The organism is Serratia sp. FGI94, from assembly GCF_000330865.1.
Taxonomy (GTDB): domain Bacteria; phylum Pseudomonadota; class Gammaproteobacteria; order Enterobacterales; family Enterobacteriaceae; genus Serratia_B; species Serratia_B rubidaea.
The window spans coordinates 2697951-3149673 of record NC_020064.1 but is presented as its reverse complement, the minus strand read 5'-3'; the positions used below and the strand labels follow the sequence as shown (position 1 = coordinate 3149673).

The window sequence follows — 451723 nt, the reverse complement described above, 5'->3', positions numbered from 1 at the left end:
GAAGCTGTCGCTGGAGGCGTCTTTGGTCGGAATGCCGGTCAGCTCGCTGACGCGGTTGATATTATCAAAGGTCAGCGTCGGGCTGGGGTGTTTCACCGGCAGCAGGTGCCCCAGCTGGTTCAGCACTACCGCGGTCAGCAGCATCACCACGCCGGTCACCAGCAGGCGACGGCGGCCATAGGCATCCTGTTTCAGATAGAAATAGAGGTACAGCAGCCCCATGGCGATCAGTGAAATAGCGTCAAAGGCGCGGTTATTGGTAATCGCCACCAGGTGTAAAAAGGTGGGATCGCTGGCCAGATGCTGATTAAAGAAGAAGAAAATGGCCGAATCCACTTTAAACCACAGCCCGTGGTTGGCGGGTAAATACCAGGACAAGAATAAGGCGATGCCCAGGATATTAAGGAGCAGAATGCGGGGAAGATTACGGCGCGTCATGAAATAACCTGTGTCAATAGTCAGAAAACGATGATAACGGTAAAGCCGTCAGCCTAAACGAATCTTAAACAAAGCCGATTGCAACGCATTCCAGTCGGCGTCCGCGCTGTGAATCAATTCAATACGGCTGTCCAGCGGTGGCGCAGGACGGGTTTCAATACTGAGATCCTGCCCCTGGCGGTTGATCACCAGCGTCCCTTCGGCGATGCGCACCACGCCTTTGGCGCGGTCGACCGGCGCCAGGCGGATCCACTCCATCATGCCGATGGTGTCAAACTCGGTATCGCCGTCAAAAATCCAGCCGCAGGCGGTGTAGCCTTGTCCCTGGTTCAGCGCCCGGCGCCAGCGCGAGTTGGACGGCAGGCGCAGTGCGGCCAGCCCCTGGGGCGCGGCGTGCGCATGATGATGCTGTCCGTCGGGCAGTTCCGCGCGGTTGGTGCGCGGCAGATCGAGCAGCGCGACGTCCATCTGCCCGCGTTCAATCTGGTAGACCGGCCGGCCGGCGGCGGCGTTTTCCTGCCAGCTTTGCAGCGCGTCGCGGTCGGCCGCCTGCCAGACGTCGCTTTTATTCGCCATAATCAGGTCGGCGGCCGCCAGCTGATCGCGGAAGTTTTCATTGTCGCGATAGCGCGCTTCCCGCAGCTGGCGGGCATCCAGCAGGCAGACGGTGGCGCGCAGATCGATCCAGCCGCCGTAGGTGTCCTGCGTCAGCAGCGACAGGATCTGCTTCGGATGGCCAAGGCCGGTGGGTTCAATCAGCAGTCGGTCGGGTTTGGCCTGCTGCAGCAGCATATTCAGCCCGACCTGCATCGGCAGCCCGTTGACGCAGCACATACAGCCGCCGGGGATCTCTTTCAGTACGGCGCCGGAATCGGCCAGCAGCGCGCCATCAATGCCAATTTCACCAAACTCGTTGACCAACACCGCCCAGCGCTCATTTTCCGGCTTGTTCGCCAGCAGGTGACGGATGGTGGTGGTTTTGCCGCTGCCGAGGAAACCGGTGATCAGGTTGGTTTTCGTCATAAATATATTCCTGATGTTAATTTATTTAACAGTTCAATTATTGAGCATTATTGATGGGATTATCGCTGGCTATCCCGGGCACGTGTGCTGAATCACAAATCTTGCAGATAAAAATGCGCCTTTCTGGTTTCAAAATCCATCTTGCGATACAAGAAATTTCCTAAGAAAAATCACTACGTTCAATGCGGTTTTTGTTGTTATTAGCCTGTTTTTCTTCTGTTAATTGAGCAAGCATTCAACAAATGTTGTATCTGTTCTTGAGATTACTCCTAGGTATATCCCCTATGTTTAAATTGGCTTAATAAAAATATGAGGTGGCCATGAATACCCATAGGTTTATCACTGTCGTAGGCGTATTGAGTTTATGGATGATGGCCGGCCAAGTCGGCGCGCTCGGCGGCACCGTCCGCTTTATTGGCGCAGTGGTGGAGAGCCCTTGCGAGCTGAATATTACGGCAACGACGGCGCGGACGGAATGTTATCGCAATGGGCGTCACTATCAAAGCCAGCAATACACTTTGCCGAACTTTGAGACGACGCGCAAAGAACTGCCGCAGCATTTAGGTACGACGGAGATTCGCTGGGTGGACCAGCAACGGCAACTCGCCATCATGACGATAGATTATCGTTAACCGCCGGCCATACCGGGTGCGGTTGCCCGGCATGGCCGATAGTTTTGCTTATGACTTACTGACCCACTCCTGCACCGTCTGACGCGCGCCGCGATCGCGCAGCGACAGATAGGCCTGCGTCACCGCCGCGACAAACGCCGGATCCTGCGGCAGCGCCTCGCCAAAAATGGCGTTGATCGCCAGCAACTGACGCACCCGCTGCTCGTCATCCGGCGTGCTGTCGACCACCTGTTGCAGAGTGTTCAGCATCGGGTCGCGAATATCTATCGGCTGCCCGGCGTCGTCGATGCCGCCGACGTAACGCATCCAGCCCGCGACGCCCAGCGCCAAACCGCTATACTCACCGCCGTGCGCCAGGTGCCAGCGCACGGAGTCCAGCATGCGCTGCGGCAGCTTTTGTGAGCCGTCCATGGCGATCTGCCAGGTGCGGTGCTGCAGCGCCGGGTTGCTGTAACGCTCGATCAGCTGGTCGGCATAGGCGGCGAGATCGATGCCGCTGACGCTGAGCGTCGGCGCCTGTTCCGCCAGCATCAGCTGGCGGGCGGCCTGACGGTAGTTGGCGTCCGTCATGCAGTCGTTGATGTGCGGATAGCCGGCAAGGTAGCCGAGGTAGGCCAGAAATGAGTGGCTGCCGTTCAGCATGCGCAGCTTCATCTGTTCGAACGGCAGCACATCGTCCACCAGCTGTGCGCCGGCGATCTCCCAGGCGGGGCGACCGGCGACGAAGTTGTCTTCCACCACCCACTGAATAAACGGCTCGCAGGCGATGGCGCACTCGTCCTCGACGCCGCCCAGCGCCGCGGCGATTTCATCCAGCGTTTCCGGCGTGGCGGCCGGCACGATGCGGTCAACCATGGTGCTGGGAAAGGTGACCTGCGCTGCGATCCAGGCGGCCAGATCGGCGTCGCGCGCCTGCGCCAGATCGATCACCGCATGGCGCACCACGCGACCGTTTTCCGGAATATTATCGCAGGACAATACGGTGAACGGCGGCAGCCCGCGCTGGCGGCGCAGGCGCAGGGCTTCCACCAGCAGGCCGGGCACGCTGCTTGGCTGGCCAGGATTAGCCAGATCGGCGCGGATGGCCTGATGCTGCAGATCCAGGCGTCCGCTACCGGGTTCGATGCAGTAACCTTTTTCGGTAATGGTCATGGAGACGATCGCCACCTGCGGTTCGGCCAGCTTTTCCAGCACCGCCTCCACGCCTTCCAGTTTGCGGTGGACGCTGTCATGCACCGCGCCAATAACGATCGCCTGATTACCGGCGGCGCCTTTTTCCAACACCGTATAGAGGTGGTCCTGCCGGCGCAGCGTTGCAAACAGCTTGTCGCCGCTGAACTGGCTGATTTCACACAGCCCCCAGTCGCCGCCCTGACGGTTAAGCACCCGGTCGGTCAGTAATGCCTGATGGGCGCGGTGAAACGCGCCGAAGCCGATATGGACGATGCGGCTGCGCAGGGCGCTGCGGTCGTAGCTCGGCTGTTGGACATCGGCGGGAAGCGGCTGGTTGGCGATCGTGTTCATGCAAAGCTCCGTAGCAAAGTAAAAGGCTGGCCGGCGGCGGAAAAGTTATCAGACCAGTTGGCCGTGCGTTATCGGTGAGGCCGCGTGCGGGCGGCACCGTATTGAGAGTGCCATAGCCGCCGCAGCGACGTTAGTCATTACGCCGCTGTCATGGCAAATAAAGCGCGAAGCGTGAGATGGATCAATCAAACGAAGTTTGCATTTTGACAGCCGGCGACGAAAGAGTAAGTTAAAGATGAATGACATCTATCGCAAGTTGGTATAACAACATTCTCTGAAATATGCGATCTGCCTCACCACAGGCGTTCGGCAGGCGTAATAATAAGGATACGGTATGGAACAGACATGGCGTTGGTACGGGCCGAATGACCCGGTTTCTCTGGATGATGTGCGTCAGGCGGGCGCCAGCGGCGTGGTGACGGCGCTGCATCATATTGCCAACGGCGAGGTGTGGCCGGTTGACGAGATCAAGGCGCGCCAGGCGCTGCTGGCGGAAAAGGGGCTGGTCTGGTCGGTGGTGGAAAGCATCCCTGTACATGAGGATATTAAAACCCAGCGCGGTGACGCCGCGCGCTACATCGCCAACTACCAGCAGTCGCTGCGTAATCTGGCGGCCTGCGGCATTGATACCGTGTGCTACAACTTTATGCCGATCCTCGACTGGACGCGCACCGATCTGGCGTATCAACTGCCGGACGGATCCAAAGCGCTGCGTTTTGATCAGATCGCCTTCGCCGCCTTCGATCTGCATATCCTGCAGCGCGCCGGTGCGGAGCAGGATTACAGCGCCGATGAACAGGCGCAGGCGCAGGCGTATTTCGCCGCGATGAGCGAGGCGGAGATTGCCAAACTGACCGGCAATATTATCGCCGGTCTGCCGGGGGCGGAGGAGGGTTATACCCTTGAGCAGTTCCGCGCGCGCCTGGCGGAGTACGAGGGCATTGATAAAGCGCAGCTGCGGCAGAATATGGCTATCTTTCTGCGGGCGATCGTGCCGGTGGCGGAAGAGGCGGGGATCCGCCTGGCGGTGCATCCGGACGATCCGCCGCGGCCGATTCTCGGCCTGCCGCGCATCGTTTCTACCATCGAGGATATGCAGTGGCTGAAGGAATGCGTCGACAGCATTTATAACGGTTTTACCATGTGCACCGGCTCCTATGGCGTGCGCGCCGATAACGATCTGGTCAAGATGATCGAAACCTTCGGCGATCGCATTCACTTCACTCACCTGCGCGCCACCTGCCGCGAAGAGAACCCGAAAACCTTCCACGAGGGGGCGCACCTGCAGGGCGATGTCGATATGGTGGCGGTGATTGAGGCGATTCTGAACGAAGAGCAGCGGCGGCTGCACACCGGCGACCGCCGGCCGATCCCGATGCGTCCGGATCACGGTCATCAGATGCTGGATGATTTACACAAGAAAACCAATCCCGGCTATTCGGCGATCGGTCGTCTGAAAGGGCTGGCGGAGATCCGCGGCGTGGAGCTGGCGCTTAAACGGCGTTTCTTCCCGGAACTTTTGCCGTAAAAGCGCGGGGGAAACCCAAAGGATTTCAAGTCGCAGCAAGGCGGCAAGTCCGCGAATCCCCGGGAGCTTACATCAGTAAGTGACCGGGGTGAACGGACGTAGCCAACGACGCTGCGGCTTGAAAGACGCAGGTTTTTTTAGTCGGCGCGGCTCATGTAGCGCCTCTCTGCAATATGAATTCTGATCTTGTCGCCGTTGCTCAGATACTCCGGCACGTGGATCACCAGGCCGGTGGCCATGGTCGCCGGTTTGTTGCGCGCGCTGGCCGATGCGCCCTTGATGCCCGGTGCGGTGTCGACGATTTCCATATCCACGGTCTGCGGCAGTTCCAGCGCCAGCACCTGACCGTCCAGCGTCAGTACCTGCATGCCCGGCAGGCCCTCTTCCGGAATAAACAGCAGTTCATCTTCGATCTGCTCTTTTTTGAAGATATACGGCGTGTAATCTTCCTCATCCATAAACACGTACTCTTCACCGTCGATATAGGAGAAGGTCACCTTGCGGCGCGACAGTGAGATGGTGTCGAGGATGTCATCGCCCTTAAAGCGCTCTTCCACCTTCAGCCCGGTGCGCACGTCGGAGAAGCGCATTTTGTACAGCGTGCTGGCGCCGCGGGCGCTTGGGCTCTGTACGTCGATATCTTTCACCAGCAGCAGTTTGCCGTTGTGGCTGATCGCCATGCCGCGTTTAATTTCGTTAGCTCTTGCCATAAAAATAAACCTGTTTACGAGGAGTCTTGGGAGGTGGCGACACGTTACTCGCGCGGCGGCGTTCAGGCAAGTAGCGCAGGTGAAAATAAACGCGGAGCAAGCGGGACGGCGCGCCGTCCCGCAGGCGGGATTATTGAAATACCGGCAGCATGCCCAGCAGCGCCAGGCAGTGCGCGACGGCATTAATCAGGCCGAACAGGATGATAAAGGCAATCATGCCGCGGCCGCCGGGGGCGCGATAGCCGGACTGCGGGAAACGGCGGCGGCTGGCGCGCGCCATCAGCGCCGGCACGATCACCGCCCACACCGTCGCCGCCAGACCGGCAAAGCCGATGGCGTAGAGGAAGCCGTTCGGGAACAGCAGGGCGGCCAGCGTTGGCGGCGCGAAGGTCACCAGCGCGCTTTTGGCGCGCCCGCAGCCGTCGTCGCTGAACTTGAAAAAGTCGGCGATATAATCAAACAGGCCAAGCGATACGCCAAGGAACGAGCTGGCCAGCGCCATATAGGAGAACGCGTTCAGCAGCTGGCTGACGGTCTGGCTGCTGCTGTTGCCCATCTGTTTCAGCAGGCTGCCGATATTGCCGCCTTCGGCGATCACCTGTTTAAAGGCCTCGCGCGCGATATTGCCCTGAATGACATACTGCCACAGGATATAAATCGCCAGCGCCAGCAGCGTGCCGTACACCAGGCTGCGCACCACCGCGCCGCTGTCTTTATGGTAATACTTCACCAGCCCCGGCACGTTGCCGTGATAGCCGAACGACGCCAGCAGATAGGGCAGCGCGGCCAGCGCATACGGCAGATAGCTGGCGTCGCTGTTGTGCAGATCGAACAGCACCGTCGGCTGCACCTGGGTGAACATATTACCGACCGACAGCGCGAAGCTGATCACCATGCCGCCGATAAGAATGGTGCTGAGCCGGTCAACGGCGCGCGTCGACAGCCAGACGATAAACGCCACCAGGATGGCGAATACCAGGCCGGTACCGGTCTGGCCCACGGCGAGGCTGCCGGCCAGGGTATGGGCGATAATCGAGCCGCCGGCGGAAATATAGGCGTAGGTCAGAATATACAGCACGAAGGCGATCGACAGGCCGTTGATGCTGCTCCAGACGTTGCCGAGCAGATCCTTGACCACGGTGTGAAAGCTGGCGCCGGCCGGATAGTGCAGCGTGGCCTCCAAAATCATCAGGCCGGAAATCAGCATACAGGCCCAGGTATAAATCAGCAGCGCGACCGAGCCGCTGAACCACACGCCGGAAGTGACAATCGGAATCGAGAACATACCGGCGCCGACGGCGGTGCCGGCAATGATCATGGCGCCGCCGAGAACGGAGGGGCGGGAAATTTTCTGGATGCTGTCCGCAGACATGGTGGCTCCTGGTGTGGCCGTTTAGCGCGTTGGTTCTTTTGTACTAGCGTGATGGTACGTGGTGGCGCGGTGCATGTAAAGGGCTTATTACGCATAAAGAGTGCATGATTAGCCGATAACCCGTTGTTATCTTGCACAGCCCGGCGAGTCAGCGGCGGTGCTGCCGCGATTGGCCTGACGTCGCCGCAGAATAAAACCCCGGGGCCGGTATCGTTGCCGCGCGGCTTCTGGTATCGTCGCGCCTTTACCGTTAGCGGGAGTTGCGTATGGAATGTCGTATTGATTGTGGGGCCTGCTGTATCGCGCCTTCCATATCCAGCCCGATACCGGGCATGCCGGACGGCAAGCCCGCCAATACCCCCTGCATTCATCTGGATGAGCGGCTGCGCTGCGGGTTGTTCCACTCTCCGCTGCGGCCGAAGGTGTGCGCCGGCTTGCAGCCCAACCGCGAGATGTGCGCCGACAGCCGGGACGAGGCGCTGATCTATCTTGTTCGCCTAGAGGCGGAAACCGCGCCTTAACTCGTAGATAAAAAACGGGACGCCGTCGCCGGCGTCCCGTGGTGCTTTTCCGCTAATCGTGCATCAGGCGCCGGCCGGCACCGCGTGGGCGGTGTTCTGCAGCGCTTCTCCCTGATATTTCTCGATCTCCAGCTGCGCCATCTGGCCGCAGTTGCCCTGCGCCAGGCTGGAAGTGCCGATATCGAACGTCAGGCAGTTGACGTTGCCGTTCTTGCAGATGGAGCCGGGCTGCGACGGATCGGCCGGATCGAACCAGGCGCCTTCGCTGATGCGCACCGCTCCCGGACGCACGTCCTCGCTGACCAGCGCGCCGACCAGGATCTGGCCGCGATCGTTAAAGGCGCGCACCAGATCGCCCGAACTGATGCCGCGCGCCTTGGCGTCCTGCGGGTTGATCATGATCGCTTCACGGTCGGCCACGGCGAGCTTCAGGCGCAGAGGCGTATTATCGAGCTGCGAGTGCAGGCGGTTGGTCGGGTGTGCGGTGTTCAGCGACAGCGGGTATTTTTCCGCCTCCGGCCCGCGATACCATTCGTGCGGCGGCATCCAGCTCGGAATGCCGCGGCAGTCCTGATAGTGCATCTTGGCGATGGCGTCGGAGTAGATCTCTATCTTGCCGGACGGCGTGCCGAGTGGGTTCAGCAGCGGATTTTCCCGGTAGTCGGCAAAGCGCACCCACTGGGTATTGGCCTCCGGCACCGGGAAGCGCACATAGTTGTTGGACTGCCAGAACATATCGAACGGCGGCAGGGCCACGTGGGCGTTACGCGCCTGCTGTTTCATATCGTCATACATACCCTTCAGCCACTGGGTTTCGTCTTTCCCTTCGGTGAAGGCGTCTTGTACGCCCAGCTTGGCCGCCATGGCGGCGAAGATATCAAAATCGCTGCGCGCCTCATGCTGCGGCGGCACGCACTGGTGCATCGGGAACACGTACAGCTGCGAGTAGTCACCGCCCATTTCGAGGTCGTTACGCTCATAGCTGGTGGTGGCCGGCAGTACGATATCGGCATATTTGGCGGTGGCGGTCCAGTAAGGCTCGTTGACCACGATGGTGTCCGGGTGCTGCCAGGCCTTGATCAGGTTGTTGGTGTCCTGATGCTGGTGGAAAGTGTTGCCGCCGGCAACGTACACCATTTTCACTTCCGGATAGGTGACGTCCGCGCCGTTGAACTGAATGGTTTTGCCCGGGTTGGCCAGACAGTCGGCGATGCGCGCCACCGGGATCGGCGTCGGTGAGTTGCGCGGTGCGTTGCCGGCGGAGATCCCGGCGACGATGCCGCCTTTGGCCGTCGGGCTGCCGCCGGAGGAGTAGTGATAGCTGAAACCGAAGCCGCCGCCCGGCAGGCCGATCTGGCCGAGCATTGCCGCCACGGTCACCAGCAGCCAGTGCTGTTGCTCGCCGTGATGCTGGCGCTGAATGCCCCAACCGCCCATGATCATGGTGCGGTTGCCGGCTATATCGCGCGCCAACTGGCGCAGCGCCTCGGCCTCCACGCCGCAGATATCGGCGGCCCAGTCGGCGGTTTTGGCGATGCCGTCGTCGTCGCCCAGCAGGTAGGCGGCGAATTTGTCGAAACCGACGGTATAGGTGTTCAGGAAGTCGGCATTATGCAGTTTTTCCGTCAGCAGGGTATGGGCGATGCCGAGCAGCATCGCGCCGTCGGTGTAGGGACGCGGGGCGAGCCACTGCGCATTGACGAATTTGGCGCTGTCGTTGAGCACCGGATCGATGCTGATAACGCGGGTGCCTTTCTTCTTCAGCGCGGCAAAGCCGGTCTGGCCGTAGTGATCCGGCACGTTCCAGCTGTTTTTCAGCGTCACCATCGGGTTGCAGCCCCACAGGATCACCAGCTGGCTGTGCTCCACCACGTTCGGCCAGGCGGTCTGCTGCTCGTAAACCTCCATTGAGCCGACCACGTGCGACATAATCACCTGCGCCGCGCCGGTCGAATAGTCGCCGGCGTAGCCGAGGAAGCCGCCGGTCAGGTTCATCAGCCGCTGCAGCAGTGTACGGCTGTTGTGCAGCATGCCGACGCTTTTCCAGCCGTAGGAGCCGGCGTAGATTGACTGCGGGCCGTGATCCTTCTGCAGGCGAGTGATTTCGCCGCACACCAGTTCAATCGCCTTCTCCCAACTAACGCGCACCCACTGGTCATGGCCGCGCAGATCGGTGCGGCTGCCGGGGCCGCCTTCCAGCCAGCTTTTGCGCACCATCGGGTATTTCACGCGGTTTTCCGCATGCACCTGATAGGGCGCCATGGCGATCAGTTCGTTCGGGTAGGGATCGTCTTTGACCGGCTGGACGCCGACCATTTTGCCGTCCTGCACGATGGCCTCAAAGGCGCCCCAGTGGGCGCCGGTCAGAATGCCTTTTTGCGCCTGACGCAGCGCCGCAAACTGCGGCAGCGCCTGGCTGATGGCCTGTGCCAGCGCGGATTTCGGCCACAGACCCGCCAGCAGCGGGGCGGCGGCCAGCGCGGTGGCGCCGCTCAGGAAGCGGCGACGGCTGAGAGTTAACGGTTGCTGTAAATATTTGCTCATCTTCGCGTCTCCCTTAAGACTTGGCCGCCGGCGGCATATCGCTGGCGTGTTTCTGCACGTACTGTGTCAGCACGCGTAACTGTTCCTGCGTTAACGACGTACGCGGGGCCATGCCTTTGATTACGCCGATCCACTGGTTGGCGTTAAAGCGGTCAAGGGCGGTCAGACCGTGGCAGCCGGTGCAGTTGGCCGACATCATCTCTGCACTGTAGCGCCAGATTTTTTGTTGATCGTCAATCAGCTGCTTGCGCGGCAGCCAGACCTGCAGGGCAACCTGGTGCCAGATCAGGCCGGTTTCCGCATCGGTCAGGGTGTCGCCGGTTGTCAGCTGTTTGCGCGCCTCTTCACCCAGCAACACGCTGAGGATGCGTTTGCCTTGGGCGGCGTAAAATACTTCGCTGACGCCGTCCTGCTGCCAGCCGTCGACGCGGGCCAGTACCTTGTCGCCGTCCTGTTTGAGCACGTGCACCTCGGTAGACGGCATCAGGTTACCGGCGTTGTGGCTATCCTGCGGCTGCAGGAAGAACGGCTCGGTGGCGATGGTGTACAGCGTGGTGGCATTCGGCGAGCTTGCCGCTGCGGCCTGCGCCAGCTCGGCGGCGCCGGCCTGGGTGGCGCCGCTCATGTCGGGCAGAATGTGGGCGACGCCCTTGTGACAGTCGATGCAGGTTTCGCCCTGTTTGATTGCCACCGGGTGCTGCAGCCGCGCTTCCGGGCGCTGCGCCGTGATGTCCATGGCGTCAAAGCTGTGGCAGGAGCGGCAGGTGGCGGAATCATTTTCCTTCAGGGATTTCCAGACCGACTGCGCCATTGCCAGCTTATGCGCCTCGTATTTTTCCGGCGTGTCGATTTTACCGGTCATCTCACCGTAAATATCTTTCACCGCGCGGATCTTGGTCCATAAATAGTCAAGAGGCTGATGCGGTACGTGGCAGTCGGCGCATTCGGCGCGGATGCCTTTGGGGTTCTGGAAGTGCACGCTGCCCTGATATTCCGCCAGGGGCTGCTGCATGCTGTGGCAGGAGACGCAAAATTCGCTGTCGCTGGTTTTATGGAACACGGTGGCGGTGGCGGCCAGCAGCGCCGCTCCCAGCATGATGCCAAGCAGCAACAGCCATAGCCATCCCCACCGGTGTCGCTTTTCATGGTTCGTCAGTTTTTTGCTCATAGATAAGCCCGCTTATAATGATGAAATGCCCGATAACACGTGTTGCAATCGGCTCTGCGGCCGTTATAACCGCGCAATTATAGAGGGTATCGTCAAAGTCACCTAACATATTAGGGGTATTAGTGGCAAAAAAGTGACATCTTTCAGAAAAAGAAGGCGTTATATTTGCTGATATATCACGCTGTTGTGAACACTGGTGACAAAACAGGTGGCGGAGGCATCACGCATTTGTTACCAAAGCGTGATGCCGGCGGTCAGTGCGCGGTGTGGTAGGGCAGCCGGTGCTGCCAGAGGTAGATCGCCATGCGGCTGGCTTCAAAGTGGGGTTCAGGCAGCGCCTCCGGCCGGCACCAGCGCCATTCGGCGCACTTTTCCGGCTCTTTCAGTACGGCTTCGCCGCCGGGATGCGTTGCGATCAGGCAGACGGACACGGTGTGTTTGCCTTCTTCCTGCCAGGTCTGCAGGTTGTTGCACACGCCGACGAACTGCGGCGGGGCGATCAGCAGCCCGGTCTCTTCCGCCACTTCGCGCTGGGCGCAGCGTTCGAAGCTTTCGCCGGCTTCCAGATGGCCGCCGGGAATTGACCAGTAAGGGGCATGTTTACCGCAGCGTTTGCCCACCAATATTTCTCCCTGCGGGTTGACGATAATCACCCCGACGCCGGTTAACACCGCCATGCTTTTCTCCTTCAGCTAAACTTCAGCAATCGGTCCTTTCCGCCCGTTCACGCGCGCGGAGCGAGGGGAAAATGTGCGTAACCTCAAAAATCTATCATATCAAAAGCGGCAAAGCTTGCTTTCAGCAATTGCGCCTCACATAGTGATTGAAACGTTTCAGCGTTATCAGGCCGATTGCTTCGCGACAGATAGCGCTCCTTTTTCTCAATGAAGCTGAAACGATTCAATTCAGCAGGAGAGGAGAACCATGTTCCAGTTGTCACAGCAAGACATCCATCTGGGCGCTGCCGCCGGCGACAAACAGGATGCCATCCGGCAGGTGGCGGCCGCACTGACCGAGGCCGGCTGCGTCAGCGCCGCCTACGTTGACGGCATGCTGCAGCGTGAGCTGCAGACGTCCACCTACCTGGGCAACGGTATTGCCATTCCGCACGGCACCACCGACACGCGCGATCTGGTGCTGAACACCGGCGTCCAGGTCTTTCAGTACCCGCAGGGCATCGAATGGGGCGAGGGTCAGATCGCCTATGTGGTGATCGGCATAGCCGCGCGTTCCGATGAGCACCTGGCGCTGCTGCGTCAGCTGACCCATGTGCTGAGCGACGACAGCGTGGCGCAGCAGCTGGCGCAGACCACCAGCGCGGAAGAGCTGCGCAGCCTGCTGATGGGTGAGAAACAGGCGGCGGAATTTCAGTTCGACGCCTCGCTGATTGCGCTGGACGTCAACGCCGACAGCCTGATGACGCTGCAGGCGCTGAACGCCGGTCGTCTGCAACAGATTGGTGCGGTGGATGCGCGCTTCGTCAGCGATGTGATTACCCGCAGGCCGCTGAACCTGGGGCAGGGCATCTGGCTGAGCGACAGTAACGACGGCAACCTGGGCAGCGCGGCGACGGTCAGTCGCCCGGCGCAGGCGTTTAGCGAAGACGGCGAGCCGGTGGCGCTGCTGCTGACCGTGGCGGTCGCCGACGCGCAGCCGCTGACGGTGCTGAACTACCTCAGCGATCTGCTGCTGGCGCAAAAAGCTGAACGTTTGCTGAAGGCGGATGCCGCCGGGGTGCTGGCGCTGCTGACCAGCGAGGTGGCGGAAGAGAGCGAAGTGCTGACCGCGGAATATGTGATTCGTAACGAACATGGCCTGCATGCCCGCCCGGGCACCGCGCTGGTGAATGTGATTAAACAGTTTAACAGCGATATTACCGTCACCAATCTGGACGGCAGCGGCAAACCGGCCAACGGCCGCAGCCTGATGAAAGTGGTGGCGCTGGGGGTGAAGAAAGGCCATCACCTGCGCTTTAGCGCCAGCGGAGAAGATGCTGAAGCGGCGCTGACGGCAATTGGTGAAGCCATCAGCAGCGGACTGGGCGAGGGCGTGGCATGAGCAGAAGAGTAGCAACCATTACGTTAAACCCGGCTTACGATCTGGTGGGCTTTTGCCCCGAGATTGAGCGCGGCGAAGTCAACCGGGTGAAAACCGCCGGCCTGCACGCCGCCGGCAAAGGCATTAACGTGGCCAAGGTGCTGAAGGATCTGGGCATCGACGTCACCGTCGGCGGGTTCCTTGGCAAAGATAATCAGGACGGTTTCCAGCTGCTGTTCAGCGATCTGGGCATCGCCAACCGTTTTCAGGTGGTGCCGGGGCGCACCCGCATCAACGTCAAGCTGACGGAAAAAGACGGTGAAGTGACCGATTTTAACTTTTCCGGATTTGAGGTATCGCCGCAGGACTGGGAGCGTTTTGTCTCGGACTCCCTGAGCTGGCTCGGCCAGTTCGATATGGTAGCGGTCAGCGGCAGCCTGCCGGCCGGCGTGGCGCCGGAAGCCTTTACCGACTGGATGACCCGCCTGCGCGCCCAGTGCCCGTGCATCATTTTCGACAGCAGCCGTGAAGCGCTGGTTGCCGGGCTGAAAGCCGCGCCGTGGTTGGTGAAGCCTAACCGCCGCGAGCTGGAGATTTGGGCCGGCCGTCCGCTGCCGACGCTGAAGGATGTGGTGGAGGCGGCGCATGCGCTGCGCGATCAGGGCATCGCCCACGTGGTGATTTCCCTCGGCGCCGAAGGGGCGCTGTGGGTGAACGCCTCCGGCGAATGGATCGCCAAGCCGCCGTCCTGCGAAGTGGTCAGTACCGTTGGTGCCGGCGACTCGATGGTCGGCGGGCTGATCTACGGCCTGCTGATGCGTGAATCCAGCGAGCATACCCTGCGCCTGGCGACCGCGGTCGCCGCCCTGGCCGTCAGCCAGAGCAATGTAGGCATCACCGATCGTCCGCAGTTGGCCGCGATGATGGCGCGCGTCGACCTGAAACCTTTTAATCAATAGCAGGAGGCAGAATGAAAACGCTGCTGATCATTGACAGTTCCCAAGGGCAGGCGCGCGGACATCTGGCGCAGCGCATGCTCAGCGCTGCAGCGGCCAAGGCCGGCCTGCAGTTGGTTGACGCACCGGCGGAGGCCGAGCTGGTGGTGGTCGCCGGCGCGGCCGTGCCGGCGGACGAAGCGCTGAGCGGCAAGGCCGTGTATCTGGGCGACGTTGAGCACGCGGTGCGCGATGCCGACGCCTTCCTGGCGCAGGCCAAACGTGACGCGGCGCCGTATCAGGCGCCGGCCGTAGCGCCGGCAGCGGCAACGGCTGCGACGCCGGCCGCCGGGCCGAAACGCATTGTGGCGGTGACCGCCTGCCCGACCGGCGTGGCGCACACCTTTATGGCCGCCGAGGCGATTGAAAGCGAAGCGAAAAAGCGCGGCTGGTGGGTGAAGGTGGAAACCCGCGGTTCCGTCGGCGCCGGCAACGCCATTACGCCGGAAGAGGTGGCCGAGGCGGATCTGGTGCTGGTGGCCGCCGATATCGAAGTGGATTTGGACAAGTTCGCCGGCAAGCCGATGTACCGCACCACCACCGGGCTGGCGCTGAAAAAGACCGCGCAGGAGCTGGACAAGGCGCTGGCGGAGGCGGAGGTGTTCCAACCGTCGAAAGACGGCGCTGCGCCGGCCGCCGCAAAGAAAAAAGAGAGCAACGGACCGTACCGTCACCTGCTGACCGGGGTCTCCTATATGTTGCCGATGGTGGTGGCGGGCGGTCTGTGTATCGCGCTGTCCTTTATGTTCGGCATCAAGGCCTTTGAAGAGAAGGGCACTCTGGCGGCGGCGCTGATGCAGATCGGTGGCGGTTCAGCCCTGGCGCTGATGGTGCCGGTGCTGGCCGGCTATATCGCCTTCTCCATTGCCGACCGTCCGGGCCTGACGCCGGGCCTGATCGGCGGCATGCTGGCGGTCAGCACCAACGCCGGCTTCCTCGGCGGGATCATCGCCGGTTTCCTGGCGGGCTATGTCGCCAAGATCATCAGCGGCAAGCTGCGTCTGCCGTCGAGTATGGAAGCGCTGAAACCGATCCTGATCATTCCGCTGTTTGCCAGCCTGATCACCGGCCTGGTGATGATCTATGTGGTCGGTACGCCGGTCGCCAGAATCATGGAAGGCCTGACCCACTGGCTGCAGTCGCTGGGCACGGCGAACGCGGTACTGCTGGGGGCGATCCTGGGCGCGATGATGTGCACCGATATGGGCGGCCCGGTCAATAAGGCGGCTTACGCCTTTGGCGTGGCGCTGCTGAGCTCCTCCGTCTATGCGCCGATGGCGGCGATTATGGCGGCGGGCATGGTGCCACCACTGGCGATGGGGCTGGCGACCCTGCTGGCGCGGCGTAAATTTGACAAGTCGCAGCAGGAAGGCGGCAAGGCGGCGCTGGTGCTGGGGCTGTGCTTTATCAGCGAAGGGGCGATTCCGTTTGCGGCGCGCGACCCGATGCGCGTCCTGCCGTGCTGCATCGCCGGCGGTGCGCTGACCGGCGCGCTGTCGATGATGTTCGGCGCCAAGCTGATGGCGCCGCACGGCGGCCTGTTTGTGCTGTTGATCCCGGGGGCGATTTCACCGGTGCTGATGTACCTGCTGGCGATTGTTGCCGGTACGCTGCTGGCGGGCGTGGGCTACGCGCTGGTTAAGCGCGCCGACGCGCCGACGCCGGCGGAAGCCTGAGCCACACATCAGCAGCAATAAAAGACCGGAGCCAAAGGCTCCGGTTTTTTTATCCCCGCGCCCGGCTACTGCTGGGCCTTCAGCCAGGCGATCTCTTCCGCCCAGATATCCGGATTGACGGTTTCGAGGATCAGCGGAATATTATCGAAGCGCGCATCGCGCATGATATAGCTGAACACCGTTTTGCCGATATTGCCTTCACCCAGGCTGTGGTGGCGGTCGACGCGGCTGTTGAATTCGCTTTTGGCATCGTTCAGGTGCATGCCGCGCAGGTAGTTGAAGCCGACGACCTCGCCCAGTTGCTTAAAGGTGTGTTCGCACGCCTCTTCACTGCGCAGGTCATAGCCGGCGGCGAAGGCGTGGCAGGTATCAATACAGACGCCCACGCGGCTTTTGTCTTCCACGCCGTCGATAATCGCCGCCAGATGCTCGAACTTAAAGCCCAGGTTGCTGCCCTGGCCGGCGGTGTTCTCAATCACCGCGGTTACGCCTTCGGTCTGATCCAGCACGATATTGATGGATTCGGCAATGCGCGCCAGACACTTGTCTTCATCGATCTGCATCAGGTGGCTGCCGGGGTGGAAGTTCAGCAGCGTCAGCCCCAGCTGTTCGCAGCGCTGCATTTCGTCGAGAAAGGCCGTGCGGGACTTCTCCAGCGCTTCCGCCAGCGGGTGCCCCAGGTTAATCAGATAGCTGTCGTGCGGCAGGATCTGCCCCGGGCCGTAGCCATAGCGCGCGCAGGCGCTCTTAAACTTATCAATAACCTCGGCAGACAATGGCGCAGCTTTCCATTGACGCTGATTTTTGGTGAACAGGGCGAACGCGGTCGCCTCCAGTTCGTGTGCGCGGATAACCGCCTGATCCACGCCGCCTGACGCGCTGACATGTGCACCGACAAACTTCATTTGCAATCTCCTGTGTTAACCCCGCGCCGGCTGCTGCCGTCTCCTGAACGAAGCGGTCGAACCCGCGAGGGTATCGCCTGGTTATTATGGCATTGATGGGCGGCGGTTTGAATGGCGGGAAGCGAGCAGGCCCGAATGGCGGGCCTGCTGGGGGGAGATTAGAACAGATGTTGCACGGCCTGGTTAATCACGCCGCCGCCGACAATCAGCCAGATAAACAGCAGGGTCGCCAGCAGAATCGGTTTGACCCCCGCCTGACGCACGGCGCTGATATGGGTGGTCAGGCCCAGCGCCGCCATTGCCATCGCCAACATCCAGGTGTCGGCGGTAATCAGCTGCTGCACCAGTGCGGCCGGCAGCAGGTTAAAGGAGTTGAACCCGGCGACGGCGATAAACAGCACGGCGAACCACGGGATGGTGATGGCGGACTTTTCCGCTTTGCCGGCACCGCTGCCGCGGCTGATATAGCCTGACAGCAGCAGCAGGAACGGGGCCAGCATCATCACGCGAATCATTTTGGCGATCACCGCGGCGTTTTCGGCGTCCGGGCCGATGGCATGGCCGGCGGCCACCACCTGCGCCACCTCATGAATGGTCGAGCCGGTATAGATGCCGAAGGTTTCCTGATCGAACGGCAGCCACTGGTACTGCAGGTTTAAATGATACAGCCACGGGTAGGCGAAGATCGCCAGCGTGCCGAACACCACGACGGTAGAGACCGCCACCGCCACCTTGCTGGACTCGGCTTTCAGCACCGGCTCGGTGGCCATCACCGCCGCCGCGCCGCAGATGCTGCTGCCGGCGCCGATCAGCATGGCGGTCTGGCTGTCGATGCCGAACACTTTTTTACCCAGCCAGCAGGCCAGCAGAAAAGTACTGCTCAGCGTCAACGCATCGATCACAATGCCGGTGGCGCCGACGTCGGCGATTTGCTGAAAGGTCAAACGAAAGCCGTACAGGATAATACCCAGCCGCAACAGGCGCTGTTTCGCCAGCTGTACGCCGGCGTGGCAGTTTGGCTGCAGCCAGGGGTACAGCGTATTGCCCACCAGGATGCCGAACAGAATCGCCAGCGTCAGCGCGCCGAGGCCCAGCCCGGCAATCCAGGGCACTTCGCCCGCCCAGATGGCGAGCGCGGTCAACGCGGCGGTCAGCGCCAGTCCGGGCACCAGACGCGGCAGCCCGAATAACGGAAAGCGCCGTTCGGGATAGGTTGTTGTGGTTGTTTCAGTCGCCATTGCTCAAATCCTTTCTCTCATTTGCTGCGGACAAGAGTAGGGCGTGGCGCTATAAAAGAGAAATTGATTATATGGTTATAATCAATCTGAATAAGTGGTAAATAAAAAGGGCCGCACGATGTGCGGCCCCGGTTGCTGCCCCGGACTACGGGGAAAAGAAGTGATGCGTATTGAGCTGTTCGACAATCCCCTTCGCGACGTAGTTTGCTCCGCTCAGGGTGAAATGGCCGTAATCGAAGGCGGCAGGCTGGCCGCTGGTGGTCATTTCCAGGCAGCGATCCCCCGGACAGACTAAATCGTAAACCGAGATATAGTTGGTTTTCATCGAGCTAGACAGGGCTTTGAGTTCACTGTCCATCAGTTTACGGCTTTTTACGACGGAGCGGCTGGCCAGCGCCGGATCGCCATTTTCCTGATAGGCCAGCAACTCCGGCAGCGGCCCTTTATACTCGACGGTCGGCCCCAGGATGTAGAAGTTTTTGGTGTGCTGCTTCAGGTAGTTGATAGTCTTGATCAGCGCCGGTTTGTCGTATTCATTCCAGCGTGCGGAGACGATAACGCCGTCGATCTTATGCTTGATAATCAAATCTTTGTAGACATAGTCCATAATGGCGGTGCAGCGGTTGCTGAACTTTTGTTCGGTAACCGGTTTACAGCCGGAAGCGGTGGCCTGCATCAGGTTGACGTTTTCGCCCGCCGCCAGGCTGATGGCGCGCCACAGGTGGGCGCCATGGCTGTCGCCAATCAACACGAAATTCTTCTTCGTGTCGGACAGTTTCAGGCAGTGCTCTTTGCTGTAAGTGCCCGATGCGCCCACTTCGCCATTAATAAAGCATTCGCCAAAGCGGTACTGGTAATTGTACTCATCGGTGGTGCGGTAATTAATGTAATCGGCAATTTTTAATGAGTTTTCGGAGAAATTGCCGTTGTCATATTGCCAGTAGCCGATGACGGACGTCAGCGAGGCGGCAATCACCACGCTGGCGGCCGAGGCGGTAACAATACGTTTTGACGGCACGTTTTTCAGCTTGTAGCGGAACGGAATTTCGATCAGATAGCGGGAGGCGATTGCCAGAATAAAGGTGCTGGAAAGCACCAGCAGGCTTTTCTGCCACAGTGCGCCGTCAAACAGGATATTGGTATAGACGATAATCGGCCAGTGCCAGAGATACAGGCAGTAGGAAATCATGCCAATATAGACAATCGGCTTGATTGCCAGGATCTTGTTGATAATGGCATCACGGCCGGACAGAATAATAAGAAATGCGCCCACGCAGGGGTAAAGGGCATTATACGACGGGAATTTTTTGGTGGTGTCCAGCCACAGGAAACCAAATACGATCAGCGCCAACCCCAGCAGGCTCAAGGCGTGGCGGGTTGCGGATTTTTTCAGAAATGCAGCCTGCTCCAGTCCACCCACCGCCAACAGGGCGCCGAGCGCCAATTCCCAGGCGCGGGTAGGCAGCATATAAAATGTCATGCTTGGCTGGAACTTCAATCCCAGCAGGCTGAGCATAAATGAGCCGATGATAATCAGCACAATCATCAGCGTGGTGCGGTTGCGGAAGAATTTTAATGCGGTAAACAGAATAATCGGGAACAGGATATAAAACTGCTCTTCAACCGCCAGAGACCAGGTATGCAGCAGCGGTTTTAATTCTGCAGGCCCGTCGAAGTAACCGGTTTGGCTAAAGAAGAAAAAATTTGAGGAAAATAGCGTGGTGGCCAGTGCGCTTTTTCCCAGTTCGGCGACCTGTACGGGAAGCAGTATATGATAACCGATAACCAGCGTGACAAGTAAAACGACGAATAATGGTGGGAGAATCCTTAAGCTGCGGCGTTTATAAAAGTCTACGTAGGAAAAGTCACCCTTAATATATTCCTGAAAGATAATGCCGGAAATTAAATAGCCGGATATTACAAAAAATATATCAACACCGGTAAATCCGCCGGGAATGCCGGGAAATCCCATATGGTATGCGATGACCGGCAGAACGGCGAGCGCCCGTAACCCGTCGATATCTGCTCTATATTTCACAATCCCACCTAAAGTAAGCAAAATGATGCGAAAGTATAAGCAAATCGTTAACATTATTTGAAGGGCGCTACAGTCGATTGAGCATGATAATGCATAAAATAGGATTATGCTCAGTCCGCCCGGCGCCGATGCGGCAAGATCGGGTTTGCGAATCCGCTAGGCTGCGGTAAGGTTATGCGTCTGTTTTAGCCGTTTGCTCCCTCCTTAATTGTACTGAGACCGTTATGCATATCACGTTACGTCAGTTGGCCGTCTTCACCGAAGTGCTGAAAAGCGGTTCCACGACGCAGGCATCGCAGGTGTTGGCGCTGTCCCAGTCGGCGGTGAGCGCCGCGCTGGCCGATCTGGAAGGGCAACTTGGCGTGCAGCTGTTCGATCGGGTAGGCAAGCGGCTGGTGCTGAACGAACATGGCCGCCTGCTGTACCCCAAGGCGCTGGCGCTGCTGGAGCAGGCGGGAGAGATTGAGCAGCTGTTTCGTCACGACGGTGGGGCGTTGCGCATTGCCGCCAGCAGCACCATCGGCAACTATATGCTGCCGGCGATGATGGCGCGCTACCGGCAGGATTTTCCAGCTACGCCGCTGGAGCTGAACGTCGGCAACAGTCAGGACGTGATTAGCGCGGTGGCGGATTTCCGCGTCGATCTGGGGCTGATCGAGGGGCCGTGCCACATGCCGGAACTGGTGACGCAGCCCTGGCTGGAGGATGAGCTGGTGGTGTTTGCCGCCCCTGACAATCCGCTTACCCGCCAGCGGCTCACCCTGGCGACGCTGGCCGAGGCGCCGTGGATCCTGCGCGAGCGCGGTTCGGGCACGCGAGAAGTGCTGGATCATCTGCTGCTGGCGCACCTGCCGCATTTCCAACTGGTGATGGAGCTGGGCAACTCGGAGGCGATTAAACATGCGGTGCGCCACGGTATCGGCATCAGCTGTCTGTCGCGCCGAGTGATTGCCGAACAGCTGGACAGCGGTGCGCTGGTGGCGCTGCCGGTGCCGCTGCCGCCGATGATCCGCACTCTGTATCTGATCCATCACCGCCAGAAACATATCTCCAACGCGCTGCAGCGTTTTCTCAGCTACTGTTTGCCCCCTGCCGAAGCATAAAAATCTGTGTTGTGTCACATAACTGACAGGAACTCAGGGGATTAGGGGTATTGCTAATAATTGCCTCTGAATTATGAAGCTATCTTATATCACTGGAATGTTACTAGTGCGTCGGCGGGTATTTGTTACAATCCGCCCTCAATTTTTTTGGACGAGCAGATAGGGTAAGAATGGCTCAGCAGGATATAAAAACATCGGGACAGCAACAGCCCGGACTCCGCCGCGAGTTAAAAGCGCGGCACTTAACCATGATTGCCATTGGCGGCTCTATCGGTACCGGTCTGTTTGTCGCCTCCGGTGCCACCGTGTCACAGGCCGGTCCCGGCGGGGCACTGCTTTCCTATGCATTGATCGGCCTGATGGTCTACTTCCTGATGACCAGCCTGGGCGAACTGGCGGCGTTTATGCCGGTGGCCGGTTCGTTTTCCACCTATGGCGCCAAGTATGTGGAAGAGGGTTTCGGCTTCGCGCTGGGTTGGAACTACTGGTACAACTGGGCAGTGACCATTGCGGTCGACCTGGTGGCCGCACAGCTGGTGATGAGCTACTGGTTCCCCGATACGCCGGGCTGGATCTGGAGCGCGCTGTTCCTCGGCGTGATGTTCCTGCTGAACTACATCTCCGTGAAAGGGTTCGGCGAAGCGGAATACTGGTTCTCGCTGATTAAGGTCACCACCGTCATTATCTTTATCATCGTCGGCATCCTGATGATTGTCGGCATTCTGAAGGGCGGCGAACATGCCGGCTGGCAGAACTGGAGCGTCGGTGACGCGCCGTTCGCCGGTGGTTTCTCGGCGATGATCGGCGTGGCGATGATCGTCGGCTTCTCGTTCCAGGGCACCGAGCTTATCGGCATCGCCGCCGGCGAATCGGAAAACCCGGGGAAAAACATTCCGCGCGCGGTGCGTCAGGTGTTCTGGCGTATTCTGCTGTTCTATATCTTTGCGATCCTGATCATCAGCCTGATTATTCCGTACACCGATCCGAGCCTGCTGCGCAACGATGTCAAAGACATCAGCGTCAGTCCGTTCACGCTGGTGTTCCAGCATGCCGGTCTGCTGTCGGCGGCGGCGGTGATGAATGCGGTTATTCTGACGGCGGTGCTGTCGGCGGGTAACTCCGGCATGTACGCGTCGACGCGTATGCTGTTTACCCTGGCGCGCGAGGGCAAGGCGCCGCGCATCTTCGGCAAACTGTCGAAGGGCGGCGTGCCGCGCAACGCGCTGTATGCCACCACGGTTGTGGCCGCGCTGTGCTTCCTGAGCTCCATGTTCGGCAACCAGTCGGTATACCTGTGGCTGCTCAATACTTCCGGCATGACCGGCTTTATCGCCTGGCTGGGGATCGCCATCAGCCACTACCGCTTCCGCCGCGGTTATATGCTGCAGGGGCATGATTTAAACGCGTTGCCGTACCGCTCCGGCTTCTTCCCGCTGGGCCCGGTCTTCGCCTTTATCCTGTGCCTGATCATCACGCTGGGGCAGAACTATCAGGCCTTCCTGGAAGACAAGATTGACTGGTACGGCGTGACCGCCACCTATATCGGCATTCCGCTGTTCCTGATCATCTGGTTCGGCTATAAGCTGGCGCGCGGCAGCCGTTTCGTTAAGTACCGCGATATGGAATTCCCGACGATTAAGTAGTACGGTTCAACCAACGCGGCGTGATGCGCCGCGTTGGTTTACTCACTATCCTGCCTGCGTTTTTTCCTTTTCTGATGCATACCTCGTTACAAATTCTTCTTCAGACGTCATGGTCATCGGCGTGATTGATAAGTATTATCGTTTGCTCTATTGTTGACGTCCGCTGCATCTCCGCAATGATGCTTTCCAGAATCTATGATCGCCGCCGTGGGCGGTGATGTCGTCGTAACAGGTACCCGAAATCATGAGCGTAACCACCGATCCTTTACCAGACGCGAGCGGCAAGTCCGGCGTCCAGGTTATGGGGCGTTATCAGCATATTCTCCGCCACCGTTTATTGATAATGGGCGCGCTGGGGATCGCGATAGTGGCTTCGCTGGTGCTGGATTTCACCATGGGGCCGTCCGGCCTGTCCTTATCCAGCCTGTGGCAGACGCTGATTAACCCGGCCGGCGCCGATGCCGGCACGCGGGTGATCGTCTGGGATATCCGCATGCCGTATGCGCTGATGGCGGTGGTGGTCGGTCTGGCGCTGGGGCTGGCGGGCGCGGAAATGCAGACCATCCTGAACAACCCGCTGGCAAGTCCCTTTACCCTTGGCGTCTCGTCGGCGGCGGCCTTCGGCGCGGCGCTGGCGATTGTGCTCGGCATTGGCGTGCCGGGGATCCCGGACCAGTGGTTTATTTCGGCCAACGCATTTATCTTCGCGCTGCTGGCGGCGCTGATGCTGGACGGCATCACCCGCTGGACGCGGGTGGCGACCTCCGGCGTGGTGCTGTTCGGCATCGCGCTGGTGTTCACCTTTAACGCGCTGGTGTCGATGATGCAGTTTATCGCCAGCGAAGATACGCTGCAGGGGCTGGTGTTCTGGACCATGGGCAGCCTGGCGCGCGCCTCATGGGAAAAACTGGGTATTCTGCTGTCGGTGTTCGCCGTGCTGCTGCCGCTGTCGATGATGAGCTCCTGGAAGCTGACCGCGCTGCGCCTGGGCGAAGACCGCGCCGTCAGCTTCGGTATTGACGTACGCCGCCTGCGGCTGACGACGCTGCTGCGTATCAGCATTCTCTCCGCGCTGGCGGTGGCGTTTGTCGGGCCGATCGGCTTTATCGGCCTGGTGGCGCCGCATATCGCGCGTTTGATCTTCGGTGAAGATCACCGCTTCTACCTGCCTGCCAGCGCGTTGATCGGCGCACTGGTGCTGTCGATGGCCTCGGTGGCGTCGAAAAACCTGGTGCCGGGCATCATTATTCCGGTCGGCATCGTGACCTCGCTGGTGGGGGTACCGTTCTTCCTCAGCATTATTCTGCGTCACCGGGGGAACGTCTGATGAACCAGGGACTGCGTATTGAACATTTTTCCGCCGGCTATCCCAAACGCCCGGTGATTAACGACCTGTCGGTAGCGCGTCTGGCGCGCGGCGATATTACCGTGCTGCTGGGGCCGAACGGCAGCGGCAAATCAACCCTGTTGCGTTCGCTGGCCGGTCTGAACCCGGCGCAGGGCAAGCTGTGGCTGGACGATAACGATCTGATGGCGATGCCATTCGCCCGCCGCGCCGAGCAGGTGGTGTATCTGCCGCAGTCGCTGCCGGCCGGGGTGCACCTGCACGTGCTGGAGTCGATCATCGTTGCCCAACGCGCCTCCGGCGGCCGCAGCAACACCGGCAGCGAAGCCGAAGTGATGGCGCTGCTGGAACAGCTGGGGATCGCCCATCTGGCCCTGAGCTATCTCGATCAGCTCTCCGGCGGACAGAAACAGCTGGTGGGGCTGGCGCAGTCGCTGATCCGCCAGCCTTCGCTGCTGCTGCTGGATGAGCCGCTGAGCGCGCTCGATCTTAACTACCAGTTCCACGTGATGGATCTGGTGCGGCGCGAAACCCGCAAGCGTAATATCGTCACGGTGGTGGTGGTGCACGATATCAATATCGCGCTGCGTCACGGCGACCACGCGCTGATGCTGAAGGACGGTGATCTGATTGCCGATGGCGCGCCGGAGGCGGTAATCACCCCGCACAGTCTGGCGCAGGTGTACGGCGTGCGCGGGCGTATCGAACGCTGCTCGCAGGGCACGCCGCAGGTATTGATTGATGGCTTGGTGAATGCGCCGGTGGTGTGAGATGGTTAACTGCCAACGTTAACCCAATCCGGCGAACCGTATAGGAAAAAGTAATCAGCCAGCCTCAGGAAGAGAGGCACAAAATACAGGGGATCGTTGAGTGGCTGGGGCAATCTTTTGCTGACCTTATTCCAATCGTTGCGATTGTTACTGACGGCGTGTTCTTGTCTCTTTTTTTCGACTTATGGATTCTATCTGTTCATTGGCTGGGCAACGATCGTTTGTGTCCTCTATGTGAAGTATTCCAAATGGCTGTGATGGTTAACTTGTCGTGCTTGTGGTAGATATATTTTTAGCAGGACAACGGATGGCATCAACCATGGAAAGTAACGGAGTACACATATGACTAATGCTATTTTTCCACAGACAATATTTACGACCAATCGCCTCTTCAATGACTATGGTGCAAGTGATATGCGGTACGGTGACCTATCAGGAGACAGGTTGCAGAGAGAGTTTAGACTGAAGAATATATCGAATATAGTAGATCCGTATACGCTAACTAGACTAACGGCATTTGATAATCCACAGTCTAGGTTTGCGGGGGTCTACGGTGGCATTCGACGTGGCGGAAAGCTTAGCGTTCAGGAGTGCGCCAACCTGCTATTTAAAGAGATGCTGACGACCTCTCTGCCGTATGCTTTTGTTGGACCCTACCGGTATTTGATTAACCAGATGTTGACGCATTTCCAGCGTTCTACGGGGATGCCTTTTCATGATGACAAGCTGAATGCTGCATACCGTCAAAAGCTTCTTTCCGATTACACAAAGAAAAATACAAAATACATTATGCAGGAAGCCATAGGGCTGTTTATCGACTATAAAAACAAAGGGTTGCCGCAAAAAAGGTTAAGGGATGTCAAATCTGCCATTGGTGGCTCGATCCTTCCAAAATTTGACTCCCCTATCCTTGATAAAATAAACGGGATGGGGATCACTGTCCACGACGTTCATGCTACGAAGATAGACATACTCAGCCTTGATGTAGGTGAACGAAGCTGGAAGGCTAGGGTAAAGTTCACAGGACAGGATCACTTCGGTTTGGACACTGATGATATCCGCAAAAAGAAATTTAACCAGTTCCACTTTTTTAGAATATGGTTTGTCCTGCAGCGTTTTAATCGATTTGGTTTCCGTCCATTCCTAACTAATATGGAAGCAGTTGTTGATATAGCTGGAGGGAATTGATGCGCATATTCGCAATCGCAATTTTGGCCGCATTGCTGGGGGGGTTTTACTACATTTTTCTTGCAGAGAGCGATGTAGCCGTTATTGATGCGCATTATGACGGAAGTACTGCGGCGGTCATTGTTGATAGGCTACCTTCTGCCGAGGCGGAAAAGATCGCCTGGTGGAAAAGCAATCAGCAAAAGATTAGAGAAAAATACCGCATTCCTTCCGGTGGTACAGGGCCATTCCTGATAATGGTGTATGCATTTGGTGATGGGTACAAAGAAGAGGGGAAGGAGGATCGGGTGTGTTTTAGTGATATGAAACCACCTCGGAATTGCATCGATAAAAACATACTCATGATGGTTTGGCGTACTCGAGAAGGCGGCGTTAAGTATGAGTTTTAAGCTTTACTCTAGGCTCTTTAAGGCTGATAGCCGTGCAGTGATGGTTGAGTAGCCTGAAACAGGCATTAGTAGTGGGTATCCTGCAATATCTCCCGTTAATTATCAGCCTGACCAAACAGGATAACCATCACCCCAACACCATACGGAAGTAGGTGTTGGGGTGATGAACGATACCCTCAGCCCGTTGCCGGGCCTGCTATGAGCGTCAGAAGTTATAGCTCATCCCTACCGTGTAGCGACGGCCGTCCAGCGTGGTGTTGTAGTGCTCGTAATCCACGGTTTTATCGAGAATGTTATACACCCCACCGGTCAGCTGCAGGTTTTTTGCCGCCTGATAGCTGACGCCGACGTCGACGAAGGTATAGGACGGCGTGCTCTTGGCCATCGAGGTGCGGCTCAGGTATTCCGAGGTTTTACTGCGGAAGTTGACGCGGGTCCACAGATCGACGTCGTGCTTCGCCTGCCAGTCCAGCACGGTGTTGAACATATGCTTCGGCATCTGGTTCAGCGGTTTACCCTGGAACTGGCCGCTTTTCTGCTCCGACTCGGTGTAGGTATAGTTAGCGGTCAGCTGCCAGTCTTTAGCGAACTTCCAGCCGGCGGTGGCTTCGACGCCGCGCATATTGGCCTTATCGACGTTGACGCGGTCGCTGATAAAGTCGTAATCGATGCCGCCCAGAGAGCAGCCCGGCTCGTCCTCGCAGCGCCTGACTTCGGTGATCTTGTCTTTGAAGTCGGTATTGAACAGGGTGATCCCGGCGTTCAGATTTTGCTGGTTATCCCACAGCAGGGCGATCTCTTCGCTCAGGCTCTTTTCCGGCTTCAGGTCCGGGTTGCCGACGATCATGCCTTTGCTTGAACCGCCGCCGGTGGCCTGGCCCCAACTGGCTGACGACTGACGCAGGTCCGGCGAGCGGTAGCCGGCGGAGACGCCGCCCTTCAGCGTCCACTGTTCGGCCAGATGCCAGACGCCGTACAGGCGCGGCGTCCAGTGGCTGCCGTAGTTTTGGTCGCGATCCATGCGGATGCCGCTGGTCAGGCTGAAATCATTGGTCATTGCCCACTCGTCTTCGGCAAACAGCGCCCAGCTCCAGCGGGTCAGCTGGTTGACGTCCCGCGCTGATTCCAGCTGGTTGCCGCCGTCGCTCAGTTTTTCGTAGCGATACTGGCCACCGATATTCAGCATATGGTCGCCCAGCGCAAACTGGTTCTGGGTATTGAAGATGGTGTTATACATCTTCATGTTGCGGCCCGGGTTATTGGTCTCTTCGCGCTGGATATAGCTGCTGGTATTGCCGAAATCGTAATAGCCGTTGTGCGTCAGCGAGTAGTTGGTGCGGGTATACAGACTGTCGCTTGGCTGGTTGGGTTTGCAGCTGCCTTTGCGGCAGCTCTCCGTCGCGGTGGATTTGCCTGGCGTACTGTTGCGGTCCTGCAGCGAACGGCCAAGCTCAAATTCAAACTCGTTCTGCTCATCCGGCGTCAGGCTGAACACCGCGGTGCCGCTGCGCATGCGCTGTTCATTATAGCCGTTGACGATTTTGTCCTCCGCGCGGTGGGACAGCAGGCCGTTGACGCGCAGGCCGAGCAGGCCTTCAATCAGCGGGCCGGAGGCGTAGGCGTTGGTCTGGTACAGATCGCCGGAGTCGCGATTTTCCTGGAAGGTGGCGTCGGCGTGCACCGAGCCGCGCCAGCCCTGCGTGGTGGAGGTTTTACGGGTGATGATGTTAATCACGCCGCCCATCGCGTCGGAGCCGTACAGCGAGGACATCGGCCCGCGCACCACTTCGATGCGTTCAATGGCTTCCAGCGGCGGCAGCCAGCCCTGCTCGATCCCGGCGTTGTCGCTGTTGGGGCGGGTGCCGCGGGTATCCACGCGTTTGCCGTCGATCAGAATCAGGGTGTATTTGGATGACATGCCGCGGATGCTGATATCGCTGCTGCTGCCGCCGCCGGTGACCACCACGCCCGGCACGTCTTTCAGCGCGTCGGTGACGTCGCGGTAGGCTTTATTTTCGATCTGCTGACGCGGGATCACCGAGATAGAGGCGGCGGAATCCTGGATCTTCTGTTGGAAACCTGACGCGGTGACCACCATGGTGTCCTGTTCGGCGGCCAGAGCGGCCTGGCTGGCGAGTGCGGCGATAATGAATGCGGTGAGTTTGTTATAGCTTGGCTTTTCCATGGGATAACAATTCCTGGCCCAGAGCGGCAGAACAAGGTTGTCTGCCAAAAGAGTAAGTACAAATGAAAACCCATTAAATTCCGGAGAATTCAATGGACCGCGTGAAAACGTGAGGCTATTGTAAGGAAATAATAGAGAATGTAAATGCAAATGATAATTCATATCATTTGTATATTTGATCAGGGTTTTTAATACGAAACAATGCAGAGGTTGGGAAAGGGCGGCAATACGGCCGGCCCCCTTCGGCAGAAGAGGGCGAAGGACGAAGAATCAGAAGGTGGTGGGGGTGTGGGCGCTGATGATGCGGCACTCGCGGGCCGAGGTATTGCTGAAGCTGTGGGCAATGCCGGTGTTGATGGCGTAGCTCTGGCCGGCGCTGAGCGGGTAGCTCTGGCCGTTGATGGTCAGCACGATTTCACCTTCCAGCACGGTGCCGATCTCCTCGCCCTGATGCTTGATTTTTTCCCCGGTGGTGGAGCCGGGTTGGTAGGTTTCCAGCATCATCGCCAGATTACGCGTCGGGCTGCCGTTATGCACCAGCTTCATCGAAACGCCCTGGCTGCCGATTTCGATCAGATCTTCCGCCTCGATCACTACTTTAGGCTCATCCGTACGCTCCGGCTCGGCAAAAAACTCGGACAGTGACAGCCCGTAGACCTTCAGGAGCTTCTGCAGCGTACTGATCGCCGGGCTGACCTTATCCTGTTCAATGGTGCTGATGGCGCTGTGGGTCAGCCCGGACAGTTCAGCGACCCGTCGCTGTGACAGGCCCAACTGCTGACGGATTTGCGACAGGCGCTTTCCTGGCGCCAGGGGGATTTCGCTCATAGCGGTACTTCCTTCTGGTGGCTGCGACAGGCAGAGGTAAAACCGTGATACGGCGAAAGGGCGCCGCACGATCGTGGTAGCCGAATATCTGGCGTATCCATCATACGGAGGAAAGGATGGAAAATATATTGCCCATGCCTGTCTCCGCTAAAACGGAAAGAATATCGATGAAAACGACGCTAACGGGTTTTTAGCCGAATGAAACGCACGTCGTTTCCGCAACTGATGAATAATCACGCCGCATTGTAACATTCGCCGGGCGTTAATGTTAATAGCATGTTTCCCTCCGTGGCCGTTATTTTGAGCGGGGAGCGTGGGACGGGCAACATGCCGCACCGAGGCGTGACGTAGCCGCGGATTGGGTGTTGAAAAATGGCTGAAAGGGAGTAAGGTAAAGCCTAAGAAATAACTAAAGGTAATATCAGTCGCTGAAATATCCAGCTAAACGAAGGATTTTAGTGCGGTTGCCGAAAAGAATTTGCAGTTAGAGGGCTTCTGGATCTTGTCATCCAGAGGTTTTCTGATGCAAAATACGCGCAATGCAGAAATAGCCGACGTTTTAAAGCGTCGGTTATTTTTTTGCATCTAGTTTTGTAAACCGAGCGTTTCATACACAAGCGAGGCCGGACTCCGAGCCGGATAGATAAACAGTTTTGTGCACGATCAACCAAAAACTTCATTGGTCGTGACTCATGAGGAACAGAAAGATGGGGCAATTTTTCAATACAGCACCGGTGCCCGCCGGCTTCCGCTGCACCCGCGGCGATTACGGACCAGCAGCCAAGGTTTCCTTGATGCATATCCCGGCTCCCCTTACCCCTCTTTTAGAATTAAGTCGCCTGTTGCGAAGTTTCCCCGCAACCTTGAGTCTTAGCGTGTCTACTCTCCGCAAGTCTGAAGGTAAGGGGGGGCTGAACAATGTCCGATAACATCGTCAGCGCCGCTCCGGCACAACGCGCGCAACTGCGTAAAACCCTTACTCTGGTACCTGTGGTCATGATGGGCCTGGCTTATCTGCAGCCGATGACCATCTTTGATACCTTTGGCATTGTTTCCGGCCTGACCGACGGTCACGTCGCCACCGCCTACGCCTTCGCGCTGCTGGCGATTTTGTTCACTGCGCTCAGCTACGGCAAACTGGTGAAGAAGTTCCCATCGGCCGGTTCTGCCTATACCTATGCGCAGAAGGCCATCGGGCCGCACGTCGGCTTTATGGTGGGCTGGTCATCGCTGCTGGACTATCTGTTCATGCCGATGATCAACATCCTGCTGGCCAAAATTTACCTGGAAGCGATCTTCCCGGGCGTGCCGTCGTGGATCTTTGTGGTGGCGCTGGTGGCGTTGATGACGCTGTTCAACCTGCGTGGCATCAAGCTGGTGGCGAACCTGAACTCCATTATCGTGGTGGTGCAGGTGGCGATCATGGTGGTGTTCCTCGGCTTGGTGATCAACGGCGTGTATCACGGTGAAGGCGCCGGTACGCTGGTGAGCAGCCGTCCGTTCTGGTCCGACAATGCGCACGTGGTGCCGATGATTACCGGCGCGACCATTCTGTGCTTCTCGTTCCTGGGCTTTGACGGCATCAGTTCGCTGTCTGAAGAAACCAAAGACGCCGAGAAGGTGATCCCGAAGGCCATCTTCCTGACGGCGCTGATTGGTGGCGTGATCTTTATCGTGGTGTCTTACTTTGTCCAGCTGTACTTCCCGGATATCTCCCGCTTCAAGGATCCGGACGCGTCCCAGCCTGAAATCATGCTGTACGTGGCCGGCAAGTTCTTCCAGTCGGTGATTCTGGTGTTCTCCTGCGTGACCGTACTGGCGTCCGGTATGGCGGCGCACGCCGGCGTATCCCGCCTGATGTATGTGATGGGCCGCGACGGCGTGTTCCCGGAGCGTTTCTTCGGCTATGTGCATCCGAAGTGGCGCACCCCGGCGATGAACGTACTGCTGGTGGGGGCGATCGCCCTGTCTGCGGTGTCGTTTGACCTGGTGACCGCGACGGCGCTGATCAACTTCGGTGCGCTGGTGGCCTTCACCTTCGTTAACCTGTCGGTGATCTCGCAGTTCTACATCCGCGACAAGATGAACCACGGGGTTAAAAATACCGTGAACTATCTGATTCTGCCGGTGCTGGGTGCGCTGACCGTCGGCGCGCTGTGGCTGAACCTGGAAAGCAGTTCGATGACGCTGGGCCTGGTATGGGGCGCAGTCGGCCTGATTTATCTGGCGTTCGTCACCCGCAGCTTCCGTCTGCCGGTGCCGCAGGCGAGTGAAGACGTGGCGTAAACGCTAAGCGTTAGCGCTGAATAAAAAAGGGCTGAACATTGTTCAGCCCTTTTTTGTGCCCGCAGATTGGCGGATGGAATCAGCGCATTTCCAGCCGCGGGATCACCGACATGCCGACGCGCAGACGTGCGATATCGCTCTGGTTCGGCTCCAGCTGGATTTTCACCGGCAGGCGCTGCACCACTTTGGTGTAGTTGCCGGTGGCGTTGTCGGCGCTGATGGCGGCGAAGGTGGCGCCGGTGGCCGGCGCGATGCTGTCGACGTGGCCGTGCAGGGTGACGCCGGGCAGGGCGTCGACGCTGATGGTGACCGGCTGGCCGCGGCTGACGCTGGACAGCTGGGTTTCCAGGAAATTGGCCAGTACATAGCTCTGCTCAAGCGGCACCACCGCCAGCAGCCGCGTACCGGCGCTGACCCAGGCGCCCTGACGCACCGCCCGCTGACCGATCACGCCGTCGATAGGCGCCACGATGCGGGTATAGGAGAGATTCAGACGCGCCTGATCGACGCTGGCCTGCGCGGCGGCAATATCGGCGCCGGCCTGTTGCCGGCTGGCCTGCAGCACGCCGACTTCCTTGCGTGCGGATACCACGGCGGCCTGGTTTTGCTTGACCTGCGCGGCGGCGCTCTGCATGGAAGAGGCGGATTTCAGCTGTTCATCGGCCGAAATGGCGTTGCTTTTCAGCAGCCGGCGGTAGCGCTCGGCATTTTGGCCGGCATAGTTCAGCGTCGCCTTACTGGCGCTGACGGCCGCTTCGGCCTGGGCGATATTGGCCTGCTGCTGCTCCAGCTGCGCCTGAATGCTGGCCAGTTTGGCGCGGCTGATCTGCAGGTTGGCCTCGGCGGTTTCCAGCGCGACGCGATAATCGCGGTCATCAATCGTCGCCAGCACGTCGCCGGCTTTGACCTGTTGGTTATCCTCGACGTTGACGTGCTGAATATAGCCGGACACCTTGGGGGCGACCAGCGTGTAGTCGGCGGTGACCACCGCATCGGTGGTGCTGTAGTCGTGGCGGTTGCTGAATGACCAGATGGCAAAGGCGCAGGCCAGCAGCAGCACCAGCAGCAGCGCCAGGATTAATGTCCGTTTGGCAGGTGTAAAACTCATAGTTATGGTCTCGATGTTTTAGGTGCTAAAGGTAATAGCGTTTGTGGCGGATAGACGCGTTTTGGCAGCCAGAGGGTTAGCAGTACCAGTAACAGCGCGCAGCCGATAATCAGTAAATAGGCGTCGCTGATGCCGAGGATCAGCGCCTGGTGTTTCACCAGCGTTGAAAAGTGGCCGAGGTTTTCCGCCGAGCTGACGCTGCCGTCGGGCAGCAGTGGCGCACTGGCGCTGCTGCTGTCTCCGCTGGCGGCGGTCATCAGCCACGGGCGGTTGCCCAGTTGATCGACCAGAACGTGCGAATGGAACTGCTCGCGCCGGTTGAGGAAATGGGTAACGAGCACCCCGGCCGCCACGCTGGAAAAACCGCGCACGGTGTTAAATATGGCGGAGGCGAACGGCCCTTCCGGCGGCGCCACCACGCTGGTGGAGCCCATCAGGATCGGCAGGATCATCATCGGCTGACCGAACGCCTGCAGTATCTGGATCAGCCAGAAGTTCTGACGCGCCCACTCGGCGGTCAGCTGCATGCCCAGCAGGCAGGAGATCATCATCACCCCGGCGCCCAGAGCCAGCATCCAGCGGCTGTCTACCCAGCGCCAGTTCAGCAACGCGGCGATAAACGGCGCGATAACCAGCTGCGGCAGGCCGACGACCAGCGCCAGCGGTGCAAACTGGGCGGTGCGGAAGCCCTCCACCTGCGCAAAATAGGCGGACGGCAGCGACGACCCTGACAGCGACAGCATCAGCACCGCGGCGAGCGCCAGCAGGCCGAAGGCCAGGTTTCTGCGCCCCAGCATCTGCAGCTTGAACAGCGGCAGCGGGTGAAACCACTCGTTAATCAGAAACACCGTCAGCAGCGCGGCTGAAGCCAGCAGCATGGCGCCAATCAGCGGCGAATTCAGCCAGTCCAGCCGCTCCCCCTGAGTGAGCGCCAGCAGCAGCAGCGCGATGCCGCTGCAGCCGGTCAGCATGCCGAACAGGTCGGCCTGTTTCAGCCGCTCCAGCCGCAGTGGATCCTGCGGTAGCCCCCAGCCGATCAGCAGCGCAGCGATCAGGCACAGCGGCACCACCTGCCAAAAGGCGAATTGCCAGCCGACGCTGTCGGTCCACAGCGCGGTCAGCGACGCGGCGACGTTCGGCCCGAAGGTGGCGGTCAGCGCATAGGCGGCCAGGCCATAGAGTTTAATTTTGGGCGGCAGAAAGCGCAGCGCGACCGTCATCAGCAGCGGTGGCAGCGCGCCGCCGAACAGCCCCTGAATCACCCGCAGGGTAATAAAGGGTGCGGCGCCGGTGGCAAAGGGCTGCAGGATCCCCACCGCGGCAAAGCCGCTGATCACGATCAGGGCGAAGCGCCGCAGGGAAAACGTGACGGCCAGCCAGGGCGCCACCATCATTGCCGCCACTTCGGCGGCCTGATAGGCGGAGGTGATCCAGCTGCCCGTGTCATAATCAATACCGATCGCCGCGCGGATATCCGCCAGCGCCAGGCTGGAGATGCGATCGTTCAATCCGGACGTCAACGCGGCAATCAGCACACCGACTAATCCCAGCGCCAGGCGCAGGGTAAAAGGGTGCGGCGGCGGCGCGGCCGCAGGCTGGGCTGTCATATGAGTACTCCAGAGAGGGGAATTAATCGATGCGGTGTACTGTATTGTGATACACGTCGCGATTTATATTATATTGTGATGCATTGTATTGCAATGTGATACAGTGCGCGCGTTAAAGTAAGAGTGTTACAATGGACGAGAACCGCACGAAAAGGGAAAGTGTTATGTCTGAACCGCCAATAGCCCGCGATGACGAAAGGACAAAGGGTATTCAGGTTATTGCCCGCGCCGCAAAGATCCTCAATGCGCTGGGTGAAAAACCGAACGGTATGAGCCTGGGCGAGATCGCTCAACGGGTCGATCTGCCGCGCTCTACGGTGCAGCGTATCGTTGGCGCGCTGGATGAGGCTCAGCTGGTGCGCAGCCACGGCAGTGTCGGCGGGGTGCGTCTGGGGCCGGCGCTGCTGCGCCTGATTACCAATGTGCATACCGACGTGGTGGCGATTGCCCAGCCCTGGCTGCAGGCGCTGAGCGATGCGACCGGGGAAACCGTGTCGCTGGCGCGGGCCAACGGTCTGCAGCTGGCGGTGGTTCACTATATTGTTGCCGAGCGCGAACTGCGCGTGGTGCCGCGGCTGGGCATGAACCTGCCGCTGTACAGCACCTCCGGCGGCCGGGCGCTGCTGGCGCTGGATACCGACGATGCGGCCCGCACGCTGCTGGGGGAAGCCTATCCGGCGATTACCGATTTAACGGTGCGTGATTTTCCCGCGCTGATGACGCGTCTGGCGGAGATTCGCCGCACCGGGCTGGCTTACGATCGCGGTGAGACGCTGGAAGGCATCTCCACCATGGCTGTGGCGATCGACACCATCCTCGGGCGTTTCTCCATCAGTTTGTTGATCCCCGGCCCGCGCCTGCAGAAAAACGAGGCGCATTACCGGAGTGAAATTCTGAAGTGCAAAGAGGCGCTGATCGATGAAATCGGCAAGGCGGCGCTGCGTGATGAATAGGAGCCTGAGATGAAAACGTTATTGGTGGCGGTGGACAATTCGGACGCGACGCAATATGTGCTGACCCTGGCCGCTGAACAGGCGAGGGCGCTGCAGGCGCAGGTGCTGGCGGTGTGCTGCATCGATGCGGGTTACGCGCTAACGGTGAACGGCGATGAACAGGGCGGCGAAGATCCGGCGGATTTTGCCTATGCCAATGATGAACAGCAGGCGGCCGAAGCGGTGGTGCGGCAGGCGCTGGCGGTGTTGAGCGAGGCCGGCGTCAGCGCCAGCGGCAAGGTGTTGGTCGGCGAAGCGGCGGAGGCGATCGTGGCGGAAGCGAAGGCGCAGAAAGCGGCGATGATCGTGATGGGGCGCCGCCAGATGTCATCCTTTAACCGTCTGTTAAAAGGGTCATGCAGCGTGGCGGTGGTCGAGCATGCGCCTTGCCCGGTGCTGATTGACGTGCGCGCCGACGGTTAACCTGCGGTGGGCCTGGCCCACCGCAAATTATCAATTAGCCGACCAGCTGCTTGCCATAATCGAACAGCGCTTTTAACTGCGCCATTTTGGCCTTATCACCTTCATGCTGGTTGTACAGCGCTTCCAACTGCAGAATATAGGCCTGCACCCGCTCGGCGTTGAGCGCTTCCCGGCGGTGCTGCAGCCAGCGGCGCTGCTCGGCATCGTCCAGCGTGTTCGGGTAGTTGCGGGCGCGATAGCGGAACAGCAGCTCCTTCATGCGGCCGTCACCAAAGGCCAGATCCAGCGCCGGCAGATTTTGTGGCTTGGTTTGCAAAATGATTTTCATCGCCGCTTTATCGGCATCGCTGAAGAAACCGTCATACAGCTTGGCGTCGACGTCGTCGGCCGGGGTAAAGGGTTCCGCTTCGGCATACAGCGCCACCACTTTCTCACGCACTTCCGGGTGCTGACGCAGGATCTGCAGGTTGTTCAGACAGGCCTGGCGGTCGATGCCCAGCCGTTCAGCATTTTCCGGCAACAGGGTTTTGGCCGGCGCCAGCACCGGGCATTTATTGATATGCACCAGCTTGATCGGCGCCGGCGGCTGGTCGGCGGCTAACTGGTCGCGACGGGTATACAAACGTTCACGCAGCTGGTCGGCATCCAGCTCCAGCAGCGGGGAGATATCGCCGGCCAGATCGCAGACGATCACCGCATTTTTATTCTCCGGGTGCCAGGCCAGCGGCGCGACCCAGCTGGTGTTGCTGCGCGCCGCGCCGAACATGCCGGAAACGTGCACCAGCGGCGTCATCTCGGCAATATCGATCAGCGCGTTCAGTTTGTGCTTGTTGCGATGCTGCAGCAGATAGTCGAACAGGCGCGGCTGCGCCTGCTTCACCAGCTTGGCCATGGCGATGGTGGCGTACACGTCCGACATGGCGTCGTGCGCCTGCTCATGCTCAACGCCGTTGGCGCGGGTCAGGTGCTCCAGACGGAAGCTGGGGAAACCCTCGTCGTTTTCTGGCCAGACGATTCCCTCTGGCCGCAGGGCGTAACAGGCGCGCATCACATCCAGCAGATCCCAGCGTGAATTGCCGTTTTGCCAGCTGTAGGCGTAAGGATCGTGGAAGTTGCGGTAAAAGATATTGCGGCTGACCTCATCGTCGAAACGAATATTGTTGTAGCCGAGGATGCAGGTGCCGGGAACGCTGAACGCTTCGTTAATCTGACGGGCGAATTCGGCCTCACAAACGCCTTTGGCCAGCGCCTCCTGCGGCGTAATGCCGGTGATCATCACCGCTTCCGGGTCCGGCAGATAGTCATCCGCCGGGGTGCAGTAGATCACCAGCGGCTCTTCGATAATATTGAAGTCCATATCGGTGCGCACGCCGGCAAACTGGGCCGGACGATCCAGCGACGGGCTCTTGCCAAAGGTTTCGTAGTCGTGGATGTAAAACGTGTTCTGTCTGCTGTTGTTTTTCACTGTCTGAATTTGTCCGCGTTTGTCATCTGATTGACAGATTTAAAGGTGTTTCACCCTGTTTATCCGCTGCGTTTGCTACATGGTAAACCATATTCGGGCAGTCCAGAAGAGGGGGATGCGCTCGCTTTTGGTGCGCAAGCTCATTCTAAAAGGAACTATCGATAGGCTGCATGGTTCTGCGCCCGAAAATTGGTAAGGAGGGAAGTGGCAGAGAGGCCCATTGCGCTATGGGATATGGAACCTTGTTTTTTGTTTATGAAATAAGGCTATCAATAAGCATAAGGATAAAGCCAATGGCAATTAAAGTAGCGGCTACCATATGCATACTATAATATCTATTTATCCATGCCTTCAAAGGCTCGGGTAGTGACTGCACATATTCATAGGAGCTTTTGGGTAATACAGCGTTTTTTCCCAATCTAATGGTTTTGTTTTTGAGAATCTTCCTGAAAAAACCAACAACCAATAGGCTTGTGAAAAAACCACCTTTGGAATAGACAACGTAAACATCCGGCATGATAAGACCGCTGGATAAATACCGGGATAAGACATCCTCATATTTTTTCTTTGTGAAACCGAAGTACACCATGATAAATATGAAAAAAGTAGCACCAGAGAAGCCAAGCACTGTTCCAAAAAACATTAAATAGAAGCTCATTGGTGATATCTCATCATTATTTTAAAATAATATCGGCAGCGTAATCACCACCCTTTCTGCCCATATATCCGCCAGCAGCGCTGCCAGCGGCTCCTCCGACCGTAGCACCAATGATGGCACAAGCAAGGCCAGCAACCCCACCTGCAGGGGTGCTGGCAATTCCCAACGCAACGCAGACACCAACCCCTGCGGCACTTCCTAAGCTTCCTCCATAGGTGCCGCCAGCGATACCTAAACTAAACTCCCCATATCCTTTCAGTGCCGTTCGAGTGCATTCATTTTTACGGTCGGTTGTACAAGCATGGTATATATCATTGGTTGTGCCAGTTGCAGAGACAGCCAAACCGACCCAGCCAAGATTATTCATAAACTTAACACTCTTACCAGCCCCCTCCAGATAGGTCGAATAGCCCCTAATCGCACCTACGCCAGCCGTAGACCACTCATGGACAATAGAGCGGCTTGATAAATTTAAGGCGCTTTTGATGCTTTCATACGGACGCAGGTTCAAGATCTTACGCGTCAGCCGGCTGAATACAGGTTTATCCAGCATTGCTTTGAGCTCACCAAACAGGCGATTACGTTCGACAAAAAACTGCTGGCCAATCAGCGTACCTTGAGTGCGGAACTGGTTTTGGTATGTGGTCTCTATTCTCTGCAGGATTTCATCAATTCGTTGAAAGTAACGTTTCCCTGAATCACTGGCGATGCCTAATCCGGTGCTGCTGCCATTAAGTATGGTGGCGAGGGTGTCGTAGTTACGCTGCAGGAATGTCGCCTGCTCGGCATCCACCTGCGCCATGGCTTTATTCACCTGGTTTTTGGCCTGGCGTAAATGATGCAGAGCTGGGCCTTGCTGGGGGTTGTGCGGATCGGCAACGATCAGAATATGTCCCGGCTTTACCCATGGCGTATCGGCATTAAGCTGCAGGTAATAGCGGGCGGCTTCGCTGTTTGGGTTTCTGAACAGCATGTTTGCCTGTGAAGTGAGCGAGCCAGGGGTTTCAACAACGCAGTAACCAGGTTCAATCCGTTGACGGGGCGGTAAGGCCATGGGGTGACTCCTTGTCATCGTTGATAGGGGCGTTTTAGCTTATGTACCTTAAACTAACCTTACCCCTGGTTTCAACGGCTACAGGTCAGCAACCAGCCACATATCGGCTTCTTCAAACATCTCTTCCAGCAGGCGGTTCAGTTTTTCTTTGTCGCTCTTGCTGGCATCCGTATTCAGGCCGTTTGCCTGCATGGGTTTGACCCTCACGTCGGCGTCGGGAAAAATCTTGTGCACCCGCCTTGTCAGTTCGTTCTTGATCATCTCGGCTGCGCCGGGCAGCCCCTGAACATTCCGTTGGTCAAAAATCAGCTCTACAAACATATCATCATCTTTAGGCCACTGTGATTGTGTACAGTATTTTGTCTGTGGGATTTCTTTCCGTCAAGAGAAACAGCGTATGCTTGTTTTTGTCCGCACAACAGTGTGACCAAGCATATGCCTTGTTTGGTTGAACGTGCGGCCCCGGAAGCGCGTCGCCGCATTTATCTGTAAGTGCATGATCAGGTGCCGCTACATGGTCACATGGCTTTTTTATCCATTAATAGCGAAGGGTGCGTGAAAAATATTCTTCCGATCCCTCTGTTTATCCAGTGCCAGATAAAAAGTGAGCCAATTATGCAAAGGGCTACGGATATTATTGGGTAAAAGAGCGTGCACAGTAAGGAATACTGGATAGACTCAAATAGCCCGTAGCTCACACCCGCCGTCAGCACCAGACCGCTGATGGCTTCAATGAAAATTCTATGAATGACATAGATTTGCAGCGTGTTTTTTCCGAGCCAGTTAATCCATGACAGATTGATTTTTTTGTTTAGCTCACGGCAGATTATTATTAGGGCAATGATTGCCAGCAGGCAAGTGAAGATGTTTTTCATAACACCCATTTTTATATTAATAATCCCTGCGATGAGTAATATGCCCCATAAGAGCATGTTTGATTTTTTCATTTCGCAAACTCTTATTAATTCTGCGCTAAAGAAAGCGCCTGCAACAAAATAAACACCATTTTGACAAATACTTGTCAACCCCCAACCAGGGAATATGCCTAATGATGCGGCGTAGCTAACTATTGCTGAAATAACGATCAGCGGATATTTTACTTTGCGCAGCAGTTTGGCTAGAATAAAGTAGCCTGCAAGTGCATAAAGATACCATAAGCTTGTTTTTCCTGTAATAATAAGCTTAGCGAAGTCAATGACGTTATCCGCATAGGCGCTGTTCTCTGCGGAGGAAACTTTTATGCCGATAAGCGGAGCAATGATCAATGAAATAAAGAACCATTGAATGATGGCCCAGACAAGGTATAAATAGATAAGATTGCCAAATCGCTTGGTGAAAACTTTCGGCCAGTTTTTATTTATTGCGTTGGCAGCCAGTAAGCCAGAGACAAAGAAAAATGCCGGCATCCTTAACGGTGAAATAAAAAAGTTGAATTTAATCCACAGACTGGCCGAGAGGTGGCCTGCAGTAAGGTGCTCAAGTGCGGAGGGTAGAGTGGTGATAATCGAATGGTGTAGAACGACGAGAATAATGCAAATACCTTTTAACGTATTTATCCAGGTTATTTCATTTTTTACCTGAGACATGACAGTCCTTATCACATTGCAGTACGAATTTCTTTGATGCATTTATACTGTATTACTGTCGATCATTACAAATTATTTTGATAGTTTTCAGAATAATGCATGGATTTTTCTTGCTTCATTATGGGTTTGTAATGAGAAATATAAGTGGTGGTTTATTATTATGATTGTTACTACAATGAAATAATAAACACCAAATTCATATGTGTCGGCAATATGATTAGATTTATTAATCTATGATTCTTCTTGTGGGCTGTTAGGTGGTAACCAAGTCTTTCGGTCATAAGATTTGTCCTTTGATGGCTTTTTGTTAATGTTTTTTTGGGAAAGTAATAGGAGTCAAGGTGATGGGAGTGAATCATTTATATGTCTGGTTATGGTTATCGAATAACTGCATGGGCAACTGGTGTCGTGGGGGAACGCAATGGAGCTTTATCGATTGAAACAAAATAAACATCAATAAATCCTCAACGGCAGATGAGATAACGTTGCTTTATAGAATCACCTGTTTTTTCTGCCCCTCGAATTGTAATGCACCCGTTTCATCGGGGGAATTTTATTGATGATGCGTTTAATTATTGCCATCTACAATCCGCTTTATTCTATCCCATACGAGTAAAACAACATGAAGACTTTGCTGCTGACGGGCGCTACCGGCTTTCTGGGCGGTGCAGTGCTGGAGACGTTATTAACCGGCCATCATCAGATAAATTATCTGCTGTTAGTGCGAGCGGAAAATAGCGAGCAGGGCCTGGCGCGCATTAAACAGAACATGGCGAAGTTTAATCTGCCGCCGGAAGTATTAAATAAAATCACACCGGAGAATATTTTATTGGGTGATTTGGCCGACGCGGAGCATTTCCTGAACGATACGCGTTTGGATAGCGTGACGCAGGTGATTAACTGCGCGGCGGTAGCGTCGTTTGGCAATAACCCGCTGATCTGGAAAGTCAACGTTGAAGGTACGCTGGCGCTGGCGAGCAGAATGGCGCAGGTGGCAGGGCTGCAGCGTTTTTTACACGTCGGCACCGCTATGTCCTGTACGCCGGAACCGGGCACGCTGGTGGCAGAAAGCGGCGAGTTCGCCGCAGACGCCGAGCATCTGGTGGAATACACCCGCTCCAAATCCACCATTGAACAGCTGATGCGGCAGCGGCTGCCGCAGCTGCCGTTGGTGATCGCCAGACCGTCGATCGTGGTTGGTCATACGCGCCTTGGCTGCCAGCCTTCCAGCAGCATTTTTTGGGTATTCAGCATGGCGCTGATGCTGCGCAAATTTATGTGTTCACTGCAGGATCAGATTGACGTCATTCCGGCGGATTACTGTGCCGATGCGCTGGTGATGCTGCTGAATGGCGAACGGCTGGAGAGCGATGTATACCATATCTCCGCCGGGGCGGAGCGCAGCGTCAGCTTTGCCGATATTGATCGCGCCATGGCCAGCGCGCTGGAGCAGGCGCCGGTCGGCGAACACTATGCGCAGGTCAGCTATGAGACGCTGGTGCAGATGCGCCGCCAGCTGAAGGATATCTTCGGCCCGTGTAATGAGCGGCTGATGTTAAAAGCGATGCGCCTCTACGGCTCGTTCGCCATGCTCAATGTGCGCTTCTGCAATGACAAACTGCTGAAGCTGGGGATGCCGCTGCCGCCGCGCTTTACCGATTATCTTGCGCACTGTGTGGCCAGCACCCGCGGCCAGTCGATTCCGCAGCAGATGGCGGTGGACTTTAAATAAGCCAGCCTACCAGGATGAGGATGACCAAAACACCCGGCCGAGCACCACCAGCTGCTCTTTACGCTGCTGATAGCTGAGGCACTCATCCTGGTACTCTTCGCGGTTCAGTGAACGGATCACCACGCCGCCGTCCGGCTGCTCCAGCAGCACTTTGACACGCAGGAGATTGCCGTGGCGGATGGCGTAGGTTTTGCCTTCGCGGATGCGCACATCGTCGGTGTTGATGCCGACCACGTCGCCGTCCTGCAGGCGCGGCTCCATGCTGGAGCCGGAGATGCGGATAATCCGTGCGGCATTCACCGGCACGCCCATTTTGTGCAGGTAGTAGCGGCGGAAAATCAGCGAAAATTCTTCACGGTCGACGATTTCATAACAGCCGTCGCCCGCGGAGAAATCAATGTCCAGCAGGGGGATTTCCACAAACTCTTCTTTGTCCTGGTCGGTGTCTTCCCACACCACCGGCTTCAGGCGGGCAGGCTGAAAATCAGACGCCGTATCGACGTTATCAAAGGGTTTGGCCAGCTGCTTTTCATGAAAGACATCAAACCACCCCTTGGGTAAATTCAGCCTGGCCTCAATCCGCCTGGCGAGGTTGTCGCCAAGATTGCGTGAGGATTTATCCCCGATGATTTGGCTCAGCGTGGGCGCGGAGGACTCAACCAGCGCGGCGAATTCGTTCTGGTTGATGCCGTTACGCGCGTAGCGGGCCATCAGGTCGCGCAGATTGTTGCGCCTTATCTCTTTGGTTTCCATTGGTGGATAATCGCACTCTTTAGCAAAAAGGTAAATATTTTCTCTGCTAAAAATCATTGCTAAAAATTTAGCATTTAGCTAAAAATAAACGTGTGATGATGTTCAAGTCACCTAAGCTTCGCGTATCATGACGATGTGCGAATACCTTTGAACGGCTAACGCAAAGAGGGAATCTGCGATGTTCACTATCGATTACAACAGCTACCGTTCGGTGGCCAGCTTTAACCGCCGCGTGCGCTTTCTGGTGCTGCATTATACCGCGCAAAATTTTACCGACTCGATCGCCTCGCTGACCGGCAACGGCGTTAGCGCGCACTATCTGGTGCCGGATCCGAACGATGCCGGCTATCAGGCGGCCGGGTTCGATGGGCTGCGCATCTTTAACCTGGTGGATGAACAGGAGCGCGCCTGGCACGCCGGCGTCAGCCAGTGGGGGGCGCGCAACAGCCTGAACGACACCTCGATCGGCATTGAGATCGTCAACCTGGCCAGCGGCGACGGCGAAGATATCACCTTCCCGCCGTTTGATCCGCAGCAGATTGAGGCGGTGATCCAGCTGACGCGCAATATTCTGCAGCGCTATCCGGATATTTCTCCGGTCAACGTGGTGGCGCATTCGGACATTGCGCCCGGCCGCAAGAGCGATCCCGGCCCGCAGTTCCCGTGGCATCAGCTGTATCTGGCCGGCGTTGGCGCCTGGTATGATGAGGAGACGCGCCAGCGCTATCAGCAGCGCTGTTGCTGCCAACTGCCCGACCGGCAACAGCTGCTGGCGCTGTTTGCCAAATATGGCTATGACGTCAGCGCCGCCGGCGACGACGAGGGCTACCGCCAGCTGGTGCGTGCGTTCCAGCTGCATTTCCGCCCGCAGAAATATGACGGCGTCATGGATGCGGAAACCGCGGCGATCCTGCAGGCGCTGGTAGAGAAATACGTGGCATAACGGCCAACCGGGCGCGCTGGCCGCGCCCGGTTTTCCCGCCGTGGGCGCCGTTTTTCTGCATTTCCGGTTATCCTTTTTCGTTCCGGCTCCGCTACACTGAGGGTTTTCCGTTATCAGCAAGTGGATTCACCGTGCGTCTGGATCGTGGCATTTCCTCGTTTGAACATCTGATCTATCGTCATTACCGCATTGTGCACGGTGTGCGCATCGGGCTGGCGTTTATCCTCACCTTTTTACTGATCCGCCTGCTGGACGTGCCGGAGGGCACCTGGCCGCTGATTACGCTGGTGGTGGTGATGGGGCCGATATCGTTTTGGGGCAACGTGTCGCAGCGGGCGCTGCAGCGCATTGCCGGCACGGTATTTGGCGCCGCCTCCGGGCTGGTGGCGCTGTATCTGGCGACCTATTCGCTGTCGCTGATGCTGCTGTGGTGCGGGATAGTGATGTTCGTCTGCGGCTACTTTACCCTCGGTAAACGGCCTTATATGGCGCTGCTGATCGGCATTACGCTGGCGGTGGTGTGCGGCGAGGGCAGCGGCGATATGCAAACCGCGCTGTGGCGCAGCGGTGATGTGATCTTCGGTTCGATACTGGCGCTGCTGTTCACCAGCATTTATCCGCAGCGCGCCTATATTCTCTGGCGGATGCAGATGGCGGAGTGTTTTCGCACCGCCGGGCAGATTTACGGCGGCTATCTGTCGCTAAACGTGGTGGAGCGGCCTCGGCTGGAACTGCGCCTGAAGCGCCTGTTGAACCAGGTGGTGAAGCTGCGCAGCCTGATCGCACCCAGCAGTAAGGAAAGCCATATCTCCGTCGAAGTATTTGAGGCGGTGCAGACCCTGAGCCGCAATCTGGTTTGTACGCTGGAACTGCTGGCCGATGCCTACTGGGCCTCGCGTGAGACGCATTTTATTATGCTGAACGCCAAGAAGCTGCGCAGCGCCCAGCTGCTGACGCTGCGTTCATTGGAGACGCTGGCGGCGATGATGGAGCACGGCGGCCCCGGCCTGCAGCAGCAAACCATCGGCGAGCTGGGGGAGATCTCCGCCGAGCTGAAAACCCTGATGCAGGAAGCCGGCGGCCAGCACGTTGAAGCGCCGATTTACGGCTATGTGTGGCTCAGCATGCAGCTGGCGCAGCAGCTGGAGGAACTGAGCGATCTGCTGAAAGTTTGTACCGCCGACAGCGCAGAATAGTGGGTGAGATCATTAAGCGTGCGCTTCGGGTTTTGGCCGCGCGGCTAAAGTGGGTAAGATAGTGGCATTGGGAGTTGTGCCGCACCGCCACAAACCTGTATCTTGAGAACATTGTGGCCGGAAGCAAATGAATCTGTGTATTACTAAAGCAAGGGTTATAAAGATGGATAATGCAACTAAGCCGAGTTTCCAGGATGTTTTGGAGTTTGTGCGTATGTTCCGCCGTAAAAACAAGCTGCAGCGTGAAATCGTCGATAACGAAAAGAAAATCCGTGATAACCAGAAGCGCGTACTGCTGCTGGACAACCTGAGCGAGTACATCAAGCCGGGCATGAGCATCGAAGACATCCAGGGCATCATCGCCAATATGCGCAGCGACTATGAAGATCGCGTTGATGACTACATCATCAAAAATGCCGATCTGTCGAAAGAGCGCCGCGAGCTGTCTAAAAAGCTGAAAGCCATGGGCGAAGTGAAGTAACCCCGGGTTTCCCCCACAGGCCGGATATGCATCTGGCCTGTTTTATTTTACCTGCCTCAAAGTTATGCACGCTACCCGTTGCCAGCTGGTGAACCACGCTTTAGTCTGATATTGAAACGATGTTTTAGTATTAAACCAATGCGTAGGGATCACTCATGTCTTATTGTGCAAATGCTTCCCGATATGACCAGATGCAATACCGTTACTGCGGCAACAGCGGGCTACAGCTGCCTGCTCTGTCGCTGGGGCTGTGGCACAACTTTAGCGATGGTCACAGCCTCTCTTCCCAACGGGCGCTGCTGCGTAAAGCGTTCGACCTGGGGATTACCCATTTTGACCTGGCGAACAACTACGGCCCGCCGCCGGGTTCGGCGGAAACCCATTTCGGACAGCTGCTGCAGCAGGACTTTCTGCCGTATCGCGATCAGCTGATTATTTCCACCAAGGCCGGTTACGATATGTGGCCCGGCCCTTATGGCAGCGGCAGCTCACGCAAATACCTGCTGGCCAGTCTCGATCAGAGCCTGCGGCGGATGGGTCTGGATTACGTCGATATCTTTTATTCGCACCGGGTGGATGAACACACGCCGATGGAAGAAACCGCCGCGGCGCTGGCGCAGGCGGTGCAGAGCGGCAAGGCGTTGTACGTGGGGATCTCCTCCTATTCCACCGAGCGCACCGTGGCAATGGCGGCGCTGCTGCGGGAGTGGAAAATTCCGCTGCTGATCCATCAGCCGTCTTACAGCATCCTGAACCGCTGGGTTGAAAACAGCGGTCTGCTGGACGCGCTGGAACAGCAGGGGACGGGCTGCATCGCCTTTACGCCGTTGGCGCAGGGCTTGCTGACCAATAAGTACCTGCACGGCATTCCTGATGATTCGCGCATGAAGCGCGAGCAGGGCGGTTCGCTGAAAGAGAGCATGCTGTCCGCGCAGAACCTGCACAGCATTCAGCTACTGAACCAGCTGGCGCAGCAGCGCGGACAAACGCTGGCGCAGATGGCGTTGAGCTGGCTGCTAAAGGATCGGCGCGTCACCTCGGTGCTGATTGGCGCCAGCCGGCCGGAGCAGTTGGAGGAAAATTGCCAGGCGCTGAACAACCTCACGTTCAGCGCGGCGGAGCTGCAGCAGATCGATGAGCACGTGGCCGATGGCCGGCTGAATCTCTGGCAGGCGTCGTCCGATCGTTAAACGCCGGATAGCAAAAAGCCCGCTTAAGTTGCCTTAAGCGGGCTTTTCTAAATATGGCTCCTCTGACTGGACTCGAACCAGTGACATACGGATTAACAGTCCGCCGTTCTACCGACTGAACTACAGAGGAATCGTGTGAACGGGGCGCATAGTAACGAGCCGGACGGGCTTTGTCAAAGCGCTAACGGCATTAAACGGTGCGTTCGCTGTCTTAATAAGCGATTTGCGCCATTTTTCAGCATGTTAATACCGAGGCGGACGGTTTTTACGCGCAGAAAAGGTGCAGTCGTCATTGCCTGGCGCGTTGTCGTCGGCGGTTGCTGGCCGTCAGGCCGGCGCGGTGCGCCAGGCGGCGGATTTGACGTTGCTAAGCCGGCTTTTAGCTATTTTCCATATAGTTAACAAAAAAATAATAACCCTTCTTAGGTTGATACTTTCCTTTTCACCTTACTGTTTGTTGGGATTTTTCTGTGTTAGCATGATGGCTTGTGTGGGAATACCCCTGATAAATAGGCCGCTGCGCGCTCGCCAGGCGGTTTGATACCTATAACAGCACCTCATAACGGCACAGATACCTCGCCGTTGTCGGATTTCTGGGATTTTGAAAGTTATGAAAAAAACCATCGCAGTAGTAACGTTTTGCGCGTTACTGGCGGGTTGCCAACAGGCTGGCAACCGTTCCGTGACCAAGGCGGAGCCGGCGCAGGCCACGGAAATGTCCTCCATGTTGCCAACCCGGCCGGAAGTGAGTGTGGGCAATGACACCGCCCTGTATACCTGCATGAAAGAACTGAATGCGCTGCAGCAGGTTGCGCCGGCGGCCTATCAGAGTAAAAACGCCGAGCTAAACCAGATTCTGGCGCAGGCCAAACTCTATACGCAGGTGCGTGCCAATCTGAGCCGCGAGATCAACGGCATTCTGGACTCCGGCTATCAATACCGCATCGGCAAAACCTGCAATGACATTCGAACCGCGTTAACCCAGGCGCTGGTTGAGCGGGTGGAGAAAATCTGACGGACGGATGCGGATAACGCACCGGCACTGTGGATGGCGCCCGACAACGGTCATCATCCTTTTTCCGCCGCCTCTGGCCGGCGTAAGTAAAAAAATCGCCATAAAAGTGTGATGGGTGTCGCGTTTTTTCCAACAATTGGATAAAATCTCTCCATTGCTTCCCACCTGTTCTGGATCTTGTTTACTCATGAACGAAGTCGCCGCTTCCCGCCGCACAGCCTGGCTGCGCGTTGTCGTGCTTGCCGTTTCCGCCTTTATCTTCAATACCACCGAGTTTATCCCGGTCGGGTTACTGAGCGATATTGCACAAAGCTTTGCCATGCAGACCGAGCAGGTGGGGCTGATCATTACCATTTACGCCTGGATTGTCGCCGCCGCCTCGCTGGTGTGCATGCTGCTGACCAGCAAAATCGAACGGCGTAAATTGCTGATTGGCGTATTTATGCTGTTTATCGCCAGCCATGTGCTGACCGCGGTCGCCTGGAACTTCACCACGCTGGTGATCTCCCGCGCCGGCGTGGCGCTGGCGCACTCGGTATTCTGGTCGATTACCGCCTCGCTGGCGATCCGCGTGGCGCCGGCGGGCAAAAAAGCGCAGGCGCTGAGCATGCTGGCGGGCGGTACCGCGCTGGCGATGGTGCTCGGCCTGCCGCTGGGGCGCGTCGTCGGGCAGCTGCTGGGCTGGCGGATGACCTTTATCGGCATTGCGGTGGCGGCAACGCTGGCGCTGCTGATGCTGTGGCGGCTGCTGCCGGTGCTGAAGAGCGAGCATTCCGGCTCGTTGGCCAGCGTGCCGGTACTGTTTAAACGCCCGGCGCTGGTCAGCCTGTATATGCTGACCATCATCGTGGTGACGGCGCACTTTACCGCTTACAGCTATATCGAGCCGTTTATCCAGCGGGTGGCCGGCCTGAGCGACAATTTCACCACGCTGATGCTGCTGCTGTTCGGCGCGACCGGCATTATCGGCAGCCTGCTGTTCAGCCGCTACAGCGAGCGCTTCCCGTCCGGGCTGTTTATGAGCGCGATTGGTCTGCTGGCCATCTGCCTGCTGCTGCTGTTGCCGGCTGCCGGCAGTGAACTGCACCTGACGCTGCTGTGCGCGTTCTGGGGAATGGCGATTATGGCTATCGGCCTGTCGATGCAGGCGAAGGTGCTGAGCCTGGCGCCGGACGCCACCGACGTAGCGATGTCGATTTACTCCGGTTTGTACAACCTGGGTATCGGCGGCGGGGCGCTGCTGGGCAACCAGGTCAGCCTGCATCTCGGCATGCCGAACGTCGGCCTGGTCGGCGCGCCGCTGGCGCTGATTGCGCTGGGATGGTGCGTACTGAACTTCTACCGCAGCGAGCGCCTGCAGCATCACCGCGCCTGATGTGCGCGTACCGGCCGGCGATCCTCTCGCCGGCCGGTTAAATTTTCCCCCAGCCAAACCGCATCCCCGCAGTTTTTTATGCTTAATTAATTTCTTTAGCCTGCTAATTAAAAATTTAACTCCGTCCGCGAATCATTAGCATAGACAATTAACGTCAATGTTATCGAGAGGTTGCGGGTGAGTGATATTTTTGTGTTGGATAACCGGCAGGCCGGCGCGCAATCGCCGATTCATGAGCAGGATCTGTCGGCCAGAATCGACGCGCTGCCGGCCTCGGCCGGGCTGTGGCGCTTTATTACCCTGCTGTCGTTAGGCGGCTTTTTCGAGCTGTATGACCTGTTCCAGACCGGCTACATCAGCGGCGCGATGATCGCCGAAGGTATTTTCCACCTCGGTGCCGACGGCGTGTTCGGCGTCTCCGATCAGGCGGCGTTCGCTTCGGTGACCTTCCTCGGCCTGTTTGTCGGCGCCAGCCTGCTCAGTCCGTATGCCGACCGCTTCGGCCGACGGGCGACCTTTATGTTTGCGCTGGCCTGGTACGGCGCCTTCTCGCTGTTGCTGGCGCTGCAAAATCAGGCGGAATGGATCTTGCTGCTGCGCTTTCTGGTCGGCGTCGGACTGGGTATTGAGCTGGTGACCATCGATACCTATCTCACCGAATGGATCCCGGCGCATTTACGCACCCGCGCGTTCGCCTTTGCTTTCTTTATCCAGTTTTTGTCGGTGCCGGCGGTGGCATTGATGTCATGGTGGCTGGTGCCGCAGACTATTTTCGGCCTGACCGGCTGGCGCTACGTGGTGATTATCGGCGCGCTGGCCTCGCTGGTGATTTGGCTGGTGCGTAAAGGCCTGCCGGAGTCGGCGCGCTGGCTGGTGCAGCAGCGGCGCTACGGCGAGGCGCGGCAGGTGATGGCGGGCATGGAGCGGCGCTGCGGCGTGACGGACGCACCGCCGTTTCCGCAGCGCGATGCGCCGGCGGCGGAAGAGGGGCGGCAAGGGCGGTTTCGCGATATCTGGTCGCCGCGCTACCGCGGCCGGACGCTGATGCTGGTGGTGATGAACTTCTTCCAGGCGATCGGCTTTTTCGGCTTTGGCAACTGGCTGCCGGCGCTGCTGTCCGGCAAGGGGGCTTCGGTGACCCACAGCCTGCTGTATGCGTTTTTTATTACGCTGGCCTATCCGCTCGGTTCGTTAATCTGCAGCCGCTTTGCCGACCGCATGGAGAACAAGTGGCAAATCGTTCTCTCCTGCCTGATGACGGTGATCTTCGGTTCGCTGTTCGCCTGGCAGAGCAACCCGCTGTGGCTGGTGCTGTGCGGCTTCTTTATCACCTGGTCGAACGCCTGGCTGACCTACAGCTATCACTCTTATCAGTCGGAAGTGTTTCCCACCTTTATCCGCGCCCGCGCGGTGGGGTTCTGCTACTCCTTCAGCCGTTTATCGACGGCGTTCAGCAGCATTATCATCGGCGTGATCCTGCAGTATGGCGGCTCGGCCGGCGTGATCGGCTTTATCGTCTTCAGCATGCTGATGGTGATGGGGGTAATCGGTATTTTTGGGCCGAAGACCCGCGGCCGCGATCTGGAAGCGATTTAAGCGATGAGGAAAAGAACGGCCCGGATTTCCCGGGCCGTTGGCCGTCAGCGGAACGGCGGCTCGTTAAAGGTGCGCAGCTTGCGTGAATGCAGGCGCTCGCCCTCGGCGCGCAGCAGATCGATAGCGCGGATGCCAATCTGCAGGTGCTCGGAAATCGCCCCTTCATAAAAGCGGTTGGCCTGCCCCGGCAGCTTGATCTCGCCGTGCAGCGGCTTATCGGAGACGCACAGCAGCGTGCCGTAAGGCACGCGGAAGCGGTAGCCCTGCGCGGCGATGGTGGCGCTTTCCATATCGACCGCCACCGCGCGGCTGAGGTTAAAGCGCAGCGCTGAGGCGGCGTAGCGCAGCTCCCAGTTACGGTCATCGGTGGTGACCACCGTGCCGGTGCGCAGCCGCTGCTTAACCTCTTCCCCCGGCATGCCGCTGACCTGTTTGGTGGCGTCGTACAGTGCGCGCTGCACTTCGGCGATGCTGGGAATCGGGATATCCGGCGGCAGCACCGCATCCAGCACGTGGTCGTCGCGCAGGTAGGCGTGCGCCAGCACGTAATCGCCGATCGACTGGCTTTCACGCAGGCCGCCGCAGTGGCCGATCATCAGCCAGGCGTTCGGCCGCAGCACCGCCAGATGGTCGCAGATGGTTTTGGCGTTAGAGGGGCCGACGCCGATGTTAATCAGCGTAATGCCCTGGCCGTTGGCGCCGATCAGGTGGTAGGCCGGCATCTGGTTGTTCTTCCACGCCAGATCGGACACGGCCTGCTCCGGCGACGGAGTATCGGCGGTGATATAGATACCGCCGGCGCAGGAGAGCGCCTGATACGGACTGTCCGGATCGGCAATCTCGCTGCAGGCCCAGCGGACAAACTCATCCACATAGCGGGTATAGTTGGTGAACAGCACAAACTGCTGGAAGTGTTCCACCGGCGTGCCGGTGTAATGGCGCAGGCGTGCCAGCGAGAAGTCGGCGCGCAGCGCGTCGAAGTGCGACAGCGGGAAGGTATCGCTGGCGTGGGACAGGCCGTCGGCGGTGTCATCGCCGATTTGCGCCAGTTCGGGCACCGGAAAATGCTGCGCCAGGCCGGCGCTCATGGAACGGTCCAGCTCCAGCGAGGAGCCGTCGATCACGTACGGATAGGGGATTTCGCGCTGCGAGGGGGCCACGTCGATGGTGGCGCCATACTCTTCCACCAGCAGCGTCAGCTGGTCCTCCAGGTAGTGGCGGAACAGCGCCGGCCGCGTCACGCTGGTGGTGTAGCAACCGGGATGGGTGAAGCGGCCATAGGCGCGGGTTTTCTTGTCGCTGGGGGCGGCGCCGTGCCAGCTGACGCGCAGTTCCGGGTAGACAAACAGTCCGGCGGCGCGTGCCTGTGCGTCCGGCAGCGTGCCGTTATCGATAAAATCGCCAATCGCCGTTCGCAGCGCCTCGACCGCGCTCTGGTAGCGGGCTTCCAACTGATCCAACGCGTCTGCGACCGTGTGGTTACTGCCTGTTTTGCTATGAGCCATAGTACCTCTGAACGTGTGGATGTCCGACCGCGGGTATTGTAAGAAAGTAGCATATTCTCAATATGTTACAAATATATATCCGCGTGGTGTCCTGCGCCGCTGGCCGGCATGCGCGCGTTGCGAATTTTTCGCACAAAAAACTTTGCAGGATCGGCAGGGATCAAACATGATTTAAAACAGGGTTTTGTTTTATGCCATGGAGCAATGTTGAACGTATTTGCGCAGCTTCGTCAACGGGTGATCGCCACGCCGTGGTATCCCAAACGGAAAAGTTACCGCGTGCTGTTTCGGCGCGAGATCGTGCCGCTGGCGGTGCCGATCCTGCTGGAGAACGCCTGCGTCCTGCTGATGGGCGTACTGAGCACCTTTCTGGTGAGCTGGCTGGGCAAGGAGGCAATGGCCGGGGTGGGGCTGGCGGACAGCTTCAACATGGTGATTATCGCCTTTTTCGCTGCGGTGGATCTCGGCACCACGGTGGTGGTGGCGTTCAGCCTGGGCAAGCTGGATCATCAGCGGGCGCGGGCGGCGGCGCGTCAGTCGCTGGTGCTGATGACGCTGGTGGCACTGCTGCTGGCGGCGGTGATTCACCTGGCCGGCGCGCAGATTATTGATGTGATTGCCGGCGCCGCCACGCCGGAGGTGAAGGCGCTGGCGCTCTCCTACCTGCAGACCACGGTGTGGAGCTACCCAGCGGCGGCGATCGCGCTGATCGGCAGCGGCGCATTGCGCGGCGCGGGCAATACCAAAATTCCGCTGTTGATCAACGGCGGCATGAATATCCTCAATATCATCATCAGCAGCGCGCTGATTTACGGCATTGCGGGCTGGGACGGGCTGGGGTTTATCGGCGCAGGATTGGGGCTGACCCTGTCGCGCTATCTCGGCGCCGTCGCGATTATTTATGTGCTGGCGATCGGCTTTAACCCGTCGCTGCACATTACCCTGAAGAGCTATTTCAGTCGGCTGCAGCTGTCGATTCTCAAAGAGGTGCTGGGCATCGGCATTCCCGCCAGCATTGAGTCGGTGTTGTTTAACGGCGGTAAACTGCTGACGCAGATGTTTGTCGCCGGCATGGGCACCAGCGTGATCGCCGGCAACTTTATTGCGTTCTCGATCGCCTCGCTGATTAACCTGCCGGGCAACGCGCTGGGGTCGGCGTCGACCATTATCGTCGGCCGGCGACTGGGCAAGGGGCAGATCGGCCAGGCAGAGCGGCAGCTGCGGCATATTTTTTGGCTGTCGACCTTGGGGCTGACGCTGCTGGCTTGGGGCAGCGCGCCGTTCGCCGGGCTGTTTGCCGCGTTCTACACCCAGCAGGATGATGTGAAAGAGGTGGTGAAAGTGCTGATCTGGCTGAACGCCGCCTTTATGCCGATTTGGGCCGCCTCCTGGGTGCTGCCCGCCGGGCTGAAGGGCGCGCGCGACGCGCGTTTTGCTATGTGGGTGTCGATGCTCGGCATGTGGGGCTGCCGGGTAGTGGCCGGCTACACGCTGGGGATCGAACTGGGCATGGGGGTGATCGGCGTCTGGCTGGGGATGTTCCTCGATTGGGCGGTGCGCGGCGCGCTGTTCTACTGGCGGATGGTCAGCGGCCGCTGGCTGTGGAAGTATCCGCGCCGCAAACAGGACGCCACGCCGCAGGATTAGTTCTGCGGGTAGCGGGTATAGGGATTGTTGTTATTGAGCGACGGCAGAAACATGGCGCCGATCATCGTCAGGTGCGGCAGGCAAAACCAGCTGAAACACCAGGCGCCGCTGTAGCCGCCATCGTGCAGACGGCGGATATTGCTGGCAAGCAGCGGCAGCACGAAAATCATGGCCACGATCCATAAAAACGGGTAATTCATCATCACTTTTAGCGCCAGATAGAACACAAACCACAGGTGCTGAAATACCACCAGCGTAATATAGAATGCGCGGCTGTCGCGGCCTTTGATATTGAACGACTGCCGGTATCCCTGATAGATCACATTTAACAGGTAAATGATCACATCCTCCATGATGCGAATTTATTATATATCAATAGGTTAATAATTTATCGACCATGGGGGAAGAGAGCAAGTGTTTATCCGTTATCGTCCGTTTTTCCCGCCATTTGCTGCAATAGCCAGTGCCGCAGCGCGATGATATCCGCCCGCTGCGCCGCCTCTTCGGTGGTCACCAGATAATAGCGTGCGCCGGGTAGCGATTCGTCAAACGGCGCGGTGAGCACGCCGCGCTGCAGCAGATCGTTCGCCAGCAGCCGGCTGGCGATCACCACGCCTTGTCCCGCCACCGCCGCCTGCAGCGCGTGCGTTTCATCGCTGAAAATCAGGCCGCTGTCGCACTCCAGCCCGTCAGGCCCGTAGCGCCGCCGCCAGTTTTGCCAGGTGGGCGAGTCGGCGGGCACGTGCCGCTGCTCCACGTGGAACAGCGTGGCAGCGCGTAAATCTTCCTTTTCTTTGATGCCGAGCGACGGGCTGGCCACCAGGATAAAGCGGTCTTCATACAGCAGGGTGCTGTGCAACTGGGTTTCCGGCGTTTCGCGGTAGCGGATGGCGGCATCGACGGTGCGCTGGCTCAGATCTACCCGTTCGACGCTGGTGTGCAGACGCAAATCGATGGCCGGCAGCTGCGCCTTAAAATCGGCCAGACGCGGCACCAGCCAGTGGGTGAGGAAGTTGGAGGTGGTGGTGACCGTCAGCGCCGGCGGCTGGGCGCGGTGCATAATCTGCGCGGTGGCGCTCTCCAGCGCGGCGAAGGCGCTTTGCGTTGCGGCGTACAACAGTTCCCCGGCATCGGTCAGGCGGACGCCCTGGGCGCTGCGCTCACAGACCCGGCATTCCAGCATCGATTCCAGCAGCTTGATCTGGTGGCTGACGGCGGTGGCGCTGACGCCCAGCCGTTCGGCGGCCAGCTTAAAGCTGAGACAGCCGGCGACGGCATGAAAGGCGCGCACGGCGCCCAGCGGCGGTAAACGGGATTTTCTCATGGCTGAGTTATTCTCATCTATGAATGAAATCTATGACTTTGATCGTCTGATTATACGCAAGATAAGCTGATAACACCGCTCACAGAGGGTGAGTTTATTTCATGATTATTGCGTATAGCGCAGGAGGGCGATGATGATGACGTTATCCCAACAGCCGGCCGCCGGCGCAGTCGCGTCGCCGGGCGCGGTGCTCCGGGCGATTGTGTTCAGCGTACTGCCGTCTGCGGTGCTGCTGTTATTCAGCCAGTACGGCGGGGCGCAACCGCTGCCCGCTTTGCTGCTGCCGCTCAGCCTGACGCTGGCGTTTGCCTGCGGCGCGGCGCTGGGACGCTGGCGTCCGCTGGCGCAGCGGCCGCCGCTGGTGGCGGCGCGCTATGGTCTGCTGCTCGGCGCTGCCGGTCTGCTGTGGATCCTGCTGGCGCTGCACGGCGGTCTGGTGTGGACCATGCTGCTGCCGGGGGCCGGGTTGACCGGCCTCGGGCTGGGCGCGGCTTACCAGAGCCAGCGCGTTGTCGCACCGCCGAGACAGCGTGCGGTGAGCGCGCGTATCGCCATGGCGCTGACCTGCGGCGCGGCGCTGGCGGCGACGCAGTGGCTGCAGTGGCAGGCGGCGCCGGCCGGGTTTAACTTTGCCCTGGCGCTGCTGGTGGATATGACGCTGTTCGGCGCGCTGCTGGCGCGCATTGTCGAACGCGACCGGGAAAACGACGCCTGCCGCTGTGGTTAGCCCGTTTTTTCGCTAAGCAACGCAGAAATGCGCATTTCCCTTCCGAGCCGCTAACGGCTTTACTTTGCTCAGGCGTCAATCACTGACTGAGGAGGGGAGCATGAAGCGTTTACTGGCTTTTTGGCGGTTCGGCCGCGGGACACAGGCCGAACCGCAGCAGAAGGCGCAGGGCGGCGACAGCGCCGCGCTGCTGGACACCATGCTGGCCACCAGCCAGCTGTATGGTTTTGAGTTCCATCCTTCGCTGCTGCGCCATTATGGAAAATAATCGCTACCGCCGCGCCATGCGCTACAGCTACTGGAATGAGCTGTGCGTCACTGCCTGACTAAAAGGCGGTGTCGAGCTCTGCCTGCAGGTTGTAGTCATCATCAACCAGTAACAGCGTTTTCCATTTATCGAATGTCAGGCAGGGGTGCGAGGTGCCGAAGATCAGGATATCACCAACCTGCACATCGCTGTCAGGCGCCAGCTTCAGCATACAGTGCTGATCCATGACCTCGCTGCTGGTACAGGCGCCGGGTCGGAACGGCAGCGCCTTGCCCGCCCGGTAATGGGCGACCGGCTGCGGCAGCCCGGCGTCAAAGGCGCAATCACGTTTGCCGAAATTCACAATCGCCAGCCCGGCTTCCGGCACCGATTGCACCATCGCCACCAGCTGCAGTGCGGCGCTGAGATCGCCGCCGAGATCGCAGGCGATACGGTCGCGCGCCCGCAGCGCATCCTGCGCCTGTTGATAGATGCCGTTGTCATGGGTGATATAGCAGCCGGGACGAATCACAATCCGGCAGCGCGGCGGCTTCTGCGCCGTCAGCCAGACGTTGCATACCACGTCATACCACACGGTGCCCGCACCGGTCAGAATAAACTCCCCGTCGACATGGGCCGCCATATCGCAGGCCAGCGCCGCCGCCGCGCCGAGCAGGGTTTCTATCTGCGGCTGCGGATCGTCGCCGTGCAGCACGCCTTCATACAGCTCCAGCCCGCGCAGCCGCAGCCCCGGCAGGCCGGCGACCTCGGCCGCCAGCGCCAGCGCCTCCGCCGTGCTGCGGCATCCGCAGCGGCCGCCCGGCACGCCCAGCTCCACCAGTACGTCCAGCGTTTGCCCCTGTGCATCAAAGAAGGCGGCAAGCGCGGCGGCGTTGCTCACGCTGTCGACGCAGCACAGAAAGTCGCACTGCGGATACTGCCGCTTCAATTGCGCGACCAACTGCATATTGGCTTTCCCCACCAGCTGGTTGGCCATCAGCACCCGTTCGATGCCCGCGGCCATGGCGGCCTGCGCCTGCCAGGCGCTGCCGACGCCGATGGCCCAGGCGCCGGCCGCCTGCTGCTGACGGAAAATCCACGGCGTCATGGTGGTTTTGCCGTGCGGCGCGAGGGAAACCCCGCGTTTGTCGGCGTAGCGCTGCATCCAGCGGATATTGTTGTCCAGCGCGCTGGCCAGGATAACGGCGGCCGGCAGGCAGACCTCCTCGCGCAGCAGATTGCCGGCGCCGGCGCGCATCGGCGCCGCTTTATGCGTTGCGTGACTGATAGCTGTCATTTGTTTTCTCCTGCCAGCGGTCCGATCGGTTTGGCGTCGCTGTGGGTGGTTTCCCGTTCGTCGGTGATCATTTGCAGCACCTCTTCGCGTGACAGTTTATTTTTCGGGGTGAGCAGGGTAACGACCACGGCGGCGAACAGGCTGACGAGCAGCGCCGGGATCACCGGGTTGCCGAGCGCCTGTGACCAGCTTGGGACCAGAATTACGGTCAGCGAGGTCAGGCTGCCGCCCAGCAGCGCGGCAATACAGCCCTGCCAGTTGAAGCGCAGCCAGAATTTACCCAGCAGCACGGTGACGCACATGCCCGACATAATCATTGAAATCATTTTGGTGATATAGCCGATGATGTCATTTGAGGTCAGCGCGAAAATCAGCGCCAGCAGGATCACCAGCAGCAGGAAAATACGCGACAGGTTGATGGCCTTCTCCGGCGGCGGCATTTTCCCCGTCACCATGGTGTAAATGTCACGCAGAATGATGGATACCCCGGCAATCGCATCCGAGCTGCCGGACGACAGGTTGGCGGACATGCCGGCAATCAGCACCACCATGGCCAGCGCGGCCGGCAGGGCATTGGTGGCGAACAGGAAGGCAAAGCTGGGGTTTTCCAGCTCCGGGTTCATCACATGGGTCGCCATGCCGATAATCGCCGGCAGGAAAGAGAAGCCCATATACAGCAGGCCGGTAATCACGAAAGACTGGCGGATGGAACGCGTCGAGGCGGCGGAGTAGATGCGCTGACGGTAGGACGGGGTCGCCAGTACGCCGATGCCGATGACGATCGCCAGGGAGAGCGCCGGCCACAGGCCGAGCTTGCCAATGCCGAACAGCGTAAAGGCCTGCGGATCGGTGTTGGCCACCAAGGTATCCCAGCCGCCGACGTAGCTGACGGACAGCGCGGCCAGCACGATAAAGCCGACGAACAGCACGATGGACTGCAGCGTGTCGATCCAGGAGACGGCTTTATAGCCGCCGATGCCGACATAGAAGATAAAGCCGACGGCGATAATGATTTTGGCGACGGTGATATCGATATCCGCCGCCCAGGCCAGATACAGCCCGCCGCCGAGGATATGCGCGCCCAGCCAGCCGATAGAGGCGAGGAAAATCAGCAGGGCCACCAGGTTTTTCACAATGCGGCTGCCGCCGGTGTAATAGCAGATCTCCTCGCTCATGGTCATAAAGCGCAGTTTTCTGACCGGGCCGAACAGCCAGGCGGTCAGCAGGATGCCGGTTGCACCGCCGATGCCGTACAGCATGCCGGCCCAGCCGTTGGTGTAGCCAAAGCTCACCGCGCCGATGCTGGAGCCGGTGCCGACCATGGTGCCGACGGTAGAGCCGAGCGTCAGCAGCATCGGCAGCTTCCGGCCGCCGAGTATAAAGTCTTCCCCTGTCTTCTGGTGGCGGGTGACGTACCAGCCGACCGCCATCATGACGAAGGCGTAGAGGAGAAACCAGATCAGGAAATTGTTGTGTTCCATGATATTCCCTTAGGTAGCGTTAATGCCGTTAGTTTTGTTTGTAGTTGGCGTTAAAACAGGTGATGTCGACCTCGACCATACAGTCGACGACCAGATCGGCCACGCAGCACACGCGGGCGGGCGGATGCTCGGCAAAAAACTGGCGGAAGACTTTATTGAAGGACTGGAAGTAGCGTGCATCGGTCAGGAAGACCTTCATATGCACGATGTCTTCCTTGCCGAAGCCCGCCTCGCTCATGATGTCGAGGCAGTTTTGAATCGCCTGGGTGGACTGGGCGACGATGCCGCCGTCGATAATCTCCCCGTCGACCATCGGCGTCTGGCCGGAGACGTACAGCCAGCCGTCTGCGCTGACCGCTTTGGCGAACGGCAGGTTCTGGCCGCCGGTGCCGGTGGAGCCGGTAATACCGTAACGTTTAATCATGATGTCCTCTTCTCGGGTTAATGGTTTCTGCTCAGGAATTTCCCGGCGCGCCGGCCGGTCATCTGTTGTTGGCTGTAGGTCAGTACGCCGTTGACGAACACCTGTTCAATGCCCTCGGCCCGCTGTTTCGGCTGCTGAAAGGTGGCGGCGTCGTTGATGCGCGCCGGGTCGAACACCACCAGATCGGCAAAGTATCCTTCCCTGATCAGCCCGCGCTGCCGCATGCCGAAGCGTTGTGCGGACATGCCGGTCATCTTGTGCACCGCGGTCGTCAGCGGGAACAGCCGTTCATCGCGGCTGTAGTGGCCCAAGACGCGCGGGAAGGTGCCCCACAGGCGCGGATGAGGGTTGGGATCGCACGGCAGGCCGTCGGAGCCGACCATGGCGCTGGGGTGAGCCAGTACGCGGCGCACATCGGCTTCATCCATCTGGAAATAGATGGCGCCGGCGGGCATCAGCCGCTGGGCGGCGTGGTGGATATCGCTATCCCAGGCGGCGGCGATCTCCAGCAGGGTTTTGCCCGCCATTTCCGGGTGCGGCGTGGACCAGGTGATCAAAATGTCGTAGTCCGCCGTAACCTGCTGCGGATCGAGGTTGGAGGATCCGGCGCGGTACGGGTAGAGATCGCAGCTGATATCCTGGCGCTGCTGATACTTCTCTATCAGCGCCAGCGTTTCTACCGTGCGCCCCCAGTTTTTGGCGCCCGCGCACTTATGGTGGGAGATCTGCACCGGCACCCGGGCGTGACGGCCGACGTGAAATGCCTCATGCATGGCGTCGATGATCCCGTCATATTCGGTGCGCATATGCGTGGTGTAGATGCCCTGATGCTCGGCCAGCAGCTCCGCCAGCGCGCAGATCTCTTCCGTCGAGGCGTTAACGGCGTTGCCGTAGGAGAGGCCGGTGCTCAGCCCCAGCGCACCCTGCTGCAGCGCCTGCCGCAGAACGGCGCGCATGGCAGCGATATCGGCGCTCTGCGCCGGTTCGTTCAGGGACGCCACAACGTTGTTGCGCAGCGTGGTGTGGCCGATCAGCGTGGCGACGTTCACCGAGGGCATGACCTCATCCACGGCGCGGCGATAGCTGGCCAGATCCGGGTAACGGAACTCTGCCAGCTCTCCCAACAGGTTGAGCGGGTCGGGCACTTCGTCTTTCATCTGCGCGCAGGCGGCGCTGATGCCGCAGTTGCCGACGATGATACTGGTGACGCCCTGCGAGGTTTTCTCGATATAGTCCGGGTGCTTGATCACGATCAGATCGTCATGGGTATGAACGTCGATAAACCCGGGAGCCAGCACCCGGCCGCGGCAGTCCAGCGTTACCGCCGCGTCCTCATCAATGGCCGGCGCGATGCGGGTGATGCGATCGTCGCTGACGGCCACGTCGGCGGTGTAACCGTCACCGCCGGAGCCGTCGATCACGGTGGCGTTTTTAAACAGATAGTGATGTTTCATAGCGGTACCTTTAAGCGTACTGGTTGGCATGGGAGCGGTAGGCCGCCGCAAAGGCCTGCGCCTGCGCCGCGGTGCGGGCCGGCGTTTGTCCTGCGCGGTACAGGTCATTGCCGAGGCCGGCGCCGCTGCAGCCCGCCTGCAGGTAGGCGCCGAGCGTTTCCGGCGTGACGCCGCCGACGGCGTAGAGGGCGATATCCTCAGGCAGCACCGATTTCAGCGCGCGTACATAGCCGGGGCCGAACTGGCCGGCGGGGAACAGTTTGATTTGCCGGGCGCCGGCCTCGATGGCGTTGAAGGCCTCCGTCGGCGTCGCGCAGCCCGGCAGCGCCGGCATGGCGTGGTGCAGCGCCCGGCGGATCACCGCAGGCTGCGTTGCCGGCGTCACAATAAACTGGCAGCCCGCCGCCGCCAGCTGGTCGACGTCGGCGACGTTTACCACCGTGCCGGCGCCGATCAGCGCTTGTCCGTCATAGCGTTGGGCCGCGTGGGCAATGCTGGTCTGCCATGACGGCGAGTTCAGCGGGATTTCAATCGCCTCAAAGCCGGCCTCAATCAGGACCGGGATGTGGTCGTCGACTTCATCGGGCGTAATGCCGCGCAGGATGGCGACCAGCGGTAGCGTAAGGTGCATTTTCATTGTGAATCTCCGGATGAGACGGCGTTGGACGGCGACGCGTGCGGCGTTGCCGCCTGACGCATGATGATTTCCATCACGCGGATAGCGCCGATGCAGGACAGCGGCCGGGCGGGATCTTCGTCAACCAGCAGCGCGTCGGCGGTGAAAAAGGGATCGGCGGCGATCAGCGCGGCCAGCGCCTGTTGCAGGATCGGTTTGCCGCTGATGACCACGCGGGTCTTCGGCGTCAGCGCCAGCGCCCGGCTCTGTTTCATCGCCTGAATATCGGCGCAGAGCGTAACGCCCAGCAGATAGCTGGCTTTCTGGTCGTGGCTGGCGGCGGTAAACAGATCCAGCAGCCGCACGGAGAAGCAGGCGCGCGACAGGCCGGTGCGCCGGCAGGCGTCGGCGCCCTGCAGCAGATAGTCGCGCTCCAGACGGGCGGCGAACTGTCGATCCAGCGAGCCGGCCAGCAGGGTGTGGTGGGTGAGCGCATCCAGTAACTCGCCGGCCATGGTGGTGGCGCAGGCGGCAATGCGCTGCTGTCGATCGATACTGACGAACTTCGAGTGTGAGCCGGGCAGTACGATCACCGCCGGACCGGGCACGGCCTGTAATGCCAGCAGGCCGAAGGTTTCCACCTCTTCGCCGCGCATCACGTCCATCATATCGAGGTTGGCGAGGTTTACCGTCGGCAGGGCGTTTTTGACGCCGGGAATAAACCAGATCGGCTGCGGCGCGATGGCCGGAATATGGCGCGCCACCGCGCCGTTTGCCAATTGTTCAACGCTGACCGGCGCGTTCAGGTGGGGAAGCGGGCAGAGCCCGACATCGGCGGTGATCATGCCGGACGCCACGATCGCGCAGCGATCGAGCGTACAGCCCTCAGCCTGCGCCAGCGCGCGATCCAGGGCATCCTTAATCCCGGCGGTGAGCGTCGCTTGGCTGCCGGTTTTGGCGCTGTCGCGCACCCCGACCGCCGCGCAGGCGTCGGCGATGATCCTTTTATCTTGCCAGATACGCACCCGGGTATTGGTGGTACCGGAATCGATGGTGACGATGAACATATCGTTTCCTTAGTAACTAAAATTTCGGAACGTCATTCCTTTTATTTAGGCTATTTTTTATAAATAGGAATGTCATTCCGTTTTTTATCAATTGGTGAAGGGGGTCACAAACTGCGGGCGGGGGAGGACGAAGCAAGATATTCAATGCACTGAAAACAAACGAATTTTGTAGGATGTGGCATTGCGGCTACAATAACGGGAAATTTTCGAATGGGGGTAACAGGATGTCAGGTGGCGAGAGCACGAATGCTTCCAGCATTGATAAGGTTTTAACGCTGTTGGAAGAAATTGGAGACCACCCCGAAGGCATATCGCTGGCGGCGCTGGTCAAGCGCACCGGGATAGCGAAAACGACCGGATTCCGTATCCTGGAAACCCTCAAGGAGCGGCAGTATGTGATGCTGGACGGCGCGACGGAGCGCTATCATCTGGATCTGAAAAGCCTGGAGCTGGGGATTAAAGGATTAATGAATGTGAACCTGGTTGAGGTTTCCATTCCGTATCTGAAGAAGCTTTCCGCCAAAAGTGAAGAAACCTGTTTTCTGGGGGTCTACAACGAAGGCCACGTGGTCTACCTGTACAAAAGCGAAGGGACGCTCTCCATCCAGACCAACGCGCAGCTGGGCGCGCGCCTGCCGGCCTACTGCACCGGAATTGGCAAGGCGCTGCTGGCCTTCCAGCCGCAGGAAGAGATCGACCGCGTACTGAGCAAACCGCTGACGGCGTTTACCGAGAAAACGCTGGTTGACCGCGTGGCGCTGTATGAGGTGCTGGCGGATATTCGCCTGAAAGGCTACTCCCTCGACAATGAAGAGAACGAAGAGGGCCTGACCTGCGTGGCGCGCCCGATCTTCAACTATACCGGCAGCGTGGTCGGCGCGCTGAGCGTCGCCGGGCCGACGCACCGTATGCAGCGTAAAATCGAGCGGGTTAACCAGGAGCTGGAGCAGGTGTGCTCACTGATTTCCCGCCGTCTGGGCTATCTGGGGAAATAGTTTTTCCCGGCGCGGCTAACGTCGTGCCGTCTGCCAGAGGGGGCGGCATGGTTAACGAGAACGCCCGGCAGGGCGCGCTTAATCATGCCGGTGGCCGCGGCTCAGGCGGCAGAAACTACCGCTTGCGCAGTATTTGTACATACTGTGTAAAGCCGGGGAAGCTTTTCCCGGACGCGCGCTGAAGGCCAGCCGGCGCCTCACGCGTTAGTTATCCGGTTGTATAACATAAGGATTGCGCTATGCGTTGGCCTCAGCACGCTTTGGTAATCTGCACCGCCGCGATGTTATCCCTTCTCACATTTTCCGCTCATGCACACGGCGATAAGCGCAGCGGCGTCGAAACCGAAACGCTGCTGGAATCGGAACACGCCTGGGACGGTACGCAGTATTCCGCCTATCCACAGGGCACCCCGCAGCTGTCGGTGCTGAAGATCACCATCCCCCCCAACAGCAGTCTGGCCTGGCACCAGCACCCGATCCCGAATGCCGTCTATGTGCAGAGCGGCGTGGTGACGGTGGAGAAGAAATCCAATGGAGAAACACGGCAGGTCACCGCCGGTCAGGTGCTGCCCGAAATGGTGGATACCGCCCATCGCGGCTATACCGGCAACGAGGGCGCGGTGCTGATTGCGTTTTACGCCGGCAAGAAGGGCGTACCGCTGCCGGAGCCGGTTAAGTAAGAGATTTTTGGTGGAGGTTGGTATTTAACTCGGGAGGGCGGCTAAGTGCCAGAAGCGGACATAACTCACCGCTTAGGCGTTCTTATTTGACAAAATATTTTTCAAATCTGATGAGGGGGAAAGACCAAAATGGCGAGCATATTCGCGACTGAACTGAGTATGACTGTGATAACCGACAGAATGAGCTATGGCTGTGATGCTATCCCCAGTAGTGGCTAACCTCAGCCTTGCCTGCATGAGCCGCACCCGTTTCTGATACTGCATGGGGCTGAGCGCCGTTATAGCCTGGAAGTGACGATGAAATGCTGAGACACTCAACGCGGCCATCGCAGCCAATTCTTCCACCCGCACGGCCTGCATATAGTTGAGCTTCAACCAGTTAATCACCCTGTAAATCCGGGATAGATGCGATTCCGGCATGGCGATATTACGCAGCATCCAGCCAAGCGGCCCCTGCAACACCCGGAATAAAATTTCACGCTCATAGGCCGGTGCCAGAGCAGATATCTCTTCAGGTTTGTTAATTAATCGCAGCATTCTTAGCCACGCATCCAGCAATTCAGGCGTAACCGGAGCCACAGAAAATCCCGCCTGGTAAAGGTGCATCTTGCTGGCAGCTGGTATGCCATCCAGCAGTTCCGTAATAATTTCCGGCTTCGGCGTCAGGCTCACAGCAAGATACGGCGCGCCGGTTTTCTCGTCAGCACAAACTTTACCCACGGCGGGCAGATCAACCGACATCACAAAGTAGGTGGCAGGGTCATACTGCCAGGTTTTATTCCCTACCGTCATACTCTTGGAGCCAGTCAGGATCAGGTTAATCATCGGTTCATATACCGCTGAAAGCCTGTGTTCAGGAATTTCTCCCTGTACCATTGCGACACGTGGTATGCCGGTTTCTGTGGCCTTGTTTCCGGCTCCGGAAGCAAGCAGTCGCAGTTCAGTTAATTGTTTTTCCATCTTCGTTAAATAACACGGTACGGGACAGGTAACAAGATTAAAGCAGGATTAGGCAAATGTCAGAGAGGATTGCAGGAGCCAGTGCCTGGTGCTGTGCGTAATCTTGGATTCGTCATCCATTCTGTCAGGAGTTTTTATGAAACAAGTCTTGATTACCGGCGGAAGTCGCGGCATCGGAGCCAGTACGGCGATTGAATGTGCGCATCGCGGTTACGGCGTAATTCTCACCTGGAACAGCCAGCCGGAAGCCGCTAGCCGGGTTGTTGAGCGGATTAATAACGAGGGGGGGCGTGCGTTAGCATTGCGGCTGGATTTAGAGGATGCCAGCAGTTTCAGCGACTTTCGTTCACAATTGACTAGGGCCATGGAGACACACTGGGGGGCCAGAGGATTGAACGGGCTGATAAACAATGCAGGATATGGTTTGTATAACCCCATTGAGGCCGTGACTGAAGCGCAGTTTGACAGCTTAATGAATGTGCATCTGAAGGGGCCCTTCTTTCTCACTCAGACGTTGCTTCCACTTCTGCAGCGAGATGCCGCTATTGTTAATCTCACCAGCGCCACCACCCGCGTGGCGACCATCGGTGTGGCACCCTATGCCACTTTTAAGGGGGGGCTAGAGGTGCTGACGCGTTATATGGCCAAAGAGTTTGGTGAACGGGGGATCAGGGTAAACGCCGTATCGCCAGGCCCGATCCGTACTGAACTGGGCGGGGGCTTAAGTGATGAGTTTGAAGCGTTACTCGCCGGGCAAACGGCGCTTGGACGAATTGGCGAACCTGATGAAGTTGCTCGCGTTATCGCCGGTTTACTTACAGCCGATGGTGGCTGGATCAATGCACAGACGATTGAAGTCGCGGGCGGTTATAACATCTGATCACGGAGCTTTTTATGCTGGACCATGTCTTTATTACAGTAAGCGATACCGAGCGTTCAGTTACCTTCTATGAACGCGTGCTTCCTCTTCTCGGCATCATCAACCGCCACGATTATGACGGCAGCGATGGCCCGTCAGGCCATCCCGATCTTAAGGGATTTGGAGCCAGTGGCCGGGTATTTTTCTGGCTTAGGCCGGGGATTCCCTGTCCGCAGGCCGTTCATGTGGGGTTCGCGGCGGATTCTGAAATGATGGTTAACCAGGCTTATGCAGAAGCAATCGCGGCGGGAGCAACAGAAATCCATCCGCCAGGAGCACAACTTCATTATGACCCGCGCTATTACGCCGCCCAGGTCAGAGATCCGGATGGATACAGCCTGGAGTTTGTTTATAAAAGCTGGCAGCACGGGCGCTGATAACATGGCGGTGCTGGCCAGAAGACGTTTTATGTGGGTGTATCCCCACCAATGCCGACCTCAATCATTCCTTTTTAAGGGGGCTATTTCTGTATGAAAAAACTCATGATTTACGGTGCAACAGGTTATACCGGCCGTATGATCGTCCAACATGCGCTGGAAGCCCGCCTGCAGGTAATTATTGCCGGGCGCGATCGAGAAAAACTTGCTGCAATGTCATCTGATCTTGATGTCCCTTTTCGGGCCTTCAGGTTGGATAATCCTGTCACTATTGATAGTGGCTTTGATAATATTGACACCGTTATAAATTGTGCCGGTCCGTTTTTACATACTGCACGGCCGTTAATGGAGGCAGCAATCCGCAAAAAGGTACACTACCTTGATGTGGCTGCCGAACTGGACAGTTACCAGATTGCAGAAATCCTCGGTGAAGTCGCTTCTTCAGCAGGTGTTATGCTGCTTCCAGGCTGCGGCGGGAGCGTAGCAATGCTGGGATGCCTCGCAGCCCACGCGGCCACGCGGGTCAATAACCCGGCACGCATCTCACTGGCGCTGCATGTCACTGGCACGATGTCTCGCGGCTCTGCGGTGAGCGCAGCTGAGAATTTATCAACCCAGTGCCTGATTCGCCGTAACGGCCAGCTAATGGAGAGTGAGTCAGGTGAGCTGCAGGAGTTCGATTTTGGCAAAGGTCCGAAGGCCTGTTTTCCTGTGACGCTTCCTGATCTAATCACCGTCTGGAAAGCGACTGGCATTCCTGATATCAAAACCTTCGTACATGTTTCCGGTGAGGGTTTTCCGCAGGGCAATTTGGCTGATTTGCCCGACGGCCCGACTGCTCAGGAGCGTGAGGCCAGCCGTTATCAGGCCGTTGCGGAAGTGCTAAATGCAGATGGCGAGACCCTATATATGCTGCTGGATACGGTGAATGGATACAGCTTCACTGCGCTGGCGGCTGCTGAAGCCGGGCGCAGAGTGCTGGCGGGAGAATGTCGTCCGGGATTCCAGACACCGGCGACGCTATTCGGCAAACATTTTGCCGAAACCATCGCCGATACCCGGATTACGACATCTGACGCTTTGCGCTGAAAAGAAGGAAATACTAGCTCCGTCCGTATTTCAGGAAGGAGCTTGTGAAAGTGAATCACCAGGGTTGCCGGCCTTCCGGGCCAAAGAATTTGCCTGTCGGGCTATGTCCTTCTGCCAGTGCTATCCTGAGAACCGGCATTGCCCCCTGTTCTGGTGTAAGCTCTCCGGTATTGCCATTGAGATCGGTTTTGACGTTACCCGGCTCAACGACATTTACCTTAATGCCCCGTTCGGCTAACTCTCTGGCAAAACACACCGTGGCCGCACTGAGCGCGACTTTTGAGGCACTATAGCTGAGTAGGTTCACGGTTGAATAGATTGATGCCTCATCAGTAATCAGAGCAAGCGATCCCAGACCACTTCCCAACATGATAACACTGGCATTTTCTGCTGTTTGAAGCAGGGGAAGAAACGCCTGGGTTACTCGTACCGGACCGAAGAGATTAACCTCGAAGGTGTTTTTCATGTCTGATAAGCGTGTCTGACTCGGCGCAACTGAGGCATCAAGCAGCACGCCTGCGTTATTGATCAGTACGTTCAACCTATCGGTGACTGCTGATAGTGTCGCCGCTGCCTGACGTACACTTGCGTCATCAGTCACGTCCATTATCAGTAGCTGGACGGTGAGACCTTCTGCCTGCAGGTGCTGAACGGCCTCTTCGCCGCGTCGTCGATCGCGCGCTGTGATCCAGACACGAAATCCCTGGCGCGCCAGTCCTTTTGCGATCGCCAGTCCAATGCCTTTATTGGCCCCCGTAATCAGTGCCGTGCGGTTATCCGATATTTTCATAATCACAGATTTGCCTCTGCATTGGCACCGCTGACATGAAACCGGATATCGCCCATCAGATGAGGCACGACGGCACGGTGTACAAACTGCCATTCACCGCCGATGAGTGCAAAGCGGTCCTTGTAATGGCCCGTGCAAATCGGTTGCAGGGGGAAGCCGGGCAGTTCCTGATGAACGGTAAAATAACTGGTCGCTGAGGCTTCACCGCTGAGAGAATTCCCCTCAACCAGAATATTGGAGACGACGTGCCAAGTGCGAGGCGTGCTGTCCTGGTGCTGCTGAATGCCCGACGACAGAAATACCTCAATCTCATTCCTGCCCGTAACCTGATGACCGGGCAACTCCAGCGTGGCATGGCGTAAAAGTCCTGCCAGTTCACTGAATTTTCCACTGTCGAGCAGATAAGGGTAAGAGTTGATGAGGCGAGTAATGTCGCGCTCAGCCTGCAGAACAGCGACCAGCTCTTTTTCATTTTGCGAATACATAACAGCGTTTCCTTTTGTTTCATGCAAAAAACGAGATACAACAGGAACACGATGGCCGTATGCCACCGTGCAAGTTTATGGCCGGGCCTGTCAGGTCTGCGATGCGCCACCGTCAGCGAATAACTCGATGCCGTTGACATAGCCCGAATCATCACCGGCCAGGAATGCCACAGCGGCAGCAATTTCTTCAGGCTCACCGATACGTCCCTGCGGGCTTTTCGCGATAAGAAAGGCAAGCCCTTCCTCAGCTTTATTGCCAAAGGCAGCCCGCAGAGAAGACGTGTTCGTCGGCCCCGGACTGACGATGTTGAGGCGAATGCCTGAACCATGGAGTTCTGCCACCCAGCTCCTGACCATGTTGCGCACTGCGGCTTTGGTTGCGCCGTAAATACTCATTGCCGGTCCGGGATCAAAGGAGGATGTCGAACCGATGATGACCACGCTGGAGCCGTGTCCAAGCAAAGGCAGAGCCTGTTGAACTGTCAGAACCACGCCTTTAACGTTGGTTGCGAACTGTTCATCAATCTGCTGTTCAGTTATTTGACCGAGAGGCGCATGAATACCGCCTCCAGCATTTGCCACCAGGATATCGATATGACCTGCAGCTGTTTTGATCTGCTGGTAAAGTTCATCGAGACTTGCTCTATTGCTGACATCAGTCACAATTCCACTCGCTTTTTCTCCCAGCGTCACAACTGCCCGATTGAGTTTTTCTGCAGTTCTTCCGGTAATCACCACCTCCGCACCGTCATCGATCAAGCGTCTGGCTATAGCCAGACCAATGCCACTGCTTCCTCCGGTAACTACGGCAATTTTGCCTTTGAGTGTCTGGATCATGTGTTCCTCCGATCTTTGTATGTAGTGATCACTATAAACATTGCTGGGTGGTGTGTCATTATTTTTTATAGCGATCACTATATTCATGGTGTAAGATGGGTACATATGCTTGCGGACACGGCCAGGTAATGATCATATGAGTGAAACGGAAAAGAACGTCAGAAAACGGAGGCGTGCATTTGACAGGGAAGCGGGAATTGAGACTGCTCAGGCTCTGTTCCATCAGAGAGGTTATGACGCTGTTGGTATTTCTGAACTGACAAAAGTTTTAAATATTAATCCTCCAAGCCTTTACGCCGCATATAGCAGCAAAGCCGGCCTGTTTGGTCGGTGTCTTGCGCGCTACGTTGATGAAGGCAACCTGCCGGCGGAAAAAATCCTTATCCCCGGACGCCCTCTGGCCGAAGCGATTGAGGAATTATTTATCACGGCTGCGCGTCTGTATGTGAAATCCCCGCTGCGACGGGGATGCCTCGTCGCAGAAGGTATGCGTGCTGATGATGAACAGGCACGGAAACTGGCAGACCAGTATGCAAAACCAGGAATGCTGTTTATTGAGGATTACTTCCGCCAGTCAGAACCGGAAAGAGCGAAAGAGCTGGGCGATTTCGTCGTCACCGCACTGCGCGGTTTTTCGGCGGCGGCGGTCACCGGTTTATCACGTCCCCGCCTGTTAAAAGTCGCCCGCATGAACGGGCAGGCTTTTGCTGCGTTACTCAGTTTGCCCCCTGACACATAACGGGAGTTTTTATGTCTGTTATCGACCATCTTGAGATTTCAGTGAAAAATGCGCCGTTATCACTGCGCTTCTATTTGCAGGCACTTGAGCCATTAGGCTTCGGGCTGATTATCACCCAGGAACCAGCCAAAACACGAACCGGTGGTTTTCGTTACGGGCTTGGGCTGCAGGGCTATCCCCGGTTATGGTTGCACGACAATGAGGAAACTGGTGCACCACTGCATCTGGCTTTTTCTGCTGATAAGCGCAGCATTGTGGATCAGTTCTGGCAGCAGGCTCTTCTGGCGGGCGGGAAAGATAACGGGGCTCCAGGAGTCCGTAAACATTATCATTCACAATACTATGCTGCGTACGTTTTTGACCCTGACGGTAATAATCTGGAAGTCGTCTGCCAGCAGAGCGCGTAAGTTAATCAAGTTGTCCATGCTACGTTATTATTTTATCCCATAGCTTAATCCGGGTTGGAATGACACGCGTAATTATTGCCCGGATTTGCGGGCTTCGTGGTTTGTCATTTGCGTTGACTAACGTCAGTATCGTCCGCTCCTCGCTCTTAGCAGAACATCGGATTCTAACGCGCGCTATACCAAGTTATATCTGCTCAGGTCGAAAATATCATATCCTGCGAACTCGCTGCCGTAAGCCGGTTCGTGGCGTATGAATCAATATACGATGGCGCAGAAGGTGAGATGATTGCTTATCTTGGCGTCTGTGACAGCAGTCGCTGGGAAATAACACACCCGTAAGTACAGAAAGCACCGATGGAAGAGGGGGATTCTGATTGCCTAACCCTCTCCCCCAACTCACGCCGTTGCGCGCTATCCGCCGGCACCCATCCCATCCCCAAAGCAAAAATCCCGCTTAAGTTTCCTTAAGCGGGCTTCTCTAAATATGGCTCCTCTGACTGGACTCGAACCAGTGACATACGGATTAACAGTCCGCCGTTCTACCGACTGAACTACAGAGGAATCGTGTGAACGGGGCGAATCATAGCGAGCCGCCGCGGGCATGTCAAAGGGGGATTACGCATTCTGTGACTGTTTGCTTACAGAATACGCAATTGCTTGAGTTTTTTGCAGATTTAGCGTATTTCGCCGCCAAAAGTCTTGCCCTGTCGCGGGGAGGCGGGCGTCAGGCGACGGCGGCGCCGCGATAAATCCGCTGCGGGCGGCCGACCTTGCCGTAAACCATCTCCGCCGTCAGCTGCTGGTGCGCGCTGCAAAACTCCAGGTAGCGGCGGGCGGTGGTGCGGCTCAGCCCCAGCTGCTGCGCCACGCTTTCGGCGGTGTGGCGCGCGGCCGGGTCGCTGAACAGCTCGCGCACCTTGCCCAGCGTCAGCGCGTCGATGCCCTTCGGCAGCGCCGCCTGCCGCTCGCTGCGGGCGTAGGTGTTGAACATCTCGTCGATGCGCTGCTGGCTGACGCGGTTTTTCCCCTTCAGCGCCTGCCGCCGCTGGCTGAAGCGCTGCAGGGTCTGCGCCAGCCGGTCATAGGCCAGCGGCTTAATCAGATAGTCAAATACCCCGTAGCGCAGCGCTTCGGCCACCGTATCCATATCGCTGGCGGCGGTGATAAACACGATACCGCCGCCGTAGCCCTGCAGCGTCAGCTCGCGCAGCAGCTCAATGCCGCGGCCGTCGGGCAGGAAGTTATCCAGCAGGATCAGGTCGGGCTTAAAACGCTCGCACATCGCGCGCGCCTGCGCCAGGTTGCCCGCCAGCCACATCTGCCGGCAGTTGCCGTGCTGCTTGATAAACTCGGCGTGCATCTCCGCCAGCGGCGTTTCGTCCTCAACGATTAAGATATTCAGCCATTCCATATGCTTCCCCCGATGAAATAACGCGTTAGCTGAAGGTAATAGATCTTCGGCCATCGGGTTACCGCGTCAGATCAATAAAAACGATAAAAATAATTAAGTAAATAAAAACCATTAAATAACTTATTAATCGCCAACGCTTTGTGAATTAGGTCAATTATTACCGAAATATTTCCCTTTACCATAATTTCCAGCTTACCTCTTTGTTGTTATATCCGGCGTAACCTGATGGTTTTTAAGTTTTTATTTGACCGTCATTGTTAATTAAAACCGGGTTTTGTATTTAAATTGTTATATTAGCGAGCGAGTTATGTTGGCGGGCGCCATATTTAATCGAGTCTACAGAACGGAGCATCAGGCCATTGCCGATATTCGCGCATTTCTGCGCGCCAATGAGCTGAATATGGATACGACGGTGGAAGTTTTTATTACCGTTACGCAGAACGATAAATTGGTGGCCTGCGGCGGCATCGCCGGCAATATTATTAAATGCGTCGCCATCAGTCCGCAGCTGCGCGGCGCCGGGCTGGCGCTGTCGCTGGCGACTGAGCTGGTCAATCTGGCGTACGAACGTCATCACAGTCAGCTGTTTATCTATACCAAAACGCAAAACGCCGACCTGTTCCGCCAGTGCGGCTTTTACCCGATCGCCGACGTGCCGGGCATTGTGGTGCTGATGGAGAACAGCCCGTGCCGCCTGCAGCGCTATGCGGCGCGGCTGGCGACACAGCGCCGGCCGGGCGGCGTGATCGGCAGCATCGTGATGAACGCCAACCCGTTCACCCGCGGCCACCAGTATCTGATTCGCCGCGCCGCCGCACAGTGCGACTGGCTGCACCTGTTTCTGGTGCGCGAAGACACCTCGCGTTTTCTCTATGAGGACCGTCGCCGGCTGGTGATGCAGGGCAGCCGCGACATCGCCAACCTGACGGTGCATGAAGGCTCGCAGTATGTGATCTCGCGCGCCACCTTTCCCTGTTACTTCATCAAGGAGCAGGGTGTGGCCGACGACTGCTACACCGAAATCGATTTAAAAATCTTCCGCCAGTATCTGGCGCCGGCGTTGGGCATTACCCACCGCTTTGTCGGCAATGAACCCTTCTGCGCCGTGACGGCGAAATATAACCGCGATATGCGCCACTGGCTGGAAACGCCGACGCTGCCCAGTCCGCCGATCCAGCTGGTGGAGATTGAACGCCTGCAGTATCAGGGCACCGCCATCTCCGCCTCCTGGGTGCGCAAACTGCTGGCGGCCGGCGATTTCCACGCCGCCGCACCGCTGGTGCCGGAAGACACCCTTTACTATCTGCAGGATCTGCAGGCGCGACGCCAGGCTCACGCGGCGTCGCCGGAATTTGAGTCCGCACAATCAGGTGAATGATGAAGATAATCCGAGAAGCAATGGCCGGCACGCTGGAATCCAGCGATGTAATGGTGCGCATCGCGCCCGGCGACGGCCCGCAGCATGACCTGCTGATTGCCAGCAGCGTGGAGAAACAGTTCGGCGCGGCGATCCGCCGCACGCTGCTGCAGGTGCTGAACCAGTACGGCGTCGAGCCGGTGCAGGTGATGGTTGACGATAAGGGCGCGCTGGACTGCGTGCTGCGCGCCCGGCTGGAAACCGCGCTGATGCGCGCCAGCGACGGCGGCCAGCTGCCCTGGGAGGTGAACGATGAAAACGCTGAATAAATCCCGTCCGCGACGCAGCATGTTGTTCGTGCCGGGGGCCAACGCGGCGATGGTCAGCAACGCCTTTATTTATCAGGCCGATGCGCTGATGTTCGATCTGGAAGACTCGGTGATCCTGCGGGAAAAAGACGCGGCGCGCCGACTGGTGTATCACGCGCTGCAGCACCCGCTGTATCAGGCGGTGGAAACCATCGTGCGGGTCAACGCGCTGGACTCTGCCTACGGCCTGGCGGATCTGCAGGCGGTGGTGCGCGGCGGCGCCGACGTGGTGCGGCTGCCGAAAACCGACAGCGCGCAGGACGTGCTGGATATGGCGGATGAAATCGACGCCATCGAACGCGCGTGCGGCCGGCCACAGGGCAGCACCGGCCTGCTGGCGGCGATTGAGTCGGCGGCGGGCATCACCAACGCCGTCGCCATCGCCCAGGCGTCGCCGCGCCTGATCGGCATCGCGCTCGGCGCAGAGGATTACGTGCGCAATCTGCGCACCGAACGTTCGCCGGAGGGGATTGAGCTGCTGTTCGCCCGCTGCTCAATTCTGCAGGCGGCCAGAGCGGCCGGCATTCAGGCGTTCGACACCGTCTATTCCGATGCCAACAACGAGGCCGGTTTCCTGCAGGAGGCGGCGCTGATCAAACAGCTGGGCTTCGACGGCAAATCGCTGATCAACCCGCGGCAGATTGAGCTGCTGCACAACCTGTACGCGCCAAGCGCCAAAGAGGTGGCGCACGCCGAGCGGGTGGTGCAGGCCGCCGAGGCGGCGGCGCGCGAAGGGCTCGGCGTGGTGTCGCTGAACGGCAAAATGGTCGACAGCCCGGTGATTGAGCGGGCGCGTCTGGTGCTGCAGCGCGCGGCGCTGTCCGGCATTCGTGAAGAAGCAGCGCACAGCGGGGAGGCGCAATGAAACGTCAACAGTGTCCGGTCGATCTGCATCAGCTGGCCGGCTATCAGGAGAGTTCAAAAGCCAACCGGCAGGCGGCCAGACCGCGCGACAGAAAGCGCTGCGACTCATTGCAGGAGGCGGTGCGCCGCAGCGGCCTGCAGGACGGTATGACCATCTCGTTCCACCACGCGTTCCGCGGCGGCGATCTGGCGCTGAACCAGGTGATGGCGACGCTGGCGGCGATGGGCTTTCGCAACCTGACGCTGGCCTCCAGCTCGCTCAGCGAGTGCCATGCGCCGCTGGTGGAGCATATCCGCCACGGCGTGGTCAGCCGTATCTACACCTCCGGCCTGCGCGGCCCGCTGGCGGAAGAGATTTCCCGCGGCCTGCTGGCGCAGCCGGTGCAGATCCACTCCCACGGCGGGCGGGTCAACCTGATTGAATCCGGCGAGCTGCATATCGACGTCGCGTTCCTCGGCGTGCCGGCCTGCGATGAGTTCGGCAACGCCAACGGCTACAGCGGCGACGCCTGCTGCGGTTCGCTCGGCTACGCCAAAGTGGACGCGCAGCACGCCGACACCGTGGTGCTGCTGACCGAAACGTTGGCACCGTACCCGCACCATCCCGCCAGCCTGGCGCAGGATCGGGTCGATCTGATCGTGCAGCTGGAGCGGGTCGGCGACGCCGACAAGATCGGTGCCGACGCCACCCGCATGACCTCTAACCCGCGCGAACTGCTGATCGCCCGCCGCGCCGCCGAGGTGATCGCCGCCTCCGGCTACTTCAGCGAGGGCTTTTCGCTGCAGACCGGCACCGGTGGCGCGTCGCTGGCGGTGACGCGCTTTCTGGAGGACAAGATGCGCGCCCGCGGCGTGCGCGCCGGCTTTGCGCTCGGCGGCATCACTTCCACCATGGTGGATCTGCACGAGAAGGGGCTGATCGGCAAACTGCTGGACGTGCAGAGCTTTGACCGCGCCGCGGCCGGCTCGCTGGCGCGTAACCCGCAGCATATCGAAATCAGCGCCAATCAGTACGCCAACCTGACCTCGAAAGGGGCGGCGGTGGATCGGCTCGACGTGGTGGTGCTGAGCGCGCTGGAGATTGACACCGGTTTTAACGTCAACGTGCTGACCGGTTCCGACGGCGTGCTGCGCGGCGCCTCCGGCGGCCACTGCGACACCGCCGACGCTGCGCGGCTGGCGATTATCGTCGCGCCGCTGGTGCGCGGGCGCATCCCGACGCTGGTGGATAAGGTGACCACCCGCGTTACGCCAGGCTCCAGCATCGACATTCTGGTTACCGATCACGGGATTGCCGTTAACCCGGCCCGCCCGGAACTGGCGCAGCGGCTGCGCGACGCCGGACTGGCGGTGGTCGATATCGACTGGCTGCGCCAGCGCGCCCTGACGCTGACCGGTGAGCCGCAGCCGATCGCCTTCAGCGACAGGGTGGTGGCGGTGGTGCGCTACCGCGACGGCTCGGTGATTGACGTGGTGCGTCAGGTGGCGGAGTAGCGTATGACGACTCTGCATCCCGAACGGGCCGCCAACCGCGCCGTCGGCCTGACGGAACTGCTCGCCGCCCGCGAGCAACGGCGCGGCCGCCAGCAGGCCTGGCTGGCGCGCCACCCGGCGACGCTGGTGGTGCTGACGCCGCTGGCGCCCGGCGCGCTGAAGGACAGCCCGCTGACGCGGCGCATCTTTAACCTCGGCTGGCAGGCGCTGCGCAACGAGCAACGGCGGCAGGGCTGGCATTGCCTGCGCGCCGAGGCGCTGGGACTGCCCGCCGGCGGCGAAGGTTTTATCTCGCTGCAGGCCGCCGCGCCGCAGGTGAAGCAGTGCTGCATCCGGCTGGAGGAGACGCATCCCGCCGGGCGGCTGTGGGATATCGACGTGCTGGACGCGCAGGGGCGTATTTTGTCGCGCGATGACTGCGGGCTGCCCGCCCGGCGCTGCCTGCTGTGCGACCAGCCGGCGCGCCTCTGCGCACGCCAGCGGCGTCACGACGTCGGGCAGCTGCTGGCCGCCATGGAGGAGACGCTCAATGCCGCGCTCGCTGCCCGCTAGCTGCGCCTGTTTGCCGCCGCCATCGGCGGACGAGCGGCGTTTTGCCCTGCATGCCTACCGCGCCTTGCTGAGTGAGGTCAACCTGACGCCGAAGCCCGGCCTGGTGGATCGTGACAACAACGGCGCGCACCGGGATATGCATATCGGCCACTTCTACCGCAGCGCGCGCGCCATCGGCGTCTGGCTGCCGCGCTTTATCCGTCAGGGGCGGCAGGACGCGGCGCTGCCGGCCGATCGCGTGCTGGCGCGGCTGCGGCCGCTCGGTCTGGCCTGCGAAAATCAGATGTTCCGCGCCACCGGCGGCGTCAACACCCACAAGGGCAGCGTATTTGCGCTGGGGCTGCTGTGCTGCGCGTTCGGCCGTCTGCCGTCGTCGGGGCGTACGCCCGCCGCGCTGTGTGCGGAAGTGGCGGCCATCTGTCGGGGGCTGACGGCGCGTGAGCTGCGGCGCAACAACGCCGGGCAGACCGCCGGCCAGCGGCTGTACCGCCGCTATGGTCTTGGCGGCGCGCGCGGCGAGGCTGAAGCGGGCTTCCCGCTGGTGCTGCACGGCGCATTGCCGCGCTATCTGCGGCGGCTGCGGCAGGGCGATGACGCGCAGAGCGCGCTGCAGGACTGCCTGCTGTGGCTGATGGCGCACAACGACGATACCAATGTCGCCGCGCGCGGCGGCATGGAAGGGCTGCGCTGGCTGCAGCAGCGGGCGTCGCAGCTGCTGGCGCAGGGCGGCGCCGGCGGCAGCGAGGGCAACGCGCGGCTGCGCCGGTTTGACGCCGAGTGCATCGCCCGCCATCTCAGCCCCGGCGGCAGCGCCGATTTACTAATGGTCACCTGGCTGCTGGCGCAGATGCCGCCGGCGGCCTCACAGGAATAATAATGCTGCGTTCAGGAGAACCTCTATGAGTCCGTTGAAACAACAATTCGCCAAGGCGCTGGCGCCGCTGGTGGTATTGGCGGTGCTGCTGCTGATCCCGGCGCCGGACGGCATGCCGCCGCAGGCGTGGCGCTACTTCGCCATTTTTGTCGCCATGATTGTCGGCATGATCCTGGAGCCGATCCCGGCGACCGCCATCAGCTTTATCGCGGTGACGGTGGGGGTGCTGGGCGCGCCCTGGGTGCTGTTCAGCCCGCAGGAGCTGGCCGAGCCGGGCTTTAAGGCCGGCAAAGAGGCGCTGAAGTGGGGGCTGGCCGGTTTTTCCAGCACCACGGTGTGGCTGGTGTTCGGGGCGTTTATCTTTGCCCTCGGTTACGAGGTCACGGGGCTGGGGCGGCGCATCGCGCTGTTTCTGGTGAAGTTTATGGGCAAGCGGACGCTGACGCTCGGCTACGCGGTGGTGATTATCGATATCCTGCTGGCGCCGTTCACCCCGTCCAACACCGCGCGCACCGGCGGCACCGTGTTCCCGGTGGTGAAAAACCTGCCGCCGCTGTTTGACTCGTTCCCCAACGACCCGTCGTCGCGGCGCATCGGCGGCTACCTGATGTGGATGATGGTGGTCGGCACCAGCATCAGCTCGTCGATGTTCGTCACCGGTGCGGCGCCGAACGTGCTGGGGATTGAGTTTGTCAGCAAGATCGCCGGCGTGCATATCAGTTGGATGCAGTGGTTTATGACGTTCCTGCCGGTAGGGCTGGTGCTGCTGATTATCGCGCCGCTGCTCTCCTATTACCTGTACAAGCCGGGCGTCACCCACAGCAGCGAGGTGGCCGGCTGGGCCGACGGCGCGCTGGCGGAGATGGGTAAGCTGAGCCGTCAGGAGTACACCCTGATCGGCCTGGTGCTGCTCAGCCTGTGCCTGTGGGTGTTCGGCGGAAAAGTGGTGAACGCCACCGCGGTGTGCCTGCTGGCGGTGTCGCTGATGCTGGCGCTGCACGTGGTGTCATGGAAGGCGATCACCCAATACTCCAGCGCCTGGAACACGCTGGTGAACCTGGCGACGCTGGTGGTGATGGCCAACGGCCTGACGCGCTCCGGCTTTATCGACTGGTTCGCCACCACCATGAGCACCCACCTGAGCGACTTCTCGCCGACGATGACCGTGGTGGCGCTGGTGCTGGTGTTCTACTTCGCCCACTACCTGTTCGCCAGCCTGTCGGCCCACACCGCCACCATGCTGCCGGTGATCCTGGCGGTGGGCAAGGGACTGCCGGGCGTGCCGATGGAGCAGCTGTCTATCCTGCTGGTGCTGTCGATCGGCCTGATGGGCGTGCTGACGCCGTACGCCACCGGCCCGGGGGTGATTATCTACGGCTGCGGCTACGTGAAGTCGAAAGACTACTGGCGGCTGGGGGCGATCCTCGGCGTGCTGTATATCGCCGCCTTGCTGCTGATCGGCTGGCCGATCCTCAGCCTGTGGTATTAAACCTTCTTTCGGCGGCCCGTTAGGGGGCCGCCGCTCTGCATTGCGCCGCGCGTGATAATCCTCACACCTTTTCTTGCCGAACCCCGCCATGATATCCGGTCAGGCTAACTGATTAAAAACACACACAACAGGGACCCTTAGCGATGAAGAAAAACAAGATACTGCTCTGCCTGCCGCTGCTGTTTTCCGCCTCTGCGCTGGCGGAAACCGCCGACTATCAGCTGGAGCAGGTGCTGGTGATGAGCCGCCACAACCTGCGCGCGCCGCTGGCCAATAACGGCAGCGTGCTGGCCAACTCGACGCCGCAGGCCTGGCCGCAGTGGGATACGCCGGGCGGCGAGCTGACCACCAAGGGCGGGGTGCTGGAAGTGTATATGGGGCACTACTTTAACGCCTGGCTGAAGCAGGCCGGCCTGCTGCCGCAGCAGGGCTGCCCGACGGCGGACAGCGTCTACGTCTACGCCAACAGCCTGCAGCGCACGGTGGCCACCGCGCAGTTCTTTACCAACGGCGCGTTCCCGGGCTGTGACGTGGCGGTGCACCATCAGGAAAAAATGGGGACCATGGACCCGACCTTTAACCCGATCATCACCGATAACAGCGAGACGTTTAACCAGCAGGCGCTGAAGGCGATGAACGACAAGCTGCACTCGCTGCAGCTGGATGCCGCCTACCGGCAGCTGGCGCAGATCACCGACTACGCCGACTCCAGCGCCTGTAAAACCGACAAACAGTGCGACCTGACCGCGGCAACCAGCACCATGAGCGCGGTGCCGGGCAAGGAGCCGGGCGTCGCCGGCCCGCTGCGGGTGGGCAACTCGCTGGTGGACGCCTTTATGCTGCAGTATTACGAAGGCTTCCCGGCCGACCAGGTGGCGTGGGGCAAGGTGAAAACGCCGGAGCAGTGGCGGCAGCTGGCGCAGCTGAAAGACGGCTATCAGGATTCGCTGTTCACCTCGACGGTGGTGGCGCAGAACGTCGCCAAGCCGCTGCTGAGCTACATCAACGGGGCGCTGATCGGCAAGGCGAAGGGCGAAGCGCCGAAGCTGACGGTGCTGGTGGGGCATGACTCCAACATCGCCTCGCTGCTGTCGGCGATGCGCTTCAAGCCTTATCAGCTGCCGCAGCAGTATGAAAAAACGCCGATCGGCGGCAAGCTGGTGTTCCAGCGCTGGCACGATAAGCAGGGCGATCGCGACCTGCTGAAGATTGAGTATGTCTATCAGTCCACCGAGCAGCTGCGCAACGCCGACAGGCTGACGCTGCAGCATCCGCCGCAGCGGGTGACGATGGCGCTGGAAGGCTGCCCGATCGATAAAGACGGCTTCTGCAGCTGGAGCGATTTCGAAAAAGCGATGAAAACGATGCTGTAACGGCTATTGCCCCTTTCTCCGGTGAGAGAGGGGCTGTACGCCCGCCCGTCACTCGCATTACACTGCTCCCCGTCGATCCTAAACTGCGGAACCGCCGTGCTCACTACGTTTCTTACCGATATCTGCTGGCTGCCGGTCAGCGACTTTCCCGGCCGGGTTATCCGCGGCCGTTTCAGCCTGACGGCCTACCATGACGCGCTGTGGCAACAGGCGGCGCTGCCGTTCCCTGACCATCTGTCCGCGGCGGTGGCGAAGCGCCGGGCGGAGTATCTGGCCGGACGCCTGCTGGCACGCCAGGCGCTGGAGGCGCTGGGGCATCCGCAGCAGCTGGTGGCGCGCGGCGCCGATCGCGCGCCGGTCTGGCCGGTCGGCATTGCCGGCGCGCTGAGCCACAACGCGGATACTGCGCTGTGCGCCGTGGCGCCGGCGACCCGCGGCGGCGGCGTCGGGCTGGATGTGGAAACGCAGATGCCGGCGCAGCGCGCCGAGCAGCTGTGGAGCGGGATCGTCAATCCGGCGGAGCAGGCGTGGCTGCGTCAGCAGCCGCTGCCGTTCAGCCTGGCGCTGACGCTGACGTTTTCCGCCAAAGAGAGCCTGTTCAAGGCGCTCTACCCGCAGGTGCGGCGCTACTTTGATTTTCTCGATGCGCACATCGTCGCGCTGGATCCGCAGGCGCAGACCTTTACGCTGGCGCTGCTGCAGGATTTAACGCCGCAGTGCCCGGCCGGGCGGCGTTTCAACGGGCGCTTTACGCTTGATGGTGACAACGTAACTACGTTTATTTTCTTCTGAATCAATCTATTAGACGGATATCTTCGCCGCTGACGGCGGCGCTGGACAAGCGCGTTTTCGCCGCTACAATGAATACTGGTTAAATACACAGGTATCGGCGATGACGATCGACCTTTTTGAAGACGCGCTGCCGGCGCCGTGGCGCGAGGAGATCGCCCCCGGCGCGGTGGTGCTGCACGGTTTTGTGCGCGACCACGGCCCCGAGCTGCTGGCGGCGGTGCGCGGCGTGGTGGCGCAGGTGCCGTGGCGGCATCTGACCACGCCCGGCGGCTATACCATGTCGGTGGCGATGAGCTGGTGCGGCAACGGTTGGACCAGCGACAGCCGCGGCTACCGCTACGCCGAGCGCGACGCGCGCAGCGGCCGCCGCTGGCCGGCGATCCCGCCCATTTTGCTGGCGCTGGCGGACGAAGCCGCGCTGCAGGCCGGCTTTGGCCACTTTACGCCGGACTCCTGCCTGATCAACCGTTACGACCCCGGCAGCAAACTGTCGCTGCATCAGGACAAGGACGAGCGCGATTTCGGCGCGCCGATCGTCTCGGTATCGCTCGGGCTGCCGGCGGTGTTCCAGTTCGGCGGCCTGCAGCGCAGCGACCGGGCGCGGCGCATTCCGCTGGCGCACGGCGACGTGGTGGTGTGGGGCGGCCCGTCGCGGCTGTGCTTCCACGGCATTCTGCCGGTGAAGGAGGGCTACCACTCGCTGGTGGGGCCGCAGCGCATCAATATCACTCTGCGCAAGGCGCTGTAAGCCGCGGCTGCTGCGCCAGGCAGGCGACCAGATGGTCGATAAACACCCGCAGCCGGGCGGGCAGGTGCGGCGTCGGCGCATACAGCAGCCACAGCCCGCCGCGATAATTACTGAGAAACTCCCACTCTGGCAGCACCTGCACCAGCTCGCCGTCCGCCAGCGCCTGCCGGGCGGTAAAGTACGGCAGGCTGCCGATGCCAATATGCTGCCTGACCGCATCCAGCCGCACGCCGGTGTGGTTGGCGGCATAGCGCCCGCGCACGTTGACCGTCTGCGTCCTGCCCGCGCGGCGGAAACGCCAGCGTGCGTCGTGCGGCGTCTCCCCCAGATAGATGCAGCTGTGCTGCGCCAGCTCCTGCGGCTGTTGCGGCGTGCCGTGCTGCGCCAGATAGTGCGGCGTGGCGCACAGCAGGTGCTCAATCTCCATCAGCCTGCGGCCAATCAGGCCCGGCGACGGGCTGTCGGTGATGCGCAGCGCCAGATCCACGCCGTCGTCAATCAAATCCATATAGCGGTCTTCCAGCCGCAGTCGCACGTCCACCTTGGGGTAGCGCTGCAGAAAGGCCGGCATATGCGGGTGCAGCACAAAGCGGCCGACCGCTTTCGGTACGCTGACGCTGACCAATCCTTCCGGTTCGGCATGGTTTTGCCCGCTGAGGCTGAGCACCGCCTCGGCCGCCGCCAGCATCTGCCGACAGTACTGCAGGGCGCTCTCTCCCGGTTCGCTCAGGCGCAGTTTACGGGTGGTGCGGTGCAGCAGCCGCAGCCCCAGCGCCTGTTCCAGCTTGCTGACGCTGCGGCTGACGGCCGAAGGCGACGCGCCCAGCCGGCGGGCGGCGGCGGAGAAACTGCCGCTCTCGGCCACCTGGACGAATACGGCCATCTCGGCCAGTAATGCGGAGGCTTGATTTGTGATCACAGCGCAAAAGTCCATTCTTCTGGTAACGGATTATCCTCTGATTATGACATGAATATACTGTGTGCAGGGTGAATCAACCGGAGAATAAACGATGACCGAACGACGTTATTACTACAGCGATGAACTGCAGGGGCAGGCGCAGCTGCTGGATTGCCGGCCGCTGGAGGACGGTAACCATGCGCTTGTTCTGGACGGCACGCTGTTTCATCCGCAGGGCGGCGGCCAGCCGGCCGACGGCGGCAGCCTGAACGGCGAGCCGCTGCTGCGGCTGGTGCCGCACGGCGACGATATCCTGCACGTGGTGGCACGGCCGCAGCCGCCGGGGCCGGTTACGCTGGCAGTTGACGGCCGGCTGCGCGCGCTGCATGCGCGCTGGCACTCCGCCGGCCATCTGATTGGCTATCTGGGGGAGACGCAGGGCTGGCGGCCGGTGAAGGCGCACCACTGGCCGGGTGAGGGACGCATTACCCTGGCGCCCGGCGACGGCGTCAGGGCGCTGGAGCAGGCGTGGCTGCAGCAGGCGATGAATACGCTGATCGCCGCCGACCTGCCGCGCCGTCAGCAGCAGGAAAACGGCGTGCGTCAGGTCGGCTTCGGCGATCTGCCGGCCTACGGCTGCGGCGGCACCCACGTGCGCTCGCTGGCCGAGCTGGGCGAGGTGACCATCAGCGCGCTGAAAATGAAGAAGGGTCAGCTGGTGGTGTACTACGCGCTCGCTTAACAGAGTGGCATGCTGACCTGTGATTTTTCTGCCCCGTAGCACGTGCTACGGGTTTTTTTATGCCGCAATGCCCGCTAACGGCATAACTTGTGACCCGCCTCACGCCGTTTCCCTGATTTTATCTCCGATGCTTGAGAACGCTCTCATTCCGGTTTATTGGCATTGGAAACCGGTTTCCATATCGTTTCCAATGGCGGTGAGAAACGCATCCATCCATCACTGGGGTAATAACAATGAAGAAGATTATGCTTTGCTGTTCTGCGGGGATGTCGACCAGTCTGCTGGTGAAAAAAATGACGGCGGAGGCCGCCAGCCGCGATCTGCCGGTGGAGATCGCCGCCTACAGCGCGGGGGAGTTTGACGAGCAGTTCAGCCGCTATCAGGTAGTGCTGCTGGGGCCGCAGGTGAAATACATGCTGCCGGCGCTGTCGGCGCGTGCGGCGGAGCAGGGCATTCCGGTCGCGGCGATCGACATGATGGATTACGGCATGCAGCGCGGCGATAAGGTGCTGGACTTCGCGCTGGAGTTGATCGCACAGCAGGGAGAGCCGGCATGACGTCCCTCTATCAGGCGATGGTCAACCTTATCGAGCAGAAGGTGACGCCGCTGGCCGGCAGCGTCGGCCAGCAGCGCCATGTGATTGCGATCCGCGACGGCTTTGTCTCCGCGCTGCCGTTTATGATCATCGGCTCGTTTATGCTGGTGTTTATCTTCCCGCCGTTCTCCGCCGACAGCAGTTGGGCCTTTGCCCGCGGCTGGCTGAACTTTTCCCTGCAGTACCGCGAGCAGCTGATGCTGCCGTTTTACCTCAGCATGGGGGTGATGACCTTCTTTATCTCGGTGGGGATCGGCGCCAGTCTGGGGCGGCACTATAAGCTTGACCCGATTATGACCGGCCTGCTGGCGCTGATGGCGTTTCTGCTGGTGGCGGCGCCGTACCGCGATGGCACCATCTCCGCGCAGTATTTCTCCGGCGAGGGGATTTTCACCGCCATTATTACCGCGCTGTATGCCGGTGAAGTGTACGCCTGGCTGAAGCGACACAAGATCACCATCCGCCTGCCGCAGGAGGTGCCGACCGGCGTCGCGCGCTCGTTCGAGATCCTGATCCCGGTGGTGGTGATTGTCGCCACCCTGCACCCGCTCAACCTGCTGGTGCAGAGCTACACCGGCATGATTATTCCTCAGGCGATCATGCATCTGCTGCAGCCGCTGGTGTCGGCGTCGGACTCGCTGCCGGCGATCCTGATCTCGGTGCTTATTTGCCAGGTGCTGTGGTTCGCCGGTATTCACGGCGCGCTGATCGTCACCGGCATTATGAACCCGTTCTGGATGACCAACCTGGCGCTGAACCAGAGCGCGCTGGCGGCGGGCGCGGCGCTGCCGCATATCTACCTGCAGGGCTTTTGGGATCACTACCTGCTGATCGGCGGCGTCGGCTCCACGCTGCCGCTGGCGTTTTTACTGCTGCGCAGCCGGGCGGCGCATCTGCGCAGCATCGGCAAGATGGGCGTGGTGCCCAGCATCTTCAACATCAACGAACCGATCCTGTTCGGCGCGCCGATCATTATGAATCCGGTGTTTTTCCTGCCGTTTATTCTGGTGCCGATGATTAATGCCACCTTCGCCTATATCGCCACCAAACTGGGCTGGGTGGCGCAGGTGGTGTCGCTGACGCCGTGGACCACCCCGGCGCCGATCGGCGCCTCCTGGGCGGCGAACTGGGCGCTCAGCCCGCTGTTGATGTGCCTGTTCTGCATGGTGCTGTCGGCGCTGATGTACTACCCGTTCCTGAAGGCCTATGAGCGCACGCTGATCAGGCAGGAGCAGGAAAAACAATCACCACAGGGCGGCGAAGCCGCCGTTAATTCCTGACATAAGGGGTCGTGATGAAATATGCATTTCCGCAAGATTTCTGGTGGGGCAGCGCCAGTTCGGCGCCGCAGAGCGAAGGCGAAAGCCTCGGCGGCGGCAAAAGCGCCACCATCTGGGACGAATGGTTCCGCCTGCAGCCGGAGCGCTTTCACCAGCAGGTCGGCCCGCAGCAGACCTCGGATTTCTACCGCTGCTGGCGCGACGACATTGCCTTGCTGAAGCGGCTGAACCACAACAGCTTCCGCACCTCGATCTCCTGGGCGCGGCTGATCCCGCAGGGGCGCGGCGAGGTCAATCCGCAGGCGGCGGCGTTTTATAACCAGGTGATTGATGAGCTGCTGGCGCAGGGCATTACGCCGTTTATCAACCTGTTTCACTTTGATATGCCGTTGGCGATGCAGCAGCAGGGCGGCTGGGAAAGCCGCGAGGTGGTGCAGGCGTACGCCGAATTTGCCGACGTTTGCTTCCGCCTGTTCGGCGATCGGGTCAAGCACTGGTTCACCTTTAACGAGCCGATCGTACCGGTGGAGGGCGGCTATCTGTATGACTTCCACTATCCGAACGTGGTGGACTTTAAACGCGCCGCGACGGTGGCCTACCACACCATGCTGGCCCATGCGCTGGCGGTGCGCAACTACCGCGCCCGCGGACAGGGCGGGGAGATCGGCATTATCCTCAACCTGACGCCTTCCTACCCGCGCTCCGCCAACCCGGCCGATGTGCAGGCGGCGCACCTCGCCGATCTGCTGTTTAACCGCAGCTTCCTCGACCCGGCGCTGCGCGGCAGCTACCCGCAGGAGCTGGTGGCGCTGCTGCGCCAGCACGGGCAGCTGCCGGCCTGCCAGTCGGAGGATGCCGCGCTGTTGGCGCAGGGCGTGGTGGATCTGCTGGGCATCAACTACTACCAGCCGCGGCGCGTCCAGTGCCGCGACAGCCAGGTTAACCCCGACAGCCCGTTTATGCCGGAGTGGTTCTTCAGCCACTATGCGATGCCGGGCCGCAAGATGAACCCCTACCGCGGCTGGGAGATTTACGAAAAGGGCATCTACGATATTCTCACCAACCTGCGGGAAAACTACGGCAATCCGCGCTGCTTTATTTCCGAGAACGGCATGGGGGTGGAGGATGAGCGGCGCTTTGAGCAGGACGGGCAGATCCGAGACGACTATCGCATCGATTTTATCCGCCAGCATCTGCAGTGGGTGCACCGGGGCATCGCCGAGGGCAGCCGCTGCCTGGGTTACCATATGTGGACCTTTATCGATAACTGGTCGTGGTGCAACGCCTACAAGAACCGTTACGGCTTTGTGCAACTGGATCTGGCGAGCCAGCAGCGGCGCATCAAGAAAAGCGGTGAATGGTTCGCCGCCACCGCCGCCGCCAACGGATTTGAGGAGCCGCGCTGATGGACGATTTGGAAAGTACGGTGATGGAGATCATCGTCAACGCCGGCCAGACGCGCAGCCTGTGCTTCAGCGCGCTGCAGGCGGCGCGCGACGGCGATTTTGCCCAGGCGCAGGCGCTGCTGCGGCAGTCCGATGAGTTTTCCCGCGCCGCGCACCGGGTGCAGACCCGGCTGATCGAACAGGACGGCGGCGAAGGCAAAACGCCGATGACGCTGATTATGGTGCACGCGCAGGATCACCTGATGAATGCGATACTGGCGCGGGAGCTAATTGCAGAAATGGTCGAACTTTACCAACGACAACGGCCGTCGGCTCAGGGATAATCACCGGCGGGCCGTCGGCCCGCTTTTGTTCATCAGCAGGAAGACCCGCAGTTATGGCCAATATCAATGATGTGTCCCGCCTGGCGCAGGTATCAAAAGCCACGGTGTCCCGGGTGCTGAGCGGCAGCCGCGGGGTAAAGGAAGAGAGCCGGCAGGCGGTGCTGCGGGCGGTGGAAACGTTGAACTATCGCCCGAACGCCGTCGCCCAGTCGCTCACCAGCCAGAGCACCGGCTGCATCGGCGTGATTTGCGCCACGGAACACGTGCAGCAGGCGACCGGTTATCTCCAGGCGCTGGAAAAACAGCTGAGCCGCCAGCAGAAGCATCTGCTGCTGCGGTTTGCCAACGACGCCGCAACGCTGGGCGCGGCGGTGGCGGAGCTGAGCAGCGGCTGGTGCGATGCGCTGATCGTGGTCGGCGCGCGTTTTGCGCTGCCGCCGTTGCCGGACAACGCGGTGTGTCTGGACTGCGTCGCGCCATCGACGGCGAAAAGCGTGGGGGTTGACCACCCGTTTGCCGCGGAAACCGCGGTGCACTACCTGGCCGGCCAGCAGCGGCGGCAGATCGCCCTGATTAACTTTGCCGCCGGCGACGCCGCCGAACAGGTGCTGCAGGGCTATTGTCACGCGTTGGAAATGCACCTGATCCCCTATAACCGCCGGCTGGTGGTGGACGATGAGCCGGTGACGCGCATTGCGCTGCAGCGGCTGCTCAACGGCGGGATGCCGTTTAATGCGCTGCTGGTGACCGACGACTGCCAGGCGCAGGAGGCGCTGACGCTGCTGGCGCAGTATCAGCGCCAGGTGCCGGGGCAGGTGATGGTGTTCAGCCTGGACGGTGCGCCGCAGTGGCCCGGCGCGCCGGTGGTGCCGTCGATCGCCTATTCGCTGGATACGCTGGCACAGCGCGCGCTGGCGCTGCTGGGCGGCGCAGAAGAGCGCAGTCTGCTGCGCGGCAGCCTGACGGCGGGCTGACAGCCCGCGTTCCGGCTATCTGCGTCCTGCAGATGGCCGTTTCCTTTCCGCAGTGAGCTTTTCCCCTGGTGATGTTCAAACTGTTACCCCAGACACACTTCTTACTGAAACCGGTTGCAGTGCGTAAATATCGTCCTTATCCTGCAACCGGTTTCATTCTTGAGAAACACGCTTGAATTTGTCTTACCATCAACGATAAGGCATTAAAAAATGACAAAAATAAGAGACTATGCCCGGCTTGCCGGCGATATTCTGGTGGAGGTCGGCGGGCAGGATAATCTGGTGAGTTTTGCCCGTTGCGCCACCCGTTTGCGGCTGGTGTTGAAGGAGACGCCGACGCGGGCGGAGGAGCGGGTTAAACAGTTGCCGGGCGTTATCATGGTGGTGCAGAGCGGCGGACAGTTCCAGGTGGTGATCGGCGCGCACGTGGCGGAGGTGTATGACGCCTTTTCCGGCCTGGTCGATGTGAGCCAGTTAAAAAACGACGGCGCCAAGGTGCGCCTGCTGGACGCGGTGATCGGCTCCATGTCGGCGATTTTCGCGCCGATCGTATTCGTGCTGGCGGCGGCGGGTATTTTGCAGGGGGCGCTGATCGTCGCCAGATATTTTGCACCGCAGCTGGCGGACGGCGGTACCTTCGCGGTGCTCAACTTTATGTCCTGGACGCCGTTTGCTTTTCTGCCGGTGCTGATTGCCATTACCGCGTCACGCTTTTTCCGCTGCAACACCTTTATTGCGGTGCTGTGCAGCTGCGCGCTGATTAACCCGGCGTGGGGCGCCATCGCCGCGCGCATCGCGCAGGGCGAAGCGATCACTTTCCTCGGCCTGCCGCTGGCGGAAACGGTGTACACCTCGTCGGTGCTGCCGCCGATCTTTATGATCTGGTGCCTGTCGTATGTGGAGAAGTACGCCCGCCGGGCGATCCCCGACGTGGTCAGCGAGCTGTTCACCCCGCTGGTCTGTATGCTGATTATGGTGCCGTTTACGCTGTTGCTGATCGGCCCGATCACCAGCTCGGCGGCGTTCGCCATTGCCGGCGGCTACAACTGGCTGTTTGAGACCGCGCCGGCGCTGGCCGCCGCCCTGATTGGCGGCGTCTGGCAAATGGTGGTGATCTTCGGCGTGCACTGGGGCATAACCCCGGTGATTATGGCCAACTTCGACGCGCACGGCCGCGACTCTTTTCAGGCTTTCCAGACCATTGCGGTCGTGGCGCAGATGGCGGCGGCGCTGGCCGTCGGCTTTAAGTCGCGCAACCCGCAGTTTAAAACCACGGCGTTTTCCGCCGGCGTCACCGGCGTCTTCGGCATTACCGAGCCGGCGCTGTACGGCGTCACCCTGCGGCTGAAAAAACCGTTTATCTGCGGCTGTATCGGCGGCGCGTTAGGCGCACTGGTCACCAGCTTCTTCGGCAGCTACTACTATGCTTATGCAGGGTTACCCAGCTTGCTGACCGTGGTGAACGCCATCAGCGCGGAAAACCCGATGTCATTTATCGGCGAACTGGCCGGTGTCGCCACGGCGATTGTCAGCACCATGGCGATGGTGTACGCGGTGGGCTTTGACGATCCGCCGCTGACGCTGGACGGCGTTGCACCGGCGGCGGCAGGGCAGCCGGCGGCCGACGAACCGGCGGCGCAGCCGCAGGCGGTGACGCTGCTGTCCCCGGTGGCGGGGCGCTATGTGCCACTGGAGCAGGTGAACGATCCCAGCTTTGCGCAAAAACTGCTGGGCGAGGGCGTGGCAATCCGCCCGACCGGCGGGCAGATCCTGGCGCCCTGCGACGCGGTGGTCTCGTCGGTGATCGACAGCCGCCATGCGGTCGGGCTGACCTGCGGCAACGGCGCCGAATTGCTGATCCACGTCGGGCTGGATACGGTCAAGCTGCAGGGGCAGCACTTTGACACGCTGGTGACGGTGGGCCAGCAGGTGAAGGCGGGCGAGCCGCTGATCCGCTTTGAGCAGCAGGCGATAGAGGCGGCGGGGTATGACGTGACCACGCCGTTTGTGGTGCTGAACAGTGATGAGTTCGCGGTGCGCCTGCTGGAGGTAAACAGAGAGGTTGCCTGCGGGCAGCCGGTAATGCAGATTGGGTAACCAACAGGAGCGATGATGAAAAGCGTATTTCCGCAGGATTTTCTTTGGGGCGGCGCGGTTGCCGCACACCAGGTTGAAGGAGGTTGGGATCAGGGCGGCAAAGGCCCGAGCATTTGTGATGTGCTGACCGGCGGCGCGCACGGCGTGCCGCGCGAGATCACCCAGGCGGTGGTGCCGGGTAAATATTACCCGAACCATGAAGCGGTGGATTTTTATCATCACTATAAAGATGACATCAAACTGTTCGCCGAGATGGGGTTCAAATGTTTCCGCACCTCGATCGCCTGGACGCGAATTTTCCCCAAGGGCGATGAGTCGGAGCCGAATGAAGAGGGGCTGCGCTTCTATGATGAGATGTTCGATGAGCTGCTCAAGCACAATATTGAACCGGTCATCACCCTGTCGCACTTCGAAATGCCGCTGCATCTGGTGCAGCAGTACGGCGGCTGGACCAACCGCCAGGTGGTCGATTTCTTTGTCCGCTTCGCCGAGGTGGTGTTTGAGCGTTACAAACACAAGGTGAAGTACTGGATGACCTTCAACGAAATCAATAACCAGCGCAACTGGCGCGCGCCGCTGTTCGGCTACTGCTGTTCCGGCGTGGTGTACACCGAGCATGAGAACCCGGAAGAGACCATGTATCAGGTGCTGCACCACCAGTTTGTCGCCAGCGCGCTGGCGGTGAAGATTGGCCACCGCATCAATCCTGAGATGAAGATCGGCTGCATGCTGGCGATGGTGCCGCTGTATCCGTTCTCCTGTAAGCCGGAAGATGTGATGTACGCGCAGGAATCGATGCGTGAACGCTATGTCTTCACCGACGTGCAGCTGCGCGGCTACTACCCATCCTACGTGCTGAACGAGTGGCAGCGCCGCGGTTTCAACATCCGGATGGAAGCGGGCGACGAACAGATCCTGCGCGAGGGCTGCTGCGACTATCTGGGCTTCAGCTACTACATGACCAACGCGGTGCAGGCCGCCGGCGGCGAGGGCGACGCGATTTCCGGCTTTGAGGGCAGCGTGCCGAACCCGCACGTAAAAGCCTCCGACTGGGGCTGGCAGATTGATCCGGTCGGCCTGCGCTATGCGCTGTGCGAGCTGTATGAGCGCTATCAGAAGCCGCTGTTTATCGTCGAGAACGGCTTCGGCGCCTATGACAAGGTGGAAGAAGACGGCAGCATCAATGATGATTACCGCATCGACTACCTGAAGTCGCATATCGCCGAAATGGGCAAGGCTGTCAGCTATGACGGGGTGGAGCTGCTGGGCTATACGCCGTGGGGCTGCATCGACTGCGTCTCCTTCACCACCGGCCAGTACAGCAAGCGCTATGGCTTTATCTATGTGAACAAGCATGACGACGGCAGCGGCGATCAGTCGCGTTCACGCAAGAAGTCGTTCTACTGGTATCAGGGGGTGATCGCCTCCAACGGTGAAGCGCTGTGAGGTAAGCCTGTGACGGCGGCCGGGGGAATCCGGCCGCTTTACTGACGGCTAGAACAACACGGAGCTTTATCACTGCTGCAGAATGACGGTTTGAAGAACCAGCCGGCGGTAAACGTTGGCCGCTGGACAGAACGTACGAATGCGCTAAAAGCAGCTCTCCAGGCGATAAACAGCAAAAAGCCCGCTTAAGTTGCCTTAAGCGGGCTTTTCTGAATATGGCTCCTCTGACTGGACTCGAACCAGTGACATACGGATTAACAGTCCGCCGTTCTACCGACTGAACTACAGAGGAATCGTGTGAACGGGGCGCATAATAGCGAGGCCGCCGGGGCTTGTAAAGCCTGAAAAAACGCATTTTGGCGCGTTTGCTGCAAGAACGCCCAACCTGCTGCATTATTGAGTGGTTGGACGCGCGCCGGCAGGTGACGTTGCTTCTTTTTGGTGCAGCGGGCCGCCGCCGCCGGCGTCTGCGCGCGCCTGGTCACCGCTGAGCGTTGTCGCTTTTCCCTGTTTTTTTAGCCCGTTGGCGACGTTATTGGTTTTTCCTCTGATTATGGCCCGGATTTTGCTGTGGAGTTAACGTTGTTCTTTTGCGCATAACGGGGGCTCCATGAATTTCAGACGTCTTAAATATTTTGTCAAAATCGTCGATATCGGCAGCCTGACGCAGGCAGCGGAAGTGCTGCATATTGCGCAACCGGCGTTAAGCCAGCAGCTGGCGACGCTGGAAGGTGAACTCCAGCAGCAGCTGTTGATTCGCAGCAAACGCGGCGTGATGCCGACCGAGGCGGGCAATATTCTTTATGCCCACGCGCAGACGATTCTGCGCATGTGCGAGCAGACGCAGGCCGCCGTCAGCAATATCGGGCTGGCGGTCAGCGGGCAGGTCGCCCTTGGCTTCGCATCCGGCTGCGCCGCCGCGCAGCTGGCGACGCCGCTGCTGCAGGCGATGCGTGATGCGCACCCCGGCATCTTGCTGCGTCTGCATGAAGATACCGGCCCGGCGCTGACCGATCAGGTTGCCAGCTGTGCGCTGGATATGGCGGTGATATACGGCGCAAAGGCGCCGCAGGGCTTCAACACCACGGTGTTGGCGAAGGAAGATCTGTATCTGGTGGCGTCGCGTTCGGTGCCCAACCCCGGCGACTACATCGATCTGCGGGCGCTGGCGCGGCTGAACCTGTTTTTACCGCACCGGGGAGACAGCGTGCGCGATCAGGTGGAAGACGCGATGGCGGTGCGTAAGCTGGCGCTGAACGTGGTCGGTGAAATTGAATCGCCGACCATGCTCAGCGCCGCCATCGCCGGCGGGCTGGGGGCGACCATTCTGCCGGAGTCCGCCGCGCGGGCGCTGACCGGCCCGGCCAGAGCCTGGATGGCGCGCATCAGCAACCCGTCGTTGGCGCTGCCCTTGGCGCTGTGCGTGTCCGTTCAGCAGCCGCTGTCTGAAGCGGCGCAGGCGGTTAAAGCACAGTTATTGGCGATGATTACCGCGCCGAACCAGCCGAAACGCGCGCTGACGCTGGTGCAGTAACGCCGCCAGGCGGCTGTTTCTTCCTACCTTTCCCCGGCAGCGGACGGCGCAGGTTGCCTTCCGCACGTCTTTTCTGAATTGTGCGCCCTGCGTGGCGCATTCTTTGTTCCTCTGCCAGCCTTATTGGGCCGCGGTTGGCGGCATAATAACAATCAAACAGAGGGATGGCATATGGAAAAGCTCTGGGGGCATCCATCGTTACCGGTCAAAACCCGGCTGTCGCGGCTGTATGTCGCGCTGGCGGCGGCGCTGACGCTGGCCGGCACGGTCGGTACGGCCTCTGCGGAAAACATCAATGTCGAAAATGGCGAGAAGCGGATCAGAGAGGTGGACGGCGCCGGATTCGGTAAGGTCAGCGGTCAGGGCAGCGAGTGGCGGGTCAGTGATGTACTGTCGATCAGAGACGGGCTGTATGTGCTGGATGGCGGCGTGATGAGCATCGGCCGGCTGGATTCGGCTGGCTCGATTGTTGGCACTAACCGTTCGACGGAAATTGTCGTTAGCGGCAGCGGTTCGCATCTGCAAATAGAAAGTTATCCGAGAATTGAAATCCTCTCTCTGTCCGATCATGGCCGTTTTAGCAGCGCGAGTGATGGGTTAGAGATCCATGGCGGCCTGATAATAGGCAGTCGCGGCACCCTGGATGGCCATGCGCAGGATGATGAAGATGTGGTGGAGAAAGGGTGGGATATTTTTACCCTGGGGGAAGCGCAGGCGCCCGGCATATTGGATCCTAATATCGTCGTCTTCTTTGATCGTGATACATATTTGGGCGGGCGCTGGAACTCCCTCATCTTCAACCATACTGCGGATGACTATCAGTTTGTCAACAGCGTCAGGGACGACGAGGGACATGCGTCGATAGCCAATTTTGCCGGCAATACCACCATGTCCGGCGACCTCAGTGAGTTCCACGGCGATATTTTCGTTAAAGGCGGCAAGCTGACGATTAACTCTGATGTGGGGCGCAACAAGAGTGATCCTCCTTATCAAGGTTTATACGTTGAGCGAGGCGGTACGCTGATCCTCAACGGCACCATCGGGGGATTTGGACGCGGCATCGGTTTTACCACTTCGCTGTTTGTTGATCCCGGCGCGAGGCTGGGCGGCGATGCGACCATCGGTCGTACGATTATCGAGGGCGGCGGCCATATTTCTCCCGGCGACGGCAGCACGGGCAAGTTCGACGTCAACAGCTATCTGACTTTTAAAGACGGCGCGTTTTATGACGTGGATATCGCCGCCGACGGCCGCAGCGATACCATGGCGGTGGTCGGTCAGACGACAATCGGCAACAACGTGAAGGTGCTGGTGAATATGCTGGATCCCTACACCAGCTATCAGGATGAACAGACCTACCGCATACTCACCTCCGAAAAAGATATTGCCGGCATGTTCAGCGAAGCGGTGCTGGATTCGGCCTTTCTGGAAGCGACCTTTAAACGCGGCCAGCAGTTTATCGATCTGCTGATTAAACAAATTACCCCCGGCGGTGATGTGACGCTGGACGGCGATCGCCACGTTTCCCAGTCGGTCTCCTATGCCGGCGCGGTCAGTATGGGTCAGGATAAAGCCAGCGAGTGGTTGATAGACGGCGGTACGTTCAGCGCTAAAAAGCTGATTATCGGCTCTGAACGCCAGTCGCAGGCGACGGTGCGGGTGGAGAACGGCGCCCACCTGGTCACCGATGATGCCACGGTGAACTACGGCCCGGACGATACCGACTACCGATACGGCCCGAAAGTGGTCGTCGCCGGTAAAGGCAGCGAATGGCAGGTAGCCAACCGGCTGGCGCTGGCCGGCAAGCTGGATGTGCTGGACGGTGCACAGGTGACGGCCGGCGAGCTGGCGGTGGCCGACCGGCCCTGGAACGGCACAAAAAGCGCGGATATTTACGTCAGTGGTGAAGGCTCACGCCTGCATTCTCAGGGGCGCAGCGACGTTGATGTCCTGTCATTAGCTGACAATGGCCGCTTCAGCAACGACGGCGGCAAGCTGGCGCTGAAAAAGGCGCTGGTTATCGGCAGTCGCGCTTCTTTTGACGGCTATGTGCCCGCAGATGATGATAACAGTTGGACGCCGCCGACGTTGGGTGGGGCGCAGGCGCCCGGGCTACTCGAACCGGGCATTGCCCTGACCGCGCCGACCATTATTTTTAACCATACCGCAGATGATTACACGTTCGCCAATACTCTCACCGGCAGCGGCGTGATGGCTAATGTCGCCGGTCAGACGACGTTGACCGGCGATCTCGGCAATTACTTCGGCGATGTGTTCGTCAAGGGCGGCAAGCTGACCATCAATACCGATCTGGGCACCAATCCTGATTATCAGCTGTTAAAAGAGCATAAACTGCGCGTTGAAGACGGCGGAACGCTGATCCTTAACGGCACGATGGGAATGTTTGCCCGCAATGTCGGTTTTTCGACCTCACTGTTTGTTGAGTCCGGCGGCGTGCTGGGCGGCAATGCGACCATGGGCCGCACGGTGGTGGAAAACGGCGGCCATCTTTCCCCCGGCGACGGCGATATAGGTAAATTGACCGTCAGGAGCTATCTGACCTTTAAGGATGGCGCGTTCTACGATGTGGACATTGCCGCGGACGGTCGCAGCGATACGGTGGGGATGCAGGGTGAAACGACTATCGGCAAGGACGTTAAGGTGCTGGTCAATGCCCTTGACCCGCACACCAGCTATCAGGACGGACAGACCTATCGCATCTTAACCTCTGGCGACGGTATTAAAGGCATGTTCAGCGAAGCGGTGCTGGACTCGGCCTTTTTGGACACGGAGTTGACGCGCGATCGGCAAAATGTCGATCTGACCATCCGGCAGAAAGAGACCGGCGGCGGTGATGACGGCCATAGCGGCGGCGGTGACGATGGTCATAGCGGCGGCGGTGACGATGGTCATAGCGGCGGCGGTGATGACGGTCATACCGGCGGCGGCGACGACGGTGATAGCGGCGGCAAGCCGGAGGCGCCGGGCATCTTCCAGACGGTGGCGACCAGCGACAACCAGTGGAATACCGCCGGGGCGCTGAGCTCGCTGGCGCAGCAGGGGCCGTCGCTCGGTCTGTACAACGCGCTGCTGATGCTGAACGCGGCCGAGGCGCGGGATGCGTTTAATCAGCTGTCCGGCGAGCAGTATGCGTCGGTGCAGGCGAGCCTGCAGCAGAGCGGCACGCTGGTAGGCAGCGTGGTGAACCAGCATATGCAGACGATGTTCGACGGCGACAGCCTGCCGGTGCCGCCGCTGGCGATGAGCCTGGTGCAGAGCCCGGAGCGTGAGCGCAACGGGGCCTGGGGCCAGATGTTCGGCAGTTGGACGCGCAGCAAGGGCGACGGCAACGTCGGCAAGCTGGACAGCAACACCGGCGGTTTCCTGGTGGGGGCAGACCGAGAGCTGAGCGACGGGGTGCGGGCGGGGGCGTACGCGGGCTACAGCCGCACGCGTTTCGACGTAGATAGCAGGGCGTCGTCAGGCCACAGCAACAACTACCATTTGGGTCTGTATGGTGCAGGGCAGCGCGATGCGCTGGCGCTGCGCGGCGGTGTGGGCTACAGCTGGCACCGGATAGAGAGCGAGCGCAACGTGGGCTTCGGCGGCTATCGCGACCGTCTGACGGGGGATTACGACGGCAATACGCTGCAGGCGTTTACGGAGCTGGGCTACCGGCTGCGCTATGAGGCGGCGAGCGTGGAGCCGTTCGTCAACCTGAGCTACGTGCGTCTGCATACGGATGCGGTGCAGGAGCAGGGCGGCGCGGCGGCGCTGAGCGTGAAGGATGAAACGATGAATACCTTCTACTCGACGCTGGGGCTGCGCGGCGCGACGGATATCCCGGTATCTGGGGTAGACGTAACGCTGCACGGCAAACTGGGCTGGCAGCACGCGTATGGCGATACGGACACTTCGGCGCGGATGGCGTTCGCCAGCGGCGACAGCTTCACCAGCAAGGGTGCGCCGGTGGACAAGGACGTGGCGGTGGTGGGCGTCGGTCTTGATGTGCCGCTGACGCGTTCAACGCGGGTCGGGGTGTCCTATCAGGGGCAGTATGGCTCGCAGCAGCAGGCCAACTCGGTGAATGCGCAGCTGACGGTCTCGTTCTAAGCAAAAATACCCCGCGGATTGCCGTTGTCCGGCAATCCGCAGGTCACGTCTATCCCCCGCGTCGAGATCCCACAGGCCCAGATCCCTACCTGTCGTTTTATCTTTTCCTGCGTACCTCAGCGTAACGCCGAGAGTTCCTCTGCAATATTGCGCCACAGCGCCTGAAGCCGAGGCCCGATTTCAGGGTGGGCGGCCAGCGTTTGTTCATCGGCGTCCGGCAAGACATACGGTGCTGCCAGCGTGGCCTGCGGGCTGCAGGTAGTAAGCTGACGACAGCCCATAATCTGCAGCGTTTCCGCCAGTTGCGCATGCGCCAGCCGCGCGCGCGGGGAGAGATTGGGAAAAGCCAGCGGTTTATCGAGCAGTTCACCGCTGCCGACGATCCAGTCCAGCGCGTTTTTCATCACGCCGGTCACGCCATGCGCGTATTCCGGGCTGACCAGCAGCACCAGATCGGCGCGGGCCAGGGCGCTGCGCCAGTGCGTCAGGGTTGGACAGGGATGATCTTCGCGATCGGCATTAAACAGCGGGATCGCATCCAGGTGCGTGTAGCGGGTAAAGCTGACGTTCTCAGGCCGTAATCGGTCCATTGCCTGCAGAAAGCGGGTGTTTAACGAGGCGGCGCGCAGGCTGCCTGAAATTCCCGACACATGGAATGTGTTGCTCATAAAACGGCATCTCCCAACCCGGTTACGGGTAGCACATCGAATCGCGGCGGATTGGCTCAACTATTCCGCTAGTCTTGCCCAGACGCACCGATTGGTCGGCAACGGTGGTTGCGGGATACAGCATAGCAGAGCGGCTGATTTACGGTGGATAATACGCAGCGGTTGCTTGCGTGGCGGGAGAGTTTCCGGAAAGCAAAAAGCCCGCTTAAGTTTCCTTAAGCGGGCTTTTCTAAATATGGCTCCTCTGACTGGACTCGAACCAGTGACATACGGATTAACAGTCCGCCGTTCTACCGACTGAACTACAGAGGAATCGTGTGAACGGGGCGCATCATATCCAGCCGCCCCGGGTGTGTCAACGCTAATTTAGCGCTTTTGATTCAACTGCTCAGCAACTGAGCAGGGCGGGCGTCATCACGCGTCGCCATCGCCGTGCGCGGCCTGCCAGCGCTGCAGCCGCGCCAGCGGATCCTGACGGTAGAAACGGCAGAACTGCGGGTATAGCGCCGGGAAGCGCTGGGCCAGCAGGTCCGGCGCGCTGAAGAAATATTCCGACAGCACCGCGAAGCACTCGGCGGGGTCGCTGGCGGCATAGGCGTCGATGCTGGCGGCTTCCTCGCCGACCAGATCGATTTCGTCCTGAATGGCGTCCATCGCGCCGTGCAGCTCGTGCTCCCAGAGCGCCACCTCGCGCAGCGGCATCGGCGGTACGCCGTTGGCGACGCCGCCGTTACGCATATCCAGCTTATGCGTCGCCTCGTGGATCACCAGGTTAAACCCGGACAGATCGAACGAGTCCTGCACGTCCTGCCAGTTCAGCACGATGGGGCCTTGTTCCCAGCTCTGTCCGGACTGCACCACCGGCCCGGAATGCACCAGCCCCAGATCGTCCTGCCACTCTTCTTCCACCACAAACGGCGAGGGATACAGCAGGATCTCATTAAAGCCGTCCAGCACGTCGACCCCCAGCTCCAGCACCGGCAGGGCGAACAGCAGCGCGATACGCATCTGCATCAGCGGCGTCAGCGCCAGCCCCTGCAGCGGCACGATGCGCTTTTGCTGCAGCAGCTTTGCAGCCAGCTCCGCCAGCCGGCAGCGCTCATCATCGTCAAGCGGCATCAGCAGCGGAATAGCCAGCGCTTCCTGCCACTGGTCGGGCGTCAGCGCCGGGGAGGGCGTGGTTTTCCATGGCCATTTAATCATCGTGGGCACTCATCAATGCTTATGGGTACGGTAGCGTCAGGCTTGCCTGAGTAAAAATGCCGCAAAGCCGGCCGTGATAGCAAGTGTTTTAAGCGGGAGGCATAAAAATTCGCACGGCGACTATTCAAGCACTTAGCGACGCCTGCGTCAGCGAGCGCAATCACAATTAAGCGATATACCCGCAGGGGATATGCATGATGATACAGGCGCGTGGCGATGGATTAACGGAGGCGGAGAAAAGTTTCACCGGTAAAACTTTTATGGCGGATAATTTATTTTATTCTACCGGGCGCGCATTGCCTCTGTTCATTTCTTGACAACATTTTGGCCGGTTGCTAATAGTTAAGCCATATATTAAATAATAAACAAAGTTCAATATATGAAACTAATGCCGGGGAGTTATGATAATGGTTCGACGGTGGATAATGAGGCGGAGATTCTGGCCTCATTTCAGCGCCGAAGTCGTGATATTTATCAGGCGTTCAACCATGACGCTAATATTCCTTACGGAAAATTAGCGCGTCAAACGTTTGACTGGCTATATTCCCCGCATCCTGCCGTTGGCACGTTGATATTTATTCACGGCGGCTACTGGCAGTTTTGTAATAAAGAGGATTTTGCCTTTATCGCCGCAGCGCCGTTGGCGCTGGGGATAGACGTGGTGCTGGTGGAGTATAGCCACGCGCCGCAGGCGACGCTGACGGATATCGATGGAGAAATCGGCGCGGCGCTGAGCGCGATCCAACGCCGACTGGCGCAGCGGCCGCCGCGCGGCCCGGTCTGGCTGGCCGGGCACTCGGCCGGCGGGCAGCTGGTCGCCCGCTGGCAGCAGCATCCGCTGGTTGATGCGGTGTTCCCCATCAGCGGCATCTTTGAGCTGGAGCCGCTGCTGGCGACCTATGTCAATCACCGGCTGCGGCTGACGGCGGCGGAGATCGCCGCGCTCAGCCCGGCGCGGCATATTCCCGAGCGGCTTACGCCGATGACGCTGTACTACGGCGCGCTGGAGCTGCCGGAACTGATCGGGCAAAGCGAACATTACTGCCAGGCGTTGCGTCAGCAGGGCCTGACGGTCGGGCTGCAGCCGGTGGCCGGCGCCAATCATTACAACGTGCTGGACGCGCTGTTTGCCGCCGACGGCGCGTTGATTCAGCAACTGCAACAGGGGGAAGATGGCCGATGAGAACCATCGTTGACACCGGGCTGCCGGATATCGGGCAGCCTTTTTCATGGGCGACGCGCGGCGGCGGCATGCTGTTTACCGCCCACGGGCCGGTGCGGGCGGACGGCAGCATCGAAACCGGCGCGGCGGAGCGGCAGATTGCGCTGACGTTCGACAATCTGGCGCAGACGCTGCGCGCCGCCAACAGCCACAGCGATAACGTGCTGCAGGTAATTATTTATCTGACCGACGTGAACGACGTTAAATTGCTCGATGAGATATATAAACGCTATTTTAATCCGCCGTACCCCAATCGTTCTACGGTGATTGTGGATAAACTGGTGGTGCCGGGAATGAAAATAGAAATTACCGCCACTGCCTGCGATTAAATTATTTACGCATAGATCGCCAACGTCGATATCGTTATTTTTTTTGAACAATCTTGCGGTCGATAAATATATCGGACCGGGGATTGCTGTGTTCACCGAACGGCTGTTTTACGCGACCGGCATTATTGGCCGGCCGTTTCCCGTCATGCATCAACAAGGTAGAGCGTAATGAAAGATCAGGCGCGTTTTGATGAGATCGCCAGGCGGCAGGGCGGACTGAAAAAGCAGCTGACGGCCGGGCAGATGTCGATGCTGGCCATCGGCGGCGCGATAGGCACCGGCCTGTTTCTCGGCAGCGCTTATGCGATACAGATGGCCGGGCCGAGCGTGTTGCTGAGCTATCTGATTGGCGGCGTGGTGGCGCTGCTGCTGATGGGCTGTCTGGCGGAGATGACCTCGCAGCACCCGACCTCCGGCTCGTTCGGCGATTACGCCGAGTTTTATCTCAGCCCGCTGTGGGGTTTTTTACTGCGCTACTCCTATTGGTCATGCGTGGTTCTGGCGGTGGGCACCGAGGTGACCGCTATCGGCATGTATATGCAGTTCTGGTTCCCGGATACGCCGGCCTGGCCGTGGGTGCTGCTGTTCTCCGCCGCGGTGGTGGTGATTAACCTGGTCGGCGTGAAGTCTTTCGGCCAGGTGGAATACGCGCTGTCGACCATCAAGGTGCTGGCGATTGGCGCGTTTATCGTTATCGGCATCGGCATTCTGAGCTTTTCCGCCAACCCGCACTTCGGCCTGCACAATTTTACCGCGGGCGGCGGCTTTTTCCCGTTCGGCCTGAGCGGCATGTGGTTTGCGGTGATCGTGTCCATCTTCAGCTACCTGAGCATCGAGATGATTGCGGTCGCCGCCGGCGAGGCGAAGAATCCGGTCGTGGCGGTGCGCAGCGCCTTTAAGGGCACCATTTTGCGGCTGTTTATCTTCTATATGCTGTCGATTGCGCTGATGCTGGCGCTGGTGCCCTGGCGTCAGTCCGGCACCGGGGAAAGCCCGTTTCTGCTGGCGATGAACGTCATTCACCTGCCGGCGGCCGGCGGCATCTTTAACTTTATCGTGCTGATTGCCGCCCTGTCGGCGATGAACAGCCAGCTGTATATCACCACCCGCATGCTGTTTTCGCTGGCGCGCGCCGGGCAGGCGCCGGCGGCGCTGGGGCGGGTCAGCCGGCGCGGTATCCCGCTCAACGCGCTGGCGATGTCATGCATCGGCATTGTGGTGTCGATCGTACTCAGCCTGGCGGCGCCGGAGCAATCCTTCGCCGCGATGATGTCGATCTCGGTATTCGGCGCCTGCTTTACCTGGCTGATGATTTTTATCACCCACCTGTTTTTCCGGCGCCACCACGCCGGGACGCACCTGAGGTTTCGCCTGTGGGGGTTCCCCTATACCACGCTGCTCGGGGCGGGCCTGATGCTGGCGCTGATGATTTCCACCGCGTTTACCGACTTCTTCCGTATGACGCTGTGGTTCGGCATTCCGTTTACCCTGTTGCTGGCGGGCGCTTATTTGTATCGACTGCGCCGCCGGCCGGCGGCCCACGCGGTGAGGCCGACGCCGGGCATGGAGTAGCGGGGCGGAAGCGCCTCCTGCAGGAGGCGCGAAGTGTCCGTTAAGATACCGGAAAATTATGATGTGAAATCATAGACTACTTGCACAACGACACCTTTTTCACTTTTCAGCTTCATGACCATGACTGTTTCCACAGGGTCTTTGCCTTTCCAGCATTCATTGTCAATATTACAGTTATCCTGACGCTGGTAGCCAATGGATGTCAGGTAATTATCAATTTTGCTGGTATCCTCAGTCGCGTAAAAATTTACGGCGTACACATGCGTTGAAGGACCTGTAATGTTGGCGAAGTCAAAGTCATAACGGGGGGAGATTCGTGGCATTTTTTTCAGGATATCTGGGGTATAAAATGCATACTCTCGTTTATCCTGCTCGGTATAGTGTGCACTGCCGGCAAACTCCATCTGGATTAACGGCCAAGAATAGAACAACCCCGCGACAATCAGCACTGCCACGATGCCAACGATTTTCGACGACTTTTTCATACTGGCAAGATTCCCCCTCGTGCTCTGTCGATAAATGAGCCATTGCGAGACGCTACTACAACGTTGCCAGATTTGAAATCGCTATAAGGCCGGATTGTCTTCATAAAAGGGGGCAATTCTCCCAGACGTGGTTTGGCATGGGGGTATCTGACCGGGTCAGGGAATAATATTGGCAAGAAACAGGTGTTTTTGAACGATCCAATCGGACCATAGTGATCCCAACGTTTTAGAGCCTCTGCTTTACTGACAGGGTGCAGCAGTGGAAATGGGTTGTGAATAGACATCACGCGATAGAAACCCAGTAAGTCGGAAACCAGATCTTCACCACTAAAACCGCTGTCAGTAACCAGGTTGATGGGGAATGATGATTGGAATGCTTCAAACTTTCGCGCTAGTGTTGTCATCATCGCGAGAGCAATGCTTTGTCGTTCATTATATGAACGGCCCCTCTTAATGCGCCAGGTAATGAATTTACCCATTTTAATGGTATAGGTGGGATCGGTCATCGATTGTGAATACGTAACATTGTATTCACCCTGTCCGGAAGATTCACCAGCGTTAATTTTTCGCATCAATCCTCTGATGTCATTGCCCCGTGCATGACCTAAATCAATCCATCCAAGAACTTCGGTGTAAATCAACCCGTTGGATCTACCGTAATCCCGTCCATCAATGATGTCCTTTCGTTTACTCATCCTTAATCCTATCTTCCTGTTTGATAGATAGGTTTTAATATACGGCTAGGCTAACGCATGGCAATATATTTTCTCTTCCGTTGAACCTGAATATCGACTAGCTCGCATTATTTATAAGATTAATAAAAAAATTAAATACATTACCTGAAAATAATGTGAGAAATTTATAAATGCGGGTAAGGACTCACCATTGTGCTAAATATCAAATTAACCGTTGTAGTCTGTAGCGCTGTGCTGCTGACCGCCTGCGAGTCCAGGCTGCTGGATATCCAGCCTGCCGACGTGACTATCAAGGATAATCGTCTGTGCGTGTCTATTCCGGCAGGGAAAAATGAATACCTGAACGGATTACAAATCGTTGATGCTGAGGGCCGCATTTTCCGCAAGTATTTTGCTGCAGACGCCAGCGTAAATCCCGTCCCCGTATTTTCCGGCCGCTGTATTCCTGATTTCGGTTATTCGTTTAAGGCGGGCGGCCAATATGGTATCCAGGTGGAAACTTTCTTTACCGATGCCCGGCGGCCCGGCGGGAACAGCTACTCGGCGTCGTTCAGGCTGTACCGCGAGCATGGCTCGCTCAAGGTGGCCGCGACACGGTGACGGATTGCCCGCGGCGGCCCCCGTCGGCGGCTTACAGCTGGCTTTTCGGCACCAGGCGATCGCCGAAGGTCAGCCGCTGGCGGTCTGGCTCCGGCTCGCTCAGCGGCGTCACTTCCCGCAGGGTGGTTTTGCAGCGCGTCACCAGATCCTGATACTCCTGGGTGCCGACGCGCTTCCAGCTCAGTTCCTGTTCGGTCAGTTCGCGCAGCACCCGCGCCGGGCTGCCGAGCACCAGCTTATTGGCGTCAAATACCGCCGCGGCCTTGATAAACGAACAGGCGCCGACGATGGTGTTTTCACCGATGACCGCGCCGTCCATCACCACCGCATTCATGCCGACCATCGCGTTGCGGCCGATCCGGCAGCCGTGCAGGATCGCGCCGTGGCCGATATGGCCGTCCTGTTCCACCACCGTGTCCTGCTGCGGGAAACCGTGCATCACGCAGTTGTCCTGAATATTGGCGCCGTCCTCAATCACCAGCCGGCCGAAGTCGCCGCGCAGGCTGGCGTTGGGGCCGATATACACCCCTTTGCCGATAATCACATCGCCGATCAGCACCGCCGTCGGATGCACATAGCTGCTGGGGTCGACCACCGGCGTCAGGCCGTCAATTTGATACACAGGCATGGGGTTACTCCTCAATAGGTGACGTTATCGCGCGGCAGGCCGCCAAAGCGCCGGTAATAGCCGGCGGCGGGCGCCGGCAGGGCGCCGATGGTAGTTTCCGCCAGCGCGCTGACATACTCCGTCGCGGCGCGGTCGACGCGCTGATAAATATTGATGCACAGGTTGCGGGCGATTTGCCCCTCCCACTGGGCGGGCAGCAGCGCATCCGGCAGCAGCGGGTCTTTCAGCACCACGCGGCGGAAGAAGTGAATTAATAATAGCTTGATCTGAAAGCAGCGCCGGGGCGTCAGCGCCGCGTCGTCCGCCTCGCGCAGCAGCGCCATCAGCGGGCGGAAGGAGACGATAAACTCATGATAGTAGCCGGCGACCTGCTCCAGCGCCCAGCAGTCGGCCACCCGCTGGCGCAGGGTGTCTTCGGAGCGGGCGTAGGGATAGTCGGCGCGAAAATAGATCACCTGCTCGCTGGCGTTCAGCTCGCCGAGCAGGGCGGTGACGTCGGTCTGCGCGTGCGTCGGCGCCGCCATCAGGTTGCTGGCCAACTGGCCGAACCCCAGCCAGCCCAGCTGTTTCTTCAGCCGTGCGCGCTCGCTTTTTTCCGCCGTTTCCAGCAGCAACAGCTCCCACTTGCCGTCCCACTCTGGCTGCTCGCTCAGGTAAATCTTGGATTCGGCGTGGCGGAACTGGCGCATACCCTGTTCGGTCACGCGGTAATAGCTGCGGCGGCCGATTTTTTCTACGTCCAGCCAGCCCTCTTTTTGCAGGCGGAATACTGAGGTGCGCACAAAGCGATCGCCAAAGCCCATCGATTCCAGCAGGGCGCTCAGGCTGCCTAGCCACACTTCGCCGCCGCGATGGCTCAGCGCATCGCCATACAGGGAAATAATCAGCGACGTGCCGCTAATCGGCTGAGCCTCTAAAGCATGGTGGATAAAGTTATCCAGTTTTTGTTCCATATTTTTCCACGAGTTAGGCTACGGTGAGTCACCACATTACCATATCCCTCTGCCGCTGCCAGCGGCAGCGCCGTCCCTGGCGCCGGCGGCGTCAGCGGGGACGCAGGTCAACCACCCGCTGCGCCTTGCCTTCCGAACGCGGGATATCGCCGCAGTTGGCGATGCTGACGTCGGTGCTGACGCCGACGATCGATTTGATATGGTGGCGCAGCTGGTGGCAGATATCGCAGCGCTGCTGGTGGCTGAGGTGGAGCGCCGTCTCCTTCAGCTCCACCCGCACCGCCAGCGTATCCAGGTGGCCGGCGCGGCTGACCTGCAGCTGATAGTGGGGCGACAGATGTTCGAACTGCATAATCTGCTCTTCAAGCTGCGACGGGAAAACGTTGACGCCGCGGATGATCAGCATATCGTCGGAACGACCGGTGATTTTGCCCATGCGCCGCATCTGGCGCGCGTCGCCCGGCAGCAGGCGGGTCAGATCGCGGGTGCGGTAGCGGATCACCGGCAGCGCCTCTTTGGTCAGCGTGGTGAACACCAGTTCGCCGTGCTCGCCGTCCGCCAGCGGCGCGCCGCTGTCCGGGTCGATAATCTCCGGCAGGAAATGGTCTTCCCAGATGGTGGGGCCGCCGCCGCTTTCGGCGCACTCCATCGCCACCCCTGGTCCCATCACCTCCGACAGACCGTAAATATCCAGCGCCTTGATGCCCATGCGGGTCTCGATTTCATGGCGCAGCGCCTCGGTCCACGGCTCGGCGCCGAACACGCCGATGCGCAGCGAACAGCCGCGCGCGTCGCCGCCCAGCTTGCGCTCCAGCTCGTCAATCAGCGTCAGGCAGTAGGAGGGCGTCACCATAATTACGTCGGGCTTAAAGTCGAGGATCAGCTGCGCCTGCTTTTCCGTCTGGCCGCCGGACATCGGGATCACCGTTGCCCCCAGCCGCTCTGCGCCGTAGTGGGCGCCCAGCCCGCCGGTAAACAGGCCGTAGCCGTAGGCGACGTGCACTTTATCCCGCGACGTGGCGCCGGCGGCGCGCAGGCTGCGCGCCACGATGTCGGCCCAGTTGTCGATATCGCGCTGGGTATAGCCCACCACCGTCGGCCGCCCGGTGGTGCCGGAGGAGGCGTGCACGCGCACCACCTGTTCCATCGGCACGGCGAAGGTGTCGAACGGGTAGTTGTCGCGCAGATCCTGCTTGGTGGTGTAGGGGAACAGCGCCAGATCGCTCAGCTGGCGTAAATCGTCAGGGTGAACGCCGGCCCGATCGAACTTGCGTTTATACATCGGCACGTTCTGGTAGGCGTGGTTCAGGGTCCACTTCAGGCGCCGCAGCTGCAGCGCTTCAATCTCGTCGCGTGAGGCGAACTCAATGGTGTCGAGGGGCTGGGGATTGGTGGTCATTATTTTGGCCTCAGTGTTAGACGCGTTCAATAATCATGGCGATGCCCTGACCGACGCCGATGCACATGGTGCACAGCGCATAGCGGCCGTCCCGCCGTTCCAGTTCGTGCATGGCGGTCAGCGCCAGCCTGGCGCCGCTCATGCCCAGCGGGTGGCCGAGCGCGATGGCGCCGCCGTTGGGGTTGACCTGTTCGGCGTCGTCCGGCAGGCCGAGCTGGCGCAGCACCGCCAGCGCCTGGGCGGCAAACGCCTCGTTAAGCTCAATCACGTCCATTTGCGCCAGGCTCAGCCCGGCGATCTCCAGCACCCGGCGGGCGGCCGGCAGCGGGCCGATGCCCATCAGGCGCGGCTCCACGCCGCAGGCGGCGGTGGCGACAATGCGCGCGCGCGGCGTCAGCCCCTGCTGCAGCGCCATCGCCTCCGAGGCGACGATCAGCGCCGCCGCACCGTCGTTAACGCCGGAAGCGTTGCCGGCGGTGACGCTGCCGGGCTGGCGGAACGGGGTTTTCAGCGCCTGCAGCTGCGCCAGCGAGGTTTCCGGGCGCGGGTGTTCATCCTCGCTCACCCGGGTCACCGCGCCTTTTTTGCCCGCAATGCTGACCGGCACGATTTCTTGCGCCAGAATGCCGGCGGCCTGCGCCCTGGCGGCGCGCTGCTGGCTGCGCAGGGCGAAGGCGTCCTGATCGGCGCGATCGATCGCGAACTGCGCGGCGACGTTTTCGGCGGTTTCCGGCATTGAGTCGGTGCCGAACTGCTGCTGCATCAGCGGGTTGACGAAGCGCCAGCCGATGGTGGTGTCAAACATCTGCGCCTGGCGGCTGAAGGCGCTGTCGGCCTTGCCCATCACCAGCGGCGCGCGGGTCATCGACTCTGCGCCGCCGGCCAACAGCAGATGCGCTTCGCCGGCCTTGATGCTGCGGGCGGCAATCGCCAGTGCGTCCAACCCGGAGCCGCACAGCCGGTTGACGGTGGTGCCGGAGACGCTCTGCGGCAGCCCGGCCAGCAGCAGCGCCATGCGCGCCAGGTTGCGGTTATCCTCCCCGGCCTGGTTGGCGCAGCCGAGGATCACATCGTCAACCTGCGTCCAGTCGACCTGCGGGTGACGCGCCATCAGCGCCCGCAGCGGCAGGGCGGCCAGATCGTCGGCGCGCACCGTCGCCAGCGCGCCGCCGTAGCGGCCGATCGGCGTACGTACCCCGTCGCAGATAAAGGCGTGGTTCATGGCTGTTCCTCCAGAAGCTGATGGCCAAGGCGGTGGGCGCGGCCGCGGAACCAGGCCACGGTTTTCCCCCGTTGATTGATAATTTCCACGTCGTACAGCCCGTTGGTTTTACCCTGATGACGCACCTCGGCGCTGGCGATCAGCCGATCGCCGGCCAGCGCCGGGCGGATAAAATCGATGCTGCAGCCGGCGGCGACCGCCGCCAGCCCCTGACTGTTGCAGGCGTAGGCGAAGGCGGTATCGGCCAGGCTGAACAGCTGGCCGCCGTGACAGGTGCGGTGGCCGTTCAGCATCTGCGGGCCGACCTCCATGCTGACCTGCGCGAAGCCGCAGTCGACCGCGTCCAGCCGCATGCCCATCGCCTGGGCGCAGCTGTCTTGTTGAAACATGTGTTCGGCGCAGCGCTGTGCCAGCGCGCGCGGCGTATTGGCGTTCATGATTCGGCTCCTGACGGGGGAAGGGCGTGGCCGGCGGCGTAGCGGCGCAGCAGCGGCAGCGGACGGTAGCGCTCTTCCAGATAGAAGCGCTGCAGGTTTTCCAGCGTGGCGAGGATGTGTTTCCAGCCCAGCGCCTGTCCCCAGGCCAGCGGCCCGCGCGGATAGTTAACGCCGAAGCGCATGGCGTTATCGGTATCGGCGGCGCTGGCGATGCCTTTGTTGACTACGTCCAGCGCCTCATTGACCAACATGGCGACGGTGCGCATCACCAGCAGGCCGGGATAGTCCGGCAGGGTGATGACCCGTTTTCCCAGCGACTGCAGGAACTGAATCACTTTGGCGTTATCCTGAGGGTTGTTTTGCGCCGCGCAGCTGATAACCAGGGTGTCCGCTCGCCGGTAATCGGCCGACAGATCGAACAGCACCACCGGCGTGCCGATATTCTCGGCCACCTGACTGGCGGACTGGCCGTTAGTTAACATAAAAGTAACATCATCGATCGTCGCCAGCGGGCTGGTCTGGCCGGGTTGTTTGACCGAGGCCGCATTTTCCGTCAGCAGCGCGGCGAAATCCGCCAGCGGCGACCAGTCGCCGTGCAGCGTGACCCGGGCCGGCGGACCGGCATGCGCCGCGGCGGCGTAGCTTGCCTGCGGCGCATCGGCATCGTCGCCATAGCGGTAGAAGCCGCGGCCGCTCTTGCGTCCCAGATGACCGGCGGCCACCCGCTCCTGCTGCACCAGCGACGGGGTGAAGCGCGTATCGTTGAAAAAGGCGTGAAACACCGACTGGGTGACGGCGAAATTAACGTCCTGGCCGATCAGGTCGGTCAGCTGCAGCGGCCCCATGGCGAAGCCGCCGGCGTCGCGCAGCACCGCGTCCAGCGTCGCCGCATCGGCGATTTGCTCTTCCAGCGCCCGCAGCGTTTCGGCATAGAACGGCCGGGCGGCGCGGTTGACGATAAAGCCTGGCGTCGAGCGGCAGTGCACCGGCCGCTTACCCCACTGCAGCGCCAGCCGGTTCAGGCGTTCACGCGTCTGCGCGCTGGTTTCCAGACCGTCGACAATCTCCACCAGCTGCATCAGCGGCGCCGGATTGAAAAAGTGCATGCCGGCCATGCGCTGCGGGTGGCGCAGCGCGGCGGCGATGGCGGTAATCGACAGCGACGAAGTGTTGCTGGCGAACAGCGTATCGGCCGGGCAAATCTCCTCCAGTTCGCGGAACAGGTTCTGTTTGATCGCCAGCTTTTCCGCCACGGCTTCGATCACCAGCGCGCTGTCGGCCAGCTCCGTCAGCGCGCCGGCGATGCGGATGCGCGCCAGCAGCCGTTCGCTGGCGTCGCGATCCGCCTTACCGGCATCGACCCGGCGCATCAGGCGTCGGCTCAGCGTCTCGTACGCGCGCTCGGCGGCGGGGCGGTCAATATCGTACAGGGCGACCGGGTGTCCGGCGGCGGCGGCGACCTGCGCGATGCCGATGCCCATGGTGCCCGCGCCGATCACCGCCACGGGCGGGGTAAGGGAAGTTGCGTTCATGATTATTTTCCGCTGAAGACCGGTGGGCGTTTGGCGAAGAACGCGTTGACGCCTTCGCGATAGTCGTCGCTGCGGCCGCCCAGACGCTGCAGATCGCGCTCCAGCTCCAGCTGCTGATCCAGCGTGTTGGTGGCGGCGCTGTAGATGGCCTTTTTGATCAGCCCCAGGCCGTAGGTCGGCTGGGTGGCCAGGTGGCGCGCCAGCGCCTGGGTATGGGCCTCCAGCTCGCCGCCGTCCACCACCTGCCAGATTAATCCCCACGCCTGCGCCTGACGGGCGCTGATTTTATCGCCGAGCATCGCCATGCCCATCGCGCGGGCGTGGCCCGCCAGACGCGGCAGGAACCAGCTGCCGCCGGAGTCCGGCACCAGCCCGAGCTTGCAGAAGGATTGGATAAAGTTGGCGTTGTCGGCGGCGATAACGATATCGCAGGCCATCGCCAGCGCGGCGCCGGCGCCGGCGGCCACGCCGTTCACCGCGCAGACGATCGGCTTGGGCAGCGCGGTCAGGCGGCGGATCAGCGGGTTGTAGAAACGCTCAACCGACAGGCCGAGATCCGGCGCCTGCTGGTCGGCGTTGACGGTGCGGTCGTTCAGATCCTGGCCGGCGCAGAAGCCGCGTCCGGCGCCGGTCAGCAGTACGCAGCGCACCGCCTCATCGCGTTCGGCGAGGGTCAGCGCTTCCGCCAGCTGGTGGTGCATCTCGTCATTAAAGCTGTTCAGCCGGTCGGGGCGGTTCAGGGTGATGGTCAGCACGCCGGCGTCGAGGTGAGTGAGAATCAGGTTGTTATCCATGGATCAGCGCCCTTTATAGTGTGGGGTACGTTTTTCGAAGAAGGCGGCAATGCCTTCACGACGATCTTCTGTGGCGGCCAGCGCGGCAAACTGCTGGCGCTCCATGGCCAGCCCCTGCGTCAGCCCGGTTTCATCGGCCTGACGCAGCGCCTGTTTGGCGGCGCGCAGCGCCAGCGGCGCCTGCTGCGCGATGCGCGCGGCGAGCTGCTGCGTGCGCTCCAGCGTCAGCGCGTCGACGCAGACTTCGCTTACTAGTCCGCTCTGCAGCGCCAGACGGGCGTCGATGGCTTCGCCGCTCAGCACCATCTGGCTGGCGCGGGACTTGCCGACGCAGCGAATCAGCCGCTGGGTGCCGCCGGCGCCCGGCATCAGGCCGAGGGTGATCTCCGGCAGGCCGAAACGGGCGCTTTCGCCGCAGATCACGATGTCGCAGGCCAGCGCCAGCTCGCAGCCGGCGCCGAGCGCATAGCCGTTGACCGCCGCCAGCAGCGGCTTACTGAACTGGGCCAGCCGCTGCCACAGCAGCGGACGCGGATCGCGCAGGGTGGCGGGCAGATCCTGCTGCTGCAGTTCGTGCAGGTCGGCGCCGGCGGCAAAAAAGCGCGCGCCGCCGGCGATCACCACCGCGCCGGTGTCGTCGTCGGCCTCGGCCTGCTCCAGCCGTTCGACCAGCTGTTGCAGGCAGGGGGTGCTGAGCGCGTTACGCGCCTGCGGGCGGTGCAGCGTCAGGGTGAGCACGCGGCCCTGCTGCTGATGCAATATCCAGGGGGTTGTCATCGGCGGCTCCTACACGTCGAAGTCCAGCGTCACGCCGTCGCCTTTCGGCCACGACTGACAGCTGAGGATGTAACCGGCGGCCAGCTGATCCGGCTCGAGGCTGTAATTGACGCCCATCTCGACCTCGCCGGCGATTAGCTTGCATTTACAGGTGGCGCAGACCCCGCCTTTACAGGCGTAGGGCAAATCCGCCCCCTGGCGCAGTGCGGCGTCGAGAATGCTGTCGTCCTGCGCCGTCACGTCGATCTCCTGGCGGCGGCCGTCGAGCTGAATCGCCACCCGGGTGGCGTTGCGCCCGGCGGCATCGGCCGGTCTGACGCTGACGCCGCTGGTGTTGAAGCGTTCGCTGTGGATGCGCTCGGCCGGCATGCCGGCCTGTTCCAGCACGCGCTGGGCGTCGTCCATCATCGCTTCCGGGCCGCAGATAAAGGCGTGCTGATAGTCGCTGAAGTCCAGCAGCGTCGCGCCGATGGCCTGCAGGCGTTCTTGGTCGATGCGGCCGCTGAGCAGCGGGCTGTCCAGGCTCTCCTGGCTGAACAGGTACAGCGGCTGGAAGCGCTGCGGGTAGCGGTTTTTCAGATCGGACAGCGCCTCTTTAAACATCACCGAGCGGCTGCTGCGGTTGCCGTAGATCAGCGTGAACTGGCTGTCCGGCTCCAGCAGCAGGGTGGCCTTGATGATGGACAGCATCGGCGTAATGCCGGAGCCGGCGGCGATGGCCAGATAGTTGCCGTGGCGCTGCGCCTGCGGCTGGTAGCCGAAGCGCCCCTGCGGCACCATCACCTCCAGCGCGTCGCCGACCCGGAGCCGTTGATTGACAAAGGACGAGAAGCGCCCCTGATGGATGGCCTTTACGCCGATTTGCAGCAGCCCGTCCTGCGGCGCGCTGCAGATGGAGTAGCAGCGGCGCAGCTCTTCGCCGTCGAGGCTGGCCTTCAGCGTCAGGTGCTGGCCGGGGGTATAGCGGTAGGCGCTTTTCAGCTCGTCGGGCACGCGCAGGGTAATGGCGACGGCGTCCGGCGTTTCGCGTTCAATAGCGGCGACATTCAGGCGATGAAAAACCGTCATGATGTTCTGCGCTCCTAGATGCATTTGAAATAATCGAACGGCTCACGGCAGGCGCAGCAGCGGTAGAGCGCTTTGCAGGCGGTGGAGCCGAACTCGCTGATTTTCTCGGTATCTTCACTGCCGCAGCGCGGGCACTGCACCGGGCCGTGGCTGTCCGGCCTGTCGCAGGTGTGGCCCTGCGGCGGCGCGACGCCGTAGGCGCGCAGCCTGGCGCGCGCGTCGGCGTTCATCCAGTCGGTGGTCCAGGCGGGATCGAGCCGGATAGCGACCGTCACCGGGCTGAAACCGGCGGCGGCCAGCTGGCGGATGATGGCGTCCTGCAAAAACTCGGTGGCGGGACAGCCGGAATAGGTGGGCGTAAAGATAATGCGCCAGCCGTCGCCGTCGCGTTCCACCTTGCGCACCATGCCCAGATCGGTGATCGACAGCGCCGGCAGTTCCGGATCGCTGATCTGCTGCAGGCAGTGCCAGATCTGCGGGATCTCGGCGGGCTCCAAGTGGGGAAGGATCATCAGCCACCTCGCTACCAGTTGCAGTTGGGGTAGGCGCGCTGCAGGAACTGCATCTCGGCGAGGATAAAGCCGAGGTGTTCGCTGTGTTGGCCCTGCTTGCCGCCGAGGCGGTACGCCGGCTGCTCCGGCAGCGTCAGCGTGGCCTGACGCAGGGTGTCGCTGACCAGCTCCTGCCACGGCGCCTGCAGCCGGCGCGGGTCGACGGCGATGCCCTGGTCGGCCAGCTCCAGCTCGGTGTCGTCGGCGTGGAACAGCTCGGCGGTAAAGCGCCACAGCGCATCCAGCGACTGCTGAATTTTCTGATGGCTGGTTTCGCTGCCGTCGCCGAGGCGGATCATCCAGCCCTGGCTGAAGCGCAGGTGATATTCCGCCTCTTTCAGCGATTTGGCGGCGATGGCCGCCAGCTGCGGATCGCGGCTGGCGCTGAGTTCGCGCTGCAGCAGCAGGTGGTAGGCGTCCAGCAGGAACTGGCGCACCAGCGTATCGTTGAAGCCGCCGTTCGGCTGTTCGGCCAGCAGCAGGTTATGGAATTCGCGCTCGTCGCGGCCGAACGCCAGCCGGTCCTCGCTGCATTCCGGGCCGATCAGCGTGGCGGCGTAGCCGAGGATATTGCGCGCCTGGCCGAGCAGGTCGAGGCCGATATTCGCCAGCGCCAGGTCGATCTCCAGCTCCGGCGCGTGGCCGCACCAGGCGCACAGGCGCTGCGCCAGAATCAGCGGCGTATCGCCCTGACGCAAAAGATAGGTAATACGGGGATCGCGTTGCGTCATGGCCGCCTCACATGTTCTTGATGCCGTCGGGAATGGTGTAGAACGTCGGGTGGCGGTAGATCTTGTCCTCCGACGGGTCGAAAAAGGCCTCGCGATCTTCGGCCTGCGAGGCGATCAGGTGGCAGGACTGCACCACCCAGATGGAACAGCCTTCGTTGCGTCGGGTGTAGGCGTCGCGGGCGTTTTCCAGCGCCATCCGGTCATCGGCGGCGTGCAGGCTGCCGACGTGGCGATGCGCCAGTCCCTGTTTGCTGCGGATAAAGACTTCATACAGCGGCCATTCGGCGTGAGTCATGGGTAAGTCCTCCTGTTAAGCTGCCCGCGTACGGTTTTTTTCGGCGTGCGCCATGGCGCCTTCGCGCACCCAGGCGCCGTTTTCCCAGGCCTGGCGTTTGGCCTGCAGACGTTCGTGATTGCACTGGCCCTGGCCTTTGATCACCTGGTACAGCTCGCTCCAGTCGATCTCGCCGAAGCGGTAGTGGCCGCTGGCCTCATCCCAGGCCAGATCCGCATCGGGGGCGGTCATGCCCAGCGCTTCGAGCTGCGGAACGGTGTTGTCGACAAACTTCTGCCGCAGTTCGTCGTTGCTGTGGCGTTTGATTTTCCACGCCATGCTCTGCGCGCTGTGCGGCGAGTCGTTGTCGCTGGGGCCGAACATCATCAGCACCGGCCACCAGAAGCGGTTGATGGCGTCCTGCAGCATGGCCTTTTGCTGTTCGCTGCCGTGCGCCAGCGCCATCACCGCCTCATAGCCCTGGCGCTGGTGGAAACTCTCCTCTTTACAGATTTTCACCATCGAGCGGGCATAGGGGCCGTAAGAGGCGCGGCACAGCGCCACCTGGTTGACGATGGCGGCGCCGTCCACCAGCCAGCCGATCACGCCGACGTCGGCCCAGTTCAGCGTCGGGTAGTTAAAGATGGAGGAGTATTTCATCTTGCCGTCGAGCATCTTCTGGTAGATATCCTGCCGCGAGCAGCCCAGCGTTTCGGCGGCGCTGTACAGATAGAGGCCGTGGCCGGCCTCGTCCTGCACCTTGGCCAGCAGCACCGCTTTGCGGCGCAGGGTCGGGGCGCGGGTCAGCCAGTTGGCCTCCGGCAGCATGCCGATCACTTCCGAATGCGCGTGCTGGCCGATCTGGCGGATCAGGTTCTGCCGGTAGGCGTCCGGCATCCAGTCTTTGGCTTCGATGGTGGTATCGGCGGCCAGCTTGGCGTCGAAGTGCTGCTGATGTTGAGCGTCAGTGGTCATGATTACCTCATTGATGATTCGTATTTTTAAAGTGAATAATAAAAATGTGAATCACTTTAATAACCATAAAGCTACAAGTTGATAACCTAAAGATCAAACACGGTTGTCAGGGTTTTGCGACGCCCCTCACAATGAGTTAAATTAATTCATTGATTTTAAATTGATTTATTGGGCGACATTTTCCATTGCGGCGGGCGTACGGTCAGCTTTACAGCGATGTTGTTTGCTTTTTGTTAAATTTTACCTTGGCGCTGACTGGAAAATATGTGATACGTAATTACGCTTTGTGATGTCACTTTATGAATTCAGGAGAAGCCGCATGCAGCAGTTGAACAGTTACCTGTCGGGGCGTTGGCTATACGGCCAGGGGCAGGCTCGCGAGATCCGTCACGCGCTAACCGGCGAGCCGTTGTATCAGGTGTGCTCTGAGGGGCTGCCGCTGGCCGACAGCCTGCGCTATGCGCGGGAGCAGGGCGGTCGCGCGCTGGCGGCGATGACGTTCCAGCAGCGCGCGCAGATGATGAAGGCGGTGGCGAAATACCTGCTGGCGCACAAAGAGACGCTGTATGAGATCTCGTACCAGACCGGCGCGACGCGCAACGACGGCTGGGTGGATATTGAAGGCGGCATCGCCACGCTGTTCTCCTATGCCGGCCTGGCCGGTCGTGAACTGCCGGACGACACCCTGTGGCCGGAAGACGAGCCGATCCCGCTGTCGAAGCAGGGCCAGTTTGTGGCGCGCCACGTGCTGACCTCACGCCCCGGCGTGGCGCTGCATATTAACGCCTTCAACTTCCCCTGCTGGGGGATGCTGGAAAAGCTGGCGCCGACCTGGCTGGCGGGCATGCCGGCGATCGTCAAGCCCGCCACCGCCAGCGCCCAGCTGACGCAGGCGATGGTGAAGCTGATTATCGACAGCGGGCTGGTGCCGGACGGGGCGCTGCAGCTGATTTGCGGCGGCGTCGGCGATCTGTTTGACCATCTGGACTATCAGGATGCGGTGACCTTTACCGGTTCGGCGCAGACCGGCCGGCAGCTGCGCGCCCATCCGCAGCTGCTGGCCAAGTCGATCCCGTTTACCATGGAGGCCGACTCGCTGAACTGCTGCGTGCTGGGAGAGGACGTCACGCCGGAGATGCCGGAGTTCGCCCTGTTTATTAAAGAGGTGTGCCGTGAGATGACCAGCAAGGCGGGGCAGAAATGCACCGCCATTCGCCGGGTGATGGTGCCGGCGGCGCAGGTTGAGGCGGTGAAGCAGGCGCTGCTGCAGCGCCTGGCGGCGGTGAAGGTCGGCGATCCGCGGCTGGAGCAGGTCAGGATGGGAGCGCTGGTCAGCCTGGAACAGCGGGACGACGTGCAGAAGAAGGTTGAGCAACTGTTGCACAACGGCTGTGAACCGCTGTGCGGCGCCAGCCTGCAGTCCTTCAGCGTGGAGGGGGATGATGGGCACCAGGGCGCGTTTTACCCACCGACCCTGCTGTACTGCGCCGAGCCGCTGCACAATACCGCGGTACACGATATTGAAGTCTTTGGCCCGGTCGCTACCCTGATGCCGTACGACAGCGGCGAGCAGGCGATTGAGCTGGCGCTGCTGGGGCAGGGCAGCCTGGCCGGTTCGCTGGTCACCGCCGATGCGGCGCTGGCGACGCGCTTTATCCGCGCAGCCGCCTGCGCCCACGGGCGGATGCTGGTGTTGGACAGCGCAGCGGCGGCGGAGTCGACCGGCCACGGTTCGCCGCTGCCGATGCTGATGCACGGCGGGCCGGGACGCGCCGGCGGCGGCGAGGAACTGGGTGGCCTGCGGGCGGTGAAGCACTATATGCAGCGCACCGCGCTGCAGGGCAGTCCGAGCATGCTGGCGGCGATCGGCAAAGAGTGGGTGCGCGGCGCCGAGGCGCTGGAATCGCCGGTTCATCCGTTCCGCAAGTATTTTGAACAGCTGCCGATCGGCGAAAGCCTGCTCACCGCGCGGCGTACGGTGACCGAGGCGGATATCGTCAACTTCGCCTGCCTGAGCGGCGACCATTTCTATGCCCATATGGATAAGCTCGGCGCGGCGGAGTCGCTGTTCGGCGAGCGCGTAGCCCACGGCTACTTTGTGGTGTCTGCGGCGGCGGGACTGTTTGTCGACCCCGGCGTCGGGCCGGTGATCGCCAACTACGGCATGGAGAACCTGCGTTTTATCGAGCCGGTGAAGATCGGCGATACCATTCAGGTGCGGCTGACCTGTAAGAAGAAAATCCGCAAGCCGCAGAAAAGCGCGGAAGATCGGCCGCACGGCGTGGTGGTGTGGGATGTGCAGGTGCTGAACCAGCATCAGCAGGCGGTGGCGCTGTACAGCATTTTAACGCTGGTGGCGCGCCAGCAAGGCGATTTCCCGTCGTCCGAGGCGCAATAAGCCGCTTCTCCTTCCTGCGGGGCCGCTGCGGCCCCGCTGTTATTGGCGCCGCCGTCAGGCGTGGCAAACCTGATTCTTACCGTTTTTCTTGGCCTGATAGAGCGCAGCATCCGCCTGTTTTATGAGTGCGACCGGTGTGCCGTCGTCGGCGTCATCGGGTGTCTGAACGGCGACGCCAATGCTGACGGTAATCAGGCCCAGCGGGCTGCCTTCGTGGGGGATCTGCATCTGCCGCACATGCGCCAGCACCCGTTCGGCGCAGCCCATCGCGCCCGTCAGATCGGTATCTGGCAGGATGATGGTCAGCTCTTCGCCGCCGTAGCGCGCCACCAGATCGCCGACACGGTTGGGCATCGCCTTCAGCAACTGGCCGATCTGCTGCAGGCAGCGGTCGCCGGCGACGTGGCCGTAGATATCGTTGTACTGTTTAAAGTAGTCGATATCCAGGATCAGCAGCGCCAGATTGCGCGCATAGCGGGCGGCGTGGTTGCTGTGGTTGGCCAGCGCCATATCGAAGCGGCGGCGGTTGGCCAGCCCGGTCAGGCCGTCCAGCAGCGCCAGCTCTTCCAGCGTCTGATTCATCTGCGTCAGCTGATCGCGAGTGCGCACCAGCTCCGCCTCCGTCTGCAGGCTGTGGTTGATTTGTCTGATCAGCGTGATGCCCAGCGCCAGCAGGATCGTCATCAATATTCCGCCGCCGAGGGCGAACAGGCCGGTGTCTTTCCGCCAGCTGCTCAGCACGTCGTGCTTCGACAGTCCGGCGGCGATAACCAGTGGGTAATGCGGTACGCGGGCGTAGCCGTAAATACGCTCCACGCCGTCGAACTGCGACGTCAGCGTGGCATTGCCGAACGTCGAATAAGGCAGAATCTGCCGGAACAGCACGCCGAGGGACACATTTTTGCCGATGCTTTCCGGCGCGTACGGGCGGCGATATAAAATGGTGCCGTCCGCCAGCAGCAGGTTGAGCGCATCCTGGTCCTCAAGGGCGAAGTCATCATAAAAATGACGGAAATAGTCCACATACAGCGTCGCCAGCACCACGCCGGCGAAGCTGCCGTCCGGGTTATTTAGCCGGCGCGAGATGGGGATCACCAGATCGTCGGTCGAGCGGCTGCGGATCACTTTACCGATATAGAAGTTATTATCGTTGTGGCGCTGATGATATTGGAAATAGGCGCGGTCGCCGTTGTTGGCGTGAGCGCCGCTCCGGCCGAACGATGTGACCACCCAGCGCCCCTGCGCGTCAAAGATAAAGCTGCCGTGCAGCTGCGGTGAGTTATTCACCTGATCGCGCATCACCTTTTGCAGGCGTCGCTGCTGCGTGGGGCCGAGGCCGTCGTGCTCGGCACGCTCTTTCAGCTCTAGCAGGCTGTTATCCACCTGTTTGAAGGTGTCGTAGGCATGCTGCGCCAGCGAACGCGCCAGGTTGGAGGCGCCGTTATCAGCGCTTTGCAGGTCGAGCTTACGGGCATGCCAGCCTTGCCAGATGTTAAATACCAGCAGTGTAACGACGACGATAATCACGAACACGGCGGCCTGAAACAGTAGCGGCGAGGTGCCGGATTTTGCTGACTCTGGAGGCGGTTGCGTCATATCATCCTGATTATCGGGTAGTGATTAATACCACTAAGGCATTGGGTGATGTTGCGAGACCCCCGCCCGGCCAGGCGGGCGCGGAGTGATAAATTTAGTACAAGTTAGCTGATTAATACAGGCAGGGAGACAAGGTGTCGGACTACATGATCATTACGCTGTTGACGCTGACGGCCTATTACCCGCTGACGCTGGGGACGCTGGCCGTGATGATGGCGATCGCCGTACGGCGTTGGCGATCGCCCTATTGGCGGCTGGCGCTGCTGCTGTTGACGCTGCTGTTTGTGCTGTTCGCCATGGCGGCCTACAGCTGGCATCACGCGCGCTGACGCCCGCCGGGTTATTCGACGTTGATCATCCAGTTGACGCCGAACCGATCGGTCAGCATACCGAAGCCTTTGGCCCAGAAGGTGGGCTGGAAAGGCGTGGTGACCGTGCCGCCCTGCGCCAGTTTATCAAAAATGTCTTTACCTTGCTCCACGCTGCTGGGGTTTAGCGACAGTGAATAGCCCCGGTGGGCGCCGTTGTCGCCGCCTTCCTGCGGGCAGCCGTCGGAGGCCATCAGTGCGCCGTCGCCGATCAGCAGATGCGCGTGCATTACCGCTTCCGGGTTGACCTCCGGCATGTCGTCCTGTTTGGCGTCGGCGGGCAGATCCTTATAGCGCATCAACATCTCCAGCCTGGCGCCCAGCTGCTCGACGTAAAAATTAATCGCCTGTTCGCAGTTACCGTTAAAGAACAGATAGGGTTGAATCTGCATGGTATGACCCTCGGATTAGTTCCAGCTCCCACCGCCTGAGGGCGCTGAAGATGGTTTCGCCGGGCAACTGTTGCCAGGCGTGATTTATCAGTGTAGCGCCTGGCGGCAGGAAGATCGCGCGGGGGATCACGCTCTGCGCATACGGTATGATTAACCGAAAAAACGGGACAGTGCATCCCGGTTTTCGCCGATTATCTGTGCGACAAGCCTTTCTATACTCAACAGCACCTTCACTAAAGGAGCTTAAGGTTATGGGAAGTCAATCTCTTGATGGCAAAGTGGTACTGATCGCCGGCGGGGCGAAGAATCTGGGCGGGCTGGTGGCGCGCGATCTGGCGCAAAACGGCGCGGCCGCGGTGGTGGTGCATTATAACAGCGACAGCAGCCGTCCGGCGGCGGAAGAGACGCTGGCGGCGGTCAAGGCTGCGGGGGCGCAGGCCATCGCCGTACAGGGCGACCTGACCCGGCCGGCCAACGTCGCGCGGCTGTTTGAAGAGGCGGTTAACGCCTTCGGCAAGGTGGACATTGCGATTAACACCGCCGGCCTGGTGATTAAAAAGCCGATTGCCGAGGTGACGGAAGCCGACTACGACACCAGCTTTGACGTGAACGCGAAAGCGGCGTTCTTCTTTATCCAGCAGGCGGGAAAACATCTGGCGGATAATGGCCGGATTGTCACCATCGTCACCTCGCTGCTGGCGGCCTATACGCCGTTTTATGCGGTCTATCCCGGCAGCAAGGCGGCGGTAGAGCACTTCACCCGCGCCGCGTCGAAGGAGTTTGGTGAGCGGGGGATCAGCGTCAATGCCATCGGGCCGGGGCCGATGGATACGCCGTTCTTCTATGGCCAGGAAAGCGAAGAGGCGGTGGCCTATCACCGCAGCGCAGCGGCTTTGAGCGCGTTCTCCAAGACCGGGCTGACCGATATTGAAGATATCGCGCCGATCGTCAAATTCCTGGTAACCGACGGCTGGTGGATCACCGGGCAGACGCTGTTTGCCAACGGCGGCTATACTACCCGGTAATTGATAATAAACCTGGCCGCGGCGCAGCGCCGCGGCCGTAGCATGAGGCGCCGGGTGGACAAAATAGGGAGACTGCGGGTCTTTATCCAGGTCGCCGAGGTGGGCAGTTTTGTGCGCGCCTCGGAAATAATGCTGATGCCGAAAACCACGGTGTCATCGGCGGTCCAGCAGTTGGAAAGCGAGATGGGCGCCCGGCTGTTCCACCGCACAACGCGGCGGGTGCAGCTGACCAGTGACGGCGAGCGCCTGCTGGAGCGCGCGCGCGTCCTGCTTGATGAGATGGCGGCGTTGGATCGGCTGTTTTTACCGCCGGATGCGTCGATCGGCGGCCGGCTGACGGTGGACGTGCCCAGCCGCATTGCGCGGCGAATTATCGTGCCGGCGCTGCCGGATTTCTTTACCCGCTATCCCGATATTCAACTGTTTCTCAGCGCCAGCGACCGCCATATCGATCTGGTGCAGGAGGGCGTGGACTGCGTGGTGCGGGTGGGGGAGTTGCATGACAGCAGTCTGGTCAGTCAGAGCCTGGGGCGGTTGGGCATGATCAACTGCGCCAGCCCGGCGTATCTGCAGCGTCAGGGCGTACCGCTGCGTACCGAGCAGCTGGCGGCGCACTGGGTGGTGGGCTATGCCCAGCCGAACCTGATGACGGCTAACGTCTGGCAGTGGCGGCAGCAGGGGGAACCGGTGGAAAAGGCGCTGCCCAGCCGGGTGACGGTGAATAATGCGGAAAACTATATCGGTTGCTGTCTGGCGGGGATGGGGCTGATTCAAATCCCGCGTTTTGACGTGCAGCACTATCTGGATGACGGGCGGTTGGTGGAGGTGCTGCCGCAGGCGCGTGCGCCGGCGATGAGTCTTGCGCTGCTGTATCCGCACCGGCGTCAGCGCACGGCGCGTTTCAGTGCCTTTGCCGACTGGTTCGGCCGGCTGATTGCGCCATTTTGCGAAACGGCGCAGTCAGCCAAATGAGCTAGTAGAGGGACGCCTCGCCTGCGGGGCGCGTCTTGAAGCGGCGGTGCAGCCACATATACTGATCGGGGGCGAGCAATACCTGCTCTTCAACCACCTGATTCATATAGGCGGCCGCTTTGGCGTCGTCATCCAGCGGGAAATCGTCCAGCGGCGGCTGAATAATCAGTTCGTAGCCTTTGGCGTGCGGCAGACGGCGTGGCACGAAAGGAACGATGGCCGGTCGGCCCATGCGCGCCAGCATATAGGTACCGGTAGTGGTGGCGGCGTCCGCTACCGCGAAGAACGGAACAAATACGCTGCTCTGCCGGCCGTAGTCATGGTCCGGCGCGTACCAGATGATTTCGCCCTGTTTCAGGCAGCGGATCATGCCTTTGACGTCCTTGCGGTCAATCATGTACTTGTTGGAGCGCAGGCGGCCCCAGGTCTGTACATATTCCATCAGCTTGTTGTTGTGCGGACGGTGAACGCCGATGCCCGGGTTCTGCATGCCGAAGATGCGCGCTCCCAGTTCCAGCGTCAGAAAATGCATGCCGATCAGCAGCACGCCGCGGTTGCCTTCACGCGCTTTCTGCATATTTTCCATGCCGCTGACGGTAAACCAGCGGGAAATCCGCCAGTCTGGCCAGAACCAGGCCATGCCGACTTCAAACAGGCCCATGCCGACTGACTCAAAATTGCGGGTCACCAGGGCTTCACGCTCTGCCGCGGGCATATCGGGGAAACAGAGTTCCAGATTTCGGCGGGCGATATTGACCCGACGCGGCATAAAACGCTTGGCGATTCTGCCGAGCAGATGGCCGAGGTGATAGATAAGCGGATAGGGGAGAAGAACCAATAAATAAAGTATGCCGAGACCGATCCAAAGCAGCCAGTATCGAGGGCGCAAAAAAGAGCGCTCAAAAGTTGGGCTTAATAACATTTGCTTTCAACTTCCTGCTGTTACGTTTTTTCTCAAAGATAGATTTGGTGAATGATAATAATATAATTTACGGCAACCGATCGATTTTTTCCCTTTAATGCCATTTCACGCCCGCGGTTCGGCGAGGGTGAAAGCTGCCTGATGATTCAGATGACGTGAAATAGGTAACGCGCTGATTTTTGACTATAGTAATAAGGTGCCATGCGCCGTGGCGTTCGGCACCCTGGCGTCGCCGATGGGCGACGAAGCAGGTAGAACATAAGGCGGAAAGGCACGCTTACACGCGCTGTAATGCGAGATTTCCAGATTATGTTATGCTAAGGAATTGAAATGTTTGTTAAAAATGATAGCAAAGATGGTGTAGAATCGGCCGGCGGCAGCGCCGGGGAGTGCGCATGTGAAGTGCGCGCCTGTGTGAAGGAGGCTGCCGATCGTTCTTGCCGTTATGTCAAAGACAACCCGTGGGCAGGGGTTGGCGCCGGTGCCGTTATTGGCCTGGTAGTCGGTTTCCTCTTGGGCAAAAAGTAAATAGGGAGAGTACAAATGGGCATCATTTCCTGGATCATTTTTGGTTTAATCGCCGGTATTCTGGCTAAATGGATCATGCCGGGTAAAGATGGCGGCGGCTTTATCATGACCGTCATTTTGGGTATTATCGGTGCGGTTGTCGGCGGCTGGATCAGTACCTTCTTCGGTATGGGCCGCGTCGATGGCTTTAACTTGGGCAGCTTTGTGGTTGCCGTAATCGGTGCTCTGGTGGTGCTTTTTGTCTACAGAAAGATCAGAAGCTAATCCGGTGCTGATCAATGAGGGTCGCCGCGGCGGCCCTTTTTCGTTTAATTACAGGTGACGATCGCCCGGCCGATGGGCGGCGATCCGAGAAGGGGAAGAGTATGGGCTTGTTAGATGGCGCATTAGGCAATGTTTTAGGCAACGTGCTGGGTAATGCATTGGGTAACGGCGGTAAAGGCGGGATTGATATCGCGGCTATTCTGCAATGGGTTGAACAGCAGGGCGGTTTGCAGGCAATCCTGAACAAGCTGCAGCAGGGACAGTTGGGTGATATCGTCGGCTCCTGGTTGGGCAACGGTGAAAACCAGGCCATCAGCGGCGATCACGTGCAGCAGGCGCTGGGCAGCGATGCCATTGCGCAGCTGGCCGCCAAGCTGGGCGTTGACGCTAACCAGGCGTCTGAAACCGTCGCGCAGCTGCTGCCGACGCTGGCGGATAAAGCCTCGCCAAACGGTGAAGTCAAACAGGACGAACTGGCCAGCTACGTAGGTAAGCTGTTCAGCTAAATCTTGATGCCCCGGTGCGCCGGGGCATGTTTACATCGGACCTTCCACGCCTGCGCCGCTGGCAGATTTAAGAACCTCCTTGCTTGATCTCCAAAATATTCCTGTTATCGCCGCTGGCGAACACTGAGCTGTTTGTGGCAACCTTTGGCTGCCGCGCGAATGTGCGCGGCTGGCCGGCGCGTAACTCCGCCGGTGATTAACCAATAAGAGGAACGTTGCGTGACAGGGATTATCTCAATACTGACGTGTTTACTGGCGTTGGTGACAATTGCGCCGATTTCAACGCATCCGGCCTGGTGGATCCGCGTATGGGATTTTCCCCGCCTGCAGATACTGGCGCTGGCGTTATTGACGCTGGTACTGAATGTGGCGATGTTGCCCTGGTCATCGCCATGGGTCTGGGGGCTGGCGGCGGTCAACCTGGCCTGTGTGATTTATCAGGCGCGCTGGATTTATCCCTATACGGCGCTGAGCAAGCCGCAGGTGCTGGATTTTACCGGCTATGATAAAAAACCGCGGCTGCGCATTCTGGTGGCTAATGTGCTGACGCCGAACCGCCATGCGGAAAAACTGTTGGCGCTGGTGGCGGCGGAGCGGCCGGACGTGCTGGTGGCGGTGGAAACCGACGGTTGGTGGGAACAGCAGCTGACGCCGCTGGAGCAGGATTATCCCTACACGCTGAAATGTCCGCAGGACAACCTGTACGGCATGCACGTTTATTCACGCCTGCCGCTTGGCGACGCGGAGATCCAGTACCTGGTGGATAAGGAGATCCCGTCGATGCATATGCTGGTGCAGCTGGAGAACGGGCCACAGGTGCGTCTGCATTGCGTGCACCCGATGCCGCCCAGCCCGACGGAGAATGATGAATCGGAAGATCGCGATGCGGAGTTGGTGCTGGTGGGGAAAAGCGTGGTGGATGCGCAAACGCCGGTCATTGTCACCGGCGATCTGAACGATGTCGCCTGGTCTACCACCACGCGCCTGTTCCTGAAAATCAGCGGGCTGCTCGATCCGCGTCGCGGTCGCGGCATGTACAGCACCTTCCATGCCGGCTATCTGTTCTTACGCTGGCCGCTGGATCACGTGTTCCACAGCGATGATTTTGTGCTGGGCAGCCTGCGTCGTTTACCCGACATCGGCTCTGACCACTTCCCGATCATGGCCGAGCTGGTGTACTCGCCGAAGAAAGGCGCGCAGCAGGAGAGCCTGCAGCGGGAGAGCGAGGATGAGGCGCTGGCCGAGGAGAAACTGGCCAGTACCGACGCCACGCCGGCGGACGTTCATGCCCCCGGCGCCTGATCCGTTGACCCCGCCGCCCGGCGGGGTCAGCGCTTACAGGGTCAGCATAATTTTGCCGATATGCACGCTGGACTCCATCAGACGGTGCGCGTCCGCCGCCTGCTCCAGCGGGAAGGTCTGAAAGATGTGCGGTTTGACCGCGCCGCGTTCCAGCAGCGGCCAGACTTTTTGCCGCAGATCGGCGGCGATTTGCGCTTTATCCTGCACGCTGCGCGCGCGCAGGGTAGAGCCGGTATGGGTCAGGCGTTTCAGCAGCAGCGGCATCAGGTTAAGCTCCTTCACCACGCCGTTCTGCGTGCCGATTTGCACGATGCGCCCGTCCATCGCCGCCGCCTGATAGTTTTTCGCCACGTACTCCCCGGCGATCAGATCAACAATCACGTTGGCGCCCTTGCCGTTAGTGGCTTTCATCGTCTGTTCGACAAAGTCTTCCGTGCGGTAGTTGATGGCCACATCGGCGCCGAGCGCCAGGCTGGCGGCGCGTTTTTCTTCAGAGCCGACGGTGGTGATCACATGGGCGCAAAATGCCTTGGCCAGCAGGGTGGCGACCGTGCCGATCCCGGAGGTGCCGCCGTGGATCAGCACGGTTTCGCCGGCCTGCAGGTGGCCGCGCTGGAAGACGTTCACCCAGACGGTGAAAAAGGTCTCCGGAATGGCGGCGGCCTCCGTCATGCTCAAGCCTGCGGGAACCGGCAGCGCGTTGCTTTCATGCACCCGGCAGTATTCGGCGTAGCCGCCGCCGGCGATCAGGGCGCAGACGCTGTCGCCGATGCGATAGTGCTGGACGCCTTCGCCGACGGCGACCACTTCCCCGGCGATCTCCAGCCCCGGGATATCGGATGCGCCCGGCGGCGGCGCATAGTGTCCACGCCGCTGCAGCACGTCCGGACGATTGACCCCGGCGGCGGCGACCTTGACCAAAATTTCTCCCGGCTCTGGCTTCGGCAGCGGGCGCATGGCCGGCTGCAGCATTTCCGGGCCGCCGGCGGCGGCAATCTCAATAACGCGCATCTGTTCGGGCAGGCATGTGGCGGTCATGCGGTTCTCCTTATGCAATGAGGCGATGCTACATCTCAGTGTAGATAAATAAGCGTTGCGGGACAGTATACGGAGAATGTTACAGCAAGCCGGAACGGCGGATGTAGAAGAAAGGGCGGTTGACGCTCAGGAAGGCGTAAAGCGCCGCCGGAAGCGGCGTAGGATTAATCATTAGGAGGAATGCGAAATCCTTTTAATGAAACAATGAAGTGTTCTTTTCCCTTGGTGATTTTGGCGCCGCGATCGCACCATAACGTGGCGAGCTGAAAGAAATCATCGCTGCCGATATCGTACGCCAGCTCAATCTTTTTCGCCGTGCCGGAACGGATAAGCGTTTCCGCCTGCTGATGGTTAACTGCTTTTATAGTAGCCATAGACGATCCCTGGAATAAACCGATAAGGATAGGGCGTCGATTATCATATGGCTTTATTGTGACGTTAGTGTGACGTTAATGTTACTTGCTGGCGGGAGGCAAGCCGGGGTGTTTCCCCGGCAAGGGAAGGGTTTAGCGGTCGTTTGGGCGCACCAAACTGCTTTTTCTGACGCCTTTGAAGTGTTTATACATCGCAAAACCTGCGATACCAGCCAAACCGGCCAAAAGTAATAAGTATTCAGTCGCCATAACGTGACCTCGATAAAGTGCCCTGGAAGGGGCATAGTTGTGACGGAAATCACACCGAGCAGCAATGAGAAGATTCCTGAAGCGCGACGCCGAGATGCAGGCATAAAAAAAGCGCCTATAGGGAGGCGCATAAAAATTTACAACACAGCTTGTAGTGTTCATCACCAGGAGGAGTGGTGAACTTGGCATTATTTTATGGTCTGGCGCAGCAAGACGATATAGGGATAACTCCGAAAGCCGTTGTGGCAAAGAGATGGCTGAAAACAACGCCTTGTGCGCTAAAAACGCGCACAGGGCGTAAAAACTGAACGAATGACTGACTTTAACACCGCCGATGACGAAAAGAGTTGCTATTAAACACCCATCGTGCGTTAATGCAGTCGGCCTGTTGGTACAGACCTATTTATGCACGACATTTTGAGTAAAGTAGTTCAAATCTAGAGCGTTATCCCTGATAGCCTTCTTTGACGAATTTCCTTTCCGGTGCCTCCATAAGTAACTGATAACCGGCTATTTAACGCTGCCGATGGCGGCTAACATATTTTATTAAAGGAAATCGACATGTCCAACATGATCAAAGGTCAAGTGAAGTGGTTCAACGAGTCTAAAGGTTTTGGTTTCATCACTCCTGCAGACGGCAGCAAAGACGTGTTCGTACACTTCTCTGCAATCCAGGGTAACGGCTTCAAAACTCTGGCTGAAGGCCAGGACGTTCAGTTCTCTATCGAGAACGGCGCTAAAGGTCCATCTGCGGCTAACGTTACCGCTATCTAATCGGCTCTTCGCTGATTAACTAAAAACCCGCCAAGGCGGGTTTTTTTGTGCCTGGCGAAAAAATTTCTGTCGGATGATGAGCACCTCACTGTTGGTGCCTGGTATAACCGATTGGTCGCCTGCAGCCCAAACCCGTAAACTCCGGAAGGCGAACCAAACCCTGTTTCAGCGCGGTTACTCGGTATACTCACTGCGATAAATTTCGACGCTCACTAAATTTAATTCCGTTGACTGATAAAAAGATACCACATCTTTGCTTTGCGCCGAGCGCCAGCATTCAGCTTCAGTTTGGCACTGTTGCTGTGGTTGATAACCTTTAGAAACCAGGTAATCACGAATTTTGCCGGTATCCGTTGTGCCGTTGAACTGTATGCCGAATACCAACGCCTGCGGACCACTGATGTTGCTATAATTAAATTCATAATTATTTGAAATTCTTGGCATGTTTTTCAGTAGTTCGGGGGTGTAATATTCATACTCCCGCGTATCTTGTTCGGTATAGTGGGCGCTGCCGGCAAACTCCATCTTCACGTATGGCAGGGCCGCAGTCAGTACAATCCCGGCGGCGACTATCACGCCCAACGCGACAGTGACACTTTTTCTCACAGACCACTCCTGTGCTCCCCCCGAACCCATCCGATAGCCAGGCTGACCAAAAAGCCCATGAGGAAGATCCCAACTGCAGCGCCTATTGATTGCCACCATTCATCAAACCAGAACAGTGCAACAAACGCGGCTATCGAGAATAGGCCCAAGACAACCGACTCGACTAAATCAGCGGTTTGACGTCCCACGAATTTGACGAATTTAGCGAGAAAGGATTTTATCGAGTTCATTATCAACACCTGCGCAAAACTGCTGTGATGGGCTGCTTATGTAAATTAGGTATGGTTCGAGGAAGTCCTCGACAAGAAAATAGGCCATATCAAGGTTCATTCCCCGTACTTTGTAATAGAGCCACGGATATTTCACTTGCATCCTACGTGATGCTAGAGCGGATTGCTCGATCATCCCTTGGAACATGACAATGTTCAGTGATACCGTGGTGCTGTATGAGATGAACCGCTTGTAAATCATCCCGTAGCTGGCCTTGCGGATAAGGGTTGATGCTATTTTATTGGCGACGTAAAACTGTGCTAGGCTGCGCCCAACTAGCTTCCCCTCAACGCGGTTTAGTTTGCCGTTGACCGCTTTTTTGCCGTTGTCATTCAGCTTGGTGTAAAACTCAGTGATGACAATCATCACCAGTTTTCTGATCGGCTCTTCTTTGTTTACTGCAGAACGAATCAGGGCGATAAATCGCTCTGTTTCTTTGCTGTTCCGCGCTTTAAGGTCACTGCCAGCAGCGCCAGAACCTTCCCATGTACGGCGGACACTATACCCAAATGTTACTGGTATAGATGCAATCCCTTCAGCGATCCCCTGTGCAACTTGCCTTGCGTCCATATCTCTTCCTTAAGTTAAATCAACCTAATTCAATCTAAGCGAAGGATAACCGGTGGCGGCGGCGTATATCAATTCTTGTTGTTTCCACTTCGTGATGCGTGGCGCAAAGATCCATCCCGTTGCACTTTTGCAAAACTTCCGGCGCTGCCCAAAACACCCGTCAAGCTTCGCCACACCTGATATCAAGGTACTGTTCGCTTATTGCCGGAAAGGTGTTAGCTCATCTGCAGAACCTCACGGAATACAAAATAGGTCATTTCATATTATAAAGTTAACATTTTTACCAAGCTTTTCGTGTCGATCTGCTTTTGCAAACCGTTGAAAAACGTTGCAACGGCCTATCTTTCGCAGAAGCCCAACCATGGCGTGGGCTGAGGGTGGCAATTACGGAAAAGATCCTTTGCAAAAATTTTATAAAGTAAATCGTGCAGACGGGGGCTGTGTAGAGCGGTTTCCGTGGCGTATGGCTCCGTGCCCTGGCTGTTCTGCGTGGCGTGGCGTGGCGTGGCGTGGCGTGGCGTGGCGTGGCGTGGTGTTGCGTTCGTTGATGAGGTGATGCCGGGCACTCATTTGAAGAAAACGCAGGATGAAAATAACATGCTGATTATTATTAATTTACTTTATGTACTTAATGTCTTTTTGCGCCTGAAGATAAAAAAAGCCCGCCGGTGCCGGCGGGCAAAAGTTCCTTGTTACTTCTTCATTTGCAGGCACCTCTCTGGGGGGAGATACCGGGATACAGACTACCCGCCAGCGGCGTAAGATTCTGCTGGCAGAGTGTTAAGAATGCGAAAAAGCGCGGCGGCAGATAAAATGGCGGCCGGATGCCCGGCATCGCGTACGCTGTTATACACTGAGAGCAACAAACGAGGAGAGGCAATGATGAAAGTCAACGATACGGTAACGGTGAAGACCGACGGCGGTCCGCGGCGCGAGGGCACCATTCTGGCGGTGGAGGTGTTTAATGAGGGCACGATGTATCTGGTAGCCCTGGAGGATTACCCGGCCGGCGTATGGTTCTTCAATGAGATAGACAGCCGCGACGGCACCTTTGTCGAGCCGCACAATGCGCAGAAAGATTAGCTGAGCTGACCAGTTGCCGCGTTAAAAATGGATTCGGCCGGTTATTTTCACCTTGCGTAATGATAACGTCATACCCGTATGCTGGGAATAAATATGAATAACCCGCTGCGGCAAAAATGTCGCAGTCAGGTGCTTCATGTTTAATGACAAAATACGTGGTTATACGCGATTTTGTGGTTATTCGAGCCAGTGATGACCGATTGTTTCGGCGATATTCCCGTCCTTAACGACTATTGACAAATATTCCGCTGGTCAGCGTATCGGTTAGCCGCACCACGTGATAGATGATTTGCTTATTATGCGTTTTAATCTTGCGTTTGATATTCCCTTTATGGGAGGAGACTGTCTTTGCCTTAATTTGCATCTGGTCGGAGATCTGGATGGTGCCCTGTCCGGACATCCACATACGTAACATATTCGATTCGGTTTGGCTTAGCGTGACCGGCGTTTGGTCCAGAGTGGTCTTCTCTGAGCGGGTGGCCGGCTTGCGTTCCAGGTAGTGGCTCAGCAGCTGATTCATCGTCTCCGGCTTGATGGACTTCGACGAGATGATGACATTTTTACGCACATATAAGTAGTCGTCAAAATGCACATTGGTGATGGCCATAAAGATGAAGAACAGCGTATCCGGATGCAGTGAGATCACCCGTTTAATGCGTTCCGTGGCGTTGCTTTCATGGATGAAGCAGTCTTCGTTAATAAATACCAGACTGGGTTTCAAACGCGTACACTTTTCGTGCAGATTATCAATGTCTGTCGCGGCGTTTATTTGCCGTTTTTTCACACCGTTCGATGTCAGGTAATCCGTTAGACCCAATCGCGTATAGCTGCATGAGTCCATGATGATCGTTGGCATATTGCACCCCCACTTAAATCCGTTTTACCGCGGTAATAATGAGAAAAAGCCTGAAAGCCAAAAGGCAAAAAAATCAAAATATCACTAATTAAGAATGTTCTACCAATAAACGCGAAGCGGCTCAACGATATTTTATGACTAACCTTAGCAAACCGATGGATTCATAAGTTTGACTTAAGTTAGCATAACGCTTTGTCAGCGTCGCCAGATCACAACATTCGTCCTGTCGCCTAAGACGGCTAAGCGCCGCTCGCCTGTTCATCGAGTCTGTTTATCATGTCACGATTTTAAATTTCACATTGCTAGGAAAATTCTTAAAAAAAATTCATGTGTTGTTTTTTTGATTGCTATCGGTCTGTTTTTTGTACGCATTTTTTCTTGCTGAGCGTCGTTGATAGCAGAAAATTCCTATAATTCACTGAGTTAGAGTGTCGTCTCATTTTATTGAGAATGGTAATCTTTTCATTTTGTATCATCATAGACCTTCGGTTGTCACATTTCTTTAATATTTCTAGTCTATTTTTCATCCGGCAAAACAATGTAGAACAAAGAATTAGCGTTTTGTTGATGATTCGTTGATGAAAATGTGACAGGGGAGTGAGTACCTATTGGTTTTGCTGAACTATTGTCGTCGACATTTTCTGCCCGGTGCTTGCGCCCGCTAGGCGTTCCGCTTAATTTGCTTGGGCTAACCCATTCCATGAAGAGGTCGATGGTGAGGAATAATCAGTTTGGTCAATGCATCGGCGATGCGCTACCAGAGTGGCAGCCCGCAGGAGAGCCGGGGCTACAGACGCTGTGCGGGCGCTTTTGTCGCCTGGAGCCGCTGGATATTCAGCGTGATGCCGCAGCGCTGTTTCACGCCTACCAGCTGGCCGAGGATGACCGCGACTGGACGTATCTTTCGCATGAGCGGCCGCAAACGTTGGATGAATTTACGCATTACCTGCAAACTCAGGGGCGGACCGGCGACAGAAAAACCATGACGGTGTTCGACCAGCGCAGCGGCAGGGCGATCGGCAACTGCGCTTTCTTGCGCATTGACCGGACCAACGGCGTCGTGGAACTGGGCATGATCAACTGGTCGCCGCTGATGCAGCGTCAGGTGAGCGGCAGTGAGGCCATCTTTCTGATGTTGCGCCATGTTTTCGACGATCTCGGCTATCGCCGCTGCGAGTGGAAATGCGACCAGCTTAACGCGCCGTCGCGTGCGGCGGCGCTGCGCTTTGGCTTCAGTTTTGAAGGCACCTTCCGTCAGGCGGTGGTGGTCAAGGGGCGCTCCCGCGATACCGACTGGCTGTCAATGCTGGACAGCGAATGGCCGCAGCGCCGCGCCGCCTTCAGCCGCTGGCTCGCCGTCGACAACATGGACGACGACGGCCGGCAAACTCAGCGGCTGCAGGCGTTTGCCGCCTGGCACACCGGCGCCCCCAGGGCGGTCATGCCGCTGTAAAGCGGCACGTCCGTAACGCCTCCAGCGCCAGCGCGATATCTTTCTCTTCCGTCATCCAGTTCACCAGTGCGGCGCGGATCGCCGGCTGGTCGCGATAGCGGGTGGCGGTGCAGCGAATCGCGCCGTGCTGGTTCAGACGCTCCAGGAAGTTGTCGCGCGCCGCCTCGGCGTCGCCGGCAACCTCCGTCAAGGCAAAGCACACCACGTTAAGATTGACCGGCGCCAACAGCTGGAAACCCCGGCAGGCCGCCAGACCCTCGCCGAGCCGTTTTGCCAATTGGACGTTGCGTTCGACCATATCGCGTACGCCGCTGCGGCCGTAGGCGACCAGTGACATCCACAGCGGCAGCGCGCGGAAGCGACGCGAGTTCTCCGGCGTCAGATGCAGATAATTATCCGGGCGCAGATCCGGCGCTTCCAGATAGGCCGACTGATTCTGAAACACCTGCATCTGCAACGCCAGGTGGCGGGTAAACTGGATGGCGCTGTCATAGGGCACATTTAACCACTTATGCGCATCGACGGTGATGGAGTCCGCCTGCTGCCAGCCTTCCAGCAGCGGGGCGTAGGCCGGGGAACTGGCGGCGATGCCGCCAAACGCCGCATCGACATGCAGCCAGAACTCGTAGCGCTCGCGCAGCGCCAGCAGCCGCGGGATATTGTCGAACGCCACGGTATTCACCGTGCCGGCGCTGGCCAGCACCAGGGTTGGCGTCGTCGGGTGCGCGGCCAAATGACGTTCCAGCGCATCCGGGTCAATGGCTTCCGAATCCGGCAGGGTAGCAATAAGCTGCAGCGCGTCGCGGCCGATGCCCAGCATGCTGAGCGCTTTTTCGCTGCTGGAGTGGGGGCTGGCGGCCAACACCTGCACCTTGCCCAGCGCCGCCATGCCTTGCTGGGCGACATTGACCCCGCACCGTTCCCCTAGCCACTGGCGGCCAATCGCCAGCCCGCAGAAGTTGGCCATCGTCGCGCCGCTGACCAGGGTGCCGCTGAAGTCCGCTGGCAGGCCGAGCAGGCTTTTCAACTGCTCAATCGCCGCTAGCTCAATGGCGGCGGCGACGGTGTCATGGCTGAGCTGGCTGTTTTGGTCGATGGCGCTGACCAGCCAGTCGGCGGCCAGCGCGGCGGGCGTGACGCCGCCGGTGACAAAGCCGAAATAGCGTGGGCCGGCGCTGGCGGAAATCCCGTCGGCGTAGCGTTGCCAGAAGTAGTCCAGCGCGGCCTGCGCGCCCACCCCCTCGTCAGACAGGCGATCGTCGCCTGGCTTGAGCTGTTGGGCCGCAAGCGGCGGACAGACCGGGCGTTCATGCAGCCCGGCCAGGAAGGTGGCGGCCAGTTGACGGACCTGGTCAAGAATTTGTGGGAATTGGCGTAAATCCTGCTGCAAAGATGGGTGCATCGTTGGCTCCGGTCATAGCGTGGTGTAGTAAGCGTAGAGTAAACGGCTTGCCAGTCGGGGAAAATCGAGAAAAAATGGCACTTTTGGATAGCAAGGCTAACCAGTGAAACTTGAACGTCTGCCTCTGCAGTTTCTGCCAACCTTTATTATCGCCGCGCGGTTAGAAAACTTGCGTGCTGCGGCGCAGCAGGTGCATTTGACGCACGGGGCCGTCAGCCAGCAGATTCGGCAGCTGGAGCAGGCCCTGGGATACCGGCTGTTTGAACGTCGCGGCCGCGGCGTGCGTTTAAACGGCGCCGGCCGCGAGCTGCTGGCGGCCGCGGAGCCGGCGCTGCAGGCGCTGGAGCAGGGCGTTCTGCGCGCGCGCGCCGTCGACGCCGGGCAGGGGCTGCGCATCAGCGTATTGCCGTCCTTTGCCCACTATTGGCTGTTGCCGCGTCTGCCCGCGTTCCAGGCGGCGCATCCGGATATCGTTTTGGATATTGATGCTTCTCTGGCGGTGCAGGATCTGGCGCACCACGGGTTCGACGCGGCGATCCGCATCGGCGCCGGCGAGTGGCGCGGCGTGCAGGCGCAACGGATTGCCGACGGTGAAGTGATTCCGGTCGCGACGCCCGAGCTGGCGCAGCGCTGGCAAACGGCGCTGTTGCAGGGAGATGAGGCGTTGCCGCTGCTGGAACATGACGTTACGCCGTGGCGCACCTGGTTCCGGGCGCGGGGCATGGCGGAGTGCGGGAGACCGTTAGCGCTGTTCAACGATGCGGGGCTGCTGCTGCGCGCCGCCGAGCAGGGCTTTGGCATTGCGCTGGTGAAGAGCCTGCTGGTCAGGGATATGCTGGCCGCCGGCAGGCTGGTGGCGCTGGCCGATGCCTGGCGGCCGGAAGGCATTGATTACTACCTGGTCTGGCCGCAGGCCAATGATAACCCGGCGGTGCAGCGCTTGCTGGCCTGGCTGCAGCAACAGCTGTGACGCGCCGCTTGCGGCTAATTGTTGGCGGCGATTATTATTTTGCCGTCAGGTTGACGCTTCGTTTAATAAAACCTGCTTTACTTCATAACCCTGCATTATTATACTTCGCACAAAATCTATCAGGAGAAATTAATTGGACAGTTTTAGTTGCGATAAATTAAATACGGCAGGCTGACCTATCTTCTTCTGATTTGTTGCTTGCCGCTTTTGGCGGGCAGCACCTTCCCAGTTATTTCTGTGTTGTGCATCCCGAATAATAACGCTGTCTCCACCGCCTGCGCGTCGTGGAGGATTGAATTCGGATAGCGATATGACACTTTTCCGCTTTAGCCTGTTCCCTCCAGGCCTCCCTTCGCACTTGCGCTGAGCCAGGCTCGGCGTGCGTTCGGCCATGCTCTGCGCAGCCTGGTCGACTGATTCTGATCAACGTGCTTCACCCGCTGGGTGATAAGGAGGCGTCATGGACGATCATCCCGGATTTTTATGGTCTGCGTTACCTGCGGAATAATCTTTCCTGCCGGTAAATATAATTAAATAAATTCTTTCTGCGCGACGCCAATATTTTCCTGGCGGGGGCACCCTTGCGCGCAGAATAAAAATAAGAGCATAGCGTTATGACTTTCTTCAACCATAAAACTCATCGCCATTCGCAGGGCCATGAGTCGTATGCCATCGCGCAAGAGGCAAAAAACAGCATTGACCAGACGCTGGCGCAGCTTAACTGCAACCGTCTGGGTCTGACGCAGGACGACGCGCAGGAGCGGCTCGCCTACTACGGTGCGAACCAGGTCGCCCATGAGAAAGCCCCCCATGCGTTGCTGCAGCTGCTCGGCGCCTTCAACAATCCGTTTATTTTCGTGCTGATGGTGCTGGCGGCGATCGGTTTCTTTACCGACTACTGGCTGCCGGCGCAGCGCGGTGAAGAAACCGATCTCACCGGCGTTATCATTATTTTGATCATGGTGACGCTGAGCGGACTGCTGCGCTTTTGGCAGGAATACCGCACTAATAAAGCAGCGGAAGCGCTGAAAAGCATGGTGCGCACCACCGCGACGGTGCTGCGCCGCAGCAGCTTCAGCACGCAGCCGCTGGTGGTGGAGATCCCGCTGCGCGAGCTGGTGCCGGGGGATATCATTCAGCTGTCGGCCGGCGATATGGTGCCGGCGGACGTGCGGCTGCTCAGCTCGCGCGATCTGTTTATCAGCCAGGCGATTCTGACCGGGGAAGCGATCCCGATTGAAAAATATGACACGCTAGGCAGCGTCAGCCAGAAATCCTGCGACGCGGCAGCCGCCAGCGAAAGCCAACTGCTTGAACTGAGCAATATTTGCCTGATGGGCACCAACGTCGCCAGCGGCACCGCCAGTGCGGTGGTGGTGGCCACCGGTGGCCAGACCTATTTCGGTTCGCTGGCGAAATCGATCGTCGGCAGCCGCGCGCAGACGGCGTTTGACCGCGGGGTGAACAGCGTCAGCGGGCTGTTGATCCGCTTTATGCTGGTGATGGTGCCGGTGGTGTTGTTGATTAACGGCTTTACCAAAGGCGACTGGGGCGAGGCGGCGCTGTTTGCGCTGGCGGTTGCCGTCGGCCTGACGCCGGAAATGTTGCCGATGATCGTCAGCTCCAACCTGGCGAAGGGCGCTATCGCCATGTCGCGGCGCAAAGTGGTGGTGAAGCGGCTGAACGCCATCCAGAACTTTGGCGCCATGGACGTGCTGTGCACCGATAAAACCGGCACCCTGACGCAGGATCGCATTATTCTGGAGCACCATCTGGACGCCGGCGGCGCGTCCGACCGTCAGGTGCTCTACCTGGCATGGCTGAACAGTTTTCACCAGAGCGGCATGAAGAACCTGATGGATCAGGCGATTGTCCGCTTCGGCCGCGGCAAACCGGGGATTGAAGCGCTGGGGCGTTACAGCAAAGTGGATGAACTGCCGTTTGATTTTATCCGCCGCCGCCTGTCGATCGTGGTGGAGGATGAACGGCAGCAACAGCTGCTGATCTGTAAAGGCGCGGTGGAGGAGATGCTGGCTATCGCCAGCCATGTGCAGGAGGGCGACAGCCGGGTGGCGCTGGATGAGGCGCGCCGCGCGGCGCTGCTGGCGCTGGCTAACCAATATAATGAGGACGGCTTCCGCGTGCTGCTGCTGGCGACGCGCGAACTGGGTGAGCAGGGCTGCGCGCTGCCGCTCAGCGTGGATGATGAACGCGACCTGGTGATCCGGGGGCTGCTGACCTTCCTCGATCCGCCGAAAGAGAGCGCGCTGGCGGCGATCGGCGCGCTGCAGGAGCACGGCGTGGCGGTGAAAGTGCTGACCGGCGACAACCCGGTGATCACCTGCAAAATCTGCCGCGATGTCGGGCTGGAGCCGGGCGTACCGCTGTCCGGGCCGCAAATCGAGCTGATGGACGATCGCCGGCTGGCGCAGGAGGTGGAACTGCGCACCGTGTTTACCAAGCTGACGCCGCTGCAAAAATCCCGCGTGTTGAAAACCCTGCAGGCCAATGGCCATACCGTGGGTTTTCTCGGCGACGGCATCAACGATGCGCCGGCGCTGCGTGATGCCGACGTGGGTATCTCGGTAGACAGCGGCACCGATATCGCCAAGGAGTCGGCGGACATCATCCTGTTGGAAAAAGATCTGATGGTGCTGGAAGAGGGGGTGATCAAAGGGCGCGAAACCTTCGGTAACATCATCAAGTACCTGAATATGACCGCCAGCTCTAACTTCGGCAACGTGTTCTCGGTGCTGGTCGCCAGCGCCTTTATCCCGTTCCTGCCGATGCTGGCGATTCACCTGCTGATTCAGAACCTGATGTATGACATTTCACAGCTGTCGCTGCCGTGGGACAAAATGGATAAGGAGTTCCTGCGTAAGCCGCGCAAATGGGATGCCAAAAATATCGGGCGCTTTATGATCTGGATTGGCCCGACGTCGTCGATTTTCGACATTACCACCTACGCGCTGATGTGGTTTGTGTTTGCCGCCAACAGCGTTGAGCACCAGGCGCTGTTCCAGTCGGGCTGGTTTATTGAAGGATTGCTGTCACAAACGCTGGTGGTGCATATGCTGCGTACCCAGAAGATCCCGTTTATCCAAAGCACGGCGGCGCTGCCGGTGCTGCTGATGACCGGGTTGGTGATGGCGGTTGGCATCTATATTCCGTTTTCACCGCTCGGCGCCTGGGTGGGGCTGCAGCCGCTGCCGTGGGAATACTTCCCGTGGCTGGCCGCGACGCTGGTCAGCTACTGCGTGGTTGCGCAGCTGATGAAGCGTTTTTATATCCGCCGCTTCGGCGCCTGGCTGTAAGCGACGGCGGCCGGTTACCATAGCCAGGTAATCAGCAGCCCCAGCATAATCGTCAGGGTGAAAGAAAACAGCGTACCGAGCATCACATACTCGGTACGCATTTTATCGTCGCTCTGGCGCAGGTCGCCAAAGCGGAAAATCGACTTGGCCGCCAGCAGAAAGCCGATGGCGGGAATATGCCCCAACAGCACAAAGGTCAGGATCAGCGTTCTTTCCAGGTAGCCGATCTGTTTGCCGGCGCGCAGCAGTGAATCGTTGTCCGCCTTGGCGTTCGGCGGCATCTGCGGCGTCCAGCTTGCCAGCAGTTGCCCAATCAGCAGGCCCATCGGCATATAGATCAGCCCGTACCCCAGCGCCGCCAGCCCGACGCGCCAGCCGTCGACACGCTGCCATAACGCCTCAAGCAGCACGCTAACCTGTGGCACAATGGCCAGCCACAGCAGCACCATCACCAGCAGATGCAGGCCCTGATCCAGCAGGAAACTGGCTGCCGGCTTCATCGGCGCCATCAGCGTCACCTTGGCTAAATCAATCAGATAGTGGCTGACGCCGACCGCCAGCAGCGTCAGCAGCACGTCCGCCGACGATAAGCCGCCGTGCAGCATGGCGAAGCCGGCGACGGCCCAGGCCGCCACGACGCCGTGCAGCAGGGCGTGCAGCAGTAAAAAACGCGAACGATGGCGGTGACGGGCCTTATCTTGCACCCAGGCGCGGGGCTGCAGCGGGAAATCCGCCAGCAGATGGAGCACCAGCAGCCAGATCAACAGCGGCGCATAGGTCAAATCCATACTTAAATGATCCTGTTAATTGCATCAATGAACCGGATAATTTCATCATAGGCCGCGCGCTTCAGCGTTGCGGAAACGGTTGATGCCGCCTTACGCACCGCGGCGGCCGCCTGCGCGTTGGTCGCCGCCAGCATGCGCGCCTGCACGACCTGCGCTTCTGCCTGCGACAAACGGCTAAGGTTATGATCTAGCATCGGCAGCAGATCGCTGACAATGGCATTGGCGCGTTCATTGTCAATTTTCAGAGCCAGCCTGCAATTTTTTGTCATCTGGTCCAGCGCGTTGCCGGAATTGAGGAAGGCGCTGCCGTAGCCGTCGCCCCGGCCCCGGCGTTTGCCCAGGCCGACGGCGATGCGCGCATCCCAGAGCGCGTCATCATGGTGCGCTTTTAAGGCGCAGCGCAGATAGACCGCCAGCCACAGGCCGTGCTCCGGCCGTCCCACGGCCTGAAACGCGTCGCCGCGGAAAATCTCAAACTGTGTCAGCAGGTTGGCCTGTTTAAGCGCCGTGAGTTCGGTGTGTAACTGTGCGAGGTAACGCGGGGTGTCTACGCGTCGTGAGTTGACGAGATCGCCGGTGATAACGCTGATTTGCGCTTTCATATAAGGCTGTCCAGAAAACGAACGGATCTTTAAATTCGCATCTGGAGGCGAATTTGTCAATTATTCGTACTCAGATACGAATTTTTGAGATATTCGTATCCTGAGGCGAATTTTTATATGCGAAATAAACGGGGAAATCCAGAAATACCAAGGCTCAGAAGCTTTTCATCATCACTTCACGCGGCTGTTCTGCGCCGTGCTTGAGCAGATAGTCGAATGACTTTTCCGTCTGCTTAAGCTGCTGCAGGAACGCCTGCGGCGAGAGATCGTGCTGTTTGCCGCTCATATAGGCTAATGCCAGTTCTTTGGCCTGATAACGTGAAAAATTGTACATGGCGCCCCCTTTGGCGATGTCGGATTGTCAGTGCGGCGATTGTAGAGCGCTGTCTGAAACATGAACAGCGGCTTTGCCGTATCGATTCGATAGCTGAAATTTTCACGCCGTACGGAAATATGTGAATTTCCATATATGTTCTTGACAGCGTTGCGTGCGGGCCTACTATTGGCCGGATGATGGAATAAGGAGCCTGCGCAATGATGCTGACGCCATTACAACTATTTAAAAACCTGTCGGACGAAACCCGGTTGATGCTGGTGCTGCTGTTACGCCAGAGCGAAGAGCTGTGCGTGTGTGAGCTGGCGGCGACTTTGACGCTGTCACAGCCCAAAATCTCCCGTCATCTGGCGATGCTGCGCGCAAGCGGCCTGCTGCTGGATCGTCGTGAAGGTAAGTGGATCTACTACCGGCTCTCGCCGCATATGCCGGCCTGGGCCGCCGGCATTATCGAGCAGGCCTACCTCAGCCAGCAGGCGGCGTTGAGCCGGCTGGTGAAACGCACCGGCGACGGCGGGCCGGCACGGTGCCGTTAAGGCAATGCATGTCATCTGACACATTCGAATTTTCGAATATGAAACGCAAAACAAGGAGCGAGTATGTGGCTGGCGGGCGCGATTTTTATCCTGACCATCGTATTGGTTATCTGGCAGCCGCGGGGGCTGGGCATCGGCTGGAGCGCCTCACTGGGCGCGCTGCTGGCGCTGCTGAGCGGGGTGGTGCAGCTCAGCGATATTCCGGCGGTGTGGCATGTCGTCTGGAACGCCACCGGCACCTTTATCGCGGTGATTATCATCAGCCTGCTGCTGGATGAGTCCGGCTTCTTTGAATGGGCGGCGCTGCACGTTGCGCGCTGGGGCAAGGGGCAGGGACGGCGGCTGTTCTGTTATATCGTGCTGCTGGGGGCGGCGGTGGCGGCGCTGTTCGCCAATGACGGCGCGGCGCTGATCCTGACGCCGATCGTGATCGCCATGCTGCTGGCGCTGGGCTTCAGCCCGGCGGCGACGCTGGCGTTTGTCATGGCCGCCGGCTTTATCGCCGATACCGCCAGCCTGCCGCTGGTGGTCTCCAACCTGGTGAACATCGTATCGGCGGACTTCTTTAAGCTGGGCTTTAATGACTATGCGGCGGTGATGGTACCGGTCAATATCGCCGCCATTATCGCCACGCTGGCGATGCTGCTGCTGTTTTTCCGCAAGGATATACCGGCCCGTTATGACGTGGCGTTGCTGAAGACGCCGCGTGACGCCATCCGCGATCTGTCAACCTTCCGCGCCGGCTGGGGCGTGCTGTTGCTGTTGCTGGTCGGCTTCTTTGTGCTGGAGCCGCTGGGCGTGCCGGTCAGTCTGGTGGCGGCGGTGAGCGCGCTGGTGCTGCTGTTGGTGGCGAAAGGCGGCCGGACGATCAATGTCGGCAAAGTGCTGCGCGGCGCACCGTGGCAGATTGTGATTTTCTCGCTGGGGATGTATCTGGTGGTATACGGCCTGCGCAACGCCGGGCTGACCGATCTGCTGTCGACGGTGCTGAACCGCCTGGCGGATCAAGGGCTGTGGGCGGCGACGCTGGGCACCGGTTTTATCACCGCGTTTCTGTCTTCGGTAATGAATAACCTGCCGACGGTGCTGATCGGCGCGCTGTCGATTGACGCCAGCAGCGCCGGCGGCGTGGTGAAAGAGGCGATGATCTACGCCAACGTGATCGGCAGCGATCTGGGGCCGAAAATCACGCCGATCGGCAGCCTGGCGACGCTGCTCTGGCTGCATGTGCTGGCGCGCAGGGATATCCGTATCACCTGGGGCTACTATTTCCGCGTCGGTATTGTGATGACGCTGCCGGTGCTGTTCGTGACGTTGGCCGCTCTGGCGCTGCGTCTGTCGTTGACGGCTTAACCTATGGGAATGCTAATGAAGACCATCACCATCTACCATAATCCGGCCTGCGGCACGTCGCGCAATACGCTGGCGCTGATCCGCAACAGCGGCGTCGAGCCGACGATCGTGTTGTATCTGGACACGCCGCCGAGCCGTGAAGAGCTGCGCCGGCTGATCGCTGAGATGGGCATCCCGGTGCGGGCGCTGCTGCGTAAAAACGTCGATCCGTATGCGCAGTTGCAGCTGGCGCAGACGCACTGGAGTGATGAGCAACTGATCGATCTCATGCTGCAACAGCCGATACTGATTAACCGGCCGATTGTGGTGACGCCGCTCGGCACCCGGCTGTGCCGGCCGTCGGAGGTAGTGCTGGATATTTTGCCGGACGCGCAGCAGGGGGCATTTACCAAGGAAGACGGTGAAAAGGTGGTTGATGAACACGGGCGACGGCTGCGTTAAGGCGGGACGGCAGAGCGGCAAGCCGCTCTGCCGGATCTGTCAGCCTAAATCGCCGCCGGCCACCGGCAGCACGCTGCCGTTAATATAGCTGGCCGCGTCGCTGGCGAGGAATAAAATGGCGTCGGCCTGTTCGTGTACCGTGCCGTAACGGTGCATCAGGCTGCTGTTCAGCGTCTGATCGACCACCTGCTGATACCACGCTTCCTCCTGCGGCGTCGGCGTCTCCCGGTTGCGCGGCGTCAGGCGCGGCGGCGCGTCGGTGCCGCCCGGCGCGGTGGCGTTGATGCGGATGCCGGCACCGGCGTACTCAAACGCCAGCGAGCGGGTGAGCGCATTCACCCCGCCTTTGGCGGCCGAATAGGGCACCCGGTTGACGCCGCAGGTGGCGACGGAAGAGACATTGACGATCGCGCCGCCGCCCTGCGCCAGCATGTGCGGCAGCACGGCGCGACAGCCCCACAGCGTCGGGAACAGCGAACGACGGATCTCCGCTTCAATCTGCGCCGGCGCATACTCGGCGAACGGCCGCGCCCAGATGGTGCCGCCGACGTTGTTCACCAGAATATCCAGCCGGCCGAAGTGCCGCTGCGCCCGATCGATGGCCGCCTGCGTCTCCTCCCAGCTCTCCAGATCGGCCTGTATCGCCAGCGCGTCGCAGCCCCGCTCCTGCAGCGCCGCGGCCACCTCCTGCAGATAGGGCGCGCGGTCGATCAGCGCCAGCCTGGCACCTTCCCGCGCCGCCTGTTCGGCCACCGCCTTGCCGATCCCCTGCGCCGCGCCGGTGATTGCCATCACCTTGTGGCTAAAACGTAGCTGTTGCATCAGCGACTCCTTGCGCCGTCTGGCTGGGGGCGAATTTTTCATAGTGGAAACTGGCCGGCGTAAAGGCACGCCGGCGGAAATCGTGCAGCACCGCCTCGACCATCGGCGGCGGGCCGCACAGGTAGACGTCCACGTCGCCGTCGTGCAGCAGCGCGTCATCCAGATGCTGGGTGACGTAGCCTTTGCGCGCCGCCTGCGAGGCGTCGCTGGCGACGCAGGTCAGGTAGCTGAAGTCGCCCAGCCGCGAGCGATAATCGTCCAGTTGATCCAGCTTCACCAGGTCGCAGTCGTGGGTGACGCCGTAGAGCAGCCGCACCGGCCGTTGGACGCCGTCCTGCGCCAGCTGCTCCAGCATCGATAAAAAGGGCGCCAGCCCGGTGCCGCCGGCGAGAAACAGCAGCGGCCGCGTCACGTTGCGCAGATAAAAGCTGCCCTGCGGGCCGTGCAGACGCATTTTGTCGCCGGGGCGCGCCTGTCCGCTCAGGTAGCTGCTCATCGCGCCGCCCGGCACGTTGCGCAGCAGGAACGACAGCCGGCGCGCGTTGGGCGGTGAACTGAACGAGTAGGCGCGGCGGGCGTCGCTGCCCGGCACCTCGATATTGACGTACTGGCCGGGCAGAAAGGCGATGCTGCTGTGGACGTCATCTAACTGCAGCGTCAGCTCCAGCGCGCTGTCCGACAGCGCAGCGGCGCTCACCACGCTGGCGGAGAAGGTTTCGCAGCCGGTTTTGCACAGCGCGGAGGCCATCGGCACGTCGATCACGCAGTCGGAGTGCGGCACCATCTGGCAGGTCAGCACCTGGCGCTGTCCGGCCTCCTCTGCGGAAAGGGCGTCTTCGAGGTAGTCATCCCCCAGCTGATAGTCGCCCCGTTCGCAATGGCATTTACAGCTGCCGCAGACGCCGTCGGCGCAGTCCATCGGCAGATTGACCTGCTGACGATAGGCGGCGTCGAGCACGGTTTCACCGGGGTTGCATTGGATAAAGCGGCTGACGCCGTCTTCAAAGTTAAGTGCAACGCTATAGCTCATCATCGCCCCCATCAAACATGGTAAATATCAATCACATGACTGATATAGTCGTTATTGAGACGGATCGTTTTGCTCACAATCTGCGGCTGCTCGCCGTCGAGCGCAATGCGGCAGCGGCAGCTGCCGAAAAACAGATCGGTTTTCTGATAGCGGTGGCTGTGGGTGCTCCAGTTGTAGCGCACCTCCACCTCGTCCGCCGTGGCGGAGAGCAGCTCCACGTTGCTGATCTGGTGGGTGGTGCGCGGCTCCGGCGTGCTGGCCGCCGAACGCTCGGTCTTGATGCGGTAGACCCGGTCTTCCAGCCCTTCGCGGTTCGGGTAGTAAATCAGCGACACTTCGCGCTGCGGATCGCGGGTGAGCCGGTCGTCCTCGCCCCAGGAGGGCATCCAGTATTCGACCTGCGGGCTGTAGCACGCCAGCCACTCGTCCCACTGGCGGTCGTCCAGCAGGCGCGCCTCACGGTATAAAAACTGTTCGATACGTTGTTGCTGGCTCATGACTGCACCTCGTCGTCGCTCAGGCTGCGCAGCAGGGTCTGCTGCCAGTGATGGTGGTGGGGGATATACAGCGCTTCATCCTCGGCGCGCAGGCCGCTCATCATCGGACGGATCGCCATCGCCCGCGCGTTGTCGTCGGGGCCTTCCAGCCAGCGCGTGGCGCCGCGGCTGATATCGCTCCAGGGCATAGCGCCGGCGAGATAGCCCTGCTGGCAGGCGCGGAACTCTTCCAGATCGTCCGGCGTGCCCATGCCGCTGACGTTAAAGAAGTCTTCATACTGGCGGATGCGCAGGGCGCGGTCTTCGGCGCTTTCTCCCTTCGGCGCGAAGCAGAAGGTGGTGACCTCGGTTTTATCCACCGCGATGGGGCGCATCACCCGCAGCTGCGTGGAGAACTGATCCATCAGGTAAAGGTTGGGGTAGATGCACAGGTTGCGGGTATGGTTGACCATAAAGTCGGCGCGTGTCTCGCCGAAGCGGTCGCTCAGCCGGCGGAAGTGTTTGAACACCGGCCGCACCTCCGGGTTAATCGCCCGGGTCCACAGCAGCATATGGCCGTGTTCAAAGCCGTAGACGCCGCCGGTGCTTTTCGACCAGCAGGTGGCGTCCAGGGTTTGGGTGCTGTTGGCGTCGTGGCTGCGGCGCGACATGGTCGAGACATAGTTCCAGTGCACCACGCTGACGTGATAGCCGTCGACGCCGTTCTCCATCTGCAGTTTCCAGTTGCCGTCATAGGTGTATGACGAAGCGCCGGTCAGTATTTCGATGCCGTCTTCCGCCTGGTCGACAATCAGGTCCAGCACCTGACGGGTATCGCCCAGATACTCCTCCAGCGGCAGTACCTGGTCGCTCAGGCTGCCGAACAGAAAGCCGCGGTAGGAGGCGAAGCGCGGCAGGTGTTTCAGATCGTGCGAGCCGGCCTGTTTGAAGCACGGGGGATAGCCGCCGACCTTTTCGTCTTTGGCCTTGAGCAGGTTACCGGCGTTGTTAAACGTCCAGCCGTGGAACGGGCAGGTGAAAGTGGCCTTGTTGCCCGTTTTGCGGCTGGCCAGCATCGCACCGCGGTGCGAACAGCTGTTGATCATTGCGTGTAGCTGGCCGTGTTTATCGCGGGTAATAATCACCGGCTGGCGGCCCATCGTCAGGGTATAATAGTCGCCCGGCTCGGCGACCTGGCTTTCGTGCGCCATATAGACCCAGTTGCCTTCAAAAATAGCCTTCATTTCCAGTTCAAATATCGCCGGATCGGTAAATATCCCGCGGTTACATTGATAGACGCCTTGCTCTTTATCTATCCGTATCGAATTTTTAATTTTCTGTTCCAGCGTGGAATAAATAGCAGTTGTCGATGAGTTCATGCTAATGACCTCGTTAATCACGTTGCGTAGGGTGTCCTGGGAAATATATTTCCCATGGCGGTTATTATGTTTTTATAGGTTTATTAACTTTCCAGCGCGCGCGGGCGTTTAATCCGCTGTTCCTCTGCGCTGTCGCCGGCGGCGTAAAGCATAAAATCAAAGCGGATTTCGGTATGTTCGCCCGGCAGATCGCGCTGCGCGGCCAGCGCCGGGTCGCTGATTTTTACCGGGTCGGCGATCAGCTCATCGCGCGTGGCGAAGGCAAAGTCGTCCCACAGATAGCGGTCGCCGTTCAGGTTGATCTGGGTGGTGAGGTGCTTGTGTCCGGGGGCGGCGACAAAAAAGTGGATATGTGCCGGGCGGTTGCCGTGGCGGCCAAGGCGATCGAGCCACGCCTGCGTCGGGCCGTCCGGCGGGCAGCCGTAGCCGGAGGGCAGAATGCTGCGCACCGCATAGCGGCCGTCGGCGCCGGTTTTCACCCGGCGGCGCAGGTTGTAGTCACTCTGCGATTTGTCGAAGAACGAGTAGTTGCCCAGCGTATTGGCGTGCCAGATATCGACGACGGCGCCCGGCAGTGGTCGGCCGTGCTGGTCGCGCACCTGGCCGTGCAGCCACATGACTTCGCCGCTGTCCGCGCCGTCGTCCATCCGCGCGTAGCCCTCACTCAGCGGCGCGTTGGCGACATACAGCGGCCCTTCGATGGTGCGCGGCGTGCCGCCGTTCAGGCCCTGCTGACGTTCACGTGCGTCCTCACGCATATCTAGGTAGTGCTCCAGCCCCAGGCCGGCCGCCAGCAGCGCCGCTTCCTGCCGGCCGCCGAGGCGGTGCAGATAATTGACCGCCTGCCAGAACTCTTCCGGGGTAATATCAAAATCGTCGATCAGCTGGCAAATATTGCCCAGCAGCTGGCGGGTGATGGCTTTAAAACGCGGATCGCCGTCGTTGCCGGTTAAACCGCTGCTGATATCCAGCAGCTTGCTGACGTCTTCAGACTGATTGAAGGATACGGACATTGCAGACTCCTCATTATTATCGCGCCGTCATAATGACGATGGCCGGCTGCGGCGTATCGCCATTATTCAGGCAGTGCTCGGGTTGATTACGCCGGAAATAACCGGCTGGCCCGCGGAGATGGTTTATTTTCTGCTTTATTTATCGTCATCATAAATAGATGACGGATGTCGGCATAATGCCTCAATATGCATTTCCATATAGGGGAACAGCGGCAGCGCCGATAATATCTCGTGCAGCTCGCTATTACTGTCAACGTCAAAAATACTGACGTTGGCGTATTTCCCCGCCACGCGCCACAGGTGGCGCCATTTTCCCTGCGTCTGCAGCTCTTGCGCATAGCGCTTTTCGCGCAGTTTGATCTCATCGGCGACGGCGGCCGGCATATCGGACGGCAGTTGTACGGACATTTCGACTTTGAACAGCATCAGACAGGCTCCTTTAGGTGCGCTGATAAAAGCGCAGTTTGTCTTCATCGACCTCGATGCCGAGGCCCGGACCGTCCGGCAGCGTGACCTGCCCGGCGGTGAAATTCAGCGGCTCGGCGATGATGTCGTCTTTTAACAGCAGCGGGCCGAACATTTCCGTGCCCCAGGCCAGCTTCAGCGTTGACCAGGCGTGCAGCGACGCCACGGTGCCGATGCTGCCTTCCAGCATGGTGCCGCCGTACAGCGCGATGCCGGCCGCGTCGGCGACGTGCGCCAGTTTCAGCACCTGCGCCGGGCCGCCGGCCTTGGCGATCTTCAGCGCATAGGCGCCGCGGAAGCCGTCGGCGGCCAGCGCGTAGCCGTCATGGGCGTCGGCCACCGCCTCATCGGCGAGAATCGGCAGGGTAAAGCGCTGGCTCAGCTGCGTCAGCGCGGCGCGGTCCCACAGCGCGACCGGCTGTTCCACCAGATCGATACCGATATCCTGCAGCGCGGCCATCCCGCGCACCGCGGTGGCGGCGTCCCAGGCCTGATTGACGTCGACGCGGATACTGGCGTCCGCCCCCAGCGCCCGGACGATCGCCGCGGTGTGGCGCAGGTCGTCGGCCAGCGCTCTGGCGCCGATCTTGAGTTTGAAGGCGCTATGCCGGCCTTCCGCCAGCAGGCGTTGCCCCTCGGCGATATCACGCTCGGTATCGCCGCTGGCCAGGGTCCACAGCACCGGCAGCTGCCGACTCTGCGCGCCGCCGAGCAGGGTGCTGAGCGACTGATTCAGCGCCTTGCCCTGCGCGTCGAGAAACGCGGTTTCCAGCGCCGATTTGGCGAAGGTATTACCTTTGACGCTGGCGTTCATCCGGTTGACCAGCGGCGTCAGGCCGTCAAAATGCTGGCCGACCAGCAGCGGCGCCAGATAGGTGTCGATGGCGGACTTGATCCCTTCCGGGCTTTCCGGCCCGTAGCTCAGGCCGCCGATGGTGGTGGCTTCACCCCAGCCGACCAGGCCGCCTGCACAGGTGAGACGGACGAGGGTCAGGGTCTGGCAGCCCATGGTCGCCATCGACAGTTTGTGCGGCCGGATGGTGGGAATATCGAGCAGCCAGCTTTCAATACGTTCAATACACAGCGTCATGGTTTACACCTCGGTCAGAAAGTCGAGCACCCGATGGGCGAACAGCGTCGGGCAGGCAATATTGGCAATGTGCGAGGCGGGCAGGGTTGTCAGTTCGGTCTGCGGCGCGTTCTCCTGCAGGAAGCGCGCGTCGTCCGGCGTGGTGACCGGATCCAGCTCGCCGGCGATCGCCAGCATCGGCTGCGGCATGCGCGTAACCTCGGCCCGCAGATCCGCCAGCGCCAGCGCGTCGCAGCAGGCGGCATAGCCGGCGGCGTTGCCCTGCGCCAGCCGTGCGATCAGCGTCGCCACCTGCTGCGGTTCGCGGCGGCGGAATTCCTCGCTGAACCAGCGCGCCGGCGAGGCGGCGGCAATCTCCGCCAGGCCGTCGCGGCGCGCCTGTTGTGCGCGCTGGCGCCAGCCTTCGGCGCTGCCGATACAGGCGGCGCTGTTGGCCACCACCAGCCGCCGCAGGCGCTGCGGCTGATAGCGGTTCAGCCACAGGCCGGTCAGCCCGCCCATCGAGATGCCGCAGAAATGCGCGCGCTCCACCTCCAGCCTGTCGAGCAGGGCGATGACGTCGCGGCCGAGAATTTCCAGCGTCAGCGGGGCGGCGGGCAGCGGCGTGCCGCCGTGGCCGCGCTGGTTATAGCGCAGCACGCGGAAGTGGGCGCTGAACAGCGCCATCTGCGGCTGCCACAGATCCAGCGTGGTGCCCAGCGAATTGGACAGCACCAGCAGCGGCGCATCGGCTGGGCCGTCAAGGCGGTATTCAATCTCCATCACACCCTCTCGATAATCATGGCGATACCCTGACCGACGCCGATGCACATGGTGCACAGCCCGTAGCGCCCGCCGCTCTGCTGCAGCTGATAGGCGGCGTTCATCACCAGCCGGCCGCCGGAGGCGCCCAGCGGATGGCCGAGCGCGATCGCACCGCCGTGCGGATTGACCTGCGGCGCATCGTCCGGCAGCGACAGGGCGCGGGTCACCGCCAGCGCCTGCGCGGCGAAGGCTTCGTTCAGTTCAATCACGTCCATCTGTTCCAGCCGCAGTCCGGCGTTGTCCAGCACCTTGCGCACCGCCTGCGCCGGGCCGAAGCCCATGATCGCCGGTTCGATGCCGGTTACCGCGCTGGCGACGATGCGTGCCAGCGGCTGCAGGCCGTGCCGGCGCAGGCCGTTTTCGCTGGCCAGCAGCAGGGCGCAGGCGCCGTCGTTCAGCCCGGAGGCGTTGCCGGCGGTAATGCTGCCCTGTGGGTGTACCACCGGCCGGAGTTGTTCCAGCGCGGCCAGGCTGGTGGCGCGCGGATGTTCATCCTGGCTGAAGCACAGCGCTGTGCCTTTTTTCTGCGGGATGTTTACCGCGATCAGCTGGCTGGCGAAGAAGCCGCTTTCCTGCGCGGCGGCGGCGCGCTGCTGGCTGCGCAGGGCGAAGGCGTCCTGATCCTGCCGGCTGATACCGAAGCGCTCCGCCACGTTCTCGGCGGTTTGCGGCATGGAATCGACGCCGTACAGCGCTTTCATCTGTGGGTTGATAAAGCGCCAGCCCATGGTGGTGTCTTCCAGCCGCATGGCGCGGCTGAAGGCGCTTTCCGCTTTACCCATCACAAACGGTGCGCGCGACATGCTCTCGACGCCGCCGGCGATCAGCAGGTCGCCTTCGCCGCTTTTAATCACGCGCGCCGCCATCGCGGTGGCGTCCAGGCTGGAGCCGCACAGCCGGTTGACGGTGCAGCCGGGCACGGAGACCGGCAGCCCGGCCAGCAGCAGCGCCATGCGCGCCACGTTGCGGTTATCTTCGCCGGCCTGATTGGCGCAGCCGAGCAGTACGTCGTCCAGCGCGCTCCAGTCCAGCTGCGGGTGGCGCTGCTGCAGCGCCTGCAGCGGCAGGGCGGCCAGATCGTCGGCGCGGATCCCCGCCAGGCTGCCGTTCAGCCTGCCGAACGGGGTGCGCACCGCGTCACACAGATAGGCGTGAGTCATCGTGTTGTTCTCCGTGTTGCAGGGCAAAGGTCAGTTCAACCGGGGTGACGTCCTGCAGCTGGCGCGGCGTCAGGCCGGCAAAAATTTCGCGTACCACCAGTCCGCGGTCGGTGACGTCGATCACCGCCAGATCGCTGTAGATGCGGGTGATGCAGGCGACGCCGGTCAGCGGATAGCTGCACTCTTTGACGATTTTGCATTCGCCTTTTTTGGTCAGGTGTTCGGTCATCACATACACCTGACGCGCGCCGATCGCCAGATCCATCGCGCCGCCGACCGCCGGGATCGCCCCCGGCGCGCCGGTGCTCCAGTTGGCCAGATCGCCCCGTTCCGATACCTGATAGGCGCCCAGCACGCAGATATCCAGGTGGCCGCCGCGCATCATGGCGAAGGAGTCGCCGTGGTGGAAGAAGCAGCCGCCCGGCAGCAGCGTCACCGGCTGCTTGCCGGCGTTGATCAGCTCGGGGTCTTCGTCGCCGGCCGCCGGCGCTGGCCCCATGCCGAGGATGCCATTTTCACTGTGTAAGAAGATCTCTTTATCGGCGGGCAGGTAGTTGGCGATCTGGGTCGGCATGCCGATGCCCAGATTGACGTAGGCCCCTTCCGGAATATCACGCGCGATACGTTCGGCCAGCTGTTGATGCGTCAGTTTTGACATGATGGATCCTCAGGCCGAAAGCCGTTGTGGGGTGGAGGGCACGCTGACCACCCGTTGCACGAAAATGCCCGGCGTAATCACCGCCTCGGCGTCCAGCTCGCCGAGAGGCACCAGTTGGTTGATCTCGGCAATGGTGCAGCCGGCGGCCATCGCCATAATCGGGCCGAAGTTGCGGCCGGTCTGGTTATAGACCAGGTTGCCCCAGCGGTCGGCGCGCGCGGCCCTGATCAGCGCGAAGTCGGCCTTCAGCGGCAGCTCGAATACGTAGTGCCGGCCGTCGATTTCGCGCACCTCTTTGTCCGCCGCCAACTGGGTGCCGTAGCCGGTCGGGGTATAGATGCCGCCGAGGCCGGCGCCGCCCGCCTGAATGCGCGCCGCCAGGTTGCCCTGCGGGAGCAGCTCCAGCTCCAGTTCGCCGCGGCGGTAGAGTTCGTCAAACACCCAGGAGTCGGACTGGCGCGGGAATGAACAGACGATTTTGCGTACGCAGCCGGCTTTCAGCAGCGCCGCCAGCCCGAAGTCGCCGTTACCGGCGTTGTTGCTGATCACCGTCAGGTTGCGCGGGCGGCGGCGGATCAGGGCATCCAGCAGGGCGTAGGGCTGGCCTGCCGGGCCGAAGCCGCCCACCATCACGCTGGCGCCGTCGGCAATGTCGGCGACGGCGTCATCGGTGGACGGCACGCTTTTATTAATCATTTCTTCTCCTCGATAGGCTGATTTCTGACGCCATATTGGCCTGGCTTAAATTCAACTTAGGGGAGGAAAAAATCGCCAGCAAGTGCGAATATCAGATGTTTGTGCGATTATCGGACGGTTTGTTATTTTGATGTTAATTCTGTGATGCAGCTAACTAATTCACTCCTTTGCCGCCGCAGACGGGTTGCATTAGCCGGCGGCAGGGGGTATTTGCATGATTATTAACAAGAAGGAGAGGCGGGATGAGTGATATGCCGGCGTTGGGCGACGGTGAACTGCAGCGGCTGCAGGAGATCGGCGAGCTGAGCAATGATAAATACAAGGGCGATCCCAATTTTATGGCGTCGCTGGCGCGCGGGCTGGAGGTGTTGCAGGCCTTCAAGCCACAGTATTCGCAGATGTCGGTGTCGGAAATCAGTCAGATCACCGGCATTCCGCGCGCGGCGGTGCGGCGCTGTCTGTACACCCTGAAGGCGCTGGGGTTTGTACACTGTCCTGACGGCCGCCACTACCGGCTGTTGCCGCGGGTGCTGACCGTGGGACACGCCTATCTCTCCTCGTCGGAGCTGGCGAAGACGGCGCAGAATTCGCTGGATTACCTGAGTAAGCAGCTTGATCAGTCCTGCTCGGTGGCGACGCTGGACGGCGATAATATTCTGTATATCGCCCGCGCCTCGGTAAAACGTATTATGACTATCGACCTCGGGCGCGGCAGCCGGCTGCCGGCGTACGCCACCTCGATGGGGCTGGTGCTGCTCAGCGCGCTGGACGAGCCGCAGCTGGAGGAGTATTTGGCGCGGGTGACGCTGGAGCCGCTGACGCCGTTTACCGTGGTCAGCGAGGCGCAGCTGCGCGAACAGCTGGACCGGGTGCGGCGTCAGGGCTATGCGATTAACGACCAGCAGCTGGAGGTCGGCCTGCGCTCTATCGCGGTGCCGATGCATTCGCGCAAAGGCGGCGTGGTGGCGGCGATGAACGTCGGCGTCAACGCCTCGCAGATATCGGCGCAGGCGCTGCGCGAACGGGTGCTGCCGCTGCTGCAGCGCACGGCGATGGATCTGGCGCTGCTGCTGTAGCGTCGGCGGATGCCTGCTCAACTCAGGCGTTCCGGATAAGCGGCATGATGCGCCCGCTCTGGTGGATTCTGGCGAAGACATGGGTTGAAGAGACCTTCAACCCATGGTGATAACGCAGATGAATGGTTGCGCGCCGTTAGCCGGCGAGGGTTACGCGCACCGGTACGGATTTATAGGAGGGGGTGCCGCACTCCGGATCGATGTAGTCCAACGGCACCAGCACGTTGGCTTCCGGGTAGTAGGCGCCGACGGAGCCGGGGGCGATGTTGTAAGAAATTACCGTGATATTTTCCAGACGCAGCCTGCGCCCGGCGGCGACGGTTTCGATATGCACCCGATCGCCGTGCTCCAGGCCGCGTTTTGCCAGATCGATATCGTGCATAAACAGAATATCGCGCCGGCCGAATACGCCGCGGTAGCGATCGTCCATGGCGTAGATGGTGGTGTTGTACTGGTCGTGGCTGCGCAGGGTGATCAGCCGCAGTACGTCATCGCCCTGCACCTCGGCGTCTTCCTGCACCCCTGTGAACACCGAGAACATCGCCTTGCCGCTTGGCGTTGGCCACTGACGTTCGGTCGGCGGCAGCGGCATGCGGAAGCCGCCCGGCTGCGCGATGCGCTGATTGTACCGCTCAAAACCGGGGATGGTTTTTTCAATCAGGTCGCGGATCAGGCTGTAATCGGCCACCAGTTCCGACCACGGCACCTTGCTGTCCGGCATGGCGGCCTGCGCCAGCCCGGCGACGATCGCCGGTTCGGAACGCAGCAGCGGCGAGGCCGGCTGCAGTTTGCCGGAAGAGGCGTGCACCATCGACATGGAGTCCTCCACCGTTACCGACTGGCGGCCGCCGGCCTGAATATCCAGCTCGGTGCGCCCCAGACAGGGCAGGATAAAGGTTTCTTTCGCCACCAGCAGGTGCGAACGGTTGAGCTTGGTGCCGAGGTGGACGCTCAGATCGAGCGCCTGCATCGCCGGGAAGCACAGCTCGGGGTCCGGCAGGGCGACGGCGAAGTTGCCGCCGAGGCAGATCAGGGCCTTGGCGTCACCCGCCACCATCGCCTGCATGGCTTTCACCGCGTCATGGCCGTGTGCTTTCGGCGGCGTAAAGCCGAAGACGGCTTCCAGATTGCGTAAAAATTCCTCCGACGGTTTTTCCGTGATGCCGACGGTGCGGTTACCCTGCACGTTGGAGTGGCCGCGCAGCGGGCAGATCCCGGCGCCCGGCTTACCGATATTGCCGCGCATCAGCAGCAGATCGGCAATCAGGCGCACGTTGGCGGTGCCTTTATTGTGCTGGGTGATGCCCATGCCGTAGGTGATGATGGTGGCGTTGGACTTGGCGTAGGCCAGCGCCACTTTTTCCAGATCTTCACGCGTCAGGCCGCTTTCGTTTTCAATCGCCGGCCACGGCGTAGCCGCAAGATCGGCGGCGAACGCTTCAAAGCCCTGGGTGTGCCCGGCGATAAAATCGCGGTCGAGCGCCGTGCTGTTTGCGCCCTGCGCGGCATCGTACTCCAGCAGCGCCTTGGCGATGCCCTTCAGCGCTGCGGCGTCGCCGCCGGCCTTCACCTGATAGTAGGTGGAGGCGATATTGGTGGAGCTGTAGGTCGCCATTTCAATCACGTTCTGCGGATCGGCAAAGCGCTCCAGCGCCCGTTCGCGCAGCGGGTTAAACACGATAATCGGCACGTCGCGGCGCGCCAGTTCGTGCAGGGTGCCCATCATGCGCGGGTGGTTGGTGCCCGGGTTGTGGCCGATGGATATCACCAGTTCGGCGTGGTCGAAGTCATCCAGCGAGACCGTGCCTTTGCCGATGCCGATAGACTGCGGCAGGCCGACGCTGGTTGGTTCGTGGCACATGTTGGAGCAGTCCGGGAAGTTGTTGGTGCCGAACTCGCGGGCGAACAGCTGGAACAGATAGGCGGCCTCGTTCGAGGCGCGTCCGGAGGTGTAAAACTCCACCTGATCCGGCGACTGCATGCCGCGCAGCACCGTGCCGATGCGCTGGAAGGCTTCCTCCCAGCTGACCGGCCGCAGGGTGTCGCTCGCCTTGTCGTACGCCAGCGGGTGCGTCAACCGGCCGTAGCCCTCCAGCTCAAAGTCGGTTTTCTCCAACAGCGCGCTGACGGTATTGGCCGCCAAAAACTCCGGCGTGACGCGTTTGCTGGTGGCTTCCCAGGTCACCGCTTTGGCGCCGTTTTCACAGAACTGGAAGGTGGAGTGGTGCTCTTTATCCGGCCAGGCGCAGCCTGGACAATCAAAGCCGTCCGGCTGGTTGGTGCGCATCAGAGTGGCCGGTGCTTCAAAGGTCTCCATCTGCGTTTTTACCGCGATGGCCGTCGCTTTCAGTGCTCCCCAGCCGCCGGCCGGGCCGTCATAGGGCCGGATACCGGGAACTGCGCGTTTTTTCTTGGTCATATCAACTCCTGAACTCCTCGTAGCGGGAGATATTTTTATGCGGGAGAATGCATTGGCCGTCGCCGTTTAACGGGGGACCGACCACGACTTACTGCGGCCTGAACATGACGCGTGCGTCATGTCTCGCGCTGCGCAGGTGAAACAGAGCGAGCGGGGGTCAGACCGTAATAAATGCTGTACCGGCAACGCGGCCGTGCAGACGTTAGCCACGCAGGGGTAGTAGTGTGCTGAATCGTCTCCTGTTCAGTTAAAATAAATTAACTTCGGCCATTTTTATGGCTGGCATGCGGGTGCCGCCGGTTAATTATTTAACGGTGATAATTATCCGGCGCCACCGTAATAAAAACGTCCCGGCATTCGCTGATGTAAAATAAAGTTGATGTGCAAAGAATAATTATTTTATTTTGGCATGCAGCGCGTTGAGTAACACGCTGCACGTTTTATTATTTCCGTGAAATATTTATGACGCGCCTCAGTGCAGCTGAGGCGTATTGGTGCGCGTCGCCAGCTGTTCTAACAGTGTAGCCGACGGGATAAAGAACAGGCTGCCGGTCACCGCGCGGCTGAAGTCGAGCAGCCGGTCGTAATTGCCTTCCGGGCGGCCGACAAACATATTTTCCAGCATCTGTTCAATCGGTTCCGGCGAACGCGCATAGCCGATAAAGTAGGTGCCGAACTCACGCATGCCCGGCCGGCCGAACGGCATGTTGTCGCGCAGGATTTTCACCTCGTTGCCGTGCTCATCCTCGATGGTGGTGAGCGAACTGTGGGAGGAGGAGGGTTTCACCTCCTCATCCAGCTCGATATTGGACTGCTTGTGACGGCCGATAATGCCTTCCTGTTGCTCCACGCTCAGGGCGTTCCAGCCGGTCATATCGTGCAGATACTTCTGCACCAGCGCGTAGCTGCCGCCGGCAAACTCGGCGTCTTCTTCACCGATCACCGTAAACGCGGCGGCTTCGCGGCCTTCCGGGTTTTCCGTGCCGTCGACGAAGCCGATCATCGCGCGCTGGTCGAAGTAGCGGAAGCCGTGCACCTCATCGACGACGCTGACGGCGTCGCCCAGTTTATCCAGCAGCTGGGTCGCCAGCTCAAAACAGAGATCCATATCGTCGGCGCGAATATGCAGCAGGATGTCTCCCGGCGTAGCGACGGCGACGCGGCCGCCGGCGCCGATCTCGCGGAACGGATGCAGCTGCGCCGGGCGCGGCTGGCCGAACAGCGTGTTCCAGGCGGTGGAGCCGAAGCCGCAGACGCAGGATAACTTCCCGGCCGGCGCTCTTTTCCCCACCGAACGGACCAGCGCAGCGACGTCGGCGCACCAGTCGCGCACCGTGGCGTAGTGCTCGGGCGCGGCGTTGAGGGTGGCGACGATAAAGATGGCGCTGCGCGTCACCGGGCTAAAAACTGCTTGTGAATCATCGTAATTGTTGTTCATGAGTCCTTTGCCGTAAAAGTGAGAATGCACCTGATATTTTAGAAGTAAAAAGTGGCGAGTGCCAAAGGCCCGGCTGAATAGGAAACCGGCATTTTACTTTATGGTGTCAGCATCAATATATCCGTTACGGCCACAATAACAGAACTTAACAGGGTGCGTGATAGATTGTATCTATTGCGCAATAAAACCAACCAATTTGACGGTATGTTGCCCGGAGGTAAAATAATTTCACATCGCAGAAATAGCCGACATTAAATAACTAAAATATTGATTAGCTAGCGGCCGGCTATTTATTAAAAAGATATCGAGACAATTATGAAATTCAAATCAAAAATAAAGCCGTATAAAGCGGCCGCGGGCGGTTGGGGCTCACTGGAAGCCACCACGCGGTTTGTTTTTGATAGCAAACAAGCGCTGAAAAATATGGTCAACCTGATGCGGATGAATAAATCCAAAGGGTTTGACTGCCCGGGCTGCGCCTGGGGTGACGATAATAAAAGTATCTTCAGCTTCTGTGAGAACGGCGCCAAAGCGGTGACCTGGGAAGCGACGCGGCGTCACGTCGACAGAGAGTTCTTCGCCGCGCACCGCGTCAGCCGCCTATATCTGGAAAGCGACTACTTTTTGGAATATCAGGGCCGGGTGACTGAGCCGCTGCGCTATAACCGCGCTACCGACCATTATGAACCCATCAGCTGGGATGACGCCTTCGCCCTGATCGGTCAACACATTAAAGGGATGGATAATCCGAACCAGCTGGAGCTGTACACCTCCGGGCGCGCCAGCAATGAGGCCTCCTGGCTGTACCAGCTGTTCGGCCGGGTGCTCGGCACCAATAACTTCCCCGACTGTTCTAATATGTGCCACGAAGCCAGCGGCTACGGCATGCAGCAAAGCCTGGGGGTGGGCAAGGGCACCATCCATCTGGATGATTTTGACCAGGCGGACGGCATCTTTGTGTTCGGACAAAACCCCGGCACCAACCACCCGCGCATGCTGCACAGCCTGCGCCACGCCGCCGAGCACGGCGCGCGCATCGTCACCTTTAATACGCTGCGTGAGCGCGGGCTGGAGCGCTTTGCCGACCCGCAAAAACCGCTGGAAGTGGTGACGCCGCTGGCCGGCGAAATCAGCCACCGCTATTACCAGCCGAACCTTGGCGGTGATATGGCGGTGGTGCGCGGCATGGTGAAAGCGCTGGCGGAAACCCACCGTGCGCGCGTCGATGCCGGCAAGTCCGGCCTGTTCGACGCGCAGTTTATCGCCGACCATACCGAGGGCGTAGAGCGCTATCTGCAGGAGGTGGTGGACACCGACTGGGCGTTTATCGAGCGTCAGTCCGGCCTGAGCGAGGCGCAGATCCGCGAGGCGGCGCAGATTTATCAGCACGCCGAGCGGGTGATCTGCACCTGGGCGATGGGCATCACCCAGCATAAACACTCGCTGGCGACGGTGCGCGAGATCGTCAATCTGCAGCTGCTGTTCGGCCAGCTGGGCAAACCGGGCGCCGGCCTGTGCCCGGTGCGCGGCCACAGCAACGTGCAGGGCAACCGCACCATGGGCATTGATGAACAGCCGCCGGCCGCCTTTCTGGACAGCCTCGGCGCGCACTTCGGCTTTGCGCCGCCGCGCGCCCACGGCCACAATACGGTGGACGCGCTGAGCGCCATGCTGCGCGGCGAGGTGAAAGTGCTGATCGCGCTGGGCGGCAACCTGGCCGCGGCGGCGCCCGACAGCCGGCGTACGGAAGAGGCGCTGCGCAACTGCGACCTGACGGTGCATATCAGCACCAAGCTTAACCGCAGCCATCTGGTGACCGGTAAAAAAGACGCGCTGATTCTGCCGGCGCTGGGGCGCACCGAGCAGGATATTCAGGCCGGCGGCAGGCAGTTCGTTACGGTGGAAGATTCCTTCAGCATGGTGCACGCCTCCGAGGGCATCGGTAAACCATTGTCTGACAGCCAGCGTTCGGAAACGGCGATCGTCGCCGGTATCGCCAACGCGGCGGTCGGCAACACGCCGACCATCAACTGGCTTGAACTGGCCGGGGATTACAACAAAATCCGCGACCATATCGCCGCCACCATCCCGGGCTTTGACGACTTTAACCGCAAGTGCGAGCTGCCGGGGGGCTTCTACCTGGGCAACGCGGCCGCCGAGCTGCGCTTCCGGACGCCGTCAGGCAAGGCGCAGTTCAGCCATGCGCCGCTGCCGGCCACGCTGTTCCCGCAGCTGACAGCGCAGCAGGAGGTGCCGTTCGTCCTGCAGACGTTGCGCTCCCATGACCAGTACAACACCACCATCTACGGCCTGGATGACCGCTACCGCGGCGTTTACGGCCAGCGTGAAGTGCTGTTTATGAACCCGGAGGATATCGCCGCGGCCGGCTATCAGGCCGGTGAGCTGGTGGATATTGAAACCATCTGGAACGACGGCGTGAAGCGCGCGGTCAGCGGTTTCAAACTGGTGAGCTACGCCATTCCCCGCGGCAATCTGGCCGCCTATTACCCGGAAACCAACCCGCTGGTGCCGATGAACAGCATCGGCGACGGTACTGGCACCCCCACCTCCAAATCGGTTCCGGTGAAGATTACCCGCACGGCAAGCAAAACAACTCAACGGATTGCATAAGGCATTTCTCACGCCGCCGGCGTGGGGAGGGCTTTGTGCCGCACGGCGGTCTGCGGCCATCAGGCTGCGGCCCGCTTTTACCTGGCAAGCGCCGCAACCTGGAATAGCAATAAAACGCATGGCTTATCAAACGATCATAATGGTGATACTCAGGGGTGAACAATGTTTGGATTAGATGCCTTTTATCTGGCGAGGATACAGTTTGCCTTTACTGTTTCCTTCCATATTATTTTTCCGGCCATCACCATCGGGCTGGCGAGTTTTCTGGCGGTGTTGGAAGGTCTGTGGCTGAAAACGCGTAATGAAACCTACCGCGAACTGTACCACTTCTGGTCGAAGATCTTTGCGGTCAACTTTGGCATGGGGGTGGTGTCCGGCCTGGTGATGGCCTACCAGTTTGGCACCAACTGGAGCGGTTTTTCCCAGTTCGCCGGCAGCATTACCGGGCCGCTGCTGACCTATGAAGTGCTGACCGCCTTCTTCCTGGAGGCCGGCTTCCTCGGCGTGATGCTGTTCGGCTGGCACCGGGTGGGGCGCGGGCTGCACTTCTTTGCCACCTGCATGGTGGCGCTCGGCACGCTGATCTCCACCTTCTGGATCCTCGCGTCCAACAGTTGGATGCATACGCCGCAGGGCTATGCGATCGAAAACGGCATCGTAGTGCCGGTCGACTGGCTGAAGATTATCTTCAACCCGTCGTTCCCTTACCGGCTGCTGCATATGTCCACCGCCGCTTTCTTGTCCAGCGCGTTCTTCGTCGGCGCGTCGGCGGCCTGGCACCTGCTGCGCGGCAATGACACCCCGGCGATCCGCAAAATGTTCTCAATGGCGCTGTGGATGGCGCTGATCGTCGCGCCGGTTCAGGCGATGATCGGCGATGCGCACGGTCTGAATACCCTGGAGCATCAACCGGCGAAAATCGCCGCGATTGAAGGCCACTGGGAAAACCCGCCGGGTGAGGCGACCCCGCTGGTGCTGTTCGGCGTGCCGGATATGGAGCAGGAGACCACCAAGTACAAACTGGAAATTCCGTACCTCGGCAGCCTGATCCTGACCCACAGCCTGGATAAGCAGGTGCCGGCGCTGAAGAGCTTCCCGAAAGAGGATCGCCCGAACTCCACCATTATCTTCTGGTCATTCCGCGTGATGGCCGGGCTGGGCATGCTGATGATTCTGCTCGGCGTGGTCAGCGCCTGGCTGCGCTGGCGCGGCCGGCTGTATCAGTCGCGGCCGTTCCTGTGGTTCGCCCTGCTGATGGGGCCGTCCGGGCTGCTGGCGCTGCTGGCCGGCTGGTTCACCACCGAAATTGGCCGCCAGCCGTGGGTGGTGTACGGCGTGCAGCGCACCCGAGATGCGGTGTCCGCGCACGGCGATATGCATATGACGTTCAGCCTGCTGGCCTTCCTGCTGGTGTACTGCTCGGTGTTCGGCATCGGCTATGTGTACCTGATGCGTCTGATTAAAAAAGGCCCGGAGCAGCATGACGATGAACCGGGCGCCGGCACGCCGTCGCGTCCGCTGTCTGCGGTGCAGGATCCGTTAAATTCGCCGCAAGGGAGAAACTGAGATGGGTATCGATCTGTCAATTATCTGGTTTGCCATCATCGTGTTCGCCACCTTGATGTACATCGTTATGGACGGTTTTGATCTGGGGATCGGCATCCTGTTCCCGTTCAATAAAAACCCGGTTGAGCGCGACATGATGGTGAACACCGTGGCGCCGGTGTGGGACGGTAACGAAACCTGGCTGGTGCTGGGCGGCGCGGCGCTGTACGGCGCTTTCCCGCTGGCCTATGCGGTGATTATCGACGCGCTGTCTATCCCGCTGACCGTGATGCTGGTGGGGCTGATTTTCCGCGGCGTCGCCTTTGAGTTCCGCTTCAAGGCCACGCCGGAACACCGTCCGTTCTGGGATAAGGCGTTTATCGTCGGCTCGATCGTCGCCACCTTCAGCCAGGGCGTCGCCGTCGGCGCGCTGCTGAACGGCTTTGCGGTCAGCGGCCGCAGCTATGCCGGCTCGACACTGAGCTGGCTGGCGCCGTTCCCGCTGTTCTGCGGCCTGGGGCTGGTGATCGCCTATGCGCTGCTGGGCTGCACCTGGCTGATTATGAAAACTGAGGGCGGGCTGCACCGCAAGATGTCGCAGCTGGCGATCCCGCTGACGCTGGCGCTGCTGGCCGCCATCGCCGCGATCAGCATCTGGACGCCGCTGAGCCACGCGGATATCGCCGCGCGCTGGTTCAGCACGCCGAACCTGTTCTGGTTCCTGCCGGTGCCGCTGCTGGTGCTGGCGGCGGCCTGGGGGATTGTGCGCTCGGCCTATAGCCGCCGCGCCAGTTTCGGGCCGTTTATGCTGACGCTGGGGCTGATTTTCCTCGGCTTCAGCGGCCTTGGCATCAGCATCTGGCCGAACATCATTCCGCCGTCCATCTCCATCTGGCAGGCGGCGTCACCGCCGCAGAGCCAGGGCTTTATGCTGGTGGGCGGCCTGCTGATTATCCCGGTGATTCTGGCGTACACCTGTTGGAGCTACTACGTGTTCCGCGGAAAAATCAAACCGGATGAAGGCTACCACTAAGAGGAGATAACCCGCATGAAACCTGCCGTAGAGAGTTCTCCCGCCCTGTGGCGGCGGATGATGTGGATGGTGGTGATTTGGGGCGCCAGCGTACTGGCGCTGGGGGTGGTGGCATCGGTATTTAAACTGCTGATGGTCGCCGCCGGCATGAAGAGTCACTAATAAGCCGCGCCGGGCCTTCTGGTCCGGCGCAACGCGCCTGCCGCGTTATCGTGTTCCGCGCCGACGCTTTCTTTTCACTGTTTTTGCGAGGTAGGGCAGATGACACCCTTTACCGATCCCTGGGAACGCAAGTTCTACTATTTGCGCCTGTCGATTACCGATGTGTGTAACTTTCGCTGTCGCTATTGCCTGCCCGACGGTTACCGCCCGGCGCAGGGGAATAACAAAAGTTTTCTGACGCTCGATGAAATCCGCCGGGTAACGCGGGCGTTTGCCGCCGCCGGCACGGAAAAAGTCCGCCTGACCGGCGGCGAACCTTCGCTGCGTCGGGACTTTTGCGAGATTATCGCCGCGGTCAGCGACAATCCGGCGATCCGGCAGATCGCCATGACCACCAACGGCTACCGCATGGCGCGCGACGTGGCCCGCTGGCGCGCCGCCGGGCTGACCTCGGTTAACGTCAGCCTCGACAGTCTGGACGCCAATCAGTTTTATGCCATTACCGGCCAGGACAAATTCAGACAGGTGATGGACGGCATCGATGCCGCGTTCAGCGCCGGTTTTGCGCAGGTGAAGGTCAACACTGTGCTGATGAAGGATGTGAATCACCACAGCCTGCATACCTTCCTGGAATGGATAAAAACCCGGCCGATTCAGCTGCGCTTTATCGAGCTGATGGAAACCGGCGAAGGGCGTGAGCTGTTCCGCCGCCACCATATTTCGGGCGCCACGATCCGTGACCGCCTGCTCGCCATGGGCTGGCAGCGGCAGCCGCGGGAGCGCAGCGCCGGCCCGGCGCAGATCTTCGCCCATCCCGATTATCAGGGGGAGATTGGCCTGATCATGCCGTATGAAAACAACTTCTGCGCCAGCTGCAACCGGCTGCGCGTCTCCGCGCTGGGGAAACTGCACCTGTGCCTGTTCGGCGACGGCGGCGTTTCCCTGCGTGATTTATTACAGTCCGACGACCAGCAGCAGGTGCTGCAGGCGCGGATTGCCGACAGCCTGCGGCAGAAAAAGCAGACGCACTTTCTGCATCAGGGCAACACCGGTATTACGCAGAACCTGTCGTTTATCGGCGGATAATTTATTGGAGAGTCATCATGATCGATATTCTGTTTTTTGCCCAGGTGCGCGAGCTGGTGGGCTGCAGCCGCCTGCAGCTGCCCGCCGATTACGCCACGGTGGAAGGGCTGCGTCAGGCGCTGCTGGCTCGCGGCGAGCGCTGGGCGCTGGCGCTGGAGAGCGATAATTTGCTGGCGGCGGTGAATCAGACTCTGGTGCCTTTTGAACACGCGGTGCGCGCCGGCGATGAAGTGGCGTTTTACCCGCCGGTAACCGGAGGCTGAGATGCAGGATAAAATCGTGGTGGGCGCCGCGCGTTTCGATCTGGCGCAGGAACATCAGTGGCTGTCGGCGTCGGACGACGACGGTGCGGTCGTGACCTTCGTCGGCAAGGTGCGCAGTGCCAATCTGGGCAGCGCGGTTAACACGCTGACGCTGGAGCATTACCCCGGCATGACGGAAAAAGCGCTGGCGGAGATCGTGGCGCAGGCGCGCAGCCGCTGGGGGCTGGGGCGGGTGGTGGTGGTGCATCGAGTGGGCGAACTGCCGGCCGGCGAGGAGATTGTGCTGGTCGGCGTCAGCAGCGGCCACCGCGAGAGCGCCTTTCTCGCCGCGGAGTTTATTATGGATCTGCTGAAAACCCGCGCGCCGTTTTGGAAGCGCGAGGCCACCGCGCAGGGTGACCGCTGGGTCGCCACCCGGGAGAAAGATCGCCTCGCCGCTGAACGCTGGCGATAAAAAAAGCCTGTGTTACAGGCTTGAGGTTGATGACAACGTGGTCTGAGAGTCCGAGATACTCGGGCCTAGCGTAACGAGGGGCACTCCGGCGGCTTACGCCGCTACGACCCCATCGCCACGCTCTCCCTAATAACAGGCTTTGTCAGCAGTCTGAAGCCTGTGTTACAGGCTTTTTTACCGTTGAGCGTCAGGTCAGGTTGAAGTAGCGATCCGGTTTATGCAGCGCCGGCAGCGGCTGCTGATCGTTCATTTCCATCAGGCTGCGCTCAATGCTGTTGCAGATGGCGCTGAGCGGCAGGTCGTTGGCGGTGGTGCCGAACGGATCTTCCAGCTCTTCGGCCAGCGAGTCCCAGGACAGGAAGGTGTAGGAGATAAACACCGAGACAAACGGCGTCATATAGTGCAGGTCGGCCACCAGCGCGAAGGGCAGCAGGGTGCAGAACAAATATACGGTGCGCTGCAGAATCAGGGTATAAGCAAACGGCACCGGCGTATTGGCGATGCGTTCGCAGCCGCCGAGCACGTGGGCAAGCTCGTCGAGCTTATTATCCAGCATCTTGTAGGTGACGTCGCTGAGCCGGCCAGCCTGACGCAGCTGGCCGATTTCATGGCCGAGCAGCAGCAGGATGCGGTTGGTCGGCATCGGGCTGGCGTTGACCTCCGCGAACGCCGATTTCGGCAAAATACGGTACAAATCGGCGGTGGCGTCGGTGTGGCGCAGCTGGTGCTTCAGGCTCCAGCTAAAGGCGATCAGATACTGGGTGATATGGCGGTGCAGCGTTTTCTCTTCCGGCAGCAGGTTTTGCAACTGGCGCAGCAGGGTGCGCTCGGCAATCAGCAGCGTGCCCCACAGCATGCGCGCCTCAACAAAGCGGCTGTAGCTGGCGTTGTTGCGAAAGCCGAGAAAAATGGCGATGGCGATCCCCAGCAGGCTGAACGGGGCGACGGTTAAATGGATGCCGAATTGCTCATACCATTGATAAAAGGCAATGGCGATAATCGACATCAGGACATTTAATCCCAGGCGAAAGGTTATTTTTGACAACACCGAGCCGCGCCAGTCAAACAGGCGCAAAAACCAGTGTTGGTTTGGGCGAATGATCATAATGTCAATATTTCCTGATTTTTATTGAAATATTTTATTGGTTTAATAGTAGGTGATATTTTAACGGATAATCACATTATTGAGAATAATCCATTTAACGGCGGCGTCACTTTTTATTATTGATAAAAGGGTGAGAAGTTTCCTGCGCGGTTTATTACGCCGGCGGGAATCGGCCGTACCGGCGTTAAAATAACGGCGGCTTATGCGTCGCCGGAGTGCCACAGGCGCTGTGGATGCGTATAGACGGTGGCGCGCCCCGGCTTGCTGAAGCCGACCAGGGTCAGATTACAACGTTCGGCCACGTCGACCGCCAGGCTGGTGGCGGCGGAGACGGCGAACAGAATCTCAATGCCGCACGCCGCGGTTTTCTGCACCATCTCGTAGCTGGCGCGGCTGGAGACCAGCACCGCGCCGGCTTGCCAGCCCTGCTGGCTGCGGTACCCCAGCAGTTTATCCAGCGCCACGTGACGGCCGACGTCTTCACAGCCGCCGCTCAGCTTGCCGTCCGGCTGTAGCCAGGCGGCGGCGTGGGTGCAGCCGGTCAGTTGCCCGACGCTCTGGTAGCTTTTCAGCTGCGCCAGTCCGGCATCAAGCTGTGTTAAATCAAAGCGTTGGCTGAACGGCAGCGGGGCGAGGGGACGGGTGACTTCCTGCAGCTGCTCCACGCCGCAGACGCCGCAGCCGGTGCGCCCGGTCATGCTGCGGCGGCGCTCTTTCAGCTGCATAAAGCGCCGGCTGGAGAGTTCAATATGCACCTCAATGCCGTTACACACCGGCTGCGGCTGAATATCATAGATCTCATCGGCGGCGTCGATAATGCCTTCCGACAGGGAAAAGCCGATGGCGAAGGCCGCCAGATCTTTCGGCGTCGCCATCATCACCACGTGGGAAATACCGTTATACACCAGTGCGACCGGCACCTCTTCCGCCAGCCAGTCTTCCTGCGTCTGCTGCAGATTATCGCGCTGCCACACCGGGCGTTTAACCATGCACGCCTCGGTGTTGTTTTCGGGCGCATTCGCTATTAAATGTTTATTCATCATATCTTCTTGTTGGCCTGGGTTAAGATGGTGACGGGGATGAAAGGCCGCAGGCTTTATTATACATGTATGGCGAAGGGAATTCCCGAAAATATTGGTATAGCTCGCTGGACGATTGATATTATTGGCAATGATGACATTAAAAATGCTGTGGGCATAGCCTCTAACAAATATGAAATAAAATTCCGGTAGGAGAATTATGTTGACAGAACAACAGTATATGGAAAGGAAAGATACACTTGAAGGGTTATCGATGGGTAACTTATGGAAAAATATTGATCCGGATAGTGTTGATGGTAGAAAAACGCTCAGTTTTGATGAGGAAAAAGATATTTTCTTATGGTTTCTCCATCAATTACTGAGTGATGGCACTGCAAGGTTAGCAAGTAATGATGTTTTTTTACCTGGAACTGTAGAGGAACAAATAAATAATTTCAAAAATGTTTTTCCAAAAAATCAGGATGAAATGGATGCTGGTGCATTCGATGGGTACTGGTTTTTGACTGAAAAGTGTCCGGGAGGGATAGTCTGGATCCACGAGGATGGATATCAAGACTGGACCTAAACACTAATGAAAACGGCTCTGCGGAGCCGTTTTTTTCTGCGGTTGGCTGATATCCCTGTCATCAGAGCAAAACGCGCGCCGGCGGTGCTCCGGCGCGTCATGGGGTTATTTTTTGATCGGAACCACCAGAATATCCGTATGCAGGGTGTTGATGGCGTTTCTGGCGGAAGAGAACAGGTTACTCCACAGATCCTGATGGTGGCCGAAGATAAACAGGTCGATGCCTTTTTCCGCAGCGGCGTATTTCAGTTCATACGCCAACTCGCCGCGGCGGACGATAATTTCCGTTATCGGGTAGGTGGCGGCCTGCAGCAGCGGCGCCATCTCCGCTCTGATTTTCTCCTCAAACTGGGATTCGGAGAAGTCCACCACCGGGCGCCCCAGCTCCGAGTAGTAAGCAGCGTGGTGTTCGTCGACATAAATCAGCGACAGTTTCGCCCCGAGCGCCGAGGCGAGAGCAATACCCTTATCGATAAGCAGATGCTCCTCATCCAGCAGCGAGGTGGCGACGGCAATATGTTGGTAGCTCATGAGACCTCCTGTTTTGTCAGCAGCGGCACCACGAGGACATCGACATCGAGATGATTAATCGCCTGCCGCGTGGTGGAGAACAGGTTGCTCCACACGTCGTGGTGGTGGCCGAAAATAATCAGGTCGATACCGCGCGCGTCGATTTCTTTTCTCAGTTCCGGCAACAGCTCGCCCGACACGACGATCGAATCCGGTATCGGATAGGATGATTGCTGGGCAATGGCGGCGAGTTGCTTGCTGGCGGTGACTTCGGCGGGCACTTCGCCGCTGTAGTGGTAGGTCTGCAGGCCCAGCGCCGAATAATAGGGCGCGTGGTGAATATCGACGTGGATTAATGACAGCCTGGCGTCGTAGGCGGCGGCTAATGCTGCGCCTTTTTCTAACAGCTGACGGTTGTCGCCGTTAAGATAGACGGCAATCACGATATGTTGGTAGCTCATGGCGCCTCCTTTGGGTACTGGCCCAATGCAGAGAACGATCCCACGCACCCATCCGTTGTAAACGGGAGTTAGTAATTAGTTTAGTACAGAAATGACCTGCGGCCCGACGACTGTTGCAAACGCAGCGCTAGCGGGCTGCGCCAGCTTCAATACGGCTTTGCAGGAAATCGATAAACGTCCGCACCTTCTCGGAGACGTGGCGGGTATTGGGGTAGAGGGCGTAGATGCCCTGTGTGGGAAAACGGTGGTCGGGCAGTAAGCGGGTTAACGCGCCGGCGGCGATATCTTCCTGCACCAGCCAGGCGGGCAGCAACGCCACGCCCGCGCCGCTGCGGGCAAATGCCAGCAGCGAAGCCGCGCTGTCGGCCACGATCGCCGGAGGGTTGGCGGCTCGGAACAGCACGTTGTCGCCGGCCGGCGTCAGCACCTGCCAGCTCAACGGCGTGGCGAGGCGGCTATGGGCGATCCAGCGCGCCTCCTGCAACTGCGCCAGGCCGGTGATTGCTTCGCGATGGTGCGCCGCCAAATACTCCGTTGACGCCACCGGATAAATCGCAAAGCGGTCGATCAGCCTTGCGTGGTGCGTTGAGTCCGCCAGTTGGCCGAGGCGTATCGCCACGTCAAAACGTCCGGCGATCAGATCGTCGTTTTTTGACGAAGATACGTGCTGGATGCGCAGCTGCGGATGCAGGGCGGCAAACGCCGAGAGCGCGGGCACCACCACCTTGGCGCCATATTCCGTCGTGGTGGTGATGCGTAGTATACCGCGCAGGCCGCTATGGTCGCTGCGGACGTCGTCCAGGATCTGTTCCGCATCCTGCAGCAGCTGCAGACAGCGCAGATAAAAACGCTCGCCGGCGTCCGTAACGGCCACCTGCCGGGTGCTGCGGGTGAGCAGGGAGACCCCGAGTTTCTCCTCCAATTGCTTGATATTAAAACTCACCACCGCCTTGGTCAGCCCCAGCGTCTGCGCCGCACCGGTAAAGCTGCCGGCTTCCACGACTGCCACAAAGATTTCCAGACGCTGCATATTCAACATGGGCTTGCCTAACGTGGGTGAAGGATTGTCAAAATAATTTTGACAGTGTAACGCCGGGGAGCCGATTTATCTTTATTTTTATGATTTTATACTATGCGCACCGTGTTGTTTTTATGAGTAGCCTATGAATTATCGGGTGCGTGTCGCCAGCGTGTATCTGCTGGGATTCTTTATCGATCTGGTCAACATGTTTATCGCCAACGTGGCCTATCCGGATATCGGCCGGCAGCTTGATGCGCCGGTCAGCCAGCTGGCATGGGTGAGCAACGGCTACATTCTGGGGTTAACCCTGGTTATTCCCCTCAGCAGCTGGCTGGCGAAGCGCATGGGAGCCAAGCGCCTGTTTATGCTCTCGCTGGTTATTTTCATTATCGGCACCTGCGGCGTGGCCGGCGCCTACAATATCGAACAGCTGATAGCCTGGCGTGTGGCGCAGGGGCTGGGGGGAGGGCTGCTGATCCCGGTCGGCCAGACCATGGCCTATTCCCTGTACCGCAGCCATGAGCGGGCCAGACTCTCTGCCGTGGTGATGCTGGTGGCGCTGATGGCGCCGGCGCTGTCCCCGGCCATCGGCGGCGTACTGGTGGACCACGTCAGCTGGCGCTGGGTATTTTTAGTCAGCCTGCCGCTGGCGTTTGCCGCCTTGATCCTCGCCGCCTGCTGGCTGAAGCCTGACGCCCGGGCCGGCTCCGCCGGGCGGCTGGACTTCAGCGGCCTTATCACCGGCTGTCTGGCGCTGACGTTGATTTTGTTAGGGCTGACCACGCTGGGTGAGTCCGGCCGCCTGGGACTGGGCGCGGCGTTACTGGCCGCCGGGCTGGCGCTGATGGGCGGGTATGTGCGCGCATCGCTACGCAAAGCGCAGCCGTTGCTTAATCTGCGGCTGATTCAGCAGCCGATGCTGCAGACGGCGATGCTGATCTATCAGCTGATCCCCGGCATTTTTACCGGCGTCAGCCTGGTTGCGATGCTGTATCTGCAGGATCAGCTGGGCATGCACGCCACTGTGGTGGGGGCGATGATGCTGCCGTGGGCGATCGCCGCGTTTGTCGCCATCTCTCTCACCGGCAAAACGTTTAATCGGCTTGGACCGCGCCCGCTGTTTATCATCGGCTGTCTGGTGCAGGGTTGCGGCATCAGCTTGCTGGCAGTGATTGGCAGCGCTGATGAGATGCTGTTGGCGGTTTCGGCCTACGCGCTGATGGGCTTCGGCGGCAGCCTGTGCAGCAGCACCGCGCAGAGCGCGGCGTTTATTCAGGTTAATGACGCCGAACTGGCGGATGCCAGCGCGCTGTGGAACATTAACCGCCAGCTCAGCTTCTGCTTTGGCGTAACGTTAATCAGCCTGCTGCTCAACGTATTGCTTAATCTGTCCGGCATGCTGCCCGCACAGGCTTACCGGCTGTGCTTTATGTTGGTGGCGGCCAGCGCCGCTATTCCCGTTTTACTCTGCCTGCGGATTGCTAACCGCAGCGTTATTCTTACGCTTAATCAGGAGAAACAATGAACCGTTATTTTCAGGAAGTTTTGGATGCTCATGCGCTGATTCTCCGCTGGCTCGGCGATGCTGACAGCCCGGCGGCGGTGTGTGACGCGCTGTTGGCGCGTTTTAGCCCGGACTATTCCATGGTGACGCCGGGCGGCGCACTGCTTGATTACGCCGCGCTGAACACGTTTTTCCGCAGCCAATGCGGCGCACGGGCGGGGCTGACGCTTGAAATCGACAATATGCAGCTGATTGCGGAGAGCGCCGGCGGGGCGACCGTGACCTACCGGGAACGGCAGCAGTTGCCGGGCCAAGAGGCGACGCTGCGTTTTTCCACCGTGGTGTTTGCGCTGGCAGCGGATAATCAGGTGATATGGCGGCATCTGCAGGAAACGGCGCTTCCCGCCTAGGCGGCGTTAAGGAGAACATGAGAGGCAAGGGAGTGCGGTCGGCATTGCCAAAAGCGTCAAGAAAAGTGAACGGCCAGCGTCGGGACGGCGCGTAGGATCTGCGAGGCAACTCTCGTTTATTGTTAAGCAGTTGTTGCAAGGATGGGCTATTGTTTTCTCACGGTTTAGTAATCGGAACATTGTTTCATATTTGAAACTGTGCGGAGAAAACAGATGAATCAACGGGAAATAGAGAGCACGGTCGTTACCGATTTTTCCAAGCGTATGAGCTACGGTGACTATCTGTGCCTGGACCAGCTGCTGGACTGCCAGCATCCGCTGTCCAACCCGCAGCATCATGATGAAATGCTGTTTGTGGTGCAGCATCAGACCTCGGAACTGTGGATGAAGCTGATGCTGCACGAACTGCAGGCCGCGCGCCTGCTGGTACAGCAGGACAAGCTCAGCCACTGCTTCAAGATCCTGGCGCGGGTCAAGCAGATCCAGCGGCTGCTGTTTGAGCAGTGGGCGGTGCTGGAAACGCTGACCCCGTCGGAGTACGTCGAGTTCCGCAACGTGCTGGGCAACTCGTCCGGCTTTCAGTCGCATCAGTACCGTTCGATTGAGTTTTTGCTGGGGAATAAGAATGCGGCAATGCTGGAGGTGTTCCGCAACGACGAGGAGAAATACGTCGCGCTGAAAGCGATTCTGGACGCACCGAGCCTGTATGATGAGTTTCTATTGTACCTGGCGCGCCGGGGGCTGCCGGTGCCGCGGGCCTGCGTGGAGCGGGACTGGACGCAGCCTTACCAGCGCAACCCCGATTTACTGCCGGTATTTAAAACCATCTACGATAATCCGCAGACCTACTGGGAAGCCTATGAAATGGCGGAGAAGCTGGTGGATATTGAGGAGAGTTTCCATCTGTGGCGTTTCCGCCATATGAAAACGGTGGAGCGGATTATCGGCTTTAAGAGCGGTACCGGCGGCTCCAGCGGCGTCAGCTTCCTGAAAAGGGCGCTGGAGCTGACCTTCTTCCCGGAACTGCTGGATGTACGCACCGAGATCGGCGCCTGACGACGGCAGGGCGCCGGCGGGTTACATTGTCCGGCGCAATGCCTGCAGCCGATCCAGACAGGCCTGCCAGTATCCGGAGATGATAAGGCCGGCAAGGTGGTTGTCGCTGAAGCGGTCCATACGCAGATGGGCGGTCATCAGCTTGCGCAGCAGCGTTAAATCGGCCTGCGCCAGCGTACGCCGGCAGGTGAAACGCGGATCGCCGCCGCGGGAAAATTCATTCGTCCAGTCGAAGACAAAGATAAACTGATGGCGGCTCAGGGCCTGAATATGGCGCAGCAGTGGGTCATGGGGCACCTCGTCAAGCCGCCATTGGGCGCCCGGCGGTGGCGTAACGCCTGCAGCGCTGTCCAGCACGGCGTCGATGTCTGGTTTACTGAGCGGGGGGATGGCGGTCATGGGAAGTCGTCCGTGTTGTTGTTGGGCGGTTTATCAGGAGTTTAACCACTTTTTCCAGTATAAGCACGGTTCTGCCGGGGCGGTGACAATGTCGTGTTCTTCGTAAGCGAAGATATCAACTTCATTTTTCTAGAAGAAGTTTTTTAATTTTTCCTGGGCTAATTTCTTTGTCTTTATAAAATGATGGATTTTTTCTTATCGCTTGGGATAACGTATTGAATATACATTCGTTTGTTTTTAATGAACTAATCTCGGCGGTTAGATCATAATATCGATCAATGTCTATTTTGTAATCTCCTTCTGAAAACATAACTTTGATAATGTATTCCCCGGTTTCGGTTAGGTATACCGTGAAATCCCAAGGTTGCGAGTGTAGCGTTTTAAAACTCACTTTTTACCTCCATGTATTATTACCCTTTTAGCGTGATTATGTTGGTTTCAATTCGGTGATAACTCAAACAGGCTCTTGGCTAGTTGCGATATTACTTTTTGTATCTAGTCTATCTTATTTCCATCAATCCAAAGGCCTTTTTTGTAGGTGGCGTCCTTTCGCTCGACAAATGCGCAGCCAATAATTGAGTTATCTATCAAGAAGCAATCACCAGTAAATGAATCGTCAAAAAGCGTATATACATATATATCTACGCCTTCAGATATATTTTGTAAATTCTTTATGGACTCACATAAACCAAAACTATTTCTCTCTACTAAAAATATATGCTCACTCCTCTTCTTACATTGGGATATAACATAGGTTACGTTAAGCTTTAATGGGTTTCCTTTCTTCTCTTTGACTGTGTTTGATATAAGGAGTTTGTGTGGTTTTTCAATCCAACTTTCGTTGCTGGTAGGTAGGCTGGATATTAAGTAATTAATATTATCCATATTTATTTTCCTAGCATTTCGACAGATACTCCGGTTCTTCGTCCTAGCTGCAGCATTTCTACCTCTCCCCAATCATTTATATGAGTCCACCCCCATGACCACGTAGAACCACTTGGTGGTGCTCCGGCAGGCCGTTGAGCTCGCTGTGGTACCAGTACACCTCGCTGCTGTCGCCGTGACGGAAGACACTATTAAAAAACCGGAAGACCCATCAAGAGTACTTTCGGTTATATTTAAATTTAGATATGAAATATTATACTGGTGTCAGTGGTATACGGTTTTATTAAACTGATGCTATATAATATTTGGGGTATTTGATTATCTATGTTGTCATCGCATCGATTATTTGTGATGTTTGATACCTAAAACATCCCGCCCCCACTTTATTTCATCCGAACTTTTCACTCTAAGTTTTATGATGGCGACACCAATGACACAAGATTTACTCTCATTTAAATATAGATCAAATCCATATTTTTCATTATTCCCGCTTAATATATATACATTATTTTCCTTATTCTCCTTTAGGCGTTTTTTTAGTGAGCGATAACCAATTATATGTCCATTATTTTTTTTTACATTTTCATAATGCACCTCAATTTCCTCAATGCATCTGATTCGTGATTTTTTTATCAAAAATAATGAGTTGACACTATCTAGTAAAATTAGCCTGCGTAATAAATTTGGTGAGAAACTATTAAGTATTTCTTTTTCAATTGCATTGTTATCAATCATGGTAAATATACCTCGATGTCGCCACTTCGAGAACCTCGAAGAAGTACTTCTTGCTCATAATACCTATCTGGTGACCATGCCCATGACCATTCAGAACCTTCCGGAGGAGCCCCTGTTTTTACTCTTAGAATAACCCCATCATCTTTGGCAAAAGTGTAGTTGGAGGCAGTAATGAACTATGTAAATTCATTGTTTTCACTACGTGAGGCATTGAGTGATGAGTATTTTATCGATGGGTTACTATATTTTCGATTGTTATTTATTGTGGATTTTTTTTAAGTTTTCAATCTCATACTTATAATGATCTTTCTCAATTCCTTTTATTTTGGATAATCTTTCAAAAAAATCCAAAGCATGTTTTGACATTGCAGATACAAACTCATCCTTGTTGGTCAATGTTGTTACTTTTGAGTTGCATTTTACACTGATAAGTACATTATCCTTTATGGGCTTTAATTTAACCTCTATCGGTTGATCTGGGAAATAAGTATTGAACTCATTGTTTTTAGATATGGCATCCAATCCTTCTGACAAATAAGCCCATAACTGATCAATATAATCCCACATTTCAAGGTTGATCAAATTAACATTGTTTATGGTTAATTCCAAAGCACCTTCGATATAGTTGCAGTCTTTTATTTCACCACTGAATTCTAATATGTTTATGTAATCTTCTTTTGACTTTATATAAGACTTTACTTCAATCATTGCAATATTCTCTTTTAATTAGGGTAAAGTTGGCCTACTCTGCCTTTATTCAAACCTAGTGTGTATTCAACACCATCATGAATACCTTTTATCTGGTACATGCCTTGACTTCCCCGATTTATCAAAATATCTCTATTTTGTTTCATTATATCGGAAACAGCATCGGAAACGTCATTAATTGACATTCTTTCTGATAAAAAACTTTGTTGTGCTTTGGTTGAACCATTCCAATACATCTGGATGATGTCGTTCTAAAATATGCTTCATTCCTGCTTTATCTAATTTAAAAGTTTGATTTCCAAAATGGAAGTTCTTGCTAGAAAACCCCCTAAGATCATTAATTAATTTTTCAGGTTTAGCAACTTTAGGGGAGCACCTCAACCCCAACGGATCCACCCAGCTAATCGGATTCGGAGTATACGCATAGGTATTCACCCCGCCCGCCAGCCCGATCGGATCTGACTGGGTAAACCTGCCGCAGTTCGGATCGTAGTAGCGGAACAGATTGTAGTGAAGCCCGGAATACTCGCCTCATAAATGAGGCTCGCCCCTTCGGGGCCAGCGCTGAAGCGCTGTTCAAATCAGCCTAAGGCTGATTTGTCCCTGTCCAGATACTGGCCCTGATAGCGCAGGTTCTGCTGTGTGGCGAGGGTGCCGCTTTCGGCGTCGGTGGCGCCCCAGGCGGAGAAGCGGCCGTGCCAGACCACTTTGCCCTGCGCGTCGGTCATGCGCTCCGGCAGGCCGTTGAGCTCACTGTGGTACCAGTACACCTCGCTGCTGTCGCCGTGACGGTCGACGCGGGCCAGCGGCTCGTAGCTGTCTTCCCGGTAGAGATATTGGGTGCTGCGCTGCGACTGGTCGGGATTGTGTTCACCCACCATCTGCAGGCCGTTCCAGTGGAACAGGGTGGGCGGCTCGCCGTGGTGCGGGTAGAGGGTTTTCCGGGTGCAGCGTCCCAGCGCATCGTAACGGTATTCGGCGCGCTGATGGCGGCTGTCGCCGTTGAAGGTGACGGCGGTCAGGCGGTGTTCGGCGTCGTACTAGTGTATACCTATAAATGATATTAAAAAAACCGGAGACTCAGTAAGAGTTCATCCGGTTATTTTTTATATCTTGAGTGAGGATTTCAGAATATCTTCATCATTTGTTAATAACTCTCTCATTTTCTCTAAGCTGTGTTTTATTTCAAGGGTTAGTTTTTCGGCTGTAAAAAAAAGATGAGCCACCAAGTGTTTTTATTTTTCTTAGCTTAATTAAGTAAATTAGTCGATAACCAAACTCAATTGGATGGGGAGTGCTTTTTTCAATTTCACCAAGCGTTGCTCTTTCACCATCCATAAACATGTCGTGAACATTCAATCTTATCTTATTATGTAACCCTTCACCAGAATTTAAAATTTCTTTTATTTTTTATGGGCCCTTTCTCTTTGCTCCAATGCCTTTTATTCCTCCTTCAAACATGGCCATAGGGAATTAATCCCTATCATATCCTTTTGGGTTGGAAACCTTTTAATAACTTATTTACCCATTATCTCTCGATTAGGTTAGACTATATAATAATATAGATATCTTGTTTTTTTAATTAATGACATCGTTAACGTGACCGAGTTTTTGTTTATATCCCTTCCGGGGGGGGGTAATGTAAGAAAAATATAGGGGGTAATACCATCACCTTTGTGATGAGTTCAAAGTGCCATTAAAAAACCGGAAGACCTATCAAGAGTACTTCCGGTTATATTTAAATTTAGAGATAGAAAGTCACACTGGTGTCAGTGGTGTATGGGTTGATTAATCTGATGCTATATAATATTTGGAGTGTTCGAATGTTTGGTTATTCATCTCATTCTTTTGTTATTTTGAGTATAGCTCAGAGAAATCTATTTCTTTGTATTCTGACTCGTTTTCAATTAAATAATCACTGTTGTTATATAAAGATTTCCATATGATGATATAAAAATCCTTAACACTGATGTTTGTGGGTAAGTCTATTTCTGGTATTGCTGATTCATATAAACGCGTTAGTTTTTTTTCATCGTAGACGTTAATCGCATATTTCAAGCTGTTTTTTATTCTATCTTTGATGAATTCTGGGAAGGAATTAACACCTGGAAAGATTCTTTCATTCACAATTGTAGATATGGTTTCCGGGTTATTCATATTTAAATTGAGAATTGAATTGCTCATGCCTGGATCTTCAGATAATGTCTGCCAGACCATGGAAACATATTTATCGTTGATTTTTTTCTTCATATTAACCTCGATATTTAATCGGCAATGCCAAATATACTATACATCTTTCCTGTGTGACGATTGAAACTAGCTCTAACCATAGAGGTCTTAAAGTATTCTTGGCCTCCAACTTTATATCCCTCAGCAACTATATTTGGCATTTGAAAATCGACTTTGCCATTTGTGTGAATTTTTGGATCGTAAACCTCAAGTGCTTTTTGAATAGCAAGATGGTGATCTTCATGGGTTAAGAACCTTGTTGAATCGACGGGACGTCCAGCTACGGCATCCGGTGTGTATCCAGTGGTGGCTCTATAATGTTGCTGCTCAAGCGTCGTTCCCGCACCATGACGCCGTAATCCATGGATACCTAAATCACCGTGCACTGCTTCAAAGTGTTGTATTTGACTTTTTGCGGAGCCACAAGGAGTCAACCCCAACGGATCCACCCAGCTAATCGGATCCGGGGTATAGGCATAGGTATTCACCCCGCCTGCCAGCCCAATCGGATCTGACTGGGTAAACCTGCCGCAGTTCGGATCGTAGTAGCGGAACAGATTGTAGTGAAGCCCGGTTTCCCTGTCCAGATACTGGCCCTGATAGCGCAGGTTCTGCTGTGTGGCGAGGGTGCCGCTTTCGGCGTCGGTGGCGCCCCAGGCGGAGAAGCGGCCGTGCCAGACGACTTTCCCCTGCGCGTCGGTCATGCGCTCCGGCAGGCCGTTGAGCTCGCTGTGGTACCAGTACACCTCGCTGCTGTCGCCGTGACGGTCGACGCGGGCCAGCGGCTCGTAGCTGTCTTCCCGGTACAGATATTGGGTGCTGCGCTGCGGCTGGTCGGGATTGTGTTCACCCACCATCTGCAGGCCGTTCCAGTGGAACAGGGTGGTCTGCGGCTCGCCGTGGTGCAGGTAGAGGGTTTTCCGGGTGCGGCGTCCCAGCGCATCGTAACGGTATTCGGCGCGCTGATGGCGGCTGTCGCCGTCGAAGGTGACGGCGGTCAGGCGGTGTTCGGCGTCGTACTGAAAACGCTGCTCGACGCCGGTGCTGCCGTCGCGACGCCAGCTGAGGCGGCCGAAGCCGTCATAGCCCCAGCGGTGGCCGTTTAGGCGCTGCAGCAGGTTGCGCCAGACGGTGGTCGCCGGGCCGTCGCTGCGGTTGCCGGCGGGGTCGTAGTAAAAACGCTCCTCGCGCTGCGGCAGAATGCTGTGGGTCAGCTGTCCGCGCGCGTCATAGCCGAAGCGGTGCTGGCTGAACTGCGGCCCGTCGGTGAGGTTGTCGTTCTCAATCAGCGCCTGCTGCACCACCAGAATCTGCCGGACCTTTTTCCAATATGCCGGAATTTATGGTGCAGATGGTTGCAAGATAAAGTTTTTATGTGGGGTGTTAAATTAACAAACCTTATTTTTAAATAAGTTTTTCTGCACCTTTACCATCAATTAATAATTTGTATAGTGATTCAGATACAAAAGTCGCATCATTAATATCTAAGTCACCAAAGCCAACAATATAGAGACCAAATCCGTTATTCCCATTTGCGTAAAACAAAGCTTTTCCTCCTTCGTCATCACCAATTGCTAGAGAATGAGGGATGTATTTTTGAAAATCGTATGACTCATTCATTTCTAGGCATCCGCTTACACCCCATATTCTGATATATGAATCACCCAGGACCAATATTTCTGCATCTGAGTGTTTACTTGTAAAATCAAGGTATTCATCTGGAATGACAATGTCGTGGAAAAAATCTTTCATTTTTTTTATTTCTATTTCCGTGGACCCAGGATTGGTTGCATCTAAACTGAAGCTCTTATGCAATTTTGATGTATCTATATTCATTTGCTATATCCTATTGTATGGGATGCCTAATTTATCAAACATGCGATATTGTTGATCTAAAACTTGGTCGATAGTCTCTGTATCAAAACCAACATTTTTAAGATCATTGCGTATGTTATTCAGCTCATCGTTTAAAGAAGACGACCATTTTCCATTTCCTTGCGCAACACGAAGGTCTCGTCTAATATTTTGGGCATTGGAAATTCCTGTATGTGGTAAACCTTTCCCTGTTTCTAACGTTATAGTTGGTGCCAACTTAGGATTGTAACCATACTCCGAAAGATTATTTACGGCCCATTCTTGTTGCAGGCCATGATGCGATTGTAATCTTCCACCATTTGGACCAAAACCCTTAGGCTTAGGCAAAGAATCTTTATGTGTTTTGTTGAAGTGAATATATGGCTTACAACTCAACCCCAACGGATCCACCCAGCTAATCGGATCCGGGGTATAGGCATAGGTATTCACCCCACCCGCCAGCCCTATCGGATCTGACTGGGTAAATCTACCGCAGTTCGGATCGTAGTAGCGGAACAAATTGTAGTGAAGCCCGGTTTCCCTGTCCAGATACTGGCCCTGATAGCGCAGGTTCTGCTGTGTGGCGAGGGTGCCGCTTTCGGCGTCGGTGGCGCCCCAGGCGGAGAAGCGGCCGTGCCAGACGACTTTACCCTGCGCGTCGGTCATGCGCTCCGGCAGGCCGTTGAGCTCGCTGTGGTACCAGTACACCTCGCTGCTGTCGCCGTGACGATCGACGCGGGCCAGCGGCTCGTAGCTGTCTTCCCGGTAGAGATATTGGGTGCTGCGCTGCGGCTGGTCGGGATTGTGTTCACCCACCATCTGCAGGCCGTTCCAGTGGAACAGGGTGGTTTGCGGCTCGCCATGGTGCGGGTAAAGGGTTTTCCGGGTGCGGCGTCCCAGCGCATCGTAACGGTATTCGGCGCGCTGATGGCGGCTGTCGCCGTCGAAGGTGACGGCGGTCAGGCGGTGTTCGGCGTCGTACTGAAAACGCTGCTCGACGCCCGGTGCTGCCGTCGCGGCGCCAGCTGAGGCGGCCGAAGCCGTCATAGCCCCAGCGGTGGCCGTTCAGGCGCTGCAGCAGGTTGCGCCAGACGGTGGTAGCCGGGCCGTCGCTGCGGTTGCCGGCGGAGTCGTAGTAAAAACGCTCCTCGCGCTGCGGCAGAATGCTGTGGGTCAGCTGTCCGCGAGCGTCATAGCCGAAGCGGCGCTGCTGGAACTGCGGCCCGTCGGTGAGGTTGTCGTTCTCAATCAGCCTCTGCTGCACCACCAGGTCCTGACGGTCCCACTGGTAGCGGCGTTCGAACACCAGCGGGTGGCTGCGCTCGCTGCTGGCGCGGCGCAGGGTGATGCGTCCGACGCTGTCGTAGCGGGTCTCCTGGGTAACGGCGCCGAGGGTGCAGGCGACCTCCCGGTGCAGCTTGTCGCGCTGCCAGCCGGCGATAGCGTGCCGCTGGACAACAGGGAGAGGGGGCTGCCGTTTTCCTTTATGTAAAGATCACTCTTTACTCAGGATTAATTCTTTCCAGTTTTCAAGATAGCTTTTGAACTTTTCTATTGTGGGAATCGTTAAGCTCTCTTCTGTGTACTCGTTAAAAATTTCGACGCCATCCTGTCTGATGGTAATAGTATGACTATTGCCTGTTCCTTCCCACTCAGGAATATGACCATTGTTGACGGTTCCACATGCTGAAATATATTCGCTGACACCATATAAACTACTTTGAATATCTTCTTCTAAAAATGAATATATGAGGTGGTGTTCTTTTTCTGTTTTAACGCGGCAATGACCACGTTCATCAATAAAATATTTCATTTTCATCTTCACTCGTTAGAGAACTGGAAATGCTGTGTTTATATTTCCAATGCGGCCTAAATAACCGCCAATTTTTACACCGCTTGGTGATATTTCCTCCCATTCACCATCATTGCTAGTTGCATTATTATGTGTGCCTTTAATTTTTTGTTGGTGACTTTTGTCGATTCCAAGATTCAGGGGGGAGGGTTAAATACATCTATGGGGACGCGGTCACGGCGTTGAACCTATAGGGGATTGAATTATATTTTGGGGTGGGGATTATAAAGACCAGAATGGTAATGATATATTCTGGTTTTATTTTATGAAGTTGTATTATATAATTTTTGCGTAATTATGTTTTACTAACATCGTAAGTTTACATATTCTTGTAGGAAGGATTTGAATGAGCTATGCAATTTTTTATTTTTATTCATTGAAAACAAATCGTAGCTAACTATTTCACCAAAGCTATTTAGGGATGTGTCAATGCACCAGCAAATTTCATCATCTTTGAAGTAGATTACAGCTAAGTCCGAAGGCAGTTGATATTCACTCCGGCAATATATAGTATCATAATATACTGTCCCTCCGAAATCCGCCAATGCATCATTATCTTCAATGCCAGATATCTCTTGTTCTATAACTCCCCCCCCCCCTGTTTTTTCTAAGAAATATTTAAAATCCTCAGGTAATTTTAGGGATAAGTAGTGTTCTAGCCTAGATATTTGCTCTTTATCTGCAGCACCAAGCCACATCACCTCATGCTTTTTTGTTGACGATAGTTTATTTATTAAGTTATCGATTTCTTTCATATAAATCACCTCACATGAAGTCTAACGCTCGAAGTTTCCAGTATTCTGCCCTGAAAGTATCATATTGGTAAGCAAGCCTACCATTGTGTCTGAAGCTGCCGCCGTTCTCAATCAATCCATGTAGTTGCTTATGGTATTTTTTATGTGTTGATGAGACTATCTCAGCCATGGGGCCAGGCTCTTGACCTAATATATGATGGAGATTCATTTGCTTACCGTCGGGACCGATCGGAGCATAACCATTACTCATTAGATCTAGGTTGGTCCAACCATCTTCAACTTTTTTGCGGATTGATTTGTGTACACTTCGATGAACTGAGCTAGGTGCCCCTGGGTTAATATCAACAGTATTTTTATAGACGGTTCTCCCTAAAACATTTTCAGCTTGGTACTTGCCTGAAGGAGAGCACTTTACCAACCCCAACGGATCCACCCAGCTAATCGGATCCGGGGTATACGCATAGGTATTCACCCCGCCTGCCAGCCCAATCGGATCTGACTGGGTAAACCTGCCGCAGTTCGGATCGTAGTAGCGGAACAGATTGTAGTGAAGCCCGGAATACTCGCCTCATAAATGAGGCTCGCCCCTTCGGGGCCAGCGCTGAAGCGCTGTTCAAATCAGCCTAAGGCTGATTTGTCCCTGTCCAGATACTGGCCCTGATAGCGCAGGTTCTGCTGTGTGGCGAGGGTGCCGCTTTCGGCGTCGGTGGCGCCCCAGGCGGAGAAGCGGCCGTGCCAGACGACTTTACCCTGCGCGTCGGTCATGCGCTCCGGCAGGCCGTTGAGCTCGCTGTGGTACCAGTACACCTCGCTGCTGTCGCCGTGACGGTCGACGCGTGCCAGCGGCTCGTAGCTGTCCTCGCGGTACAGGTACTGGGTGCTGCGCTGCGGCTGGTCAGGGTCATGTTCACCCACCATCTGCAGGCCGTTCCAGTGGAACAGGGTGGTCTGCGGCTCGCCGTGGTGCGGGTAGAGGGTTTTCCGGGTGCGGCGTCCCAGCGCATCGTAACGGTATTCGGCGCGCTGATGGCGGCTGTCGCCGTCGAAGGTGACGGCGGTCAGGCGGTGTTCGGCGTCGTACTGAAAACGCTGCTCGACGCCGGTGCTGCCGTCGCGACGCCAGCTGAGGCGGCCGAAGCCGTCATAGCCCCAGCGGTGGCCGTTTAGGCGCTGCAGCAGGTTGCGCCAGACGGTGGTCGCCGGGCCGTCGCTGCGGTTGCCGGCGGGGTCGTAGTAAAAACGCTCCTCGCGCTGCGGCAGAATGCTGTGGGTCAGCTGTCCGCGCGCGTCATAGCCGAAGCGGTGCTGGCTGAACTGCGGCCCGTCGGTGAGGTTGTCGTTCTCAATCAGCGCCTGCTGCACCACCAGAATCTGCCGGACCTTTTTCCAATATGCCGGAATTTATGGTGCAGATGGTTGCAAGATAAAGTTTTTATGTGGGGTGTTAAATTAACAAACCTTATTTTTAAATAAGTTTTTCTGCACCTTTACCATCAATTAATAATTTGTATAGTGATTCAGATACAAAAGTCGCATCATTAATATCTAAGTCACCAAAGCCAACAATATAGAGACCAAATCCGTTATTCCCATTTGCGTAAAACAAAGCTTTTCCTCCTTCGTCATCACCAATTGCTAGAGAATGAGGGATGTATTTTTGAAAATCGTATGACTCATTCATTTCTAGGCATCCGCTTACACCCCATATTCTGATATATGAATCACCCAGGACCAATATTTCTGCATCTGAGTGTTTACTTGTAAAATCAAGGTATTCATCTGGAATGACAATGTCGTGGAAAAAATCTTTCATTTTTTTTATTTCTATTTCCGTGGACCCAGGATTGGTTGCATCTAAACTGAAGCTCTTATGCAATTTTGATGTATCTATATTCATTTGCTATATCCTATTGTATGGGATGCCTAATTTATCAAACATGCGATATTGTTGATCTAAAACTTGGTCGATAGTCTCTGTATCAAAACCAACATTTTTAAGATCATTGCGTATGTTATTCAGCTCATCGTTTAAAGAAGACGACCATTTTCCATTTCCTTGCGCAACACGAAGGTCTCGTCTAATATTTTGGGCATTGGAAATTCCTGTATGTGGTAAACCTTTCCCTGTTTCTAACGTTATAGTTGGTGCCAACTTAGGATTGTAACCATACTCCGAAAGATTATTTACGGCCCATTCTTGTTGCAGGCCATGATGCGATTGTAATCTTCCACCATTTGGACCAAAACCCTTAGGCTTAGGCAAAGAATCTTTATGTGTTTTGTTGAAGTGAATATATGGCTTACAACTCAACCCCAACGGATCCACCCAGCTAATCGGATCCGGGGTATAGGCATAGGTATTCACCCCACCCGCCAGCCCTATCGGATCTGACTGGGTAAATCTACCGCAGTTCGGATCGTAGTAGCGGAACAAATTGTAGTGAAGCCCGGTTTCCCTGTCCAGATACTGGCCCTGATAGCGCAGGTTCTGCTGTGTGGCGAGGGTGCCGCTTTCGGCGTCGGTGGCGCCCCAGGCGGAGAAGCGGCCGTGCCAGACGACTTTACCCTGCGCGTCGGTCATGCGCTCCGGCAGGCCGTTGAGCTCGCTGTGGTACCAGTACACCTCGCTGCTGTCGCCGTGACGATCGACGCGGGCCAGCGGCTCGTAGCTGTCTTCCCGGTAGAGATATTGGGTGCTGCGCTGCGGCTGGTCGGGATTGTGTTCACCCACCATCTGCAGGCCGTTCCAGTGGAACAGGGTGGTTTGCGGCTCGCCATGGTGCGGGTAAAGGGTTTTCCGGGTGCGGCGTCCCAGCGCATCGTAACGGTATTCGGCGCGCTGATGGCGGCTGTCGCCGTCGAAGGTGACGGCGGTCAGGCGGTGTTCGGCGTCGTACTGAAAACGCTGCTCGACGCCCGGTGCTGCCGTCGCGGCGCCAGCTGAGGCGGCCGAAGCCGTCATAGCCCCAGCGGTGGCCGTTCAGGCGCTGCAGCAGGTTGCGCCAGACGGTGGTAGCCGGGCCGTCGCTGCGGTTGCCGGCGGAGTCGTAGTAAAAACGCTCCTCGCGCTGCGGCAGAATGCTGTGGGTCAGTTGTCCGCGCGCGTCATAGCCGAAGCGGCGCTGCTGGAACTGCGGCCCGTCGGTGAGGTTGTCGTTCTCAATCAGCCTCTGCTGCACCACCAGGTCCTGACGGTCCCACTGGTAGCGGCGTTCGAACACCAGCGGGTGGCTGCGCTCGCTGCTGGCGCGGCGCAGGGTGATGCGTCCGACGCTGTCGTAGCGGGTCTCCTGGGTAACGGCGCCGAGGGTGCAGGCGACCTCCCGGTGCAGCTTGTCGCGCTGCCAACCGGCGATATCGTGCCGCTGGCCGGCGGCCAGCAGTGCGGTCTGCAGCAGGTGGCCGCTGCCGTAACGCAGCTGGGAGAGGGTGCTGCCGTCGGGCATGTGGGTGGCGCTGAGGTTGCCGAGCGGGTCGTGGCTGTGCTGCCAGAGCCCGCTGTGGTTCTCTTCGGCGCAGAGGTTGCCGGCGGCGTCGCGGCTAAAGCGCAGGGTCTCCGGCCAGTCGGGCTGTTCGCCGCGCGCCTGTGCCTGCTGCCACAGCGCCAGCGGTGCGCGCCGTACTTCCAGCGTGCGCGCCTGGTAGCGGTATTCGGTGCGGCTGTCGGCGGTCTCTTTGGCGCTCAGGCGGCCCAGAGCGTCGTAGCTCAGGCGGGTGTGGAGCGGCTGCGCCGCGTCGCCGTCCTGCGCCAGCGGGTACTCGGTGACGGCGCTGACCTGTCCCTGCACGTTGTAGCGGTACTGCCGGCGGCGGCCGGCGAAATCGCTTTGGGCCAGCAGGCGGTGGCCGGCGTCGTAGTCAAACTGCCAGCGCTCGTTGTTGGGGTTGACCAGCGCGGTGAGGCGGCCGAAGCGGTCGTACTGATAACGGGTCTCGATGCCGGCCGGGTCGACGGCGCAGGTGATTTGGCCGCGCACGTTGCGTTCGACGCGGCGTTCGGAGAAGGCATCGATGTTCTCGCGGCAGGGCAGGCCGGCGCGGTCATAGTCGTAACGGGTTTCCCGGCCGTCGGGGCGCACCAGCGCCTGCAGACGTCCGGCGGCGCTCCAGCGGTAGCGGGTGGTGTTGCCTTCGGCGTCGCAGGTGCGCAGCAGCAGGCCGGCGTCGTCATACTCGCGGCGGCTCTGGTGGCCGGAGCAGTCTTCGTCGCGGGTCAGCTGGCCGAGGGCGTTCCACCAGAAGCGCTGAACGTTGCCGAGCGCGTCGGTGCGGGTCAGCAGGTCGCCCTGGTCGTTCCAGGTAAAGCGGCTGTCGTTGCCGAGCGGGTCGGTCAGCGTCACCACGTCGCCGAACGGGTTGTAGCGGTATTGCCAGCAGGCGCCGTCGGGCAGCACCTCTTTTAACGGCAGTGCCCAGGCGGGGTGCCAGGTGGTCTGGGTGGTGTTGCCGAGCGGATCGCGCACCAGGATCAGGTTGCCGCGCTCGTCATAGCCCAGCTCCCAGCGCTGGTCGTCCGGGGTGATGACGGCGCTGAGGTTCTCCCGCAGCGCGGCCCAGCGGAAGCGCCAGCGGGCGCCGTAGCTGTCGGTATAGTCGGTAATGCGCAGCAGGCTGTCCCAGCGGTGTTCGGTGGTGCCGCCGGACAGGCAGGTGACGCTGGCGCGGCGGGCAGATAATGATTTTTAATCTTTTAGTTTTATGGGGTTGAATATTACTATTTCTTTTTTTTCTTTCTTTACGCCACAAGGTAAGCATCCAGTTTTGAATATATCAAAAATTGATTCAAGAATAGATCCTTTTTTCTCACCTAATAAGTATCTCTGAGTTGATATCATATTGAGGATATATATTGCCTCATCGCTAAATTCTTTTTTGAAGTCATCGTATTTGTTATTTACGGGTAAGCCGGCCTTTTTTCTCAAAAGAAATTCCTTTCTTTTTCTAATGTGTTCCTTTAGTTCGCTTTCCTTAGCCTTTGGTGTGTGGTTCTTTATAGATTCTTGTGATTCTTGATACTTTTTGTTTAATAGGATTTCTGATATTTCTTCGGAAAAAATCACCCCAAATCATATATTCAGTGGGTGGGAATTGACTAAACAACAAAGGCTTGGCTTTATCTTCGTCAAATATCACCTCATGACTAGCTATTTCTTGAGTTGTACCGGAAGGAAACTGACTTTTCGTGGGGAACAAAATAGGTTCCATATAGAAATCGGTTTTTACTGTCACAATTTTATTGTTTGCTTTCCATTTAATAACTGGTTATGTTTCAATGTTAAAACATTCGCTTTTAACAAAGGCGGAAGTTACTAATTCCCATTCGTATTTCCCTCATGGGAATATCCAGCTCTAGTTGGATTTCTTCTATAAGGGAGAGGTAAATCATGGCATTCTCATTACACATTCGCGAAGACGTTTTATTAGCTCAGGTTTTTTAAGGCAATCAATAGGTTTTAGTCCTTCTAATGCAGGGACACTTTGTTCGATCCACCATAGAGATTCTTTTACTCCTCTTTTACCATAAATAACGACAGCCAGGTCAAGGTTTCCGTTCAACCTTTTGGCAATCATACGAGCATTGTCGTCTAAATAATCTTCGGCGTAAAAGTCAGCATACCTTTTCCACTTTTCATCGCCTGCGTAATAAAACTCTAATGAAGACATTATCTAAAATCCCAAAAATGATATTAAATTAGAACCAGTAGGATTTCTTGCTGACGGTGCAAGTATACCATCATAACCTTGTGTTTTCGCCCAATGACCAATTTGATGTGTAATAGTATAGTCATTACTAGTAAGATCGCCTAAGGAAACCCCTAACTTATCTCTTACGTTAGAACGAGTTAAGTCTAGCACATTGTTTAATTGAACTTTTTTACTTATTAAAATTCTACGAGATAGGTCAACATTCCAGTGAGTCACTTCAGATAACGCGGTTTTACGTGAGTTTGCGCCATATACACCACCTAAACCTTCATCAGTATATCTATGAGAAGCCATAATATTCCATTTATGTGTGGTCCAAGTAGTATTTATTCTGTCTGGTTCTTCAAATCTGTAAATTGTTCGATTAACTTTTCTGCCTTTAGGAGGTGTGTGGCACTTTATCAACCCCAACGGATCCACCCAGCTAATCGGATCCGGGGTATACGCATAGGTATTCACCCCACCCGCCAGCCCGATCGGATCTGACTGGGTAAACCTGCCGCAGTTCGGATCGTAGTAGCGGAACAGATTGTAGTGAAGCCCGGAATACTCGCCTCATAAATGAGGCTCGCCCCTTCGGGGCCAGCGCTGAAGCGCTGTTCAAATCAGCCTAAGGCTGATTTGTCCCTGTCCAGATACTGGCCCTGATAGCGCAGGTTCTGCTGTGTGGCGAGAGTGCCGCTTTCGGCGTCGGTGGCGCCCCAGGCGGAGAAGCGGCCGTGCCAGACGACTTTACCCTGCGCGTCGGTCATGCGCTCCGGCAGGCCGTTGAGCTCGCTGTGGTACCAGTACACCTCGCTGCTGTCGCCGTGACGGTCGACGCGTGCCAGCGGCTCGTAGCTGTCCTCGCGGTACAGGTACTGGGTGCTGCGCTGCGGCTGGTCAGGGTCATGTTCACCCACCATCTGCAGGCCGTTCCAGTGGAACAGGGTGGTCTGCGGCTCGCCGTGGTGCGGGTAGAGGGTTTTCCGGGTGCGGCGTCCCAGCGCATCGTAACGGTATTCGGCGCGCTGATGGCGGCTGTCGCCGTCGAAGGTGACGGCGGTCAGGCGGTGTTCGGCGTCGTACTGAAAACGCTGCTCGACGCCGGTGCTGCCGTCGCGACGCCAGCTGAGGCGGCCGAAGCCGTCATAGCCCCAGCGGTGGCCGTTTAGGCGCTGCAGCAGGTTGCGCCAGACGGTGGTCGCCGGGCCGTCGCTGCGGTTGCCGGCGGGGTCGTAGTAAAAACGCTCCTCGCGCTGCGGCAGAATGCTGTGGGTCAGCTGTCCGCGCGCGTCATAGCCGAAGCGGTGCTGGCTGAACTGCGGCCCGTCGGTGAGGTTGTCGTTCTCAATCAGCGCCTGCTGCACCACCAGAATCTGCCGGACCTTTTTCCAATATGCCGGAATTTATGGTGCAGATGGTTGCAAGATAAAGTTTTTATGTGGGGTGTTAAATTAACAAACCTTATTTTTAAATAAGTTTTTCTGCACCTTTACCATCAATTAATAATTTGTATAGTGATTCAGATACAAAAGTCGCATCATTAATATCTAAGTCACCAAAGCCAACAATATAGAGACCAAATCCGTTATTCCCATTTGCGTAAAACAAAGCTTTTCCTCCTTCGTCATCACCAATTGCTAGAGAATGAGGGATGTATTTTTGAAAATCGTATGACTCATTCATTTCTAGGCATCCGCTTACACCCCATATTCTGATATATGAATCACCCAGGACCAATATTTCTGCATCTGAGTGTTTACTTGTAAAATCAAGGTATTCATCTGGAATGACAATGTCGTGGAAAAAATCTTTCATTTTTTTTATTTCTATTTCCGTGGACCCAGGATTGGTTGCATCTAAACTGAAGCTCTTATGCAATTTTGATGTATCTATATTCATTTGCTATATCCTATTGTATGGGATGCCTAATTTATCAAACATGCGATATTGTTGATCTAAAACTTGGTCGATAGTCTCTGTATCAAAACCAACATTTTTAAGATCATTGCGTATGTTATTCAGCTCATCGTTTAAAGAAGACGACCATTTTCCATTTCCTTGCGCAACACGAAGGTCTCGTCTAATATTTTGGGCATTGGAAATTCCTGTATGTGGTAAACCTTTCCCTGTTTCTAACGTTATAGTTGGTGCCAACTTAGGATTGTAACCATACTCCGAAAGATTATTTACGGCCCATTCTTGTTGCAGGCCATGATGCGATTGTAATCTTCCACCATTTGGACCAAAACCCTTAGGCTTAGGCAAAGAATCTTTATGTGTTTTGTTGAAGTGAATATATGGCTTACAACTCAACCCCAACGGATCCACCCAGCTAATCGGATCCGGGGTATAGGCATAGGTATTCACCCCACCCGCCAGCCCTATCGGATCTGACTGGGTAAATCTACCGCAGTTCGGATCGTAGTAGCGGAACAAATTGTAGTGAAGCCCGGTTTCCCTGTCCAGATACTGGCCCTGATAGCGCAGGTTCTGCTGTGTGGCGAGGGTGCCGCTTTCGGCGTCGGTGGCGCCCCAGGCGGAGAAGCGGCCGTGCCAGACGACTTTACCCTGCGCGTCGGTCATGCGCTCCGGCAGGCCGTTGAGCTCGCTGTGGTACCAGTACACCTCGCTGCTGTCGCCGTGACGATCGACGCGGGCCAGCGGCTCGTAGCTGTCTTCCCGGTAGAGATATTGGGTGCTGCGCTGCGGCTGGTCGGGATTGTGTTCACCCACCATCTGCAGGCCGTTCCAGTGGAACAGGGTGGTTTGCGGCTCGCCATGGTGCGGGTAAAGGGTTTTCCGGGTGCGGCGTCCCAGCGCATCGTAACGGTATTCGGCGCGCTGATGGCGGCTGTCGCCGTCGAAGGTGACGGCGGTCAGGCGGTGTTCGGCGTCGTACTGAAAACGCTGCTCGACGCCGGTGCTGCCGTCGCGGCGCCAGCTGAGGCGGCCGAAGCCGTCATAGCCCCAGCGGTGGCCGTTCAGGCGCTGCAGCAGGTTGCGCCAGACGGTGGTAGCCGGGCCGTCGCTGCGGTTGCCGGCGGAGTCGTAGTAAAAACGCTCCTCGCGCTGCGGCAGAATGCTGTGGGTCAGTTGTCCGCGAGCGTCATAGCCGAAGCGGCGCTGCTGGAACTGCGGCCCGTCGGTGAGGTTGTCGTTCTCAATCAGCCTCTGCTGCACCACCAGGTCCTGACGGTCCCACTGGTAGCGGCGTTCGAACACCAGCGGGTGGCTGCGCTCGCTGCTGGCGCGGCGCAGGGTGATGCGTCCGACGCTGTCGTAGCGGGTCTCCTGGGTAACGGCGCCGAGGGTGCAGGCGACCTCCCGGTGCAGCTTGTCGCGCTGCCAGCCGGCGATATCGTGCCGCTGACCGGCGGCCAGCAGTGCGGTCTGCAGCAGGTGGCCGCTGCCGTAACGCAGCTGGGAGAGGGTGCTGCCGTCGGGCATGTGGGTGGCGCTGAGGTTGCCGAGCGGGTCGTGGCTGTGCTGCCAGAGCCCGCTGTGGTTCTCTTCGGCGCAGAGGTTGCCGGCGGCGTCGCGGCTAAAGCGCAGGGTCTCCGGCCAGTCGGGCTGTTCGCCGCGCGCCTGTGCCTGCTGCCACAGCGCCAGCGGTGCGCGCCGTACTTCCAGCGTGCGCGCCTGGTAGCGGTATTCGGTGCGGCTGTCGGCGGTCTCTTTGGCGCTCAGGCGGCCCAGAGCGTCATAGCTCAGGCGGGTGTGGAGCGGCTGCGCCGCGTCGCCGTCCTGCGCCAGCGGGTACTCGGTGACGGCGCTGACCTGTCCCTGCACGTTGTAGCGGTACTGCCGGCGGCGCGGCGGCGAAATCGCTTTGGGCCAGCAGGCGGTGGCCGGCGTCGTAGTCAAACTGCCAGCGCTCGTTGTTGGGGTTGACCAGCGCGGTGAGGCGGCCGAAGCGGTCGTACTGATAACGGGTCTCGATGCCGGCCGGTCGACACGGCGCAGGTGATTTGGCCGCGCACGTTGCGTTCGACGCGGCGTTCGGAGAAGGCATCGATGTTCTCGCGGCAGGGCAGGCCGGCCGGGTCATAGTCGTAACGGGTTTCCCGGCCGTCGGGGCGCACCAGCGCCTGCAGACGTCCGGCGGCGCTCCAGCGGTAGCGGGTGGTGTTGCCTTCGGCGTCGCAGGTGCGCAGCAGCAGGCCGGCGTCGTCATACTCGCGGCGGCTCTGGTGGCCGGAGCAGTCTTCGTCGCGGGTCAGCTGGCCGAGGGCGTTCCACCAGAAGCGCTGAACGTTGCCGAGCGCGTCGGTGCGGGTCAGCAGGTCGCCCTGGTCGTTCCAGGTAAAGCGGCTGTCGTTGCCGAGCGGGTCGGTCAGCGTCACCACGTCGCCGAACGGGTTGTAGCGGTATTGCCAGCAGGCGCCGTCGGGCAGCACCTCTTTTAACGGCAGCGCCCAGGCGGGGTGCCAGGTGGTCTGGGTGGTGTTGCCGAGCGGATCGCGCACCAGGATCAGGTTGCCGCGCTCGTCATAGCCCAGCTCCCAGCGCTGGTCGTCCGGGGTGATAACGGCGCTGAGGTTCTCCCGCAGCGCGGCCCAGCGGAAGCGCCAGCGGGCGCCGTAGCTGTCGGTATAGTCGGTAATGCGCAGCAGGCTGTCCCAGCGGTGTTCGGTGGTGCCGCCGGACAGGCAGGTGACGCTGGCGCGGCGGGCGGCTTCGTCCGCCTCCAGCAGCCAGTGCTCCAGACACTGCTGCTGCGCGTCCAGCACCTGATACTCGCTGACGCGCCAGTGGTCGCCGTCCGCGGCGCGCTGCCAGCGGTAGCTGACGCGCAGATCGGTGGCGTAGCTGTGCCAGGCCAGCAGGCCGCTGGCGTCGTCCCAGCCGTAGCGGCGGGTGACGATGGCGTCGGCGTCGCGCACCGCAATTAGCTGCCCCTGCGGGCTGTAGTCATACTGCACCAGCAGGCGTTTTTCCTGTTCGAGGCGCTGATGCACCGCGGTCAGACGGCCGTGGCGCGTGTCGTAGCTGAGCTCGACGTCCAGCGCCTGGTTGTCGCTGGAGATGGTGACCAGCTGTCCGGCGCTGTTCCAGGCGTAGTGGTGGCAGTTCTCGTGGCGGTCGTAGATGCGCGCGATGCGCCATTCGCCGACGCGGGCCGGATCCGGCTCATACAGCTGGTGCTCGCCCTCGGCGGTCTGCAGCAGCATCACGCCCTGCAGCGAGCAGTAGAGGGTGAAGCCGTCTTCGGTAAAGCGGATAACGTCGCCGGGGGTGACGTTGCCGAGGCCGGTCTCGCGGCCGGAGGCGTCGCGCAGGATAAACTGCGGCTGGCCGTTGCCGTCCAGCGTGCGCAGCAGGCGCGTTTCAAACGGCAGCATCCAGCCGACGCCAAGCATGCCGGCGGCGCGGTTGCGGCTGTTGTACAGCCGCTGCCAGTAGAGCGGGATGCGGTCGGGGAGGGTGAAGTCAAGCTCCTCCTCGCCGGCAAGAATTTTGGCGCCGGTGGGAATATGCACCGGGTGGCCGGTCTGGGTGGCGGCCACCAGCGTTGCGCCCACGGCGGCACCGGCGGCGTTGCCCGCCAGATCGGCGGCGGCCACGGCGGCCAGCGCGCAGCCGGCGTCCTTCAGCGCCTGGCGGGGCATCACGCGGCGGAACAGCGACTGGCCGAGTTTCATGCCCTGCTTGCCCAAAGCCCCGACCAGGCCACCGGCAAAGTAGGCCAGCGCATTTTTGCCGCTGCGGATATCGCGCACCACGATGCCGTCGCCGCCGATGCGTACGCGCGGGTTGTCCGCCACGTCGATCTTGGCTTCACAGGTGCTGCGGTCGCCGTTGCGCGCGGCGGGGTGGCCGTTGATCAGCACCTTCTTCGAACCTTCGGCCAGGAAGTTGACGTTTTCCGCCATATGGCCCTTGGTGCAGGCGACGGTGTCCTTACTGGCCGGGGTGGCGTACGGGCTGGCGCTCTCAACGGTGGGCTGGGTGATATCGTCCCAGACGTCGCCGAGCCAGTTTTTGACCGATTCGCCGTCGATGCTGGCGACCTTGTCGATCAGCGGGCCGGGATGCATCACGCTGGAGATGATGCCGCCGGCTACCGCCAGAGCGCTGTCGATAAGATCCGGGCCTTCTTCAGCGCCAACGTCGGGGCTGTTGAGAAAATCGTGGTCGACGGTGCCGGCGGCGCGGGCCGCCGGCTTGCCTTTCATATGGACGTTGTCGGAGCCGCTGGTGATAAAGGCGTCGGGCGGGCCGGTGCCGATCAGCGTATCCACCAGCGCGCCGGCGGCGGTGCCGATTTTCTCCGGAATGCCGGAAACCATGGCGCCGGCGACCAGGGCGATGCCGACCGGTGCGCCGAGTCCGGAGGAGATCAGCGCGGTGGCGCCGGCGTAGATGCCGGCATAGATGGCGCCCTCCACCAGGCCGCTGACAAAGTCGGCCAGCAGCGAGCTGTGCACCAGCGGGTCGCCGAGACGCGCGGCGGTTAAATCAGACATCGCTTACGCCTCCGCTGCGTTGCCGGCCGGAATAAATCCCTGGCGGATCTGTTCCCAGGTGGCCTGCGCGTCGGCGGCAAAGCCGGCGCTGGTGCTGAAGGTCAGCACCAGCAGGTGGCTTTCCAGGCGCACCACCAGCAGTTGCTGTTCGATGGCGATGCCCTGGTTTTCAAAGCGCACGCTGACCGCCCGTGCCGGCAGCGGGCCGAAGCTGCTGTCCTCCACGGCGCGGGCGCTGAATTTCTTCATATCGCGTTTGACCTTGGCCAGCTGCTGCTGCAGGTAGGCTTCCTCCTGGCCCGGTTTGACGTCATAGGCGCGGGTGACCACCAGCGTGGCGCGCGCCTGCGGCAGTTTGAGGATGGTCACGCTGGTGTCCTGCACCGCCTCCGGCAGCGTCAGGGTGCCTTCGGACAGGGCATAGCGGGTTTGCTGCGTCATGCGTTGCCCTCCGAGGAGCCTTTGAACACTTTAGCGACTTCCTGCGTGATCTCCGCCGGGGTCGGCTTCGGCGTTGCGCCTTTGGCCGGTTTCTTGACGTTGAGATCCAGCGTGCCGCCGGTGTTGATTTCGCCCTGCGCGCTGGCGTTGATTTCAAACTGGGTGCACTGAATCGAGACGGTGCCGTTCGGGTTGAGCGTCAGCTTGCTGTCGCCGCTCACCAGCGTGATGCCCTCGCCGGAGCTGAGCATGATTTGCTGCTGCGTCTTCATCGCATAGTCGCCGCCCACCAGCTCGCTGCGGTTGTACTGGGTTGACTGGCGGTATTCGCCGTTAACCTGGCTTTCGTGGTTTTTGGTGACGATAAAGTTGTGATGGCCGCCAACGGAGTGGCTCTCATCATTTTTGACGTTGGTGTCCATATTGCGCTCGGCCTGGATCCACACCTGCTCGGAGCCGGCCTTGTCCTCGAAGCGCAGGGCGTTGGCGTTGTCCGGCGTGCCGTCCTTGGAACGGCTCATAAAGCCCATCTGGGTGGCGGCGGCCGGCAGCGCCCATGGCGGCATGCTGGCTTCGTTATACACGCGGCCGATGACGATCGGCCGGTCCGGATCGCCGTTGATAAAGTCGATCACCACCTCGTCGTTGACGCGCGGGATCTGCACGCCGCCGAAGCCCTGGCCGGCCCAGGCGCTGGAGACGCGCACCCAGCAGGAGCTGGTGTCGTCGCCCTTGGCCAGCCGGTCCCAGTGGAACTTCACCTTGATGCGGCCGTATTTGTCGGTCCAGATCGACTCGCCCTGCGGGCCGACCACGCGGGCGGTCTGCGGGCCGTGGGTTTTCGGCCAGGAGGTGCTCTGCGCCGGGCGGAAAGGCACGTTGGCCGGGATGACGGTGAACTCGATGCGGTGCACGCTGCCCTGCGTATCGCCGCTGGCGTAGCTGTTTTCGCGCAGGGTATAGCGGGCGGAGAGCGTCAGGTATTCGCCGTTATCGGACATATAGGGCGCTTTAGCCAGCGTAAAGGTGCAGCCGGGCGCGATGCCCAGCGCGGTGGCGGTACCGGTAAACTGCTGATGTTCGGCCTGCCAGGACTCCTGCCGCACGCGGGCGTAGAACTCGCCCTGCTGATGCTCGGTGTAGCGGCCGGGCCAGTCATAGACGTCAATCTGGCCGGGGGCCGGCGAAACCGGGTTCTGCCGCGCCTGGAACAGCCAGGCGTTGGGTTTGCGGAAGTCGTAATCGTCGACGCTGTAGATGCCGGGGGTCACCCGATCGGCCAGTGTCCACTGGCTGATGCCTTCTTCACTGGTAGTGCCGCCGGACGGCGTGACGTGGTAGGGAATGATCTCATAACCGGGGAACGGCCGGTGATGGTGCGGGTTATCCGCCAGCACCATGGTGTGTTTGTCCTGCTCGTGCTTGAAGTAGTAGTAAATGCCTTCCAGCTCCATCAGGCGGCTGATGAAGTTAAAGGTGGATTCACCGTACTGTACGCAGTAGCCCCACTGGCGATAGTCGCCGGTCAGCTGGTCTTCCAGCTGAATGTTCTGTTCGGCCAGCAGGGCCTTGACGATTTGCGGGACGGTCTGCTCCTGGAAGATGCGGAAGTTGCGATCCTTGAGCATCGGCCACAGGTCGGGCTGTACGCGCAGGGTATACACCGAATAACGGGTGCCGCTGATCTCTTCGCTGCTGACGGCGATGGCGGTGATTTTGCCGTTGAGATAGCGGGGCGGGCGCAGCAGTCCCGGGATGGGGATCTCCAGGGTCAGCGGCTGGCCGAGCAGCGCCTTGCGGTCCAGGCGGGCGTCGGTGCTGAGCAGTTCGATGCGGAAATCAAACGGCGTGGACAGGGCTTCGGTGCCCTCCAGCGAGCGAAACAGCAGTTGTTCAGGGCCAAGCGGCGTATAAGCTGTGATGCGGTCTAACATAGAAACATCCTTGGTGAGTGACACTCCTCGTTACGGCGTAAGCCTTGGAGCGGGGCAGTGATGTCAATCGCGTAGAGATAAAACGGTGCCGTCTGACGGCGCCGGAATTGGGGGATTGAGTTAACTCTGTTAGTATTTCAAGTTCAATATCATTTGTCTGTTCAAGATGATTTGGTAGCATGCGTTGCAAGTTACGCGATGCTCTGATGGAGGTGTTAATATTCGCGCAGCAGGGTAGGCCTGTGCAGCTTTCACAATAATAAAAGTTAGAAAATTAACTTTCAATCATATTACTTTTTGTATCTTTTTTGTCGCTTTATATACTCAGGATTCTCTTCGTGAGGAAGTATTACTTTAAGACCCGAAGCCATTTGGGATGCGATGTAATTTACATTGGATAAGTGTTGGGATAGTTCAGGGTCTGTGGTCTCGAATTCTTTAGAAGCGTAACTTCCTAAAGCGAGGCTATGAAGTTCACTCTTATCCTTCTCTTTACCTTCCAATATTGCCTTTATATATTCAATTTGGTTTTGGGAGGATATGTATAAAGGGAAGTTAGGCAGTTTTTTTTGCCTTTCCTTTACTGCGGCTAGCGCTGCATTTATATAATCAATGGCGGTCATAGACACTATACTATCAATCTTAATGATTCTATTGGGTTAGTCTTCGAAATTATTAGGGAATTATAACCGAAGTGCCCGCTGTTTTCGTGATAATCAGTTTAGTCTTCAAAATCGTCGGGGTAAGTAGCTTTAAGCTGTTCTTGTTTTACAATGAAATCAGGGTCTACCTGATGAGGGAGTTTCACTTTAAGTCCTTTTCTAATTTGAGATGCGATATAGAAGGCATCTCCCAGTCTATCTTCAAAAATAGGATCTGTTGCTTCAAACTCCTTGGTTGCATACATGCCAAAAGTCAATTCCCAAAGTTTAGCTTTGTTCTTTTCTTCACCGATGATAACCTGACGGAGGTAGGTGAGTTGTTGAACAATGGAATTGTACATAGGTTTGAGATCTTCACCCCCTTTCACCTGTGAGATGTGCAGGTGCCGTTTTTTAGCTAAACGAAGTGCCCGATCTATATAGTCTAAAGCGGTGTTGTTATTCACTCTATTGTACTCTATGTGTTTATTCTTTATTGGGCTGTTGTATGCAACCACCTTCGACGTTGAATATTCGGTAAATGGGCTTGCACCGATATAAATAGTGCCGTTTAATGATCTCGGTATTGACCTTGATTAACCGGCATCGGTCGGAGCACCCAGAGTTATCATCGATAATTACATGAGTTTCACGCTTGGATTACTCTTATTTCCTCTGGTGCTATCTCTTTGTCATTATAATTAAATGGATCGCTTCTTATTTTATTTGCCAACTCAATCAAAGTGCTGTGATTTATTTCTGAAGAGTCTATTTCATTTGCCAGGTAATAGTATCGACCAACATCTATCTTGTAAACTCCTTCGGAGAACATGACTTTTATAATATAATCGCCGGCATCACTTTTGTAAAAGGTGAAATCCCAAGGGCTAGAGTCTATTTTTTCCACGCTAATCATAGTTTCTTTCCTGCAATGATGTCAATGACTTCGTAATCTCTACCTTTGATCATGCCTTTAGTATTTATTATGGCTTCACAGTGCTCAGCAGTTTGACGCGGAAATCAAACGGTGTGGGCAGGGGGCTAACTCTATTCTCGTCATCTACGAGATTTGCTATTTCACCCACGTTCCTTTTTGATTCATTAATATCTTACCATTTTTTATGACTGTCAGGGTGTTATCAACTTTACTGAGCATGTAAGTTATCGATGCGTTTTTAAATTCATAACTAATGATTGGGCATGGGGTTGTATTGCAATCAGTTCGTGTCACTTTTCCCTGTAAAGTTAAAGTGGCGCCATCTTTTTTACGCTCTCCATGGTAAGTTGCATCGTTACAGTCGCCTTTCTTGGCACAAATAGTCGTGAGCTTGATAGAGAATGACTGAGTATCAAAATATTCTTTTTCAGTCCTCATCTTATTTATTTCGTTGCCTGCGGCAAAATGCATGTCTTTGAAGCGTGCAGCCCAATGCTGGATGTCATTATTAATGTGAGCATCTTTATCAGATGATTTGTAATTTATAATATCAGAATCAGGTACAACCCAGGCAGCATAAATTCTTCCATCGGGATTGATGACCAGAGCAGAGGCATTTTCTAGGTAAAGATCTTTCAGCCAACCTTCAACAAATAATCCACCACCCGAGGTTGAATGAGGTTCACCGAACACATCAAAGTTATTGATGTAATTTTCATAGTCTTGACCCAGTATACTTTTGAGGTTGTCAGTGACCGCTTTATCGTTAATAATCTCGCTTACTGTGTTAATTCTGTTATACCGTAACAAATCTGCCGCTAATGTGGATCCAATGGAGCAAAGCAAAGAAGCAACAACTAATGTAGGTAATAAGATTTTTTTTAACATAAATCACTCGTTTGATAATTTTAAAAATTCTTCTGCTTCCCGGGCATACCGTTTTTGAAGGCCATTCCCATAACGAGCCCACCAGTTGTACTGTTTACCACCCTGTGTCGTGATGGTATTCCCATATATTGCTCTATCGTATGCTACCCTAGCTTTAAGTAAATTATCCTGAAAGTCTTTCGACGACATGCTTTTAATTTTGGATATTGCCTCTGGTGTTAAGGTATCAGCCTTAACTATTCGTCCGGATTCCATGGAGTTCAGGATCGCTTGTGCGCCAGATGAGCCACGCATATGTGCCAATGAGGTTATTGCCCCTTGTTTTCCAGGATCGGTAAAGTTCAATGCCCCCGCAGATTTTGCCGATGCGCTCATTGCTTTGGATACTTCCTCAAACTCTTCTGCGCTACCTTGACCATATTGGTTACGGGCAGCAAGGATCTTGTCATAGGCATTGCCATTTCCTTTTCTGAATCCGTATAACTCATGCCGTCCACCTTGTTCACCAGTGCTCCCTTCAGAGGCCATGACCGATTTAACAACCCGATTATCAATCCTGCCGGGTTTTGTTATCGACTGGGTATTTTGCGTGATAGATGCCGGTGCCGTTACCGTCACCCGAGGGGCGGCGTTAACCGGCTTTCCCTGCGCAACACTCTTCTTCTCGTTCGGAAACAGCTGATCGACGGCACTCTGGATCTCAGCCTGATGGCCGCTACCCGGTGCTACGGCGCGCGCGGCACCTCCGGACTGGTTGAGATTCAGCTGACCGCCGGTATTGATCTCTCCATCTCCTTTCACCGTGAGGTTGAAGCTGGTGCCGGTGATATTGATTTGGCCGTTCGCCAGCAGCTCGATCACACTTTCGCCACACTCTAGGCGCAGCGATTTGCCGGAGCCTAGGGTAAAGGCGTTAACCACGGCGTCGCTGCGTGTTTTGCCGGTCAGTGCGGAGGCATCACCTTTGACGCCGGAGGTCTGATTGAGCACCACCCGTTTGAACTGGTTGCCGCCCACCAGATGGGCGTGGTCGTTATCGATGGTATGGCTCTCATCATTCTTGACGTTGGTGTCCATATTGCGCTCGGCCTGGATCCACACCTGCTCGGAGCCGGCCTTGTCCTCGAAGCGCAGGGCGTTGGCGTTGTCCGGCGTGCCGTCCTTGGAACGGCTCATAAAGCCCATCTGGGTGGCGGCGGCCGGCAGCGCCCATGGCGGCATGCTGGCTTCGTTATACACGCGGCCGATGACGATCGGCCGGTCCGGATCGCCGTTGATAAAGTCGATCACCACCTCGTCGTTGACGCGCGGGATCTGCACGCCGCCGAAGCCCTGGCCGGCCCAGGCGCTGGAGACGCGCACCCAGCAGGAGCTGGTGTCGTCGCCCTTGGCCAGTCGGTCCCAGTGGAACTTCACCTTGATGCGGCCGTATTTGTCGGTCCAGATCGACTCGCCCTGCGGGCCGACCACGCGGGCGGTCTGCGGGCCGTGGGTTTTCGGCCAGGAGGTGCTCTGCGCCGGGCGGAAAGGCACGTTGGCCGGGATGACGGTGAACTCGATGCGGTGCACGCTGCCCTGCGTATCGCCGCTGGCGTAGCTGTTTTCGCGCAGGGTATAGCGGGCGGAGAGCGTCAGGTATTCGCCGTTATCGGACATATAGGGCGCTTTAGCCAGCGTAAAGGTGCAGCCGGGCGCGATGCCCAGCGCGGTGGCGGTACCGGTAAACTGCTGATGTTCGGCCTGCCAGGACTCCTGCCGCACGCGGGCGTAGAACTCGCCCTGCTGATGCTCGGTGTAGCGGCCGGGCCAGTCATAGACGTCAATCTGGCCGGGGGCCGGCGAAACCGGGTTCTGCCGCGCCTGGAACAGCCAGGCGTTGGGTTTGCGGAAGTCGTAGTCGTCGACGCTGTAGATGCCGGGGGTCACCCGATCGGCCAGCGTCCACTGGCTGATGCCTTCCTCATTGGTGACGCCGCCGGACGGCGTGACGTGGTACGGGATGGTCTCATAGCCGGGGAACGGCCGATGATGGTGCGGGTTATCCGCCAGCACCATGGTGTGTTTGTCCTGCTCGTGCTTGAAGTAGTAGTAAATGCCTTCCAGCTCCATCAGGCGGCTGATGAAGTTAAAGATGGATTCACCGTACTGCACGCAGTAACCCCACTGGCGATAGGCGCCGGTCAGTTGGTCTTCCAGCTGAATGTTCTGTTCGGCCAGCAGGGCCTTGACGATTTGCGGGACGGTCTGCTCCTGGAAGATGCGGAAGTTGCGATCCTTGAGCATCGGCCACAGGTCGGGCTGTACGCGCAGGGTATACACCGAATAGCGGGTGCCGCTGATCTCTTCGCTGCTGACGGCGATGGCGGTGATCTTGCCGTTGAGATAGCGGGGCGGGCGCAGCAGGCCCGGGATTGGGATCTCCAGGGTCAGCGGTTGGCCGAGCAGCGCCTTGCGGTCCAGGCGGGCGTCGGTGCTGAGCAGTTCGATGCGGAAATCAAACGGCGCAGACAGGGCTTCGGTGCCCTCCAGCGAGCGAAACAGCAGTTGTTCAGGGCCAAGTGGCGTATAGGCTGTAATGCGGTCTAACATAGCAACATCCTTGTTGAGAGACACTCCTCGTTGAACCGGGGCAGTGATGTCAATCGCGTAGAGATAAAACGACGCCGTCAGACGGCGCCGGAATAGGGGGATTGATTAACCGGCGTCGGCCGGCGTTACCAGCCAGGTGCCGGCATGTTTGATCGTCAGCTGCTGGCGGCGCAGCTGGTCGTCGTTACGACGGATTTCCAGCTGATAGGTGCCCGGCGCCAGATCCAGGCTGGCGAAGCCGTTGGTGCTTGGCTGCAGCGTCTGGACCTTGCCGTCCAGCGTCACTTTTTCACCCGGACGCAGCGGGAAGTAAACCATCGCCACCGGCGCAGGCGGCGGCGCGGCTTCCTGTGCGGCGCTGTCCACCTGCGGGGCGCTCTGCTGCGGCGACAGCGTTTTATCGGCCGGCGCGCCGCTGTCCGCCACGGCGCTCGGAGCGTCGTCCGAGGAGCTGCTGAGCCAGGAGATGGCGCCGATCACCAGCAGCGCGGCGACGCCCGCGCCGATCATCATCGGGCGGGAGAATTTCATGCTGCGGGCGGTCACACTGCCGGCGGCCGCCGCGCTGGCCGCCGGGTTGTTGGCGACCAGCAGGTTTTCCGGCGCTGCGGCCGGCGTGCTGATGATTTCGGCCTCGTCGGCCACCGGCAGGTGCAGCAGCGCGGCCATCTCATCGATGGTTTGCGGCCGCTCTTCCGGCTTCAGCGCCAGCGTCTGGTCGATGACGCGCAGCAGCTCCAGCGAGTAGCCCGCTGGGCGGCGTTCGCTCAGCGGCTGGTAGGTGTCTTCAATGCTGCGCACCACGCTGACCGGCGGCGGGTTGCCGACGATCAGGGTATGCAGCACCGCGCCGAGCGCATAGATATCCGTCCACGGCCCCTGTTCACCGTCGCTGTTTTCGGTGTATTGCTCAATGGGGGCAAAGCCCGGCTTCAGCATGATTTCCGTTTCGTCGGACAGGTTGCCGATCTCTTTACGCGCCGAGCCGAAGTCCAGCAGCACCGGCAGCTGGTTCTCCTGGATCTGGATGTTATCCAGCGAGATGTCGCGGTGCAGGTAGCCTTCCTGATGGATGGTGTCGATCGCGCTGAACAGCGGCGGCAGCAGCCGGCGGATCCACGCTTCGTCAATCATCGCCGGCTGTTGCAGGCGGAAGTTTTTCAGCGTGGTGCCGCTGTAGAACTGGGTGCCCATGTAGGCCGTGCCGTTCTCTTCCCAGAAGCGCAGCACGTGCAGCAGCCCCGGATGAGAGAAACGGGCCAGCAGTCGCGCCTCCTGGATAAAGCTGTTCAGGCCGGCCTGGAAGGTTTTGCTGAAACGTTCACCGCGCAGGCTGAGGGTCAGATCGTCATTGCGTTTGGCCAACTGGGTCGGCATGTACTCTTTAATGGCGATGGTGCGTTCAAGCTGGTGGTCGTAGGCGCGATAGACGATGCCGAAGCCGCCTTCGCCGATCACTTCCTTGATCTCGAACTCGTTGAACCGATAGCCGAGCGGCAGACTGTTTGAGTTCGGTTTTTTGATCCCGTTTCCGGACATAATGACTACTCTCTGTGATCAACTGGCCGCCGCAGCGGCCGGGGCGTTAAGCCTGAAATTGACAAATAAACTCGTTGTTTTGCAGCGCGATATGCAGCTGGCGGTAACGCTGGTCGTTGGCGCTGGCCGACAGCAGGGTATGGCTGATTTGCGGCAGCAGGGTGTTGGTCAGGATGGCGTCGACCATACGCCCGCCGGATTCCACCTCGGTGCAGCGGCTGACGATTTGCTCGATCACCGCGTCGTCGAAGGTGGTGGTAATGTCGTGGTTTTCCGTCAGTCGGCGCTGGACGCGGCCCAGCTGCAGACGCACGATGTTGCCCAGCGTGGCGTCGGTCAGCGGGTAGTAAGGCACCACCAGCAGACGACCGAGCAGCGCCGCCGGGAACACCTCCAGCAGCGGCTGGCGCAGCGCGCCGCTCAGGGCTTCCGGCTCCGGCATCAGGTCCGGGTCGCTGCACAGGCCGGCGATTAAATCGGTGCCGACGTTGGAGGTCAGAATAATGATGGTGTTGCGGAAATCAATATGGCGGCCTTCGCCGTCCTCCATCCAGCCTTTGTCGAACACCTGGAAGAAGATTTCGTGCACGTCCGGGTGCGCTTTTTCAATTTCGTCCAGCAGCACCACGCTGTAAGGACGGCGGCGCACCGCCTCGGTCAGCACGCCGCCCTCGCCGTAGCCGACATAGCCCGGAGGCGCGCCCTTCAGCGTCGATACGGTGTGCGATTCCTGGAACTCGCTCATGTTGATGGTGATGACGTTCTGCTCGCCGCCGTACAGCGTTTCCGCCAGCGCCAGCGCGGTTTCGGTCTTGCCGACGCCGGACGGGCCGGCCAGCAGGAAAACGCCCACCGGTTTGTTCGGGTCGTCCAGCCGGGCGCGCGAGGTGCGCACGCGACGGGCGATCAGGTCCAGTGCGTGACGCTGGCCGATCACCCGTTCGTTCAGGGTATCGGACAGCTGCAGCACCGCCTCGATTTCATTCTTCACCATGCGGCCCAGCGGGATGCCGGTCCAGTCGGCGACCACGGCGGCGACGATATTGGCGTCCACCGCGGCGAAGATCAGCGGCGTTTCGCCCTGCAGCGCGGCCAGCTGCTGCTGCAGTCCGGCCAGCTGAGCGCGCAGTTCATCCGCCGACGGCGCCGGCTCTGCGGCTTCAGCCGGCTCCGCGCTCTCGGCGCGTTCCTCTGGCGCCTGTTCCCCGTCCTCCGGCGCGGCGTCGTCGGCCGACTCTGCGTCCTGCTGGTGCAGCTGGGCGCGCAGGTCGATGATCTGTCCAATCAGCCCCAGCTCTTCCTGCCAGCGTTCGCTCAGCTGCGTCAGCTGTTGCTGCAGCTCGCTCAGCTGCGCTTCAATCGCCGCCGGGCGCTGCGGATCGCCGATGCCGACCTTGGTTTCACGGCGGGCGATATCCAGCTCAATCTGCAGCGCGTCGATGCGGTGGCGGCAGTCTTCCACCTGCGCCGGTTCGGCATGCTGGCTGACCGCAACGCGGGCGCAGGCGGTGTCCAGCAGCGCCACCGCCTTATCCGGCAGCTGACGCGCAGGAATATAGCGGTGGGAGAGGCGCACTGCGGCGTCGACCGCCTCGTCGAGCAGCAGCACGCGGTGGTGCTGTTCCAACGGGCTGACGGTGCTGCGCAGCATCAGCAGCGCTTTTTCTTCGTCCGGCTCATGTACCTGCACCACCTGGAAGCGGCGGGTCAGCGCCGGGTCTTTCTCGATATATTTCTTATATTCCGCCCAGGTGGTGGCGCCGATGGTGCGCAACTGGCCGCGCGCCAGCGCCGGCTTCAGCAGGTTGGCGGCGTCGCCGGTGCCCTGTGCGCCGCCGGCGCCGATCAGCGTATGAATTTCATCGATAAACAGAATGATCGGCGTCGGGCTGGACTGTACTTCATCAATCACCGTCTGCAGGCGTTTTTCAAACTCGCCCTTCATGCCGGCGCCGGCCTGCAGCATGCCGATATCCAGCAGGTACAGCTGCACGTCGCGCAGCTGCGGCGGCACGTCGCCGGCGACGATGCGCAGCGCCAGGCCTTCCACCACGGCGGTTTTACCCACGCCGGCCTCGCCGGTCAGCAGCGGGTTGTTCTGCCGGCGGCGCATCAGAATATCGATAATCTGGCGGATCTCTTCGTCACGGCCGCTGACCGGGTCGATCTCGCCGCTGCGCGCGCGCGCCGTCATGTCCTGCGCGTACTGCGCCAGCACGCTGCCACCGGACTGGCCGGGCACGGCCGCGGAGGCCGGCTCGCCGGCGGCGCTTGGCGCCAGGTCGTTTTCCGACGAGCTGCCGACAATGGCGGCAAACTGATCCATCAGCAGATCGGCGTTGATGCGATCGAACTGGCCGGAAATCGCCTTTAGCAGATGGCGCAGGCTGTAGGTTTTCAGGATCCCCAGCAGTAAATGGCCGCCGCGGATGGCGTGCGCGCCGAACTTCAGCGAGCCGTAGACCCAGGCGCGCTCTACCGCGCTGTCGATATGCTCGGACAGGTCGGAGATGGCGCTGGCGCCGCGCGGCAGGCGGTCCAGGGCGTCGACGATATCGCGCGTCAGCTGGTCTTCATCGAGGGCGAAGTGGCGGATAATCTGCTGCAGATCGCCATCCTGCGCCTGCATCAGCTGATGCAGCCAGTGCGCCAGTTCAACATAAGGGTTGCCACGCAGCTTACAAAAAGCCGTGGCGCTTTCCAGGGAGGTGAAAAGCAGGCTATCCAGTTTGCCAAAGAGTACCGAGCGGCTGATTTCTGACATGGTTTTCCTCGTAGGGGCAGGGCAGTCCTGCCTGCGTTTTAAACATATCGATGTAATTGGCGGGCGCGGTGTCGCGCGCCCCGTTAAATATCTTCCAGCGGTTCCGGGCTGAAGATCAGATCGCCGGCGTCGTGCTGACGCCGTTCGGCGGCCATCCAGCTGCTGAGTCCCAGCCGCTGTGCGCCGCCAAGCTGGGTGCCGATCAGCTGTTCCTTCGCCAGAATCAGCTTGACCTCCCAGACAAATTCAATGCCCAGATACTGGCGCACCCAGTCGCGCAGCTGCTCGCACAGCTCGGCGCCGGGCAGGAAACGGTCATACTCCTGCTGCGACATCGGGCCGAGTTCGATGCGGAACTTGTGCTGCACGTCGCGCACCGCCACGCCGAGAAACGCCGATTCCCCCAGGCGCGGGGCGCCGCGTCCGCCTTTCAGCCGCGCCTGTTCGCGCGGGTCAACCCGCAGCCAGTGCGGCACGTTCTCCACGATGCGCACCGGCACCTGGAAATAGCCGCGTAAAATCTTGCTCAGGCCTTCCGGGTCGCGGCTGTGGCGAATCAGATGACCGGCCATAAAATGCTTGGCGTGCGCGTTGATGCTGTCGCGCTGGCGCTGCGCCGGCTGGCCGTTGCCGATCAGGCTCGACAGATAATCGTTAAAGCTGCCGTTGTCGGGCCGGTCGAGCGACACCGTCGGCTGCGCATCGGCCCAGGCGCGGTAGAACAGCAGCGTCAGGCGGTGATGAAACAGGTTGGCGAAGGCCGTCAGGGTGCTGTCCTGATGGTGATAAATCCGTTCGCGCGCGTACTCGGTCAGGTGCAGCGGCAGCGGGCCGTTGGGGCCGAACAGGCCGAAGCTCAGAATCGACACGTCATGCAGCGGGCTGCCGCTGCGCGGCGTGACCTTGGCCAGCGTCGACGGCGCGAATGAGAGCGACGGCTCCTGCCCCAGGCGCAGCATCTCATGGCGCGGCAGCGGGGCGCGTCCCAACAGATAGGCCTGGCCGCCCTGGGCGTCCAGCCGCCGCAGCAGCTGGAACAGATCGTAACGGTAAGGCGCGGCGCGCAGCCGCAGCCAGAAGTCGTCCGGCAGGCGGTGCAGCGCGTTGATCTGCGGCGCATCGCTGGCCGGCAGTTCGGTTACGCTTTCACTCATATTAGCGTCCTTTTGCCCATGCGCGCCTGCCAGTGGGCGATTTCACCGCGCTGCTGGCTGGACAGCGTCATTTCGGTAAAGGTATTCATCGCCACCAGCCGTGAGAACAGCCGTTCCAGCACGCTGCCGAGCAGATAAGGGCTGTTGCCGGAGAACGCCTGATCGTCGACGGTGAGATCGATGGCGATGCCGCGGGCGAACACGATCGGCCCCGGCTCCGGCACCCGGCGGTACACCGGCCGCAGGTTGCAGCTGCGCACGCCCTGGATCTGTTTGGCGATCGCCGGCTCGCTCAGGTTGCCGTACAGGCCGAGCAGCTGACGCAGGCTGGCCGCGCCCTGTTCCGGATCGCCGTCCATCAGGCTCAGGTAGTTAAGCTGCAGCTGGCTGATCAGCCGCCAGGTGATCATGCCTTCCGCCAGCGCCGGGCGCGGCGGCGTCGGCCCTTTACGCAGGAACACCCGCTTGATCGGGATGGAGTCCGGCATCACAAAGTTGCCCTGATCCTGCTGCATCAGCATCAGCGGCAGATCGCGGCTGGTGCACAGCACGTCGGCCGTCAGGTATTTCAGATCGCTGTGCCAGGGCGACTGGCGCTCATCCACCAGCGAGACGAACACTTCGGAACCGACATAGCCGGTGCGGGTGCCGTAGCGCCGGGCGTGGGAGGAGAGGGTGCGCTGTTCGCGCCGCAGCGAGAAGTAGGCGCCGTAGTTGCCGTCATCTTCGCTCAGCGTGCTGTAAAACGGCCGGAACTCCTGTTCGTAGCGTTTTTCGCTGGCGCTGCCGCCCAGCCGTTGCACCGAGAACACCTCATAATCCAACGGACGGATATTATCGACCACCAGGTGGTATTCATGATTTTTTTCGTTAAGGGTGATGCGTTCGGCCACTTTCGGGAACAGGTTGATCACCGGCGTGCAGTGCAGCGCCAGGTGGCTGACGTCGATCACCCGCTCCAGCGCGGCGTCGTGCCGGTCCAGCAGCACCACGATCTCAAACTGACGCAGCGTTTTTTTGCTTTCGCGCACGCTGCGCAGCAGCGGCTGCAGGCCGCTGATGCTGAAGAACTGGAAGCGCGCCGGGAAGGCGAAGTATTCCTGCAGCAGGCGGTAGCCGTCGAAGTTGCGCAGGTCGTTCGGCAGCAGCGCCTGTTCCGGGGCAAAGCCCTCCTGACGCAGCGCGTCATCCGCCAGCACGCGCCGCTGCGGCTGCGGCTCCACCGTCTGGCACAGCATGCCGACGCTGTGCTGCATCAGCAGTTCCAGCAGCTGCTGCGCCTGCATGTCCGGCCCGGAGAGGTAGAACATCAGGTTGTCGAGATCCAGACTGTTCAGCGTAACGCTGTCGTAGCACTCGAGCCGGATGCGCAGCGCGCTGACGCAGCCGCGGTTTTGCAGCCCGAGGGAGGAGAACGGAATATCGGCCGGAATGCCGCCCAGCTCCACGCTTTTCAGCCGCACCGGCTGCAGCGTGACGTCGTGGGCGGTGGTGTAGCTGCAGGTGATGCCGTTCTTCTTCAGCGTCTGGCTGTCCATCATGGTGCCGCGCGGAACGGTAAAACCGTTGCTGATGTCGCCTTTGCTGCTGTCCGGCTGCAGCTCGGCTATCGCCATCGACGGCGTGGGCGACAGGTAGTTCGGATAGATAATTTCCAGCAGCCGCTGGGAGAAACGCGGAAATTCCGCGTCCATCTTCAGCTGTACGCGCGAGGTCAGGAAGGCGAAGCCCTCCATCAGCCGCTCAATATAGGGATCCGCCACGTCGATGCCGCGCATGCCCAGACGCCCGGCGACCTTCGGGTACTGCTCGGCGAATTCCGCGCCCATCTCGCGCAGATAGGCCAGTTCGCGGTTGTAATACTCTAACAGTTTACTGTCCATCGCCTTACCCTATGTCTTTCAGATCGAAGTGGCCGTTTTCCAGGTCGACGTCGGTTCTGAACAGAAACTCCAGCGGATAGGGCACGCACCACAGGCGGCCCTTGATTTCAATCGATAACACGTTGTGCAGTTCCAGTGAGCCGGTGTCGGAAATGCAGCGCACCTGCAGGCCTTCGGGCAGTATGCGCGGCTCAAAATTCAGGATCGACTCGGTCAGCACGCGCTGAACATCCTGCCATTCGATGTCCGACATCCGTTTGCCCGCCAGCGAGGCGACGCCGTAATTCACCGTGGAGCGGCGCACCTGAGGAAAATCGCCGAGGTCGAGATTCGCTTCGCTGTTGACGCAGTTAAACAACCACTGCAGATCGCGCAGCACGCGCCGCCGTAGTTCGCTGTGCGAGACCAGATTGCGGACCTGCGCTTCCTGCTTTTTATGCGGTTCGTCGTCGGTCAGCAGGTCGAGCAGCACCGGCTGTATCTTGTCGCGTGAGGTCAGACGTTCGCTGTCCTGACGCTGACGGTATCCCTGCCGGCGCAGATCGTCGCCGTTATGATTGCCCCATAGGTGCTTGTCGTTCATCTCAGGCGTCCTGATCGAAGCTCAGCTGACGCAGGCTGTGCAGCGGAAACTCGTCGCTGTCGCTCAGCCAGGTTTTCAGGCCGTAGCCGAGGTAGTGCAGGCTGTCGCCAAGCGGCTGCCATTCGGTGCGTTTGCCGAGCAGCAGAGCGTCGTCGCTGTCTGCCGCCAATGGATAGCGCGCCGGCAGTTGGCACACCTGTTCGCGGCCGTCGGTCAGGCGCACCAGCGCATGGCTCCACACCAGATCGATGGCGCTTTGCGGCGCCTGGAACTGGATCTCGGCGATGGCGGAGAACGGCAGCCAGTAATAGGTGCCGTTGAGCGCCAGCTCGCATACCGGGCCGAGGCGACCGTCGCCGTCGGTCAGCCAGTCGAAGGCGACGGTTTTTTCCTCACCGCCGTCCGCCAGCAGCAGGCTGCCGCTGCCGGCCGGCGCGTCTTCCAGCGCCTGGTCACGCAGCGCCTGCGCCTGTGCGGCGTCGCCGGCCGCGTCCAGCTGCAGCGCCTGAATCATCAGCCCGAGCCAGGGCTGATCCTGCTTCAGCAGCGCCGGCGCGGCCTGGCCGGCAAACACCGCCTGACGCTGCAGTTCGGCCTCGACCGACTGCAGCAGCAGCAGGGTGGTCGGCTGCGCCATTGGTTTCAGCGCCTGCCAGGATTTGAGCTGCGCTTTGGCGCGCTGCCAGTTGCCGCTCAGGCACAATAGCTGTACCAGCGCCGCGCGCAGATCGGCGTCGGCCGGGCGCGCTTTGATATCGGCTTCCACCGCCAGGGTGGCTGCGCTGACGGAGCCGCCTTGTAATACGTCGGTTAATGATTTCACAACAATACCTCTTAATCAGTGGGCGGCGTTCTGGACGGTCAGATAACTACCGCTGGCCGGGTCGACCCGGTCGGCGGCCAGCTGATCCACCAGCCGTACGCTGAGCGGTTCGCGATAGGCTTTGAGCAGCGGCTGCCAGGTTTCTCGTACCTTGGCGACGCGCTGTTTCACCCGTTCGGCGTCGGCGGCCTGCTGGCGAGGGAGCTCGGCGATCAGCGTGCCGCTGAAGAACCAGACGTGTTGGACGCTGTCAAACGGCAGCACCAGATAGCTGCCGGCCACCTGCGGGTTGGCGAGCACCATGCGCTGACGGTTGGCGCTGACTACGGTCAGCGTCTTGCCGGCCACGTCAATATTCATCAGCGGGTAACCCTGTAGGAAGCTGATGGCCGGCGAACTGCTCTTGCCGTTACTTTGCAACTGGACGTTGTCGCTGCCGCTCAGCCAGCCGTCGCTTTGGCAGGTGAGGTTGCCGCCGGAAGGAATAAACATCGCGCTGCCGGCGTCGCTGTCTTGCCAGTAGGTGCGGAACTTGCAGCCTTTCGGCAGTTCGAACACCTGCGCCGGCGTAGCGTCGGCCTGCGGCGAGCTGACGGCGACCGCGGCCGGCGGCATCGGCGTTTCCTGCTGTGCTTCCGGCTGCGTCTGCGGCGCCGGCGCGGTTTTAACCTGCGGCTTCCAGCGTTGGTTTTTCAGCGCGTCGCCGGCGGCAAGCTGATTACCGGCCTTGTCGGTCAGCGTCCACGGCAGCTGGCTGACGGCGGGGCACTGTTTGGCCAGCAGGCTGCCGACCCGCGGCAGGAAGCCGTCCAGCACGGTGGCGTCCTTGGCGTCGGCGGAGACGATACGCAGCGGAATGCTCGGCGCACACCAGCTCTCCGGCTTGTTATTTTTGACGTTGTCGATAAAGACTTCGAGTTTCTGGCTGGGGGAATACACCAGCCGGTAATTTGCCGCGTGAACGGCGGGGACCGCCATCAGGGCAATCACACCGGGCATCCAATATTTCATCGTTAACCTTAGCTGTGTTATGCGGTTCAGTCTCGCGTGAGAAAACGTTCGGCATCCGCCAGCGAATGCAGCAGCGTAGTCTCTTGCGGGGAACCAATCCATACGGCGATAGCGCTGTAGTTATCGCTGTTGTTGTCTTTCTTCCATGCCTGCTGCATCAGGGCAATCCACTCGCTGGGGGAGTTGACCATATGCAGTGATTGCTCCAGTTCGGCCTGGGTGAAACTGTGCCAGAAGCCGTCGGTGCACAGCAGGAAAACATCGCCATCTTCCAGCTGCAGTACGTCGCTGTAGGTGGCGTCGCGTTCTTCATTCAGCCCCAGCGCAAAGTACAGCAGGTTGCTGTTGATGCCGCTGGTCTGGTAGCCGGCGTCCTGCATTTGCTGGATCAGGCTGTGGTCGGTGGTGACCGCGTGCAGGTAGCCGCGGCGGAACAGGTACAGGCGGCTGTCGCCGGCGTGCGCCCAGTAGGCCAACTGATAATCCCGGTCGATAAACAGGCTGACCAGCGTGGTGCCCATTTTGCTGTACTCTTCGGACTGGCTCTGTTGCTGGTGGATGGCCGCATTCGCCTGCGAGATATGCTGGCGAATGCTCTGCGCATCCAGATGTTTTTCGCCGTTGAAATTATCCAGGATGGTGTCGCGCGCCAGTTTGGCGGCGACTTCGCCGCCGGGAAAACCGGCGATGCCGTCACACACCACGAAGCAGGCCGCACGGTTGCCAACCACTTCGCCGGTCTGATCCTGGTTTGAGGCGCGGCCGCCCTGATTAGAGGTAGAGGCTATGGTGATATTCATTACACGTCCGGTTTGGTTTGGGAGTCTTTGTACTGATTCACTTCAACATCATAGGCATGCAGGAAGGCTTCGCCAAACAGCGTATGGAAGTCGTCTTCGATCTCGCCCGAGGTCTGCTGGTAATTTTTCACAAAATAGTCCCACAGCGCCGCTTTGCGGTTGGAAGGCAGCGCCAGACGCGGGGCGGAGCCCTCTTTACGCGCTTCTTCTTCCAGCCGGTCCGGGTTAAAGGACTGCAGCATGGCGGCGATAATGGCGCGAATGCCGGCGATCATCCCCAACTGGTGCGCCTGCAGGTCGATAAGCGCATCGCGCACCGCCTGTTCCGGCGGCATAAAGCCCGGCATCTGGCTGCCGAACATCTGCATCAGCACGGTTTTCCCGGACGGCAGCAGTTTGAACGGGTTGTTGGCCTCGTCGAGGATCATGGTCATCTCCGCCTTCACGCCGCGTTTGAGAATGGAGCGTGAAGAGAGCAGGGCGACGGTGCCCTGGGAGAACAGGCTCAGCAGACGGCCGACCTGGCGCACCTGCTGCTCGTCAAAATGCGGCTGCGGCTGCAGATCGTCCAGGCCGATGCCCTGCAGCAGCGCGGCGAGCAGCGGGCCTTCCAGCGCGTCGCCGTTAGGCGCGGCCGTCGCGCTCTGGACGCGGGCGTTCTGGTAGGCGACAGGGTCGATGCCTAGCCGGTTGCTCGGACGGGAGCGCGGCTGCGGTTCGGCATGCGGCGTGGCCTCCGGCTGTATCAGCGGCTCGGGTGCCGGGCGCGGCGGCTCCTGCGGTGCGGCAGCCTGCGGCTGTGGTTTCGGCGTCGGTTTTGGCTGAACCTGCGGTTGCGGTTGCGGTTGCGGTTGCGGTTGCGGTTGCGGTTGCGGTTGCGGTTTGGCCTTTGGCTCGATCTTTGGCTGTGGCGCAGCCTGCGGTTTTGGCGGCTCAGGCGTTGCTGCCGGCGTTTGCGGCGCGACTGCGCTCGGTGCAGCTTCCGGCTGCGTCAGCGGCACGGCACCGCCCATCAGCAGCCCCAGCGGATCGTTGCTGTTTGTGGCACCCGGCGCGCTGGGCGCACCGGAGTCGCCGAACAGCGCCAGCGGATCCAGCTCTTCGTCTTTATTATTGCTGCTCTCCGTCACCGCCGGCTGCGGACGTTTTGACGCCTCAGGCTTGGCCTGCTTCGGCTGGTTTTCCGCCAGCAGTGCGCTCGGGGTGGTGTCGGTCAGAATATTGTCGCGCTCGAAGGTGCTGTCGGTCTTAAACAGTTCGGCCGGGTCGGTCTGCTTTTGCTGCAGCTGATGCAGATCGACATCGCCAGCCAACTGGCCCAGCGGGTCGCTGGGGTTCAGCTCGCGCTGCGGCCGGTCGAGCAGCGGATTATGGTCGGGCTGCGGCGCAGGCTCCGCCTTCGGCGGTACGGCCGCGGCGGCGCTAATTGGCGTGAACTCTTCCACCAGGCTATCCCAGATTTCGTTAGGGATCGGCGCGGCGCCGTTTGCCTTGGCGGCCGGCGCGGCATCGGCGACCGGCGCTTGGGCGACCGGCTGCGCTGCCGGTTGTTGAACCGGCGCGGCCTGTTGATTCAGGTCGTTGACCTGGATCTGGTAGTCATCGATACCGAGGATATCGCCATCCTGCAGCTCCACCTGACGGCCGCGCTCCAGCGGAATATCGTTAAGCAGGACGCGGGTGACGTTGCCGCGGTTGGTGATGCGGCACTCGCCGTCAGCGGAAATATGCACAATGGCCTGCAGGCGGGAAATTGCACGCTCTTCATCCGGCAGAACCAGGTTATTGTCTACGCTGCGGCCGATGGTGCCGCCCGGCGGCAGGAAGTCGCAACTGCTTTGCGGCGGGTTTTGGCCATTTTTGTTTTTTACAATAGAAAATCGCATAAGGCATTCCTGCTGATTAGGTTTGATGCAAACTGTTTTCACGCCCATGGCTGCGGGTAGTGATGGATAAAAGGTTTATTGCCGTTCTGACGGCGGTGTCTCGGACGCGTCTTCAAAGTTAGTGACGGGCGGCAATAACAGAAAATAAGCGACTATAAAAAATATGCTGCCGTACCAGACTTCAGGGTAATCGGGGAAGTCGATAGCCGGGTAAATGCGGTCAAAGATAGCTTCACCGTCAAGGCAAATGGCGGTTTGCAGCACGATGCAGACGACTGTCACGCCAAAGTGCGCAGTAAATAACGGAAACCAGTGCAGGCGTATGGTTTTTTTACGTAAAAAGTAGAGCCCCAGCAGTACCGCAATGGATATCAAAAAATAGCTAACAGGGAATCCGTAGGAGTAAGGGTAAGTCGATAGTGGCATGCTCATTGTTAACCTTGTTTTTTGTTTTTATGTTGGTTTTTACTTTCATTCTTTGGTTTTTTGTAATATGTGTTGCGTGGTAGAAGAAATAAATAGATGAAAACAAAAAACAACCCACCGAATCGAATTATATTGTAATTATTTAAATCAGTCTGGTAGAATAAATTTATGAATTCTATTCCGTAAGAAAATATCGAGAATTGCAGAGAACCAATTGCTACTACCGTGAATGCATTTATTACAAATAGTAAATAACTATGTCGTCGTGTTGAGATTTTCTTAAGTAAATAAAGTGCAGCGACTGATCCTAAGGATATAAGGTAATAGCTAAATACCAATCCGTATGAGTATGTGGATAGAGTGACATCATTGTTCATTATTTTCCCCGTTATTCCCTATCTTATATATACCGAATATTGTTGAAGCGTCAGATATTCCCTCCAGTGCCAAACCTGCCATACCCATTTGCTGCCAACCACGGATATAATCACTGTTGATATATCTATAAAGTCTCCAAGAGTCAGGTCTTACAATCTGTCGAGCCATGCCATAACCAGAGAGTACAAGATCGACAGAACCATAAATTTTATCTGCAGTATTGTTACTGTATCCTAATGTATTGGCAGCGAAATGGTAGGCGCTTTTTACTGTGCCAACTTTCTCTTTGGTAAATAAAAGGTAATAGCCATTTTCATAAATGTTATTAGCTCCATGTAATATCAAGGGGGTACCAAAACCCGCACAGGCTAAGCCTGCTGAAGCTGTACAAGCACCGGCACCAGCAATAACCTGACTTATGCCGCTTAAAAAACCAACTTCCTTCATAATTAAATTAACTAGTCTGTCAGTTTTTTGTTTTTCTATCGCCATGTAAAACTTCATTCTTCCCATGTCTATTTGGAAGGTTTGGTTGTCTAAGAATGATATCTCCTCATTGATCATGGTGAATGCACCATGATAAGAAATACAGTGGTTTCGAATTTCTTGTTCTGCAGTAATAATTAAACGATCAATTTCTAATGCGAAATTAGCTTTGGATTCTACTGTGTATAGGTATAGTCTAGAATATAAAAGTGATTTTCTTCTTAATTCATTAATGGCATTTTCCACATCTTTTTTTGTTTTATATTGCATGTTGCTATATCCTTGTTGGGAATAATTCCATCATGATTATTTATTATCTAGTATCACATTATTTTTTATCTTTATACTTTTCGATGATGCTATCAAGTTCCCGGCTATGATAGAGGTCAATGCACTTGGCTAGCGTCATCGGTTCACCGGACATGCTGTCGTAATGTCTGGCAAGAAACTGTTGAGCCAGATTGCGCACCGCGCTATGTGCCTCAAGTGAGTATTCGCCAAACTCACTATAGCCTCTTGCCGCTGCGGTCGCGTCATTTTTAACCTCTGTTGCCGAATAGCCTTTGGCAATACAAACGCTGATAGCGTAGTTCTTCAGATAGCTCACTGCATCACCGTGGTAAGATCGCGGTGCAGCATAGACAGATAAAGAGGTGAAGAAACAGGCCAGGCTAAGGCAGCCAAGAAACGATAATTTATTATTTTTCATAACTATCTTTTCCATGTTTTACGTTGTTACTTTCCATGCTGGCCGCCACCGTAAAGCGTTTGTTTTATTCACTGATGACTGCGTATTTCTTGAAAATATTTTTGGCTTGTTCTGATGCTGGTAATGAAAGACAGGCTAATGTGTTATAGCTTCCGGGCACTGAACCGCTACTCTTTTTTTGCAGGTGCTGATGTATCAGCACTTCGCTGCTGTCAAAGGCCTCGATCGGTAGTTGACTGAATTCAAGATAAGCACTGGCAGAGCGGAATGCATCCCGCCGGGTGCTTTCTGAGTCAGTAAATTCACCGATGCAACGACTGATTAGCCAATTGTCATAGATTTTATTTTGTGGCAGATTTTCTATTTTCATATCATTTGCAAATGATGCACCTGAAGAAAATAAAAAACAGATAAATAGAAAATCTTTTATTTTTGTTTTCATAACAAAATGCTCAGACGTTATATTTATCCTTACCAATATGATGAAAGTGAGTCAATACGAGTCGACATTGCATCAGTCAGACACTTTTTGTCATTCATGCACTTATCTCTTTGCTGTAACCATGATTTTTGTGATTTCATCAATGATGTAGATAAGTTTTTATCACCGATATTATTGGATTGTTTTTTAGCCAGTAACCAAGCTCGAGCAACACTTTTATCATAAGCAGCTAAATTAAAATCCGAACATATCACTTTCTCAACGTTGCTTTTAGCATTAGAGCACTCGAATGAGGCAACGGGTTTGGGGCTTGCAGGCAACCGGTTAAGTTGCAATAACGAACCATCATACCAATTGACCAGTAATTTATTTTCGTTGAGTAAGGCAATGCGGGCATTCATGGCGTTGTCGGCAGGGCCGAATGAGCCTGAAGCACAAGTTATTTCTTGGGCCAAAACATGCTTGTTACCATCCTCGTTTAATTCATAGCTTTTAGCCGTGATGGTGTGTTTGCCACCCATCGTGTCGGTAATATATTGGTCAAGGCTGATTGTCTTTTCAGCAAGTTTTGGGGTGAGACAGTTACTGCCTTCTGGCAAGTTTGTTTGGATTTTATTATTGCTAATAGTAATGACTCTACCGACCAGTCGCGGATCGTTAAGCTGATAGCTAAGTGTGTGTGTGGCATCGTTATTAATATTTACCTGGTTGACTTGCCATTGACCTTCAATTGAGTGGGTCATGGCTGTGTTATCTACTGCATGTGCGGCATAGGGTAGCAGGCAGCAAAGCAAACTCAGTGACAGAGTTCTTGTTATTTTTCGTGTTGTTGGCGATCTCACCGCGTTACCCTGCTTATGGTTTGATACTCTCAGGGTTGTCCTGTACCCAGTTGGCGGAAGGCCTTTCTACATACTCTTTGGCCAACCGATCCAACTCCTTACCGTGGTACATATCCATGCATTTCATCAGGTTTAGCGAACTTTTGCCATCTTTGGCATGGTAGTTCTTCGCCAGATACTCTTTCGTTAAGGCAATAATGGGGGATGCCTCATCACGAATAATATAGTCGGACCAGGCGTCAATACCGCCTGATGAGGCAATAGCGTCTTTACTGGCTTCAGGTGATTTTTTATAGGCAACAGAGATACAGTATGTCAGTGCAATATCTTTATAATTCTGTAAATAACTACGGTGTGCTGCCTGAGGGGGCCAGTCTGCCATGCTGCTTTGAGCCATGGTGTAACCTGCAACTAGAAACAGTGAAAATGCCATTGTTTTTTTCATTTTAGCATCCAGAATTTTGCATGGTTAGTCGTATAGCGGGCACCCGGTTCGTTAAAGTAGCAGTAATCGTAGCAACTACCGTTGCCATTCCATAATGTGGCGTGCCCGTTGGCATCGCTCCAACCTGAAATATCAAAAAGAATAATACCTTTCTTTCCCGTTAACTCACTGCTGTTTGGCGGTGGAAAGGCGACGGAGAGATCGGCTGAACCCCATGTGCGTGTTAAATATGCAATGAGATCTTTAACCCGATACAAGTACCATTGACGATCTGCGCCAGAAACCGTTTTATCTTTAATAAATGGGACAGGAAAGCCAGTCTTATTAAGTATATAGCTCATGCGAATAGCACAAGTATTTTCCCATCTCCCATTAGGATAAATATTGGCAGCCACTCTGCCGCCAATGATCCTTGCGACATGTTCTGCCGGACTTTTAGGGTTGTATATATTTGCCGCGGCATTCCAGGCAGCAGAAAATGTGGGTCTTAAATTATTCATAATCATCATATCCCTATGACTATAAACCCCCGGCCGCAGCCGGGGGGGACAGATTAAGCTTCGCGGTTTTCTTTGATGTTCCAACCTGCGCTGCTTTCTGCGCCTTTACCACCTTTATCGCTCTGCTCCCAGTACTGCTGTTTAACTTTAGCAGCCTGGAAGGAGTAGGTTACGCCAACGGTGTCTTCACCGCCTGAACCGGTGTACTGCACAGCGGTAACCAGTACGTCGTCCAGGGTGATTTTTACATACTCAACCTGAGTACCGCCGGCTTTACAGACGGACAGTTCGATTTTGGTCAGGTGCTTACCGCTGGAGCAGTGCTTCAGCAGAGCCGGGGTGGATTTATCAACCAGCGCGTTAACGTGCAGGTCGTTAAAGCACACTTTACCGGCACCGCCGCCGCCGCCCACGCTCATGTTGCCCGGCTGGGACGCGCCCCAGGAGAAAGAAGTGATGTCGGTCCAGCCTTTGTGGTTGGAATCTTTAGATTCACCGCTGGCGCCTTCAACTTTCAGGAACATATCAATAGCCATAGTTTATTTACTCTTTTTAAGGGTTAAATAATATTAACGTTGCGTTGAAAAAATCAGGTAATAGCAGCAGGAATTGGAAATTTGGCAATGCACTACCATTTAACGCTCCTTGTGCCATGCACCTTATGGAAATACCGAATGCTATCGGTATTGATTATCGAGATACTATTTAAAAGAATAATGTCTCAATAATTACTTATGCGGATTATCTGTTTCCCATGAATGATTTGGATTGCCGACGATTAACGTGCGGGACAAATCATCTAATTCAGGGCTGTGATATAACCGCAAGCAGTTCAGGGTGACACCCTGACTGTTTGTTTCAGATTCGCTATGAAATTCATTGGTTCTTGCCTTGAATTTATCAATAAGCGCGTTGATTCTATCATCTCCAGACTCTATATCAAACGGTATCCAGTCTCTTATCGCATTAGCCGTTCTGGCCGCGTCAATAGAAAAAGTTTTGTCTGAATCAGAGACCTGAGATAAACAACGGGATAATGCCAGTTCTTTGACCGCCTGCTGATAAGGCATTTTCTTGATAAATGCTACCGGGTCCTGGATATCTTTAGCAAATGATTGCAGGGAAAGACTTATTAAGACCGTAGTGAGACTGGTTATTATCAACTTACTCATGGTAATTCCCAGAAGTTAGCATGTGTGGTCGAGTACTGAGCACTAGCCTCATTAAAATAACAATGATCGGAACACTGAGAGCCATTCCAAAAGGTTGCGTGTCCACCAGCGTTACTCCAACCCGTAATTTCGAATAGAATTAGCCCTTTCCTATTAGCCAGTTGAGTTACAGGCAATTGCGGATAACTCATTATTAAATCTGGCTTTCCCCATGTAGTGGTAAGGTAGGCAATCAAGTCCCTGACTCGAAAAAAATACCATTTCTTATCTGCGCCAGAGACGGTTAACTGACCTATCCTGGGGACGGGGTGGCCCGTGTAGTTAAGAACGTAACTCATTCTTACTGCACAACTGTTTTCCCATCCGCCTTTATTTACAGGGATATCGAAATTGCGCTTTACAGCACCACCGATAGTATTTTTCACTTTTCCCAATGGATCATTGGGATCATAAATATTTTTTGCAGCAGCCCATGCTGCAAGAAAACGTGGCCTCGTGCCCATAGACAATATCCTTATATTAATCAGGCTGCGCATTACCGCAGCCCGTCATCGGCGCATCAGGACGCGTCGTTTTTCTTCAGCGAAGGCAGTTTCGACACCAGACGCAGGGAAACGGTCAGGCCTTCCAGCTGGTAATGCGGACGCAGGAAGAACTTGGCGCTGTAGTAGCCCGGGTTGTCTTCGATCTCTTCCACCTGAACTTCCGCCGCGGCCAGCGGTTTGCGGGATTTGGTTTCCTGCGAGGAGTTGGCCGGGTCGCCGTCCACGTAGTTCATGATCCAGTCGTTCAGCCAGCGTTCCATATCGTCGCGCTCGCGGAAGGAACCGATTTTGTCGCGCACGATGCACTTCAGGTAATGTGCAAAGCGGCAGCAGGCGAACAGGTACGGCAGGCGTGCGGACAGCTGGGCGTTGGCCGAGGCGTCGGCGTCGTAGTATTCCGCCGGCTTCTGCAGCGACTGGGCGCCGATAAAGGCGGCAAAGTCGGAGTTCTTGCGGTGTACCAGCGGCATAAAGCCGTTTTTCGCCAGTTCCGCCTCGCGACGGTCGCTGATGGCGATTTCGGTCGGGCACTTCATATCCACGCCGCCGTCGTCGCTCGGGAAGGTATGGCACGGCAGGTTCTCTACGGCGCCGCCGGATTCCACCCCGCGGATTGCGGTACACCAGCCGTACTCTTTGAAGGAGCGGTTGATGTTGGTCGCCATCGCATAGGCGGCGTTGGTCCAGGTGTAGTTGCCGTGCGTCGCGCCGTCGGTATCTTCTTCGAAGTCAAATTCGTCAACCGGGTTGGTGCGGATGCCGTAAGGCAGGCGCGCCAGGAAGCGCGGCATCACCAGGCCCAGGTAGCGGGCGTCTTCCGATTCGCGCAGGCTGCGCCAAGCGGCGTATTCGGTATTCTGGAAGATCTTGGTCAGATCGCGCGGATTGGACAGCTCCTGCCAGGATTCCATCTGCATCACGCTTGGCGCGGTGCCGGCGATGAACGGGCAGTGCGACGCGGCGCTGATCTTGGCCATTTCGCCCAGCAGTTCAACGTCCTGCGGGCTGTGGTCGAAGTAGTAGTCGCCCACCAGGCAGCCGAACGGCTCGCCGCCGAACTGGCCGTACTCTTCTTCATAGATTTTCTTGAAGATCGGGCTTTGGTCCCAGCCCACGCCCTTGTGGCGCTTCAGCGTGCGGCCCAGCTCTTTCTTCGAGATGCTCATAAAGCGGATTTTCAGCAGCTCGTCGGTTTCCGAGTTGTTGACCAGATAGTGCAGGCCGTGCCAGGCGCCTTCCAGCTTCTGGAAATCTTCATGGTGAATGATTTTGTTGATTTGCTGCGACAGCTTCTCGTCAATCTCCGCGATCAACGCCTGAATGGTGCGGTAAGCGTCGGAGGATACGGTCACGGTGTTTTCCAGCGCCTGCTGCGCCAGGGTTTTCACCGCGTTGGCGACGGCTTCTTTCGCCTGATCGGTCTTCGGACGAAACTCTTTGTTCAACAGCGCGCTGAACTCGTCGTTGGATAAGGTTTCGCTGGTTTGTAACGCTTGTTGTTGCTGAGGCGAGTTGCTCATCAATTAATCCTCACGCTCGTTATTGTCGTCTTTTGGCTCTGCCGGTTTCGGCGCGTTAGTCAGAGATTTCAACAGCTCCGGATTTTGCAGGATCTGGGAGATCAGCTCTTCGGCGCCGTTTTTACCGTCCATATAGGAAAGCAGGTTGGACAGCTGGGTGCGTGCTTCCAGCAGGCCGTCCAGTGAGTCAACTTTGCGGGCGATGGCGGCAGGGGAGAAATCGTCCATGCTTTCAAAGGACAGATCGATATTCAGTTTCCCTTCACCGGTCAGGGTATTGTCTACCTGGTAGGCCACGCGCGGCTTCAACGACTTCATACGCTCGTCGAAGTTGTCGATGTCGATGTCGAGGAACTTGCGCTCGTCGACGCTCGGCTGCGGGTCTACCGGTTTACCGACCAAATCCGCCATCACACCCATTACAAACGGCAGCTGAATTTTGCGTTCTGCACCGTAGATTTCGACATCATATTCAATCTGGACGCGCGGCGCGCGGTTGCGGGCGATGAACTTCTGTCCGCTGCGGGATTTCGAGTTTGCCATGAGTTACTCCATCTAATGACGATTAGGAACGATTGCCATCGCTGACGGCGTCGTTCAAATTCTGGCCTGTGTCTGTGACTACAGGCAACGATAGTGGTCGAAACGAAAAACGACAAGCTGAGGTTCAGCGTCAGTTATTGTCGTCGTTATCAGTGCGCCCAAGAATGGTTTCCAGTTGATTGAGACCATCGGGCGCCAGGTCGCGGACAATTTGCATAAAGTCCAGGGTAATCAGGCGCTGCACGCGGTCAATCATCAGCGGCGCCGGATGGCTGGGTTCATTCAGTTGAAAATAGCTTTTTACCTTTTCCAGCATCAATTGGGCATCGTCGCGCGACTGAATCTGCGCGTTGCGCCAGTTGAACACTGCCGCAGTGGTCGGTACGGCACCAGCACTGGCAGGGGTTGCGGCTTGCTGCTCGTCATGCGGTTCCGGCGCGGCGACCTCCGGCTGCGCCGTAGCGCCGGCCTGCTCAATGACGTTGAACATCTTCAGCAGGCTGTGCATCTCCGGCAGCGCGCTCTCGCCCAGATGGCGGGTCACGATGTCGCGAATGGCGGCCAGCTGCTGGAGGATGGTGCGCACCAGCGTTACCGCCGGCTGCTCCTGCTGGGCCAGCTCATCCTGCAGACGGGCGCGACCGCCGGGGAAGGAGGCGCACTCCTGTTTGCTGCCGTCCAGCAGCGAGCAGGCGTCGCGCAGTGTAATCTCGCCGGCAGCGCTTTTCAGCAGCCAGGCGGAGCGTACGCAACTGGTGAGGGCAGACTTGTCGCCAAGGTCGGCCAGGACGTTAATACGAAACAGCGGATCCGCCTCGCCGTCGAATTCCAGCAGCGGCAACAGCGGTTCCCAGTAGCGGTCCAGCGCCTGATGAATCAGCGTCAGGCCGTCCGCATAGCCTTGCAGGCCGCGCAGCTGCGCCCAAGCACGAGTCAGCGGCAGCATGACGCGCAGATCCTTGGTGCGCTCGAACAGCGCGGTCGCCAGGCGTTCCACCTGCACCCAGTCCGGTGCCTCGGCCGGAATAATGGTGTCGCCGAACTGCTGTTCAGCCTTGCCGGCGCAGGCCTGTTCCATCGCTAAAAAGTCAGCGTCATACTCCAGGTTGTCGCCGCAGGGAGAATCCGCGTCAATCGGGGTCAGCAGAGTTTCTATAGCCATACTCAGTCTCTAGATAAATGAAAACGCCGTTAATCAAACATTTGCGGATATTGCCCGCCGCGGCCGGGGCGCGCCCAGCCGTTAGGCTCGAACAGCAGCGAGAACAGTTGCACCGTCAGGTTGCCGCTGTGCACGTGGGTGTAAAGCGGATGGCCGTCGCACTGATTGGTCCACCAGAAACTGGTGTACTGCGCCGGGTCGAAGCAGTCGGCGGCCTGTTGCCAGCCGAGACCCGGCAGATCCGGATGGCGGAAGCCGATAATCGACAGAATTTCCGATTCGCTCTCTGCCGGCGGCGTCGGCAAGGCCGGTATCTTCAGCAGGCTGTGGTCGATCTGCTCGGCGGAAAAACCGTTGCGCACGCCGTTGAGCAGGGTATGCCCCAGTTGGCGGTACCACTCTGCCGCCATGTTCAACTGCTGAATGTGCCACTCTTCCGGCGTAAACAGGCGGATGGCGCAGATCGGGTAGTGGCGTCCTACGCGGTCGCGCGCCGGCAGCAGGCAGCCCAGTTGGATATATTGGCTGCCGAGCGTCGCGGGGATGACGAAGTTCCATACCGGCGCATTGCTGAACGGGTTGCTGGCGTTATCGGGCAAGTTCTGTTTCTGGCTGACTAAGCCATTGTGAAACCACTGGGCCCAGTTACTGACCACTAAGTCGGGCAGGCGGCGCTGTAAAAAATCACCGGCGGTGGGAATCTTTCCATACCAGCCGATGCTCGCTGTCGGGCTTTGGTCGTTGCTCATGGTAATGAATGTCCTTTCGGGGCTACGGGCAGGAGAATGCCGGCAGCTGGAACGGATTGCGGATACTGTTGGCGGTGAATTCCAGCGTGACGCGATGGCCGTCGAGGTTGAACGTCGCCTGACGGCTCAGGCTGCTGCCGCCGGCCGACAGACTTGCCATATCGACCATCCGGTTCAGCGCCCAGGGGCCGCTGGTCAGCCGGCTGGCGGTGGTGCCGTTCGCCAGCGCCAGCTGCAGGTGTACCTGATTGGTGTTGCGGGTGCCTGGCCAACTGACCACCAGCGGCACCAGCGGACCATGGCTGTATTTGAACAGCTGCCCGTCAATATCCAGCGTCATATTGAGAATATCGTTATCCATCCGCACCGGCCTTACCGTCACGCGGTAAGACGGCGTGGCGGTGCCGTTGGCAAAAAACGCATCGCGAATGCGCTGCGCCTGCTGAAACGAACGCAGAATACCTTCGCCGCCCGGCAGGGTTTTACCATCGACGCCCGGCGTGAAACGCCAGTTGGCGCGGGTGGTGTCTACTTTGCCCTGCAGATTCTCGCGGAAGAAGCTGTCCATCAGCCCGCTGTTGGGGGCGAACATGCGCGCCAGATCGTCCGGCGTTACGTCCCGCTGCGAGCGCGAGGAGAGGGGATAGCGGCCAGCTATCGCCTGCCGGCAGAAGCTGCCGACCTCAAAGCTGATGCGCTTTTTTACGTTCTCCATCTCCTTACGCTGGGTATCGCTGCTGGCGCCGATCGCCAGTGACAACAACATCTGTTTGAACGGCGTCGGCAAACGGCCGGACTCCGCCTGCAGGCGCGGGATCACGTCGCTCGGCGGTGCGGACATGCCGCTATTGGCCGCGCCCTGCACCGCAGTCAGATAGCTGTACAGCTCATCGACCTGTTTCAGCACGCCGTCAAACACAATCGCCTTGCTGCCTTCGCCCTGACCCTGCGTCAACTCCAGCAGCGGCGCGAAGTGCGCCATCACCACCTGTTCCGGCTGGGTGGAGACGTCGCCGTCGGCGTTGTTCGTCCGGTTGGTGAACAGGGCCTCCAGCGTACGGTTGGCGCTCTGGTTGATGGATTCGCCGGCCTTATCCGCCAGCGAACGTGCTTCCTCACCGTCTTTTTCTTCCCGCAGCGTAACGTTTTTACCGACGTTGACCAGCAGGTTGCGCATCGGCGACGGATTGCCGGACAGCAGGCGTGCGCTGCTGATGCGCTGCGTCAGATTGCCGATATGGGCCAGCTGAATATCCCCCAGCAGCTCATCCCAGACGTCGATAAAATCCTGCATATAAAGCTGGCGTACGGTCTTGGTCAGGTCGGCGCTTTTCTGCTCCGGCGTCTGGGTGTTCAGCACCCAGACATCTTCCTGACGCAGCGTATCGGTCACTTTATCGATATTGCTGTCGAACGCCTTCCAGTATCCCTGCGGGGTAAACAGGCCCGGGATGCCGTCGGTGACCGGCTTGCCGCTTTTGCGCGAGAACGCCAGCTCGGTCTGCGGGCTGGCGAGATCCACCAGACGCACCGGTTTAATCTCGGTCTGATTCAGCAGCAGGCGCTTCAGGCGGCCATAGACGCGCTGCGACAGCGGCGCGCGGTTGATGGCGGCCTGCGCCTGGGTGACCAGCGCTTCGTCCCTGGCGTAAGGCGATGCCTGAATCTGGCCGTCAAGCAGTTGGCTCAGGTGCCATTCCAATTGCTGTAACTGTTTTTTGGTACTGCCCTGCGGCAGGTTGCGCTGCAGGTTGAGCATCACCCAGGCGCGCAGGAATTTGCCGTCGTACTGCTTCGGCAGATACAGCATCTGGTAAGCCTTCAGCGCTTCGTAGCTGAAGTCGGCATCGCCGTGGTTATCGTTGCGCAGGGTGGTGGCGATCTGCTGCGCCACCTGCGGCAACAGCAGCTCTTTCAGCGTTTTCTGGTACAGCGCGTTGCTGGCGTCGCTGACCTGGTCGCCGCGATACAGCCCCATCCGGTAAGTAAACGGTGGATCGTCCAGCGAGAAGTTCTGGCTGTCCGGCAGATGCAGCACGCTGTTCAGGAACGGCAGCAGGGCGAACATATCGCCGGAGTCCAGCTGCGTCAGTCCTTGGCCCTGACGCTCCACGGACGGCGCCTTGGCGGAGACTTCGGCCAGGTAGGCCTTGTTGTTGCCGTAGCTGGTGAACCAGAAAATTCCCAGAATCGTCAGCACCAGCGCCAGGCCGATATAGCCGGCCCAGTGCAGCGCGCGGTTGCGGTATTCCCACCAGCGGTTGCTGCCGGCTAGCCCGGACTCCTGGAAGATCACCGATTCCAGCGTCTCTTTCAGGAAGAAGCTCTGCCCTTTGGCCGCCGGGATAGGCGCCTCGTCGTTGACGCTGTCCCAGGAGGTCTGGCCGCCGTTGCTTTGTGTGCCGTTGGACGGCAGCTGCAGATAGCGGTTCAGCTCGCCCATCACCCGGTCGAACGGCAGGCCTTCCTGGGTGCCGCTGGTAAAGTAAATGCCGCGCGGCGTGAAGCGTGTTTCAAAGCTGGAGGTGGCGAACACCACGTCCAGGTACTGCGCCAGCAGCGGACGCAGTGCGGCGAACTCCTGCGGGAACAGATAGCTCTCTGAGCGCTGGCGCGCATCGTGCTCGACCAGCAGCGTATCCGGCAGCGCCGCGTCGAGACGCTGTTGCAGCAGCGTATACTGCTGCTCAAATTCGCCGCTGAGGTTAAAGTCGGACTGACGTGAGCGCTCATACGGGAAGGTGAACCCCCAGATCTGGTCGCGCTGCGCTTTGTCAAAGCCGCTGAAGTAGGCCATAAAGCCGTTGAGCAGGTCGGTTTTGGTCACCATCACGTAAACCGGGAAGTGGATGCCCAGCTGTTCGTGCAGTTCAATCAGTCGCTTACGCAGCGCGCTGGCCTGCGCGTTGCGCGCTTCGGCGCTTTCCGTCATCAGATCGGCGACGCTGATGGTCACCATCACGCCGTTAATCGGCTGGCGGGTGCGGTACTTTTTCAGCAGGTTGACGAAGCTTTTCCACTCGCCGGCGTCTTCTTCCCGCTGGCTCTCCTGAGTGGTGTAACGGCCGGCGGTGTCCAGCAGCACGGCGTCGTTGGTGAACCACCAGTCGCAGTTGCGGGTGCCGCCGACGCCGCGCAGCGCGGATTTGCCAAAGCGGTCCGCCAGCGGGAAGTGCAGGCCGGAGTTCACCAGCGCGGTGGTCTTGCCGGCGCCCGGCGCGCCGATAATCACGTACCAGGGCAGTTGATACAGATACTGGCGGCTGAAGCGGGTCATCCAGCGGTGTTTATCGCCCTGACCGGGCGCAAAGCGCGCCTTTTTCAGCAGTTGGGCGGCCTCGTCAAAGCGCTGCGCCAGCAGCTGATCCTGCTGTGGCTCCGCCTTGGCGTCGGCGTCATCGGCCGGCGTCTGCTCGCTGGCGCGCAGGTTGCTGAGCAGCTTGCGGTTAAACCAGGCGCTGTAGATGCGCGGCACAATGCGGCACAGTACCCAAATCAGGTAGATTACCGCAATGGTGATGATGCGGTTCAGTTCCGGCTCCAGCGGACGGTAATCGCCGATGGCCACCAGCGGGCCGATCATCCAGATGATGAACGCCAGGGCGCTGATGCCGGCAAACCCCCATAACAGGCGGCTGGTGATGATGGAGAATAACGTACTAAGCATTACTTTCCGTTTCCTTGCTGCAGTCCGTTGATTTCCGCCTGAGTATTTTCTGGCGCAACCAACAGCGTAATTTCAACCCGGCGGTTCAATGCACGGTTCTCTTTACTGTTATTCGGCGCGACCGGATTACTTTCGCCGCGGCCTTCCGCTTTCACCCGCTGAGGGTTATCAAGATGCTTTTGCAGCCGTTCGCTAACCGCTTCGGCGCGCGCCAGCGACAGTTCCCAGTTCGAGGCGAAGCGGGCGCTGCGGATCGGCTGGCTGTCGCTGTAGCCGGTCACCAGAATCTTGCCGCTGACGCCGTTCATCGCCTTGGCGATGCGGTCGATAACCGGGACGTACGCCGGGCGCACGCTGGTGGCGGCGGAGTTAAACAGCCCGTCGCCTTTGAGGATTACCACGCTCTGCTGCGCTTCGTCGCGCACCACCACCAGACCTTCGGCGATTTCTTTGCGCAGGAAGCTCTTCAGGCTCAGCACCGGCGGCGCGGCCGGCGCCGGGTTGCCGATCGTCACCTGCGGCAGGTTGGTCTGGTAGATTGAAGCCAGCACCGGGCTGGTAGCATCGCCCAGACGCCAGTTGAGGACGATAAACAGCAGCGAGGCGAGAAAACCGGTCAGCGCCGCGCAGGCCCACAGCGGCACCAGCGGCCGCCACAGTTTTTGCTGCACCGGCAGATCGACCGCGTTGGGCGACAGCGGCGGCGCATAGCCGCCGCGTACCGAACGAATCAGCTGCAGCAGGCGCTGTTTCATGGTTTCCAGCTGCGAACGGCCGTTCTCCATCACCCGGTAGCGGCCTTCAAAGCCCAGCAACAGGCAGTAGTTGACCAGCTCCAGCAGGTTGATGTGCTCGCGCGGACTTTGCGACAGTTTGGCCAGCAGTTGGAAGAACTTTTCACCGCCCCAGGTCTCGTTATGGAAGGTCACCAGCAGGCCGCTGCCTGACCAGACGCTGTTGCTGCCCCAGGGGGTGAGAGCGGCTGCTTCATCCAGCGCGGTGCACAGGCAGTAGCGCGCGCCGATAATCACTTCATACGGCAGATTGGCGCGCTGACCGCGCACTTCGAAACGACGAACCTCATCGATCAATTGCTGACGCAGCTGCGCCGGATTGGCGTGCGTCGCCGACTGCCGGATTTGCGAGATCGCATTCAGCAGCGGATTGGCGGCGGCCACTAACGGGTTATCCCACTGCGCGGCCTGGATGTTTTCCTGTGTCATAGCTTATCGGTCCGTATGGCTGCGAATAGCCCAGAATTCCATGTCCAGACCCGGGAACTCCCCTGCCAGATGCAGGGCGAAGGCGCTGGATTTTTCCATCTGCTTCCACAGATCGCCGCCTTTCTCCAGTTCGAAGTAGGTATAGCCGGCGTGGTAGGGGATCTGACGCGGCGCGGCGGGCATGGTGCGCAGGCCGATGCCCGGCAGCTGCAGCTGCACCAGATCGCGGATGCGCGTGACCGGGGCGATTTTCATCTGCGCCGGGAAGTGGGTCAGCAGCACGTCGGCGGCGACGTCGGCGCGCACCGCCAGCACAAAGCCGAAGTCGCGCATCATTTTGGTGTCCTGCACCGTCGCCACGTTCAGCCCGTGCGAACGTTCGACCAGGGTGAGCTGGATGGCGTTGTCTTCCAGCACCACCGACAGCCCCTGACGCAGCAGCAGCATCAGCTTGCCGAAGCTCAGCGCCGGGTTATCGTGGTCGTACACCGGCAGGCGGCCTTCCGGCGTGCGCTGCGGTGAGAAGCTGGACAGCTCGGTAGCGAACTGCAGCCACTCGGCAAACAGACGTTCCGGGTGCAGATGTTCCAGATGCCAGGCATGGCTGACCTGACCGAGATAGCGGTTCACCAACTGCAGCAGCATAAAATCGACCATTTCGGAACTGCCGCCGCGGCCCGGCTGCAGCAGGCGCTGGCTCATCTGCTGACTGCGCTGCTGCAGCAGGCCCTGCAGATCGTTGATAAAGGTTTTCAATACCGGGCTGCTTTGACAGTTGAGCGTCGGCGGAATCAGGTCCGGTTCCAGACGCAGGCTGTTGTCGCCGCGTTTTTCCAGCACGCGGGTGACGGTCATCGCGGTCCATTCGGCGTTCAGATCGCTTTCCAGCATCAGGCGTAGGCGCAGGTTGCCGAACTGCAACGCCGCGCTGCCGACGGAGACCGCGTTCAGGTCGTCCACTTCGTTTTCATAAGCCAGATAGCGCGCTAGCGCGTCCGGCGACTCCTGGAAGATCACGTCTTCACGACCTGCTCGATAGGTCGGCAATGCCAGAACGACGTTTTCGCCGGTTTTGTTTTCGGCGATGGCCAGCGGGGCCGGCGCCTGCTGCGCGCCGTTGAAGCGGAATGGCGTGCCGTCCGGCATAATGCCGCTGGCGGCGGTCAGGGCTATTTTCCCCTGACGCAGCAGGGTCTGATCCAGCTCAAGGGTCAAAAAGCCCCAGAAACACCCGTTATGCGCCTGTCCCCAGTTACGTACGTAACTCTCGAGGTAGTTTTCCGCCTGCTGGAAGTGGTGGGGACGCAGAAACATCCCTTCACTCCAGACCACTTTATGAGCATCTTTCATCATCACACCTATGTAGGGGACGGGCGCGCCCGTCCCAAATTATCAGTCTTCGTCCTTGACGATGCGCAGACCGTTAACATCGGCCACAACGTGCGCCTGCAGCTCATCCGGCGAGAATTGCCAGACCTTATAGAAATTGGTTTCGGTCGGGGCAGGCATCGGCAGTGAAATGCGCCAGGCTTTGCCGTCCAGGTTCTGGTATTCGGCGATCACCCCGATATAGCGCGTCTCCAGCGTGCTCTGACCGCTCAGCTTTTTGCCGGTCTGGCCGGGCGTCAGGAAAAACTGGTCGCTGTCCTGCAGGCTGTTGCCCAGTACGCTTTTGGCGTCGTTCTGCAGGCTGAAGAAGTCGGCATCCATAAATTCCGCGTCGGAGCGCAACAGCAGCACGCGCACCTTGATCGGGGCGGGGCTCTGGCCGGCGTTGGCATTGACCTGCGGGGCAGCGTCGAACGTCAGGCCGTAGCGCGATGGGACGCTTTTTGCCGAAGACATGCAACCGCTGAGCAGCAGCGCGCCCAGCATCAACAGGCTAAGGCCCCACTGCCGCGGGGCGAATGATGATTTCATTATCAATGACTCCCAGCGGAAGGGGATTACTCCAGGATCCAGGTGGCCGATTTGGCGTCTTTACAGGCCTTGCCGTCGCTGCCGACCTGGACGCAGTTTTGCGGTTTGGCGGCGGCGCGCGCGCGGCGAGGGCGGTCGTTGCGCAGGGTGGAGCGATATTTGTTTTCTGGCACGCCGGCGTTGCCCTGGATGTAGCCCATCAGGTCGCCGCCGCGCACGGCGGAAATGGCCAGCCACTCGTTTTCCACTTCGCCAAGCGCGTAGAAGGATGCGGCGTTGTCGAGGCGCGTCACGGTGGCGCCGCCGTAACCCGGCTTGGTCATGACGCTGGCGGCGTACAGGCTGCGGTACTCTTTATCAATCGGTTTGAACTGTTTCGGTGCGGCGATCGCCATACGGTGCTGCAGCTTCACGCCGTTGACTTCGCTGGTGACCAGGGTATCTGAACTGATGACCGGCGGCGGCGGCGGGGTCGAACAGCCGGCAAGGATCAGGGTGGAAAGCAGTGTCATCGTAAGCCGTATTTTCACAATATCCTCTTTATATCTCTTGTTGTCGGCGAGAAGCGCTGTGGTTGATCGACGTTCATCGTCGCTGCGGCTGCGCATTGGCGAAGCGGACGACGGAGAACGATGCGCGTTGCCATAGGGAAATGGTTCTGGACTGGTTCCGCAGCGTGTTGATGCGGCAGCGGGCGTGTGCCTGCGGCGCGGCAGCAGTCCGGATGCATTTCTGTCGAGGTAAAAGAGTCAGGCGGGGGGATAACGTGGGGCCGGCAGGAAAAACGGCCGTCAGCATCCCGCCGTGACACGGCTGCGCCTGAACGTCGCGTTTTCCCTGCGGTGGAGTGGGCTGCAGGCGCGGGGAAGCCGCCATTTTCACCTGGGCAAAAATAGCGGCTTCCCCAAAGATAAAAGCCCTGCTGGTGGCCCAGGCAGGGAGAGACGCCGTAGCGTAACAATATGGTCGCTTTCATTGTGTGTGTAAGGCTTCCTGTGGATATCTGCGCACTGCCACGCAGCACCGCTCAAAACAATCCCGTGTTAGGTTTTATAGATATCAGGCTACGTCACAAGAAATACGTGCAAAGGTTGGGACGTTGAAAGGTAACGTTCCCTAAATCAAATTATTGTGCGTATACGTAGCATTGTTCCGGTATCCGCTTGGGGCGGAAAAGCGCACATGCTGCGGGTTACGCGTTATTTATCAGGCTGGAAAACAGCGGCTAATGTGATGACTTTTACTTAATGATTAGCGGGCGAGCGAACTCTACAGTCATCGCGCAGGCAGGCAACTGAGGGGCGTTGCGCGCATAAATCCGCACTCTGTTTAATGATAAGCGGCACCTAATATTTTCGCCGGTTCAGGCATAGCTACCGCACGGGATTAACGCGCGATCCCGAGGGCGTGCCTGTCACAAACAGAACGATTAGCTGTCCAAATATTTAACAATTTTTACAGATCCACGGGTTTGGCTGCAGTTTACAATAGCTATAGGCATTTGCAAAATAATGGCCTTCAACCCATTTTGGTGAAGCTAACTTACGCAATTTTTTATTTTTATGCAATATAAACAGCGAGTTAAAATGCATCTCATTTCCCGTGCGTATGCTTTGGCTAAATGGTAATACCAAAAACTAATGAGTCAGGCGTCTCTTAACCCTCTTAATTAAAACTATTTTTTAACGAAAATTAACTTTTCGCTGATTTTCTATCCTTACCATTTACATGATAAATCTAAAGAAATATATAAATTAATCGAATGTTATTTCAGATAAATCTCATTTCTTATGGGGGTGAGGAGACGTTTGTTGGTTATAAAACACACACTTGCTGCGGAGGCGCGACGGCAAGTTTCTGGGTTTTTTCTTGTAATGAAGCTAATGGGTTGAGTTAAATCTGAGCCTTGGCGCCGGGGAAAGACTCCCCCGGCGGTAACGGACGGGTTATTCCACAGCGACGCGAACGATCAGTTTGCCGAAGTTCTTTCCTTTGAGCAGGCCGATAAAGGCCTGCGGGGCGTTTTCCAGGCCGTCAATGACATCTTCGCGGAATTTGATATGCCCCTGTTCGACCCAGGTTTCCATTTGCTGTAGGAACTCGTTGAAGCGCGGCGCGTAGTCGTCAAAAATAATAAACCCCTGCATGCGGATACGCTTACGCAGGATCAGCGCCTGTAACGCTGGCAGGCGGTCCGGACCGTCGGGCAGGTCAGTGGCGTTATATTGGGCGATAATACCGCAGACGGGGATGCGCGCTTTGGCGTTCAGCAGTGGCATGACGGCGTCAAACACCGCGCCGCCGACGTTTTCAAAATAAACGTCAATGCCGTCTGGGCAGGCCTGGGCGAGCTGCCCGGCAAAATCGTCGGCGCGGTGATCGATACACTCGTCAAACTGTAGCTCTTCTCGGACATAGCGGCATTTCTCTGCGCCGCCGGCGATGCCGACCACGCGGCAGCCTTTCAGTTTCGCCACCTGGCCAACAACCGAACCTACCGCGCCGCTGGCGGCTGCGACCACCACGGTTTCACCAGGCTGCGGCTGACCGATATCCAGGAGTCCCATATAGGCGGTAAAACCGGGCATGCCCAAAACCCCCAGCAGGCGTGAGGGATGTTTCAGCTGCGCGCCAAGATTGCGCACGTTGCTGCCGTCGGTCAGCGAGTAATCCTGCCAGCCCGTACTTCCCAGCACCCAATCGCCGGGAGTAAAGTCCGGGTGCTGCGAGGCGACGACCCGTGATACGGCACCGGCGACCATCACGTCGCCGACTGCCACCGGGGGAGCATAAGACGGTGCGTCGCTCATCCGGCCGCGCATATAGGGGTCGAGCGACAAATAGACGGTGCGCAGTAACGCCTGGCCTGCGGCAGGCTGCGGTACTTCGGCCGTTTCCAAGCGTAAATTTTCCGACGTGGGTTCGCCGTGTGGCCGTGAAGCGAGCACGATGCGGCGGTTATCTGGCGAAGGTTGAGACATGGAGCGCTCCTGATCTGTGAATACCAGCACTCAGTCTAGTCAGAGGCGGCAGGGAACCACCAACGTAAAGTGCTGCGCGGTGACGGCTGGTTAGAGCGGTACGATCAGCACATCGGCCTGGCTGGCATCGATAAACCGCGCGGCCGAGCAGCTCAGTTTGTTCATCAGGTGGTCGCTGTGGTTGCCACAGATAACCAGATCAAAACAACGTTGCTGATTGGCGTAAATCAGACCGTCTCCCAGCTCTCCCTGCACCACCAGTAAATCGGCGATGGGATAGCCGGCCTGTTGGCGGAGCTGTTCCAGGAACAGGCGGGTCTCTTCTTCCATCAGATTGCGCAGATCGCCGAGCATCGGGCCGGCGAAACTATTATACAGTTCCGGATTGGCCACCATACTGAGCAGCGTGATTTGTCCGTTATAGGGGCGGACGATGGAGATCGCTTTTTGCACTAATAATTGGCTGTCGGCGGCAACGGCGACGGCTACCAGTACCTTTTGATATCCCATATTTTCTCTCCATCTATTGCCTTGATAAATAATCGTAGAAGCAGATGGGGGAAATATCCGTGTTTTGCATCACGCGCGACAATAAATTTTCTAAAAAGCCTTTATTTAGCAATAAAGATACATGCTGTTGCGCGCGTCATGATAGGTGGGAAAAATTAAAGCACGCGCGCCCATAATGTTTTAGGAATTTTACCCAAATCAAACAGCTTGCCTGAAACCAATTCGGCGCGCCGATGGTCCGCTGCGCGGTACATACTGCCCATTTCCGTATCATTATCAATCGAGTAGTGCAGCTTGTCATACACCTTTTCCAGGCTGTCCAGGCTGGAACATTTACGGAATGTCATCAGGTATTCTAAGGTCGTTGTCATGATTTAAATATAGCCTGTTAATAGTTGTGATTGGAAAAAATCACATATGTAGAGTGATCGCACCGTTGTCGTGTATGGACGACAGACTAAACAGTAACAACTATGGTGAAAAACGAGCACCGGTGAAAAATAACGCGCCAGGTGCCTATAAGCGCCAGAATAGTAATATGCCTGTGCGCTGTCAGCAATGCGGCAACGCGTGATTTTCTATGAATTCAGCCTAGTCTTAATCTGGCGGGCTTATGTAGGCTGCATTTTCAGCATGATGTGCAAACTATTTTCGGATGGTGCCGGTGGCACAGGGTGATATCTGCCAGATATGACGGACCGCAACGGAAAGACGATGCGTAAAAAACGTTCGCTCATGTCGACCCCGGTACTAAAGGAAACGACGTATTGTCTCTGCGCCAATTAATGACCGTACTGGTGCCGGCGCATTGGCTGACGTGAGACGACTTTTTTCCTGCAGGGTATAGGTGCAAAACATTCACAGAACGGACGTAGATAATATGGTATCCGCTGCCGATTTATTAATCCGGGCGATGTTGCGGCGGACAATTGTTATCGCGGAGAGTAAAAAAAAGAATTAAAGGGATTAAATAACTGTGCCGATAGTAGGATTAACGGATTTTATAACTTTATTCTATGGGGGGGGGCACAACGACGGGATATGCTTTGTTACACCTCTTGACTTTGGGCTGGCGTAAGCTCGGCGTTTTCCTGGGATTATTCTCTATCGCCGCATAGCGATGCAGTGAAATCCGCACTTTTTGTGCTATCTCATCTGCAGGTAGCCTTATAGTTAACAAGGCTAATTCTTAGCGTGCTGATAGTTTGCCTACCCATAACTAGCTATTTACTCTGCATTTATCCGAGATATGCAGATTTTTGTTCTGTGATTTCGCTTTGGTAACGCTTTTGTTCGAATTGATCTAAAAAAGCTATTTTTTTAGCTGATAAACATCTCTTTTAAGACGTTTTTTTACTTGTGCCGTTTTTTTGTGCTCCCGGCTGTGCAAAAAAAGTGCTAGCTATCTAATATTTGGATCAAAAACAGTTCATTTTTGTGATCTTGATCACATTGTATTTAAAATTGCCGTACAGCTGCGTTGTGTGTGCTAATGGTTCAGGGGTAGAGTTGCTGTTGTTTAGGAATAATCTTATTAACTTGTAAAAAAGCTTCACCGTGATTCAGCGAGCAGAGAAACGGGGTGTTGCATATCTATTCATATGTATTTTGAGTGCAAATCATTTACTGAATGACGCTCCGCGAGTGCGAAATCGGCAGTATTTTTCACGGATGATGATCAGGGATTCATTTGCCAACGTCGAGAAAACCCAAGTCACGGGCGATAAAATTATCACCCAGCGTATGTTTTTAAACATAGTCTGTCGGGATGGGAAATATGGGTACGTCTGAATTACTTAAACATATATACGACATCAATTTGTCGTACTTACTTTTAGCGCAGCGTTTGATTAATGATGAGAAAGCCTCGGCAATGTTCCGTCTGGGGATTGATGAGGATATGGCTGACGCGTTGTCGCAATTAACTTTGCCGCAAATGGTCAAACTGGCGGAAACCAACCAGCTGGTGTGCCATTTCCGTTTTAACGATCATCAAACCATCACGCAGTTGACGAAAGAGTCGCGTGTCGATGACCTGCAGCAGATCCATACCGGGATTTTGCTTTCAAGCCATTTATTGCAAGAGCTTTCCGAGAAACAGGACGGCGCGATGAAGAAAAGGGCCTGAAGATGGCGGATAAGAGTATTGTCAAGGAAGCCAAGGATATCCAGCTCGCCATGGAACTGATCGCTCTGGGGGCGCGTCTGCAGATGCTGGAAAGCGAGACGCAGCTCAGTCGCGGCCGATTAATCAAGTTGTACAAGGAACTGCGCGGCAGTCCGCCGCCGAAAGGCATGCTGCCGTTCTCTACCGACTGGTTTATGACCTGGGAACATAACATCCATTCGTCGATGTTTTATAACGCCTATTGCTTCCTGCTAAAAAGCGGACAATGTACGGGCGTCGAGGCGGTCATCAAGGCCTACCGGTTGTATCTGGAGCAGTGCCCCCAGCAGCCGGGCGAGCCGCCGTTGCTGGCGCTGACCCGCGCCTGGACGCTGGTACGCTTTGTCGACAGTGATATGCTGCAGCTCTCCGCCTGCAGCTGCTGCGGCGGCACGTTTATCACCCATGCGCACCAGCCACTGAACAATTTTGTCTGCAGTTTATGCCAACCCCCATCCCGCGCGGTAAAAAGACGTAAACTTTCGCCGCAGCTGGCCGATATTATTCCACAACTGCTGGACGAGCCGGTTAAACGCGCAATGTAAGCTGGGGTTCTTCCGGCTTGCGGCATCAATTTATCACCCATTCGTAGGGGGAGTCCGGCGGCTCCCGTCGGCGCAGGTTATTGCGCCGCTACGATGGCGTTTGGCGTTACTCCCGTCCTCCATCCACCTCGTTTAATTAAGGAATGCGTGTGTTAGTTATTTTGGGTTACGTAGTGGTTCTGGCCACGGTATTTGGCGGCTACATGATCGTGGGCGGCCACCTTGGTGCACTGTATCAGCCGGCGGAGTTCCTGATTATCGGTGGCGCCGGGGTCGGTGCGTTTATCGTCGGTAACAACGGCAAAGCGATCAAGGCCACGCTGCGCGCCATGCCGACGCTGATGCGTCGCTCAAAATATAACAAAGCGCTATATATGGATCTGATGGCGCTGCTGTTTCGTCTGCTGTCCAAATCGCGCCAGCAGGGCATGCTGTCGCTGGAGTTCGATATCGATAACCCGCAGGAGAGTGAAATTTTCTCTAATTATCCGCGCATTCTTGCCGATAACCATTTAGTGGAATTTATTACCGACTATTTAAGGCTGATGGTGAGCGGCAATATGAACGCGTTTGAAATCGAAGCGCTGATGGATGAAGAGATTGAAACCTTCGAGCAGGAAAGCGAGGTGCCGGCAGGCAGCCTGGCGATGGTCGGCGACTCACTGCCGGCGTTCGGCATCGTCGCCGCGGTGATGGGCGTGGTGCACGCGCTGGCCTCGGCCGACCGGCCGGCGGCAGAGCTGGGAGCGCTGATCGCCAATGCGATGGTGGGGACGTTCCTCGGGATCTTGCTGGCCTACGGCTTTATTTCTCCGCTTGCCACCCTGCTGCGGCAAAAGAGCGCGGAGAACGTCAAAATGATGCAATGTATCAAGGTCACGCTGCTCTCCAGCCTGAACGGTTATGCGCCGCAAATCGCCGTCGAATTCGGCCGTAAAACCCTCTACACCACGGAGCGTCCGTCCTTTGTGGAGTTGGAGGAGCATGTGCGTCAGGTGCGGGCGCCGGCGCAGCAGGCAGCGGAAGATGAGCAGGCATGAAGCAGAATCATCCGGTCGTTCTGGTTCGCAAACGCAAGGCGCATCATAACGCGCATCACGGCGGCTCCTGGAAGATTGCCTACGCCGATTTTATGACGGCGATGATGGCGTTCTTTCTGGTGATGTGGCTGCTGGCCATCGCCAGTCCGCAGGAACTGACGCAGATTGCCGAGTATTTCCGTACGCCGCTGAAAGTGGCCCTGACCGGCGGCAACAAGAGCAGCGCCGAAAGCAGCCCGATTCCTGGCGGCGGTGACGATCCCACCCAGCAGGACGGGTTGGTGAAAAAGCAGACGGATGCCGAGCAGCAGGCGGAGGCGCGTCGGTTCAACAAGCTGCGCGAGCGATTGGATCAACTGATTGAGTCCGACCCGCGCCTGCGGGAACTGCGGCCGCATCTGCTGATTAACCTGATGGATGAGGGGCTGCGCATTCAGATTATCGACGGCAAGAACCGGCCGATGTTCAAAACCGGCAGCGCGCAGGTTGAGAACCATATGCGCGATATTTTGCGGGCTATTGCGCCAATTTTGAATGATTTACCCAATAAAATCAGCCTGTCGGGCCATACCGACGACTTACCATACGCCACCGGCGAGCGTTACTACAGTAACTGGGAGCTGTCTGCCGACCGCGCCAACGCCTCACGACGCGAGCTGATAGCCGGTGGGCTGGCGGAAGGCAAGGTGCTGCGCGTGGTGGGCATGGCCGCCACCATGAGTTTGAAGCAGCGCGGGGCGGATGATTCGATGAACCGCCGCATCACGATTCTGGTGCTGAACAAACAAACGCAGCAGGGAATCGAACATGAAAACGCGAAAAGCGAGGCGGCGGAAATCAGTCAGCCGCAGGCGCTGAAGCAACTGGCGCCGCAGCCTGCCGCACCGTTTTCTCCGGTTTCTGCCGAAGCGGCGACGCAGACGCCGCCGGCAGGGGACGCGGCGGTTCTGCCGTCAGCGACGGACGCTTCAACCTCGTCGGTTCCTCCGCCGGAGGGGCCGACGACGGCCATCCCGCCGGCGCCGGCGGCAGGCCTATCGACTAACCCACCGCGTCTCACAGTAGAGGTGATCCCGTGAGTATGGATATTAGCGCTTTTTATCAGACTTTTTTTGATGAGGCAGACGAACTGCTGGCCGATATGGAGCAGCACCTGCTGGAACTGGATCCGCTGGCGCCGGACATTGAACCGCTGAACGCCATTTTCCGCGCGGCCCATTCGATTAAAGGCGGGGCGGCCACCTTCGGTTTTACCATCCTGCAGGAAACCACCCATTTGTTGGAAAACCTGCTGGACAGCGCGCGGCGCCAGGAAATGAGCCTGAGCACCGAGATTATCAACCTGTTTCTGGAAACCAAAGACATTATGCAGGAGCAACTGGACGCCTATAAAACGTCACAACAACCCGATGCCGACAGCTTTGCCTACATCTGTCAGGCGCTGCGGCAGTTGGCGCTGGAAGCGCAACAGGACGCTCCCGCGCTGCCGGTTACCGCAGATGCCGAGGTCGAAGCAACCGCAGAAGCGTCGCCGCCGCTTGCAGCGGCCGGCAACGGCGGGCTGCATATCTCATTGACCGATCTGAAACCGAACGAAATTCCGCTGCTGCTGGAGGAGCTGGGCAATCTCGGCGAAGTACGTAATCCGCAGCAGAGCGACAGCAGCCTGTCGGTGACGCTGCTGACGTCGGTCAGCGCAGAGGATATCAGCGCGGTGCTCTGTTTTGTGCTGGAGCCGGAACAGATCGCGTTTGCCGCCGCCGAGGCCGTAACGACAGCGGAACCGGCTCAGCCGGCGCCGCACGTTGCCGCGCCGGCGGTGGAAGCGCCGAAACCGCGCAGTAAGGCCGCAACGGAGTCCAGCAGTATTCGCGTGGCGGTGGAAAAGGTGGACCAACTGATCAACCTGGTCGGCGAGCTGGTGATCACTCAGTCGATGCTGGCGCAGCGTTCCGGCACGCTGGACCCGGTTGCCCACGGCGACCTGCTTAACAGCATGAGCCAGCTGGAGCGCAACGCGCGCGATCTGCAGGAGTCGGTGATGTCGATCCGCATGATGCCGATGGAGTACGTGTTCAGCCGCTTCCCGCGGCTGGTGCGGGACCTGGCCGGCAAGCTGAATAAACGGGTTGAGTTAACCCTGCAGGGCAGCTCCACCGAGCTGGATAAGAGCCTGATAGAGCGCATTATCGATCCGTTGACCCACCTGGTGCGCAACAGCCTGGACCACGGGATTGAGGATCCGCAGGCGCGTCTGGCGGCGGGCAAGCCGGAGGTTGGCAACCTGATCCTGTCGGCGGAGCATCAGGGCGGCAATATCTGCATTGAGGTGACCGATGACGGCGCCGGGCTGAATCGGGAGAAAATCCTGGCCAAGGCGGCCGCGCAGGGGCTGGCGGTCAGCGACAGCATGAGCGACGAAGAGGTGGGCATGCTGATCTTCGCGCCGGGCTTTTCCACCGCCGAGCAGGTGACCGACGTCTCCGGCCGCGGCGTCGGCATGGATGTGGTGAAAAGAAACATTCAGGAGATGGGCGGCCATGTAGAAATCCATTCGCAGGCGTCCAAGGGAACCTCGATTCGTATTTTGCTGCCGCTGACGCTGGCGATCCTGGACGGCATGTCGGTCAAGGTCAATGAAGAGGTCTTTATCCTGCCGTTGAACGCGGTGATGGAGTCGCTGCAGCCGCAGGCGGAAGACCTGCATCCGCTGGCCGGCGGTGAGCGGGTGCTGCAGGTGCGCGGCGAATACCTGCCGTTGGTTGAACTGTACCGCATCTTCGACGTCGCCGGGGCGAAAACCGAAGCGACGCAGGGCATCGTAGTGATTCTGCAAAGCGCCGGCCGGCGCTACGCGCTGCTGGTGGATCAGCTGATAGGCCAGCATCAGGTCGTGGTGAAAAACCTGGAAAGCAATTACCGCAAGGTGCCGGGCATTTCCGCAGCGACCATTCTGGGCGACGGCAGCGTAGCGCTGATCGTCGATGTGTCGGCGCTGCAGACGCTGAACCGTGAAAAACTGCTGCCAGACGCGGCGGCGTAACTCGTTAACCGACTTTGGATAGGGCATGAATATGGCTGGATTGGCAACCGTCAGCAAAATGGCTGGCGAAACCGTAGGACAGGAGTTCCTGATTTTTACGCTGGGTAATGAAGAGTACGGCATCGATATTCTGAAAGTGCAGGAGATCCGCGGTTACGACCAGGTAACGCGTATCGCCAATACGCCGGCGTTTATTAAAGGAGTCACCAACCTGCGCGGCGTGATCGTGCCGATTATCGATCTGCGGGTGAAGTTTGCCCAGCAGGATGTGTCTTACGATGAAAACACCGTGGTGATCGTGCTTAACCTTAGCCAGCGGGTGGTGGGCATCGTGGTGGACGGCGTATCCGATGTGCTGTCGCTGACCGCCGAGCAGATCCGTCCGGCGCCGGAGTTTGCCGTTACGCTGGCGACCGAATACCTGACCGGGCTAGGGGCGTTGGGCGAACGGATGCTGATTCTGGTGGATATTGAAAAGCTGCTGAGCAGCGAAGAGATGTCGCTGGTCGACAGCGTGGTGAAAAGCGCCTGAGCCGGGCTGCCGCCGCGCCGGCGGCGGACAGCTCACACAAAATAGTTACCCGCAACCATAAAGTTCTCTTTAGTACCGCCGATAACCCAGACAGATAACGTTTTGGGATTTTTCCGAGTGGCATTCCAAGAAGGGGACACATGTTTAATCGTATGAAAGTCGTGACCAGCCTGCTGTTGGTGCTGGTGTTGTTTGGTGCGTTGCAGCTGATCTCCGGCGGGCTGTTCTTCTCCTCGCTCAAGAGTGATAAAGAAAACTTCACCGTATTGCAGACCATCCGACAGCAGCAATCGGAGCTGAACGGCAGCTGGGTGAGCCTGCTGCAGGCCCGCAACACGCTGAACCGTGCGGGCATTCGCTACATGATGGACGCCAATAAAATCGGCAGCGGCGCCAGCGTGCAGGACCTGCTGGCATCGGCCCGCAGCGCGCTTGACGACGCGCAGCAGCGCTATGCCGCGTACGAAAAAGTCCCGCTTGGCGAGCGCCAGGACCGGCAGGATGCGGAAAAGCTGAAACAGCAGTATGGCGTGTTATACGGCGCGCTGTCGGAACTGATTCAACTGCTGAGCGACGGCAAGATCAACGCCTTCTTTGACCAGCCGACCCAAAGCTATCAGGACGCCTTCGAACAGGCCTATGTCACATACCTGCTGAAAAATGGCGAGCTGTACCATGACGCGGTGGAAGCCAGCGAGCATTCCTATAGCTCGGCGATCTGGACGCTGGCAAGCGTGCTGCTGGTGGTGCTGGCGGCGATCGTGCTGGTGTGGACCGGCATTCACCATATTCTGGTGCGTCCGCTCAATCGCATTATCGAACATATCAAACACATTGCCGCCGGCGATCTGACCCAGTCGATCGACGTCAGCAGCCGCAATGAGATGGGCGTGCTGGCCGCCAGCCTGCAACATATGCAGGCGGAGCTGACCAACACCGTCAGTGGCGTGCGCCAGGGCGCGGACGCCATCTACAGCGGCGCGTCGGAAATTGCCGCCGGCAATAACGATCTCTCCTCCCGCACCGAGCAACAGGCAGCCTCGCTGGAAGAAACCGCTGCCAGCATGGAGCAGCTGACCGCCACGGTGAAACAGAATGCGGAAAATGCACGTCAGGCCAGCCAGCTGGCGCTGAGCGCCTCCGAAACCGCGCAGAAAGGCGGCAAGGTGGTGGCCGACGTGGTGCAGACCATGCACGACATCGCCGGCAGTTCGCAGAAAATCGCCGATATTACCGGCGTTATCGACGGCATTGCCTTCCAGACCAACATTCTGGCGCTTAACGCGGCGGTAGAGGCGGCGCGCGCCGGTGAACAAGGGCGCGGTTTCGCGGTGGTCGCCGGTGAAGTCCGCAACCTGGCGCAACGCAGCGCGCAGGCGGCGAAAGAGATCAAAGGGCTGATTGACGACTCGGTCAGCCGCGTCGATATGGGTTCGGTGCTGGTGGAAAGCGCCGGCGAAACCATGGGAGATATTGTCAACGCGGTGACGCGCGTCACCGACATCATGGGGGAAATCGCCTCTGCGTCCGATGAGCAGAGCCGCGGTATCGACCAGGTTGGCCAGGCGGTGGCGGAGATGGACCGCGTGACGCAGCAGAATGCCTCGCTGGTGGAAGAGTCTGCCTCTGCGGCCGCGGCGCTGGAGGAGCAGGTCAGCCTGCTGACGCGCTCCGTCGCGGTATTCCGTCTGCGGGACAGCGGGCAGCAAGCTTTCAGCGCGCCGGTTATCAGCAAACCGGCGGCCCCGAGCATCGCGCCGCGTAAAGCCAGCGCCGGTGAGACGCAGGATAACTGGGAAACGTTCTGACTCTGCGATCCGCTGGCCGCCGCGTGCTGCAGCGCGGCGGCCGCGGGGAGAGCGCCTCTGTTCCGTCGTCGGATGGATGCAAGGAGATTCATCGTGTTTAACCGAGTCCGTATTTCCATCAGCCTGTATCTGCTGATGTTCTGTTTTTGTCTGATGCAGCTGATCAGCACAGGCCTGTCGTTCAGCGCCTTTCGCGCCGACAGCCGCAGCTTTATGGCAATCACGCAGGGGAGCCAGCAGCGCGACGTGCTGACGATGAGCCGGGTTGCGCTGCTGCAGGCGCGCAATAGCCTGAACCGCGCCGGTACCCGCACGGCGCTGCGGTTGCCGGCGGAGCAGGTGAACGCCCTGCTGGAGGACGCCCGCCGTTCACTGCAGAGCGCCGAGCGAGATTTCAGACGGTTTCAGGCGCTGGTGCCTGCCGGTGAGCGGTCGCGCAGCCTGACGCTGCGTTACCAACAGCTGCACGCTGCGCTGCTGGAACTGAGCGGTTTTCTGGCGAGCGGCAACCTGCAGGCGTTTATGGATCAGCCCACGCAGCAGATCCAGACGCAGTTTGAAACGGAACTGACCCACTATCTGCAGCGGCTGGGCGGCGAGATGACGCAGGCGCAGCAGACCAATCAGCGGGCCTATACCCTGGGCAGTTGGATGCTGACGGGGGCGGTGCTGATGCTGTTCGTCGTTGCCGGCTGCGCGATCTGGTGGCAGCAAAGCGTGCTGCTGGGGCCGCTGAAGAGCATGCGCCGTCATTTTGAGCGCATCGCCGGCGGCGATCTGGCGACGCCGGTGGTGGTGACGGGCAACAATGAAATCAGCGCGTTATTCGCCGGGCTGCGGCAGATGCAGCAGTCGCTGACCCACACCGTCGGCGCGGTGCAGGACGGGACGGAGGCCATGCTGATCGGCCTGCAGGAGATTGCGGAGGGTAATAATGACCTCTCCTCCCGGACCGAACAGCAGGCCGCCTCGCTGGAAGAAACCGCCGCCAGCATGGAGCAACTGACCTCAACGGTGAAGCAGAATGCCGACAATGCGCGCCAGGCCACGCAGCTGGCGCGCGACGCCTCGGCCATTGCCGCCAAAGGCGGCGAGCTGGCGGGCGAGGTGGTTAACACCATGCACGCCATCGCCAGCAGTTCGCAGAAGATCGGCGCCATTACCGGCGTGATCGACGGCATCGCCTTCCAGACCAACATTCTGGCGCTTAACGCGGCGGTGGAGGCGGCGCGCGCCGGTGAGCAGGGACGCGGCTTCGCCGTGGTGGCCGGCGAAGTGCGCAGTCTGGCGCAGCGCAGCGCGCAGGCGGCAAAAGAGATTAAAGGCCTGATCGATGAATCGGTCGGGCGGGTGCGGCAGGGCTCGACGCTGGTGGAACACTCCGGCGACACCATGCAGGACATCGTACGTTCGGTGACGCGGGTCACCGACATCATGGGGGAAATCGCCTCCGCGTCCGATGAGCAAAGCCGCGGTATTGAACAGGTGACGCAGGCGGTAACGCAGATGGATCAGGTGACGCAACAGAACGCGGCGCTGGTGGTACAGGCTGCCTCTGCCGCCAGCGGGCTGGAGGAGCAGGCGATCGCCCTGGCTGATGCGGTGTCGGTATTCCGCCTGGCGGACGCACATGCCGGCGCGTCGCCCTCAGATCGTTTACACCGGCACAAGGAGACGCCAGATTGTCAAACATCATAATACGGGCCTATTTCCCGGGTAAGGCGCAATGAAGCCCTTACCCCACGGCGCGGCGACGCCGCTGGTGCAGATGGCGCAACGCCTGCCGCTGTCCGACGTGCATTTTCGCCGTATCAGTCAGCTGATTTATCAGCGCGCCGGCATCGTGCTGGCGGAGCATAAGCGGGAGATGGTCTACAACCGCCTGGTGCGCCGCCTGCGTCTGCTGGGCATCAATGACTTCGGCAGTTACCTGGCGCAGCTGGAGAGCGACGTCAACAGCGCCGAATGGCAGGCGTTTATCAATGCGCTGACCACCAACCTGACGGCGTTTTTCCGCGAGGCGCACCACTTCCCGATCCTGGCCGAACATGCCCGTTCACGGCCGAACGGCTACAGCGTCTGGAGTACCGCCGCCTCAACCGGCGAAGAGCCGTATTCCATCGCCATCACCCTCAGTGAAACGCTGGGGCAGCGGGGCGGCGGTTTTCAGGTCTGGGCCAGCGATATCGATACGCAGGTGCTGGAGAAGGCGCAGGCGGGCATCTATCGGCAGGAGGATCTGCGCACGCTGACGACGGGACAGCTGCAGCGCTACTTTTTACGCGGCACCGGGCCGCATCAGGGGCTGGTGCGCATCCGGTCGGAGCTGGCGGCGCAGGTGCATTTCCAGCCGCTGAACCTGCTGGCGCCGCAGTGGGATCTGCCGGGGCAGTTCGACGCTATCTTTTGCCGCAACGTGATGATCTATTTCGATAAGGCGACGCAGGAAAAGATCCTGCGTCGGTTTGTTCCCCTACTGAAGCCGGGCGGGCTGATGTTTGCCGGTCATTCCGAAAACTTCAGCCAGATTAGCCGGGATTTCTACTTGCGCGGGCAGACCGTGTATGGCCTGACCAAGGAGAGGTAATGAGTAAAATCAGAGTGTTAAGCGTAGATGATTCTGCCCTGATGCGGCAGCTGATGTGTGAAATCGTCAATAGCCATGCGGATATGGAGATGGTGGCGACCGCGCCGGACCCGCTGGTGGCGCGCGATCTTATCAAGAAATTCAATCCGCAGGTGCTGACGCTGGACGTCGAAATGCCGCGCATGGACGGGCTGGAGTTTCTTGAAAAACTGATGCGTCTGCGACCGATGCCGGTGGTGATGGTGTCGTCGCTGACCGGTAAAGGCTCGGAGATTACGCTGCGGGCGCTGGAGCTGGGAGCGATTGACTTCGTCACCAAGCCGCAGCTGGGCATCCGTGAGGGCATGCTGGCGTACAGCGAGCTGATCGCCGAAAAGATCCGCACCGCCGCCCGCGCGCGCCTGCCACCGCGTACGCGCGCCGCCGCACCGGCGATCCTCAGCCATACGCCGCTGCTCAGCAGCGAAAAGCTGATCGCCATCGGCGCCTCCACCGGCGGCACCGAAGCGATTCGCCAGGTGCTGCAGCCGCTGCCGGCCACCAGCCCGGCGCTGCTGATCACGCAGCATATGCCGCCGGGGTTCACCCGTTCCTTTGCCGAACGCCTGAACAAACTGTGCCAGATCACGGTGAAAGAGGCGCAGGACGGCGAGCGGGTGCTGCCGGGGCACGCCTACATCGCGCCGGGGGATCGCCACCTGGAGCTGACGCGCAGCGGCGCCAACTATCAGGTGAAGCTGCATGACGGGCCGCCGGTCAACCGGCACCGGCCGGCGGTGGACGTGCTGTTCCGTTCGGTGGCGAAGTTTGCCGGACGCAATGCGGTCGGGGTGATCCTGACCGGTATGGGCAACGACGGCGCGGCCGGCATGCTGGAGATGCACCGCGCCGGCGCCTATACCCTGGCGCAGGATGAAGCCAGCTGCGTGGTGTTCGGCATGCCGCGCGAGGCGATCGCCGGCGGCGGCGTCAGCGAGGTGGTGGAACTGGAACGGATGAGCCAGCGCATGCTGGCGCAAATCGCCGGGGGGCAGGCGCTGCGTATCTGACGCCCCGCATGAATTTAGCCGACGTTGTCGGAAGTTCCGGCGGCGCGGCCGTTGTTGCAATTGGCTCAATAATGGGCATCAAACCTTAGGACTAACTATGGCAGATAAAAACCTCAGATTCCTCGTGGTGGACGACTTCTCAACCATGCGTCGCATCGTCAGGAACTTACTGAAAGAGCTGGGTTTCAACAATGTGGAAGAGGCCGAGGACGGCGCCGACGCGCTGGCTAAACTGCAGGCCGGCGGTTTTGACTTTGTGGTCTCCGACTGGAATATGCCGAATATGGACGGCCTGGAGCTGCTGCAGGCGATCCGCGCCGACGGCCAGCTGGCGGCGCTGCCGGTGCTGATGGTGACCGCCGAAGCCAAGAAAGAGAACATCATCGCGGCGGCGCAGGCCGGTGCCAGCGGCTACGTGGTGAAGCCGTTCACGGCGGCGACGCTGGAAGAGAAGCTCAATAAGATCTTTGAAAAACTGGGCATGTAAGGAGAAAGCGCCATGACAAATATTCCGATGCCTGCCAGCGACGCGGCGAGCGCGGGGGAAATTATCGCCCGTATCGGCCAGCTGACGCGGATGCTGCGCGACAGTATGCGCGAGCTGGGGCTTGACCAGGCCATTGCCCAGGCGGCGGAGGCGATACCGGATGCGCGCGACCGGCTGGACTATGTCGTGACCATGACGGCGCAGGCAGCGGAACGCGCCCTGAACTGCGTCGAAGCGGCGCAGCCGCGTCAGGCGGCGCTGGAAACGGGCGCTGCGGCGCTTCAGACGCGCTGGGATGCGTGGTTCGCCGACCCGATCGAGCTGGCGGATGCGCGCGTGCTGGTGAGCGATACCCGCCAGTACCTGGCGCAGGTGCCCGAGCACACCGCCTTTACCAACGCGCAGCTGCTGGAAATCATGATGGCGCAGGATTTCCAGGACCTGACCGGGCAGGTGATCAAACGCATGATGACCGTGGTGCAGGAGATCGAAAAACAGCTGCTGATGGTGCTGATGGAGAATATTCCGGAACAGCCGGCGAAAGAGAAGCGGCCAAATGACAGCCTGCTCAACGGCCCGCAGCTCGATCAAAACGGCGTCGGCGTTATCGCCAATCAGGAGCAGGTGGACGACCTGCTCGACAGCCTCGGTTTCTGAGCGACACCGGGCGCGGGTCACCGCGTCCGGTGATATTTTTGCGAAACATTGCGCATCCTGCAAAGTATATAGCATTGCTATATACATGAGGTTGATTATAATTTAACCCATAACGTCAGGAGGTGAAAAAATGACTATCGGTTCCGTTTTTACCAATAATCGCTCGCAGGCGGTACGTTTGCCGGCAGAGGCGCGTTTTCCTGATTCGGTGTCGAAGGTGACGGTGCGTGTGGTGGGTAAAGAGCGCGTTCTGGCCCCGGTGGAAAATACCTGGGACAGCTTTTTTGACCAGGAGAGCCTGCCAGGTGATGATTTTCTGAATGAAAGAGCCGCGCAGTATCAGGCAGAGCGGGAAAGTTTTGAATGATCACGCATATGCTGGATACCAATATTGTCATCTATGTGATCAAGCGTCGACCGCGTGAAGTACTGGCGGTATTTAATCAGCACGCAGGAAAAATGGCGATATCTGCCGTGACCTATGGTGAGCTTGTGCACGGTGTGGAAAAGAGCGCCAGGCAGGTTGAGAATCTGCGCGTCGTCGAGGATTTTGTTTCCCGGCTGGACGTTTTGCCCTACACCGACAAGGCGGCTGCTCACTATGGCAATATTCGCGCCGATCTTGAGCGTAAAGGCACGCCGATTGGGGTTAATGACCTGCATATCGCCGGCCATGCCCGCAGTGAAGGCTTGGTATTGGTCAGCAATAATTTGCGCGAGTTTGCCCGCATCGACGGTCTGAGGCTGGAAAACTGGTTGTCATCGCCAATCATTCCGCCATCTCGTCCCTCATCCTCGAAATAACTCATCTTTTCCCACGCTGTTCCATCAATAAACTCCGCGTTTTTTTGTCATGCTGATCGCCATTTTATTCCTTCCCGGCACGGTGAGCAGACGGTGGCTGAAGAGAGCGATCTGGAAAAAAGCGAGGCCCCCACGCCCCACCGCTTGGAGAAGGCGCGGAAAGAGGGGCAAATCCCGCGTTCGCGTGAACTGACCTCGATGCTGATGCTGATCGCCGGGCTGGCGTGTCTGTGGCTGGGGGGCAGCAATATGGCCCGGGAGCTGTCGCAGATGCTGGCCGGCGGGCTGCATTTTGACCACGGCATGGTGAATAACGATCGGCAGATGCTGCGCCAGCTGGGCACGCTGCTGCGTCAGGCGGTCTGGGCGCTGTTGCCGGTGCTGGCGGGGCTGGTGCTGGTGGCGCTGACCGCGCCGATGCTGCTGGGCGGCCTGCTGTTCAGCGCCAAATCGCTCAAGTTCGATCTCAAACGGCTGAACCCGCTGTCCGGTCTGAAACGCATCTTTTCCAGCCAGGTGCTGGCGGAGCTGCTCAAGGGCGTGCTCAAGGCGCTGCTGGTGGGCTGGGTGACCGGTCTGTATCTGTGGCACAACTGGGCGGCGATGCTGCACCTGGTGACGCAGCAGCCGCTGGATGCGATGGGCAATGCGCTGCAGATGGTGGTGTTTTGCGGGCTGCTGGTGGTGCTCGGCCTGGTGCCGATGGTGGCATTCGACGTGTTTTATCAGCTGTGGAGCCACTTCAAAAAACTGAAGATGACCAAACAGGATATCCGCGACGAGTTCAAGGAGCAGGAGGGGGATCCGCACGTGAAGGGGCGGATCCGCCAGCAGCAGCGGGCCGCCGCCCGTCGCCGCATGATGGCGGATGTGCCGAAGGCGGACGTGATTGTCACCAACCCGACGCACTACGCGGTGGCACTGCAGTACAACGATAAGCAAATGAGCGCGCCGAAGGTGCTGGCGAAAGGCGCCGGCGACATAGCGCTGCGCATCCGCGAGCTGGCGGGAGAGCACCGCATCCCGCTGCTGGAAGCGCCGCCGCTGGCGCGGGCGCTGTACCGCCACAGCGAGATTGGCCAACATATTCCCACCACCCTGTACGCCGCGGTTGCCGAAGTGCTGGCCTGGGTGTATCAGCTGCGCCGCTGGCAGCGGGAAGGGGGACTGATTCCGAAAAAACCTGAACATTTACCGGTGCCGGACGCACTGGACTTTGCTGGAGAAAGTAACGCTGATGGCTAATTTTGCCTCCCTGCTTCGTTTGCCGGGGAATTTTAAAGATACGCAGTGGCAGGTGCTCGCCGGCCCGGTGCTGATTCTGCTGATTCTGTCGATGATGGTGCTGCCGCTGCCGTCGTTTATTCTTGACCTGTTGTTCACCTTCAATATCGCGCTGTCGATTATGGTGCTGCTGGTGGCGATGTTCACTCAGCGGACGCTGGAGTTCGCCGCTTTTCCCACCATTTTGCTGTTCTCAACCCTGCTGCGCCTGTCGCTTAACGTGGCCTCGACCCGCATCATCCTGATGGAGGGGCATACCGGCTCCGCCGCGGCGGGGCGGGTGGTGGAGGCCTTCGGCCATTTTCTGGTCGGCGGCAACTTCGCCATCGGCATCGTGGTGTTTATCATTCTGGTGCTGATTAACTTTATGGTGATCACCAAGGGGGCGGGGCGCATTGCCGAAGTTGGTGCGCGCTTTGTATTGGATGGCATGCCGGGCAAACAGATGGCGATCGACGCCGATCTGAACGCCGGGCTGATTGGCGAAGAAGAGGCGAAAAAACGCCGCGCCGAGGTGACGCAGGAGGCGGATTTCTACGGCTCAATGGACGGCGCCAGTAAATTTGTGCGCGGCGATGCGATTGCCGGCCTGATGATTATGGTACTGAACGTGGTCGGCGGCCTGCTGGTCGGCGTGGCGCAGCACGGCATGCCGCTGGGCGCGGCGGCGGAAAGCTATACGCTGCTGACCATCGGCGACGGGCTGGTGGCGCAGATCCCGGCGCTGGTGATCTCTACCGCCGCGGGGGTGATCGTTACCCGCGTAGCGACCGATCAGGACGTCGGCGAGCAGATGGTCGGCCAGCTGTTCAATAATCCGCGCGTTATGCTGCTCAGCGCCGGGGTGCTGGGGCTGTTGGGGCTGGTGCCGGGCATGCCGAACCTGGTGTTCCTGCTGTTTACCGCCGGACTGCTGGGGCTGGCCTGGTGGCTGCGCGGTCGCGAACAGCAGGCACCGCGCCAGCCGGAAACGTCGGCCGCGCCGCAGGATAATCCGCAGGCGCTGGAGGCCAGTTGGTCGGACGTTCAGCTGGAAGATCCGTTGGGGATGGAGGTGGGCTACCGGTTGATCCCCATGGTGGACTTCCAACAGGATGGCGAACTGCTGGGGCGTATCCGCAGTATCCGTAAAAAATTCGCCCAGGAAATGGGCTATCTGCCGCCGGTGGTGCATATCCGCGACAACCTTGAGCTGCCGCCGGCCCGCTATTGCATTCTGATGAAAGGGGTGGAGATCGGCAGCGGCGAGGCGCATCCGGGGCGCTGGCTGGCGATTAATCCCGGCAACGCGGCGGGCGAGCTGCCCGGCGAGAAAACCGTCGATCCGGCCTTCGGTCTCGAGGCGGTGTGGATCGACAGCGCACTGCGTGAGCAGGCGCAGATTCAGGGCTTTACGGTGGTGGAGGCCAGCACCGTGGTGGCGACCCACCTCAATCATCTGATCGGCCAGTTCGCCAGCGAGCTGTTCGGCCGTCAGGAAACGCAGCAACTGCTGGATCGCGTAACCCAGGATATGCCGAAGCTGACCGAGGACTTCGTGCCCGGCGTGGTATCGCTGACTACGCTGCACAAGGTGCTGCAAAACCTGCTGGCGGAACGTATTTCGATTCGTGATATGCGCACCATTATTGAAACGCTGGTGGAGCACGCGCCGACGCAGAGCGACCCGTATGAGCTGACCGCCGCGGTGCGCGTTGCGCTGGGACGGGCGATCACCCAGCAGTGGTTCCCAGGCAACGGGGAAATACAGGTGATTGGCCTGGATACCCAGCTGGAACGCCTGCTGCTGCAGGCGCTGCAGAACGGCGGCGGGCTGGAGCCGGGGCTGGCTGAACGGCTGCTGGAACAGGCGCAGCAGGCGCTGCAGCGTCAGGAGATGCTCAGCGCGCCGCCGGTGCTGCTGGTCAACCACGCGCTGCGGCCGCTGCTGTCGCGCTTCCTGCGCCGCAGTCTGCCGCAGCTGGTGGTGCTGTCGAATTTGGAGATCAATGATGAGCGCCAGATCCGCATGACCGCCACCATCGGTGCCGCCTGATGATGCGCCTGTGGCTGCTGCTGTTACTGTGCGGCGCGCCGGCGGCGCAGGCGGTTTCCGGCTCCTGGGCGGCCGACGCGTTGGGGGCGACGCTGGGCTACGGCGGCATCAGCGCGCAGTCGTCCGCGCTGCGGCCGCCGAATGCGCTGCCGGACGATCGGGCGCGCATCGTCAGCGTCAGCTGGCGCTATTTGCTGACGTCGCCGCCGCCGGCCGGTTTACAGGTGCAGCTATGCATCCCGGGGCGCTGCGTGCCGCTGGCGGGCGCCAGCGGTACCACGCAGGCGTTTGCCGGCGCGCCGGCGGCCAGCGAGCTGCGCTTTGGCTATGTGGTGCAGACGCGCGGCGCGCTGTTTCCCCCGCTGCGGGTGCTCAGCAATCAGGTGATCGTCAATTACCAATAGCTCCGCAGCCAATCCATCCGGTTCATCATATCCTTGGGGTAGGGGAGCGCGCTGCCGGGTTGAGGGATATCCCTCATTTACAGGTGAGTTCAACCTTCTATAGTTAGATGGTCAATCCATACAGCACCGGAGGCAACCATGGCAAACGTACAAGCCGGCAATAAACACCCGACCCCAGATCCCGCAGAGGACAATGCGTTCTTCCCCTCGCCCTATTCACTAAGCCAGTTTACTTCGCCGAAATCTGACCTGAGCGATGCAAATTATCTTGATCCCTATACCGGCGGTCGCTGGAAGATCCTGGTGGTTGGCGCAGATGAACGCTATCTGCTTACGGATAATGGCACCATGTTTTCGACGGGAAACCACCCAGTGGAAACGCTTTTGCCGATGTATCATCTGGACAAAGCCGGTTTTTCTTTCGATATCGCTACGCTTTCCGGCAACCCGGTTAAATTTGAGTACTGGGCGATGCCATCGGAAGACGAAGAAGTAAAGGGATTGTTCGCCAAATATCGTGACCAGTTCAAGGAGCCTTTGAAGCTTGCAGACGTTGTAGAAAAAGCGCTTGGCGATGATTCAGACTATATCGGGGTGTTTATTCCTGGAGGGCATGGTGCCTTGATCGGTCTGCCTGAAAGCCGGGAGATGAAAGCCGTCCTTGAATGGGCTGTTGCACATGACAAGTTCATAATCTCGCTCTGCCATGGGCCGGCGGCCTTCCTTTCTGTTGGCAACAACCCAAACTTTTCAGGTTACAAGATCTGTGCCTTCCCCGATGCTCTCGACGCCCAGACCCCGGACATTGGCTACATGCCCGGTCATCTGACGTGGAAGTTCGGAGAAAAGCTGAAAGCACTTGGCTTCGACATTGTGAATACGGATATTTCAGGTGCCACGCATCAGGATCGGAAGATGCTGACGGGTGATAGCCCTCTGGCTGGGAACAATCTTGGAAAGCTGGCGGCCAAAGCCCTGCTTGACGAGGTTGGCAAAAAGTAAAATCTATGCCGGTAGACGACGCGATTCGAGCTGCAATGATTATTGAAGGCTGCCATAGTCTGGCAGCCATTCAAGACGCAGTTCGCACTTTCTCAAAACCGTACGGTTATGATCGCTATGTACTGTACTCCGCCAGCTCAATGAGCGATGAAATTGTAGAGCGTATCTACTGGGTAGAAGGGGACTGGTTTGGCGATGGCGAGGCCGTCGATGCTACGACCTACATTCGCCGTTGCCCGGTGACACGACATATTTTGGCGGTGGACGCGCCTTTTTTCTGGACCAAAGTTTCAGATAAACCGGGAGAGCGGTATCGCGTCGTTCGCAAACCTCAAGGGCCAGGTATCCATGGTCTGCAAATCCCGGTCTTCGGACCACACGGATTGGCAGGTGCCATGAGCCTTGGCGGAGAAAGAATCGATGCATCTTCTAAGGCCCGTCTATCACTACATGTAGTGGCAACATCCGCTTTTTTCTCGGCCCGGAGGTTGATGGAATTGCCCATGGGAGAGGAAAGTAGGCAGCTTTCAAAACGCGAATGTGAGATCCTGGCATGGACGGCTGTCGGCAGGCGACAGGCTGACATTGCAGCCACTCTCGGGCTATCCATACGCACGGTAGAAAACCACCTCCGTCGAGCCCGTCACCGTCTTGGTGTGGCAACCACCGCCGAAGCCGTCAGAATGGCGATTCGTAACGGTGACATCGAGGGGTGATCCGCTTCGGGCATCCGCCGTTTTCCGATTTCCACGCCAAAGTCAGCGAGCAGGACGGGGAGTTGATTCGCGGCAGCAAACTGTTTCCGGACGGTCGCCGCCGTATTCTGACGAAGTCGTAACCAACGGGTATATCTAAGAGGGCTGCCGTTTGGTTTCGCCGCGTCAGGTTATATCGTGGCCGGCTTCGGGGTTGGCGTGCTGTTTAGCCTCTGCGCCGCGCTGGGGCGCCGTGCGTCTGGAGTCCGCTGGCGAAGGTTCCCTGACGGCGCAGGGTTACACGCCGATTTTTCGCCCCAGCAGGCTGCCGCCGCGCGACTGGCCGTCTGGGCCGTACAGGGTTTTATTCTGTTTGTTCAGTACCGCCAGCGCCTGTGCGTTGTGCTCGATATGGCGGCCCAGCAGCAGACCGTTGTGCTGGTTTTGCTCACGCAGCTGTTGGCTCAGCTGCTGCACCTGCCGCCAGCGCGCCGCCAGCGCGTCGTGGCTGGCATAGGGCGCTTTCAGGTCGCGACTTTCCAACTGTTGCCGCTGCTGTTCCTGATGGCTGACCGTCGCCAGCAGCTGGTTTTTGTTATCGGTGACGCGCTGCAGCGCCGGACCCGGCAGGCGGCTGGCGCACAGCAGGGCGTGTTCTTCCGCCAGCGTGCTCTCCAGCTCGCCGAGCGTTGCCAACAGCTTGTCCAGCTGCAGTGTCAGGCTTTCCATGGTGTTGATTTACCTTTTCTTCCCAGGGTTTTAGCGTGAACCGGAGGTCCACTGGCTGTCGTTTTGCATTTCCTGCAGCAGCGCGTCGGCGATTTTGCCGGCGTCCATGGTGAGATCGCCGCTGCGAATCGCCTGTTTAATCGCCTCGACCCGGTTCATATCGATATCCTGGCTGCCGGGCTGCATCAGCTGCGCCTGCGCGTCGCTGAGCCTGACCTGCGTCGCGCTGTGGCCGTTTTCCGCCTGGGCGTTTTTACGCGCTTTCAACGGCGTTTCCGCCGCGGTGTCGCGGGGCTGCACGGCGGAAATTGCCTGCAGCCGCTGGGTGCGATCGATACTCATGTTTACTCTCCATCTACGTTGCCGCATGCGCGACGACGGAAGTCGTTATTGCTCTGGCCGCCCGGCAGAGGGCCGGCCGATGCCGTTGATAGTGTAACTATCGGCAGGCCGGCGTAAATCTTTATACCCAGCGTAATTCCTTTCCTTGTCGCCTTTCTGCAATTTGAATGAATAGGGTGAGGCGCCTACTTTCATAACGTAATGCGGATGTCGCCGTTCTCATCGACCGTGCCGCTGACGATCCGCCCGGAAGCCATGCGCACCCGCACGTTCTCATCGGCGGCGGCGTTATTCATCGCCTTGCCGTTGCCGCTGATGTTAAACCCTTCACCCTGAACCCACACCTGCACCGGCTGTCCGGCCTTCACCCGCCAAGGGCGGCGCAGCATCGGGGTGGTCAGCGGCTGGCCGCGGCCGATATTGCGCAGGCTGACGGCGCCGAGGGCGCGGCGTTCGTCGCCGAGCGCGCGCGGCGGCAGCGTATCCAGCCGACCGCGCACGGTTTTAATGTCCGCAGCCGTCAACGCCTGGCCGCTGCGGATGGCGCGCGCGGCCACCAGATAGCGGCCGGTCGCCGCCACCTGCGCCTGAATAAAACGACGCTCGTCGCCGCAGCGGGCGGAGAGGGTTACGGCGCCCCAGAGGCGGGCGCTCTGCGTCAGCGCCAGCTGCGGCGCGGCGCAGGATGGCCACTGTGTTGCCGGCGTACGCACCTTGACGCTGACCGTCACCGGACTGCCGGCAAACTGCGCCTTGATAAAGCGTTCGACCTGGCCGCCGAAATCGTCGGCGCTGGCCGGTAACGCCGGCAGCAGCGCCAGCAGCATAACTCGTAATCGCAACCCCGACCTCCCGGTTCTTATCCGCGCCAACGCCGCCGCGGCGACCTGTCTGATAGGCGATAGTGTACCCGGAGTCCGTGCCGGCTAAGCGGGCAAATAGCGACGCATTTGACGTTTATTCTCACGATAGGTTGGCCATAGCGACGTTTATGCTGTCGGCTCCAAATTCTAACCTCGTGAGGGAGCATGCTCGACAAACTGGACGCCAGCCTGCGTTTCGGTCAGGAGGCGCTGAACCTGCGCGCGCAGCGCCAGGAGATCCTGGCGGGCAATATCGCCAACGCCGACACGCCGGGTTATCAGGCCCGGGATATTGATTTCGCCAGCCAGCTGAACAAGGTGATGGCGCAGGGACGGCCCGGCGGCAGCGGCGTGGCGCTCAGCCTGACCTCGGCGCGCCATATTCCGGCGCAGAACCTGCAGCCGCCGCAGCTGGAGCTGCTGTACCGGGTGCCGGATCAGCCGGCGGGCGACGGCAACACGGTGGATATGGACCGCGAACGCACCAACTTTGCCGATAACAGCCTGAAATACCAAACCGATCTGACGCTGCTCACCGGTCAGATCAAAGGCATGATGTCGGTGATTCAAGGATAAGGCGTATGTCACTACTGAACATTTTTGATATTTCCGGCTCGGCGCTGAGCGCGCAGTCGCAGCGGCTGAACGTCAGCGCCAGCAACATGGCCAACGCCGACAGCGTCACCGGGCCGGACGGTCAGCCGTACCGCGCCAAACAGGTGGTGTTTGAAGTGGCCGCCGCGGCCGGCCAGCCGACCGGCGGCGTACGCGTCGCGCAGGTGGTGGAGGATCCGGCGCCGGCGCGCATGATGTATCAGCCGGGCAACCCACTGGCGGACGCCCGTGGCTACGTCAAGATGCCGAACGTTGACGTAGTCGGCGAAATGGTCAACACCATCTCGGCCTCGCGCAGCTACCAGGCTAACGTCGAGGTGCTGAACACCACCAAGTCGATGATGATGAAAACCCTCACGCTGGGTCAATAACCGGAGCTTTTATGGGCATTGCCGCAACCACCAATGAACCGCTGGACAACACCGTCGCCGGCGCCAACGCCAGAAGCGGCGTGGGCGGCAACAGCAGCCAGGATCTGCAAAACAGTTTCCTGACCCTGCTGGTGGCGCAGCTGAAAAACCAGGATCCGACCAACCCGATGCAGAATAACGAACTGACGACCCAGTTGGCGCAGATCAACACCGTTAGCGGCATCGAAAAACTCAACACCACGCTCGGCTCGATTTCCGGCCAGATCAACAGCAACCAGTCACTGCAGGCCAGCGCGCTGATTGGCCACGGCGTGATGGTGCCGGGTAAAGACATCCTGGTGGGCAGTAAAGAGGGCAAGGTCAGCACTACGCCGTTCGGCGTTGAGCTGGAGCGCGCCGCCGACAGCGTCACCGCCACCGTCAGCGACGCCAGCGGCAAGGTGGTGCGCACCATCGAGATCGGCGGTCTGAGCGCCGGGGTGCACGCCTTTACCTGGGACGGCACGCTGGAAGACGGTAGCAACGCGCCGGACGGCGCCTATACCGTCGCCATTAACGCCAAGGGCGGCGGCGAACAGCTGGTGGCGAACCCGCTGCGCTTCGCCATGGTGAACGGCGTTACCCGCGGCGCGGACGGCGCCAAGCTGGACCTCGGCCTGGCGGGCAGCGCCACGCTGGAAGATGTACGCCAGATCTTATAACCGGCAGTGTCTGCCGCGTGTATTCAGCGACGGCAGTTTTAACGTACCTATTTTGTTTTTTGGAGACTACACATGGCTTTTTCTCAGGCAGTCAGCGGCCTTAATGCGGCGGCGACCAACCTCGACGTGATCGGCAACAATATCGCCAACTCCGCCACCGCCGGGTTTAAATCCGGCAGCGTATCCTTTGCCGATATGTTCGCCGGCTCGCAGGTCGGGCTGGGGGTCAAAGTGGCGGGCATCACGCAAAACTTTAACGGCGGCACGCCGACCAGCACCAACCGCGCGCTGGATATCGCCATTACCGAAAGCGGCTTCTTCCGCATGCAGGACAGCGACGGCGGTATTTTCTATACCCGCAACGGCCAGTTCAAACTGGATGAAAACCGCAACCTGGTGAATATGCAGGGCCTGAAGCTGACCGGCTACCCGGCAGCCGGTACGCCGCCGACCATCCAGCAGGGGGCGGATCCGCAGCCGCTGAGCATCCCTGAAGGAATGATGAACGCCAAGGCGTCCACCTCCGGCGCGATGGTGACCAACCTGAAGTCCACCCACAAGGTGCCGGAGAACGCGACCTTCGATCCGACCAAGGCGGATTCCTACAACTACGTCAACACCATCACCACCTACGATTCGCTGGGCAACGCGCACAACATTAACGCCTATTTCGTTAAAACCGCCGACAACAAATGGGACGTCTACACCCAGGACGGCAGCGTTGACGGCGCACCGGCCGCCAAGGCCGGCAGCCTGAACTTCAACACCAGCGGCACCCTGACGGAAACCCTGGACGCCGCCGGCAACCCGAGCGCCACGGCGTTCAGCCTGACGATCCCGATGTCGGCCAAAGACGGCGCGCCGGCGCAGGACTTCACCCTCAGTTTTGCCGGCAGCATGCAGCAGAACGTCGGCAGAGATTCGGTGAGCAAAGTATCGCAGGACGGTTACAGCGCCGGCGAATACACCAACTTCCAGATTGAACAGGACGGCACGGTGGTCGGCCTGTATTCCAACCAGCAAAAGCAGGTGCTGGGGCAGATCGTGCTGGCTAACTTCTCCAACCCGGAAGGGCTGGCGTCGCAGGGCGACAACGTGTGGCAGGAAACCGGCGCGTCCGGCCAGGCGCGCGTCGGCGTGGCGGGCGGCGGCGGCTTCGGCAAGCTGACCAGCGGTGCGCTGGAGTCCTCCAACGTCGATCTGAGTCAGGAACTGGTCAATATGATCGTCGCGCAGCGCAACTACCAGTCGAACGCGCAGACCATCAAGACGCAGGACTCTATCCTGCAGACGCTGGTCAGCCTGCGCTGACGGCGCGGTTAAAGGAAGCGAGTTATGGATCACGCGATTTATACCGCGATGGGCGCGGCGCGCCAGACGCTGGACCAGCAGGCGATCACCGCCAACAACCTGGCCAACGCTTCGACGCCGGGTTTCCGCGCCCAGCTGGCGGCACTGCGCGCGGTGCCGGTCGACGGGCCGAGCCTGCCGACGCGCACGCTGGTCGCCGCCTCGACGCCGGGCGCCGATATGCGTCAGGGGGCGCTCAACTACACCGCGCGGCCGCTGGACGTGGCGCTGCAGCAGGATGGTTTTCTGGCGGTGCAGCTGGCCGGCGGCGGCGAGGCCTACACCCGCAACGGCAATATCCAGATTTCCGCCGAGGGGCAGCTGACGGTGCAGGGGCGGCCGCTGCTGGGCGACGGCGGGCCGATCGAGGTGCCGCCGCAGTCCGAGATCACCATTGCCGCCGACGGCACCATCTCGGCGCTTAATCCGGGCGACCCGCCCAATACCATTGCGCAGATTGGCCGGCTGAAGCTGGTTAAGGCGGAGGCCGCCGAGGTGGCGCGCGGCGATGACGGCCTGTTCCATCTGACGCCGGCAAGCCGGCAGCAGCGTGGTAACCAGTTGGAAAACGACCCGCTGGTGCGGGTGATGCCCGGCGTGCTGGAGGGCAGTAACGTCAATCCGACGGAAACCATGGTTGATATGATCGCCAACGCCCGCCGTTTCGAAATGCAGATGAAGGTCATCCACAGCGTGGATGAGAATGCACAACGCGCCAACTCGCTGCTGTCAGTGAGCTAAGGAAAACAACATGATCCCATCATTATGGATTGCCAAAACCGGTCTGGACGCGCAGCAGACCAATATGGACGTGATCGCCAACAACCTGGCGAACGTCAGCACCAACGGCTTCAAGCGCCAGCGCGCGGTGTTTGAAGATCTGCTGTACCAGACCATGCGCCAGCCGGGGGCGCAGTCCTCCGAGCAGACCACGCTGCCGTCGGGGCTGCAGATCGGCACCGGCGTGCGGCCGGTGGCCACCGAGCGGCTGCACAGCCAGGGCAACCTGTCGCAGACCAACAACAGTAAAGACGTGGCGATCAAGGGGCAGGGCTATTTTCAGGTGATGCTGCCGGACGGCAGTCAGGCCTATACCCGCGACGGCTCGTTCCAGATTGACCAGAACGGCCAGCTGGTGACCGCCAGCGGTTTTCAGGTGCAGCCGGCGATCACCATTCCCGCCAACGCCCTGAGCATTACCGTGGGGCGCGACGGCATCGTCAGCGTGACCCAGCAGGGGCAGACGGCGGCCCAGCAGGTCGGCCAGCTGACGCTGACCACCTTTATCAACGACAGCGGTCTGGAGAGCGTTGGGGAAAACCTGTATCAGGAAACCGAAAGCTCCGGCGCGCCGAATGAGAGCACGCCGGGGCTGAACGGCGCCGGACTGCTGTATCAGGGCTATGTGGAAACCTCCAACGTCAACGTGGCGGAAGAGCTGGTGAACATGATCCAGGTGCAGCGCGCGTATGAAATCAACAGCAAGGCGGTCTCTACCTCCGATCAGATGCTGCAGAAACTGACGCAGCTGTAACCGACGCAGACGCATCAGGGCGCAGCCCGCTGCGCCCGCTTAACTTTTGTAAACAAAGGCGATATTTGTTGTGCTAACCACTCTTTTGACGCTGCGCCGGCCATCGCAGGGCAAATACGCGCTGGCCGTTACGGCGCTGCTGGCGCTCAGCGGCTGTGCCTACATGCCGCACAAACCGCTGGTCGACGGGGCCACCAGCGCGCAGCCGGCGCCGGCGACCGCGCCGGTGGCGAACGGCTCGATTTTTCAGACGGTGCAGCCGATGAACTACGGCTACCAACCGCTGTTTGAGGACCGGCGGCCGCGCAATATCGGCGATACCCTGACCATCGTGCTGCAGGAAAACGTCAGCGCCAGCAAGAGCTCGTCAGCCAACGCCAGCCGCAACGGCGCCAGCAAATTCGGCGTTGCCACCGCGCCGCGCTACCTCAGCGGGCTGTTCGGCAATGCGCGCGCCGATATGGAGATGTCCGGCGACAGCAGCTTCGGCGGTAAAGGCGGGGCGAACGCCAACAACACCTTTAACGGCACCATTACCGTCACCGTCAACCAGCTGCTGGCCAACGGCAACCTGCACGTAGTGGGAGAAAAACAGATCGCCATCAATCAGGGCACCGAGTTTATCCGCTTCTCCGGCGTGGTGAACCCGCGCACCATCAGCGGCAATAACTCCGTGACCTCGACTCAGGTGGCGGACGCCCGCATTGAGTACGTCGGCAACGGCTATATCAACGAAGCGCAGAGCATGGGCTGGCTGCAACGCTTCTTCCTCAACCTCTCCCCGTATTAAGGAATCGCGATGCTGAAGAAATTAGTGATGGCCGCGCTGCTGGCGAGCCTCAGTCTGCCGGCGGCGGCGGAGCGGATCCGCGATCTGGTGACGGTGCAGGGCGTGCGCGACAATGCGCTGATCGGCTACGGGCTGGTGGTGGGGCTGGACGGCTCCGGCGACCAGACCATGCAGACGCCGTTCACCACCCAGAGCCTGAGCAATATGCTGTCGCAGTTGGGCATCACCGTGCCGCCGGGCACCAACATGCAGCTGAAAAACGTGGCGGCGGTGATGGTGACGGCCAGGCTGCCGCCGTTTTCCCGCGTCGGGCAAAATATCGACGTGGTGGTCTCCTCGATGGGCAACGCCAAAAGCCTGCGCGGCGGCACCCTGCTGATGACGCCGCTGAAAGGGGTGGATAACCAGGTCTACGCGCTGGCGCAGGGCAACGTGCTGGTCGGCGGTGCCGGCGCGGCGGCCGGCGGCAGCAGCGTGCAGGTCAACCAGCTGGCCGGCGGGCGTATCAGCAACGGCGCCACCATCGAGCGCGAGCTGCCGACCACCTTCGGCCAGGGCGGCGAACTCAATCTGCAGCTGAACGATGAAGACTTTACCCTGGCGCAGCAGATCAGCGATGCGATTAACCGCCAGCGCGGCTACGGCACCGCGACGCCGCTGGATGCGCGCACCATCAAGGTGCTGGTGCCGCCGGGCAACAGTTCCCAGGTGCGTTTTCTGGCGGAGATTCAGAATATCAGCGTGCGCGTCGGCGCGATCGACGCCAAGGTGATCATCAACTCGCGCACCGGCTCGGTGGTGATGAACCGCGATGTGGTGCTGGATTCCTGCGCGGTGGCGCAAGGCAATCTGTCGGTGGTGGTCGACCGGCAAAACAGCGTCAGCCAGCCGGATACGCCGTTTGGCGGCGGGCAGACGGTGGTGACGCCGAATACCCAGATTTCGCTGCAGCAGCAGGGCGGTTCGCTGCAGAAGGTCAACGCCAGCGCCAATCTGAATAACGTGGTGCGCGCGCTGAACGCGCTGGGGGCGACGCCGATCGACCTGATGTCCATCCTACAGGCGATGCAGAGCGCCGGCTGCCTGCGCGCCAAACTGGAAATTATCTGATGAGCAGAGACGTCACCAGCCTGGCCGGCGCGGCCTACGACGCCCAGGCGCTGAACGGGCTGAAAAGCGCCGCGGCCGCCGACCCGCGGGGCAACCTGAAGCAGGTGGCCCGCCAGGTGGAAGGCATGTTTGTGCAGATGATGCTGAAAAGCATGCGCGCCGCGCTGCCGAAAGACGGCATGCTGAGCAGCGACCAGACCCGGCTGTACACCTCGCTGTACGATCAGCAGATCGCCCAGCAGATGTCGCAGAAGGGGCTGGGGCTGGCGGATATGATGGTGCGCCAGCTCGGCAGCGCCGGCACGCCGCCGAGTGAAACGGCCGGTACGGTACCGATGGCGCTGGACGGCGAGCGGCTGCAGGCGCTGCCGCGTCAGGCGTTGGAGCAGATGGTGCGGCGCGCGCTGCCGTCGGTGCCGGGCGGCCCTGCGCCGCTGAACAACGGCAACTTTGTCGCCCGGCTGTCGGCGCCGGCGCGTCTGGCCAGCCAGCAGAGCGGTATTCCTCACCTGCTGATCGTGGCGCAGGCGGCGCTGGAGTCCGGCTGGGGGCAGCGTGAAATCCCGACCGCCGACGGTTCGCCAAGCCATAACCTGTTCGGCATCAAGGCGGGCGGCGGCTGGAACGGCCCGGTGACCGAGATCGCCACCACCGAATACGAGCAGGGAGCGGCGAAGAAAATCAAGGCGCGCTTCCGCGTGTACGGCTCCTACGTGGAGGCGATTGCCGACTACGTCAAACTGCTGACCGGCAACCCGCGCTACGCCGGCGTCGCCGCTGCCCGCACGCCGGAGCAGGCGGCGCACGCGTTGCAGCAGGCGGGCTACGCCACCGACCCGCACTATGCCCGCAAACTGGTCAGCGTAATTACGCAGATGAAAAGCGCCGGCGAGCAGGTGGCGAAGGCCTACAGCCACGATTTGCAGGATCTGTTCTGAGCATGACGCCCGGCAACGTGTCGTTATTTGTGTCACGTTTGCCGGTAAGTTCGCCTGACTATGGGCGATAAGCGGCAGTGTGCCAACCCTGTCACCTATCTTGCCGCGCGCCGCGACGGCGTGAGTTTTTCCTCAAGTTTTTCGCCGCCGGGCCGATAACCCAGACAGGCTGGACGGCATCGTTCAGCAACCCGATGACACCCTGTGGGCCTCCGGCGCCGCAGCATAAGGAATCTCTATGTCCAATAGCTTAATCAATACCGCGATGAGCGGCCTGAATGCGGCGCAGGTGGCGCTGAGCACCGTCAGTAATAATATCTCCAACTACAACGTGGCCGGCTATAACCGCCAGACTGCCATTCTGGCGCAGAACGGCGGCATGGGCACCATGGCCGGCTTTATCGGCAACGGCGTCACGGTCACCAGCGTAAACCGCGAATATAACCAGTTCATCACCAATCAGCTGCGCGGCGCGCAGAGCCAGGCCGGCGCGCACAACGCCTATTACGAAAAAATTTCGCAGATCGATAACCTGCTGGCGGACAAAACCAATAACGTGTCGACCAATATGCAGGACTTTTTCAAAAGCCTGCAGAACGTGGTCAACAACGCCGGCGATGACGCATCGCGCAACGCCGTGCTGGGCAAGGCCAACGGCCTGGTGAACCAGATCGGCAACGCCGATAAATACCTGCGTGACCTGGACGCCGGCGTTAATCAGCAGCTGAGTGAAAGCGCGGTACAGATTAATAACTACAGCCAGCAAATTGCCAAGCTGAATGATGAGATCACCCGCCTGCGCGGCAGCAGCGGCAGCGAACCCAACGCTCTGCTCGATCAGCGCGACCAGCTGGTGACCGAACTGAACCAAATCGTCAATGTGCAGGTGACGCAGCAGGACGGCGACGCCTACACCGTCTCTTTCGCCAACGGCCTGACGCTGGTGCAGGGCAGCAATACCTATCAGGTGGAAGCGGTGCCCTCCAGCGACGACCCGGCGCGGCTGACGCTTGGCTATAACCGCGGCAACGGCGCCAGCGAAATCCCGACCGGGCAGATTACCGGCGGCAGCGTCAGCGGCGTGCTGAAGTTCCGCAGCGAGGCGCTGGACGGTGCGCGCAACCAGTTGGGGCAATTGGTGTTGGCGATGGCCGACAGCTTTAACCAGCAGCACCGCGCCGGTTTTGATATTAACGGCGAGCCGGGCGGCGACTTCTTCAGCTTCAGCGGCGGCCGGGTGGTGGAAAACAGCCGCAACGGCGGCAACGCCGAACTGAGCGTGAGCTATACCGACACCGGCAAAGTGCAGGCCAGCGATTACCGCGTCGAGTTTGACGGCAGCAATTGGCAGGTGACGCGCCTGTCGGACAACGTCAAAGTGAATGCCACCGCCGGCACCGACGCCGACGGCAAGCCGACGCTGGAGTTTGAAGGATTACGGGTCGGCATCGACGGCACGGCCAACAAGAACGACAGCTTCACCGTCAAGCCGGTCAGCGACGTGGCCGGCAATTTAACGGTGGCGATTAGCGACGCCGGCAAACTCGCCGCCGCCGGCAGCGAGGACGGCGGCAGCGGTGATAACGACAACGTTAAAAAACTGAGCGACCTGCAAACGCAAAAGCTGGTGGACGGCAAGGCGACGCTGAGCGGCGCTTACGCCAGCCTGGTCAGCAACGTCGGCAACCAGACCGCGACGGCAAAAACCAACAGCGTTGCGCAGGGCAATATTGTCAAGCAGCTGACGGAGCAACAGCAGTCGGTATCCGGCGTCAATCTGGACGAGGAGTACGGCGAACTGCTGCGTTTCCAGCAGTATTACATGGCGAACGCGCAGGTGATTCAGACCGCCAGCTCAATGTTCGATGCTCTTCTCTCCATCCGTTGATTAAGGAACCCAGACTATGCGCATGAGCACCAGCATGATGTACCAGCAAAACATGCAGGGTCTGACCGACCGGCAGTCGCTGTGGATGACCTCCGCCAAACATTTGTCCAGCGGCACCCGGGTGCTGACGCCGTCCGACGATCCGCTGGCGGCTTCGCAGGCGGTGATGCTGACGCAGTCGCAGTCGGAAAACAGCCAGTATGCGCTGGCGCGTCAGTTCGCCCTGCAAAGTATCACCATGGCGGAGAAAGTGACCGCCAGCGCCGCCGGCAGCATCAAGGATATGAAAGGCCTGCTGGTTAACGCCGGCGACGGCGTGCTGAGTGATAACGACCGCGCCTCGCTGGCGACCCAGCTGCAGGGGCTGAAGGATCAGCTGTTGGGCCAGGCCAACAACTCCGACGGCAACGGCCGCTATATGTTCGGCGGTTTTAAGGATGACCAGCCGCCGTTTGTTCAGCAGGACGACGGCAAGGTGGTGTATCAGGGCAGCAGCCGGGCGATTGAGCAGAAGGTTGACGCCAACCGCACCATGACCGTCGGCTATACCGGCGATGATATTTTTATGTCGCTGACCAGCAACCCGAAACCGGAGCCGGACGGCAGCGCGCCGGTGAGCAACGTGTTCGACAGCATCGACCTGGCGCTCAAGGCGCTCAATACGCCGCTGCAGGACGCCGACGACGCGACGCGTCAGCAGGTGCAGGCGGATTTGGACAAGGCGCAGCGCGGGCTGGACAACGCCTACAACAACGTGCTGACGATCAATGCCAAGCTGGGTACGCAAATGCAGGAAATTGAGACCCTGGATAATATCGGCAAGGTCCGCGATGCCAACAACCAGGTTCAGATGAGCGCGCTGGTCGATGTGGACGTCGTCGAGGCTATCTCTTCTTATTTCCAGCAGCAGGCCGCATTACAGGCTTCGTATAAAACGTTCGGCGATATGCAGGGCATGTCGCTGTTTCAGATGAACCGTTAATACCGACCATCGTGCGCCGTCATTTGCCGGCGCACGCCAATTTGGCTGCGCGAAGGGGAGCGAACCGTGCTGACGCGGGGCGAACTTCTTAAAACCGGGCGCAGTCGTTTGGCCCGTAGCGCTTTTTCCCACTAAGGTTTGGCGCTACGGGCTTTTTTTATGCGTTAACTGCGCATGCCGCTGAGCACGTCCGCCAGCCGGTTAAACACCTCGCCGAACAGGTGTTCGCAGAACGGCGCCAGCATCGGCATCATCATGCCGAGCGTCAGCATGCCGATGGTCATGGTGACGGGAAAGCCGATGACGAACACCGACAGCTGCGGCGTGACGCGGTTAAGCAGCCCCAGCGACAGGTTCAGCGTCAGCAGCAGACAGATCAGCGGCAGCGCCAGCATCACGCCGTTGATAAAGATCAGCGAGCCGGCCTGCGCCAGCGCCAGAAAGCCGTTGCCGCTCAGCGGCTGCGGGCGGATCGGCAGGGTGTGGAAGCTGTCCGCCAGCAGCGATATCAGCCACAAATGGCCGTCGAAGGATAAGAACAGCAGCATCGCCAGCAGATTAAGCAGGCGCGCCAGCACCGGCATGTTCGGCCCGCCGGACGGGTCGAAAAAGGTGGCGAACGACAGGCCCATCTGCATGCCGATCACTTCGCCGGCGGTGCGCACCGCCGCAAAGGCGAACTGCATGGTCAGGCCGAGCGCCACGCCGATCAGGATTTGCTGCAGCGCCAGCCACAGGCCGGCGGCGGAAAAAATCGGGGTCTCGCTGGCCGGCAGCGTCGGCGCAATCAGCACCACGATCAGCCCGCCCAGCCCCAGCTTCACTTTTTTGCCAATCTGCTTTTCACTCAGCAGCGGGGCGGTGGCGATCAGCGCCAGAATCCGCAGCAGCGGCCAGAAATAGTGGCTGAGCCAGAGGGTGAACTGCGAACTGTCGAGGTTGAGCATGGTTAACCGATAATGTTGGGCAGGTTGCTGAACAGCATGCGCATATAGTCCAGCAGCAGGTTGAGCATCCACGGGCCGGCGATAATGATGGTGGCCACCACCGCCAGGATTTTCGGGATAAAAGACAGCGTCATTTCGTTGATCTGGGTGGCCGCCTGCAGCAGGCTGACCACCAGCCCGCTGACCAGCGCCGCCAGCAGCAGCGGGGCGGCCAGCGCCAGCGCCACTTTCATCGCCTCAACGCCCAGCGCCATTACCGATTCAGGAGTCATTGCGTTTTTCTCCGCATAGGGCGGCGCTCGCGGCCGAGCGCCGGGGGAAGGGGATCAGGAATAGAAACTCTGCGCCAGTGAACCCAGCAGCAGCTGCCAGCCGTCGACCAGCACAAACAGCATCAGTTTGAACGGCAGCGAGATGGTGGCCGGCGGCACCATCATCATCCCCAGCGCCATCAGCACGCTGGCCACCACCAGATCGATAATCAAAAACGGAATAAATACCGTAAAGCCGATCTGGAAGGCGGTTTTTAACTCGCTGGTGACGTAGGCCGGCAGCAGGATGCGCATCGGCACCGCCTCCGGGCCGGCCAGCGGCGGCTGATGGGCCAGCCGGGCGTACAGCGCCAGATCGGTTTCCCGCGTCTGACGCAGCATAAATTCGCGCAGCGGTTGCGCCCCCTTTTCCATGGCGACGTCGAGCGCGATTTTGTCCTGGCTGAACGGCAGGTAGGCATCCTGATACACCTTGTCGAACACCGGCGACATGATAAAGAAGGTCAGAAACAGCGTCAGCCCCAGCATCACCTGGTTCGGCGGTGCGGAGGGGGTGCCCAGCGCGTTGCGCAGCAGGCCCAGCACGATAATGATGCGGGTAAAGCTGGTCATCATCAGCAGCATCGCCGGCAGGAAGGTCAGCGAGGTCAGCAGCACCAGCGTCTGCACCGGCAGCGACCAGCTCTGGCCGCCGCCGGCGAGCGGCTGGCTGATAAGGCCCGGCAGCTGCGCCAGCGCCGCCGGGCTGACCAGCAGCAGGGCGGTCAGCGCGGGCGCGCAGCGGCGGATCGGACGGGCGGGACGCGTCGGCGACGCAGGGGACGGGCGTTGGGATGCATTCATGCCGATTTTTCCGGGCGTTGCAGGACGTTGTGTATCAGTTGACGAAAGTTGGCCGGCGGCGTGACGCCGTCGGCATCAGGGGCGGCAGGCGGCGCGCTCAGGGTGTGCAGCGGCGTGATCTGCTGCGTGGTAACCCCCAGCACCAGCCAGGTGTTGTCCACTTCCACCACCACCACGCGTTCGCGCTGGCCGACCTGGCAGCTGGCGCGCAGATTCAGCAGCGCACCGCCGCGTTTCTGCGGGGCAAAGCCCAGGCGGCGGAACAGCCAGCCGGCCAGCAAGATCAGCAGCAGCACGCCGCCGAGCGCGCTGCTGACTTGAGTAAGCACCGAACCGGTCGGCAGGACCGGTTCGGCTGGCTGGCTGACGTGCGTCTGCTGCGCGTCGATCATCGGCTCAGGCGCCGCATACGTTCGGACGGGGTGATGATATCGGTGATGCGTACGCCGAACTTATCGGCCACCACCACCACTTCGCCCTGGGCGATCAGATAGCCGTTGATCAGAATATCCAGCGGCTCGCCGGCCAGCCCGTCCAGCGCCACCACGGAGCCCTGCGACAGGCGCAGCAGCTCTTTGATGGTCATTTTGGTGCGGCCGAGCTCCACCGTCAGTTTGACCGGAATATCCAGAATCAGGTCGATATCCTGCAGGCCGCCGATGGCATCCTGCGCTTCCAGCGTTTTGAATACGCCTTCGGTGGTGGCGCCGGGCTGCTCCGCGGCCTGTTGTTCGTTAAACGCGTCAGCCCACATATCGTCTACGGATTCCTTTGCTTCGCCAGACGGTTGTTTCGGGTCACTCATTGGGCCGTTCCTCACTCAGAGCATGCAAAATAGGGTTAATCAAATGTTCAACGCGCAGGGCATACTGCCCGTTCAGGGTGCCGTATTGGCTGGTCAGCACCGGCACGCCGTCGACGTGCGCGATCAGGCGTTCCGGCTTGTCGATCGGCAGGACATCGCCGGGCTGTAGTTTCAGTACCTTCGACAGACGCATCGGTATGTCGACAAAGTTGGCGATCAGCTCCAGCTCGGAGTGCTGCACCTGCTTTGCCAGGGTTTCGCGCCAGCGGTTGTCCTCCTGACGTGAATTTTCCAGCGGCGGGTTGGTCAGCAGTTCGCGCAGCGGCTCAATCATCGAGAAGGGGATGCAGATGTTGAATTCGCCGGTCAGCGCGCCGATCTCCACCTGGAACGGCGTGGTGACCACGATATCGTTCGGCGAGGTGGTGATATTGGTGAATTTCACCTGCATCTCGGCGCGCACATACTCCACGTCCACCTTATAAATCGCGCTCCAGGCGTCGCCGTAGGCGTCCAGCGCCAGCCGCAGCATGCGGCGGATCACCCGCTGTTCGGTCGGGGTAAACTCGCGGCCCTCCACCTTGGTCGGGAAACGGCCGTCACCGCCGAACAGGTTATCGACGGCGATAAACACCAGGCTGGGCGCGAACACGAACAGCGCGGTGCCGCGCAGCGGATTCAGATGCACCAGGTTCAGGTTGGTCGGCACCGGCAGGTTGCGGGCGAACTCGTGATACGGCTGGATCTTGATCGGGCCGACGGTAATGTCCGGGCTGCGGCGCAGCAGGTTAAACAGCCCCATGCGGAACTGACGGGCAAAACGTTCGTTAATGATTTCCAGCGCCTGCAGCCGCTCACGCACCACCCGGCGCTGGGTATTGGGATCGTAAGGCTTGACCTCGCTCTCATTGCCGACCATCGCCGCAGGCTCATCGCCCGAGCTGTCGCCGTTGAGTAGCGCGTCAATTTCCGCCTGAGAAAGAATACTGTCGCCCATAGTGGATTACCGCAGGATAAAGGCGGTGAACAGCACATCGCTGACCACCTGCTTGGGTTGGCCGTTAACCAGCGGCGGGCTTAGCGCCTGTTTGATCTGCGCCACCAGCTGCTGTTTCCCCTGTTCGTTGGCCAGCTGCGCGGCCTCCTGCCGGGACAGCAGCATCAGCAGACGGCTGCGCACCTCCGGCAGAAAATCGTTCATCTGGCGGCGCGTCGCCTCATCCGGCAGACGCAGCGTCAGGCCGATGTACAGCACGCGGTCGGGGTCGTTGTCCGGCGTCATCAGGTTGACGGTAAAGGTGTCGAGCGGCATAAAGACCGGCGCCGCCGGCGGCTGCGGTTTGGCCGCCGCGGGGCTGCCTCCGTGCTCTTTTTGTTGCAGCAGCCACCAGCTGTAGCCCGCCGCGCCGCAGGCGGCGACGGTGATTAACAGCAACAGGATGACCAATAGCGGGCGCTTTTTCGGCGCCGTTGGCAGGGTGTTTTGTGACATTACTTAATCAAATTCCTGTTATTGGCACGCGCAGAGCCTGCGTCCGTGCGTCCCCCTGACGGCAGGGGGAGATAAAGATGGCGTTATTATCCCGTCTATCCCGGCATGCAATAGCCTGAATAGGCGGGGAAAAACGTGTCAGCTTCGGCGTTTGCCGCGGCGCGTCAGGCGAAGATATCGACGCCGTCAACCGCCCGCGCCAGCGCCTGCAGAGCCGGCGGCGCGGCAGATGCTTCGGTGGGCAGCTCCGCGCCGCCGTGCTGCTCACGGTAGGATGACGGCCGGCCGTGCTCCTGTGAGGCCTGCTGCTGCGACTGCTGCGGCGACGGGTCGCCGCCAACGCTGCTTTGCCCCAGGTTGATGCCGCTTTCCGCCAGCGCATGGCGCAGCTGCGGCATGGCGGCTTCCACCGCGGCGCGCACCTGGCCGTGCGCCGAGGCGATATGCAGCTGCGCCTGCCGATCGTCCAGCTTCAGGGTAATCTGCAGCGAGCCCAGTTCCTGAGGATGCAGACGCAGTTCGGCGCTCTGCTGGCCGCCGCGGTGGAACATCAGTACCTGCTGGCTTAACGCCTGTTGCCATTCCGGGCTGCCGAGCGGCGCGTTCAGCAACGGGGCCGTCGGGGCGGTTGGCGCAGCGGCAGGCTGTGGCGTCGTGAACTGCACGCCGGAGGCCGGCGATGCTATGGCGTGCTGCGGCGTTGGGGCCGGTGCGCCATCGCCATTCAGCGCGAGACGTTCAACGGAGAAGGCGTCGGGGTTGGTCGCCGGCGGCAGGGCGGCGTCGCTATTTTGCGGCGCAGACGTCTGGCGCGGCGCGGCCGGCGTTGCGATGCGCTCGGCAGAAGGCGCGGCATCGTTATGCAGCGCGGCCATCAAGGCGTTCGCCGGCGCCGGCGTGTTAGCGGCGGGGCGGTGATCCGCCGGCGGCGCAGCGGCGCGTTGCGCGTCCGGCAGCGGCGCTGCGGTTGGCGGCAGCATCGCCAGCAGCGCCTGCAGGGTGGCGGCATCCGGCGCGTCCTGCGCTTTCAGGGCCGCAACGGGCGGCGATTCCGGCTCGTCGTCCGGCGTGGTTGCCGCCTCGGCCGGCGCGCGTTCGGTCAGGTTCGTCAGCGTTGCCAGCCGCTCCGGCGTGCTCAGCAGCCGGCTGAGCGCCTCGCCGTTCGGCGCTGGCTGCGCATCGGCGGCCGGCGTCTGCAGCTGCGGTGCGTCCGCGCGTTGCCCGGCGGGACGAAAGCGTTCGCCCAGCAGCTGTGCGAACGCCGATGACAGCGCATCGCTATCGGCAGCCGGCGTCAGACCATCGGTTGCGGCGTCGCCAGCCGGCGTCATCATGGGCAAAAGGGTGAGATTCATGGGTTACTGTTCCTGTGTGAACGACGTTGAGCAAACTCATCCATCAATTTTTGGTCGCGTTTATTTTCCCGCTGCTGCTCGGCGTGCAGCGCGCGCGTATGCAGGGTGTCGAAGGCGTTCAGCCGCTGCTGTTTGTCCTGCCACTGCGTCGTGGCCTGCGCGACTTTTTCGCTCCACTGCCGCAGCTGCTGGCGGTGCTGACCGATGGCCTGTTCCAGCGTGGCGATAAACTGCTGATAGTTTTGCCAGCTGGCGGACGCCATGCCGTGGTTCAGCGTGGCGTTGAGTTTCTGCCGGTACTCATCCTGGTAGTTAAGCAGCATGGAGAGCTGCTGCTCCGCCGCCTGCTGCGCCTGGCGCGCCTGCCCCAACTGTTGGGTGGCCTGTTCCACCGCCTTTTGCGCCAGATCGCGCAGCGTCAGCAATGGCGAGTGTGATTTCATCGTGCCGTGCTCCCGGTCGGTTAAACGATCAGCTGTTGCAGCTGCTGACAGGCTTCGTCATAGCCGCTGCGTTCGAAAATGCCCTGCTGCAGATAGGCCTCCATTTGCGGATACAGCGTCATCGCCTTGTCCAGCAGCGGATCGCTGCCGGCCGCATAGGCGCCGACGCTGATCAGATCGCGGTTGCGCTGATAGCTGGCCAGCATCTGTTTGAAATCGCGCACCCGACGGTAGTGATCCTGGTCGATCAGCGCGGTCATCGCGCGGCTGATGGACGCTTCGATATCGATCGCCGGGTAGTGGCCGGATTCCGCCAGGCGACGCGACAGCACCACGTGGCCGTCGAGAATGGCGCGCGCCGAGTCGGCGATCGGGTCCTGCTGATCGTCCCCTTCGGTCAGGACGGTATAAAAGGCGGTGATGGAGCCGCCGCCGCTGATGCCGTTGCCCGCACGCTCCACCAGCGCCGGCAGTTTGGCGAATACCGACGGCGGGTAGCCTTTGGTGGCCGGTGGTTCGCCGATCGCCAGCGCAATTTCCCGCTGCGCCATGGCGTAGCGGGTCAGGGAGTCCATAATCAGCAGCACGTGCTGGCCGCGGTCGCGGAAATCTTCGGCGATGCGCGTGGCGTAGGCGGCGCCCTGCATCCGCAGCAGCGGCGACACGTCGGCCGGCGCGGCGATCACCACCGAGCGGGCGCGACCTTCGGCACCAAGAATATTCTCGATAAAGTCTTTCACTTCCCGGCCGCGTTCGCCGATCAGCCCGACCACGATCACATCGGCCTGGGTATAGCGCGCCATCATGCCGAGCAGCACGCTTTTACCAACGCCGGAACCGGCGAACAGCCCCATGCGCTGGCCGCGGCCGACGGTCAGCAGGCCGTTGATGGTGCGTACGCCGACGTCCAGCACCTGTTCGATCGGCGTGCGCTGCAGCGGGTTGAACGGCGCGGTGGCCAGCGGCGCGCGGTAGCCGGTTTCCGGCGCCGGCAGGCCGTCGAGCGGTTTGGCGCCGCCGTCCAATACCCGGCCGAGCAGGGCGGGGCCGAGCGGCAGCTGTTTGCCGGCGCTTTGTCCCTCCGGCGCGAGGCGGGCGTACACCCGCGCGCCGGGTACAATGCCTTCCACATCTTCCAGCGGCATCAGAAACAGGTGCTGGCCGTTAAAGCCGACCACTTCGCTTTCCACTTCCTGGATCTCGCCGGCGCAGTGCCGCTCGATCAGGCAGGTGGCGCCGAGCGGCATCTGCAGGCCGGTGGCCTCCAGCACCAGCCCGGTGGCGCGGGTCAGGCGGCCGTAGCGCCGCACCGGCGGCGCATGTTGAATGCGCTGCTCCAGCGTATCCAGCGCGCTGAGCCAGCGGCCGAGGCGCGGCGTCGTCATACGTCCCCCGGGGCCGCCAGGCGGCAGATTTCGTGCCAGCGGGTAGCCAGGCTGGCGTCGAGATCGCCTTCCTCGGCGCTGACCTTGCAGCCGCCGGGATGCAGTTCGCCGTCGGCCAGCAGCCGCCAGCCGTGCAGGCTCAGCGTCACGCCGAGCTGCTGTTCCACGCGCGGGTAGTCGTCGGGGTGTACGCGCAGCTGCGGTTTGCCGCTGAACATCGGTTCCTGTTGAATCAGCTGTTGGATCTGCGCCAGCAGGGCGGTGCCGTCGCAGACCGGCGGCTGGCCGAGCACCTGCTTGGCGGCGGTGAGCGCCAGCTGCATCAGGCGCGCGGCGATCACGCTGTCCAGCGCGTCCAGCGTCTGCTGGAATTCACCGACCATCTGCCGCCACTGCTCGGTCAGCGGCTGCTGCTGCAGTTCGCTCTGTTCGATCCCCTGCTGACGGCCTTCCTCCAGGCCTTGCTGAAAGCCTTCCTGGTATCCCTGCTGCCGGCCTTCGTCATGGCCCAGTTGATGACCCTGCTGCTGCGCCTGCAGCCGCAGGGCTTCCAACTGTTGCCGTTCGTTTTCCGCCTTATCCAGCGGCGCGCTCTCCGGCATGGCCGGCGGCAAATCGGTTTCCGGTGCGGTTTCCGTCGCCGCGGGCGTCGCTAAATCGTTAAGCCGCCACGGCTGCCAGGCGAGTAGGCTGCTGTCAGACATAGGTATCCTCGCCGCCGCCGATAATCATCTCGCCGCTTTCCGCCAGGCGGCGGACGACCAGCAAAATGGCCTTCTGTTCGTTTTCCACCTGCGACATGCGTACCGGGCCGCGGTTGGCCAGGTCGTCGCGCAGAATGTCGGCGGCGCGCTGCGACATATTCTTGAGGAACTTCTCGCGCAGCGGCTGTTCCGCACCTTTCAGGGCAATCAGCAGCGATTCGCCTTCCACCTCCTGCAGCAGGCGCTGGATACTGCGATCGTCGACCTCCACCAGGTTCTCGAACAGGAACATTTCGTCGATGATCTTCTGCGCCAGTTCGCCGTCGTAGTCACGCATTGCGTCGATCACCGCTTCTTCCTGATGGGTCTTCATCAGGTTGATGATTTCGGCGGCGGTGCGCACCCCGCCCATTTTGCTGCGTTTGAGGTTCTGGCCGTCGAGCAGGTTGTTGAGCACTTCGGTCAGCTCCGCCAGCGCCGCCGGCTGCACGCCGCCGAAGGTGGCGATACGCAGCATCACGTCGTTGCGCAGGCGTTCTTCGAACTGCGCCAGAATATCCGCCGCCTGACCGCGCTTCAGGTGCACCAGAATGGTGGCGATAATCTGCGGGTGTTCATCGCGGATCAGATCGGCCGCGCTCTGTGGCTCCATAAAGTTGAGCGTTTCCATCCCGGAGGTGGTTTCGCGCGATTCGAGAATATCTTCCAGCAGGCTGGAGGCGCGCTCTTCGCCCAGTGCTTTCACCAATACCGAACGCAGATAGTCGCTGGCATTGACGCTGAGGGCGGCGTACTGTTCGGCATCGTCCTCAAACTCCGTCAGAATCTCTCCCAGCTGTTTGTGCGACACCTGCCGCATGCTGGCCATGGTGCCGCTCAGCTGTTGCACTTCACGGGACGAGAGGTGTTTGAACACCTCGGCGGCGCGATCTTCTCCCAGCGTCATCAGCAGGATGGCGCTTTTTTCTGTACCTGTCAGACTCATAATTCGTTACTCATCCATTGGCGGATTACCAGGGCGATAATGCGCGGATCTTTATCCGCCAGATCGCGGATGCGCTGGCTCTGGACTTCGGCGCTGACGCGCTGCTGTGAACGCTTGCGCTGCACCAGTTCCTCGTTGCTCGGCTTGCTGCCGCCTTCGGCAGGGTGGGCCGGCGCGGCGGCTGCGGCGACGGCGGCCTGCTGCTGCGCCTGGCGGTTTTGCCACTGTGGGCGCACCAGCTTGCGCCACAGCAGCCAGGCAATCAGCGCAATCAGCAGATAGCGACCGGCGTTCAGCAACTGATCGATAAAGTGCTGCGACTGCCAGAACGGCAGTTCGGCGCCGCCGGTTTCCACATCGCTGAACGGCGAGTTGACCACGTTCAGGCTGTCGCCGCGATCGCTGGAATAGCCCATGGCTTCGCGCACCAGCGCTTCCGCCTGCGCCAGCTGCGCTTTGCTCATCATCACCGGTTTGCCGTCTTTATCCGTGCCGAGGGTGTTGAGCACCACGGCCACGGACAGGCGCTGCACCGTGCCGGCTTTGTGCTGGGTATGGCGGATGGTACGGTCGACTTCGTAGTTGGTGGTTTCGTCGCGGCGACTGTTCTGCGGCCCGCTGACGGCGTTTTTGCTGCGGCCATTGTCCGCCGCGGTTTTGTCGGCGTTGGCCTGTGCGTCGGCGTTATTCGCCGGCGGCGTTTCAACCGGCGCCGTCGGCGCTGCGCTTGGCTGATTAGAGAGCGCGCCCGGCACGCCGCCTACCTGCGGAGCGCCTATCTGATCGCTCTGGCTCAGCTGGCGCGAACGGATGGCGGCTTTTTCCGGCGTCGGGTTCGGCTGGTACTGCTCGTCGGTCTGCTCGCGGGTGGCGAAATCGATCTGTGCGGTCACCTGCGCCCGGACGTTGGCGCTGCCGACGATCGGCGCCAGAATCGCCTCGATGCGGCGCTGGTAGCGGCCTTCCACTTCGGCGGCGTATTTCAACTGGGCGGCGTTAAGATCGCGCCCGTTGCCGTCGGACTGCGTCAGCAGGCGGCCGGCCTGATCGACCACCGTGACGTTGCCCGGCGGCAGCCCGGCCACGCTGCTGGCGACCATATAGACAATGGCGTTGATCTGGCCGTCATCCAGCGCGCGTCCCGGCTGCAGCGTCAGGGTGACCGAGGCGGAAGGGGACTTCTGCTCGCGCACAAACAGCGACGGCTTGGGCAGCGCCAGATGCACCCGCGCATTCTGCACCGGCCCCAGCGATTCGATGGTGCGCGACAGCTCGCCCTCCAGCGCCCGCTGATAGTTGATCTGTTCGCTGAACTGGCTGATGCCGAATTTTTCCTGATCGAGCAGTTCAAAGCCGACGGCACCGCCTTTTGGCAGCCCTTGCTGCGCCAGGCGCAGGCGGGTTTCATGGACGTTTTCGGCGGGGACCATCAGCGCCGAGCCGTTGTCGGCGAAGCGGTAGGGGATGTTCATCTGCGTCAGTTGCGTGACAATCGCACCGCCGTCGCGGTCGTTCAGGTTGCTGTACAACACGCGGTAATCCGGACTTTTCACCCATAACAACAGCGCCACCACGATGGCTATCGCGGCGGAGGCCGCAATCAGCAACGGGATTTTGGGATTGGCGCGCAGGCGGTTCCACTGGGCCTGAAGGCCGTTTTCACGGTTTTCACCGTGGGCTATTGAGGCGCTCATGCTGGCCCCTTACCTGGCTGAACAAAATGCTTAGCGTTGTGTGGTGACAAAACAGACTCCATGATGCACATAACTTGACGGGTTAAAACTGCCCCCATTTTGGGCATGCCATTATTTGCCCCGGGGGCGGATTTTGATGGCCCGATAAGCCGCGTTTTTTGCGGTTAATTAACCGCTTTAGTGACGGGGGCCTGTGCTAGGGTGTGCGTCATCAAAATTGTATCGGGTGTACACAGACCCGACGGCGACAACCAGCACAGGGGAGCAGAATGGCGATTCAGGGGATTGAGGGCGTACTGCAGCAGTTACAGGCCACGGCGCTGCAGGCCGGCGGTGCAAACGCCGCTCAGCCGACACAGGGCGCCAGCTTTGCCGCGGAGCTGAAGGCGGCGATCGGCAAAATCAGTGATAACCAGCAGGCGGCGCGCAAACAGGCGCAGGATTTTGAACTGGGCGTGCCGGGTATCAGCCTGAATGATGTGATGGTCGATCTGCAAAAGTCATCGGTGTCGCTGCAGCTGGGTATCCAGGTGCGTAATAAGCTGGTGGCGGCGTATCAGGATATTATGGGGATGCAGGTGTAGTGGGGTAAGGCGTCTGTATTGTAATGAGTTTATCGCCACCCTGTTTTGCCTTGGGGCATCCGTGTATTTGCACTCTCTTCTGTAACGTAACATGCCGATGAGAGTGGCGGCACTCGTCGGTGTGCTTGGATTAATATGTTTCTAGCTTGAAGCGGATATAAAACACACTATTTTGTATTTCATAATGTCAAGATTCATTGCTAGTCCTACCGTGGAAAGCATATGTGTAGGAATGTAAGTAACTCGAAGAATGTCTGCTGGATATGAGTCTGCGTGAGACCGTAATGTACTCAGTAGGGCAGAGTACTGGTGATTGTTTTTTGTTCAGCTATCTTAAGTATGAAAGTGAAGAAGTGTTTATGGATTTTTAGCATACTCTTTCATAACTGGAGGTGGTTGCCATGCAGAATGATCCCTATTTTTTACGGGTGGCCAGAGGCGAGGTTATCCTGTCGCAGGTCTCAAAGATGTTGGGGTGGAAGTTCGTCCACTATGACGATGATGCGATGAAGGTTCAGGTCGAGTACGATGCCGAACAGTTGTTGACCAATCCGCTGGGCTGCATTCAGGGCGGCATTCTGTCAGCCATGCTGGATGATGCGATGGGGCCGGCGGTATATATTACACTGCCGACGCCGCTGTTGGCGGTAACAATTGAATCAAAAACCAGCTTTATCAGTCCGGCGCAGCCTGGAAAGATCAAAGGTATAGGGAAAATTGTGCGCAAGACAGGTTCTATCGTATTTACCGAAGGCCTGCTGCAAACCGCTGAGGGCGAGTTGATCGCGACAGGCAGTGCCACATTCAAGCTGGGCAAGTACGGCAGGCTGCCGATTCCCTGGCAGGGGTAGGTGATCTTCTGGCGCCGGCTGTCGGCATGATGAACCGGCGCCAATATTGATTAATAACGCTGAATTATAATATCAACATATAAACACGCTTTATCACGAAAGCACGATAGCGGCTAAGCGGAGAGGGACGCTGTATGTCCTGATGTGACGCCTTTCTTTATAAGAGATCATCATCATCCAGGCTATCCAGAGCAACTAAAGAAAAATCTTTGTTCAGCACGTTCACCTGCTTAATGCATGGCCGATCGGCTAATGGCCGACATTGGCTGGCGATCTTTTCATCATGAATGCCGAGCCAGTCGGAAAACAGGCTCAGGAAGTCCAGGCCGCTGCGTTCTTCCGCTACATGGCGCTGTTCGCTTGCATCATAACTGGTAATGAAAAGTGGCACATTGAATGACTGCTTGTACAAATCGCTGTGCTCCATATAGGCATCGTCTTCGCCATTATTAAATTGCCCGAGGCCATGATCGGCGAAATAGAGCATAGACCAGCGGTTCTTTCCGCGATCCGCCATCTTTTGTATCTCGTGGAGCATCGTGTCGGTATTTTTGATGCTCTGTACATAACAGGAGATATCCTGGCTGATGTAAAATTCATCATAGTGTCCGTCCGTTCTTGCACAGGATTCCGGATGGGAACCAATCAGGTGAATGACGATCAGTTTCTTTGGTGCCTGGTCGGATAGCGCATCCTGAATAGTGGGAAGTAAGGCGCTGTCCGGATAGTAATTGTGATCGTTGGAGTCGCCTTTTTTGACAAAATGACTGACGTCAGCCTGTTTGCCGACGTCAGCCACGGGGCCGTCATAGAGACCGAAACGTCCCTGGTTTGATAGCCAGAAGGTTTTGTATCCGGCCTTTTTCGCCAGGCGAATAAAGCTATTGTTGTATTCTACATGGCCATCCTGCGCCAAGTAGAAGGAGGCGACGAGCGAAGGAACGGTAGCAAAACTGGCCGAATGATAATGATCGAAGAGAATGCCATTGGCCTGGCTCATAAACGGTGTGTTATTCAAACTAAAACCGTATGCATTCATGTAATCCTGCCGGACGCTTTCTCCGATCACTAAAATAAAGGTGTCATAAAGAGAAGTCTGGGTTGTCGGTTGCCAGGTGTCGGGCGTCGCCAGCAGCGAGGCGCTAATCTTTTCCTGCTGGGTGATAATCTTATAGGGTCGGTAGATATCATAAACAAAACGATAAGGTGAAAACTTGATATCTGCCTGACTAACATCGCCATATTTGATATACGAGTGGGCCGGATTGAAGGAGATAACGGCTACCGTCAAAGCGATATAAATAGTGGCGAGCCGGCTTTTGATGTGTTTTGCCTGTTTTGCAATGAACATACAAAGGATAGCCATCAGGAATAGCACGAATGACAACATAATGCTGCCAGCAGGCAGCATGCCTAAAAATTCAGCGCTTTCTGACAGGCTGGTATAGCGCGCGGCTGCTACGGTATTTAGCGACGGTGGACCATATTTGACGGCGACAGGCAGATAAACGGCGGCAATGACGGTTACTACGGCCACGGTTATATTGGCGGCAACCGGCGAAAATTTGGCCATGACAATAGGTATCAGAGCCAGTGCAATCGCATAGCCGGGACGAACAGCATAGCCGAAGGCGAAGTTAACCAGTAAGGACCATAGAATAAATAGGAGGAGAATAGTTTTGTTATTTAATCGTTTCATGTTTTTGCTGTGGTGGCAGAAAAGAAAAAAGATTCGCCTGAGCGAAAAAAACGCAATAACTATATCATTTTATATTCATCAGATCGATGAATTATGGGATTGTTTCCTAAGGAAAATATCTTTTTTTTCTGAATGGTATAAAAAACAACCCGTCCACGGCATCGGATATGCCGGGGCGAGAAGTGACAGCAGAAGTATGTGCTGATCCGTTTGCCTCGTATTGCTGTGCAAGAAGAAAGTGTGTACGTGCAGGCAGGAAGACTTAATTATGTTTATTTGTTTTTGATGTTAGTATTCATGTTGATATTAATGAGAGGAATAGGCACCGTAGCAGAGATACAGTGATTTAGATCGACATATTCAATTTTTTGCTAAGAAATAAGTGTTAACACCTGGTCCTCCCTATGTCATTAAATTAAAATGGTTGCGTTTTGGTTATGTGATTCACCAGGGAATGTTATGAGTATAAAAAGTGAAGCTGGATGGCGGAAAATAAGTATCGTAATAATAGCCATTCTCATTGTATTAGCCTATATCCTAGCTAAGCAATGATCTTATCGCGGCCATGTATTGCATGGCCGTTTCTGTTCCCAGGTGTTTGTGGCGGGCATGACGGGTGAGAACATAACCCATTTATTAACAAACACATAACCAAAAGGCACAAAATAATTAAACTTTTTTTGGCGTGAAATTATAATTCCTGCGATTTTGACAGAACGACTCTGTAGGACGGACTCTATGGTTGCAGCAATTATCATCGGTATTTTCCTTATCAGTTTTATGTACGCCCACTCCCGCGGGCAAGAAAAACAAAAAGTTGGCAGGCAGCTTTTCGATCACTCCACCTTTATGGGGCCGGTCAACATGTTTATGACCGGCTTCTCCCGCCTGCCGGCGAAACAACCTTACTTTGCTCCGCAGATCTTTCCCGAGCTGCAGCCGTTGACCGACAACTGGCAGGTGATTCGCGAGGAGGCCCTGCGCCTGCAGGACCACATCAAGGCGGCGCAAAGTCACAATGACGCCGGGTTCAACACCTTTTTCAAGCGCGGCTGGAAGCGTTTTTATCTCAAATGGTATAGCGACACCCACCCTTCGGCGCTGGCGTTATGCCCCAATACCGTCGCGCTGCTTAACCAGATCCCGTCGGTTAAGGCGGCGATGTTCGCCGAATTGCCGGCCGGCAGCCATCTGGGTAAACACCGGGATCCTTACGCCGGGTCGGTGCGTTATCACCTGGGGCTGGTGACGCCGAATGACGACCGCTGCTTTATCGAGGTGGATCGCCAGCGTCACAGCTGGCGCGACGGCCAGGCGGTGATCTTTGACGAAACCTATGTGCACTGGGCGCAAAACGGTACGGAGCAGACGCGGATTATCCTGTTCTGCGATATCGAACGGCCAATGAAGTGGGGCTGGGCGCAGGCGGTGAACCACTGGGTCGGCAAGACGCTGATGTCGGCGGCCAGTTCGCCCAATGACGAGCAGGACCGCACCGGCTTTATCAACCGTATTTTCAAATACGTCAATGCGATCCGCGATGCGGGCCAGCGGTTGAAAAAGCGCAACCGTCGCGGCTATTACCTGCTGAAATGGCTGCTAATCGCCGCCATCTTTGCCGCCATTATTATCCCGAGCCTGCGCTAAGTCATTGCGCCATTGCTCACCCCCTTGGGGAATGGCGCATATCGTTAGCCGCTTGCCGGCTCCATCACGCGCTGATGCCCGCGGATGGCGGTCGGGGCAAAACCAAAGCGCTTACGGAAACGCTCGGCAAAGCGCGAGGCGCTTTCATAGCCGACGTGTTGAGCAATGGCGGAAATCGGCCAGTCGGTGGATTGCAGCAGCGCCAGCGCGCTGCTCATGCGCACATCAATCATCAGGTTGCGCAGGGCGGTGTTTTCCGCCGACAGCTTACGCCGCAGCACGACTTCGCTCATCGATAGGCTGGCGGCTACCTTTGCTGCGCTCCAGATGCTGTGCGGATCGGTGGCCAGACAGCGGCGTACGCGCTGCGTCAGATCTTTGACTTCACCGTGGACGAATTTTACGCCGTACTGCGCCAGCCAGAGCAAAATCTCCAGCAGCTTATGGCGGGTGATCGCCGCTGGAAAACTGTGATGCAGCGTCAGCGCCAGATGCGTGGTTTCAAAACTGTGAATAAATCCGCAGGGGATATTCGGCAACGTGCGGACGCCGGAAAACGTGCCGGCCGCTGACACCTCGTTGGGGGCGGGCGCGGTGGCGAACAGCTGCGGATCGCAGGTGATCAGATGGCAGCTGAAGCGGCCATCGCCAGACAGGCTATTAATAATATCAACGGTTTGTCCGCCATCAATCAGCAGCAAATCGCCGGTGTTCGCCACCACTTCATGCTGTTGCCAACGGATGCGTTTGCATCCCTCCTGGATCAGATACAGGTGAGGTTGTTCGAAATACACTGAAGGGAGTAACAGTTCAGTATGTTGAATAATATGCGCCGAGCTACCGATCCCGGGACAAAGATTAATTGTGCGTTCCATCGATATTCGCTTTGCAGCCAGTCTCTGAGAATATCTTTACGCGTTGCCGCTCATCGGGGCAACTTTTTTCCATACGCGATAACGCGCAGTCCTGCTTATTTCCTGCCAAAAATTAATTTCCTGCTGAACAGAAAACGTCCATGTCGGGATGATATTTATCCACGATTTATCTCGCCGGGCCAAACGGTAACTGCCGGGGAAACCGTCACCGCCGAGAATAAGTGCACAGGATAAACGAAAAGCGTACCGGGCGTTAAGTCTCATCAACCGTACGGCCAGCGGCAAAAAACGGCCAGGGCGCTTATTGGCCCTGCGGCTCCCCTAACAGTAGGGCGCGGTCGTGAAATTGTCCGTAGGTGGCGTTAACGGCGCTTTGCTGCGTTGACCGATCGATTAAGGATTTTAATTCTGTCAGACGCTGCTGCAATAAGGCGCGCAGCTGCGTTTCATTATCCAGTATTTGCTGCAGCTTATGGCGCAACAGTTCCTGCAGCGCCATGGATGACGCCATCACGTCAGAGAAGTCTGCGGTTTTTTCTACCGCGGTGACATAGCTCAGCTCAATTTCCACCAGACGATCCCATTCGCCGTTCTGCGCCAGCGCGAGCATTTGCGCGCTGAGGGTGGTGATATGCTGATATGCGGATAACAGTTGCTGTTGACGTTCCATTACATGGCGTCCTGCGCGGGTTGATAATTGGGGCCGATTTGTCGCCAGGCGTCGGCGATATTTTCCAGCAGTTTCGCCACTTCGTCGAGCGCCTGCAGGTCATTATGCAGGTTGGCCTGCAGCAGACGGCGTTTCATATAGTCGTACAGCGCATCGAGCTGCGCAGCGATCTCGCCGCCTTGCTGGTGGTCTAGCCCGCTTTTCAGGCCGTTGTCGATAATGTTTATCGCCTTGGACAGCGCCTGGCCCTTGCCGGTGATATTGCCTTGTTCCATCAGTATGCGTGCGCGGGACAGGGCGCTTTGCGCCCCGTCGAATAGCATTACGATTAACTGATGCGGACTGGCGCTCATGACGCCGCTTTCCAAACCAACCTGTGCGTAGGCCTGCGTTCCGCTACGGTTATACATGCTGTTGTTTACCTGTCTTTAGACTGCTCAAGAGAACTGTTGGGTTAAATAGCTGCTGGTGCCGTTGAGTTTGGTCAGAACGGTATCCAGCTGGACGAATTGCTGTTTATAGCGGTCGATGGTGTTCTGAATGCTTTCCGACACGCGGTCGATTTGCGTATTCAGCCGGTCGAGGCTGCTGTTGATGCTCTTGGTGGAGCTCTCGATAATGCCGCCGGCCTTGATATAGTTCTGGATCTCGTTATGAATTTCCGTCGCCATACCGCTGTCTTTACCGTTGCCGGCAAAGAAGTTCGCTACCTGGTCCGGCTTGTCTTCAATCGCTTTTTTCAGTTTGTCACTGTCGATTTCCAGCTTGCCGGTCTTGATATCGGTCTTGATGCCCAGATTGCCGAGGCCCTTGAGTTCCGGGTTATTCTGCGCGGCGCTCAGCGCGTTCTTAATCGATGACTGAATGCCGCGCAGGGTGTTGTCCCCCAGCAGCGCGCCGTTACTGTTTGACTGCGCCTCGCCGCTTTTTACCGGCGTGTATTTGGTCAGCGAGTTAAAGGTATCCAGCAGGGAGTTGTAACTGTCGACCCACTCTTTGATCTTGTCGGCAGAGCCGCTCTTGTCGGCGTCAATCACCAGGTTTTGCGATTCGCCAGGCTTGGTGAGGGTCTTCAGATCCAGCGTTACGCCCTGCAGCGCATCGGAGATAGAGTTGGTGCTGCGCTGAATTTGCGTGCCGTTAATGGTGACTTTGGCGTCCTGGCCTTTTACCGTTTCCTGCAGCGCGCCCGTGCCGCTGGTGCTGTCGTAGTTCAGCACCGCGCCCAGTTTGTCGTCGTTATTCACCTGCACGGAGATTTTGCTCTCTGCGCCCGGGGTGCTGGCGCTGATGGCCAGTTTGTACTCATTGTCGCCGACGCGCATGATGCTGGCGTTGACGCCCGCCTTGGCGCCGTTGATGGCGTCGCGCATTTCCACCAGCGACGTCTGGTCGTCGCCGAGCGGAATAGTTACCGCTTTCGGCGGGTTGCCGGAGGTCAGGGTGAGGGAACGGTCGCTGGCGCCGCTTTCACCCAGCTTCTCCGTCTGGCTGGCAATCTTGGCTTGCGTGGTCAGCGTTTGCGGTTGCGCCAGCTGATCGACGGTGATGGTGTAGTTGCCCGGCACCGCTTTAGCGTTGGTGGTGACGTTAAACTGATCGTGTTTACTGGCGGTGGTGTTGGTGAAAAATTCCGGTTTGGCCAGTTCTTTACTCAGGTTGTCAAACTTCTCCAGCGCGCCCTTCAGCGTGCCGTAGGCGGTCAGCTTGGCGTTGTAGCTGCTCTGTTGGGTAGTGTAGGGCGTCAGACGCTGCTTTTCCGCCTGGCTCAGTTTGTCCAGTAATCCATTCATGTCCATGCCGGTGCTGATGCCTAATGAACTGATCGCTGCCATGGGGCGTGCTCCTTGTTGGTTGTATTCAGTTAATGCGTTATCGGCCCGGCGGATGAAAAGTTTACGCAGAAAAGTAAAAAACGATGGCGCAATAGAAGAGGGAAAAGGCGTGTTATTTACGCCATTGGGCAATGGCGAAAAAAAAATAAAAAAAATCTAAAGGTTGCAAGGGCTGCGCCGATACCTGAGTGGACGGTGATTGACGCCGTGGGCAACAGCCCGAACCTTTAATTGTGAATATGAATGACGCTATGCATTCATACTGATTCGTAAGGAAACTCACACTATGGCACAAGTAATTAACACCAACAGCCTGTCGCTGATGGCGCAGAACAACCTGAACAAATCTCAGTCTTCTCTGGGCACCGCGATCGAGCGTCTGTCTTCCGGTCTGCGTATCAACAGCGCGAAGGATGATGCGGCCGGCCAGGCGATCTCCAACCGCTTCAGCGCCAACATCAAAGGCCTGACTCAGGCGTCCCGCAACGCCAACGACGGCATCTCCCTGGCGCAGACCACCGAAGGCGCGCTGAACGAAGTCAACGACAACCTGCAGAACATCCGTCGTCTGACCGTACAGGCGCAGAACGGTTCTAACTCTGACAGCGACCTGAAATCCATCCAGGACGAGATCACCCAGCGTCTGTCTGAAGTTAACCGTATCTCTGAACAAACTGACTTCAACGGCGTGAAAGTGCTGAGCAAAGACCAGTCTCTGACCATCCAGGTTGGCGCTAACGACGGCGAAACCATCAACATCGATCTGCAAAAAATCGATGCCAAGCAGCTGGGTCTGGAAGGCTTTGACGTGACCGTTAAAGGTCCGACCGCGGGCAGCGAAGTTGCCAAGGGGACTACCATCAAGGCCTCTACCGGTGAAGATGTGAGCTATGACCCGGATACGGCGAAGAGCGGCCTGGCGGCGGGCAAAACGCTGATTACCGGTAAAGATGCGGATGGTAAAGATACCATGTTCGTTGAAACCACCGATGCGACCACCGGTGAAAAAACCTATGCGTCAGCGACCGTAGATAAAGACGGTAAGGTCACCGAAGGCGGCACCGCCGTTACCATGAAAACGCCGCTGGATACCCTGGACAAAGCGCTGTCTCAGGTTGATAAACTGCGTTCTTCTCTGGGTGCGGTACAGAACCGTTTCGATTCTGTCATCAACAACCTGAACAGCACCGTTAACAACCTGTCCGCTTCCCAGTCCCGTATTCAGGATGCCGACTACGCGACCGAAGTGTCCAACATGAGCCGCGCCAACATCCTGCAGCAGGCTGGCACCTCCGTGCTGGCGCAGGCTAACCAGTCGACTCAGAACGTGCTGTCTCTGCTGCGTTAATCCCCGCTCTCCGATTAACTGTCGCTTATCACCCCGCCTGCCTCGGCGGGGTTTTTTTATGCCCGTGCGCCGGCGTTGAGCCGCATGGGGTAAATAAGGCCCGTTTTTTGCGGCTGTTCCGCCGATTGTCATTGCGCCCGCTGCGGATAATAACGCTGACTCCTTAATCCGCAGGTTTTAGACATAGTGAGCGATCTGTATACCGCCGAAGGCGTAATGGACAAAAACTCCCTCTGGCTGCGCTACGTTCCGCTGGTGCGCCACGAGGCACTGCGCCTGCAGGTCCGGCTGCCCGCCAGCGTCGAGCTTGACGATCTGCTGCAGGCCGGCGGCATCGGGCTGCTGAACGCCGTCGAACGTTACGACGCGCTGCAGGGGACCGCCTTTACCACCTATGCGGTGCAGCGCATCCGCGGCGCGATGCTCGATGAGCTGCGCAGCCGCGACTGGGTGCCGCGCAGCGTACGGCGCCACGCCCGCGAAGTGGCGCAGGCGATGCAGCGGCTGGAACAGCAGCTGGGGCGTCCGCCTGCCGAACTGGAGGTGGCGCAGGCGCTGGATATTTCGCTCAGCGATTACCGTCAGATCCTGTTGGATACCAATAACAGCCAGCTGTTCTCCTACGACGAGTGGCGCGAAGAGCAGGGGGAAAGCGTCGAGCTGATGCTGGAAGGGCATGAAGAGGCCAACCCGCTGCAGCAGCTGCTGGAGGGCAACCTGCGTCAGCGGGTGATTAATGCCATCGAAGCCCTGCCGGAGCGCGAGAAGGTGGTGCTGACGCTCTATTACCAGGAGGAGTTGAACCTGAAGGAGATTGGCGCGGTGCTGGACGTCGGAGAATCGCGCGTCAGTCAATTACACAGCCAGGCGATTAAACGTCTGCGCGCCCGTTTGGCAAATGATTGATCGGCGATAACAGGAGCTGTCATTATGTCTGGAACAGTACTGAAAAAGCGGCCGCTGAGCCGCTATATGAAAGATTACAAACACACCCAGATCCACTGCGGTCAGTGCGGCAAATTGCTGGACCGCATGGCGCTGGTGTTTCGCGGCAAGATCATCAATAAAGAGGCCATCGCCCGCATGGATCAGCCGATCGATGATCAGGTATGGCAAAATGTGCAGCAGGAGCTGACCGCGCTGTGCCGGTTCTGCAGTGAAATTTCCTGCAACAGCCACCCCAGCTACTTCGACATTATGGCGTTCAAGCAGTACCTGTTCGAACAGACCGAAATGAGCCACAGCACCGTACGTGAATATGTGGTGCGCCTGCGGCGGTTGGATGAAATGCTGACCGCGCGCAACTATCCGGCTGGCAAATTCAGCAACGGCTGCAGCCATCACCTGATTGACGATCTGCCCAGCGCTGGACACAACAACTATCGCATCGCGTTGCGTAAATACGACCAGTATCTCGCCTGGCAGAAGAGCTACTAGGCCCGTGGCGGCCGTCTGCGGGCGGTCGCCGGCACTCCCATGATGAATAATGAGTGATTATTGACGTCACTTCTGTTACACCTAGCTGTCAGACGTTAATACCGCTTTACTGGGAGTAAGCTGTGAATCTGCAACAGCAACTGGCGCAATTCCCGCGCCTCGATTTGGTTGGCTCCGCCACGCCGCTGGAGAAACTGTCCCGCCTTTCTGACTACCTTGGCCGTGAAATATACATCAAACGTGACGACGTCACGCCGATGGCTATGGGTGGCAACAAACTGAGAAAACTGGAGTTTTTGGCCGCCGATGCGCTGGAGCAGGGGGCCGATACGCTGGTGACCGCCGGCGCCATCCAGTCCAACCACGTCCGCCAGACCGCCGCCGTCGCCGCCAAACTTGGCCTGCACTGCGTGGCGCTGCTGGAAAACCCCATCAATACGCAGGCGGAAAACTACCTGAGCAACGGCAACCGTCTGCTGCTGGATCTGTTCAATACGGAAGTGGTGATGTGCGATGCGCTGCACGCGCCGCAGCAGCAGCTGGAGGCGCTGGCGACGCGTCTGGAAGCGCAGGGCTTCCGGCCTTATGTGGTGCCGGTGGGCGGCTCTAACGCGCTCGGCGCGCTGGGCTACGTGCAGTGCGCGCTGGAAATCGCGCATCAGGGCAAGGACGTTGCCTTTAGTTCCGTGCTGGTGGCCTCCGGCAGCGCCGGCACCCATGCCGGTCTGTCGCTCGGGCTGCAGCAGCTGCTGCCGGACAGCGAACTGATTGGCGTCACCGTTTCACGCCGCGCCGAGGAGCAGTTGCCGAAGGTTGAACAGATCCGGCAGGCGCTGGCCCATTCGCTGGGTCTGGAGGCGCAGGCGCCGATTACGCTATGGGATGACTATTTTGCGCCGCAGTACGGCATGCCAAACGACGAGGGCATGGCGGCGGTGCAACTGCTGGCGCAGCAGGAAGGCATTTTGCTCGACCCGGTGTATACCGGCAAGGCGATGGCCGGACTGATCGACGGCATTGCCCAGGGGCGCTTCCGCGATGACGGCCCGATCCTGTTTGTACACACCGGCGGCGCGCCGGCGCTGTTTGCCTATCACCCGCAGGTATAGACTGGCAGGTAGTTATATTCCATTCTGGACTATATTTATTAGGTAATATTCCTTTATACCGCGATGCAGGCTGTTAAAGTCCTGAAATCAAAAAAGATAACATTTTATACGGGGTATCTATGCTCTTTTCCAAAGTTCGACGCCAACTGGCACTGGGGATGATGGCGGTGGCGCTGACCGCCGGCCTGACGGCAAACGCCTTCGCGGCAGACAATCTGCTGGAGCAGGTCAAACATAACGGTACGCTGAAAGTGGGGCTGGAAGGCACCTATCCGCCGTTCAGTTTCCAGGGGGAAGACGGTAAGCTGACCGGCTTCGAAGTGGACTTCGCCAACGCATTGGCGCAGCATCTGGGCGTCAAGGCCAAGCTGAGCCCGACCAAATGGGACGGCATGCTGGCGTCGCTGGATTCCAAACGCATCGACGTGGTGATCAATCAGGTCACCATTTCCGACGAGCGGAAGAAAAAATATGACTTCTCCACGCCGTACACCGTCTCCGGCATTCAGGCGCTGGTGAAGAAGGGCAACGAGGGGCAGATCGCCAAGCCGGAAGACCTGAAGGGTAAAAAGGTCGGCGTGGGCCTCGGCACCAACTATGAACAGTGGCTGCGCGAAAATGTGCAGGGCGTTGACGTGCGCACCTATGACGACGACCCGACCAAATATCAGGATCTGCGCGTCGGCCGCATCAACGTGATTCTGGTGGACCGTCTGGCGGCGCTGGATCTGGTGAAGAAAACCGGCAATACGCTGGCGGTCGCCGGCCCGGCGTTCTCCCGTCAGGAGTCCGGCGTTGCGGTGCGTAAAAATAATCCGGAGTTGCTGAACGCCATTAACCAGGCGATCGCCGAGATGCAGAAAGACGGCTCGCTGGCGAAAATATCTGACAAATGGTTTGGTGCGGACGTAACGAAATAATGCAAGAAAGTATTCAACTGGCGCTGGATTCAGCGCCGTTTTTATTGAAGGGCGCCATACTTACGCTGCAGCTGAGCCTGGGCGGGATGGCGCTGGGGCTGATTCTGGGCTTTTTGCTGGCGCTGATGCGCCTTTCGCATTTCTGGCCGCTGTCGTGGCTGTCGCGTATTTACGTGTCGCTGTTCCGCGGCACGCCGCTGATTGCCCAGCTGTTTATGATTTATTACGGTCTGCCGCAGTTTGGCATTGAGTTTGACCCGTTCCCGGCGGCGCTGATCGGCCTGTCGCTCAATACGGCAGCCTACACCTCGGAAACCCTGCGCGCCGCCATCTCCTCCATTGATAAAGGGCAATGGGAAGCGGCAGCCAGCATCGGCATGTCGCCGTGGCAGACCCTGCGCCGGGTGATCCTGCCGCAGGCGGCGCGCACCGCGCTGCCGCCGCTGGGCAACAGCTTTATCGGGCTGGTGAAAGACACCTCGCTGGCGGCGACGATCCAGGTGCCGGAACTGTTCCGTCAGGCGCAGATGATCACCTCGCGCACGCTGGAGGTGTTCACCATGTATCTGGCGGCATCGCTGATCTACTGGCTGATGGCGACGCTGCTGTCTGCGCTGCAGAACCGTCTGGAATCGCACGTTAACCGTCAGGATAAGGAATAAGCCCATGAGCGCCATCGAAGTAAAGGACGTAGTGAAAAAGTTCAATGGCCATACGGTGCTGCACGGTATCGATCTCGAGGTGAATTCCGGCGAAGTGGTGGCCATTATCGGGCCGAGCGGCTCGGGGAAGACCACGCTGCTGCGCTGCATCAACCTGCTGGAAGTGCCGGATTCCGGCACTATCCGCGTGGGCGATATCGAGATCGACAGCGCACGCTCGCTCGGTAAACAGAAAAGCCAGGTGCGCGAACTGCGTCAGCAGGTGGGGTTTGTGTTTCAGAACTTCAACCTGTTCCCGCACCGTTCGGTGCTGGAGAACATCATCGAAGGGCCGGTGATCGTGAAGGGCGAAGAGCGCGCCAAGGCTGAGCAGCGCGCCCGCGAGCTGCTGGCGAAGGTCGGGCTGAGCGGCAAAGAGCAGGCCTATCCGAAGCGCCTGTCCGGCGGTCAGCAGCAGCGGGTGGCGATCGCCCGCGCGTTGGCGATGCAGCCGGAAGTGATCCTGTTTGACGAACCCACCTCGGCGCTGGACCCGGAGCTGGTGGGCGAGGTGCTCAACACCATTCGCGCGCTGGCGGAAGAGAAGCGCACCATGGTGATCGTCACCCACGAAATGAGCTTTGCCCGCGACGTCGCCGACCGCGCCATCTTTATGGACAACGGCCGCATTGTCGAACAGGGGCCGGCGAAGGCGCTGTTTGCCGACCCTCAGCACCAGCGCACCCGTCAGTTCCTCGATAAGTTTATTAACCAGTAAACGCTGCCGGGCGTGGCATGCCGCGCCCGGTTTGTTCAACCCGCCCGTGCCCTGCATCACACCGTCGTCGTTTTTGGGCAGAGAATCTGCATCAGGTTCTATACTTGGTCGTTGGCTGGCACAGCCGGCGTTGTCTGGTTTTTTAACTATGGAAGGGTCTCATGAGCGGCAGCGAAACGCAGTTTGATTTTGTGGCGCTGATGCAGGAAAAATCCAGCGCGCATGGCTTTGTGCTGGATGACGATCAGTGTCGCGTCGTGGCTCGGCTGGGCAGCCTGATCGCTGCTCAGGCACCCCGCCCGCCGCATCATGCCGGCGGCGTTTATCTGTGGGGTAAGGTCGGGCGGGGCAAGACGTTTATCCTCGACGCGTTTTATGATGCGGCACCAATCCGCAGCAAACGCCGCGTACACTTCCATTATTTTTTCCGTGAACTACACCAACGCATGGCCGCACAGGATAACCGCGGGCGGTCAATAACCGAGGTGTTGAGCGCGCAGCTGGGCGACTGCCGGCTATTGTGTTTTGATGAGTTCCATCTGCACGATATTGGCGACGCGATGCTGATCAAACCCCTGCTGGAGTTTATTTTTCAGCGGCAGATTGTGTTGGTGACAACCTCCAACTATCCGCCGGATGAACTGTTGGCCAACCCTCTCTACCACCAGCGCTTTGTGCCCTCGATAGCGTTAATCAAACAGCATATGGAGATCTTCGCGCTGACCGGCGGGCAGGATTACCGCCTGCTGGGGGCGAATGACAGCACGCCGTTTTGCGAGGGCGTCTATCTGGGCCCCGGCAGCGCAGAGCAGCGCCGGGCGTGCGGGCTGCCGCTGCCTGACGGTGAGCACGCCCTCGAGGTTGGCTACCGCAGGCTGGCGGTGCTTTCTCCCGCCGGCGACGTGCTGCACTTTTCCTTTGCGGCGCTGTGCGTGGCGCCGACGGCGGTGATGGATTATCTGGCGCTGTGCGAACGCTGCCGCTGCTGGATTATCGAAGACGTTCCGGCGCTGGCGACCCAGTCTGCGGCGGCGCAGCAGCGTTTTATCAACGTGATTGACGTGCTTTACGATCAGGGTTGCCGGCTGTATATCATCAGCGACTACCCGCTGGACGTGATGACTGACGGCGTGGCGCAGGAAGACATCCAGCGCACCCGCAGTCGGCTGAGACAGCTGAAACACGCCGTGCCGGCCGGCCGGCCATAACATCAGGCGGATACCGGCATGCAAGACGCACTGCAGCTTTCCCATTATCTGGTGCTGGCCGGCGCGCTGCTGGCGGCCTATGTGATCTTCGGCATTGCCGGGTTTGGCACCGCGCTGATCGCCAGCCCGGTGATGGCGCTGTATATCCCGGTGGCGAAAATCGTGCCCTTGCTGGCGCTGCTGGATATGTGCGCGGCGCTGGTCAATGTGAGCCGCGACGGGCGCAACGCAAACCGGCCGGAATTAAAGCGGCTGATCCCGCTGATGATCGCCGGCAGCCTGATTGGTGCGCTGATTCTGTTAAGAGCCCGGCCCGATATCCTGCTGTTGGCGCTAGGGATCTTCGTGGTGCTGTATGCCGTCTACGCACTCAGCGGCCTGAAACCGGATCGCCGCTTTTCCGCCAAGGCCGCCGTACCGTTTGGCCTGGTCGGTGGGGTGTTCAGCGCGCTGTTCGGCAGCGGCGGTTTTATTTACGCGATTTACCTCAGCGGACGCATTGAGCGCAAAGAAACGATGCGCATTACGCAGACCACGCTGATCGGCCTGAGCACGCTGACCCGGGTGGTGATTTTTGCGCTGGCCGGGGTCTATTTTGACGCCGATCTGTTGCTGCTGGCGTTGGCGCTGGCACCGGGGATGCTGCTGGGTATTACGCTTGGCCGCTATTTCACGCTCAAGATGTCACGTGAACAGTTCCTGAAACTGATTAATATGATCCTGCTGGCGTCAGGCAGTATGCTGATTATCCGCTATCTGTCCGCCGCGCTGTGAATTTAAGTTTATTCCTAGTAATATCTGTGACTTACGTCGGTCAGATAGACCGCTGTCGTTGTTGAAACCCTGAGCTGGGATCGTTTAAAGTACACTCACGTAAATATCATCTATACCCTAAATAATTCGAGTTGCAGGAAGGCGGCAAGGGAAGGAATCCCGATGAGCTTACTGTAGTAAGTGATTCGGGTGACAGAGCGCAGCCAACGCATCTGCAGCTTGAAGTATGACGGGTATAAGCGTCATTACGACAAGGAGTCTTATAATGGCCTTTCCTCCTCGCCAGCGTATTGAGCCTGGTTACTGCGTCGTTGAAACGCCAGGTACGCTCTCTGCACAAGGCAACATACTGTTTAGCAATCCGCGCAGCGAAGCGGCGCGTTACTTCATGCAGCTTAATGCCGATACACCCTGGGTGAAACCCGGGCATATCCTGATCGTTGCCGACCCGAATAACACCCGGCAGGGGCCTGCCCTACAGCAGTTACGCCAGGCGAAAAATCAGGTTAATCAGGCGATGTCGCAGATGGATGCGGAACAGGCAAGCTTTCTTCATCGTCATTATCAGACTATCGCCACCGTCCTTAATGGTAGCAGCACGGGGCTGGGAACGGCCAGCGATGCCGGAAAGCGTTATTTCAGTCGTATTGAGGAGATTCTCAAGAAGATCGAGAGCACGTACCAGAACCAGTTTCGTACGCAAGGAACGTTGATTAGCCAGCAGTTTTTTGTCGAGCGCAGCCGCTTGTTCAGCGAACTGAAGGCGATGTTGGATAAGCCCATTTTTAACCGACTGCCGCGCAAAATCCTGAATTTGCATCCATACGAAAGCATAAAAAGAGCCTTAAATTTATCAAGTCGCTCTATCGTGCATGAATGGACGACGGCGGGCGTTGGCGCGATTCATGGTTATTCTACCTACCTGGACGGCACCAGCAGAGCCATCAGGTTTATGCGCAACGCCGGCTGGGTAGGGTTGGGCGTTGCTGCAACCAGTACTACCAATGATATCTATAATTCCTGTACGGTCGGCCGTGAAAACGAATGTGGCCGCGTCGCGTTAAAAGGGTATGGCTCATTTATTCTTGGTGCTGGATTTGGAGCTTTAGGTGGTAGTTGGGGGGGCGTTGGCCGGGGGCGGTGTTTGCGTTGCGTTGGGAGTGATCAGTGCCCCCATGGCCGGCAGCGCGGGCGTTGCCTGTGCGATAGTCGGTGCTTCTGCCGGAAGTCTGGCTGGTAGTACCGTAGGGAGTACGCTCGGTGAGTTTGGCGGTGATCTTATCTATAAAATAGTAGGTGGCTAATGCTTTTGATGTTGGGATATACCGGGGCAATACTCTCTTTTTTGGCCTGTTTTATTGGTTTCCTTACCATGATTTTTTTCGGGATAAACCGCAAAAAGTATGAACGCCTCGTTGCCGTATACCAAGGGGAGAGTTTATACATGAACGACTTCAATCAACTTGCGGTGTATTTTGGCTACTTTGGCAGCTATTTCCCCACCGTGTTTTTTTATCAGTTGCTAAAAGATAAAAAAATAAAAATCGGGAAAGATACCTTTGCACCCGCAGATGCCTATGCCTTTATGCAGTCCCTTCCTCGCGAATTGACGGGATGGATCACGATATATTATTGGATGCATTTTATCTGGATGAACATGATTGCGGTTGGCGGCGTCATGTTGGTGATTGCCAAACTCGCGGGCGTCGATCCTAACGCCTGAGCTTGAATTAAAAGGGCGTCATAACGCGTTACCTGAGGTTTGGGTATCCCGGGCGTCAAACGATACTACCGTCAACACAAACCCCGCCAAAGGCGGGGTTTGTGTTACTAGGCGCTGGCCGATCAGCCGATGGTCATCAGGCTGGCGTTACCGCCGGCGGCGGCGGTGTTGACGCTCAGCGAGCGTTCAACCAGCAGGCGTTCCAGCAGGATATTGGTTTCGCCGTGGGTGAAGCCCTGCACGGAGACGATAGCGCCGCTGCGCTGGGCGATCTGCTCGCACAGGATACGCAGTTGATCGGCGTCGCCGTGGTGCATGGCGGCGTCGAACTCCACCTTATCGCTCTGCCAGTCCTTGGTGAAGGCAATGCGCGCCTGCACCTCATTCGGCAGACGGCGGTACAGCGTGCGCTGCAGCTCGGCTTCCGGCCACAGCACCTGGCTGCCGACCGCCAGCACGGCGGCCAGCTGCGTCAGCGCGTCGGCGTCGTTATCCGCCAGGCACAGTACGCGCTCGCGCGGCAGCAGGGCGTAGGTGTTGCGTTCGCCGGTCGGGCCAGGCAGCGGACGTACGGTGCCGCCCTGGCCGAGCTCGGCATAGCGCTGCGCCAGCTGCGCCAGATCGCGCAGGTTTTCCGCCACCGCCCATTTCTCCAGCGCCTGATGCGGTGCCAGCAGAGCCGGACGCGCGCTGGCCTCCATCGGACGCTCGGCGTCTTGACGATCCAGCGTGCGCTGCACCGCGTCTTCCGGACGGTTGGCCAGCAGGCGGTAGAGGTACAGCGGGCCGCCGGCTTTCGGGCCGGTGCCGGACAGGCCTTCGCCGCCGAACGGCTGGACGCCGACCACCGCGCCGACCATATTGCGGTTGACGTACAGGTTGCCCACTTTGGCGCGTTCGGTCACCCGCGCGATGGTTTCATCAATACGGGTGTGGATGCCCAGCGTCAGGCCGTAACCGGCGGCGTTAATCTGATCGACCAGCGCTTCCAGGTTGGCGCGACGGTAGCGCACCACGTGCAGCACCGGACCGAAAATCTCTTTCTGCAGTTCGTCGAAGCTCTCCAGCTCAATCAGCGTCGGCTTGACGAAGGTGCCGCGCGGCCACTCTTTCTCATCCTGCGCGTTGCGCTGCGCCGCCTGATACACCTTGCGGCCTTTGGAGCGCATGGTCTGAATATGGCGGTCAATGCCGGTTTTGGCTTCGGCATCGATCACCGGGCCGATGTCGGTGGACAGACGTTCCGGGTTGCCCATGCGGCATTCCGCCATGGCGCCGCGCAGCATTTGCAGCGTGTGTTCCGCCACGTCTTCCTGAATGCACAGTACGCGCAGCGCGGAGCAGCGCTGGCCGGCGCTGTCGAACGCGGAGGCCACCACGTCGGTGACCACCTGCTCGGTCAGGGCGGAGGAGTCGACGATCATTGCGTTCAGGCCGCCGGTTTCGGCGATCAGCGGCGTCGGACGCCCCTGTGGATCCAGACGTCCGGCGATGCTGCGCTGCAGAATGCCGGCCACGGCGGTGGAGCCGGTGAACATCACGCCGCGCACGCGCTCATCATTGACCAACTGCGCGCCGACGGTTTCCCCGAGGCCCGGCAGCAGCTGCAGTACGCCGTGCGGAATGCCGGCCTCCAGCAGAATGCGCACCGCCTGGGCGGCCACCAGCGGCGTTTGCTCCGCCGGCTTGGCCAGCACGCTGTTGCCGGCGGCCAGCGCCGCGGCGATCTGCCCGGTGAAGATAGCCAGCGGGAAGTTCCACGGGCTGATGCACACTACCGGCCCCAGCGGACGGTGGCTGTCGTTGGCGAAGTCATCGCGTACCTGACCGGCGTAGTAATACAGGAAGTCGACCGCTTCACGCACTTCGGCGATGGCGTTGTTAAAGGTTTTGCCCGCTTCACGCACCAGAATGCCGATCAGGCTCTGCAGCTGGCCGTCCATCAGCTCGGCGGCGCGCTCCAGCACCGCGGCGCGCTCTGCCGGCGGGGTAGCGAACCAGATCGGGCCGGCGGCGGCGGCGGCGTCCAGCGCGCGGCTGACTTCACCTTCGGTCGCTTCACGGACGTAGCCGACCACATCGCTCGGCTCGGCCGGGTTAATCACCGGCTGCTCCACGCCCTGGTCGCTCTCGGCGTCGATAATCGGATCGGCGCGCCACTCTTGCGCGGCGCTGGTGAGCAGGGCGCTGGACAGCGAGGCCAGGCGATGCTCGTTCGACAGATCCAGACCGCTGGAGTTAACGCGTTTTTCGCCGTACAGATCGCGCGGCAACGGAATTTTAGGATGTGGCAGGCCAATCTGGCCTTCGCTGGCGGCCAGCGCCTCGACCGCCAGCACCGGATCGGCCACCAGCTCATCGAGAGACAGCGTGGTGTCGGCAATGCGGTTGACGAACGAGGTGTTGGCGCCGTTTTCCAGCAGGCGACGCACCAGATAGGCCAGCAGCGTTTCGTGGGTGCCGACCGGCGCGTAGATGCGGCACGGACGGTTCAGCTTGCCGTCGGCGATTTTACCCACCACCTGCTCGTACAGCGGCTCGCCCATTCCGTGCAGGCACTGGAACTCATACTGCCCCGGATAGTAGTTGTTGCCCGCCATATGATAAATCGCGCTCAGCGTGTGGGCGTTATGGGTGGCGAACTGCGGGTAAATCAGATTCGGCACCGACAGCAGCTTGCGTGCGCAGGCCAGGTAAGAGACGTCGGTGTAGACCTTGCGGGTATAGACCGGGTAGCCTTCCAGGCCGTCCATCTGGGCGCGTTTGATTTCGCTGTCCCAGTAGGCGCCCTTCACCAGACGGATCATCAGGCGGCGACGGCTGCGCTGCGCGATGTCGATCACCGCGTCAATGGCGGCCGGGCAGCGCTTCTGATAGGCCTGAATCACGAAGCCGATGCCGTTCCAGCCGGCCAGCTGCGGTTCGAAGCAGAGTTTTTCCAGCAGGTCGAGTGAGATCTCCAGGCGGTCGGCCTCTTCGGCGTCGATATTGATGCCGATATCGTACTGACGCGCCAGCAGGGTCAGCGACAGCAGCAGCGGATACAGCTCCTCCATCACCCGGTCGTACTGTGCGCGGCTGTAGCGCGGGTGCAGGGCGGACAGCTTGATGGAGATCCCCGGGCCTTCATAAATGCCGCGGCCGTTGGAGGCCTTGCCGATGGCGTGGATGGCCTGCTGGTAGGAAACCATATAGGCCTGCGCGTCCTCCTCGGTCAGCGCGGCCTCGCCCAGCATGTCGTAGGAGTAGCGGAAGCCTTTGTCTTCCAGCTTGCGCGCGTTGGCCAGCGCCTCGGCGATGGTTTCGCCGGTGACGAACTGCTCGCCCATCAGGCGCATCGCCATATCGACGCCTTTACGGATCAGCGGCTCGCCGCTCTTGCCGATAATGCGGTTCAGCGAGCGCGACAGGTTGGCCTCGTTATGGGTGGACACCAGTTTACCGGTGAACAGCAGGCCCCAGGTGGCGGCGTTCACGAACAGCGACGGGCTGCGTCCTAGGTGGGAGTGCCAGTTGCCGGTGCTGATTTTGTCGCGGATCAGCGCATCGCGGGTTGGTTTGTCCGGAATGCGCAGCAGCGCCTCCGCCAGACACATCAGCGCCACGCCCTCCTGTGAGGAGAGTGAGAACTCCTGCAGCAGGCCTTGCACCATGCCGGCGCGTCCGTGTGCACTCTTTTGGTTCCGCAGCTTCTCGGCGATGCCGTAGGCCATCTTGTGCGTGGCCTGTGCAAGATCGGCCGGTAAGCGCGCCTGTTCGAGTAACATCGGCACCGCTTCCTGCTCCGGACGGCGGTAGGCGGCGGTAATGGCGGCGCGCGTGACCGACTGCGGCAGAATGTGTTCGGCAAATTCCAGGAACGGCTGGTGGGACTCTTCCTGCGCTTGCGGCATAATGTCGTCCGCTTCGGCATTGCCGGCGGCATTAACTGCAGGAATTTCAGGGATATCGGAACCGCTCTCAAGGCGTTCGAGATAATTAAAAATGGCTTGTTTGATTAACCAGTGCGGCGTGCGATCGATGCGTTGTGCAGCGGTTTTAATGCGATCGCGCGTTGCTTCATCAAGCTTGACGCCCATAGTGGTCGTGCCCATACCATCCAGCTCCTGTGAGTTTAGAACCTATCCCGGCAGGCTATACAAATTCCGGGCCGCTTTTAGCCTGCGGGGATAGGCTCGTGAAATATGTTGTGTCTGTCTGAAGGCTGACAATATCCTGCATGTTGCAACTTTGTGCAACCTTGTTAAATCAGGCTGATTAACGAAGTGTGAGATAACTCGATTTTTTGACCGCGGGAAGCGGCATGATTTTTGCTCATTATTCAGCGCTGGCCGGGGAATATGCAGTATAACCGGTCACCCCTGAATTTTTATGGCTAATGCAGTCAGGGTGCAACTACAAATGAGTAGGGGGAGTGCAACCGATAACCTGGTTAAATGTGACGCAGGGTGAACTTTGTGTAACTTTGTTGTTAAAAGTGTTGTTGAATAGCAAAAAGGTCATCTAGGATAGCCAGCGGTCTGACAATACCGGGCAGAAACTAGTATCGACTACGCACTGCGCCGACGGCGTTTCGTTCCGACGCGTCGGCAGGCGACAGACACCGCACTACAGCGCGAATTAAAACACCCGAAAGAATTCACGGCGTTGCCGGCGAAGGATGAAGGGGAAAATGAAAGTGGAGAGTTGAATGACAATAAGCACACCTATGCTGGTGACCTTCCTGGTGTATATCTTCGGGATGGTGCTGATCGGCTTACTCGCCTACCGGGCGACCAACAACTTTGATGATTACATCCTTGGTGGCCGTAGCCTGGGCAGCGTGGTGACCGCGCTCTCCGCCGGCGCGTCTGATATGAGCGGCTGGCTGCTGATGGGCCTGCCGGGCGCGATTTTTCTGTCCGGCATCTCCGAAAGCTGGATCGCTATCGGCCTGACGATCGGCGCCTACCTGAACTGGAAACTGGTGGCGGGGCGGCTGCGGGTGCATACCGAAGCCAACAACAACGCGCTGACGCTGCCGGACTACTTCACCAGCCGATTTGAAGACAACAGCAAACTGCTGCGGGTGATTTCGGCGGTGGTGATCCTGGTGTTCTTCACCATCTACTGCGCCTCCGGCATCGTCGCCGGCGCGCGCCTGTTTGAAAGCACCTTCGGCATGAGTTATGAAACCGCGCTGTGGGCCGGCGCGGCGGCGACCATTCTGTACACCTTTATCGGCGGGTTCCTGGCGGTAAGCTGGACCGATACCGTGCAGGCCAGCCTGATGATCTTTGCGCTGATCCTGACGCCGGTGTTCGTGATCCTGGCCGTCGGCGGCATTGATACTTCTATGTTGGTGATCGAGGCGAAGAACCCGGCCAACCTGGATATGCTGAAAGGGCTGAATTTGGTGGCGATCCTGTCGCTGCTCGGCTGGGGCCTGGGCTACTTCGGCCAGCCGCACATTCTGGCGCGCTTTATGGCGGCGGATTCCCACCGCACCATCCGCAGCGCACGCCGCATCAGCATGGCCTGGATGATTCTGTGCCTGGCGGGCACCATCGCGGTCGGCTTCTTCGGCATCGCCTACTTTGCCAATAACCCTGAACAGGCGGGCAACGTCTCGGAAAACGGCGAGCGGGTGTTTATCGAACTGGCAATGATCCTGTTTAACCCGTGGGTGGCCGGTATCCTGATGTCGGCAATTCTGGCGGCGGTAATGAGCACCCTGAGCTGCCAGCTGCTGGTGTGCTCCAGCGCCATTACCGAAGATTTCTACAAAGCCTTCCTGCGCAAGGGCGCCAGCCAGCGCGAACTGGTGTGGGTCGGCCGTGTGATGGTGCTGGTGGTGGCGTTGATCGCTATTGCCTTGGCCGCCAACCCGGAAAACCGGGTGCTGGGGCTAGTGAGCTACGCCTGGGCCGGTTTCGGCGCCGCCTTCGGTCCGGTAGTGCTGTTCTCCGTCACCTGGTCGCGCATGACGCGCAACGGCGCGCTGGCCGGTATGCTGATTGGCGCGATCACCGTACTGGTATGGAAACAGTACGGCTGGCTGGATCTGTATGAAATCATCCCTGGCTTCCTGTTCGCCAGCATCGCCATCGTGCTGGTCAGCCTGATGGGCGGCAAGCCGTCGGCCGCGATGACCGAACGTTTCGACCAGGCGGAAGCGGAATTCAAAAGCGTGTAACGTCCGCTGACGATCGCCCAGACGGCCTCCCACTGCGGAGGCCGTTTTTTTTCAGGCGCCCGCAGATTGGCTAAAATTGCCGGTAGCTGAGTTGGCCGCTGTTGTTCTGCGGACGTCGTCCGCATAAGAGAGACATTGTGAATATAACCCCATGTCCGCTGGTGCTGATCCCCGGCTTTATGTTGGATGAGACGCTGTGGCAGCGGTTTCAAACCTGTCTGCCGGCCGGCTGGCCGGTACTGCACGGCGCGTTGAGCGGCGGAAAAACCATCCGGGATATCGCCCGCCATCTTGCCGAGACGCTGCCGCCCAGGTTCGTGCTGGTTGGCTTCTCGCTGGGCGGCTATATCGCCAGACAGCTGGCGGCAGATTACCCGCAGCGGGTGGCGGCGCTGGTGCTGGTGGCCAGCTCGCTGCGCGAGGACACCGAGCAGCAGATGGCGTCGAAGCAGCGGGCGGTGCAAAGCCTGTCCGCCGCCACCTTCAGCGGCCTGAGCCGCACGGCGATTGCCGGTTCACTGCACCCCGACCGTGCTGCGGATACGGCGCTGATTGCGGCGATCAGACAGATGGGCAACCGGCTGGGCTATGCCGCGCTGGCGAGCCAGTCGGCGCTGCGCAGGGACGATGTCCCCGTGGCGGCGATACGTTGCCCGACACTGGTGGTCGCGGGCGCGCAAGACGCGTTGCGCTCGCTGGATGAGGCGCAGGAACTGACCGCGGCGATTGCCGGCGCCACGCTGCAGGTGCTTGACGGCAGCGGCCATATGCTGCCGCTGGAGCAGCCGCAGGCGCTGGCCGATACGCTGGTCCGCTGGCTGAATGAGCAGGGAATTGATTAACGGCCGCCGTTCCCGCGCGGCTCCCGTCCCGGCACGGCTTTTGCAGGTTTCCGCCTATTCTTGCTGAACGGAGCCTGCACCATGAGCCGCAATGCCGCCTTTCCGCCCAGCGCCGCCGATTTCCTGCTGGCGTCGAAACGCTGTGAAATTACCGTCCTGCAACAGCTGCTGCATATGGGGCAGCTGGTGGGAGAGGTAAGCCAACTGATCCATATGCTGCAGCGCGAGCGGGGCACGGTGAATATTTATCTCTGCTCACAGGGCGTGCTGTTCGGCGACCGGCTGGCGGCGCGGCGGCGCGATGTGGAACAGGCCGAACGTGCGGTACAGCGCCTGCTGGCGCAGCTGGATGCGACCACTGCGCCGCTGGCGGTCGCCGGCCGGCTGTTCAGCCGCATCGCCGGCGCGCTGCAGCATCTCACCCTATTGCCGACGCTGCGACAGCAGGCGGAGGCGCGCCGTCTGACGCCCGAGGAGGCGATGCAGCATTTTAACGCGATCGTTCACAGCCTGCTGGCGCTGGTGTATGAGGCGACGGACGCCTGTCTGGAGCCGGCGATGGCGCGCCGGCTGATCGCCATGTTCAGCTTTATGCAGGGTAAAGAGCTGGCCGGACAGGAGCGGGCGCTGGGGGCGGCGGGGTTTGCCGCCGGGCAGTTTGACGATGCGGCGCAGCAGCGGCTGCCGCAGCTGATTGACGGCCAGGAGCGCTGTTTTCACACCTTCGTCGAGTTTGCCGACCCGGCGTCGCTGGCGCAGTGGCGGCAACTGCAGCAGCAGGACGACCGCGAGTTTGAACGCCTGCGGCGCATGGCCTGCACCCGGCGGCAGCCGGGCGGCGATCTCAGCCTGCGCTGGTTTGACATAACCTCGGCGCGCATTGACGCGATGAAACAGATTGAGGATCGGCTGGCGGCCGCGCTGATGGACGGCTGCCGCGCCAGCCTGGCCGCGGCGCAGCGGGCACTGACGCAGCCGGAGCCAACGTGGCCGGCGCTGGAGCCGGGCTATACGGTGTTTGTCAGCGCGCCGGCGGCCGACGGCGAAGCGCTGCTTGACGACGGGGTTAACCCGCAGCTGGGGCGATCGCTGATGGCGATGATCCGCCAGCAGTCGCAGCGGCTGCAGGCGCTGTCGGAAGAGTTGGCGGCGACGCGCGCCACCCTGCAGGAGCGGCGCGAAATCGAGCGCGCCAAAAGCCTGCTGATTCAGCACCGCGGCCTGACGGAAGAAAGCGCCTATCAGCTGCTGCGCAAAATGGCTATGGACCAGAATAAGCGTCTGATTGATATTGCCCGCGCCATGCTGGCGGTGGCGGACATTCTGCCGGGGAAATAGCCGCCCCTGTTTTGAGGATATTTGCACGCCCTCAGTGCAGACGCTGCCTCGCCGTTGTGCAACGGCTGCACCGCGGCCGGCGGCAGGCCGCATAAACCGGCGCAGGGAAAACTGGCACGCAAGCTGCATTACTTTACGCGTTATCGGCCAACGGCGGTTGATGACCTGACTAATTCGGATAAAGGCGTCCTTGCTGTGCGTTTCACCGTGGGTGGAGCGTGCAGACGGGACGCCTTTTTTTGTTTTTCACACCCAGATGAGGAGCTGTTGATGACGCACACCAAATCGCCGGGAATGGCGCTGTCGCGCCGCCGCTTTCTGCTCGGCAGCGCGGCGTTGGGCGGCAGCATGATGGCGCCGGGGCTGTTCAATGCCGCCTGGGCCGCCGGCTCGGACGCGCCGGAGAAAAAGCGGCTGCGCGTCGGCTTTATTCCGCTGACCGACTGCGCCTCGGTGGTGATGGCGGCGGTGAACAAGTTTGATGAGAAATACGGCATCGAAATCATTCCCAGCAAAGAGGCCAGCTGGGCGGCGGTGCGCGACAAGCTGCTGTCCGGCGAGCTGGACGCCGCCCATGCGCTGTACGGCATGATTTACGGCCTGCAGCTGGGGGCCGCCGGCCCGCAGCGCGATATGGCGGTGCTGATGACGCTCAACAACAACGGCCAGGCCATCACCCTGGCCAACCAGTTGAAACAGGCCGGCGTGCGCGACGCCGCCGCGCTGAAAACGCGGATCGACGGCGAAGAGAAGGGCGCCTACAGCTTTGCGCAGACCTTCCCCACCGGCACCCACGCCATGTGGCTGAACTACTGGCTGGCGGAGGCCGGCATTCACCCCTACAACGACGTGCGTAACCTGGTGGTGCCGCCGCCGCAGATGGTGGTGAACATGAAAATCGGCAATATGAGCGGCTTTTGCGTCGGCGAGCCGTGGAACCAGCGCGCGATTGCCGAAGATATCGGCTTTACCGCCGTTACCACGCAGGAGATCTGGCCGGATCATCCGGAAAAGGTGCTGGGCACCACCGACGCCTGGGTGCGCGCCCACCCCAACAGCGCGCGCGCCCTGACGGCGGCGGTGCTGGATGCCGCGCGCTGGATCGACGCCTCCGACGCCAACCGCATCGCCAGCGCCAACCGGCTGGCGGGGCGCGCCTATATCAACACCAACGCGGCGTTTCTTACCGGCCGCATGCTCGGCGACTACCAGAACGGCCTGGGCAAACGCTGGCAGGACGCGCATGCGATGCGCTTTTTCCGCGACGGCGAGGTGAGTTTCCCGTATCTGTCCGACGGCATGTGGTTCCTGACCCAGCAGCAGCGCTGGGGATTGCTGCGGAGCGAGCCGGATTATCTGGCGGTCGCCACGCGTATTAATCGCATCGATATTTATCGGCAGGCGGCGACGGCGGTCGGCGGCGTCAGCCTGCCGGCCAGCGCGCTGCGCGCCAGCACCCTGTTCGATGGTAAACGCTGGGACGGCAGCAACCCGGCGGCATACGCCAACAGTTTTGCTGTTAAACGTGACGTGAGAGGTAGGCAATGAAGAATCTGGCTGAACGTATCGACGCCGCCGCCGAGCCGGTGAGCGCGCAGATTGTCCCGTTGAAAGAGACGCCGCCGGCCGCCCCGGCGCCGGAAACCGTTGCGCCGCCGCGCCGGCGTCTGCGCGTGCAGCCGCTGCTGCGGCGCGCGCTGCCGGCGCTGTTGGGGCTGCTGTTGGCGATCGCTGTCTGGCAGATTGTGGCGCAAAACAGCCAGGGGTTCCCGACGCCGCTGGCGACCTGGCATGCGGCGCTGACGCTGTTCGCCGACCCGTTCTATTACGCCGGGCCGAACGATCAGGGGCTGGGGTGGAACGTGCTGGCGTCGCTGCAGCGCGTGGCGGGCGGCTTCGCGCTGGCGGCGCTGGTGGGCATTCCCGTCGGCTTTCTGATCGGCCGCTTCGCCTTTATGGCGCATATGCTGGGGCCGATTATTTCCCTGCTGCGGCCGGTCAGCCCGCTGGCCTGGCTGCCGATCGGCCTGCTGCTGTTTCAGCGCTCCGAGCCGGCGTCAACCTGGACCATTTTTATCTGCTCGATCTGGCCGATGATCCTTAATACCGCCGAGGGCGTCACGCGCATCCCGGCGGATTACCTCAACGTGGCGCGGGTGCTGAAGCTGTCGGAGTGGACGGTGATGCGCAAAATCCTGTTCCCGGCGGTGCTGCCGTATGTGCTGACCGGCGTACGCCTGTCAATCGGCATCGCCTGGCTGGTGATCGTCGCGGCGGAGATGCTGACCGGCGGCGTCGGCATCGGCTTTTGGATCTGGAATGAGTGGAACAACCTCAACGTCGAAAACATCATCGTCGCCATCCTGGTGATTGGCGTGGTCGGCCTGCTGCTCGAGCAGGGACTGATGTGGTTGGCAAAACGTTTTAGCTATCAGAGCCAGTAAGGAGCCGCGATGAAACCGATTATTCAGATCCAGAACGTCAGCCAGCGCTTTGCGACACCGCAGGGCGAGTTTGTCGCCCTGCATCAGGTCAGCGTCGATATTCAGCCGGGGGAAACCGTCAGCCTGATCGGCCACTCCGGCTGCGGTAAATCTACGCTGCTGAACTTGATCGCCGGGCTGACGCTGCCGAGCGACGGCGTGCTGCTGTGCGACAACCGGCAGATCGCCGGCCCCGGCCCGGAGCGCGGGGTGGTGTTCCAGAACCACTCGCTGCTGCCGTGGCTCACCACCTACGAAAACGTGGCGCTGGCGGTGAATCAGGTGTTTCGCGGCCAGATGAGCCGCGCGGAAATGCGCGACTGGATCGCCCATAACCTTGAGCTGGTGCATATGGGCCATGCGCTGGATAAGCGGCCGCATGAGATTTCCGGCGGCATGAAGCAGCGGGTCGGCATCGCCCGTGCGCTGGCGATGAAGCCCAAAGTGCTGTTGATGGATGAGCCGTTTGGCGCGCTGGACGCGCTGACCCGCGCCCACCTGCAGGATGCGGTGATGGATATTCAGCGGCGGCTGCACACCACCATCGTGCTGATCACCCACGATGTTGACGAAGCGGTGCTGCTGTCCGACCGGGTCATGATGATGACCAACGGCCCGGCCGCCACGGTCGGCGAAGTGCTGCAGGTCGAACTGGAGCGTCCGCGCGCGCGCGTCGCACTGGCGGACGATCCGGCCTATCACCGCTACCGCCAGCAGGTGCTGACGTTCTTGTACGAAAAGCACGCCAAGGCGGCCTAGGAGATGGCTATGACAACGCAGCAACGGTTGGTGGTGATCGGCAACGGTATGGCGGGCATGCGGCTGGTGGAGACGCTGTGCCGGCTGGCGCCGCAGCGTTATGACATCACGGTGATCGGCGAGGAGCCGCGCGGCAACTACAACCGCATTCTGCTGTCGCCGCTGCTGGCGGGGGAGAAAACCTTCGATGAGGCGCTGCTGCATCCGCCGGCGTGGTATCGCCAGCATGGCGTCACGCTGTTGCACGGTGAAACGGCGCTGAGGCTGGAGCGACAGGCGCGGCGGGTGATTACCAGCGGCGGCAGCGTTGGCTATGACCTGTTGGTGCTGGCCACCGGTTCGCGGCCGTGGATGCCGCCGACCCCGGGCATTGAGCTGCCCGGCGTGTACGGCTTCCGCACTCTGGACGACGTGGAGGCGATGCTCGGCCGCTGCCGTCCGGGCGCGCGGGCGCTGGTGGTGGGCGGCGGCGTACTGGGGATTGAAGCGGCGGCGGCGCTGGCCGCCCGCGGCATGTCAGCGGTGGTGGTGCACCGGGGCGAGTGGCTGATGGAGCGGCAGTTGGATGCGCGGGCGGCGGGCCTGCTGCAGAGCAATCTGGCGACGCGCGGCATTGCCTGCCATCTGGCGACGCAGGTCAGCGACTTCTACGGCGACGGCGGGCTGCAGGGCGTCAGACTGAGCGATGGGCGCGAACTGACCTGCGAGCTGGCGGTGATCGCCGCCGGCGTGCGTCCTGCCGTGGCGCTGGCGCAGCAGGCGGGGCTGACGTGCCGGCGCGGCATTCTGGTGGATGACCGCCAGCAAACCGACGACCCGGCGATCTTTGCCGTCGGCGAGTGCAGCCAGTTGGGGGAAACCACCTTCGGCCTGGTGGCGCCGTGCTGGCAGCAGGCGACGCTGCTGGCGCAGCGGCTGGCCGGGCAGGAGAGCGAACCTTTCCGCCCCGCGCCGCTGAACACCCGTTTAAAGGTCAGCGGTATCGACATGCTGTGCGCCGGCGAGGTGCAGGCGGCGGACGGCGATGAGGTGCATTACGCCGAGGATCCGCAGGCGCAGCACTACCGCCGCCTGCTGCTGCGCGATGGCCGGCTGCACGGCGTGCTGCTGTACGGTGACGCCGGCGACGCGCAATTTTATCTGCAACGGCTGGGCCGCCCGGTAACGGATCCGGCGGCGCTGCTGTTCGGCAGGACAGAAAGTGAAGCCGCAGCGACGGCGAACGAGAGGAAAAACGATATGCACAAGCCCGTATTGTTGGTCGCCGGTCACGGCATGGTGGGGCATCATTTCCTGGAGCAGCTGGTGGCGCGTGAACTGCACCAGCGCTACCACATCGTGGTGTTTGGCGAAGAACAGGTGGCGGCGTATGACCGCGTGCATCTGTCGGAATACTTCGCCGGTCGCAGCGCGCAGTCGCTGTCGATGGTGGAAGAGGGTTTTTTTGAGCGCTACGGCATTGAACTGCGGCTGGGCCTGCAGGTGTGCGCCATCGACCGTCAGCGTAAGTGCGTCACGGACAGTGAAGGGCGGGAGACCGCCTATGACCAACTGGTGCTGGCTACCGGGTCGTATCCGTTTGTGCCGCCGATCCCCGGCAACCAGCGGCCGGACTGTCTGGTGTACCGCACGCTGGACGATCTGGCGGCGATTGCCGCCAGCGCGGACGGCGCCCGGGTCGGCGTGGTGGTGGGCGGCGGCCTGCTGGGGCTGGAGGCCGCCAACGCGCTGCGTCAGCTGGGGTTGGAAACCCACGTGGTGGAGTTTGCGCCGCGTCTGATGGGGGTACAGCTGGACGACGGCGGCGCCGCCATGCTGCGCAAGAAAATCGAAGCGCTGGGGGTAACGGTGCACACCGGTAAGGAAACGCGGGCGATTGAAGACGGTTTGTTACACCGTCACAGCATGCATTTTGCCGACGGCGAGCGGTTGGAGAGCGATCTGATCCTGTTTTCCGCCGGCATTCGGCCGCGCGACCAGCTGGCGCGCGAATCCGGCCTGACGCTGGGGGAGCGCGGCGGCATCGTGATTGATGACCAGTGCCGCACCAGCGATGCGGCGATTTTCGCCGTCGGCGAATGTGCCCTATGGAACGGGCAGATTTTTGGCCTGGTGGCGCCGGGCTATCAGATGGCGCGCACGCTGGCGGAGACGCTGGCCGGCGGCGAGGCGCGCTTTGGCGGCGCGGATATGAGCACCAAACTGAAACTGCTGGGGGTGGAAGTGGCGTCGGTCGGCGACGCCCACGGCCGCAGCGCCGGCAGCCAGAGCTACAGCTGGGTTGACGGGCCGGCGGAGATTTACAAAAAGCTGGTGGTCTCCGCCGACGGTAAAAAACTGCTGGGGGCGGTGCTGGTGGGCGACAGCGCCGAATACAGCACGCTGTTGCAGATGATGCTGAACGATCTGCCGCTGCCGGCGGCGCCGGAAAGCCTGATCCTGCCGGCCGGCGCCGGCGACGCGCCAAAGGCGCTGGGGGTGGCCGCCTTGCCGGCCGGCGCGCAGATCTGTTCCTGTCACAGCGTCAGCAAGGGCGATATCGGCGCGGCGGTGGAACAGGGCTGCGGCGATCTGGCGGCGGTTAAGCGCTGCACCAAAGCGGGCACCGGCTGCGGCGGCTGCACGGCGCTGGTTAAACAGCTGCTGGAGCATGAGCTGGCGCAGCGCGGCGTCGAGGTGAAAAAAGACGTCTGCGAACATTTCGCCTATTCGCGCCAGGAGTTGTACCACCTGGTGCGGGTCGGCAATATCCGCAGCTTCGACGCGCTGGTGGCAAAACACGGCCGCGGCCACGGCTGCGAGGTCTGCAAGCCGCTGGCGGCGTCGATACTGGCCTCCTGCTGGAATGAGCACCTGCTGGAGCCGCAGCATCTGCCGCTGCAGGACACCAACGACCGCTTCTTCGCCAATATTCAAAAAGACGGCACCTATTCGGTGGTGCCGCGGGTGCCGGCCGGCGAAATCACGCCGCAGGGGCTGATCGCCATCGGGCAGATCGCCCAGCGTTATCAGCTGTACACCAAAATTACCGGCGGTCAGCGGGTGGATATGTTCGGCGCGCGGCTGGAGCAGCTGCCGGAAATCTGGCAACAGCTGGTGGAGGCCGGCTTTGAAACCGGCCACGCCTACGGCAAATCGCTGCGCACGGTGAAATCCTGCGTCGGCTCCAGCTGGTGCCGCTATGGCGTGCAGGATTCCACCGGGCTGGCGATTGAGCTGGAGAACCGCTACAAGGGGCTGCGCTCGCCGCACAAAATCAAGATGGCGGTCTCGGGCTGTACGCGTGAATGCGCGGAAGCACAGAGCAAGGACGTCGGCGTTATCGCCACCGATAGGGGCTGGAACCTCTATCTGTGCGGCAACGGCGGCATGAAACCGCGCCATGCCGATCTGTTCGCCAGCGATCTGGACAGCGCCACGCTGGTCCGTACCATCGACCGTTTTCTGATGTTCTACATCCGCACCGCCGACCGGCTGCAGCGCACCAGCACCTGGATGGATAATCTGGAAGGCGGGCTGGACTATCTGCGTCAGGTGGTGCTGGAGGACAGTCTCGGCATCGGCGACGAGCTGGAAAGTGAGATGCAGGCGGTGGTAGCCAGCTACCAGTGTGAATGGCAAACCACGCTGGCCAGCCCGGAGAAGCTGCGCCAGTTCCGCGCCTTCGTCAACAGCGACCAGCCGGATGAGGCGGTCGCGTGGCAGCCGGAGCGCGGACAGCGCCGACCGGCCGAGGCGCGCGGCGAAGTGATAACGCTGCAGCCGGCGCGGGGAGACGCGGCGCAGTGGGAACCGGTGTGCGCACTGAGCGATATACCGGCGCACAGCGGCATCGCCGCCCGGGTGGCCGGGCAGCAGGTGGCGCTGTTCCACCTGCCGGGCGTCGGGGTGTATGCGCTGGCCAACCGTGAGCCGGGCAGTTCGGCCAACGTGCTGGCGCGTGGCCTGCTGGGCGACGTCGCGGGCGAACCGGTGGTGATCTCGCCGTTGTACAAGCAGCGTTTCCGCCTGCGCGACGGCGTCAGCCTGGAAGACAGTCAGCTGCGCCTTGAGGTCTGGCCGGTACGGGTGGAGCAGGATCGGGTCTGGGTGTACGGCAAACCAGGGCCGCTGCAGCCGCAGGCGCAGGAGATGGCCGGGGTGGTGCTGTGAGCGTGCCGCACTGCACCACCTGCCCGTACTGCGGCGTCGGCTGCGGCGTGACGGTGGAGACGCGGGGTGACGGCGTCACCGTCAGCGGCGACGCGGCGCATCCCGCCAACGGCGGCCGGCTGTGCGTCAAGGGCAGCGCGTTGGCGGAGACGCTGGATCTGGACGGCCGGCTGCTGCAGCCGCAGGTCGACGGGCAGCCGGTCGGCTGGCCGCAGGCGCTGGAGACGGTCGCCCGGCGCTTTGCGCAGATTATTGCCCGACACGGGCCGCAGGCGGTGGCGTTTTACGCCTCCGGCCAGCTGCTGACGGAGGATTACTACGTCGCCAATAAGCTGATGAAGGGGTTTATCGGCGCGGCCAATATCGACACCAACTCACGCCTGTGCATGGCGTCGGCGGTGGTGGGTTATAAGCGCGCCTTCGGCGGCGACGCGGTGCCCTGCAGCTATCAGGACGTTGAGCTGACGGACGTGGCGATCCTGTGCGGCTCCAACGCCGCCTGGGCGCATCCGATCCTCTATCAGCGGCTGGTGCGCGCCCGCCAGCAGCGGCCGGCGCTGAAGGTGGTGGTGATCGACCCGCGCGCCACCGCCAGCTGCGACGACGCCGATCTGCATCTGGCGCTACGTCCCGGCAGCGATGCCGCGCTGTTTAACGGCGCGCTGCACTGGTTGGCGCAGCAGGGGCTGCTGGATGAGGACTTTTTACAGCGCCACACCGACGGCGCTGCGGCGGCGCTGCAGGCGGCGGCAAGCTGGACGCCGCAGCGGGTGGCGACATTCTGTCAGCTGCCGCTGGCGCAGGTGATGGCTTTCTATCGCCTGCTGGCCGATGCGGAAAACTGGCTGACGCTGTATTCGATGGGGATAAACCAGTCGTCGAGCGGAGCCGACAAGTGCAACGCCATTATTAACCTGCATCTGGCGGGCGGCCGCATCGGCAGGGCGGGCAGCGGGCCGTTTTCGATAACCGGTCAGCCGAATGCCATGGGCGGGCGCGAGGTGGGCGGGCTGGCCAACCAGCTGGCGGCGCATATGGGCTTCGACGATGCGGACGTCGACCGCGTGCGGCGCTTCTGGCGGGCGCCGAACATCGCCCGCCGGCCGGGGCTGAACGCGGTGGATCTGTTCCGCGCGGTGGCCGACGGCACGGTGAAGGCGGTATGGATTATGGGCACCAATCCGGTGGTGTCGCTGCCGGACGCCGACCGGGTGCGGCAGGCGCTGAAAGCCTGTCCGCTGGTGGTGGTGTCTGAAGTGATGGCCGACACCGATACCGCCGCACTGGCGCATATCCGCCTGCCGGCGCTGGCCTGGGGGGAGAAGGAGGGCAGCGTGACCAATTCGGAGCGCTGTATTTCACGCCAGCGCGCTTTTCTGCCGCCGCCGGGCGAAGCACGCGCCGACTGGTGGATCCTCAGCCAGGTGGCGCAGCGCATGGGCTACGGCGAGGCGTTCGGCTATCAGCATCCGGCCGAGATCTTCAGCGAACACGCGGCGCTGTCCGGCTTTGAAAACCACGGCGCGCGGGCGTTCGATATCAGCGGGCTGGCCGGGTTGGATCGCCAGGCCTGGCGGCAGATGGCGCCGCTGCAGTGGCCGGTTAACGCACAGCATCCGGCGGGCTGCCGGCGTCTGTTTAGCGACGGGCGTTTCTTCCACCCCGACGGTAAGGCGCGGCTGCTGCCGATCACCCCGCGTCTGCCGCAGCATGCGCCGACGGCGCGCTATCCGCTGGTGCTCAATACCGGACGCATTCGTGACCAGTGGCACACCATGACGCGCACCGGTAAAACGGCGCGGCTGATGCGCCATATCAGTGAACCGTTCTGCGCGCTGCATCCACAGGATGCGGCGGCGCTGGGCATCGCCGACGGCGAGCTGACGCGTCTGGCCTCGCGCCACGGCTGGATGATTGCACGCGCGCAGCTGACGGCGGATCAGCCGCGCGGCAGCGTCTTTGTGCCGATGCACTGGAACGACCGTTTTACCGCGCAGGGGCGGGTGGACAGCCTGATCCCGCCGGTGGTTGATGCATTGTCCGGCCAGCCGGAGAGCAAGCATGCGCCGGTGCGCGTCGACCGCTGGCCGGTCTGCTGGCAGGCGGAGATTTTCCTGCGCGACGCTGCGCCGCCGCCGCCCGGCGTGTACTGGAGCCGGGTGACACAGCGGCAGGCGACGCATTTTATTATGGCTGGGCAGCAGCCGGTGACGGAGTGGGCGGCGTGGCTGCAGCAGCATTTTGGTCTGGAGGGGCTGACGCTGCAGAGCGCGTCGCTGTCGCAGCACGGTTATCACCTGATCGGCTGGCGGCAGGGCGTGGTGCAGCTGGCGTTTTATGCGCGACGACAGGCATTAGCGCTCGACCGGACGGCGATCCTGGCCGCCTTCGAACAGGCGCCGTCGCCGGGAGCGCAGCGGCTGGCGCTGCTGGCCGGCCGCGCCGCGCCGGGGCAACTGGCGCAGGGGCGGACGGTGTGCAGCTGTTTTGGCGTCGGCGAGCCGCAGATTTTGGCGGCAATTGGCCAGGGCTGCGGCAGTACTCAGGCGCTGGGCGAGGCGCTGCAGTGCGGCACCAACTGCGGCTCGTGCCTGCCGGAATTGAAAAAACTGCTGGCGCAGTGCGTCGGCCGGCGGGTGGCCTGACGGGCAGGCTGCGCCGCCGCTACAGCGCGCCGCTAATCAGCGCGCCGCTAATCTGCAGCTTGGCGAATACCGTCGGCAGGCTGTCGGTCAGCAGCGCCTGCAGATCGCCGTACCAGAACTGCTGCACGCCGATCAGGTTGATGTACAGATAGGAGCCGACGCCGAGGCTGAAGCACAGCAGCGTCAGCAGCACCCGGCTGACGGCGTCCCGCAGCTGACCGCAGATGATAACGATAAAGATCAGCACGAAAATCATCATATTGAACGAGTAGCGGTTGGCGACCTCTTCAAAGCCGCTGGTGGCGAAGAAGATGGTGCAGGTATAGAGAAACATCAGCCGCACCGCGTAGGCGCTCTGCAGCGCCGGGTGATCGGGGTGGCGGAAGCAGCGGCGGGAAAACTGGTACAGCGCCTCTACCACGCCGATATACAGCAGCGTGATCTGAATTTTCCGCAGCGGATTGTTGCCGAAGCTGCCGCTGACGTAGGCCTCGGCGCGCGTCGCCAGAAAGTCGTTGCCGGCCAGTGCCAGCAGCTTGGGCATCAGCAGTGCGCCGCCCAGATAGCAGGCGGCGAAGGTCGCCAGCGCCGGCAGCGTGCCGATGGTGCGCCAGCGCGCCGGCAGCAGCAGGAAGGGCAGAAACAGATAGGATGAAAAGTGGCTCAGGGAGGCCAGCATAATCCACAGCAGCATCGGCGCCCGCCGCCGTTCCGCCGTCGCCAGCACCAAAAATGACAGCGCCAGTCCCTGACGCAGCAGATTGCCGTACAGCCCCTGAAAATTGTACTGGCAGCAGAACAGAAACAGGATCACGACAAAGTAGACCCGCGTCAGGCGATAGACGCCTAGGGCCAGCAGCGAGAAACTGAGGATAAAGAAGGCGGCGAAGGCGGCGTTGCCGCTGCCGAACAGCATGGCGCTCAGTTTGAACAGCAGGTGTGAGAGAAAGTCCGCGCCGGAAAACTGCGCCAGCCACTCCGTCAGGCTATAGCCGCTGTAGTTCTGCATCTCAAGGTAATAACTCACCTTGTCGTTCATGCGCGGCTCCAGCGTTTTGGTCGCCAGCGGCACCGTGGAAATCAGCGTCAGGATCAGAAACGCGGCCAGATTCAGGCGGCGGCTGGGCCGTTGGCGCAGCAGCATCACGGCGGCGATCAGCCCGCAGCACGCCATCAGCGTAATATAGGGGGCGATCCAGAGGGCCAGGGCCAGCGGCGGCAACAGCCAGCCTGCTGCGGGAAAGCGCGTTTCCGGCACGCCGGCGGCCGCGGCGGATGAGTTTGGCATAAGCGGTTCTCCGTTGCCTGAATGTCCCTGAATGCGTGGTGCAGGCTAACATCCGCCGCTCCCTGCACGCATGTGAGTTTTGGTGAAATGACGCAGGTTTCACCCCGCCGCCGGTTGACGGCGGGGTGAAGAGGAAAGACGAAGAGGTGAAATTCGGTGAAATATGGCGAATAGAGCGGCAAGGCGTGGGCCTTGCCGTACTTATGCTGCGCCGTCGCCGGCCGGCTGACGTTTGGCCGGCAGGAAGCGCCGGGTCAGCGCCTTGCGTACCGGCACGACGAAACGCTCCTGGAACAGCAGGCACAGCAGCACGCTCAGCAACAGATACAGCAGATAGCCGGCAATTGACAGTTTGACCTCGCCGGCGGCGGCAATGCAGGCGCTCCAACCGCTGAAGCAGCCCAGCGGATCGCCGCGCAGCCACTGTTCGGCGGTGCGGAACAGGTTAAACAGCGGCACATGCAGCGCAAAGATCGACAGCGAGGCGGCCCCCAGCCGCGGCGACCAGTGTTGCAGCCAGCGGCTGGCCGGGGTGCGCGCCAGCGCGCTCAGATAGACCAGCGCGCACTGCGCCGGCAGCAGCAGACCGTTGTGCAGCAGGAAGTACCAGTATTTGGCGCCGCCGTGGGTGAACAGGAAGGTGGCGGTAACGAAGCAGACGGCGATAAAGGCGACGCAGCCCCAGCGCCAGGCGGCGCCGTGCGGCACGGCGTCGGCGCGCCGCTGGCGGAAGATGGCGTAACAGACGATGCCGGCCAGAAACTCCGGCAGGCGGAACAGCGGGCCGCGCTGCAGCAGGCCGGTATACGGCATGCCGTACAGTTGGTGCCAGACCACCCAGATCGGCGGCAGCAGATACAGCCCCCACAGCAGAATAAACCACAGTTTTTTATTTCGCACCGCCAGCAGGCGCGGCGCCAGCAGCGGAAACAGCAGGTAAAAGAAGAACAGGGTGGACAGCGACCACAGCGGCGCGTTGAAGGTCAGGAAGTAGGGGTTCCAGGCCTGCAGCATCAGCAGCTGCAGCAGCGAGTTAAACGCCAGCTGCGTGTTGGTCATATAGTGGCGGAACATTTCCGGGTTGGTTGCCCCCAGATCCTCGTGGGTATCGTAAACCACAAAGCGCAGGCTGGCGCCCGGCCCCTCCGGCGGAATCGCCCACCACTGCATCAGGGTTAGCGTCAGGATGGAGATCAGCAGGGCGGCGATATGAATCGGGTACAGATTAAAGAAACGCTTGGCCCAGAAAGTGCGTGCCGGTTCGCGCATCTGGTTGCCGTTGAAATAGACGTGACTCAGCAGAAAACCCGACAGGATAAAGAAGGTGCTGGTGGCGAAGAACCCCATGCTGGTGAGTTCCGCCAGCATCGGAATGCTGCGGATCTGCGGATACTGGTGGGCGGTGTGATACACCATCACATAGCACCCCAGCAGAAATCTCAGCCACTCCAGGCCGATAAAACGCTCTTTACTTGGTTGTTTATGGCCCACTCAGCCTCCTGCTCTGCACGTCAAAGTGGTTCGAAGCATAGCAGGTTTCATGCCATTGCCGATTGAGTTTTATCTGATTGTTTTCTCAGGACAGCGGGCTATGCTGCGCTTTCGCCGTTGGTCCCCGGCGACTCACGGCTTACGGCCGGCGGCCTGTGCTATAGTGAAGGCATCTTTGGCGGTCTGCGGTTCGGAGTAACCGTGGCAAAAAGTGAGTTTAACCCTCTCCCGTGGACGGGGATGCGGTGCGAGTTTAATGGCTGTTTTGATTCAACATTTTCGTAAAATAAAATCTGTTGCTGACGGCAGCGCGGCCCGCCGGGCGTCGCTGCTGTGTCTGTTGCTTCCCCTGCTTCCCGTCTTGCCCGCCGCGGCGGAATCCCCGCCGGCGCCCGACTCCGTGCTGAACCGCAATAAAAATGCCGCCGCCGATCTGCCGGAGCTGGGCGGCAGCACGGTGCTGGAAAGCGCGCGGGAAAAAGAGTGGGCGACCAAAGCCAAATCCTTTGGCGAGAATAGTAATCTGAACAAAGTGTCCCGGGAGCAGCTGCGCGCCCGGGCGGAGAACTACGCCATCGGTCAGGCGACCGGACTGCTGCAGCAGCAGGCGCAGGATCTGCTGTCGCCGCTGGGTACGGCGAATGTGTCGCTGGCGCTGACCGCTGACGGCGATTTTGCCGGCAGCAAGGGGCAGCTGTTCAGTCCGCTGTACGATGTTAACGGCCTGCTGACCTACAGCCAGCTTGGCTTCCAGCAGCGCACCGACAGTTCGCTGGCCAATCTGGGGCTGGGGCAGCGTTGGATCAGCGGCGACTGGCTGCTGGGCTACAACACGGTGTTTGACAGCGATCTGGAGAACCAGCGCAATCGCGCTAGCGTCGGCGCCGAAGCCTGGGGGGATTATCTGCGTTTTTCCGCCAACTATTACCAGCCGCTGTCGGCGATGCGCCAGCAGCAGAGCGACGGCGTCTTCCTCAGCCGTCCCGCGCGCGGCTATGACATTACCACCCAGGGCTACCTGCCGTTTTACCGCCAGCTTGGCGCCACGCTGAGCTATGAACAGTATCTTGGCGACAATGTTGACCTGTTCGGCAGCGGCAATAAACAGCGCGACCCGCGTGCAATGCAGCTGGGGCTGAATTATACGCCGGTGCCGCTGATGACGCTGAAGGCGCAGCACAAGCTGGGCGACGGCGGGGAAACGCAGGATAACGTGGAGCTGTCGGTCAATTATCGCTTCGGCGTACCGCTGTCAAAACAGATCTCGCCGGAATACGTGGCGCAGGCGAAGTCGCTGCGCGGCAGCCGCTACGATCCGATTGAGCGCAACAGCGTGCCGGTGTTGGAGTTTAAACAGCGTAAGACGCTGCAGGTGTTCCTGGCGACGCCGCCGTGGAATCTGCAGCCGGGTGAAACGCTGCAGCTGGTGGTGGACATCCGCGCCAGCAACAAGATCGTCCGCGTCAGCTGGCAAGGTGATACCCAGACGCTGAGCCTGACGCCGCCGCGCAATAATACCGATCCGCACGGCTGGAGCGTGATTATGCCGGCCTGGGATGATACGCCGGGGGCGGAAAACCGTTATCGGCTGTCGGTGACGCTGGAAGATGAAAAACAGCAGCGCGTGACCTCTAACTGGATCACGCTGCAGCTGACGCCGCCGCTGAACGCCGGCGACGGTCGGGAGGAGGCGCTGTCCGAGCCGGAAATGCTGCAGACGCCGCCGGTGCCGGCGCTTAACTGACGGTTTTGCCCTGCAGCACCCACACGGCGGCCTCGACGCGAGATTTGAGCTTCATCTTCTTCAGCAGGTGTTTGACGTGCACTTTTACCGTGCTTTCGGTGATCATCAGCTTGCGGGCGATCAGTTTGTTCGGCAGTCCCTGGGCGATCAGCTTCAGAATATCGCGCTCGCGCGGGGTCAGCTGGCGGATATCGCGCTCGGCGGTCGGGCGGCTGTCGCGCAGGCTGGCGGCCAGGATCGGCGTTAAGGTTTCGCTCAGCACCATCTGCCCGGCGGCGGCCTGATGCAGCGCCTTCAGCAGGGCTTCCGGCTCCATATCTTTCAGCAGATAGCCGTCGGCACCGCGTTTGAGCGCGCTGACGACGTCGTCTTCATGATTAGAAACGCTGAATACCACCACTCGGCCGGACAGGGCGGTCAGCCGCAGCTGGTCGAGGGTTTCCAGTCCGTTCATGCCGGGCATATTCAAATCCAGCAGGATCAGGTCTGGGTCAAACTGCTCCGCCAGTTCAACGCCCTGGGCGCCGTTGCTGGCCTCGGCGATAACCTGCAAGCGGGAATCCATGCTGATGAGTTGCTTCACGCCGTTGCGCAGCATGGGATGGTCGTCAATCAGCAGTATGGTGGCGGCACCTTCGGTGGTCATAACTTCTCCTGTAAATGTTCAATGGCTGGCGGGGTGGTTCCCGCTATTTCACGGGATCTCCGGCCGGAAGACCACGCTGACCGTCGTTCCGCCGGCGTCGCCGGAGACGATCTCACAGCGGCCATGCAGGTTTTTGGCGCGGTCGCGCATAATAATCAGCCCGTAATGATCGGGGCGTTCACCGTTGGGTGGCAGCCCGCAGCCGTTATCGCTGACGGTCAGCGTCACTTCCCCCTGACGGTTGGTCACCTGAATGCGTACCTCCGTCGCTTTGGCGTGCTTGTGAATGTTGCTCAGCGCTTCGCGGGTGATTTGCAGCAGATGGATCGCCTGATAAGCCGGGACGGTGCGCGGCCCGAGCTGATAGTCCAGCGCGATGTCGATACCGAGGCGCGCGTTAAATTCCCGCACCGTACTCTGTAGTGCCGCCAGCAGGCCGGGTTCGGTCAGCTGTAGCCGGAAGGTGGTCAGCAATTCGCGCAGCTGGCGGTAGGCGGTGTTCAGCTCTTCGCGCATCTGCTGCACCAGCGCCAGGCTATCGGCCGGCAGGGCCGCGCCCTGCATCTGCAGGCAACTGGTCTGCATCTTCAGACATGACAGGGACTGGGCGATCGAATCATGCAGTTCGCGGGCGATGGCGGCGCGCTCCTCCATCAGGATCAGCTGCTGCTGATGGTCGACCTGCCGCTCGATCGCCAGTACGCTGGTAAGCTGCTCGACCAGCGTGCCGACCAACTGCCGGTGTTCGTCGCTCAGCGGCTGCCGGCTTTGCGCCAGCAGGAGGCCGTAGTTGCCCAGTTTGTCGCTCAGGCTCCAGCTGAGCGTCGGCCCTTCATCCGCCAGGGGCTCGTCACCCAGACAGGCGCGGCAATCCGGGTTGTGGCAATGCTCCGGACGTAGCGCTTCCTGGCTGCTGAGCTGTTGAAACTGCTCCTGACTGTTGTTTTCGTACAGCCTGACCTGCATGGCGCGCAGCGGCGTCAAGGTCTGCAGCTGGCTGAGCACCGGCATCAGCCGGCTGCACATCGGGTCGTTAGTATGCAGCTGGCGGCTGGCGTGATAGAGAAAGCGCAATACCTGATTTTTTTGCTGCAGATCGGCGGTTTTTTCCGCCACGCGCTGCTCCAGTCGCGTGTACATGGTGGACAGTTCGTCCGACATGCCATTCAAGGCGCCGCCAAGCGAGGCCATTTCATCCTGCCGCCCGCGCTGGGGGAAGCGTCGGCTGAAATCGCCGCGCCCGACCGCCATCGCCATCGCCACCAGCTGGCGCCAGGGGTGCAGCAACCGGCGCCGCAGATAGCAGACGGTGCCGGCCAGCAGCAGCAGCGTCAGCGCGATAAACACCCACTGCACCAGCGTTGCCATCTGCAGACGACGTTCGGTCTGACGATCGATATCCGAGACCAACGCATCCAGCAGGCCGACGAAGTGTGCTACCTGAGGGGCGGCGTCAGCGGGCCGCTGCGCCTGGCGCAGCCGGGGCTGCAGCGTGTGCTGCCAGTAGTCACGCAGCGCATAAAATTGCGACGTCAGTCCTTCCTGCGCCACTGAACGCTGTAAATCCTGGCTGTCGGCGTCACGGCTGAGTTCCGCGATCAGCCCCTCGCTGCGCGCGTTCAGCGGCAGCGACGCCAGCAGGCGGTAGCTCTGCATGCGTAACGAACCCGCCTTGTTGATGGCATGCGCATTGCCCTGAATGCTTTGCGCCATCCAGGCGGAGATGCCCATGCCGCCGCTACCAAGCAGCGTCAGCAGCAGCATCAGCACGGCGACCTGATTAACGATGGAGAGCGGGGCCAATAACGATTTCATAGGGTGCGGATTCCTGAAAAACGACGGCGAGGCGACAGCGGAGATCGGGCGCAGACGCCGCGGCTCTGCTAACAATTCGGCGCTATTTTTCATTATCCCTGCAGATAACCCCATACCCCTAACGAAGTACCCCTTAGTTTCACCGACCGTCGGCAGCAGGTTTGCCGTGCTGCCGGCTTCCGCCTAGCTAATTGAATAGCAAGCTTATTTAAATCGGAGTGCGTTTACTCCCTAAGAGAGTTAAGGTTTTTTTGCCGCGCTGGCTACCTGCACCCGGCTTGATTTATGTCAACTTTGCGCTACCGGGGGGACTCTAGGGTGGGCGCCATTATCAGCGTGCTTTCGAGGTTATTTATGTCGCACATCGCAACGTCATCAAACAAAAAAACGGGCGCGGTTATTCAGGATTGGCGGCCCGAAGACAGTGAGTTCTGGCAGCAGCGGGGGCAGCGTATCGCCAACCGCAACCTGTGGATTTCAATTCCCTGTCTGCTTCTGGGTTTCTGCGTCTGGATGTTGTTCAGCGCGGTTGCCGTCAACCTGAATAAGGTCGGTTTTAACTTCACCACCGATCAGCTGTTTATGCTGACCGCGTTGCCTTCGGTATCCGGCGCGATTATGCGCGTGCCTTACTCCTTCGTGATACCGATTTTCGGCGGCCGCCGCTGGACGGCGATCAGCACCTGTCTGCTGATTGCGCCTTGCCTGTGGCTGGGCGTGGTGGTGCAGGATCCCGCTACGCCGTTCCATATCTTTGTCATTATTGCGCTGCTGTGCGGCTTCGGCGGCGCCAACTTCGCCTCCAGCATGGCGAATATCAGCTTTTTCTTCCCTAAAGCGAAGCAGGGCGGCGCGCTGGGGCTGAACGGCGGCCTGGGCAACCTCGGCGTCAGCGTGATGCAGCTGGTGGCTCCGTTGGCGATTACGCTGGGGATGTTCGGTCTGTTTGGCGGCAGCGGCCACCTGCAGCCGGACGGCAGTCAGCTGTGGCTGGAGAACGCCGCCTGGATCTGGGTGCCGTTTTTACTGGTCGCCACGCTGGCGGCCTGGTTCGGCATGAACGATCTGGCGGCCTCCAAGGCGTCGCTGCGTCAGCAGCTGCCGGTGCTCAAGCGCGGGCATCTGTGGCTGCTGAGCCTGTTGTACCTGTCTACGTTCGGCTCTTTTATCGGCTTTTCCGCCGGCTTTGCCATGCTGTCGAAGACCCAGTTTCCGGATGTGGTGATCCTGCACTATGCCTTCTTCGGCCCGTTCCTTGGCGCGCTGGCGCGCCCGGTCGGTGGTGCGCTGTCGGATCGTTTCGGCGGTGTCCGCGTAACGCTGATCAACTTCGTGCTGATGGCGCTGTTTGCCGGGCTGTTGTTCCTGACGCTGCCGAGCGCCGGTTCATCCGGTTCCTTTATCGCCTTCTACGGCGTCTTTATGCTGCTGTTTTTGACGGCGGGATTGGGCAGCGGCTCCACGTTCCAGATGATCGCGGTTATTTTCCGTAAAATTACCGTCGACCGCGTTAAGGCCGCCGGCGGCAGCGACACAGAGGCGCAGCGCGAAGCGGTGACCGATACTGCCGCGGCGCTGGGGTTTATCTCCGCCATTGGCGCGATCGGCGGGTTCTTCATCCCGAAAGCTTTCGGCACCTCACTGGCGATGACCGGCTCGCCGGCCGGGGCGATGAAAGTCTTCCTGGTGTTTTATATACTTTGCGTGGTGATCACCTGGCTGGTGTATGGACGTAAGGCACGCGGGTAATACGCTTTTCCCGGCAGGTATCTTTGCATTAAGCGGGATACCTGCATTAATAGAATTAATGCCTGTTATTTCAAATAATTTAAATAGGGTTATAGGTAAGTTTCCGAATAAAAGACAGGCCTTTACCCAGTGGCTTACTACATTATTTAACACGCTATTGAATGTTGGGTTTTTTACGCTAACCATTTTGTGTCTTTCCCTGTAACGTCTAAACTTCTATTGGCATCCCAGCTTCCCCCATTTTAATTTAATTGTCCTCCAGGCATTCAATGAGATTAGTCTCATTCTTGCTCTTTGCCATTTCCCATAATCAACTTGCAATAGGATTAAGTCGAAAATTTAATTTATCAACGTATTGTCTTGTTGGTTTTAGGATGAAATTTTACAACTTCATTATAGGCATTTCTTCAGATCTCATTTATTTTTCCTTATAATTTCAATTGGTTGCGTGTTTATTGTGGGGTGGGTTCTTCATGATAACGGGATTTTCCTCGAGGTCGAAAAAAGCATTTAAATTACACGGACGTGTATTGATAGCATAAGTGAAATTGAATTTTTATATGAGTGAAAATATAAATTTGCCAACTTGTTGAGTTTACATTTGATTTCTTGTTCGTTTTTTCTTATTTCTATACCACGCGTGCAGGAGTGGGCTCATTAAGGAAATTAACGTGGATCTCGACAAAAGAATAACGATCAGGAATCTCAATGTATTGATCCCTTCCAGGAAAAGCACCCGTCTACGTTGGAAGGAGTATCAAATACTCTCTCTGCTGGTTGCCAATTCTCCTGAACTGGTGACCAGGGCGGAAATTATAGAAAGCATCTGGAAAGGCACCTATTGCTCTGATTCGACGATAAATCAGACAATTAAATCGATTCGTCAGAAGATAGGCGATAGCGATCACACCATTATCAGAACTATCCCTCGCTTAGGTTACAGGGTTGAAAACCGCGCAATATTTAATTTTCTAAGTGATGATAGTCATGATGACGAACCTATTTTAGGTTCTTGTTACGTTTCTTCTGGGAATATTCAACGGGAATTGTCTGAAAGTTTGATACTGGAAAGCGCTTCCGCGCCGGCGGAAAAAAGTGTCGAGCACGAGCCGGGTATGGCACAGGAAAAAATAGTATCCCGGCGCCCCTTTTGGCATCGACTGCCGTTTAAGGCACCGCAGAAACGGGCGGGGCGTTTTTCCCTGCTGATTATCCGCGCCGTCAAGTTGGTATCCGTGCTGACGCTATGTGCAGTTACCGCCAATGTTTTCTTTTATCTGGGGGGAAATCGCATGCACACCCCGGAGCGGGTGATGCTGACTTTAAAACTGGGCAATCCCGATGCGCCCGCGTCGCACTCGCTGTTATGCCTGTATCAGGGAGACAAGTCGCTGCAGGTGACGATTGAGTGCATCGATCCTAAAAAGGGAGAGTTTCAGCAGCAATACCGCGACGACGAAATAAAGGATCGCGGCGAAATTCAGCTTACTCTGCCGGAACATTTGATAAACGCATTTATTCCACAGGAAAGAGAAAATTAGCTAAAGAGAAATTTCACTTTTAAACCTGTTTCACATAGCACAGCGGCTGCTATTTTATTTTTTGTTATTTGAAAGGGAGTATTAATTTGTTCAGTCTGTAAAGGAAAGGATGGTTAATCGCCATTGGTTTTTCGTCTGCATTAGTCGGCGGGAATAACGATAACAGGCTGAGTGAATATTATGGATGAGCGGAAAGTAGCTATTATCGGTGGTTCTGGTTTTATTGGCTCGCGTTTGGTCAAACGCCTGCATTCGCGCAGTGACATCACGCTACGCATTATTGATAAAAATCCGAGTGAAGCCTACCCCGAACTTTATCAATACGGCGATATAACGCAGCCGCAAACGCTGCGCGACGCGCTGGAAGGGTGTGATGCGGTGATCAATCTGGCGGCGGAGCACCGGGATAACGTGCAGCCCACTGCGCTTTACTATCAGGTGAATGTGGAGGGGGCGCGCCACCTGTGCCAACAGGCCGCGGAGCTGGGCATCCGTCAGATGATCTTTACCTCTTCCGTGGCCGTCTACGGCTTTGTCCAGCAGGAAACCGGTGAAGACGGCACCTTTGCCCCTTTTAACCATTACGGCAAATCCAAACTGGAAGCGGAATATGTTTATGAAGCCTGGCGCAAGGCGGATAAGCAGAACAAGTTGGCGATCATCCGGCCGACGGTGGTCTTTGGCGAAGGTAATCGCGGCAACGTTTATAACCTGCTGCGCCAAATTGCCGGCGGACGATTTGTCATGATTGGCAGCGGGAATAATTTCAAGTCGATGGCCTATGTCGAAAATATTGCCGCCCGGCTGGAATATGCACTCGATCAACAGGCGGCTTATCAGGTCTGCAATTATGTCGATAAACCTGATTTGACTATGAATCAGCTGGTGAGCACGGTGTCCGCTTCGCTGGGTAAAAATAGCAGAACGTTACGAATTCCCTATTGGCTGGGCCTATGCGGCGCGGGCGCGTTAGACCTGGTGAGTAAAATAACCCGGCGGCAATTTCCTGTCAGCCGCGTGCGCGTGCAGAAATTTTGTGCCAGAACACAGTTCAAAAGCGACGTGTGCAGCGATTTTACCGCACCAGTGGCTTTGGATGAGGCGATCGCTAAAACCATCAGGCATGAATTTAGCGCGCGTTAACGCAAGAGGATGCTGACGTCGGGGCATCAGGAGCGCGGTGCAACGTGTTGCTTTGAGCAAGGAGGGGTGATGCTTTATCAACTGGGAGTGGTGTTTTTTTTGACGCTGTTGCTGATGGTCATCGCCAGGCGGATTGCCGTGAAACTGGCGCTGGTTGATAAGCCCAGCGCCCGCAAACAGCATCAGGGGCATATCCCGCTAAGTGGCGGCATCGCGATTTATCTGTCGGTGGTGCTATTTTCACTCTGGCAAACGGACGGCATACCACATATGGAGACATATCTGTGCTGCGTGACGGCCTTGCTGCTGCTGGGCATGTTGGATGACCGTTTTGAACTGTCAGTTGCGCCGCGTATGACAGTGCAGGGCGGATTGGCGCTGGTAATGATGTTGGCGGCCGGCATGCCGCTCTCCTCGCTGGGGCGTTTATGGGGGGATGAAGCGGTGCAGCTTGGCTACGGTGCTCTGCTGGTGACGCCGCTGGCGGTATGGGGCGCGATCAACGCTTACAACATGGTCGACGGTATCGATGGTCAGTTAGGCATACTGTGCTGCGTGACTCTCGCCGGACTGGTGGTGGTGTTCGCCCTGGGCGGGTGTCTGGCCGCGGTGCTCTGGTGCCTGAGTTTGATCGCCACCCTGGTGGCTTATCTGATGTTTAACCTTGGCGCCCTGGGGCGTCGTAATCAAATTTTTATGGGCGATGCCGGCAGTATGGTGATGGGGTTTACCGTGCTGTGGCTGCTGCTGGCCGCGACGCAGGGACAGGACGCGGTGATGCGTCCGGTTGGCGCGCTGTGGCTGATCGCCGTGCCGCTGATGGATATGACGAGCGTGATGCTGCGTCGTATCGCCCGGCGGCAGAGTCCGTTTCGTGCCGACCGCGATCATCTCCACCATATTTTGATGCGCCGTGGCCTTTGCGCCCGTCAGGCGTTGGCAGTCAGCGGGCTGCTGGCTATGGCGCTGGCTGCTTTCGGCCTGTTCGGTGAGCTGCTTGGGCTGCAGGAGAATCTGATGCTGGCCGCATTTTTGCTGTGTTCCGGCGGTTATTTTCTGCTGGGGCGCGAGCCGCGGCGGACAAGGAGGGCGCCCGGTTCGCCGGCTGCCGATCGTTAATTTTTTGTAGCAGGATGCTTGCATGAATCGTGTTTATTCCCGTCTGACGCTGGCGCTATCCGCCGTGCTGCTTGGCAGCTGTAGCCTGTTCCCCGGTTCTCATTTGCCGACGGCCGATAAGCATAAGGTGACGCTGGCTGACGATGCCGCAGCGCCGACGCCGCAGGTGGAGGTATACCGCATGACGCCGATGCTGTTGGCGAAAATGCGGCGGGTGGCGCCGTCGGCGCGGCCCAATCCGCAGTTGGAACTGTTCCGGCAGCGTTATCAATACCGCATTGGCGTCGGCGACGTGTTGAACGTCACGGTGTGGGATCACCCGGAGTTGACCACGCCGGCCGGGCAGTATCGCAGCGCCAGCGATACCGGCAACTGGGTGCATACTGACGGTAGCATTTTTTATCCATATGTCGGCAGGCTGCAGGTGGCGGGGAAAACCCTTGAGGAAGTGCGCAGCCTGATCGCCGTCCGGCTGGCGGAGGTTGTCGAGAATCCGCAGGTGGGCGTCACGATTGCCGCATTTCGCTCGCAAAAAGCGTATGTCACCGGCGAAGTCAACGTCTCCGGCCAGCAGCCGATCACCAATGTGCCGCTGACGGTGCTGGATGCGATCAACGCCGCAGGTGGGCTGACCGAAGCGGCTGACTGGCGCAATGTGATCGTGACGAGCCAGGGGAAAGAGCAGGCGATCTCTTTACAGGCGCTGATGCAGTACGGCGATCTGAGCCAGAATCTGCCGCTGACGGCGGGGGATATTCTTTACGTGCCGCGCAACGACGACCAGAAAGTCTTTGTGATGGGCGAAGTTGGCAGGCAGGCGACCCTGAAGCTGGACCGCAGCGGCATGACCTTGACCGAGGCGCTGGGCAACGCCGGCGGCATCAGTCAAACGCTGGCGGACGCCACCGGCGTCTTCGTTATTCGCCCCGGTCGCGACGAGAACGGGGCGCCGCTGGCGGCGCTGTACCAGTTTGACCTGTCGGATGCTACCGCGTTGGCGATGGGGACGGAGTTTTACCTGCGGCCGTACGACGTGGTGTATGTCACCGCGGCGGCGGTAACGCGTTGGAACCGGCTGATTAGCCAATTGGTGCCGACCATTTCCGGTTTGAACGATCTGAGCGAGGCCACGTTGCGACTGCGCAACTGGTAAAGGGGTAAAAGGTTGATGCAAGGATCCGCGATGATAAAAGAGAGTGTGCGACCCGACGCAGCAGCGGGGATGGAAGAGAAGCTGGAGTGGGAGCGTCTGATTGGCTCGTTGTGGGACAGTCGCTGGCGGCTGGCGCTGGCGACCGCCGTGGCGGGGCTGCTGGGAGGGCTTTACGCGCTGCTGGCGACGCCGGTGTATGAGGCAACGGCAATGGTGCAGGTGGAGCAGCCGACCAGCGGTGCGTCGTTGCTGCGCCAGTCGCTGGATAGCGCCGGCGAGCAATTTTCCGCGACGCAGGATGAAGTAGCGCTGGCCAACTCCCGCTATGTGTTGGGGAAAACCGTGGACAGTCAGGGGCTGACGGTGCGCGTCAGCGCAGAAACTTTCCCGCTGGTGGGTAAAGGCATTGCGCGCCTGCAGGGGAAGCCGCTGCCGCAGTTGGCGATTGCCGAACTGGCGGTGCCGGCGGATATGCTGGGAGAGCCTCTGACCTTAAGCGTACGGGAAAACCAGCGCTTTACCCTGAGTCGGGATGGGCAGACGTTGCTGCGCGGGCGGGCGGGGGAGACGCTGCACAACGGCGCATGGCGTCTGCGCGTAACGACGCTGTCCGCCGAACCGGGGATGACGTTCAGCATCGTCAAGTTGGCGCGCCAACAGGCGATTGACGATCTGCGCCGCGCGCTGAGCATCATTCTGGCCGGCAAAGAGAGCGGTATCATGACCTTCAAGCTGGAGAGCGAAGATCCGCAGCGCGCCAGACGTGTTCTGCAGAGCATCGCCGACAATTACCTGCAGCAGAACATCGATCGTAAGACCGAAGAGGCCCAGCGCATGCTGGCTTTCCTGGCGCGTCAGCTGCCGCAGACTCAATCTTCGTTGAATCAGGCGGAAAACCGCCTGAATCAGTTCCGCCGGCAAAATGATTCGGTAGATCTGTCGTTGGAGGCCAAGTCGGTACTGGATACGCTGGTGCAGTTGGAGGCGCAGCTTAACGAATTGACCTTCAGAGAGTCGGAGATCTCCAAGCTGTATACCCGTGCGCATCCGGCATATCGCGCCCTGCTGGAAAAACGCGCCACGCTGGAGCAGGAGAAAGCGCGGCTGGGCAAGCAGGTGCAGAATCTGCCGAAAACCCAGCAGGAGGTGCTGCGGCTGACGCGTGATGTGCAGGTTGATCAACAGGTGTATATGCAGCTGCTGAATAAACAGCAGGAACTGAACATCAGCAAAGCCGGCACGGTGGGGAATATTCGCATTATCGATGCGGCGGAAACGGCGATCAAACCGATCAAGCCGCAGAAAATGCTGGTTGTCATACTGGCGCTGCTCGGCGGCGCGACGACCGCCGCCGCGATAGTGTTGCTGCGCAACGCTTTCCATCGGGGGATCGGCGACACCGCCGCGTTGGAAAAACGCGGGATCAATGTGTACGCCACGGTGCCGCTATCGCTCTGGCAGACCAAGCGCAACCGCAGCCAGCAACTGCTGTTGACGCGCGCCGGCGGTGAACGGCTGCCGATACTGGCGCAGGAACAGCCCGAGGATCTGGCCGTCGAAGCGTTTCGCAGTCTGCGCACCAGTCTGCACTTCGCCATGACGGAGGCGAGCAACAATATTCTGATGGTGTCCGGCGCCAGTCCGGCCAGCGGGAAAAGCTTTGCCAGCATTAACCTGGCAGTGGTGCTGGCGCAGGCCGGTCAGCGGGTACTGCTGATTGACGGCGATATGCGCAAGGGTTTTTTACACCGCTGGCTGAGTAATGACGCGCGACGAGGGCTGTCTGATGTACTGGTCGGCCGTCTTGAGCCGAGTTTGTCGGTGCGCACTACGGCGGTGGCTAATCTGGATTTTGTCCCGCGTGGGCAGGTGCCGCCAAACCCCTCTGAGCTGTTGATGCACCCGCGCTTTACGGAGTTTTTACGCTGGGCGGGGCAGCGCTACGACATGGTGCTGATCGATACGCCGCCGATTCTGGCGGTCACCGATGCGGCGCTTATCGGTCATCACGCAGGAACGTCGTTGATGGTGGTGCGATTTGCGGTCAACAGCATCAAACAGGTTGAAACCAGCCTGCGTCGTTTTGAACAAAACGGCGTAATCGTCAAAGGCGTAATCCTTAACGGCGTGGTGAAAAAGGCCGTTGCCGACGTTGGCTATTACAACTTCGCCTACCCAAGTCACCGGGAAGAGGGCGAGGTGACGTCAGGGACCTAGCCGTATGAAGGCGATTTTGCACAATGCGTTCTGGCTGATGCTGGAGCGGGTGTCGCTCAGCCTGTCGGGGGTGTTTGTTTCTGTCTATGTGGCGCGTTACCTGGGGCCGACGCAGTTCGGCACGCTGAACTACCTGCTGGCGACTATCGCCATCGTGGTGCCGCTGGCACAGCTGGGTGCCGACAGCGTGATCTTCAACCGTGTTGCCCGCCGCCAAGCCAGCGGCGTCCGGCTGATGCTTGCCTCCATGCGCCTGCGACGGCGGCTGTTTTTACTGCTGGCGCTGCCGCTGTGGCTATGGAGCTTTTATCATCATCCGACGCCGCAGATCTGGATGAGCACGCTGTTGTTGGCGAGCGCCTATTTTTCCGTCCAGGACGTATACAAGATTTACTACGACGCCCGGCTGCAGGCGAAGCGTAATACGTTGATTAATAATCTGTCGTTAGCGCTGGCCATTGCTCTGCGGCTGGCGTTGGTCGGCGCGGCGCTGCCGTTGGTATGGTTTGCCGTGCCGTATTTAATTGCCAGCGTGCTGCCGTATCTGACACGCCTGTGGCTGTTCCGTCGTGAAACGTCGTCACCGGTGCCATATAGCACGCGCGTGGCGCGGCGCTATGACCGTTACCTGTTGCGCGTTGGCCTGCCGCTGGCCACCGCCGGGCTGTCGATCGTCATTTATACCCGTATCGACCAGATTATGCTCGGCAATCTGCTCGGGCCACAGGCGGTGGGGTGGTACAGCGCCGCCGTGACGCTGAGTCAGGGCTGGACCTTTATTCCGCTGGCGCTGGTAACGTCGCTGATGCCGGGGATTGCCCGCTGCGCCGCCGGCCCGGAGCGTGCGTACCGTATCCGTCTGCTGTGCCTGTTGGCGCTGCTGATTTCGCTGCCGGCGTTGCTGATACTGAGCGGCGGCGCCATGCCGTTGGTGATCTGGCTGTACGGCGATGCGTTTCGCCCGGCCGCCGGCATCCTGGCTATCTGTACGCTGACCGCGCTGTTTTCCGTATTGGGGACGGTGGCGTATCGCAACATGGTGCTGCTGGCGGGCTATCGCTTTATTGCGCTGAAAATGCCGTTGGTGGCATTGGCCAATGCGGCGATGAACGCCGTACTGATCCCGCACTACGGGCTGCTCGGCGCGGCGCTGTCGACGCTGCTGGCCGAATTTCTTTCTCTGTTTGTTTTAAACGCTTTTTTCCGCGGCGGGCAGATCGTTCGCCTGCTACTGACCTGTTATTACGCCCTGCCACGTTTTATTCGCACGCTAAGGAGGCGGCATGCTTAATCGTTTATTTAGAGGGATCGTCCGGCGTTTGCCTGACGCGCTGCACCATCAGGTGAAATATGCGCTGCGTTTTAAGCGATTGCCGCATTTGTCCAGTCCGAGCAGTTATAGCGAGAAATTGATGCGGCGTAAAATTTATCCACGCGGTATTTACACCATGCTGTCTGATAAATACCGGGTGCGCGAGTTTATTGCCGGGCTTTGGGGGGAAGAGTACCTGATTGAGCTGTATGCGCACGGCGCGGAGCTGAGTTACGACGTTTTTCGCCGTTTGCCGCGCCAGTTTGTACTCAAGGCCAATCACGGCAGCGCTTATAACCGGTTGGTATTTGATAAGGAGCAGGTCAGCTATGCCGAGCTATATGACCAGTCTCAGCGCTGGGTTCGCGCCAACTTTTATCAGCAAAGTCGCGAGCGCCACTACCGCGATATTACCCCCTGCATTATGGTCGAGCGGCTGCTGCTGGAAAACGGCGAGGTGCCGAACGATCTTAAATTTCACTGTTTCAACCGTGATGGCGTGATCCGCATATTTATCCAGGTGGATTACCGGCGCTTTGGTGAACACCGACGGGATATTTTCGATGAGCGGTGGAACCGCACTGAAATTCGCATTGGCCTGCCCAATGCAGAACAGCCTGCCGCCGTACCCTCGCAGCTGACGGAGATGCTGCGTCTGGCGCGGTTGACGACGCGGCAGTTTTCCTATCTGCGGATTGATTTTTATCAGGTGGGCGAGCGGGTTTATTTCGGCGAACTGACGTTTACGCCCGGTGCCGGCATGACCCGTCTGCTGCCTGAGGGTATCGATCAGGAGTGGGGCGGCTATTTTACCGAGTAGTGCACGGCATGACGTCGGCGTTGCCCACGCCCGTTATGACTGCGGATAAACGCGATGACCTACCATTATCCTTGAGGTAAGAAATGGATTTCTCAATTGTTATGCCGATTTATAACAGCGCAGGCTTTTTACCGAAGACGCTCTCCCGCATTTTTGCCGCCTGTCGGGGATTCGACTATCAGGTGATTCTGGTGGACGACGGCTCGGAGGCGATTGATATCGCCCAGGTGCGGCAAATCGCCTGCGCCCACAGCCAGGTGATGCTGCATGAGAAGAAGCAAAAGAGCAATGCGGCGGTTTCGCGCAATCTGGGCGCGCGGCTGGCGGAGGCGGAGGTGGTGTTTTTTCTCGACGCCGACGATTACTTCACCACCAACTATCTTATCCGCCGCCTGAAGCACCATGAAGACGTCAGCATTGACATTATTTTCGGCAATTACGCCGAGGTGAGCGGCTTGTCGGTGCGCGACTACGCCTTTCAGTATCAGAGCGGCAGCGCCGGGGAGGACTTCCTGTTCCTGGAGATGGGCGATATCCGTTCTTCCACCATCAGCATACGTAAAAAAAGCGACCGGCGCTTTTTGTTTCCTGAATTTCTGGCGAAGCATCAGGACTGGGGATTTCTGGTCAATGCCACCAATCTGGGGGCTCAGGTCGCACACGATGCCGGCGGCGGCGTGTATCTGGACGTTGGCCGCGCCAGCCGGATGAGCGCGCGGCTGAATCTGGAGGCCAGCGACCTGTTTATCGACGCTTTCCTGCATGCCAGCGAGCGGCATATCAGCGGTTTCGCCTGCAAGCATCTGCTGGCTTCCCTCTATAGCGAAAATCAACAGGCGTTCAGCTATTACTCTTCGCGCATTGTTCAGCATTCGCTGAGCGGCAAATTCAAATTGATCAAGCTGTATGGCGACTGCCTGACGCGGCTGGGGTTGTTCCCGCTGGGTGGCCGTCTGCTGCGCCATGCCCGCAACGGTTTTTGGAGGTGAAATGACGCCGCGCAATGTTGCCATTGTGATTGAGAATATCGCCGGTAAAGGCGGCACCGAACGCGTCGCCAGCGGATTGGCCAATGCGCTGGCCGACGATTGCGGTATGCGGGTAACGCTGTTTTCTCCTGCCGGTGAGGCGGCTTTTTTTCCGCTGACGCCGGCGGTGACGCTGCGCCTGCTGGGTGACCGTGCGCCGTTTTGGTCGTGGCGCCTGGCCTGGACGCTGCGCCGTGAACGTTACGACGCCATCATTATCGTCTCGATGGGGCGGCTGTCGGTGGTGATGACGCCGTACCTGCGTTTGCTGTGCCCCGACAGCCGGCTGCTGCTCAGTGAACACGTCAGCTTTCAGCAGTATCCATGGCCGATGCGCTGGCTGAAGCTGCTGGTATATGCCTTGGGCGACCGGGTGATTTTGCTGACGCAACAGGATCGTGCGCGGATCGGCCGCTGGTTCCGGCCGGAAAAATGTTTGGTGATAGAAAACGTTTCGCCGTTTGCACCGCAGCCGCCCGACGGCAGCCAGCGGCGCAACGTCGCGTTGGCGATTGGCCGGCTTACCGAACAGAAGGGATTTGATCGGCTGATCGACGCCTGGCGGCAGATCGCCCGGTTGGCGCCGTCGTGGCAACTGCTTATTGTCGGCGACGGTCCGGCGCGGCCGGCGCTGCAACGGCAGATAGCGCAGGCCGGGCTGGCGCATCAGGTCGTTTTGTTACCGGCGACGCAGGACGTGGCGAGTTACTACCGCCAGGCCAGTATGTATCTGATGACGTCGCGTTATGAGGGGTTGCCGATGGTACTGATCGAGGCGCTGAGTTTCGGCCTGCCGTTGGTGGCTTACGACTGTCCGACCGGACCGGCGGAGCTGATAACGTCCGGCGTTAACGGCTATCTGGTGCCGGACGGCGACCGCCCGCAGTTCTGCGAACGGGTGATGGCGCTGATTACGGATCACGCGCTGCGGCAACGCTTTGCGCAGGCTTCTTGGCAGCAGGCGCAGCGTTTTACGCCGGAGCGTATTTACCCAGTGTGGCAACGGATTATCACGTGAGGAATATATGGAAAAAGTATCAGTCATTATGCCGGCCTATAACGCGGCGGTCTCCATCAAGGCATCGATTCTGGGCGTGCTCAACCAGAGTTTCAGTGATTTTCAGCTGTACGTTATTGATGACGCCTCCAGCGATGAAACGGCGGAGATCGTGGCGTCGCTGAGGCACGATCGTGTGACCTATGTCCGCAACCCGCGCAATCAGGGCGTGGCGGCCACGCGCAATATCGGCATCGATATGGCACGCGGTGACTATCTGGCGTTTTGCGACAGCGATGACGTCTGGCTGAGCAATAAACTGGCGCGCCAGGTGGAAATTTTGCAGTCCGGCCGTTATGACGTGGTGTGTTCTCATTACTACACCTTCGAACAGGATCTGCATCAGGTGAAGAACTACCGCAGTGCGGCGGAAATTATTGACTATGCGTCGATGCTCCGCAGCAACCGCATCGGCAATCTGACCGGCATCTATAATCAGCGGCGCACCGGCAAGGTGTATCAGCAAGCGGTCGGCCACGAAGATTACCTGATGTGGCTGGCGGTGCTGGAGCGGGCGTACAACGGTCTGGCGTACTGCGTACCGGAGCCGCTGGCGTTTTACCGGCTTTCCAGCCACTCCCTGTCCGGCAACAAACTGCAGGCGGCGGACTGGCAGTGGAAGATTTACCGCCAGTATCTGGGGCTGTCATACCAGAAATCCTGCTATCTGTTCTTTGCCTATCTGCTGAACGCGGCGATGAAACGCCAGTGAGCGGCCTGATGCCGGCGATCGCCGCCGCCGCGCTGCTGCACGCTATGCCGCCGCAGGATTGCGCGCCGAATCTGTTACACAACCCCGGTTTTGAACAGGAGCTGCAGGGTTGGCGTGGCGTCGGCGCCGGGCCGGATAGCGTTTCGCACGGCGGGGCGGCCAGTCTGCGTTATCACAATCAAGATGACGCCCGCTACCGCACCTTCAGTCAGACCATCGCGGCGCAGCCCGGCCAGACGATTGCATTCGGCGCCTGGCTGAAAGGGCGCGGGCTGCAGGGGCCGCCGCAGGATCGGGGCGCCAGCGTATATATCCAGAGCTTTGATGCGCAGGGACGTTTTCTGGAAGGTCGTTATCCGGCGGGGATCGCCGGCGACAGCGACTGGCGGCCTATCTCGGCCCTGTACCGCGTCCCGCGGCGGGCGGCGCGGGTGACGCTGGGGTTGTATCTGCGTCGCGGCACCACCGGCACGGCGTGGTTTGACGACGTTTACGCCTGCGCGCTGTCGCCACAGGCGGCTCTCTATCCGGCAGAAGGCCGCACGCTGATTGAAACGCCGCAGCCGCAGTGGCTGACGGTCAGTAGCGTGCTGCTTGACCGGCAGCGCAAGGTTGTCGACCAGTCGAACCGGCGGCGCTATATCGCCGATCGTCAGTGGCTGACCTATACGCCGCCACCGTTGCCGCCGGGGGCATACCGTCTGCGACAGCAGGTGACCGAGACGGCGACCGGGCGGCGGCGCAGCAGTGAAATTGCGCTGGATATCGGCCAGCCGGCGCCGGCGGTGACGATTGATGGGCAAGGTTTTACCCGTCGCGACGGCGAGCGGCTGTTTCCGCTGGGGATTTACTCCACCCGCGACGGTGATGACGATCTGGCGCGCATCGCCGCCGCCGGTTTCAACAGCGTGCTCAATTATCGTTATGGCATGGGCAAGGACGCCGACGGCTTTTTTCGCCGCAGCCGGCGTCACGGGCTGCAGGTGATTTACGCTATCAAAGATCTGTATGCCGGCAGCCGTTTTGCGCCGGTGACGCGTGGCAGCTATGCGGCTCTGGCCGCTGCCCAGATTAACCGGCTGAAAAGCCAGCCTAATTTGCTGGCCTGGTATATCAACGATGAGCTGGGACTGGAGTTTTTACCGCAGATTGCCGCCAGGCACCAGCAGGTGCAGCGGCTTGACCGCCATCATCCGACGTTTCAGGTGCTGAATAAAACCGCCGCGCTGGACGACTATTACAACAGTACGGATATTTTGGCGACCGATCCCTATCCGGTCGGTTCGGAGCCGCACCTGCGCCGCACCCTGCATGATACGTTGCAGACCGTGCGCGCGGCGCGCGGGGTGAAGGGCGCCTGGATGGTGATTCAGATTATGGATCACGCCGCTTACGACAGCCGCCGCCCAGCGCGGGCGCCGACGGAAGATGAAGTCCGCGCTCAGGCCTGGCTGGCGCTGATCGGCGGCGCGCGTGGGCTGCTGTTTTACTCCTACAATGACCTGTTTTATCAGCAGCCGCGTGGTCGTTTTGAACGCGCCGCGTTTGCCGCACAGTGGCGCGGCATTGCCCGCGTCGCGCGGCAGATAAGCAGTTTCAGCCCCTATCTGCTCACCGGTGACAGTGTAACGTTAAAACTCGACGGCCCCGCGGCGGCGCGGATCTTTGTGCGCGGCGACAGCGCGCTGCTGCTGGCCGCCAATCCCGAGGCGCGCACGGTGACGCTGCGCCTGACACTGCCGGATGGTTGGCATCATCAGACAGAACGCTCGCTATCAATATCATTGCCGCCGTTTGGCGCTATCCATCTGCCGTTACGCCGTTGACGCCACACGGGGGTACTCCTAAATAGCCGGCAGCAGCGCGCACTTTGTGCATTGGTGACGGTGGTTTTAATTTCTGTTTTCAAATCAATAATAAACATCTTTTCCTGTGCTTATCCGAAAGGGGTACTGGCGTGCAAGCGCGCGTTTTCCGCATGGCGTTGCGTTGATCGCAATCAATTTGCCGTCGGCGTTGCATCAGTAGCCTTGGCCGCAGAGTGAGCAGTGACCTACGTCGCGACGACCCTAGACCCGAACCGCCGGCGCAGCCGCCGGGCAGTTAGGGAAAATAACGATAAGAGCCTTCAGGAGAACTCCGGATGAGCAAGTTTTTAGACCGGTTCCGCTATTTTAAACAGCTGGCGGAGCCGTTTTCTGGCGAACACGGCCAGACGCTTAACAGCAACCGAGACTGGGAAGACGGCTACCGCAGCCGTTGGCAGCACGACAAAATCGTGCGTTCGACCCACGGCGTTAACTGCACCGGTTCGTGCAGTTGGAAGATCTACGTGAAAAACGGCCTGGTGACCTGGGAAACCCAGCAAACCGATTACCCGCGCACCCGCCCCGATCTGCCGAACCATGAACCGCGCGGCTGCCCGCGCGGTGCCAGCTACTCCTGGTATCTCTACAGCGCCAACCGCCTGAAGTACCCGCTGATGCGCAAACGCCTGCTGAAGCTGTGGCGTGAAGCCAAGGCGCAGCACAGCGATCCGGTGGAGGCCTGGGGCGCTATCGTCAGCGATCCGGACAAGGCCAAGAGCTATAAAATCGCCCGCGGGCGCGGCGGTTTTGTGCGTTCCAGCTGGCAGGAAGTGAATGAGCTGATCGCCGCCTCCAACGTCTACACCGCAAAAACCTTCGGCCCGGACCGCATTATCGGCTTCTCGCCGATTCCGGCGATGTCGATGGTGTCTTACGCATCTGGCGCGCGTTATTTGTCGCTGATCGGCGGCACCTGTCTGAGCTTCTACGACTGGTATTGCGATCTGCCGCCGGCGTCGCCGATGACCTGGGGCGAGCAGACCGACGTGCCGGAATCCGCCGACTGGTACAACTCCTCCTACATTATCGCCTGGGGCTCCAACGTACCGCAGACCCGTACGCCGGATGCCCACTTCTTTACCGAGGTGCGCTACAAAGGCACCAAAACCGTGGCGGTGACGCCGGACTACGCCGAAGTCGCCAAACTCTGCGACCAGTGGCTGAATCCGAAGCAGGGCACCGACAGCGCGATGGCGCTGGCGATGGGTCATGTGATGTTGAAGGAGTTCCATCTGGATCGTCAGGTCGGCTACTTCCGCGATTACGTGCGCCGCTATACCGATATGCCGATGCTGGTGCTGCTGGAACCGCGCGCCGAGGGCTATTACGCCGCCGGCCGGATGCTGCGCGCCAGCGATCTGGTGGATGCGCTGGGGCAGGACAACAATCCGGAATGGAAAACCGTCGCGCTGGATGAGAAAAGCGGTCAACTGGTGGCGCCGCAGGGCTCGATTGGCTTCCGCTGGGGCGAACAGGGCAAATGGAACCTGGAGCAGCGCGCCGGCCAGGGGCAGCAGGAGGTTGAACTGCAGCTGAGCCTGCTGGGTTCGCACGATGAGGTGGCCGAGGTCGGCTTCCCGTATTTCGGCGGCGCGGAAAGTGAACACTTCAGTAGCGTAGCGCTGGAACAGGTGTTGCGCCATCAGCTGCCGGTCAAGCGGCTGCAGCTGGCGGACGGCAGCGAAGCGCTGGTGGCCAGCGTTTACGATCTGACGCTGGCCAACTACGGCCTCGATCGTGGCCTGGGTGACGCCAACTGCGCCGTCGACTACGACGACATCAAGGCCTATTCACCGGCCTGGGCGGAGCAGATTACCGGCGTTTCCCGTCATCATATCATCCGCATTGCGCGCGAATTTGCCGACAACGCCGAGAAAACCCACGGCCGTTCCATGATTATCGTCGGCGCCGGGATGAACCACTGGTACCACATGGATATGAACTACCGCGGCCTGATCAATATGCTGATCTTCTGCGGCTGCGTCGGCCAGAGCGGCGGCGGCTGGGCGCACTACGTCGGCCAGGAAAAGCTGCGTCCGCAAACCGGCTGGCAGCCGCTGGCGTTCGGCCTTGACTGGCAGCGCCCGCCGCGCCAGATGAACGGCACCTCATTCTTCTACAACCACTCCAGTCAGTGGCGCTATGAAACCGTCGGCACCGAAGAGCTGCTGTCACCGCTGGCGGAAAAGTCCCGCTTCAGCGGCAGCCTGATCGACCTTAACGTACGCGCTGAACGCATGGGCTGGCTGCCGTCCGCGCCGCAGCTCAATACCAACCCGCTGCATATCGCCGCACAGGCGGCCGCGGCCGGGCAGTCGCCGCTGGATTACACCGTGGACAGCCTGAAGCAGGGCGCGCTGCGCTTTGCCGCGGAACAGCCGGACAATCCGCAGAACTTCCCGCGTAACCTGTTCGTCTGGCGCTCCAACCTGCTGGGCTCCTCCGGCAAAGGCCATGAGTATCTGCTCAAGTACCTGTTGGGAACGGAAAACGGCATTCAGGGGAGCGATCTGGGTCAGCAGGGCGGCGTTAAACCGCAGGAGGTGGAGTGGCAGGATCATGGCGGCGAAGGCAAGCTGGATCTGGTGGTGACGCTCGATTTCCGCATGTCCAGCACCTGTCTCTATTCCGATATCGTGCTGCCGACCGCCACCTGGTATGAGAAGGACGATATGAATACCTCGGATATGCATCCGTTTATTCATCCGCTGTCGGCGGCGGTCGATCCGGCCTGGGAGTCGAAAAGCGACTGGGAAATTTACAAGGGCATTGCCAAGGCCTTCTCCGAAGTGTGCGTCGGCCACCTGGGCCAGGAAACCGACGTGGTGACGCTGCCGATCCAGCATGACTCCGCCGCTGAGCTGGCGCAGCCGCTGGGGGTGCAGGACTGGAAAAAGGGTGAATGCGATCTGATCCCGGGGAAAACCGCGCCGCATATTATGCTGGTCGAGCGCGACTACCCAGCCACCTATGAGCGCTTTACCTCGCTGGGACCGCTGTTGGATAAGCTCGGCAACGGCGGCAAGGGCATCAGCTGGAACACCCAGAATGAAGTCGATTTCCTCAAACAGCTGAACTACGTCAAGGCCGACGGCCCGGCCGCCGGCCGGCCGAAGATCGACAGCGCGATCGACGCGGCGGAAGTGATTTTGTCGCTGGCGCCGGAAACCAACGGCCAGGTGGCGGTAAAAGCCTGGCAGGCGCTCAGCAACGTCACCGGCCGCGATCACACCCATCTGGCGCTGAACAAGGAAGATGAAAAAATCCGCTTCCGCGATATTCAGGCCCAGCCGCGCAAGATCATCTCCAGCCCGACCTGGTCCGGCCTGGAAGATGAGCACGTGTCCTACAACGCCTGCTACACCAACGTACATGAGCTGATCCCGTGGCGCACCCTCAGCGGCCGCCAGCAGCTGTATCAGGATCACGAGTGGATGCGCGCCTTTGGCGAGAGCCTGCTGGTGTACCGTCCGCCGATCGATACCCGTGCCGCGCAGCCGCTGCTGAACCGGCAGCCGAACGGCAACCGGGAGAAGGCGCTCAACTTCCTGACGCCGCACCAGAAATGGGGCATCCACTCGACCTACAGCGACAACCTGCTGATGCTGACGCTGTCGCGCGGCGGGCCGATCGTCTGGATGAGCGAAGAGGACGCCGCCGAGCTGGGCATTGCCGATAACGACTGGATTGAGGCGTTCAACGCCAACGGCGCGCTGACTGCCCGCGCGGTGGTCAGCCAGCGCATTCCGGCCGGCATGACCATGATGTACCACGCCCAGGAGCGCATCGTGAATATTCCGGGCTCGGAAATCACCAGCCAGCGCGGCGGCATCCATAACTCGGTCACCCGCGTCTGCCCGAAACCGACGCACATGATCGGCGGCTATGCGCAGCTGAGCTATGGCTTCAACTATTACGGCACCGTCGGCTCCAACCGCGATGAGTTTGTGGTGGTGCGCAAAATGAACCGTATCGACTGGTTGGACGGCGAAGGTAACGACGACACCCAGGGCAGCCAGCAGGAGAAAGCCAAATGAAAATTCGTTCGCAAGTCGGCATGGTGCTGAATCTGGACAAATGCATCGGTTGCCATACCTGTTCGGTCACCTGTAAGAACGTCTGGACCTGCCGCGAAGGCGTGGAGTACGCCTGGTTCAATAACGTGGAAAGTAAACCGGGCGTCGGCTATCCGCACGCCTGGGAAGACCAGGAGAAATGGCAGGGCGGCTGGATCCGCAAAATCAACGGTAAGCTGGAGCCGCGCATGGGCAACCGCGTCGGCGTGCTGTCGAAGATTTTCGCCAACCCGCACGTACCGGCGTTGGATGATTACTACGAACCGTTTGATTACGACTATCAGCATCTGCATACCGCGCCGCAGGGCAAACAGCAGCCGATCGCCCGGCCGCGTTCGCTGATTACCGGCCAGCGTATGAAGAAAATCGAAAACGGCCCGAACTGGGAAGAGATCCTCGGCGGCGAGTTTGCAAAGCGTTCGCAGGATCAGAACTTCGCCAATATGCAAAAGGCGATGTACGGCCAGTTTGAGAACACCTTCATGATGTATCTGCCGCGCCTGTGCGAGCACTGCCTGAACCCGGCGTGCGTGGCGACCTGTCCGAGCGGCGCCATCTACAAGCGCGGCGAAGACGGCATTGTGCTGATCGACCAGGACAAGTGCCGCGGCTGGCGCATGTGCCTGACCGGCTGTCCGTACAAGAAAATCTACTTTAACTGGAAGAGCGGCAAATCGGAGAAGTGCATTTTCTGCTATCCGCGCATCGAGGCCGGCCAGCCGACCGTCTGCTCGGAAACCTGCGTCGGACGTATTCGCTACCTCGGCGTGCTGCTGTATGACGCCGACCGCATCGAACAGGCGGCGTCGACGGAAAACGCGCAGGATCTGTATCAGAGCCAGCTGGACATCTTCCTGGATCCGCACGATCCGGCGGTGATTGCCCAGGCGCTGGCGGACGGCGTGCCGCAGAGCGTGATCGACGCCGCGCAGCAGTCGCCGGTGTACAAAATGGCGATGGACTGGAAGCTGGCGCTGCCGCTGCACCCGGAATACCGCACCTTACCGATGGTGTGGTACGTGCCGCCGCTGTCGCCGATTCAGTCGGCGGCGGATGCCGGCGAGCTGGCGCACAACGGCGTGCTGCCGGACGTCGACAGCCTGCGCATCCCGGTGCAGTACCTGGCGAACCTGCTGACCGCCGGCGATACCGCGCCGGTGCTGCTGGCGCTGAAACGCATGCTGGCGATGCGCCACTACAAGCGCGCCGAAAGCGTGGACGGCGTGACGGACACCCGCGCGCTGGAAGAGGTCGGCCTGAGCGAGGCGCAGGCGCAGGAGATGTACCGCTATCTGGCAATCGCCAACTACGAGGACCGCTTTGTGGTGCCGTCCAGCCACCGTGAGCTGGCGCGCGAGGCGTTCCCGGAAAGTAAGGGCTGCGGCTTCAGCTTTGGCGACGGTTGCCACGGCAGCGACGGCAAGTTCAACCTGTTCAACAGCCGCCGCATCGACGCGATTGACGTGACGCAGAAAACCGCGCGTCAGGAGGATGCCTCATGATGACGTTACGGATTATCGCCCGCCTGCTGGACTACCCGGACCAGGTGCTGTGGCAGCATCAGGATGAGCTGCTGGCGGCGCTGGAGCCGGCCTGTGAGCTGGATCTGCACTACAGCGCGCTGCTGATGCAGTTTATCCGCGACCTGTGCGCCCGCCCGCTGCTGGACGCGCAGGCCGATTACTGCGAACGGTTTGACCGCGGCCGCGCCACTTCGCTGCTGCTGTTTGAACATGTGCATGGCGAATCGCGCGATCGCGGGCAGGCGATGGTCGACCTGATGGCGCAATACCGCGCCGACGGGCTGCAGATTGACAGCCGCGAGCTGCCGGACTTCCTGCCGCTGTATCTGGAGTATCTCGCCAGCCGCAGCGATGAAGCGGCGCGCGAAGGGCTGCAGGACATCGCGCCGATCCTGGCGCTGCTGGGGGCGCGCTTACACCAGCGCGGCTGCGCATACGGCGTGCTGTTTGACATCTTGCTGGCGCTGTCCGGCAGCGATATTCAGGCGCAGGCGCTGAAGCAGCAGGTGGCCGCAGAGGCGCGCGACGATACGCCGCAGGCGCTGGATGCGGTATGGGAAGAGGAACAGATTAAGTTTCTCGGTGAACCGCAGGGCTGCGCCTCCGCGCAGCAGACCGCGCATCAGCGGCGTTTTGCCGGCGCGGTGGCGCCGCAGTACCTGGACCTGTCGGATGCGTTAACCGGAACCAAAGGACGCTAATCATGCAATTTCTGAATCAGTTTTTCTTCGATATCTATCCGTATCTGGCGGGGGCGATTTTTCTGGTCGGCAGCTGGCTGCGTTACGATTACGGCCAGTACAGCTGGCGCGCCGGCTCCAGCCAGATGCTGGATAAAAAGGGCATGCGGCTGGCTTCCAACCTGTTCCATATCGGCATTCTGGGGATCTTCTTTGGTCACCTGTTCGGCATGCTGACGCCGCACTGGATGTATCAGGAGTTTTTACCGATCGACGTGAAGCAGAAGCTGGCGATGATCGCCGGTGGTATCTGCGGGCTGATGACGCTGGCGGGCGGGGCGCTGCTGCTCAAACGTCGTCTGACCAACCCGCGGGTGCGGGCGACCAGCAGCGTTGCCGATATCCTGATCCTGACGCTGTTGGTGGTGCAGGTGTGTCTGGGCCTGCTGACCATTCCGTTCTCCGCCCAGCATATGGACGGCAGCGAAATGATGAAGCTGGTGGGCTGGGCGCAGGCGGTGGTCACCTTCCAGGGCGGTGCGTCGCAGCATCTTGACGGCGTGGCGCTGATTTTCAGGCTGCATATGGTGCTGGGGATGACGCTGTTCGTGCTGTTCCCGTTCTGCCGCCTGGTGCATATCTGGAGCGCGCCGGTCGAGTACCTGACCCGCCGCTATCAGCTGGTGCGTAACCGCCGTTAATCCCGTCTTCCGCGCCGGCTGATGTTTCGCCGGCGCGGATTTACAGTTCCTTCCTCGTCGCCTCCCGATGATTTTCCGCGGAAAACCTGCCGCATCTGCGACGCGTTACGCAGTTCACTAATTGAACAGCAACGCCAATGGCGCTACAGTCTCTCCACCTTAACTCAGGCCACAGGAGGTGGAACATGCGTCGCTTGCCCTTACTGGTATCTAATGAAATTGACGACAGTTTAAACGCCATGGCCGCCCGCCATGGATTAGCCAAAACGGAGGTGATTGTGAAAGCCTTTTCATTACTGGCGCTGGCCGATCACCACTGGATAAGACAGGACGGCACCACGCTTGCCGTGGTGCGCGACACCGAAGGCGGCGAACTGGAGGTGATCGGCAAGGTGCAGGGGTTGTTTTAATGGGGGCGCCACGGCGGGAGAAGCTGGTGGACGTCGGCGCGCTGTACCTCGACGCGACGGCGACGTTTGACGAAATGGAGCGTTTGCGTCTGGCCAGACAGGTGCTGAGCGGTCTGTTTGTGATTAGCGTCGGCGTCTTTGCCGCCCACGCCTACTGGGATGACAATCAGCCGCTGCGGCAGGTGTTTGAACTGCTGAAAATCGGCGCGCTGCCGCTGGTGACGCTGGTGGTGTCGTTTTATTTTCCGAACGGCGCCGCCGGCCGGTAAGGCGGGCGGCGCAGGCGGTCAGTTAACCTTCAGTGCGATTTCATCCCCGCCGCGGTCATCAGCATGCGGAAGATCGTCGCCACCACAAACAGCCCCAGTACGCTGGCGCTCCAGATAATCACCAGCCAGCCGACGCGTTTCCACCAGGGGGCGGCGTCTTTCTGTTTCATCGTCGCCTCCTTCATCAGTGGTAGCCCTGTTCATGGCTCACCTTGCCGCGGAACACGTAGTAGCTCCAGAAGGTGTAGACCAGAATAATCGGGATGATGAACAGCGCGCCCACCAGCATAAAGCCCTGGCTCTGCATCGGCGACGCCGCTTCCCACAGGCTGATGGACGGCGGGATCAACAGCGGCCAGATGCTGATGCCCAGCCCGCTCAGGCCGAGGAACACCAGCAGCAGCGTCAGCAGAAACGGCGAGTAGTGCGCGTCGTTATGCACCCCGCGCCAGATGCCCCAGGCGCTCAGCAGCACCAGAATCGGCACCGGCAGCAGCCAGAACAGGTTCGGCAGGCTGAACCAGCGGTCGGCGATTTCCGCATGTGCTATTGGCGTCCAGATGCTGACCAGCGCCAGAATCACCAGCAGACTCACCAGCAGCGGCGTCGCCAGGCGGTACATACGCGCCTGCAGTTCGCCGGCGGTTCTCATCACCAGCCAGGTGCAGCCGAGCAGGGCGTAGGCGACCACCAGCCCCAGGCCGCAGAACAGCGCGAACGGTGTCAGCCAGTCGAGCGGGCCGCCGGCATAGGCGCGGTTCTCCACCGGGAAACCGTTCAGAATGGCGCCGACCACGATGCCCTGACAGAACGTGGCGAGCAGCGAGCCGCCGATAAAGGCTTTATCCCAGATATGGCGCTTGTCGGCGGTGGCCTTGAAGCGGAACTCAAACGCCACGCCGCGGAAAATCAGGCCGATCAGCATCAGCGTCAGCGGAATGGCCAGCGCGTCGAGGATCACCGAATACGCCAGCGGGAAGGCGCCAAACAGCCCGGCGCCCCCTAGCACCAGCCAGGTTTCGTTGCCGTCCCAGACCGGCGCGACGGTGTTCATCATCACGTCGCGGTCGCCGCTGTCCTTGACCCACGGAAACAGGATGCCGATGCCCAGATCGAAGCCGTCCATCACCACGTACATCATGGTGCTGAACACGATAATCAAAAACCAGATAAGCGGAAGATCGATACCCATGTTCAACTCCTGTCGTCCAGATGCTCTTTGACCGCGGACAGCGGACGTGCCGGCCGGCCTTCGGTGTCGTCCGGCTGCTGGCCTTCATGCGGCTGCGGCCCTTTGCGGATCAGCCGCATCATATAGGCGTAACCGACGCCGAACACCGAGCAGTACACCACGATAAACGCCAGCAGGCTGATGCTCATATGCAGTTCGCCGTGGGCGGAAACCGCGTCTTTGGTGCGCAGCAGGCCATAGACCACCCACGGCTGACGGCCGATTTCGGTGGTGAACCAGCCTGCAAGCAGGGCGATTAACCCCGACGGCCCCATCCACAGCACGAAGTAGAGGAAGGGTTTGGAGTGATACAGGCCGCCGCGCCAGCGCAGCCACAGGCTCCAGACGCCGGCCAGAATCATCAGCAGGCCCATGGCGACCATCACGCGGAAGCTCCAGAATACGATGGTGGAGTTGGGGCGGTCCTCCGGCGGGAAGGACTTCAGCGCCGGGATCTGCTCCGTCAGGCTATGGGTGAGGATCAGGCTGCCGAGATAGGGCACCTCCAGACTAAAGCGCGTCTCTTCCCGCTCCATATCCGGCCAGCCGAACAGGATCAACGGCGTGGCCTCACCGGCGACGTTTTCCCAGTGTCCCTCAATCGCGGCGATTTTGGCCGGCTGATGTTTGAGGGTATTCAGACCGTGGGCGTCGCCGATAAATGCCTGAATCGGGGCGACGATCAGCGCCATCCACATTGCCATCGACAGCATGGTGCGCATCGCCGGCGTATCGCGGCCGCGCAGCAGGTGCCAGGCGGCGGAGGCGCCGACGAAGAAGGCGGAGGCCAGGAAGGCCGCGGTGGACATATGCAGCAGCCGGTAAGGGAAGGACGGGTTGAAAATCACCTTCAGCCACTCTACCGGCACCACCTGGCCGTTGATGATTTCATGACCCTGCGGGGTCTGCATCCAACTATTCGACGCCAGGATCCAGAAGGTGGAAATCAGCGTGCCCAGCGCCACCATGCAGGTGGCGAAGAAGTGCAGTCCGGGGCCGACGCGGTTCCAGCCGAACAGCATCACCCCCAGAAATCCGGCCTCCAGGAAGAAGGCGGTCAGCACTTCATAGGTCAGCAGCGGCCCGGTGATATTGCCGGCAAATTCGGAGAAAAAGCTCCAGTTGGTGCCGAACTGATAGGCCATCACCAGGCCGGAAACCACCCCCATGCCAAAGTTGACGGCGAAGATTTTCGACCAGAAATGGTAGAGCTGCCGATAGGTGTCATCCTGTGTCTTCAGCCATAAACCTTCCAGCACCGCCAGATAGCTGGCGAGCCCGATTGTGATTGCAGGAAACAAGATATGGAAGGATACGGTGAAGGCGAACTGTATTCTGGCAAGCTCCAGTGCATCAAGACCCAGCATAGCGCCCCCTAGGGTTGTACATAATGTGACCTCTTCAGTATAGACGTATTTTTTTCAATGACCTCCCGGCGAAAAAGTGCGCGGAGACGGCCGTCTGGCAGCGGGGAAATCGTCCGTGAAGCGCGGCAGGAGAGCAGAGAAAACTTGGCGGTCAGTTAAACACGGAGTACAGTTGCTATAATAGTGACAGTTATTTTACTTTTACCTATAACAGTTTGTTTTGGCCTATTTATGACACGATATGAACAATTGGCGCAGCAAATCCGTGAGCAGATCCAGAACCGGGTGTGGCGCGCCGGCGATAAATTGCCCTCGTTGCGGGAGAGCGGCCGGCGCGCCGGACTCAGTCTGATGACGGTGGTGCAGTCATATCAACTGCTGGAAAGCCAGGGGTGGATCGTGGCGCGGCCGCAGTCCGGCTATTACGTTGCCGCCCGGCCGCAGCCGCTGCCGCAGGCGACGCACGGTGAAAAGCTGCTGCTGAGTGAGCAGGTGGATATCAACGCCTTTATTTTTGACGTGCTGCAGGCCTGCAAAGATCCGCAGATTGTGCCGTTCGGCTCGGCGTTTCCGGACGCGACGTTGTTTACCCAGCCGAAGTTGGCGCGGGCGCTCAGCAGCGTGGCGCGCAAGTTTACCCCGCACAGCTCGCTGGTTAACCTGCCGCCGGGCAATGACGCGCTGCGGCGCAACATCGCGCAGCGCTATGCGTTAAGCGGCATGCAGGTGGCGCCGGATGAAATCGTCATTACCGCCGGGGCGATGGAGTCGCTCAGCCTCAGCCTGCAGGCGGTCACGCAGCCCGGCGACTATGTGGCCATTGAGTCACCGGCTTTTTACGGCGCGCTGCAGGCGCTGGAACGGCTGCGGCTGAAAGCGGTGGCCATCCCCACCCACCCGCAGCACGGGATGGAGCTGGAGCCGCTGGAACAGGCGCTGACGCAGTACCCGATCAAGGCCTGCTGGCTGATGACGCATTTCCAGAACCCGCAGGGCGCCAGCATGCCGGAGGCCAATAAGCAGCGGTTGGTGGCGTTGCTGCGGGAAAGGCAGATTGCGTTGATTGAAGATGATGTTTACGGCGAACTCTATTTCGGCGCCGAGCGGCCGCTGCCGGCCAAGGCGCTGGACACGGACGGCCTGGTGCTGCACTGCTCGTCCTTTTCCAAATGTTTGGCGCCGGGCTTTCGCGTGGGCTGGGTGGCGGCGGGCCGGCATGCCACGCAGATCCAGCGTTTGCAGCTGATGAGCACCGTATCCGCCAGCGTACCGATGCAGATGGCGATTGCCGATTACCTGCTGCACGGCGGTTACGATACCCATCTGCGGCGTTTACGCCGCCAGCTGGCGCAGCGGCAGAGCGCGATGCGTCAGGCGATTGCGCATTACTTTCCCCCGACCGTCAGCGTCAGCCAGCCGGACGGCGGCTATTTTCTATGGCTGGAGCTGCCTCCGGGCCTGTCGGCGATGGCGCTGTATCAGCGCGCGCTGGCGCAGGGCATCAGTATTGCCCCCGGGCGCATGTTTACCACCGGCGACCATTTCAACCACTGTTTCCGACTTAACGCCTCGTTTGAGTGGAGCGAACGGCTGGAGGCGGCAGTCTGCACCCTCGGTGAGCTGATCCGCCAGCTGACGCCGCAATCCTAGTCTTTTCTCCCGTTTCGCCGGGGCAAAATAGGGCATGTGCACCGTTATGGCGCACGGTTGGGCGGCCGACGTCAGTCAGGCCGCTTATTTTTTGCGAGCGCGATCAGAAAAAACAAAACTTTTTGCGAATGAATAGTATTTCGTTGCCCGTGGCGTTTTCAGGCTGCGTTTTTACATTTATGCAGTATAAATGCATAAAATATGCATATGTATGCATTATAAGCCGTTGTTTTAACGAAAAAAAATGAGAAATGCCTCCCAAATCCGCTGTTGGCACGATAACTGCTCTACACTCTTTATCAAACGGCATGTATTTTAACTGTCCGTTAACATTAATGGCCCGTTGTCGGTCGAGCTACGCGACAGATATAGTAAAAAATCGCCTTTATGTAACAGATTTGTGTCTAAAACGCCGCTGAAGAAGAGCATTATCATCGTCAGGCGCCACCAGATTCCGCGCGATTTTTTATCTTGTTGTAACGCTTTACCGTACAGAAACGGCCTTTCGGCTCAAAACTCTGTTTTTCGCTTACGTCATGAGGTCACTATGGAACAGCCAATCGCAGTTACCCGCCAGTCTTTCGATGACTGGATGATCCCGGTTTATGCGCCCGCCGATTTTATCCTGGTGCGCGGTGAAGGCTCCCGCGTCTGGGACCAGCAGGGTAAAGAGTATATCGACTTTGCCGGCGGCATTGCGGTGAATGCGTTGGGCCATGCGCATCCGGTGGTGAAGGCCGCGCTGGTGGAGCAGGCCGGCAAACTGTGGCATCTGGGCAACGGCTATACCAACGAGCCGGTGCTGCGTCTGGCGAAGATGCTGATTGACGCCACCTTCGCCGACAAGGTCTTTTTCTGTAACTCCGGCGCGGAGGCCAACGAAGCGGCGCTGAAACTGGCGCGTAAATATGCGCTGGATAACTTCGGCGCCGAGAAGAACCAGATCGTGGCGTTCAACAATGCGTTCCACGGCCGTACGCTGTTTACCGTTTCCGCCGGCGGCCAGCCGAAGTATTCCCAGGACTTTGCGCCGCTGCCGGGCGGCATTACCCATACGGCGTATAACGATCTGGCTGCGGCGGCGGAAGTGATTAACGACCGCACCTGCGCAGTGATTGTCGAGCCGATTCAGGGCGAGGGCGGCGTACTGCCGGCCGACGGCGAATTCCTGCAGGGGCTGCGCGAGCTGTGCGATCGTCACAACGCGCTGCTGATTTTTGATGAGGTGCAAACCGGCATGGGCCGCACCGGCGATCTGTACGCTTACATGCAGTACGGCGTGGTGCCGGACGTGCTGACCACCGCCAAAGCGCTGGGCGGCGGCTTCCCGATTGGCGCGATGCTGACCACCGACGCGCTGGCGAAAACTCTGGGCGTCGGTACGCACGGCACCACTTACGGCGGCAACCCGTTGGCAACGGCGGTCGCCGGCGCGGTGTTCTCGCAGATCAATACGCCGGAAGTGCTGAGCGGGGTGAAACAGCGCCACCTGTGGTTTATCGAAGAGCTGAATAAGATTAATCAGCAGTACCCGATTTTCGCTGAGATCCGCGGCGGCGGTCTGCTGATTGGCTGCGTGCTGAAGCCGGACTATGCCGGCAAAGCCAAGCAAATTACCCAGTACGCCAATGAAGAGGGGGTGATCGCGCTGATTGCCGGGCCGAACGTGGTGCGTTTCACACCGTCGCTGGTGATCCCGGAAGCGGACGTACGCGAAGGACTGGCGCGCTTTGCGCGAGCGGTAGCACGTATTTGCAGCTAATTTCTCGGCGGCGTCGGCAGCGGCGCCGCCGAATGACTTAGAGGTTCGCATTATGATGATTATTCGCCCCATTGAGCGTCGTGATTTGTCAGATCTGCTGACGCTGGCCGGTAAATCCGGTATTGGCCTCACTTCTTTGCCGCAAAATGAAGACACCTTGTCGGCACGCATTGAGCGGGCGCTAAAAACCTGGCAGGGCGAACTTCCCCCCGGTGAACAGTGCTATCTGTTTGTGCTGGAAGACAGCGAGCGCCAGCAGGTGGTGGGCGTCAGCGCCATTGAGGTGGCGGTCGGCCTGACCGAGCCGTGGTACAGCTTCCGGGTCGGCTCGCAGGTGCATGCTTCCAAGCCGCTGGGCGTTTACAAAACGGTGCCGACGCTGTTTCTCAGCAACGACCACACCGGCCACTCCGAACTCTGTACGCTGTTCCTTGACCCGGATTATCGTCACGGCGAGAACGGCAAATTATTATCTAAAGTGCGCTTCTTGTTTATCGCCGCCTTCCGTGAGCGCTTCGCGCGCAAGCTGATTGCCGAAATGCGCGGTTTCTCCGATGAAAACGGCCGTTCGCCATTTTGGGAAAACGTCGGCAACCACTTCTTTTCTATTGAGTTCGCCGAGGCGGACTACCTGAGCGGCACCGGTCAGAAAGCGTTTATCGCCGAACTGATGCCGAAGCACCCGCTGTACGTCGACTTCCTGTCGCAAGATGCGCAGCAGGTGATTGGTGAAGTTCATCCGCACACCGTGCCGGCGCGCCGCCTGCTGGAGGCCGAAGGCCTGCGCTATCAGGGCTATGTCGATATTTTCGACGGCGGCCCGACGCTGGAGGCGGAAATCGACGAGATCCGCGCGGTGAAACACAGCCGGCTGGTGAAAGTGGTGCTGGATGAGACGCCGATGCGCGACGATGCGCCGCTGCTGCTGGTGGCCAACGAAAACTATCAACACTACCGCGCGCTGCTGATGGCGGCTGATGTGTACGACGACCGTCTGCATATGAGCGCCGCCACCGCCGCGGCGCTTGGCGTGGAGCAGGGCAGCCCGGTGCGCGTGGTGGCCCTTTTTACACAGGAGAGAGTTTAATGTCACATGCGGCACTGTTAATTAATGGCGTCTGGCGCGCGGGGCACGGCGCGGCGTTCAGTAAAACCGATCCGGTCGACAATCAATTGCTGTGGCAGGCCGAGTCCGCCGATGCCGGCGACGTGGAGGCCGCATGCGAAGCGGCGCGCAGCGCCTTTCCCGTCTGGGCGCGCACGCCGTTTGCCGAGCGTGAGCAGCTGGTGAAGCGCTTTGCCGCGCTGCTGGAAGAACATAAAGCGCAGCTGGCGGAAACCATTAGCCGTGAAACCGGTAAACCGCGCTGGGAAACGCTGACTGAAGTGCAGGCGATGATCGGCAAGGTCGCCATTTCCCTGCAGGCCTATCAGGACCGCACTGGCGAGAGCCGCAACGAAATGGCCGACGGCGCGGCGACGCTGCGCCACCGTCCGCACGGTGTGCTGGCGGTGTTTGGCCCTTACAATTTCCCGGGGCACCTGCCGAACGGCCATATTGTGCCGGCGCTGCTGGCGGGCAACAGCGTGGTGTTCAAACCTAGCGAGCTGACGCCGTTAACGGCGGAGGTGACGCTGCGGCTGTGGCTGCAGGCTGGGCTGCCGGACGGGGTGATCAACCTGGTGCAGGGCGGGCGTGAGACCGGCGAAGCGCTGGCGGCCAATTCGCAGATCGACGGCCTGCTGTTTACCGGCAGCGCCGGCACCGGCTATCAGCTGCACCGTCAGCTGGCGGGGCAGCCGGAGAAGATTCTGGCGCTGGAGATGGGCGGTAACAATGCGCTGATCGTCGAGGAGATCGACAATTGCGATGCGGCGGTCAATCTGGCGATTCAGTCGGCGTTTATCTCCGCCGGCCAGCGCTGCACCTGCGCACGGCGTATTCTGGTCAAACGCGGCGCGCAGGGCGACGCCTTTATCGAACGTCTGGTGCAGGTGGCGGCCACGCTGCGCATCGGCCGCTGGGACGCCGAGCCGCAGCCGTTTATGGGCGGGGTGATCTCGTCGCCGGCGGCGGAAAAAATGCTGGCGGCGCAGGATTACCTGCTGTCGCTGGGCGGTCGGGCGCTGCTGACCATGCAGCGGCTGGAAAGCGGCAGCGCGCTGCTCAGCCCGGGGATTATCGAGGTCAGCGAGGTAGCGGCGCTGCCGGACGAGGAGTATTTCGGGCCGTTGACCACCATTATCCGCTACGACGATTTCGACCAGGCGCTGCGCATCGCCAACCAGACGCGCTATGGCCTGTCGGTGGGGCTGATCTCGCCGCGGCGCGCCCAGTTTGAGCAACTGCTGCTGGAGGCGCGCGCCGGCATCGTCAACTGGAACAAACCGTTGACCGGCGCGTCCAGCGCGGCGCCGTTCGGCGGCGTTGGTGCATCGGGCAACCATCGTCCCAGCGCCTACTATGCGGCGGATTACTGCGCCTGGCCGATGGCGTCGCTGGAAAGCGAAACGCTGCAGCTGCCGGCCAGTTTGTCCCCTGGCGTGTCCTTTAATTAATCGCAGAGGGGCCGGTCGGCGATCGGCCCCGGGAGAGCGCAATGGCGGGATATGAGGTCAACTTCGACGGGTTGGTGGGACTGAGCCACCACTATGCGGGATTGTCGTTCGGCAATGAAGCGTCTACGCAGCATCAGAACAGCGTTTCCAACCCCAAGCTAGCGGCCAAGCAGGGGCTGCTGAAAATGAAGGCGCTGGCCGATCTCGGCTTTCAGCAGGGCGTGCTGCCGCCGCAGGAGCGTCCGCATCTGCCGACGCTGCGGCGTCTGGGATTCAGCGGCAGCGATGAGGCGGTGCTGGCGCAGGCGCAACGTCACGCGCCGCGCCTGCTGTCGGCGGTAGGATCGGCGTCGTCGATGTGGACCGCCAATGCGGCGACCGTGTCGCCGTCGGCTGACAGCGCCGATGGCAAAGTGCATTTCACCCCCGCCAACCTGAATAATAAATTTCACCGGGCGATTGAGGCAGACACCACCGCCGCTGCGCTGCGGGCCATCTTCAGCGATACGCGTCATTTTGTTCATCACGATCCGCTGCCGCAGGTGGCGCTGTTCGGCGATGAAGGTGCGGCCAACCATAACCGTCTGGGGGGCGACTACCAGCGGCGCGGTGTGCAGGTGTTTGTTTACGGGCGGCAGGCGTTTGGCGGCGAGTACGCACCAGAGCGCTACCCCGCACGCCAGACGCGTGAGGCCAGCGAGGCGATCGCTCGTCTGCACCAGCTGGACGAACAGCATACGGTGTTTATTCAGCAGAACCCGGCGGTGATCGATCAGGGCGTGTTTCATAACGACGTGATTGCGGTCAGCAATCAGCAACTGCTGTTCCATCATCAGCAGGCATTTTTACATCAACAACAGGCGCTGGATAAACTGCGCCGCAAGATGGCGGCTATCGACAGCGAACTGGTGACGATTGAAGTGCCGACGGCGCGGGTTTCGGTGGCGGATGCGGTGGCAACCTACCTGTTCAACAGCCAGCTGCTGACCAAGCCCGACGGCAAGATGATGATTGTGGTGCCGGAGGAGTCGCGCGAGCATGCCGGCGTCTGGACCTACCTGAATGAGATGGTGAGCGGCGGAGGGCCGGTCGACCAGATCCAGGTGTTTGCGCTGCGCGAGAGTATGCGCAACGGCGGCGGCCCAGCCTGTCTGCGGCTGCGGGTGGCGCTGAATGAGACGGAGCTGCGCGCTGTTAATCCGCGGGTGATGATGAACGACCAATTGTTTGCCACGCTGAATGACTGGGTCGATCGCTATTACCGTGACCGTCTGACGGCCGCCGATTTGGCCGATCCGCAGCTGCTGCGTGAGGGACGGGAAGCGCTGGACGCGCTGACCGCCATCATGGGGCTGGGATCGATTTATCCGTTCCAGCAGTGAGCCCGATAACGTAATTTGAACCGATGGGGGAGACATGCTTGATCTATTGGCCGTGACCTTGGCGGGTGAAGTGCCTGCGAAGCAGCAGGGAGAAACGGCGGCGCTGAGCTGGCGCTGGCTGGGGGAAGGGCTGCTGGAGATCTGTCCGCAGCAGGGGTACCAACAGGCGGTGCTGCTTTCCGCCGGTATCCATGGCAATGAAACCGCGCCGATCGAACTGCTTAACCAGCTGGTCAGCGACGTATTGCACGGCGAGCGACGCTTGGCGGTGCGCTTGCTGGTGGTGCTGGGTAATCCGGCAGCGATGCGCGCCGGCCGGCGCTATCTGCATGCCGATATGAACCGCATGTTTGGCGGGCGCTACCGCGATTTTCCGGCTAGCGGTGAAACGGCGCGTGCGCAGCAGCTGGAGCAGGTGGTCAGCCATTTTTTCCAGCATGAAACGGCCGAGCATTTCCATTACGATCTGCATACCGCCATCCGTGAGTCGCGCCTGCCGCGCTTTGGCATTTTGCCGTTCCAGACGCGCAGCTATCATCCACAACTGCTGACGCTGCTGGATGCGGCGGAGTTGGACGCGCTGGTGGTTCACCGGGCGCCGGGCGGCACCTTCAGCCACTTTACCAGCGAGCATCTGGCAGCGGCCAGCTGTACGCTGGAGTTAGGCAAGGCGCGTCCTTTCGGGCAGAACGATCTGACGCAGTTTGCCGCCATCAATCGCGTGCTGCAGGGGCTGGTCAGCGGAGAGACGCCGTCGCCGCGTCAGGGGCCGGCAATGCGCATTTTCCGCGTGGAGCAGTCGTTGATTAAGCGCCACCAGGACTTTGTGCTGCATCTGAGCGATGATACCGCCAACTTTACCGAGCTGGAGCAGGGGCGTCTGATTAGCGAGCAGGCCGGAGAGGCCTATCGGGTGCAACATGCCAAAGAATGGATCCTGTTTCCCAACCCGCAGGTTGCGCTGGGGTTGCGGGCCGGTATGTTGTTGACGGAGGTTGAACGCAGCACGCTGTTTTAGCCGGCGCTGCGCGCTTATCAATAAGGCCCGGTTCCGGGTCTTATTATGGATTGCCTCAGGTTTAAACTGTCCACGCCACTCGCTGTCAACCACCGTCGAAATATCGAGGACGTTGCTTCCTCTCCGTAAAAATAAAAACTCACGCCTTTTGCGCATATGTTATGCCGTCTGTTAACGGCGGCGCGATTTCCCTCGGGGTTTCATATATTGAACCCTTAACGGCTAAAGAAGGTAGATGAATTAAGAAAGTCATAAATGTGAATTAAATAACGCTTTTTGTTACCGTGCTAATAATCACTGCTTTGCACCTTCTATCAAGATATTGCGCCATTTCACACTTTATTGCACCAAACTGGTGCGATGCACCGTTTTGGTTATAACATATTGTGCAAATTCATTATAAATCATGCCGTTATAATTTGTGTTTATGTAATAAAATGTTACATTAAATCATGCTTTCTCCACGTTGTTTTGCGCAGATTTTTATTTGCAGTGGGGATTCATGATGCTAATGTCACATAACCCTTTATTAGGGGGATTTATAAAATATTAAATGATAGCGATCACAGCCCAAAGTATAAATTGGGCGTGAGGGGCAGGGTTTAGCTAAATAAACAGGAAAATAATGATGAAACGCAGTGTATTAACCGCGGCGCTGGCGCTGGGTACCATTTCCTCATGGGCCAATGCGGCAGAAATTTATAATAAAGATGGCAATAAGCTGGATCTTTATGGTCGGGTCAATGCCAAGCACTACTTTATTCATAACGATGAGAGCGGCGGCGATAAGACCTATGTGCGTTTCGGCTTCAAAGGTGAAACGCAAATTAACGACCAACTGACGGGCTATGGCCAGTGGGAGTACAACGTCCAGGCCAATAACTCAGAGGGCAGCGACGCCAACAACGGCACCAAGACCCGCCTGGGCTTCGCCGGTTTACGCTTCGGCCAATACGGCTCTTTTGACTATGGCCGCAACTACGGCGTGGTTTACGACGCGGAATCCTACACCGATATGCTGCCGGAGTTCGGTGGCGACTCCTACAGCTATACCGACAACTTTATGACCGCCCGCTCCACCGGGCTGGCGACCTACCGTAACCGTGACTTCTTCGGCCTGGTCGAAGGGCTGAACATTGCGCTGCAGTATCAGGGCAAAAATGAAAGCCGCGAGCTGCAGCGGCAGAACGGCGACGGCTATGGCCTGTCGCTGGACTATCAGGATATCGGCGGCAGCGGTATCGGTTTTGCGGCGGCCTACTCGGATTCCAACCGTACCAGCGAGCAGAAGCGTGTGAAAATCGGCGAGGGCGACAAGGCCAGCGCCTGGACGACGGCGGTGAAATATGACGCCAACCAGGTGTATCTGGCGGCGATGTATGCCGAAACCCGCAATATGACGCCAATCAGCGTCGAGGGCGTGAAGGGCTTTGCCAACAAAACGCAGAACATTGAGCTGGTGGCGCAGTACCAGTTTGAGAACGGCCTGCGTCCGTCACTGGCCTATGTGCAGTCGAAGGGCAAGGATATTGAAGGGGTAGGGGATGCCGATCTGGTGAAGTATTTTGATATTGGCGCGACTTACTACTTCAACAAAAATATGTACACCTATGTGGACTATCAGATTAACCAGCTGAGCGATGATAACAAGCTGAAGCTCAGCAACGACGATATCGTGGCGGTCAGCCTGACCTATCGCTTCTGACGGCGCGTCGCGGGAGACAAGAGAGACGTCGGGGCTGCGTATCTGCGCAGTCCCGGTATGGCATCAGAACGTTGCATACTCACTGGCGGGCAGCCAGAAACCGTCAATAAAATCTTCCACCGGGTAGCAGCCGGCGTGGCGCAGGTTCTGCTCTTTCATCGCCACCAGGCACTGCTGCTCATCACGCAGAATATCCACCATGATCTCGGTGCAGCCGCCGTCCAGATAGCAGACAAACATCACCAGGGCGTACATTGTGCGGTACCTCCTCTGCCGTTATTCGTGCGGTTATCGCTATTGTGGCACGGTTTTTCTGCTTAATCATTAACCCTAATGATGGATTAATCATCTATATGATTAATTTAGGATTACTCTAACCGCCTAATCCGTTGGGTTTTATTGAAAATCCATCCGACGATGCTAAGCTTAACGGGGCATTATGTAATGAACGTGGTGCCTACCGCATACAGCGGCAGAGTATCTCTTTCTCAACTCAGGAGTGAATATGGGATTGTTTAACTTCGTTAAAGAAGCAGGCGAAAAACTGTGGGACACAGTGACCGGTAATGCAGATGCGGCCGATCAGAGCGCTAAACTGAAAGAGCACCTTAACAAGAGCGGCCTGCCGGACACCGATAAGGTGGATGTAAAGGTTGTTGATGGCAAGGCAGTGGTCAGCGGCGACGGCATTTCTCAGGAACTGAAAGAGAAGATCCTGGTGGCCGTGGGTAACGTCGCCGGCATCAGCGGCGTGGAGGACCACATCACCGTTGCCCAGGCTGCGGGTGAAAGCACGTTCTATACCGTGAAAAAAGGCGATACGCTGAGCGCGATCTCGAAAGAGGTGTACGGCGACGCTAACCAGTACAACAAGATTTTCGAAGCTAACAAGCCGATGCTGTCCAGCCCGGACAAAATTTATCCGGGCCAGGTGCTGCGTATTCCGCAGTAATCGTACGTTGAGAGCCCGATCGACGGTCGGGCTTTTTTATGTCTCAATAAATTAGTTTTTCTTATTTTTATGTGAATTTTATAAAACATATGAATATTGAGCGTGCGCACCAGCCGGGACTAGCGGGGATTGTTGACCGTGGGGGGCAAAGTTGGTAGCGTCTGCGGGATTCGGGGTTTGAAGCGGGTGAGTAAACGACAGCCTGAGCCTGTATGCGTAGCCAGTCACCACTTCAAGAAAACAACAACATGCTGAAGACAGAATTCGTGAGACAACGGCGTAATACCCCGCAGGATAAAACCTACCGTGACACCTTGGGTGACGCACAGTTTGCCGTTTTGGTGCTGCTTATCGCATCGGGCGCACTGATTTTTTTCACTTTGGCAGCCACGCTATGGCTGATGTGATTATTTTTAACAACGGGAGAAAAAATGGAGCATGAACTCCATAACGAAACCAAACTGATTGCCATTATCGGGTTGCTGGTTTCCGCTTTGCTGGTAGTATCCATTCTATTCGGCATTACCTATTTTTCCGACCTTAAACACGCCGATGACAAATTGGATGTTAAAGACTGTTATATCAAAAACCCATAGCTCTCCTTAACGCGCCCCGCAGTACGCTAAATATCCTGACCGAATATCGGAGTGAGCGATAAAATATTGGCACAAATAAAGTAAGGTTATTTGCTGCTGTCGACATCGGTAGCGCGTCATTATTATTTTACCGCCTTTAACCCTGTTTTAAGTAAGGGGATGAGCGCTCTGCCCATGGGCGGTTTAATGTGGCGAGATGCTTAGCGGCATTCTTCGTATATCTGTATCGTCCAGGATGAAGTTATCACTGGAGCGCCAGGCTTTTCTCGTGATGTAGCCGGTGGTGCTATCCCGCAACCTTTCTTTGCTTATTGATATCAGTTATTTTTATATAACTTAATATATCCAAACGTTGATTTACGGCGCTGTCTGGCGGCGTTATGCCGTTCGTTGTGATTACAGCAATGAATATCATTTGCATTTTTTATTCTTTTTTCGCTCCTTTGATTGATTTATTGTGATCAATGAATCATGTTTGTTAATAAATAGTTTTGTTGAGCTAAATAGTGATCTGAAGCAAGTTATTCTCCGGCACAAATGTATAGGATCTTTCTTAGAAAACCCGGGTTATCAGCCCTTCAGAAAGAAGTAAGAGAGGTAGTATGAGCCAAATACTCTATCGTGCAAGATTATCCCATGTTGTTGTTGCAACGGCGGTGTTTTGGATCTCACTTGCAGCTATGGTAATAGCTGCGTTTTCTTGAACCAGCAAGCTTGATGAAAAAAACCGCTGCGGCGGTTTTTTTATATCTATTAATTATCGATAATGGTTTTAATATAATCAACTGGTCGGACGTCGTTCTGGTTAATTCCCTGGATGCTCGTTTTCATGCCAGTGAGGCTCAGGCCATTTTCTGATGGATAACGTGTAGTGGGGGATCGATCGGCAAATCGACGCTGAGATCCTGACGAAAGTCATAGGGCGTAATATTGAAACGCTTGCGGAACATGTAAGTAAAATGCGATTGCGAGCCGAAGCCGAAATCCAGCGCGATATCGAAAATCGAGGCGTTGCTGCTGCGTAATTGGTAGATCGCCCCCGCCAGACGCCGTTCGCGGATATATTTGCCTAATGAGATCCCGGTCGCTTCTTTGAACAGCTTTTGCATGTGCCACAGGGAGTAGCCTGAGTATTCCGCCAGCTCTTCAAGGTGGATCACCCGGCCAAGATGAGTTTCAACCCATTGGCTCAGGGCGCAGACCAGCGAGAGGTGATGTTCTTGTATCATCAGTGCATCTGTGTGGAATCGACATACAGCGAAGTATACACAACTTGCCGCCGCCGACAAAAAACGCCGCGCCTGTATCACATAATCGGACCGCTAACGCTTGTCATCCGCTAACGAATACCGCTAATCTGGTTCACAGCCAGCTGCGCTGGTATCAGGTAGCCCGGCCGCATAGGCACCAGACAGAACGTCCACCGTACAACACAGCGTTGATGGGGTGATTATTATGTTAGCGACCATGATTATTACTCTGGTTGTCATTGTTGGCGTGGCCGTGTTTCTGGCGGCGCCGGCGGTGAGAGTGAAGAAAGCGGAAGGTGTAGGAGGTGAAAAACAGTGAGATGCTTGTTGACCGCGTCCGGGAAAGGGCGTTGACGCTCCGCAAAAAAGCCTGGGTATGAAACCCGGGCTTTTTGCGTTTTGCCATTAGACGTTTTTACGTTCGACGGTCTCTTCACCCCAATACAACTGGTCGGCATCGGTTCTGGCGAAGGCCATTTCCAGCGCTTTATCGCTGCCTTCCTCCCAAATTTTTTGCGCCAGCGCTTCATCATTCCCTGCCAGTTCAAAAATCGCCTCGGCAATCTCGACCGAAGTTTCACGCAACGTAGCCCAAGATTTCACGTTGTGATTGGTCATAACTCATCTCCTGTGTGATGTTGGCTGATGATGCCTACCAGTATAGGTCAAATACGCTGCAGATTTTGATGTGGGATGCGCCGTTTTACTGAAAATTCAGGCTGAAGCGGCTTTGGTGCGGCAAAGCCGCAATCAGCATGATATTCTGTGCGGCGTTTGTTTAAAGAGGAAATGATTATGTCCAATGCGTTAACTCACGATCAGGAAATCGCCTCCGATCTGGTCGCCTGCCAGCTGGTGATTAAGCAGATTCTGGATGTTATTGATGTGATTGCGCCGACCGAGGTGCGAGACAAGATGGCCGGCCAGCTGAAAAGCATTGATTTTTCAACGCATCCGGCAGGCGCCGACCCGGTGACCAAGCGGGCGATTGAAAAAGCCGTTGCCTTGATTGAGCTGAAGTTTAAGCAGGATTAAGCCAGGCCGCCCTGAGCGGGCGGCCTGCTGGTGGTGCGCTTAGTCCACCACCGTTTCAATTTTCTTGAACAGCGGGCAATCGGAGATACCGATCACCCCGTTGTCGCCATGTAAATATTGCGCGGTCGTCACGTTGCGCGCCGTGAGGTATTTGCACTGTAACCCCAGTCCGCCGACATTTTGTTGGCTGCCGATCAGCACCCCATAGCCAGAAAACAGCAATGCGCCGTACAGCACGGCCACCAGTACCACCAGTTTGATTAACTTACTCATTCTCACTCCTTGCAAATAGGCTGTTGCGATATAGCCACGCCGGAGGGCGGGACGCAACCGTAACATTCTTAAATTCGTACCAACAGGCGGGGAATCTAAACGGCGAGTTAAACTTGGTTTAACTTTCCTGTGATAGACTGCAGGAAGTCAACTGGGTAACAATGAGGCTGCTAAGTTTGTTGCGAAACAAAATTCTGCTGATCGCTGCGACCGTGCTGGCATGCCTGTTTTTTAACCTGCTTGCCCTCGATAGCTATTGTGATCAAGGTGGAAACTTTGCGTTAGGGATCTGTTCGATAACTCGGATTATTCCTTGGTAAAACCAGAGGGAACGAAGTGTGCAAGGATGTTTTTGTTCAGCGCGGGAGTGGTAAGATAGCGACTGGTATTTAGCTGTAGGTAGGGTTGTTTATGTTTGATGCAGGTTTTTCTCCGTCGCTGCTCTCTTTGGGGATTGCGCTAGTCGCGTTGTTGCTGGGGCTTTGGGTCTGGTTTCTAGTCAACCGCGCCAGCGTGCGGGCCAACGAGCAGGTGCGCTTATTGCAGGAAATCGTCGAACAGCAACAGCAGCAAACGGCGCTGCTGAAGCGGATAGCGCGTCAGTCGCGCGGTGAAGCGGCGTCCGCCGGAACCGACGACGACGATCTCGGGCCGGCGATGGAGTTCAAAGATTTTATCCCCGAGCGCTAAGGCCCGTCATCTTTGGTGAGAAGGCGGCAGGACACGGTTGGTTATTTCAGTTTTAACCATCAGCCTTCTCACCACCCTCAAAAAAAAGTCATCTCCTGATAGGGATGCCGGCATGTCGCTCCAGCCGGTGGCCGTCAGTCGCCGTTGACGGTTTGGCACCGGGCAAGATTCATTAGTACAGGTAATGTAAGTCCTGTCTGTCATAAAACTGTCGCATTGCCATCGTAATGTAGCGCCAACCCTACAAAAAGATGGATAAAGCCGATGATTAAATGGTACGAAGAAAGCGACGCCGAGGTAAACCGCAGTATTGCATTGATTACCGGAGAAAACCCGGACAAATGGTACCCTTACGGCGGCGTAAAAGGTAAAGACTACTGTAAAAACCCCTCCGATGCCTGGCCGATTATCTACGCCAATAAAATTAGCCTGAATCCTGCCGAACACAGCGACCCGTCACAATGGCAGGCGCGTATCTCCACCGCCCACGGTGAATGGCAGGCGGACAGCAGCAGCCCGCTGCGCGCCGCGATGATCTGCTTTCTGCTGAGCCAGCAGTCAGGCGACGCCTCTTACTAAACGTACTGTTAATGTTTTCCATGATCTGACAACGGACCTGTCTGCGGCGGAGGCTGTTTATGAAACGCATTATTAAAGGTGATACCAATCTGTCCCACTTGGTGGTTGCCCACGCGGCCATTGACCGTCATGCCGAAAGCTTCGGTCAGCGCCGCCAGGGCTGGCCCTCGACCTACCTGATTAAATACCAGAACGATCGCGTGGCGGTTGAAGTTGTCACGCGTCGCCAATCCTATGTTGCCACGCTGATGATCGGCGCACGCACGCTGACGAAACTGTGCAGCCTGCCGGGCTGAACGGGCCGTTTACCCGCCTTATCAGAGTGAAACGTCGCGTCGGGGGCAGCATGCTTCCGGCGCTAATCCTTGATGCACACGGGGTTAAGTGTTAAAAAGCCGCCCGCAGATACAATAATTGATTGGCGAAACTTTGCGCAGTTGCGGCAGGGTCATCAGCCATATGAGGATAAGATGGGCGGTCAGCATCAGGATACCCCGCTAAAACGCGGATTAAAAAACAGACACATACAACTTATTGCCCTTGGCGGCGCCGTCGGCACCGGCCTGTTTCTCGGCATTGCGCAGACCATTAAAATGGCCGGGCCGTCGGTGCTGCTCGGGTACGCCATCGGCGGCTTTATCGCTTTTCTGATCATGCGCCAGTTGGGCGAAATGGTGGTAGAAGAGCCGGTTGCCGGCTCCTTCAGCCATTTTGCCTATAAATACTGGGGTGAGTTCGCCGGCTTCCTGTCCGGCTGGAACTACTGGGCGATGTTTATTCTGGTGGGGATGGCGGAACTGACCGCCGTCGGCATCTATATTCAATACTGGTGGCCGGAGATCCCGACCTGGGTATCCGCCGCGGTGTTCTTTGTGCTGATCAACCTGATTAATCTGGTGAACGTGCGTATTTATGGCGAAACGGAGTTTTGGTTTGCCATTATTAAAGTCGCCGCCATTATGGGGATGATTTTCTTCGGCGCCTATCTGCTGGCCAGCGGTACCGGCGGCCCGGAGGCCGGTATTGACAACCTGTGGCTGCAGGGCGGTTTCTTCCCACATGGCGTGGAAGGGCTGGTGATGGCGATGGCGGTGATCATGTTCTCTTTCGGCGGTCTGGAGATGGTGGGGATCACCGCGGCGGAAGCCGCCGACCCGCGCCGCAGCATTCCGAAGGCCACCAACCAGGTGGTGTACCGCATTCTGATCTTTTATATCGGTTCGCTGACCGTGCTGTTGTCGCTTTATCCGTGGGGGAAAGTGGTAGAGGGCGGTAGCCCGTTCGTGATGATCTTCCACGCGTTGGACAGCAACCTGGTGGCGACGCTGCTGAATGTGGTGGTGCTGACGGCGGCGCTGTCGGTCTATAACAGCGGGGTATACGCCAATAGCCGTATGCTATTCGGGCTGGCGACGCAGGGCAACGCGCCGAAGGCGCTGACGCGCGTCAATAAGCGCGGCGTGCCGATTCTGTCGATTGGTTTGTCTGCGTTGGTGACCTCGATTGGCGTGCTGATTAACTACGTGATGCCGGGCAAAGCCTTTGAGTTGCTGATGGCGCTGGTGGTGTCCACGCTGGTGATCAACTGGGTGATGATCTGTCTGGCGCACTTGAAATTCCGCGCGGCGAAAAACCGGCAGGGAGTGATCCCGCACTTCAAGGCGCTGTGGTACCCGTTCGGCAACTATCTGTGCCTGGCGTTTCTGGCGATGGTTTTGCTGATCATGTACTGCACCGACGGTATTCGTATTTCCGTACTGCTGATGCCGATCTGGATTGGGGTGCTGTGGCTGGGCTTCACGCTGACGCGTCGTCGCGCTGCGGCCACCGATAATAAAAACGGCGCGCGGCGCATGCCGTAAACCTGAGGGAGGCGCGCCATGCGCCTCCCGCGTTCGTTAGCGACTGCCGGCGTGCAGGGTGCGTTTGCCCTGAGGATGGCGGCCCGCTCCCAGCATTTTTCTGCACAGCAGGAACAGCGTGGTGATGATATCAATTGCCACGACGCTGACCATCATCAGCCCCAGCACAAAAAAACTCATCATGGCACCAGCCAGCAGCACCAGCGGCGTCGGAACGCGCAGGCGACGCAGTTTCATGGTGGCGTACATTTTCCAATACTGTGCCTGCGCCCGCATTGCGCTGCGAATACGCCCCAGACGGCTGCGCGACCGGCGTGATGTTGAACGACCCATAACCTCTCCTTTTCTGATTGTCCCGAACAGTAAAACATAAAGTTCTTAAGAGATACTTAACAGGCTCTTGGCGGCCCTGTAAAACGTACAATGTCTCAGACAACGGGATTGGCGAAAAGGTCGGCCGCGCCGTATGCTATTTCGTCGGGCGTGTTAACGCTGCGGATCTTAACTGCAGGAGCCAGCCGTGAAGCGAACAGCAAACAGAACGAGGGCGGTCAATCGCTACTATGACGCCGAGAAGGCGCATCATACGCCGCAGGGGTTCCGCAACCCTGAGCCTTCTCTGCGGCGTGAAGGGGATCTGCGCCGCTGGCAGGATGAGCGCAAGCGGCTGGGGTTGCCGCAGCCGCCGCAGGCCGGCTACCGGCGCTTTGTCGAGCAGTGGTGGCAACCGGCGGACCTGGGCGGCGACCATGACGGCGTCTGGTGGCTGGGGCATGCGGCGCTGCTGTTGCGCCTGTCCGGGCGTTATATCCTGATCGACCCGGCGCTGTCGCAGCGGGCATCGCCGCTGAGTTTCTACGGTCCGCAGCGGAAAACGCCGGCGCCGCTGTCGGTGGCGCAGCTGCCGCAGCTGGATATGCTGCTGATCTCCCACAACCATTATGACCACCTTGACCGGCGCACGGTGCGGCAGTTGGCGCAACGCTTCCCGCAGGCGACCGTGGTGGTGCCGCTCGGTCTGAAGCGCTGGTTTCGCCGCTACCGGTTTGCCCGGGTTGAAGAACTTGACTGGTGGGACAGCCTGACGCTGGGAGATATAACGCTGCACGCCGTGCCGGCGCGGCACTGGAGCATGCGCTCTTTGTGGGATCGTAACCGTTCGCTGTGGTGCGGCTGGGTGATTCACCACCCGGCGCTGCGTTTCTATTTTTCCGGCGACAGCGGTTATTCCGAGCGTTTGGCGGAGATTGGCCGGCGACTGGGGCCGTTTGATCTGGCGGCGCTGCCGATAGGCGCTTATGCGCCGCGCTGGTTTATGCAAGAACAGCATATGGATCCGCAGCAGTCGGTGACGCTGTACCAGCAATTGGGTGCGCCGCGCACCATTCCGATGCATTGGGGCGTCTTTGAGCTGGCGGACGAGTCGCTGGATGAGCCGCCCGAGCAGCTGAGGCAGGCGCTGCAGGCGGCCGGCGTTGAGCCGGACGGCTTCCGGCCGATTAAGATCGGCGCACAGATTACGCTGCCCTGAAGGCATAGCCCTTGATGGTTAACCTGGGCAAGTCGATAGGGATATGATTGACCCGTGCCGTTCGCTATAAGGATGGTGGTGGCATACGGTGAGTCACCCGTTATTCGGACGTGTAAGCGGGGTGAGAATATATTTACTGTGGGCCGTGATTGCATTCAGAAGCCTCCCTTTTGGTTATTGAAAACCTCATTTATGATTGGATTTCAATCAAACCAAAAGGATAGGGGATAATTATGGCATCGAATGCATTTATAAAGGTGGATGGCATCTCTGGTGAATCGCGAGATTCAGGGCATCAGGGATGGATTGATGTTTCCGGTTTCGATCTGGGCGCGACACAGCCCGGCAATATGCATGTTGCCGGCGGTGGTGGTGCAGGTAAAGTTAAATATGATGACCTGGTTATTTATACTAACGTGGATAAGGCGACGCCGACGCTGTTCCAGTATGCCGCCAGCGGCAAGCATATCAGTAAAGTTGAACTCGCCATTCATAAAGCAGGCGGTGAGAGCGTAGAGTATTTACGGTTGACGCTGGAAGATGTTTTAATCACCGAAGTGCGCTATGAAGGCGACCTGAGGCAATCAATCATTCCTGTTATTTATAAATTTCAGGCAGCAAAGGTCATGCATAAATATTGGGAACAAACGGATAACGGTGGAAAAGGCGCGGAAGTCTCCGCCGGTTGGAACATCAAAGAGAACCGTACCTGGTAACTCGACGCTATTCGCCTGCGCAGAATATCCGCCGCAGGCGATATTGTTGATGGTTAGTTTGAGCCAAAGCGACGCAGTGAGGCTTCCAGCAGGTAGTTTTCCTCCGCCTGACAGGTATGCGTTTCTATATATTTGGCAGGGTCCTTGAATTCAAAATACAGAAAACTGCATTTGGCGCTGACGAACTCACGCCACGTTGCCAAATATTGATTGAATGCTGCCAGGTACTCCTTCCCGTTGTCTTCATAGCCTTTCGTTTCCCGATCGTAAACAGCTAAATAATCATTGACCTTGGCTACCCGGCGTGCCAACCGCCCCTGCGAGTCTGCCAGCAACAGGTCGGCGCATTCAGCCATCGCACGGGCGCTAGAACCACGGGAGTCTTCTGTAATACATAATCTGTTTTGTTGTTGCTCAACCAGTTGTCCGGCGACGTCAGGTATAATCATACGTTTCTCTTTATCAGCCAAAACAGGATATGTGCTGGAGATCAGCAGTAGCATAAACATCGCGGAGCATTGATATGATTTTTTCTTATTCATTTACCATTCCTTAGGTAATTGATTCTATCATGGCGTCTTTTTTGATCTCCGCGAGGGTTCTCCTTAATGTGATTAATTAACTCCTCTTTGTTATCTCTCGCTGCCGATTTATATGTTTCAATATAAGCCGCACCGTGATACACCATGTCGGTGATGATTTCCCTAGTCGCGGAAGACAGTTTATCCCAGGGTATATAACCACTTTCTGATGCCGCGTGGCGTTGATATACGCGCTTTGCCACACGTTCATACTCAGCATAAACCCGGTTGAATAACAGAATCTGCTGACCTATAGTTATTTCGCCGACCCGTCCGCGGTGGGTGCGTACAAAATCTCGCGCTGCGTCGCGCGTCAGTTTGGCGCCACCGGCAATCAGTTCGGATTTTTCCTGACTGATACCTGCACCAGTAAGATCGCGGATAACCTGTTCCCGCTGACGATGTTTTAAATCGTAGCCGCGTCCGATGGTTACGCCAGAGTGTTTTTCTGGCCAATGTAAATATCGTGAATTCCATTTTCCTGAATCATTACCTTCGCTATCGTAGGTAAACTTTCCTCGTTCCACCGTTGGTTCTGACATAACGCAATCTCCATCCATAGCAAATGTGCTGTTCGGCCAATTAATGCAATGTGAGGTTATCGATGATTCTGAATAATCATTAAAGAAAGAGAAAGGGAATTATCTGCATGCAATGTGACGCAGTGCGCAAGTTATTATTTTAATTATTGGAATTCACAGAATGAAAAATGATAAATTTGATTGCGCAGGAAATAAGCTAAGAATAAAGAGAAAAGCGAGGGGGTTATTCCTATAACGATCTAGCAATGATGTCATAAGACATCATGATGGATATCGTGCCCAGGCAGTTGGCAGTCTACCGTCCACGTAACGACGACTGGCGCAGGGCTAGCCGCGCTACATGGGGAATGAGTCGAAGGTAAAGCGTCCTGAGCACGGTGTATGACTGCCATTAACCCGCCCGCTGTGACCAGGAAACGAACGCTAGTAAACCCAGAGGCATTAACCAGCCAAGTAAATTCATAAATATTCAAAAATATTTAATCTTCCGGCAAGAAATGGCGTCATCCCGTGCGGCGATCGCGCGCAGGCGGAACGAAAGTTTTGTTAAATTCCCGCTGGGGCGGGGAGCACAGGGCATGCGCGCTACAGAGCAGAAAAGAGGAAAAGCTTCAACATATTTTAGCGTGTTCAGCCCATTGTCGCGGTTGACCGTTTCAATTATGTGCGACGCGTCCATCAGTGATTAAAAATGGCTTGCCATTGAATACAGAGTATGTGATAACGCAATTGGGTAAAACGAGGTACAGTTCTGTATATGTGTGGCATTTCTATCAGTAAAGAAGTTCTGAGTAAAGACGTTAACGTTGAATACCGCTTCTCTGCCGATCCTTATCTTAGTGCCTCAAGCAGTAACGACTCTAGTTTGTCTATGTAACGCCTACGGGCGGTTTAAACAATCCAAAGGAAATACTCAAGATGGCAAAGATCAAAGGTCAAGTTAAGTGGTTCAACGAGTCTAAAGGTTTCGGTTTCATCACCCCGGCTGACGGCAGCAAAGACGTGTTCGTACACTTCTCTGCAATCCAGGGTAACGGCTTCAAAACCCTGGCTGAAGGCCAGAACGTTGAGTTCGAAATCCAGGATGGCCAGAAAGGTCCATCAGCAGTAAACGTTACTGCTATCTAATCAGCGTCAGCTGTAAAAAAAGCCCGCCAGCGTGCGGGCTTTTTCGTTTCTGTCTCTCAGGGATTGATCATGACGGCGGCGTACTGATTACGCCCCTTGATATCGGGATGCTGCGGATCCCGCGCGCGGCGGTGGCTGTTGCGGCGGAAACTGGTGTATTTAAAACGCTGTGGCTGCTGCGGGTCGTCGTTTAGCGTACAGATGGTGCAGCTGCCGGCGCGATCGACGGCGGCAAAACCCAGCGCCGTCAGTTTATCCTGCGCGATGGCGGCCAGATCCAGGTGGCGAAAACGCGGGCTGATCAGCGCGGGCGGCTGCGGCAGACGGCGCTGAAACTGCTCCACCAGCTCCTCGTTGACTTCATAACAGCAGGGGCCGGCCGCCGGCCCGATGGCTGCCACCCAGTTGGCGGTCGTATCATCCTGCGCGATACGCTGCGCCAGCTGCTTCAGAATACCGTCCAGCAGGCCGCGCCAGCCGGCATGCACGGCGGCGATTGCCGTGCCGTCGCGGCGGCTGAATATCACCGGCAGGCAGTCAGCGGTCAAGACGCTGAGCAAAATGCCCGGCTGCGTGGTGTAAAAGCCATCCGCTTCGCCGCAGGGCTGGCCCGGCCGCAGCACATCCACGATGCGCGTGCCGTGCACCTGTTTTTTCTCAGGCAGCGTGTCGCGGTAGGGCTGCAGCGGAGCGGGCATCAATGCGCTTTTGTTGCCAAAGCCGTGCTGAATGGCCGGGATGCTGCTAAGCAGTGCGGAATAATCGGTCATGGTCTGATAACAATCCGTAGTGGGAAACCTGACGAGCAGTGTAGCGGGCTTGTTCCCGCTTTGGCTAGCGCCGGTTGCACGTCGGCGCCGGCGCGCCTTGCATCAACCCCCGGGCTTATTTAGACTAGCCGCGCCGTATCTCTCTGGAAGCCAAACCCATGTCTTATCTTTGCCCGTTGTGCCAGTCACCGCTTGAGTTCAGCCAGCAGCAGTGGCGTTGTGAAAATAACCATCAGTTCGATCGTGCAAAGGAAGGTTACGTCAATCTGTTGCCGGTACAGCACAAGCGTTCGAAGCAGCCTGGCGACAGTGCGGAGATGATGCAGGCGCGGCGCGCCTTCCTTGAGGGGACGTTTTATCAGCCGCTGCGCCAGCGGGTGGCCGAGCTGCTGGATAATGCGCTCGGCGCCGATGCGCAGGCGCTGCTGGATATCGGCTGCGGCGAGGGCTATTACACCGCCGCGGTGGCCGAACGGCTGCGTCAGCAGCGCCAGATGGCGGTCTACGGGCTGGACGTGGCCAAGGTCGCCATTCGCTATGCCGCCAAGCGTTACCCTGAGGTGGCGTTCTGCGTGGCGTCCAGCCATCGCCTGCCGTTTGCCGATGGGTCACTGGATGCGGTATTGCGCATCTATGCGCCCTGTAAGGCGGCCGAACTGGCGCGCGTGGTGCGTCCGGGAGGGCTGGTTGTGACGGTGTCACCGGGGCCGCGTCATCTGTATCAGCTGAAAGCGCAGGTTTATCAACAGGTTCAGTTGCATGACGAGCATGACGAGGTGCTGAGCGGTTTTCACCGTGAGCACAGCGAGCGGCTGGCGTATGCGATGACGCTGCCGGGCGAGCAGGCGGCGAACCTGCTGCAGATGACGCCGTTTGCCTGGCGCGCCTCGCCGGAGGTGCAGCAGCGGCTGGTGACCGGTTCGGCCTTTGACTGCGAGACGGATTTTGCCATCAGTCTGTACCGTCGTCAGGCGTAGGCGGGGCGAAAAAAGGGCTGAACAGCGTTCAGCCCATAAATAATCTCGCTTGTTGCGGCTATCAGGACAGGTAGCCCAGATGGTCCAGCAGAATATTCACCCCGATGCCAATCAGCACTAGGCCACCGAGAATTTCGGCGCGCTTGCCCAGCAGCGGGCCGATAAAGCGGCCGATCATCATCCCTAGCGTGGCCATAATCATGGTGGCGCAGCCGATCGCCATGGCGGTATGCACGATATTCACCTGCAAGAAGGCCAGACCAACGCCGATTGCCATGGCGTCGAGGCTGGTGGCGATGGCGGTGGCGACCAGCAGCCAGAAGCCGTGGCGCTTGACCTTTTCAACCTCGTCCGGGCGGTTGCGCACCCCTTCAACGATCATGCGCATGCCGAGGATAAACAGCAGACCAAAAGCGACCCAGTGATCCCACTCCATAATGTATTGGCTGGCCAGCAGGCCCAGCGCCCAGCCGATTAGTGGGGTGATGGCTTCAATCACGCCGAAGATAAGGCCAGTGCGGAGTGCTTCGCGAAAACGCGGTTGATGCAGACTGGCGCCTTTGCCAATAGACGCAGCAAACGCATCCATAGACATGCCGAAAGCGAGGATTAAAGTAGCGGATAGATTCATGTGAAATAGTCTCGGCCGGGCGGCTCCATATACACGTAACCCACCCCCAACCAAACGACGGAGTTACGTGCCTATGGTCTCGCCAACCTGACTCTGGCTGCCCGCACCACGTTTCAGACGACAAAACGAGTATGTTGATACGGGCGTTTCTGATTTTCGTTAATCAGAAACCGGCTACTCCCCAATGACGGGCGCAACCTTACCATATTATTTTTGCCAAAGACAACGTTTAATTCCTGTGGGTATTTGATGAAATTGATAATTGTTTTCATTAAATATTTGCAGGCGAAATATAAAACAGATAGTGATGCTGTTGTTGTGGAAATAATAAGCGAAAAATCGGCGGCGTAGCGGTTAAATTAGCCATTCTCGTCGCCGGATTTGATGGATTGCAAGCGGGTTATAATTTAATTTTTTGATTTTCAACAAAAAATTCATAAATCTTTTGCAGGTCGTCTAACTGGGCGACCTGAATCAATAAGCGCCGCTGTTCCAACGCAATCACCAGAATGCCATCTTCGGTTAAATTCATTGCCTTGATGCGGGAATAGGCAATAAAGGCATTGGCATAAAAGAACCCCTGCGTTTTAAATAGCAGCGTCGGCCAGCGAATATAAGCAAGATATATGGCAACCAGCGCCAAAGCGATTAATAACCAGCTGGTCAATGGTGAACCCTGACTGACCAGATTGCGGTACAGCAAAATAGCCAGCAGCGCGACAAAAATCAGGCTGTCGATGCGGCTGCGGCGTTTGAGTTTTACCTTGAGCAGCGTCGGGCCTTGACGCCTGTCCTGAATGAATTCGTCATACACGGCGTACAGCAACAGTAAAACGATAAACAGCGCGATGGCGATATCCGTCAGCGACATCTTAAACTCCCTAACAGCAAAAGCCGGGGGCAGGCCCCCGGCATATAACGGTGGTTTATTCACCCAGCAGGCCGATCCAGTAACCGAAGATGCCGATGACGAAGAACCCCAGGATGATCCATAGCGCATTGACCTTTTTACGCAGCAGCCACATACAGCCGAAGGTCAGCAGCAGCGGGATCAGGCCCGGCATCAGCTGGTCGAGAATGGTCTGCACTGTGGTGACGGTGGTATGCCCGGTCTGGTCGGTGATTTTCGATACCACCAGCGGAATGTTGACGTGCGTCCACTTGTTGACCAGCGCCCCCATGACAAACAGGCCAAGAATCGACGCCCCCTCCGTCAGTTTCTGCAGGAAGCCGCCGCCCATGTCGTTAACGATATCGGCGCCCTTACGGTAGCCGTAGGCCACGCCGTAATAACGCACCAGCATCCGCACCAGGTTAAACAGCACGAAGAACAGAATCGGCCCCAGCAGGCTGCCGGTCAGGGCGATGCCGGCGCCCAGCGCGGCGAACACCGGCCGCATGGTGCCCCAGAAGATCGGGTCGCCGACGCCGGCCAGCGGCCCCATCAGCCCGACCTTGATGCCGTTGATGGCGGCGTCATCGATAGGGGCGCCGTTAGCGCGCTGTTCTTCCATCGCCAGCGTGACCCCGAGGATCGGCGCGGCGACGTAAGGGTGGGTGTTAAAAAATTCCAGGTGGCGTTTGATCGCCTGTTTGCGCTGGTCATTGTTTTCCGGGTACAGGCGGCGGATTGCCGGCACCATGGAGAAGCAGAAGCCCAGCGCCTGCATACGTTCGAAGTTCCACGATCCCTGAAACAGGTTAGAGCGGATAAATACGCCGCGAACGTCGGCCGGCGTCAGTTTCTTTTGAGCTGTAGTGGTATCAACCATTTCTCTCACCTATTCCTAGTCCAGTTCATTATCAAGGTCGTTCGCCTGGGCGGGACCGCCCTGAACCACCTGCGGCTTGTTATATTTAGGGCTGAGCTGGATATACAGCACGGCCATCACCACGCCGATAACCCCCAGCGCCACCAGGTTGAAGTCGGTAAAGGCGGCGGTAACGAAGCCGGCGTAGAAGAACGGCATCAGATAGCCGGCGCGCATCATATTGATCACCATGGCGTAACCGACCACGACGATCATGCCGCCGGCGATATTCAGGCCGGAGGTCACCACTTCCGGGATGGAGTTTAGCAGCGCGTGCACCCCGGCGGTGCCGACGGAAACCGCGACGATCACGGCCGGAATGGCGATACGCATCGCCTGCAACAGCAGGGCGGAGACGTGCAGCCAACTGATGGCGCGCAGGCTGCCGCGTTCGGCCGCGCTGTCCGCCGCGTGCTGGAAGGCGACGGTCAGCGTACGCACGATAATGGTTAATACCTGGCCCGCCGCGGCCAGCGGAATAGCCAGCGCGATACCGGCGCCGACGCTCTGCCCGCCGGCGATAACCAGAATGGTGGAAATAATGGAGGCCAGTGCCGCATCGGGCGCCACCGCGGCGCCGATGTTCATCCAGCCGAGGGCGATCATTTCCAGCGTACCGCCGATAATGATGCCGGTTTTCATATCGCCGAGGATAAAGCCGATCAGAGTACAGGCGACCAGAGGACGGTGGAACTGGAACTCATCCAGCACGGAGCCCATGCCGGCAATACAGGCAACGATAAATATCAGTACAATCTGAAGCGTGGTTATCTCCATTGCACTTCTCCTATTGACCAAGAGCGCTGAGTAGAATAATGACGGCTGCCGCCATTAATTAAGTTTGTTTATCAGGTCCATCATTTTTAAACGCGTATCGGACGAGACCTTGCGGACTTCCAGTTCAATGCCGCGCTCATTGAGTTTTTTAAACGCCTCGATATCTTTCTCATCCACCGAGACGGCATTATTCACCTGGGTTTTGCCCTGGCGGAACGCCATACCGCCGATATTGACCGACTTAATGTCAACGCCGTCTTCCACCAGACGCCAGACGTCGGTCGGATTGGTAAACAGCAGCATCACGCGGTCATTGGCGTATTTCGGGTTGTTCCACACGCGGACCATTTTTGCCACGTCGACCACGTGGGCGGTGACGCCCGGCGGGGCGACCTGGGTAAGCAGGGTTTTGCGCACGTTGTCGGCGGCTACCTCATCGCTGACCACGATAATGCGCGACACATTGGTTTCCTTGGTCCAACGGGTGGCGACCTGGCCGTGGATCAGACGGTCGTCGATGCGCGCCAGGCCGATTTTCATATGGTCGTTGGGGCCAAGAGCCACGGCGGGCGTGGCGCTGGCCGGTGCCGGCGCAGCTGCTGCGGGGGCGGCGCTTTCCTCCGGCGGTTTTTTCAGTGCCTTCACGCCTTCGCGGCCGGTTTCCACCGCGATGGCGACCAGTTCATCGAAGCCCGGGTCGTCATCGCGCGCCATAAAGGTTTCTACCAGCATGGGAATGTTGACGCCGGTGACCACTTCATAGTTTGGCTGGTCGACGGCGACCCGGCTGGCGGCGTTGAACGGGCTGCCGCCCCAGGTATCCACCAGAAACAGCAGGCCGCCGCTGGTATCAAGACCGCGGATTTTTTCCTGGTATTTTTCGATTAAAGTTTCGGCATTCTCTCCGGGAACGAAATCGATAAAGGCGACGTTGTCTTGTTCGCCCAATAGCATTTCCGCCGTTTTCAGCAACTGCTCTGCGGCGCTCCCGTGCGTGCCGATGATAATAGCTATTGCCACTCGCTACCTCCTCGTTAAACCTCAGGTACAGATCGTTGTTTTCGCCGTCTTCCTGACGGTCACTTTCGCAGTTCAGATCCATTATGGGTGAAATTCGCTAAGGCGGCGTCGGCCCGGGTCGCCGTATTGTTACCGGTCGGCCGGATGGACCGCCGCTTCCGTCATTTATTTTAGTGAGCGAAAAAATAAATAGTGTGATGCTGCTCCGCTATTAACTAAGACAAATCGCATGTTTTTTCAGCTTGTTGGTGAGCTCACGCGATGATTTAAAATTGGCTTGGAGGGTAAAAATTTTCCTGATACAGTATCCGCTTCTTTCATTATTAGGAGTGAAGGGCCTCAGCCCACCCTATGGACTGTCACCGAAGTCTCTGTTTTCCAAGGTTATATCCGCCACCTGTTGGCACCACACAAGCAAACACGGCCGTCCGGCCATTTCCCGGTACCCTCATCCCGAACTTTTGCTATTTCCGCCGCACCGCGTCCGACATGCGTTTCATCGTCCCTGCGCGTCGCTTGGCTAATCCGTCTTTTTTCCGGAGTCTGACATGGAATTTTTAATGGACCCCTCAATTTGGGCCGGGTTACTGACCTTAGTGGTATTGGAAATCGTCCTGGGTATCGACAACCTGGTGTTCATTGCCATTCTGGCGGACAAACTGCCGCCGAAGCTGCGTGATAAGGCGCGAATTCTGGGGCTGTCGCTGGCGCTGATTATGCGTCTGGGGCTGCTGTCGGTGATTTCATGGATGGTCACGCTGACCACGCCGCTGTTCAGCGTGGCGGACTTCAGCTTCTCCGGCCGTGATTTGATCCTGCTGTTCGGCGGCGTGTTCCTGCTGTTTAAGGCCACCATGGAGCTGCACGAAAGGCTGGAAGGACGCGCGCATCAGGATGAGGGTAACCGCGGTTACGCCAAATTCTGGGCGGTGGTGGTGCAGATTGTGATCCTCGATGCGGTGTTCTCACTGGATGCGGTGATTACCGCCGTCGGCATGGTGAACGACCTGCCGGTGATGATGACCGCGGTGGTGATCGCCATGGCGGTGATGCTGCTGGCGTCCAAGCCGCTGACCAACTTCGTCAATGCGCACCCGACCATTGTGGTGCTGTGCCTGAGCTTCCTGCTGATGATCGGCCTTAGTCTGATCGCAGAAGGTTTCGGCCTGCATATTCCGAAAGGTTACCTGTATGCGGCGATCGGCTTCTCGATCCTGATCGAGCTGTTTAACCAGATTGCGCGCCGCAACTTTATCAAGCATCAGGAGCGCCGGCCGATGCGCGAGCGCACTGCGGAAGCCATTATGCGTTTGATGGGGCAGCAGCGCGCGCAGCAGCAGACGACGGAGGACGTGCTGCTGCCGGCGGATGAAACCTTTGCGGAAGAAGAGCGCTATATGATCAGCGGTGTGCTGACGCTGGCCTCGCGTTCGCTGCGCAGCGTGATGACGCCGCGTACCGAAATCTCGTGGGTTGATTGCGATCGCTCACGCGACGAGGTGCGGGCGCAGCTGCTGGATACGCCGCACAGCCTGTTCCCGGTGTGCCGGGATGAGCTGGATGAAGTGATCGGCGTAGTGCGCGCCAAGGATCTGCTGGTGGCGCTGGAGCAGGGCGAGGATATCGCCGAATTTGCCGCGCGTACGCCGCCGATCGTGGTGCCGGAAACCATGGACGTGATTAACCTGCTGGCGGTGCTGCGTCGCGCCAAGGGGCGTTTGGTGGTGGTTACCAACGAGTTCGGCGTGGTGCAGGGTTTGGTGACGCCGCTGGACGTGCTGGAGGCGATCGCCGGTGAGTTCCCGGACGAGGATGAAACGCCGGATATCGTGGCCGACGGTGACAGCTGGCTGGTGCAGGGCGGTGCGGATCTGCACTCGTTGGAGCAGGCGCTGAACTGCCAGGATCTGGTGAGCCCGACGGAAGACTACGCGTCGTTGGCCGGCTTCCTGCTGTCGCATTACGGGCAGATGCCGGCGATAGGCGAGGTACTGGAGCAGAACGGATTGCGCTTTGAAATCCTGGCGGCGTCCGAATACCGCATTGAACTGGTGAGAATCAGTCAGGTGCTGCCGGAACAGACAGACCCCGAGTAATCATCATCAACCGGAGGCTCAGGCCTCCGGTGTCATTTCTCCCCAGCATCCAGATCTTCCGTCGCGGCGCGTTGACGTTCTTCATAGTTTTGCAGCCACTGCGGAAACGCCTGAATCGGCATCGGCTTGGCAAAATAATACCCCTGCAGCGCATAGACCTGACGCAGACACAGGTAATCGGCCTGTTCGGCGGTTTCTACCCCTTCAGCTACCAGCTTTAACTTCAGGCGGTGGGCGAGCGTAATAATGGTATCGGTGACGGTGGCGTTGATGGCGTCGGTACCGATGGCGGCGGTAAAGGCGCGGTCGATTTTCAGCACGTCCGGACTCAGTTTTTTCAGATAGCTGAGTGAGCTGTGGCCGGTACCAAAGTCATCAATCGCCAGCATAATCCCCAGATCTTTTAGCGCGCGAATATGTTCGTACTGAATCTCCGACAGCGCGGTGCGCTCGGTCAGTTCCAGCATCAGCGATGGCATCGGATTGGCCGGCAGCCAGATACGGCGGATATCGGCCAGGATCGTCTGCGCGTTGAAATGCTCGGCGGCGACGTTGATGCTGATATAAAACGAAGGGCGCGGCGGAAACAGCGCCAGATTTTCCACCACCGTGGTCATCAGAAAGCGGGTCAGGGGGTTAATCAGACCGTGCTGCTCGGCCAGCGGAATAAACACGTCCGGCGAGATCCAGCCCTGCCGCTTGCTATTCCAGCGCAGCAGGATTTCGATGCCAAGACAGCGGCCGCTGGCGCCGTTGATGATCGGCTGGCAGTAAACCTGGAATTCACGGCGGTTGATGGCATGGCTGATATGGTAAGACAGGCTCATGCGGTTGGCGGTAATCAGATAGACCACGTAGGCGGCCAGTAGGCTGATCAGCAACGCCAGCGGCACATGGGCGGGCAACGCCTCAAGTGCCATACGCTGGGTTGAGGGGCCAAACAGCGAGATGGTAAAGGGGTAGCGGTCTGAGGCGGAGGTATAGCGTAGATCGCCGCGTAGGGTGCTGCTGTCGATAATTTCGCGTTTGGCGTACTCCAGGCTCTGGCCGTCCACGTTAAGCACGATGCGCTGAGCATAGGGTTGCTGCGGCTCCAGCAGGAAGGTCGACAGCAGGTCGATATTGAACACGTGCAGAATACCGCTGCGGGTTTCCTGGCTCTTCGGCGTCCACATAATCAACGTCGGCACCCCTTTGGCCACCGCCAGCGACGGACGCAGCACCAGCTGCGTACCGGCGTTCGGATGCAACTGCGGGAATAGGGCGTCAAGCCGGTACTGGCGCGGGCCGAACAGGCTGGAACAGTAAATATCGTTATCTTTGACCAGCAGTACGGAGCGCAGCGCCTGGTTTTGCGCCGCGCGGTAGCGTAGCGTCGGGGTGACGATAGTGCAGGGGCGGCCAATCAGCGCCATGGTGTGCTGGGCCTGTTCGCTGGCCGGCTGCAGCAAACGTTCGATTTTGGCAATGGTGTATGCCGCCAGCTGCTGCTGGCTGCGGTCGATGGTTTTAACTTCCTGATAGTAGCGAATGTATAATGAGATAAAGAGGATCGCCAACCCAACCGCGCCGGAGAGCAACCAGCGATAATGGCGGTACTTGTTGACAGCAAATTGGGTCATTAACATCGACGTTGAATCCTTGTTGCGCTAAGTCATCCAATGTACAGCATCGGACTTTCTCCTACCCTCTGATTCTCGGTTAATTTTAGTCACGATGGTAGAGGGCGGAATGGTAGCGTAATAATTTATTTCAGTTGGCAGGAACAAAGGGATAAAACGCGGGTTAAACCGGGGATAGAAGCGCTGCGCGCCGGTAATGCGCGAGTGACGCTGTCACTTCTGTAAGTTAGCTGCTGAATTACAAACAAAAACCCCGCCGTTTGGCGGGGTTTTCAGGGCTTAGTCACACTGGACTTTAATCGCCAGGCCGCCGCGCGAGGTCTCGCGATATTTGGCGTTCATATCTTTACCGGTTTCGTACATGGTCTCGATCACCTTGTCCAGCGATACGCGCGGTTCGCTGGTGCGGCGCAGCGCCATGCGCGCCGAGTTGATCGCTTTTACCGAGGCGATGGCGTTGCGTTCAATGCAGGGAACCTGCACCTGTCCGGCCACCGGATCGCAGGTCAGCCCCAGATTGTGCTCCATGCCGATTTCTGCCGCGACACAGACCTGCTCCGGGCTGCCGCCCAGCAGTTCGGCCAGGCCGGCGGCGGCCATGGAACAGGCAACGCCGACCTCGCCCTGACAGCCGACTTCCGCCCCGGAAATGGAGGCGTTCATCTTATACAGCGCGCCGATGGCGCCGGCGGCCATAAAGTAGCGGATGTAGATATCCGGGCTGACCGATTCGATAAAGTGGTCGTAATAGGCCAGCACCGCCGGCACGATGCCGCAGGCGCCGTTGGTCGGCGCGGTTACCACGCGGCCGCCGGCGGCGTTCTCTTCATTGACCGCCAGGGCAAACATATTGACCCAGTCGATGACGTTCATCGGGTCGTTGGACAGTTTGTCGGAGGCGACCAGCATGCGGCGCAGCGCCGAGGCGCGGCGCGGTACGCGCAGCGGGCCGGGCAGCACGCCCTCGGTATTCAGGCCGCGGTCGATACAGGCGCGCATGGTCTGCCAGACATTGCCGAAGTAGGCCTCGATATCCTGCTTGCTGTGCAGCGCCAGCTCGTTCTGCATCACCATGCCGGACAGCGACAGGCCGGTGTTATGGCAGTGTTCGAGCATTTCACGCGCTGAATGGAAAGGATAGGGCACCGTCACTTCACTGACGTCGGCTTTGCCGAAATGCGCTTCGTCGACGATAAAACCGCCGCCGATGGAGTAGTAAGTGTTGCTGTAGACTTCTTTATCGCCGGCGAAGGCGTGGATGCACATGCCGTTTTCATGCAGCGGCAGGTTGTCGCTGCGAAACACCATGCCGCCGTCGCGCGGGAAATCGACTTCGTGCAGGCCGCCTGCCAGCATCAGACGCTGACGTTGTTCTACATCGCGGATAAAACCCGGAATACCGTCAATATCGACGCTGTCCGGCAGGTTGCCGGCCAGGCCGAGGATGATGGCGATATCGGTATGGTGACCTTTACCGGTCAACGAAAGTGAGCCGTAAACATCAACGGCAACACGCGTGATAGAAGGCATCAGGCCTTTATTTACCAGATCGTCGACAAACTGTTTGCCGGCTTTCATCGGTCCAACCGTGTGAGAGCTGGACGGGCCGATGCCGATCTTAAACATGTCGAAAACGCTAATCACGCTAGAACTCCTTAAAGAGGCATATTGTTATGGCTGCGGCGGTTAAAAACCGCGCAGGGAACAGCGATATTGTAAAGAGGCCTTACGGGTTTGGCGCTCTTTTTCGCATGAAATAAAATAATCCGTGGCGTTACCAAATGGCTGATGGCGGCGGGCGTGACGCCTGCCGTAAAACAGCGCCGCGCTGAGTTTCCCTCGGGCCATCGCGCCGGCGTTCCCTTCACCACGCGCCGTCGGCATAACCCTATTTGCTTAGAGGTTTATACCAATTGACCGTATTTTACAGGCATATCGTAATGTTTAAGAGAGGGTTTACAGTTTTTTTAAAACCTCAATGGTCTGCAAGATAGTGGAATTGGCAAACAGATGAAGTGATGGCGATCGCTTTCGCGTTGAAAGACAGAATAATCCGTGAACGAGATGTGATAGCGATCACTTAAACGCGGGCTTACAGGCTGACCTGCTGCGCCAGACGGCGGATGATGGCGGCGGTCAGGCCCCAGACGAAGCGGCGCTGATACCAGGACAGATACACCCGGTGGCGGTAGCCGTTGCGATGAATATCCAGCGGGTAATAGCGCGACAGCGTCAGGGCTTCGTGCAGCGGCATTTCGAAGACGTCCGCGACTTCCCCTTCATTGGCGTGGAAGCGCACATCGGCCGGCACCAGACCGACGATGGGCGTCACGCGAAAGCCGCTGCTGCTGTCGAGCGGCGCCATTTGGCCGAGCACTTGCACCGCGGCGGGCGGAATGGCGACCTCTTCTTCGGCTTCACGCAGCGCGGTGGCAATCAGCGATGCGTCTTGCGGATCGGCCTTGCCGCCGGGGAAGGCCACCTGTCCGGCGTGTTTGCGCAGCGTATCGGCGCGGCGGGTCAGCAGCAGCGTCGGCTCCTCCCGGCAGACGATCGGCACCAGCACCGCGGCGGCGCGTACGCCGTGTGACGTTTGCACCGCCTGCGGCTGCTGTAGCTGAAAACGGCTGACAAAGTCGGCCAGCGTGGTGGGATAGGTCGGCGGGTTCACGAAGGATTAAACTCCCCCAGTTGCGGTAAGATTCGGCCTACTTTATCAAAAGTTTCCTGATATTCCGCCTGTTCCTCACTGTCGGCCACGATACCGCCGCCGGCGGCGCAGTGAATGCGGCCGTTTTCAGTCATCAGCGTGCGGATGGTGATGTTGGTGTCCATGGTGCCGCAGGCGCTGAGATAGCCGATGCTGCCGCAGTAGGCGCTACGCCGCTGTGGCTCCAGTTCCTCAATAATTTCCATGGCCCGCACCTTGGGCGCACCGGTAATCGAGCCGCCGGGAAAACAGGCGCGCAGCAGCTCGCTCGCCGGCGTGGCGGCCGGCAGCCGGGCGGTAATGGTGCTGACCAGATGATGCACCGCGGGGAAAGGCTCGACGACGAACAGTTCAGGCACGCGTACGCTGCCGGGCTGCGCGACGCGGCCGATATCATTGCGCAGGAGATCGACGATCATCAGATTCTCGGCGCGGTCTTTCGGCGACGCGGCCAGCCGCTGCGCCTGCGCCGCGTCCTGTTGCGGGTCGGCCAGTCGCGGCAGCGTGCCCTTGATCGGCCGGGTTTGTACCTGCTGGCGCTCCAGCCACAGAAAACGTTCCGGCGAAATGCTCAGCACCGCATTGTGCGGCAGCCGTAAAAAGGCGGAGAACGGCGCGCGGTTGCTGTCGTTCAGCCGTAGGAAGGCCTGCCACTCGTCGCCCTGATAGGGGGCGGAGAAACGCTGAGCCAGGTTGATCTGGTAGCAGTCGCCGCTGCGCAGGTATTGTTGAATACGTTGGAATTTCTCGCCGTATTGCGCTCGCGTCATGTTCGCCTGCCAGGGGCCGGTGAGCCGGAACGCCGCCGGCGCAGGGCGTTGATGGCTTCTCAGCCACTGCCAGCGCTGCTCGACATCGTCGTAGCTCAGCAGGGTAAGCCGCTGCCGATGATGATCGGCGATCAGCGCCCAGTCATAAATGCCGACGGCCATGTCCGGCAGCGCCAGCTCCGCCTCGGCCAGCGTCGGCAACGTTTCCACCCGCCGCCCCAGATCGTAACCGAACAGCCCCAGCGCACCGCCCTGAAACGGCAGATCGTCGTCGGCCGGCGGCGAGAAAGGCAGCGCCGACAGCTGCTGTTGCAACAGGGTGAAGGGATCCTCCGTTGAACTCAGGCTGTCGCCGTCACGGCGGATTTCCGTCACCGCGCCGTGGGTGGTCAGCGTGGCACAGGGGTCAGCCACCAAAATATCAAACCGGTTATGCGAGTGCTCGGCAAAGCCGGAATGCAGCAGCATGGCCCACGGCTGCGCGGACAACGGGGAAAACAGCTGCAGCAGCGTATCGCGGCTATAGGGCAGGGATTTAAGGTGCGGAGCAGTGGCAGTCATGAATTGTAATAAACCTGGCTAACGGGACGTCGGTGTTGGGGCGCTAGTTTGCCACATCGGCGCGCTTTGCGCATGCGTAGCGCACAGGAAAGAAGATAGCCGGCTAAGCATTTTTTGCTCCTTAAACGAAATTTAAATATGCAAAGATTCACGAATATTTACAGGGTAATTACATTTCCTTGAGTGATAACTGACTTTTCGGTCACGGCGGCTGCATGGCGTGTTAACCAGCAATGCAGCATCAAACAGGTCTGTTTTTCGCCTGATAATAAGCAATAGAGCAAAATTATGTCGTTAATGCTGAGCGTTATCGTCCCGATGCATAATGTGGGCGAATTACTGGAGCCATTTCTTGAGTCTTTATTGGCGCAACAGGAACAACGTCTGGAAGTTATTATCGTTAATGACGGCGCCACCGATGGTTCCGCGGAAATAGCGCACCGCTATGCGGCACGTTATGAACATATTCAGGTGATCGATCAGGCCAATGCCGGGGTTTCCGTGGCGCGCAACCGCGGCCTGGCGGCGGCGCGCGGTAAGTACGTCGCGTTTCCCGATGCGGATGATTTATTGTCGCCGGAGATGTACGCCACATTGATCGCGCAGGCGGAAAAACATCAGCTGGATGTGATGCAGTGCAACGGCGAACGTTATTTTGAACACAGCGACGAACTGTTGCCGATTATTCCGGCGCAGCGTTTGGCATCCACCGAGGTTATTAGCGGACCGCGCTGGTTTGAGCGTGCACTAAATTCGCGAAAATTTATTCACGTGGTGTGGCTGGCGATTTATCGGCTTGATTTTATTAAGCAACACCGGCTCTATTTTGAACCGGGACTCCATCATCAGGATATTCCGTGGACGACCGAGGTGATGTTTAACGCCAGGCGGGTGAAATACCTCAGCACGCCGCTGTATCGCCAGCGCGTACACGGTCAGTCGATCAGCAACCGTCGGCGCACCGGCGCGGCGAACGTCGACTATCAGCGCCACTATATGAAGATCATCGAGATGCTGGTGGCGCTGAACCGTCGCTACGCCGACCGCATCGCCATCCGCCCGGCGTTTCACTGGCAGATTACCCGCGAGGCGCTGGGGATTTGCCACAGCGTACGCCGCGAGCCGGAGCTGGCGGCACAGCAGCAAATCGTGCGCGAATTTTATCAGCGCGGCATAGACAGCATCATGGCTGCCAATGCGCGCGGCATTAAACAGAACTGGCATGTGATGCTGTGGCGTCGCCGCCTGAAACAGTGGCGCAGCGAGGATAGCGGCTGTTCGCAGGCGGCGTGACGCCGGGCTTGCGGCGATGGTAACGCGCGGTATAATCCCCCTCCAAATTTGCCGGAGGTATAAACATGCTTGGAATGCCGTCGCTGAACCACCAGGAACAGCAGGAAGCCGCAGAGCGTATCCATCAGCTGATGGAGCAGGGCATGAGCAGCGGCGAAGCCATCGCCCGCGTTGCGCAGGAAATTCGTGAAAAGCATCAGGGCGAGCGGGTTGCCGTGCTGTTTGACGAGGAGGAGGACGGCGCGCCGGAAGCGCAGGAGGCCTCCCGGGATGCCGGGCCGCAGCGCGAAGACGAAGAAGACGATTACTGAGGCCATATCCGGGCGCCGCGTCCTGCGGCGCCCGTTTCTTTGGGTTAACCCTGAACCACCACCGCCGCCGCTGCCCGTTTGGCCCGTTCAACCGCCTGATCGGTGGTGTCACCGCAGGTCAGCGCGACGCCTAAACGACGCCGGCCGGCAATTGTCGGTTTGCCGAACAGACGCAGCTGATTGGTGCCCTCCAGCGCCTGCGCCAGGCCGCTAAAGCGCAGATCGTCGCTGTCGAGCGTGGGGAGGATCACGGCGGAGGCCGCCGGGCCGAACTGGCGAATGGCGCCGATCGGCAGGCCGAGAAAGGCGCGTACGTGCAGCGCAAATTCCGATACGTCCTGCGAAATCAGCGTGACCATGCCGGTGTCATGCGGGCGCGGCGATACCTCGCTGAAAATCACCTCATCGCCGCAGATGAACAGCTCTACGCCGAACAGACCGTAACCGCCGAGCGCTTTAACGACCTGGGCGGCAATCTGCTGCGCCCGCTCCAGCGCCAGGGCGGACATCTGCTGCGGCTGCCAGGATTCGCGATAGTCGCCGTCTTCCTGACGGTGGCCGATGGGCGCGCAGAAATGCACGCCGTCAACGGCGCTGATGGTCAGCAGGGTAATTTCAAAATCGAATTTGACCAGCCCTTCAACAATAACCCGGCCACCGCCGGCGCGGCCGCCGCGCTGGGCGTACTCCCAAGCGGCGCTCAGTTGGGAAGGGTCGCGCAGCAGGCTCTGACCTTTGCCGGACGAACTCATCACCGGCTTGATAATGCAGGGGTAGCCGATGTGCGCGATCGCCTGTCGGCAGCTCTCTTCATCGTCGGCAAAGCGGTAGGTGGAGGTGGGTAGCCCAAGCGTCTCCGCCGCCAGACGGCGAATGCCTTCACGGTTCATGGTCAGGCGAGTGGCCTCGGCGCACGGAACGACGCGGTGACCCTGCTGCTCCAGCTGCACCAGCATGTCGGTGGCGATAGCTTCAACCTCCGGCACGATATAGTCGGGACGTTCCTGTTCGATAACGGCCTTCAGCGCCTCGCCGTCCAGCATATTGATGACGTGGCTGCGGTGCGCCACGTGCATTGCCGGCGCGTCGGCGTAACGGTCGACGGCAATCGTCTCTAGCCCCAGACGCTGGCATTCGATCGCCACTTCTTTGCCCAGTTCGCCGGATCCGAGCAGCATGACGCGGGTGGCGCCGGGGCGCAGGGCGGTTCCAATCGTTAGCATAATTTCGTACCTGATGTGAAAGTGAAGCCAAATGCAAACCAGCGCGCAGTATATACGAAAACGATTGCGTTGACAGCCGGCGTGCCTGCCGCCCGCGACCCGCGCCGGTTATCTCACAGGTTGTGTGTGTTGCTGAAGTGGGACACACGCTCGGAACCTATACGCCCCTTGGCGCTGAGATTAGCGTTTGAACTTACGGATGCTCCACCTGATGACAGACATCAGGAGGGCGGCGGTGATGAGCATCAATGCCAACAGGACCCAAAGAAAGGACGGGTCTGCTTCTCCATCAGCGAATCCCAGTCCGGTCTTATTCAGAAAGTCGTTGCTTGCTTGGGACAGGTAATCCAGCAGTCCACCCAATGGAAACAGCACAATAAAAAACGCTACGACCATGCAGGCAAGCCATAAGGACGCATTAGTAATGAATGTCGCATGACGCATAGTCAGTCCTTCCCATAACTTCAACTTTACCGTATGCCATAAGACCTCGGCCACCGGGGACCCTTACTTTCTTCTGTTGCAAGAGTGAGCGCCTGACGAGCTGGAAGTCCGGTATATTGTAAAAGGTTATACAACCCCAGCTCTCTCCCTCACCATTGGGTCGCAAGGGGTGAAGCCTGAATGCTCCACGTTCAACGCCATTCACGAACACAGAGTCGCTCATTGTACTGGCACTGTAGAGGCCGAACCATTCGTCGTGATTGGTCCCGTTTTTGAAGTCCTTAATGAACGTCTGTATCTGATTACGGATACTCCCGGACGGGCGATCGACAATCCAGTAGGTGCCAACGGGTAGTGCTGCGTTCTTCTTGAAAGCGCATTGGGCTATGTTGGTAACAGGCTCAATACCGCTGAATACCGGGAAGACACCAACGCCGTAGACGTGAAGCTTTAAACGCCTCTTGTCGGCGGACACATCGTTATAATCCATTCTGCATATCTGCATCAGCAACTCTCCTTAGTTAACTGCTCCTGATAGAAATTATGCAGAAATAGTAAACAGCCGGGAACTGCCTAACCGCTTGCTTTTTGTCCTTATTTTTGGTCGATAATCCTAGGCGTTTTCTTTGCCGACCGGAAGTCTTGTCAGCTTGTTTCGCATGTCGGTGTCTTCAGGTCTGGCCGACAGCCGGAGTCGGACCTCTTTACCCACCGAGATCTGGCGAGGGTTCCCACTTTGTGTCGGGCGCGGAGTTTTACCGGCGGTTGCGGAGCTGGGGTCTTACAAATAGGAAGACTCATCAAGCCAGAGCGTCTGTTGCTTAACACTTCCATAATCAGCGCCTTACGTGAAAGATGTCGTACCGGTTTCCCCCCGAATTAGCGAAAAAATTTGCCCTGCAGGCATGATTATGCGTTAATAATCAGCGGTGAAAGAAGACCTACATAACGCAGGGCCTTCGCGCCGTAAGTGCCGTAAAGGCAGGTTTATCAAGTAAAGGAAAGTCAAATGGCTAAGATCACTGGTCACGTAAAATGGTTTAACGAAAGCAAAGGCTTCGGCTTTATCACTCCAGCCGACGGTTCTAAGGACGTTTTCGTTCATTTTTCCGCAATCGTTAGCGATGGCTTCAAGACTCTGGCAGAAGGCCAGCAGGTTGAGTTCTCCATCCAGGACAGCCAACGTGGCCCGGCTGCAGCCGATGTTGTTGCTATCTAATTAGCGACCCGCTGCTGAAAAACCCGCTTCAGGCGGGTTTTTTTATGCGCATTTGCCGGGAACGGCCGCCAGGTATTATGACGCCGCCGGGCCTTATCTGTTATCATCTGCCCCTAGAATCAGCTGCCGTCCGGCAGCGCCGCCTTTTCATCCGCCTATAAAGAGTTTATCGCCGTGAGCACAGTTTCCTTTTCTTCCCTGCCGCTGCCAGCCGCGCAGCTGGCTAACCTCAACGAACTGGGGTATGCCGCCATGACGCCGGTGCAGGCCGCGGCGCTGCCCGCCATTTTGCAAGGGCAGGACGTTCGCGCCAAGGCCAAAACCGGCAGCGGTAAAACGGCGGCGTTCGGCATCGGCCTGCTGGATAAAATCAACGTCGGGCAGGTGGCGACGCAGGCGCTGGTGCTGTGCCCAACGCGCGAACTGGCCGATCAGGTCAGCAAAGAGCTGCGCCGCCTGGCGCGCTTTACCCAGAATATTAAAATTCTTACGCTGTGCGGCGGCCAGCCGATGGGGCCGCAGCTGGATTCGCTGGTGCATGCGCCGCATATCGTGGTGGGGACGCCGGGACGCGTGCAGGAACACCTGCGGAAAAAAACGCTGCAGCTGGACGCGCTGAGCGTGCTGGTGCTCGACGAAGCCGACCGCATGCTGGACATGGGGTTTGCCGACGATATCGATGACGTGATTGCCTATACGCCGCCGCAGCGTCAGACGCTGCTGTTTTCCGCCACCTATCCTGACGGCATCGAGCGCATCAGCGCCCGCGTGCAGCGGACGCCGCTCAGCGTTGAAGTGGCCGACGACGACGCGCCGCTGACCATCGAACAGCGCTTCTATGAGACGACGCGTGACCAGCGTCCGGCGCTGCTGCTGGCCGCCATCCGCCACTATCAGCCGGCCTCCTGCGTGGTGTTTTGCAATACCAAGCGCGATTGCCAGAGCGTGTGCGATGCGCTGGAAGCGCGCGACATCAGCGCGCTGGCGCTGCATGGCGATCTGGAACAGCGCGATCGCGATCAGGTGCTGGTGCGTTTCGCCAACCGCAGCTGTCGCGTTCTGGTGGCGACCGACGTTGCCGCGCGCGGTCTGGATATCAAGGATCTTGAGCTGGTGGTGAACTACGAAATGGCCTTCGACCCAGAGGTGCATGTGCACCGCGTCGGGCGCACCGGTCGCGCCGGCATGAGCGGCCAGGCGATCACCCTGTGCACGCCGCAGGAAATGGTGCGGGCGCACGCGCTGGAGGAGTATCTGCAGCTGGATCTGACGTGGGCGCCGGTGAGCGAACTGAGCGGGGCGAGCAACGCGCCGCTGGAGGCGGAGATGGCCACGCTGTGCATCGACGGCGGCCGCAAGGCGAAAATCCGTCCCGGCGATATTCTAGGCGCGTTGACCGGCGAGGCGGGGCTGACCGCGGCGGAAGTGGGGAAAATTGATATGTTCCCGATGCATGCCTACGTGGCCATCCGCAAAAATAGCGCCCGTAAGGCGTTACAGCGCCTGCGCGAAGGCAAAATCAAAGGGAAAAACTGCAAGGCGCGCCTGCTGAAATAATTAACCGCGGAGGCCGCTTGTGCCTCCGGACAGCATTATTTATACTGTACAAATAAACAGTATTTAAATCTTTTGGGGAATACGCATGGCGGTTGAAGTTAAATACGTAGTGGTCAGAAACGGTGAGGAAAAAATGACGTTCGCCAGCAAAAAGGAAGCCGACGCTTACGACAAAATGCTCGATCTGGCCGATAATCTCGGTGAATGGCTGCAGCAGGCGCCGCTGGCGCTGGACGAGGAACAGCGTGATACGCTGAGCTTCTTCCTGGCGGAGCATAAAGAGATGCTGACGCACATTCTGCGCGGCGGCGCGCCGCAGCAGGCGGACGCCAAGGCGGCAAAGCCGAAGGGCGAGAAGAAAGCGGCGGCAAAAGCGGAAGGCGCGTCTGAAAAACAGGCCGCTTAAGCACTATGTTGCAGCATTGTGATAAAAAAGGATCTAAAATGGGCGGTGAAATCACTTTCTTCAGCCGTTTCGAGCAGGATATTTTAGCCGGACGCAAAACCATCACCCTGCGTGATGCCAGCGAATCGCATTTCCAACCCGGCGAAGTATTACGCGTCAGCCGCCATGAAGACGGGGCGTTTTTCTGTTTTATCGAGGTGCTGTCGGTGACGCCGGTCCGTCTGGATGCGCTGAACGAGCAGCATGCCAGGCAGGAAAACATGTCGCTCGATGCGCTGAGGCAGGTTATCAAGGAGATCTATCCGGGAGTGGATGAACTGTTTGCGATCGTATTTCGCACACGTTGATCGCCTGTCAGGCCTGATGCCATCAGCGCTCTCCGGGTAGTGTAACGACAACTGGAGGGTATATGAGAGCAACAGGATTGGGGCTGGCCGCCGCGCTGGCGGTTATCGTTGGTTTTGCCGGCGGCGCTCAGGCGCAGCAGCACGAGCAGCGGACGGCGAAAGTGGGCCTGTGCAGTGGGCTGCAGGCGGCGGACGTGGCCGCACAGGTAAAGCGCGACTTCCTGCAAAACCGCATTACGCGCTGGGCCTCGGATAAAAAACTGCTCGGCACCGCAACGCCGGTCGCCTGGGTCAGCCCGGACGCGGTCAGCGGCGAGGACGATCTTTGGCAGGTGCCGTTAACGGTGCGCGGCAGTAAAACAGATAAAACCTATCGCGTGACCCTTAACTGTAAAACCGGCGATATCGCCTACAGCGAACCGCAGTAACCCTGCGACAGGGCGCGGCAACGGCGCCCTGATTGGCCAACCTTTCTTGCCACTTTGGCTGACGCTTCACACAAATTTTCCCCGCCATACGTTAATTGACAAAAAATCCCCTAATCTGGCGTTTCAGCGGCGTGCCGGTACCGGCGCCCGTTCGCTTTACTATCCATGCGAGGGGATGCGATGAAAAACAGTTGGATGCAGCAGATTCAATCGCTGTTAGGGCAAAAAAGCGGCTCGAACGGCAGTACCGAAGGCATCGGCAAGTTATTGGCTCCCGGCGCGCTGGGCGGGCTGGTTGGCGTATTGCTGGCGAATAAATCCTCGCGCAAGCTGGTCGGCAAGTTTGGCAAGAACGCGCTGATTATCGGCGGCAGCGCTGCAGCGGGCGCGGTGCTGTGGAACAAGTATAAATCGCGGGTGAAAGATACCCACCAGGATGAACCGCAGTTCGGCATGCAGTCGACGCCGGTTGATCTGCGCGCCAAGCGGTTGGTGCAGGCGCTGGTCTTTGCGGCGAAAAGCGACGGCCATATTGACGACGATGAGCGCCGCGCCATTGACGACAGCCTGACGCAGTTGCAGATCGGCGAGGAGGCGCAGGCCTGGGTACAGCAGGCAATTGAACAGCCGCTCAACCCTGATGCGCTGGCGTTCGGCGTGAAGAACGAAGAGGAAGCGCTGGAAGTGTACTACCTCAGCTGCATGGTGATCGATGTCGACCACTTTATGGAGCGGGGCTACCTTGATGCGTTGGCGCGCTCGCTGAAAATTCCCGACGACGTCAAACAGGGGATTGAGGGCGATGTGAACCAGAAAAAACGTGAACTGGCATGACCTGACGGCGCCGCAACGGATAAAAGCTGCGGCGCCTACTTGTTAAGGCGGGGGCAATCATGCCACCCTACGTCCATCAATGGACGTAAGTGGATGATTTGGTAATGATGACCCCTCCGAAGGCGGAAAAACGCCCGTACCCGATGACGATGCACGGCGATACCCGCGTTGATGATTACTACTGGCTGCGCGACGACGAGCGCAGCGATCCGCAGGTGCTGGCGTATCTGCAGGCGGAAAACGCCTATACCGACGCCATGCTGCAGCCGCAGCAGACACTGCGTGAAGCGCTGTATCAGGAGATGGTGGCGCGCATTCCGCAGCAGGAACATTCTGCGCCCTATGTGCGTAACGGCTACCGTTACCAGACGCGCTACGAACCCGGTAATGAATACGCGCTCTATGTGCGCCAGCCGGCGGCAGAGAGCGACGACTGGCAGACGCTGCTGGACGGCAACCAGCGGGCGCAGGGGCGTGAGTTTTATACCTTGGGCGGCCTGGACATCAGCCCGGACAACCGCATGATGGCGGTGGCGGAAGATTTCCTGTCGCGCCGCCAATATGATATCCGCTTTAAAAACCTGCCGGATGACGTCTGGGCGCAAGAGGTGCTGGAAAACACTTCCGGCAATTTCGAATGGAGCAATGATTCCGCCAGCGTGTATTACGTGCGTAAGCATCCGCAGACGCTGCTGCCGTATCAGGTCTACCATCACGTTGTGGGCACGGATCCGGCCGATGACCGGCTGGTGTATGAAGAAACCGACGACACCTTCTATGTCGGCCTGGAAAAAACCACCTCAGAACGCTATATCCTGATCCACCTCAGCAGCACCACCACCTCGGAAATTCTGCTGCTGGACGCCGATCGGCCCGATGCGCAGCCGCAGGTGTTCGTGCCGCGTCGCAAAGATCATGAATATGCCATCGATCACTACCGGCAGACCTTCTATATCCGCTCCAACAAAGACGGCAAAAACTTCGGCCTGTATCAGAGCGATACGGCGGACGAAGCGCAGTGGCAGACGCTGATCGCCGCGCGTGATGCGGTGATGTTGGAAGGTTTTGAGCTGTTCCGCGACTGGCTGGTGGTGGAAGAGCGCAGCGCCGGCCTGACGCAGCTGCGGCAAATCCACTGGCACAGCGGTGAAGAGCAGCGCATCGCCTTCGACGACCCGACCTATGTCACCTGGCTGGATTACAACCCGGAGCCGGAAACCGCGCTGCTGCGCTATGGCTACTCCTCGATGACCACGCCGGCCAGCCTGTATGAGCTGAACCTCGATAGCGGCGAGCGTCGGTTGCTCAAACAGCAGGAGGTCAACAACTTTACGCCGGAAAACTACCGCAGCGAGCGGGTGTGGGTGAAGGCGCGCGACGGCGTTGAGGTGCCGGTTTCGCTGGTGTATCGCACGGATCGGTTTAACCAGGGCGGTAATCCGCTGCTGGTGTACGGCTATGGCTCTTACGGCAGCAGTATGGATCCAGCCTTCAGCGGCAGCCGCCTGAGCCTGCTGGATCGCGGCTTTGTGTTTGCGCTGGCGCATATCCGCGGCGGCGGTGAGCTGGGGCAGCTGTGGTATGAGGATGGTAAGCTGTTCAACAAGCAAAACACCTTTAACGACTTTATCGACGTAACCGAAGCGTTGGTCGAACAAGGCTATGGCGCCGCCGGGCAGGTGTTCGCCATGGGCGGCAGCGCCGGCGGGTTGCTGATGGGCGCGGTGATCAACCAGCAGCCAGCGCTGTTCCACGGCGTGGTGGCGCAGGTGCCGTTTGTCGACGTGGTGACCACCATGCTGGACGAGTCGATTCCGCTGACCACCGGCGAGTATGATGAGTGGGGCAATCCGAACGAGAAGCCGTATTACGACTACATCAAGCAGTACAGCCCTTACGATCGGGTGCAGGCGCAGGCCTATCCGCACCTGCTGGTGACCACCGGCCTGCACGATTCGCAGGTGCAGTATTGGGAGCCGGCCAAATGGGTGGCGAAACTGCGCGAGCTGAAAACCGACGATCGTCAGCTGCTGTTGTATACCGATATGGACTCCGGCCACGGCGGCAAGTCCGGCCGTTTCAAAGCCTATGAGGATATCGCGCTGGAATACGCCTTTATTCTGTCGCTGGCCGAATAACGAGGTGACGGGCGGCCTGTGCCGCCCGTTGCGTTAGCCAATCAGGTAGTACTTCAGCGTGTGCTTCATGTCCGGGTTGAGGTCGGTGAGGTTTTTCAGCATCCAGTGTAAATAGCCCGGATCCTCCTGAGCGATTTGCTCAATCAGCCGGCCGCGATATTTACCGAACTTAAAGGTCTTTATCAGCGCCGGCCGTTCGGTGATATCGGCCATCTCCTCGGCGCTCCAGGAAGAATCCTTGATAATCCGTTGCAGCAGGGCGGCGGTGACGTAGCAGTCATACAGCGCCCGGTGCGGGTACAACGTATTGTCCTGCGGCAGCTGCACATCAAGGTTCAGCGCATAGCGCAGATATTGGTTGCCGTACTTGATATCCGGGTACAGCATGCGCGCCAGCTTGAGGGTACAAATCCAGCGCCCTTGCATTTCCGGCAGCACGCCACGGTCGAAGGAGGCGTTATGCGCCACATAGTAGTCGCTGCCGATATAGCGGCCAATGGCGACGGCGATCCGCGGCTTATCCTCGACCATCGCCTCAGTAATATGGTGAATGGCCATCGCGTCAATGCTGATGGGGCGGTCCGGGCACACCAAATCGTTCATCGGGTTTGCCAGTTGGCCGTCGATCAGATCGACGGAGGCGACTTCAACAATGCCGCCGTCCAGGCCGCAGGTTTCAGTATCAATAATGCGTAACGTCATGTCATGCTTTCCTCTTTTTCCTCCTAGCATAACGGCAGTCGAAGCGGTAGCCAAACGCTGCTTGGCAGATCTGTGCGATCGGGTGCTTGACCGCTGCTGATTAAATCGCCGAAAGGTGGCGGCTGGATAACCATTATTGCGGCTGGCCGTATTCATTTTAAGCAAACGAACGCGAACGGGCGGTGATCCGTCGGAGTTTTCAGGTTTTACCGTTGACCTGATGCCGGGCTTGGGCTTTGATGAAGGCATCATTCACAGAGAGACGGAAAGCGCCATGGAACAATTACGCGGGTTATATCCGCCGTTAGCAGCGTATGACAGTGGCTGGTTGGATACCGGAGACGGTCATCGGATCTACTGGGAATTAAGCGGTAACCCGGAGGGGAAACCGGCGGTGTTTATCCACGGTGGGCCGGGGGGCGGCATTGCCCCTTATCACCGGCAGTTGTTCGACCCGGAGCGCTATAAAGTATTGCTGTTCGATCAGCGCGGCTGCGGGCGCTCGCGGCCGCACGCCAGCCTGGACAACAATACCACCTGGCATTTGGTCGACGATATCGAGCGGCTGCGTGAAATGGCCGGCGTGGAGCAGTGGCTGGTCTTCGGCGGCTCCTGGGGCTCGACGCTGGCGCTGGCCTATGCGCAGAGCCACCCGCAGCGCGTCAGCGAACTGGTGCTGCGCGGCATCTTTACGCTGCGTAAGCAGGAGCTGTCGTGGTATTACCAGGATGGCGCCTCACGTTTCTTCCCGGAAAAATGGCAGCGCGTACTGTCGATTCTTTCCACTGAGGAACGTCAGGATGTGATTGCCGCCTATCGCCGGCGTCTGACCAGCGACGACCTCGAGGTGCAGCTGGAAGCGGCAAAACTGTGGAGCATCTGGGAAGGGGAAACCGTTACGCTGCTGCCCAGCAGCGAGTCGGCGGCATTTGGCGAGGATGACTTTGCGTTAGCGTTTGCCCGCATTGAGAACCACTACTTCACTCATCAGGGCTTTTTGCAAAGCGACGATCAGCTGCTGCGCAACGTGCCGCTGATTCGCCATATTCCCGCGGTGATTGTGCATGGCCGCTATGATATGGCCTGTCAGGTGCAAAACGCCTGGGATCTGGCGCAGGCATGGCCGGAGGCTGAACTGCATATTGTTGAAGGGGCGGGGCACTCGTTTGATGAACCGGGGATCCTGCACCAGCTGATGCTGGCTACCGACCGTTTTGCCGGCAAAGTGGTCTGAGCGTTTGAACGCGGCGGATAGGGGAAGCGCGCATCCGCCGCGGCTGTTATTTGCTTTTCGGTTCGTAAGGCAGGCGTGAGAACTTGTGCGATTCCATCCGGTAGTGAATGACGCGTTCGCGGAAATAATCGCGCAGCTGTTCAGGTTGCTCACGCTCCACCACTTCAGGGATCACCGGCATGTTGTAGCGCTCTTTGAACGCCACGCCGGAAGCGGCTAAATCCACGTTAACCTTGTCCATCTCTTCTTTCGAGAGTTCTGCCAGATTGTATCCCACGCTATGCTCCTTACTGATACTGCATTTATCTGCGCAGAAAGGTAATGCACCGGGCGACGCTTGGCAAGCCTGGCGTGCCTTGTTCCGCTGTGTACTCAGGGAATGATAATTATTTTTATATGCAGTATGGGCAGTTCCATTATGATTTATATTTATGATGTTCAGCGGTATGACTTTAAATAAGAATGATTCGTCTTTAGACTTATCGGAAGATGAAAATAATTATCATAAATATTAACATTGACGCCATTTAATTTTAACTATATGATAATTAAGGAAATTAAGATTAATTCCACATTGATGTAAATCAACTGTTTTTATTTTGTTTTCGGCGGGGCATAATACGCGGCATATAAAGAACTGGCCTGCGGAATTAAAAGGAATAACTATGCTGACGCAAGAAATGACCAAGCAGCTGAATGAACAACTCAACCTGGAGTTTTATTCAGCGAACCTGTATTTGCAGATGAGCGCCTGGTGTGCGGATAAAGGCTTCGAAGGTGCCGCCGCCTTCCTGAAGGAGCATTCTCAGGAAGAGATGCAGCATATGCAGCGCCTGTTCGACTACCTGAGCGATACCGGCGCGCTGCCGCTGCTGGGCAGCATTGCCGCGCCGCCGGTGGAGTTTGAGTCGCTGGCGGATGTCTTCCAGCAGACCTACGAGCACGAGCAGCTGATCACCCGTCAGATCAACGAACTGGCGCACGTGGCGATGACTACCCACGATTACTCAACCTTCAACTTCCTGCAGTGGTACGTCGCCGAGCAGCATGAAGAAGAGAAACTGTTCAAATCCGTGCTGGATAAGCTGGCGCTGGTCGGTACCAGCGGCAACGCGCTGTTCTTTATCGACAAGGATCTGAAGAAAATGGGCGCGGCCGGCGAAAGCAGCAGCAACGGCCAGCTGTAATCTCAGCCCGGAAAAAAACCGCGCCAGGCAGATGCCGGTGCGGTTTTTTTATGCCTGTCGTTAATGCGGGTATACAGCGAAACGTGCTGCCATTTTGAAAAATGGCAGTGATGTGCTCGACTTGATAATCACTCATCGTTATGATCCAACAGGATTCGCTGTCCGGGAGCGGGGAGCTGCGTGCGCCATGCACGGCCTGTTCCTGTTCCCGCGGCGTCACCATCATGCCGGGTTGGGGCCGCTGACTCCCCCTCAATGAATTGGGTTGCCGTGCGCAACGCGGGGATTCTGGCTCTGGCGTGGTTTTGATCCGCGAGTGCCCGTAATGATTCGGCTGGCAGGAGCGCCATGCTGCCTGCACCCCGGAGGCTGACGGGTATTCCATCCTCATCTTTGTATTAAGGGATACCACTGTGATCGGTAAAATTCGCTCCTCATCTCGCCTGCTCGCCACGCTGTTCGCGCTGTTTGTCGGTTTTTCTTCGCAGCAGGTTTTAGCGCACGCCCACCTTAAAGTACAAACCCCCGCGGCGGATGCCACCGTCAGCCCGGCGCCGCAGGCGTTGACGCTCAGCTTCTCGGAAGGCATTGAGCCGGGCTTCAGTAAGGTCAAACTGACCGGCCCGGACAATCAAGTGGTTAAGACCGGTAAACTGCAGCTGGACGCCAAGGATAATGCCAAGGCCACTATTGCGCTGACGCAGCCGCTGGCGGCGGGGAAATATCTGGTCGACTGGCACGTGGTTTCCGTTGACGGCCATAAAACCAAAGGTCAATACAGCTTTACCGTAAAATAAGCGATGACCCTGGCGACTCTGTTTGTCCTGTGTCGCTTCGTGCACTTTACGGCGGTGATGCTGATGTTTGGCATCGGTCTGTTCACCGCCTTACTGTCGCCGCAGCGGCTCTCCGCGTTACTTTCCCGCGATCTGCGCCCTTGGCTGGCTGGTTCGACGCTGGCGGCCGCCGTCTCAGCCGTAGCGCTGTTGGCCGTACAGGCTGGCCTGATGGGGGACGGCTGGCAGGATACCTATCAGTGGGATATCTGGCTGGCGGTGCTCGGCACCACCTTTGGCGAAGTGTGGCGTTGGCATCTGGCGCTGTCGCTCTGTGCGTTGGCGGCGCTGTGGTTGCCGCTGCGCCAGCGCGCCGCGGCGAGCGCGCTGCTTGGCGGATTGTTGCTGATCAGCATGGCCTTTATCGGCCATGCGGCGATGCACAGCGGCCTGTTCGGCACGCTGCACCGCCTCAGCCATGCGCTGCATCTGCTGGCCGCCGGTTACTGGTTTGGCAGCCTGCTGCCGCTGCTGGTCTGCCTGCGCTACCTGCATCCGGTCCAGTGGCGTGCGGAAGCGGTAACCACGCTGATCCGTTTTTCCCACTGGGGACATCTGGCGGTGGCGGTGGTGCTGATTACCGGCGTTCTCAACGGCCTGATGATCGTCGGCGGCTGGCCGCTGGATATTTCGTCGCCGTATCAGCGTTTGCTGCTGATAAAAAGCGCGCTGGTGCTGCTGATGGTGGGCGTGGCGCTGACTAACCGCTATGCAATTGTGCCGGCGCTGCACAGCGTGCCGAATCTGGCCCAGCGCGGCGTAATCTTAGCCTGTTGGAGCGAGCTGGCGCTGGGCGGGGCGGTACTGCTGCTGGTCAGCCTGTTCGCCACCTATGCGCCAACGTGATATTGCGACTTGCGGTATCCCCCTGGATTACGGGAAAATTGAACCAAATAGCTACTGAAGGTCATTACATGAAACGTGCATTATTAGCCCTCGCACTGCTGGCGGGCGCAGGCGGCGCACTGGCCGCGGAAGGTCTGGAAAACGTCACCAAGCTGGAGTTCGGCAAGCAGTGGGCATTCACCAAAGAGGAAGTCACGCTGCAGTGCCGTAAAGACGGCGCGCTGTTCGTGCTGAACAACAGCACGCTGATGCAGTATCCGCTTAATGATATTGCCCAGGCGCAGGTGGCCGCCGGCCAGCAGCGTGCGCAGCCGCTGGCGACCATCCTGCTGGATGACGCCAATCACCCCGGGGAAAAGATGAGCGTCGAGCCGTTCCGCACGCGTGCGCAAACGCTGTGCGCCAAGTAGGGGCAGGCGTCGCGTTGGCTTATCAATAGGTTAACAATCGGGTGAATTCTGTACGCATTTAATGCCACGTAGAAACTATCACCCGCCGTGCGCCTGGCTGGCAAAAGCCGCCGTGTAGGCTACGCTTAAAGTGCATGGCTGAACAAGCCCTGCAATAAATGCCAACTTTTAGCGCACGGCTCTCTCCCAAGAGCCATTTCCCTAGACCGAATATAGGAATCGTATTCGGTCTTTTTTTAATTAATTGATTTTAATGATTTTATTTCCGCTTGTCCGAAAATGTCCGAATTTCGTCCGAATTTCTGTATTCGGTCTTTTATAACATCACGTATTCTTTCCCCCGCGAGTCCAGGTATTTTCCCGTCATTGCTTCGGATTTATGCCCTAATAGCTTCTGCGTAAATTCCTTTCCTTTTTCCCGCTCATACAGTCGGCCGGCTAGGCTCCGGATTTCATGGAACGTTGGCGGACTCTCTGTAAACTCAATCCCGGCTGCCCGCCGCGCCGCGACAAACTTTTTCGTTAATCCGTCAGGGTGCAGGGCGCCGTCCGGGCTGTTTTTTCGAATGCCGGCGCTGATCATAAAATCGGTAGTGCTGGTCAACCGGCAGCGATCTATCACCGTGCGCAACGTCAGGCCGGTGGCCGCGAGTTCAAGATCCAGCGGCAGCGACAATTTGACGCCGGTCTTCCCCTGCTCGAACTGCAGGCGCCCGTTCGTGATGTTGTCGAACCGCATCAGTGCGACGTCCTCCCTGCGTTGCCCGGTGACCAGCGCCAGATCCATCGACAAACCGAACCACGGCGGCAGCTGGTCGGCCGCTTTGCGGATCTGGAGATATTGCGACAGCTCCAACCGTTCCCGCTTCACTGTGACTTTTGCCGCGCGAGTAGGGGTGACGGGGTTGTTTTCGATGTACCCCTCGACAATCGCCTCGCGGAAAATATCTGACAGCACCGATCGCATGGTCGTCGCCATGGTCTTTTTATCTTGGGCGACCTAGAATTCCAGGAACTCGGTGACGTGCCGCGTCGTGATTTTTGATAGCACCATGCCGTCCAGTTTTTCGCTGACGATCGCAATCTGCCCGCGGCGGACTTTATACGTGGCATCGGCCAGATTGCGGTGCTTAAAAATGACGTCGTAACGCTCGAGCCACGAATTTAGCGTGTAGACATTCCACTGCACGCACTCGTCTGCGCCGACGTTCGCGCGTAACATCATTGACGGATACAAAGAAGGGCAGCCGATCGATATCCCAGCAGATCGCTGGCTGGATTTGCGCGTAGAGATGCCAGCACTGTCAGACTGATCGGGCAGGAAAATTAGAAGAATCAGGCCGGGAAGGAACCTGGTTTATTGGTGGAATAACTAAAAAAAGGCCCGGTACGGCACCGGGCTATCAGGTAGGCATATGTTGAAGCTATATCCGCAAGGTAATTTACACCATAAATGCTATCGAATCGGTCCATCGCCAGTTCAGGAAACTGACCAAAACCAAAGGGGCCTTCCCGAACTTAATTGCAAGCTTTAAACCACCTCCTCAGGAGGTGGTCTTTTACTTAGTGTGGGGATGAGTTTTAATTAATTCAACTCTAATCCTCTTAGTCGCCCTCCGTTAAGGCATACATTAACTGGTTTTTTGAGCAGGTAAGCGACCATAGCTGTTTGGTAAAGACCGTTCAGGTGGCCTTTAGTATCTTCAGATACTGACTTCCCATACCAAGCTCCGTCAATTTTAATATTAAACCCAGGTCCGTTATCTAACCAGTTAGACGAGTTATTTATGCCGGTTATTATTTTGTTGGGATAATAATCGGCATCACAGCTACGCCCATCGCTCATAGGGTTGCCTGCAAAAGCCGACGAAGAAGTAATTAATAACAAAGTGACTAAAAGTGCTTTTTTCATAAAATGACCTGGTTGTTTTAGTGTGCTCATTAAGATTTTGTTTGTGAGGCTTCATTCCCATGGAATGATAGATAAAATTTCTATAACTCTAAGCGTTTCATCCTCAATAGTACTTTGGTCGGACTCAATAAATTCAAAGTTGAAGTCTTGTGATTCTTCTCCTGGCAGAGTAATTTTTATCACTGGCACCCAGATGCCTGTTTGCTGAAAATAGTCTGACTGCATATATTTAGCGCCTTCTCGGCCTGTCATTGTACCGTCATTCAATCCTTGAACATAAAAAAAGGATTCGATCGGTAATTGTTCACCAATACCGGCAGGCCAGGCAGCAACGGAGAGCTCATTCTGACTCCAGGCTTCCAACTGATCCTGCATATCCGTTAAACGACGGGCTTCCAGGCTGGTGGCAAAGGCATGAGTGCTGGCGTCAAAGGAGCATTGATGGTGATAGCGCTTTTGACTGGCAGGCGCTACAGAATTGAAATGCTCAAGCCATTTTTCTGCGGTGGTAATTCCCTGGGATGCGCACTCCCGGCTTTCTTCAGCGTAATCACTTGCCGCGCCGCAGCCTTGGTGGGTACGGGTCATGGTATCTGCATCATAAGGAAACGAACAGAGGACCTCCAGAGGGTGGGCATATGCCGCGCTGTCTCTCCCACTTTTGAGGGTGAATCCCTGAGAGCGGGAAGACTGCAAATGTGTGGTATTCAAATCGCTGCGAAAATAGGAGAATGATACCCCCCCGCGACTGATGGAGCTTGGGCTGGCTTCCCAGGCGTAATAACGGGGACTGGCATTTGCGGCACGTATTATTATGCCATTACAAAACCAGGCGGGGTCATCGCCGCAGGTATCAGCTGTGTCATAAAAGCGTTTTTTCATATCAGCGGCGATTTGTTTTCCTGTTAAAGGCGGTGTTATTGATGCAGCGTGTGTTGTACTTATCTTCAATCCCGAGAGTAGTACGGGGAGGAATAAAAGTATATGAAGGATTGTTTTTTTGTTCACAATGTACTATTACCTTATTAGCTGGAATCCACTCCGCTTACGGTATTTCAGAAAAAAACAAACATCCAATTATTTTTTTGTTTTTTTAGGAAATTTAATTTTAACTTAATATTAGTTTTTTTATTTAAGATTAGGACACGTCCCTTAATTGCATAGTTTTTGATAAAATGGACGGATGCTGCACCCAGTTTCAACATTGCCAGATAATTTCTCGTCATTTTGTCGCAACGTATGGCAATGCGGCGGAATTCTTTCAGACGGCCAAAGCACCGTGCAGCAACGTACCGATTACGATATGCGGCACGTACCTTGCTCCGGCCAGCATACCTGCACTCTGCGTCAGAATAATCATCAAATCCCAGAGTGCTCCTCTCAGAGAGGTGACTACCAGTCAACTGATAGCTTCGGGGGATCGCCGGCGGCCTGGCGGTTTATGACAGTGTGCTATCAAACGATGAAATGCTGGCAGCGTTGAATGATATGCGCGATGTAATGGTTGATAAGGGCATCCCAATGCCATGATATTTTTTAGTAGCTGATGGACATCATTCACCGTATCCATAGACGCTCCTTGTCGATGGGTATAACCGTGACAGTATACAGACCACGCGCTGCGGCCGGCCGCGAGTCCGAACTGGCCCGCAGGCCTTACGTTGTGACGCCGCTCGCCGGGTTTGTCAGCACCCGGCGAAACGACGTCTTCGAACCCGATCCGGGTAGGATCCTCAACTCGCACATCACTACTCGCTGACCGCGCGGTCGGCCCAGCCGCGGTAAAACGCCCGGTACTTGAGCACCAGCTTGTCGTACTTGCTGTACGCGCCGCCGCCGTCCGGTTTCATCCCGTTCCAGATTTTGACGTCGTACTGCGCCGCCTGTCTGGTCTGCAGCCCGAACAGCATGTAGTCGGTCGCACGGCGCAGGGCGCCGCCCACCTTTTTGATCGAAATAAGCATATGCATGATGTTCTTGCCATCGCTCACCGGCGTCACGCACTGGAGCAGCTTGTATTTGAAGTCGCCGTCCAGGGAGACGGTCATCACGCAGCCGCCGGGGTAGCCATCGAAGTGCAGGTTCATCTGCGACATATTCAGACCAAGCGCGCGCGCCAACATGCCGAAGGGGCCAAAGTAGCGGTCCACGGTGAAGTCGATCCCGGCGCCGAACCACGCGCCCGCCTGGGCCAGCGGCTCTAGCTCCGGCCAGCGCTGCCAATCGTCGAACAGTTTGAGTTCGAAGGCCGAGATCGGCAGCTCGTGCACGGGAGCTGCGTGCTGTGCGTCGTAGAAATTCTCGACGATGCGCAGCACCGCCGTGGAGGTCTCAAACGCAAAGTGCAGGTGCATAAAGTCATCGTTATCGACGTCGGCGGCGGTGATTTCGGGCAGCGGATGCAGCGGCTGCGGGGAGCCGTACCAGACCCACACGTAGCCGTAGCGCTCGGTGGTGATCCATGTCGGCTGGCGCACCGAGCGCGGCACCGGCTCCAGTTTACGCACCGTCTGGCTGTGCCCGGGGATGTGCACGCACTGGCCCTGTTCGTCGTAGTGCCAGTGATGAAACGGGCACTGGATGCAGCCATCCTTGACCTGTCCGTCGGCCAGGTTCGCGCCGAGGTGCGAGCAGTGGCGGTCCATCACCACGGCCTGTCCTGTCGCGCCGCGCCATGCCACGCACGGACGGCCGAACAGCGTCAGCGCCTTCGGCTTGTCCTTGAGCTCACTGGAGCGTATCGCAACGTACCAGCTTGCGGCGACGGAGGTGGTCGCGTCGTACGCCTTCGGGGGATGATCCTTGACGCTCACTGATTGCAATTGAATGTCGTTCATCGTTTGGTTCCTCGACGGCCGGCTACTTCTTCTGCATCAAGCCGATGCGGGTGGTGATGTACGCCTTGAGCAGCGCGAACATCGGGTTATAGTCGAAATACTTTTTCACCTCTGCCGGCGCGCTGGTTTGTGTCCAGTACATCAGCTTCATCGCCGGCAGCAGGCTGTGCTTTGAGTTGTTGAGCTGCGGTTTCTCCCCGGTGATGCAATAGCCGAAGCCGAACATATGCTTGGCGAAATCCCGTTCGTCGATGAGGGCGTGAATCCGCGCCGCGGCCTCCTCGGGCGGCTTCTGGCCGGCGCTCACGGCCTCGATCTCGGCTTTGGCATCATTGAACAGCTGGTAGTAGCCCTCCATGTCCGCGCACAGATAGCCGAGGTATGGCGGATCGTTATCGAGATGATCGAGGTCGCCATCGTTGCGCGACGCGCGGAACCGCGCATGGGCCTGCACAAGCCGGAACTGCCCGAGGATCGTGCCGACCGCCCACAGCCGGTGGAAGGCGTCCCACAGGCGGAAGTCCGAGAACGCGGTGTAGCAGCAGCTGACGAAGTCGTCGTTGTGGTCCAAAAGCTTTTGCTGCAGGCGCTCAATGTACTCGAAGCGCTCCGGGGAGAAGTCGTCGTCGCGCAGCGCCTTGATAAGGCGCGCCGCGAGCGCGTGGATGGTCACCGCGGTGTTCTCAAGCCCGCGGGAGAAGAGCGGGTCGATAAAGCCGTTCGCGTGCAGCATCAGGCAGTAGCGATCGCCGACGCAGGCGCTCGACGAGAACTGCAGGCGGTCGGTTCTGACCCAGTCACGCACCGGTACGGCGTCGCGGAACTGCGCCCCAATGCTTGGAAAGCGCGCCAGAAACTCGTCGAATTCCTGCTGTGCGGAGATGTCCGTTTTCGGGTAGATACGCGGGTCGAGCTGCAGGCCGACGCTCACCAGATTGTTGGTCGAACGCGGGTGGTTGTTGAACGGAATCACCCAGAGCCAGCCGCCTTTGAACATGTGGTGTAAGGTTCCCTCGTGCCAGCGCCAGCGCTGTCCCTTGACCTTGAAGATTTCGTCAAATGGTTTCACCCCGATCATATGCGTATAGAGGCTGCGCGAGTGCGTCTTGAAGCGGCACGGCTCTTCGCGGAGATTGAACTTGATCGCGAGCGGCGCGCGCGGGCCTCCGCAGTCGATCATATAGCGGCCAGTGAAGCGTTCGTTCTGCGCGGTGGTAATCGCGACGCCGTCTTTATCGGCGTGGAATTCGGTCACCTTCGTATTTTGGAGCACCGTGCAGCCGTATTTAATGGCGGCCTGCAGCAGGTAGGCGTCGACGTCTTGCCGGTAATAATGGCTCTCCGGTCCCCAGGGCAGCTCGGGAATGACGCACTGCGTGAACTCCTTCGGATCGTGCTCCTGGCCGGGTTTGTGGAACACAAAACCGAAGTTGCGCTTGATGCCGGTGCTCGACGCCACGTAACGCTGCGTCGAGTAGAACGACGTGATGTGGTCGAGTTCCGGAATGCCGTAGCGATCGGCGATGATGCGGTTCATCAGCGAGGTTTCGGGAATCGACGATTCGCCGATAGTGAAGCGCGGGTGCGACGACGCCTCGACGATCAGCACGCGAAACTGCTGTTTGGCCAGGATGGCTCCCATCTGGGTGCCGGACATGCCCGAGCCGATGATGATCACATCGAAGTGGTGGTTATCGCGCCCGTTCGCCGGGCTCTTCTGAGTCATGAGGGCAAATCTCCTAATGAGAGGAAACGATGGTTACGCTCAGGACGGATTGAGAGCGCTGCGGAGGCGGGAGCGTGCGGCCAGCGTGAGCGTGAGCAGGTCGCCGAGCATGCTGGGCGCGTATCCGCCACTGCCGACTGAGGGGCCGTTGCGTCCGGCTTCGTATACCCGTTCCGCCAATTGGTGATGCGGCGCCCGGAAGCGCAGCAGGATCACGAAGAGCCGGTTGAGGGCCGTCAGCCCGGCCCGGACGGATTCGTCCTGCGCGCCGGCCGCTTGCGCCTCGGCGATCGCGCGGTCTACCAGCGCCGGCTTCCCGGCGAAGCGGGCGTAGACCGCGCGGTATCCAGGAAGCACGTAGGGCAGGTAGGTCTCTTTGAATTCCAGATAAACCGGATGATCCGATTGCGAGCCCCACAACACATGCTCCAGTACGAACAGGGGCATTTCTACGGCGCCGGGGCCAAGGTAGCTCTGGCCTCCGATTTGAATCGGTTCGTAGAAGGGGCGTAGCTCATCGTAGAAGACCTGCGGCGAGATAAAGCGGTACGCGTAGACGATCGATTCAACCATTTTTTGCAGATAGGCGGCCAGCTCGTCACACCCCTGCACAAACGCGGGCGAGCGCAGGGGCACCTCAGTCAGCTCGACGGTCACGGCGATGGCCGCTTCGAGCGCCGCCATCGACATGCGTACGCTCTCGAGCAGGTGCGTTTCGTCGTCCAGCCCGGAATAGCTGCGCTGCGCGTCGGCCGCTGAAGGGTTCCAGACCGTCACATGCAAAAGCGTCTCACGCGGCGGCATCTCGGTGATGCGCGCCAGGTCGAGCAGCAGCGGCTCTAGCCCGGGCACCGCGTCTGCTGGCTCTTGTCCGTGTCGCTTGAGCGATCCCAGGAAAAAACCGATATCCCGCATCGCGGCGGCCGCTTCGGTGAAGCCCCAACCGGCGGGCACGCCGCGCACCGGCAGGAACTCGCGCAGCAGGCCGACAATGCCAGGCACGTCCTGGCTACGGTTCAGACCCGGCAACTGCAGTACCCGCGGGCGCGCCTGCAGCGGATCGCAGGCCGCCACGGCCGCGTGGGTGGCGGCAAAGGCACCAGCCCGATCCAGAATGCGTTCCACTACAGGATCTCCGGTGATGCGGGTCGCGACTGTTCCGCGTAGCCTTTCTGCAGCGAGCGCAGGTAATCATAGTTTGTCGGCAGGCTGGTGCGCAGACGCTCGGCCTCGTGCTGGATGCTGGCGAACATCGCTTCGGCTTTATCGATCGATTCCGGTCGCAGTTGCAAAAGCGGCAGCGAGCGGTCAGGCAGCATATCCAGGCCGGCAAAGATGCAGTAGTAGTTGCCGTTCAACCAGAAATTCTTGAATTCAAAGTCGAAGGTATCGTAGTAGGTGGCATCGTCGAACGAGGTAGTGGTCAGCGGCAGGCCTGCCTTGTAGCGCTCAATTTTCTCCTGGATGGCGTCGGAGAGCCGCAGTTCGTGCCGGTTGGCGAGCCAGAATGCGGTATCTTCACGCGAGGAGGTGAAATAGTGCGCCTGAACAAAATCCCGGCAGTCGTCGAACATGTAGACGATCTCGGCGTTGAATGCGTCAGCCAGGCGTGGGTCGAACGCGGTGTCGGGGAAGTGCTTCACGAGTTGGTAAAGCGCCGCGTAGATGAAATAGATCCCCGTCGATTCCAGCGGCTCCAAAAAGCACGACGCCAGCCCGATGGAAACACAGTTGTTAACCCATGCTCGCTTGTTGCGCCCGACCCGGAATTTGATTTGGTTGAGCGGCTGATTGTCCGAAAGGCCCCACAGGTTGAGGAAGTCGCTGGTGGCCTGATCGCGCGAGGTGAACTTGCTTGAGAAGACGTAGCCGCTGCCGAAGCGGCCCAGCATCGGGATCTTCCAGGTCCACCCCGCGTTCATGGCGATCGACGAGGTGTAGGGTTCGACTCCCTCCTGTGTATCGTCGTTGGGGACGGCGGAGGCAACCGCGCTGTCGCACAGCAGGTAGTCGGACATATCAATGAAAGGCTCCTTCAGAGCCTGATTGATCAACAGTCCCTGCATGCCGGAACAGTCGATAAACAGGTCTGCTTCCAACTGCCGGCCTTCCTTGGTGAGCAGGCTGGAGATGAAGCCGTGTTCGTTCAGCTTAACTTCCACCACCTCGTCGACCACGCGGTTCACCCCGCGATCGACAGCCCAGCGTTTGAGAAAATCGGCCACCAGGTGCGCGTCGAAGTGCCACGCGTGTGACATCTGACGGCTGCCGTCGTGCAGGCACGGCGCCAGGTTGCCATCGAGCGCTCCGGGCTGTGGGTAGCAGGCGTATGCCATCGACTGCTGAAAACCCTGTTCGCGCTTGCGCAGCCAGTAATGGGTGAGCGGCACGCCGTCGCAATTCGGCACGTTGCCGAATAAATGGTAGAAGTAATCGTTATGCGAGGGAGAGGGAGGTTTTCTCCAATTGACGAATTTGATGCCGGCCTTGAACGCGCCGTTCACCTGGGGCATCCACTCCCGCTCCGGTATTCCGAGGAAGTCGAAGAACACCTTCTGCAAGCTCGGAATGGTCGCTTCGCCCACGCCGATCCGTGGGATCGCCTCAGACTCGATAAGCGTAATATTCGCCTGCTGTTGGAGCGCCCGGACGAGGTACGAGGCGGACATCCAACCCGCAGTGCCGCCGCCTACGATAACAATATTCTTGATCGGTTTGCTCATGACACTTCTCCCATTAGGAGCCGATGGAGGTATTAGACTGGGGTCTAATTCAGGTTAGACTTTAGTCTAAAAAGTGCAAATGCCGCTTCCGATTTAACGGCATCACGCCGCTCTCGCGGGAAACTCAACGCGGGCTGAAAGGTATATTTATGAAGAGTAGCGATTATCACGCAGTTATATTCGATCCGTTTTGTTTATTGTTGAAAACAATATGTTAAATCCCCGAGCAACACTTTCTTGCACTGGTTGCTGAGCGTATGGCGCGCCGTCCTATTATTTTCGCTGTGAAGTGTAGGGGGGAAGCAGTACGTGCTTAAAAATAAACGGATAGTAGGACGGCAAGCTAATCTAGCTTGGGCAAGGCAGGGGAGGAGCAGAAGATTTAATGTAAATAAAGGTAAATGAAAAGGGTTGTCGCCAACCCTTTTCCTGGTGGAGTTTATAGACCAACACTGGCTCTGATATGTTTCACATATGAATCGGCCCATGTTTTGGTCAGGTGGTTTTTATCGAACATCATCGGCACGTTGTCTTTGTCGATGTAATCACAACGCTCCTGATTACAGTTAAGATCAAATACGTCAATGTAGTTGATGCCGCCTTGCGCCAGCTGTTCCGACATCCAGCGGTTACTTGCCCTTGACTCTTTGGTGACCAGCTTTTCTATTTTACTTTCCGGGGTTTTTTGCGCAATCTTGTAAAAATCGATGCTGAAGGTCTTGGTCTGCCCGACAATAAATACCTTATCCTTACCAATTTTATTAATGACTTCGGTCAGTTTTTTCGCCAGTCCCTGATCCTGGTTTACCATCCAATTGGCGGATAGCAGAATATAGTCCACCTTGTTGTTTACCAGGAAGTCGTTATAGATATAGTTGAACAAATCGGTGCAGCGTTTCTCACCGGCCTTGCCATTTACCGGCATGCAGCCGGATGCTGCCGCCTCCATGACATTGTAATCAGCGAATACTTCATTGACCGACTGGTAGAGTTCGGCCGCATGGCTGTCGCCCAGCACCAGGATATTCTTCTTATCGTCAGCGGTTTTTAAACAGACTTCTTTATCAAAAAATGAAATATCATTGGTCTTGGTTGACAGGAAGCAGGTACGGTTCTGATTACCGAATTGTCGGATCCCTTCAGGGCTGGCTGCATAAGTTTTGAATTTTTCCAGCGCGATAGTACTGGGCGATACCCAGTGTTTATTGACTTCTGTTGCCGTTGCGCCGAAGGATAGCGCGGCGAATGCGGTGGCGGCAGAGGCCAGGTAGGCGTAGCTCTTGCTGAACAAGCGCTCAAAGTATTTGTAAGAGATATAACCCAACGCGAAAGACAGAATGATACCGATAGTTGCATTGAGCGTTGTAAACTCAATGGAGTTATTGGCCATAAATGAGACCACCGGCCAGTGGAAAAGGTAGATGGAATAGGATGCGGAGCCGATACTCTGTATGACGCTGTTTTTGAACAATGTTTCGCTGTTGCTGAGATTGGCATGGATGATGGCACCGGTCGCTAATACCGGGATCAGCGTCATTCCGCCTGGCCAGGGGGCGCTCTCTTTCACAAACAGGAAGAAGGCGATCAATACAATAACGGCGACGATTTCGGTCTGTTTGGCATAGGGATTTTTAAGCCGCGAGGCAGACACATAGGCGCCGATCATCAGCTCCCACATACGGGTGGGCAGCAAATAGAAGTTTGCACTCAGGTGTGATTTGCCAAATAGAATGCAGAGCAGTACCGAGCAAAGAATAATTAATAGATAAAAATGACTTTTGTAATGTTTAAATAAGGTGCCAATGAACAGAATTAGCGGGAATATTAAGTAAAACTGCCATTCAACGGACAGCGACCAGGTGTGTAATAACCAGTTGAAGTCAGATGTTGCGGAAAAATACCCGCCGCTGTGCAACAGGTAGTAAATATTAGAGGTGAAGGTCAAAGCGCTAAGCGTTTGCCTAAACTCTTCCTTGGCGCCGTTAGGCGTTTCGGAATACAGTGCGAGTAAAAAGGTGAAGATGACCATCATCAATAGCGCAGGGTATATCCTCTTGAACCTTTTTCTATAAAAATCAATCACCCATGATTTTTTCCCTATCTGCTTTTGACATATTTCGTTCATTAAAAAACCGGAAATAACGAAAAATATATCAACCCCAGCGAAACCACCATATGCAAATTCGAATTTAAAATGGAATAAGACCACCATCGTAACGGCAAGAAATCTTAATCCATTAATGTCCAGTCTAAAGTTCATTTTTCACTAACACCCAGGAAACAAGAAAGATCCTAGAAAATAGCATTTTGCTAGAGAGTACAGCAACGCGGTTAATTCTTATTTTTAGCGGATTGTCGGATGGATTAAATTCTACAATTTTTAGGATAATGGCCAATTATTTATTATTTTTGTAGAGTGCCGGAAGGGAGAAGTGAGCATTAAATAAATAAAAATTATAAATTACATAGTGTTAAGATTTTGTTAAGGATGGGCGTCCGCCTATGTCAAGATGTGTAAGTAACAAATTTTTAATGTAAATGAGGCATGGGCGGTAGATTGAGTCGCGGCCGTGGCGGCGATTTATAGGAAAAATCCCTGTTGCATTGAAATGGGATACCGCACGCCACTGCTGATGTTGCTTACTGTATTTTCGCTGATGCTGGCGTATTGAATTTTACGTGATCTCTGTTGGCTACTGTCCCCAGGGTTGCTCGCTGACATACTGCAAGAAGCTCATCATACCCAGGCAAACCAGTACGCCAACCATTACTATTATCACTAATCTCATGATGTTACCTTCCAGTCGTTTGGTTATCTGTTTCGTTATTCGCACGCCAGCAGGCGTGTGAGTAAAGCAACCTGTTTGCCTTACGAATTATTGGCGATCCAGTATAACCAGAAGTGGCCAAGGTTGGGAGTCAGGCGGCTAAAGGGTGGGAGCGAGGGCGTAACAGCGGGGCAGATATTTACTATCGGCATAATGGTATCGGGCTAGCCAGGTCGTCGGTTGTTTGCTTTATGGCTCCGGCTATGCAGACCCTTTTTTTTACGCTATTGCTAATCTGTTGATATATATCGGTTGAATTGAATGCGAGAAAAAGAGCCTTTTCGGGCGTAATCGGCAGGAGTGTTTTTAAAAACAATGGGCTAGTGCTAATCTGCAACAGTTCACTGCCGTACAGGCAGCTTAGAAACGGTAAATTTAGCCATTTTTCAGCCTGTCGTTGTTCACTGCCGCACAGGCAGCTCCGTCCCCTTGCTGTGATTCTTATTCCTCAACGCGATGACAAACCATTTCGATATTATGGCCGTCCGGCGCAATCACAAAGGCGGCGTAGTAACTGGCGTGATAATTGGGACGCAGGCCCGGCCTGCCGTTATCTTTACCGCCGGCCGCCAGCGCCGCCTGGTAAAAATCATCCACCTGCCGGCGGCTGTCGGCGATGAACGCCAGATGCAGCTGCGCCGGCTGCGTCGTGGTCTGGTACAGGCACAGTGAGGTATTGTCGGGGGCGGCGATCTCTATCCCATAGTCCGGCGCGCCTTCATCCGCCACGCTCACGCCCAGCGGCGCTAGTGCCTTAAGAAAGAAATTTTTGCTGGCCTCATAGTCGCTAACGCCAAATTTTACGTGGTCAAACATAGCTTCCCCTTACCAGTGATGAGCCGTGCGCTCACTCCAGTATAGCCGTGCGGGCCGGGTATACTGCCGCGCTGCGGTTTTTTCTTCTTCCTCGTTTTGACGGGGAGCGGCTTTACAACTATAAAAAATAAGACCTGAGTATCACAATTGATGGTTTATCTGGGGGTACTATGTTCAATAATGAAGATGATTTCCTGAGCGCGTTACCGGAAAAGCTGCGTGAACCGATCGTTAAATTTATTGCCGGCGTTAAAGATACGCTTAATTCTTTAAACTCTGAGTCCTCTGATCTTGCCAAAGGCGTCATTGAAACCGTAAAAGGATTGTTCACGGAGGTGGGGGATTTTATTCACGATCGCGTCAGCAATATTTCTGATCTATTTAGCAAACCGCTCAAATTCTTTAAGGATACTCTGGAAGGCGTGAAGGATCTGGCCGGTAAAGTAGGGGATATCTTCCACGATATCAAGGATAAGTACGATCAGTTGACGGATAAACCTGGCCATATTTTCGACGGGATTAAAAATTGGTTCGATGGCCTGCTGGACGGCAAGCAGGAAAAAACCAGCGATGCGGAATTTAATTTGTACCAAGATGCCCATGATAATGCGGTGGTCGCCCACAGTGCTATTGAAGCTAACGGTGTTGCCACGGCTAATGCGGATATGCACTCGGTAATGTAAGCGGGCGCGAGAACGGCACGACCCGGCCCTTTTACTCAGGCGGCGCCGGGCGTACGCTTCTCGCGCTGTTGCCGCTCAGTCGGCGCTTTTCCAGCGGTTGGCCCTGCTGAAGGAGCCATAGTCGTTAAACCTGACGCCCATTTCTCTCATCGCGCGGTGCGCTTTTGCGACGGTCAACTGCCGGATATAGAACGGTTCATTAACCACAAAGTGGTGAATACTGTGCGTACTGCCGAAATTAAAGCAAAACAGCTGCAGCGGCCATAGCCACCAAGGATTCATCACCTGAGTTTGCTGCAGGAGGTTATTGTGCTCTACGTCGCCATGATAATGCATATTTGAACTGACGAAGTGCAGGCAAAAACTCCAGAGAATATTGGGGCCGATCAGCACCACCACCAACATATCAAGATCGCCGATCAGCGCCTGCGCACCGGCGGACCAGGTAATCGGCATGCCGAACAGCGCTGCGGCGATGTCCACCCCGTGTACCAGCAGAAACAGATACCACAGCCCCCAGGTCAGAAAAGCAACGGGGAAGAACGCCTTGAGGCCAGTCATCACCATCCCCAGACGGTTGCCTTTATCTTTGTCCTGCCAGGCGACGACGGTCATTGCCACCATCAGGTCCGCCGTCATCAGCAGCCGCAGCACGCCCCAGCGGGTGCCGTTACTGAGCGCGCGCTCTTCAATATCCAGCTCTGAACCGGAATACTGATGATGTTTAAGGTGCAGCGTTTTGCGCGCCCACGGGTTGGCGCTGCTCGGCCGGACGATCCACACCAGGGCCATCATCAGGTGGTACATAAAGCGGTTTTTTTTAAAGTAGAGGCTATGGATTAAATCGTGTTCTATCTCATGGGCTAAAGAGAGACACAGCGCATTAAGGATCAGACATAGCCACCAGGGAATCTGCTGATTGAGATAGAGTGCCGAGACGATGACCATTGAAAACAGCGCGAAGAGCAAGATGCCAAGGCCAATGGCGTTCTGATATTTCAACACGGGGAAACGCTGCTTAACGTCGCTGCCTGCCGCGATAATGTTTTTGCGGATATATTTTACCCGCTCGGGCAGGCTGAGCGGCTGGGGTTCATCGACCATTGATACGTCCTCGCTATCCGGTTAACTGCTGTCGAGTGCTCTTCAGGCTCCCTGAGCGGCTGCCTCCGGCCATGTCAGCCAGGATGATTTCCATGCAATAAGTAAGGTAGAAATAATGAGCAAATTATCAAGCATCACTTAAGTTTTGGTGCGGGCGATAGATTTGTTCAGGAATGATTTATCTGCTGATTATTCAGTGAATAATGTCTGGTGTTTCCCGTATTTGATTCTGCTGTTTCGGATTTTTGCGCAGGGAAAACTATCGCGAAGTGAATGGAATTAAAGGGGGAGAATAGGGGGCAGAAGCCCCCTAAGAGAAGACGGCGGTTAGTGCGCCAGGCTTTGGACGATCTGGTAAACCGCCTTTACGCGCTCATCGTTAGGGAAGTTTTTATTCGCCAGCATCACGACGGCGGTTTTTTGCGCGGGGATAAATACCGCGTAGGTGGCAAAGCCGTTAGTCGAGCCGGTTTTGTTGTACCAGGCCTGCTGCTGAGGAGCCTGTGGCGGGGTTATCGCCTGCGCCGGCGTGCCATCCATGATCACCTTCACATCGTTGCCTGCCAGCAACGTTTCCAGCTTCACCGGATACGGGTAGCTTTCCCACATCAGATCCTGAGTAAACTCGCTGGCGCGGTAGTAGCCGCGATGAACGCCATCCAGCGCCTGTTGCCAGTCAGGCGTCACCTTGACCAGCCCCATATTGGCGTTCAGGTAACGGATCAGATCGCTACTGCTGGACTTCAGGCCGTAAGATTCAGCGTCCAGCGGACCGGGGGTAACACGCACCGGTTTATCGTCTTTATTATAGCCCTGCGCATAATCTTTCTGGGCGGCCGGCGGCACATTGAGGTAGCTGTGCGTCATTCCCAGCGTCGGCAGCAGGCGCTGCTCCATGGCGGCGGCAAACGGCTGCTTCAGGCTGTTGGCGGTAATCATGCCGAGCAGGCCGATGCCCAGATTGGAGTACACCCGGTAGCTGCCGATGGGGTGCGACGGCTGCCACTGGCGATAATAGTCCATCAGTTGCTGTTCATTGGTAACCTCATCCGGGACAAACAGCGGCAGGCCGGAGGTATGGGTCGCCAGGTTCAGCAGGCTGACACGATCGAAGGCGCTGCCGCGCAGCTGCGGCAGGTAATGGCTGGCCGGCTGCGCCCAGTCAATTTTGCCGGTGTGCTGCGCGTAGGCGGCCAGCGTGGCGGTAAAGGTTTTGCTCAGCGAGCCGATCTCAAACAGCGTGTTCTGCGTAACCGGCTGTTTGCTCTGTTTGGAGGCTACGCCATAGTTATAAAACTGCGGTTTGCCGTCGACGGAAACGGCGAGGGTCATGCCCGGCACCGCATACTTTTCCATTAACGGCTGTACGATCTTGTCGATGTCCGTCTTATCGACGGCGTGGCTGAATGCCGGCAGCAGGGCCAGGCACAGGGGAAGCAGGGTAAGCGTTTTTTTCAGCATAATTAAAGGTAACCGAGGATGCATCAGATGTCTGGGAATGCCGAACCCGCAGGTTCGGCGCCGATCGTTAATGCGCAAATTTTCCTGTTGCGCTGAAACTACATCATAGAACAGTTGCGTATCGTTATTATCATTAATTATGCGAATAATCCTGATCAGGGCAGGCCCAACCAGCGCAGCAGCGCGGTCACCGCAGCGGCGGCGATCAGCACGATAATCAGCGGCACTTTACGCCAGGTAAGCAGCAGGCCGGTCAGGACGCCGACCACCCGCGCCGCGCCGGCGAAATGTTGGTCCTCAAACAGGGTGGCGATAACCGCGACCGCCAACAGCAGCGTGGTGGCGGCATCCGCCAGCAGATCGCGGGTGGCGGTGGAAAAGGACATCTTCCGGCCGAGCATCGCGCCGCTCAGGCGCAGCAGATAGGTGCCGGCGGCCAGGATAATCATGCCGATAACCACGGATTGCAGTGACATTAACGCGTCCTCTTTCTGATCAGCAGGCCCAGCAGGGCAAACAGCACCGGCATGCCAATGGGTGCCCAGGGCACGGCCGCCAGTGCAAACGCGGTGCCGGAGGCGGCGGAAAGCAGGGTGCGGCGGTTCTTCAGCGCCGAAACGATCAGCGCCAGGAGAATCGTCGGGAAAACGGCGTCCAGACCAATACTGTGCACGTCCGGGATCAGGTTGCCGATGGAACCGCCGATAATCACCCCCAGCGGCCAGCACAGCGCAATGCCGAGGCCGCACAGCCAGTAAGCCGCCTTACGCGCCGCCAGCGTCGATTGCGATACGCCGAACACCACGCTTTCATCATTCATAATGTGGCAACCGAGGAAGCGCGCCGGGCCGTGGCCGATTAAATCCTTCACCGCCATGCCGAAGGGCATATGGCGCGCGTTGACCAGCAGTCCGGCGGTAGCGGCGGCAAATGGGCTGCCGCCGCCGGCGACAATGCCGATAAACAGAAACTCGGACGCGCCGGCCAGCACCAATACTGACAGCCCCAGCGGCACCCACAGCGGGAAACCGTAGCCGATGGCCAGCGATCCGTAAGAAACGCCCACGATGCCATCGGCCAGGCAGACCAGCACGATGCCTTTGACCACATTACCGTTTAGCGCGCCAAAGCGGTTGAGCCTCATCTCCATTACCTTATAACGAACGAAAGTTCTGTTATAATGAACAATGCCAAGCTGTTTTACAAGTCGAACGATCGTTCGTTATAAGGAAAGAGTGACGTATTTATGACGCAACCGATAGCCATTATTGCCGAGGCGCTGATGCGTGAACGCCAGCGCGCGGGGTTTTCTCTGGCGGAGGTCGCCCGGCGCGCGGGCATTGCCAAATCCACGCTGTCGCAACTGGAGGCGGCGAACGGTAATCCCAGTCTGGAAACGCTGTGGGCGCTGTGCGTTGCCCTGGATATTCCGTTTGCCAGGCTGATGGAGCCGCAGCAAAACAGTACGCAGGTGATCCGCCGCGGCGAAGGGCCAACGGTGGTGGCGGAAATGGCTAACTATACCGCCGCGCTGCTGGCGACCTGCCCGCCGGGCGCACGGCGCGATATTTATCTGCTGACCACCCAGCCCGGCGCCGATCGTATTTCACAGCCGCATTCTCCCGGTTCGGTGGAGCACATTATTATTACCCAAGGGCGGGCGCTGGTCGGGCTGACGGAAGCGCCGGTCGAACTGTATGCCGGCGACTATATCTGCTACCCCGGCGACAGGCCGCACATCTTCCAGGCGCTGGAGCCGGATACGCTGGCGGTGCTGGTTTCGGAGCAGAACTGAGCCGCTGGTGCGTCGGCTTTATTAACTATTGTAATCAGCGTAATTACTTTCATTCTCATTTGGCCGTCACTTATAATCCGAACGCCTGCCGTTTTTATAGCCATTAATAAGAATGCTAATTAATTTTTCCCACGCCTGTGACGTTCAGCGTCGCGGCGGTTGGGCCGGGGGATCCTGGCGGCAGGCATCCCCGGTAGAGCATTCACATAAACAGGGATTTCAGGAGAATGTTGATGAAACGGAACGTGCCGCTATTGATGGCGGTGTTGATGGGCGCGGCGTCTGCGGCGTCGGGCGCCGCCTTTGATTTACAATACCACCCGCCGGCTGCGGCCGAGCAGAAACCGGCCGATACGCCGCCGTCACGTAAATCTGCGCCGCGCCATCAGATATGGAATGCGGAAAAACTGGCGCAGGATAATCAGCGGGCGGAGAGCCGGGAGCAGGCCGAGGCGTTGGCGGACTATCAGCGCCAGCGGCAACGCACGCAGATGCTGGGGGAACAGCGGGGCGGACGGCATCCGCACAGTACGCGCCCGGCGGCCAGAGACTATCAGGTCAACTGTATGCCGCCGGCGTATCGCGGCAGTCTGAAGTGGGATGACGAAGGGCGCGATCCCAGCCTGTGCGGGAGCATTAACTGGGATTAACGCGGATAGCAAACACAAGGCCGGACGCTGTTAACATCCGGCCTTTAAGCGTGCGGCGGCACCTTTTCAGGAGGCCATCGCTTCTTCAACAAATAGGAAACCGTTCATCACGTCGTTGAAATAATCAGCCGCAAAGCGGCTTTCCATATAAATAAAGTGGCCAGCCTGCGGTACGGTAATAAATTCGCAGTTATTGATATAGTTACTGAGTTCCTTAATATCTTGCGCTGTAGTGTATTCGTCTTGCTCGCCGTTGATGAACAGTATCGGCGTATCGATTTGCCGGAAGGTATCGATATAGTCCGCCTGGTTAAATTCGGTAATTTGTGCAACGTGGTAACGCACCTGCTTTTGCGCTGATTCGTCAAACTGTCTCAAGTGTTCGTAGTTCACCTGCTTCAACAGATTCGGCAGATATTTGCCAACCTCGGTATTGAGTAGCATCGCCGCTTCGTCGCCTTTACCTTCATCCAGTAATTTCTTGCCCTGACTGACGTAGTAATTCATCGCGTCGTTCACCTTGGTGGAGAACGATGCCACCACGGCTTTGCGGATGGAGCGAGGGCGGGAGGAAAGCGCCATCAATGCTGCCAATCCGCCCCAGGAGATGGAGAGCAGATAAGACGGTTCATAATGGTTAATCAAACTCTGCAGAATGAAAACCTCATCGGTTTTCGACAGCGGTTTGGTTAAGTCATTATGCTCACGGGACTGACCAAGGAACGGCAGATCGAAAAGAATGACGTTAACCCGGTTCTTGAAGTTACGTACGCAGCTGCGAAAAGCCAGCGTGGTTGAAAAAGATCCATTAACGCAAATGACGGAATCCGTGACGCCTGGATAAATATATCGCTCTACATAGACCTGCCAGTCACCGACGCGAACAATTTCTGTTTCTGGTTTCATTTCCCACCCCCATGAATAACAATAAAATGATGCCAGCCACTCAGCGTGGCGCAGCAAACCCTGGAGAATATTTGAAAATCATTGCGTTCCGGTTATTTTGTGTCTGCGGCCAGTGCGGCCGCAGAGCGATATTATGAGTCCGGATATTACGCTGCGTGGTGTACGGCAGCGTCAGCAGCGTCAGTTACGCCGTTAACTTCTACAGCAGCTGGAGTAGCAGCAGCGGCAACGTCACCACCGGTGTGTTCCAGTGCAGAGATCAGCGCGTCGGTAGCGTCGGTTGCGCCATCGGTTACGCCGTCGGTGACGTGATCTACAACTTTACCGACATCGCCGCCCAGGTCGCTGATTTTATCCAGCACGCCGCCGACAAAATCAGTCACATTGCCAGCCAGGTCGCCTACGGTGCCAGCCACATCACCCACCAGGCCCAGCAGAGAACCGGCTACGCCGGAAAGCAGGCCGCCAACGCTGCCGGCTACGCCGCTAATGACACCCCACAGGCCGCCGCTGCCTGAAGTTACAGCGTCAACGACGCCGCCGATAGCGCCGGTGGCGTTGTCAACGGTAGAGTCGACCAGATCGCCCACGGTGCCAGACACGCCGCCAACCAGATCGCCGGCGGTGCCGGTAACGGAACCCACCAGATCGCTTGCGGTGTCAGCGACGTCTTTCACGATATTATCAGCCATAAATCCTCCTAAAAACCTTGCAGGGTTTTGCATTAACAGGGTAAGCATCCAAGCGAGAGTTATTCATCCTTTCGCCTATAAAGTTAGAACCAGATCACGTTGATGATCAAAGTTTAATTAAGTATTAAACCCATGTTAAAAAGTTATAAATCGTGTGTTTTTTTATAAATTCAATATATATCAATTGATTGTATTTCTGGTTCGCTCATCGGATAAGTGAGTTTTTTAGGAATAATTCTATTCACACAGTTTTATTACTGTTGTTTTATTAATTAATTGTGACGCAAATATTAACTTAGCAAGATGTTTTGAAATTGTTAGGAAAACTTACGTTTTTCGCTAAACTTTGTTGGCTTTATGCACCGCCGACGCAACAAGCGTCTGAAGCAGGCATGGACGAAAGGCGGGGCAGCGCGCACGGCGTGTGTCGGCGCGCGGGGAGAAAGCGGGTTAGCGGCAGTAGGCTTGCAGCAGGCTCAGCGCGTCGGCATTGAGCTGATAGAGATACACCGGCCGGCCGGTGGCGCCGTACATGATGCGGGTGCTGAGGATTTCGCTGTCGGCCAGGTAAATTAAATATTTACGGCATGACACTCGCGAGATGCCGATGGCGTTAGCCAGATTATCGGTAGAAAACTCCTCGTCGTGCTGCTGTTCAATCCATTCACAGACCGTGCGCAGCGTCAGGCTGGTCAGCCCTTTCGGCAGCTTCTTGTTTTCATTACCGTTTGGCTGGCGGCGCAGCAGGTTATCTACGTCGGACTGCGCGCAGAACGTGCGCTGCGCCAGCAGGTGCGACTGCTGCTGATAGTGGCTCAACGCCTGCTTGAAACGGGTAAACTGAAACGGTTTGATCAGATAGTCCACCACACCGTAATGCAGCGCCTTTTGTACCGTATTGACGTCGCTGGCGGAGGAGATAACGATAACGTCGGTCTTCTCGCCCAGTTCGCGCAGCGCCGGCAGCAGATCCAACCCGTTCTCCTGCTTCATATAAATATCCAGCAGCACCAGATCGATCCTGGCGCCGCCGTCGGTAAGCAGGGCCTGCGCCTGCGCCAGCGTCGCCACCGTGGCCTGGCAGTGGAAGCCCTTGACCTGGCTCAGGTAATATTTATTGAGTTCTGCCACCATCGGATCGTCATCGACAATCAATACGTTAATCATGTTTTAGCTCTTGGCCTGATAGGGAATATGCACATAGAACTGGGTCAGTTCACCCGGTTCAGAGTCAAAATCAATACTGCCACCCAGCTTTTGCAGGTGGCTGAGAATTAATGCCAGGCCGATGCCGCGTCCCGACCCTTTGGTTGAAAATCCCTGTTCAAAAATGCGTGAGCCGATGATCGGATCGATGCCTGGACCGTCGTCACTGACGATACAGTGTAAATGATTATCATTGTGATGGAAGCTTAGGGTGATCTCATGTCCTTCTTCGCCATCGATGGCCTCAATGGCGTTTTCGATTAAATTACCCAGCACGCTGATCAGCACGTGGGTGGTTTCCGCATCTGCGGTTTCCGGCAGCAGGCTGTCTTCGTCAATCACCAGATCGATGCCGGCCTCCTGCGCGCGGTTGATTTTGGCGATAAAAAAGCCGGCGACTTCGGGCGATTTCACCCGTAGCAGTAGGGTGCCGATCTCTTCCTGATAGGTGCTGGCGGTATTGATCACGTAGTTTTCCAACTGCTGATAGGCCTTCATATGCAGCATGCCGAGGATCACGTGCAGCTTGTTCATAAACTCGTGCGACTGCACCCGCAGCGCGTCGGCGTACTGCGTCATGCCGCTGAGGCGCTGCAGCAGTTGGCTGACCTCGGTTTTATCGCGGAAGGTGGCAATGGCGCCCACCACCTGACCCTGAACGATCACCGGCACGGTATTCACCAGCAGTTCACTGCCGTTGAATGCGATCTGCCGGTCGCGCCGCGGCTTGCCGCTCTCCAGCACCTCCGCCAGATGCAGCTGCGCCGGCCAGTGTTTGCTGGCGGCCTCGATCAGCAGGTTTTCAAACGGCCCGCTCTGGCGCAGCAGCCGTTTCGCCTCATCATTGACGATGCTGATACGTGATTGATTATCGACGGCAATCACGCCTTCTTTAATCGATTGCAGCATCGCATTGCGCTGTTCAAACAGGTTGGAGATTTCGTAAGGCTCAAAGCCGAGCATAATGCGTTTCAACGCTTTTACCAGGCAGAACGTGCCCAGCGAACCGACCAGTGCGGCGAAGGCCAACGTCCAGTAGATAATCCAACGGCTCTCGTCGATAACGCGCTCGACGGTGTCCAGCGCGATGCCCAGCGCCACTACGCCGATCTGCTGGTGCCGGGGATTATAAACCGGCACAAATACCCGCAGCGCCGGGGCCAACGCGCCGCGGTTGATGGCGCTGTTCAGCTGGCCGCGCAGTGCCGGCGCCAGATCGTTGCCGATAAAGTGATGGCCGATCAGCTCCGGCTTGGGGTGTGAATAGCGGATGCCGTCCATATCCAGCACCACCACGAACAGCAGTTCGTTATGCTGGCGCACCTGCTCGGCAAAGCGTTGAATGGCGCCGTCCTGCCGCCGGCTCTGCAGCCCGTCGACGATGGTGTCGGACAGCGCCAGCGTTTCGGCGATGGCCATGGCCTTGCGCTGCAGCTGGCTTTGCCCTTCATGGTTCATCTGAACAAAAAACAGGGCGTACACCACCATCAGCACCGAGGCGATAATGGCGGACACCATCAGCGTGACCGAGGTGCTGAGCTTCAGCGGGAGCCTTGGCTGGGACATGAGAATTCTCCGGAGCAGGTTGCGACGCGTTATTCTAACGGGGAAAAGGGACGGGCGCAGTTACCGGCTGCAGATTTCCACGGCCGGCGGCGGGTACGGGGTTATTTTACGCTATGACGCTGCGTTATGACTGCTGGTAAAGCGCCAGCGCCTGTTCACCGTCGGCGCCCTGATGCACGATCGCCATCAAGGCGCGCACCACCTGCGCCGGGTTATCGTGCTGATAAACGTTGCGACCGTACACCATGCCACTGGCACCCTGCGCCATCAGCGCGGCAGACTTGTCCAGCACCGCGCGCAGCTCGCCCTTGCCGCCGCCGCGCACCAGCGTTGGGCAGCGGGCCGCTTCGACGACGCGGTGAAAATCTTCCACCCGCTCGGTCGGGTCGGCCTTGATGATATCAGCGCCCAGCTCACGCGCCAGACGCACCAGCGGCACCATCTTTTCCACGTCGCCGATTGAGCCGTAGGCGGCGCCCTGGCCGGCCGGCGCCATAACCAGCGGCTCGACCATCAGCGGCATGGCGTAGCGCTCGCAGGCGTGACGCAAACGACCGATGTTCTCAACACACTGGCGGAAAATGCCGGGTTCATCCGGGATCATATACAGATTGACCACCACCGCGGCGGCGTCCATCTGCAGGGCGGCGAGGATCGGTTGCTCCGGGTTATGCAGCACCGCCCACATTTCGCGGTGGCGGGCGGCGTTATAGGCATTGCCGACGTCGGTGCGCATCACCAGCGCCGGTTTGTCGCGCTGCGGGGCGTTTTGCAGCAGATCGGCCTGGCCGTAATTGACCTGAATGGCGTCCGGCCGGGCGGCGATCAGGCTGTGCATCACCCGTTCGATATTCTCCAGGCCGGACAAGAAATCCGGCTCATTGGCGATGCCGTGATCGATCGCCACATCCAGACATTTCCCCTGATTAAACAGCCGGTTCATCCTCGCCTTATTGCCGATTTGCATCTCCAGTCTCCGTCTGATTGGTCGTCTACACAGTATTGGCGAGGATAGGTCGTACGGAACGAATAATCGTGTAAATTGCGCTGCTGCTCGCAATTTTTAGCCGGGCCGGGGAGAACGGGGCGCTCAGGTCAGAAAATCCTCCCGCTGCGGAGTAAAGGTATCCAGCAGTACGCCGGCCTCCAGGCAGACGCAGCCGTGCACCACGTGGGGACGTTTATACAGCGTATCGCCGGCGCTGACCTGATGCGTCTCATCGCCGATGGTAAACGCGAAGCGGCCGGACAACACGTAGGTCAGTTGCTCATGAGGATGGCTGTGCAACGGCCCGACCGCGCCGGTGAGGAAGTGTACTTCGACGGCCATCATGCCGCCGCCGTGCGCCAGAATGCGGCGCGATACGCCATCCCCCAGCGTTTCCAGCTGGGTATCCTGCTTAAATACGAACATTGACGCTCCTGCTAACGAATGAGACCGGATGGGTTTAAATTAAAACGTTGTTTTAATTTTAGCAAGAGGCGCGCGTCGCCGACGGAACGCGGAATATTGAACCAACCGACAACCGCCGGTGCGTTGACAGTTGCGCGCGCGGACCCGGCGACAGTATGCTAAACCCTGCGGCACCCACGGGTGCGCTCGACTATCGCCAGGAAATAAGGGAATCCGCTATGCAAGTTACACGTCGGTTATTGCCACTGATGCTGCTGATACCGCTGTCGGCGCCGTTATTGGCGATGGCGCAGCAGACGCCGCCGGACAAGGGCCGTTCCGCGTCTTTGGCGCCGATCCCCAGCCAACTGCTCGGCCAGTGGCGGGTGACGAAAACATTGCCGACGCAGGCCGACGCCTGCTGGGATCGGCAGCAGATCGACAGCGTGCTGAATACGCAAATCAGCTACCAGCGAGACGGTTTTAGCTGGAATAACCAGCAGCGGCGCAGCTTGGGTGTGGTAAGCAGTACGGTTGAGGAGCAGGAGTTTGTCGAGGATAACTCGGAGGCTGACTCCGATACGCCGGCCGTTGATTTCGCCATGCTCGGCATTATCGCGCCGGCGGTAGAGCGGATCGCCATCATGCATACCGCGAAAGACTCGGCCGCCAATACGCCGGATGCCGACGAGTTCCCCGGGGCGACGGTGCTGATCAAAAATCCGGATACGCTGATTTTCTCCCTGTGCAACGTGTACTTTGAGGCCCAGCGTCAGCGCTAAAGGCTGGCGTTACACCGTCACTCTAACCACGTCGATCCCGCTCTTTTGCAGCCCGTTGAGGCAGTCTGCGGGAATCCCCTCATCGGTGATGATGGTGTCGATGCGCTGGGTATCGATAATTTTATGCAGGCTGGAACGGTTGAACTTGCTGGAGTCGGTCACCACGATAATCCGCTCCGCCACTTCGCACATCCGGCGGTTCAGCCGCGCCTCATCCTCATTGTGCGTACTGATGCCGCGCTCCGGGTCAATGGCGTCAACGCCGAGAAACAGCATATCGAAGTGATAATTCTGCAGCGCCTGTTCGGCCTGATCGCCGTAAAAAGAGAGCGACTGACGGCGCAGGTGGCCGCCGGTCATTAACAGCTCCACGCCTTCCGCCTCCAGCAGCGCATTGCCGACGTTCATGCCGTTGGTCATGGCGATCACCGCCTGGTGGTGGCGCATCAGCCGGGCTATCTCGTAGGTGGTGGTGCCGGAGTCGAGAATCACCCGATGGCCGGGCTGGATCATCTCGGCCGCAACCCGGGCGATAGCCTGTTTTAACGCCATATTCAGCGAACTTTTCGCTTCTACGCTGGGCTCCGCGGCGGGCGACGCGCCGTCGCAGATCAGCGCGCCGCCGTAGGCGCGTACGGCGATGCCCTGTTTTTCCAGGAACGCCAGATCGTTGCGGATCGTCACCGTGGAGACGCCAAACCAGGCGGAAAGATCGTTAACCTGCACGCTTCCTTGCTGCCGCAACCGCTGAATGATCTGTTCACGCCGTTCGCTGGTGCCGGTGACGCGCTTGTCAGCGGAAAAGTCGCTGCTGCTCATAAGAGCTCCTTTCATTAAGTCTTTCGTTTCATTTCGATTCGCCTATTAACTCCTTTCCTTTGACAGAATGCAAGCGTAAAAACGCCGTCGTCAGTGCGCTGGCTCACGTCCGTTTCCTTTCGTTGGCTTTCTTTTGTGAAACGGATCGGAAAATTAATATCTTTCGTTTTGTTTTTTTAAATCTCTACAGCAGGATGAAAGAAACGAAACGAAAATATGTTGCCGTGCATCGGCCGGACGGGGGGAGGACAGTGAAACAGCTTACAGAGATGGTTATCAGGCATAAGCAGGGGCTGGCGAATGGCATCTACGCCGTGTGCTCCGCGCACCCGTTGGTGCTGGAGGCGGCGCTGTGCTACGCCCGGCAGCAGCAGACGCCTTTGCTGATTGAGGCGACGTCCAACCAGGTCGATCAGTTCGGCGGCTATACCGGCATGACGCCGGCGGATTTTCGCGGCTTTGTCTGTCGGCTGGCGCAGCGGCTGGATTTCCCCACGTCGCAGCTGATCTTCGGCGGTGATCACCTCGGCCCCAACCGCTGGCAGAACCAGCCTGCCGAGCAGGCGATGGCGTTGGCGGAAACGCTGATTGAAAGCTACGCCGCCGCCGGTTTTAAAAAAATTCACCTCGATTGCAGCATGTCCTGTGCGGATGACCCGCGGCCGCTGAGCGATGCGATCGTCGCCGAACGCGCCGCGCGGCTGGCGCAGGCGGCCGAACGCACCTGCCGCGCGCAGTTCGGCGTCGCCGATCTGGTGTATGTGATCGGCACCGAGGTGCCGGTGCCCGGCGGCGCGCATGAGGCCCTGACGACGCTGGCGGTCACCGCCCCGGAGGCCGCGCGGGCGACGCTGGCCGCGCACCGTCAGGCGTTTGAGCGGCAGGGGCTGGATGACGTCTGGCCGCGCATTATCGCGCTGGTGGTGCAGCCCGGCGTCGAGTTCGACCATACGCAGGTGATTGACTACCAGCCGCAGCAGGCCGTGGCGCTCAGCGCTATGGTGGCGTCCTGCGATACGCTGGTGTTTGAAGCCCACTCCACCGATTACCAGACGCCGCAGGCGCTGCGCCAACTGGTGAAAGACCACTTTGCAATCCTGAAGGTCGGTCCGGCGCTGACCTTCGCCCTGCGCGAGGCGCTGTTTGCGCTGGCGGCGGTGGAGCAGGAGCTGCTGCCGGCGCATGCCTGTTCCGGTCTGCGGCAGGTGCTGGAACAGGTGATGTGCGAGCGGCCGGAGTACTGGCGCAGCCACTACCATGGCGATGAGTCCGCTCGCCGGCTGGCGCGCGGCTACAGCTACTCCGACCGTATCCGCTACTACTGGCCGGACGAACAGATTGAGCGGGCGTTTACCCAACTGCTGCATAACCTGGCGGAGACGCCGATTCCGCTGCCGCTGCTTAGCCAGTATCTACCGCTGCAGTATCCCAGGGTGCGGGCGGGGACGCTGGTCGCCGCGCCGCGCGCGCTGATTATCGACCATATCCAGCACGTTCTGGGCCAGTATCACGCCGCCTGTCAGGGCGAGGCCCGGCATCACGCATAACAACAACGAGGAAAACGCTATGCCGAACATTGTATTAAGTCGCATCGACGAACGTCTGATTCACGGGCAGGTAGGCGTGCAGTGGGTCGGGTTCGCCGGGGCGAATCTGGTGCTGGTGGCCAACGATGAGGCGGCCGCGGACCCGGTGCAGCAGAACCTGATGGAGATGGTGTTGGCGGAGGGCATTGCGGTGCGCTTCTGGCCGTTGCAGAAAGTGATCGACAACATTCACCGCGCCGCCGATCGGCAAAAAATCCTGCTGGTGTGCAAAACGCCGGCGGATTTTCTCACGCTGGTGCAGGGCGGGGTGCCGGTAACGCGTATCAACGTCGGCAATATGCACTACGTCGAGGGCAAACGACAAATTGCCAAAACGGTCTCCGTCGACGCCGGTGATATCGCCGCGTTTCACGGCTTGCAAGACGCCGGCGTGGCGTGCTTTGTACAGGGCGTACCGACGGAGCCGGCGTTGGATCTGTTCAAACAACTGTGAGGAATGGGCGATGGAAATCAGTCTGTTGCAGGCCTGTGCGCTGGGCGTTCTCGCCTTTATCGCCGGCCTGGATATGTTTGACGGCTTAACCCATATGCACCGCCCGGTGGTGCTCGGCCCGCTGGTGGGGCTGATCCTCGGCGATCTGCATACCGGCATTCTGACCGGCGGCACGCTGGAGCTGGTGTGGATGGGGCTGGCGCCGCTGGCGGGGGCGCAGCCGCCCAACGTGATTATCGGCACTATCGTCGGCACCACCTTCGCCATTACCACCGGGGTAAAGCCGGACGTGGCGGTCGGCGTCGCGGTGCCGTTCGCCGTGGCGGTGCAGATGGGCATTACCTTCCTGTTCTCGGTGATGTCCGGCGTGATGTCCCGCTGCGACAGGATGGCGGCCAACGCCGACACCCGGGGCATTGAGCGGGTGAACTACCTGGCGATGCTGGCGCTGGGGTGTTTCTACTTTCTGTGCGCCTTCCTGCCGATTTACTTCGGCGCGGAACATGCCAAAACCGCGATCGACGTGCTGCCGGCGCGGCTGATTGACGGCCTCGGCGTGGCGGGCGGCATGATGCCGGCCATCGGCTTCGCCGTGCTGCTGAAGATCATGATGAAAAACGTCTATATCCCCTATTTTATCATCGGCTTTGTGGCGGCGGCCTGGCTGAAGCTGCCGGTGTTGGCGATTGCCGCGGCGGCGCTGGCAATGGCGCTGATCGACCTGTACCGCAAAGGCCCTGAAGCCAACACGCCGGAGCCACGGCAGGAGGAGTTCGAAGATGGTATCTGATCAACGCACGCTGCCGAACAACGTCTCTGGCGGTGAGGAGACGCTGCTGTCCGGCGCCAATGAGAACGTATATGAAGACCAGCGCGTCGGCGCGGAACTGAGCCGCAAGGACATCAACCGCGTCGCCTGGCGTTCCATGCTGCTGCAGGCTTCGTTCAACTATGAGCGTATGCAGGCCTCCGGCTGGCTGTACGGGCTGTTGCCGGCGCTGAAAAAAATCCATACCAACCCACGCGATCTGGCGCGGGCGATGAAGGGGCATATGGGGTTCTTTAACACCCACCCGTTTCTGGTGACCTTTGTCATCGGCATTATTCTGGCGATGGAGCGCTCCAAGCAGGACGTCAACAGCATTCAGAGCACCAAAATCGCCGTCGGCGCGCCGCTGGGCGGCATTGGCGACGCCATGTTCTGGCTGACGCTGCTGCCGATTTGCGGCGGTATCGGCGCCAGCCTGGCGCTACAGGGGTCGATCCTCGGCGCGGTGATCTTCCTGCTGCTGTTTAACGTGGTGCACCTGGGGGTGCGTTTTGGTCTGGCCCACTATGCCTACCGCATGGGCGTGTCGGCGATTCCACTGCTGAAAGCCAACACCAGGCGGGTCGGTCATGCGGCGTCGATCGTCGGTATGACGGTGATCGGCGCGCTGGTGGCGACCTACGTGCGCTTGGCGACGACGCTGGAGATCACCGCCGGCGATGCGGTGGTCAAGCTGCAGAGCGACGTGATTGACAAGCTGATGCCGGCCTTCCTGCCGTTGGCGTACACCTTGCTGATGTACTACCTGGTGCGGCGCGGCTGGAGCCCGCTGCGGCTGATCGCGATGACCGTGGTGCTGGCGATAGCCGGCAAGTTTGCTCACTTTTTGTAAGCCGGAGGCGTTGACGATGATAGGCATTATTCTTTGCGGCCACGGCGGCTTCGCCAGCGGGCTGGCGCGGGCGATGACGCAGATCCTGGGCGAACAGCCGCAGTTTATGGCGATCGATTTTACCGAAAGCGCCAGCACGGCGCAGCTGACCGCCGAGCTGGAGCAGGCGGTGGCGGCGCTTGATGCGCAGGAAGAGCTGGTGTTTCTGACCGATCTCTTGGGGGGCACGCCGTTTCGCGTTGCGTCGACGCTGGCGATGCAACGGCCGGGGCGGGAAGTGATTACCGGCACCAATCTGCAGCTGCTGCTGGAGATGGTGCTGGAGCGGGAGGGGCTGAGCAGCGAGGCGTTCCGCCGGCAGGCGCTGGAGTGCGGACGGCGCGGGCTGACCAGCCTGGCGGATGAGCTGGGCCGCTGTCGGGCGGAAAAACCGTTGGAAGAGGGCATCTGATCCTCGCGTCCGCCCGCTGACACCAAACCATACGCAAGGCCGCCGCGCGATTGCCAGCGGCCGATGCTGACGTTACACGACTAAGGATTGAGCTATGCCACACACCGAGATTTTCCCCACCGCGACGCCGGACAGCTGGACAGAGGCCGAAATCCGTCAGCAGCCCGCCAGCTGGCTGCGGGCGCTGGAGAGGCTGGACGACCTGCGCCGGCCGCTTGAACAGTTTCTTGCGCCGCTGCTGCTTGACGGCGACTTACGCATTGTGCTGACCGGCGCCGGCACCTCGGCGTTTATCGGCGAGATTATCGCCCCCTGGCTGGCGCGCCATACGGGCAAGAATTTCAGCGCGCTGCCCACCACCGACTTGGTCACCAACCCGCAGGACTACCTGAACGCCGCCCATCCGCTGCTGCTGGTCTCCTTTGGCCGTTCCGGCAACAGCCCGGAAAGCCTGGCGGCGATTGAGCTGGCCAATCAGCTGGTGCCGGAATGCCATCACCTGGTGATTACCTGCAACGAAGGCGGCGGTCTGTACCAGAACGCGCGTGACGGTGACAATGCTTTGGCGCTGCTGATGCCGGCGGAAACGCACGATCGCGGCTTTGCCATGACCAGCAGCATTACCACCATGATGCTCAGCTGTCTGGCGGCGTTTGCGCCGGCGGTATTCAATGCCCGCCGGTTCGGCGACGTGGCCGAACGTTGTCAGCGCATTCTGGCGTCGCTGGGGGATTTCCGCACCGGCGTGTTCGGCAACCAGCCGTGGCAACGCGTCGCCTACCTCGGCAGCGGCGGCCTGCAGGGGGCGGCGCGCGAGGCCGCACTGAAAGTGCTGGAGCTGACCGCCGGCCGGCTGGCGGCGTTTTATGATTCGCCGGCCGGTTTCCGCCACGGCCCGAAATCGCTGGTGGATGACAAGACGCTGGTGGTGGTGTTTATTTCCGGCCATCCCTATACGCGCCGTTACGATTTGGATCTGCTGGCCGAGCTGCGCCGCGAAAAACAGGCGCAGCGCGTAGTGGCGATTGCGGCGCAGCCGGATGCGGTGATCGAACAGGGGCCGCATATTCTGCTGCCGCCGGCGCGCGAGTTTAACGACGTGGAGCTGACGTTCTGCTTCCTGATGTACGCGCAGGTGTTTGCGCTGAGCGAATCGCTGAAGGCGGGCATTACGCCGGATACGCCTTCCGCCAGTGGTGCGGTCAACCGGGTGGTGCAGGGCGTGGTTATTCATGCATGGCAAGCGTAAGGGGACATCATGAGCATTATTTCCACCAAGTATCTGTTGCTGGACGCGCAGGCTCGCGGCTATGCGGTGCCGGCGTTCAATATCCACAATGCCGAAACCATCCAGGCGATTCTTGAGGTGTGCGCCGAGCTGCGTTCACCGGTAATCCTGGCGGGCACGCCCGGCACCTTCAAGCATATCGCCTTTGAGGAGATCTACGCGCTGTGCAGCGCCTATTCTGCCAGCTATCGGATGCCGCTGGCGCTGCACCTTGACCACCATGAATCGCTGGATGATATCCGCCGCAAGGTGCAGGCCGGGGTGCGCAGCGCAATGATCGACGGCAGCCATTTGCCGTTTGACGATAACGTCCGGCTGGTGGCGTCGGTGGTGGAGTATTGTCATCGTCACGACTGCAGCGTGGAGGCCGAGCTGGGCCGGCTGGGCGGCGTGGAGGACGATATGGCCACCGATGACGAACAGGCGTTTATGACCGATCCGCAGGAGGCGCGCCGCTTTGTGGCGCAGACCGGCGTCGATAGCCTGGCCGTCGCCATCGGCACCGCGCACGGTCTGTATGCCCAGCGGCCGAAGATTGATTTTCAGCGCTTGGCGGCCATTCGCGATGTGGTCAGCGTGCCGCTGGTGCTGCACGGCGCCAGCGATGTGCCGGACGAGTTCGTCCGTCGGGCGATCGCCCTCGGCGTCTGCAAGGTCAACGTGGCCACCGAGCTGAAGATCGCCTTCGCCGGCGCGGTGAAGCAGTGGTTTGCCGACCATCCGCAGGGCAACGATCCCCGTTACTACCTGCGCGTGGGCATGGATGCGATGAAAGAAGTGGTCAGAAATAAAATCAGCCTGTGCGGCTCGGCGGGCAAAATCGGCGCGGAACCGGCGCTGACGGCGTAACGCCGCCTGGTGATTAGTGCAGTCTTCAATAACAACAATAAGGATCTCTGGTATGAGGAAAGTCTTCCGCGTGGCGCTGTTGACGCTGCTGGTGGCCAACGGTGCGGCCGCCGCGCAGTACGCGCTCGATAATGAAAATATTGCCGTGGCCTTTAACCAGGATAAGTCGGCGCTGACGATCAAGGATAAGGCCGACGGGGGGCAGCTGGCGCCGCAGGAACTGTTTTTTCTGACGCTGCCTGATGAGACGGTGATTCATGCCGCGGATTTCACGCTGCAGAGCGTCAGCCAACAGGGGGAGGCGATAACGCTCACCTATACGCGCCCTGACTTTAACGTCAGCGTGACGCTCAACACGCTGCACGGCAAGTATGCGCGCATCGATTATAAGATTAGCGCGCAAAAGCAGGCGCGCCGGGTGGCGAAGATTACCTTCTTCCCGACGAAGAAGCAGGCGCAGGCCCCTTATGTTGACGGTGCGATCAATAGCTCACCGATTATTGCCGACTCATTCTTTATTATTCCGGAAAAGCCGATCGTCAATACCTATGCCTACGAGGCTACCACCAACCTGAACGTGGAGCTGGCGACGCCGATTGAGCCGGAAGCGCCGGTCAGCTACCGGATCTATTTCGGCACCTTTCCGCAGCCCGACCAGCTGCGCCGCAGCGTGAACCAGTTTATCAACGCGGTGCGCGCGCGGCCGTATCAGCCTTATCTGCACTACAACAGCTGGATGGATATCGGCTTCTTCACCACCTATACCGAGCAGGACGTGCTGAAACGCATGGACGAGTGGGACAAGGCCTTTATCAGCGGCCGCGGGGTGAAGCTGGATGCGTTCTTGCTGGATGACGGCTGGGATGACCGCAGCGGACGCTGGCTGTTCGGCCCGGCGTTCCGCCACGGTTTTGGCGCGGTGCGGGACAAGGCGGCCAGCGTGCACAGTTCGGTCGGCCTGTGGCTGTCGCCGTGGGGCGGCTATAACAAACCGCGCGATATTCGCGTTTCCCACGCCAAAGAGTACGGTTTTGAAACCGTTGACGGCAAACTGGCGCTGTCCGGCCCGAACTACTTTAAAAACTTCAATCAGCAGATCGTCAAGCTGATCAAGAACGAGCATATCACCTCGTTCAAGCTGGACGGCATGGGCAACGCCAACGCGCACCTTGCCGGCAGCCCGTTTGCCTCGGATTTTGACGCCTCGATCGCGCTGCTGGACAATATGCGTGCCGCCAACCCGCAGCAGTTTATCAACCTGACCACCGGCACCAACGCCAGCCCGTCCTGGCTGTTCTATGCCGACTCTATCTGGCGGCAGGGCGATGATATCAATCTGTACGGCAAAGGATCGCCGGTGCAGCGCTGGATGACCTACCGCGATGCGGAAACCTACCGCTCTATCGTCAAAAAAGGGCCGCTGTTCCCGCTGAACTCGCTGATGTATCACGGCATTATCAGCGCGGAAAATGCCTACTACGGCCTGGAGAAAGTACAGAGCGACGCTGACTTTGACGATCAGGCGTGGAGCTTCTTCGCCACCGGTACGCAGCTGCAGGAGCTGTATATCACCCCGTCGATGCTGAACGATCACAAGTGGGATACCCTGGCGCAGGCGGCGAAGTGGTCGCGGGATAATGCGGCGGTATTGGTCGATACCCACTGGATCGGTGGCGATCCGACGCTGTTGGAGGTATACGGTTGGGCGTCGTGGCAGCCGGAGAAGGGGATTTTCGGGCTGCGCAATCCGCTGGATAAACCGCAGACCTATTACCTGGATCTGAGTAAAGCGTTCGAAATCCCGCAGGGCGTCGGCGACCGCTTTAGCCTGAAGCCGGTTTACGGCAGCAACGCCACCTTCCCACAGGCGTATCAGCAGGCGCTGGTGGTTACCCTGCAGCCGCTGGAAACGCTGGTGTTTGAGGCGACGCCGCTCAAATAGCCGCGGCGCAACGCCGGGCAACACCCATCCACGCCGCGGCGTGGATGGGTTGCTATTGGTTCAGGCCGGCTCGCCGCCAATCACCTGGCGGATACGTTGGGCGATATGCGCCACGTGAGTTTCCAGCGCAAAGTGGCCGGTATCGAGCAGCTCGACGACGGCGTGCGGATTGTCGCGCCTGAAGGCTTCCGCACCCGGCGGAATGAAAAAGGGATCGTTCTTGCCCCAGATAATCAACGTCGGCAGCTGGGCTTGGCGGAAAAACGCCTGAAAGTCGGGGTAGCGCTTCAGGTTGTTGGCGTAGTCGAGAAACAGATCCAGCTGGATGTCCTTGTTGCCGGGGCGCTCCAGCAGCAGGGCATCCAGGTGCCAGGTTTCGGGCGCGACGCGCTCCGGATCTGGCACCCCATGCAGATACTGCCAGCGAATGCCCGCCAGATTCAGCACCGCGTCGTTAACCGCCTGGCGGTTCTCGGCGGAGGCGTCCTGCCAGTAGGCGCGGATTGGCGCCCAGGCGTCGCCAAGCCCTTCCAGATAGGCGTTGCCGTTTTGGGAGATAAACCCGGTCACCCGCTCGGGGTGATTGAGCGCCAGCCGCAAACCGGCCGGCGCGCCGTAGTCGAAGACGTACAGCGCGTAGCTTTCCAGCCCCAGAGCCTCGACAAACTGCGTGAGGGTCTGGCCCAGTGCGTCAAAACTGTAGCGATATTGGCGTTCCGCGGGGATTTCGCTGAAGCCGAAGCCGGGCAGGTCCGGCGCCACCAGGTGGAACTTATCCGCCAGCAGTGGGATCAGTTCGCGGAACTGGTGAGATGAACTGGCGAAACCGTGCACCAGCAGCAGGGTCGGGTTTTGCGGCTCACCGGCTTCACGGTAGAAAACGCGTACGCCGTCGGCATCGGCGTACTGATAGCGTACGGGGAAATGGTGGTTCATGGTCATAATGCGGCTCCCGGTGTAACTGTTAAATGTGTTTTTAAGGGTTACTGACGAGGCTTAGTATGGCGCCATATTGTAACCTGTCAAATGCTTGTTTAATGGTTACGGTGGCGATGTTGGCCGATGGCAAACGAGAAATGATAGAGATATATTATTTAATTCAGTAGGTTATTGGCTAAGGTGCAAGGTTCAGCGCCGAGTAAATAATGTTGTAACTGTTAATTTATTATTTTATGGGTTACTTTATCTGGCATTGATATACGTTGGAGACGTCGATGTCCGCTCATTCCCATAGCGTTGAAGGTCCGCTGTTTGTCGCCGACCATGGCGCGCTTGATTTCTTGAATACGCTGGCGCAGCTGAACGGGCAGCCTTATGATTTTTGGCAGTCCGATGATGATGTCCGCCACTGGCTGGAACAGGCCGGTTTGGCCGCTGCGCCGGACGCGCCGGCATCGACCGACGGCGAGCTGCTGCATGAGGCGCGCCGGCTGCGGGAGGCGATAAGAATTCTGGTTAAACAGAAAAAGGCCGGGGCAACGCCGGACCCGACAGCGCTCAATCGCTACCTAAGCGCCGCCGTCAGCCATCAGCAACTGGTGGCGGATCGACAAGGCGGGCTGAGTATTAAACGCATCTATGACGGTAAAACCCCGACGCGGCTGCTGGCGCCGGTGGCGGAGCTGGCGGCGTCGCTGCTGGCCGACGCGCATTTTGATTTGGTGCGTGAATGTGAGCATCCCGACTGCACGCTGTGGTTTTATGATCGCACCAAATCTCATCGCCGCCGCTGGTGCAGCATGGCACTGTGCGGCAACCGCGCGAAGGTCGCCAGATTTCGTCAGCAGAGGCAGTAAGCTGCCGCCGCACGGTTTGTCCGCTGGGTGATAAAACCGCATCGCTTTGCCGCTGACGCTTGTCCACCGGCACAGGCTGATTCTCCCGCCTTGCATCTTCGTTTTTCGCTTTATTTCAGTCCGTGCCGGAACGCATCCGGCATCGCTAATGGTGAATTCTTTTCAGCACCACATTGAGTTGGACGCTATTAATTATTCGTCTAATCTTTGTAAGGATTAACACCCTTATTCATTTCTGTAGCTATTCTGATACACGCCTCCTTACCTGCAGAGCGGGGGGGAGCCACTTTCTGAGCCTGCAAGCTGAACGGCTGTCGTTGTGAGCACTACTTTATCTGGAGCGGTTAGCGATGGAACTTAACATCAATAATAAGATTTATCAGACCGATGCGGACGCGGATACGCCGCTGCTATGGGTTATCCGTGACGATTTGGCCATGACCGGGACCAAATATGGCTGCGGGTTAGCGCAGTGTGGCGCCTGTGCGGTGATGGTGGACGGCCAGGCCGTGCGTTCCTGCGTGACGCCGCTGGAGACCGTCGCCGGGAAAAAAATCACCACCATTGAAGCGATCGAAAGTGATGATGTCGGCCAGCGTGTGGTGGCGGCGTGGGTCAAACATCAGGTGCCGCAATGCGGCTACTGTCAGTCAGGCCAGGTGATGGCGGCGACTGCCTTGTTGAAGCACAACGCTCATCCCTCGGACGAGGAGATCGCCGCGGCGATGGTCAATCTATGCCGCTGCGGCACCTACAACGCTATCAGCGCCGCCATTCATGAGGTTGCAGGGAAGGGAGACAAGGTATGAACCTACGCGATCACGATCTGGCAGCGCTGGGTGAGCAACCGGTTAATCTTTCACGGCGTCGTTTTCTGTTGGCCGGCGGCAGCCTGGCCGGCGTGCTGGTGCTGGGCGTCGGCTTGCCGGTTGGGCAGGGCCGCGCCCAGACGGCGCAGGCCAGTCCAGCGCCGGGCACGCGGGTGCCGGCATTTCTCGAAATCCGCCCCGATAGCTCGGTGAAATTCCTTTCGCCGTTTATCGAAGGCGGACAGGGAATATTTACCGCCATGGCGCAGATTGTGGGTGAAGAGCTGGACGCCGATCCGGCGACCTTTATCGTCGAGAATGCGCCGGCCGGCTCAGAGTATCAGGTGATGGATAGCGGGATGCGTATTACCGGCGGCAGCCAGTCGGTACGATCCAGCTACAGCACCATGCGTCGTCTTGGCGCGCTGGCGCGGCAGATGCTGTTACAGGCTGCGGCGGCGCAGCTTTCCGTGCCGGTTGAGCAACTGCACACCGAGCCGGGGCGCGTTATCCATGCGCTGTCCGGGCGCTCGCTGAGCTATGGCGAACTTGCCGCACGCGCACGCGATCTGGCGGTGCCGCCGCCGGATTCGGTGACGCTGAAAGATCCCGCCCGGTTCCGTTGGATCGGCAAACCGGTGCAGCGTCTTGATATGCACGAAAAATCGACCGGCAAGGCCGTCTATACCATCGACTGCCGCGTTGACGGCATGCTGCATGCTGCGGTCCAGCATGCGCCGCGGCTTGGTCTGCATGCCGGCCAGCTGCGTAATGAAGAGCAGGTTAAGGGGATGAAAGGCGTGCACTCGGTGCATGTACTGCCGGGAGCCGTTGCCGTGGTGGCGGAGCGCTGGTGGCAGGCGAAACGCGCCGCCGAAGCGCTGCAGGTTGAATGGCTGGAGCCTGACGCGCCGGACGGTAACTATATGCCTGCCGATTTTTCCTCCGAGGCGTTTGCCGCCGCGCTGGCGCAGGAGCCGGGCGAGGGGGAAGATGCGGAGGTGAAGGGCGAGCCGGCGCAGGCAATGTCAGCGGCGCAAACCACGTTGAGCGCAACCTATCACAGCCAGTATCTCAATCATGCCCAGCTTGAACCGCCTTCGGCGCTGGCGCGCTTCAATAACGACGGCACCCTGGAGCTGTGGATCCCGAATCAGGCGCCGGAAATGTTTCAGGCCGACGTGGCCAAACGCACCGGACTGGCCCCTGAAAAAATCATTATCCATTCACCGCTGCTCGGCGGCTTCTTTGGCCGCCATTTTGTTTACGACACCGCGATGGTTTATCCGCAGGCTATTGCGCTGGCCAAAGCGGTTGGCCGGCCTATCAAGCTGATCTGGAGCCGGGAAGAGGAATTCTTGCGCGATACCCATCGTCCGATGGCCGCGGTGCGCTTTCGCGCCGGCCTGGATGCAGAGGGCTATCCCGTGGCGCTGGAGGCTATCAGCATCTGCGAGGGACCGAGCGAAGCGCAGACAGGTAAACACGGCGACCAACTGGATCCCAGCGCGTTAGAAGGGCTGACGGGTAAAGCGTACGCCATTCCTAACGTGCGCATCGCGCAGATCTATAAAAAGGGGCCGGTCCGGCTGGGCTACTGGCGCTCGGTGGGCAACTCAATGAATGATTTCCTCTATGAGTGCTTCCTCGACGAGATCGCCGATAAGAGCAAGCTGGATCCTTTCGCCTTGCGCCTGCATTTATTGCAGGGAAACCAGCGGCTGACGACGCTGCTTAACGCGGTGGCGGAGATGTCGGGCGGATGGCAGGCCGGCCCTTATACCGCGGCTGACGGCAGCCGCCGGGCGCGCGGCGTGGCGATGGCCTCGCCGTTTGGCAGCGAGGCGGCGGCGATTGCGGAGGTGTCCATCGAACAGGGCCAGGTAAGGGTGCATCAGGTGTGGGAGGCGATCGATCCCGGCAGCATCGTGAACCCGGCTATCATCGAGGCGCAGGTTAATAGTGCGGTTGCTCTCGGGCTGTCTCAGGTGTTGCTTGAGGAGAGCGTGTATGAGAAAGGGCAGCCGGTGGCGCGCAACTACGATATGTACCCGATTCTACCGCCGTCGCGCATGGCGCAGGTGCAGGTACGCATTATCGAGAGCGGCGCCAAAATGGGCGGCATCGGCGAACCGCCGCTGCCCGCCATACCGCCGGCCGTGGCGAATGCCGTCTCCCGCCTGACCGGCGAGCGGATCCGCAGCATGCCGCTGTCGCGTTTTAACTTTAGCTGAGCCGCAGGCGCTATAGGGAAAGAACCATGAAACTGAAAAGGCTTGGCCTGATAGTGGCCGGTTTGGTGGGTGCCGCCGCGGTGGCGACCGTGTGGCTGTTGCGCACGCCTGCCTCTACGTTTGATCATGCGCCGGCTGGCAAGCCGGCAGACTCCGCCGATTTGATCCGCCAAGGGGAGTATGTCGCCCGGCTCGGCGACTGTGTGGCATGCCACAGCACGCCGGACGGCGCGCCTTTCAGCGGCGGCCTGGCGATGGCGACGCCGGTCGGCAAAATCTACACCACCAACATTACGCCGGATGACGAAACCGGCATCGGGCGCTATACGCTGGCCGATTTCGATCGTGCGGTGCGCCATGGCGTGGCGCGCGACGGCCATCGTCTGTATCCGGCGATGCCGTTTCCTTCCTACCAGAAGCTGAGTGATGAGGATGTGGCGGCGCTGTATGCCTTTATGATGCAGGGCGTTAAACCGGTATCCCGCCAGAATAGCCCGACGGAGATTCCGTGGCCGCTGAATATGCGCTGGCCGTTGGCGCTGTGGAGCGCGGCGTTTTCCCGCGGCGGGCCTTATCAGGCGCAGGAAAGCCAGAATGCGCTGTGGAACCGCGGCGCGTACCTGGTGGAAGGGCCGGGGCACTGCGGCAGTTGCCATACGCCGCGCGGGCTGGCCTTTAATGAGAAGGCGCTGGACGCCGGCAGTCAGGACTATCTGGCCGGTGCGCTGTTGGACGGCTGGTATGCGCCGAGCCTGCGTAACGATGCCAATACCGGCATCAGCCGCTGGAGCGAAGAGGACGTGGTGACATTTCTGAAGCAGGGGCGTAACCAGCACGCCGTGGTGTTCGGCTCAATGACCGATGCGTTCAATAACTCAACCCAGTTTATGAGCGATGACGATCTGCGTGCGATCGCCCACTACCTGAAGGCCTTGCCGCCCGGCAGTAACAACCGCGGCAGCGCCTGGCAATATCCGCAGGGCACTGCAACGGCCAACAGCGGGAATCATCCCGGCAGGCAGACGTATATGGCGCGCTGCAGCAGCTGCCACGGGGCAGACGGCCGCGGTCAGACGCCGTGGATCCCACCGCTGGCCGGCGCGACCTCAATGCAGGTTGACGCCTCATCTTCCATCAACGTAGTGCTGAACGGCTCTGCGCGCATAGTGGCGCACGGCGTGCCCGATGCCTATCGCATGCCGCCGTACCGTAAACAGCTTACCGATCGGCAGACCGCCGAGGTGCTGAACTTTATCCGCACCTCGTGGGGGAATCAGGGCGCGGAGACGGATGCCAAAGCGGTGGGAGAGCTGCGTGAGAAGACCGATCCCGCCAGCAGCAGCGTTATTATCCTGCAGATGCGCTAGGGGGGATTGTAGGCAACAACTGGGATAAAGGCCGACGGAAGCAACAAGACGGAATAGATGAAGTTCCATATAATGATATGAGCTATTAATTCGTACCCACACAAACCATAGGAAACGTATGGGTTTGTGTGGGGGGGGAAATAAGAGTTTTACTGTGTTCTCCTATAGGTGAGGAGGGATAGGTTCACTTTCCCAAGAGTAGTTGGTGCTTAAAACACCATCCCCATTATCTTTAACATATACAATAAACCTAGAGCCTATAGGACTATTGCTGATTTCCTTCGAGCATCTATGGATTTTAGTTCCTTGAGGATATTGTTGCCTATTATCAACGACTACAATTTTTTTTCCATTCTCATCTTGGCTTACAACAACATTAACTCTTGGATATTTGCTATATGCTTCTTTAGCTTGGCTATTATCCTGAATGAACGTGATGATACCTTTGGTCTGAGTGAGTTCAAGAGCTTTTAATGCTCTCATTAAACTAATTTTAGAAAATAGTGGTAAGTTTTCAGACAACCCCTGTGGGTCCTTCCTTGTTATTATCCCAAATTCAACTTTGTAATTTTTACTATCTATAGCGCTAGTGAAATTTGTAAGGTTCTCATGGTTGGTTTTTTCTGATACTAGGCTCTTCAGGTTTTCTCGACAGCACTCTTCGAGTATAAGTAACTGTATTGAGTTCACTCCTTGGTTAAAAAGATGGCTGAGTTGAGATGACCTAGAAGATATTTTAATATGATGAAATACGCATTCGTTATCAGGAGTGAATCTGATTATATCGCATGGTTCTATTTGTGAGTGTCCATCTGGGCTTATATCAGTTTGATCTAGGCATATATATATATCTGATCCTTCACAAATATCTTCATTGTATTTTTCTTCACTATATCTTTTTTTGTTAGTTCTCAGATCGATGACATCGTGATTATAAGGTGGTAATTCGGTTAATTGACACCTTTGGTTTATATATTCCTTAAGCGTATATAGGTAATCACCATCAACTTTATACCACTCACCTTCGCATAAATGATAGACAATATTCTCACCGTCGATCTTTACGTCATAAATGAGGCTCCGATATATACTATATGTTTTTGTAACATTCCCCTCTTGGTTGCATAAATTCATTGAAAAATCATTCAATGCATTGATGTCCAAATTTGCAATATTCATACCGTCAAGGTAATCGTAAAATTCACTTAGACTAATATCAGTGTAAATTTTAGAAATCCCTTTTCTTCCCTTGAAGATACAATTAATATTGTCCCCGTAATCCACAATGTCTGGTATTGATAATGATAATTCATTATCATTATTTATGAATGCTCTTAAAAGTGACTCATCGAGTCTTGCGATTTTTTGTGGGTCTTTTTCCGGTCTTATTTTTTGGATGTTCGGAAATGACTCTAAATAATCATCGCTTGAATATAAATCAAGCAGTTGTTCGCATAACCCTACAAGTTCATTTGGAGATAAATTAATCCCAACCTTTAAGTTAGTCGTTCCTGTTGCATTTTTGAAAATGTCTTTATACTGATGCTTGACTTTCCCAGTTAAGCTTTTTAGTATTTCGCTATTGCTATCGAAGTCTAAATAAGTTAGATCACTGGTTATGGGAACCTGCATTCTTTTTCTTCTGGCCGATCCTGGATCAACGATATCTGCGCTCTTTAGTTCATTTGGTTCAAGGCTATTGAGGGTTACTTTTAATCCAAAATCGTACTCATACGACACATCGAGTAAATTATGATAGACATGTCCAAAAGTTAAAGCGAAAAACCTATCTCTTATAGGGATAAATATTATGGCTCCTTTACTTTCTTGTCTTAAATTTCCATTGATAGAAAAATAACTAACCCACCATGGGGTTGTACTATCTTTGTCTGAAATAAATAATGAAGCGCCTTGTGGTAAATTCTCAGCTTGATAAGCATCTATGAGTTGATTATCTGGTTTGAGAGAGTTTTTTGCGTCATAGCCTAATTTAAGTAAAAAAATTGAGAAAGTTCTAGTTTTCATCTTATTTTAGTCCTTTAATAGATGTGCTTATTGAGATTACTAAATCTTACACATTTGTTAAGTCTCCAGTTCGTGAACTATGACCAAAGTCAAACTTATCGCTTCCCAGTACTGCGTGGCGTGGATACGTGTAGCTTCACAGGTGTGATGATAGAACTAAATTCAGGCTTCCCGTAGATCGCTTTATCTCCGGTATCTTCCTCTGGTTGTACTGTCTAATCCTATAAAAAATCCACGCAATTGCGTGGATTTTATAAGGATTAATCGCTTTTCTCAGGCATTTTGCGATGCCATATGACTTAGACGTTAAACAAGAAGTTCATCACGTCGCCGTCTTTAACGATGTACTCTTTACCTTCCGAGCGCATCTTGCCGGCTTCTTTCGCGCCTTGCTCACCCTTGTAGGTAATGAAATCATCAAAGGCGATGGTCTGCGCGCGGATAAAGCCTTTCTCGAAGTCGGTGTGGATCTTGCCGGCCGCCTGCGGGGCGGTAGCGCCGACCGGGATGGTCCAGGCGCGCACTTCTTTGACGCCGGCGGTGAAGTAGGTCTGCAGGTTCAGCAACTGGTAACCGGCGCGGATCACGCGGTTCAGGCCCGGCTCTTCCAGACCCAGCTCGGCCATAAACTCGTCGCGCTCTTCGTCGTCCAGTTCGGCAATGTCGGACTCAACGGCGGCGCAGACGGCAACCACTACGGAGCCTTCAGCGGCGGCGATTTCACGCACTTTGTCGAGGTACGGGTTATTTTCAAAACCGTCTTCGTTCACGTTGGCGATGTACATGGTCGGCTTCAGCGTCAGGAAGCTCAGGTAGCGGATGGCCGCTTTCTCTTCCGCGCTCAGATCCAGTGCGCGCAGCATGCCGGCGTTTTCCAGGTGCGGCAGGCATTTTTCCAGCGCCGCCAGTTCGGCCTTGGCGTCTTTGTCGCCGCCTTTGGCTTTCTTCTGGATGCGGTGCATGGCGCGTTCACAGGTGTCCAGATCGGACAGCGCCAGCTCGGTGTTGATCACGTCAATGTCCGACGCCGGATCAACCTGGCCGGAAACGTGGATGATGTTGTCGTTTTCAAAGCAGCGCACTACGTGGCCGATCGCTTCGGTTTCGCGGATGTTGGTCAGGAACTGGTTACCCAGGCCTTCACCTTTGGAAGCGCCTTTCACCAGGCCCGCGATATCGACGAATTCCATGGTGGTTGGCAGGATGCGCTGAGGCTTGACGATCTCGGCCAGCTGGTCCAGACGCGGATCGGGCATCGGAACCACACCGGTGTTCGGTTCAATGGTGCAGAACGGGAAGTTGGCTGCTTCGATACCCGCTTTGGTCAACGCGTTGAACAGGGTGGATTTGCCTACGTTTGGCAGGCCGACGATACCGCATTTGAATCCCATGTTGTAATCACCTTAAATATCTTAACTAACAGCCAGTTAGCATTAACTGGCCGCATAAAGGGCAGAATAATTGCGTTATTATACACGTAATGCGCATCTATCACGATCCCGGCGTTAGGTCTGAGAGTTTTGCTTACGAAGTTTGTGTTGAGATCTTGCTCACGTTTCAACATACTGCTCATTATCTTTAACCAACCGGAAACGTGCGGATGTACTTCTTGCCTACGCCACCCTGAGTTTTCCCGCCTGTTTACTCTCTTTGTAACAGCATTGGCCTGGTGCCAGCGCTGATGTTTTTCGCTGCCTGCTTCAGGCATGCACAGTTGTTGCACTCTCAGACTATCTGGACAATTTATGTTTAACCTGAACAACCTCAGGCTGGCGGACATCAAGAATGAAGTCCTGGCCGGCTTTGTTGTCGCAGTATCCATGATCCCGGAAGCCGTCGGCTTCTCTCTGGTCGGCGGGCTGTCGCCCATCGTCGGCCTGCATACCGCTTTTATTATCGGCCTGACCACGGCGCTGTTCGGTGGCAAACCGGGTATGGTGTCCGGCGCGGCCGGCTCCATCGTGGTGGTGTTAATGAGCCTGTCGGCCCAGCACGGTATGGATTACGTACTGTGGGCGACCCTGCTTGCTGGCGTAATTCAAATTCTGATCGGCGTTTTCCGCCTGGGCAAATTTATTCGTCTGGTGCCGTTGCCGGCGATTCACGGTTTCGTCAACGGGCTGGCTATCGTGATTATGCTGGCGCAGCTGCATATGGTCGCCGGGCAGGGGCCGCTGATGTATGGTCTGGTGCTGCTGGCGATTTTGGTGGTGGTGTTTTTCCCGCGTCTGACCAAGGCGATCCCGTCATCGCTGGCGGCGTTGATCGTGGTGTCGGCGCTGGCGATCGGCCTGGGACTGAATACGCTGCGGGTGGGGGATCTGGCGGATATCTCTGGCAGCCTGCCGCACTTTAGCCTGCCGATGGCGCCGTTTACGCTCGATATGCTGAAGGTGGTGTTGCCATATGCCGTGATTATCGCGCTGGTCGGTTTGATCGAATCGCTGTTGACCATGACGGTGCTGGATGAAATGGGTAATAGCAAAGGTAATGGCAACCGGGAGAGTATCGCCCAGGGGACAGGGAACGCTCTGTGTGGGCTGTTTGGCTGCTTTGCCGGTTGTGCGATGATTGGGCAGTCGATCATTAACTTCACCTCCGGCGGCCGCAGGCGCATCTCTGCGGCGGTTGGCGCGGTGTTGCTGATCCTGTTTGTGGTCAGCCTGTCATCCTATATTGGTTATATTCCCGTTGCCGCGCTGGCCGGGATTATGCTGGTGGTGTGCTATAACACCTTTGAGTGGAGCTCATTACGCCGCTTAAAAAGAATGCCGAAAGAGGATGCCTTTATTCTGCTTACCGTTACCCTGATTACGGTATTCGCAGATTTGGCCGTGGCGGTGATCAGCGGCGTAATTATTTCGGCGTTGGTGTTTGCCTGGAAACAGGCGAAAATATCTATTCGTGATAAAAAGGAAGAAAACAACACCGTTATTTATTCTTTAGCGGGGCCGCTGTTTTTTGGCTCCACCACGGATTTTGCCGAACTATTCGACCCGATAAACGATCCGGCGCTGATTATTTTAGACTTTGCGCAGACAAGGGTGATGGATTCCAGCGGGGTTGAAGCAATTGATAAGCTTACTGCACGCTATCTGGCGGCCGGTAAGACGGTGCGCCTGCGTCACCTAAGCGCTGACTGCGTCAGTTTGCTGAAGCAGGCCGGTCCGTTCTGTCTCCATGAGCTTGACGACCCCACCTACCGCGTAGCGGCGGACTGATACCCCAAACCCCAATAATAAATGTTATTGGGGTTTTTTCTAAGTCTAATCTGTCAAGAAAATAATCATTTTCTATTTATTGCATCGTCGACGATAAACTTTTTTGTAAAGTTTTGGATGTGATTTATGGTTGTGTCCGTTGAGGGCTTGGCTATTTTCAGCTTTTCATTTTTCGGTGCCTGAGGGGGATATCAAGGAGGATAGGCTAAATGAATGGGATATTTATTTATATAGCGCCAGGTTTATCAATTCTATCGTTACTTTCTTTTTCACTGCACAGTCGTAAGAGGCTGAAGAGAAAGCCTGTGCAGCGTCATTTGTTCAGAAAAAAGCGCCGTTTCCTACGCCGACGCCTGGGTGTCGATGGGGGATCGCCTGGCTGATATCACATCTGCGCTCATCTCCGGTGCAGTGAAGCATCATGCCTGTGCCACCTCTGTATGGCGGAAAGCAAAGTCAGGCTGCGCAGCAATCATGCAGCCTGACATAGGACTTAGCTGCCGGCTTTAAACGCGTGCAGACGGTTCATGGCCTTGGTCATGCCGTCCTTTAACAGCACTTCGGTGCAACGCAGCGATTCATCGATGGCGTCATCGATCAGGCTCTGTTCGCTGGCCGGCGGTTTACCCAGAACGAATCCCACCACTTTGTTGCGATCGCCCGGGTGGCCGATGCCAATCCGTAGACGATAAAAGTTCGGGTTATTCGCCATCTTGCTCTGAATATCTTTTAAACCGTTATGACCGCCGTTGCTGCCGCCCAGTTTCAACTTGGCGATGCCTGGCGGCAAGTCGAGCTCATCGTGGGCGACCAGGATCTCATCCGGCTGGATGCGATAAAACGACGCCATGGCCGCGACGGCTTTACCGCTCAGATTCATAAAGGTGGTTGGCACCAGCAGGCGAACGTCGTTCCCGGCCAGATTCAGGCGTGCGGTATAGCCGAAGAATTTGCCTTCCTCTTTCAGCGGCTGGTTATGGCGCTGCGCCAGTTGATCCACGTACCAAGCGCCAGCATTGTGGCGCGTTTGCGCATATTCGGCGCCGGGGTTGGCCAGGCCGACAATCAATTTGATACTGCTCACGGAGAAATTCGCTATGCTCAAAATAATGGAAAGGGCATTAGTCTACCTTCCGCGGCGCCGAATGACAAAACGCGTCGTATCCGATGATAAATCGGCGTCAATTACTTGCAGAAGTTAATAATGCAATTGAGTTATAGTTCAAGTTCAGAGGGATATGTGCCGCTAAAGTAAAGAATTGTCAGTATTAATTGCACATCTGTGATCGCCAGCGCAATACCCTTGCTGCGGGAGTGTCTATAATTAATTCATCAAAGGGAGTTAACAATGACTTATTCATCCCGCTGGCATTTAGCGCTATGGAGGTGACATATGAAACGTAAAAACGCAGATGTGATTGGTAACGTTCTGATGGGGCTTGGGCTGTTGGTGATGATTGGCGGCGTTGGCTATTCCATTGTCGCTGAGGTTTCGCAGTTCAATTTGCCGCAGTTCTTCTCTCACGGGGCGATATTCAGCATATTTATTGGTGCCCTGTTGTGGCTGGCCGGCGCGCGTATCGGCGGACGCGAACAGGTTGCAGATCGCTACTGGTGGGTAAAACACTTCGACAAGCGTTGCCGCAATAGCCAGCACCACCATTCATCGCATTAGTCATTGCGTTGAGGAGACCGGTTGACTGCAAGGCGTGGTGACGCGTAATCAGGTTTGACGCTATGAACGCTTTAACATAGAAAACCCGTTGTTGCTGGCGCTTCAACGGGTTTTTCTTTTACTGCGTCTGGCTAGCTTCTACATCGGCGCGGCATGCCCGCGCCGACGGAGAATTAATGCTCGAACATCGCAGAGATTGACTCTTCATTGCTGATGCGGCGGATGGCTTCTGCCATCATGCCGGACAGCGTCAGAGTACGTACGTTTTTCAGTGCCTTGATTTCTGGCGACAGCGGGATGGTGTCGCAGACGATCACTTCATCAATCACGGAGTTCTTGATGTTGTCCACGGCGTTGCCGGAGAAGATCGGGTGAGTCGCGTAGGCGAATACGCGCTTGGCACCGCGCTCTTTCAGAGCTTCTGCCGCTTTACACAAGGTGCCGCCGGTATCGATCATGTCATCGACCAGGATGCAGTCGCGGCCGGCAACGTCACCGATGATGTGCATGACCTGAGAAACGTTGGCGCGTGGACGACGTTTATCAATAATGGCCATATCGGTATCGTTGAGCAGCTTGGCGATCGCACGGGCGCGTACCACGCCGCCGATATCCGGAGAAACGACGATTGGATTTTCCAGGTTCTGTTGCAGCATATCTTCCAGCAGAATCGGGCTGCCGAACACGTTATCAACCGGCACGTCGAAGAAGCCTTGGATCTGTTCAGCATGCAAATCCACGGTCAGCACGCGGTCAACCCCGACGCTGGACAGGAAGTCGGCAACCACTTTGGCGGTGATTGGCACACGCGCCGAGCGTACGCGACGGTCCTGACGGGCATAGCCGAAGTAGGGGATAACGGCGGTGATGCGGCCTGCAGAAGCACGCCGCAGGGCATCGACCATCACAACCAGTTCCATCAGGTTGTCATTGGTGGGTGCGCAGGTGGACTGGATGATGAAAATATCACCACCGCGTACATTTTCGTTGATTTGCACGCTCACTTCGCCGTCGCTAAAACGACCTACAGCGGCGTCACCAAGGCTGGTGTACAAACGGTTGGCAATACGTTGTGCTAGTTCCGGGGTGGCGTTACCAGCAAAAAGCTTCATATCAGGCACGAGAAGAACCTCAGGCTTGCGTCCAGAGAAGATGCTATTGACGGCCGGCCAGCCTCAAGGGGCTGTTGAGCATGGCTGCCGCAATAGACATACGGGTATGTAAAACTTATGAGGCGTAGTAGCGCAGGGATACAGGGCCGAATAACACGGGCCCTGCGCAACGAAACGTCGAGCTACGACTCAAATTTGCCCGGAACGGGTACGATGTAGTGGTGAAATATTAACGCCACGCGCTACAAAACCACGCAACCACGCCGGGGCTTGATTTAACACCTGGCGGGCTTCGGACTCGGTGTTGAACTCTGCAAACACACAAGCACCTGTGCCGGTCAGGCGTGACGGCGCGTATTGTAACAGCCAAGAAAGAAGCTGTTCAACCTCGCGAAAACGTTTTCTTGCGATCGGTTCGCAATCATTGGCGTACGGTAATTGCAACAGTTCATTTAACGGCCGCACCGGCGTGTCGCGTTTCAGTTCAGCATCGCCGAAAATCAGCGGCGTGGGAATGCTGACGCCGGGGTGGGCGACCAGGTACCATTTTTCCTGCGGGTCGGCGGTCTGCAACCGTTCACCGATGCCCTCGGCGAACGCGGCGTGGCCGCGTACGAACACCGGCACGTCCGCGCCGAGGCTCAGCCCCAGTTCGGCCAGTCGTTCATCGCTGAGGCCGCACTGCCACAGGCTGTTCAGCGCCACCAGCACCGTCGCTGCGTTTGACGAACCGCCGCCCAGACCGCCGCCCATCGGCAGCACTTTCTCTATGCTTATGTCGGCGCCGCGCGGCGGCGTGGCGATCTGCCGTTCATCGCAGTAGCACTGCAGCAGGCGCGCGGCGCGTACGATCAGGTTATGCTCATCCTCCACGCCGTCCACCGGCGTCAGCAGGCGGATTTGCTCGTCCTGACGCGGGGTGATGGTCAGCGTGTCGCCGTAATCGAGAAACTGAAATAGCGTCTGTAGCTGGTGGTAGCCGTCTGCGCGACGGCCGGTGATATATAAAAACAGGTTTAACTTTGCCGGCGAGGGCCACTGCTGAATCATTTGAGCGTCCAGTTATCCATTTTCAGCTTGATGCGTTGGTCGCCCTGTTGCAGCTCAAGACGGCTTGGCAGCTGGGGCTGAGTATCGCTGTTATAGTCCTGATAGCTGACTTTCCAGCTCAGGCCTTCCTGCTGGTAATTCAGTTTGCTCAGGCGGTAGCGGTCATCCAGGGTAAAGTCGGTGGCTTCCCCGGGCAGGCCGAGCATCCACTGGCGCAGATTGTTCATTGGGATCGCCATGCCGGTCATCTTGCGGATCATCTCCTCGGCGTTATCACTGACGTAGCGCTTGCCCTGATTATCGGTCAGCTGCACCACGTTTTTCTGCACGTTCAGCTCCAGCTCGGTGCTGCCGAGCGGGTTGGTCAGCAGCAGGCGGTAGCGATCCGCCGAATATTGCTGCCAGAAGAAGCGGGCGTAGACCTTTTTGCTGTCGGACAGGTAGGCGAAAGCGCCGCGGGTCTGATACTGGTTCAGCTGCTGCACCGCCTGCTCATGGGCGCGCCATTCGGGAGACGTTGGGCTAGTGGCCGGGCCGGTCGGCCGGGTCGTGGTACAGGCCGCCAGCACCAGGCTGGCCAGCGGGATAAGGCGTAGCAAACTGACTTTGCGGATAGGCATAACGATTTATTGTCCTTTTGTCCTGGCGGGCTGACGTTACGTCACCCATTTTTGCCACCACGCTAACGGCACGGGCGCGCAGCGTCAATACTCTGCTGCAGCGCGTCCGGGTCAGAGCGGACGGATGCTCATAGTGTACGCGGAGATGGACGGAAGGATGTAGCAAGAAGATGAAAAATGCGGTTTTTTCTTAGAAACGGGGCGCCGCGCCGGCAAGGCGGGCGCCCGTACGATCAGAAGTCGTAACGCAGACGTACGACGGTCATATCGCCAAGTTTGTCGGTGCTGGAGGTGAACACGTGCTCCACATCGGTACGGAAGCCGTAGTCGAACTGGAAGGTGATACCGAGGCCGTTATCGATACGCTGATAGTTGCGGCCGCTGACGTATTCCAGGCGGTCGCCCATCACGTAAGGGGTGACGGATTTCAGCGCATACTGACCCACCGGCGCGGTGTAGCCGGCGTAGTATTCAATACCCCAGGCGTCGCCGGCGAAGTAATTGTGCACGTCGGTCTGCTTGGTGGTCAGGAAGTTATTGTACCAGCCGCCGCCGAAGCTGAAGGTCCAGTTGTCAGGCTTCCAGCTCAGCGCGGTGCCCAGAATGTTCTGGTCGTAGGTTTTGCTGTCGCCGCCGGTCGGGTCACGCATCTCCGCCCGGGTGTAGTTCCACGCGGTGCCCCAGGTCAGATCGCGGGTCAGGTGGTAATCGACGCCCAGTGAGCCGCCGCCTTTACGCTTGTAGCGCAGGCCGTTGCCCGGCAGGTAGTCGCTGTCGTTGAACAGGTAAGAGGCGTATACGTCGGCATCGCCGAAGGTCTGCTTGTATTTCAGCATTTTGCGGGAACGGTAAGAACCGTCGTAGTCGCCGTTGATGCCGTTGCCCGGCGCCTGGGCCAGCATATCGTAGTCCCAGATATCGGTTTTCGCGCCGACCACATCATAATAAACGCTGTTTTGCTGGCCGAAGGTCAGCTGGCCCCAGGTCTTGCTCTTCAGACCGGTGTACAGCATACGGCGGCTGGTGTTGTTGGCGCCGTCGGCGTAGTGGCTGTCCCAGTCGAACAGGGCCGGGATGTTGACGCCCAGTTCGTAGTAGCTGATCCAGCTGATGTCGTCGAACAGGTAGTAGTCAGCGGCGAAGCGGAAACGGGTGCCGCCGTCGAAGCCGTTGCGTTTGTAAGAGCCTTTATCGCCGTCGCCGGTCATCATATTGAACTGCGGACGGATGCTGCCGCCGACGGTGAAGTTGAGGCGGCTCAGCGGATCGCCGGCCTGCGGATCCTGCTTCAGTAAGGTGATTTCCGCTTGGGCGGCAAAGGCGCTGCAGCCGGCGATCAGGCCGACGGCCACGCCGCGTGCTAAACGACTCATTTTATGTGCCATATCCATACCTGCTTTTTATATTTATACAATTTTTAATTCCGACGAATGGCACGTATCGATGCGCAAACCATCCGCGGCGTCTTTTATAATGCATTATCGTTTCGGGAGCCGATGATATCCGGGCAGAAGCGATAAACCGCTATTATTCGCTATGTACGAATTTATACGGCGCGGAATTATGCGAATAGCCGGACAGAAATTCAATAATAACAGTTGGGAAGATTGCCAATGGTTATAATCATAACCAACTATTGATTAACGTTCGTACAGGTTCAGCGACAGAGGCTTTAGCGCGGCGAATTTTATCTGGCCGGCAAAAAGCGCTAAACTAAGCATAACTTGCGATCGTTACCTGATGTCATCGGCCAACGGCGTCGATTCTTTAGTTCTGATCGTCATTATAAATTAATGGTTTGTTTTTAAGCGGTTGTTTGATGTGTAGCGGCGATGGCAGCGATTGGGCGTAAGATGCGCTTGTTGCTTTTATTGATGCCGCGCATCAAGTAGAATGCCGTCAACGAAACCCGTACCAACAGAAGTATTACTTGAAGCAATGACCCTGCTTGCCTTAGGCATTAACCACAAAACCGCTCCGGTTGCTTTGCGGGAAAAGGTCACCTTTTCTCCAGAGAGCATTGATCAGGCGCTTAATAGCCTGCTCCAGCAGCCGCTGGTGCAGGGCGGCGTCGTGCTGTCCACCTGCAACCGCACCGAGCTGTACCTCAGCGTGGAGCAGCAGGAGCATATTCACGAGCAGCTGGTGAGTTGGCTGTGCGAATACCATCAGCTGAGCCCGGAAGAGGTGAAAAAGAGCCTGTACTGGCATCATGACAATGATGCGGTCAGCCATTTGATGCGCGTTGCCAGCGGCCTGGATTCACTGGTGCTGGGCGAGCCGCAGATCCTCGGTCAGGTGAAAAAAGCCTTTGCCGAATCCCAGCGCGAACAGTCGCTGTCCGGTGAGCTGGAGCGCCTGTTCCAAAAATCCTTCTCCGTCGCCAAGCGCGTGCGTACCGAAACCGAGATCGGCGCCAGCGCCGTTTCCGTGGCGTTTGCCGCCTGTACGCTGGCGCGGCAGATTTTTGAATCGCTGGCGGATTTGAACGTGCTGTTGGTGGGGGCGGGTGAAACCATCGAACTGGTGGCGCGCCATCTGCGTGAACATCAGGTCAAGCATATGATTATCGCCAATCGCACCCGCGAACGTGCGCAGCTGCTGGCGGATGAAGTCGGGGCCGAGGTGATTACGCTGCCGGAAATCGACGCGCGTCTGGCCGATGCCGATATCATTATCAGTTCCACGGCCAGCCCTCTGCCGATCATCGGTAAGGGCATGGTTGAGCGGGCGCTGAAAGCGCGCCGCAACCAGCCGATGCTGCTGGTGGATATCGCCGTTCCGCGCGATATCGAACCCGAGGTCGGCAAGCTGGCGAACGCCTATCTGTACAGCGTTGACGACCTGCACGCGATTATCCAGAACAACCTGGCGCAGCGTAAGGCGGCGGCGGTGCAGGCGGAGTCCATCGTTCAGCAGGAAAGCACCAATTTTATGGCCTGGCTGCGCTCGCAGGGCGCGGTGGAGACCATCCGCGACTACCGCTCGCAGGCCGATCAAATCCGCAGTGAAATGGAAGCCAAAGCGTTGGCCGCCATTGCGCAGGGGGCCAACGTGGAGCAGGTCATCCATAAATTGGCTCACAACCTGACCAATCGTCTTATTCATGCCCCTACCAAATCCCTTCAGCAGGCTGCCGGCGACGGCGATGTGGAGCGGTTACAAATATTACGCGACAGCCTCGGGCTGGATCAGCACTAGTTTCTCTCTATTTACAGGGTTTAAAACCACGCATGAAGCCTTCTATTGTTGCCAAACTGGAAGCGTTACAAGAGCGCCATGAAGAAGTGCAGGCGCTGCTCGGCGATGCCGGCGTTATTGCCGATCAGGACCGGTTCCGGGCGCTGTCGCGCGAATATGCGCAGCTGACCGATGTCAGCAACTGCTTCCTGCAGTGGCGTCAGGTGCAAGACGATCTTGCGACCGCCGAGATGATGCTGGAAGACCCGGAAATGCGCGAAATGGCGCAGGAAGAGATCAAACA

Annotated in this window: 447 protein-coding genes, 4 tRNA genes, 3 pseudogenes and 1 riboswitch (2 of these 455 only partly in view); of the genes and pseudogenes, 217 read left to right on the top strand and 237 right to left on the bottom strand. The window is 58.6% G+C overall.

Translation table 11 applies throughout. The annotated features are described in order from the left end of the window. Together D781_RS14370 and D781_RS14365 are read right to left on the bottom strand one after the other, a co-directional pair. Window positions 1–438, bottom strand: partial view of a phosphatase PAP2 family protein gene (locus D781_RS14370; protein WP_015673065.1) — the 5' portion only. The gene continues 273 nt to the left of window position 1, outside the view; only the first 438 of its 711 coding nucleotides appear in the window; it begins with the start codon at window positions 436–438; its stop codon lies off the left edge, out of view. 48 nt (window positions 439–486) lie between these two features. Next, entirely contained in the window at window positions 487–1461 is a 975-nt protein-coding gene (locus D781_RS14365) for a GTP-binding protein (protein ID WP_015673064.1), read from the bottom strand. A gap of 320 nt (window positions 1462–1781) precedes the next feature. Between D781_RS14365 and D781_RS14360 the strand changes: the two genes are divergently transcribed. Further along, on the top strand, window positions 1782–2093 hold the full coding sequence (locus D781_RS14360) for a type 1 fimbrial protein (RefSeq protein ID WP_015673063.1): 312 nt from the start codon (window positions 1782–1784) through the stop codon (window positions 2091–2093). Window positions 2094–2141: 48 nt separating this feature from the next. On the opposite strand, the gene D781_RS14355 is transcribed toward D781_RS14360, so the two are convergent. Next, window positions 2142–3617 (bottom strand): fructuronate reductase, encoded by a 1476-nt coding sequence (locus D781_RS14355; RefSeq protein WP_015673062.1) that lies wholly within the window; start codon window positions 3615–3617, stop codon window positions 2142–2144. A 334-nt stretch (window positions 3618–3951) separates the two neighbouring features. On the opposite strand from D781_RS14355, the gene uxuA reads away from it, so the two are divergent. Then, entirely contained in the window at window positions 3952–5145 is a 1194-nt protein-coding gene (gene uxuA, locus D781_RS14350) for a mannonate dehydratase (RefSeq protein WP_015673061.1), read from the top strand. Between the two features lie 137 nt (window positions 5146–5282). On the opposite strand, the gene yeiP is transcribed toward uxuA, so the two are convergent. Both yeiP and mtr read right to left on the bottom strand, forming a co-directional pair. After that, complete coding sequence (yeiP, locus tag D781_RS14345; RefSeq protein WP_015673060.1) at window positions 5283–5855, bottom strand: elongation factor P-like protein YeiP; 573 nt, start codon at window positions 5853–5855, stop codon at window positions 5283–5285. Window positions 5856–5985: 130 nt separating this feature from the next. Next, entirely contained in the window at window positions 5986–7227 is a 1242-nt protein-coding gene (gene mtr / locus D781_RS14340) for a tryptophan permease (RefSeq protein WP_015673059.1), read from the bottom strand. A 266-nt stretch (window positions 7228–7493) separates the two neighbouring features. On the opposite strand from mtr, the gene D781_RS14335 reads away from it, so the two are divergent. Beyond that, a complete protein-coding gene (locus D781_RS14335) occupies window positions 7494–7748 on the top strand; it encodes a YkgJ family cysteine cluster protein (RefSeq protein ID WP_015673058.1) in 255 nt (84 codons plus the stop codon). 63 nt (window positions 7749–7811) lie between these two features. On the opposite strand, the gene torA is transcribed toward D781_RS14335, so the two are convergent. The 4 genes from torA to D781_RS23710 form a co-directional block, all read right to left on the bottom strand. Then, a complete protein-coding gene (gene torA / locus D781_RS14330) occupies window positions 7812–10292 on the bottom strand; it encodes a trimethylamine-N-oxide reductase TorA (protein ID WP_015673057.1) in 2481 nt (826 codons plus the stop codon). A 13-nt stretch (window positions 10293–10305) separates the two neighbouring features. Next, on the bottom strand, window positions 10306–11460 hold the full coding sequence (locus D781_RS14325; protein ID WP_015673056.1) for a NapC/NirT family cytochrome c: 1155 nt from the start codon (window positions 11458–11460) through the stop codon (window positions 10306–10308). Between the two features lie 254 nt (window positions 11461–11714). Further along, a complete protein-coding gene (locus D781_RS14320) occupies window positions 11715–12137 on the bottom strand; it encodes an NUDIX domain-containing protein (RefSeq protein ID WP_015673055.1) in 423 nt (140 codons plus the stop codon). An 83-nt stretch (window positions 12138–12220) separates the two neighbouring features. Beyond that, window positions 12221–12400 carry a hypothetical protein gene (locus tag D781_RS23710; protein WP_124014453.1) on the bottom strand — a complete coding sequence of 60 codons (180 nt, stop codon included), beginning with the start codon at window positions 12398–12400 and terminating at the stop codon, window positions 12221–12223. On the opposite strand from D781_RS23710, the gene fruB reads away from it, so the two are divergent. From fruB to fruA, 3 genes are read left to right on the top strand one after another with little or no spacing between them, the layout of a single operon-like run. Further along, complete coding sequence (gene fruB / locus D781_RS14315; RefSeq protein WP_015673054.1) at window positions 12385–13518, top strand: fused PTS fructose transporter subunit IIA/HPr protein; 1134 nt, start codon at window positions 12385–12387, stop codon at window positions 13516–13518. The two genes, D781_RS23710 and fruB, sit on opposite strands and share 16 nt — an antisense overlap. Next, window positions 13515–14456, top strand: a complete 942-nt coding sequence (gene fruK, locus D781_RS14310) for a 1-phosphofructokinase (protein WP_015673053.1) — start codon at window positions 13515–13517, stop codon at window positions 14454–14456. Before fruB ends, fruK begins: the two co-directional genes overlap by 4 nt. Before the next feature lie 11 nt (window positions 14457–14467). Further along, window positions 14468–16168 carry a PTS fructose transporter subunit IIBC gene (gene fruA, locus D781_RS14305; protein WP_015673052.1) on the top strand — a complete coding sequence of 567 codons (1701 nt, stop codon included), beginning with the start codon at window positions 14468–14470 and terminating at the stop codon, window positions 16166–16168. A gap of 65 nt (window positions 16169–16233) precedes the next feature. Here fruA and nfo read toward each other — a convergent pair whose 3' ends face one another. The 3 genes from nfo to D781_RS14290 all read right to left on the bottom strand — a co-directional run bounded on the left by nfo (window position 16234) and on the right by D781_RS14290 (window position 20349). Then, entirely contained in the window at window positions 16234–17073 is an 840-nt protein-coding gene (gene nfo, locus D781_RS14300; protein ID WP_015673051.1) for a deoxyribonuclease IV, read from the bottom strand. 158 nt (window positions 17074–17231) lie between these two features. Continuing rightward, entirely contained in the window at window positions 17232–18311 is a 1080-nt protein-coding gene (locus D781_RS14295) for a YeiH family protein (RefSeq protein WP_015673050.1), read from the bottom strand. 145 nt (window positions 18312–18456) lie between these two features. Next, complete coding sequence (locus D781_RS14290; protein WP_015673049.1) at window positions 18457–20349, bottom strand: acyltransferase family protein; 1893 nt, start codon at window positions 20347–20349, stop codon at window positions 18457–18459. Window positions 20350–20573: 224 nt separating this feature from the next. Here D781_RS14290 and yieE point away from each other — a divergent pair, with 224 nt between their 5' ends. The 6 genes from yieE (at window position 20574) to D781_RS14260 (ending at window position 26787) form a co-directional block, all read left to right on the top strand. Further along, entirely contained in the window at window positions 20574–21452 is an 879-nt protein-coding gene (gene yieE / locus D781_RS14285; RefSeq protein ID WP_015673048.1) for a DNA-binding transcriptional regulator YeiE, read from the top strand. Window positions 21453–21622: 170 nt separating this feature from the next. Further along, window positions 21623–23095 (top strand): amino acid permease, encoded by a 1473-nt coding sequence (locus D781_RS14280; RefSeq protein WP_015673047.1) that lies wholly within the window; start codon window positions 21623–21625, stop codon window positions 23093–23095. 244 nt (window positions 23096–23339) lie between these two features. Beyond that, the gene (locus tag D781_RS14275) at window positions 23340–24422 is read left to right on the top strand and encodes an iron ABC transporter permease (RefSeq protein ID WP_015673046.1); all 1083 of its coding nucleotides are present in this window, start codon (window positions 23340–23342) and stop codon (window positions 24420–24422) included. Next, a complete protein-coding gene (locus D781_RS14270) occupies window positions 24422–25210 on the top strand; it encodes an ABC transporter ATP-binding protein (RefSeq protein ID WP_015673045.1) in 789 nt (262 codons plus the stop codon). Before D781_RS14275 ends, D781_RS14270 begins: the two co-directional genes overlap by 1 nt. Before the next feature lie 342 nt (window positions 25211–25552). Beyond that, on the top strand, window positions 25553–26398 hold the full coding sequence (locus tag D781_RS14265) for a DUF3289 family protein (protein ID WP_015673044.1): 846 nt from the start codon (window positions 25553–25555) through the stop codon (window positions 26396–26398). Beyond that, the gene (locus D781_RS14260; protein ID WP_015673043.1) at window positions 26398–26787 is read left to right on the top strand and encodes a DUF943 family protein; all 390 of its coding nucleotides are present in this window, start codon (window positions 26398–26400) and stop codon (window positions 26785–26787) included. Before D781_RS14265 ends, D781_RS14260 begins: the two co-directional genes overlap by 1 nt. A 205-nt stretch (window positions 26788–26992) precedes the next feature. Here the strand turns inward: D781_RS14260 and D781_RS14255 are convergent, their stop codons facing one another. Both D781_RS14255 and puuR read right to left on the bottom strand, forming a co-directional pair. Further along, window positions 26993–28972, bottom strand: coding sequence for a ligand-gated channel protein (locus D781_RS14255; RefSeq protein ID WP_015673042.1), 1980 nt, complete (start codon window positions 28970–28972; stop codon window positions 26993–26995). 270 nt (window positions 28973–29242) lie between these two features. Next, window positions 29243–29800 (bottom strand): HTH-type transcriptional regulator PuuR, encoded by a 558-nt coding sequence (puuR, locus tag D781_RS14250; RefSeq protein WP_015673041.1) that lies wholly within the window; start codon window positions 29798–29800, stop codon window positions 29243–29245. Window positions 29801–30718: 918 nt separating this feature from the next. Here puuR and D781_RS14245 point away from each other — a divergent pair. After that, window positions 30719–32086 (top strand): APC family permease, encoded by a 1368-nt coding sequence (locus D781_RS14245; protein WP_015673040.1) that lies wholly within the window; start codon window positions 30719–30721, stop codon window positions 32084–32086. A 79-nt stretch (window positions 32087–32165) separates the two neighbouring features. Here D781_RS14245 and D781_RS14240 read toward each other — a convergent pair whose 3' ends face one another. Both D781_RS14240 and D781_RS14235 read right to left on the bottom strand, forming a co-directional pair. After that, window positions 32166–33194: an HlyD family secretion protein gene (locus D781_RS14240; protein ID WP_015673039.1), complete on the bottom strand. Its 1029-nt coding sequence runs from the start codon at window positions 33192–33194 to the stop codon at window positions 32166–32168. Between the two features lie 2 nt (window positions 33195–33196). Continuing rightward, a complete protein-coding gene (locus D781_RS14235) occupies window positions 33197–34801 on the bottom strand; it encodes an MFS transporter (RefSeq protein ID WP_015673038.1) in 1605 nt (534 codons plus the stop codon). A 164-nt stretch (window positions 34802–34965) separates the two neighbouring features. Here D781_RS14235 and D781_RS14230 point away from each other — a divergent pair, with 164 nt between their 5' ends. Both D781_RS14230 and D781_RS14225 read left to right on the top strand, forming a co-directional pair. Further along, a complete protein-coding gene (locus D781_RS14230; protein WP_041411829.1) occupies window positions 34966–35754 on the top strand; it encodes an IclR family transcriptional regulator in 789 nt (262 codons plus the stop codon). A gap of 9 nt (window positions 35755–35763) precedes the next feature. Next, on the top strand, window positions 35764–36216 hold the full coding sequence (locus D781_RS14225; protein ID WP_015673036.1) for a universal stress protein: 453 nt from the start codon (window positions 35764–35766) through the stop codon (window positions 36214–36216). 34 nt (window positions 36217–36250) lie between these two features. Here D781_RS14225 and sbcB read toward each other — a convergent pair whose 3' ends face one another. The 5 genes from sbcB to D781_RS14200 all read right to left on the bottom strand — a co-directional run bounded on the left by sbcB (window position 36251) and on the right by D781_RS14200 (window position 40979). Beyond that, window positions 36251–37681: an exodeoxyribonuclease I gene (gene sbcB, locus D781_RS14220; protein WP_015673035.1), complete on the bottom strand. Its 1431-nt coding sequence runs from the start codon at window positions 37679–37681 to the stop codon at window positions 36251–36253. 253 nt (window positions 37682–37934) lie between these two features. After that, on the bottom strand, window positions 37935–38339 hold the full coding sequence (locus tag D781_RS14215) for a hypothetical protein (protein WP_015673034.1): 405 nt from the start codon (window positions 38337–38339) through the stop codon (window positions 37935–37937). Window positions 38340–38355: 16 nt separating this feature from the next. Next, complete coding sequence (locus tag D781_RS14210; protein ID WP_015673033.1) at window positions 38356–39393, bottom strand: hypothetical protein; 1038 nt, start codon at window positions 39391–39393, stop codon at window positions 38356–38358. Window positions 39394–39471: 78 nt separating this feature from the next. Then, complete coding sequence (locus D781_RS14205) at window positions 39472–39714, bottom strand: DinI family protein (RefSeq protein ID WP_015673032.1); 243 nt, start codon at window positions 39712–39714, stop codon at window positions 39472–39474. A gap of 197 nt (window positions 39715–39911) precedes the next feature. After that, window positions 39912–40979 carry an acyltransferase family protein gene (locus D781_RS14200; protein WP_015673031.1) on the bottom strand — a complete coding sequence of 356 codons (1068 nt, stop codon included), beginning with the start codon at window positions 40977–40979 and terminating at the stop codon, window positions 39912–39914. Window positions 40980–41601: 622 nt separating this feature from the next. Between D781_RS14200 and D781_RS14195 the strand changes: the two genes are divergently transcribed. Further along, the gene (locus D781_RS14195) at window positions 41602–42711 is read left to right on the top strand and encodes an SDR family oxidoreductase (RefSeq protein ID WP_015673030.1); all 1110 of its coding nucleotides are present in this window, start codon (window positions 41602–41604) and stop codon (window positions 42709–42711) included. Window positions 42712–42717: 6 nt separating this feature from the next. Here the strand turns inward: D781_RS14195 and D781_RS14190 are convergent, their stop codons facing one another. Next, entirely contained in the window at window positions 42718–43464 is a 747-nt protein-coding gene (locus tag D781_RS14190; RefSeq protein ID WP_015673029.1) for a S24 family peptidase, read from the bottom strand. A gap of 178 nt (window positions 43465–43642) precedes the next feature. On the opposite strand from D781_RS14190, the gene D781_RS14185 reads away from it, so the two are divergent. The 4 genes from D781_RS14185 to mgrA all read left to right on the top strand — a co-directional run bounded on the left by D781_RS14185 (window position 43643) and on the right by mgrA (window position 47274). Then, window positions 43643–44407: an N-acetylmuramoyl-L-alanine amidase gene (locus tag D781_RS14185; protein ID WP_015673028.1), complete on the top strand. Its 765-nt coding sequence runs from the start codon at window positions 43643–43645 to the stop codon at window positions 44405–44407. A 131-nt stretch (window positions 44408–44538) separates the two neighbouring features. Beyond that, window positions 44539–45603, top strand: coding sequence for an FUSC family protein (locus tag D781_RS14180; RefSeq protein ID WP_015673027.1), 1065 nt, complete (start codon window positions 44539–44541; stop codon window positions 45601–45603). A gap of 163 nt (window positions 45604–45766) precedes the next feature. Then, the gene (gene tmaR, locus D781_RS14175) at window positions 45767–46084 is read left to right on the top strand and encodes a PTS system regulator TmaR (RefSeq protein ID WP_015673026.1); all 318 of its coding nucleotides are present in this window, start codon (window positions 45767–45769) and stop codon (window positions 46082–46084) included. Between the two features lie 155 nt (window positions 46085–46239). Further along, on the top strand, window positions 46240–47274 hold the full coding sequence (gene mgrA, locus D781_RS14170) for an L-glyceraldehyde 3-phosphate reductase (RefSeq protein WP_015673025.1): 1035 nt from the start codon (window positions 46240–46242) through the stop codon (window positions 47272–47274). Between the two features lie 54 nt (window positions 47275–47328). Here mgrA and D781_RS14165 read toward each other — a convergent pair. After that, window positions 47329–47404 (bottom strand) — tRNA-Asn (locus D781_RS14165). 480 nt (window positions 47405–47884) lie between these two features. Here D781_RS14165 and D781_RS14160 point away from each other — a divergent pair. The 3 genes from D781_RS14160 (at window position 47885) to D781_RS14150 (ending at window position 51260) form a co-directional block, all read left to right on the top strand. Continuing rightward, the gene (locus tag D781_RS14160) at window positions 47885–48289 is read left to right on the top strand and encodes a hypothetical protein (RefSeq protein WP_015673024.1); all 405 of its coding nucleotides are present in this window, start codon (window positions 47885–47887) and stop codon (window positions 48287–48289) included. A gap of 187 nt (window positions 48290–48476) precedes the next feature. Continuing rightward, window positions 48477–49664: a sugar transporter gene (locus D781_RS14155; protein WP_015673023.1), complete on the top strand. Its 1188-nt coding sequence runs from the start codon at window positions 48477–48479 to the stop codon at window positions 49662–49664. Window positions 49665–49850: 186 nt separating this feature from the next. Then, window positions 49851–51260: an MFS transporter gene (locus D781_RS14150; RefSeq protein WP_051032632.1), complete on the top strand. Its 1410-nt coding sequence runs from the start codon at window positions 49851–49853 to the stop codon at window positions 51258–51260. A 44-nt stretch (window positions 51261–51304) separates the two neighbouring features. Here D781_RS14150 and D781_RS14145 read toward each other — a convergent pair whose 3' ends face one another. Then, window positions 51305–52765 carry an AMP nucleosidase gene (locus D781_RS14145; RefSeq protein ID WP_015673021.1) on the bottom strand — a complete coding sequence of 487 codons (1461 nt, stop codon included), beginning with the start codon at window positions 52763–52765 and terminating at the stop codon, window positions 51305–51307. Between the two features lie 207 nt (window positions 52766–52972). Between D781_RS14145 and D781_RS14140 the strand changes: the two genes are divergently transcribed. Continuing rightward, window positions 52973–54412 carry an EmmdR/YeeO family multidrug/toxin efflux MATE transporter gene (locus D781_RS14140; protein WP_015673020.1) on the top strand — a complete coding sequence of 480 codons (1440 nt, stop codon included), beginning with the start codon at window positions 52973–52975 and terminating at the stop codon, window positions 54410–54412. Here D781_RS14140 and D781_RS14135 read toward each other — a convergent pair. Together D781_RS14135 and D781_RS14130 are read right to left on the bottom strand one after the other, a co-directional pair. Continuing rightward, the gene (locus tag D781_RS14135) at window positions 54409–54765 is read right to left on the bottom strand and encodes a DUF805 domain-containing protein (protein ID WP_015673019.1); all 357 of its coding nucleotides are present in this window, start codon (window positions 54763–54765) and stop codon (window positions 54409–54411) included. The genes D781_RS14140 and D781_RS14135 overlap by 4 nt on opposite strands. A 65-nt stretch (window positions 54766–54830) precedes the next feature. Beyond that, window positions 54831–55736: a LysR substrate-binding domain-containing protein gene (locus tag D781_RS14130; RefSeq protein WP_015673018.1), complete on the bottom strand. Its 906-nt coding sequence runs from the start codon at window positions 55734–55736 to the stop codon at window positions 54831–54833. A gap of 130 nt (window positions 55737–55866) precedes the next feature. Between D781_RS14130 and D781_RS14125 the strand changes: the two genes are divergently transcribed. Together D781_RS14125 and D781_RS23890 are read left to right on the top strand one after the other, a co-directional pair. Beyond that, the gene (locus D781_RS14125) at window positions 55867–56463 is read left to right on the top strand and encodes a hypothetical protein (RefSeq protein WP_051032598.1); all 597 of its coding nucleotides are present in this window, start codon (window positions 55867–55869) and stop codon (window positions 56461–56463) included. A gap of 100 nt (window positions 56464–56563) precedes the next feature. Next, complete coding sequence (locus D781_RS23890; RefSeq protein ID WP_015673016.1) at window positions 56564–56731, top strand: hypothetical protein; 168 nt, start codon at window positions 56564–56566, stop codon at window positions 56729–56731. A 58-nt stretch (window positions 56732–56789) separates the two neighbouring features. On the opposite strand, the gene D781_RS14120 is transcribed toward D781_RS23890, so the two are convergent. Genes D781_RS14120 through D781_RS14095 form a run of 6 tightly spaced genes read right to left on the bottom strand, consistent with a single transcriptional unit; the run spans window position 56790 to window position 63049 of the window. Then, complete coding sequence (locus D781_RS14120) at window positions 56790–58007, bottom strand: amino acid deaminase (protein WP_015673015.1); 1218 nt, start codon at window positions 58005–58007, stop codon at window positions 56790–56792. Beyond that, window positions 58004–59488, bottom strand: coding sequence for a sodium:solute symporter family protein (locus tag D781_RS14115; RefSeq protein WP_015673014.1), 1485 nt, complete (start codon window positions 59486–59488; stop codon window positions 58004–58006). Before D781_RS14115 ends, D781_RS14120 begins: the two co-directional genes overlap by 4 nt. 28 nt (window positions 59489–59516) lie before the next feature. Beyond that, window positions 59517–59915: a RidA family protein gene (locus tag D781_RS14110; RefSeq protein ID WP_041411827.1), complete on the bottom strand. Its 399-nt coding sequence runs from the start codon at window positions 59913–59915 to the stop codon at window positions 59517–59519. A gap of 14 nt (window positions 59916–59929) precedes the next feature. After that, window positions 59930–61366, bottom strand: coding sequence for a D-aminoacylase (locus tag D781_RS14105; protein WP_015673012.1), 1437 nt, complete (start codon window positions 61364–61366; stop codon window positions 59930–59932). Between the two features lie 10 nt (window positions 61367–61376). Then, a complete protein-coding gene (locus D781_RS14100) occupies window positions 61377–62003 on the bottom strand; it encodes a 2-dehydro-3-deoxy-6-phosphogalactonate aldolase (RefSeq protein ID WP_015673011.1) in 627 nt (208 codons plus the stop codon). Then, entirely contained in the window at window positions 62000–63049 is a 1050-nt protein-coding gene (locus D781_RS14095; protein WP_015673010.1) for a 2-dehydro-3-deoxygalactonokinase, read from the bottom strand. The genes D781_RS14100 and D781_RS14095 overlap by 4 nt, the downstream gene beginning before the upstream one ends. Before the next feature lie 173 nt (window positions 63050–63222). Between D781_RS14095 and D781_RS14090 the strand changes: the two genes are divergently transcribed. After that, complete coding sequence (locus D781_RS14090; protein WP_343228817.1) at window positions 63223–64044, top strand: IclR family transcriptional regulator; 822 nt, start codon at window positions 63223–63225, stop codon at window positions 64042–64044. Window positions 64045–64283: 239 nt separating this feature from the next. Then, window positions 64284–64724: a cupin domain-containing protein gene (locus D781_RS14085; RefSeq protein WP_015673008.1), complete on the top strand. Its 441-nt coding sequence runs from the start codon at window positions 64284–64286 to the stop codon at window positions 64722–64724. Window positions 64725–64796: 72 nt separating this feature from the next. Here the strand turns inward: D781_RS14085 and D781_RS14080 are convergent, their stop codons facing one another. Continuing rightward, entirely contained in the window at window positions 64797–65684 is an 888-nt protein-coding gene (locus D781_RS14080; protein WP_015673007.1) for an AraC family transcriptional regulator, read from the bottom strand. A 136-nt stretch (window positions 65685–65820) separates the two neighbouring features. On the opposite strand from D781_RS14080, the gene D781_RS14075 reads away from it, so the two are divergent. The 3 genes from D781_RS14075 (at window position 65821) to D781_RS14065 (ending at window position 68069) form a co-directional block, all read left to right on the top strand. Further along, a complete protein-coding gene (locus tag D781_RS14075) occupies window positions 65821–66564 on the top strand; it encodes an SDR family oxidoreductase (protein ID WP_015673006.1) in 744 nt (247 codons plus the stop codon). 14 nt (window positions 66565–66578) lie between these two features. Further along, window positions 66579–66980: a VOC family protein gene (locus D781_RS14070; RefSeq protein ID WP_015673005.1), complete on the top strand. Its 402-nt coding sequence runs from the start codon at window positions 66579–66581 to the stop codon at window positions 66978–66980. A 93-nt stretch (window positions 66981–67073) separates the two neighbouring features. Beyond that, entirely contained in the window at window positions 67074–68069 is a 996-nt protein-coding gene (locus D781_RS14065) for a saccharopine dehydrogenase NADP-binding domain-containing protein (RefSeq protein ID WP_015673004.1), read from the top strand. A 55-nt stretch (window positions 68070–68124) separates the two neighbouring features. Here D781_RS14065 and D781_RS14060 read toward each other — a convergent pair whose 3' ends face one another. From D781_RS14060 to D781_RS14050, 3 genes are all read right to left on the bottom strand, one after another. Next, the gene (locus D781_RS14060; RefSeq protein WP_041411826.1) at window positions 68125–68859 is read right to left on the bottom strand and encodes an SDR family oxidoreductase; all 735 of its coding nucleotides are present in this window, start codon (window positions 68857–68859) and stop codon (window positions 68125–68127) included. 2 nt (window positions 68860–68861) lie between these two features. Continuing rightward, on the bottom strand, window positions 68862–69344 hold the full coding sequence (locus tag D781_RS14055) for a nuclear transport factor 2 family protein (protein WP_015673002.1): 483 nt from the start codon (window positions 69342–69344) through the stop codon (window positions 68862–68864). Window positions 69345–69434: 90 nt separating this feature from the next. Then, window positions 69435–70181: an SDR family oxidoreductase gene (locus D781_RS14050; RefSeq protein WP_015673001.1), complete on the bottom strand. Its 747-nt coding sequence runs from the start codon at window positions 70179–70181 to the stop codon at window positions 69435–69437. A gap of 136 nt (window positions 70182–70317) precedes the next feature. On the opposite strand from D781_RS14050, the gene D781_RS14045 reads away from it, so the two are divergent. After that, window positions 70318–70920, top strand: a complete 603-nt coding sequence (locus D781_RS14045; protein WP_015673000.1) for a TetR/AcrR family transcriptional regulator — start codon at window positions 70318–70320, stop codon at window positions 70918–70920. A gap of 11 nt (window positions 70921–70931) precedes the next feature. Continuing rightward, complete coding sequence (locus tag D781_RS14040; RefSeq protein WP_015672999.1) at window positions 70932–71327, top strand: VOC family protein; 396 nt, start codon at window positions 70932–70934, stop codon at window positions 71325–71327. 485 nt (window positions 71328–71812) lie between these two features. On the opposite strand, the gene D781_RS14035 is transcribed toward D781_RS14040, so the two are convergent. Further along, a tRNA-Asn gene (locus tag D781_RS14035) sits at window positions 71813–71888 on the bottom strand. A 163-nt stretch (window positions 71889–72051) separates the two neighbouring features. Next, on the bottom strand, window positions 72052–72738 hold the full coding sequence (gene dpiA / locus D781_RS14030; protein WP_015672998.1) for a two-component response regulator DpiA: 687 nt from the start codon (window positions 72736–72738) through the stop codon (window positions 72052–72054). Between the two features lie 307 nt (window positions 72739–73045). On the opposite strand from dpiA, the gene citC reads away from it, so the two are divergent. The 10 genes from citC to alkB all read left to right on the top strand — a co-directional run bounded on the left by citC (window position 73046) and on the right by alkB (window position 82649). Next, window positions 73046–74116 (top strand): [citrate (pro-3S)-lyase] ligase, encoded by a 1071-nt coding sequence (gene citC, locus D781_RS14025; RefSeq protein WP_015672997.1) that lies wholly within the window; start codon window positions 73046–73048, stop codon window positions 74114–74116. Further along, on the top strand, window positions 74116–74424 hold the full coding sequence (gene citD / locus D781_RS14020; RefSeq protein WP_015672996.1) for a citrate lyase acyl carrier protein: 309 nt from the start codon (window positions 74116–74118) through the stop codon (window positions 74422–74424). The genes citC and citD overlap by 1 nt, the downstream gene beginning before the upstream one ends. Continuing rightward, on the top strand, window positions 74408–75328 hold the full coding sequence (locus tag D781_RS14015; protein WP_015672995.1) for an aldolase/citrate lyase family protein: 921 nt from the start codon (window positions 74408–74410) through the stop codon (window positions 75326–75328). Before citD ends, D781_RS14015 begins: the two co-directional genes overlap by 17 nt. Next, complete coding sequence (gene citF / locus D781_RS14010) at window positions 75325–76821, top strand: citrate lyase subunit alpha (protein WP_015672994.1); 1497 nt, start codon at window positions 75325–75327, stop codon at window positions 76819–76821. The genes D781_RS14015 and citF overlap by 4 nt, the downstream gene beginning before the upstream one ends. 3 nt (window positions 76822–76824) lie before the next feature. Continuing rightward, window positions 76825–77373 carry a citrate lyase holo-[acyl-carrier protein] synthase gene (gene citX, locus D781_RS14005; protein WP_015672993.1) on the top strand — a complete coding sequence of 183 codons (549 nt, stop codon included), beginning with the start codon at window positions 76825–76827 and terminating at the stop codon, window positions 77371–77373. After that, window positions 77351–78247: a triphosphoribosyl-dephospho-CoA synthase CitG gene (gene citG, locus D781_RS14000; protein WP_015672992.1), complete on the top strand. Its 897-nt coding sequence runs from the start codon at window positions 77351–77353 to the stop codon at window positions 78245–78247. Before citX ends, citG begins: the two co-directional genes overlap by 23 nt. 25 nt (window positions 78248–78272) lie before the next feature. Continuing rightward, the gene (locus D781_RS13995; RefSeq protein ID WP_015672991.1) at window positions 78273–79736 is read left to right on the top strand and encodes an anion permease; all 1464 of its coding nucleotides are present in this window, start codon (window positions 78273–78275) and stop codon (window positions 79734–79736) included. A gap of 143 nt (window positions 79737–79879) precedes the next feature. Beyond that, the gene (gene agp / locus D781_RS13990) at window positions 79880–81109 is read left to right on the top strand and encodes a bifunctional glucose-1-phosphatase/inositol phosphatase (RefSeq protein WP_015672990.1); all 1230 of its coding nucleotides are present in this window, start codon (window positions 79880–79882) and stop codon (window positions 81107–81109) included. A 96-nt stretch (window positions 81110–81205) separates the two neighbouring features. After that, a complete protein-coding gene (locus tag D781_RS13985; protein WP_015672989.1) occupies window positions 81206–81901 on the top strand; it encodes a 4'-phosphopantetheinyl transferase superfamily protein in 696 nt (231 codons plus the stop codon). Window positions 81902–82001: 100 nt separating this feature from the next. After that, window positions 82002–82649: a DNA oxidative demethylase AlkB gene (gene alkB, locus D781_RS13980; protein ID WP_015672988.1), complete on the top strand. Its 648-nt coding sequence runs from the start codon at window positions 82002–82004 to the stop codon at window positions 82647–82649. On the opposite strand, the gene D781_RS13975 is transcribed toward alkB, so the two are convergent. Then, entirely contained in the window at window positions 82627–83568 is a 942-nt protein-coding gene (locus tag D781_RS13975) for a LysR family transcriptional regulator (RefSeq protein ID WP_233494092.1), read from the bottom strand. The two genes, alkB and D781_RS13975, sit on opposite strands and share 23 nt — an antisense overlap. Window positions 83569–83659: 91 nt before the next feature. Between D781_RS13975 and D781_RS13970 the strand changes: the two genes are divergently transcribed. The 8 genes from D781_RS13970 (at window position 83660) to D781_RS13935 (ending at window position 92411) form a co-directional block, all read left to right on the top strand. After that, the gene (locus D781_RS13970) at window positions 83660–84289 is read left to right on the top strand and encodes a metal-dependent hydrolase (RefSeq protein WP_015672986.1); all 630 of its coding nucleotides are present in this window, start codon (window positions 83660–83662) and stop codon (window positions 84287–84289) included. A 233-nt stretch (window positions 84290–84522) separates the two neighbouring features. Further along, window positions 84523–84846, top strand: a complete 324-nt coding sequence (locus tag D781_RS13965) for a PTS sugar transporter subunit IIB (protein WP_015672985.1) — start codon at window positions 84523–84525, stop codon at window positions 84844–84846. After that, on the top strand, window positions 84843–86165 hold the full coding sequence (locus D781_RS13960; protein WP_015672984.1) for a PTS sugar transporter subunit IIC: 1323 nt from the start codon (window positions 84843–84845) through the stop codon (window positions 86163–86165). The genes D781_RS13965 and D781_RS13960 overlap by 4 nt, the downstream gene beginning before the upstream one ends. 14 nt (window positions 86166–86179) lie before the next feature. Continuing rightward, window positions 86180–87571, top strand: a complete 1392-nt coding sequence (locus tag D781_RS13955) for a glycoside hydrolase family 1 protein (RefSeq protein WP_015672983.1) — start codon at window positions 86180–86182, stop codon at window positions 87569–87571. Further along, on the top strand, window positions 87571–87894 hold the full coding sequence (locus D781_RS13950; protein WP_015672982.1) for a PTS lactose/cellobiose transporter subunit IIA: 324 nt from the start codon (window positions 87571–87573) through the stop codon (window positions 87892–87894). Before D781_RS13955 ends, D781_RS13950 begins: the two co-directional genes overlap by 1 nt. 53 nt (window positions 87895–87947) lie before the next feature. Then, on the top strand, window positions 87948–88868 hold the full coding sequence (locus D781_RS13945; protein WP_015672981.1) for a LacI family DNA-binding transcriptional regulator: 921 nt from the start codon (window positions 87948–87950) through the stop codon (window positions 88866–88868). A 210-nt stretch (window positions 88869–89078) separates the two neighbouring features. Then, window positions 89079–90965, top strand: a complete 1887-nt coding sequence (locus D781_RS13940; protein ID WP_015672980.1) for a glucose PTS transporter subunit IIA — start codon at window positions 89079–89081, stop codon at window positions 90963–90965. 15 nt (window positions 90966–90980) lie between these two features. After that, window positions 90981–92411, top strand: coding sequence for a 6-phospho-beta-glucosidase (locus tag D781_RS13935; RefSeq protein ID WP_015672979.1), 1431 nt, complete (start codon window positions 90981–90983; stop codon window positions 92409–92411). A 216-nt stretch (window positions 92412–92627) separates the two neighbouring features. Here D781_RS13935 and D781_RS13930 read toward each other — a convergent pair. After that, window positions 92628–92703, bottom strand: a tRNA-Asn gene (locus tag D781_RS13930). A gap of 318 nt (window positions 92704–93021) precedes the next feature. Between D781_RS13930 and nac the strand changes: the two genes are divergently transcribed. Both nac and D781_RS13920 read left to right on the top strand, forming a co-directional pair. Then, window positions 93022–93945, top strand: a complete 924-nt coding sequence (gene nac / locus D781_RS13925; protein WP_015672978.1) for a nitrogen assimilation transcriptional regulator NAC — start codon at window positions 93022–93024, stop codon at window positions 93943–93945. Between the two features lie 171 nt (window positions 93946–94116). Then, window positions 94117–98058, top strand: a complete 3942-nt coding sequence (locus tag D781_RS13920; RefSeq protein WP_015672977.1) for an autotransporter outer membrane beta-barrel domain-containing protein — start codon at window positions 94117–94119, stop codon at window positions 98056–98058. 116 nt (window positions 98059–98174) lie between these two features. On the opposite strand, the gene D781_RS13915 is transcribed toward D781_RS13920, so the two are convergent. The 3 genes from D781_RS13915 to mtfA all read right to left on the bottom strand — a co-directional run bounded on the left by D781_RS13915 (window position 98175) and on the right by mtfA (window position 99929). Next, window positions 98175–98726, bottom strand: a complete 552-nt coding sequence (locus D781_RS13915) for an NADPH-dependent FMN reductase (protein ID WP_015672976.1) — start codon at window positions 98724–98726, stop codon at window positions 98175–98177. Window positions 98727–98962: 236 nt separating this feature from the next. Next, window positions 98963–99038 (bottom strand) — tRNA-Asn (locus D781_RS13910). A 102-nt stretch (window positions 99039–99140) separates the two neighbouring features. After that, window positions 99141–99929 carry a DgsA anti-repressor MtfA gene (mtfA, locus tag D781_RS13905; protein WP_015672975.1) on the bottom strand — a complete coding sequence of 263 codons (789 nt, stop codon included), beginning with the start codon at window positions 99927–99929 and terminating at the stop codon, window positions 99141–99143. A 194-nt stretch (window positions 99930–100123) separates the two neighbouring features. Here mtfA and D781_RS24290 point away from each other — a divergent pair, with 194 nt between their 5' ends. The 4 genes from D781_RS24290 (at window position 100124) to D781_RS13890 (ending at window position 103052) form a co-directional block, all read left to right on the top strand. After that, window positions 100124–100246 carry a hypothetical protein gene (locus D781_RS24290; RefSeq protein WP_255346650.1) on the top strand — a complete coding sequence of 41 codons (123 nt, stop codon included), beginning with the start codon at window positions 100124–100126 and terminating at the stop codon, window positions 100244–100246. Between the two features lie 62 nt (window positions 100247–100308). Continuing rightward, the gene (locus D781_RS13900) at window positions 100309–101112 is read left to right on the top strand and encodes an alpha/beta hydrolase (protein ID WP_015672974.1); all 804 of its coding nucleotides are present in this window, start codon (window positions 100309–100311) and stop codon (window positions 101110–101112) included. Further along, window positions 101109–101480, top strand: a complete 372-nt coding sequence (locus D781_RS13895) for a RidA family protein (RefSeq protein WP_015672973.1) — start codon at window positions 101109–101111, stop codon at window positions 101478–101480. The genes D781_RS13900 and D781_RS13895 overlap by 4 nt, the downstream gene beginning before the upstream one ends. A gap of 168 nt (window positions 101481–101648) precedes the next feature. Continuing rightward, the gene (locus D781_RS13890; protein ID WP_015672972.1) at window positions 101649–103052 is read left to right on the top strand and encodes an amino acid permease; all 1404 of its coding nucleotides are present in this window, start codon (window positions 101649–101651) and stop codon (window positions 103050–103052) included. A gap of 56 nt (window positions 103053–103108) precedes the next feature. Here the strand turns inward: D781_RS13890 and D781_RS13885 are convergent, their stop codons facing one another. Together D781_RS13885 and D781_RS22910 are read right to left on the bottom strand one after the other, a co-directional pair. Beyond that, complete coding sequence (locus tag D781_RS13885) at window positions 103109–103537, bottom strand: hypothetical protein (RefSeq protein WP_015672971.1); 429 nt, start codon at window positions 103535–103537, stop codon at window positions 103109–103111. Continuing rightward, window positions 103534–104232 (bottom strand): hypothetical protein, encoded by a 699-nt coding sequence (locus D781_RS22910; RefSeq protein ID WP_015672970.1) that lies wholly within the window; start codon window positions 104230–104232, stop codon window positions 103534–103536. Before D781_RS22910 ends, D781_RS13885 begins: the two co-directional genes overlap by 4 nt. A gap of 192 nt (window positions 104233–104424) precedes the next feature. On the opposite strand from D781_RS22910, the gene D781_RS13880 reads away from it, so the two are divergent. Beyond that, window positions 104425–104832: a putative T6SS immunity periplasmic lipoprotein gene (locus D781_RS13880; RefSeq protein WP_015672969.1), complete on the top strand. Its 408-nt coding sequence runs from the start codon at window positions 104425–104427 to the stop codon at window positions 104830–104832. Between the two features lie 31 nt (window positions 104833–104863). On the opposite strand, the gene paaY is transcribed toward D781_RS13880, so the two are convergent. The 13 genes from paaY to paaA all read right to left on the bottom strand — a co-directional run bounded on the left by paaY (window position 104864) and on the right by paaA (window position 116173). After that, complete coding sequence (paaY, locus tag D781_RS13875; RefSeq protein ID WP_015672968.1) at window positions 104864–105460, bottom strand: phenylacetic acid degradation protein PaaY; 597 nt, start codon at window positions 105458–105460, stop codon at window positions 104864–104866. 11 nt (window positions 105461–105471) lie between these two features. After that, entirely contained in the window at window positions 105472–106413 is a 942-nt protein-coding gene (gene paaX / locus D781_RS13870) for a phenylacetic acid degradation operon negative regulatory protein PaaX (protein ID WP_015672967.1), read from the bottom strand. A 91-nt stretch (window positions 106414–106504) separates the two neighbouring features. Further along, window positions 106505–107812, bottom strand: coding sequence for a phenylacetate--CoA ligase PaaK (gene paaK, locus D781_RS13865; RefSeq protein WP_015672966.1), 1308 nt, complete (start codon window positions 107810–107812; stop codon window positions 106505–106507). A 16-nt stretch (window positions 107813–107828) separates the two neighbouring features. Next, window positions 107829–109034 carry a 3-oxoadipyl-CoA thiolase gene (gene pcaF, locus D781_RS13860; protein ID WP_015672965.1) on the bottom strand — a complete coding sequence of 402 codons (1206 nt, stop codon included), beginning with the start codon at window positions 109032–109034 and terminating at the stop codon, window positions 107829–107831. Continuing rightward, window positions 109031–109471, bottom strand: coding sequence for a hydroxyphenylacetyl-CoA thioesterase PaaI (gene paaI / locus D781_RS13855; protein ID WP_015672964.1), 441 nt, complete (start codon window positions 109469–109471; stop codon window positions 109031–109033). The genes pcaF (D781_RS13860) and paaI overlap by 4 nt, the downstream gene beginning before the upstream one ends. Next, window positions 109468–111003, bottom strand: a complete 1536-nt coding sequence (locus tag D781_RS13850; protein ID WP_015672963.1) for a 3-hydroxyacyl-CoA dehydrogenase — start codon at window positions 111001–111003, stop codon at window positions 109468–109470. Before D781_RS13850 ends, paaI begins: the two co-directional genes overlap by 4 nt. 2 nt (window positions 111004–111005) lie before the next feature. Beyond that, entirely contained in the window at window positions 111006–111797 is a 792-nt protein-coding gene (gene paaG, locus D781_RS13845) for a 2-(1,2-epoxy-1,2-dihydrophenyl)acetyl-CoA isomerase PaaG (RefSeq protein WP_015672962.1), read from the bottom strand. 3 nt (window positions 111798–111800) lie between these two features. Beyond that, complete coding sequence (paaF, locus tag D781_RS13840) at window positions 111801–112574, bottom strand: 2,3-dehydroadipyl-CoA hydratase PaaF (RefSeq protein WP_015672961.1); 774 nt, start codon at window positions 112572–112574, stop codon at window positions 111801–111803. Between the two features lie 9 nt (window positions 112575–112583). Further along, a complete protein-coding gene (gene paaE, locus D781_RS13835; protein WP_015672960.1) occupies window positions 112584–113642 on the bottom strand; it encodes a 1,2-phenylacetyl-CoA epoxidase subunit PaaE in 1059 nt (352 codons plus the stop codon). Between the two features lie 14 nt (window positions 113643–113656). Beyond that, on the bottom strand, window positions 113657–114154 hold the full coding sequence (paaD, locus tag D781_RS13830) for a 1,2-phenylacetyl-CoA epoxidase subunit PaaD (protein ID WP_015672959.1): 498 nt from the start codon (window positions 114152–114154) through the stop codon (window positions 113657–113659). Window positions 114155–114165: 11 nt separating this feature from the next. Continuing rightward, window positions 114166–114924: a 1,2-phenylacetyl-CoA epoxidase subunit PaaC gene (paaC, locus tag D781_RS13825; RefSeq protein ID WP_015672958.1), complete on the bottom strand. Its 759-nt coding sequence runs from the start codon at window positions 114922–114924 to the stop codon at window positions 114166–114168. A 7-nt stretch (window positions 114925–114931) separates the two neighbouring features. After that, window positions 114932–115219: a 1,2-phenylacetyl-CoA epoxidase subunit PaaB gene (gene paaB, locus D781_RS13820; protein WP_015672957.1), complete on the bottom strand. Its 288-nt coding sequence runs from the start codon at window positions 115217–115219 to the stop codon at window positions 114932–114934. Between the two features lie 15 nt (window positions 115220–115234). Continuing rightward, on the bottom strand, window positions 115235–116173 hold the full coding sequence (paaA, locus tag D781_RS13815; protein WP_015672956.1) for a 1,2-phenylacetyl-CoA epoxidase subunit PaaA: 939 nt from the start codon (window positions 116171–116173) through the stop codon (window positions 115235–115237). A 319-nt stretch (window positions 116174–116492) separates the two neighbouring features. Between paaA and paaZ the strand changes: the two genes are divergently transcribed. Next, window positions 116493–118571, top strand: coding sequence for a phenylacetic acid degradation bifunctional protein PaaZ (gene paaZ, locus D781_RS13810; RefSeq protein WP_015672955.1), 2079 nt, complete (start codon window positions 116493–116495; stop codon window positions 118569–118571). A 54-nt stretch (window positions 118572–118625) separates the two neighbouring features. Here paaZ and D781_RS13805 read toward each other — a convergent pair whose 3' ends face one another. Beyond that, entirely contained in the window at window positions 118626–120167 is a 1542-nt protein-coding gene (locus D781_RS13805; RefSeq protein WP_015672954.1) for a GGDEF domain-containing protein, read from the bottom strand. A gap of 134 nt (window positions 120168–120301) precedes the next feature. Between D781_RS13805 and D781_RS13800 the strand changes: the two genes are divergently transcribed. Beyond that, complete coding sequence (locus tag D781_RS13800) at window positions 120302–120496, top strand: hypothetical protein (protein WP_041411823.1); 195 nt, start codon at window positions 120302–120304, stop codon at window positions 120494–120496. 11 nt (window positions 120497–120507) lie between these two features. Here D781_RS13800 and D781_RS13795 read toward each other — a convergent pair whose 3' ends face one another. Continuing rightward, window positions 120508–120927 (bottom strand): VOC family protein, encoded by a 420-nt coding sequence (locus tag D781_RS13795; RefSeq protein ID WP_015672952.1) that lies wholly within the window; start codon window positions 120925–120927, stop codon window positions 120508–120510. A 251-nt stretch (window positions 120928–121178) separates the two neighbouring features. On the opposite strand from D781_RS13795, the gene D781_RS13790 reads away from it, so the two are divergent. Together D781_RS13790 and D781_RS13785 are read left to right on the top strand one after the other, a co-directional pair. Next, entirely contained in the window at window positions 121179–121952 is a 774-nt protein-coding gene (locus tag D781_RS13790) for an SDR family oxidoreductase (RefSeq protein ID WP_015672951.1), read from the top strand. Window positions 121953–122006: 54 nt separating this feature from the next. Beyond that, a complete protein-coding gene (locus D781_RS13785) occupies window positions 122007–122924 on the top strand; it encodes a LysR family transcriptional regulator (RefSeq protein ID WP_015672950.1) in 918 nt (305 codons plus the stop codon). A gap of 1 nt (window position 122925) precedes the next feature. Here the strand turns inward: D781_RS13785 and lpxL are convergent, their stop codons facing one another. Further along, entirely contained in the window at window positions 122926–123846 is a 921-nt protein-coding gene (lpxL, locus tag D781_RS13780; protein WP_015672949.1) for an LpxL/LpxP family Kdo(2)-lipid IV(A) lauroyl/palmitoleoyl acyltransferase, read from the bottom strand. Between the two features lie 330 nt (window positions 123847–124176). On the opposite strand from lpxL, the gene D781_RS22905 reads away from it, so the two are divergent. From D781_RS22905 to D781_RS13760, 4 genes are all read left to right on the top strand, one after another. Then, window positions 124177–124374: a DUF883 family protein gene (locus D781_RS22905; RefSeq protein ID WP_015672948.1), complete on the top strand. Its 198-nt coding sequence runs from the start codon at window positions 124177–124179 to the stop codon at window positions 124372–124374. A gap of 15 nt (window positions 124375–124389) precedes the next feature. Further along, window positions 124390–124638: a GlsB/YeaQ/YmgE family stress response membrane protein gene (locus D781_RS13770; protein ID WP_015672947.1), complete on the top strand. Its 249-nt coding sequence runs from the start codon at window positions 124390–124392 to the stop codon at window positions 124636–124638. Window positions 124639–124739: 101 nt separating this feature from the next. After that, window positions 124740–125144, top strand: a complete 405-nt coding sequence (locus D781_RS13765; RefSeq protein ID WP_015672946.1) for a YidB family protein — start codon at window positions 124740–124742, stop codon at window positions 125142–125144. A gap of 219 nt (window positions 125145–125363) precedes the next feature. Then, window positions 125364–126446, top strand: a complete 1083-nt coding sequence (locus D781_RS13760) for an endonuclease/exonuclease/phosphatase family protein (RefSeq protein ID WP_015672945.1) — start codon at window positions 125364–125366, stop codon at window positions 126444–126446. Between the two features lie 33 nt (window positions 126447–126479). On the opposite strand, the gene D781_RS13755 is transcribed toward D781_RS13760, so the two are convergent. Both D781_RS13755 and D781_RS13750 read right to left on the bottom strand, forming a co-directional pair. Next, window positions 126480–127484 (bottom strand): NAD(P)H-quinone oxidoreductase, encoded by a 1005-nt coding sequence (locus D781_RS13755; RefSeq protein ID WP_015672944.1) that lies wholly within the window; start codon window positions 127482–127484, stop codon window positions 126480–126482. 164 nt (window positions 127485–127648) lie between these two features. Further along, complete coding sequence (locus D781_RS13750; protein WP_015672943.1) at window positions 127649–127858, bottom strand: hypothetical protein; 210 nt, start codon at window positions 127856–127858, stop codon at window positions 127649–127651. Between the two features lie 810 nt (window positions 127859–128668). Here D781_RS13750 and cspE (D781_RS13745) point away from each other — a divergent pair. Beyond that, window positions 128669–128881 carry a transcription antiterminator/RNA stability regulator CspE gene (gene cspE / locus D781_RS13745; RefSeq protein ID WP_015672942.1) on the top strand — a complete coding sequence of 71 codons (213 nt, stop codon included), beginning with the start codon at window positions 128669–128671 and terminating at the stop codon, window positions 128879–128881. Window positions 128882–129055: 174 nt separating this feature from the next. On the opposite strand, the gene D781_RS13740 is transcribed toward cspE (D781_RS13745), so the two are convergent. Together D781_RS13740 and D781_RS13730 are read right to left on the bottom strand one after the other, a co-directional pair. Beyond that, the gene (locus D781_RS13740; protein ID WP_015672941.1) at window positions 129056–129487 is read right to left on the bottom strand and encodes a hypothetical protein; all 432 of its coding nucleotides are present in this window, start codon (window positions 129485–129487) and stop codon (window positions 129056–129058) included. Window positions 129488–129688: 201 nt separating this feature from the next. Continuing rightward, a complete protein-coding gene (locus D781_RS13730) occupies window positions 129689–130327 on the bottom strand; it encodes a hypothetical protein (RefSeq protein WP_015672940.1) in 639 nt (212 codons plus the stop codon). Between the two features lie 456 nt (window positions 130328–130783). On the opposite strand from D781_RS13730, the gene D781_RS23705 reads away from it, so the two are divergent. Together D781_RS23705 and dsrB are read left to right on the top strand one after the other, a co-directional pair. Then, window positions 130784–131089 carry a hypothetical protein gene (locus D781_RS23705; RefSeq protein ID WP_124014451.1) on the top strand — a complete coding sequence of 102 codons (306 nt, stop codon included), beginning with the start codon at window positions 130784–130786 and terminating at the stop codon, window positions 131087–131089. Between the two features lie 120 nt (window positions 131090–131209). Further along, a complete protein-coding gene (dsrB, locus tag D781_RS13725; protein WP_041412152.1) occupies window positions 131210–131410 on the top strand; it encodes a protein DsrB in 201 nt (66 codons plus the stop codon). A gap of 223 nt (window positions 131411–131633) precedes the next feature. Here dsrB and rcsA read toward each other — a convergent pair whose 3' ends face one another. Further along, window positions 131634–132266: a transcriptional regulator RcsA gene (rcsA, locus tag D781_RS13720; protein WP_015672938.1), complete on the bottom strand. Its 633-nt coding sequence runs from the start codon at window positions 132264–132266 to the stop codon at window positions 131634–131636. Window positions 132267–132981: 715 nt separating this feature from the next. On the opposite strand from rcsA, the gene D781_RS13715 reads away from it, so the two are divergent. Then, complete coding sequence (locus D781_RS13715; protein ID WP_015672937.1) at window positions 132982–133719, top strand: GNAT family protein; 738 nt, start codon at window positions 132982–132984, stop codon at window positions 133717–133719. Here D781_RS13715 and D781_RS13710 read toward each other — a convergent pair. Next, window positions 133706–135121, bottom strand: coding sequence for a pyridoxal-dependent decarboxylase (locus D781_RS13710; RefSeq protein ID WP_015672936.1), 1416 nt, complete (start codon window positions 135119–135121; stop codon window positions 133706–133708). The genes D781_RS13715 and D781_RS13710 overlap by 14 nt on opposite strands. Window positions 135122–135224: 103 nt before the next feature. On the opposite strand from D781_RS13710, the gene D781_RS13705 reads away from it, so the two are divergent. Continuing rightward, window positions 135225–136091, top strand: coding sequence for a LysR substrate-binding domain-containing protein (locus D781_RS13705; protein WP_015672935.1), 867 nt, complete (start codon window positions 135225–135227; stop codon window positions 136089–136091). A 614-nt stretch (window positions 136092–136705) separates the two neighbouring features. Further along, complete coding sequence (gene mgtA / locus D781_RS13700; protein ID WP_015672934.1) at window positions 136706–139405, top strand: magnesium-translocating P-type ATPase; 2700 nt, start codon at window positions 136706–136708, stop codon at window positions 139403–139405. A gap of 14 nt (window positions 139406–139419) precedes the next feature. Here the strand turns inward: mgtA and D781_RS13695 are convergent, their stop codons facing one another. The 3 genes from D781_RS13695 to D781_RS13685 all read right to left on the bottom strand — a co-directional run bounded on the left by D781_RS13695 (window position 139420) and on the right by D781_RS13685 (window position 141129). Then, a complete protein-coding gene (locus tag D781_RS13695) occupies window positions 139420–140193 on the bottom strand; it encodes a DUF3307 domain-containing protein (RefSeq protein WP_015672933.1) in 774 nt (257 codons plus the stop codon). 2 nt (window positions 140194–140195) lie between these two features. Continuing rightward, entirely contained in the window at window positions 140196–140795 is a 600-nt protein-coding gene (locus D781_RS13690; protein WP_015672932.1) for a hypothetical protein, read from the bottom strand. Between the two features lie 154 nt (window positions 140796–140949). Then, complete coding sequence (locus D781_RS13685; RefSeq protein ID WP_015672931.1) at window positions 140950–141129, bottom strand: hypothetical protein; 180 nt, start codon at window positions 141127–141129, stop codon at window positions 140950–140952. A gap of 200 nt (window positions 141130–141329) precedes the next feature. Between D781_RS13685 and D781_RS13680 the strand changes: the two genes are divergently transcribed. From D781_RS13680 to arsC, 3 genes are all read left to right on the top strand, one after another. Next, window positions 141330–141665, top strand: a complete 336-nt coding sequence (locus D781_RS13680) for a metalloregulator ArsR/SmtB family transcription factor (RefSeq protein ID WP_015672930.1) — start codon at window positions 141330–141332, stop codon at window positions 141663–141665. A 63-nt stretch (window positions 141666–141728) separates the two neighbouring features. Further along, complete coding sequence (locus tag D781_RS13675; protein WP_015672929.1) at window positions 141729–143018, top strand: arsenic transporter; 1290 nt, start codon at window positions 141729–141731, stop codon at window positions 143016–143018. Window positions 143019–143033: 15 nt separating this feature from the next. Further along, complete coding sequence (arsC, locus tag D781_RS13670; protein WP_015672928.1) at window positions 143034–143459, top strand: glutaredoxin-dependent arsenate reductase; 426 nt, start codon at window positions 143034–143036, stop codon at window positions 143457–143459. A 39-nt stretch (window positions 143460–143498) separates the two neighbouring features. Here arsC and benD read toward each other — a convergent pair whose 3' ends face one another. The 11 genes from benD to D781_RS13615 all read right to left on the bottom strand — a co-directional run bounded on the left by benD (window position 143499) and on the right by D781_RS13615 (window position 153052). Then, window positions 143499–144281, bottom strand: a complete 783-nt coding sequence (gene benD, locus D781_RS13665; RefSeq protein WP_015672927.1) for a benzoate diol dehydrogenase BenD — start codon at window positions 144279–144281, stop codon at window positions 143499–143501. Further along, on the bottom strand, window positions 144262–145311 hold the full coding sequence (gene benC, locus D781_RS13660) for a benzoate 1,2-dioxygenase electron transfer component BenC (RefSeq protein WP_041412148.1): 1050 nt from the start codon (window positions 145309–145311) through the stop codon (window positions 144262–144264). The genes benD and benC overlap by 20 nt, the downstream gene beginning before the upstream one ends. Before the next feature lie 11 nt (window positions 145312–145322). Next, a complete protein-coding gene (benB, locus tag D781_RS13655) occupies window positions 145323–145808 on the bottom strand; it encodes a benzoate 1,2-dioxygenase small subunit (RefSeq protein ID WP_015672925.1) in 486 nt (161 codons plus the stop codon). After that, window positions 145805–147166 (bottom strand): Rieske 2Fe-2S domain-containing protein, encoded by a 1362-nt coding sequence (locus D781_RS13650; protein ID WP_015672924.1) that lies wholly within the window; start codon window positions 147164–147166, stop codon window positions 145805–145807. Before D781_RS13650 ends, benB begins: the two co-directional genes overlap by 4 nt. 83 nt (window positions 147167–147249) lie before the next feature. Next, a complete protein-coding gene (catA, locus tag D781_RS13645) occupies window positions 147250–148179 on the bottom strand; it encodes a catechol 1,2-dioxygenase (protein ID WP_015672923.1) in 930 nt (309 codons plus the stop codon). A 135-nt stretch (window positions 148180–148314) separates the two neighbouring features. Continuing rightward, complete coding sequence (gene catC / locus D781_RS13640; protein WP_015672922.1) at window positions 148315–148605, bottom strand: muconolactone Delta-isomerase; 291 nt, start codon at window positions 148603–148605, stop codon at window positions 148315–148317. Between the two features lie 13 nt (window positions 148606–148618). Next, complete coding sequence (locus D781_RS13635; protein ID WP_015672921.1) at window positions 148619–149734, bottom strand: muconate cycloisomerase family protein; 1116 nt, start codon at window positions 149732–149734, stop codon at window positions 148619–148621. Window positions 149735–149737: 3 nt separating this feature from the next. Beyond that, the gene (gene pcaD, locus D781_RS13630; protein ID WP_015672920.1) at window positions 149738–150496 is read right to left on the bottom strand and encodes a 3-oxoadipate enol-lactonase; all 759 of its coding nucleotides are present in this window, start codon (window positions 150494–150496) and stop codon (window positions 149738–149740) included. Then, the gene (gene pcaF / locus D781_RS13625) at window positions 150496–151698 is read right to left on the bottom strand and encodes a 3-oxoadipyl-CoA thiolase (RefSeq protein WP_015672919.1); all 1203 of its coding nucleotides are present in this window, start codon (window positions 151696–151698) and stop codon (window positions 150496–150498) included. Before pcaF (D781_RS13625) ends, pcaD begins: the two co-directional genes overlap by 1 nt. Next, window positions 151676–152356, bottom strand: a complete 681-nt coding sequence (locus D781_RS13620; protein ID WP_015672918.1) for a 3-oxoacid CoA-transferase subunit B — start codon at window positions 152354–152356, stop codon at window positions 151676–151678. The genes pcaF (D781_RS13625) and D781_RS13620 overlap by 23 nt, the downstream gene beginning before the upstream one ends. Window positions 152357–152365: 9 nt before the next feature. Then, window positions 152366–153052 (bottom strand): 3-oxoacid CoA-transferase subunit A, encoded by a 687-nt coding sequence (locus tag D781_RS13615; protein ID WP_015672917.1) that lies wholly within the window; start codon window positions 153050–153052, stop codon window positions 152366–152368. A 242-nt stretch (window positions 153053–153294) separates the two neighbouring features. Between D781_RS13615 and D781_RS13610 the strand changes: the two genes are divergently transcribed. Next, window positions 153295–154128 (top strand): IclR family transcriptional regulator C-terminal domain-containing protein, encoded by an 834-nt coding sequence (locus tag D781_RS13610; RefSeq protein ID WP_015672916.1) that lies wholly within the window; start codon window positions 153295–153297, stop codon window positions 154126–154128. Between the two features lie 136 nt (window positions 154129–154264). Here the strand turns inward: D781_RS13610 and D781_RS13605 are convergent, their stop codons facing one another. Further along, window positions 154265–156547: an FdhF/YdeP family oxidoreductase gene (locus D781_RS13605; protein ID WP_015672915.1), complete on the bottom strand. Its 2283-nt coding sequence runs from the start codon at window positions 156545–156547 to the stop codon at window positions 154265–154267. Between the two features lie 472 nt (window positions 156548–157019). After that, on the bottom strand, window positions 157020–157985 hold the full coding sequence (locus tag D781_RS13600; protein ID WP_015672914.1) for a Dyp-type peroxidase: 966 nt from the start codon (window positions 157983–157985) through the stop codon (window positions 157020–157022). A gap of 315 nt (window positions 157986–158300) precedes the next feature. Here D781_RS13600 and D781_RS13595 point away from each other — a divergent pair, with 315 nt between their 5' ends. The 7 genes from D781_RS13595 to moaE all read left to right on the top strand — a co-directional run bounded on the left by D781_RS13595 (window position 158301) and on the right by moaE (window position 165159). Beyond that, window positions 158301–160616: an FdhF/YdeP family oxidoreductase gene (locus D781_RS13595; protein WP_015672913.1), complete on the top strand. Its 2316-nt coding sequence runs from the start codon at window positions 158301–158303 to the stop codon at window positions 160614–160616. Between the two features lie 162 nt (window positions 160617–160778). Then, complete coding sequence (locus D781_RS13590; RefSeq protein ID WP_015672912.1) at window positions 160779–162182, top strand: cytochrome ubiquinol oxidase subunit I; 1404 nt, start codon at window positions 160779–160781, stop codon at window positions 162180–162182. A gap of 1 nt (window position 162183) precedes the next feature. Then, window positions 162184–163194: a cytochrome d ubiquinol oxidase subunit II gene (cydB, locus tag D781_RS13585; RefSeq protein WP_015672911.1), complete on the top strand. Its 1011-nt coding sequence runs from the start codon at window positions 162184–162186 to the stop codon at window positions 163192–163194. Between the two features lie 15 nt (window positions 163195–163209). Then, on the top strand, window positions 163210–163356 hold the full coding sequence (locus tag D781_RS22900; RefSeq protein ID WP_015672910.1) for a DUF2474 domain-containing protein: 147 nt from the start codon (window positions 163210–163212) through the stop codon (window positions 163354–163356). A 99-nt stretch (window positions 163357–163455) separates the two neighbouring features. Next, entirely contained in the window at window positions 163456–164442 is a 987-nt protein-coding gene (moaA, locus tag D781_RS13580; protein ID WP_015672909.1) for a GTP 3',8-cyclase MoaA, read from the top strand. A gap of 17 nt (window positions 164443–164459) precedes the next feature. After that, on the top strand, window positions 164460–164705 hold the full coding sequence (moaD, locus tag D781_RS13575) for a molybdopterin synthase sulfur carrier subunit (RefSeq protein WP_015672908.1): 246 nt from the start codon (window positions 164460–164462) through the stop codon (window positions 164703–164705). Window position 164706: 1 nt separating this feature from the next. Next, window positions 164707–165159, top strand: a complete 453-nt coding sequence (gene moaE, locus D781_RS13570; protein WP_015672907.1) for a molybdopterin synthase catalytic subunit MoaE — start codon at window positions 164707–164709, stop codon at window positions 165157–165159. A 187-nt stretch (window positions 165160–165346) separates the two neighbouring features. On the opposite strand, the gene D781_RS13565 is transcribed toward moaE, so the two are convergent. Beyond that, on the bottom strand, window positions 165347–166264 hold the full coding sequence (locus tag D781_RS13565) for a bestrophin family ion channel (protein WP_015672906.1): 918 nt from the start codon (window positions 166262–166264) through the stop codon (window positions 165347–165349). A gap of 200 nt (window positions 166265–166464) precedes the next feature. Beyond that, entirely contained in the window at window positions 166465–167253 is a 789-nt protein-coding gene (gene fdhD / locus D781_RS13560; RefSeq protein ID WP_015672905.1) for a formate dehydrogenase accessory sulfurtransferase FdhD, read from the bottom strand. A 250-nt stretch (window positions 167254–167503) separates the two neighbouring features. Between fdhD and D781_RS13550 the strand changes: the two genes are divergently transcribed. After that, window positions 167504–167869 (top strand): DUF596 domain-containing protein, encoded by a 366-nt coding sequence (locus D781_RS13550; RefSeq protein WP_015672904.1) that lies wholly within the window; start codon window positions 167504–167506, stop codon window positions 167867–167869. A gap of 105 nt (window positions 167870–167974) precedes the next feature. Here D781_RS13550 and D781_RS13545 read toward each other — a convergent pair whose 3' ends face one another. The 3 genes from D781_RS13545 to D781_RS13535 all read right to left on the bottom strand — a co-directional run bounded on the left by D781_RS13545 (window position 167975) and on the right by D781_RS13535 (window position 169879). Beyond that, window positions 167975–168400 carry a universal stress protein gene (locus tag D781_RS13545; RefSeq protein ID WP_015672903.1) on the bottom strand — a complete coding sequence of 142 codons (426 nt, stop codon included), beginning with the start codon at window positions 168398–168400 and terminating at the stop codon, window positions 167975–167977. After that, on the bottom strand, window positions 168397–168840 hold the full coding sequence (locus D781_RS13540; protein WP_015672902.1) for a universal stress protein: 444 nt from the start codon (window positions 168838–168840) through the stop codon (window positions 168397–168399). The genes D781_RS13545 and D781_RS13540 overlap by 4 nt, the downstream gene beginning before the upstream one ends. 127 nt (window positions 168841–168967) lie before the next feature. Further along, on the bottom strand, window positions 168968–169879 hold the full coding sequence (locus tag D781_RS13535) for a LysR family transcriptional regulator (protein WP_015672901.1): 912 nt from the start codon (window positions 169877–169879) through the stop codon (window positions 168968–168970). 124 nt (window positions 169880–170003) lie between these two features. On the opposite strand from D781_RS13535, the gene D781_RS13530 reads away from it, so the two are divergent. The 3 genes from D781_RS13530 to kynA all read left to right on the top strand — a co-directional run bounded on the left by D781_RS13530 (window position 170004) and on the right by kynA (window position 172831). Continuing rightward, on the top strand, window positions 170004–171386 hold the full coding sequence (locus D781_RS13530; protein ID WP_015672900.1) for an MFS transporter: 1383 nt from the start codon (window positions 170004–170006) through the stop codon (window positions 171384–171386). Then, window positions 171383–171775 carry a DUF4440 domain-containing protein gene (locus tag D781_RS13525; protein ID WP_015672899.1) on the top strand — a complete coding sequence of 131 codons (393 nt, stop codon included), beginning with the start codon at window positions 171383–171385 and terminating at the stop codon, window positions 171773–171775. Before D781_RS13530 ends, D781_RS13525 begins: the two co-directional genes overlap by 4 nt. A gap of 213 nt (window positions 171776–171988) precedes the next feature. Continuing rightward, window positions 171989–172831, top strand: a complete 843-nt coding sequence (gene kynA, locus D781_RS13520; protein ID WP_015672898.1) for a tryptophan 2,3-dioxygenase — start codon at window positions 171989–171991, stop codon at window positions 172829–172831. A gap of 21 nt (window positions 172832–172852) precedes the next feature. Here the strand turns inward: kynA and D781_RS13515 are convergent, their stop codons facing one another. From D781_RS13515 to D781_RS24195, 14 genes and pseudogenes are all read right to left on the bottom strand, one after another. Continuing rightward, window positions 172853–173230 (bottom strand): DUF6508 domain-containing protein, encoded by a 378-nt coding sequence (locus tag D781_RS13515; RefSeq protein WP_015672897.1) that lies wholly within the window; start codon window positions 173228–173230, stop codon window positions 172853–172855. Window positions 173231–173351: 121 nt separating this feature from the next. Then, window positions 173352–173621, bottom strand: coding sequence for a hypothetical protein (locus D781_RS23700; protein WP_124014450.1), 270 nt, complete (start codon window positions 173619–173621; stop codon window positions 173352–173354). Between the two features lie 104 nt (window positions 173622–173725). After that, on the bottom strand, window positions 173726–174115 hold the full coding sequence (locus D781_RS23695; RefSeq protein WP_124014449.1) for a hypothetical protein: 390 nt from the start codon (window positions 174113–174115) through the stop codon (window positions 173726–173728). A 342-nt stretch (window positions 174116–174457) separates the two neighbouring features. Further along, entirely contained in the window at window positions 174458–174850 is a 393-nt protein-coding gene (locus D781_RS23690) for a hypothetical protein (protein ID WP_015672896.1), read from the bottom strand. 255 nt (window positions 174851–175105) lie between these two features. Further along, window positions 175106–175558 carry a hypothetical protein gene (locus D781_RS13510; RefSeq protein ID WP_015672894.1) on the bottom strand — a complete coding sequence of 151 codons (453 nt, stop codon included), beginning with the start codon at window positions 175556–175558 and terminating at the stop codon, window positions 175106–175108. A gap of 14 nt (window positions 175559–175572) precedes the next feature. Then, complete coding sequence (locus D781_RS24035) at window positions 175573–175794, bottom strand: hypothetical protein (RefSeq protein WP_199557178.1); 222 nt, start codon at window positions 175792–175794, stop codon at window positions 175573–175575. Next, a complete protein-coding gene (locus D781_RS24210; RefSeq protein WP_080062358.1) occupies window positions 175733–176062 on the bottom strand; it encodes an RHS repeat-associated core domain-containing protein in 330 nt (109 codons plus the stop codon). The genes D781_RS24035 and D781_RS24210 overlap by 62 nt, the downstream gene beginning before the upstream one ends. Window positions 176063–176139: 77 nt before the next feature. Next, on the bottom strand, window positions 176140–176439 hold the full coding sequence (locus D781_RS24205; protein WP_051032596.1) for an RHS domain-containing protein: 300 nt from the start codon (window positions 176437–176439) through the stop codon (window positions 176140–176142). A 97-nt stretch (window positions 176440–176536) separates the two neighbouring features. Then, window positions 176537–176580, bottom strand: a pseudogene (locus D781_RS24330) (hypothetical protein); the annotation flags it as partial. An 829-nt stretch (window positions 176581–177409) separates the two neighbouring features. After that, window positions 177410–177808 carry a hypothetical protein gene (locus tag D781_RS13500; protein WP_015672893.1) on the bottom strand — a complete coding sequence of 133 codons (399 nt, stop codon included), beginning with the start codon at window positions 177806–177808 and terminating at the stop codon, window positions 177410–177412. A gap of 14 nt (window positions 177809–177822) precedes the next feature. After that, the gene (locus D781_RS13495; protein ID WP_051032595.1) at window positions 177823–179091 is read right to left on the bottom strand and encodes an RHS repeat-associated core domain-containing protein; all 1269 of its coding nucleotides are present in this window, start codon (window positions 179089–179091) and stop codon (window positions 177823–177825) included. Window positions 179092–179191: 100 nt separating this feature from the next. Continuing rightward, on the bottom strand, window positions 179192–179623 hold the full coding sequence (locus D781_RS13490; RefSeq protein WP_015672891.1) for a hypothetical protein: 432 nt from the start codon (window positions 179621–179623) through the stop codon (window positions 179192–179194). 3 nt (window positions 179624–179626) lie between these two features. After that, window positions 179627–180460, bottom strand: a complete 834-nt coding sequence (locus D781_RS24200; protein ID WP_071823839.1) for an RHS repeat-associated core domain-containing protein — start codon at window positions 180458–180460, stop codon at window positions 179627–179629. Further along, window positions 180450–180905 carry a hypothetical protein gene (locus D781_RS24195; RefSeq protein ID WP_233494091.1) on the bottom strand — a complete coding sequence of 152 codons (456 nt, stop codon included), beginning with the start codon at window positions 180903–180905 and terminating at the stop codon, window positions 180450–180452. Before D781_RS24195 ends, D781_RS24200 begins: the two co-directional genes overlap by 11 nt. Between D781_RS24195 and D781_RS24190 the strand changes: the two genes are divergently transcribed. Then, window positions 180810–181133 (top strand): hypothetical protein, encoded by a 324-nt coding sequence (locus D781_RS24190; RefSeq protein WP_233494150.1) that lies wholly within the window; start codon window positions 180810–180812, stop codon window positions 181131–181133. The genes D781_RS24195 and D781_RS24190 overlap by 96 nt on opposite strands. Before the next feature lie 3 nt (window positions 181134–181136). On the opposite strand, the gene D781_RS22875 is transcribed toward D781_RS24190, so the two are convergent. The 54 genes and pseudogenes from D781_RS22875 to ydgT form a co-directional block, all read right to left on the bottom strand. Continuing rightward, on the bottom strand, window positions 181137–181460 hold the full coding sequence (locus D781_RS22875) for a YacL family protein (RefSeq protein WP_015672892.1): 324 nt from the start codon (window positions 181458–181460) through the stop codon (window positions 181137–181139). 338 nt (window positions 181461–181798) lie between these two features. Continuing rightward, on the bottom strand, window positions 181799–182248 hold the full coding sequence (locus D781_RS22870; protein ID WP_071823891.1) for an SMI1/KNR4 family protein: 450 nt from the start codon (window positions 182246–182248) through the stop codon (window positions 181799–181801). A gap of 10 nt (window positions 182249–182258) precedes the next feature. Further along, window positions 182259–182720: an HNH/ENDO VII family nuclease gene (locus D781_RS24185; protein ID WP_071823840.1), complete on the bottom strand. Its 462-nt coding sequence runs from the start codon at window positions 182718–182720 to the stop codon at window positions 182259–182261. 3 nt (window positions 182721–182723) lie between these two features. Next, window positions 182724–182789 (bottom strand): annotated as a pseudogene (locus D781_RS24180) (hypothetical protein); the annotation flags it as partial. A gap of 77 nt (window positions 182790–182866) precedes the next feature. Further along, a complete protein-coding gene (locus D781_RS13470; protein WP_051032591.1) occupies window positions 182867–183613 on the bottom strand; it encodes an RHS domain-containing protein in 747 nt (248 codons plus the stop codon). A gap of 100 nt (window positions 183614–183713) precedes the next feature. Then, window positions 183714–184145 (bottom strand): hypothetical protein, encoded by a 432-nt coding sequence (locus D781_RS13465; protein WP_015672891.1) that lies wholly within the window; start codon window positions 184143–184145, stop codon window positions 183714–183716. A gap of 3 nt (window positions 184146–184148) precedes the next feature. Then, window positions 184149–184982, bottom strand: coding sequence for an RHS repeat-associated core domain-containing protein (locus tag D781_RS24175; protein WP_071823839.1), 834 nt, complete (start codon window positions 184980–184982; stop codon window positions 184149–184151). Then, entirely contained in the window at window positions 184972–186711 is a 1740-nt protein-coding gene (locus D781_RS23685) for an RHS repeat protein (protein ID WP_051032593.1), read from the bottom strand. The genes D781_RS24175 and D781_RS23685 overlap by 11 nt, the downstream gene beginning before the upstream one ends. Window positions 186712–186930: 219 nt before the next feature. Beyond that, window positions 186931–187308 carry a hypothetical protein gene (locus tag D781_RS13455; RefSeq protein ID WP_041411816.1) on the bottom strand — a complete coding sequence of 126 codons (378 nt, stop codon included), beginning with the start codon at window positions 187306–187308 and terminating at the stop codon, window positions 186931–186933. Window positions 187309–187630: 322 nt separating this feature from the next. Then, entirely contained in the window at window positions 187631–187912 is a 282-nt protein-coding gene (locus D781_RS22855; protein ID WP_071823838.1) for a hypothetical protein, read from the bottom strand. A gap of 3 nt (window positions 187913–187915) precedes the next feature. After that, window positions 187916–188482 carry an RHS repeat-associated core domain-containing protein gene (locus D781_RS24285; RefSeq protein ID WP_080062355.1) on the bottom strand — a complete coding sequence of 189 codons (567 nt, stop codon included), beginning with the start codon at window positions 188480–188482 and terminating at the stop codon, window positions 187916–187918. Between the two features lie 77 nt (window positions 188483–188559). Next, window positions 188560–189306: an RHS domain-containing protein gene (locus D781_RS13450; protein WP_051032591.1), complete on the bottom strand. Its 747-nt coding sequence runs from the start codon at window positions 189304–189306 to the stop codon at window positions 188560–188562. 100 nt (window positions 189307–189406) lie between these two features. Further along, entirely contained in the window at window positions 189407–189838 is a 432-nt protein-coding gene (locus tag D781_RS13445) for a hypothetical protein (RefSeq protein ID WP_015672891.1), read from the bottom strand. 3 nt (window positions 189839–189841) lie between these two features. Further along, complete coding sequence (locus tag D781_RS24160; protein WP_233494140.1) at window positions 189842–191386, bottom strand: RHS repeat-associated core domain-containing protein; 1545 nt, start codon at window positions 191384–191386, stop codon at window positions 189842–189844. 253 nt (window positions 191387–191639) lie between these two features. Next, a complete protein-coding gene (locus tag D781_RS24155; protein WP_233494139.1) occupies window positions 191640–191879 on the bottom strand; it encodes an RHS repeat domain-containing protein in 240 nt (79 codons plus the stop codon). Beyond that, window positions 191800–194406, bottom strand: coding sequence for a DUF6531 domain-containing protein (locus D781_RS24150; RefSeq protein ID WP_051032589.1), 2607 nt, complete (start codon window positions 194404–194406; stop codon window positions 191800–191802). Before D781_RS24150 ends, D781_RS24155 begins: the two co-directional genes overlap by 80 nt. A gap of 3 nt (window positions 194407–194409) precedes the next feature. After that, window positions 194410–194847 carry a DcrB-related protein gene (locus tag D781_RS13435; RefSeq protein WP_015672890.1) on the bottom strand — a complete coding sequence of 146 codons (438 nt, stop codon included), beginning with the start codon at window positions 194845–194847 and terminating at the stop codon, window positions 194410–194412. Next, window positions 194844–196781 carry a type VI secretion system tip protein TssI/VgrG gene (tssI, locus tag D781_RS13430; protein WP_015672889.1) on the bottom strand — a complete coding sequence of 646 codons (1938 nt, stop codon included), beginning with the start codon at window positions 196779–196781 and terminating at the stop codon, window positions 194844–194846. Before tssI ends, D781_RS13435 begins: the two co-directional genes overlap by 4 nt. 290 nt (window positions 196782–197071) lie before the next feature. Further along, window positions 197072–197404 carry an immunity protein Tsi6 family protein gene (locus D781_RS13425; protein WP_015672888.1) on the bottom strand — a complete coding sequence of 111 codons (333 nt, stop codon included), beginning with the start codon at window positions 197402–197404 and terminating at the stop codon, window positions 197072–197074. A gap of 98 nt (window positions 197405–197502) precedes the next feature. Further along, window positions 197503–197889: an immunity protein Tsi6 family protein gene (locus D781_RS22840; RefSeq protein WP_071823889.1), complete on the bottom strand. Its 387-nt coding sequence runs from the start codon at window positions 197887–197889 to the stop codon at window positions 197503–197505. A 182-nt stretch (window positions 197890–198071) separates the two neighbouring features. Beyond that, a complete protein-coding gene (locus tag D781_RS13415; RefSeq protein ID WP_015672886.1) occupies window positions 198072–198338 on the bottom strand; it encodes a hypothetical protein in 267 nt (88 codons plus the stop codon). Between the two features lie 156 nt (window positions 198339–198494). Then, on the bottom strand, window positions 198495–199247 hold the full coding sequence (locus tag D781_RS13410; RefSeq protein WP_015672885.1) for a hypothetical protein: 753 nt from the start codon (window positions 199245–199247) through the stop codon (window positions 198495–198497). Between the two features lie 3 nt (window positions 199248–199250). Beyond that, window positions 199251–201836 carry a type VI secretion system tip protein VgrG gene (locus tag D781_RS13405; RefSeq protein ID WP_015672884.1) on the bottom strand — a complete coding sequence of 862 codons (2586 nt, stop codon included), beginning with the start codon at window positions 201834–201836 and terminating at the stop codon, window positions 199251–199253. Window positions 201837–201941: 105 nt separating this feature from the next. Continuing rightward, on the bottom strand, window positions 201942–203375 hold the full coding sequence (locus D781_RS13400) for a serine/threonine-protein kinase (RefSeq protein WP_015672883.1): 1434 nt from the start codon (window positions 203373–203375) through the stop codon (window positions 201942–201944). Between the two features lie 46 nt (window positions 203376–203421). Further along, entirely contained in the window at window positions 203422–206139 is a 2718-nt protein-coding gene (gene tssH / locus D781_RS13395; protein WP_015672882.1) for a type VI secretion system ATPase TssH, read from the bottom strand. Window positions 206140–206222: 83 nt separating this feature from the next. After that, entirely contained in the window at window positions 206223–207293 is a 1071-nt protein-coding gene (gene tssG / locus D781_RS13390; RefSeq protein WP_015672881.1) for a type VI secretion system baseplate subunit TssG, read from the bottom strand. Next, window positions 207290–209176: a type VI secretion system baseplate subunit TssF gene (gene tssF, locus D781_RS13385; protein ID WP_015672880.1), complete on the bottom strand. Its 1887-nt coding sequence runs from the start codon at window positions 209174–209176 to the stop codon at window positions 207290–207292. Before tssF ends, tssG begins: the two co-directional genes overlap by 4 nt. Before the next feature lie 4 nt (window positions 209177–209180). After that, a complete protein-coding gene (locus tag D781_RS13380) occupies window positions 209181–209759 on the bottom strand; it encodes a GPW/gp25 family protein (RefSeq protein WP_015672879.1) in 579 nt (192 codons plus the stop codon). A gap of 1 nt (window position 209760) precedes the next feature. After that, complete coding sequence (locus D781_RS13375) at window positions 209761–210582, bottom strand: type VI secretion system accessory protein TagJ (protein WP_015672878.1); 822 nt, start codon at window positions 210580–210582, stop codon at window positions 209761–209763. A 15-nt stretch (window positions 210583–210597) separates the two neighbouring features. Beyond that, window positions 210598–211593, bottom strand: a complete 996-nt coding sequence (locus tag D781_RS13370; protein ID WP_015672877.1) for a hypothetical protein — start codon at window positions 211591–211593, stop codon at window positions 210598–210600. A 26-nt stretch (window positions 211594–211619) separates the two neighbouring features. Then, window positions 211620–212393 carry a protein phosphatase 2C domain-containing protein gene (locus D781_RS13365; protein ID WP_015672876.1) on the bottom strand — a complete coding sequence of 258 codons (774 nt, stop codon included), beginning with the start codon at window positions 212391–212393 and terminating at the stop codon, window positions 211620–211622. Then, the gene (tagH, locus tag D781_RS13360) at window positions 212393–214279 is read right to left on the bottom strand and encodes a type VI secretion system-associated FHA domain protein TagH (RefSeq protein ID WP_015672875.1); all 1887 of its coding nucleotides are present in this window, start codon (window positions 214277–214279) and stop codon (window positions 212393–212395) included. Before tagH ends, D781_RS13365 begins: the two co-directional genes overlap by 1 nt. 75 nt (window positions 214280–214354) lie before the next feature. Continuing rightward, window positions 214355–214711, bottom strand: coding sequence for a hypothetical protein (locus D781_RS13355; RefSeq protein WP_015672874.1), 357 nt, complete (start codon window positions 214709–214711; stop codon window positions 214355–214357). 360 nt (window positions 214712–215071) lie between these two features. Then, complete coding sequence (locus D781_RS13350) at window positions 215072–215839, bottom strand: DUF4225 domain-containing protein (RefSeq protein ID WP_015672873.1); 768 nt, start codon at window positions 215837–215839, stop codon at window positions 215072–215074. Between the two features lie 58 nt (window positions 215840–215897). Continuing rightward, the gene (locus D781_RS13345; protein ID WP_015672872.1) at window positions 215898–216278 is read right to left on the bottom strand and encodes a T6SS amidase immunity protein Tai4 family protein; all 381 of its coding nucleotides are present in this window, start codon (window positions 216276–216278) and stop codon (window positions 215898–215900) included. 64 nt (window positions 216279–216342) lie between these two features. Then, on the bottom strand, window positions 216343–216720 hold the full coding sequence (locus D781_RS22835; protein WP_015672871.1) for a T6SS amidase immunity protein Tai4 family protein: 378 nt from the start codon (window positions 216718–216720) through the stop codon (window positions 216343–216345). Window positions 216721–216749: 29 nt separating this feature from the next. Next, the gene (locus D781_RS23680) at window positions 216750–217562 is read right to left on the bottom strand and encodes a lysozyme inhibitor LprI family protein (RefSeq protein ID WP_015672870.1); all 813 of its coding nucleotides are present in this window, start codon (window positions 217560–217562) and stop codon (window positions 216750–216752) included. A 13-nt stretch (window positions 217563–217575) separates the two neighbouring features. Beyond that, window positions 217576–218007 carry a T6SS amidase immunity protein Tai4 family protein gene (locus tag D781_RS13340; RefSeq protein ID WP_015672869.1) on the bottom strand — a complete coding sequence of 144 codons (432 nt, stop codon included), beginning with the start codon at window positions 218005–218007 and terminating at the stop codon, window positions 217576–217578. Next, window positions 218004–218507, bottom strand: coding sequence for a type VI secretion system amidase effector protein Tae4 (locus D781_RS22825; protein ID WP_015672868.1), 504 nt, complete (start codon window positions 218505–218507; stop codon window positions 218004–218006). The genes D781_RS13340 and D781_RS22825 overlap by 4 nt, the downstream gene beginning before the upstream one ends. 53 nt (window positions 218508–218560) lie before the next feature. After that, the gene (locus D781_RS13335) at window positions 218561–219043 is read right to left on the bottom strand and encodes a type VI secretion system tube protein Hcp (protein ID WP_015672867.1); all 483 of its coding nucleotides are present in this window, start codon (window positions 219041–219043) and stop codon (window positions 218561–218563) included. Window positions 219044–219235: 192 nt separating this feature from the next. Next, window positions 219236–219679 carry a T6SS amidase immunity protein Tai4 family protein gene (locus D781_RS22820; protein WP_015672866.1) on the bottom strand — a complete coding sequence of 148 codons (444 nt, stop codon included), beginning with the start codon at window positions 219677–219679 and terminating at the stop codon, window positions 219236–219238. Beyond that, window positions 219676–220182, bottom strand: a complete 507-nt coding sequence (locus tag D781_RS22815) for a type VI secretion system amidase effector protein Tae4 (protein ID WP_071823834.1) — start codon at window positions 220180–220182, stop codon at window positions 219676–219678. Before D781_RS22815 ends, D781_RS22820 begins: the two co-directional genes overlap by 4 nt. A gap of 56 nt (window positions 220183–220238) precedes the next feature. Next, window positions 220239–221744, bottom strand: a complete 1506-nt coding sequence (tssC, locus tag D781_RS13330) for a type VI secretion system contractile sheath large subunit (RefSeq protein WP_015672864.1) — start codon at window positions 221742–221744, stop codon at window positions 220239–220241. A gap of 3 nt (window positions 221745–221747) precedes the next feature. Beyond that, window positions 221748–222287, bottom strand: a complete 540-nt coding sequence (tssB, locus tag D781_RS13325) for a type VI secretion system contractile sheath small subunit (RefSeq protein ID WP_015672863.1) — start codon at window positions 222285–222287, stop codon at window positions 221748–221750. Between the two features lie 130 nt (window positions 222288–222417). After that, the gene (gene tssA / locus D781_RS13320; RefSeq protein ID WP_015672862.1) at window positions 222418–223449 is read right to left on the bottom strand and encodes a type VI secretion system protein TssA; all 1032 of its coding nucleotides are present in this window, start codon (window positions 223447–223449) and stop codon (window positions 222418–222420) included. Between the two features lie 29 nt (window positions 223450–223478). Further along, window positions 223479–224198 carry a type VI secretion system-associated protein TagF gene (tagF, locus tag D781_RS13315; protein ID WP_015672861.1) on the bottom strand — a complete coding sequence of 240 codons (720 nt, stop codon included), beginning with the start codon at window positions 224196–224198 and terminating at the stop codon, window positions 223479–223481. Window positions 224199–224220: 22 nt separating this feature from the next. Beyond that, complete coding sequence (gene tssM / locus D781_RS13310; RefSeq protein ID WP_015672860.1) at window positions 224221–227865, bottom strand: type VI secretion system membrane subunit TssM; 3645 nt, start codon at window positions 227863–227865, stop codon at window positions 224221–224223. Beyond that, complete coding sequence (locus D781_RS13305) at window positions 227865–229088, bottom strand: DotU family type VI secretion system protein (protein WP_015672859.1); 1224 nt, start codon at window positions 229086–229088, stop codon at window positions 227865–227867. Before D781_RS13305 ends, tssM begins: the two co-directional genes overlap by 1 nt. A 3-nt stretch (window positions 229089–229091) precedes the next feature. After that, complete coding sequence (gene tssK, locus D781_RS13300; protein ID WP_015672858.1) at window positions 229092–230438, bottom strand: type VI secretion system baseplate subunit TssK; 1347 nt, start codon at window positions 230436–230438, stop codon at window positions 229092–229094. A 42-nt stretch (window positions 230439–230480) separates the two neighbouring features. Further along, window positions 230481–231008 carry a type VI secretion system lipoprotein TssJ gene (gene tssJ, locus D781_RS13295; RefSeq protein ID WP_015672857.1) on the bottom strand — a complete coding sequence of 176 codons (528 nt, stop codon included), beginning with the start codon at window positions 231006–231008 and terminating at the stop codon, window positions 230481–230483. A 26-nt stretch (window positions 231009–231034) separates the two neighbouring features. Then, window positions 231035–231538, bottom strand: coding sequence for a type VI secretion system accessory protein TagV (gene tagV, locus D781_RS13290; RefSeq protein WP_015672856.1), 504 nt, complete (start codon window positions 231536–231538; stop codon window positions 231035–231037). Between the two features lie 1416 nt (window positions 231539–232954). After that, window positions 232955–233989 (bottom strand): NADP-dependent oxidoreductase, encoded by a 1035-nt coding sequence (locus D781_RS13285; protein WP_015672854.1) that lies wholly within the window; start codon window positions 233987–233989, stop codon window positions 232955–232957. 90 nt (window positions 233990–234079) lie between these two features. Next, the gene (gene uspC / locus D781_RS13280; RefSeq protein WP_015672853.1) at window positions 234080–234499 is read right to left on the bottom strand and encodes a universal stress protein UspC; all 420 of its coding nucleotides are present in this window, start codon (window positions 234497–234499) and stop codon (window positions 234080–234082) included. A gap of 155 nt (window positions 234500–234654) precedes the next feature. Beyond that, entirely contained in the window at window positions 234655–234870 is a 216-nt protein-coding gene (gene ydgT, locus D781_RS13275) for a transcription modulator YdgT (protein WP_015672852.1), read from the bottom strand. A 1406-nt stretch (window positions 234871–236276) separates the two neighbouring features. On the opposite strand from ydgT, the gene flhD reads away from it, so the two are divergent. The 20 genes from flhD (at window position 236277) to D781_RS24280 (ending at window position 254781) form a co-directional block, all read left to right on the top strand. Further along, complete coding sequence (gene flhD, locus D781_RS13270) at window positions 236277–236627, top strand: flagellar transcriptional regulator FlhD (RefSeq protein WP_015672851.1); 351 nt, start codon at window positions 236277–236279, stop codon at window positions 236625–236627. 2 nt (window positions 236628–236629) lie between these two features. Beyond that, complete coding sequence (gene flhC, locus D781_RS13265) at window positions 236630–237211, top strand: flagellar transcriptional regulator FlhC (RefSeq protein WP_015672850.1); 582 nt, start codon at window positions 236630–236632, stop codon at window positions 237209–237211. Window positions 237212–237360: 149 nt separating this feature from the next. Next, window positions 237361–238251: a flagellar motor stator protein MotA gene (gene motA / locus D781_RS13260; protein ID WP_015672849.1), complete on the top strand. Its 891-nt coding sequence runs from the start codon at window positions 237361–237363 to the stop codon at window positions 238249–238251. Continuing rightward, window positions 238248–239330: a flagellar motor protein MotB gene (gene motB / locus D781_RS13255; protein WP_015672848.1), complete on the top strand. Its 1083-nt coding sequence runs from the start codon at window positions 238248–238250 to the stop codon at window positions 239328–239330. Before motA ends, motB begins: the two co-directional genes overlap by 4 nt. Next, entirely contained in the window at window positions 239327–241294 is a 1968-nt protein-coding gene (cheA, locus tag D781_RS13250; RefSeq protein ID WP_015672847.1) for a chemotaxis protein CheA, read from the top strand. The genes motB and cheA overlap by 4 nt, the downstream gene beginning before the upstream one ends. 31 nt (window positions 241295–241325) lie before the next feature. Next, window positions 241326–241826, top strand: coding sequence for a chemotaxis protein CheW (gene cheW, locus D781_RS13245; protein ID WP_041412142.1), 501 nt, complete (start codon window positions 241326–241328; stop codon window positions 241824–241826). A 140-nt stretch (window positions 241827–241966) separates the two neighbouring features. Next, window positions 241967–243634, top strand: coding sequence for a methyl-accepting chemotaxis protein (locus D781_RS13240; protein ID WP_015672845.1), 1668 nt, complete (start codon window positions 241967–241969; stop codon window positions 243632–243634). Between the two features lie 93 nt (window positions 243635–243727). Beyond that, window positions 243728–245332 carry a methyl-accepting chemotaxis protein gene (locus tag D781_RS13235; RefSeq protein WP_015672844.1) on the top strand — a complete coding sequence of 535 codons (1605 nt, stop codon included), beginning with the start codon at window positions 243728–243730 and terminating at the stop codon, window positions 245330–245332. A 28-nt stretch (window positions 245333–245360) separates the two neighbouring features. Then, entirely contained in the window at window positions 245361–246221 is an 861-nt protein-coding gene (cheR, locus tag D781_RS13230; RefSeq protein WP_015672843.1) for a protein-glutamate O-methyltransferase CheR, read from the top strand. Further along, window positions 246221–247270, top strand: a complete 1050-nt coding sequence (locus D781_RS13225; protein WP_015672842.1) for a chemotaxis response regulator protein-glutamate methylesterase — start codon at window positions 246221–246223, stop codon at window positions 247268–247270. The genes cheR and D781_RS13225 overlap by 1 nt, the downstream gene beginning before the upstream one ends. 97 nt (window positions 247271–247367) lie before the next feature. Then, window positions 247368–247757 (top strand): chemotaxis response regulator CheY, encoded by a 390-nt coding sequence (cheY, locus tag D781_RS13220; protein WP_015672841.1) that lies wholly within the window; start codon window positions 247368–247370, stop codon window positions 247755–247757. 12 nt (window positions 247758–247769) lie between these two features. Then, window positions 247770–248414 carry a protein phosphatase CheZ gene (gene cheZ, locus D781_RS13215; protein ID WP_015672840.1) on the top strand — a complete coding sequence of 215 codons (645 nt, stop codon included), beginning with the start codon at window positions 247770–247772 and terminating at the stop codon, window positions 248412–248414. Between the two features lie 130 nt (window positions 248415–248544). Further along, the gene (gene vapB / locus D781_RS13210) at window positions 248545–248781 is read left to right on the top strand and encodes a type II toxin-antitoxin system VapB family antitoxin (RefSeq protein ID WP_015672839.1); all 237 of its coding nucleotides are present in this window, start codon (window positions 248545–248547) and stop codon (window positions 248779–248781) included. Continuing rightward, window positions 248778–249218: a type II toxin-antitoxin system VapC family toxin gene (locus tag D781_RS13205; protein ID WP_015672838.1), complete on the top strand. Its 441-nt coding sequence runs from the start codon at window positions 248778–248780 to the stop codon at window positions 249216–249218. The genes vapB and D781_RS13205 overlap by 4 nt, the downstream gene beginning before the upstream one ends. A 93-nt stretch (window positions 249219–249311) precedes the next feature. Then, the gene (gene flhB / locus D781_RS13200; protein ID WP_015672837.1) at window positions 249312–250463 is read left to right on the top strand and encodes a flagellar biosynthesis protein FlhB; all 1152 of its coding nucleotides are present in this window, start codon (window positions 249312–249314) and stop codon (window positions 250461–250463) included. Then, the gene (flhA, locus tag D781_RS13195; protein ID WP_015672836.1) at window positions 250456–252537 is read left to right on the top strand and encodes a flagellar biosynthesis protein FlhA; all 2082 of its coding nucleotides are present in this window, start codon (window positions 250456–250458) and stop codon (window positions 252535–252537) included. The genes flhB and flhA overlap by 8 nt, the downstream gene beginning before the upstream one ends. 2 nt (window positions 252538–252539) lie before the next feature. After that, on the top strand, window positions 252540–252941 hold the full coding sequence (locus D781_RS13190; protein WP_041412140.1) for a flagellar protein FlhE: 402 nt from the start codon (window positions 252540–252542) through the stop codon (window positions 252939–252941). A gap of 138 nt (window positions 252942–253079) precedes the next feature. After that, entirely contained in the window at window positions 253080–253943 is an 864-nt protein-coding gene (hchA, locus tag D781_RS13185) for a glyoxalase III HchA (RefSeq protein WP_015672834.1), read from the top strand. A 5-nt stretch (window positions 253944–253948) separates the two neighbouring features. Continuing rightward, window positions 253949–254659 (top strand): PA1136 family autoinducer-binding transcriptional regulator, encoded by a 711-nt coding sequence (locus D781_RS13180; protein ID WP_015672833.1) that lies wholly within the window; start codon window positions 253949–253951, stop codon window positions 254657–254659. Next, on the top strand, window positions 254656–254781 hold the full coding sequence (locus D781_RS24280) for a hypothetical protein (protein WP_255346649.1): 126 nt from the start codon (window positions 254656–254658) through the stop codon (window positions 254779–254781). Before D781_RS13180 ends, D781_RS24280 begins: the two co-directional genes overlap by 4 nt. Window positions 254782–254935: 154 nt before the next feature. Here D781_RS24280 and flgN read toward each other — a convergent pair whose 3' ends face one another. The 3 genes from flgN to flgA form a co-directional block, all read right to left on the bottom strand. Then, window positions 254936–255367: a flagellar export chaperone FlgN gene (flgN, locus tag D781_RS13175; protein WP_015672832.1), complete on the bottom strand. Its 432-nt coding sequence runs from the start codon at window positions 255365–255367 to the stop codon at window positions 254936–254938. Window positions 255368–255397: 30 nt separating this feature from the next. Then, window positions 255398–255709 (bottom strand): flagellar biosynthesis anti-sigma factor FlgM, encoded by a 312-nt coding sequence (gene flgM / locus D781_RS13170; RefSeq protein ID WP_015672831.1) that lies wholly within the window; start codon window positions 255707–255709, stop codon window positions 255398–255400. Between the two features lie 191 nt (window positions 255710–255900). After that, window positions 255901–256551: a flagellar basal body P-ring formation chaperone FlgA gene (gene flgA, locus D781_RS13165; protein ID WP_015672830.1), complete on the bottom strand. Its 651-nt coding sequence runs from the start codon at window positions 256549–256551 to the stop codon at window positions 255901–255903. A gap of 186 nt (window positions 256552–256737) precedes the next feature. Between flgA and flgB the strand changes: the two genes are divergently transcribed. The 11 genes from flgB to flgL all read left to right on the top strand — a co-directional run bounded on the left by flgB (window position 256738) and on the right by flgL (window position 266851). Then, entirely contained in the window at window positions 256738–257148 is a 411-nt protein-coding gene (gene flgB, locus D781_RS13160) for a flagellar basal body rod protein FlgB (protein ID WP_015672829.1), read from the top strand. A gap of 5 nt (window positions 257149–257153) precedes the next feature. Beyond that, entirely contained in the window at window positions 257154–257558 is a 405-nt protein-coding gene (flgC, locus tag D781_RS13155) for a flagellar basal body rod protein FlgC (protein ID WP_015672828.1), read from the top strand. Window positions 257559–257569: 11 nt separating this feature from the next. Beyond that, the gene (gene flgD, locus D781_RS13150) at window positions 257570–258259 is read left to right on the top strand and encodes a flagellar hook assembly protein FlgD (protein WP_015672827.1); all 690 of its coding nucleotides are present in this window, start codon (window positions 257570–257572) and stop codon (window positions 258257–258259) included. A 72-nt stretch (window positions 258260–258331) separates the two neighbouring features. Beyond that, window positions 258332–259570, top strand: a complete 1239-nt coding sequence (flgE, locus tag D781_RS13145; RefSeq protein ID WP_015672826.1) for a flagellar hook protein FlgE — start codon at window positions 258332–258334, stop codon at window positions 259568–259570. A gap of 24 nt (window positions 259571–259594) precedes the next feature. Further along, window positions 259595–260350: a flagellar basal body rod protein FlgF gene (locus tag D781_RS13140; protein WP_015672825.1), complete on the top strand. Its 756-nt coding sequence runs from the start codon at window positions 259595–259597 to the stop codon at window positions 260348–260350. A 10-nt stretch (window positions 260351–260360) separates the two neighbouring features. Continuing rightward, entirely contained in the window at window positions 260361–261143 is a 783-nt protein-coding gene (gene flgG, locus D781_RS13135) for a flagellar basal-body rod protein FlgG (protein WP_004961475.1), read from the top strand. A 91-nt stretch (window positions 261144–261234) separates the two neighbouring features. Next, complete coding sequence (flgH, locus tag D781_RS13130) at window positions 261235–261933, top strand: flagellar basal body L-ring protein FlgH (RefSeq protein WP_199557164.1); 699 nt, start codon at window positions 261235–261237, stop codon at window positions 261931–261933. 9 nt (window positions 261934–261942) lie between these two features. Continuing rightward, window positions 261943–263043: a flagellar basal body P-ring protein FlgI gene (locus D781_RS13125; RefSeq protein WP_015672823.1), complete on the top strand. Its 1101-nt coding sequence runs from the start codon at window positions 261943–261945 to the stop codon at window positions 263041–263043. Next, on the top strand, window positions 263043–263981 hold the full coding sequence (flgJ, locus tag D781_RS13120) for a flagellar assembly peptidoglycan hydrolase FlgJ (protein WP_015672822.1): 939 nt from the start codon (window positions 263043–263045) through the stop codon (window positions 263979–263981). The genes D781_RS13125 and flgJ overlap by 1 nt, the downstream gene beginning before the upstream one ends. A gap of 238 nt (window positions 263982–264219) precedes the next feature. Next, window positions 264220–265869 carry a flagellar hook-associated protein FlgK gene (gene flgK / locus D781_RS13115; RefSeq protein ID WP_015672821.1) on the top strand — a complete coding sequence of 550 codons (1650 nt, stop codon included), beginning with the start codon at window positions 264220–264222 and terminating at the stop codon, window positions 265867–265869. 16 nt (window positions 265870–265885) lie between these two features. Continuing rightward, window positions 265886–266851 (top strand): flagellar hook-associated protein FlgL, encoded by a 966-nt coding sequence (gene flgL, locus D781_RS13110; RefSeq protein WP_015672820.1) that lies wholly within the window; start codon window positions 265886–265888, stop codon window positions 266849–266851. A 164-nt stretch (window positions 266852–267015) separates the two neighbouring features. Here the strand turns inward: flgL and fliR are convergent, their stop codons facing one another. The 13 genes from fliR to fliF all read right to left on the bottom strand — a co-directional run bounded on the left by fliR (window position 267016) and on the right by fliF (window position 277776). Next, window positions 267016–267798 carry a flagellar biosynthetic protein FliR gene (gene fliR / locus D781_RS13105; RefSeq protein WP_015672819.1) on the bottom strand — a complete coding sequence of 261 codons (783 nt, stop codon included), beginning with the start codon at window positions 267796–267798 and terminating at the stop codon, window positions 267016–267018. Between the two features lie 2 nt (window positions 267799–267800). Beyond that, a complete protein-coding gene (gene fliQ, locus D781_RS13100) occupies window positions 267801–268070 on the bottom strand; it encodes a flagellar biosynthesis protein FliQ (protein ID WP_015672818.1) in 270 nt (89 codons plus the stop codon). Window positions 268071–268124: 54 nt separating this feature from the next. Beyond that, window positions 268125–268913 (bottom strand): flagellar type III secretion system pore protein FliP, encoded by a 789-nt coding sequence (gene fliP, locus D781_RS13095; RefSeq protein ID WP_015672817.1) that lies wholly within the window; start codon window positions 268911–268913, stop codon window positions 268125–268127. Continuing rightward, on the bottom strand, window positions 268910–269305 hold the full coding sequence (gene fliO, locus D781_RS13090) for a flagellar biosynthetic protein FliO (RefSeq protein WP_015672816.1): 396 nt from the start codon (window positions 269303–269305) through the stop codon (window positions 268910–268912). The genes fliP and fliO overlap by 4 nt, the downstream gene beginning before the upstream one ends. Beyond that, window positions 269302–269718 (bottom strand): flagellar motor switch protein FliN, encoded by a 417-nt coding sequence (fliN, locus tag D781_RS13085; protein WP_015672815.1) that lies wholly within the window; start codon window positions 269716–269718, stop codon window positions 269302–269304. Before fliN ends, fliO begins: the two co-directional genes overlap by 4 nt. Further along, window positions 269711–270715, bottom strand: coding sequence for a flagellar motor switch protein FliM (gene fliM / locus D781_RS13080; RefSeq protein ID WP_015672814.1), 1005 nt, complete (start codon window positions 270713–270715; stop codon window positions 269711–269713). Before fliM ends, fliN begins: the two co-directional genes overlap by 8 nt. Before the next feature lie 6 nt (window positions 270716–270721). Continuing rightward, complete coding sequence (gene fliL, locus D781_RS13075) at window positions 270722–271210, bottom strand: flagellar basal body-associated protein FliL (protein WP_015672813.1); 489 nt, start codon at window positions 271208–271210, stop codon at window positions 270722–270724. A gap of 164 nt (window positions 271211–271374) precedes the next feature. After that, window positions 271375–272565, bottom strand: coding sequence for a flagellar hook-length control protein FliK (locus tag D781_RS13070; RefSeq protein ID WP_015672812.1), 1191 nt, complete (start codon window positions 272563–272565; stop codon window positions 271375–271377). Continuing rightward, entirely contained in the window at window positions 272562–273008 is a 447-nt protein-coding gene (fliJ, locus tag D781_RS13065; RefSeq protein WP_015672811.1) for a flagellar export protein FliJ, read from the bottom strand. Before fliJ ends, D781_RS13070 begins: the two co-directional genes overlap by 4 nt. Before the next feature lie 20 nt (window positions 273009–273028). Beyond that, the gene (gene fliI / locus D781_RS13060) at window positions 273029–274393 is read right to left on the bottom strand and encodes a flagellar protein export ATPase FliI (RefSeq protein ID WP_015672810.1); all 1365 of its coding nucleotides are present in this window, start codon (window positions 274391–274393) and stop codon (window positions 273029–273031) included. Then, complete coding sequence (gene fliH / locus D781_RS13055) at window positions 274390–275097, bottom strand: flagellar assembly protein FliH (protein ID WP_015672809.1); 708 nt, start codon at window positions 275095–275097, stop codon at window positions 274390–274392. Before fliH ends, fliI begins: the two co-directional genes overlap by 4 nt. After that, window positions 275090–276082, bottom strand: a complete 993-nt coding sequence (gene fliG, locus D781_RS13050; protein WP_015672808.1) for a flagellar motor switch protein FliG — start codon at window positions 276080–276082, stop codon at window positions 275090–275092. Before fliG ends, fliH begins: the two co-directional genes overlap by 8 nt. Beyond that, window positions 276079–277776, bottom strand: a complete 1698-nt coding sequence (gene fliF, locus D781_RS13045) for a flagellar basal-body MS-ring/collar protein FliF (protein ID WP_015672807.1) — start codon at window positions 277774–277776, stop codon at window positions 276079–276081. The genes fliG and fliF overlap by 4 nt, the downstream gene beginning before the upstream one ends. A gap of 269 nt (window positions 277777–278045) precedes the next feature. On the opposite strand from fliF, the gene fliE reads away from it, so the two are divergent. Together fliE and D781_RS13035 are read left to right on the top strand one after the other, a co-directional pair. Further along, window positions 278046–278360: a flagellar hook-basal body complex protein FliE gene (gene fliE / locus D781_RS13040; RefSeq protein ID WP_015672806.1), complete on the top strand. Its 315-nt coding sequence runs from the start codon at window positions 278046–278048 to the stop codon at window positions 278358–278360. A 401-nt stretch (window positions 278361–278761) separates the two neighbouring features. Continuing rightward, the gene (locus D781_RS13035) at window positions 278762–279211 is read left to right on the top strand and encodes a PaaI family thioesterase (protein ID WP_015672805.1); all 450 of its coding nucleotides are present in this window, start codon (window positions 278762–278764) and stop codon (window positions 279209–279211) included. Window positions 279212–279368: 157 nt separating this feature from the next. On the opposite strand, the gene D781_RS13030 is transcribed toward D781_RS13035, so the two are convergent. Next, entirely contained in the window at window positions 279369–280910 is a 1542-nt protein-coding gene (locus D781_RS13030) for a phosphoethanolamine transferase (protein WP_015672804.1), read from the bottom strand. A 738-nt stretch (window positions 280911–281648) separates the two neighbouring features. Between D781_RS13030 and lpxO the strand changes: the two genes are divergently transcribed. Continuing rightward, window positions 281649–282557 carry a lipid A hydroxylase LpxO gene (gene lpxO, locus D781_RS13025; RefSeq protein ID WP_015672803.1) on the top strand — a complete coding sequence of 303 codons (909 nt, stop codon included), beginning with the start codon at window positions 281649–281651 and terminating at the stop codon, window positions 282555–282557. Window positions 282558–282601: 44 nt separating this feature from the next. Here lpxO and D781_RS13020 read toward each other — a convergent pair whose 3' ends face one another. From D781_RS13020 to fliD, 4 genes are all read right to left on the bottom strand, one after another. Next, window positions 282602–283432: a helix-turn-helix transcriptional regulator gene (locus D781_RS13020; RefSeq protein ID WP_015672802.1), complete on the bottom strand. Its 831-nt coding sequence runs from the start codon at window positions 283430–283432 to the stop codon at window positions 282602–282604. 301 nt (window positions 283433–283733) lie between these two features. Beyond that, on the bottom strand, window positions 283734–284102 hold the full coding sequence (gene fliT, locus D781_RS13015; protein WP_015672801.1) for a flagella biosynthesis regulatory protein FliT: 369 nt from the start codon (window positions 284100–284102) through the stop codon (window positions 283734–283736). Beyond that, entirely contained in the window at window positions 284102–284512 is a 411-nt protein-coding gene (gene fliS, locus D781_RS13010) for a flagellar export chaperone FliS (protein ID WP_015672800.1), read from the bottom strand. Before fliS ends, fliT begins: the two co-directional genes overlap by 1 nt. A 27-nt stretch (window positions 284513–284539) precedes the next feature. Next, window positions 284540–285937, bottom strand: coding sequence for a flagellar filament capping protein FliD (fliD, locus tag D781_RS13005; RefSeq protein WP_015672799.1), 1398 nt, complete (start codon window positions 285935–285937; stop codon window positions 284540–284542). Here fliD and D781_RS24145 point away from each other — a divergent pair. The 12 genes from D781_RS24145 to D781_RS12950 all read left to right on the top strand — a co-directional run bounded on the left by D781_RS24145 (window position 285912) and on the right by D781_RS12950 (window position 295875). Continuing rightward, window positions 285912–286097, top strand: a complete 186-nt coding sequence (locus D781_RS24145) for a hypothetical protein (protein ID WP_233494090.1) — start codon at window positions 285912–285914, stop codon at window positions 286095–286097. The genes fliD and D781_RS24145 overlap by 26 nt on opposite strands. A gap of 126 nt (window positions 286098–286223) precedes the next feature. Then, complete coding sequence (locus tag D781_RS13000) at window positions 286224–287285, top strand: flagellin FliC (RefSeq protein ID WP_015672798.1); 1062 nt, start codon at window positions 286224–286226, stop codon at window positions 287283–287285. A gap of 186 nt (window positions 287286–287471) precedes the next feature. Continuing rightward, a complete protein-coding gene (locus D781_RS12995; RefSeq protein ID WP_015672797.1) occupies window positions 287472–288191 on the top strand; it encodes an RNA polymerase sigma factor FliA in 720 nt (239 codons plus the stop codon). Between the two features lie 24 nt (window positions 288192–288215). Beyond that, a complete protein-coding gene (gene fliZ, locus D781_RS12990; RefSeq protein ID WP_015672796.1) occupies window positions 288216–288722 on the top strand; it encodes a flagella biosynthesis regulatory protein FliZ in 507 nt (168 codons plus the stop codon). Between the two features lie 122 nt (window positions 288723–288844). Continuing rightward, the gene (locus D781_RS12985; RefSeq protein WP_015672795.1) at window positions 288845–289831 is read left to right on the top strand and encodes a D-cysteine desulfhydrase; all 987 of its coding nucleotides are present in this window, start codon (window positions 288845–288847) and stop codon (window positions 289829–289831) included. A 119-nt stretch (window positions 289832–289950) separates the two neighbouring features. Then, window positions 289951–290751 (top strand): cystine ABC transporter substrate-binding protein, encoded by an 801-nt coding sequence (tcyJ, locus tag D781_RS12980; protein ID WP_015672794.1) that lies wholly within the window; start codon window positions 289951–289953, stop codon window positions 290749–290751. Continuing rightward, window positions 290751–291413 (top strand): cystine ABC transporter permease, encoded by a 663-nt coding sequence (tcyL, locus tag D781_RS12975; protein ID WP_015672793.1) that lies wholly within the window; start codon window positions 290751–290753, stop codon window positions 291411–291413. Before tcyJ ends, tcyL begins: the two co-directional genes overlap by 1 nt. 4 nt (window positions 291414–291417) lie before the next feature. After that, on the top strand, window positions 291418–292170 hold the full coding sequence (gene tcyN, locus D781_RS12970; RefSeq protein ID WP_015672792.1) for an L-cystine ABC transporter ATP-binding protein TcyN: 753 nt from the start codon (window positions 291418–291420) through the stop codon (window positions 292168–292170). A 161-nt stretch (window positions 292171–292331) separates the two neighbouring features. Further along, window positions 292332–293378 (top strand): cell division protein ZapE, encoded by a 1047-nt coding sequence (zapE, locus tag D781_RS12965; protein ID WP_015672791.1) that lies wholly within the window; start codon window positions 292332–292334, stop codon window positions 293376–293378. An 18-nt stretch (window positions 293379–293396) separates the two neighbouring features. Beyond that, window positions 293397–294152 carry a sulfite exporter TauE/SafE family protein gene (locus tag D781_RS12960; protein ID WP_015672790.1) on the top strand — a complete coding sequence of 252 codons (756 nt, stop codon included), beginning with the start codon at window positions 293397–293399 and terminating at the stop codon, window positions 294150–294152. A gap of 265 nt (window positions 294153–294417) precedes the next feature. Beyond that, window positions 294418–295392 carry a hypothetical protein gene (locus D781_RS12955; protein WP_015672788.1) on the top strand — a complete coding sequence of 325 codons (975 nt, stop codon included), beginning with the start codon at window positions 294418–294420 and terminating at the stop codon, window positions 295390–295392. A 204-nt stretch (window positions 295393–295596) separates the two neighbouring features. After that, a complete protein-coding gene (locus D781_RS12950) occupies window positions 295597–295875 on the top strand; it encodes a hypothetical protein (protein WP_233494089.1) in 279 nt (92 codons plus the stop codon). Window positions 295876–295997: 122 nt separating this feature from the next. Here the strand turns inward: D781_RS12950 and putA are convergent, their stop codons facing one another. Continuing rightward, window positions 295998–299969 carry a trifunctional transcriptional regulator/proline dehydrogenase/L-glutamate gamma-semialdehyde dehydrogenase gene (gene putA / locus D781_RS12945; RefSeq protein ID WP_015672786.1) on the bottom strand — a complete coding sequence of 1324 codons (3972 nt, stop codon included), beginning with the start codon at window positions 299967–299969 and terminating at the stop codon, window positions 295998–296000. A gap of 596 nt (window positions 299970–300565) precedes the next feature. On the opposite strand from putA, the gene putP reads away from it, so the two are divergent. The 8 genes from putP (at window position 300566) to D781_RS12905 (ending at window position 314269) form a co-directional block, all read left to right on the top strand. Next, window positions 300566–302050, top strand: a complete 1485-nt coding sequence (putP, locus tag D781_RS12940) for a sodium/proline symporter PutP (RefSeq protein WP_015672785.1) — start codon at window positions 300566–300568, stop codon at window positions 302048–302050. Window positions 302051–302187: 137 nt separating this feature from the next. Further along, window positions 302188–302892, top strand: coding sequence for an alpha/beta hydrolase (locus D781_RS12935; protein WP_015672784.1), 705 nt, complete (start codon window positions 302188–302190; stop codon window positions 302890–302892). 81 nt (window positions 302893–302973) lie between these two features. Beyond that, complete coding sequence (locus tag D781_RS12930) at window positions 302974–304230, top strand: nitrate regulatory protein (RefSeq protein WP_015672783.1); 1257 nt, start codon at window positions 302974–302976, stop codon at window positions 304228–304230. Between the two features lie 270 nt (window positions 304231–304500). Further along, on the top strand, window positions 304501–305778 hold the full coding sequence (locus tag D781_RS12925; RefSeq protein WP_015672782.1) for a CmpA/NrtA family ABC transporter substrate-binding protein: 1278 nt from the start codon (window positions 304501–304503) through the stop codon (window positions 305776–305778). Next, window positions 305775–306674, top strand: coding sequence for a nitrate ABC transporter permease (gene ntrB, locus D781_RS12920; RefSeq protein ID WP_015672781.1), 900 nt, complete (start codon window positions 305775–305777; stop codon window positions 306672–306674). Before D781_RS12925 ends, ntrB begins: the two co-directional genes overlap by 4 nt. 9 nt (window positions 306675–306683) lie before the next feature. Beyond that, complete coding sequence (locus D781_RS12915) at window positions 306684–307472, top strand: ABC transporter ATP-binding protein (RefSeq protein ID WP_015672780.1); 789 nt, start codon at window positions 306684–306686, stop codon at window positions 307470–307472. 9 nt (window positions 307473–307481) lie between these two features. Then, the gene (gene nirB / locus D781_RS12910) at window positions 307482–311624 is read left to right on the top strand and encodes a nitrite reductase large subunit NirB (protein WP_015672779.1); all 4143 of its coding nucleotides are present in this window, start codon (window positions 307482–307484) and stop codon (window positions 311622–311624) included. Next, window positions 311621–314269, top strand: coding sequence for a nitrate reductase (locus tag D781_RS12905; protein WP_015672778.1), 2649 nt, complete (start codon window positions 311621–311623; stop codon window positions 314267–314269). The genes nirB and D781_RS12905 overlap by 4 nt, the downstream gene beginning before the upstream one ends. A 19-nt stretch (window positions 314270–314288) precedes the next feature. Here the strand turns inward: D781_RS12905 and D781_RS12900 are convergent, their stop codons facing one another. Continuing rightward, a complete protein-coding gene (locus D781_RS12900; RefSeq protein ID WP_015672777.1) occupies window positions 314289–315557 on the bottom strand; it encodes an EpsG family protein in 1269 nt (422 codons plus the stop codon). 201 nt (window positions 315558–315758) lie between these two features. Beyond that, window positions 315759–317048 carry an acyltransferase gene (locus tag D781_RS12895; protein ID WP_015672776.1) on the bottom strand — a complete coding sequence of 430 codons (1290 nt, stop codon included), beginning with the start codon at window positions 317046–317048 and terminating at the stop codon, window positions 315759–315761. Between the two features lie 256 nt (window positions 317049–317304). Here D781_RS12895 and D781_RS12890 point away from each other — a divergent pair, with 256 nt between their 5' ends. Further along, window positions 317305–318792: a YchO/YchP family invasin gene (locus D781_RS12890; protein ID WP_015672775.1), complete on the top strand. Its 1488-nt coding sequence runs from the start codon at window positions 317305–317307 to the stop codon at window positions 318790–318792. Here the strand turns inward: D781_RS12890 and narL are convergent. After that, entirely contained in the window at window positions 318785–319438 is a 654-nt protein-coding gene (gene narL, locus D781_RS12885) for a two-component system response regulator NarL (protein WP_015672774.1), read from the bottom strand. The genes D781_RS12890 and narL overlap by 8 nt on opposite strands. A gap of 48 nt (window positions 319439–319486) precedes the next feature. Further along, a complete protein-coding gene (gene narX / locus D781_RS12880) occupies window positions 319487–321253 on the bottom strand; it encodes a nitrate/nitrite two-component system sensor histidine kinase NarX (RefSeq protein ID WP_015672773.1) in 1767 nt (588 codons plus the stop codon). Between the two features lie 354 nt (window positions 321254–321607). On the opposite strand from narX, the gene D781_RS12875 reads away from it, so the two are divergent. The 18 genes from D781_RS12875 to D781_RS12790 all read left to right on the top strand — a co-directional run bounded on the left by D781_RS12875 (window position 321608) and on the right by D781_RS12790 (window position 344631). Further along, complete coding sequence (locus D781_RS12875; RefSeq protein WP_015672772.1) at window positions 321608–323002, top strand: NarK family nitrate/nitrite MFS transporter; 1395 nt, start codon at window positions 321608–321610, stop codon at window positions 323000–323002. Window positions 323003–323673: 671 nt separating this feature from the next. After that, window positions 323674–324543 carry a helix-turn-helix domain-containing protein gene (locus tag D781_RS12870; RefSeq protein ID WP_015672771.1) on the top strand — a complete coding sequence of 290 codons (870 nt, stop codon included), beginning with the start codon at window positions 323674–323676 and terminating at the stop codon, window positions 324541–324543. Between the two features lie 180 nt (window positions 324544–324723). Continuing rightward, complete coding sequence (locus D781_RS12865) at window positions 324724–325686, top strand: NAD-dependent epimerase/dehydratase family protein (RefSeq protein WP_015672770.1); 963 nt, start codon at window positions 324724–324726, stop codon at window positions 325684–325686. Window positions 325687–325755: 69 nt separating this feature from the next. Continuing rightward, on the top strand, window positions 325756–326805 hold the full coding sequence (gene wecA / locus D781_RS12860; protein ID WP_015672769.1) for a UDP-N-acetylglucosamine--undecaprenyl-phosphate N-acetylglucosaminephosphotransferase: 1050 nt from the start codon (window positions 325756–325758) through the stop codon (window positions 326803–326805). 22 nt (window positions 326806–326827) lie between these two features. After that, window positions 326828–327958, top strand: coding sequence for a polysaccharide export protein (locus D781_RS12855; protein ID WP_015672768.1), 1131 nt, complete (start codon window positions 326828–326830; stop codon window positions 327956–327958). A gap of 30 nt (window positions 327959–327988) precedes the next feature. Then, window positions 327989–330175 carry a polysaccharide biosynthesis tyrosine autokinase gene (locus tag D781_RS12850; RefSeq protein ID WP_015672767.1) on the top strand — a complete coding sequence of 729 codons (2187 nt, stop codon included), beginning with the start codon at window positions 327989–327991 and terminating at the stop codon, window positions 330173–330175. 4 nt (window positions 330176–330179) lie between these two features. Next, complete coding sequence (locus D781_RS12845) at window positions 330180–331466, top strand: flippase (RefSeq protein ID WP_015672766.1); 1287 nt, start codon at window positions 330180–330182, stop codon at window positions 331464–331466. 121 nt (window positions 331467–331587) lie between these two features. Then, entirely contained in the window at window positions 331588–332307 is a 720-nt protein-coding gene (locus D781_RS12840; RefSeq protein ID WP_233494088.1) for an ATP-grasp fold amidoligase family protein, read from the top strand. An 83-nt stretch (window positions 332308–332390) separates the two neighbouring features. Further along, on the top strand, window positions 332391–333296 hold the full coding sequence (locus D781_RS12835) for a glycosyltransferase family A protein (RefSeq protein WP_015672764.1): 906 nt from the start codon (window positions 332391–332393) through the stop codon (window positions 333294–333296). A gap of 1 nt (window position 333297) precedes the next feature. Further along, the gene (locus D781_RS12830; RefSeq protein WP_015672763.1) at window positions 333298–334353 is read left to right on the top strand and encodes a glycosyltransferase family 4 protein; all 1056 of its coding nucleotides are present in this window, start codon (window positions 333298–333300) and stop codon (window positions 334351–334353) included. A gap of 7 nt (window positions 334354–334360) precedes the next feature. Next, window positions 334361–335104, top strand: coding sequence for a glycosyltransferase family 2 protein (locus D781_RS12825; RefSeq protein ID WP_015672762.1), 744 nt, complete (start codon window positions 334361–334363; stop codon window positions 335102–335104). Beyond that, entirely contained in the window at window positions 335101–336930 is a 1830-nt protein-coding gene (locus D781_RS12820) for a carbohydrate-binding protein CenC (RefSeq protein ID WP_233494087.1), read from the top strand. The genes D781_RS12825 and D781_RS12820 overlap by 4 nt, the downstream gene beginning before the upstream one ends. Before the next feature lie 317 nt (window positions 336931–337247). After that, window positions 337248–341009 carry a nitrate reductase subunit alpha gene (locus D781_RS12815; RefSeq protein WP_015672760.1) on the top strand — a complete coding sequence of 1254 codons (3762 nt, stop codon included), beginning with the start codon at window positions 337248–337250 and terminating at the stop codon, window positions 341007–341009. After that, window positions 341006–342550 carry a nitrate reductase subunit beta gene (narH, locus tag D781_RS12810; protein ID WP_015672759.1) on the top strand — a complete coding sequence of 515 codons (1545 nt, stop codon included), beginning with the start codon at window positions 341006–341008 and terminating at the stop codon, window positions 342548–342550. The genes D781_RS12815 and narH overlap by 4 nt, the downstream gene beginning before the upstream one ends. Continuing rightward, window positions 342547–343272 carry a nitrate reductase molybdenum cofactor assembly chaperone gene (gene narJ / locus D781_RS12805; RefSeq protein ID WP_015672758.1) on the top strand — a complete coding sequence of 242 codons (726 nt, stop codon included), beginning with the start codon at window positions 342547–342549 and terminating at the stop codon, window positions 343270–343272. Before narH ends, narJ begins: the two co-directional genes overlap by 4 nt. A 2-nt stretch (window positions 343273–343274) precedes the next feature. Then, the gene (gene narI / locus D781_RS12800; protein ID WP_015672757.1) at window positions 343275–343952 is read left to right on the top strand and encodes a respiratory nitrate reductase subunit gamma; all 678 of its coding nucleotides are present in this window, start codon (window positions 343275–343277) and stop codon (window positions 343950–343952) included. Between the two features lie 185 nt (window positions 343953–344137). Continuing rightward, on the top strand, window positions 344138–344362 hold the full coding sequence (locus tag D781_RS12795) for a hypothetical protein (protein WP_015672756.1): 225 nt from the start codon (window positions 344138–344140) through the stop codon (window positions 344360–344362). Continuing rightward, the gene (locus tag D781_RS12790) at window positions 344362–344631 is read left to right on the top strand and encodes a hypothetical protein (protein ID WP_015672755.1); all 270 of its coding nucleotides are present in this window, start codon (window positions 344362–344364) and stop codon (window positions 344629–344631) included. Before D781_RS12795 ends, D781_RS12790 begins: the two co-directional genes overlap by 1 nt. A 29-nt stretch (window positions 344632–344660) precedes the next feature. On the opposite strand, the gene D781_RS22805 is transcribed toward D781_RS12790, so the two are convergent. The 3 genes from D781_RS22805 to D781_RS12780 are packed head-to-tail and all read right to left on the bottom strand — an operon-like array spanning window position 344661 to window position 347229. After that, window positions 344661–344801: a DUF2474 domain-containing protein gene (locus D781_RS22805; RefSeq protein WP_071823833.1), complete on the bottom strand. Its 141-nt coding sequence runs from the start codon at window positions 344799–344801 to the stop codon at window positions 344661–344663. A 14-nt stretch (window positions 344802–344815) separates the two neighbouring features. Next, on the bottom strand, window positions 344816–345823 hold the full coding sequence (gene cydB, locus D781_RS12785) for a cytochrome d ubiquinol oxidase subunit II (RefSeq protein ID WP_015672753.1): 1008 nt from the start codon (window positions 345821–345823) through the stop codon (window positions 344816–344818). 2 nt (window positions 345824–345825) lie between these two features. Further along, complete coding sequence (locus D781_RS12780) at window positions 345826–347229, bottom strand: cytochrome ubiquinol oxidase subunit I (protein ID WP_015672752.1); 1404 nt, start codon at window positions 347227–347229, stop codon at window positions 345826–345828. 231 nt (window positions 347230–347460) lie between these two features. Between D781_RS12780 and D781_RS12775 the strand changes: the two genes are divergently transcribed. The 7 genes from D781_RS12775 (at window position 347461) to D781_RS12745 (ending at window position 357305) form a co-directional block, all read left to right on the top strand. Further along, window positions 347461–348879, top strand: coding sequence for a PLP-dependent aminotransferase family protein (locus D781_RS12775; RefSeq protein ID WP_015672751.1), 1419 nt, complete (start codon window positions 347461–347463; stop codon window positions 348877–348879). A 547-nt stretch (window positions 348880–349426) separates the two neighbouring features. Then, window positions 349427–350641 (top strand): aspartate aminotransferase family protein, encoded by a 1215-nt coding sequence (locus tag D781_RS12770; RefSeq protein WP_015672750.1) that lies wholly within the window; start codon window positions 349427–349429, stop codon window positions 350639–350641. A 52-nt stretch (window positions 350642–350693) separates the two neighbouring features. Continuing rightward, the gene (gene astA / locus D781_RS12765) at window positions 350694–351728 is read left to right on the top strand and encodes an arginine N-succinyltransferase (RefSeq protein WP_015672749.1); all 1035 of its coding nucleotides are present in this window, start codon (window positions 350694–350696) and stop codon (window positions 351726–351728) included. After that, entirely contained in the window at window positions 351728–353200 is a 1473-nt protein-coding gene (gene astD, locus D781_RS12760; RefSeq protein ID WP_015672748.1) for a succinylglutamate-semialdehyde dehydrogenase, read from the top strand. Before astA ends, astD begins: the two co-directional genes overlap by 1 nt. A gap of 41 nt (window positions 353201–353241) precedes the next feature. After that, complete coding sequence (gene astB / locus D781_RS12755; protein WP_015672747.1) at window positions 353242–354582, top strand: N-succinylarginine dihydrolase; 1341 nt, start codon at window positions 353242–353244, stop codon at window positions 354580–354582. 34 nt (window positions 354583–354616) lie between these two features. Then, window positions 354617–355600 (top strand): succinylglutamate desuccinylase, encoded by a 984-nt coding sequence (gene astE, locus D781_RS12750; RefSeq protein WP_015672746.1) that lies wholly within the window; start codon window positions 354617–354619, stop codon window positions 355598–355600. Window positions 355601–356225: 625 nt separating this feature from the next. After that, window positions 356226–357305: a porin OmpC gene (locus D781_RS12745; RefSeq protein ID WP_015672745.1), complete on the top strand. Its 1080-nt coding sequence runs from the start codon at window positions 356226–356228 to the stop codon at window positions 357303–357305. 63 nt (window positions 357306–357368) lie between these two features. Here the strand turns inward: D781_RS12745 and D781_RS12740 are convergent, their stop codons facing one another. Continuing rightward, window positions 357369–357560: a YebW family protein gene (locus D781_RS12740; protein ID WP_015672744.1), complete on the bottom strand. Its 192-nt coding sequence runs from the start codon at window positions 357558–357560 to the stop codon at window positions 357369–357371. Between the two features lie 250 nt (window positions 357561–357810). Here D781_RS12740 and lysM point away from each other — a divergent pair, with 250 nt between their 5' ends. The 3 genes from lysM (at window position 357811) to D781_RS24020 (ending at window position 358853) form a co-directional block, all read left to right on the top strand. Continuing rightward, window positions 357811–358257, top strand: coding sequence for a peptidoglycan-binding protein LysM (lysM, locus tag D781_RS12735; RefSeq protein ID WP_015672743.1), 447 nt, complete (start codon window positions 357811–357813; stop codon window positions 358255–358257). Window positions 358258–358505: 248 nt separating this feature from the next. Further along, window positions 358506–358664, top strand: a complete 159-nt coding sequence (locus D781_RS23885; RefSeq protein WP_158497484.1) for a hypothetical protein — start codon at window positions 358506–358508, stop codon at window positions 358662–358664. Window positions 358665–358688: 24 nt separating this feature from the next. Further along, window positions 358689–358853 carry a hypothetical protein gene (locus tag D781_RS24020; RefSeq protein ID WP_015672741.1) on the top strand — a complete coding sequence of 55 codons (165 nt, stop codon included), beginning with the start codon at window positions 358689–358691 and terminating at the stop codon, window positions 358851–358853. 842 nt (window positions 358854–359695) lie between these two features. On the opposite strand, the gene D781_RS12725 is transcribed toward D781_RS24020, so the two are convergent. Beyond that, window positions 359696–360082, bottom strand: a complete 387-nt coding sequence (locus D781_RS12725; RefSeq protein WP_015672740.1) for a helix-turn-helix domain-containing protein — start codon at window positions 360080–360082, stop codon at window positions 359696–359698. Window positions 360083–360508: 426 nt separating this feature from the next. After that, complete coding sequence (locus D781_RS12715) at window positions 360509–360721, bottom strand: YccJ family protein (protein ID WP_015672739.1); 213 nt, start codon at window positions 360719–360721, stop codon at window positions 360509–360511. A 177-nt stretch (window positions 360722–360898) separates the two neighbouring features. Here D781_RS12715 and D781_RS12710 point away from each other — a divergent pair, with 177 nt between their 5' ends. Then, on the top strand, window positions 360899–361138 hold the full coding sequence (locus tag D781_RS12710) for a DUF2766 family protein (RefSeq protein ID WP_015672738.1): 240 nt from the start codon (window positions 360899–360901) through the stop codon (window positions 361136–361138). Window positions 361139–361177: 39 nt separating this feature from the next. Here D781_RS12710 and D781_RS12705 read toward each other — a convergent pair whose 3' ends face one another. Beyond that, entirely contained in the window at window positions 361178–361411 is a 234-nt protein-coding gene (locus tag D781_RS12705; protein ID WP_015672737.1) for a YobH family protein, read from the bottom strand. A 161-nt stretch (window positions 361412–361572) separates the two neighbouring features. On the opposite strand from D781_RS12705, the gene D781_RS24275 reads away from it, so the two are divergent. From D781_RS24275 to D781_RS12685, 5 genes are all read left to right on the top strand, one after another. Then, on the top strand, window positions 361573–361731 hold the full coding sequence (locus tag D781_RS24275) for a PhoP/PhoQ regulator MgrB (RefSeq protein WP_015672736.1): 159 nt from the start codon (window positions 361573–361575) through the stop codon (window positions 361729–361731). A 91-nt stretch (window positions 361732–361822) separates the two neighbouring features. Further along, window positions 361823–362101: a YebO family protein gene (locus D781_RS12700; protein WP_015672735.1), complete on the top strand. Its 279-nt coding sequence runs from the start codon at window positions 361823–361825 to the stop codon at window positions 362099–362101. A gap of 264 nt (window positions 362102–362365) precedes the next feature. Further along, window positions 362366–362680, top strand: coding sequence for a phage protein NinX family protein (locus D781_RS12695; RefSeq protein WP_015672734.1), 315 nt, complete (start codon window positions 362366–362368; stop codon window positions 362678–362680). A gap of 59 nt (window positions 362681–362739) precedes the next feature. Then, window positions 362740–362976, top strand: a complete 237-nt coding sequence (locus D781_RS12690; RefSeq protein ID WP_015672733.1) for a DUF4060 family protein — start codon at window positions 362740–362742, stop codon at window positions 362974–362976. Window positions 362977–363150: 174 nt separating this feature from the next. After that, window positions 363151–364542 carry an amino acid permease gene (locus D781_RS12685; protein WP_015672732.1) on the top strand — a complete coding sequence of 464 codons (1392 nt, stop codon included), beginning with the start codon at window positions 363151–363153 and terminating at the stop codon, window positions 364540–364542. A 36-nt stretch (window positions 364543–364578) separates the two neighbouring features. Here D781_RS12685 and D781_RS12680 read toward each other — a convergent pair whose 3' ends face one another. Continuing rightward, window positions 364579–364875, bottom strand: a complete 297-nt coding sequence (locus tag D781_RS12680) for a hypothetical protein (protein WP_015672731.1) — start codon at window positions 364873–364875, stop codon at window positions 364579–364581. A 187-nt stretch (window positions 364876–365062) separates the two neighbouring features. Between D781_RS12680 and D781_RS12675 the strand changes: the two genes are divergently transcribed. Both D781_RS12675 and D781_RS12670 read left to right on the top strand, forming a co-directional pair. Then, window positions 365063–366073, top strand: a complete 1011-nt coding sequence (locus D781_RS12675) for an MBL fold metallo-hydrolase (protein ID WP_015672730.1) — start codon at window positions 365063–365065, stop codon at window positions 366071–366073. A gap of 233 nt (window positions 366074–366306) precedes the next feature. Then, a complete protein-coding gene (locus tag D781_RS12670) occupies window positions 366307–366789 on the top strand; it encodes a type VI secretion system tube protein Hcp (RefSeq protein WP_015672729.1) in 483 nt (160 codons plus the stop codon). Window positions 366790–366842: 53 nt separating this feature from the next. On the opposite strand, the gene D781_RS12665 is transcribed toward D781_RS12670, so the two are convergent. Continuing rightward, window positions 366843–367331, bottom strand: a complete 489-nt coding sequence (locus D781_RS12665) for a lysozyme inhibitor LprI family protein (RefSeq protein WP_015672728.1) — start codon at window positions 367329–367331, stop codon at window positions 366843–366845. Continuing rightward, window positions 367328–367912 carry a hypothetical protein gene (locus D781_RS23670; RefSeq protein ID WP_015672727.1) on the bottom strand — a complete coding sequence of 195 codons (585 nt, stop codon included), beginning with the start codon at window positions 367910–367912 and terminating at the stop codon, window positions 367328–367330. Before D781_RS23670 ends, D781_RS12665 begins: the two co-directional genes overlap by 4 nt. 757 nt (window positions 367913–368669) lie before the next feature. On the opposite strand from D781_RS23670, the gene D781_RS22795 reads away from it, so the two are divergent. Together D781_RS22795 and cspE (D781_RS12660) are read left to right on the top strand one after the other, a co-directional pair. Beyond that, window positions 368670–368789 carry a DUF2627 domain-containing protein gene (locus D781_RS22795; RefSeq protein WP_071823832.1) on the top strand — a complete coding sequence of 40 codons (120 nt, stop codon included), beginning with the start codon at window positions 368670–368672 and terminating at the stop codon, window positions 368787–368789. Window positions 368790–368830: 41 nt separating this feature from the next. Next, window positions 368831–369040: a transcription antiterminator/RNA stability regulator CspE gene (gene cspE, locus D781_RS12660; protein ID WP_002221949.1), complete on the top strand. Its 210-nt coding sequence runs from the start codon at window positions 368831–368833 to the stop codon at window positions 369038–369040. Window positions 369041–369096: 56 nt separating this feature from the next. Here cspE (D781_RS12660) and D781_RS12655 read toward each other — a convergent pair whose 3' ends face one another. Further along, on the bottom strand, window positions 369097–369810 hold the full coding sequence (locus D781_RS12655) for a polyphenol oxidase family protein (protein WP_015672726.1): 714 nt from the start codon (window positions 369808–369810) through the stop codon (window positions 369097–369099). Window positions 369811–369968: 158 nt separating this feature from the next. On the opposite strand from D781_RS12655, the gene rlmA reads away from it, so the two are divergent. After that, complete coding sequence (rlmA, locus tag D781_RS12650) at window positions 369969–370787, top strand: 23S rRNA (guanine(745)-N(1))-methyltransferase (RefSeq protein WP_015672725.1); 819 nt, start codon at window positions 369969–369971, stop codon at window positions 370785–370787. A 61-nt stretch (window positions 370788–370848) separates the two neighbouring features. Here the strand turns inward: rlmA and mntP are convergent, their stop codons facing one another. The 5 genes from mntP to manX all read right to left on the bottom strand — a co-directional run bounded on the left by mntP (window position 370849) and on the right by manX (window position 375026). After that, window positions 370849–371418 carry a manganese efflux pump MntP gene (gene mntP, locus D781_RS12645; protein WP_015672724.1) on the bottom strand — a complete coding sequence of 190 codons (570 nt, stop codon included), beginning with the start codon at window positions 371416–371418 and terminating at the stop codon, window positions 370849–370851. A 12-nt stretch (window positions 371419–371430) separates the two neighbouring features. Continuing rightward, a riboswitch (yybP-ykoY riboswitch) is annotated at window positions 371431–371613 on the bottom strand. Window positions 371614–371818: 205 nt separating this feature from the next. After that, window positions 371819–372289, bottom strand: a complete 471-nt coding sequence (locus D781_RS12640) for a DUF986 family protein (protein WP_015672723.1) — start codon at window positions 372287–372289, stop codon at window positions 371819–371821. A gap of 55 nt (window positions 372290–372344) precedes the next feature. Beyond that, entirely contained in the window at window positions 372345–373190 is an 846-nt protein-coding gene (locus D781_RS12635; RefSeq protein WP_015672722.1) for a PTS mannose transporter subunit IID, read from the bottom strand. A gap of 15 nt (window positions 373191–373205) precedes the next feature. After that, a complete protein-coding gene (locus D781_RS12630) occupies window positions 373206–374006 on the bottom strand; it encodes a PTS mannose/fructose/sorbose transporter subunit IIC (RefSeq protein WP_015672721.1) in 801 nt (266 codons plus the stop codon). 54 nt (window positions 374007–374060) lie between these two features. Beyond that, window positions 374061–375026 carry a PTS mannose transporter subunit IIAB gene (gene manX, locus D781_RS12625; protein ID WP_015672720.1) on the bottom strand — a complete coding sequence of 322 codons (966 nt, stop codon included), beginning with the start codon at window positions 375024–375026 and terminating at the stop codon, window positions 374061–374063. Window positions 375027–375574: 548 nt separating this feature from the next. Between manX and D781_RS12620 the strand changes: the two genes are divergently transcribed. After that, complete coding sequence (locus D781_RS12620; protein WP_015672719.1) at window positions 375575–377122, top strand: TerC family protein; 1548 nt, start codon at window positions 375575–375577, stop codon at window positions 377120–377122. 32 nt (window positions 377123–377154) lie between these two features. Here the strand turns inward: D781_RS12620 and D781_RS12615 are convergent, their stop codons facing one another. The 4 genes from D781_RS12615 to pabB form a co-directional block, all read right to left on the bottom strand. Further along, on the bottom strand, window positions 377155–378750 hold the full coding sequence (locus D781_RS12615) for an EAL domain-containing protein (RefSeq protein ID WP_015672718.1): 1596 nt from the start codon (window positions 378748–378750) through the stop codon (window positions 377155–377157). A gap of 273 nt (window positions 378751–379023) precedes the next feature. Then, the gene (gene sdaA / locus D781_RS12610) at window positions 379024–380388 is read right to left on the bottom strand and encodes an L-serine ammonia-lyase (RefSeq protein WP_015672717.1); all 1365 of its coding nucleotides are present in this window, start codon (window positions 380386–380388) and stop codon (window positions 379024–379026) included. A 448-nt stretch (window positions 380389–380836) separates the two neighbouring features. Then, window positions 380837–381415: a CoA pyrophosphatase gene (locus D781_RS12600; protein WP_015672716.1), complete on the bottom strand. Its 579-nt coding sequence runs from the start codon at window positions 381413–381415 to the stop codon at window positions 380837–380839. Then, window positions 381412–382785: an aminodeoxychorismate synthase component 1 gene (pabB, locus tag D781_RS12595; RefSeq protein WP_015672715.1), complete on the bottom strand. Its 1374-nt coding sequence runs from the start codon at window positions 382783–382785 to the stop codon at window positions 381412–381414. Before pabB ends, D781_RS12600 begins: the two co-directional genes overlap by 4 nt. Window positions 382786–383073: 288 nt before the next feature. Between pabB and D781_RS12590 the strand changes: the two genes are divergently transcribed. Further along, complete coding sequence (locus tag D781_RS12590; RefSeq protein ID WP_015672714.1) at window positions 383074–384078, top strand: glycosyltransferase; 1005 nt, start codon at window positions 383074–383076, stop codon at window positions 384076–384078. A gap of 74 nt (window positions 384079–384152) precedes the next feature. After that, a complete protein-coding gene (locus D781_RS12585) occupies window positions 384153–384389 on the top strand; it encodes a YoaH family protein (protein WP_080062354.1) in 237 nt (78 codons plus the stop codon). A gap of 44 nt (window positions 384390–384433) precedes the next feature. Here the strand turns inward: D781_RS12585 and purT are convergent, their stop codons facing one another. From purT to D781_RS12570, 3 genes are all read right to left on the bottom strand, one after another. Further along, window positions 384434–385612 (bottom strand): formate-dependent phosphoribosylglycinamide formyltransferase, encoded by a 1179-nt coding sequence (purT, locus tag D781_RS12580; protein WP_015672712.1) that lies wholly within the window; start codon window positions 385610–385612, stop codon window positions 384434–384436. 180 nt (window positions 385613–385792) lie between these two features. After that, window positions 385793–386056 carry a hypothetical protein gene (locus tag D781_RS12575; RefSeq protein WP_015672711.1) on the bottom strand — a complete coding sequence of 88 codons (264 nt, stop codon included), beginning with the start codon at window positions 386054–386056 and terminating at the stop codon, window positions 385793–385795. Continuing rightward, window positions 386031–386546, bottom strand: coding sequence for a DUF2778 domain-containing protein (locus D781_RS12570; RefSeq protein WP_233494138.1), 516 nt, complete (start codon window positions 386544–386546; stop codon window positions 386031–386033). Before D781_RS12570 ends, D781_RS12575 begins: the two co-directional genes overlap by 26 nt. A 519-nt stretch (window positions 386547–387065) precedes the next feature. On the opposite strand from D781_RS12570, the gene cspC reads away from it, so the two are divergent. From cspC to D781_RS12535, 7 genes are all read left to right on the top strand, one after another. Then, entirely contained in the window at window positions 387066–387275 is a 210-nt protein-coding gene (cspC, locus tag D781_RS12565; RefSeq protein WP_015672709.1) for a cold shock-like protein CspC, read from the top strand. A gap of 174 nt (window positions 387276–387449) precedes the next feature. After that, the gene (dbpA, locus tag D781_RS12560) at window positions 387450–388832 is read left to right on the top strand and encodes an ATP-dependent RNA helicase DbpA (RefSeq protein WP_015672708.1); all 1383 of its coding nucleotides are present in this window, start codon (window positions 387450–387452) and stop codon (window positions 388830–388832) included. A gap of 85 nt (window positions 388833–388917) precedes the next feature. Continuing rightward, window positions 388918–389238, top strand: a complete 321-nt coding sequence (locus D781_RS12555) for a YebG family protein (RefSeq protein ID WP_015672707.1) — start codon at window positions 388918–388920, stop codon at window positions 389236–389238. A gap of 38 nt (window positions 389239–389276) precedes the next feature. Continuing rightward, a complete protein-coding gene (gene yqfB / locus D781_RS12550) occupies window positions 389277–389585 on the top strand; it encodes a N(4)-acetylcytidine aminohydrolase (protein WP_015672706.1) in 309 nt (102 codons plus the stop codon). Window positions 389586–389647: 62 nt separating this feature from the next. After that, on the top strand, window positions 389648–390013 hold the full coding sequence (gene yebF / locus D781_RS12545; protein WP_015672705.1) for a protein YebF: 366 nt from the start codon (window positions 389648–389650) through the stop codon (window positions 390011–390013). Window positions 390014–390193: 180 nt separating this feature from the next. After that, window positions 390194–390847 (top strand): tellurite resistance TerB family protein, encoded by a 654-nt coding sequence (locus tag D781_RS12540; RefSeq protein WP_015672704.1) that lies wholly within the window; start codon window positions 390194–390196, stop codon window positions 390845–390847. A gap of 104 nt (window positions 390848–390951) precedes the next feature. Continuing rightward, window positions 390952–392985, top strand: coding sequence for a prolyl oligopeptidase family serine peptidase (locus D781_RS12535; RefSeq protein ID WP_015672703.1), 2034 nt, complete (start codon window positions 390952–390954; stop codon window positions 392983–392985). A gap of 33 nt (window positions 392986–393018) precedes the next feature. On the opposite strand, the gene exoX is transcribed toward D781_RS12535, so the two are convergent. Beyond that, entirely contained in the window at window positions 393019–393687 is a 669-nt protein-coding gene (gene exoX / locus D781_RS12530) for an exodeoxyribonuclease X (RefSeq protein WP_015672702.1), read from the bottom strand. A 274-nt stretch (window positions 393688–393961) separates the two neighbouring features. Between exoX and pip the strand changes: the two genes are divergently transcribed. Next, entirely contained in the window at window positions 393962–394921 is a 960-nt protein-coding gene (gene pip, locus D781_RS12525; protein ID WP_041412134.1) for a prolyl aminopeptidase, read from the top strand. Window positions 394922–394967: 46 nt separating this feature from the next. Here the strand turns inward: pip and D781_RS12520 are convergent, their stop codons facing one another. Further along, window positions 394968–395198, bottom strand: coding sequence for a DNA polymerase III subunit theta (locus tag D781_RS12520; RefSeq protein ID WP_015672700.1), 231 nt, complete (start codon window positions 395196–395198; stop codon window positions 394968–394970). Between the two features lie 388 nt (window positions 395199–395586). Here D781_RS12520 and ftnA point away from each other — a divergent pair, with 388 nt between their 5' ends. The 4 genes from ftnA to D781_RS12500 all read left to right on the top strand — a co-directional run bounded on the left by ftnA (window position 395587) and on the right by D781_RS12500 (window position 398200). Then, the gene (gene ftnA, locus D781_RS12515) at window positions 395587–396108 is read left to right on the top strand and encodes a non-heme ferritin (protein ID WP_015672699.1); all 522 of its coding nucleotides are present in this window, start codon (window positions 395587–395589) and stop codon (window positions 396106–396108) included. Between the two features lie 413 nt (window positions 396109–396521). After that, window positions 396522–396905 (top strand): CopC domain-containing protein YobA, encoded by a 384-nt coding sequence (gene yobA, locus D781_RS12510; protein ID WP_015672698.1) that lies wholly within the window; start codon window positions 396522–396524, stop codon window positions 396903–396905. A gap of 3 nt (window positions 396906–396908) precedes the next feature. After that, a complete protein-coding gene (copD, locus tag D781_RS12505; RefSeq protein WP_015672697.1) occupies window positions 396909–397790 on the top strand; it encodes a copper homeostasis membrane protein CopD in 882 nt (293 codons plus the stop codon). Between the two features lie 68 nt (window positions 397791–397858). Then, entirely contained in the window at window positions 397859–398200 is a 342-nt protein-coding gene (locus D781_RS12500) for a YebY family protein (protein WP_015672696.1), read from the top strand. Between the two features lie 316 nt (window positions 398201–398516). Here D781_RS12500 and D781_RS12495 read toward each other — a convergent pair whose 3' ends face one another. The 11 genes and pseudogenes from D781_RS12495 to D781_RS12460 form a co-directional block, all read right to left on the bottom strand. Continuing rightward, window positions 398517–399179, bottom strand: a complete 663-nt coding sequence (locus D781_RS12495; protein ID WP_071823831.1) for a tyrosine-type recombinase/integrase — start codon at window positions 399177–399179, stop codon at window positions 398517–398519. A 21-nt stretch (window positions 399180–399200) separates the two neighbouring features. Further along, window positions 399201–399389, bottom strand: a complete 189-nt coding sequence (locus D781_RS24140; RefSeq protein WP_233494086.1) for a hypothetical protein — start codon at window positions 399387–399389, stop codon at window positions 399201–399203. A gap of 396 nt (window positions 399390–399785) precedes the next feature. Continuing rightward, window positions 399786–400112 carry a hypothetical protein gene (locus tag D781_RS23665; protein WP_124014448.1) on the bottom strand — a complete coding sequence of 109 codons (327 nt, stop codon included), beginning with the start codon at window positions 400110–400112 and terminating at the stop codon, window positions 399786–399788. A 51-nt stretch (window positions 400113–400163) separates the two neighbouring features. Continuing rightward, a complete protein-coding gene (locus tag D781_RS23660) occupies window positions 400164–401120 on the bottom strand; it encodes a hypothetical protein (RefSeq protein ID WP_015672695.1) in 957 nt (318 codons plus the stop codon). A 144-nt stretch (window positions 401121–401264) separates the two neighbouring features. Next, window positions 401265–401440, bottom strand: a pseudogene (locus D781_RS23235) (IS5/IS1182 family transposase); the annotation flags it as partial. A 420-nt stretch (window positions 401441–401860) separates the two neighbouring features. After that, window positions 401861–402949 (bottom strand): Rieske 2Fe-2S domain-containing protein, encoded by a 1089-nt coding sequence (locus D781_RS12485; RefSeq protein ID WP_015672694.1) that lies wholly within the window; start codon window positions 402947–402949, stop codon window positions 401861–401863. 22 nt (window positions 402950–402971) lie between these two features. Next, on the bottom strand, window positions 402972–404675 hold the full coding sequence (locus D781_RS12480; RefSeq protein ID WP_015672693.1) for a tryptophan 7-halogenase: 1704 nt from the start codon (window positions 404673–404675) through the stop codon (window positions 402972–402974). 39 nt (window positions 404676–404714) lie between these two features. Continuing rightward, window positions 404715–405800, bottom strand: a complete 1086-nt coding sequence (locus D781_RS12475) for a monodechloroaminopyrrolnitrin synthase PrnB family protein (protein ID WP_015672692.1) — start codon at window positions 405798–405800, stop codon at window positions 404715–404717. After that, complete coding sequence (locus D781_RS12470) at window positions 405800–407398, bottom strand: tryptophan halogenase family protein (RefSeq protein WP_015672691.1); 1599 nt, start codon at window positions 407396–407398, stop codon at window positions 405800–405802. The genes D781_RS12475 and D781_RS12470 overlap by 1 nt, the downstream gene beginning before the upstream one ends. A 439-nt stretch (window positions 407399–407837) precedes the next feature. Further along, on the bottom strand, window positions 407838–409658 hold the full coding sequence (locus tag D781_RS12465) for an acyltransferase family protein (protein ID WP_015672690.1): 1821 nt from the start codon (window positions 409656–409658) through the stop codon (window positions 407838–407840). Window positions 409659–410667: 1009 nt separating this feature from the next. Further along, window positions 410668–411042, bottom strand: coding sequence for a VOC family protein (locus tag D781_RS12460; protein WP_015672688.1), 375 nt, complete (start codon window positions 411040–411042; stop codon window positions 410668–410670). Window positions 411043–411212: 170 nt separating this feature from the next. On the opposite strand from D781_RS12460, the gene D781_RS12455 reads away from it, so the two are divergent. Next, on the top strand, window positions 411213–411725 hold the full coding sequence (locus D781_RS12455; protein ID WP_041411812.1) for a hypothetical protein: 513 nt from the start codon (window positions 411213–411215) through the stop codon (window positions 411723–411725). A gap of 75 nt (window positions 411726–411800) precedes the next feature. Here D781_RS12455 and D781_RS12450 read toward each other — a convergent pair whose 3' ends face one another. The 4 genes from D781_RS12450 to D781_RS12435 form a co-directional block, all read right to left on the bottom strand. Beyond that, window positions 411801–412829 carry a fatty acid desaturase gene (locus D781_RS12450; RefSeq protein WP_015672687.1) on the bottom strand — a complete coding sequence of 343 codons (1029 nt, stop codon included), beginning with the start codon at window positions 412827–412829 and terminating at the stop codon, window positions 411801–411803. Between the two features lie 327 nt (window positions 412830–413156). Continuing rightward, window positions 413157–414290: a class C beta-lactamase gene (gene ampC / locus D781_RS12445; protein ID WP_015672686.1), complete on the bottom strand. Its 1134-nt coding sequence runs from the start codon at window positions 414288–414290 to the stop codon at window positions 413157–413159. A 155-nt stretch (window positions 414291–414445) separates the two neighbouring features. After that, the gene (locus tag D781_RS12440) at window positions 414446–414766 is read right to left on the bottom strand and encodes an AzlD domain-containing protein (protein WP_015672685.1); all 321 of its coding nucleotides are present in this window, start codon (window positions 414764–414766) and stop codon (window positions 414446–414448) included. Further along, window positions 414766–415440: an AzlC family ABC transporter permease gene (locus D781_RS12435; RefSeq protein ID WP_138111576.1), complete on the bottom strand. Its 675-nt coding sequence runs from the start codon at window positions 415438–415440 to the stop codon at window positions 414766–414768. The genes D781_RS12440 and D781_RS12435 overlap by 1 nt, the downstream gene beginning before the upstream one ends. Window positions 415441–415536: 96 nt before the next feature. On the opposite strand from D781_RS12435, the gene D781_RS12430 reads away from it, so the two are divergent. Further along, window positions 415537–416085 carry an XRE family transcriptional regulator gene (locus D781_RS12430; protein WP_015672683.1) on the top strand — a complete coding sequence of 183 codons (549 nt, stop codon included), beginning with the start codon at window positions 415537–415539 and terminating at the stop codon, window positions 416083–416085. Window positions 416086–416318: 233 nt separating this feature from the next. Then, window positions 416319–416735, top strand: coding sequence for a hypothetical protein (locus D781_RS12425; RefSeq protein ID WP_015672682.1), 417 nt, complete (start codon window positions 416319–416321; stop codon window positions 416733–416735). Window positions 416736–416801: 66 nt separating this feature from the next. Here D781_RS12425 and D781_RS12420 read toward each other — a convergent pair whose 3' ends face one another. The 6 genes from D781_RS12420 to D781_RS12395 form a co-directional block, all read right to left on the bottom strand. Then, on the bottom strand, window positions 416802–417641 hold the full coding sequence (locus D781_RS12420; protein ID WP_015672681.1) for an alpha/beta hydrolase: 840 nt from the start codon (window positions 417639–417641) through the stop codon (window positions 416802–416804). A 146-nt stretch (window positions 417642–417787) separates the two neighbouring features. Beyond that, window positions 417788–418333: a hypothetical protein gene (locus tag D781_RS12415; RefSeq protein WP_015672680.1), complete on the bottom strand. Its 546-nt coding sequence runs from the start codon at window positions 418331–418333 to the stop codon at window positions 417788–417790. Between the two features lie 450 nt (window positions 418334–418783). Beyond that, window positions 418784–419500, bottom strand: a complete 717-nt coding sequence (gene dcuR / locus D781_RS12410; RefSeq protein ID WP_015672679.1) for a two-component system response regulator DcuR — start codon at window positions 419498–419500, stop codon at window positions 418784–418786. Window positions 419501–419503: 3 nt separating this feature from the next. Further along, complete coding sequence (locus tag D781_RS12405; protein WP_015672678.1) at window positions 419504–421105, bottom strand: sensor histidine kinase; 1602 nt, start codon at window positions 421103–421105, stop codon at window positions 419504–419506. 124 nt (window positions 421106–421229) lie between these two features. Continuing rightward, window positions 421230–422072 (bottom strand): fructose-bisphosphate aldolase, encoded by an 843-nt coding sequence (locus D781_RS12400; RefSeq protein ID WP_015672677.1) that lies wholly within the window; start codon window positions 422070–422072, stop codon window positions 421230–421232. Window positions 422073–422195: 123 nt separating this feature from the next. Next, window positions 422196–422519: a cupin domain-containing protein gene (locus D781_RS12395; protein ID WP_015672676.1), complete on the bottom strand. Its 324-nt coding sequence runs from the start codon at window positions 422517–422519 to the stop codon at window positions 422196–422198. Window positions 422520–422737: 218 nt separating this feature from the next. Between D781_RS12395 and D781_RS12390 the strand changes: the two genes are divergently transcribed. Beyond that, window positions 422738–423280, top strand: a complete 543-nt coding sequence (locus D781_RS12390; protein ID WP_015672675.1) for a hypothetical protein — start codon at window positions 422738–422740, stop codon at window positions 423278–423280. 9 nt (window positions 423281–423289) lie between these two features. Here D781_RS12390 and D781_RS12385 read toward each other — a convergent pair whose 3' ends face one another. Next, on the bottom strand, window positions 423290–424099 hold the full coding sequence (locus D781_RS12385) for a DeoR family transcriptional regulator (protein ID WP_015672674.1): 810 nt from the start codon (window positions 424097–424099) through the stop codon (window positions 423290–423292). A 251-nt stretch (window positions 424100–424350) separates the two neighbouring features. Between D781_RS12385 and kbaZ the strand changes: the two genes are divergently transcribed. From kbaZ to D781_RS12345, 8 genes are all read left to right on the top strand, one after another. Next, on the top strand, window positions 424351–425646 hold the full coding sequence (kbaZ, locus tag D781_RS12380; protein ID WP_041411811.1) for a tagatose-bisphosphate aldolase subunit KbaZ: 1296 nt from the start codon (window positions 424351–424353) through the stop codon (window positions 425644–425646). 19 nt (window positions 425647–425665) lie between these two features. Next, complete coding sequence (gene agaV, locus D781_RS12375; RefSeq protein WP_015672672.1) at window positions 425666–426139, top strand: PTS N-acetylgalactosamine transporter subunit IIB; 474 nt, start codon at window positions 425666–425668, stop codon at window positions 426137–426139. 10 nt (window positions 426140–426149) lie between these two features. Continuing rightward, window positions 426150–426929, top strand: coding sequence for a PTS N-acetylgalactosamine transporter subunit IIC (gene agaW / locus D781_RS12370; RefSeq protein WP_015672671.1), 780 nt, complete (start codon window positions 426150–426152; stop codon window positions 426927–426929). Further along, on the top strand, window positions 426919–427800 hold the full coding sequence (gene agaE, locus D781_RS12365) for a PTS N-acetylgalactosamine transporter subunit IID (protein WP_015672670.1): 882 nt from the start codon (window positions 426919–426921) through the stop codon (window positions 427798–427800). The genes agaW and agaE overlap by 11 nt, the downstream gene beginning before the upstream one ends. A 16-nt stretch (window positions 427801–427816) precedes the next feature. Continuing rightward, complete coding sequence (gene agaF, locus D781_RS12360; protein ID WP_015672669.1) at window positions 427817–428251, top strand: PTS galactosamine/N-acetylgalactosamine transporter subunit IIA; 435 nt, start codon at window positions 427817–427819, stop codon at window positions 428249–428251. A gap of 94 nt (window positions 428252–428345) precedes the next feature. Next, complete coding sequence (locus tag D781_RS12355; RefSeq protein ID WP_015672668.1) at window positions 428346–429500, top strand: SIS domain-containing protein; 1155 nt, start codon at window positions 428346–428348, stop codon at window positions 429498–429500. Window positions 429501–429509: 9 nt separating this feature from the next. Beyond that, window positions 429510–430388: a tagatose-bisphosphate aldolase subunit KbaY gene (gene kbaY, locus D781_RS12350; protein WP_015672667.1), complete on the top strand. Its 879-nt coding sequence runs from the start codon at window positions 429510–429512 to the stop codon at window positions 430386–430388. A gap of 52 nt (window positions 430389–430440) precedes the next feature. Continuing rightward, on the top strand, window positions 430441–432330 hold the full coding sequence (locus D781_RS12345; RefSeq protein ID WP_015672666.1) for a hypothetical protein: 1890 nt from the start codon (window positions 430441–430443) through the stop codon (window positions 432328–432330). Window positions 432331–432390: 60 nt separating this feature from the next. Here the strand turns inward: D781_RS12345 and D781_RS12340 are convergent, their stop codons facing one another. After that, entirely contained in the window at window positions 432391–433272 is an 882-nt protein-coding gene (locus D781_RS12340) for an alpha/beta hydrolase (protein ID WP_015672665.1), read from the bottom strand. A gap of 272 nt (window positions 433273–433544) precedes the next feature. On the opposite strand from D781_RS12340, the gene D781_RS12335 reads away from it, so the two are divergent. From D781_RS12335 to D781_RS12320, 4 genes are all read left to right on the top strand, one after another. Next, entirely contained in the window at window positions 433545–434126 is a 582-nt protein-coding gene (locus D781_RS12335) for an ABATE domain-containing protein (protein WP_015672664.1), read from the top strand. Between the two features lie 350 nt (window positions 434127–434476). Beyond that, a complete protein-coding gene (locus D781_RS12330; protein WP_015672663.1) occupies window positions 434477–434935 on the top strand; it encodes a (2Fe-2S)-binding protein in 459 nt (152 codons plus the stop codon). Beyond that, window positions 434932–437169 carry a xanthine dehydrogenase family protein molybdopterin-binding subunit gene (locus tag D781_RS12325; RefSeq protein WP_015672662.1) on the top strand — a complete coding sequence of 746 codons (2238 nt, stop codon included), beginning with the start codon at window positions 434932–434934 and terminating at the stop codon, window positions 437167–437169. Before D781_RS12330 ends, D781_RS12325 begins: the two co-directional genes overlap by 4 nt. 26 nt (window positions 437170–437195) lie before the next feature. After that, window positions 437196–438536: a cytochrome c gene (locus D781_RS12320; protein WP_015672661.1), complete on the top strand. Its 1341-nt coding sequence runs from the start codon at window positions 437196–437198 to the stop codon at window positions 438534–438536. Window positions 438537–438698: 162 nt separating this feature from the next. On the opposite strand, the gene D781_RS22780 is transcribed toward D781_RS12320, so the two are convergent. Further along, the gene (locus tag D781_RS22780) at window positions 438699–440561 is read right to left on the bottom strand and encodes a TIGR04141 family sporadically distributed protein (RefSeq protein WP_015672660.1); all 1863 of its coding nucleotides are present in this window, start codon (window positions 440559–440561) and stop codon (window positions 438699–438701) included. 299 nt (window positions 440562–440860) lie between these two features. Beyond that, on the bottom strand, window positions 440861–441952 hold the full coding sequence (gene ychF / locus D781_RS12315) for a redox-regulated ATPase YchF (protein WP_015672659.1): 1092 nt from the start codon (window positions 441950–441952) through the stop codon (window positions 440861–440863). 354 nt (window positions 441953–442306) lie between these two features. On the opposite strand from ychF, the gene D781_RS12310 reads away from it, so the two are divergent. Then, window positions 442307–443782, top strand: coding sequence for a SulP family inorganic anion transporter (locus tag D781_RS12310; protein WP_015672658.1), 1476 nt, complete (start codon window positions 442307–442309; stop codon window positions 443780–443782). Window positions 443783–444275: 493 nt separating this feature from the next. Here the strand turns inward: D781_RS12310 and pth are convergent, their stop codons facing one another. Beyond that, window positions 444276–444866, bottom strand: coding sequence for an aminoacyl-tRNA hydrolase (gene pth / locus D781_RS12305; protein ID WP_041412128.1), 591 nt, complete (start codon window positions 444864–444866; stop codon window positions 444276–444278). 309 nt (window positions 444867–445175) lie between these two features. Between pth and ychH the strand changes: the two genes are divergently transcribed. Continuing rightward, window positions 445176–445457 carry a stress-induced protein YchH gene (gene ychH, locus D781_RS12300; protein WP_015672656.1) on the top strand — a complete coding sequence of 94 codons (282 nt, stop codon included), beginning with the start codon at window positions 445176–445178 and terminating at the stop codon, window positions 445455–445457. Between the two features lie 173 nt (window positions 445458–445630). On the opposite strand, the gene prs is transcribed toward ychH, so the two are convergent. The 4 genes from prs to D781_RS12280 all read right to left on the bottom strand — a co-directional run bounded on the left by prs (window position 445631) and on the right by D781_RS12280 (window position 449624). Then, window positions 445631–446578: a ribose-phosphate diphosphokinase gene (gene prs, locus D781_RS12295; protein ID WP_015672655.1), complete on the bottom strand. Its 948-nt coding sequence runs from the start codon at window positions 446576–446578 to the stop codon at window positions 445631–445633. Window positions 446579–446758: 180 nt separating this feature from the next. After that, window positions 446759–447619, bottom strand: coding sequence for a 4-(cytidine 5'-diphospho)-2-C-methyl-D-erythritol kinase (ispE, locus tag D781_RS12290; protein WP_015672654.1), 861 nt, complete (start codon window positions 447617–447619; stop codon window positions 446759–446761). Next, window positions 447616–448239 carry a lipoprotein insertase outer membrane protein LolB gene (gene lolB, locus D781_RS12285; protein ID WP_015672653.1) on the bottom strand — a complete coding sequence of 208 codons (624 nt, stop codon included), beginning with the start codon at window positions 448237–448239 and terminating at the stop codon, window positions 447616–447618. Before lolB ends, ispE begins: the two co-directional genes overlap by 4 nt. 233 nt (window positions 448240–448472) lie before the next feature. After that, window positions 448473–449624 carry an autotransporter domain-containing protein gene (locus D781_RS12280; protein ID WP_015672652.1) on the bottom strand — a complete coding sequence of 384 codons (1152 nt, stop codon included), beginning with the start codon at window positions 449622–449624 and terminating at the stop codon, window positions 448473–448475. 553 nt (window positions 449625–450177) lie between these two features. Here D781_RS12280 and hemA point away from each other — a divergent pair. Next, entirely contained in the window at window positions 450178–451440 is a 1263-nt protein-coding gene (hemA, locus tag D781_RS12275) for a glutamyl-tRNA reductase (protein ID WP_015672651.1), read from the top strand. Between the two features lie 32 nt (window positions 451441–451472). Further along, a protein-coding gene (prfA, locus tag D781_RS12270) for a peptide chain release factor 1 (protein ID WP_015672650.1) crosses the window boundary here: on the top strand, window positions 451473–451723 show its 5' portion. It continues 835 nt past the right edge of the window; the window shows 251 of its 1086 coding nt (coding positions 1–251); it begins with the start codon at window positions 451473–451475; its stop codon lies off the right edge, out of view.

What these genes read in the sequence shown, in the direction of transcription:
- D781_RS12665 (WP_015672728.1), bottom strand. Translation starts at nt 367,331, where the DNA reads ATGAATAAGAAAAAATCATATCAATGCTCCGCGATGTTTATGCTACTG.
- zapE (WP_015672791.1), top strand. Translation starts at nt 292,332, where the DNA reads ATGAGCGGCAGCGAAACGCAGTTTGATTTTGTGGCGCTGATGCAGGAA.
- D781_RS13020 (WP_015672802.1), bottom strand. Translation starts at nt 283,432, where the DNA reads ATGGAACGCACAATTAATCTTTGTCCCGGGATCGGTAGCTCGGCGCAT.
- D781_RS23690 (WP_015672896.1), bottom strand. Translation starts at nt 174,850, where the DNA reads ATGATTGATAACAATGCAATTGAAAAAGAAATACTTAATAGTTTCTCA.
- D781_RS12700 (WP_015672735.1), top strand. Translation starts at nt 361,823, where the DNA reads ATGTTTGATGCAGGTTTTTCTCCGTCGCTGCTCTCTTTGGGGATTGCG.
- D781_RS13885 (WP_015672971.1), bottom strand. Translation starts at nt 103,537, where the DNA reads ATGAAAAAGTCGTCGAAAATCGTTGGCATCGTGGCAGTGCTGATTGTC.
- fliM (WP_015672814.1), bottom strand. Translation starts at nt 270,715, where the DNA reads ATGGGCGACAGTATTCTTTCTCAGGCGGAAATTGACGCGCTACTCAAC.
- D781_RS13995 (WP_015672991.1), top strand. Translation starts at nt 78,273, where the DNA reads ATGAGTCCGTTGAAACAACAATTCGCCAAGGCGCTGGCGCCGCTGGTG.
- pcaD (WP_015672920.1), bottom strand. Translation starts at nt 150,496, where the DNA reads ATGGAGATTGAATACCGCCTTGACGGCCCAGCCGATGCGCCGCTGCTG.
- D781_RS13225 (WP_015672842.1), top strand. Translation starts at nt 246,221, where the DNA reads ATGAGTAAAATCAGAGTGTTAAGCGTAGATGATTCTGCCCTGATGCGG.
- paaB (WP_015672957.1), bottom strand. Translation starts at nt 115,219, where the DNA reads ATGACTCACGCCGAATGGCCGCTGTATGAAGTCTTTATCCGCAGCAAA.
- nfo (WP_015673051.1), bottom strand. Translation starts at nt 17,073, where the DNA reads ATGAAGTTTGTCGGTGCACATGTCAGCGCGTCAGGCGGCGTGGATCAG.
- D781_RS12390 (WP_015672675.1), top strand. Translation starts at nt 422,738, where the DNA reads ATGCAAGTTACACGTCGGTTATTGCCACTGATGCTGCTGATACCGCTG.
- D781_RS13510 (WP_015672894.1), bottom strand. Translation starts at nt 175,558, where the DNA reads ATGATTGAAGTAAAGTCTTATATAAAGTCAAAAGAAGATTACATAAAC.
- fruA (WP_015673052.1), top strand. Translation starts at nt 14,468, where the DNA reads ATGAAAACGCTGCTGATCATTGACAGTTCCCAAGGGCAGGCGCGCGGA.
- D781_RS13465 (WP_015672891.1), bottom strand. Translation starts at nt 184,145, where the DNA reads ATGAATATAGATACATCAAAATTGCATAAGAGCTTCAGTTTAGATGCA.
- D781_RS12555 (WP_015672707.1), top strand. Translation starts at nt 388,918, where the DNA reads ATGGCGGTTGAAGTTAAATACGTAGTGGTCAGAAACGGTGAGGAAAAA.
- cspC (WP_015672709.1), top strand. Translation starts at nt 387,066, where the DNA reads ATGGCTAAGATCACTGGTCACGTAAAATGGTTTAACGAAAGCAAAGGC.
- tcyN (WP_015672792.1), top strand. Translation starts at nt 291,418, where the DNA reads ATGAGCGCCATCGAAGTAAAGGACGTAGTGAAAAAGTTCAATGGCCAT.
- D781_RS13695 (WP_015672933.1), bottom strand. Translation starts at nt 140,193, where the DNA reads ATGGATTTGACCTATGCGCCGCTGTTGATCTGGCTGCTGGTGCTCCAT.
- D781_RS13355 (WP_015672874.1), bottom strand. Translation starts at nt 214,711, where the DNA reads ATGAGCATGCCACTATCGACTTACCCTTACTCCTACGGATTCCCTGTT.
- D781_RS22855 (WP_071823838.1), bottom strand. Translation starts at nt 187,912, where the DNA reads ATGTCTTCATTAGAGTTTTATTACGCAGGCGATGAAAAGTGGAAAAGG.
- D781_RS14045 (WP_015673000.1), top strand. Translation starts at nt 70,318, where the DNA reads ATGAGTGAAACGGAAAAGAACGTCAGAAAACGGAGGCGTGCATTTGAC.
- D781_RS12725 (WP_015672740.1), bottom strand. Translation starts at nt 360,082, where the DNA reads ATGATACAAGAACATCACCTCTCGCTGGTCTGCGCCCTGAGCCAATGG.
- tssB (WP_015672863.1), bottom strand. Translation starts at nt 222,287, where the DNA reads ATGGCAAACTCGAAATCCCGCAGCGGACAGAAGTTCATCGCCCGCAAC.
- benD (WP_015672927.1), bottom strand. Translation starts at nt 144,281, where the DNA reads ATGCAACAGCTACGTTTTAGCCACAAGGTGATGGCAATCACCGGCGCG.
- agaF (WP_015672669.1), top strand. Translation starts at nt 427,817, where the DNA reads ATGATAGGCATTATTCTTTGCGGCCACGGCGGCTTCGCCAGCGGGCTG.
- D781_RS13795 (WP_015672952.1), bottom strand. Translation starts at nt 120,927, where the DNA reads ATGCAGATTCAACCCTATCTGTTCTTTAACGGTAACTGCGAACAGGCG.
- kynA (WP_015672898.1), top strand. Translation starts at nt 171,989, where the DNA reads ATGAATCAACGGGAAATAGAGAGCACGGTCGTTACCGATTTTTCCAAG.
- D781_RS12450 (WP_015672687.1), bottom strand. Translation starts at nt 412,829, where the DNA reads ATGGTCGATGAACCCCAGCCGCTCAGCCTGCCCGAGCGGGTAAAATAT.
- D781_RS13205 (WP_015672838.1), top strand. Translation starts at nt 248,778, where the DNA reads ATGATCACGCATATGCTGGATACCAATATTGTCATCTATGTGATCAAG.
- D781_RS13955 (WP_015672983.1), top strand. Translation starts at nt 86,180, where the DNA reads ATGAAATATGCATTTCCGCAAGATTTCTGGTGGGGCAGCGCCAGTTCG.
- astD (WP_015672748.1), top strand. Translation starts at nt 351,728, where the DNA reads ATGTCACATGCGGCACTGTTAATTAATGGCGTCTGGCGCGCGGGGCAC.
- agaV (WP_015672672.1), top strand. Translation starts at nt 425,666, where the DNA reads ATGCCGAACATTGTATTAAGTCGCATCGACGAACGTCTGATTCACGGG.
- D781_RS12925 (WP_015672782.1), top strand. Translation starts at nt 304,501, where the DNA reads ATGACGCACACCAAATCGCCGGGAATGGCGCTGTCGCGCCGCCGCTTT.
- D781_RS14100 (WP_015673011.1), bottom strand. Translation starts at nt 62,003, where the DNA reads ATGAAAATGCACCTTACGCTACCGCTGGTCGCCATCCTGCGCGGCATT.
- hemA (WP_015672651.1), top strand. Translation starts at nt 450,178, where the DNA reads ATGACCCTGCTTGCCTTAGGCATTAACCACAAAACCGCTCCGGTTGCT.
- D781_RS13550 (WP_015672904.1), top strand. Translation starts at nt 167,504, where the DNA reads ATGTTGACAGAACAACAGTATATGGAAAGGAAAGATACACTTGAAGGG.
- citF (WP_015672994.1), top strand. Translation starts at nt 75,325, where the DNA reads ATGAAACGTCAACAGTGTCCGGTCGATCTGCATCAGCTGGCCGGCTAT.
- D781_RS12845 (WP_015672766.1), top strand. Translation starts at nt 330,180, where the DNA reads ATGAAGGCGATTTTGCACAATGCGTTCTGGCTGATGCTGGAGCGGGTG.
- torA (WP_015673057.1), bottom strand. Translation starts at nt 10,292, where the DNA reads ATGAGCAAATATTTACAGCAACCGTTAACTCTCAGCCGTCGCCGCTTC.
- D781_RS12330 (WP_015672663.1), top strand. Translation starts at nt 434,477, where the DNA reads ATGGAACTTAACATCAATAATAAGATTTATCAGACCGATGCGGACGCG.
- D781_RS12345 (WP_015672666.1), top strand. Translation starts at nt 430,441, where the DNA reads ATGAGGAAAGTCTTCCGCGTGGCGCTGTTGACGCTGCTGGTGGCCAAC.
- lpxL (WP_015672949.1), bottom strand. Translation starts at nt 123,846, where the DNA reads ATGTTATTAAGCCCAACTTTTGAGCGCTCTTTTTTGCGCCCTCGATAC.
- D781_RS13970 (WP_015672986.1), top strand. Translation starts at nt 83,660, where the DNA reads ATGACCGAACGACGTTATTACTACAGCGATGAACTGCAGGGGCAGGCG.
- D781_RS24020 (WP_015672741.1), top strand. Translation starts at nt 358,689, where the DNA reads ATGGAGCATGAACTCCATAACGAAACCAAACTGATTGCCATTATCGGG.
- putA (WP_015672786.1), bottom strand. Translation starts at nt 299,969, where the DNA reads ATGGGCACGACCACTATGGGCGTCAAGCTTGATGAAGCAACGCGCGAT.
- D781_RS12680 (WP_015672731.1), bottom strand. Translation starts at nt 364,875, where the DNA reads ATGGGTCGTTCAACATCACGCCGGTCGCGCAGCCGTCTGGGGCGTATT.
- paaD (WP_015672959.1), bottom strand. Translation starts at nt 114,154, where the DNA reads ATGATCCTTCCCCACTTGGAGCCCGCCGAGATCCCGCAGATCTGGCAC.
- D781_RS13240 (WP_015672845.1), top strand. Translation starts at nt 241,967, where the DNA reads ATGTTTAATCGTATGAAAGTCGTGACCAGCCTGCTGTTGGTGCTGGTG.
- citX (WP_015672993.1), top strand. Translation starts at nt 76,825, where the DNA reads ATGACGACTCTGCATCCCGAACGGGCCGCCAACCGCGCCGTCGGCCTG.
- benB (WP_015672925.1), bottom strand. Translation starts at nt 145,808, where the DNA reads ATGAGCCAGCAACAACGTATCGAACAGTTTTTATACCGTGAGGCGCGC.
- D781_RS13770 (WP_015672947.1), top strand. Translation starts at nt 124,390, where the DNA reads ATGGGCATCATTTCCTGGATCATTTTTGGTTTAATCGCCGGTATTCTG.
- D781_RS13345 (WP_015672872.1), bottom strand. Translation starts at nt 216,278, where the DNA reads ATGAAAAATAATAAATTATCGTTTCTTGGCTGCCTTAGCCTGGCCTGT.
- D781_RS14060 (WP_041411826.1), bottom strand. Translation starts at nt 68,859, where the DNA reads ATGAAAATATCGGATAACCGCACGGCACTGATTACGGGGGCCAATAAA.
- cydB (WP_015672753.1), bottom strand. Translation starts at nt 345,823, where the DNA reads ATGGGTATCGATCTTCCGCTTATCTGGTTTTTGATTATCGTGTTCAGC.
- D781_RS12335 (WP_015672664.1), top strand. Translation starts at nt 433,545, where the DNA reads ATGTCCGCTCATTCCCATAGCGTTGAAGGTCCGCTGTTTGTCGCCGAC.
- D781_RS24200 (WP_071823839.1), bottom strand. Translation starts at nt 180,460, where the DNA reads ATGGTGGGTGAACACAATCCCGACCAGCCGCAGCGCAGCACCCAATAT.
- fliG (WP_015672808.1), bottom strand. Translation starts at nt 276,082, where the DNA reads ATGAGTCTGACAGGTACAGAAAAAAGCGCCATCCTGCTGATGACGCTG.
- exoX (WP_015672702.1), bottom strand. Translation starts at nt 393,687, where the DNA reads ATGACGTTACGCATTATTGATACTGAAACCTGCGGCCTGGACGGCGGC.
- fliO (WP_015672816.1), bottom strand. Translation starts at nt 269,305, where the DNA reads ATGATCGACGCGCAGCAGACGCACGTCAGCCAGCCAGCCGAACCGGTC.
- D781_RS13070 (WP_015672812.1), bottom strand. Translation starts at nt 272,565, where the DNA reads ATGAATCTCACCCTTTTGCCCATGATGACGCCGGCTGGCGACGCCGCA.
- paaX (WP_015672967.1), bottom strand. Translation starts at nt 106,413, where the DNA reads ATGGAACAAAAACTGGATAACTTTATCCACCATGCTTTAGAGGCTCAG.
- D781_RS13680 (WP_015672930.1), top strand. Translation starts at nt 141,330, where the DNA reads ATGATGCTGACGCCATTACAACTATTTAAAAACCTGTCGGACGAAACC.
- tssK (WP_015672858.1), bottom strand. Translation starts at nt 230,438, where the DNA reads ATGAAAGATGCTCATAAAGTGGTCTGGAGTGAAGGGATGTTTCTGCGT.
- D781_RS24290 (WP_255346650.1), top strand. Translation starts at nt 100,124, where the DNA reads ATGATGATACAGGCGCGTGGCGATGGATTAACGGAGGCGGAGAAAAGT.
- ampC (WP_015672686.1), bottom strand. Translation starts at nt 414,290, where the DNA reads ATGCTGAAAAAAACGCTTACCCTGCTTCCCCTGTGCCTGGCCCTGCTG.
- D781_RS12955 (WP_015672788.1), top strand. Translation starts at nt 294,418, where the DNA reads ATGGCCTTTCCTCCTCGCCAGCGTATTGAGCCTGGTTACTGCGTCGTT.
- D781_RS13900 (WP_015672974.1), top strand. Translation starts at nt 100,309, where the DNA reads ATGAAACTAATGCCGGGGAGTTATGATAATGGTTCGACGGTGGATAAT.
- D781_RS14065 (WP_015673004.1), top strand. Translation starts at nt 67,074, where the DNA reads ATGAAAAAACTCATGATTTACGGTGCAACAGGTTATACCGGCCGTATG.
- paaA (WP_015672956.1), bottom strand. Translation starts at nt 116,173, where the DNA reads ATGACCACTGACGCTCAACATCAGCAGCACTTCGACGCCAAGCTGGCC.
- tssI (WP_015672889.1), bottom strand. Translation starts at nt 196,781, where the DNA reads ATGTTAGACCGCATCACAGCTTATACGCCGCTTGGCCCTGAACAACTG.
- fliI (WP_015672810.1), bottom strand. Translation starts at nt 274,393, where the DNA reads ATGACGACGCCGCGCCTCGGCCGCTGGCTCAGCGCGCTGGATACGCTG.
- dsrB (WP_041412152.1), top strand. Translation starts at nt 131,210, where the DNA reads ATGAAAGTCAACGATACGGTAACGGTGAAGACCGACGGCGGTCCGCGG.
- D781_RS12465 (WP_015672690.1), bottom strand. Translation starts at nt 409,658, where the DNA reads ATGAACTTTAGACTGGACATTAATGGATTAAGATTTCTTGCCGTTACG.
- cydB (WP_015672911.1), top strand. Translation starts at nt 162,184, where the DNA reads ATGGGTATCGATCTGTCAATTATCTGGTTTGCCATCATCGTGTTCGCC.
- D781_RS12575 (WP_015672711.1), bottom strand. Translation starts at nt 386,056, where the DNA reads ATGCGTCATGCGACATTCATTACTAATGCGTCCTTATGGCTTGCCTGC.
- D781_RS24150 (WP_051032589.1), bottom strand. Translation starts at nt 194,406, where the DNA reads ATGTCTGATTTAACCGCCGCGCGTCTCGGCGACCCGCTGGTGCACAGC.
- narI (WP_015672757.1), top strand. Translation starts at nt 343,275, where the DNA reads ATGCAATTTCTGAATCAGTTTTTCTTCGATATCTATCCGTATCTGGCG.
- D781_RS12460 (WP_015672688.1), bottom strand. Translation starts at nt 411,042, where the DNA reads ATGTTTGACCACGTAAAATTTGGCGTTAGCGACTATGAGGCCAGCAAA.
- flgG (WP_004961475.1), top strand. Translation starts at nt 260,361, where the DNA reads ATGATCCCATCATTATGGATTGCCAAAACCGGTCTGGACGCGCAGCAG.
- D781_RS12420 (WP_015672681.1), bottom strand. Translation starts at nt 417,641, where the DNA reads ATGAAACCAGAAACAGAAATTGTTCGCGTCGGTGACTGGCAGGTCTAT.
- D781_RS12535 (WP_015672703.1), top strand. Translation starts at nt 390,952, where the DNA reads ATGATGACCCCTCCGAAGGCGGAAAAACGCCCGTACCCGATGACGATG.
- D781_RS13610 (WP_015672916.1), top strand. Translation starts at nt 153,295, where the DNA reads ATGAGTGATATGCCGGCGTTGGGCGACGGTGAACTGCAGCGGCTGCAG.
- tssM (WP_015672860.1), bottom strand. Translation starts at nt 227,865, where the DNA reads ATGCTTAGTACGTTATTCTCCATCATCACCAGCCGCCTGTTATGGGGG.
- D781_RS22795 (WP_071823832.1), top strand. Translation starts at nt 368,670, where the DNA reads ATGTGTGGCATTTCTATCAGTAAAGAAGTTCTGAGTAAAGACGTTAAC.
- D781_RS24175 (WP_071823839.1), bottom strand. Translation starts at nt 184,982, where the DNA reads ATGGTGGGTGAACACAATCCCGACCAGCCGCAGCGCAGCACCCAATAT.
- tssJ (WP_015672857.1), bottom strand. Translation starts at nt 231,008, where the DNA reads ATGAAATCATCATTCGCCCCGCGGCAGTGGGGCCTTAGCCTGTTGATG.
- yebF (WP_015672705.1), top strand. Translation starts at nt 389,648, where the DNA reads ATGAGAGCAACAGGATTGGGGCTGGCCGCCGCGCTGGCGGTTATCGTT.
- fliR (WP_015672819.1), bottom strand. Translation starts at nt 267,798, where the DNA reads ATGCTCAACCTCGACAGTTCGCAGTTCACCCTCTGGCTCAGCCACTAT.
- D781_RS12890 (WP_015672775.1), top strand. Translation starts at nt 317,305, where the DNA reads ATGGCTGTTTTGATTCAACATTTTCGTAAAATAAAATCTGTTGCTGAC.
- D781_RS14190 (WP_015673029.1), bottom strand. Translation starts at nt 43,464, where the DNA reads ATGGAAACCAAAGAGATAAGGCGCAACAATCTGCGCGACCTGATGGCC.
- D781_RS12695 (WP_015672734.1), top strand. Translation starts at nt 362,366, where the DNA reads ATGATTAAATGGTACGAAGAAAGCGACGCCGAGGTAAACCGCAGTATT.
- D781_RS12705 (WP_015672737.1), bottom strand. Translation starts at nt 361,411, where the DNA reads ATGAGTAAGTTAATCAAACTGGTGGTACTGGTGGCCGTGCTGTACGGC.
- moaE (WP_015672907.1), top strand. Translation starts at nt 164,707, where the DNA reads ATGCAGGATAAAATCGTGGTGGGCGCCGCGCGTTTCGATCTGGCGCAG.
- fliL (WP_015672813.1), bottom strand. Translation starts at nt 271,210, where the DNA reads ATGTCACAAAACACCCTGCCAACGGCGCCGAAAAAGCGCCCGCTATTG.
- agp (WP_015672990.1), top strand. Translation starts at nt 79,880, where the DNA reads ATGAAGAAAAACAAGATACTGCTCTGCCTGCCGCTGCTGTTTTCCGCC.
- D781_RS12280 (WP_015672652.1), bottom strand. Translation starts at nt 449,624, where the DNA reads ATGGCACATAAAATGAGTCGTTTAGCACGCGGCGTGGCCGTCGGCCTG.
- D781_RS13675 (WP_015672929.1), top strand. Translation starts at nt 141,729, where the DNA reads ATGTGGCTGGCGGGCGCGATTTTTATCCTGACCATCGTATTGGTTATC.
- D781_RS14280 (WP_015673047.1), top strand. Translation starts at nt 21,623, where the DNA reads ATGGCTCAGCAGGATATAAAAACATCGGGACAGCAACAGCCCGGACTC.
- nirB (WP_015672779.1), top strand. Translation starts at nt 307,482, where the DNA reads ATGACAACGCAGCAACGGTTGGTGGTGATCGGCAACGGTATGGCGGGC.
- D781_RS13490 (WP_015672891.1), bottom strand. Translation starts at nt 179,623, where the DNA reads ATGAATATAGATACATCAAAATTGCATAAGAGCTTCAGTTTAGATGCA.
- paaG (WP_015672962.1), bottom strand. Translation starts at nt 111,797, where the DNA reads ATGGATAACAACCTGATTCTCACTCACCTCGACGCCGGCGTGCTGACC.
- astE (WP_015672746.1), top strand. Translation starts at nt 354,617, where the DNA reads ATGCTTGATCTATTGGCCGTGACCTTGGCGGGTGAAGTGCCTGCGAAG.
- putP (WP_015672785.1), top strand. Translation starts at nt 300,566, where the DNA reads ATGACAATAAGCACACCTATGCTGGTGACCTTCCTGGTGTATATCTTC.
- D781_RS13000 (WP_015672798.1), top strand. Translation starts at nt 286,224, where the DNA reads ATGGCACAAGTAATTAACACCAACAGCCTGTCGCTGATGGCGCAGAAC.
- D781_RS13750 (WP_015672943.1), bottom strand. Translation starts at nt 127,858, where the DNA reads ATGGCTACTATAAAAGCAGTTAACCATCAGCAGGCGGAAACGCTTATC.
- D781_RS13650 (WP_015672924.1), bottom strand. Translation starts at nt 147,166, where the DNA reads ATGAACTCATCGACAACTGCTATTTATTCCACGCTGGAACAGAAAATT.
- D781_RS12690 (WP_015672733.1), top strand. Translation starts at nt 362,740, where the DNA reads ATGAAACGCATTATTAAAGGTGATACCAATCTGTCCCACTTGGTGGTT.
- D781_RS12960 (WP_015672790.1), top strand. Translation starts at nt 293,397, where the DNA reads ATGCAAGACGCACTGCAGCTTTCCCATTATCTGGTGCTGGCCGGCGCG.
- D781_RS12635 (WP_015672722.1), bottom strand. Translation starts at nt 373,190, where the DNA reads ATGGTTGATACCACTACAGCTCAAAAGAAACTGACGCCGGCCGACGTT.
- D781_RS12855 (WP_015672768.1), top strand. Translation starts at nt 326,828, where the DNA reads ATGAATCGTGTTTATTCCCGTCTGACGCTGGCGCTATCCGCCGTGCTG.
- fliE (WP_015672806.1), top strand. Translation starts at nt 278,046, where the DNA reads ATGGCGATTCAGGGGATTGAGGGCGTACTGCAGCAGTTACAGGCCACG.
- D781_RS22825 (WP_015672868.1), bottom strand. Translation starts at nt 218,507, where the DNA reads ATGAATAATTTAAGACCCACATTTTCTGCTGCCTGGAATGCCGCGGCA.
- D781_RS14265 (WP_015673044.1), top strand. Translation starts at nt 25,553, where the DNA reads ATGACTAATGCTATTTTTCCACAGACAATATTTACGACCAATCGCCTC.
- D781_RS13030 (WP_015672804.1), bottom strand. Translation starts at nt 280,910, where the DNA reads ATGAAACGATTAAATAACAAAACTATTCTCCTCCTATTTATTCTATGG.
- D781_RS12385 (WP_015672674.1), bottom strand. Translation starts at nt 424,099, where the DNA reads ATGAGCAGCAGCGACTTTTCCGCTGACAAGCGCGTCACCGGCACCAGC.
- fliD (WP_015672799.1), bottom strand. Translation starts at nt 285,937, where the DNA reads ATGGCAGCGATCAGTTCATTAGGCATCAGCACCGGCATGGACATGAAT.
- D781_RS12470 (WP_015672691.1), bottom strand. Translation starts at nt 407,398, where the DNA reads ATGAGCAAACCGATCAAGAATATTGTTATCGTAGGCGGCGGCACTGCG.
- D781_RS12430 (WP_015672683.1), top strand. Translation starts at nt 415,537, where the DNA reads ATGACGCAACCGATAGCCATTATTGCCGAGGCGCTGATGCGTGAACGC.
- D781_RS12585 (WP_080062354.1), top strand. Translation starts at nt 384,153, where the DNA reads ATGCCGTCGCTGAACCACCAGGAACAGCAGGAAGCCGCAGAGCGTATC.
- ftnA (WP_015672699.1), top strand. Translation starts at nt 395,587, where the DNA reads ATGCTGACGCAAGAAATGACCAAGCAGCTGAATGAACAACTCAACCTG.
- D781_RS14360 (WP_015673063.1), top strand. Translation starts at nt 1,782, where the DNA reads ATGAATACCCATAGGTTTATCACTGTCGTAGGCGTATTGAGTTTATGG.
- yieE (WP_015673048.1), top strand. Translation starts at nt 20,574, where the DNA reads ATGCATATCACGTTACGTCAGTTGGCCGTCTTCACCGAAGTGCTGAAA.
- flgB (WP_015672829.1), top strand. Translation starts at nt 256,738, where the DNA reads ATGCTCGACAAACTGGACGCCAGCCTGCGTTTCGGTCAGGAGGCGCTG.
- mtr (WP_015673059.1), bottom strand. Translation starts at nt 7,227, where the DNA reads ATGTCTGCGGACAGCATCCAGAAAATTTCCCGCCCCTCCGTTCTCGGC.
- astA (WP_015672749.1), top strand. Translation starts at nt 350,694, where the DNA reads ATGATGATTATTCGCCCCATTGAGCGTCGTGATTTGTCAGATCTGCTG.
- D781_RS13605 (WP_015672915.1), bottom strand. Translation starts at nt 156,547, where the DNA reads ATGACCAAGAAAAAACGCGCAGTTCCCGGTATCCGGCCCTATGACGGC.
- hchA (WP_015672834.1), top strand. Translation starts at nt 253,080, where the DNA reads ATGGCAAACGTACAAGCCGGCAATAAACACCCGACCCCAGATCCCGCA.
- D781_RS13950 (WP_015672982.1), top strand. Translation starts at nt 87,571, where the DNA reads ATGGACGATTTGGAAAGTACGGTGATGGAGATCATCGTCAACGCCGGC.
- D781_RS13445 (WP_015672891.1), bottom strand. Translation starts at nt 189,838, where the DNA reads ATGAATATAGATACATCAAAATTGCATAAGAGCTTCAGTTTAGATGCA.
- paaZ (WP_015672955.1), top strand. Translation starts at nt 116,493, where the DNA reads ATGCAGCAGTTGAACAGTTACCTGTCGGGGCGTTGGCTATACGGCCAG.
- D781_RS14255 (WP_015673042.1), bottom strand. Translation starts at nt 28,972, where the DNA reads ATGGAAAAGCCAAGCTATAACAAACTCACCGCATTCATTATCGCCGCA.
- catA (WP_015672923.1), bottom strand. Translation starts at nt 148,179, where the DNA reads ATGTCCGTATCCTTCAATCAGTCTGAAGACGTCAGCAAGCTGCTGGAT.
- D781_RS12455 (WP_041411812.1), top strand. Translation starts at nt 411,213, where the DNA reads ATGTTCAATAATGAAGATGATTTCCTGAGCGCGTTACCGGAAAAGCTG.
- D781_RS12325 (WP_015672662.1), top strand. Translation starts at nt 434,932, where the DNA reads ATGAACCTACGCGATCACGATCTGGCAGCGCTGGGTGAGCAACCGGTT.
- ychH (WP_015672656.1), top strand. Translation starts at nt 445,176, where the DNA reads ATGAAACGTAAAAACGCAGATGTGATTGGTAACGTTCTGATGGGGCTT.
- rlmA (WP_015672725.1), top strand. Translation starts at nt 369,969, where the DNA reads ATGTCTTATCTTTGCCCGTTGTGCCAGTCACCGCTTGAGTTCAGCCAG.
- fliT (WP_015672801.1), bottom strand. Translation starts at nt 284,102, where the DNA reads ATGGAACGTCAACAGCAACTGTTATCCGCATATCAGCATATCACCACC.
- mgrA (WP_015673025.1), top strand. Translation starts at nt 46,240, where the DNA reads ATGTCTTATTGTGCAAATGCTTCCCGATATGACCAGATGCAATACCGT.
- D781_RS22900 (WP_015672910.1), top strand. Translation starts at nt 163,210, where the DNA reads ATGAAACCTGCCGTAGAGAGTTCTCCCGCCCTGTGGCGGCGGATGATG.
- yeiP (WP_015673060.1), bottom strand. Translation starts at nt 5,855, where the DNA reads ATGGCAAGAGCTAACGAAATTAAACGCGGCATGGCGATCAGCCACAAC.
- D781_RS13685 (WP_015672931.1), bottom strand. Translation starts at nt 141,129, where the DNA reads ATGTACAATTTTTCACGTTATCAGGCCAAAGAACTGGCATTAGCCTAT.
- D781_RS23695 (WP_124014449.1), bottom strand. Translation starts at nt 174,115, where the DNA reads ATGGATAATATTAATTACTTAATATCCAGCCTACCTACCAGCAACGAA.
- D781_RS13365 (WP_015672876.1), bottom strand. Translation starts at nt 212,393, where the DNA reads ATGAATATCACCATAGCCTCTACCTCTAATCAGGGCGGCCGCGCCTCA.
- D781_RS22820 (WP_015672866.1), bottom strand. Translation starts at nt 219,679, where the DNA reads ATGAGTAAGTTGATAATAACCAGTCTCACTACGGTCTTAATAAGTCTT.
- D781_RS13515 (WP_015672897.1), bottom strand. Translation starts at nt 173,230, where the DNA reads ATGACCGCCATCCCCCCGCTCAGTAAACCAGACATCGACGCCGTGCTG.
- benC (WP_041412148.1), bottom strand. Translation starts at nt 145,311, where the DNA reads ATGAGCTATAGCGTTGCACTTAACTTTGAAGACGGCGTCAGCCGCTTT.
- D781_RS13565 (WP_015672906.1), bottom strand. Translation starts at nt 166,264, where the DNA reads ATGATCATTCGCCCAAACCAACACTGGTTTTTGCGCCTGTTTGACTGG.
- D781_RS12670 (WP_015672729.1), top strand. Translation starts at nt 366,307, where the DNA reads ATGGCATCGAATGCATTTATAAAGGTGGATGGCATCTCTGGTGAATCG.
- D781_RS13755 (WP_015672944.1), bottom strand. Translation starts at nt 127,484, where the DNA reads ATGACCGCCACATGCCTGCCCGAACAGATGCGCGTTATTGAGATTGCC.
- D781_RS12745 (WP_015672745.1), top strand. Translation starts at nt 356,226, where the DNA reads ATGATGAAACGCAGTGTATTAACCGCGGCGCTGGCGCTGGGTACCATT.
- D781_RS13540 (WP_015672902.1), bottom strand. Translation starts at nt 168,840, where the DNA reads ATGAGCTACCAACATATCGTGATTGCCGTCTATCTTAACGGCGACAAC.
- D781_RS12620 (WP_015672719.1), top strand. Translation starts at nt 375,575, where the DNA reads ATGGAATTTTTAATGGACCCCTCAATTTGGGCCGGGTTACTGACCTTA.
- D781_RS12435 (WP_138111576.1), bottom strand. Translation starts at nt 415,440, where the DNA reads ATGGAGATGAGGCTCAACCGCTTTGGCGCGCTAAACGGTAATGTGGTC.
- agaW (WP_015672671.1), top strand. Translation starts at nt 426,150, where the DNA reads ATGGAAATCAGTCTGTTGCAGGCCTGTGCGCTGGGCGTTCTCGCCTTT.
- flgD (WP_015672827.1), top strand. Translation starts at nt 257,570, where the DNA reads ATGGGCATTGCCGCAACCACCAATGAACCGCTGGACAACACCGTCGCC.
- D781_RS14105 (WP_015673012.1), bottom strand. Translation starts at nt 61,366, where the DNA reads ATGAAACATCACTATCTGTTTAAAAACGCCACCGTGATCGACGGCTCC.
- puuR (WP_015673041.1), bottom strand. Translation starts at nt 29,800, where the DNA reads ATGAGCGAAATCCCCCTGGCGCCAGGAAAGCGCCTGTCGCAAATCCGT.
- D781_RS12340 (WP_015672665.1), bottom strand. Translation starts at nt 433,272, where the DNA reads ATGACCATGAACCACCATTTCCCCGTACGCTATCAGTACGCCGATGCC.
- D781_RS14120 (WP_015673015.1), bottom strand. Translation starts at nt 58,007, where the DNA reads ATGACAGCTATCAGTCACGCAACGCATAAAGCGGCGCCGATGCGCGCC.
- D781_RS13590 (WP_015672912.1), top strand. Translation starts at nt 160,779, where the DNA reads ATGTTTGGATTAGATGCCTTTTATCTGGCGAGGATACAGTTTGCCTTT.
- D781_RS13190 (WP_041412140.1), top strand. Translation starts at nt 252,540, where the DNA reads ATGCGCCTGTGGCTGCTGCTGTTACTGTGCGGCGCGCCGGCGGCGCAG.
- D781_RS13530 (WP_015672900.1), top strand. Translation starts at nt 170,004, where the DNA reads ATGAATTATCGGGTGCGTGTCGCCAGCGTGTATCTGCTGGGATTCTTT.
- dpiA (WP_015672998.1), bottom strand. Translation starts at nt 72,738, where the DNA reads ATGGAATGGCTGAATATCTTAATCGTTGAGGACGAAACGCCGCTGGCG.
- D781_RS14320 (WP_015673055.1), bottom strand. Translation starts at nt 12,137, where the DNA reads ATGGCGGTGTTAACCGGCGTCGGGGTGATTATCGTCAACCCGCAGGGA.
- narX (WP_015672773.1), bottom strand. Translation starts at nt 321,253, where the DNA reads ATGAAATCGTTATTGGCCCCGCTCTCCATCGTTAATCAGGTCGCCGTG.
- D781_RS14080 (WP_015673007.1), bottom strand. Translation starts at nt 65,684, where the DNA reads ATGGAAAAACAATTAACTGAACTGCGACTGCTTGCTTCCGGAGCCGGA.
- D781_RS12615 (WP_015672718.1), bottom strand. Translation starts at nt 378,750, where the DNA reads ATGTTAATGACCCAATTTGCTGTCAACAAGTACCGCCATTATCGCTGG.
- D781_RS13370 (WP_015672877.1), bottom strand. Translation starts at nt 211,593, where the DNA reads ATGAAATATTGGATGCCCGGTGTGATTGCCCTGATGGCGGTCCCCGCC.
- D781_RS14075 (WP_015673006.1), top strand. Translation starts at nt 65,821, where the DNA reads ATGAAACAAGTCTTGATTACCGGCGGAAGTCGCGGCATCGGAGCCAGT.
- D781_RS13410 (WP_015672885.1), bottom strand. Translation starts at nt 199,247, where the DNA reads ATGTTAAAAAAAATCTTATTACCTACATTAGTTGTTGCTTCTTTGCTT.
- D781_RS13545 (WP_015672903.1), bottom strand. Translation starts at nt 168,400, where the DNA reads ATGAGCTACCAACATATTGCCGTCGCCACCTCGCTGCTGGATGAGGAG.
- mntP (WP_015672724.1), bottom strand. Translation starts at nt 371,418, where the DNA reads ATGAATCTATCCGCTACTTTAATCCTCGCTTTCGGCATGTCTATGGAT.
- tcyJ (WP_015672794.1), top strand. Translation starts at nt 289,951, where the DNA reads ATGCTCTTTTCCAAAGTTCGACGCCAACTGGCACTGGGGATGATGGCG.
- D781_RS14090 (WP_343228817.1), top strand. Translation starts at nt 63,223, where the DNA reads ATGTGGCATTGCGGCTACAATAACGGGAAATTTTCGAATGGGGGTAAC.
- paaY (WP_015672968.1), bottom strand. Translation starts at nt 105,460, where the DNA reads ATGCCTGTGTATCAAATTGACGGCCTGACGCCGGTGGTCGACCCCAGC.
- D781_RS13730 (WP_015672940.1), bottom strand. Translation starts at nt 130,327, where the DNA reads ATGGACGCAAGGCAAGTTGCACAGGGGATCGCTGAAGGGATTGCATCT.
- cheZ (WP_015672840.1), top strand. Translation starts at nt 247,770, where the DNA reads ATGACAAATATTCCGATGCCTGCCAGCGACGCGGCGAGCGCGGGGGAA.
- D781_RS14295 (WP_015673050.1), bottom strand. Translation starts at nt 18,311, where the DNA reads ATGGCGACTGAAACAACCACAACAACCTATCCCGAACGGCGCTTTCCG.
- D781_RS24205 (WP_051032596.1), bottom strand. Translation starts at nt 176,439, where the DNA reads ATGGTGGGTGAACACAATCCCGACCAGTCGCAGCGCAGCACCCAATAT.
- yqfB (WP_015672706.1), top strand. Translation starts at nt 389,277, where the DNA reads ATGGGCGGTGAAATCACTTTCTTCAGCCGTTTCGAGCAGGATATTTTA.
- flgE (WP_015672826.1), top strand. Translation starts at nt 258,332, where the DNA reads ATGGCTTTTTCTCAGGCAGTCAGCGGCCTTAATGCGGCGGCGACCAAC.
- cheR (WP_015672843.1), top strand. Translation starts at nt 245,361, where the DNA reads ATGAAGCCCTTACCCCACGGCGCGGCGACGCCGCTGGTGCAGATGGCG.
- dcuR (WP_015672679.1), bottom strand. Translation starts at nt 419,500, where the DNA reads ATGATTAACGTATTGATTGTCGATGACGATCCGATGGTGGCAGAACTC.
- D781_RS13890 (WP_015672972.1), top strand. Translation starts at nt 101,649, where the DNA reads ATGAAAGATCAGGCGCGTTTTGATGAGATCGCCAGGCGGCAGGGCGGA.
- D781_RS12740 (WP_015672744.1), bottom strand. Translation starts at nt 357,560, where the DNA reads ATGTACGCCCTGGTGATGTTTGTCTGCTATCTGGACGGCGGCTGCACC.
- uspC (WP_015672853.1), bottom strand. Translation starts at nt 234,499, where the DNA reads ATGGGATATCAAAAGGTACTGGTAGCCGTCGCCGTTGCCGCCGACAGC.
- D781_RS13945 (WP_015672981.1), top strand. Translation starts at nt 87,948, where the DNA reads ATGGCCAATATCAATGATGTGTCCCGCCTGGCGCAGGTATCAAAAGCC.
- D781_RS14040 (WP_015672999.1), top strand. Translation starts at nt 70,932, where the DNA reads ATGTCTGTTATCGACCATCTTGAGATTTCAGTGAAAAATGCGCCGTTA.
- D781_RS12685 (WP_015672732.1), top strand. Translation starts at nt 363,151, where the DNA reads ATGGGCGGTCAGCATCAGGATACCCCGCTAAAACGCGGATTAAAAAAC.
- pabB (WP_015672715.1), bottom strand. Translation starts at nt 382,785, where the DNA reads ATGACTGCCACTGCTCCGCACCTTAAATCCCTGCCCTATAGCCGCGAT.
- D781_RS12775 (WP_015672751.1), top strand. Translation starts at nt 347,461, where the DNA reads ATGACACGATATGAACAATTGGCGCAGCAAATCCGTGAGCAGATCCAG.
- D781_RS13435 (WP_015672890.1), bottom strand. Translation starts at nt 194,847, where the DNA reads ATGACGCAGCAAACCCGCTATGCCCTGTCCGAAGGCACCCTGACGCTG.
- D781_RS13535 (WP_015672901.1), bottom strand. Translation starts at nt 169,879, where the DNA reads ATGTTGAATATGCAGCGTCTGGAAATCTTTGTGGCAGTCGTGGAAGCC.
- D781_RS12310 (WP_015672658.1), top strand. Translation starts at nt 442,307, where the DNA reads ATGTTTAACCTGAACAACCTCAGGCTGGCGGACATCAAGAATGAAGTC.
- D781_RS12710 (WP_015672738.1), top strand. Translation starts at nt 360,899, where the DNA reads ATGTCCAATGCGTTAACTCACGATCAGGAAATCGCCTCCGATCTGGTC.
- D781_RS14050 (WP_015673001.1), bottom strand. Translation starts at nt 70,181, where the DNA reads ATGATCCAGACACTCAAAGGCAAAATTGCCGTAGTTACCGGAGGAAGC.
- rcsA (WP_015672938.1), bottom strand. Translation starts at nt 132,266, where the DNA reads ATGCCAACGATCATCATGGACTCATGCAGCTATACGCGATTGGGTCTA.
- D781_RS22805 (WP_071823833.1), bottom strand. Translation starts at nt 344,801, where the DNA reads ATGAAACAGAAAGACGCCGCCCCCTGGTGGAAACGCGTCGGCTGGCTG.
- ntrB (WP_015672781.1), top strand. Translation starts at nt 305,775, where the DNA reads ATGAAGAATCTGGCTGAACGTATCGACGCCGCCGCCGAGCCGGTGAGC.
- paaE (WP_015672960.1), bottom strand. Translation starts at nt 113,642, where the DNA reads ATGACGGTTTTTCATCGCCTGAATGTCGCCGCTATTGAACGCGAAACG.
- D781_RS13690 (WP_015672932.1), bottom strand. Translation starts at nt 140,795, where the DNA reads ATGAAAGCGCAAATCAGCGTTATCACCGGCGATCTCGTCAACTCACGA.
- D781_RS14160 (WP_015673024.1), top strand. Translation starts at nt 47,885, where the DNA reads ATGAAAAAAACCATCGCAGTAGTAACGTTTTGCGCGTTACTGGCGGGT.
- cspE (WP_002221949.1), top strand. Translation starts at nt 368,831, where the DNA reads ATGGCAAAGATCAAAGGTCAAGTTAAGTGGTTCAACGAGTCTAAAGGT.
- paaF (WP_015672961.1), bottom strand. Translation starts at nt 112,574, where the DNA reads ATGACAACCCCCTGGATATTGCATCAGCAGCAGGGCCGCGTGCTCACC.
- D781_RS12540 (WP_015672704.1), top strand. Translation starts at nt 390,194, where the DNA reads ATGAAAAACAGTTGGATGCAGCAGATTCAATCGCTGTTAGGGCAAAAA.
- D781_RS14015 (WP_015672995.1), top strand. Translation starts at nt 74,408, where the DNA reads ATGAAAACGCTGAATAAATCCCGTCCGCGACGCAGCATGTTGTTCGTG.
- D781_RS13305 (WP_015672859.1), bottom strand. Translation starts at nt 229,088, where the DNA reads ATGACACAGGAAAACATCCAGGCCGCGCAGTGGGATAACCCGTTAGTG.
- D781_RS14225 (WP_015673036.1), top strand. Translation starts at nt 35,764, where the DNA reads ATGAAAACGTTATTGGTGGCGGTGGACAATTCGGACGCGACGCAATAT.
- citD (WP_015672996.1), top strand. Translation starts at nt 74,116, where the DNA reads ATGAAGATAATCCGAGAAGCAATGGCCGGCACGCTGGAATCCAGCGAT.
- D781_RS13415 (WP_015672886.1), bottom strand. Translation starts at nt 198,338, where the DNA reads ATGATTAGCGTGGAAAAAATAGACTCTAGCCCTTGGGATTTCACCTTT.
- D781_RS24275 (WP_015672736.1), top strand. Translation starts at nt 361,573, where the DNA reads ATGAGGCTGCTAAGTTTGTTGCGAAACAAAATTCTGCTGATCGCTGCG.
- D781_RS14260 (WP_015673043.1), top strand. Translation starts at nt 26,398, where the DNA reads ATGCGCATATTCGCAATCGCAATTTTGGCCGCATTGCTGGGGGGGTTT.
- D781_RS14155 (WP_015673023.1), top strand. Translation starts at nt 48,477, where the DNA reads ATGAACGAAGTCGCCGCTTCCCGCCGCACAGCCTGGCTGCGCGTTGTC.
- D781_RS24035 (WP_199557178.1), bottom strand. Translation starts at nt 175,794, where the DNA reads ATGTATTGGAATGGTTCAACCAAAGCACAACAAAGTTTTTTATCAGAA.
- tssG (WP_015672881.1), bottom strand. Translation starts at nt 207,293, where the DNA reads ATGAGTGAAAGCGTAACCGAACTGCCGGCCAGCGATGCGCCGCAGATC.
- citG (WP_015672992.1), top strand. Translation starts at nt 77,351, where the DNA reads ATGCCGCGCTCGCTGCCCGCTAGCTGCGCCTGTTTGCCGCCGCCATCG.
- tmaR (WP_015673026.1), top strand. Translation starts at nt 45,767, where the DNA reads ATGGATAATGCAACTAAGCCGAGTTTCCAGGATGTTTTGGAGTTTGTG.
- D781_RS14355 (WP_015673062.1), bottom strand. Translation starts at nt 3,617, where the DNA reads ATGAACACGATCGCCAACCAGCCGCTTCCCGCCGATGTCCAACAGCCG.
- D781_RS13915 (WP_015672976.1), bottom strand. Translation starts at nt 98,726, where the DNA reads ATGAGCAACACATTCCATGTGTCGGGAATTTCAGGCAGCCTGCGCGCC.
- D781_RS12320 (WP_015672661.1), top strand. Translation starts at nt 437,196, where the DNA reads ATGAAACTGAAAAGGCTTGGCCTGATAGTGGCCGGTTTGGTGGGTGCC.
- D781_RS12655 (WP_015672726.1), bottom strand. Translation starts at nt 369,810, where the DNA reads ATGACCGATTATTCCGCACTGCTTAGCAGCATCCCGGCCATTCAGCAC.
- D781_RS24145 (WP_233494090.1), top strand. Translation starts at nt 285,912, where the DNA reads ATGCCTAATGAACTGATCGCTGCCATGGGGCGTGCTCCTTGTTGGTTG.
- D781_RS14200 (WP_015673031.1), bottom strand. Translation starts at nt 40,979, where the DNA reads ATGTCTCAGGTAAAAAATGAAATAACCTGGATAAATACGTTAAAAGGT.
- nac (WP_015672978.1), top strand. Translation starts at nt 93,022, where the DNA reads ATGAATTTCAGACGTCTTAAATATTTTGTCAAAATCGTCGATATCGGC.
- astB (WP_015672747.1), top strand. Translation starts at nt 353,242, where the DNA reads ATGGCGGGATATGAGGTCAACTTCGACGGGTTGGTGGGACTGAGCCAC.
- D781_RS14240 (WP_015673039.1), bottom strand. Translation starts at nt 33,194, where the DNA reads ATGAGTTTTACACCTGCCAAACGGACATTAATCCTGGCGCTGCTGCTG.
- kbaY (WP_015672667.1), top strand. Translation starts at nt 429,510, where the DNA reads ATGAGCATTATTTCCACCAAGTATCTGTTGCTGGACGCGCAGGCTCGC.
- D781_RS13850 (WP_015672963.1), bottom strand. Translation starts at nt 111,003, where the DNA reads ATGAACGCAACTTCCCTTACCCCGCCCGTGGCGGTGATCGGCGCGGGC.
- tssH (WP_015672882.1), bottom strand. Translation starts at nt 206,139, where the DNA reads ATGTCAGAAATCAGCCGCTCGGTACTCTTTGGCAAACTGGATAGCCTG.
- fliF (WP_015672807.1), bottom strand. Translation starts at nt 277,776, where the DNA reads ATGAGCGCCTCAATAGCCCACGGTGAAAACCGTGAAAACGGCCTTCAG.
- motB (WP_015672848.1), top strand. Translation starts at nt 238,248, where the DNA reads ATGAAGCAGAATCATCCGGTCGTTCTGGTTCGCAAACGCAAGGCGCAT.
- uxuA (WP_015673061.1), top strand. Translation starts at nt 3,952, where the DNA reads ATGGAACAGACATGGCGTTGGTACGGGCCGAATGACCCGGTTTCTCTG.
- lpxO (WP_015672803.1), top strand. Translation starts at nt 281,649, where the DNA reads ATGGTTGCAGCAATTATCATCGGTATTTTCCTTATCAGTTTTATGTAC.
- D781_RS12915 (WP_015672780.1), top strand. Translation starts at nt 306,684, where the DNA reads ATGAAACCGATTATTCAGATCCAGAACGTCAGCCAGCGCTTTGCGACA.
- D781_RS13285 (WP_015672854.1), bottom strand. Translation starts at nt 233,989, where the DNA reads ATGTCTCAACCTTCGCCAGATAACCGCCGCATCGTGCTCGCTTCACGG.
- D781_RS24160 (WP_233494140.1), bottom strand. Translation starts at nt 191,386, where the DNA reads ATGCCCGACGGCAGCACCCTCTCCCAGCTGCGTTACGGCAGCGGCCAC.
- D781_RS14245 (WP_015673040.1), top strand. Translation starts at nt 30,719, where the DNA reads ATGTCCGATAACATCGTCAGCGCCGCTCCGGCACAACGCGCGCAACTG.
- citC (WP_015672997.1), top strand. Translation starts at nt 73,046, where the DNA reads ATGTTGGCGGGCGCCATATTTAATCGAGTCTACAGAACGGAGCATCAG.
- D781_RS12355 (WP_015672668.1), top strand. Translation starts at nt 428,346, where the DNA reads ATGCCACACACCGAGATTTTCCCCACCGCGACGCCGGACAGCTGGACA.
- D781_RS12400 (WP_015672677.1), bottom strand. Translation starts at nt 422,072, where the DNA reads ATGCAAATCGGCAATAAGGCGAGGATGAACCGGCTGTTTAATCAGGGG.
- fliP (WP_015672817.1), bottom strand. Translation starts at nt 268,913, where the DNA reads ATGAATGCATCCCAACGCCCGTCCCCTGCGTCGCCGACGCGTCCCGCC.
- flhD (WP_015672851.1), top strand. Translation starts at nt 236,277, where the DNA reads ATGGGTACGTCTGAATTACTTAAACATATATACGACATCAATTTGTCG.
- D781_RS12715 (WP_015672739.1), bottom strand. Translation starts at nt 360,721, where the DNA reads ATGACCAATCACAACGTGAAATCTTGGGCTACGTTGCGTGAAACTTCG.
- D781_RS12440 (WP_015672685.1), bottom strand. Translation starts at nt 414,766, where the DNA reads ATGTCACTGCAATCCGTGGTTATCGGCATGATTATCCTGGCCGCCGGC.
- D781_RS13380 (WP_015672879.1), bottom strand. Translation starts at nt 209,759, where the DNA reads ATGAACGACAAGCACCTATGGGGCAATCATAACGGCGACGATCTGCGC.
- D781_RS14230 (WP_041411829.1), top strand. Translation starts at nt 34,966, where the DNA reads ATGTCTGAACCGCCAATAGCCCGCGATGACGAAAGGACAAAGGGTATT.
- moaD (WP_015672908.1), top strand. Translation starts at nt 164,460, where the DNA reads ATGATCGATATTCTGTTTTTTGCCCAGGTGCGCGAGCTGGTGGGCTGC.
- paaC (WP_015672958.1), bottom strand. Translation starts at nt 114,924, where the DNA reads ATGACGCAACGCGATCCCCGTATTACCTATCTTTTGCGTCAGGGCGAT.
- mtfA (WP_015672975.1), bottom strand. Translation starts at nt 99,929, where the DNA reads ATGATTAAATGGCCATGGAAAACCACGCCCTCCCCGGCGCTGACGCCC.
- tagF (WP_015672861.1), bottom strand. Translation starts at nt 224,198, where the DNA reads ATGAGCAACGACCAAAGCCCGACAGCGAGCATCGGCTGGTATGGAAAG.
- lysM (WP_015672743.1), top strand. Translation starts at nt 357,811, where the DNA reads ATGGGATTGTTTAACTTCGTTAAAGAAGCAGGCGAAAAACTGTGGGAC.
- catC (WP_015672922.1), bottom strand. Translation starts at nt 148,605, where the DNA reads ATGCTGTTCAAAGTCGAAATGTCCGTACAACTGCCGTCCGATATGCCG.
- D781_RS14185 (WP_015673028.1), top strand. Translation starts at nt 43,643, where the DNA reads ATGTTCACTATCGATTACAACAGCTACCGTTCGGTGGCCAGCTTTAAC.
- ychF (WP_015672659.1), bottom strand. Translation starts at nt 441,952, where the DNA reads ATGGGATTCAAATGCGGTATCGTCGGCCTGCCAAACGTAGGCAAATCC.
- moaA (WP_015672909.1), top strand. Translation starts at nt 163,456, where the DNA reads ATGACACCCTTTACCGATCCCTGGGAACGCAAGTTCTACTATTTGCGC.
- tssF (WP_015672880.1), bottom strand. Translation starts at nt 209,176, where the DNA reads ATGGACAGTAAACTGTTAGAGTATTACAACCGCGAACTGGCCTATCTG.
- D781_RS12840 (WP_233494088.1), top strand. Translation starts at nt 331,588, where the DNA reads ATGCGGCGTAAAATTTATCCACGCGGTATTTACACCATGCTGTCTGAT.
- flgM (WP_015672831.1), bottom strand. Translation starts at nt 255,709, where the DNA reads ATGAGTATCGATCGCACCCAGCGGCTGCAGGCAATTTCCGCCGTGCAG.
- D781_RS13350 (WP_015672873.1), bottom strand. Translation starts at nt 215,839, where the DNA reads ATGCAATATAAAACAAAAAAAGATGTGGAAAATGCCATTAATGAATTA.
- fdhD (WP_015672905.1), bottom strand. Translation starts at nt 167,253, where the DNA reads ATGGTTAAACGCCCGGTGTGGCAGCGCGATAATCTGCAGCAGACGCAG.
- tssC (WP_015672864.1), bottom strand. Translation starts at nt 221,744, where the DNA reads ATGAGCAACTCGCCTCAGCAACAACAAGCGTTACAAACCAGCGAAACC.
- arsC (WP_015672928.1), top strand. Translation starts at nt 143,034, where the DNA reads ATGAAGACCATCACCATCTACCATAATCCGGCCTGCGGCACGTCGCGC.
- D781_RS12830 (WP_015672763.1), top strand. Translation starts at nt 333,298, where the DNA reads ATGACGCCGCGCAATGTTGCCATTGTGATTGAGAATATCGCCGGTAAA.
- D781_RS22780 (WP_015672660.1), bottom strand. Translation starts at nt 440,561, where the DNA reads ATGAAAACTAGAACTTTCTCAATTTTTTTACTTAAATTAGGCTATGAC.
- lolB (WP_015672653.1), bottom strand. Translation starts at nt 448,239, where the DNA reads ATGCCTATCCGCAAAGTCAGTTTGCTACGCCTTATCCCGCTGGCCAGC.
- D781_RS12500 (WP_015672696.1), top strand. Translation starts at nt 397,859, where the DNA reads ATGAAACGTGCATTATTAGCCCTCGCACTGCTGGCGGGCGCAGGCGGC.
- flgN (WP_015672832.1), bottom strand. Translation starts at nt 255,367, where the DNA reads ATGGAAAGCCTGACACTGCAGCTGGACAAGCTGTTGGCAACGCTCGGC.
- cheW (WP_041412142.1), top strand. Translation starts at nt 241,326, where the DNA reads ATGGCTGGATTGGCAACCGTCAGCAAAATGGCTGGCGAAACCGTAGGA.
- D781_RS12950 (WP_233494089.1), top strand. Translation starts at nt 295,597, where the DNA reads ATGAACGACTTCAATCAACTTGCGGTGTATTTTGGCTACTTTGGCAGC.
- D781_RS13620 (WP_015672918.1), bottom strand. Translation starts at nt 152,356, where the DNA reads ATGTCAAAACTGACGCATCAACAGCTGGCCGAACGTATCGCGCGTGAT.
- D781_RS12770 (WP_015672750.1), top strand. Translation starts at nt 349,427, where the DNA reads ATGGAACAGCCAATCGCAGTTACCCGCCAGTCTTTCGATGACTGGATG.
- D781_RS12405 (WP_015672678.1), bottom strand. Translation starts at nt 421,105, where the DNA reads ATGTCCCAGCCAAGGCTCCCGCTGAAGCTCAGCACCTCGGTCACGCTG.
- flgC (WP_015672828.1), top strand. Translation starts at nt 257,154, where the DNA reads ATGTCACTACTGAACATTTTTGATATTTCCGGCTCGGCGCTGAGCGCG.
- D781_RS12570 (WP_233494138.1), bottom strand. Translation starts at nt 386,546, where the DNA reads ATGGATTATAACGATGTGTCCGCCGACAAGAGGCGTTTAAAGCTTCAC.
- fliN (WP_015672815.1), bottom strand. Translation starts at nt 269,718, where the DNA reads ATGAGTGACCCGAAACAACCGTCTGGCGAAGCAAAGGAATCCGTAGAC.
- D781_RS13615 (WP_015672917.1), bottom strand. Translation starts at nt 153,052, where the DNA reads ATGATTAATAAAAGCGTGCCGTCCACCGATGACGCCGTCGCCGACATT.
- agaE (WP_015672670.1), top strand. Translation starts at nt 426,919, where the DNA reads ATGGTATCTGATCAACGCACGCTGCCGAACAACGTCTCTGGCGGTGAG.
- D781_RS14215 (WP_015673034.1), bottom strand. Translation starts at nt 38,339, where the DNA reads ATGAGCTTCTATTTAATGTTTTTTGGAACAGTGCTTGGCTTCTCTGGT.
- purT (WP_015672712.1), bottom strand. Translation starts at nt 385,612, where the DNA reads ATGCTAACGATTGGAACCGCCCTGCGCCCCGGCGCCACCCGCGTCATG.
- fliS (WP_015672800.1), bottom strand. Translation starts at nt 284,512, where the DNA reads ATGTATAACCGTAGCGGAACGCAGGCCTACGCACAGGTTGGTTTGGAA.
- D781_RS12485 (WP_015672694.1), bottom strand. Translation starts at nt 402,949, where the DNA reads ATGAACGACATTCAATTGCAATCAGTGAGCGTCAAGGATCATCCCCCG.
- D781_RS13180 (WP_015672833.1), top strand. Translation starts at nt 253,949, where the DNA reads ATGCCGGTAGACGACGCGATTCGAGCTGCAATGATTATTGAAGGCTGC.
- D781_RS12825 (WP_015672762.1), top strand. Translation starts at nt 334,361, where the DNA reads ATGGAAAAAGTATCAGTCATTATGCCGGCCTATAACGCGGCGGTCTCC.
- D781_RS12790 (WP_015672755.1), top strand. Translation starts at nt 344,362, where the DNA reads ATGGGGGCGCCACGGCGGGAGAAGCTGGTGGACGTCGGCGCGCTGTAC.
- D781_RS23670 (WP_015672727.1), bottom strand. Translation starts at nt 367,912, where the DNA reads ATGTCAGAACCAACGGTGGAACGAGGAAAGTTTACCTACGATAGCGAA.
- flhA (WP_015672836.1), top strand. Translation starts at nt 250,456, where the DNA reads ATGGCTAATTTTGCCTCCCTGCTTCGTTTGCCGGGGAATTTTAAAGAT.
- narJ (WP_015672758.1), top strand. Translation starts at nt 342,547, where the DNA reads ATGATGACGTTACGGATTATCGCCCGCCTGCTGGACTACCCGGACCAG.
- ydgT (WP_015672852.1), bottom strand. Translation starts at nt 234,870, where the DNA reads ATGACAACGACCTTAGAATACCTGATGACATTCCGTAAATGTTCCAGC.
- fruK (WP_015673053.1), top strand. Translation starts at nt 13,515, where the DNA reads ATGAGCAGAAGAGTAGCAACCATTACGTTAAACCCGGCTTACGATCTG.
- mgtA (WP_015672934.1), top strand. Translation starts at nt 136,706, where the DNA reads ATGACTTTCTTCAACCATAAAACTCATCGCCATTCGCAGGGCCATGAG.
- D781_RS13500 (WP_015672893.1), bottom strand. Translation starts at nt 177,808, where the DNA reads ATGAAGAAAAAAATCAACGATAAATATGTTTCCATGGTCTGGCAGACA.
- D781_RS14325 (WP_015673056.1), bottom strand. Translation starts at nt 11,460, where the DNA reads ATGAGCAAAAAACTGACGAACCATGAAAAGCGACACCGGTGGGGATGG.
- D781_RS13340 (WP_015672869.1), bottom strand. Translation starts at nt 218,007, where the DNA reads ATGAAAAAAACAATGGCATTTTCACTGTTTCTAGTTGCAGGTTACACC.
- D781_RS13635 (WP_015672921.1), bottom strand. Translation starts at nt 149,734, where the DNA reads ATGACGCTGTGTATTGAACGTATTGAAAGCTGGCTGCTCGATATTCCC.
- D781_RS13790 (WP_015672951.1), top strand. Translation starts at nt 121,179, where the DNA reads ATGGGAAGTCAATCTCTTGATGGCAAAGTGGTACTGATCGCCGGCGGG.
- copD (WP_015672697.1), top strand. Translation starts at nt 396,909, where the DNA reads ATGACCCTGGCGACTCTGTTTGTCCTGTGTCGCTTCGTGCACTTTACG.
- paaK (WP_015672966.1), bottom strand. Translation starts at nt 107,812, where the DNA reads ATGACCACCAATCCCCAGCCCCTCGACACCATTGAGTTCGCCTCACGC.
- D781_RS13125 (WP_015672823.1), top strand. Translation starts at nt 261,943, where the DNA reads ATGCTGAAGAAATTAGTGATGGCCGCGCTGCTGGCGAGCCTCAGTCTG.
- D781_RS12480 (WP_015672693.1), bottom strand. Translation starts at nt 404,675, where the DNA reads ATGACTCAGAAGAGCCCGGCGAACGGGCGCGATAACCACCACTTCGAT.
- D781_RS13335 (WP_015672867.1), bottom strand. Translation starts at nt 219,043, where the DNA reads ATGGCTATTGATATGTTCCTGAAAGTTGAAGGCGCCAGCGGTGAATCT.
- flgK (WP_015672821.1), top strand. Translation starts at nt 264,220, where the DNA reads ATGTCCAATAGCTTAATCAATACCGCGATGAGCGGCCTGAATGCGGCG.
- D781_RS14070 (WP_015673005.1), top strand. Translation starts at nt 66,579, where the DNA reads ATGCTGGACCATGTCTTTATTACAGTAAGCGATACCGAGCGTTCAGTT.
- D781_RS14085 (WP_015673008.1), top strand. Translation starts at nt 64,284, where the DNA reads ATGCGTTGGCCTCAGCACGCTTTGGTAATCTGCACCGCCGCGATGTTA.
- flgL (WP_015672820.1), top strand. Translation starts at nt 265,886, where the DNA reads ATGCGCATGAGCACCAGCATGATGTACCAGCAAAACATGCAGGGTCTG.
- D781_RS23665 (WP_124014448.1), bottom strand. Translation starts at nt 400,112, where the DNA reads ATGAAAAAAGCACTTTTAGTCACTTTGTTATTAATTACTTCTTCGTCG.
- tagH (WP_015672875.1), bottom strand. Translation starts at nt 214,279, where the DNA reads ATGCGATTTTCTATTGTAAAAAACAAAAATGGCCAAAACCCGCCGCAA.
- D781_RS13895 (WP_015672973.1), top strand. Translation starts at nt 101,109, where the DNA reads ATGAGAACCATCGTTGACACCGGGCTGCCGGATATCGGGCAGCCTTTT.
- D781_RS12425 (WP_015672682.1), top strand. Translation starts at nt 416,319, where the DNA reads ATGAAACGGAACGTGCCGCTATTGATGGCGGTGTTGATGGGCGCGGCG.
- pcaF (WP_015672919.1), bottom strand. Translation starts at nt 151,698, where the DNA reads ATGACTCACGCCTATCTGTGTGACGCGGTGCGCACCCCGTTCGGCAGG.
- D781_RS23885 (WP_158497484.1), top strand. Translation starts at nt 358,506, where the DNA reads ATGCTGAAGACAGAATTCGTGAGACAACGGCGTAATACCCCGCAGGAT.
- D781_RS12395 (WP_015672676.1), bottom strand. Translation starts at nt 422,519, where the DNA reads ATGTTCGTATTTAAGCAGGATACCCAGCTGGAAACGCTGGGGGATGGC.
- D781_RS13805 (WP_015672954.1), bottom strand. Translation starts at nt 120,167, where the DNA reads ATGACGCAACCGCCTCCAGAGTCAGCAAAATCCGGCACCTCGCCGCTA.
- D781_RS14130 (WP_015673018.1), bottom strand. Translation starts at nt 55,736, where the DNA reads ATGAGAAAATCCCGTTTACCGCCGCTGGGCGCCGTGCGCGCCTTTCAT.
- D781_RS12875 (WP_015672772.1), top strand. Translation starts at nt 321,608, where the DNA reads ATGTCGCACATCGCAACGTCATCAAACAAAAAAACGGGCGCGGTTATT.
- narL (WP_015672774.1), bottom strand. Translation starts at nt 319,438, where the DNA reads ATGACCACCGAAGGTGCCGCCACCATACTGCTGATTGACGACCATCCC.
- D781_RS13960 (WP_015672984.1), top strand. Translation starts at nt 84,843, where the DNA reads ATGACGTCCCTCTATCAGGCGATGGTCAACCTTATCGAGCAGAAGGTG.
- D781_RS14335 (WP_015673058.1), top strand. Translation starts at nt 7,494, where the DNA reads ATGGAATGTCGTATTGATTGTGGGGCCTGCTGTATCGCGCCTTCCATA.
- D781_RS12780 (WP_015672752.1), bottom strand. Translation starts at nt 347,229, where the DNA reads ATGCTGGGTCTTGATGCACTGGAGCTTGCCAGAATACAGTTCGCCTTC.
- D781_RS14205 (WP_015673032.1), bottom strand. Translation starts at nt 39,714, where the DNA reads ATGTTTGTAGAGCTGATTTTTGACCAACGGAATGTTCAGGGGCTGCCC.
- D781_RS12495 (WP_071823831.1), bottom strand. Translation starts at nt 399,179, where the DNA reads ATGGCGACGACCATGCGATCGGTGCTGTCAGATATTTTCCGCGAGGCG.
- D781_RS23890 (WP_015673016.1), top strand. Translation starts at nt 56,564, where the DNA reads ATGAAGCGTTTACTGGCTTTTTGGCGGTTCGGCCGCGGGACACAGGCC.
- fruB (WP_015673054.1), top strand. Translation starts at nt 12,385, where the DNA reads ATGTTCCAGTTGTCACAGCAAGACATCCATCTGGGCGCTGCCGCCGGC.
- D781_RS12795 (WP_015672756.1), top strand. Translation starts at nt 344,138, where the DNA reads ATGCGTCGCTTGCCCTTACTGGTATCTAATGAAATTGACGACAGTTTA.
- D781_RS14115 (WP_015673014.1), bottom strand. Translation starts at nt 59,488, where the DNA reads ATGGAACACAACAATTTCCTGATCTGGTTTCTCCTCTACGCCTTCGTC.
- alkB (WP_015672988.1), top strand. Translation starts at nt 82,002, where the DNA reads ATGACGATCGACCTTTTTGAAGACGCGCTGCCGGCGCCGTGGCGCGAG.
- pip (WP_041412134.1), top strand. Translation starts at nt 393,962, where the DNA reads ATGGAACAATTACGCGGGTTATATCCGCCGTTAGCAGCGTATGACAGT.
- D781_RS12835 (WP_015672764.1), top strand. Translation starts at nt 332,391, where the DNA reads ATGGATTTCTCAATTGTTATGCCGATTTATAACAGCGCAGGCTTTTTA.
- D781_RS13525 (WP_015672899.1), top strand. Translation starts at nt 171,383, where the DNA reads ATGAACCGTTATTTTCAGGAAGTTTTGGATGCTCATGCGCTGATTCTC.
- narH (WP_015672759.1), top strand. Translation starts at nt 341,006, where the DNA reads ATGAAAATTCGTTCGCAAGTCGGCATGGTGCTGAATCTGGACAAATGC.
- D781_RS14145 (WP_015673021.1), bottom strand. Translation starts at nt 52,765, where the DNA reads ATGGCTCATAGCAAAACAGGCAGTAACCACACGGTCGCAGACGCGTTG.
- D781_RS12815 (WP_015672760.1), top strand. Translation starts at nt 337,248, where the DNA reads ATGAGCAAGTTTTTAGACCGGTTCCGCTATTTTAAACAGCTGGCGGAG.
- D781_RS22905 (WP_015672948.1), top strand. Translation starts at nt 124,177, where the DNA reads ATGTTTGTTAAAAATGATAGCAAAGATGGTGTAGAATCGGCCGGCGGC.
- D781_RS14195 (WP_015673030.1), top strand. Translation starts at nt 41,602, where the DNA reads ATGAAGACTTTGCTGCTGACGGGCGCTACCGGCTTTCTGGGCGGTGCA.
- D781_RS12640 (WP_015672723.1), bottom strand. Translation starts at nt 372,289, where the DNA reads ATGTCGCTGACGGATATCGCCATCGCGCTGTTTATCGTTTTACTGTTG.
- D781_RS13600 (WP_015672914.1), bottom strand. Translation starts at nt 157,985, where the DNA reads ATGAACAACAATTACGATGATTCACAAGCAGTTTTTAGCCCGGTGACG.
- vapB (WP_015672839.1), top strand. Translation starts at nt 248,545, where the DNA reads ATGACTATCGGTTCCGTTTTTACCAATAATCGCTCGCAGGCGGTACGT.
- D781_RS14365 (WP_015673064.1), bottom strand. Translation starts at nt 1,461, where the DNA reads ATGACGAAAACCAACCTGATCACCGGTTTCCTCGGCAGCGGCAAAACC.
- D781_RS13940 (WP_015672980.1), top strand. Translation starts at nt 89,079, where the DNA reads ATGACAAAAATAAGAGACTATGCCCGGCTTGCCGGCGATATTCTGGTG.
- D781_RS13405 (WP_015672884.1), bottom strand. Translation starts at nt 201,836, where the DNA reads ATGTTAGACCGCATTACAGCCTATACGCCACTTGGCCCTGAACAACTG.
- flhC (WP_015672850.1), top strand. Translation starts at nt 236,630, where the DNA reads ATGGCGGATAAGAGTATTGTCAAGGAAGCCAAGGATATCCAGCTCGCC.
- D781_RS14235 (WP_015673038.1), bottom strand. Translation starts at nt 34,801, where the DNA reads ATGACAGCCCAGCCTGCGGCCGCGCCGCCGCCGCACCCTTTTACCCTG.
- D781_RS22870 (WP_071823891.1), bottom strand. Translation starts at nt 182,248, where the DNA reads ATGAAAGAAATCGATAACTTAATAAATAAACTATCGTCAACAAAAAAG.
- ispE (WP_015672654.1), bottom strand. Translation starts at nt 447,619, where the DNA reads ATGATTCAGCAGTGGCCCTCGCCGGCAAAGTTAAACCTGTTTTTATAT.
- tcyL (WP_015672793.1), top strand. Translation starts at nt 290,751, where the DNA reads ATGCAAGAAAGTATTCAACTGGCGCTGGATTCAGCGCCGTTTTTATTG.
- fliQ (WP_015672818.1), bottom strand. Translation starts at nt 268,070, where the DNA reads ATGACTCCTGAATCGGTAATGGCGCTGGGCGTTGAGGCGATGAAAGTG.
- D781_RS14125 (WP_051032598.1), top strand. Translation starts at nt 55,867, where the DNA reads ATGATGATGACGTTATCCCAACAGCCGGCCGCCGGCGCAGTCGCGTCG.
- fliJ (WP_015672811.1), bottom strand. Translation starts at nt 273,008, where the DNA reads ATGAAATCACACTCGCCATTGCTGACGCTGCGCGATCTGGCGCAAAAG.
- fliH (WP_015672809.1), bottom strand. Translation starts at nt 275,097, where the DNA reads ATGTCTGACAGCAGCCTACTCGCCTGGCAGCCGTGGCGGCTTAACGAT.
- D781_RS14135 (WP_015673019.1), bottom strand. Translation starts at nt 54,765, where the DNA reads ATGGAGGATGTGATCATTTACCTGTTAAATGTGATCTATCAGGGATAC.
- flgJ (WP_015672822.1), top strand. Translation starts at nt 263,043, where the DNA reads ATGAGCAGAGACGTCACCAGCCTGGCCGGCGCGGCCTACGACGCCCAG.
- pcaF (WP_015672965.1), bottom strand. Translation starts at nt 109,034, where the DNA reads ATGAACCACGCCTTTATCTGCGACGGGGTACGTACGCCGATCGGCCGC.
- D781_RS13765 (WP_015672946.1), top strand. Translation starts at nt 124,740, where the DNA reads ATGGGCTTGTTAGATGGCGCATTAGGCAATGTTTTAGGCAACGTGCTG.
- D781_RS13965 (WP_015672985.1), top strand. Translation starts at nt 84,523, where the DNA reads ATGAAGAAGATTATGCTTTGCTGTTCTGCGGGGATGTCGACCAGTCTG.
- D781_RS13920 (WP_015672977.1), top strand. Translation starts at nt 94,117, where the DNA reads ATGGAAAAGCTCTGGGGGCATCCATCGTTACCGGTCAAAACCCGGCTG.
- D781_RS13710 (WP_015672936.1), bottom strand. Translation starts at nt 135,121, where the DNA reads ATGCACCCATCTTTGCAGCAGGATTTACGCCAATTCCCACAAATTCTT.
- D781_RS22835 (WP_015672871.1), bottom strand. Translation starts at nt 216,720, where the DNA reads ATGAAAACAAAAATAAAAGATTTTCTATTTATCTGTTTTTTATTTTCT.
- D781_RS14095 (WP_015673010.1), bottom strand. Translation starts at nt 63,049, where the DNA reads ATGTTCATCGTCACCATCGATTCCGGTACCACCAATACCCGGGTGCGT.
- D781_RS12930 (WP_015672783.1), top strand. Translation starts at nt 302,974, where the DNA reads ATGAGCCGCAATGCCGCCTTTCCGCCCAGCGCCGCCGATTTCCTGCTG.
- D781_RS12630 (WP_015672721.1), bottom strand. Translation starts at nt 374,006, where the DNA reads ATGGAGATAACCACGCTTCAGATTGTACTGATATTTATCGTTGCCTGT.
- D781_RS14275 (WP_015673046.1), top strand. Translation starts at nt 23,340, where the DNA reads ATGAGCGTAACCACCGATCCTTTACCAGACGCGAGCGGCAAGTCCGGC.
- D781_RS12415 (WP_015672680.1), bottom strand. Translation starts at nt 418,333, where the DNA reads ATGGCTGATAATATCGTGAAAGACGTCGCTGACACCGCAAGCGATCTG.
- D781_RS13035 (WP_015672805.1), top strand. Translation starts at nt 278,762, where the DNA reads ATGCAGAATGATCCCTATTTTTTACGGGTGGCCAGAGGCGAGGTTATC.
- D781_RS14055 (WP_015673002.1), bottom strand. Translation starts at nt 69,344, where the DNA reads ATGTATTCGCAAAATGAAAAAGAGCTGGTCGCTGTTCTGCAGGCTGAG.
- paaI (WP_015672964.1), bottom strand. Translation starts at nt 109,471, where the DNA reads ATGAACGCCAATACGCCGCGCGCGCTGGCACAGCGCTGCGCCGAACAC.
- cspE (WP_015672942.1), top strand. Translation starts at nt 128,669, where the DNA reads ATGTCCAACATGATCAAAGGTCAAGTGAAGTGGTTCAACGAGTCTAAA.
- D781_RS22815 (WP_071823834.1), bottom strand. Translation starts at nt 220,182, where the DNA reads ATGGGCACGAGGCCACGTTTTCTTGCAGCATGGGCTGCTGCAAAAAAT.
- D781_RS13140 (WP_015672825.1), top strand. Translation starts at nt 259,595, where the DNA reads ATGGATCACGCGATTTATACCGCGATGGGCGCGGCGCGCCAGACGCTG.
- tssA (WP_015672862.1), bottom strand. Translation starts at nt 223,449, where the DNA reads ATGGCTATAGAAACTCTGCTGACCCCGATTGACGCGGATTCTCCCTGC.
- D781_RS12865 (WP_015672770.1), top strand. Translation starts at nt 324,724, where the DNA reads ATGGATGAGCGGAAAGTAGCTATTATCGGTGGTTCTGGTTTTATTGGC.
- D781_RS13425 (WP_015672888.1), bottom strand. Translation starts at nt 197,404, where the DNA reads ATGACCGCCATTGATTATATAAATGCAGCGCTAGCCGCAGTAAAGGAA.
- D781_RS12590 (WP_015672714.1), top strand. Translation starts at nt 383,074, where the DNA reads ATGTCGTTAATGCTGAGCGTTATCGTCCCGATGCATAATGTGGGCGAA.
- D781_RS13400 (WP_015672883.1), bottom strand. Translation starts at nt 203,375, where the DNA reads ATGTCCGGAAACGGGATCAAAAAACCGAACTCAAACAGTCTGCCGCTC.
- D781_RS13595 (WP_015672913.1), top strand. Translation starts at nt 158,301, where the DNA reads ATGAAATTCAAATCAAAAATAAAGCCGTATAAAGCGGCCGCGGGCGGT.
- wecA (WP_015672769.1), top strand. Translation starts at nt 325,756, where the DNA reads ATGCTTTATCAACTGGGAGTGGTGTTTTTTTTGACGCTGTTGCTGATG.
- D781_RS12900 (WP_015672777.1), bottom strand. Translation starts at nt 315,557, where the DNA reads ATGCCAAACTCATCCGCCGCGGCCGCCGGCGTGCCGGAAACGCGCTTT.
- D781_RS13935 (WP_015672979.1), top strand. Translation starts at nt 90,981, where the DNA reads ATGAAAAGCGTATTTCCGCAGGATTTTCTTTGGGGCGGCGCGGTTGCC.
- fliZ (WP_015672796.1), top strand. Translation starts at nt 288,216, where the DNA reads ATGTCTGGAACAGTACTGAAAAAGCGGCCGCTGAGCCGCTATATGAAA.
- D781_RS14270 (WP_015673045.1), top strand. Translation starts at nt 24,422, where the DNA reads ATGAACCAGGGACTGCGTATTGAACATTTTTCCGCCGGCTATCCCAAA.
- cheY (WP_015672841.1), top strand. Translation starts at nt 247,368, where the DNA reads ATGGCAGATAAAAACCTCAGATTCCTCGTGGTGGACGACTTCTCAACC.
- D781_RS22875 (WP_015672892.1), bottom strand. Translation starts at nt 181,460, where the DNA reads ATGAAAATGAAATATTTTATTGATGAACGTGGTCATTGCCGCGTTAAA.
- D781_RS22910 (WP_015672970.1), bottom strand. Translation starts at nt 104,232, where the DNA reads ATGAGTAAACGAAAGGACATCATTGATGGACGGGATTACGGTAGATCC.
- D781_RS12850 (WP_015672767.1), top strand. Translation starts at nt 327,989, where the DNA reads ATGATAAAAGAGAGTGTGCGACCCGACGCAGCAGCGGGGATGGAAGAG.
- D781_RS14210 (WP_015673033.1), bottom strand. Translation starts at nt 39,393, where the DNA reads ATGGCCTTACCGCCCCGTCAACGGATTGAACCTGGTTACTGCGTTGTT.